We start from the raw sequence: 456030 nt of genomic DNA, 5'->3' as shown, positions 1-456030 counted from the left end.
AGACGTACGAGATCGCCATCCGCAGCTTCCTGTACACGACGTTCGAGTCGTACCGGACGCTCGCGAGCCGTGAGGTGCTCGCCCGGATGCCGAAGCTCGCGAAGCTCCTCACGGAGGACCTCGACACCCTGGCCGCGCGCACCGTCTCCGACGTCCGGTTGCAGCAGATCCTCGGCTACCCGGCCGTGTTCCTCGGCTCCTCGCCCTTCGAAGCGCCGAGCATGTACCACCTCATGAGCTACCTCGACCTCGAGGACGGCGTGCTCTACCCGCAGGGCGGCTTCTCGCGGATCATCGAGACGATCGCCGAGCTGGCCCGCGCCGAGGGTGTGGAGATCATCACGGGCGCCGAGGTCACCGGCATCACCACGATGCCCGCCGGCCGCCGAGCCCGGGTCGACGGCGTCAACTACCTCGACGCCGACGGTCGTCGGCAGCTGCTCCGCGCCGACCGCGTCGTGTCCGCCGCCGACCTGCACCACACCGAGACGACGCTGCTTCCCCGCGAACTCCAGACCTACCCGGCCGAGTACTGGGAGAAGCGCACCGCCGGTCCCGGAGCCGTGCTCGTCATGCTCGGCGTCCGTGGCGAGCTCCCGGGGCTCCTGCACCACAGCCTGTTCTTCACGGCCGACTGGCGCGACAACTTCGGCCGCATCTTCGGCGAGGAGACGAGCGTGCCCGACCCCGCGTCGCTGTACGTCTGCCGTCCGAGCGCGACCGATGCGGGCGTCGCACCAGACGGCCACGAGAACCTGTTCATCCTGGTGCCGGTCCCGGCCGATCCGTCCATCGGTGGCGGTGGAGACGCCCGGGTCGCGGAGATCGGCGACGCCGCCATCGCGCAGATCGCCGAGTGGGCCGGCGTCCCCGACCTCGCCGAGCGCATCGTGGTGCGTCGCGACGTCGGACCGGCCGACTTCGCGACCGACCTCAACGTCTGGAAGGGCACCGCCCTCGGGCCGGCACACATCCTCTCGCAGAGCGCGATGTTCCGGAGCGGCAACGTCAGCAAGAAGGTCGACGGCCTGTTCTACACCGGTGGCTCCACCATCCCGGGCATCGGCCTGCCGATGTGCCTCATCAGTGCGGAGCTCGTCGTGAAGCGCATGCGCGGCGACATCACCACCGGCCCGATGGCGGAGCCGTTGCGCGCGCGCGCCGAGGCGACCGGCTGATGGGTCTGCTGTACCTGCTGGCGCTGCTCGTCTCGATCACCGGGATGGTCATGCTCGATCGGCGGTTCCGGCTGTTCTTCTGGGCCGACCGACGGCGGGCCGCGATCATCCTGCCGATCGGCGTCGTGTTCTTCCTCGTGTGGGACCTGCTCGGTATCGGCACCGGCATCTTCTTCCGCGGTGAGACCTCGTTCATGACCGGGCTGCAGGTCGCGCCCGAGCTGCCGATCGAGGAGGTCTTCTTCCTGACGCTGCTCTGCTACCTCACGATGAACCTGTTCGGTGCGGCGCGACACACGCTCGGCCGGGTGTCCCGCCGGACGACCGGCGCCGCCGAGGTGAGCGGACGATGACCTACTGGGCCCTGAACGCATGGTTCCTCGCCGTCGTGGCGGTCGTCGCCCTGCTCGCGGTCGTGCGGCTCGATCGACGCCGTGCGAACGGACCGCGATCCACCGGTCTGACGGCGGGCACCTGGCTGCTCGCGGTGGGCGGTGGGCTCGTCGTCCTCCTGCTCATGACCGCGCTGTTCGACAACATCATGATCGGCATCGGGCTCGTCGGCTACGACCCCGCACTCATCTCCGGCGCCTTCATCGGCATCGCGCCCCTCGAGGACTTCGCCTACGCCATCGCCGCGGCCGTCCTGCTCCCGTCGCTCTGGGTGCTCCTCGAGCGCCGAACCCCTGCTCCCGTCTCCCCATCCCCGTCCCAGGAGGACCCGGCATGAACCGACTCGGCCAGCTCGTGCTGTCCTCCCGACCGCTGTCGTGGATCAACACCGCGTACCCGTTCGCAGCGGCGTACCTGCTGACCACGCGTGAACTCGACCTCACGTTCTGGCTCGGGACGCTGTACTTCCTCATCCCGTACAACCTCGCGATGTACGGCATCAACGACGTCTTCGATTACGAGTCCGACCTGCGGAACCCGCGCAAGGGCGGCGTCGAGGGCGCGGTCCTGGACCGCCGGATGCACCGGTTGACGATCTTCGCGGCGGTCGTGACGAACGTCCCATTCCTCGTCTACCTCGTCGTCATCGGGTCGCCGCTGTCGTGGCTCGTCCTCGCGATCAGCGTGTTCGCGCTCATCGCATACAGCGCACCCGGCCTGCGGTTCAAGGAGCGGCCGTTCATCGATTCGCTCACCTCGAGCACGCACTTCGTGAGCCCGGCGGTCTACGGCCTCGTCCTCGCCGGCGCGGTCTTCACCCCCGCGCTCTGGGCGCTGCTCGTCGGCTACTTCCTCTGGGGGATCGCGAGCCACGCCTTCGGTGCGGTGCAGGACATCATCGCCGACCGGGAGGGCGGGATCGGCTCGATCGCGACGGTGATCGGTGCGGCGGCGACCGTCCGGTTCGCCTTCGTCGCCTACCTGGCCGGCGGTGCGCTCATGCTCGTGACCCCGTGGCCCATCCCGCTGGCCGGCCTGCTCGCGCTGCCCTACGCCGCGAGTGTGCTGCCGTTCTGGAACCTCCGCGAGGAGGACGCCGAACGGGCCAACGCGGGCTGGAAGCGGTTCCTCCGCCTCAACTTCCTGACGGGCTTCCTCATCACGATGCTCATCATCTGGTACTGGTTCCTGACGTCCTGACCGGAACCCGCGACCCTGTCTCAGGAGTCCCCGGGCGCGCCGCCGAGGTCGCTCGGCGCCACGCCCGGATCCTCCTGAGAACGGGTCGTCAGTCGAGGATCAGAGCTCGAAGGAGAAGCCGAGGTCCGCGGGGTACTCGCCGAGCTCGGTGAGGCCGGTCGCCGCGCGCTGGAGGGCGGCGAGGGTCAGGCCGAGCGTGCCGGGGCCGAAGCTGACGCGTGAGACGCCGAGTTCGGCGAGGCGCTTGAGCGGGACCGCGCCGGGGTAGCCGATGACGGAGATGCGTCCGTGCACCTGCTCGATCGCCTTGGCGACGAGCTCCTCCGTGCCGAGTCCGAGGAAGAAGACGACGTCCGCACCGGCCTCGAGGTAGGCGTTGGCGCGGGCGACGGCCTCGTCCCACGCCTCGGGGTCACCGGCGAGCGTGTCGACCCGGGCGTTGATGACGAGCGGGATGCCCGCATCCTCTGCTCCGGCGCGAGCGGCGGCGACGCGGGCCGCGGCCTCCTCGATCGGGAACTGCGGGGCCTTCGCGGCACCGACGGAGTCCTCGAGGTTGATGCCGACGGCACCCGACTCGACGATGAGGCGGCGGACGTTCTCGCGAACTCCGGCCGCGTCGGAGGCGTAGCCCTTCTCGAAGTCGATCGTCACCGGCAGGTCGACGGCGCCCACGATGATCTTCGCGGCGGCGATCGCCTCATCGACGTCGAGGCCGCCGCCGTCTTCGAGCCCGCGGACGTTCGACACCGAGTGGCTCGCCGAGGCGAGGGCGACGACGCCGGGGGCTTCGGAGACGACCTTCGCGGTGATGGCGTCCCAGACGTTGGTGACGATGAGCGGGGAACCCGGCTCGTGGAGGGAGTTGAGGAGGACGGCTTTGGCATGCTGATCAGTCATGTCCGCAGTCTGTCAGCGGACGTCGGCCGCCCAGCCGACAAGCGTCGAGAATTCAGGGAACGTTCGGGTTGGCTGCGGTTCCCGGCTCGTGTGGGCCGCTCCCGTGACGCAAGACGAGGGCGGTCCGCGCGTCAGCCCACGCCGCCGGTGGACCGGGCGGGCAGGATGCCGTGCGTATCATTGGTGGCCGAAGGAAGGCGTTCCCATGACCAAACCGCCGACGGTCTACGACGTCGCGCACCACGCCGGCGTCTCCATCGCGACGGTCTCACGAGTGCTCAGCCGCCCCGACGACGTGAAACCGGCCACGCGAGACCGCGTGCTCGCCTCGGTCGGTGAGCTCGGGTACGTCCCGAGTGGTGCCGCCCGAGGACTCGCCGCGCGCCGTACCGGCGTCATCGGTCTGTTCTTCCAGGGGCTCGACGCGATGGACGACCTCGGGGACATCGCCCTCGAGGGTGACGAGGCGGCGGCCGGGGGAGCGCGCATCGTCCGCGACATCCCGGAGCGGACCGACACGCGGACGCTCAACCTCTACTTCGACGAGGTGCTGCGCGGCTGCGAGCTGGAGTCCTGGCGGAGCGGGTTCGCGCTGCTCGTCGGCGTCGGACGCGGATCCACGGCGACGCAGACCGTGCGCGACATGGCGGGTCGGGTGGACGGCCTCATGGTGCTGGCCGGGAGCGCGAGCGAGGAGGAGCTCGCGCGCCTGTCGCGGCACGTCCCGATCGTCGTGATGGCGGGGCCCCGGCGCGGCGACGACCTCGACCACGTCTCCGTGAGCAACGCCGAGGGGATGCGCACGCTCACGGCGCACCTCATCGACGACCTCGGTGCCCGAGAGCTCGAGTACGTGGCCGGAAGCCTCGGCTCGCCAGATGACGCGGAGCGCTGGAGCGGGTTCCGCGCGGCCCTCGCCGACCGGTCGCTCGAGGCCCCGGAGGAGCCGACCCTCCGCGGCGACTTCACCCGCGAGGGCGGGCGACGGGTCGGTCGGGAGCTGTTCCGACGCGACGGGCTGCCGCGGGCCGTCGTGTGCGCCAACGACCAGATGGCGCTCGGCGTGATCGACGCCGCCAGGATCGCGGGGGTCGCGGTCCCGGACGAGCTCATCGTCACCGGATTCGACGGCATCGACGCCGGCCGCTTGTCGGCTCCGCGGCTCACGACGGTCCGGCAGCCGATGGAGACGCTCGGCCGGGTCTCCGTGCAGGCACTCGCCCGTCGCCTCGCCGAACCGAAGCTGCCCGCGATGTCCGTCCGCCTCCCCGTCGAGGTCGTCCTCCGCGAGAGCTCCGAGTCGATCACGTCCTGATCATCGCCTCCCTCGCATTCACCATTCAGGAAGCCCGCGGCGTGCCGCGGCGCGTCCGTCCGCCACGAGGTCGCCGCGCCGAGGCTCTCCTGAATCGCGAACAGGATCGGATGTCCGACACGGGTTGCGCCGGGCAATGTATGCGCTTACACTCGACCGGTACAGACTTCAGCAAGGACGGTGGCGATGACGCACACGACGCACGAGCGGACCAAGGTCCGCAGGCGCAGACGACTCGGAGCAGCGGCGATGATCGCCGCGGCGGCCCTGCTCGTCTCCGGCTGCAGCATCCAGATCAAGAGCGAGCCGGATCCCTCGATCCCCGCCGACACGATGCTGCTGGCCTCCGACAAGGGCACCCCGATGCTCGAGCGGAACTTCAACCCCTACCTCGTGAACAAGCGCTCAGCCTCGAGCTACATCTACGAGCCGCTCGTGATCATCAACGTGCTCGACGGCAAGGAGACGCCGTGGCTCGCCGAGAAGGTCGACCTCCCGGACGCCCGCACGATCGACTACACGATCCGCGACGGCGCCACCTGGTCCGACGGTGAAGCCTTCACCCCTGAGGACGTCAAGTTCACCTTCGACCTCATCAAGCAGTACCCGACGCTCGACCAGAAGGGCGCCTGGCAGCACATCGACACGATCGAGGTGAAGGGCCAGCACGTCATCATGCACCTGCTCGACGACGACGCCCCCGCGGCCGACATCGTCTCGCAGACGCTCATCGTCCCGGAGCACATCTGGAAGGACGTCAAGAGCCCCGACACCTGGCGGAACCCGAACCCGGTCGGCACCGGCCCCTATGTCCTCGGCAACTACACCTCGCAGCAGTACACGATGGACAAGAACGAGACGTACTGGCAGGCCGACAAGATCGAGGTCAACCACCTCGTGATCCCCGCGGCCACCGGTGAACTCGACATCGTGACCAAGGGCTTCGACTGGGCGTACTCGTTCCTGTCGAACGTCGAAGGCACCTGGGGTGCGGCAAACGACCACAACAAGTTCTGGTTCCCGCCGGGAGGCGTGATCGGGCTCGTGCCCAACATGGACGTCGCCCCGTTCGACAACGTCGACGTCCGTCGCGGCATCGCCCTGGCGCTCGACCGCGACAAGATCGCCGACGCAGCGACCGAGGGCTACCTCGGTGCCGCCGGCCAGTCGAGCCTTATGCTCCCCAACCAGGAGGCAGAACTCGACCCGACCCTGCCGAACCAGGGCATGATCACGCAGGACACCGCCGGCGCCCTCGAGGCCTTCGCGGCCGCTGGGTACACCCAGCAGGGCGGCAAGCTCGTCGACGCGGCGGGCAAGCAGTTCAGCTTCTCGATCACGACCGCCAACGGCTACGCGGACTGGCTCCGCGCGGTCCAGGAGGTCCGCAAGGAGCTCGGCGCCCTCGGCATCGACGTGCAGATCAAGCAGCCGCAGCCGCCGGGGTACCAGCAGGCGATCCAGAGCGGCGCCTTCGAGGTCGCCATGGGTGGCATGGGCAACGGCATCATGTTCCAGGGCTTCAACAACAGCTTCAACAGCGAGTTCGCGAAGCCGATCGGCGAGACGACGTCCAGCAACTTCGGTCGTTACCGCAACCCGCAGATGGACCAGCTGCTCGCCCAGTACAAGGAGACCACCGACGAGGCCACTCGCCTGGGGCTGAGTCACCAGATGCAGCAGATCGTCTACAGCGACTTCCCGGTCATCGGCATGTACTACGGCGGACTCTGGGGCCTCTACAACGACAAGAAGTTCACCGGCTGGCCCGATGCGGACAACCCCTACGCACCGCTGCAGACCTACGACCAGACCCCGCTCCTCGTGTTCACGCACCTCAAGCTCCGGAAGGACGGTGAGTGACCGTGTACATGGTGCGCAAACTCGGCCTCTTCGTCCTCACCCTGTGGGCGGCGGTCACGCTGAACTTCCTCCTGCCGCGGCTCATGCCCGGTTCCCCGACCGACGCCGCGATCGCGAAGCTCGCGCAGAACGGCCCGGTCTCCGCGGCCACGCGTGCGGCGATCGAGGCCCAACTCGGTGTCCCCGGCGGCAACCTCTGGGAGCAGTACGTCACGTACCTCCACCAGGTCGTCACGCTCGACTTCGGGGTCTCGTACACCTTCTTCCCGCAGTCGGTCGGTGAGCTCATCTGGCAGGCGTTCCCGTACACGATCATCCTGCTCGGGATCGTGACGATCGTCGCCTTCATCCTCGGCACCCTCATCGGCGTGCTCGCGGCCTGGCGGCGGAACACCTGGCTCGACGCCCTGCCGACGCTGAGTGGCACCTTCGCCAGTACGTTCCCGTACTTCTGGACCGCACTGCTCCTGCTGTTCTTCGCCGGCTACGTGCTCCACTGGTTCCCGACCTCGGGTGCCTTCGGCCCGACGGCTTCTCCTGCCTTCACCTGGGACTTCATCGTCGACGTCGCGTACCACGCGGTGCTGCCGGCGCTGACGATCCTCGTGACGAGCCTCGGTGGCTGGATCATCGGCATGCGCAACGCGATGATCAACACCCTCGGTGACGACTACGTGACCTTCGCCGAGGCGAACGGTCTCCGTGGTCGCACGGTCGCCATCAAGTACGCGGCCCGCAACGCGATCCTCCCGAACCTCACCGGCTTCGGGCTCGCGCTCGGCGGTGTGGTCGGCGGCTCGATCCTCGTGGAGCAGGTCTTCGGATACCCGGGCATCGGCTTCCTCCTGTTCAACGCGGTGATCGGACAGGACTACCCGCTCATGCAGGCGCTCTTCCTGCTCATCACCGTGAGCGTGCTCATCGCCAACTTCCTCGTCGACATCCTGTACGGCGTACTCGACCCAAGGACCCGCCGATGACCACCACACAGCACGTCAAGACACTGCAGTCCGACGCACCCGTCCGTCCGCCGCGGAGGTTCGCCTTCATCGGTCGATCGGCGGCGACGCTCTGGGCCAACTGGAAGTCCCGCCTCGGGCTCATCATCCTCGCGTTCTTCATCCTCGTCGCGATCTTCGCCCCGGTGCTCGCACCGTACGGCGCGAGCCAGGACGGGTTCCCCCGGAACGCCGACTCGAGTCCCGAGCACTGGTTCGGGACGACGGCGGCGGGCGAGGACGTCCTCAGCCAGCTCATCTACGGTTCGCAGATCAGCGTCACGGTCGGATTCATCGCGGGCATCCTGTCGACGATCGTCGCGGTCCTGATCGGCCTCAGCTGGGGCTACATCAAGGGCTTCGGCGCCGAGGTCGTCAACTTCATCGTCAACCTGTTCCTCGTGGTGCCCGGCCTGCCGCTCATGATCGTCATCGCCGCGTACCTCCAGAACGGTGGGCTCGTGATGATCGTCGCGGTCATCGTGATCACCGGGTGGGCGTGGGGTGCCCGCGTGCTCCGCAGCCAGACGCAGTCGCTGCGTTCGCGTGACTTCGTGACCGCGGCCCGCTTCTCCGGCGACCGACCGTTCCGCATCGTGTTCAACGAGATCCTGCCGAACATGACGTCCCTCATCGCCGGTGGCTTCTTCGGTGCCGCGACGAGTGCGATCCTCGCGGAGGCCGGCCTCGAGTTCCTGGGCCTCGGCGACTCGTCGATCGTCAGCTGGGGCACCATCCTCTACTGGGCGCAGAACTCCAACGCCCTGCTCACCGGTCAGTGGATCCTCCTCTTCGCCCCCGGTCTCTGCATCGCGCTCCTCGCGATGAGCCTCACCCTCATCAACTTCGGTGTCGACGCGATCAGCAACCCGCGCCTCCGTGAAGGGAAGTCACGATGAACGCCGTCAACCTCCAGGCCGAGAGCGCATCCGCGCCGGCAGCCGGGACCGGAGCGCTCCTCGAGGTCCGCGACCTGTCCGTCGTCTACGAGTCCGTCGGCGCCGCGCCGGTCCAGGCGGTCGACCACGTGTCGTTCTCCGTCGGTGCCGGTGAGTTCATCGGGCTCGTCGGCGAGTCCGGCTCCGGGAAGTCGACGCTCGGCTTCGCGGCCACCCGCTTGCAGAAGCCGCCTGCCCGCATCAACGGCGGGCAGATCCTCTTCGGTGGCAAGGACATCCGCGAGCTCGGCGACGAGGCGCTCCGTGAGCAGCGTCAGGGCGGCTTCGCCATGGTGCTGCAGTCGGGCATGAACGCGCTCAACCCGGTCCGCACGATCCGCAACCACTTCGTGGACATCTTCAAGGCGCACGGCCACGTCTCCCGCGACCGCTGGGACGCTCGGATGGCCGAGCTGGTCGACAAGGTCGGGCTGACGCCGCAGGTGCTCGCGCGCTTCCCCGGCGAGCTGTCCGGCGGCATGCGTCAGCGCGTGTCCATCGCACTGGCCCTGTCGCTCGAGCCCCGCCTCATGGTGTTCGACGAGCCGACCACCGCGCTCGACGTCCTCGTGCAGCACGCGATCATGGACACGATCACCGAGCTGCAGCAGGCCGAGGGGTTCACCGCCATCCTCATCAGCCACGACCTCGGCGTCGTGCTCGAGGCGACGCAGCGCGTGCTCGTCATGCACGAGGGTCGAATCGTCGAGGACGCCCCGAGTCGCGACATCCTCGAGCGTCCGCAGGACCCGTACACGCGGATGCTGCTCAGTCACTACGCCGACCCGCGCGCCGCGGTCGTCGAGCTGCCCGGCTTCCCCTCGCGTGCGAACCGGGGCACTGCTCCGGTGTCCGGCACCACGACGAGCGTCCCGACCGCGACGAGCGCGAGCTCCGAGTCGGGCAAGGCCTCGTCGCGCGCCGGTCGTTCGGCCGAGTCGGCGGTCATCGTCGACGCCGTCTCGAAGGTCTACCCGCCGCCGCGCCGCGGTGAGTCAGCGGTGACGGCCGTCGACGACGTGTCGTTCACGCTCGAACCCGGTCAGTCGCTCGCGCTCGTGGGGGCCTCGGGCTCCGGCAAGTCGACCATCGCGAAGCTCATCACGGGCATCGAGAAGCCGACCTCCGGTGCGGTCCGCTTCGGTGACCTCGACGTCGCCCAGCTGAACCGCAAGGGCATCCGGAACCTGCACAAGAACGTGCAGATGATCTTCCAGGACCCGTATGCGGCGCTCAACCCGCTGCACACGGTCGAGTACACGCTCACCCGTCCGGTGGTGAACTTCACCGGGCTGAAGGGCGACGCCGTCCGCAGGCGCGTGCTCGAACTCCTCGAGACGGTGGGCCTCTCGCCCGTCGAGCAGTTCGCGGCGAAGCTGCCGCACCAGCTCTCCGGTGGACAGCGGCAGCGCGTCGTGATCGCCCGCGCACTCGCGAGTGACCCGCAGGTGCTCATCGCCGACGAGCCCGTGTCGATGCTCGACGTGTCGCTGCGTGCCGGTGTGCTCGCGCTGCTCGAGGACCTGCGCGAGCAGTGGGGCGTCTCGATGCTCTACATCACGCACGACCTGCTGTCGGCGCGACTCGTGACCGACAACATCATGGTCCTCAACCAGGGTCGCGTCGTCGAACGTGGCGAGACCGCGCACGTCCTGCAGCACCCGCAGGATCCGTACACGATCCAGCTGCTCGACGCCGTCCCCAACCCGGCCCGCGCCAAGCGCTGACGCCCGTCCCGTCCCTGCGTTCACCTCTCCCGGTCCCTGCGCCCACCCCTCCCGGTCCCTGAGCTTGTCGAAGGGCCTGGTCTTCCTCCCGGTCCCTGAGCTTGTCGAAGGGCCACACCTCTACATGAAACAGGAGCAACACCCGTGCTGACCTTCCCCGACGGCTTCCTCTGGGGCGCCGCCACCGCTGCCCACCAGATCGAGGGCAACAACATCAACAGCAACTGGTGGGTGCACGAGCACGAAGCCGGGACGAACATCGTCGAGCCCTCGGGTGACGCGATGGACAGCTACCACCGCTACCGCGAGGACATGCAGCTGCTCGCCGACGCCGGGCTGAACACCTACCGGTTCAGCATCGAGTGGGCCCGGATCGAGCCCGAGCGCGGCATCGTCTCGCGTGCCGAGGTCGACCACTACCGTCGCATGGTCGACACCGCGCACGAGCTGGGACTCAACCCGGTCGTCACGCTCATGCACTTCACGGTGCCGCGCTGGTTCGAGCGCGACGGGTTCTGGCGGGCGAAGGACGCCGCCGACCTCTTCGCGCGGTACACCGAGCTGACCCTGCCGATCGTCGGCGAGGGCGTCGAACACGTCTGCACCATCAACGAGCCGAACATCGCCGCGATGCTCGCCGGTGGTGAGGACGCGGCGAACCTCGTCGCGTACGGCCTGCCGAACCCGGACCTCTTCGTGGCCGACGCACTCCTCGAGTCCCACAAGCGTTCGCGCGAGGTGCTCTCGCAGGTGTCCGGCCTGAAGTCCGGCTGGACCATCGCGACGCAGGCGTTCCGGTCGAACGGTGAGCCGGGCTCCGACGAGATGCTGCGCGAGTACGGCTACCCGCGTGACGACTGGTACCTCGAGCAGTCCGCCGGCGACGACTTCCTCGGCGTCCAGGCGTACACGCGCACGTTCATCGGGCCGAAGGGACCGCTGCCCGTCGAGGACGGCGTCGAGACGACGCTCACCGGTTGGGAGTTCTACCCTCCGGCCGCCGCCGAAGGTGTGCGGAGCGCCTGGGAGCTGTCGGGCGGGGTGCCGATCATGATCACCGAGAACGGCATCGCGACCTCAGACGACACGCGTCGGATCGACTACACGGACGGCGCCCTGCGCGAGCTGCACGCCTGCATCCAGGACGGGATCCAGCTCGAGGGCTACCTCCACTGGAGCGCGCTCGACAACTACGAGTGGGCGAGCGGCTTCCGACCGACCTTCGGCCTCATCGCCGTCGATCGCGAGACCTTCGTGCGCACGCCGAAGCCGAGCCTCGCGTGGCTCGGGAACGTCGCGAAGGCGAACGGCCTCACGGAGTAGCGGAAGTGGTGCCGTCCCTAACTCAGGAGTTGTCCGGTGTGTCGTGCTGGTGTGGGTGGCGACACGCGACGGAGTCCTGAGACAGGGGCGCCGGGGTCGCGTGTGGTGTGGTCCGTTCGTCCCCAACTCAGGAGATGTCCGGTGTGTCGGGTTGGTGTGGATGGCGACACGCGACGGAGTCCTGAGATAGGGGCGCCGGGGTCGCGTGTGGTCCGTTCGTCCCCAACTCAGGAGATGTCGGGTGTGTCGGGCTTCGCGGGAGGGCGACACGCCACGGAGTCCTGAGAACGGGACGGTGGGTCGAACGGAGAGAGCCCCGGGCAGCGGTTGCTGCCCGGGGCTCTGTGCATGGTGTTCGGCTGGGGTCCGCATGGGCGGAAGACGCCGGCGGCCGGTCAGCGCTCGCTGCGAGGGCCGCGACCGAAGCGACCACGCGGGCCGTGCTCGTGCGCCGTGTGCTCGTCCCGGCCGAAGGCTCGGGCGATGCTCTCGAGGCTGGCGAGCGTCGTCGCGAGGTCCTCGGGCGAGACGGCGTCGGCGACGGTCTGGCGGACCGCGTCGACCTTGGTGCGGAGCGCGTCGTGCGCCTCGCGACCGGTGTCCGTCAGGGTGATGCCGTCGGCGTCGACGATGACCCAGCCGCGGGCGGCGAAGTCCATGACGATGTCCGCGGTCGAGCGACGAGGGCCGCGGTGGTGGCCGTGGCCAGGGCCGAACGGTGCGCCGCCGGGTCGGTGATCACGACCGAAGCCGCGACCGATCTCGCGGCCGCGCCCGAAGGCCCGATCGTGAGCGGGGTGGCCGTGCTCGTGGCCGCTCGGACGCTCGGCGGATGCGGTGTCCGCCGTCGTCTCGGCGGTGCGCTCCGGGCGACCGAAGCCGCGACCGGGGCCGAACCCGCCGCGGCGGCCGAACCGTTCGGGGCTGCGCGGTCCGTGGCGGTGTGGCGGGAGCGAGGCGTCGATCTCCTCGACGCTCGACGCGCCGGAGGCGATGAGCTCGAGCGTGCGCCAGCTGCGGCGGCCGAGGCCGTCCTCGGCGAGCACCTCGTGCATCGAGTGCTTGAGCGCGTGATCGACGGTGCGGAGCCAGAAGCCGAGCGGGCGCTCGGCGGACTGGGTGGTGGACTGCTCTGGGGAAGTCGTGGGGGTGTTCATGGGTGGTCTCCTTATTTGCATGCTCTGTTACATGTACATGTATAATGACATGCATGTCCGACGATCGTCAAGCACAGCCCAGCGAACCCACAGCAACCGACCCGGTGGAGATGATCGAGCAGGCCCTCGTCCAGATCCGACGGGACCAGTCAGGCCGTCGGTTCGGCGGACGCGGTGGGCGCGGTGGGCCCGGTCATCACCACCACGATGAGCACGGCGGTCATCGGCACGACGCCGACGGCGGCGCTGAGGATGAACGCGGGCGCGGGCGCGGTCCCGGCTTCGGACCCGGCTTCGGTGGGCCCTGGGCTCCCGGCGGTGGCGCCCGTCACCCGCGTGAGCAGGCGATCGCCCAGGCTGCTCGGTTCCGGATGCTGGACGCGCTTGCTCGTGATGAGGCGGCCGGTGGCATGGGGATCAGTGCGCTCGCGGAGTCGATCGGTGTCGACCAGCCCCGCGCGAGCAGGCTCGTGGCCGAAGCGACGAAGCGCGGCGAGGTCGCTCGCGCAGTCGACCCGAACGACGGTCGACGCAGCGTGGTGCAGCTGAGCGCCGCCGGCCGCGCGGTCCTGCAGGAGGCGCACCGGGGTCGACGCGACGCGGTCACGACCGCGCTCTCTGGATTCGCGCCCGCGGAGGCGGCGCAGTTCGCCGCGTACCTCGAGCGCTTCGTCGCCGCGTGGCCGCGCCCCGACACCGACCGGTAGCTCGCCCGCCTGATCCTCGGGCCAGGGTTCGCAATTCAGGAGCGTCCCGGTGAGTCGAGCCGGATCATCCCCTCGGTGGCGGGACGCGCCGGCGTGCGCCTGAGTTCTGCACGATCGGACCCGTCCGATCCATGCCGTTCGCACTTCAGGAGGAGTCAGGCGTGTCGGCCTGGGGATGGCCGTCTCGCGGGAGAACCGCCGGGGCGCTCCTGCGTTGTGAACGGTGAGGCGGCATCGGGACTCGGCCCTCGCTACTCGGGGCGGAGGCGGAGCTCCTGCATCCCGCCGTCGACGGCGATCGAGGTGCCGGTCGTCGAGCCTGATCGCGGGCTCGCCAGGTAGGCGACGGCACCGGCGACCTCGGTCGCGGCGACGAGTCGGCCATGCGGCTGGCGTGCCTCAAGTGCGGCGCGTTCTGCGGCCGGGTCTGGCGCGCTGTCGAGCAGCCGGCCAACCCAGGGGGTGTCGGCCGTGCCCGGGTTGACGCAGTTCACCCGGATGCCCTCGCGCAGGTGGTCGGCCGCCATCGCTCGCGTCAAGGACAGCACGGCTCCCTTCGTCGCCGTGTAGAGCGCGCGCTGGGGGAGTCCCGCCGTCGCGGCGATCGACGCGGTGTTCACGATCGTGGCCGACGGCGACTCGCGCAGGTGTGGGAGGGCCGCGCGCGTCACGCGAGCCATGCCGACCACGTTGATGTCGAAGACGCGGTGCCACTCGTCGTCGTCGTTGGACTCGATGGTGCCCTGCGCGCCGATACCGGCGTTGTTCACGACGATGTCGAGGCGGCCGAACCGTGCGACGACGGCGTCGACCGCCGCGCGGACCGACGCGTCGTCGGCGACGTTCGCCCGCACCGACAGGCGGGTGGCGGAGTCCTCGTCGGGCGACGGGTTCAGGTCGAGGATCGCGACGCTCGCGCCAGCTGCGGCGAGACGTTCGACGATGGCGGCACCGATCCCCGAAGCGCCGCCGGTGACGATCGCGACGAGTCCGTCGAACTCGCCGGTGTCTGCGGCGCTCATGCGCGGGCTCCGAGTGCCTCGGCCGGCTTGGCGGACGGCGCGATTCCAGGGACCGGGTCGACGAACCGCTGTCGCTGGCGGCCGAGGCCCTCGATCTCGACCTCGCAGACGTCGCCCGGTGCGAGGTAGGGGAAGCGGCCGGAGAGCGCGACGCCCTCGGGTGTGCCGGTCAGGACGAGGTCGCCGGGTTCGAGCTGCAGGTACTGGCTCAGGTGCCAGATGACCGTGGCGACGTCGAAGATGAGGTCCGCCGTGCTCGAGTCCTGACGCGGTTCGCCGTTGACCCAGCTGCGGAGTCGCAGAGCGCCGGCGTCGACCTCGTCCGGCGTCACGAGCCACGGGCCGGTCGGGTTGAAGCCCGGAGCGCACTTGCCCTTGGACCACTGCCCGCCACTCGCCGCCATCTGGAAGTCGCGCTCCGACACGTCGTTCGCGGTGACGAAGCCGGCGATGCGGCCGAGGGCGTCCTCAGGGCTGTCGAGGTAGGAGGTGCGCTCGCCGATGACGACGCCCAGCTCGACCTCCCAATCGGTCTTCGTGCTGCCGCGCGGGATGCGGACGTCGTCGTTCGGGCCGACGACCGTGTTGGGCGTCTTCAAGAACATGATGGGGATCTCGGGAGGGGCGGACCCGGACTCCGCTGCATGCGCCGCGTAGTTCATCCCGATGCAGACGACCGCACTCGGCCGGGCGATCGGAGCGCCGATGCGGAGCTCGTCGGCGCCGTCGAGGACGGGGAGCGCACCCGACTCGAGGGCGGCGCGAACCTGATCGACGCCGCCGCCGGCGAGGAAGGCTCCGTCGATGTCGGGGGTGATCGATCGGAGGTCGTAGGCGGTGTCGCCCGCGAACACGACGGGGGTCTCCCCGTCCACGGGGCCGAGTCTGGCGAAGCGCATGCTGGTCCTTCCGGTTCCGCCGGTGCCCGCGTGCGGACCCGGCTCCGTAGCCGATAACGTCTGAACTCTACCGCCGGACCCCGGCGTTGCAACAGGTGATTTGGTCCACGCTGAGCGCATTGACAGCCCAGACATCGGATGTCTAAGCTCGGTGGCACCAGCCCGAAGGAGCATGCCGACGTGAGTACCATCATCGGATTCGAGACGCACGACGTCCGGTTCCCGACCTCGACCACCCTCGACGGCTCGGACGCCATGAACCCCGACCCCGACTACTCCGCCGCCTACCTGCGGCTCGTGACGGACGCGGACGACGGCCACGAGGGCCACGGCTTCGTCTTCACGATCGGACGCGGCAACGACGTCGAGGTCGCAGCCATCCACGCCCTCCGGGACCACCTCCTCGGTCGCGAGGTCGAGCCCGTGCTCGACGCCCTCGGGTCCTTCTGGCGCGAACTCGTCTACGACTCCCAGCTCCGGTGGCTCGGCCCCGAGAAGGGCGTCATGCACATGGCGATCGGCGCCGTCGTCAACGCGCTCTGGGACCTCAAGGCCAAACGCGCCGGCCTGCCGCTCTGGCGGCTGCTCGCCATGATGACGCCGGAGGAGCTCGTCGAGCTCGTCGACTTCCGCTACCTGAGCGACGTCCTCACCCCGGACGACGCCCTCGCGATCCTCCGACGCGCCGAACCGGGACGGGAGGCCAGGACCGAGGCCCTGCTCGCCGCCGGGTACCCCGCCTACACGACCACGCCCGGGTGGCTCGGCTACTCCGACGAGAAGCTCGACCGCCTGTGTCGCGAAGCGGTCGCGGACGGATTCGCGCAGGTCAAACTCAAGGTCGGCGGGAATGTGGAGGACGACGTCCGTCGCCTCGCCATCGCCCGGAACGCCGTGGGACCCGACATCCGGATCGCCGTCGACGCCAATCAGCGGTGGGACGTCGCGGAGGCGATCGACTGGATGTCCCGACTCGCCCCCTACGACATCGCCTGGATCGAGGAGCCGACGAGCCCCGACGACATCCTCGGCCACGCGGCGATCGCGCGCGGCGTCGCCCCGATCCCGGTCGCGACCGGTGAGCACATGGCCAACCGCATCATGTTCAAGCAGTTCCTGCAGGCCGACGCCCTCCAGGTGCTCCAGATCGACTCCACGCGGGTCGCCGGCGTGAACGAGAACATCACGATCCTCCTCCTGGCCGCGAAGTTCGGTGTCCCGGTCTGCCCGCACGCCGGTGGCGTCGGGCTGTGCGAAGCGGTGCAGCACCTCTCGATGTTCGACTTCATCGCCGTGTCCGGGAGCGAGGATGGACGCATGATCGAATTCGTCGACCACCTGCACGAGCACTTCGTCGAGCCCGTCGAGATCGTCGCCGGCCGGTACCGCGCGCCGGTCGCCCCCGGCGGCGGTTCGGAGATGCTCGCGACGTCGATCGCCGAGTTCACCTTCCGGGGCGCCGGTGCCTGACCTCCTCGTCCCGCGGCTCGCGTACGGCGCCGCCAACCTCGGCAACCTCTACCGCGAGCTCAGCGATGAGGAGGCCTGGGCGATCCTCGATGCGGCCTGGGAACACGGCGTCCGCTTCTACGACACGGCTCCGCACTACGGCCTCGGTCTCTCCGAGCGTCGGCTCGGCGCCTTCCTGCAGACGAAGCCCCGCGACGAGTACGTCCTGTCCACCAAGGTCGGCCGCCTCCTCGTGCCGAACCCTGAGGGGGAGGGTGCGCTCGACACCGACAACGACTTCGTCGTCCCGGCGACCGTGCGACGCGAGTGGGACGCGAGCGAGGCCGGCGTGCGTCGCTCGCTCGACGAGTCCCTCGAACGACTCGGACTCGACCACGTCGACGTGCTCTACCTCCACGACCCGGAACGCAACGATCCGGAAGCCGGGATCTCCGAGGGGATCCCGGCGCTCGCCGCCCTCCGCGACGAAGGACTCGTCGGGGCGGTCGGGATCGGGTCGATGGACGTCGCCGCGCTGCTCGCCGCGGTGCGCACGGGCTTGACCGACCTCATCATGATCGCCGGTCGGTACACGCTCGCCGAGCAACCGGCGGCCGAGGAGGTGCTGCCAGCGTGCCTGGAACACGGCGTCGGTGTGGTCGCCGCCTCGGTGTTCAACTCCGGCCTGCTGGCCCGTGCCGTCCCCGACCGCGACGGACGCTACGAGTACGGTGCCGTCCCGCCGGAGGTGTTCGATCGCGCCGTCGACATCGCCGAGATCTGCCGTCGGTTCGAGGTCGAACTGCCGGCAGCCGCCCTCCAGTTCCCGCTCCGTCACCCCGCCGTGCGGACGGTCGCCGTCGGTGCCTCGCGGCCGGAGCAGATGATCCAGAACGTGGAGCGCTTCGAGGCGCCGATCCCCGAGACCTTCTGGACGGAGCTGCGCACCAGAGGGCTGCTCGGCTGATGCGGACGATCGACGCGCACCTCCATCTGTGGAATCGCGCCGACGGGTATCACTGGCTCGCTTCGGCCGACGAGTCGCTTCGCGAGGACTTCACGCCGGAGCGCGCGGCCGCGGAGCTGCGGGAGGCCGGCGTCGATGCGGCGATCCTCGTCCAGGCCGACGACACGGAGCTCGACACGATGTCCATGCTCAGCGCATCGGACGCTTTCAGCTGGGTGGCCGGCGTCGTCGGCTGGGTGCCGATCGACGACGCGAAGCGGGCTGAGGCCCTGCTCGACCGTTGGGGAGTGCATCCACGATTCCGCGGCGTTCGTCAGCTGCTGCACGACGATCCCCGGGACGGACTGCTCCTGGCTGCACCCGCCCGCCGGTTGGCGGCGCTCCTCGCGGACCGCGGGCTTCCGCTCGACCTCCCGAACGCCTTCCCACGGCTGCTCCGCGACGCCACCGGACTCGCGCGGCTGGAGGAGGGGCTGACGATCGTCGTCGACCACCTCGCGAAGCCCCCGCGCGACGATGAGGCCTTCGAACGATGGGCGACCGAGATGGCCGCGGCGGCGGCGTCACCGAACGTGGTCGCCAAGGTGTCGGGCCTCAATCGAGCCGGTCGGCCGTTCGTGGCGGCCGACGTGCGTCGGGCCTGGGACACCGCACTCGCCTGCTTCGGGCCCGAGCGGTTGATGCTCGGCGGCGACTGGCCGATGACCGTCACGAGCGGCGGGTACGGTGCGGTCTGGCACGAGCTGTTCGGTCTCGTCGACGAGTTGTCGCCGGCGGAACGCGATGCACTGCGTGGCGGGACGGCGACGCGCGTCTACCGGCTCGACCCCCGCGGGCCGGGCGGCGACGACGGACTGACATGATCGGGCAGACGGATGGACACGGAACCATGACGAGGAGGTCACCATGCTGACAGGGATCGACCCGGTGCTGAGCGGCGAACTGCTGCTGCACCTGGACGCGATGGGACATTCGGACGCGGTGGTGATCGCCGACGCGCACTTCCCCGCCGCCCGGCTCGGCGAACGCGTCGTCGTGCTGCCGACGCTGTCGACGCCGGAGGTCCTCCGAGCGGTGCGCACGGTGATCCCGCTCGACGACGAGCCCGTGCTCGACCTCATGACGAGCGCCGACGGTACGGTGCTCGACGTCCAGCGGGAACTCATCGCCGCCGCCGGCACGACCGAGGACGCCGTGCGCTTCGTCGACCGGTTCGCCTACTACGACGAGGCCGCCACGGCGTTCCTCATCATCCGCACGGGCGAGACCAGGAAGTACGGGAACGTCACCCTGCGGAAGGGGCTCGTGCTCCCGGGCGCCTGACCCGACCGCGGGCTGCGGTCGCTCACCAGCAGAGCGCGACGATCGCGGCACCGACGACGGCGTAGATCCCCGACAGGACCTGCCGACCGCGGGTGCGGGGTTCGACGGCTGTCTCGACCGTCGCCCCGTGCTCGTCGAGGGTCCGCTTCGGCTTGGGTGCGTGCCAGGGGAGTGTGTTCCAGCGGAGTGCTGCGCCTGCGAGTCCGAAGCCGACGATCGCGACGGCGAGGACCCACGCCCAGGACCAGACGCCGACCGGCGCGGCGAGGGCGCGGACGAGGGCGAGGATCACGATGCTGTCGACCGCGTCGACGACCAGTCGGTGGCGCTCGGTCGCCGCCCAGCGTCCCGTACTCCACGCGTGGACGACCTGGAGGGCGAGCACCCACGCGACGACGAGGGCGACGCCGGCGGGGATCAGGATCTCGATCATCGTGCTGCTCCGATCTGCTCGAGGAGGGCGACGCCGGCCGCATCGACCGACTCTTGGGTCGCTGAGACGAGGACCACCGTGGTGCCGGTCGCCGGCACGACGCCGACGAAGGACGCGAAGCCGCCCGTGGCGCCGTTGTGCCAGACGAGGTCTTCACCGCCGATCGCCTTCCGATCGGTGATCCAGGCCCAGCCGATCTCGCGATCGCCGAACGCCGCTTGTGGGTCGAGCGCCTCAATGCCCGGCGCGCTGCCGTCGGCCAGTCGCTCCGCGAAGCGCGCGAGATCCTCCGTGTCCGAGCGGATGCCGCCAGCGGGCCCGATCGCCGTGCCGGTCCATGCTGCGGCGGTCCGTCCGCCGGCGGTCTCGCCGAGGAGGTCGCGATCGCCGAGGTCGGCCGCATCGCTCACGGGGCTGGTCGAGTCGAGTCCCATCGGACCGGTGATCCGTTCCTCGAGGAGGTCGGCGTAGCTGGTGCCGGCGGCCGAGCCGAGGGCGGCACCGAGGAGTTCGAAGCCGAGGTTGGAGTAGGTACCCTTCGGGGTGTCGAGGGATGCGGACCGCGCCTGCTCGAGCAGCCGGTCGAGGTCCTCGCCGTAGGGGTTCGCCGTCGTGAGCGCGAACCACGTCGAGGAGAGGATCGTCCAGAGGTCGATCGGCAGCCGGGGCAGGCCGGAGGTGTGGGTGGCGAGCTGCTCGAGGGTCACGTCCGCCGCGGGCGCGTCGCCCAGCTCGAGGAGCTCACCGAGCCTGGTGTCCGGGGTGACCTCGCCGCGCTCGATCGAGTCGGCGAGCAACAGTCCGGTGAAGGCCTTGCTCACCGATCCGATCTCGAACCGGGTGTTCGGCTGGGCGCCGATCGTCGCGGTGCGGGTGCCGTCCGGGGTGACGACGATGGCCAGCAGGGCCTTGCGGTCGGGGCCGGCGAGCTCGCGGACGGTGGCCGCGAGTTCGGCGTCGCCGGTGGCTTCGGGGGGAAGCGTCGAGGGCCCTGGCCGGAAGGCGAGCCCGATCGCGAGGGCGACAGCGGTGCTGACGGCGGCGATGACCCAGACCCGTCTGGGTCGGGACGTGCTGCGTGGTGTGGCGGTCATGCGGGGTCCTTCCTGGGGTCGGTGGTCATTCCATGGCGGCGACGGCGACGAGCAGCGGGACGAGTCGCATGGGTGGGACCGCGACCCGACCGCGGCCGGCTGGTTGCAGCCAGCCGGCGGCCGTCAGGACGCGGACGTGGTGGTAGACCTGGCCGGTCGTCCCGATGCCGTCGAGTTCGCCGAGGTCCGCGAGTGCGGAGGTGCCGTTGGCGACGGCCAGGAGCAGCTGCAGCCGGACGGGGGAGCCGATGGCTGCGAGTCGCGATGCCGCCGTCGCGAGTGGACCGGAGCCTGCTGATTCCACGGCGTCGGGGTCGTCGCCGAGCGCGAGGAGGTCGTCGGTCGCCCTGGCGTACTGCCACTGCACGGGTCCGCCGCCGGCGACGACCGATCCGGTGAAGAGGACCGCCCCGTGCTCGAGCTCGGCCGTCCGCTGTTCGAGCCCGCGGAGCGCCCAGAAGGTGTCGTCGGCATCGCTCGCCGCCGCTGCGGACGGAACGTCATCCGGTCGCTCGGTGGTCGTGTCGTCGTCGGCCGGTCGGGCGAACACGGCGGCTTCGAGACGCGCGAGACGTGCCTCGTGATCCCCGGGGTCGATGGTCGTCATGACCCAAGTGTACAAATATCGTAATTACGAAATCAAGCTGATGGACCCACGGTCTGAGTGGTGGAGCCGTGCATCAGGCCCGCGAGCGGAGCCGCCCCTGCTTGGCGTGCACCGGGATCAGCAGTCCGAGGCCGATGAGCAGCACGAGCACGATCCCGAGAATCCCCCAGAACTGCGCCCCACCGAGCGTGACGAACAGAGCGAAGGCGGTCGGCGCGAGGAAGGACACGGCGCGGCCGGTCGTGGCGTAGAGGCCGAAGACCTCACCCTCGCGGCCCTCGGGGATGATGCGCGCCAGGAACGAGCGGCTCGCCGACTGGGCAGGGCCGACGAACAGGCACAGCATGAGGCCGAAGATCCAGAAGATCGTCGCGCCGCCCTCGTGGAGGAAGAACACGGCGCTCCCGGCGATGACGAGGCCGATGAGCGACGCGACGATGACGGGTTTCGGGCCCACTTTGTCGTCGAGCAGGCCGATCGTGATCGTCGCGATCCCGGCGACGACGTTGGCGGCGATCGCGAAGATGATCACCTCGCCGGGTGAGAAGCCGAAGGTCCCCGCGGCCAGGACGCCACCGAAGGTGAAGACACCGGCGAGCCCGTCGCGGAACACGGCGCTCGCGAGCAGGAAGTAGAGCGTCTGTCGGCTGTCGCGCCAGAGTTCCGCGATGCTCTTGGCGAGGACGCCGTAGGAGGCGAAGAACCCGACGTGCGGCCGGGCGACGGCCTGGGGTGCGTGGTACTCGGGCACCGCGAACAGCACGGGCAGGGCGAAGATCCCGAACCATGCCGCAGACACGAGCATCGCGACGCGGACGTCCATGCCGTCTTCGCCGGTGACGCCGAAGAGTCCGACCTCGGGGGAGATGAAGCCGAAGTACACGATGAGCAGCAGCACGATGCCGCCGATGTACCCCATGCCCCAGCCGAGACCGGAGACCTTGCCGATGGAGGTGGGCGTCGACACCTGGGCGAGCATCGCGTTGTAGTTGACGCCGGCGAACTCGAACACGATGTTGCCGACCGCGAGGAGGACGAGGCCCAGCCAGAGGAAGTTCGGATCGGGGGCGACGAAGAAGAGGAGCGCGGTGATCGCGACGACGACGTAGGTGTTGAAGCCGAGCCAGAACTTCCGCCGCCCGGCGGAGTCCGACCGCTGGCCGACGACCGGCGCGAGGATCGCGATCAGCAGCCCGGCGGCGGCGAGCGCCCACCCGAGGGACGCCGACACTGCGGCCTCCTCGCCGAAGGAGTCGCTCGTCAGATAGACGGTGAACACGAAGGTGGTGACGACGGCGTTGAACGACGCCGAGCCCCAGTCCCACAGGCTCCACGCGAAGATGCGACCCTTGCGACCCGCCTGCGCTTTCACAGCGGCGACCTGCGAGGTGTCGAGGTCGACGGTGGCTGCTGCGGCGTCGGGGGTGACGAGCGGTGGTGGCGGGAAGTTGCGGGGCCGGGATCCGAGACGCGGGGCTTCGTCGCCGTGCCCGCCTGTCCGGCCGGTGTCGTCGGTGCCACCTGGGGGAGTCGTGCTCATGCACTGAGGCTAGTGCCGCGTGGTGAACGGGCGGTAGCGCGGAGGCCCGGCGTTGCAGTCGACGACACCGAACTCTACATTTGATATTTCAAGGACATCGAGCGTAGCAGCCCCGATGCTCACGACCGACCTGAGGTGGTGGAGACACCGTGCCTGAACGACGAAAGACACTGCAACGATGAGCCTGGAAGCACGCGATCTCTCCTTCGGCTATTCGCCGCGTCGCCGCGACCCGGTCCACGTGTTGCGGGGGGTGAGTCTTTCTGTAGCCGCCGGTGAGTCGTTGGCGGTCGTCGGGCCCTCGGGATCCGGGAAGTCGACACTCCTGCACTGCCTATCTGGTCTCCGAGCTCCGACACGTGGAAGCGTCGTGGCGTTGGGGACGGAGCTGTCATCCCTGACCGAATGGGGTCGTTCCCGATTCCGGCGGCGGTCCGTCGGCTTCGTGTTCCAGGACTACAACCTGATCCCCTCCATCAACGTGCGGGACAACCTCGCGTTGCCAGCGCTCTTCGCCGGTCGCGCAGCCGGGCGTCAGGCGGTCGCAGATGTCGCCGCGGACATCGGAATGGCGTCGCGCCTCCGGCATCGCCCGGACGAGCTGTCAGGCGGTGAACGGCAGCGCGTCGCGATCGGCCGGGTGTTGCTGTCCCAGGCTGAATTGGTCTTCGCCGACGAACCCACCGGTGCACTCGACACGTCGTCAGGACGGGTCGTGCTCGACCTCCTGTTCGGATCGCTCGGTTCCGAACGCACGATGGTGATGGTGACTCATGACCTCGACGCTGCTGCGCGTGCGGATCGTGTGCTGGTCCTCTGTGACGGTTCCGTCCACGCCGAGCTGACGTCCGCCACCCCGGAAGCGCTCTTGTCCGCCATCGAAACGGCCCGCGCGGACAGTGTCCATACGTCCGTGGAAGCATGACGATGGCCGGTCTCGTTCTCCGCACACTCCAGCAGCAGTGGCGGGTGTGGATCTCCCTGCTCCTGTTCCTGGCACTCGCGAACGCGCTCCTTGTCAGCGTGGGAGTGCTCGTGGAGGTCGCCGATCGGCTGCCCGTCCGGGAACAGCGCATCGTCCGGAATCTGAGCACGCCGATGTACGGGATGGCCTCGCTCGCCGTCCTCGTCATCACCTCCAGCGCGGTCTCCTTGGCGGTGCAACTCCAGCGTCGACCGTTCGCGACTTGGAAGCTCGCGGGGATGTCGTCAGTGCGGATCGCCGGCGTCCTGGTATCGCAGCTGATCGTGCTCGGGACCGTGGGCGGAGCGCTCGGGCTGCCGCTGGCCCTATTGGTCGCGCCGCGGTTCACCGCCTGGGTCCTGCAGGCCAACGCGGTCACCGCGATCGTCGTTGCCCCGGCGAGCACGCTGGCGCTCCTGTCGACCTGGGCACTAATCATCGGCATCCTGTTGCTCGCCGGTCTGCGAGGCGTCGGCTCGATCCTCCGGGTACCGGCGGTCGACGCGGTCCTGAGCGCAGATGTCGTCCGCAGTCGCCCGACCGCGTTCAGGCTCGCGCTCAGCCTGGTCATCTCGGCGGCGGTCCTCGCAATGGCGGCCGGAATGGTCGGCTCGGCGAGCGGCGACGTGTCCAGTCGGCTCGGGCTCCTGGTCGGCCTCGCGATGCTCCTGTCGTTGCTGATCATCCCGCTGATCGCGCTGCACGTCTCGCGGGTCACTGCGCTGTTCCTCGCAGCGTGGACGTGGATCGTCCCACGTCGATGGTCGACCGCTTGGTACCTCGCGCGTCGCGGCTGCGCCTTCCGCTTGGACCGTGTAGGCGTCTCCCTCGTTCCGCTCTACGTCGCGGTCGCCCTCGCGAGTTCGATCTACACCGTGTTCGAGACCGCCGATTCCGCCAGGAGGGCGGCCGGGCTTGTGCCCGCCGGCGAGCACGGTATCAACCACTCCGGCGTCTGGACCATTCTCGGTCCGACGGTCGTCCTGGCGATCGCCGGCACCGCGACGGTCGTGGTGATGGCTGCTCGTGAGCGAACGCACGAGCGGGCGCTGCTGGCTGTGGGCGGCGTCAGTCACCGCTCGATCGTCGGGGCCGGCATCGTCGAAGCCTTCATGTATGCCGTGACCGCGACGTTTCTCGGGCTCCTGACGGCAGCGGCTGTCTCAGTGGTGGAGGCTGAGGCGTTCGGTCGCCTCGAAACGGGGGCGCGCCCCGTGCTCGCCGTCGTGCCAGGCCTCGCAGTCGGCGCTGCAGGTTTCTGTGTGCTGGCCGCCGCCCTCGCTTTGCCCGCGGCGCTGGAGCATCGTCGGTCGGCGGTGGACAGGCTCGCTCGCTGAAGGTTCGCTGGGATGCGGAACGGGCCCGGGAATAGCTTCGGGCACCCCGCGTTGGACTTGAGCGTACGACACTCAAGTTTGAATCCAGGAGGTTCACGTGCCCGAAGACTTCACCCAGGGCGGCGCAGCAGCAGACGGCGGATCGTCGTCGTTCGACGACTTCCTCGCCCGATACCTCGAGGGCGAGCGGGCGCGTTCGGCGCGGACCATCGACCTCAGCCGCTTCCTCACCGCACGGACGCAGGAGATCCTGCAGCGCGCCGGCCGGTTCGCGCTCGAGCGCGGCCAGAACGAGCTCGACGCGCTGCACATCCTGCGCGTCATCGTGAGCGAGGAGCCCGCGAAGGACGCCGTCGCGCGCCTCGGCGTCGACCCGAAGGTCATCGCCAAGGCCGCCGAGCAGCGCCTGCCGCAGGCGTCCTCGCCGAGCGTCAAGGACCCGGCCATCACGCCGTCGGCCCAGCGCGCACTGTTCCACGCCTACCAGGTGGCCCGCGCCGCCGGATCGACGTACGTCGACCCCGAGCACCTCTTCTTCGCGCTCGTCATCAACCAGGACTCGCCCTCCGGTGAAGTCCTCGCCCGCGCCGGCGTCACGGCGGAGGCGCTGACCCAGGGCATGCGCCAGACCGTCGGCGACCCCGGCGTCGCCACCGACGACCAGGACGACCGCGATGCAGACGACCTCGACTCGGACACCCCGATGCTCGACCGCTTCGGCACCGACCTCACGGCGCTCGCCGCCGGCGGATCGCTCGACCCCGTCATCGGACGTTCCGAGGAGATCGAGCAGACCATCGAGATCCTCTCCCGACGCACGAAGAACAACCCCGTGCTCGTCGGCGAGGCCGGCGTCGGCAAGACCGCGGTCGTCGAGGGGCTCGCCCAGGCGATCGTCGACGGCGGCGTCCCGGAGCAGCTGCGCGGGAAGCGCGTCATCTCACTCGACCTGCCGGCCATGGTCGCCGGAACCCGGTACCGCGGTGACTTCGAAGAGCGCCTCACCGGCCTGCTCGACGAGATCGCAGCCAACCGCTCCGAACTGATCGTCTTCATCGACGAGGTCCACACCGTCGTCGGTGCCGGAGGTTCCGGCGAGGGCGGCATGGACGCCGGCAACATGCTGAAGCCGCGTCTCGCGCGCGGTGAGCTGCACCTCATCGGTGCGACCACGCTCCGTGAGTACCGTGGGATCGAGAAGGACCCGGCACTCGAACGCCGCTTCCAGCCCGTGCGCGTCGGCGAGCCGTCGATCGAGGACGCCGTCCTCATCCTCGACGGTCTCCGTCCTGCCTACGAGGAGCACCACGACGTCCGCTTCACCGACGCCGCCCTCCGCGCCGCCGTCGAGCTCTCGGCCCGCTACCTGCCCGACCGCGTCCTGCCCGACAAGGCCATCGACCTCGTCGACCAGGCTGGCGCCCGGCTGCGGCTGCGGCTCGGGAAGGCGGTCGACGTGAGCGCCCTCGTCGAGGAGCTCGCGACACTCGAGGCGTCGAAGAACGCTGCCGTGTCGGCCGAGCACTACGAGGAGGCCTCGCGCATCCGCGATGAGATCACCGCCGTGCAGGCGAAGCTCGACGCCGCCTCCAACGGCCCCGGCGCGCGCACCGACCGCGACGCCGTCGTCGACGAGGCCCAGATCGCCGGCGTCGTGTCCCGCGCCACCGGCATCCCGGTCAGTCGGCTCACGGAGGGCGAGCGGGAACGTCTCGCCGGCCTCGAGGACGAACTGCACGCTCGCGTCATCGGCCAGCACGACGCCGTGACCGCGGTGTCGAAGGCCGTCCGCCGCAACCGCACGGGCATGGGCGACGCGAACCGACCCGTCGGCAGCTTCCTGTTCCTCGGTCCCACCGGCGTGGGTAAGACGGAGCTCGCGAAGGCGCTCGCCGGATCCCTCTTCGCTGACGAGCACTCGGTGATCCGCTTCGACATGAGCGAGTTCGGCGAACGCCACACGGTGTCGCGACTCGTCGGCGCCCCTCCCGGGTACGTCGGGTTCGACGAGGCGGGCCAGCTCACCGAGCGCGTGCGACGCAACCCGTACTCGATCGTGCTGTTCGACGAGATCGAGAAGGCGCACCCGGACGTGTTCAACCTGCTCCTGCAGGTGCTCGACGACGGTCGCCTGACCGACGGTCAGGGGCGGACGATCGACTTCCGCAACACGGTCGTCGTCATGACGTCGAACCTCGGCTCCGAGTTCCTGGCCTCCCGGTCCGGTGCGATGGGCTTCGTGGCGGGCGGCGCCGACGACCCGACGGGCTTCGGCTCCGAGGAGGCGCTGCGTGCCCGGGTCATGGGCAAGCTGCGCGAGGCGATGCGTCCGGAGTTCCTCAACCGCATCGATGAGATCGTCCTCTTCCGCAAGCTCGACCAGCAGCAGCTGCAGGAGATCGTCGGGCTGATGCTCGGCCGCACGACCGAACGGTTGGCCGCGCGCGGTGCGTCACTCGAGACGACGCCCGAGGCGCTCGCGCTCCTCGCGGAGCTCGGCTACGAGCCGGAGTACGGCGCGCGCCCCCTGCGTCGCCTCATCCAGCGTGAGGTCGACGACCGCATCGCCGAGCTCGTCGTGAGTGGTGGGGTCGGCGACGGCTCGACCGTGCACGTCGACGCGGTCGGCGGGAAGATCGTCGTCACCGAACGGTCCGTGGTGGTGGCGGAAGCCGCCTAAGCCGGGAGATGGATCGACAGGCTCAGGGACCGGACCTCCGGACCCTGGGCCTGTCGCCGTTCCGGCTGGCCGCCGCGCAGGCAAACTGGCCATCCGCTGGGAGTTGAGCCAGGCGGACTCAACTTTCTTGACGTCGAAACCGGGCCTCGGTAGCATTGAGTCATCGGGGCTCAAGTCTCGACGTCACACCAGCATCACCCCATCAACCAGCTCGGTGCCGAGCTCGTCGAGTCGGCCGGACGCCCACAGCATGCCGCCCGAGTCGACGAGTTCCGAACCGGCAGTCAACACAAGGAGAACCAACACATGGCACGTGCAGTAGGCATCGACCTCGGTACCACCAACTCGGTGGTCGCCGTCCTCGAAGGTGGAGAACCCACCGTCATCGCCAACGCCGAGGGCTTCCGCACCACCCCCTCCGTCGTCGCATTCACCAAGGACGGCGAGGTGCTCGTCGGCGAGACCGCGAAGCGCCAGGCCGTCACCAACGTCGACCGCACCATCGCGAGCGTCAAGCGCCACATGGGCACCGACTGGAAGTTCGACGTCGACGGCAAGAAGTACACGCCGCAGGAGCTGTCCGCTCGCATTCTCGCGAAGCTGAAGCGCGACGCCGAGCAGTACCTGGGCGACACCGTGACCGACGCGGTCATCACCGTCCCCGCTTACTTCAACGACGCCGAGCGTCAGGCCACGAAGGAGGCCGGTGAGGTCGCAGGCCTCAACGTGCTCCGCATCATCAACGAGCCGACAGCCGCTGCTCTCGCCTACGGCCTCGACCGCGGCAAGGAGGACGAGCTCATCCTCGTCTTCGACCTCGGTGGCGGTACCTTCGACGTCTCGCTGCTCGAAGTGGGCAAGGACGACGACTTCTCCACCATCCAGGTCCGCTCCACCTCGGGTGACAACCGCCTCGGTGGAGACGACTGGGACCAGCGCGTCGTCGACTACCTGATCAAGCGCTTCAAGGACTCGACCGGTGTCGACGTCTCGGGCGACAAGATCGCGAAGCAGCGCCTCAAGGAGGCCGCCGAGCAGGCGAAGAAGGAGCTCAGCTCCTCGATGTCGACCTCGATCCAGCTCCCGTACCTCTCCCTCACGGAGAACGGCCCGGCGAACCTCGACGAGACGCTCAGCCGCGCGAAGTTCGAGGAGCTCACCAACGACCTCCTCGAGCGCACCCGCAAGCCGTTCAACGACGTCATCGCCGAGGCCGGCGTGAAGGTCTCCGACATCGCGCACGTCGTGCTCGTCGGTGGATCGACTCGTATGCCCGCCGTCGCCGAGCTCGTCAAGAAGCTCACCGGTGGTCAGGAGCCCAACAAGGGCGTCAACCCTGATGAGGTCGTCGCCGTCGGCGCCGCCCTCCAGGCCGGCGTGCTGAAGGGTGAGCGCAAGGACGTGCTGCTTATCGACGTCACCCCCCTGTCGCTCGGTATCGAGACCAAGGGTGGCATCATGACGAAGCTCATCGAGCGCAACACCGCGATCCCCACGAAGCGGAGCGAGACCTTCACCACGGCCGACGACAACCAGCCGTCCGTCGCGATCCAGGTCTTCCAGGGCGAGCGCGAGTTCACCCGCGACAACAAGAACCTCGGCACCTTCGAGCTGACCGGCATCGCGCCGGCTCCGCGCGGTGTGCCGCAGGTCGAGGTCACCTTCGACATCGACGCCAACGGCATCGTGCACGTGTCCGCCAAGGACAAGGGCACCGGCAAGGAGCAGTCGATGACGATCACCGGTGGCTCGTCCCTCGGCAAGGAGGACATCGAGCGCATGGTCCGCGAGGCCGAGGAGCACGCTGCGGACGACAAGGCCCGCCGCGAGCAGGCCGAGGTCCGCAACAGCGCCGAGCAGCTCGCCTACTCGATCGACAAGCTCATCAAGGAGAACGACGACAAGCTGCCCGAGGACGTCAAGACCGACGTCCAGGCCGATGTCGACGCCCTGAAGAGCGCGCTCGCCGGTGAGGACGAGGACGCGGTGAAGACCGCGTTCGACAAGCTCAACGAGAGCCAGGTCAAGCTCGGCGAGGCGATCTACGCCCAGGCGCAGGCCTCCGAGTCCGCCGCAGGAACCGAGGCCCCGGCTGAGGAGGCGACCTCCGATGAGGACGTCGTCGACGCCGAGGTCGTCGAGGACGAAGACGACAAGGACAAGAAGTAACCATGACTGACGAGAACCAGAACCAGAACCAGGACGATCCCATCATCCCTTCGACAGGCTCAGGACAGGCCGCGAAGCATGGGGACGACCCGGAGACCGGCGAGGTTCGTCAGCCTGGCACCGAGGGGGCTGACGCCGACGCGTCGGCCCCCTCGGGCGCACCTGCCGAATCCGCCGGCGCCGACGCACCGGCCGCCGACGACGAGCTGACCGTCGAGGACATCCTCAACGCGGCTCCCGAGGAGCCCGCGCAGGGCGGCGACCTCTCCCCGGCCGAGCAGCTCGCTGCAGAACGCCTCGGCGACCTGCAGCGCGTCACGGCCGAGTACGCGAACTACCGGAAGCGCACCGAGGCCGGCCGCGAGGTGGAGCGCGAGCGCACCACCGGCGAGGTCGCCAAGGTCCTGCTGCCGGTGCTCGACGACCTCGACCGCGCTGACAAGCACGGCGACCTCGAGGGCGACGCCCCCTTCACGCAGATCGCGGCCAAGCTCCGCGGCGCTGCCGAGAAGCTCGGGCTGAAGCCGTTCGGAGCGGTCGGCGAGACCTTCGACCCCAACGTGCACGAGGCCATCTTCCAGCAGCCCACGCCGGGCGCCGAGGGCGAGACCGTCCTCGACGTCGTGGAGACCGGGTACCACCTGGGCTCCACCCTGCTGCGCGCCGCGAAGGTGGTCGTCGCGGTCCCGGCGAGCTAGCCATGGCGAGTCAGGACTGGTTCGACAAGGACTTCTACAAGGTCCTCGGCGTCAAGAAGGACGTGACGCCGGCGGAACTGAAGAAGGTCTACCGGAAGCTCGCCCGGCAGTACCACCCGGACTCCAACCCGGGTGATGCGAAGGCCGAGGCGAAGTTCAAGGAGATCAGCGAGGCCCACTCGGTCCTCGGCGACCCCGAGCAGCGCAAGGAGTACGACGCCGTTCGTGCCATGGGCGGTGGAGCTCGCTTCACCGCCCCGGGTGCCGGCGGCGGCCAGGGCGGCTTCGAGGACGTCTTCGGGACGATGTTCGGTGGGGGCGGTGGTGGTGGCGGTCGCCAGAGCTACAGCTACCAGCAGGCTCCTCCCGGATACGAGGACATCCTCGGCGGCATGTTCGGCCAGGGTGGCTTCGGCCAGACCTCAGGTGGCTTCCGCGGCTACGGCGGACCCACGCCGGGCCGCGACATCACCGCGCACACGACGATCGACTTCATCACGGCCACGCAGGGCGACACCATCTCCCTGCAGACCTCCGAGGGACGCACCATCAAGGTGAAGATCCCGGCGGGTGTGTCGGATGGACAGAAGATCCGCCTGCGCGGCAAGGGGCAGCCGAGTCCGGACGGCGGCGAAGCCGGCGATATCGTGGTCACCGTGAGTGTCCGCAAGCATCCCGTGTTCGAACGCGACGGCCTGAACCTCCGCGTCACCGTGCCGGTCACCTTCGTGGAGGCCGCGCTCGGCGCCACGATCGAGGTTCCGACGCTCGGCGGCGACCCCGTCAAGCTGCGCGTCGCCCCCGGTACGCCGAGCGGCCGCGTCCTCCGCGTCAAGGGCCGTGGTGTCGCGACGACGAAGGGCACCGGCGACCTCCTGGCCGTCGTGCAGATCGTCGTCCCGGCGCATCTCGGCGGCGAGGCCAAGGAGGCACTCGAACGGTTCCACGAGCTGGAGCCGAAGGACAACCCCCGCGACGAGCTCATCGCTCGGGCTCGGGGCTAGTAGCCAGCAGCGCACGGAAGGGCAGGGAGCATGGACGAGCATTCGCCGGTCTTCGCGATCGCGATGGCTGCCGAGCTCGCCGGCATGCACCCGCAGACCCTCCGGCAGTACGACCGGCTCGGGCTCGTGTCGCCGACGCGGACCGCCGGGAAGTCGCGCAGGTACTCGATGCGCGACATCGCCCAGCTCCGTGAGGTGTCCAGGCTCAGTGCCGAGGGCGTCAGCCTCGAGGGCATCTCCCGCATCCTGACCCTGGAGAACGAGGTCAGCTCGCTCCAGGGCCGGGTGCGGGAGCTCGAGCACGCGCTCGCCAACGCCCTGCTGCGAACCCCGGGCAACCGGGTGTTCGCCGCCGGCATGGAGGGGAGCGTCGTCCCGATGCGGAGCGGTACCCGCACCCGCCGCCGGACCGAGGTCGTCGTCTGGCGGCCGTCGCTCTCCGAGTAGCCGACCACAGCGCACTCGTCGCCGTCATCCCGCGTGGATGACGACCACGAGTGCGCTGTCGTATGTCTGCGCGCCGCGTAGGGTTGGGGCATGAGCGCGCAGCCCGTGGTGACGAAGCCGGACCCGGCGCAGACCGCACCCGCGACGGCCCGGAGGCGGCGCGGCGCCCGCCTGACCGGGCTGACCGCCTACCCGCTCATGTACTTCGGCGTCATCGCGGGCGTGCTTCCGCTGCTGACGCTCGTCGTGATCGGCGCCCCCATCCTCGTCGGCGTCCTGCTCGGTGCGGGCGAGGCCGAGTGGCTCGACGGCTTCTCCCGCGTGTTCGGGTTCATCCTGCTGTTCCTGTCGCCTCCGTTCGGGGCCTGGGTGTGGGGGTACGTCGCGCTCGGTGTCGTCGCCTTCTTCGGTGGCATCGCGCTCAGCGTGCGGATCCTGCGACGTCACGGCGTGCGTCGCGCGGGAGCCGTCACGCACTGGGGCATGTGGGCGACGGTCCCGCTGCAGTTCGTCTTCGCGGTCATCAGCGTGGTCGTCGTGTTCGGCGCGATCGCGAGCGTCAGAGCCGAGGACGCCAGCGGACTCGAGACCGTGCGCGCCTTCGGCCAGGGCGTCGCGATCGCCACGGTCGTCAACCTCCTCGTCTCCGCCGGGCTCGGCGTCCTGCTGTTCCCGGTCGTCCTCCGAGCCGTGAAGGCGGAGAAGCCGGCCCGACGCGCCCGCCGACGCGGCTGACCACTGGACGGTGTCGGTCCCCGAGAGCAGAATCGCTGCATCAGCCGCTCCAGGCTGTGTCGCCGCTCCAGAAGGGACGCCAGCATGACCACGATGCCGATCGCCGTCGATCCGCCCTCCATGTACACGAGCCCCGCCTTTGCGCAGGGCATGATCCTCCCAGCCGGTCCGACGCTGTTCATCGGCGGACAGAACGGCGTCGACGCCGAGGGCGCCCTCCTCGACGGCCTCGGCCCGCAGACGGAGCAGGCGCTCCGCAACGTCCTCACCGTGCTCGCCGAAGCCGGTTCCGGGCCCGAGCACGTCGCGAAGCTCACCATCTACCTTGCGCCGGGCATTGATCCGTCCGACGGTTACGCGGCGACCGCGGCGGTCTGGGGCGGTCGCCGGACCGCTGTCACGGTCGTCTCCGTGGCGCCCGCACGTCCGGGAGCGCTCGTCGAGATCGACGCCGTGGCGGCGGTCCCCTCGACCTGACCACGCGAACCCGTGCGGACGACCCGCCGGTACGCTGAGGGGATGCCCGAGTTCTCCTTCGACGCGCTGCGCCGGTTCCCCGATCACGAGGCACCCAACCTCTTCGCCGTCGACGCGACCGACCGGCTCCTGCTCGACGAAGCGTCCGAGGCCCTGGCCGGGCGGGTGCCGACGCCCGGCGAGATCGTCGTCGTCGGCGACGCCTACGGGGCGCTGACCCTCGGCGCCATCGCGCTCCTGGGGGCGACCGACGTCCGGGTCCACCAGGACGCTGCCGTCGGAGAACGGGCCCTCGCGGCCAACGCCGAACGGCTCGGCGTCGACGGCGGCTTCCGCAACCTGCCGCTCGGCGAGGAGCTGTTCACGGGCGCATCACTCGTCCTCGTGCAACTCCCGAAGCACCTCGAAGCACTGCACGAGATCGCCGCCGCCGTGACCCGTTGGAGCGCCGCAGACGTCCGCCTCCTGGCGGGTGGCCGGGTGAAACACCTGACGCCCGCGATGAACGAGGTCCTCGGTCGGAGCTTCTCGACCGTCACCGCGAGCCTCGCCCGGCAGAAGTCCCGGGTGCTCCGCGCCAGCGACCCGGTGACCGCCGCCGTCGAGGGAGCGCGTGACGAGGCTGACACCACGGCCCCGACCGCGCTGCGCACCGAGCACCATGCCGACATCGGCCTGACCATCGCCGCCGCCGGCACGGCGTTCGCGGGCACGAAGCTCGACATCGGTACCCGCTTCCTGCTCGAGGCGCTGCCGGAGATCGCGCCCGACGCCCGGACGGCCATCGACCTCGGCTGCGGCACCGGCGTCCTCGCGGTGTCGCTCGCCATCGCCCGACCCGAGCTTGCAGTCATCGCGACCGACCAGTCCGCTGCAGCGGTCGCCTCGACCACCGCGACCATCGCGGCCAACGACGACGCCGACCGCCGGCTGGCCGAGCGCATCACGGTGCTCCGCGACGACGGCCTGTCGATGCAGCCGGACGCGTCAGCCGACCTCATCGTCCTGAACCCGCCCTTCCACAGCGGGACCACCGTCCACACGGGCGTTGCCCACGACCTGTTCGCCGAGGCCGCGCGTGTCCTGCAGCCGGGTGGCACCCTCGCCGTCGTGTGGAACTCGCACCTCGGCTACCGGGCTGCCCTCGAGCGGCTCGTCGGTCCGACGACGCAGTTCGCGCGCAACCAGAAGTTCACGGTGACGATCTCGCGCCCCCGGGCCGCCGGCGAGCCGCGTCCGTAACTCCTGCTGCTTGGACCGCTCGGCGAGCAGGGGCCGCTCGAACACCGGCATCGTCGACCGTCCGGACGGGCGTTGCAGGAGTTGTGGACGTCAGGCGGCGTTCCAGAGGCGCTCGAGCCGCGACGTCGCAGCCCGCGTCGGGGTGGTCCCGACGTCTCAGCTCGGGCGCGGCGTGTGCCCGTATGCTGGCCCGATGTCCGAGCCGCCCACCCCCGCAGACGGAGCGGGTCGCGACGCACGTCGGGTGGACCAGCACGAACTGACCGCGGTCGAGCGCTGGATCGACGACCGGGCCAACCGGCTCCTGCGCGACGCCCCCGACGGCGGTGCGCGGGCGAAGGCCGTCGAGTTCCTCGTCTTCGGGGCGAAACAGGCGTGGGCGTGCATCTTCGGCGCAGCGATGCTCGCGGTCATCGTCGCCGCCCGCCTCTGGTACCCGGACGATGTCTGGCTCGCCCGGAACGACGCGCTCGTCGTCGCTGCCATCGCCATCCAGGTGGTCATGATCGTCACCAGGCTCGAGACGGGCCGCGAGCTCTGGGTGATCGTCCTGTTCCACGTCGTCGGGACGGGCATGGAGCTGTTCAAGACCGGGGTGGGGTCGTGGGAGTACGACGGCGGCGGGGTCCTGCACCTCGGCTCCGTGCCCTTGTACACCGGCTTCATGTACGCGGCCGTCGGGTCGTACATGGTGCGCGTGTACCGGCTCTTCGACCTCCGGTTCGACCGCTATCCACGGGTGTGGCTCACGACGATCATCGCAGCCGGCATCTACGTGAACTTCTTCAGCCAGCACTTCATCGTGGATCTGCGATGGGTGCTGCTCGCAGCCGTCCTCGTCGTGTTCGCCCGGACGATGATGCACTTCCGCGTGTTCCGTCGGACGCACCGCATGCCCGTGCTGGTGGCGTTCCTGCTCGTGGCCTGCTTCATCTGGATCGCCGAGAACATCGGGACGATCACGGGCGCTTGGCTGTACCCGAATCAGGAGGACGGCTGGCAGCTGGTCCCGCTCACCAAGCTGGTGTCGTGGTTCCTCCTCATGATGATCTCGGTGGTGATGGTCACCTGGGTGTACCCGCCCAAGCGGCCCGATCGACTCCCGACCTGAGTCGCCTACTGTCAACAGTTGCTGAAGGCGGTGCGCTCACCGGGTAGGGTTCGGGAGTGAGCGACCCGATCCCGGTGATCGCTCGTCCCCTTCCGGAGAGCAGCCATGGCCCAGCGTCAGCCCCAGGACCCACGCTTCCGTGATCGTGGCGGCGCTCGGCCAGCCTCCACGCAGCCGGGCCAGGCTCGGCCCGCCCCGGCTCGACCTGCCGCCGCCCCACGGCCCGCATCCCCGGCCGTCGGCATCTCCGTCCCGGTCGCGGCAGCCGCACCGCTGCCGCGGACCAACCACCTCTTCGCCGGTGCGCAGTTCGCGTTCATCGCCTCGATCCTGATGCTCGGGCTGTACATCGGCCTGACCTCGACGTGGACCCTGCTGGAGCCCGACTTCCTCATCGGGCTCTCCCTGACCGCTGCGGCCACGTCCCTGCTCTTCGCCGTGCCGCCGTCAGGCAAGCTCCGTGGCCTGCTCGTGCTCGTTCCGACCATCGACATCCTCGCCGTCGGGTTCTTCCGCGACACCCTGCCGAACCTGCCGACGTCGGGTCTCCTCATCGTGATCCCGGTGCTCTGGCTCGCGGGTGGGTTCGGGGTCTCGGCACTGCCCGTGCCGGTGTTCGGAGCGATCTTCGTCTCCCTGGTGCCGGTCGCGCGCGCCGGAGCGTGGCCGACGACGCCTGGCGGGTGGGGTGCGATCTGCATCCTGCCGGCCCTGGTCCTCATCATGACCGTCACCGTGCACCTGGCCGCGCGCCAGCTCCGCGCCCACGAGGGACGTGCGCGCATCGCGCTCGCCGCGGCGACGGAAGCGGCGGCCGTCGCGACGACGGTTTCGGAATCCGTCGACGCCGCCGTCGCCTTCTTCCGGCCCGACGGCACGGTGGCGCTCCGGAATGAGGCCACGTACGAGCAGGCCCGACTGGCGGGGTTCGACCCCAAGACCCGCGCCGGCGTCCACGTCTACGGACCGGACCGGAAGACCCGGCTGCGGCCCGACGAGCAGGTCATCAACCGGGCGCTGCGCGGAGAGAGCTTCCGCGGCGATCTGTACTGGGTGGGGGAGCCGGGCGACCAGCGCGCCATCATCGGGAACGCGCGACAGGTGCACACCAACGACGGCACGTTCGTCGGCACCATCACCGTCGGTCACGACGTGACCGACCTCGCGAACGCGGTGGCGCTGCGGGAAGCGTTCCTCATCGACGTGTCCCACGAACTCCGCACCCCGTTGACGTCGATCATCGGCTACCTCGACCTCCTCACCGAGGGACATGACCTGCGGCAGCTCGGGCTCGAGCGCGAGGTCTCGACGATCCAGCGCAACGCGGAGCAGTTGTACGCGATCATCGGCGACCTGCTCGCGGCGGGCGACGCCGAGATGCGGGTGCGGATCGCCCTCACCGACGTCGCCGACATCGCCCGGCAGAGCGTGGGAGCGATCCTGCCGCAGGCGTCGGAGGCCGGTGTCGTCGTCCGAGCCGAGGTCCCGCCGCACGTTGAACTGGAGGGCGACGGTGGCCGGCTCCGCCAGGTCCTCGACAACCTGCTGTCGAACGCGGTGAAGTACACCCCGCGAGGTGGGCGCGTCGTCGTGACCGTCGCAGTGGACGGTGAGACCTGCACCGTGAACGTCGCGGACACCGGCATCGGCATCTCACCGGACGCTCAGCGGCAGCTCTTCGACCGCTTCTTCCGGGCCAGGGAGGTCCGCGACGACGCGCGGCCCGGCGTCGGCCTCGGGCTGTCGATCGTGAAGTCCATCACCGAGGCGCATCATGGCTGGATCACCGTGTCCAGCCGCCCGGGCCGCGGCTCCACCTTCACCGTGACCTTGCCGCTCCGCCAGCCGCGCGCCGGCGCACCGTCCGCTTCCTGAGTCGGACCCCGGCAGGGAGGCGCTGCGGCACGCATCGTGGGAGGCTTGGAGGATGGCGCAGATCCTCGACCAGCCGATCGTCGACGAGGCGACCCTCACCATGCAGCCGTGGGTCACCATCGTGTGGAACGACCCGGTGAACCTCATGTCCTACGTCTCGCTCGTGTTCCGCAGCTACTTCGGCTACACCCACGAGGAGGCGGAGCGACTCATGCTCGCCGTGCACCACGAGGGCCGTGCGGTCGTCGCGACCGGCAACCGCGAGGAGATGGAGCGCCACGTCGAGGCCATGCACGGGTACGGGCTCTGGGCCTCGCTCGCGAAGGCCGACGCATGAGCGCCTTCGTCCGTCCGCCCGTCGGACCCGTCGTGCTCCGTCTCGACGAGCAGGAGACCTCGATCCTCGAACAGTTGGCGAGCCAGCTCGTCGACATGCTCGAGGACGCGACGCGCGCCGGGCTGGCGACCGCTGTGGAGCTCGACCCCGCCATGGCGCGACTGGTGCCGGAGGGGTACCGCGACGACCCCGAGGCCGCCGCGGAGTTCCGACGCTTCACCGCCGACGACCTCGTCGGCGGCAAGGTGACCGCGGCGCGGACCGTCCTGGCGGCGCTCACCGCCGACGCGTCCGACGCGGCTCAGCCGACGGACGTCCCAGCCGGGCACGAGGACGGTGCAGCCGTGACCCTCGAGGGCGAGACGGCCTGGACCTGGCTGCGGTTCCTCAACGACACCCGGCTCACCATCGCGGCTCGACTCGGCATCGAGGAGGACGACGCGGAGCCGTTCGACCCGTCTCCGACGAGCTCGGACGATGAGCAGGATCCCCAGCTCATGATGGCGATCTACGCCTGGCTCGGGTACCTGCAGGAGTCGATCGTCGCCGTCCTCGACGAAGCCTGAGTCGCGGCGCCGGACACCTGCGACCCGGGTGCCACGGGTAGCCTTGGTGACCATGCACATCCTCGTCTTCAGCGACCAGCACCCCGAGTCGTCCGGCGGGGCCCAGGTCTCGATCCGGCTGCAGCGGCGCTTCCTGGAGGCCGCGGGGCACACCGTGACGGTGTGCTCGCCGCGGATGCACCAGGCGCACGACGACGACCCGCACTACCTCGACACCCCCTCGATCCCCATCACGCTCGACCGCGAGTACTCGATGACCGTGCCAGGCCGGCTCACCGACCGCTGGCTCGACGCACGTCTGGCCGAGCTGCCCCCGGTCGACGTCGTGCACGTGCAGGCCGACTTCTGGCAGGCGCTCACGGCCTACCGTTACGCCGAACGGCACGGGATCCCGGCCCTCCACACGATGCACAACCGCATGGACGTCGGCATCGAACAGACCATGCCGGCGCCGGGCCTCGTCGTCGGAGCCCTGTCGTGGTGGCAGCGCCGGGTCCTCCGGCCGCGGCTCTCGACCCTGCCGACCGGCGTCTGGTCCTACCTGCAGGAGTTCGCCAAGCGTGCGGCCGTCGTCATCGCGCCGTCGCACCACTTCGCGCGGGTCCTCCGTGAGCAGGGCGTGACCGCCCACGCCGAGGTCCTGTCGACGGGCGTCGACGACGCGGTGCTCGACGAGATCCTCGACGAACGCGCGACCACGCTCCACGTGCCGCACCGGCTGCCGTCGTTCGTGTGGATCGGCCGCTTCAGCCAGGAGAAGCGGCTCATGGAGTTCCTCGAGGCGGTCCGGCTCGCGGACGTCGACGCGGTGTTCCGCCTGTACGGGGCCGGACTCCTGCTCGCGAAGGCCCAGGCGTTCGTCGCACAACACGACCTCGCCGACCACGTCGTCTTCGCCGGTCGTGTCTCGTACCCCGACTCGCTGCGCGCGATCGCCGACGCCGACGCCCTCGTGCAGACGTCGATCGGGTTCGAGACGCAGGGCATGACCGTGTTCGAGGCGGCCGCACTCGGCACACCGTCGATCATCAGCGACCCGAACATCGCGGCGGAGCTCCCGGCCGACTCGATGTGGCAGCCGACGGACGGTGGGGTCGAGGCGCTCGCCGAAGCGATCCGCCGCGCCGTCGCCGACATCGAGGCGGGAACCGCACCGGTCGTCGCACCGGGCCTCGCCCGCACCCTGCGCCAGTCGACGCAGACCACCCGCCTCATCAGCCTGTACGAGGCAGCCCTGGCGCCGGAGGCCGCGCGCTAGCATCGGCTCATGCGCAGGACATCGAAGCAGCACCCCGGACCGGATGGCGGCGAACGCGTCCTGATCCTGTCGGCCGGGGTCGGGTCCGGACACAACAGCGCCGCCGCCGCCGTGGAACAGGCGTGTGCCGGGCGTCCCGACGTCACCGAGGTCGAGGTGCTGGACGTCCTGCAGGCGAGCACCTCCCTGTACCGCGACGTCCTCGGCAAGGGGTACTTCGTGCTCGTCGAGGAGACGCCCTGGCTCGTGGAGTGGGGCTACGACCTCAGCGACGCACCGTTCCGTCGTCGCGGCCCGCTCGACCCCTGGACGCGGGCGAACGCGATGCCGGTGGTCAGCGCGATCAAACGCTTCAGACCCACCGCGATCATCTGCACCCACTTCCTCCCGGCCCAGTTGCTGGCCTCCCTCATCCTCCGCGGCGCCGTCGACGCCAGGACCGCGATCGTCACCACGGACTACGACTTCCAGGGGCTCTGGCTGACGAGCGCCTTCCACGCGCTCTTCCTCGCCCGGGAGGAGGGACGGGTCCAGCTGACGGCCCTCGGTCTCCCGCCCGACCGCGTCGTGGCTTCGGGGATCCCCATCGCCGCCCAGCCGAGCACCCCGGCCGAGCGCGACCCGGCAGCACCGCCCATGTTGCTCATCTCGGCCGGTGCGTCCGGCGGTGACTACGCGCTCGCGGTCGTCCGACAGACGCTGCACCTGCGGTCGCCGTTCACCGCGACGATCGTGTGCGGGCGGAACGAGGCACTGCGGCGGAGCGTCGAGGACCTCATCGCGCCCGGCGACGACCGCTACACCGTGCTCGGCTTCACCGACGAGATGCCGCGGCTCCTGCGCCGAGCCGACCTGTTCATCGGCAAGCCCGGAGGACTGTCGGCGTCGGAGTGCATGGCCGCCGGTCTGCCGATGGTCCTCGTGAACCCCATCCCCGGGCAGGAGGTCCGCAACGGCGACTACCTCATGGAGCAGGGTGCCGCCGTCCGGTGCAACACCGCGACGACGATCGGGTGGAAGATCGACGGGATCCTCGGCGAGCCGGGTCGTCTGGCGCGGATGCAGGCCGCGGCCCGACGGGTCGGTCGCCCCGACGCGGCCCGCGACGTCGTCGACCGGCTGCTCGACGGTCCGGCACGACCGTTCGTCGTGACCCGGGCGGCGCAGAAGACGATCTTCGACGCGAGCGCCCGGCGGGTGGTCGCGAGCGAGCTCGAGGGCGAGTCGGCCCTCGTGCGTCTCGTCGACCCGGCGGCGTCCAGCACGGTGGCGCTGCTCCGGGCCGGTGAGCTGGACGATCTGCAGCAGCGCTACACCGGGCCGGACGGCACCCTCCTGCTGCGACGCGACGACGCGGTGCTCTCCGTCCGGCGTGACTCGCAGCGCCTCCTCCGCGCCGTCCTCGGACGGGATGAGGAGCTCGCCGTGCGGGTCGAGGGTCTCGCCGACCTCGAGTCGGCCGGCCCGAGCTGATCGGGTCGGGTCAGCCGGCTGTGTCCGGCAGTCGGGCGGGGTCGTCGTGGAGGTCGCCGTCACCGGTCCGCAGCGGGGTCGCGTCCGCCCAGGTCGACGGGCTGTGCTGGGCGGCCTGCAGTGCCCAGTCGCCGGTGCGGGGTGACCAGTGGCGGGTGACCGGGTCGCGTTCGAGCGTCGGTGTCGGATCGAGGACGACCCGGACGACGCGTTCCTCGCCCGCCTGCAGGGTCACCTTCCGGAACCCGAGGAGCTGGGCGACCGGTCGCTCGGGTGCGGTGTCAGCGGCGTAGAGCTGGACGACGGTCGACCCCTCGCGGTGACCGGTGTTCGTCACGAGGACCTCGGCGGTCCCACCGGTGTCGTCGAACCGGTGCCCGAGCAGGCGGTGGTCGATCGTCGTGTACCCGAGGCCGAAGCCGAACGGGAAAGCCGGCGTGTGACCCTCCTCGTCCAACCGCCGCTGTCCCCAGCGGTCGTCGTACACGACGGCCTTCGCCTCGCGGTCGAAGGGCGGCAGGTGTGCGGGATCGGTCGGGATCACGAACGGCAGTCGCCCGCCGGGCTCGATCACACCGGTCAGGACGTCGGCGAGCGCTCGACCACCCTCCATCCCGCCGTACCAGGCGAGGACGAGCGCCGGGACCCGGTCGCGCCAGGCCTCGGTCAGGATCGCGCTCCCGCCGATGAGCACGACGACCGTTCGCGGGTTGGCTGCGGCGACGGCCAGGATGAGGCGTTCGTCCGACGGCCGGAGACGGAGCGAAGTGCGATCGCCGCCGCGCACGAACCGCGACGCCAGGTGCGCGACGCCCGTGATGGCGCTACGGAGTCGACCCGAGTCCAGGGCCGCCCCGAGGACGCCGACGTCGACGCCGCCGGTGACGACCGACTCGCCCTCGTCGTGCTGATCGAAGCCGACGACGACGATGGCCGTGTCGGCTGCCACCGCCGCAGCGACCGCGGCCCGCACGTTCCCGGCCGGGGTGGTCGTGATCTGCGTGTCGGGGAGTGCCTCACGGAGCCCTTGCAGCGGCGAGACGGTGGTCGGCGGACGGACGCGCGACGAGCCGTGGTCGCCGAGGTTCGCCCGGTCCGCGAGACGGCCGACCACCGCGATCCGACGGGTCGTCGCCGACAGGGGCAGGAGCGGTACGCCGTCGTCGACCGGGCGGTTGGCGAGGAGCACGATCGACTCCTCGGCGACGTGTCGGGCGAGCGCGCGGTGGGCCGAGCCGGCGACGACGTCCGCCGAGGGTTGCGGTTCGGTGCGGGTCGCGGCGTGCAGGAGGGTCGTCCGCAGGATGCGCCGGGCCGAGCGCAGGACGGTGGCGTGGTGGAGGGTGCCTGCCCGCAGGGCGGCGGGCAACTCGTGTGCCCGTCGCAGGCGGAGCGGCATCTCCACGTCCATCCCGGCTTCCAGGCTGCCGACCGCGTCATGGGTCCCGAAGACCCAGTCGCTCGTCACGAAGCCCGTGAAGCCCCACTCCTCCCGCAGCACCTCGGTGAGCAGCGGACGGTTGACGTCCATGTACTCGCCCCGCACCCGGTTGTACGCGCTCATGACCGAGTCCGCGCCGGCGTCGATCACGGCCTTGAAGTGCGGCAGGTAGACCTCGTGCAGTGCGTGGTCGTCCACCGAGACGTCGACCTCGAACCGCTCGTCCTCCATGGAGTTGAGCGCGAAGTGCTTCACGCACGCCATCGTGTGGACGCGGACGCCGCGGGTCATGGCCGACCCCATCCGGCCCGTCAGCACCGGATCCTCGCCGTAGCACTCCTGTGCGCGGCCCCACGCGGGATGGCGGAGCAGGTTGACGCAGACGGACGCCGAGTAGTTCGCCCCGCGGATCCGCGTCTCCGCACCGATCGCCTCACCCACCTGCTCCTCGAGCACCGGGTCCCAGGTGGCCGCCCGCGCCATCGTCACGGGGAACGCGGTGGACTCGCCGATGACGACACCGCGGGCGCCGTCACTGAACCGGACCCCCGGGATCCCGAGCCGGCGGACGGCTCCGGCCACGAACGGACGCCGGTGGAGCAGCACGGGGATCAGCGGGAGGAGTCGGCGCGGGGAGTCGCCGTCGAGCAGCCCCAAGAGCTCCGCGTCGGTCAGCCGCTCGATCAGTCGTTCCGCGCCTGTGTCGGCGTCGAGGCGTCCGGCTCGGATCTCCCGCACGACCTCGTCGTAGGCGTCGCCCTCGGATGGTCCGCCAGCGCGGCGCTGCTTCGGCGGACGCGCGTTCCGGCGCCCGGTGACGATTCCCATGCTCTGCATTCTGCACCCTCGACCGGCGTGCTGAGCCCCACGCCCGACCGCGCGATCCGCCGTGCGGTGGAGGACACCTCGGCGGACGCCTGCGAGGATGGGACGATGTCGGGACACGAGGGGGAGTCGGTTGCCGCGATGCAGCCGCTGATCGAGGCGGACGGCGTCGGCGCGGTGATCGACGGGGAGACCCTGCTGGCGCCCACGGACATCCGGGTCGAGCGGGGGATGGCGCTCGCCGTCCGGGGGCGGAACGGATCGGGCAAGACGACGCTGCTGCGTATCCTCAGCGGACGGCTGCGCCCGTCGAGCGGGACGGCGACGATCGGCGGCCGGACCATCGACGACCGCGACCGCACGGTGCGTCGCTCCGTCTCAGCCCTCATCGGCACCCCGGCCTACGCGCCGGACCTGACGCTGCGCGAACACCTGCGCTACATCTCGACGACCTGGGGTGTGACCGGCCAGGCGGCGGACGACGCCGCCGACGAGCTGCTCGTGGCCCTGCGCATCGACACGCTCGCGCGCCGCTTCGCCACCGAGCTGTCCTCGGGTCAGTCGCAGTTGTTCGCCCTGGCGACGGCGCTCGTCCGGCCTTTCGACGTCCTCGTGCTCGACGAACCGGAGCAGCGCCTCGACGCCGAGCGGCGTGGCCTCGTCGCCGACCGCATCCTGCTCGCGAAGGAGCGCGGGGCGGCGATCGTCTTCGCGAGCCACGACGCCGGGCTCGTCGAACGGGTCGCGGACGAGGCGATCACGGTCGAAGCCCCGTGAGCACCAGCACCGGGCGCATCTCGCGCGACGACCGTCGGATCCTCCGCGCCGGCCGGGCGGTGCTCGCCGCGCGCGACGGGCGTCCGCGGGTCGCCGACGTCGCGTTCGTCGTCTATGCCGCGCTGCTCGTCGCACTCATCGTGGGCGCACCGCTCGTGCGGTTCGCAGTCCTCGGACTGATCGAGCCGGATGCCGCGGGCGTCGTGGCGGCCGTCCGGCCCGGGATGGTCGCGCTGCTCTCGGCGATCGCGACGATCGTCGTCGTGCTCGGTGGTCGGACGAGGGGACCGGTCGTGCCGAGGCCCGCGGCGGTGCAGTTCCTCGCCGATTCGCCACTGCCGCGTCGACTCACGCTGCGTCGTCCCTTCGTCACCTCCGCGCTCGCACTCGCGGGGCTCTCGGTCCTCGTGGCCGGGGTGGTCGGCTTGTCGCGACTCCTGGTGCCGGGGGAGCGGGCGACCGTCTCGGTGGGTGTGGTCGCCGACACGGCCTCGGTGATCGGCATGACCGGACCGACCGTGCCCGCCGCCGTGGTGGCCTTCGTGATCGGTGCCGTGGGCTTCTCGCTGCTCCTCGCGGTGGCGTGGTTGCTCGGTCAGCACGGTTCGCGACGGACGGTCGCCGCCGTCGTCATCGTCGCCGGTGCAGGCGGGGTGCTCGGTCTCCTCGTCCCGGGCATGCTGCTCCTTTCGCCGTGGGGATGGCTGGGGCTCCTCTGGTCGCCGGTGGCCGGTGGCATCGAGGCCATGGTGCTCGGCGGTGCACTCGCGACGGGGGACTGGGCGCGGCTCTTCACCTGGGGTGGTGGCGGTGGCTGGTTCGCGTCGGTGGGGGTGCCGGTGTCGTGGTGGCCGGCTGTCGCGCTCGTCGTGCTCGGTGCTGCCTCCCTCCTGCTCGTCCCGAGGGCGCTGGACGGACTGCGGAGCGGACCCCTCCTCGACCAGGCGCTGCGCTGGCAGCGGGTCGGGATGATGCTGCAGAGCGGCGATGCCTCGGGTGCCGTCGGCGGGCTGCGAGCCTCCCCGACGAGCGGTCGCCGTGTCCCGCTGCGGATGACCGGGCCGTTCTGGCTCGTCGTCCTCCGGCGGTCGATCGTCGGAGCTCGGCGGACACCCGGGCGGGTCGCCCTCGGTTCCCTCGTCCTGGCGGCGTCCGGCGCGTCGGTCGGTCTCTCCTTCGGGCTCCCGGACGGTGTGCGGTGGATGCTCGCCGTCCCCGCGGCGTTCCTCGCCTACCTCGCGGTGGGTGTCTGGTGCGACGCGGTGCGACACGGGGTCGAGAGCGCGGGGACGCCCACGCTCTACGGTCGGAGCCCCCGCTCGCTCGTCCTCGCCGGAGCCGTCGCCCCGCTGCTGGCCGCGGTCGTGATCGGAGGGATCGGTGCCCTGCTCGGGGTGCTCGCCTCCGCGGCACCGGGCGGGATGACCCTCCTCCAGCCGCTCGGGTGGTGGCTGCTGCTCGCGGTGTGGATCATCGTGCTCCGGACGTTCGACGCGGCGAAGGGACCACTGCCGATCCTGCTGCTCATGCCCGTCCCGACACCGTTCGGCGACGCATCCTCGCTGAACGTCCTGCTCTGGCAGTCGGACGCCGTCCTGCTGGCGCTCCTCGTCGGTGGTGGGTTGACCGCGCTGGCGCCGGTGGCGCCCGGTGCGGCCGTCGTCCTGCTCGTCGGGGTGCTCGTGATCGTCGCGGCGTTGGGGTTCGCGCGGTTGCGGAAGCTGTCCCGGCCGGCCTGAGCGTCGGGGCGCTCAGCGTGAGAGCCGGAGAACAGCGCGAGAGCCGGACGGAAGACGCGATTCCGTCCGGCTCTCGCGCGGATCTCCTGCTGTGGTGCTGGTGGGCTGGACCCTACTTCGCGACCTTGGCGGCGGCCTCGGCGAGCTTCGGGACGAGCTGCTCGAGGACGACGGGGATGCTCAGCACGGACGCCGCGCTGTAGGCCTGCGTGAGCTCGTCGGCGGGGTCGAGGACGATCGCGCGACCGTCCTGCACCACGGGGAGGCTCGCGAGCAGCGGGTCGGCGGTGGTGTCCGCTGCGCTGAACCCGATCGGGAGGAGGACGGCGACGTCGGCGTCGAACGCGGACACCTGCTCAGCGGAGACCGCCGCGTAGAAACCGGAGGCCTCGAGGTCGAGGACGGCCGGGTTCTGCTGGAAGCCGAGGTCGGCGAGGATGTCGAAGCGACCGTCGCCCTCGAGGTAAGCGCCGTAGGCGTCGCCGAACTTCGTCGCGGCGACGGTGGTGAGCCCGGCGAACTCCTGGTGGAGGTCGGCGGCCTCGTTGATCGACTGCTTCGTGGCGGAGACGAGTGCGTCGCCCTCCTGGGTCTTGCCGAGCGCGGCGGCGACCTGCTCGAGCTGGACGTCCCACGGGGTCGCGAACGCGGCGGTCCCCTTGGGTGCGAAGACGGTCGGGGCGATCTCCGAGAGCCGCTCGTACTGCTTCTCGTCGCCGGCGGACCGGGTGTTGAGGATGAGGTCGGGTTCGAGCGCCTGAATCTGCTCGTAGTTGACCGTGTCGCCGCTGTCCTCGATGATCTCGGGGGTGACGTCGCCGAACAGGTCGGTGGCCCATGGGCCGACGGCCTTGTTGTCGGCGCCGAAGGACTGCCAGTCGTAGACACCGACGGGCACGACGCCGAGGGAGAGCGCCATCTCCGCGTCGGACCAGCCGAGGGCGACGACGGTGAGGTCGCCGGCGGGCTCCGGGACGGTCACCTCGCCGAACATCGTGTCGACGGTGCCGAGCGTGCCGGTGGAGGCGTCGTCGGTGGAGGACCCGGCGGTGCAGCCGGCGAGGGCGAGGCCTGCGACCGCGAGGGCGGCGACGGCGGTGAGGGTGCGGGTCATGCGGCGCATGTTCTGCTTTCCGTTGAAGACGTGGGGTATGAGGTAAGCCTAAGCTTCCCAAGTCACGTCCCGGTAACGCTTGCGCTTCGGCCAGCGCGGTGCGCTGACGTGAGCGCGGGTCTCTGACACGAGCGCGCCCCTCCGGAGGCCCGCGCTCACGTCTCCTGGGTGCGCTCACGCCAGCGCACCGCGCTGGCACGCGGGCCAGTTGTGCGACATATGTCCGTGTAGGCATATCTGCTCTGTGGATAACCCTGGGCGGGAGTCTGGGCGCGCTTAGCGTCGAGGGATGCCACGGACCTCGCGCTCTCGCTCTGTCTCCACGATCGTTCTCACGGCGGGACTGCTCGCCCTCACCGCATGCACCGGACCTGAACCCGCGCCGCCTCCGAAGAGTTCGCCGCCGGCCTTCGAGAACGAGGAACAGGCGCTGGCGGCCGGCGCTGAGGCTTACGAGAGCTACTTGGGCGTGTGGAACCAGGTCGTCGCAGACGGCGGAGCCGATCCTGCTCGCATCGATGAGGTGACGACCGGAGAGCTCCGAACATTCGAGAACGAGAGCCTGTCCAAGCTCCAGCAGCTCGGATGGACCTTCTCCGGCGCGGCTTCGCTGGAGGTGTTCACGATCAGCGACTGGTACTCGAAACCTGACGCAGCGGGCGTCCTGATCGTCGGATCCGCCTGCGTGGACATGACTGGCTTGCAGGCAATGGATGGGGCAGGGGAATCGGTCATCAAGCCTGAACGCCCAGCCAAGCGCACGTGGTCAGTTCATATTGCTCCGGGTGCTGCTGATCAACGGCCCTACGTGCTGGCGAAGCACGAAGTCATCAAGGAGGGATCCTCATGCGAAGAGTAGGTACTGCGCTGGCCCTCGGGCTCCTGCTTGTGGGTGGCGTCGGGTTGGCGTCCGCCGCCGTCGCCGCCAGCTGCGATGCTGGCGGGGCAATTTCGGGCGCTTGTATCGGAAACGGCTCGGTCGACATCGGCGGCAGCGTCGAACGCCCTGGCACCGGCGGTGGTTCCGGTGGCGGAACGGGCGGAGGCAACGAAGGCGGCGGCGGTTCGGCCGAGCTTCCGCCCGGTGTGACCGACGGGCCCAACGGAGAGCGGACGGTCTGCAGCCTCATGCGGCCGGACGAGTGTTACACCTTCACACCCGGCGACCTCGGTACCGACCTCGGTGCAGCACCAGTAGCGCAGCCCGTCACGATCCGCGACGTCGCCAGCTTCGCCCCCGCCGCCCCGACCGTCACGACCGAGCCCGCCGCCTGGGGTGTCCGCGGACTCCACACGAACGTCATCGCCGGTGCTTCCGGACACACCCGCACCGGCACGCTCCTCGGCCAGGTCGCGGAGGTGAACTTCATCCCCGTCGGCTTCACCTTCGACTACGGCGACGGCGAGCATGCGACCGCCCGGACCGGCGGATCCAGCTGGGCCACCCTCGGACTGGCCGAGTTCTCCAAGACCCCCACCAGCCACCGCTACACGACGGTCGGCACCAAGACCATCACCGCCGAAGTCGAGTACGCCGCCGAATATCGCATCGGCGACAGCGGGTGGCTCCCCGTCGTCGGCACCCTGTCGATCCCGACCGAAGAACCCCACACGGTCCAGATCGTGCGGAACTCGACCGTCGGCGTCGACAAACCCTGCCGCCCCGGCAAACCAGCCATCGGCTGCTGACGCCGGCACGCGTCCACCTCGTGAGCGCGCCCCACCGGCGTGAGCGCACCCCTCCGGAGGCCCGCGCTCACATCAGCGGGGCGCGCCCACGCCTGCAAACCCGCGCTCACGCCAGCGCACCGCGCTGACGCCAGCCACCACCACGGGTCAGTGCGCGCCCATCAGCGGGATGACGAGCGGCGTGTGCGATTCGGGGTCGTCGATGATCCGGCAGCGGAGCCCGAAGACCTCCTCGACGAGCTCGGCCGTCACGATGTCCGCCGGCGCACCCTGCGCGACCACATGGCCGTCCCGCATCGCGATCAGGTGCGTCGCGTACCGGGCTGCCTGGTTGAGGTCGTGGAGGACCGCGACGAGGGTGCGGCCACCCTCCTGGTTGAGCCGGGTGAAGAGGTCGAGCAGCTCCACCTGATGCGTGATGTCGAGGAAGGTCGTCGGCTCGTCGAGCAGCAGCAACGGCGTCTCCTGCGCGAGGGCCATCGCCACCCACACCCGCTGGCGCTGGCCGCCGGACAGTTCGTCGACGAGGCGACCGGACAGCTCGGTGACGTTCGTCGCCTCCATCGCCGCGAGCACCGCCGCCTCATCGGCCGCCGACCAGCGTCGGAGGATCGACTGGTGCGGGTATCGGCCACGCGACACGAGGTCGATCACCGAGATGCCGTCCGGCGCGATCGACGTCTGCGGCAGCAGCCCGATGCGCTTCGCGACCTCCTTCGACGGGTAGCGCGTGATCTCCTGACCGTCGAGCACGACGTGTCCCTGGGTCGGCTTCAGCAGTCGGGCGAGGGCACGCAGGAGCGTCGACTTGCCGCAGGCGTTCGGGCCGACGATGACCGTGAACGAGTCGTCGGGAATCGCGATGTCCAGCTCATGGATGATGGTGCGCTGGTCGTAGCCGACGCGGAGGGCGGTTCCGGCGAGTCTGGTGGTGGGGCTGTCGGTCTTCATGTCAGCGCTTTCCCGCCTGCGTGATGAGCAGGGCGATGAGGTAGATGCCACCGAGGGTCACGGTCACCGCACCGACCGGCAGGGCGGCCGGGGCGATGATCCGCTGAGCCACGACGTCGCTCACGAGGAGCAACGCCGCGCCCATGGCGGCCGAGGGGACGAGGGTGATGCCGGCGGACTTCGTCAGGCGCCGGGCGAGTTGGGGTGCGGCGAGGGCGACGAAGATGATGGGGCCGGCGACCGCGGTGACGGTCGCGGTGAGGGCGACGCCGATCACGAGCAGCAGCAGCCGCGTGCGTTCGACCGGGATGCCGAGGGCGCTCGCGATGTCGTCGCCGAACTCCAGCATGCCGAGTCGGCGCGACAGGAGCGCGAGGAGGGGGACGAGGACCGCGACCGCGATCATCACGGGCACGACGTCCTGCCACCCGAGGTCGGCGAGCGAACCCATGCCCCAGCTGGCAGCGGCGATGGCGGCATTGAGGTCCGCCCGCAGCTGCAGGTAGTCGTTGAACGCGTTGAGGACGGCGCTGATCGCGATGCCGATCACGATGAGCCGGAACCCTTGGACGCCCCGAGACCACGCGAGGAGGTAGACGACGAGGGCCGTCGCGAGCCCGCCGATCAACGCCCCGGAGACCATCGCCGCATAGTTCCCGCCGACGACGAGGGTGACGATGAGCGCGCCGGTGAACGCACCGGAGTTGAACCCGATGATGTCGGGGCTGCCGAGCGGGTTCCGGGTGATCGATTGGAAGATCGCGCCGGAGAGCCCGAGTGCAATCCCGCCGACGACCGCGATCACGACCCGCGGCAGACGCCACTCCAACACGATGCGGAGGACGCTCTCCGAACCCGTGCCGGTGAACGCGGCGAGCAGTTTGTCGAGCGGGATGCGGTACTCGCCCTGGGTGAGCGCGAAGGCGCCGACCCCCACGATGACGGCGACCAGGGCGCCGACGACGATCAGCTCACGCCGGTGGACCACCCAGCTGACTCGACCGATCCGCACGGTGCGCCGACCCGGTTCGGCGACCGCGGTCACAGCCCCTGCGCCTTCGAACGGCGGATGAGCACGATGAGAAGCGGGGCACCCACGAACGCCGTGACGATCCCGACCGGCATCTCGCCGGGGACGGCGATCCGCCCGACGAGGTCGGACAGCAGGAAGATGATCGGCGCGAACACCATCGTGAACGGCAGCACCCAGCGCTGGTCCGGTCCGACGATGGCCCGGGCGAGGTAGGGCGACATCAGTCCGAGGAAGGCGATCGGTCCGGCCGCCGCGGTGGCCGAACCGCACAACAGGGTGATCGCGGCGACCGAGAGCACCCGCGTCCGGAGCACCTTCGTGCCGAGCGAGGTCGCGAGGTCGTCTCCGAGGGCGACGGCGTTGAGTGACCGGGAGACGACGAGGGCGAGGACGACCCCGACGATGAGGAACGGCAGCACCCCGAGGAACACGTCCATCTGGCGGTTCTGCAGCGAGCCGGCCTGCCAGAAGCGGATCTTGTCGAAGATGTCGGGGTTGCGGATCGTGATGGCGAAGGTCACCCCCTGGAGCGCTGCGGAGAGCGCGACGCCGGCGAGCACGAGGCGGACCGGGGTCGCCCCGGCGCGGCCCCGGGAGCCGATCACGTACACGATGACGGAGGCGAGACCCGCGCCGGCGAAGGACCACCACACGTAGGAGCTCAGGTCGGCGGTGCCGGCGATGGCGACGGCGAGCACGACCGCGATGTACGCCCCGGCGTTGACGCCGAGGATGCCGGGGTCGGCGAGCGGGTTTCGCGTGACGGCCTGCATCATCGCTCCGGCGAGGCCGAGCGCCGCACCGACGCCGATGGCCAGGAGCATGCGCGGCACCCGGAACCCGGTGACGAGGATCGCGTTGGTGTCGTCGCCGCCCTGTGATAGCGCCCGCCAGACCTCTGCGGCGCTGATCGTCCCCGAGCCGATGAAGAGGCTGCCCGCGGCGATGGCGGCGAGCACGACGAGCGCGGCGACGAGCAGGAGCCAGCGCGAGGCGGTCGATCGGGCGATGCCGGTCGACGCCTCTCGTGCGCGGGCGGCCGCGGTCGGGAGCCGCAGGCTGTCGAGGTCGGCGCTCACCGGCTCATCGGTTGTCTTCGGCCTTGCCGTGTCGCCAGTAGCCCATGAACGCGACCGACTTGCGGTCGACGCCGCACCCGGAGACGAGGTGCCGACGGAGCGTCTTGATGGCCGACGCCTCTCCGGCGAGCCACGCGTAGAGGGGTGCGCTCTCGAGGACGGGGCCTCCGGTGGCGTTGACCGGCGCTTCCCAGAGCAGCTCGGTGTCGACGTCGACGTCCTCGAGTGCCGGCTGCGTGGCGATCGTGGCGGTGTCGACGCTCGGCGCGAGGCGGCTCGCGATGCGCTCGACCTCGGGGATGAGCAGGGTGCCCACGGGCTGGTCGCCGCGGGGGAGGACGACGACCTCGACGCCGTCGGGCTTCGTGGACAGGGCGGCGATGTCGTCCTCGTGCGGCAGCTCGACGACGGCGATCCCGCGCGCGGTGCTCGGCAGGCGCTCGAGGATCCCGGCGATCCCGGGCAGGGCCGTCTCGTCGCCGGCGAGGAGCACCTGGTCGACGGTGGCCGGTGCGTGCCAGTCGATGCCGCCGGCCGGGACGGCCGACCGGGCGTTGGGGACGTTGACGACGAGCTCGTCGCCGACCTTCGCGTCCATCGCCCAGGTGGACGCGGGGCCGACGCGGCCGTGCAGCGCGATGTCGACGTCGAACTCGGCGAGCTCGGGCCGGACCTCGCGGATCGTGTACGTGCGCATCGGGTGGCGTTTGTCGTTGGGCAGCAGTCGCCAGGCCTGGTACCAGTCGTCGTGCATCGGCAGCTCGTCGAAACCGGTGTCGGGCAGCGGGAAGAGCAGCTTGATGCGCTGGTCGTGACGGTTGTCCGCGATGTGCTGGACCTCGGGACCGGTGAACGTGAATCGCCGATAGCTCGGGCTCACCTGCTCGATGCGCCGGACGACGGCTGCGAGGAGGATGAAGATCGAGTCGGGGGTCTGTTCACTGAGGCGAGGCATCGATAGGTAAGCCTACCCTTCGATGCGCTGGAGATCACCTGCCGATCGCATCTTGTCGGCAGAGAAAGGCGGTGGTAAACTTGAGTCACATCAACTCAAGTTTTGAACAGGAGACCGTACCCATGCCAGCAGGCCAGACGCCTCAGCAAGAGGATCAGCGCAGCGCGCTCGAGCAGTACGGCGTCAACCTGACCGAGATCGCCGCCTCCGGCAAGCTCGATCCGGTCATCGGCCGCGACGCCGAGATCCGTCGAGTGAGCCAGGTGCTCACGCGACGCACCAAGAACAACCCCGTCCTCATCGGCGAGCCCGGCGTCGGCAAGACCGCCGTCGTCGAAGGCCTCGCCCAGCGCATCGTCGCGGGCGACGTCGCCGAGAGCCTCAAGGGCAAGCAGCTCATCTCCCTCGACCTCTCCGCGCTCGTGGCGGGTGCCATGTACCGCGGGCAGTTCGAGGAGCGCCTCAAAGCGGTGCTCAAGGAGATCGACGAGTCCGACGGACAGATCATCACCTTCATCGACGAGCTCCACGTCCTCATGGGCGCCGGTGGCGGCGAAGGGTCCGTCGCGGCGGCCAACATGCTGAAGCCCATGCTCGCCCGCGGTGAGCTCCGGCTCATCGGCGCGACCACGCTCGACGAGTACCGCGAGTTCATCGAGAAGGACGCCGCCATGGAGCGTCGCTTCCAACAGGTGTTCGTGGGGGAGCCGAGCGTCGAGGACACGGTCGCCATCCTCCGTGGCCTCAAGGAGCGGTACGAGGCGCACCACAAGGTGGCCATCGCCGACAACGCGCTCGTCGCCGCAGCAGCCCTGTCCAACCGCTACATCACGTCGCGGCAGCTGCCCGACAAGGCGATCGACCTCATCGACGAGGCTGCCAGCCGACTGCGCATGGAGATCGACTCGGCACCCGTCGAGATCGACGAGCTCCGACGCAGCGTCGACCGCCTGAAGCTCGAGGAGCTCGCCCTCAAGAAGGAGAAGGACGACGCCTCCAAGGAGCGCCTCGCCCGCCTCCGGGAGGACCTCGCGACCCGCCAGGCCGCGCTCGGCGAGCTGCAGGCGCGCTGGGAGCGCGAGCGTGCGAGCCTCAACCGGGTCGGTGACCTCAAGAAGCAGCTCGACGCCGCCCGGAGCAAGGCCGAACGCGCCCAGCGCGAGGGCAAGCTCGAACAGGCGTCCAAGCTCCTCTACGCCGACATCCCGCAGCTCGAACGCGAACTCGCGCTCGCGGAGTCGGCCGAGCAGGACACCGACGGCGATCCCCGGATGGTCAACGACCAGGTGACCGCCGAGGACATCGCCGCTGTCATCGCCGCGTGGACCGGCATCCCCGTCGGTCGCCTGTTGCAGGGCGAGACGGAGAAACTGCTGCACCTCGAGCAGGAGCTGTCCCGCCGACTCATCGGGCAGCACCGTGCGGTCGCCGCCGTGTCCGACGCCGTCCGGCGCACCCGGGCCGGCATCTCCGACCCCGACCGCCCGACCGGCTCGTTCATGTTCCTCGGCCCCACCGGCGTCGGCAAGACCGAGCTGGCGAAGGCGCTCGCCGAGTTCCTCTTCGACGACGAGAAGGCCATGGTCCGCATCGACATGTCCGAGTACGGCGAGAAGCACTCGGTCTCCCGGCTGGTCGGCGCGCCTCCGGGGTACGTCGGCTACGAGCAGGGCGGGCAGCTCACCGAGGCCGTTCGTCGACGCCCGTACTCCGTCGTACTGCTCGACGAGGTCGAGAAGGCGCACCCCGAGGTGTTCGACATCCTCCTGCAGGTGCTCGACGACGGTCGGCTGACCGACGGCCAGGGGCGCACCGTCGACTTCCGGAACGTCATCCTCGTGCTGACCTCCAACCTCGGCTCGCAGTACCTGATGGACGCCTCGCTCTCCCTCGAGCAGAAGGAGGAGGCAGTGCAGCAGCTCGTGCGCCAGGCGTTCAAGCCGGAGTTCATCAACCGTCTCGATGACATCGTCGTGTTCCAGCCGCTCAGCGAGGCGGAGCTCGGCCAGATCGTCGAGCTGTACATCGACCGCCTGCAGCGTCGACTGGGCGAGCGTCGGCTGCACCTCGCCGTCACGCCCGACGCCCGTGCGTGGCTCGCGGAGCGCGGATACGACCCGATGTACGGCGCGCGTCCGCTGCGTCGACTCATGCAGCGGGAGATCGACGACCGCCTCGCGCGGGCGATCCTCGACGGGTCGATCCGCGACGGCGACACCGTCCACGTCGGGCTCGCGAGCGACGGCGACGGCCTCACGGTCGAGCGCGCGGTGGTCCCGGCCTAGCCGGCTGCTTGCGGCCAGCGCGGTGCGCTGACCCGAGCGCGACCCACCGACGTGAGCGCGCCCCTCCGGAGGGGCGCGCTCACGCGTATGCCCCGCTCTCGCGCGACAGCACCGCGCTGGCCGTGACCCCCGAGTGGGGGAGGAAACCCCTAGTGCGCGACGGATGCCGCGCACTAGCGTGATCCTCGCGGTGGGCCCGATCGGCGCGCCCTGAGAGGACCCGATGTCACACGCAGCCCCGAGCACGACGCCTGAGACCAGCGACACCGCCATGCCCCTCTGGCGTCACGCACACGCCCCCGCCTGGTTCTTCTTCGGCGGCCTGGCGCTCTGGCTGTTCCTGCTGCTGGTGCCGCACGTCCTCCTCGGCAACCCGGCGGTGATCCCCGCGTGGATCCTGCTCGGCTCAGGGCTGGCCGCCTCCACCCTGCTGCTCATCATGGCCCGACGTCTCCAGCCGGGCGACGGCGTCACGACGGCGACGCTCCTCTGGGCGGTCCTGGTCGGAGGCTTCATAGCCATCACGCTCGGCAGCACCTTCGACTCCCTCATCGGCGTCGCCGCGACCGATGCCGGCGAGAACCCGCACGACATCGGGTTGTTCTTCGCCGGGGTCGCCGAGGAACTCGCGAAGATCATCGCCGTCGTGATCGTGGCGTGGCGGCTGCCGGTGAAGACAGCCCGTGGTGGTCTCTTCGTCGGCGGCGCTGTCGGGATCGGCTTCGCCGTCCTCGAGAACCTCTGGTACATCGGGCAAGGGTGGGCGAACGGGGTCGAGGCCTCCCAGAAGCTCGCCGCCGGTTCGCCACCACTCGAGACGATCCTCTCGCACCCGGCGTTCCAAGCGGCCGGGGCCGCATTCGCCCGGACCGTCTTCGACCCGGTCGGACACCCACTGTGGACGGCACTGTTCGCCGCGGCGCTGTTCGCGGCTGCACGCAACGGTCGGTTCCGGATCACCGTGGGCGTGCTCCTGACCTACCTGCTCGTCGCGGTCATGCACGGCCTCTGGGACGGCAACACCGTGCTCTGGGGGCTGCTGTTCCCGAGCATGCCGGCGCTCAAGGCGCTCGTGGTGCCGGCCATGGTGGTGCTCGTCGTCGCATTCGCGCTCATCTGGCGGGCGCGGGTCCGTCGCATCAACCGCGACGCCGGCGTCGTGTCGCTCCACGTCCCGCGTCGCGAGCGCAAGCAGGCCTGACCACCGGACGCGCGAGGCCTGCTGTGATCCGGGCATGCCGGGGAGTAGCGTGAAGCGCACCTGATCCGCGACGCCGAGGAGACACCCATGCTGGGACGCAAGACCTTCGAACAGCGAGAGGTCGACCAGGCGAAGACGATGATCGCCGCGCTCGTCGCCGGACGCGAGACGCTGGCCGAAGCCGGAGCGGACCCCGCAGCACTCGCCGTGGTCGACCCCGAGTTCTTCACCGGCCTCACCCTCGTGCTCGACCGGCCGTTCGTCCACCGGGTGCGCTCGGTCCTCGGGAAAGGTCCCGGGGCCCTCAACGAGCTCGAACTCATCGTCGCGTCGATCCTCGACCACGACCGGGTGTTCACGGTGGGGACCGTCCTGCACTACGCCGAGGGGACGTCGTTCACCGGCCTCGTCCCGGGTGAGACGATCCGGCTGAGCGCCGAGCAGTTCGAGCGCCTCGCCGTCGGCGTCTTCGCCGAGTTGGAGGAGTTGTTCGTCGAAGCGGTGTGAGGTGCGGCGTCGGCCGCGAGTCTGCGTCATGCGATCCGCGGACGGTGCCACGATCAGCTCGTGAGCACATCGACGTCCGGAACGATCATGGTGCGGCACGGCGCGAAGCTCCGGTTGACCGTCTCCGCCCTCGTCGGTGTCGCCGTGGGGGTGATCGTCGGCCTGAACTGGTTCTGGGCGGGTGCGATCCTCGCCGGCTGGGGGACCACATGCGTGGTCTTCGTCGGTTCCCTCTGGATCCGCATCTGGCGGATGGGTCCGGAGCGGACGCGCGAACACGCGACCTCGGAGGAGCCCGGGCGAACGACCAGTGAGGTGCTCATCGTGCTCGCGAGCGTCGGGAGCCTCGTGGCCCTGAGTGTCGTCATCCTGCAGGCGAGGGCATCCTCCGGGGTCGAGCAGGGCGTGCTCGCCGGCTTCGCGGTCGTGAGCGTGGCGCTCTCCTGGGCGCTCATCCACACGATCTACACGCTGCGGTACGCGCGCATGTACTTCGCGGCGCCGGAGGGCGGTATCGACTTCAACCAGGAGGAGGCGCCGCAGTACAGCGACTTCGCCTACCTCTCGTTCGACCTCGGCATGACCTACCAGGTCTCGGACACGACGTTGCGGTCCAGCGAGCTGCGCCGCACCGTCCTCAAGCACACCCTGCTGTCGTACCTCTTCGGCTCCGTGATCCTGGCGACCGTCATCAACCTCGTCGCGGGGCTGTAGGGGCGCCACGGACGCGCCCTTCGGCAGGCGGTTGGATGTCCGCCTGCGTTGAGCGGACGGGGGCGGACTCCTTGACCGTCACTGGTCCTTGACCGATCGAGTTGTCCGTCGCGGATCAAGATATACTTACATATTTCATATGAGCAAGAGGATTGAGTCTGTGAGGATACGCTCGCGGTTGATGCGAGTGTGCCTCGTCGTTGGCCTCCTGGCTGCGCCAGTCCAGTTCGGAACGACGGACGGCGGCTCCATGGTCGTGGTGTTCCAAGGGGTCGGCCTATGGGCGATAGCCCGCCTGTCACGCGGTGCAACGGAGCCGAACACGTCGCGCGATTGGTGGCGTCTGACGGAACGAGCTTCGATGAGCGCTCTCGCTGCCCTGCTATCCGGTCTCGCGACGGTCAGCATCATCGTCTACGGGGCCCACTGGGGCGCGACTGGAGAACTCATCGTGCGATCATGTGTTGGAGCGGCCTTGACTGCGTTGTTCATCGTGTCGGCCATTGGACTGCGTCGTCACCGGCCTAGCCCGAGCGATGACGGGTGAGCCCGCGAACGACGACTGCGCAGCCCGGCGGACCGGACTGCGCAGCGTGGTGGTGCAGGAACCGAGCGGACTACTCCTGGACGATCACGAGGTCGGCGAGGGGACGACGCTCACGCGGAGCGGTCTCGCGGTCGCGGAGCATGCCCTCGGGCAGGAGCTCGGGGTCGCCGAGCTCGCCGAGCGCGGTGACGGTGAACGGCACGAGGCCGTCCGGCAGTGAGAACGCCTCCCGGATGCCGTCGGCGGAGAAGCCGGCCATCTGGTGCGCGAAGAGACCATCGCTGTGGGCCTGGATGCTCAGGTGCGCCATCGCCTGGCCGAGGTCGTAGATGGCCCAGGGACGCTCGTTGCCCTCGTCGTCGAGGGTCTCGGCGACGGCGACGATGAGCGCGCCGGCCTGAGCGGCCCATCCGCGGTTGAAGGCCACCAGCTGCTCAGCGATCGTGTCGAACGTGGCGGTCCCCTTGGTGCCGACGATGAACCGCCAGGGCTGCACGTTGTTGGCGCTCGGCGACCAACGCGCGGCCTCGAGGGCCGAGGCCATCTTCGCGGCGGCGACGGGCTCGCTCACGAAGGCGCGGGGGCTCCAGCGGTCGGCGAGGACGTCGAGGATGGGGGCGTCGGTCTGGGCGGTACGGGTGACGATGGACATGCGGTCTCCAAGCGAAACAAGGGAAGTGGACAGAGGTTGCGTCGCCGTTGACGATGGATGCAACTGCATCGATCGGGGCGCTATTCCCGGGCTCGAGGGGTCCGTGCAGCCGTGACGATCTCGGCGATCCGGTGCGGGGCCGCTTCGTCTTGCAGTGACGTCGTGTCGCCGAGGGGCCGCTGGTCGACGATGTCGCCGAGCAGACGCCGCATGATCTTCCCCGAGCGGGTCTTCGGGAGGTCTGGGACCACGAAGACGTCGCGGGGCTTCGCGATCGGGCCGATCTCGTTCGCCACGTGGGACCGCAGGGCCTCGCGGAGTGCCGCAGAGCGCTCCAACCAGTAGGCCTCGCCGTCGGCCTCGGGCCCGTGGGACCGCGAGGACGGGATGACGAACGCGGCGATCGCGCTCCCCGTGATCGGGTCGTGCACGCCGACCACGCCGGCCTCGCCCACGTGGGGATGCGACACGAGTGCCGACTCGATCTCGATGGTCGACAGGCGATGGCCCGAGACGTTGATGACGTCGTCGACGCGCCCGAGGACCCAGATGTCGCCGTCTTCGTCCCACTTCGCGCCGTCGCCGGAGAAGAAGTAGCCCTGCTTCCAGTACTTCGCCCAGTACGAATCGCGGTAGCGTTCCGGGTTGCCCCAGACGGTGCGCGCGAGCGACGGCCCGAAGCGGCTGACGACCAGATACCCGCCGGATCCGTACGGCACCGTCTCGCCGTCCTCGTCGACGACCAGCGCCTCCAGGCCGGGGAGTGCGCGACTGCCGGAACCCGGCTTGATCGTGGTCGCGCCGGGGAGCGGTGCGATGACAGCCGACCCCGTCTCCGACTGCCACCAGGTGTCGACGACCGGGGTCTCGCCGCGCCCGATGCGCTCGCGGAACCACATCCAGGCCTCGGGGTTGATGGCCTCACCGACGGTGCCGAGGAGCCGGAGGGTCGAGAGGTCGTACTCGGCGGGCGGCCCCTCGGGGAACCAGGTCATGAGGGTCCGGATGAGCGTGGGCGCCGTGTAGTACGTCGTCACGCCGTAACGCTCGATGATCTCGAAGTGCCGTGCCTGGTGCGGGGTGTTCGGCGTGCCCTCGTAGATCACCTGGGTGAGCCCGTTCGAGAGCGGACCGTAGATCTCATAGGTGTGCGCGGTGACCCAGGCGAGGTCGGCGGTGCACCAGTGGACGTCGTCGTCCTTGGCGTCGAAGATCGCCCAGTGGGTCCAGGACGCCTGCGTGAGGTAGCCACCTGACGTGTGGACGAGTCCCTTGGGCTTCCCGGTGGTGCCGCTCGTGTAGATGATGAAGAGCGGGTTCTCCGCGTCGAACGCCTCGGCCTCGTGGGTGTCGGCGGCGACACCCACGGTGTCGTGCCACCAGACGTCGCGACCGGGGGTCCACGGCACGTTCGGCGTCTCGTCGCCCGTGCGTGCGACGACGAGCACGTGCTCGACGGACGGCACGCCGTCGACCGCGGCGTCGGCGTTCTGCTTGACCGGCACGGCCATACCCCGGCGGTACTGGCCGTCGGTGGTGACGAGCAGCTTGGCCTCGGTGTCCTCCACGCGGAAGCGCAGCGCCTCGGCCGAGAACCCACCGAACACGAGGGAGTGGATGGCGCCGATGCGGGCGACGGCGAGGGTGGCGATGACCGTCTCGGGGATGACCGGCAGGTAGATGACGACGCGGTCGCCCTGGCCGATGCCGAGTGCCGTCAGGGCGTTGGCCGCCTTCGCGACCTCGCGCTGCAACTCGGCGTAGGTGATGGAGCGGCGGTCGCCCGGCTCTCCCTCGAAGTGGAGGGCCACTTTGTCGCCTCGTCCGGCGTCGACGTGCCGGTCGACGCAGTTGACCGCCACGTTGAGCGTTCCCCCGGCGAACCAGGTGGCCGCGGGGACGGTGAGTTCGGGCTCGGGGTCCGACGGGTCGGACCCCTCGACCGGCCGGGCCGGGTCCCAGGTGTGCGCCGTCTCCCACGGGGTGACCCAGTCGAGGCGTCGGGCCTGCTCCTCCCAGAACGCCACGGGGTCGGCGGCTGCGCGAGCCCATTCCTCCGGGCCGACGTTCGCCGTCTGGGCGAGGTCGGCCGGTGGGGCGTAGCTGCGGGTCTCGGCGAGGAGGTTCGCGATGGTGGCGGCGGGCGCTGCGGACGTCGATCCATCAGTGGGAGGCATGCTGCAACGCTACGCGGGAGGCCGTGGCCGGTGCCATCCGCGGGTCATGCGACGTCATGGTCCGGATGTTCCGAGGGGCTGTGGAGGAGCGTCGGGAGTAGCCTCGAAGGGCCGTCGCGATGCGCGGCGGACGTCGATCAGGAGCGCGCACGGCGCGTCTCGAGAAGGGAACGACATGGCGACCGTCATCCAGTACCAGGAGCTCGGCCCGGCCGACGTCCTCGAACTCGTCGAGGTGCCGACGCCTCAGGCGGGCCACGGCGAACTCGTCGTCCAGGTGCGCGCCGCGGGCGTGAACCCGATCGACTGGAAGCTCCGCAGCGGTGTCCGCGGCGGCGAGCTGCACGGCACCCGACGCGTCGGGAGCGACGGCGCCGGCGTCGTCGTCGAGGTCGGCGACGGGGTCGAGGGCTGGTCGATCGGCGACGAGGTCGTCGTCGTCAACGCCTCCGGGACGTACGCGACCCACGTCGTCGTCACGCCCGACCAGATCATCCGCAAACCGGCGGCCATCTCCTTCGAGGAGGCGGCGGCGATCGGCATCCCCGTGAGCACGGCCTACCAGGCGCTCCGGTCGCTCGGCGTGACCGAGGGGACGACCCTCCTGATCCACGGTGGATCGGGCTCGGTGGGGCACGCCGCCGTGCAGTTCGCCGTGGCGTGGGGAGCGACCGTCGTCGCCACCGCGAGCGAGGGGAACCACGCACGCCTGCGGGAGCTCGGGGCGATCCCCGTCACCTACGGTCCCGGGCTCGTCGAGCGCGTGCGCGAGGCGGCCCCGCAGGGCGTCGACCGCGTGCTCGACGCCGTCGGCACCGACGAGGCGCTCGAGGCCTCGTTCGAGCTGGTCGAGGACCGGCAGCACATCGGCACGATCGTCGTCGGTGCGAAGGCGGCCGGCCTCGGGATCCAAGCGTGGTCCGGCGGCAACCCGCTCCCGCTCACGTCGCAGGAACAGGCCTGGCGGGCGGAGGCGATCCCGGCGGTCGCGTCCCTCGTCGAACAGGGGCGCTTCAGCTTCGAGCTCGGCACCGTCCGGCCTCTCGCCGAGGCCGCCGAGGCGCACCGCGAGAGCGAGTCGGGTCACCCGAGCGGGAAGCTCATCCTCATCCCCTGAGCGCCCTTCGACAGGCTCAGGGCCCCGGGGGGGGGGGGGGCTCGGGCGGGAGTGCCCTTCGACAGGCTCAGGGACCGGGGGTGGCTGGGGCGGGAGTGCCCTTCGACAGGCTCAGGGACCGGGGGGCTACTCCGGGCCCTCGCCGAAGCTGTCGCCGACGGGAGCGCGGTCGGCGAGGTCGTCCTGGTCGTCGAGGTCCTCGACGGCGTCCTCGGTGTCCAGGTCGTCGTCCAGACCCGCATCGCCGACGACGTCGTCACCACCGACGCCGTCGCCGGCGTTGCTCAGGCCGCCGTCACCGGGGGCCGCGTCGTCGGCCGAGCGGTCGACCGCACCGCCGTCGGGCACGACACCGCCGACCGAGCTGTCGGTCTGGTCCTCACCGGGCACGTGTGCCTGGGCCCCCGGGCCGCCGTGGGCGAGGGCGTCGCGTTGGGCGTCTGCTGCTGCTGGATCCATGGGATTGCTCATGACGGCAGCGTAGGCCGGACGCCGAGACGTCGCGGGGGCTTGGCTCAGGGCCGCCGGACGCCTATCCTCCGTGCTCCCCGCCGGACCCGACGCGGTGTCGACAGCGCGGTGCCCTTCGACAGGCTCAGGGACCGGGACAGGCTCAGGGACCAGGGCAGGCTCAGGGACCGGGGTGGGTCAGCGGCCGGTGTGCTCCACGATGATCGCCTTGATGCGGTCGACGTCGGCCGGCACGATCTCGAAGCGCTGCTCGAGCCCCTCGATGCCCTCGAACGCCTCGGGACGCTCCGGCTCCTCGCCGAGCGCCTCGCGGACGATCTCGGCGAACTTCGCCGGCAGCGCGGTCTCGAGGACGAGCATCGGGACGCCCTCGCGCAGGTGGCGGCGGGCGACCGTGACGCCGTCGGCGGTGTGCGGGTCGATCGTGACGCCGTAGCGCTCGTGGACGTCGCGGATGGTGGCGACGCGGTCGGCGTGCGTGCTGCGACCGGAGACGAAGCCGAACTCGCTGATCCGCTCGAACTCGGGCGTCCCGGAGAGGTCGAACCCGCCCTCCTCGTCGAGGGACCGGAACAGCTCACCGAGGCGGGTCGCGTCCTGACCGACGAGGTCGTAGAGGAAGCGCTCGAAGTTCGACGCCTTCGAGATGTCCATGCTCGGGCTGGAGGTGTGGTGGGTCTCGGCCGCCGAGCGCGGGCGGTACACGCCCGTGCGGAAGAACTCGTCGAGGACGTCGTTCTCGTTCGTCGCGACGACGAGCTGGTCGATCGGGAGCCCCATGGAGCGGGCGATGTGCCCGGCGCAGACGTTGCCGAAGTTGCCGGACGGCACCGAGAACGAAACCTTCTGGCCCGGACCGTCGGTCGCGAGCAGCCAGCCGTGCACGTAGTACACGACCTGCGCGACGACGCGGGCCCAGTTGATCGAGTTGACCGTACCGACGGCGTGGAGTGCCTTGAACGGAGCGTCCTTCGAGACGGCCTTCACGATGTCCTGGCAGTCGTCGAAGTTCCCCTCGACGGCGAGGTTCACGATGTTGTCGTCCTGGAGGCTGAACATCTGCGCGCGCTGGAAGCTACTCATGCGGCCGTGCGGGCTCAGCATGATGACCCGGATGCCGGTCTTGCCGCGCATGGCGTGCTCGGCCGCGCTCCCGGTGTCGCCGGACGTCGCGCCGAGGATGTTGAGCTCGTCGCCACTCTTCGCGAGCGTGTACTCGAAGAGGTTGCCGAGCAACTGCATCGCCATGTCCTTGAAGGCGAGCGTCGGGCCGTTCGAGAGGCCGAGAAGCTGCAGCTCGGTGCCGCCCTCCTCGCCGAGGGTGCGCAGCGGGGTGATGAGCGAGGCGTCGTCGCCGGCGCGGCCGTTCGAGTACACCTCGGCGGTGTAGGTGCGACGGGTGATGTCCTGGAGGTCGGCGGCGGGGATGTCGTCGGCGAACTTCGACAGCACGGCGAACGCGAGGTCGGCATAGGACAGCTCGCGCCACGACTCGAGCTCCTCAGCGGTCAGCTGCGGGTACTCGGCCGGGAGGTACAGGCCGCCGTCCGGGGCGAGCCCGCCGAGGAGGATGTCCGAGAAGTGCTGGGGCAGATCGTGGCCCCGCGTCGACTGATAGTGCATGACCGTCTCTCTCATCCGGTTGGAAGCCCGATCTCCAACCTTGCCATATCGGGGGTCGACGCGCAGAGGCCTGCCGTCATCGTGACCGGCCGCTACGCGCGGGCGAGTTCCTCGCGGATCGCGGCGACGAACGCGTCGATGTCGTCCTCCGTGGTGTCGAACGAGCACATCCAGCGGACCTCGTCCTTCGCGGCGTCCCAGTCGTAGAAGCGGAAGCGTTCGCGCAAGCGGTCGGGGACGCCCGCTGGCAGGGTCGCGAATACCGCGTTGGCCTGGGTCGGCTGGCTGAAGCCGAGTCCCGGTGCCTCGCCGGCGGCGATGAGGGCCTCGAGGGAGGTGCGGAGGCGCGCGGCCATCGCATTGGCGTGGGTAGCGGAGCGGAGCCAGAGCCCGTCGCCACCGTCGGCCGCCGGCTCGAGCAGGGCGATGAGCTGCGCCGCACCGAAGCGCATCTTCGACGCCAGCTGCATGTTGAGCTTCCGCAGGTAGACGAGGCCCTCCGATGCCGACGGTTCGAGCACGACGATGGCCTCGCCGAACATGAGTCCGTTCTTCGTCCCACCGAAGGACAGCACGTCGACGCCGGCATCGGCGGTGAACGCGCGCAGTGGGACGCCGAGGGCTGCTGCGGCGTTGGCGATGCGGGCGCCGTCGAGGTGCAGCTTCATGCCGTGACCGTGCGCGTGGTCGGCGATCGCGCGGATCTCCTCGGGCGTGTACAGGGTGCCGAGCTCGGTGGTCTGCGTGATCGAGACGACGAGCGGCTGTGCACGGTGCTCGTCGCCCCAGCCCCACGCTTCGCGGTCGATGAGGTCGGGCGTGAGCTTGCCGTCGGGGGCGTCGACCGTCAGGAGCTTGATGCCACCGACCCGCTCCGGCGCGCCGCCCTCGTCGGAGTTGATGTGCGCGGTCGACGCCGAGATGACGGCACCCCAGCGCGGGAGCATGGACTGCAGACCGACGACGTTCGCGCCGGTGCCGTTGAAGACGGGGAACACGGCGACGTCGCGGCCGAAGTGATCGGCGAAGACCTCGTGCAGCCGGCGGGTGTAGTCGTCCTCGCCGTACGCGATCTGGTGGCCGCCGTTGGCCGCCGCGAGTGCATCGAGGATCTCGGGGTGGACGCCGGAGTAGTTGTCGGAGGCGAAGCCACGGATGCTGGTGTCATGCAGAGAGTCGGTCACTGATCCATCCTCGCGCATGCCACACGCAGCTTCCGTGCATCGCGGGCCGACTTCCTGCGTGCTCGGGTCGCCGTCGGGCATGTTCACAATTCAGGAGCGCCCGGGCGTGGTGCGCCCGCACCGTGCGTGTCGGTGGGGACGCGCCGAGGCGCTCCTGAATTGTGAACCGGGAAACGGGGTCAGTCGGCGGCGTGACGGGGGCCGTCGGAGGAGGTGACGACCTCCTCGGGCACGGCGTCGATCGCGGCGTCGACGTCGGCGTGCGCACCGGGCTCCGGCTCCGCGTCCGGGGTCTCCTGCGCGAGCGCGTGCTCGTAGGCGAGCGCGTGCACGGCGATCGAGGAGGCGACGGCGGCCTGCTGCTCGTCCTCGGCGGAGGGCTGAGCCGGCTGCTCGGCCGCCAGCGCGGCGGCCTGCTCGGGCGTCAGCCGGGCGTCCTGGTCCTCTTCGTCCTCGTCCACGAGGTCGAGCACGATGGGCTCGTCGCCGTAGATGTCGCCGGCCGGATCGCCCGCGAGCGGGGCCGGCGCGGGGAGGCGCTGCTCGGCGTCGAGGAACTGCTTGGCCTCGAAGGCGCCCGGGTTGAAGACCTCGTCGATCCCGCCGAGCCCGCTCATGCCTTGAGCGCTTCCGAGAGTTTGACCCGGCCACCCATTTTCAGCAGCGAGTTCTCGTAGATCCGCGAGCCGACGAGGATGACGAGCGCCGCGGTGATCGCGAGGATCAGCAGGGACAGGATCGGCTCCCACCACTGCGCCGAGCCGACGAAGAGGCGGACGGGCATGCCCACGGCTGCCGAGAACGGCACGTAGGACATGATCGTCATCACCACCGGGTTGTCGTTGAAGAAGATGACGGCGAAGTACGGGATCATGATCAGCATCGTAATCGGGGTCGTCGTCGAACCGATGTCCTCTTGACGCGAGACCAGCGATCCGGCAGCGGCGAACAGCGCGGCCAGCAGGATGAAGCCGAGCACGAAGAAGACCACGAACCAGACGACCGGGGTCCCGAGGCCGGCGAGCAGCTCGGTCTGGCCCGTCACCGTCAGCCCGATCACCGACAGCGCCGCGATCGCCAGGATCTGCCCGAACGCCAGGATGCTGTTGCCGAGCACCTTGCCGGCGAGGAGCGCCTTCACGGGGATGGCGGACATGAGGATCTCGACGACGCGGGTCTGCTTCTCCTCGACGACGCTCTGCGCGATCGACGCCCCGAAGGTGGTGGCGGAGACGAAGAACACGAGACCGAACCCGAGCGACACGATGTAGAGCAGGAAGCCCGCGGAGCCGTCCGCGTCGGGATCGAGGATGGTGACCTGCGGCTGCGCGCTCAGTTGCATGATGAGCGTGTTGGAGGCCTCGGAGTCGAAGATCACCTGGACGCCGGTGGGGTTGTCGTCGGTGGCCGGTGCGATCGCCGCCTCGACGTCGCCCGACTTCACCAGGGCCTCAGCTGCGGCGACGTCGGTCGCCTCGGTCACGTCGAAGGTCTTGCCGTCGACGAGTCCCGCACCCGCGTTCCCGACGACCGCGACCTTCGTGGTCTCCGAGGCGGTGTTCTTCGCGAGGAACCCACCGACGACGATACCGGCGAGGATCACGAGGAGCAGGATGCCCGTCGAGATGAGGAAGGTCTTGCTGCGCAGACGCATCTTGACCTCGCGCTCGGCGACGAGACCGATGCTCTGCACGAGGCTGGGGGAGGCCGGGCCGGAGCGACGACGACCGGCGGGCTGGATCGGGGACTCGGTTGCCGTGGTCACTGGATGACCTCCTTGAAGATCTGGGCGAGGGTGGGTCGGAGGGGGGCGAAGCTCGTGACGTCGCCCTGGGTCAGCGCCTCACGGAGCACGGCCTGCGCCGCCTGGGCGTCGTCGGCGTCGAAGAGGGCGTAGCCACCGTCGAAGTCGACGACGGAGATGCCCGGACGCTCGCGCAGCCAGCCGGTGTCGGCCGCGGTGAGCAGCTCGTAGCGGTTGCCGGCGTGGGCTTCGCGGAGGGACTCGCGCGAGCCGGAGGCGCGGATCCTGCCACCGGCGATGATCACGAGGTCGTCGCAGAGGCGCTCCACGATGTCGAGCTGGTGACTGGAGAACAGGACGGGGGAGCCGTCTGCGGCGAACTCGCTGAGCACCCCGACGACCACGTCGACCGCCATCGGATCGAGGCCCGAGAACGGCTCGTCGAGGACGAGGACGTCGGGGTCGTGGACGAGCGCCGCGGCGATCTGCGCCCGCTGCTGGTTGCCGAGCGACAGGCTCTCGAGGGCGTCGTTCCGGCGCTCGCCGAGGCCGAGGCGCTCGAGCAGCTCGCCGGCGTTGCGCTTGGCAGCGTGGGTCGTGAACCCGTGGAGGCGGGCCAGGTAGACGAGCTGTTCCTCGACCCGCATCTTCGGGTAGAGGCCGCGCTCCTCCGGCATGTAGCCGAACCGGCGGCGGTCCTCCGGGGTGAGCGGGGTGCCGTCGAGGGTGACGGTTCCGGCGTTCGCGGCGAGGACACCGAGCAGGATGCGCATCGTCGTCGTCTTGCCGGCGCCGTTCCCGCCGACGAACCCGGTCATGCGGCCGGGCGCGACCTGGAAGCTGACGTCGTCGAGCACCTTCCGCTCGCCGTACGACTTGTCGATGTGGCTGAGTTCGAGCATCGGCCGCCTCCTGTGATCTGCGTGCTGGACCGAGTGTCCTGCGTCGGGTTCTCCCGGTATGGCGATCACGCTACGCGGCGTGGTGTGCCACCGGCATCCGCCGTAGGACGGGTTGACGCGACGACGCCCGGTCCCCTTCTCCGTCGAGTGGGGGATACCGGGCGTCGTGGACCAGCCGAGCGCTGGATCAGGCGGGGCGGGACTCCGGGGAGACCGTCTTCGAGGGGTCGGTCTCGGCGACGGAGCCGATGGCCTCGTCGATGCGGGCGATGACCGCGTCGTCGAGCTTCACACCAGCCGCGGCGGCGTTCGCGGTGACCTGCTCGGGACGCGAGGCACCGACGATCGCACCGGCGATGTTGTCGTTGTGCAGCACCCAGGCGAGCGCCAGCTGCGCCATGGTGAGGTCGAGCTCGTCGGCGATGGGCTTCAGCTGCTGGACGGCCGTCAGCACCTCGTCGTCGAGGAAGCGCTTGATGGTGTCGGCGCCGCCCTTCTCGTCGGTGGCCCGGCTGCCCTGCGGGAGCTCTGCGCCCGGCAGGTACTTGCCGCTGAGGACGCCCTGCGCCACCGGCGACCAGACGATCTGTGAGATGCCGAGTTCGCGCGAGGTCGGGACGACCTCCTCCTCGATGACCCGCCACAGCATCGAGTACTGCGGCTGGTTCGAGATGAGCTGGAAGCCCAGCTCCTTGGACAGGGCGTGGCCGGCGCGCAGCTGCTCGGCGTTCCACTCGCTCACGCCGATGTAGAGCGCCTTGCCCGCCCGGACGACGTCGGCGAAGGCCTGCATCGTCTCCTCGAGGGGCGTCTCGCTGTCGTAGCGGTGGGCCTGGTAGAGGTCGACGTAGTCGGTGCCGAGACGCGTGAGCGAACCGTCGATCGACTCCATGATGTGCTTGCGCGACAGCCCGACGTCGTTGTGCCCCTTCGGGCCGGTGGGCCAGTAGACCTTCGTGAAGATCTCCAGGCTCGCGCGTCGTTCGTCCTTGAGGGCGTCGCCGAGCACCTGCTCAGCCGCCGTGTTCGCGTAGGCGTCGGCCGTGTCGAAGGTGGTGATGCCGGCGTCGAGGGCGGCGCGAACGCTCGCCGTGGCGACGTCGTTCTCCACCTGCGAGGCGTGGGTCAGCCAGTTGCCGAAGATGATCTCTGAGATCTTGAGTCCGCTGTTGCCGAGGTATCGAAATTCCATGGTCGTCACGCTACTCCTCGCATCCGACCGACCGACGGGGTTGCGCGGAGACGGAGCGAACCCTCAGCTGCGCGGCGACGCCAGCCCGTGCTCGTAGGTGTAGATGACCGCCTGGATGCGATCACGGAGGGCGAGCTTCTGCAGCACCTTCGAGACGTGCGACTTGACGGTCGCCTCGCCGACGAAGAGCGTGGTCGCGATCTCCTGGTTGGACAGGCCCTGGGCGACCAGCTGCAGGACCTCGCGCTCGCGCTCCGTCAGCTGCCCGTATTCGGCGCCGGTCGTCGGTCCGGCCGGGACGGTGCGATCCTCCACGGCGTCCTCGACGGCGGGGGCCTGCCTGGTGAACCCCTCGATGACCCGGCGGGTGACCGCCGGCGAGAGGAGCGCCTCCCCGCCCGCGACCACCGAGACCGCGGCGACGAGTTCCTCCGGCGAGGAGTTCTTCAGGAGGAACCCGCTCGCACCGGCACGGAGCGCCTCGGCCAGGTAGTCGTCGCGGTCGAAGGTGGTGAGGATGAGGACGGCGGCGTTGGTGTCCGGATCCGCGACGATCCGACGGGTGGCCTCGAGGCCGTCCATGCCCGGCATCTGGACATCCATGCAGATCACGTCCGGCGCGAGCGTCGTTGCGAGCGCGACGGCCTCGGCGCCGTCCGACGCCTCGCCGACGATCTCGATTCCGGGCTGCGAGCCCAGGATGATGCGGAAGCCCGCACGCAGCAGCTCCTGGTCGTCGACGAGGAGGATGCGGGTGGGCTGCTCGGTCATGCCTGGTCCTTCGTGGTGGTGGTCTGGGGTCGTCCTGCGGCGGCGGAGGCGAGGCGGGCGTCGGCGATGGACGCGGCGACGGGCTCCATCGCCTGGTCGCCCGGCCGGCCGAGCGGGATGGCGGCCCGGACGAGGAAGCCGCCGCGGGCTCGTGCCCCGACCTCGAGGACGCCACCGGACGACGCCACGCGCTCCCGCATCCCGATGAGTCCGAGCCCACCGCGCCGGGCCACCGTCGGGACGGTCCCCGTGTTCGTGACCTCGAGCTCGACCGCGTCGTCCAGATAGCGGAGCCTGAGTTCGGCCGTCGCCGTGGTACCGCCGTACTTGCGGGCGTTCGTGAGCGCCTCCTGCGCGATCCGGTACAGGTTGAACGACACGACGGCCGGGATCGGGACCGGTGTGCCCACGAGTTCGAACCTCGTCGGCAGCCCGTTCGCCGTCGACTCGTCGGCGAGCCGGCCCAGCTGGCCGACGCCGACGGTCGACGGGCTGCTCTCCTCGTCGGTCGGTTCGCCGTGCGCGCGGAGGGTGCCGAGCATCTTGCGCAGCTCGTCGATCGCGCTCCGTGCGCCGAGCTCGACGTTCGTGAGCGCATCCCGCGCGGCGGCCGGGTCGGCATCGAGCACGGTGCGTGCGGCGCCGGCCTGGACCCCCATGACCGAGACGTGGTGGGCGACGACGTCGTGCAGCTCGCGCGCGATCCGCACCCGCTCGAGGGCGACCGCCTGGCGGGCGGACCGGGCGCGCTCCGCCTCGAGCTCGGCCGTGCGCTGCTCGAGCGCCGCCCGTTCCCGGGAGGACTGGTACACGCGCTCGCCGAAGAAGTACGCGGCCCCGAAGTAGAGGATGTTCGTCAGGATCTGGATGAGGATGAACGCCACGAGGGGTGAGAACACCCCCACCCGGGAGAGGCTGGGCAGCGCGTCGGGGTCGGTCGCCTGGATGAACATGGAGACGAGCAGCCAGACGAACATGGCGACGATGATGAGCACGCGGACGAGCGCAGCGCGACGTCGGTTCGGCACCCATGCGCCGACCGTGTAGATCGCGAGGAACAGGGCGATGTTCGTGAAGAGGACTTCGGGTACGAGCACCGTGCCGCCCACGATGAACATGACGGCGACGACGATCGAGACGGAGCACGGGAAGCGGCGACGGAACGCGAGCGGCGCGGTGATGCCGATCGCCCAGAGGACGGACGCCCACATCGGTGCGGGCTCGGGGTAGAACCCGGCGATCGTGTACAGCGTCAGGCTGAGGAGGGTGCCGACGCCGAGCGCGATGGCGAGGATGATGTCGGATCGCTGTTCCGACGGCGTCGCGGCCGGACGCCGCCACTCGGCGTCGTAGGGGTCGACCGGGCGTTCCTCCTGCTGGTCGACGGCGGGCTCGCTCATGCCGTCCACGCTAGCGCGACGCCCCGCCGGGGACATCCGTCGAGCGACGGAGCGCGGCGGTCCGGCACTCGGACAAGAGCCCGGAGCGGCACTCAGGAGAGTGCTGCTCCGGGCTCCTCCGCGGCACGGTCGGGTCAGGCCGCGGATCGCCCCGTGATCCCGGCGGTCGACGTGATGACGTCCGCCATCTTCTTGCCGAGCGCTTCGTAGAACATCGACAGGGGGAACTCGTCGTCGAGGACCGCGTCGGTGAGTCCGCGCGGCGGTCCGCTCAGGATCTCGTCGGACAGCCCGCGCGCCCACTGCGACGCGGGGTGCGGCGTCAGCGTCGTCCGGACGAGCTCGTATGCGGCGAGCCAGTGCGCGGTCTTCGGACGGTCGATCGATCGCCAGTACAACTCGTCGATGCTCTCGCCGAGCCGCACGACCACGTCGGGGACCTCGTCCCAGTCGATCGTGAGCCTGGTGTCGGTCCAGTGCAGCACGCCGTGCTGGTGCATCCACGCGAACAGCAGCTGGCCGCCGACGCCGTCGTAGTTCCGGACGCGTGAGCCGGTGATGGCGAACCGGAAGATGCGGTCGAAGATGATCGCGTACTGGACGAGCTTCGCGTGCTCGAGGATCGCCACGTCCGCCGCGTCGAGCGTCTCGGTCTCCGCGCGGGTCGTCAGCGTGCGCTCCAGCCGGACCGATTCGCGGAACGCCGTGAGGTCGCAGCGCAGCTCCTCGAGCGAGTACAGGAAGAACGGCATCCGCTGCTTGATCATGAACGGGTCGAACGGGAGGTCACCGCGCATGTGCGTGCGGTCGTGGATGAGGTCCCACATGACGAAGGTCTCCTCGGCCAGCTGCTGGTCGTCCAGGAGGGACGCGGCGTCGGCCGGGAGCTCGAGCTTGGTGATCTCGGAAGCGGCTCGGACGACCCGACGGTACCGGGCCGCCTCGCGGTCCTGGAAGATCGCGCCCCAGGTGAACGCCGGGATCGCGCGCATCGCGACCGTCTCGGGGAAGAGGACCGCTGAGTTCGTGTCGTAACCCGGCGTGAAGTCGAGGAAGCGGATCGGCACGAAGAGCGCGTTCGTGTAGTCGCCGGCCTCGAGCGCGGCGATGAACTCGGGCCAGATGACCTCGACGAGCACGGCCTCGATGTGGCGGTCGGTCGAACCGTTCTGCGTGACCATCGGGAACACGACGAGGTGTCCCAGGCCGTCCACGCGATGCCGCTCGGGGTGGAAGGCGACGAGCGAGTCGAGGAAGTCCGGGACGCCGAAGCCGTCGCGCTCCCAGCGGTCGAAGTCGGCGACGAGGGCGTCGAGGTACTCGGCGTCGTGCGGGAAGTTCGGAGCGAGGGTGCGGACGCTCGCGACGATCGTGGCGACGTGCCCTGCCGCCGACTCGTGGTCGCTCGCCTCGGGGATCGAGCCGTCCTTCACCTGGACGGCCTGCAGCGCAGTCGCGGCGGCCTTGAGGTCCGTCCAGGCCGGGTGCCCGACGAGTGCGGCGGCGTCTTCGACGACCTCCGGCTCTCCGACGATGCTCTTCGTGTGGGTGGTGGCGACGTTCGACATGGTGAACCTCCTTCCGCGTGCGCAGGCGTCGCCCGGGGTGGGTGACGATTCCTTCGAGCGTAGGGGCGGAGGGGGTGCGGATTTCTTGCGTCAGGAGCGACTTCGCTGCAACATTCGGCCGTTCGCGCTGGGGAACTGCACGGTCGGCCTCGGCGGGCTGCTACCCCCAGCGGCGCTTGATCCAGCGGTCGAGGACACCGACGAGCGCATCGGTGACCGCGCCGAGCAGCGCGAGCACGATGATGACGAAGAAGATGCGGTCGACCCGGCCGTTGTTCTGCGAGTCCACCAGGCGGAATCCGAGTCCCATGGACGAGGCGATGAGCTCCGCCGCCACGAGGAACAGCCACGACTGCGCCAGCGCGAGCCGGAGGCCGGAGACGACCGAGGGCGTCACGGCGGGCAGCTGCACCGTCCGGAACAACGCGACACCGTTCAGGCCGAACGCGCGGCCGGCCTCGACCAGGTGCTTGTCGACGTGGCGGAGCGCGGCGGAGACCGTCGTGTACACCGGGAAGAACGCGCCGATCGCGATGAGCGTGATCTTCGACTCCTCACCGATCTTCAGCCAGAGGATGAGCAGCGGTACCCACGCGAGCGACGGGACGGCGCGGATCGCCGCGAAGGTCGTCGACAGCAGGATGTCGCCGAGGCGCGAGAGCCCCACGACCGCGCCGAGGACGAGGCCGAGGACAGCACCGATGAGGAAGCCGATGAGGACCCGCTGTACCGAGATGGCGACGTCCTGCTGCAGCCAGCCGCGTTGCGCGAGATCCACGCCGGCCGCCCAGACCTCGGCCGGTGCCGGGAGTTGCGAGGCCGGGACGAGGCCGAACGCGGTGACGAGCTGCCACGCCCCGAGGATGACGACGGGGACGAGGAAGCCGCCGAGGACGACGACGATCCTGCGGGACCCGAGGACGGCGCGCGCTTCGCGGCCGGACTGGGTCGCCTGGGCACCCGCGGCTGCGGTGGTGCCGAGACCGGGTTGGTCGCTCACGGGAGCCTCTCGGGACGGGGTCATGGGCCCTTCGACAGGCTCAGGGACCGAGGTTGGGAAGGTGCCGGACTACTTCGCGCCGATGGCGGACGGGTCCGCGTCGTCCACGAAGCTCGGGTTGAAGAGGTCGGCCAGGGCGTCGTCGACCTTGTCCTGCGACGACACGTCGCCGGACTCCACGAAGATCGGGCCGATGATCGACAGGACCTGCTCCTGCGCCTTGCCCGGGGCCGGGTCGACGTCGAGGTTCGAGCGCTCCGTGATCACCTTCGTCGCCACGGCGAGGTCGAGGCCAGCGGCGTCCGCGAGGATCTGCGCCGTCTCGTCGGGGTTCGACGCAGCCCATTCACGAGCGTGCTCATAGGCGTTCACGACGGTCTGCGCGACGTCCGGACGCTCGTCGATGAAGGACTCGGTCGCGGCCAGGATGCCGTAGCTGTTGAAGTCGACGTTGCGGTAGATGAGCTTCGCGCCCGCCTCCTCGGCGCCGGCCATGATCGGGTCGAGACCGGCCCAAGCGTCGACGGAGCCGTTCTGCAGGGCCGCCCAGCCGTCGGCATGCTGGAGGTTCTCGATCGTGACGTCGGAGGCGGACAGGCCGGCCTCCTCCAGTGCCTGCAGGAGGAAGAAGTAGGGGTCGGTGCCCTTCGTCGCGGCGACCTTCTTGCCCTTGAGTTCGGCGACGTCCGTGATCGTCGAGCCCTGGCCGACGACGATCGCCGACCACTCGGGCTGCGAGAAGACGTCGATCGCCTGGATGGCCGATCCGTTCGCCCGGTTCAGGAGCGCGGCGGACCCGGCGGTGGACCCGACGTCGATCGCGTCGGCCCGCAGCGCCTCGTTCGCCTTGTTGGAGCCGGCCGACTGGACCCAGTTGACGGTGATGTCCTGGTCGTCGAGTGCGTCCTCGAGCCAGCCTTGGTCCTTGATGATGAGGGAGAGCGGGTTGTAGGTCGCGAAGTCGATGTTGAGCGTGCCGCCCTCGGTGGTGCCGGCGGTGCTGTCGCCGCCGGCCGCAGGAGCGTTCTCGCCCGCGACGCAGCCGCTGAGGAGGAGTGCTGCGGCGGCGGTCGCGGCGACGAGGGCCACGCGCCCGGCGCGGGAGGTGGTGAAGCGGCGTCGTGAGGTCATGCGTTGGTCCTTGCTGTGGATCGGTGCGGGATGACGGCGGAGGTGGTGGGTGGCTCAGTACGGGAAGTGCGGGATGGACGGCAGCCGTTGGTCGCCGCGGGCGAGACCGTGGCGGTCGATGCCGAGTCCGTCGAGGAGGCGGCCGCGCAGTTCGGCGAGCTCTGCTGACCCGCGGTCGCGCGGGCGGTTGCCGGGGACGGTCACGGTCTGCGCGATGGTCGAACCGGGCTGTCCCTCCTCGCGACCCAGGAGGATGACCCGGTCGGCGAGCTGGAGGGCCTCGTCGACGTCGTGCGTCACGAGCAGGATGGTGGTGGGCGCGGCGAGGTGGATGGCGAGCAGCAGGTCCTGCATCTTCAGCCGGGTGAGGGCGTCGAGGGCGCCGAACGGCTCGTCGAGGAGCAGGACGCCCGGCCGGCGGGCGAGGGCCCTGGCGAGTGAGGCGCGTTGCGCCATGCCGCCGGAGACCTCCCGTGGGCGGTGCTCGGCGAAGTCCGCGAGCCCGACGAGTTCGAGCAGCTCGGCGACGCGGGCACGTCCATCGGCTGCGGGTGTCCGCTTGGGCAGACCGAGTGCGACGTTCGCCGCGATGGTGCGCCAGGGGAGGAGTCGAGGCTCCTGGAAGCCGAAGGCCGTGCGCGGGTCGATGCCGGCGACGGGTGTGCCGTCGATGAGCACGGAGCCGGCGGTCGGGTGGTCGAGACCGGCCGCGATCCGCAGCAGGGTGGACTTGCCGCAGCCGCTCGTGCCGAGGATCGCCACGACCTCGCCGGCCTCGGCGGTGATCGTGACGTCGCGCAGCACGGGCCGCGGGGCGTCGGCGCGTTTGCCGGCACCGCTCGCGAAGGTGCGGCCGACCCCGGCGAACGCGACCGTGGAGGCACGATCCGCCGAGCCGACGGGGACGGCGTCGCGGGCGACCGGCGAGCTCGCGGCGAGCGGGCTTGGGGCAGCGTTCGTCATGGGTCTCGGGCTCCAGGGGTGGGGTGCCCGCCATGCTACGCGAGGGTGGCGGACCGCTCTCGGCCGCCGAAACAGAGCGTCACATTGGCCTCCGCCGGTGACATCCGGAGGGTTCCGGTGTTATGCGTCCGCTACCAGCTGCCGACCTGCGCGACGGCGACGTCGAGGATGGCGACGGCCTCCTCCCGGTTGACCCGGGCGAGCAGTAGCGCGCTGACCGACAACGACGTGAGCTGCCGGGCGGCCGCGGCGAGTTCGTCCGCGTCCGCCTCGGGACGGGCGAGGGCGAGGGCGTCCGAGACCGCGGTGGTGAGCTCGGCCCGGTAGCCGTCGACGACCTCGCGCAGTGCGTCGTCGTGGGCCGCGAGGCCGGCCGCGCTGTTGAGGAGGAGGCAACCGCGGCGGGGGGAGTCGTCGGGCAGGGTCGCGATGACCGTCTGCACGCCGGAGAAGTAGGTGGTGAGCCCGGCTCTGCCGTCCGTCGCCCGCGCGAGGACCGAGAGGCGCGGTCGGATGACGGTGTCGAGGTAGTCCTGCACGGCAGCGTCGAACAGCCCGCGCTTGCTGTCGAAGGCGTGGTAGAGGCTCGACCGCCGCAGGCCGGTGGCCGCTTCGAGGTCGGCGAGCGAGGTCGCCTCGTACCCGCGGTCCCAGAAGACGTCGCGCGCCGCCTGGACGACGGCGACGGTGTCGAACTCCTGCGTGCGTCCCATGGGTGCCTCCTCCTCGCTCGGCATCTGCGTGACGGGGTTGTGGACCGAGCGTTCTACTATTATAGTAGACCCATCGGTACAGAATGTCGCTCCGTCCGGACGACTCGACGCCGATCTCCCGGAAGGCCCGTCCCATGCTCGTCGTCAGTCTCGTCCTCGTCGGCATCGCCGCCCTCCTGCACGTCTACATCTTCGTGCTCGAGTCGCTGCGCTGGACCGAGCCGGCCACCCGCAAGACCTTCGGCACCTCGGAGCTCGAGGCCGAGACCACCCGCGGGATGGCGTACAACCAGGGGTTCTACAACCTGTTCCTCGCGATCGGCACGATCGTCGGCATCGTCTTCCTCATCACCGGCTCGACCGGTATCGGCGCGGCCCTCGTCTTCGCCTCGGCCGGCTCCATGCTCCTCGCCTCGCTCGTCCTCATCACCTCGGACCGCACGAAGGCCCGCGCCGCGATCGTCCAGGGGACCACCCCGTTGCTCGGACTCATCGCGCTCGTCATCGCACTGGCCGTCTGACACCTCCGCGACGCCCCAGGCGTCACCCCGTCCGCAACCCGACGACGTGCTGCGCCCGCCCACCGAATCACTGCACCAAGGAAAGGCACCACATGAACACCCCCGCGCTCAGCACCCAGATCCAGCTCGTCTCGCGACCGGTGGGCTGGCCGACCGAGTCCGACTTCCGGACCGTCTCCGTCGAACTCCCGGAGCTCGCGCCCGGCCAGCTCCGGGTCCAGAATCTCTTCCTCTCCGTCGACCCCTACATGCGCGGTCGCATGAACGACGCCCGCTCCTACGTCGCGCCGTACCAGCTCGGTGAGACGATGACCGGCGGCGCCATCGGCCGGGTCGTCGAGTCGGCCGCCGAGGGCTTCTCCGTCGGCGACGTCGTCCTGCACCAGTTCGGCTGGCGCGACCTCGTCCAGGAGGACGCCAGCGGGTTCCGCGTCGTGCCTGAGCTCCCCGGCGTCCCGCTGTCCGCCTACCTCGGCGTCCTCGGTATGACGGCCCTCACCGCGTACGTCGGTCTGCTCGAGGTCGCCAAGTTCCGGGAGGGCGACACGGTGTTCGTCTCCGGTGCTGCAGGTGCCGTCGGCACGATGGTCGGCCAGATCGCCCGTCTCAAGGGCGCGAAGCGCGTCATCGGTTCGGCCGGATCGGCTGAGAAGGTCGCCCTGCTGACGGAGAAGTACGGCTACGACGCCGCGTTCAACTACAAGGACGGCCCCGTCACCGAGCAGCTCGCGGCCGCGGCACCCGACGGCATCGACGTGTACTTCGACAACGTCGGCGGCGAGCACCTCGAAGCGGCGATCGACGCCTTCAACGACGGCGGACGCGCAGCGCTCTGCGGCGTCATCTCGCAGATCAACGACACCGAGCGTGCCGAGGGCCCGCGCAACCTGTCGAACATCGTGACCCGCGGGCTGACCCTCACGGGCTTCACCGTCGGCAACTACACGCAGCACTTCCCGGCGTTCTCCGGTGAGATGGGTGCCTGGTTGCAGAACGGCGACGTCGTCTTCGACGAGACCGTCTACGAGGGCCTCGACCACACGCTCGACGCGTTCCTCGCGCTCATGCGCGGCGCCAACACCGGGAAGATGGTCGTCAAGCTCTGACGCGATCCCTCGACCTCGCCTGACACCGGCGATCGACGGCCCGTCCACCCGCTCCGGGTGGACGGGCCGTTCGTCGTCGTCAGACCGCTGCGAGGACCCCGCCGGCCGCATCGATGCGGGCCATCGCGAGGCGTTCGGCGGCGACGAGCGTCGTGACGCCCTCCGCTGCGGCGTCCCGGTAGATCGACTGCACGGTCCGCCCGATCGCCGACACCCGCTGCTCGATGGCTGCGGCATCGGCGCCCGGTTCGGACGCCATGGCGAGGTAGATCACGCCGCCCGCGTTCGCGACGAAGTCCGGCGCCCACAGGATGCCGCGCTCCTCGAGGGCCACCGCGTCGGCGCGGGAGGCGAGCTGGTTGTTCGCCGCCCCGACCACGGCGCGACACCGCAGCTGCCCGATCACCCGGGCGTTCAGGGCGCCGCCGACGCCGCACGGCACGAAGAGGTCCGTCTCGACGAGGTGCTCGTCGCCCGGTTCGATCCAGCTGGCGCCGATCTCCTCGGCGAGGGCGCGCTTCCGTGGGTCGACGTCGGTGACGATGAGGCGAGCCCCCTCGGCCGCGAGCCGTCGGGCCAGACGGCCGCCGACCTGGCCGAGCCCGGAGATCGTCGCCCGGTGGCCCGCGACGAGCGGGGTGCCGAAGACCGTCTCGAGCGTCGCGGTGATGGCCGCGTGCACACCGGCCGCCGTCGCCTCGCTCGGTTCGCCGACGCCACCGCGGTCGGCCGGCAGCCCGCTGACGTGGTCGGTCCGCTCGGCGACGACGGCCATGTCCTCGGCGGTCGTGCCCACATCCTCCGCGGTGCGATAGGCGCCGCCGAGCGCCTCGACCGCGTCGCCGAGGTCGAGCATCGCGTCGCGGCGCTCCGCGGGGTCGAGGGTCGTGCCGACGGGCAGGTGGATGACGGACTTGCCGCCGCCGTGCGCGAGACCGGCGGCCGCGTTCTTCATCGTCATCCCCGCGGCCAGGCGGAGGGAGTCGTCGACGGCCTCGAGCCAGGACCCGTACCGCCAGAGCCGCGCGCCGCCGAGGGCCGGCCCCATGGCGGTGGAGTGCAGGGCGACGCTGATGGTCAGCCCGGAGCGCGGTCCGCGGCTGATGGAGAGGCGTTCGTGGGGGAGGGTGGTGCTGTGCATCGCGTCGCTGGACGCGACCGGGTCGAATGACGTCATCGTCGGATCTCCTCGTGGGTGATTGGTGCGGGCTCCTGGTGGGAGCGGATCGCAGGGCGATGGTGGTGCCCGGCTCTCCTCCCCAGATTCTCCACGCCGACCGCCCGCTCCACAACCGTCGGCTCGACCGGGCCGCCGGACGGGCTGCACCTAGGCTGGACGGCATGGGCGGAGTGCTGACGGGGTTCGCGATCATCGGCACCGTGATCCTCGTCGGCTACCTCGCCGGGCGTCTCGAGGTCGGGGGCCCGACGACCGGGCACGTGCTCAACCGGGTGGCGTTCTTCGTCACCAACCCGGCGCTGCTGTTCACCGTGCTCGCCACGGCCGACCTGCACGAGGTGTTCAGCAGTTTCATCTGGGTCGCCCTCGCGAGTGCCCTGTCGGCCGCCGCGCTCTTCGCGCTGCTGAACGCCGTGTGGCTCCGCAAGGACCTCTCGGTCGCGACGATCGGCGCGCTCGGCTCGGGCTACGTCAACGCCAACAACATCGGCATCCCGGTGGCGGTCTACGTCCTCGGCGAGGCCGGCTACGTCGCCCCGGTCATCCTGCTGCAGCTCCTCGTCTTCGCCCCGATCGCGCTCACCATCCTCGACGTCAGACAGCGCGGCTCCGTCTCCTTCCTCGGCATCGTGACGCAGCCCTTCCGCAACCCGATGATCGTCGCGTCGATCGTCGGCGTCGTACTCAACCTCTTCGGCGTCCGGCTCCCCGAGCCCGTCATGGCCCCGTTCGAGCTCCTCGGCGGCGCGGCCGTACCGCTCATCCTCATGGCGTTCGGCATGTCGCTGCACGGCATGCGGCCGTTGCAGGCCGGCAGCGGACGTCGGGAGATCTTCGTGGCGACGGCGATCAAATCGGTCGTGATGCCCGGATTCGCCTACCTCATCGCGCACTTCGGGTTCGGGCTGAGCGGCACGCCGTTGTTCGCCTCCGTCGTCCTCGCCGCCCTCCCGGCGGCCCAGAACGTCTACAACTTCGCCAGCCGGTACGAGCAGGGCGTCACGCTCGCCCGCGACACGGTCCTGCTGACGACGATCCTCTCCGTGCCGGTCCTCGTCGTCGTCGCCGCCCTGCTCGCCTGACCCCCGGGAACCGGTCCGTCCGAAGCGCCGCTGTCCTCCGAAGCATGGACAGCGATGGCCGGAAATGCCGAACGATCGCGACTACTCTTGGGCGGGCACGACTGAGATATACCACCGTCCAGTCCGGCGGAGCGCCGTCGGACCCGACCCGATGGGACGACATGACCGAAGGCACGACCCCACGACACGAACGTTCCGGAGACTGGGCCGCATCCCGCGAGACCGTCGGCGACGAGATGCTCGCCGTGCAGGACTTCTCCAGCGAGGAGGAGGGGTACCACAAGACCCTCAAGCCGCGGCAGATCCAGATGATCGCGATCGGCGGCGCGATCGGCACGGGGCTCTTCCTCGGTGCGGGTGGCCGCCTGAACAGCTCCGGCCCGGCGCTCATCCTCGTGTACGCGCTCTGCGGGTTCTTCGCCTTCCTCATCCTGCGCGCCCTCGGTGAACTCGTCCTCCACCGTCCGTCCTCGGGCTCGTTCATCTCCTACGCCCGGGAGTTCTACGGCGAGAAGATGGCGTTCGGCGCGGGGTGGTTGTACTTCCTCAACTGGGCGATGACCTCGATCGTCGACGTCACCGCGGCCGCGCTCTACATCAAGACCTTCGGCAAGCTGTTCGGCTGGAAGGAGCTCGAGGACTTCCCGCAGTGGGTCTTCGCGCTCGCCGCTCTGGTGGTGGTGCTGGCGCTCAACCTCGTCTCCGTCAAGCTGTTCGGCGAGATGGAGTTCTGGTTCGCGCTCATCAAGGTGTCGGCGCTGGTGATCTTCCTCATCGTCGGCGTCTGCTTCATCGTCTTCGGCGGACGCACCGACATCGGTGCCGTCGGATTCTCGGTCATCGGCGACAACGGCGGGCTGTTCCCGGTCGGCGCCTTCGCCCCGATGATCGCGATCTCCGGCGTCGTCTTCGCCTACGCGGCCATCGAGCTCGTGGGCACGGCGGCCGGTGAGACGGCCGAACCGAAGAAGATCATGCCGAAGGCCGTCAACACGGTCATCTTCCGCATCGCGATCTTCTACGTCGGCTCGGTGCTGCTCCTGTCGCTCCTGCTGCCCTACACGGCCTACCAGGCCGGCGAGAGCCCGTTCGTCACCTTCTTCTCGCACATCGGGTCGGAGCAGGCCGGGGCGATCTCGGCGTCCGTCATGAACTTCGTGGTCCTGACCGCGGCGCTGTCGAGCCTCAACGCGGGCCTCTACTCGACCGGTCGCATCCTCCGCTCGATGGCCGTCAACGGTTCGGCCCCCGCGTTCACCGGCAAGATGAGCAAGAACGGTGTCCCCTTCGGAGGCATCCTGCTCACCGCAGCGCTCACCCTGCTCGGCGTCCTCCTGAACGCGCTCTACCCGTCGAAGGCGTTCGAGATCGTGCTCGAGATCTCGGCCATCGGCATCATCGGCGGCTGGGCGACGATCATCCTCTGCCAGATCCAGCTGCAGCGCTGGGCGAAGCAGGGCAAGGTCGAGCGGCCGTCGTTCCGCTTGTTCGGGGCACCGTTCACGTCGTATCTGACCCTCGCGTTCCTCCTGTTCGTCCTCGTGACCATGGGCTTCTCGGAGACCGGGCGCTGGGTCCTCGCCTCCCTCATCGTCCTCATCCCGATGCTCATCGTCGGATGGTTCGCCGCCAAGCCGCGGATCATGGCCGCCGCGGCCGCACGCGAGGGGCACACGGGCACCTGGCCGGTGGTGGCCGAGCGCCCCGCCATCGATGCGAACAAGCGGAAGCGCGGGGGCGCACCGCGGTCCTAGCGGGAGTGCGGGTACCGGCGGGTCGGCGGTTCACGGGGAATCGCTAAGCGATAGTGATCACTTCAGGTCGGTTTCGAGCATTCCCTTGCACCTCGGGTGTCGGTTCAGCAGGATGTGGGCAACCTCTTCCGTGCACCACCGGACCCCGCTGGAGTTCCCGTGAACCGTCGTCTCCGTCTCGTCGCCGTGCTCGCCGCGTGCGGCATCGTCGTCGCCACTCCGCTGAGCGCTGCGGCGCAAGCACCCGCCCCGACCTCGGCCGACACGGTCGCCTACGAGCCGAGCGATGCGATCATCGCGAATCCCGAGCGCGGCTTCGACCACACGAACAACACCCACTACTACCCCGAGGGGACCGAGGGCGGGCCGGGGTACACGCCGCTCGACGTCGCCTCCCTGGCGGCCTACCGCGAGGAGGGCATCACCGAACTCGTCCGCGTCTTCTACCTGGAACGGTTCGTGGCCGAGCCGACCCTCGACCCGGCCTGGCTCGCGCTCGTCCAGGCGGACTTCGACGCGGCTCGCGCCGCCGGCATCTCGATCATCCCCCGCTTTGCGTACCTCGCCGGCGGCGACTTCCCGTACACGCCGCCGTATGGCGACGCACCGCTCGACATCGTCCTCACCCACATCGAGCAGCTCACGCCGATCTTCCAGGACAACGCCGACGTCATCTCCGTCGTCCAGGCCGGCTTCGTCGGCCTCTGGGGCGAGGGCTACTACACGGACCACTTCGCCGCGGACCCGGCGAACCCCGGTGTCCTCACGGACGAGGACTGGGCGAAGCGTCGCGCGGTCGTCGAGGCGCTCCTCGAGGCGGTTCCCGCCGACCGCTCCATCCAGGTGCGGACCATGAACATGAAGCAGAACATCCTCGGGGTGCCATCCGGCACCGCTGGTGCCATCACCGAGGCGCAGGCGTTCGACGGCAGCGCCATCTCACGCATCGGTCACCACAACGACTGCTTCCTCGCGGCACCCGACGACTGGGGCACGTACCTGTCGGACCCGATCTCGCTCGATCAGGACTACCTCGCGCAGGAGAGCGACTGGGTGCCGGTCGGTGGTGAGACCTGCAACGTGAACCCGCCGCGGTCGGAGTGGGCGACCGCCTCGGCCGAGATGGAACGCTACAACTTCAGCTACCTCAACTGGGACTACCTGCAGGACGTCCTGCAGTCCTGGGGGCAGGAGAACCTCGACACCACCGCGAAGCGACTCGGCTACCGCTTCGTGATGACGGAGAGCTCGGTCGTGGACGGCACGCTCTCGCTCACGGTCCGGAACGACGGCTGGGCGGCTCCGTACAACAGCCGGCCCGCCTACCTCGTGCTGTCGAACGCCGAGCGCACGGTGCGCGTCCCGTTCGGTTCGGACGCCCGCACCTGGGGTGCGGGGGAGACCGTCACACTCCAGGCGTCACTCGCCGACGTCCCGGCCGGTCGCTACGACACGGCGCTGTCGCTGCCGGCCACGCACGAGTCGGTCGCGGCGAACCCGCTCTACGCCGTCCAGACGGCGAACGTCGGCACCTGGGACGCGGCGACCGGCGTGAACAGCCTGCAGCGTCAGGTGACCGTCGGCGCCGACGGGGTCGTCATGGCCGAACCGGTGGCCGGTGCTGCGGCCAGACTGCCCGACACGGGCGTCTCGTCGCTCGCTCCCGCATGGCTGGGTGGTGGCGTGATCGCCCTCGGTGCCCTTGCACTGGTCCTCTCCCGCCGCCGTCGTCAGGCCTCCTCGCCCGCGTCCTGATCGGGGGACGTTCACAACTCCTGCTCGATCGGGGCGGCTACCGGCTCCGGTCTCGGACAGGGCCGCCGAGGCATGACCGGCAGGAGTTGTGAACACGGTTCGGACGGTCGGGCGGTCGAGCGCCGGACGGTTGGGTGAGGCGGGGCCAGCGGGTGCCTGTCCGCAGGCGAGGCCGTCTGCCGTGTTCACAACTCCTGCTGAGCGCTCGTTCTCGGCGCCTGGGATCCCCGTCGAGCGCCGGTGTGCTCTGACAGCAGGAGTTGCGGACAGTGCGGGCGGGGGTGTCAGCCGAAGATCATCGGCGAGTCGTCGTCCTCTTCCTCGGAGAGGGTGAAGTCGAGGTCGACGACGACGGGCACGTGGTCGCTCGGGCTGTCCCCCTTGCGCTCGTTGCGGTGGATCGACGCCTCGACGACGTGGTCCGCGAACGCCTGTGAGCCGTAGATGAAGTCGATCCGGAGGCCCTCGTTGCGGGGGAACCGGAGCTGCTTGTAGTCCCAGAAGGTGTAGCCCTCGGGGACGAACGGTCGGACGGTGTCCTGGAGTCCCGCGTCGACGAAGGCCGCGAGGGCGGCGCGCTCCGGTGCCGAGATGTGGGTCGAGCCCGGGCCGAAGCTCGGGTCGCCGACGTCGGAGTCGAGCGGCGCGACGTTCCAGTCGCCCATGAGTGCGAGCGGCAGCTCGGGGTTCTCGGCGAGCCAGGAGCGGGTGTCGGCTTCGAGCGCGGCGAGCCAGCGGAGCTTGTAGTCGTAGTGCGGGTCGCCGACCGCGCGGCCGTTCGGGACGTACAGGCTCCAGAGGCGGACGCCGTCGACCGTCGCGCCGATGGCTCGCGCTTCGAGCGGCAGGCCGTCGGCGTCGAAGCCGGGACCGTCGAGCGCGAGGCTCGCCGGTGGCTTGCCGAAGCCGGGCATGTCGGGGAAGCCGATCTGCACGTCCTCCATCGGAAGGCGGCTGGCGATGCCGACGCCGTTCCACTGGCTGAGCCCGTGGAGCTCCACCTGGTAGCCGGCCTTCGTGAAGGCCTCCATCGGGAACTGCTCGGGCTTGCACTTGAGCTCCTGCATGGCGAGGACGTCGACGTCCTCTCGGACGAGCCAGTCGACCACGCGGCCGACGCGGGTACGGATCGAGTTGACGTTCCAGGTGGCGATGCGCATGCCCCAACGCTATCGGTTTCCTTTCTCAGGAGACCTCCGGCGTGTCGCCCCGGGGGAGGGTCGCCACGCCGGAGAGGTCCTGAGAAAGGACCGGTTCGGTGGAGCCGACGGGTGGGGGATTGAGCGGAGGTTCCCAGGGATGGCGAGCGGGTGTCGCGTAGCGTCGAGGGTATGACGACGTCCACCGCCGCCACGTTCAGCCTGTCCGCCGCCTCGACCGGAGGGGACAGTGCCCTCGGAGGGGTCGCCGACTGGGCGGTCGACCTCATGGAGACGTTGGGTGGTCCGGGAGCCGGGCTCGCCATCGCCCTCGAGAACCTCTTCCCGCCGTTGCCGAGCGAGATCATCCTGCCGCTCGCCGGATTCGCCGCCAGTCAGGGCAAGCTCGGTCTCGTCGAGGTCCTCATCTGGACGACGGCCGGTTCTGTGATCGGCGCGCTGGCCCTCTACGCGATCGGCGCCGTCCTCGGACGTGACCGCATGCGCCGCCTCGCTGAGCGGGTCCCGCTCGTCCACGTCGAGGACGTCGACCGCGTCGAGGCCTGGTTCCAGAAGCACGGCTCGAAGGCGGTGTTCTTCGGGCGGATGCTCCCGATCTTCCGGAGCCTCATCTCCGTCCCCGCCGGCGTCGAACGGATGCCGGTCCTGCGGTTCACGCTGCTCACCTTCGCGGGCAGCGCCATCTGGAACACCATCTTCGTCCTCGCCGGCTTCTTCCTCGGCGAGCAGTGGCACATCGTCGAGGAGTACGCGGGCATCCTCCAGAAGGTGGTCATCGCAGGCGTCGTGATCGCCGTCGGCGTCGCGGTCTGGCGCGGCGTGCAGCGGTACCGACGGGAGCGCAGCGGCGCCGGTCGGGCCAAGGGCTGACCGTCCCCGCGGGACCGTTCTCAGGACGCTTGCGGTGTGTCCGTCGTCGCCGCCTCCGGCGCACCGACGGACTCCTGAGAACGGTCCCGCTCACACCCAGCGGGGCGTGGTGAGTTCCTCGGGCTCCGGCGCGGTGTGCGAAGCGGCGACCGACTGCGCCTCCACGCGGATCGCGTCGAGGACGGTCCGCACCGCCAGCCGTTCGGCGCGGTCGGGACGCGACAGCGCGACGATCCGACGCGTCGCGTCGAGCCCCGCGAGCGGACGGAGGACGATGCCGCGCTCCGGACCGCTGGCCGTGTAGCGCGGGAGGAGGCCGATACCGAGGCCCGCCGCGACCATCGCCTCGGCGATGCGGTTGTCGCTCACCCGCTGCACCACTCGGAGCTCGCCGCCCGATTCGGCCTCGATGCTGCGGAGCAGGCGGTCGAGCGGATAGCCCACCGGCACGCCGATCCAGGACTCGTCCGCGAGGTCCGCCGGGGTCAGGACGGCCTGGCCGCTGAGGCGATGCCCGACCGGCAGCACGACGTCGAGCGGCTCGGAGAGCAGCTGCGTGATGCGGAGACCGCGACGGACCCAGTTGCGCTCGCCGCTGATCGCCTGCGCGATGACGATGTCGAAGTCGGCCGCCAGGTCGGGGAAGTCCTCGAGGTCGGGGTCTCGGTCGCTCACGACGACCCGCAGGCCGGGTACCGCTTCGAGCGTGCGGAGCACGGCGGGTACAACCATCTGCCCGAAGGTGGGGAAGGTCGCGACCGTGACGGTGCCGATCGGACGGTTGCGGTACTCGTCCCACACGCTCGTCGCCCGCTCGATCGCGACGGCGACGTCCGTGGCGCTGGCCGCGAGTGCCCGGCCGGCGTCGGTGAGGACGAGGCCGCGACCACGCCGTTCGGTGAGCGGCAGGCCGGCCTCGCGCTCGAGGACCTTGAGCTGCTGGGAGACCGCGGACGGGGTGCGATGCGTGGCCTCCGCGACGGCGTGCACCGTGCCGCGCTCGGCGAGTTCGCGAAGCAGGTCGAGTCGGCGGACATCCATGTAGCGATGCTACCGAGTAGCGTCAGTATTGTTCGCTTGTCCTTCACGGCTGACAGGCGTTTCATAGAACCATGACCATCTATCTCGGCATCATCGCCCTCCTCGCTGCGAGTGCAGCCGTCGGATCGGTCGTCGTCGTCAAGCGCGACGGCTACCGTGCCATCCCGGCCCGCACCTACCCGAAGTCCTTCTAGGACCTCGCACCCGCCGGCCCGACCGGCGCATCCGACCTCCTCGCGACTCGTCGCCGGGAGGTCGTTCCATGTCCGCGCCGCGACAGGCGCTCAGGCGAGGAAGCCGCGGAGGAGCGCCTCGGAGCCGGCGACGTGCTCGGCCATCGCCTGCGCCGCCTCCTCGGGGTGACCGCGCAGGATCGCCTTGACGATGCGCTCGTGCTGCTCGTCGGAGTGCGCGATGTTGACCGCCAGCAGTGGGATGCCGTTGAGGAGTTCGTTGACCCGCATGCGCGACTCGGCGACGAGCGGCAGCAGGCTGGGGGCACCCACGAGCTCGGCGATGAGCAGGTGGAGGCGGGAGTCGTGGCGGCGGTAGTCGGCGGGCGCCGCGTCCCGGCAGTCTCCGAGTGCCTGCCAGAGTCGTTCGCGGTCGGCGCCGGACAGCTTGCACTGCGCCGCTTCGCGCGCCGCACCGACCTCGAGGATGCTGCGGAGCGTGAGCGTGTCCTCGATCTCCGCCGCCGAGATCGTGACCCTGCCGACCTCGGGGGAGTCGGCCGCGTTCATCGCTTCGTCGTCGGGCAGCTCGTCCATGACGAACGTCCCGCCGTAGCGCCCGCGCCGCGAGGTCAGGTAACCGGCCTCGGTGAGCGCGGCGATCGCATCCCGCACGGTGTCGCGGCTGACCCCCTGCATCGTCGCGAGTTCGCGCTCGGCCGGTAGACGGCCGCCCGGCTCGATGAGCCCGAGGCGGATTGACTGCAGGAGCCGCTGGACGGTCTCCTCGAAGGCGTTCCCGGCGCGGCCCGGACGCAGGAGGAGCTCGGCGCTGAGCACCTCGGTCGCCTCGTCGCCCTTCCGCGTCTCGCTCATCGGATCAGTCTATTTCCCCGGGGTCGCGTCCCCCGCCCGGGCATGTCGTCAGCTCATTCCGGTGTCACGTAGGCGGAGGAGATGCCGCCGTCGACGAGGAACGTCGACCCGGTGATGAAGGACGAGTCGTCGCTCGCGAGGAAGGCGACGGAGGCGGCCAACTCCTCGGGCTCCGCGAACCGACCGAGGGGGATGTGCACGAGTCGCCGCTGCGCGCGCACCGGGTCCTTCGCGAAGAGCTCCTGCAGCAGCGCGGTGTTGACGGGACCCGGGCACAGGGCGTTGACACGGATGCCCTGCCGCGCGAACTGCACGCCGAGCTCGCGGCTCATCGCGAGCACCCCGCCCTTGGACGCCGTGTACGAGATCTGCGAGGTGGCCGAACCGAGGACGGCGACGAACGACGCCGTGTTGATGATCGAGCCCTTCCCCTGCCGCACCATGTGGCGGATGGCGGCGCGCGAGCACAGGTAGACCGACTTGAGGTTCACGTCCTGCACGCGCTCCCAGGCCGGGAGCTCGGTCGTCTCGATCGAGTCGTCGTCGGGTGGGGAGATGCCGGCGTTGTTGAAGGCGATGTCGACCGAGCCGTAGGTCTCGGCCGCCGTGTCGAACAGGTGGTCGACCTGCGCCTGGTCGGTCACGTCGACCTGGACGAAGAGCCCACCGACGAGCTCGGCCGCCGCCTGGCCGGTCGTGGGGTCGAGATCGCCGATGACGACGGTCGCGCCCTCCGCGGCGAAGCGCTTCGCGGTGGCGAGGCCGATGCCGCTCGCGCCGCCGGTGATCACGGCGACCTTCCCGGCGAGTCGCTGGGTGAGGTCGATGGGGGTGATGGTCATGTGGTGCTCTTTCTCTCTGCCCCGCCCTTCGACAAGCTCAGGGACCGGGGTGGTGCTCAGGGACCGGGGTGGTGCTCAGGGACCGGGGTGTTGCTCAGGGACCGGGGTGGTGCTCACGGACCGGGGTGGTGCTCGGGTACCGGGGTGGCCCTTCGACAGGCTCAGGGACCGGACGGGGCTCAGGGACCGGGGTCGACGGCGAGGAAGACGTTCTTCGTCTCGGTGAAGGCGAGCGGGGCGTCGGGACCGAGCTCGCGCCCGAGACCCGACTGCTTGAACCCGCCGAAGGGGGTGGAGTAGCGGACGGAGGAATGGGAGTTGACCGACAGGTTGCCCGACTCCACTGCTCGAGCTGCCCGCATCGCACGGCCGATGTCGCGGGTCCAGATCGAGCCGGAGAGGCCGTACTCCGTGTCGTTCGCGAGGGTGAGGGCGTCGGCCTCGTCCTCGAAGGGCAGCACGGCGACGACGGGACCGAAGATCTCCTCTCGGACGGTGCGATCGTCGCGACCGGGCGTCAGCACGGTCGGCGCGAACCAGTACCCCGGGCCGTCCGGGGCGCTCCCGGTGAAGGCGACCGGCGCGCCCTCGGGCACATACGAGCGCACGGCGGCCAGATGCGGAGCGGAGACGAGCGGCCCCATCTCGGTGGCCTCGTCGTTCGGATCGCCGACGACCACACCCTGCACGGCCGGCTCCAACAGCTCCATGAACCGCTCGTACACGCTCCGCTGCACGAGGATCCGGCTCCGGGCGCAGCAGTCCTGGCCAGCGTTCTCGAAGACGCCGTAGGGGGCGGCGGCGGCCGCGCGTTCGAGGTCGGCGTCTGCGAACACGATGTTGGCGCTCTTGCCGCCGAGTTCGAGGGTGACCCGCTTCACCTGCTCGGCTGCGCCGGCCATGATGCGCTTGCCGACGGCGGTCGACCCGGTGAAGACGACCTTCCGGACGGTCTCGTTCGTGACGAAGCGCTCGCCGACGACCGATCCGCGGCCCGGCAACACCTGGAACAGTCCCTCGGGCAGGCCGGATTCGAGGGCGAGTTCCCCAAGGCGGATGCTCGTCAAGGGCGTCCACTCCGCGGGCTTCAGGACCACGGCGTTCCCCGCCGCGAGCGCCGGCGCGAACCCCCAGGCGGCGATCGTCATCGGGAAGTTCCACGGGGTGATGATGCCGACGACGCCGAGCGGTTCGTGGAAGGTGAGGTCGATGCCGCCCGCGACGGGGATCTGCTGACCGAAGAGCCGTTCGGGTGACGCCGAGTAGTACTCGAGCACGTCGCGGACGTGACCGGCCTCCCACCGCGCCTGGGTGATGGGGTGGCCCGAATTGACGACCTCGAGGCTCGCGAGGTGCTCGCGGTCGGCGTCGACCGATGCGGCGAAGCGGCGGAGCGCCTGGGCGCGGTCGGCGGGGCTGACGGCCGCCCAGGACCGCTGGGCGACGGCGGCGCGGGCGATGGCGGCGTCCGTCTCGGCGAGGTCGAGGTGCTCGACGGTCGTGACGACGTGTTCGTTCGCCGGATTGAGGATCGTGTAGCTCACGGTGTGGTGCTCCTGCTCTCGGTGCCGGGTGTGGTGCTGGTGCTGCGTCCTGCGGTGGTCCCGGCGTCGCGGTGTCGACGCGCGGCGTCCACGAGCCCGGCGAAGAGACGCCGGTCGGCCGCCTCCTCCTCGGGGTGCCACTGCACGGCGAGACCGAAGGGGACCGTCGGCAGCTCGACCGCCTCGATGACGCCCTCCTCGGTGCGAGCGGTGACGACGAGCCCGTCGGCGACGCGGTCGATCGACTGGTGGTGGTAGACGTGCACGTCGAGCTCGTCGTCGTCCTGCCGGAGCAGCGCGGCCAGTCGCGAGTCGGCGTCGATCGCGACGGTCTTCGGCCCGAAGACGCCCTCGCCGGGCTGGAAGGAGTCGTCGCCGACGAGGTCGGGGAGGTGCTGGACGAGCGTCCCGCCGAGCGCGACGTTCAGCAGTTGCGCGCCACGGCAGATGCCGAGGAACGGCAGCTCGGCGTCGATCGCCGCCGTGAGCAGCGCCTCCTCCCAGGCGTCCCGGTCGGTCCGTGGCCGACCCGTGCGCGGGTGGGCGACCTGACCGTACAGGCCGGGGTCGACGTCGGCGCCACCCGAGACGATGAGGCCGTCGAGGCGGGCCAGCACGGATGCGGCCACGGCACGGGTGACGGGCTGGGGTGGGAGGAGGACCGCGATCCCACCCGCATCCGTCACGGCGTCGAGGTACACCTTGGGGAGGAAGGACGCCGGGACGTCCCACACCCCGGTCTGGGCCTGTTCGAGGTAGGTCGTGATGCCGATGAGTGGAGCGCTCGAGACGGGCGGGTCGGTCGCTGGGACGTTCGGGTCAGAGGCGTTCAAAGCCGCGCACCCGCTCCCAGTCCGTCACCGCGGCGTCGAAGGCGGCGAGTTCCACCTTCGCGAAGTTCAGGTAGTGGTCGACGACCTCGTCACCGAAGGCCTCGCGGGCGATCGTCGACTGCGAGAAGAGCTCGGCCGCCTCCCGGAGCGACGTCGGGACGCGGGGCGCACCGCCCGTGTAGGCGTTGCCGCTGGTCGGGTCCTCGAGCTCCAGTTCGTTCTCGATGCCGTGCAGTCCGGCGGCGATGAGCGCGGCGACGGCGAGGTACTGGTTGACGTCGCCGCCCGGCACCCGGTTCTCGACGCGCATGCCGAGCCCCCGGCCGACGACCCGGAGTGAACAGGTGCGGTTGTCGTGTCCCCAGGCGACGGCCGTCGGGGCGAAGCTGCCGTCGACGTAGCGCTTGTAGGAGTTGATGTTCGGGGCGAAGAACATCGTCAGCTCGCGCATCGCGGCGAGCTGCCCGGCCAGGAAGTGCCGGAAGAGCTTCGACATGCCGTCGGGCGCGTCGGGGTCCGCGAACACGGCCGAACCGTCCTCGCCGCGAAGGCTGATGTGGATGTGGCAGCTGTTGCCCTCGCGCTCGTCGAACTTCGCCATGAACGTGAGGCTCTTGCCGTGGGCGTCGGCGATCTCCTTCGCCCCGTTCTTGTAGATCGAGTGGTTGTCGCAGGTGACGAGGGCGTGGTCGTAGCGGAACGCGATCTCCTGCTGCCCGAGGTTGCATTCGCCCTTGACGCCCTCGCAGTACATACCGGCGCCGTCCATGGCGTTGCGGATGTCGCGCAGCAGAGGCTCCATGCGGGTCGAGGCGAGGATCGCGTAGTCGATGTTGTAGTCGGTGGCGGGGGTCAGCTTCGTGTAGTCCTTCGCCCAGGCCTCCCGGAAGGTGTCGTCGAAGACGAGGAACTCGAGCTCCGTGCCGACGAACGGGACGAGGCCGCGTTCGGCGAGCCGCTCGAGCTGGGCGATGAGGATCTGGCGGGGCGAAGCGACCACCGGGGCGTCGTCGAGCCACTGGAGGTCGGCGGTGACGAGGGCCGTGCCCGGCAGCCAGGGCACGCGGCGGAGCGTGGAGAAGTCGGGGATCATCGCCATGTCGCCGTAGCCGCGCTCCCAACTCGACATCGCGTAGCCGTCGACCGTGTTCATCTCGACGTCGACCGCGAGCAGGTAGTTGCAGCACTCCGCCCCGTGCTCGGCGACGTCCTCGACGAAGAGGCGGGCCGAGACGCGCTTGCCGACGAGTCGGCCCTGCATGTCGGTGAACGCGAGGATCACGGTGTCGATCTCGCGCGCGGCGACGGCCGTCGTGAGCTCCTCGAGCGTCAGGTTTCCTGAGCGTGGGTGCATGGCAGCTCCTCGTTGATCCGGGGGACCCGTCGTCGGCGTTCTGCCTCGATGGAGAACTGAAAGGTCGCGAACCCGACCATTACATCACAGCACCTCCAGCGGATCGAAGCATTTCCGAGATGGATTTCTCCACAAAGGTATGTACACGCGACCATTGCAGGTCCTAGAGTCGGGCCAACCGAATCTGAGGACGTTGTGCGAGCCCGACGAGCGCGCAACCCGAGCGACAGGACGCATCGATGGCTGACGACACGCGCAAGATCTCCGGGGTGACCTACACCGCGGCCGGCGAGGGGTACTTCGAGAAACGCAGCCTGAAGCGGTCCGCCGGGGTGTGGGGCCTCTGGGGTCTCGCCGTCGCGGCGGTCATCTCCGGCGACTTCTCCGGCTGGAACTTCGGCATCGACTTCGCCGGGTTCGGCGGCATGCTCATCGCCTTCGTCATCCTCGTCGCGATGTACTACGGCATGATCTTCTCGATCGGGGAGATGGCCGCGGCGATGCCGCACACCGGCGGGGCCTACTCCTTCGCGAGAGCGGCGATGGGACCACTCGGCGGGTTCGTGACCGGCCTCGCGGAGACCATCGAGTACGTCGCGACCACGGCCGTGATCGTGTACTTCTCGGCCTCCTACGCCGACGCCATCACGAGCGAGCTGCTCGGCTTCTCCATGCCGTCGCCCGTGTGGTGGGCGATCCTGTACGTCGCGTTCATCGCGCTGAACTCCGCGGGAGCGAGCATCTCCTTCCGCTTCGCGATCGTCGTCTCGATCATCTCCATCGGCATCCTGCTCGTCTTCTCCGCGATGGCGATCTTCTCCGGCCAGTTCGCCTGGGCCAACCTGTTCGACATCGCCCCCGACGCGGGCCAGACCGAGTTCCTGCCGCACGGCGTCCTCCCGATCCTGTTCGCCCTGCCCTTCGCGATGTGGTTCTTCCTCGGCATCGAGGAGCTGCCGCTCGCGGCGGAGGAGTCCCACAACCCGGTGCGCGACATCCCGAAGGCCGGGTTCTGGGCTCGTGGAACCCTGATCGTCACCGGTCTGCTCGTCCTGTTCCTCAACACCGGTGTGATCGGTGCGGAAGCGACGGGGACGGCGGGAGAGCCTCTGCTCGACGGCTTCCGGGCCATCGTCGGTGACGGTGCGGCGGCGGTCCTCGCCCTCTTCGCCCTCATCGGGCTCCTCGCCTCGCTGCAGGGCATCATGTTCGCCTACGGTCGCAACATGTACTCGCTGTCCCGCGCCGGGTACTACCCGCGGTTCCTCTCCCTCACCGGCAAGCGGCAGACGCCGTGGGTGGCCCTCGTGGCCGGGGCGATCATCGGGTTCATCGCGTTGCTCATCGTCGACGCGGCCGGCGGATCGGGCGGCGTCGCCGGGGCGATCGTGCTGAACATCGCGGTCTGGGGTGCGGTGCTCGCGTACCTCATGCAGATGATCGCGTTCCTGCTGCTGCGGAAGAAGTTCCCGAACGCCAAGCGGCCTTACCGCAGCCCGTGGGGTGTGCCGGGGGCGGTCATCGCGGCCGTCATCGCCGCGCTCATCTTCGTCGGCTTCCTGCTCAACCCGACGTTCCTCCCGGCGATCATCGCGATCGTCGTCGTGTACGTCGTCATGCTGGTCGCCTTCGCGGTCTGGGGTCGCCACCGGCTCGTCATGTCGCCCGAGGAGGAGTACGCGGTCTCGGGCGGCCTGCACGGCGACCCGGAGACCGAAGGCTACGGCGGCGCGACCGAGGCTGAGCTGCTCGCAGCCGACCGTCCCGAGGACCCGGGCTCCGGCACCGCGCGTTGACCCCCGGACGCAGCCGCCCCGACGCAGACCGGTGGCGGCGTCGCGTCCCGAGCCCCGGCGAGTCGTGCCCGACACGCCGGGGCTCTCCTGCCTCGGTGACGCGGAACGCCCCCATCCGGGCGACTGCGGCGATGGGGGTCACAGCTTGTAGACTCGTCGACGTGACGGACGCACGAGCTCAGCTCATTGACCACATCTCGGCGGAAGCCGTGTTCCACGGTGACTTCACCCTGACGAGCGGCAAGAAAGCGACGTACTACGTCGACCTCCGCAAGGTGAGTCTCGACCACCGCGTCGCGCCCCTCATCGGGCAGGTCATGATCGACCTCATCGCCGACGTCCCCGACGTCTTCGCGGTCGGTGGCCTCACCATGGGCGCCGACCCGGTCGCCGCCGCGATCCTGCACCAGGGTGCCGCGCGCGGACTCACGTACGACGCGTTCGTCGTCCGCAAGGAGCCGAAGGACCACGGTCGCGGCAAGCAGGTCGAGGGCCCCGACCTCCAGGGCAAGCGCGTGATCGTGCTGGAGGACACCTCGACCACCGGTGGGTCACCGCTCAAGGCGGCCGAAGCGCTCGAGAAGGTCGGAGCCGAGGTGGTCGCCGTCGCCGTCGTCGTCGACCGCGCGACCGGCGCCCGCGAGATCATCGAGGCCGCGGGCTACCAGTACCTGGCCGCGATCGGCCTGGAAGACCTGGGACTCGTCTGATGTCCGGCGACGGAACCGGACGCGGCGGGGCCGGGCTGCCGGACGAACCCGCGGACGGAACCGACTGGCTGCTCTCGCAGCTCGACGCCGACGACACGGAGGCGATCGAGACGCAGCCCGCCACCGACGCGATCGACGAGCAGCCGTCTGCTGCCGTCGCTCCGTCGCCCGTCGACGACGACGACCGGACGCGCGTCCTGCCGGTCGTCGGCGACGCCGCTGCTTCGCCGGTGCCCGCGCCGGTTCCGGCAGAGCCCCAGTGGTCCGCACCGTCCGCGCCGTCCGTGCCGGACGCGCCCGCGACCCCGACGGCCGCTGAGCCGACGCGGGCTCCGGTCGAGCCGCTGCCCGCTCCCGTCGAACAGACCCCCGCTCCCGTCGAGCAGACGCCCGCTGCCGCCGAGCCGACCCCCGCCGCCCCGGCCACCGCTCCCGGCGAGTTCGCGAGCGAGGCCGAACTCCTCGCCTGGTGGCAGAGCCAGGTGCCGAACCCGGCCGACGACACCACACCGGTCTCGGCGCCGCCGACGCCGGATGCACCCAGCGCGGAGCCCGTCCCACCCGCCACGCCTGCAGCCCCGGCCGACCCGATGCCTGAGGCTGCTCCCGTCCGGTCGGAGGGTCTGCGTCACCCGAACGCCCTCGAACTCCCGGTCGTCCCGCCGACCCCTGCCCCGGCATCGCCTGTCCCGCCCGCCCGCAACGAGCTGACGGTCGACACCGACTCCGTCCTCCAGCACGCGCCCGCAGGCACCTTCCGGCCCGCGCCCACGAACCCGGTCGTCCTGCCACCGGTCGACGACGAGCCCTGGAGCCTCGGCGGCAGCGACGACACCGACGCCGATCCAGTGGCCGCGGAGGATGTCTCGACGGCCGTCCTGCCCACGGCCCGAGCACTCGCAGCCGACGACCCGGCGGCCTGGGCCGCGGTCGAAGCGGAGGAGACCGCCGCGACGACCTCCACCTCGACGCTCGCCGGCGGCACTCCCGCCGCACCGCAGCCGCCCACCGCCCCGCCGGTGACGCCGACGCCGCCCGCCGCGGACCACGACGTGCCGTCAGGCTCCGCGACGACGCCCGACACCGAGGCGCAGGACGACGATCTCCCGGAGGGCTCTTGGAGCCTGTCCGAGACGTTCGGCGACGACGTCCTCGGTGGAGAGACCGTCGAGGTCCGTGACACGACGATCGACGCTTCGGCGCCCACCGCCGCGCGACCCGACGAAACCCCGGCCGACGAAGCAGCTGCCGACGACGTCTGGACCGCCGAGCCGGCGACTGCCGAGGCCTCCGCACCGCGCACGGATCCGTTGGCCTGGTTGACGGAACCGTTCGGTGAGACGTTCGGCGCCGCGCCGGCGGCACCGGAGGAGCAGCCGTCCGAGGACCCGCAGGCGGAGCCGGTCGAGGAGGCGCCCCAGCAAGTCGACACCGCGGACGAGTCCGTCGCCGTCGCCGCCACCGATGAGGCGATGTCTCCGGCCGCGAGCGAGCCGGTCGAGCCGACCGCCGACTCGGACCCCGAGGCCGCGTCCGACGGCGTCGTCGCCTCCGAGCCGATCACCCCCGCGGCACCGTTCCGCTGGGACACGGTCCCGGCGGCCTCGCCCGCGCGTGCAGCGGAGCCGACCTTACCAGCCGACGTCCCGTGGCCCGAGACGGTCCCCGACGTCGACGCCGAGCCGCTCGATGAGACGCGGCCGTTCGACAGCCTCGGCGGTCCGGGCTTCTCGGCCCTGGCGGGTGCCGCAGCCGCAGCAGCAGCGGTTCCTCCGGCGCCGACACCCGACGCCGACACGGACGCCGAGCTCGGCCGTGACGATGCGCCGGTCGACGACGACGCGACGGACACCGCCGACGTCCCCCCGGCCTTCGGCCCGCCGACCCCGAAGGCCGAGCGTTCCATCACGGAGCTCATCTCCCTCGACGGCGTGCAACCCGAGCCCACGGTCAGCCCCTTCGGCACCGCGCCATTCGTGTGGGACCTCGCGCCGAACGACGCCCTGGACCCGCTCGTGCACGCGGCTCCCACGACCCAGCCCATCCCGGTCCCGCCGGTGGAGTGGGAGGGCGCCGAGTCGTCAGCCGTGAGTGCGGAGTCCCCGTCGGAACTCGCGCTCGAGGGCGAGGTGCCCGATGCCGCGTTCATCGCCGGCGACGTCCAGCCGTTCGCTCCGGGCCTCGCCGCCGTCACGCTCGGTCGCCCGCTCGTCGACGGACCCGGCGACGAGTTCGCCAGCTGGACCGACGACGCGACCGACACCGACAGCTCCGCGCCGGACGCCGCGCCGATCGTCCCCGCCGCGAACGACACGGTCGACCTCTTCCCGACGCTGTCGCTCGGTGGGTTCGACGCAGCCGTCGCGGCCGGTGGCCTCGCCGCCGCAGGGGCCGCAACCGCTGCCGGTGCCGCTTCCGGCCTCGGCTCGGGCGCCGACTCCGACGACACGGAGACCTCGGCCGACCGCGACGCCGACTCCGCTCCCGAGACGGCACCGACCCCCGTCATCGATACTCCCGCTCCAGAGACCCCGGCGTTCGCCGTCGACCCGGAGGAGCTCGACGACGAGTTCGACGAGGAGATCGTCGAGTTCGACGCCGTCCCACTCGCTGCGGCGGGCGTCACACCGCTGCCGTCGTTCGTGCCGGACGGGACCGTTGCCGACGGTACAACCGAACCCACCACGGATCCCGCGGCGTCCGATGCCCCACTCGCCGACGAGGGCTCGATCGACTTCGAGCCGGTCGGCGAGCCCGAGCCGGTCAGCGAGGAGCTGCGGCTCGAGTCGCTGTTCGACCTCGGACCCGAGACGGATGCGGTCCAGGTCGCCCCGGCCGATGACGCCGCGACCGACGGTGAGCCGGCTGCCACGCCGCTCGCCGACACCGAGCAGGCCGACGGCACGGCCACGGTCGCCCCGTCCGAACCGTCCGAGCCGTCCGATCAGCCAGACGCCACCGCCACCGCCACGGCGGAGGCGGCCTCGGCACGGTCGCTCGCCGACGCCTTCGCCGCCGAGGGCGGCTGGTCGCTCCAGGCCGACGCGATCGCCGAGCCTGATCTCCCGCTCGCCCCCATCCCGGGCCTCGTCGCCGCCGACGGCGCCGATGTCGACGACACGGACCCCGACGGCGACACCGGCGGGTCACGACGAACGGGGGCCCACGCGGCCGGAGACGACGACAGTGCTCCGCACACCTCCCCGGTGGCCGAGCCCGATGTCGCCTCGAACACCGTGCCCACACCCGTGATCCCCGCCTCGGTCTCCGTCTTCGGCGCACACGCCGCGGCCGTCCCCTCGCAGGGACCGGTCGCGAACGTGCCGCAGACGGCCCCGGCCGCGCTCCCCGGCGAGACGGTCGCGTTCCCGGAACTCGACGGCGCGAGCGCGCTCACGACCCCGGCCGCGGCTGCGGGTATCGTCGGCGCCACGTTGCCCCCACAGGCCACGCAGTCCGCTCCCGACCGCGACCTCCCCGAATACCGTGGAGAGCACGCGGATCAGGGCATCCCGAAGGCGCTGCTCTGGGCGGTCGTCGGGCTGGGTGCCGCGGTCCTGCTCCTGCTCGCGTTCTACTTCGGAACGCTCGTCGGTGCCGCGAACGCGGCCGGTGCGGCTGCAGACGCCACGATGCCGAGCGTGTCCGCAGGGTGGTCGACGGCCGGAGCCCCGGACACCGTCTGACGACGCACCTGACGCGGTCGCGGGTCAGGCGACGTCGATGACGGTCACGCCCGTCGAGCGGTCGCCGGACGCCAGGGCGACGAGTGCTGCCGGTGCCTCGTCGAGGCCGATGCGGTGTTCGATGAGGTCCTGCGGGCGCAGCGCACCGCTCGCGACGAGGTCGAGCAGCTCCGAGTAGTCCGACGCCGGCATGCCGTGGCTGCCGTGGAGCGACAGCTCCTGCGAGATGATGCGCGGCAGCGGGAGTGTCGGTTCGCTCGAGAACAGCCCGATCTGCACCTGACGGCCCATCGGCGCAAGCGCCAGGAGGCTGAGGCGCATCGTGGATTCACGCCCGAGGGCTTCGACCGACACCTGCACGCCCGCCGGTGCGGCTTCGGCGATGCGCGCGAGGACGGCGGCCTCGTCGAGCCCGCTCGAATCGATCGTGTGCGAGACGCCGATCGACGCCGCACGCGCCAGGGCCGAGGCATCGATGTCGACGGCGATGACCTCGGCACCGAGCGCGACGCCGATCATGGCCGCGCTGAGCCCCACGCCGCCGCAGCCGACGACGAGCAGGCGCTCCCCGCTGCGGAGCCCGGCGCGGTGGACGAGCCCGCGGAAGGCCGTCGCGAAGCGGCACCCGAGGAGGGCGGCGGCACCGGCGTCGAGGGACTCGGGCACCGGGATGAGGTTGACGTCGGCGTCGTGCAGGGCGACGAGCTCCGCGTAGGAACCCCAGTGGGTGAAGCCCGGCTGCGTCTGATTCGGGCAGACTTGCCCGTTCCCGGCGAGGCACTGGACGCAGCGTCCGCACGCGCACACGAAGGGCACCGTGACGCGATCGCCCACGCGGAACCGCTCGACGGCGGGGCCGACGGCGTGGATGCGCCCGACGAGTTCGTGACCGGGCACGTGGGGGAGGGCGATGCCGTCATCGTGCCCGAGCCAGCCGTGCGCATCGCTCCGGCAGAGCCCCGTGGTCTCCACCCGCACCACGACGCCGGCGTCGGACGGCACCGGATCCGCGACGTCACGGACCTCGGGCTCGGCGGTGAACTGGTCGTAGACGACGGCGCGCATGGAAGTCCTCGGGGCGGGGCGGAGTGGTTCGGTGGGGCTGGTGGTGGCGGAGGGCCTAGATCTCGACTTCGACGGGCTCCGTCTTCACGAGGTCGATGACGCCGCTCAGGATCTCGTTCGGACGGAACGGGTAGCGGTTGATCTCGGCCTCGTCGCTGATGCCCGTGAGCACGAGGATCGTGTGGAGACCGGCCTCGATGCCCGCGACGATGTCGGTGTCCATGCGGTCGCCGATCATGCCCGTGTTCTCGGAGTGGGCGCCGATCTTGTTGAGCGCCGATCGGAACATCATCGGGTTCGGCTTGCCGACGACGTAGGGCTCCATGCCGGTGGCCTTCGTGATGAGGGCCGCGATGGCGCCGGTCGCCGGAAGCGGGCCGTCCTTGCTCGGTCCCGTCGCGTCCGGGTTCGTGACGATGAAGCGTGCGCCGCCGGCGATGAGGCGGATCGCCTTGGTGATGGCCTCGAACGAGTAGTTGCGGGTCTCGCCGACGACCACGTAGTCGGGGTTCGTCTCCGTCATGGTAAAGCCGGCCTCGTGGATGGCCGTGGTGATCCCGGCCTCCCCGATGACGAACGCCGAGCCGCCCGGCTCCTGCTCGGCCAGGAAGGCGGCCGTCGCGAGAGCGGAAGTCCAGATGAACTCCTCGGGCACGTCGAGCCCGGACGCGCGCAGTCGGGCGCTCAGGTCGCGCGGGGTGAAGATCGAGTTGTTGGTGAGCACCAGGAAGGGCGTCCGCTGGTCCTGCCACTGCTGCAGGAGCGCGGCGGCACCAGGGAGGGCGTGGTTCTCATGGACGAGCACGCCGTCCATGTCGGTGAGCCAGCATTCGACCTCGTCGCGTCGTGACATGCGTTCCTCCAGGTGCTCCGTGCGGGCTGCGCGAGCGCTGCGCCGCGGGGGTGGCGCGGCGTCGGGCCCGGACCTCCAGTGTGGCACGGCGCGGGTAGGGTTGGCTGGTGCCAGAGACCCCGCTCCACCCGGACGACCCGGTCGCCGGTCCCGATCAGGCCGAGAGCCCGATGGCCGGCGTCGGTCCGTGGCAGGGGGAGTGGCCGGACGACCCCTGGTACGACCCCGAGCTGCTGCGCGACGGCGACACCCGGAACGTCGTCGACCGCTACCGGTACTGGTCGATGGAGGCCATCGTCGCCGACATCGACGACCACCGCCACCCGTTCCACGTCGCCATCGAGAACTGGCAGCACGACATGAACATCGGGTCGATCGTGCGCACCGCCAACGCGTTCGCCGCCGACACCGTCCACATCGTCGGCCGCCGTCGCTGGAACAAGCGCGGAGCCATGGTGACCGACCGCTACCAGCACGTCGAGCACCACGTCGACGTCGCGGCGCTCGTCGCCTGGGCGTCGGTGGCCGAGCTGCCGATCATCGCGATCGACAACGTGCCGGGATCGGTCCCGATCGAGACGTTCAGGCTCCCCGAGCGGTGTCTCCTCCTCTTCGGACAGGAGGGGCCCGGACTCTCGCCGGAGGCGCTCGCCGCGGCCGATGCGGTGCTCGAGATCACCCAGTTCGGGTCGACGAGATCGATCAACGCCTCCGCGGCAGCGGCCGTCGCGATGCACGCCTGGGTCATGCAGCACGTCTCCTTCGACGCCTCCTGATCGGGTTGGCCCCCGTCCGCGGGTGGTTTCCAACGGCAGCGCTGCGCCTACCTCAGGAACACCTCAAGATTCCCTCAATTGACCCCGCGGTCCCCCAAAGTGCCGACACCGCCCGGCATACTGTCTAGCGGAGCAACACTCCACCGCTGAACCCGAATCCCTCCGGCACCCGAAGCCACCGAGGGCCACCGCACGGACCCGAATCCGTGCGGTGCGAATCGGCGGTCACCCGAAGGATGAATCGAAGATGACGCACCGTTCTGCCCTGGGAGCCTCGCCCGAACGAGGAACCCACCCGTCCAAGGTCCGTGGCATCGCCGCGCTCGCCGTCCCGGCAGCCCTCGCGGTCGCCCTCATCGTCGGCGTCGCCGCGCCGGCTCAGGCCGACGCCCGGGTCGACGAGGCGTCGAGCTCGATCAGTGCGACACAGACCGGCTCGGGCGAGCTCATCGCTCCGGCCGGTGCGTTGTTCGCGTCGCTCCTCATCTGGGGAGCCGGAGCCGCGTTCGCGACTCGTCGTCGGATGCTCGCCGAGCAGCGCGAGGAGGCGTCGCTGCTCTCCAGCTGATCAGCGCGCTGCACCCGCAGCCGGTCGCCGTGGCCCGAACCACGTCGCTCAGCTGCTCCAGACGGAACACGCCCGTTCCGTCGCACCGGTGGCCGCCGGGAGTCCCCCCACTCCCGGCGGCCTCCGGTGTTTCCGGGGTACGACGGCAGGGTCTCCGCCACGGACGACGGCCGGTCCGTCCGGTGGCTCGACGACGTTCCAAAGAATCTGCCGCGTTCCGCGTCATGAACGAGCGTTCGCGCGATCACTCAAGGGAGTGCAACGCTGTCGGGCGGACCCGAACCCGGATCGACGCGGCGCTCAGACGTCGACGTCGAACGATGCCCGACCCGAATGGGCGTCGCACGCAGCAGGCGTACCGCACGCGCCGGAGCGTCGTCCCACCCGAGGACGACGCTCCTGCGCGGGCGCCTGCGCGCTCGACCGGTGCCTAGCCGATGAGGCTCGGCCGGAGGTCGCGGAGCGTCCTGGCGTGCGTCATCCGCGTCACGCCGATCGCCGAGAGGCTCAGCGCGATCGCCAGCCAGGCGAGCAGGACCCCGGCGTCCTGCAGGGCGGCGTCCATCCGTCCGCCATACATCAACTGGCGCATGCCGTCGACCGCGTAGGACATCGGGAGCACGTGATGCAGGGCTGCGAGCGGCGCCGGGAGTGTCTGCCAGGGGAACGTCCCGCCGGCGGTGACGAGCTGGGCGACCATGAGCACGAGGCCGAGGAACTGCCCGACACTGCCGAACCACACGTTGAGCGTCAGGATGATCGCCGCGAAGGTGAGGGACGCCAGCGCCATCATCCCGTAGGTCGCGAGCGGGTTGTGGACCTCGAAGTGCAGGGCGCCGGCGAGGATGCCGAACAGCGCGACCATCTGGATCGTCCCGAGGAGGCCCGGCGTGAGCCAACCGGCGACGGTCACCTTGATGGGGCTGTGGAGCGCCGTGATCGCGCGCCGAGACACCGGCTTGACGATGAGGAAGAGCGCGTAGATGCCGATCCAGGCGGCGAGGCTGACGAAGAACGGCGCGAGTCCGGCTCCGTAGGTGCCCGCGCTCGTCACGGAGGAGTTGGTCAGCTTGACCGGATCGGCGATCGTCTTGGCCTGGAGTTCGCGGGAGTCCGCCGTGGTCGCGGGGATGGCGTCCGCGCCCGACTGCAGACCGTCGCGGAGGGTGACGATGCCGTCCCGGAGGGTGCCGAGCCCCGTCTGCAGGCTCGTGAGGCCGGTCTGCAGCGATGCGGCACCGTCGGCGGCCTGCTGCGTCCCCGAGGCGAGCGCGGGCATCGCGTCACTCAGCTTCCGGGCACCTCCCGCGACCTGCTGGGCGCCGCTGTTCAACTGGTCGACCTGCGACACGACGGTCTGGACGCGCTCGTTCGCCGTCGTGGCGTCGGCGGCCACCGGGTCGAGCAGTGCCAGCACCTGGGCGATCTGCTCGGGGGTGAAGCCGTTCTCCGCGAGGGTCTGCGAGATCTGCGCGCGGGCCGTGGGGATCGAGTCGACGAGCCGCTGGGCGGCTGCTCCGACCTCGTCGCCCTTGCCGGCGAGGGTCGAGGTCCCGGACGCCACCTGCTCGGCACCCGAGGCCAGCTGGTCGGTCTGGGCGGGCAGGCTGGCCGTCCCCGAGGCGATCTGCGCGGTGCCGGATGCGAGGGTCGCCGCGCCGGCCTGGGCCGTCCCGGCACCGTCGAAGGCCTGCTGGGCGCCGTCGGCCAACTGCGTCGCGCCCGAGGTGGCGTCGACGAGCTTCGTCTTGATCGTGTCGAGGGCGATGAGGAACCGGCCGGCGGCCTGGCGGTTCACCGTCTGCACGATGGTCGCCTTGATCTGCTTGACCGCCTGCTCACCGATCGTCGTCGCCAGGTAGCTGTTGGCGTCGTTCGTCGTGAGCTGGACCGTCGCCTGCTGCGGGGCGTCGCCCGACGCGGAGGTGAGGGAGGTCGAGAAGTCGGCGGGGATCGTGACGCTGAAGTCGAAGGTGCCGTCGTTCACGCCCCGGGCGGCGTCGGCCGCGCTGACCTCGTGCCAGGCGAACGATCCGTCCTCGATGAGCTGGTCGGCGATGTCGTCGCCGTAGTTCTCCGTCTCGCCTGTCGCATCGCCGGTCGTGTCGTCGGTCGCCGGCGCACCGGTGTCCTCGACGACGAGCGCCACGGGAACCTGGTCGAGCTTGGCGTACGGGTCCTGGTTCGCCCAGAGGTACAGGCCGCCGTAGAGCAACGGGACGCACATGAGGGCGACGAGGGCGAGCCGCGACATGGGCGTGGCCCACAGGCGGGACAGTTCGGCGCGGATCATCGCGAAGATCTTCACAGGAGGTCCTTCTGGGGACGGGTGGTGCGGGATGAGGGGAGGGCTGGACGGTCGTGGTGCACGGTGTGCGTCACGACCAGTCCTGCTGGAAGAGGGGGACGAGTTCGTCCGTGGCGTTCTCGGACACCGGGGCGTCGGCGGTGGCGTTGATGGCGGTCGCCGAGGCGTCGCCGGCGATCACGAGGACGCCGTAGCCACGGGCGGCGAGCTTGCGGGCGAGGTTCCACCACTCGAGCGGGTCGCCGCCGTGGCGGTCGGGGGAGACGAGGACGAGCGCGGTGACGTCCTCCCGGAGGACCGCGAGCTCGGTGAGGAGCCGCACGCGGTCGGTCGGTGCGACGGTCGAGATCGGCTGCTTCGCGAGGTGCGCGAGGTCGAGCGACTCGAGGAACCGCGCGACGGCGAAGGGGTGGCTCGCCCGCCCGGCGAACATGAGCTCCTCGGCGACGACGCCGGAGACCGCGACGCCGCTGGCCGGTTCGGAGACGTCGGGGGCGTCGATGAGGGCGATCACGCGGCGCATCGTCTTGCGGTCGGTCGCCCCGTCGACGAGGACGGTGCCGGTGTCGGGCATCATCCGGCCGGAGGCGATGAGGCCGAGGACGGTCGGCCGCTGCTCGGTCTCGGCGCGGGCGAAGGTCGCCTCGCCCGTCCGGAAGGAGAGGGAGGTCGGCTCGAGGACGATGCCGCCCTTGCCCTTGGAGACGCCGTCGAGTTCAACGCGCATGGGAGGACTCCTCGTTCGTGCCGGTGCCGGTGGTGTGGCGGTGGGTGTCTGCGTGTTCGGTGTCGGCGCGGTCGGCGACCGCCGTGGCGTCCTGCCACGACAGACCGACCGCCCCGAGGGTGGCGAGCATGACGAGGCGGCGGCCGGCGCTCGTCGAGAGGCCGGATCGGGTCGCCTCTTCGAGCACCCCGACGGCCGTGCTCTCGACGAGTCGCGCGAGCACGCCGGCGTCGATGTCGGGGCGGATGGAACCGTCCGCGACACCGGCCTCGACGGTGCGGAGAAGGAGGGTCCGAACGGGTTCGAGGGCTGCTGCCGTGACCGCGCGGAGCGGCCCGCGGACGGCGAGCGGCGCCATGATGCGGACGTGGTCCACCTGGGCCCAGAGGACGTCGCCGATGAGCGCGATGGTGGTGAGCGGGTCGTCGCCCTGGACGGCCGTGATCGACGAGGCGACGCGCTCGGCCCCCGCCACGACGACGGCGTTCACGAGCTCGTCGCGCGTGGCGAAGTGTCCGTACACCGAACGGCGGGTGAGGCCGGCGGCCGCCGCGATGGTCTCGAGGCTGGCGTCGGGGTCGCTGCGGAGCGCCAGGCGGGCGGCTTCGAGCAGCGCGACGCGGTTCTCGGCGGCGTCGCGACGAGGGGCGCGCGACCCGCTCGCGGGCGCTTGGGTGGTGGTCATGACAGCGATCGTACTATCTTGCACAGCGGTGTGCAATATTGATGTCGACGGATGCGGCGAGCTCACAGCGAGGGCTGCCAGCTTCCTCCCACGCCGGGCCCCGGGAACGGAGCTATGGTTGAACGATGACCGGTGAGAATCTGATGGCAACCCCTCCGACACTGCTGCCGGACGACAGCGCCACCGATGCCGAGTTCCACGCGGCCGTCGGTTCGATCGAGGCGCTGGCGGACCTCCTCGCGGCCCACCCCCGCTCCTCGCTCGGCTGGGCACTCCTCGCCGACGCGGTCCACGACCCTCAATCGCCGATCCCCGGCTACGCGGCCGCTCGGGTCGGGTACCACCGCGGCTTGGACTCGCTCCGTGCTGCCGGTTGGCGCGGTCAGGGCCCGATCCCGTGGTCGCACGCGCCGAACCGCGGGGTGCTGCGCTCGCTCTACGCGCTCCGCCGCTCCGCGAAGGCGATCGGCGAGACCGAGGAGGTCGAGCGTCTCGACACCTTCCTGCGCGAGGCCGACCCCACTGCGTCCGAAGAGATCGAGTACCTCGTCGCGGCGGCGGCCCCGCCGACCTCCGCGATCGTCATCCTCGGTTCCGACTAGCCCTTCGACAGGCTCAGGGACCGGGGCCGACAGGCTCAGGGGCCGACGCCCTACAGGCCGAGCGACTCCAGGTACGCCGCTGTGTCCTGCCAGCCGTGCACGGCCACCGACGGCACCCCGAGCGCGAGGACCGGGTAGTCGTTGCCGCCCTCGTCGAGGCGGTCGCCGACGAAGACCATCTCCTCCAGCGGGATGCCCGTGTGCTCGGCGAGCCGCGTCATGCCGAACGCCTTGTCGACGCCCGCCATGGTGATGTCGACGGAGGTCGAGCCGCCGGATCGGACCTCGAGGTCGGGGAGCAGCGCCTGCACGGCGGCGCGCAGCGACTCCTTCTTCGCGCCGTCGGGGTCCCAGGCGGTCTTCTCGGCGACCGGCGCGGCCTGCCCGAGGGCGGAGAAGGTGATCTGCGAGCCGCGGTCCTCGAGGATCGGTCCCCAGGTCTCGTCGGCCCAGAGGCCGAGTCGCTTGGCCTCGGTCTCGAGAGCGCCCATGGCGCGGGCCTTCTGGTCGTCGGTGAGGTCGTGCTTGTAGACGGTGACCCACGCGGTGCCGTCGAAGCGGTCGTACCGGGTGCCGCAGGTGGGCATGAGGTGCAGTCGGCCGAGGGCCTCGGGCGACGCGGCTCCGAGCCGGTCGAGCACCTGGTTCTGGAACTGCACGATCTGGCCGCCCGAGATGATGCACACCGAGGTGCGTTCGAGGAGCGCGACGAACAGTTCGGCCATGCGAGGGTCGAGCGCGGACTTCGACGGGGCGAGGGTGTCGTCGAGGTCGAAGGCGACGAGGCGCGGCAGGGAGGTCATGGGTTCCGTTCGGTCGGTCGAGAGGACGGTCGTCGAGGGCGATCGGCAGGCAGGACGGCCGCCCGAGGCCTGAACATCCCCTCATGGTATCGAGCGCAGCCTGGGACTCGGTGCCCGTGACCCTCCTCCGGTACGATGGAGGGGTGCGTGCACGAGACGCCCGCCCGCAGAGGGTGGGCGTCCGGCCTGTCAGGGCGTGGTTCCCCAGCGGATCCGCCGGGCACACGAGAATCCGGAAGGGGCGGCATCCAGATGCCAGCAATCGTGATCGTCGGCGCCCAGTGGGGCGACGAAGGCAAGGGGAAGGCCACCGACCTGCTCGGTGACCGCATCGACTACGTCGTGAAGTTCAACGGCGGCAACAACGCGGGGCACACGGTCGTCATCGGTGACGAGAAGTACGCGCTCCACCTCTTGCCGTCCGGCATCCTGACGAGCGGCGTCGTCCCCGTCATCTCCAACGGTGTCGTCATCGACATCGAGGTGCTGTTCCACGAGCTCGAGGCACTTCAGGCCCGCGGCATCGACGTCTCGCGCCTCCTCGTGAGCGCCAACGCGCACGTCATCACCCAGTACCACCGCACCATCGACAAGGTGACGGAGCGCTTCCTCGGCAAGCGTCAGATCGGCACCACCGGCCGTGGCATCGGCCCGGCCTACGCCGACAAGATCAACCGCGTCGGTATCCGCATCCAGGACCTCTTCGACGAGAACATCCTGCGCCAGAAGGTCGAGGGCGCCCTCGACCAGAAGAACCACCTGCTGGTCAAGGTCTTCAACCGCCGCGCCATCACGGTCGACGAGATCGTGGCCGACCTCCTCGCCTACGCCGAGCGACTCCGCCCGATGGTGGCGGACACCGCGCTCGTGCTGAACGAGGCGCTCGACGATGGCAAGATCGTCCTCTTCGAGGGTGGCCAGGCCACGATGCTCGACGTCGACCACGGCACCTATCCCTTCGTCACCTCCTCCAACGCGACCTCGGGTGGTGCCGCGACCGGCTCCGGTGTCGCACCGAACCGCCTCGACCGCGTCATCGGCATCGTCAAGGCCTACACGACCCGCGTCGGCGCCGGCCCGTTCCCGACCGAGCTGTTCGACGAGTCCGGCGACTACCTCCGCTCGAAGGGCTTCGAGTTCGGCACGACGACCGGTCGTCCGCGTCGCGTCGGCTGGTACGACGCCCCGATCGCCCGGTACGCGGCGCGCATCAACGGCGTCACCGACTTCGTCCTGACGAAGCTCGACATCCTCGACGACCTCGCCACCATCCCGGTGTGCGTCGCCTACGAGGTCGACGGCGTCCGGGTCGACGAGGTGCCGGTCTCGCAGACCGACTTCCACCACGCCGTCCCGATCTACGAGGAGTTCCCCGGCTGGCAGGAAGACATCACCGGTGTCCGCCGCTTCGAGGACCTCCCGAAGAACGCCCAGGACTACGTGCTGGCGCTCGAGGCGATGAGCGGTTCGCGCATCTCCGCGATCGGCGTGGGTCCCGGGCGCGACGCGATCGTCGTGCGTCACGACCTCGTCGACTGATCCGAGTAGCGAACGACGAGCGTCGAACGCGCCATGGTGGACGAATCCAGTCAGCCGTCCCTGCCCGGGCTGCCACCGGTCGAGGAGCTCACGAGCGGTGAGGTCAGGCCTCGGCCGGCGGTGCGTGCCCAGCGCGACGCCGGTGCGCTCGACCCGCGGGTCCGGCGCGCTCTGGCGACCCTCGACGACGATCCCGACCTCTCGTTGGTCACCCTCGCGAACGCGCTCGGGATCACCCGCGCGACGCTCATCCGGATCGTGCGTGAGGCGATCGGCATGACCCCGAAGGAGTACGCGGCCGGCGTCCGCGCCCGCCGCATCTCCTGAGCGGGCGCCGGTGCGAGACGGCGCAGGTGGGAGACTGTGGGGGTGAGCGACGACAACCCCTACCTCCTGCTCGGTTCCTACACCTCGGAGGCCGACGGCACCGGTGCCGGCATCAGCCTGCTGCGCCAGGACGAGGCGGGCACCCTCCGCCTCGTGCAGTCGTCGGAGGCGCAGTCGCCCTCGTTCCTGACCCTGCACCCGACGCTGCCGATCGTCTATGCGGCGAGCGAGTCGACCGGCGCCGTCGAAGCGTTCAAACGTTCCGGAGAGTTCGGGCTCGCCCCGTTCGGCAAGCCCATCGAAGCCGGCGACTCGGTGTGCCACGTCGCGACGGTCCCCGGTGCTGACATGCTCATCGCGAGTTGCTACGGCGACGGTCGGGTCGTGACCGTCCCGCTCGCGGAGAACGCGGCGTTCGCCGGCGACCCGCGTCTCGGCGAGGCGTCCGTCGACCCCTGGGCGTCGCCCACCGCGCTCGCTGCGGAGTCCGCGGACGCGGGCGAGGACGCGCTCACGCTGCTCGCGCTGGAGGCCGCTGTCGGCGAGGCCCTGCCGTCCCGACCGTCGCGCGCGCACGCCTCGGCGCTCCTCCCGGACGGCCGCATCGCGACCACCGACCTCGGCCACGACACGGTCCGCATCTGGCAGCTCCGTGGGTCGCGGTTGGTGCTCGACCACACCGTCGTGTTCCCGCGCGGCACGGGTCCGCGACACCTCGTCGTCCACCCGAGCGGCCACCTCCACGTCATCACCGAATACTCGGTCGAGGTCTTCACGCTCGGTGTCGACGGCACCGACGGGCACTGGCACATCCTCGCGGCGACCGTCGCGGCCTCGGAGGGCGTGTCCGAGGGCGACACGGGCGCTGAGATCAGCCTCGCCGCCTCGCGGGAGCAGCTGCACGTCGGCGTCCGCGGGAGCGACCGCATCGCCACCTTGCGCGTCACCGGCGACGGTTCGCGGGTCGAGGCCGTGGCCGACGTCGAGTGCGGCGGGACGATGCCGCGCCACCACCGGGAGTCGGGTCGCTTCCTGCACGTCGCGAACCAGCTGTCGAACTCCATCGCGAGCTTCCGGCTCGACGAGCGCACGGGGGTCCCGACGACGCTCCTCGGGACGCTCGACGCCGGTTCGCCCACCTGCCTCATCCTCGCCTGACCGCGAGACCGGTCCTCGCGCGACGCCCGCCACCGGATACGGTGGAACGGTGACCGCACGACGCCCTGAGCCCCGTCCCATCGACGGCCGGACCATCCGCCTCGAACCGCTGGAAAGCGCGCACTATCCGGAGCTGTTCACGGCGATCGCGCACCCGGAGGTCTTCGCCGGCGGCTACGGCGGCGGACCTGCGGGGCTGCCGACGACGCAGGCCGAGTTCGACGCCTTCGCGGACGGCTACTTCACGACCGGCGTGCGCAACACCTACGTCATCCGGCTCGTCGGCGGCGAACACGACGGGCTCCTCGTCGGCACGTCCACGCTCGGCGACTTCGACGAGCCGGGGGAGGCCGCCCACCTCGGTTGGACCGCGTACGACCCGCGCGTCTGGGGCACCGCCGTCAACGCCGAGACGAAGCTGCTGCTCCTCGGACTCGCCTTCGACGCAGGCTTCGGCCGGGTGAAGATCCAGGCCGACGAGCGCAATGAGCGCTCACGCACCGCGATCCTGCGCCTCGGGGCCACGTTCGAGGGGCTCATCCGCCGCGACAAGCAGCGGGCCGACGGCACGTGGCGGACCACCGCACTGTTCTCCGTGCTCGCCGAGGAGTGGCCGGAGGTCCGGGCCGGTCTCGAGGAGCGCCTCGCCAGGAGCCCCGGCCCCGTGGCCCTCCGCGGCTGACGCGGCCGCGAGCCCCCGCCCGGTTCCTCAGCCCCCCGCCCGGTCCCTGAGCCCCCCCCGCCCGGTCCCTGAGCCCCCCGCCCGGTCCCTGAGCTTGTCGAAGGGCACTGTTCACCTGCGCGACACCGGCAGGCCCCGATCGCGCTACGTCGCGACCCTAGCTTGTCCTCCAGACGACGGACGCGGTATCCGACGGCCCGACAGCACGGGCGGCCGCCGACGTCACTGGAGGAACCGTGAACACCAGGCGTATGACCGCCCTCGCCATCGTCGCGCTCGCAGCGACCGCGCTCACCGCATGCTCCGCCGGAGCGGACACCGGAGCCGGCTCCGACGTCGACGCCAAGAAGGCGACCTCCGCCGAGGACTTCGGCGGGATGGACGCGCTCGTCGAGGCGGCGAAGGCCGAAGGCCAGCTCAACGTCATCGCCCTCCCCGACACCTGGGCGAACTACGGGAAGATCATCTCCGCGTTCGAGGACAAGTACGACATCACCGTCAACTCGGCCGACCCCGACGTCTCGAGCGCCGAGGAGATCACGGCCGCGAAGAACCAGAAGGGCCAGGACACCGCTCCCGACGTCTTCGACCTCGGCTCCGCCGTCGCCCTCGACAACCTCGACCAGTTCGCGCCCTACCAGGTCGCCAACTGGGACGACATCCCGGAGGGCTCGAAGGAGAAGACCGGCCTGTGGGTCTACGACTACACCGGCCTCGTCTCCATCGGCTACGACGCGGACGCCGTCCCGGCACCGAAGTCGCTCGACGACCTCCTCGGCTCCGAGTTCGCGGGCAAGGTCGCGCTGAACGGCGACCCGACCCAGGCCGGTGCCGCCGCAGCCGGCGTCTACCTCGCCGCCCTGCAGTCCGGTGGTTCGGCCGACGACATCCAGCCTGGTGTCGACTTCTTCCAGAAGCTCAACCAGGCGGGCAACTTCCTGCCCCTCGACCCGACCCCCGCGACCATCGCCTCGGGTGAGACCCCCGTCGTGATCGACTGGAGCTACAACAACCTCGCTGCGGCGACCGAGAACGAGGGCCAGCGCAACTGGAAGACCACCGTCCTCCCGGGCTCGGCCGTCGGCAGCTACTACAACCAGGCCATCAACGTGGACGCCCCGCACCCCGCGGCCGCGCGACTCTGGCAGGAGTTCATCTTCAGCCCCGAGGCGCAGAACCTGTACCTCGCCGCCGGCGCGTACCCGTCGACCCTCGCCGCGATGGTCGAGGCCGACACCGTCGACCAGAAGGCCCTCGACGCCGTGGGCGAGATGCCCGCCGACCTCGTGCAGTTCACGCCCGAGCAGACCGAGCAGGCCACCTCGCTGCTCGCCGAGAAGTGGGCGGCAGCGATCTCCTGATGAATGCCTCCGCCACCCGGCGGAGTGAGGCGGGGTCGGCACACGCCGGCCCCGCCGTCTCGCTCCCGCCGACCGACGCATCCTCGGCCGAACCCGCCGCGGCGCGGCCCCGCCGCCGTCCGCGCTGGGCGCTCCTCGGCCTGACGCCGTTCGCGCTGTACACCCTGCTCTTCCTCGCGGTCCCGACGTTCCTCGCCCTCGCCACCGGCTTCTTCGACGGCGACGGCGCGTTCACGTTCGACAACCTCACGGCGCTCGCCGAGCCGGCGGTCCTCGGGGCCTTCGCCAGCTCCTTCTGGGTCTCCGCCGTCACCGCGGTCGCCGGAGCCGTCATCGGAGCCCTCGTCTGTTACGCGCTCCTCGCGGTCCGGCCCGACGGAATCATCCGCACCTTCGTCGACGCGGCCTCGAGTGTCCTCGCCCAGTTCGGCGGCGTCATGCTCGCCTTCGCCTTCATCGCGACCATCGGCATCCAGGGCCTCGTGACGGTGTTCCTCAAAGACCGCCTCGGGGTCGACCTCTTCGCCGACGGCGTCTGGCTCTACCAGGTCCCCGGGCTCCTCCTGCCGTACCTGTACTTCCAGGTGCCGCTCATGGTCATCACCTTCATGCCGGCGATGGAGGGGTTGAAGCGGACCTGGTCCGAGGCGAACGCGACCCTCGGCGGCACCCGCTTCACCTACTGGACCCGGATCGCGATGCCGATCCTCGCCCCCTCCTTCCTCGGGTCGCTCCTGCTGTTGTTCGCGAACGCGTTCTCGAGCTATGCGACCGCCGCCGCGCTCATCAGCCAGGGGGCGCAGATCGTGCCGCTCCAGATCCGCGGTGCCCTCATCAGCGAGACCGTCCTCGGCCGGGAGAACCTCGCCGGTTCGCTCGCGATCGGGATGATCGTCGTGATGGTCGTCATGATGACGGCCTACTCCGCCCTGCAGGCGCGGACGGAACGGTGGCAGCGATGAGCGCCGTCCGCGACTCGGCCACGCCGTCGAAGCTCACGAGCCGCATCATCCTCGTCGTCGTCGCGGTGGTGTTCGCCGTCCCGATCCTGTCGATGGTCGAGTTCACCCTGCGCGCCGGGATCGACGGCGGCCACGACCTCGGCCACTGGGCCGCGATCCTCGACCCGGAGAACTCGCGGAAGTACCGGGTGCTCTTCCAGGGCATCGGCAACTCCGTCGTGCTCGCCGCGGTGACCGTGCTGATCGTCGTGGTGCTCCTGCTGCCGACGATGATCCTCGTGAAGCTCCGCTTCCCGAAGCTGCAGCGCGTCCTCGAGTTCGTCTGCATCATCCCGATCACCGTCCCGGCCATCGTGCTCGTCGTCGGACTCGCACCGGTCTACTCGGTCGTCGCCAGGCTGCTCGGCAGTGCGCCGTGGACGCTCGCGTTCGCCTACGGGATCACGGTGCTGCCGTACGCCTACCGGGCGATCGCCGCGAACCTGCAGTCGGTCGACGTCGGTACCCTCGCCGAGGCCGCGCGCACGCTCGGCGCCGGCTGGGGGACCGTCCTCGTCCGCGTCCTGCTGCCCAACCTGCGTCGCGGCGTGCTGACGGCGTCGGTCATCTCGGTCGCCGTCGTCCTCGGTGAGTACACGATCGCCTCGCTCCTCGGACGCAACACGCTGCAGACCTCGCTCGTGCAGGTGTCGAAGAGCGACCCCTTCGTCGCGGTGGCCTTCGCCCTGCTGGCGCTCGCCTTCGCCTTCGTCCTGCTGTTCATCATCGGCCGCGTCGGATCGATCCGACGCATCAGGGAGACACCATGACCACCATCGACCAGTCGGCACCCGCAGCGACGCCTGGAGACGGACGCCCGGCCGGCGCAGCGGTGCGGTTCGATCGCGTCGTGAAGGACTACGGCTCGGGTGCCCGCGCCCTCGACGGCGTGAGCCTCGACCTCGCGCCCGGTGAGTTCGTCGCGCTGCTGGGGCCGTCGGGGTGCGGGAAGACGACCGCGCTCCGCAGCCTGGCGGGACTCGAGGACATCACCTCGGGGAGCGTGCTCATCGACGGCGTCGACGTCGTGTCCGTGCCCACCAACCGGCGCGACCTCGGCATGGTGTTCCAGTCGTACTCGCTGTTCCCACACCTCACGGTGCTCGAGAACGTCGAGTTCGGCCTGCGCATGCGGAAGGTGCCCGCGGCCGAGCGACGGACGCGTGCCGCCGAGAGCCTCGACCTCGTCGGCCTCGGCCACCTCGCCGCCCGCTACGCCCACCAGCTGTCGGGCGGGCAGCAGCAGCGCGTCGCCCTCGCCCGGGCGTTGGTCACGCGTCCTCGGGTCCTCCTCCTCGACGAGCCGCTCAGCGCCCTCGACGCCAAGGTGCGCGTCCAGCTGCGCGACGAGATCCGTCGGATCCAGTCGGAGCTGCAGATCACGACCCTCTTCGTCACGCACGACCAGGAGGAGGCGCTCGCCGTCGCCGACCGGGTCGCCGTCATGCGTGCCGGCGTCATCGAGCAGATCGGGACGCCGGAGGAGCTCTACTCGCGGCCGTCGTCGCCGTTCGTCGCGGAGTTCATCGGCCTGAGCAACCGGATCCCGGGTGTGCTCGTGCCCGGTGGCGTCGAGGTGCTCGGGCAGGTGCTGCCGGTGATCGGCGAGCAGCCGGGGGACGGGGCCGTCGCCGCGCTCGTCCGGCCTGAGGACGTCGTGTTCACCGACGCGACGGCGCCCGCGGTCGGGTCCGCTGCGGTCGTGCTCACCTCGAGCTTCCTCGGCCCGGTGCGTCGCACGACCGTCGAGCTGCCGGACGGCACCCTGGTCGCGGTGCAGCACGGCGCGACGGAACGACTGGAGGCGGGGGAGTCCGTCCGCATCCGCTTCGCCGGTCGTCCCGTCCCGGTGCAGGCGGCCTGAGCACCGGTTCCCGAGCCCACCACCGGTCCCCTGAGTCCACCACCGGTCCCTGAGCTTGTCGAAGGGCTACGCCTTCGCGTTCTGCCGTGGCACGACGACCTGCTTGATGATCAGCAGGATCGACGCCGTCACGGGGATGGAGACGAGGGCGCCGAGCAGCCCGATGAGCGAACCGCCGACCATCGCGCCGATGACGACGAGGGCGCCGGGTACCGCGACCGCCTTGTTCATGACCCGCGGCGTCAGCACGTACGACTCGATCTGCATGTAGACCAGGTAGTAGACGATGACGATGAGTGCCGTCGTCGGTGAGTCGAACAGCCCGACGGTCGCGACGACGACGGTCGCGATGATCGAGCCGACGAGCGGGATGAGCGTCACGAAGAAGATGACGACGGCGAGGATCCCGGCGTACGGCACCCCGACGATGAGCATCATGATGAGCCCGAGGACGGCGTTGATCCCGGCCAGCACCACCATGCCGCTCACGTATCCGCCGATCGAGGCGGTGATCTGGTCGGTGATCGACACGACGCGCGGCCGGGAGCGACGGGGCACCAAGGAGTAGAAGGCGTTCTTCATCGCCTGCATGGACGCGAGGAAGTAGAGCGCGAGGACGAGGGCGATGAAGCCGCCGAAGAAGCCGTTCGCGATGCCGACGCCGAGGTTGAGGGCGCCGCCGGCCAGGACGACCCACGTCTTCGGGTCGGCGGCCACCCTGTAGAGCCAGTCGAGCGCACCCTGGAGGTCGACGCCCGGACCGAGGTAGTCGCTCAGCGACCGGAACCACTCCTGGTCCTGGATGCCGGTGAGGAAGGTCGGGGCGTTGCTCACGAGCTCGACGGCCTGCCGGGTGACGACGGGGATGACGAGGGCCAGGAGGAGCGCGAGCAGGACGGCGAAGACGGCGAAGACGATCGCGATCGCGAACGGGCGCTTGATGCCGCGTGCCTCGAGCCGCACGACGACCGGGTCGAGGCCGAGCGCGATGAAGAGGCCGACCGCGATGGAGACGAGGATGGTCGACAGTGAGCCGAGGGTGAGGACGAGCAGGATGGCCGCCAGGGCACCGAGCGCTCCGACGAAGCCGATCGCGAAGGGGCGCTGGAGCGTCGTCCTGACGGTGGTCGTCACCTCGGCCGGGCGATGGGCGCGGAACCGGACCCGCTGCTGACGTGCCGCCGGGCGCAGCGGCTGGTGGCGATGGGGTGCACTCGTCATGCCGCAAGCGTATTGCCCACCGCCCGTTTGCCCGACAGCTGTCGTGGTACCGGAGGATGAGACCGGGCCCCGGAGGATCACCCGGCTGCGGGATGTGCCGGGTGCTCGGGTTCAGGACGATGGGAACATGTCATCGATCACCCGCTCGCACGCCGTCCACACCCGGGTCACCGCACCGCTGCGGGCGGTCCCACTGACGGAGCCGATGCCGAGTCGGCGCGACGAGGCTGCGGAGCAGGGCGTGGTCGCCGAGCGCGTCAGTGCTACGGCGCACGTCGCCGCGGGCGCTGCCGGGGTCGACCTCACCGCCTCGGTCGAGCCGACGCAGGCGCCCGCGGCCCCAGCCGAAGGGACCGACGCCGGAACAGGCCTCCGGTTCCTCGGCGCGGGCTGGGCAGCCGACGCGGCGGTCTTCGCCCAATACCGCCGCCGCGGCAACTGACCGCGAGGTCCACGCCGGGTCCACCTCGCGGATGACCCGCACGGCGGAGCTTGCATCGCCCGGCCGACGCGAAGAGCGACACCCGCCGCCGACGATGGGAGCATGAACACTTCGATCCTCTCCGCTCGCGGACTCACGAAACAGTACGGGCCGACCGTCGCCCTCGCCGGCGTCGACCTCGACATCCTCCCCGGTGAGTCGGTCGCCATCATGGGTGCCTCCGGCTCCGGCAAGACCACGCTCATGCATGCGCTCGCCGGGATCGTCACCCCCGACACCGGCTCGATCGCCTTCAACACTCCGACGGGCGTCGTCCGCGTCGACCAGCTCGACGAACGGCACCGCTCGCAGCTGCGACGCGAGTCCTTCGGCTTCGTCTTCCAGCAGGGCCTGCTCATCCCCGAGCTGACCGCCGTCGAGAACGTCGCGATCGCGCTGATGCTCGGCGGGACACCGCGCATCGCCGCTGAGACGAGCGCGGCGGCGTGGCTCGCCGCCCTCGGACTGGCCGGCATGGAGACCCGTCGGATCGGCGAACTGAGCGGTGGTCAGGCGCAGCGCGTCGCGATCGCCCGCGCTCAGGTGACCGGTGCCCCCATCGTCTTCGCCGACGAGCCGACCGGCGCGCTCGACTCCCGGACCTCGGCCGACGTCATGGGGGCCCTGCTCCACGCGACGACCGGGCAGGGACGCACGCTCGTCCTCGTGACGCACGACGAGACGGTCGCCGCGCGGTGCTCGCGGACCATTCGCCTGGCCGACGGTCGGATCGTCGGGCAGCCGGGCGGGGTCGGCGCGCCGACCCCGCCGCAGCAGTTCGCGACCGGGCAGGCACCCGTGCCGCCGCAGGTGCAGCAGCCGTACCCGCCGCAGCAGCTCCCGTACCAGCAGCAGCCCGCCGGGCAGCCGTTCCCGCAGCAGCCGCACCCCCAGCCCGCTGCGCAGCCGTACCCGCCGCAGGCCTACCCGGGTCAGGCGACCGGCGTCGTCCCGAACGGAGCCCGACCGTGACCGCCGCAGTCGGGGTCGCACCGACCCGGATCCCGGTCCCCGCAGGCAACGGTCGCAGTCCCGTCGTCCGTCTCACCTGGATGCTCGCCCGCCCGGGCGCGCAGAGCCCTGCGACGATCGTGCTCCCGGCGGTCGCGTTCGCCGTGACCACGGCACTCGTGCTCACCGTGCTCGGTGGCGCCCTGATGTTCTGGCGGTGGACCGGCGAGACGGCCTTCATCTACCAGGTGCTCAGCGTGCTGGCGCTGGCCCTGCTGCTCGTCCCGCTCGGCTCGCTCGGCGGGGCGGCCGCGCGGCTCTCCGCCCGGCGCCGCGACGACCGACTCGCCACCCTCCGACTCCTCGGCGCGACACCTGGCACGGTCACGGCGATGACCGTCCTCGAGTCGGCCGGGGTCGCCCTCCTCGGTGCGTTCGCCGGGATCCTGCTGTACCTCGGCATGCTGCCGCTCGTCGGGCTCATCCCGTTCGGCGGTTCCCCGATCGGGGTCGAGGGCGTCTGGGTCGGTGTCCCGATCATCGCCGCGGTGGTCCTCGGTGTCGTGCTGCTCGCAGCAGCGAGTGCCGCCATCGGTCTCCGCGCGGTGAACGTGAGCCCGCTCGGCGTCCGCACGAAGCAGCAGGCGCCGACCGTGCACTGGCTGCGCATCGTCGTCGGGGTCATCGTCGTGATCGTCGCCTACGGCATGCTCTCCGTCGTGACGGGGTTGCAGGAGGTCGCCGTCATGATCGCCGTCCTGGGGGTGGGGTTCGCCGCCGGCGTCGGGGTGCTCGGGTTGATCGGCCCCTGGGTCGTCGGGGTGATCGGCCGTGGGTCGGCCAAGCGTGCCAAGACACCGGAGCGGCTCCTCGCTGCCCGCACGATCCTGGAGTCGCCGAAGGCGGCGTGGCGTCAGGTCAGTGGCGTGGCGATGACGAGCTTCGTCGCCGTCGTCGCCGGGACCGGGGTGGCGCTCATGGACGCCGCCGGAGGTTCCGACCTCGACCGCGAGAGCGCCATCCTCATCGACGACATCCGCACCGGCGTGATCATCACGCTCGTCGCGTCGTTCCTCATGGTCGCGTGCTCCGTCGGGGTGAACCAGGCGTCGGCGGTCCTCGACCGGCGAGACCTGTACGTCAGCCTCGACCGCTTGGGGGTGCCGCGGGACGTCATGGAACGGGCTCGCGGTCGCGCGGTCATGCTGCCCCTGCGGGTGGTCGCGCTGGGCTCGGCCGGACTGGGCGTCCTGCTCGTCCTACCGATGGCCGGCATCAGCGTCATCCTCGCCCCGCTGTCGGTCCTCGTCATCGTCGGGTGCTTCGCCTGCGGCATCGGGCTCGTGTGGGCGGCCCTTCGCGCGACCCGTCCAGTCGTCTCCGGGGTGCTCCGAGCGCCCGAGCGCGTCTGACCGCCCTGCCCGCACGACGAGAGCGCCCGTTCCGTCCCCTGCATGACGCGGGGAGGACGGAACGGGCGCTCTCGGGGAGGTCGTGTCAGCCCGTGACGACCGCGATCTCGTTCGGGACGCCGGGCAGTTCACCCGTCGTGATGTCGCCCGACGCGAGATCCACAGCGTGGATCGACTTCGTCGCCGGGTCGGTCACGTAGGCGACACCGTCCTGGACGACGAGCGCCGGGTGGGCGTCCTGCCACTCGGCCGGCGGCTCCCAGGCGTCGATGACCTCGATGGTGTCGGTGACGGCACCCGTCTGCTCGTCGAGGATGTGCAGCGAACCGTCGTTGCCGAGCACGATGACCTCGTCGCTCGGCCCTCGGGCGACGTCGCGCCAGGTGTAGCCGACGCCCTCCGGCAGGTCGACGATCTTCGTCGTCTTCGCGACCGTGTCGGTGAACGCGAGCTGGCGGAGGTCGTAGCCCTCGGCGTCGGGGTCGCTGTTGTAGTCGCCGACCGCGATGGAGGACGTCTCGCTGACGTACTGGTTGCCCGTGCGCCCGTAGGCGTCCGGCGCCTGGATCTTCGTGAAGACGCCACTGTCGTAGACGAGCACGCCGTCGCTGCAGCCGAACACGACGACCTCGTCCTTGACGGTGCCTTCACCGTGCACCGACGGGCACTGCTCGTTGCGGGCGATCTCGGTGCGCGAGTCGTCGAGCACCCGGACACCGGTCCGGGCGTCCGGGGTGCCGATCGTGGACAGCACGGTGCCGTCCTCGAGCTCGATGGCGACACCGTGGTGCGCGGCCTCCGACGGGATCGTCTCGGTCTCGGGCAGCTCGTCGGTGGCTTCGAGGAGGTCAGCGCTGTCGAAGATCGTCGTGTCGCCGGAGCCGTCGGCGAACAGGATGGTCTTGTCGGCGTGACGGACGACGTGGCCTGCGGTGTCGGCGGGGAAGACGAGGTCGGTCAGGACCGGGTCGGCCTGCTTCGAGGTGCCGTCCTCGTCCGTCCACGTCCCGGTGTCGAGGACCTGGAAGCCCTTCGTCGTGGTGACGAGCACGTGCCGCCCGTCGCCGGCGGCGTTCACCCGGTTGAACCCGTCGAGGGGGAGGTCGCCGACCACCTCGAGGGATGCGGCGTCGAGGACGAGGAGGCCGCCGTCGTAGGTCAGGGTGATCCGACGCTGCGGGTCGGCGGAGGTCGACGCACTCGGGTCGGGCGCGGAGCCGCTCGCGGTCGAGCATCCGGTGAGGAGGAGGGCCGCGGCGGTGCCGACGGCGAGGAACGGGACCCGGCCGCGCTTCAGGCGCGATGCCAGGGGACTGCGGTGGTGCTGCTGCATGGTTTCCTATCGGTTCGTGGACGCCCGCTCAGGGCGAGAGTCCGGTGGCGATGCGCTCGGTGTTCGCGCGCATCATGGTGAGGTAGGTGGGGGCGTCGCCCGACTCGGCGGTCAACGACTCGGTGAACAACGGGACGACGGCGACGTCGACGTCCGCCTCGTCGGCGAGCACCTGCACGAGCCGGTCGGGTTGCGAGGAGTCGGCGAAGATCGTCCGGACGCCGGCCTCCTCGATCGCGGTCGACAGTTCGTCGAGGTCCGAGGCGCTGGGGGCCGCGAGCGTGGTGCCGCTCGGGATGACGGCGCCGATGACCTGGAAGTCGTAGCGGGCGGCGAGGTACCCGAACACGTGATGGTTGGTGACGAGCTTCCGCTGCTCGGCCGGGATGGCGGCGAACGCCTCGGCCATCTCGGCGTCGAGCGCCTCGAGCTCGGCCGTGTACGTGGCGGCGTTCGCCTGCAGCTCGGCCGCGTCGAGCGTGGGGATCTCCTCGAGCAACGCCTCGGTGACCCCGTCCACGACCGACGTCATCTGCGTCGGGTCGGTCCAGAAGTGCGGATCGGTCGCGCCCGACACGGTCTCGAGGACGTCGACGAGCGAGCCGGCCTCGACGATCGGCACCCCCTCGTCGGCCGCGGTCTCCAGGTGCTGGGTGAGTCCCTCCTCGAGTCCCAGGCCGTTCGACACGAGCAGCTGCGCACCGGTGATGCGTGCCGCCTGCCGCGCGGAGATCTCGAAAGAATGCGGATCGGCGTCGGGCGGCATGAGGGTCAGGACCTCGGCCTGGTCACCGACGAGTTCACCGACGACGTCGCCGAGGATGTTCGTGGTCACGACGACGAGCGGGCGGTCGTCGGCGCTCGCCGCACAGCTCGTCAGGCCGGTGCCCAGCACGAGGCCGGCCGTGAGGACGGCGGTCGTGCGCAGGAGGACGGTCGTCCGGGGGATGGTCGCTCGCATGGTCAGCGTCCCGTCTCGGCGAGGAACGCCGGTGCCGTGTCGAAGGTGAAGGTGCGGGCGATCCGCGCGGCGTCGCCGTAGTCGATCTCGGAGACGGTGCGCGTGCCCGGGGTGTTCAGGTAGGCGCGGTTCTGGTCGACTTCCAGCTGGACGCCCGTGGCGAGGTCGGCTGCACCGACGAGTGCGGCCGCGGTCCCCGTCACGGCGCCGGTGGCACCATCGAGGACGAGGAGGTCGCCGGTCGTCGTGAGGCCGACGACGTGCTGGTCGCGGTCGTCGACGGCGGTGACCAGCTGCAGGGGTGCGGGGGTCGGCAGCAGCGCCCAGCTGCGCTCGCGGGTGTCGAGCAACCATGCGCCGGAGGCGCCGGCGACGGCGGCGACCGTCGGACGGCCGGGACGCGCGTGGAAGGACGTCGCGCGGTCGGCGGCGGCGACAGCCTGCGGATAGGGGATCGCCTCGAACGTGGGGACCGGGTCGGCCTCGCTCGAGCCACGGTCGACGACGGCGAGGAGCGCGCCCTCCGCGCAGCCGATGACGACGCCGACGTTGGTCGTGATGCTGCCGGCCGGATCGGTGCACCCGGCGAGCACGGCGTCGGCAGCGGTCACGGACGCCGACGAGGGGTCGAGGAGGTCGCCGTCGATGCCATGGAGATGCAGCTTGCCGGTCCCGTCGGTCGCGACGACCGTCTCGCCGATCGGCACGGTGATTCCGGGAGCACCGGGCGAGGTCCGGATCCGACCGGACTGCGTGATGTCGCCCGTGCCGAGTGCGGCGGTGTCGAGGAGGAGTGTTTCGCCCGAATCGGCGAACCGCACGGCGGTGGTCGTCGAACCGGCGGTGATCGTCGCTGGTCCGTCGCCCTCGATCTCGCCGACGACCCGCGCCTCGGCGCGGTAGTAGTGCTGGTGGTCCTCGTGGTCGACCGTCCACACACCGGTGTCGATCATCGTCACGGTGCCGGCGGGCTCGGACTGCGCGGCGACGAACCGGCCGTCGCCCGTGAGCGCCGAGATCGGGCCGAGCTCGGCGAGCGTCGTGCGCTCCTCGCTGAGCAGGTCGGTCAGCTCGACGGTGCCGTCGACGTCGGCGGTCGCGAGGTGCAGTTGCGGCTCGGGGAGCTCGCTCGCGCCCTCGACGTAGCCGTGTCCGCGAGGTTCGTCCGAGGCCGTCGCGGTGGGTGAGGCCGACCCCTGCGGCGCGCAGGCGCTGAGCGTCAGTGCGAGGGCGCCGAGAGCGAGCGCGGTGCGTGTGGCGCGGGGGAGCCGGTCGTCGGTCGGGCGGAGGCCGCCTGGTCGGATGGTCGGTCGGAGGAGTCGGTGCACGGTGCGCTTTCCAGGTGGGTCGGTTCGGTGAGGTGGTCGTCGGGGTGGTCGAGGTGTCGGTCGATGGGCCGCCGGAGCCGTCCGACGAGCGCCCGCGCGCCCCACGACACCGTGGCGAGCAGGATCGAGCAGGCGGCGATGGACGCTCCGGCCGCGGTGTCGCCGTACCAGGAGAGGAGCAGGCCGAGCAGCACGGCCAGGCCCCCGAAACCCGTGGCGAGCAGCATGATGAGCGGGATGCGACGCGCCCAGTGGGCCGCGGCGACGGCCGGCCCGAGGAGGAGCGCCACGACGAGCAGGGTGCCGACGGCGCTGTACGAGGCGACGACTGCGAGCGTCACGAGGCCGACGAGCATCGCGTGGGCGAATCGCGGCCGGAGACCCATGGTCTGGGCGACCCGGCGGTCGAAGGCGAGGGCGACGAACGGGCGGTGGAATGCGACCGCGACGCCCACGGTGACGAGGAGTGCGATGGCGAGGCCCACCAGGTCCGCGGGCCGGATGGCGAGGATGTCGCCGAAGAGGATCGCCGTGAGGTCCGTGGCGAACGATCTGCTCGACGACACGATGATGACCCCGAGGGCCAGCATGCCGACGAAGAGGAGACCGATCGAGGTGTCGTGGGACAGCCTGCCGCGCCGCGAGACGAGACTGACGCCGGCGGTCATGACGACCGCGCTGACGGCCGCGCCGGCGACCGGCGGCAGGCCGAGGAGTGCCGCGGTGGCGACGCCGGGCAGCATGCCGTGGGCCATCGCCTCCCCGAGGAACGCGAGGCCACGGAGGACGACCCAGGTGCCGACGACACCGCAGACGGCCGCCACCAGCAGACCGCCGACGAGGGCGCGCAGGAGGAAGGCCGCAGTGAACGGCTCGGTGATCCAGGTCATGGTCGAGCACTCTACATGAAAATGATTCTCAGTATTGATAGGGTGATGACATGCGATCCGCGACGAGCACCCCTCGCCCTCCGATGGCGGGACGGCCCGTCGTGTCCGGCATCCGACTCCACGACGTGTCGGCCGAGTACGACGGCGCGCGCGTCCTGCACGGGATCTCAGTCGAGGTCGGGGCGGCCGCCATCACCGTCGTCACCGGGGCGAACGGCGCAGGGAAGTCGACGCTGCTCGCGGTGATCGCGGGCCTCCACCGACCGACCTCGGGCGGCGTCGACGGCCTCGACGGTCGGTCGGCCGCGTACGTCCCGCAACGCAGTGCCGTGCCTGAGCGCTTCCCGGTCACGGTGCGCGACGTCGCGTCGATGGGACGCTGGCCGACGCTGCGTCGCTGGTGGGGTCGACTCGGGGCTGGGGACCGACGCATCGTCGACGAGAGCCTCGCCCGCCTCGACGTCCTGCACCTCGCCGGACGCTCCTTCGGTGAGCTGTCGGGCGGGCAGCGCCAGCGGGTCCTCGTCGCGCAGGCGCTCGCGCGTGAGGCCGACCTGCTGCTGCTCGACGAGCCGACCGTCGGCCTCGACCGTGCTGCTGGGCTGGCGATCCGCGAGGTGCTCCGGGCGGAGGCCGACCGTGGCGCGACGGTGGTGGAGGTGACGCATGATCCGGTCGCGGTCGCGGAGGCCGACGCGCGGGTGCACCTCGAGGCGGGATGTCTCGTCGAGGATCCGCGGTGAACCGGCTGGGGGATCGCCCGGCGACCCGTCTCCGGCCCCTGGCGCGTTGCTAGAGTTTTCGCATGAGCCAGGCCGAGCAGCAACCCGAACCCACGACCGGCGCCGCTGCGGCGGACGCCCAGGCGGCCACCGAGCGATTGGGCCGCCTGCGGAGCAGCATCGACAACATCGACGCGGCACTCGTCCACCTGCTGGCCGAGCGGTTCAAGTGCACGCAGGAGGTCGGCCGCCTGAAGGCCGAGCACGACATGCCCGCGAGCGACCCGGCGCGCGAACAGCGGCAGATCACCCGTCTCCGGGCGCTCGCCGAGGAGTCCCACCTCGATCCGGCCTTCGCCGAGAAGTGGTTCAACTTCGTCGTCGCCGAGGTCATCCACCACCACGAGCGTCTCGCCAACCAGCACTGATCCTTCGTGTTCCGTTCCGCCAGCGCGGTGCGCTGACGCGAGCGCGGGTCTGTGGCGTGAGCGCGGGTCTCCGGAGGGTCGCGCCCGCGCGTGTGGCCCGCGGTCACGCCCGTTCGTGTGCGGTCAGGCCCGTTCGTCCGCGCTCGGCCCGATTCGCGCGCGGTCACGTCGGCGCACCGCGCTGACACCTCGGGTGAACCAGGGCAAGGGGTGACGCTTCTTCGGGCGGTGTCCAGCGTCCTGCGCCATCATGAGACCATGACCTGGAACGCCGACTCCCTGCCCGATCAGACCGGACGCGTCGTCCTCGTCACCGGAGCGAACGCCGGCCTCGGCTTCTGGACGAGTCTCGGACTCGCGCGAGCGGGCGCGGAGGTCGTTCTCGCGTCGCGGAGTGCGACGAAGACGCAGGAGGCGATGCGGGCGATCCGGGTGAAGGTGCCCGATGCCCGACTCAGCCACCTCCCCTTCGACACCTCCTCGCTCGACTCGGTGCGCGCGGCGGGCGAGCGACTCGCGGACCTCGACCGTCTCGACGCCCTCGTCGCGAACGCCGGCATGGTGCACATGCCGAAGGAGCGGCAGGAGACGTCCGACGGCATCGAGCTGGTCTTCGCGACGAACGTCGTCGGCCACGCCGCCCTGCTCGCCGAGGCCCTGCCGGTGTTGCAGCGCACGGCGGATGCGCACGATTCCGCGCCGCGCGTCGTGCTCCTCGGAAGCCTCTCCACCCTGCTCGTCCGGTTCCACGGCGACGACCTGCAGCTCCGCGACGAGTACAGCGGCTGGCAGGCGTACGCCCAGTCGAAGATCGCCCTCTCGTCGCTCGGCTTCGAGCTCGACCGTCGGCTCGCGGCGTCGCACAGCACCGTCCGGGCCCTCGTCGCGCACCCCGGCTACTCGGTCAACGGACTCGACCGTCGCGTCCCCGGCGTCAACGAGCCGACCCGCGGGCGCCGTTTCTCCGACACCCTGCAGTCCGTCTACGCGCAGAGCAAGCAGCGGGGTGCCGAGCCGACGCTCCGGGCGATCACCGACGAAGCGGCCGACGGCGGTTGGTTCTTCGGTCCCCGGTGGCTCACGAAGGGCGACGCCGTGCGGCAGACCCCTGCCGCGATCACGACCGACCGGGCCGTCGCGGCGGCGCTCTGGACCGACCTCGAGCGGCTCATCGGCACGCCCATCCTCCCGACCTCCTGAGAACAGACGTCAGCGCTCCGCGCCGGCACGAGCGCGGGGGAATCGGCCCCAGCGCGGTGCGCTCGCGTGACTGCGCCTCAACCGGCGTGACCGCAGGGCATGGCGCTGAGCGCACCCCTCCGGAGACCCGCGCTCGCGCCACAGACCCGCGCTGACGTCAGCGCACCGCGCTGGCGCAACCAGACCTCAGTCGGCGGGGGTCGCCGGCGGCTGCAGGACGCGCAACCACTCCTCGGTCTGCGCGACGTGGGCTGACGCTGCCCCGGCCGCCCCGACGGGGTCGCGCGAGAGGATCGCCTCGGTCATCGCCCGGTGGCCGCGGTTGCTGACCCGACGCAGCTCGTCGCCGGCGGGCAGGCTGAAGACGTCGTAGGCACGTGAGCGCGACCGGAAGACCTGCAGCAGGGCCGTCAGCGTGGCGTTCCCGGCCGTCCGTGCGATGAGTTCGTGGAACCGGTGGTCCAGCTCGCTCGACTCGGCGGGGTCGGTCGTCCGCTCCATCGCCTCCACGAGTTCGGCGAGTTCGGCGCGCACCTCGTCGCTCGCGCGAGCAGCCGCCTGCGAAGTGGCATGGGTCTCGAGCACCCGCCGCAGCTCGTACATCTGCAGGAGACCGTCGAGGGGGAGGAGGTCGACCGTGAGCGACAGACTGCCGATGATCTCCTCGGGCCGGAGCATCGACACGTAGGTGCCCGAACCGTGCCGCGACTCGATGATCCCGAGGGCGGCCAGCATGCGGACGGCCTCACGCAGGGACCCGCGGGACACGCCGAGTTCGTCGCAGAGCTCGTTCTCGGCCGGGAACCGCTGCCCCGCCACGAGCCGTCCCGACGCGATCATGTGTCGCAGGCCGTGGAACGCGGTGTCGACTGCGGACATGCGGCTCCTCCTCAGGGGTCGTCCCGCCATCGTAGCGGCCCCTCACCGGTGATCCGCGAGCCGCCGCGGACCATGAGACGTCCGATGACTCGATGCTCGAAAGGCAAGTCATCCGATGAATCCATCCCGAAACGACCTGAGCGATCACTTGTAACACGACAGAAACCCAAGTCATCAAACGTTGCCCCTATGGTTATCGGACAATCCACTGCATAATCGACTCGGAGGAACGTCACTGTGGACACTCGCACCATCGCACGGCCAGCGCCGCTCACGCTCGGCGACGGCCGACCGGCAACGGCCGGGTGGACGCTGGATCCGACCAAGCGTCACATCAACCACGGATCCTTCGGGGCGGTCCCGATCGTCGCGCAGGAGCACCAGCAGGCCCTCCGCCGCGAGATGGAGGCGGCACCCCTCACCTGGTTCCCGGCCCTCCCGGCCAAGGTCGGCGCGGCCCGTGTCGGGATCGCCGACTTCCTCGGGGCGTCCGTCGACCAGCTCGCCATGGTTCCGAACGCGAGCGCCGGAGCGAGCGTCGTCTTCTCCAGCCTCCCCGTGCAGCGCGGCCTCGAGATCATCGTCACCGACCACGGCTACGGCGCCGTCACGATGGGGGCCGAGCGACTCGCGCGTCGCTGGGGCGGCACCGTCCGGACCGCCCGCATCCCGCTCGACGCCGACGCGCAGACCGCCCACGACGCCGTCGTCGCCGAGTTCAGCGACCGCACGGCCCTCATCGTGATGGACCAGATCACCTCGCCGACCGCCCGACTCCTGCCGGTCCAGCAGATCGCCACCACCGCGCGTGCCGCCGGCATCCCCACGCTCGTCGACGCCGCGCACGTCCCCGGCCTCTACGCCGACCCCATGCGCGACCTCGACTGCGACTTCTGGGTCGGCAACCTGCACAAGTTCGGGTGCGCCCCGCGCGGTGCCGCCGTCCTCGTCGCCCGCAGCCCGCTCGCGCAGGAGCTCTACCCGCTCATCGACTCCTGGGGTTCGCCGTACCCGTTCCCACAGCGCTTCGACACCCAGGGCACGGTCGACGTCACGAGCTACCTCGCCGCGGCGACCTCGCTCGGGTTCATCGAGGACATGTGGGGCTGGTCCGCCGCCAGGGACTACATGACCGAGCTCGCCGACTACGCCGTCGAGGTGGTCGCCGACGCCGTGACCGCCATCACCGGCGAGGACAGCCACGTCGACGTGGGCATGCCCGTCAACGCCCTCCGGCTCGTCAAGCTCCCGACCGGCCTCGCAACGACCCACGCGACCGCCGACGGCCTCCGCGACCGCGTCTCCGCCGAGCTCGGTGTCGAGGGCGCGTTCACGAGCCTCGACGGGATCGGCTACGTCCGACTCTCCACCCACGTCTACAACACCCCCGAGGACTTCGAACACTTCGCCGAGCACGCCGTCCCGGTCCTCGCGCGATGGGCCGAGGAGGAGCGCGCGGCCACGAGCTGAGCGCGGAACCGCCCGACCCGACACCACCACACCCGTATCACCGCACCGGCACCACAGCACCCACCCCCGCAGCACCCCACCAGCACCACTCAAAGGAGAAGCGAGCATGAGGAAGTCACGCGCAACGGCAGCCATCGGCCTGTCCGTCGTCACCGGCCTCGCCCTGTCGGCCTGTGCCGGCGGCGCGAGCGACGGCACCGTCACCCTGCAGATGGTCGAGAGCCTGACCAATCCCGCCCGGACCGAGGTCCTGAAGTCGCTCATCGCGGACTTCGAGGCCGACAACCCGAAGATCAAGGTCGAGCTCATCTCGCCGCCGACCGACCAGGCCGACCAGAAGATCACCCAGATGCTGCAGTCCGGCTCCGGCGTCGACGTGCTCGAGGTCCGCGACATCACCGTCGGCCCCTTCTCCACCAACGGCTGGCTCGACGACATGAGCGGCGAGCTCGAGGACTGGAAGGGCTGGGACGACCTCACCGACAACGCGACGAAGTACGCGAAGGGCGAGGACGGCAAGGTCTACTACGTGCCCTACGGCTTCTACGGGCTGAGCCTGTTCTACCGCACCGACCTCATCAAGGAAGCCGGTTTCGACGGGCCCCCGACGAGCTGGGACGACCTCCTCGAGCAGGCCTCGGCGATCCAGGACCCCTCGAAGAACCAGTTCGGCTACGCCTTCCGTGGCGGCACCAACGCGAACAGCAACGTCGTCGCGGCCATCGAGGCCTACGTCGCCGACGACCTCGACACCGAGAACGCGTTCAAGCTGACGAACGGCGACACGATCTTCTCCGCACCGGAGGCGCTCGACGCCGTCAACACCTACTTCGACCTCTTCAAGGAGGCTTCGCCGCCGTCGTCCGTCGCGTGGGGCTACCCCGAGATGGTCGAAGGCTTCTCGAACGGTTCGACCGCGTTCCTCCTGCAGGACCCGGAGGTCATCGCGACCGTCGAGCAGTCCGAGGCGATCACGGCCGAGCAGTGGAGCACCGCTCCGCTGTTGACCGGCCCGACCGGCAAGGCCGCACAGCCCATGGCGACCGCCGGCTGGGGCACGGCGGCGTCGAGCGAGCACAAAGCCGAGGCCGCGAAGCTCATCGAGTTCCTCTCCGAGGACAAGCAGGCCACCACCTTCGCCCAGGAGAACAGCCTCGTCCCGATCGTCAAGAGCGCGGCGGACAGCGACTTCTACAAGACCGGCCCGTGGGCCAGCTACGTCACGATGAACGAGAACCCGGACACCTACCTGAGCGTCACGCAGCCGCGCGGCTCCTCCTGGTGGACCGAGTGGATCCAGAAGTCCGACTCGGAGATCCAGCAGGTCCTCATCGGCCAGCTGACGCCGGAGAAGCTCCTCGCGGGCTGGGACGAGTACTGGACCGAGAAGTGGAAGAGCGAGTAACCGTCCATGACGACCACCACTGACGAAGCGGGTCGCACGCAGCAGCGGGCGACCCCGACACCCCCGGCCGGTCCCTCGCGGACCGCCGGCGGGCGTCGGCGGCGCACCTTCACGGTGCGCCGCGGCTTCGGCCTCCTCGCCTTCCTCGCCCCCGCGTTCATCTTCGTGGCGATCTTCATCTACTACCCGATGATCGCCGGCTCGCAGATGGCGTTCCGCAACTGGAACCTCGCCAACCTCACCGACACCTCGTGGGTGGGATTCGCCAACTTCCTGGCCGTCTTCGCTGACCCCGCCTTCGGCAAGGTCGTCGCGAACACCGTGCTCTGGGTCGTGGCGTCGATCGTCCCGCAGTTCGTCATCGGCTTCGGCATCGCCCTGTGGCTGCGCCGGAAGTTCCGCTTCCGCGGTCTCTACCAGGCGATGATCTTCTTCCCGTGGGCCATCTCGGGCTTCCTCATCGGCATCCTGTTCCGCTGGATGTTCAACAGCGAGTTCGGCGTGATCAACGACCTGCTCCAGAAGGTCGGGCTGATCGACACCCCGATCCCGTGGCTGGCGGACCCGAACTCCGCGATGTTCGCCGTCATCGTCGCGAACGTCTGGTACGGCGTCACGTTCTTCGCGATCATGATCCTCGCCGCCCTGCAGTCGGTGCCGGAGGACCTCTTCGAGGCCGCAGCGCTCGACGGCGCGGGCAAGGCGCGCATGCTCTTCCAGATCACGATCCCGTACATCCGCACGACGCTCGCCCTCACGGTGCTGCTCCGGGTCATCTGGATCTTCAACTTCCCCGACATCATCTACGGCATGACGGGCGGTGGTCCGGCGAACCAGACCCACATCCTGACGACCTGGATGATCGCGACCACCCAGCGCGGCGACTACGGCCGGGCCTCCGCGATCGGCCTCATCGTCGTCGCGATCCTGCTGGTGTTCACCGCGTTCTACCTGCTGTCCATGCGTGAGAAGAAGGTGAAGGCATGATCGACCAGGAGACACGGACCGCGAAGGTCGTCAAGTTCCTCTTCCTCGGGCTGTGGCTCGTCATCACGGTGTTCCCGCTGTACTGGATCGTCGTCACCTCGTTCAAGAAGCCGGGCGCGATCTTCTCCTACCCGCTGACGTACTGGCCGGAGGTGTTCTCGATCGAGAACTACCTCGGCCTGTTCAGCAAGGCGCAGTTCGGCACCTACGTCGTCAACAGCCTCATCGTGGCGACGATCGCAGCCGTCGTGGCGACCTTCATCTCGATGCTGTCGGCATACGTGTTGGCGCGGTTCGAGTTCCGGAGCAAGGGGGCGATCCTGCTGGCGTTCCTCGCCACGCAGATGATCCCGTCGTTCATCGCGCTCGGCCCGCTGTACCTGCTGATGACGCAGCTCAAGCTCGTCGACAACCGGTTCGGGCTCATCCTCATCTACATCGCGGTGTGCATCCCGTTCTGCACCGTCATGCTCCGAGGGTTCTTCGAGAACATCCCCGACGCCCTCGAGGAGGCGGCCATGATCGACGGCTGCTCGCGGTTCGGCGCGCTCTTCCGGGTGCTCGTCCCGGTGCTGAAGCCCGGGATCGTGGCGGCGTTCATCTTCAACTTCGTGAACTGTTGGAACGAGCTGTTCCTCTCGGTGACGCTCATCAACAGCGACGCGAACAAGACGATCCCGACGGCGCTCAACGGCTTCATCACGAGCTACAACATCGACTGGGGTTCCATGTCGGCGGCCGCCGTGCTGACGATCATCCCGACGATGGTGCTGTTCGCGTTCGCGAGCCGGTACATCGTGCAGGGCCTGACCGCTGGAGCGGTGAAGGGCTGACCCGTCTCAGTCGACCAAGAATGGGCCAGCCGACGCCCGTTCGCCCATGCCTGGGCGAGCGGGCGTCGTCATGCGAAGCCGTCCGATGAACCTGTAAGCCAGCTGATAGTTCGATCGGCTAGCGACCGTCAGGTGGAAGATGAACCATGTTCGGTTCGAAGCAGACGACGAGGTCACTCCGCTACGCCCGCTACGGCGGGCCCGACGTACTCGAGTTCATCGAGTCCGAGATGCCGCATCCACGATGGGGCGAGGTCGTGGTCGACGTCCTCGCGAGCGGCATCAACCACATCGAGGCGTTCGTCCGCGAGGGGCACCTCGCCGAGACGGTGCCGATCGAGCTGCCGACCGGGCAGGGGAGCGACTTCGCCGGATTGGTCCGCGAGGTCGGAACCGGTGTCGAGGGCTGGAAGCGGGGCGACGAGGTGATCGGTCACGCCGTCCGTGGCGCGCACGCCACCCAGGTCGTCGTCCCGGCGTCATCCCTCGTCCGCAAGCCGAAGCGCGTGAGCTGGGAGGAGGCCGGCGGGCTCTACCTCGCTGGACTGACGGCGCTCGACACGCTCGACGGGCTGCACCTCAAGCAGGGTGACACCCTCGTCATCTCGGCGGCGGCCGGTGGCGTCGGGAACATCGAGGCGCAACTTGCGAAGTTCGCGGGCGTCCGGGTCATCGGCACATGCGGTGAGCGCAATCACGACTTCCTCCGTGAACAGGGCGTCAAGCCGGTCGTCTACGGCGAGGGCATGGCCGATCGGATCCGGAAGCTCGCGCCAGAGGGCGTGACGGCGTTCATCGACAACTTCGGTCAGGACGGCCAGGAGCTCGCGTTCGAACTCGGTGTTCCACCGGAGAAGTACCGGTCGAGCGAGGATCGGAAGGCCATCGAGCTCGCCGCACTCGAGCCGGACGAGGAGTTCGCCGCGCACGCCACGAAGCAGCTGCAACGCCTCGCGGAGTACGCCGCCGACCACGCGTTGAAGGTCGTCGTCTCGGCGTTCTACCCGTTCGACCTGATCATCGACGCGTTCGAGGATCTCGAGCGGCTGCACGCGCGGGGCAAGATCATCGTCGGTATGCGCCCTGCGAACCCGGAGCGCATCGTCAAGCAGCGAGACCTGCATGACGCCCGACCCTGACGACGGTCAGCGCGGTGCGCTGACCCGAGACGTCGGGTTCCGGCGCCAGCGCGGTGCGCTGAACCGAGCTCGGTTCCGGTGTGGGCGCGGGTCCAGGGCGTGAGCGCGACCCTCCGGAGACCCGCGCTCGCGGGTATGCGGCGCGCTCGCGTCAGCGCACCGCGCTGGCGACCGGGCAGGGAGGGCGGGGCTAGTTGAAGATGAAGCCGAGGACGGTCGCGCCGCCCCCACCGAGGACGAGCGCGACGACGAGGACCCAGGCGATGAGCCGCTGACGACGCTTGCGCTGCTCGCCCCATTCGGCCAGTTCCCGGTCTTCGCTGCTGCTCATCACCCCAGCCTACCGGCGGGGTTCTCGCCGGGCATCAGGCGACGGCCGGGACGAGCGCCTTCACCGAGGTGGTCTTCGCCCGGGCGATCGCGAACGTCGTCGCGGCGAGCGATCCGAAAAGCCAGAGGACGAGGCCGACGACGCCGGCCGCTGCTCCCGTGTCGCCGATCGCGATCGCCTGCAGGCCACCGAGCGCCGGTGCGATCGGCAGGAAGGTAAGGATCTGGTCGAGCACCTGGGGAACCGTCGCGATGATCCCGGTCGCCAGGCCGATGATGGCGACGATCATCGAGATGAACCGGCCCGCACCGCCGAACAGGGCGTTCAGTGCTTGGTTGGCGGCGGCGAACACGAGTCCCGCGAGGACGGCGATCCCGGCGAAGGCGAGCCAGCCGCCCGCGTCGAGGTCGAGCAGCGGTGCGGTGATGACGGCGACGAGCAGGCCCTGCAGCATCCCGATCGCGCCGGCCGGGACGAAGGCCCCGAGCGCGAGCCGCAGCGATGAGCGGGTGGACCCGAACGCCCGCGAGGGGACCGGCCGCAGCACGAGGAAGCTCGCGAGCGCGCCGAGCCACAGCGCGAGGACCGCGTAGAAGGGAGCACTGTTCGTGCCGAAGGACACCGTCGCCGAATCGCCGGCCGAGACCGGGTCGGCGACGACGTCCGCGAGCGTCTGCCGGTCGGAGCTCGTGTAGGTCGGGAGACTGTCGACCGCGCTCTGCAGCCCGGACGCGAGCGAGGTGATCCCGCCGGACAGGGTCCCGGCCCCCGACGCAAGCTGGTTCGACGCGTCGGCGAGCTGGGTCGTGCCGGTCGCCGACTGCGCCGCGCCGTCGGCGAGGGCGGATGCACCCGTCTGCAACTGCGCCGTCCCGGAGGCGGCCTTGGAAGCGCCGTCGGCAAGGCCTGCTGCGCCCGCCGCGATCTGTGCCGCCGCGGTGTTGATCTTCGCGATGCCGTCGACGAGTGCGGGCATGCCGGAGGAGAACTTCGTGGCACCGGCCGCGAGGGCGGCGGCGCCGGCCGCCGCCTGTGCGGTCCCGTCGGCCAAGGCCGCGGTGCCCGGATACTTCGTGTTCGCGTCGATCGGTCCGCCGGTGGCGACCGTGGCGGCGAGTCCACTCGCCGCCGCGACGTCCGCGCAGTACGCCGCGGACGCTCCGGACGCAGCGCAGTCGGCGCTGAGTGATGCGAGTTGCGCGGCCACCGCAGCAGTGAGCTGCTTGGTGCCCTTGGCGCCGTTCGACAGGTCGGCGAGCCCTGCGGACACGTCGTTGGCACCGCCGGCGATCCCGGAGGCTCCGCCGATCAGCCCGGGGTTGTCCGCGCTCCCGTCACCTTGCGTCTTCGCGTACAGCGTCGCCGCTCCGTTCGCGAGCTGGCTCGCTCCGTCGCTCAGCTGCGTCGCACCGGAGGATAGCTGCGTCGCGCCGTCGGCCAGCGCATCCACCCCGTCACTCAGCTGCGTCGCCCCAGAGGACAACTGCGTCGCGCCCGTGGCGAGCTGCGTGGTGCCGTTCGCGAGTTGCTGCGCACCCTGCGCGAGCGAGAGTCCGCCCGTCGACAGCTGCTTCGCGCCGTCGGCGGCCTCGCCGAGCTGGTCGTGGAGGGTGTTGAACCCGACGTAGACGTTCTCGAGGTAGGTGGTGGTGAGCTGCCGACCGAGGAGCGAGGCCGCGGTCTGCGTGATCGTCTGGGAGATGGCGTCGTCGACGAGCTTGCTGCGGTCGCTCGTCGTCACGTCGAGGCGGGCGCGCTCGGCGTCGGCGGCGTCGCCGGAGAACGAGGTCGCCGCCTTCGAGAAGTTCTCCGGGATCGTCACGACGGCCGTGTACGAACCGTCGGCGAGGCCCGCCTTCGCGTCGGACGCGTCGGTGATCACCCAGGTGTAGTTGGTCTTCTGGTCGCCGTCGACGAGGCCCGCGGAGAGCTGGCGTCCGAGCGGCACGGTCTGGCCGTTGACGGTCACCGGCTTGTCGTCGTTCACGATGGCGGCGGTCACCTGACCGAGTCGTTCCGCCGGGTTCCACAGCGCCCAGACGAGTCCGCCGGCGATGACGAGCGGCACAAGGATGAGGCCGATGATCGAGACGACCGTGATGCCCTTGCCGGAGCGGGCCCGTTCGAGGCGGTTCAGGATGGTGCTCATACGTCGACCTTCGATTCAGCGATGACGGTGGGAGTTGAGGAGGTGGCGGCGCGGTCGAGGTCGAGTACCTCCGGCGCCGCGGTCGGCAGGACGTCGGCGAGCGAGGTCGCGTCCGCGGTGCCGACGACGATCGTGAGCGGCCGACGTGTGCGTTCTGCGGCCCTGGTCGCCGTCAGCAGGCGCTCGTACAGTCCGCGTCTCGTGTCGTCGTCCGGCACGGTGTCGACGCCGTCGAGGACGATGACGGCGGGACGTTCGGCCAGCGCCGAGGCGAGCGTCCCGACGGGTTCGCCGTGGTCGAGACGGACGTACGCGACGCGGGACCGGACGGCCCCGGCGCGGACCGGCAGGACCAGACCGGCGACCTTGAGCCGACCGTGGTCGGGTTCGAGGCGACCGGCCAGCGTCAGCAGGAGGGCGGTGACCGAAACCGGGCGCGCGCCCTGCACCGCGAGCACGCCACCGACGGCGACCGTCGTGTCGACGTCCTCGTACAGCGGGCCGTCCGCGCCGGCCAGGGTGACCCCGGCGGCGGCGATGGCGACCTCGTCACCGTTGCGCCACTCGCGCAGCTCGAGTTCGCGCTGCAGCCCCTCACCCTCGACGTCGAAGGACGGCAGGATGCGGTCGAGCCACTTCGGCAGGTACCAGGCGTGGTCGCCGAGGAGCGCGAGCACCGCCGGCACGAGGGTCATGCGCACGATGAACGCGTCGACGAAGACGCCGACCGCGAGCCCGAGGGCGATGGGTTTGATGTTCGTGTCGCCCTCCGGCACGAAGGCGGCGAAGACCGCGAACATGATGACGGCGGCGGCGGTGACGACCTTCGCCGAGCCGAGGAAGCCGGTCTCGACGGATCGCCTCGCGAGTCCCGAATGGACGAAGTCCTCGCGCATCCGGGAGACGAGGAAGACCTCGTAGTCCATCGCGAGTCCGAACAGGACACCCATGAGGATGATCGGCATGAAGCTGATCACCGGACCGGTCCTCGCGACGTGGAGGGCCTCGGCGAACACGCCGTGCTCGAAGACGAGGGCCACGACGCCGAACGACGCGGCGACCGACAGCAGGTAGCCGAGGGTCGCCTTGATCGGCACCCAGATGGAGCGGAAGACCATCGTCAGGAGCACGAGCGACAGGCCGACGACGATCAGGCCGAAGGGGAGGAGGGCGCCGCCGAGGCGGTCGGAGATGTCGATCCCGATGGCCGTGAACCCGGTGACCTGGAGGTCGACGTCGTACTCGTCCTGGAAGTACTGGTGCAGTCCTCGGATCTCGGCGACGAGGTCCTTCGTCGCCTGGGAGTCGGGACTGCCGCTCGGGATGACCTGGATGATCCCGGTGTCGGCCGTCGCGTTGGGGGTGGCGAGCGGGACGGCGGCGACGCCGTCGAGTCCCTCGATCTCCTGCTTGAGGTCGGCCATGAGTCCGAGCGGGTCGGTACTGCCGACGATGCCGCCGGTGACGATGAGCGGCCCGTTGAAGCCCTCACCGAAGTGCTCGGAGACGAGGTCGTATGTCGTGCGGGCTCCGTCGCCCTCCGGCAGGGAACCAGCGTCGGGGAGCGCGAGTCGGAGTGACAGGGCGGGGATGGCGAGGGCGCCCAGGACGGCGACGACGGCGACGATCGTGACGATGGGGAGTCGCGTGACGCCGCGCACCCAGCCGAGGAAGAAGCGGTTGGGGTGCCCTTCGACAGGCTCAGGGACCGCGTTGTGGTGCTCAGGGACCGCGTTGTGGGGCTCAGGGACCGCGGTGTGGTGCGCGGGGACCGAGTCCTGTGGGCCGTCGACCGGCTCGGCAGCGCCCCGGGCCGCCGCGCGCTTCCTGGCCCGCTTCGCCTTTGGCCGGAGACGTTCACCGGCGAAGCCGAGCATGGCCGGGATGAGGGTGAGCGAGATGACGACCGCGATCGCGACACCGACCGCCGCGGCCACACCCATCGTCGTGAGGAACGGGATGTTCGCGACCGCGAGCCCGAGGAGGGCGATGATGACCGTGAGGCCCGCGAAGATGACGGCGGAACCGGCCGTCGCGGTCGCACGGGCGGCTGATTCGGCCGGGTCGAGCCCGCTGCGCAGGCCGTCCTGGTGTCTCGAGATGATGAACAGCGCGTAGTCGATGCCGACGGCCAGGCCGAGCATGAGCGCGAGCATCGGTGTCGTGGAGGAGATCGGCCCGAAGACCGTCGCCACGAAGATGAGCGCCATCGAGATGCCGACCCCGAGCAGTGCGGTTATGAGCGGCATGCCCGCGGCGAGGAAGGAGCCGAAGGTGAGGATGAGGACGACGAGCGCGACGACCACGCCGACGAGCTCGATGACACTCAGCGTCGGGAGGCTGTTGCTGAAGAGCTGCCCGCCGAGGGACGACTCGGCGCCGGCCGGGAGCGCCTTCGCCAGGCTTGCCTCGGCGTCCTCCACGTCGCTGATCGTGGCGGCGGTGATGTCGGTCTGCGCCCCGTCGAACTGGATCGAGATGAGCGCCGCCCGCTGATCCTCCGAGACCGCCCCCGTCACGTTCTCGTCGAAGGGGGAGACCGCCTGCTCGACCTGCCCGATGTCGCCCAGGGCGGTGACGGCGTCGTCGATCGCCGACCGGACCCCGGCGTCCTCGACGGTGTCGCCCTTCGGTGCGACGACGATGATCTGTGCCGAGGCACCGGCCACCTGCGGGAAGGTGTGGTCGAGCGAGTCGAGCGCCTCCTGCGACTCCGTGCCGGGGATGGAGAAGGCGTTGTCGGTTCCCTGGTTGAAGAGCAGCGCGCCGCCACCCGCCAGGGCGAGCACGGCGATCCAGAGGATCAGCACGAGCTTGCGGGCGCCGAACGCCCAGCGGCCGAGGGTGTAGAGCAGTGAGGACACGCGTCGCTCCTAGGGTGGTCGGCGCTGCTTGCAGGCGAGCCGACGGAGATATTCGAACAGGATCGATACAGCGGTGTATCCGATACACGACTGTATTGGATACAGTGGTGTATCGGCAAGAAGTCGGTCGAGCTGTCAGTAAGGTGTCAGGATGCGCGTGCACGAAGCGGTCGAGTCCCCGAGCGACGAGGCACCCGTCGAGTCCGCGCGTCGGCAGCGGACACGCGAGCGGCTCGTCGACGCCGCCTACGAGGTCTTCGCCGAGTTCGGCGTCCACGCGGCGTCCGTCGAGCAGATCAGTGAGCGCGCTGGCTTCACCCGTGGCGCCTTCTACTCCAACTTCGATTCGAAGGAGGAGTTGTTCTTCGCTCTCGAGTCACGAGAGAACCAGCTCCGGCTCGATCGCCTGGAGGCCGGACTGCAGGCGGTCAGTCCGTCGCTCCTCGACGCAGCGGGCCGCTACACCGAGGGTTCGCTCGAGGCCCTGATCCGTGCCTTCCTCGAACTCCAGCCCGATGACCGCCGCTGGTGCCTCGTGCAGTCGGAGTTCCGGATGCTGGCGATGCGCGACGCCGACGTCGCAGCCCGCTACCTGCAGCACCAGGAGAGCGCCGGCCGACAGCTCGCCGCGTGGCTCGACCAGGCTGCCGGACTCGCACACGTCCGGTTCACGATCCCGACGCCCGACATCGCGAACATCGTCGTCGCCCTCTACGAGTCGGCCATCCAGACGGCCGTGCTCATGGACCCGGACGGCGATGAGGGCTCACCGCGCGAGCTCGCGATGCGCACGCTCCCGGCCATCGTCCGCGCCCTCACCGAGTCGATCGCCGACTGACCTCAGGCCGACTCGCCGGCTCGATCCGGCTGCAGCGCCTGGGCCAGCATGACGATGATGCCGCTCGGCCCGCGCACATAGCTGAGCTTGTAGACACCCTGATAGTCCGCCACGCCGCGGAGCGGGAAGCAGCCGTGTCTGGCGGCGATCGCCAGCGCCTCGTCGATGTCGTCGACGGCGAATGCGACGCGGTGCATGCCGATCTCGTTCGGCAGCGTGGGTTCCGTCTCGATCGCGGCCGGGTGGAGGTACTCGAAGAGTTCGAGGCGTCCGTGACCGTCCGGCGTCTGCAACATCGCGATCCTGGCGTGATTGCCGTCGAGGCCGACGGCCGTGTCGGCCCACTCGCCGCTCACCGTGTCGCGGCCGAGTACGGTGAGGCCGAGGTCGGTGAAGAAGGCGATCGTCGCCTCGAGGTCGCGGACCGCGATCCCGACGTTCTCGAGTCTGATGTCCATGGGCTGCACGCTACCCGGCGGCGCGGGCCCGATCCAGGGTCTCCTGGAGCGGGCCCGCGTCGGAGCAGTCCGGCGGCGGCTCCGACTCAGCCGCTGAGGGCCGAGGTCGGTGGTGTCCTGGCGGCTCGGATCGCCGGGTAGAGGCCGGCGATCGCCCCGATCACCAGGGTCGCGCCGACGCCCGCGAGCAGCACCTCCGGGGGTACCGCCGTCGGCCAGTCGTTCACCGCGGCGACGACGCTCGTGACGCCGGTACCGATCGCGGCGCCCGCGACACCGCCGAGCGCGGAGAGGAGGAGTGCCTCGGTGAGGAACTGGGACCGGATGTGGCCCCGCGTGGCCCCGAGGGCGCGACGGAGGCCGATCTCGCGTCGGCGTTCCAGGACCGAGATGACCATCGTGTTCGCCACCCCGATGCCGCCGACGAGCAGGGCGACGGAACCGAGTCCGAGGAGGAGACCGGTGAAGGCTTGGTCGGCAGCCTGCTTGGCGGCGAGGGCGTCCGACGGTCTGGAGACCTCGACCTCCTCGGGTGCAGCAGGGTTCACGGTGCGGGGGAGGAGCTCGCGGACGGCCTCGACGCGTTCGTCGGAGGACCGTTCGTAGACCGTGGTCGGTTTGCCGTCGTACCCGAAGCGTTCGGCGGCGACGGTCTCACCGATCATCACCGTGGTGTCGAGTTCCGGGGCGAGGTCGAGCGGATCCAGGATGCCCACCACCGTGAAGTACTGGTCGCCGAGCTGGATCATCGAGCCGACCGTAGCGATACCCAGCCGTTCCGCGGCTTTCGACCCCAGGACGACCGTGGGGTAGCTCGCCGTCGCCCGGTTCAGCCACTCACCGGTGGCGAGGGTACCGCCCACGACGTCCAACAGGCTCTCCGTCACCGCCGCTGCGCCGAGGCCCCCACTCGACGCCCGGTCGATGAGGCTGCTGCGGTAGACGAGGACGCCGTTCAGCACTGCGGCGGAGCCGGCCCGTTCCACACCGTCGACCAGTCCCACCTTGCCGACGGTGTTCGTGGGCAGGGTCGCTGCCTCACCGAAGAGGTTCTGGCCCGGTTGGACGGTCAGCAGGTTCGTCCCGAGAGCGGAGAGCTGCGCCTGCAGTTTGGCCTGACTGGATGAGGAGATGCCGACGACCGCGATCATCGCCGCGATGCCGATCGCGATCCCGAGGGCGGACAGGACCGCGCGCGTCGGCCGCGCCCGCAGACCCGTCGTCCCGAGCCGGAGGACGTCGCGACCGAGGAGCCGCGACCGTCGGTCGTGGTCGGGGTTCATGTGCTCCTCGTTCATGCGGCCAGCCCCGAATCGCTCACGATCCGGCCGTCGCGGATCGCCACCTGGCGGGGGAGTCGCGCAGCGAGTTCGGCGTCGTGCGTGATCACGACGATGGTCGTGCCGGCCTCGTGGAGTTCGTGCAGCAGCTCGACGATGCTCGCTCCGGACACGGAGTCCAGGTTGCCGGTGGGTTCGTCGGCGAGGAGCAACGGCGGGTCACCGACCACCGCGCGTGCGATCGCGACCCGCTGGCGCTCACCGCCGGAGAGCTGGGTCGGGCGGTGGCCGAGACGGTGGCCGAGGCCGACGCGTTCGAGGGCGACGACCGCGCGACGACGGCGCTCGGCCCGGGGGACCCCGGCGTAGATGAGGCCGTCGGCGACGTTGTCGACCGTGGTCGAGCCGTCGGCGAGGTGGAACTGCTGGAAGACGAAGCCGATGCGGTACGCGCGGAGGGCCGAGAGCTTCGCGTCGGAGAGGCGTCCGACGTCCGAACCCGCGATGCGGGCGGTCCCACCGGTCGGTCGGTCGAGGGTCCCGATGAGGTTGAGCATCGTCGACTTCCCGGAGCCGCTCGGTCCGACGATGGCGACGAACTCACCCTCCTCGACCGTCAGGTCGACACCCGCGAGCGCGAGCGTGGGCGGCTCACCGTACTCGCGGGTGACGCCCTCGAGGTGGATGATCGGTGGGCAGGCCGGCCGATCGGCTGTGGCGGACGATGCCGTCATGGTCTCGGTCATGACACCGGCACCACGACGTCGAGACCTTCGCGGATGCCGTCGCCTGAGACCTCGACCCGACCATCGGCGAACAGACCGGTCGTGACCGGGACCTGACGGCGCTTCCCGTTCCCCTCGACGACCTCGACGCCGAACGTCGTGTCATCGATCGCGATGAGCGCTTCCACCGGGACGGAGAGGACGTTCTCACGTCGTTCCGTCGGGAAGCCGACCGTCACGGTCGCGCGCTGCAGATCGGCTGCGGCCGCCGGATCGTCGAGCGTGATGCCGACCGGGATCGTGACCTTCTTCTGTCCGTCCGCATCCGACTCGGTGGGGACGCCGACATCGGTGACCGTGCCGGTCGTCCGCTGTCCGCCGGGGAGGTTGACGTCGACCTTCGTCCCGACGACGCCGAGCCGCTGATCGGCGAGCTTCAGCGGGACGTCGATGCGCTTCACGAGGGACGAGACGGTGACGATCTTGTCCGAGACGGTGGTGCCGACCGCGGCGTCGACCGATGCGATCCGCACGTCGCCCGGCATGAAGACGACCGATCCGAGCTCAAGTCGTCCGGTCTCCTCGACGCCGAGGGCTTTCTGCCACCGCTCGATGGCGCGTTCGGTCGACGCGGCGAACTCGCCGTCCGGTTCGCGGTCGAAGTACCCGAGCGCCGCGAGGCTCTGTTCCAGCTGCTGGACGTCCGGCCCGTCGCCCATGCCCGACTCGAACGCCCGCCAAGCGGGGAGCGGTCCGTGGAGGAGCGTCACCGGAACGTTGTCGACGGCATAGAGGGTGCCACCGAGCGAGACCGTGCTGCCGGAAGCGGGCACCGCCGTGACGATCCCGGCTCCACCGCCGATGGTGCGCTGGTCCGCGTAGTCGAGGGTGCCGCTCGCCTGCGTCGTGCCCGCGAGGTCGCCGGCGGTGATCGGTGCGGTGCCGGTGCGGATGCTGCTGACCGGCTCTTCCTGGTTCGTCCCCTGCGTCGGTGCCAGCGTGACCGCCGCGGCGGCGCCGCCTGCAAGCAGGACGGCGCCGACGCAGACGGCCACGATGACCCCTCGTCGTCGGTTGCTCATCGGTCGGTGGAGCCGAGCGGCGCGCTCGAGTCGGACGAGAGACCGCAGGCTTCCATCACCTCTTCCGTGACGTCGGAGGGGATCTGCATGGCCTGCCCTTCCACCGGGTCGGCCATCTCGTATCCCTGTTCGCGGAAGCACTCGGCCATCTCGAGCTGCTGCTCGAAGGCGTCGGCGACCGCGGGGTTTCCTCCGGTGGGTACCGGAGGCGTCCCGAGACGGTCGATGCAGGTCGCGGAGGCGTCCTGGAAGGCATCCTGGTCTCCGTCGCCGAGGGTCACGGACGCACCGCCAGAGCCGTTCTGCTCGGGGTCGGGCATGTCGACCCCCTCATCGCGCATGCAGGAGGCGAAGGCGACCTGCCAGTCGTCGAACGATTGCACCGCCTTCGGGGTCTGGCTGCTCGAGTCGGGCGAGCCCGAGCTGCAGGCCGCCAACGATCCGATGAGGAACGGGATCGCGATGAATGCGGCGAGTCTGCCGGCCGGACGGCGGACGGAACGGGTGATGGTGATGTCGGACATCTGCTCTCCTCAGTGGGTGGGGCTGACTGGTGACGACCAGTCCACTCGGCGGCGCGTTGTCCGGGCGTCAAGGAAAACGTTGACGTTCTCTGAACGTCTCGAACGGCACGATAGATAACCGACACTCGGGGGTTGCTCGATCAGCGTCCGTACGATCCCGGAGTCCCCACACCCCATCGAGAGGAACATCATGCGCGTCCTGGTTGCCGAGGACGAGGTCTACCTCGCCGAGGCGGTCCGAGCCGGTCTGCGGCAGGCGGCGATCGCCGCGGACGTCGTGCACGACGGCGACGCAGCCCTCGAGGCGCTCACGATCAACGACTACGACGTCCTGCTCCTCGACCGCGACCTGCCGGGCACCCACGGCGACGAGGTGTGCCGAACGGTGGTCGCCGAGCATCCCGGTGTCCGCGTCATGATGCTGACGGCGGCACGTCGACTCGACGACACCGTGTCCGGCCTCGGCCTCGGCGCCGACGACTACCTGGTGAAGCCGTTCGAGTTCCCGGAGCTCGTGGCCAGGCTCCGCGCGCTCGCCCGGCGCACGGCGGAGTCGCGCCCTCCGGTCCTCGAGCGTGCCGGAGTGCGAGTCGACCCGTTCCGGCGGGAGGTCTTCCGCGACGGCGTGTACGTGAAGCTGTCACGGAAGGAGTTCGCGGTCCTCGAGCAGCTGCTGCTCGCCGACGGCGGGGTCGTGAGCGCCGAGACCCTCCTCGAGAAGGCCTGGGACGAGAACGTCGACCCGTTCACGAACACCATCCGCGTGACCATCTCGAACCTCCGCCGACGCCTCGGCTCGCCGTGGGTGATCACGACCGTCCCGGGGGCGGGCTATCGGATCGAGGGCGACTGATGCCGCGTTCCGACGCCGCGGGGTTGCTCAGCCGCCCGAACCGCTTGACGGTGCGTCTGCGTTTGACGCTGACGTACGCGCTGCTGTTCACCGTCGCCGGCTCGATCATGCTCGCGCTCATCTACGCCTTCATGCGGTACGTCCCGACGTACGCGATCACCGCGGTACGGGCCGACGAGGCCATGGACGGCGCGACCCGTTGGCGGGCGACCGCGCCGACCGAGGTCGCCGGGGCGGCTACCTACCAGCCGGCCGAGGGGCTGACCTCGGCGAACGGTACTGCGGCCCTCGTCGTCTCGGACCAGAGCGACATCCTGAACACGCTCCTCGTCTGGTCGCTCATCGTGCTCGTCGTCCTCGCGGCGGCGAGCGCGTGGGGTGGCTGGATCCTGTCGGGCCGGCTGCTGCGCCCGCTGCACGCGATCAACGTGGCCGCGCAGCGGGCGGCGACGGGATCCTTCGACCATCGGGTCGCCCTCGCCGGCCCGCGGGACGAGATCACCGACCTCTCCGACACCTTCGACCACATGCTCGAGCGGCTCGACCGGTCCTTCCGCGCCCACCAACGGTTCGCGGCGAACGCCTCGCACGAGCTGCGCACCCCGCTCGCGACGACCCAGGCGATGCTCGACGTCGCCGCGACCAGCGACGACCTCGACGACGACACCGTCCGGGGACTCATCGCCCGGCTCCGTGAGACGAACACGCGCAGCATCCAGACCGTCGAGGCCGTGCTCGACCTCGCCGACCTCGAGCACTCGGAGCTGCGGGGTGAGAACGTGGCACTCGGAGAGGTGGCTTCCGAGGCCTGCGTCGCCGCAGCCTCCGCGGCTCGAGCGCGCGGGATCGACTGCACGGCCGAGGTGCAGGACCTCGCGGTCTGGGGCGACGAGGCCATGCTGCACCAGCTGTGCGGGAACCTCCTGCAGAACGCCGTCCGGCACAACGTCGACGGTGGTTTCGTGCGGGTCTCGGTGCGCCGGTCGGGCGGTCCGGCGGGCGGCGCGGTGGTCCTCCGGGTCGAGAACTCCGGGGAGTCGATCCCGGCGGACGTGGTCTCGAGGCTCACCGAACCGTTCTACCGCGCCGGCGGCCGGGTCGCGCGGGGTCCGGAGCGGTCACGCGGGCTCGGACTCGCCATCGTGGAGAGCATCGCCGAGGTGCACGGGGCTGCGCTCGAGCTCGCCGCGCGGTCGGAGGGTGGGCTGGTGGTGACGGTCATGTTCCCGCCGAGCGGACCGGACGCCGGCACCGAGGCGTCAGCTCAGCGCGCCGTGGCGACGCGCTCGCCGCGAGCCCACACGAAGAAGCCGGCCAGGGTGAACGCCCCGTAGAACAGGTACATCGAGGCCGAGACCCAGTACCCGGCGCCGAACAGGAGCGGCACGCCGACGAGGTCGACCGCGACCCAGACGAGCCAGAACTCCACCCAGCGTTTCGCCATCCCCCAGGTCGCGAGCAGGGAGCCCATGAAGATCCACGCGTCGGCCCAGACCGGCTCGTAGGAGCCGAGTGCCCGGAACACGGGGATCAGGAGCAGCGTGCCGCCGAGCAGGAGGCCGACGAGGACGAGCCGCACCCGCCAGCCGGCCCAGCGGGGCCGGATCACGGCGACCGGACCGGTCGTCGCCTCGACGTGCTCAGCCCGTCGCCACTGCACCCAGCCGTAGATCGACACGACGATGAACATGAGCTGGCGGCCCGCCTGTCCCAGCAGGTTGGTCGGGTTCGGCGTGTGGAACACCGCGCCGAGGAAGACGGTCAGCAGGAGCGCGTTGCCGATGATGCCGACGGGCCAGGCCCAGGCGCGGCGACGCATGCCGCCGAGGGCGCTCGCCAGGCCGAACAGGTTGCCGACGACTTCCCGCCAGAGGACCACCTGGTCGCCGACCCTGAACGTCGCGTCGAAGAGCCAGAGGAGGATCCCCACTGCAGTGCTCCGATCGGGTCCGTGGCCAGATGATGCGCGGTCACGCGACCGACGGTCCACCGTACAACGTGCAGAGCCGCCTCCCGATCGGGAGGCGGCTCTGTGACGATCTGCGGCTCGATGGCCCTGTTCGCCGGCTAGCTCGCGGCGGGCAGTCCTCCACCGGCGGCGATGACCTGCTCGAGGAAGGCGTCGGTGGCCTCGGCCTGCTTGCGCATGACGCGCTCGGCCTCCTCGGCGCTACGTGCCTCGGCGGCCGCGACCAGCCCGGTGACGTACGCGGCGAAGATGTCCCACTGGAAGAAGTCGATCGTCGGCAGCGAGGTGTAGGTCACCCGGGTGTTCATCTGACGGGCGACCTGCTGCAGCAGCGAGTTGCCCGAACGCTCGACCATGAAGTCGGCGAAGGCGGAGGACGACCGGAGGACGTGCTTGTCACGCGCTTCGATGTCCGCGAGCACGGCGTCGCCGAGTTCGCGGAACGCCGCGACGTCCTCGTCGGTGAACTGCGGGATGCTCCACCGCGCGCTGAGCTCGTGGAAGCCGTTCAGGAGGCGCAGTGCTTCGGCGTACTGCTCGGCGGTGGGCTTCGCGACGCGGGTGTACCGCTGCGGTGCGGTCTCGACCAGTCCGATGTCGGCGAGCTTGCTGATCGCTTCGCGGATCGGGGTCCTCGAGACGCCGAGCCACTTCTCGAGCTCTTCGTCGTTGAGGCGCTCGCCGGGCTCGAGGGTGCCGTCTTCGATCGCGGTCAGGAGCTGCTCGAAGACGATGTCGCGCAGGAGCTTCCGAGGGCTCGTCTCGACGGTTTTGGGAACAGGCATGGGACTCCGATCGTCGAGCTGGGATATGACCAGTTCAGAATACCGATATCCAAGGTGTGTTGGATAGTTTTGTGCCTCATGTGTTGGTGAACATGCCGGATGCACAGGTGCAGCCGGGTGCGCCGAGCCTTGCTATCCTGGCGCGCACGGCGTACCTCGGAGCGGCAGGAAGGTGGGACGCATGTCGGCAGATTCGACGGCCAGCAGGCCCCGCCATCGGCGGATCCATCTCTTCCAGACGCTCGGGGCGCTGCTGGGTGGCGTGACGCGGGTGACCGTGCCCGTCCTCGAGGATGCCGACCGAGCGGCGCTCGTCGCCGAGCTGGGCGAGGTGTCGCGAGTGATCGGCTTGCAGGACCCGGTCGCCTACGCCGAGCTCTCGTGGCCGCTCATGGACCATCTCGTCGCCCTCTGCCCGAATCGCATCCTGGTCACGACCGCTCGCGACGCACTCGCGCTGCTGTCGCCGCAACTCGAGGTCACCGCCGACACCGACTGGCTCGATTGGCCGTCACTCGCGGTGGACTTCCCGATCCTCCGGGATGCGGTCGCGGAGGGGGACGCGATCGCTGCGGAACTGGCCGTGGAACGACTGTGGGGGATGGCCGCGACGCTTCCGTGAAGCATTCCAAATGCTGATATGCTGAAGTCGTCGCTTGCGACACCACTGCCGGAGACGCCGGTCAGGACATTCGGGTTCCTGGCTTGAGCGCCCGGTGGTGAGTCGGGTGGGTGGGTTTCGGGTATCCGCCCACCCGGCGTCTCGATCCCGGCCAGCAACGACACAGCCCCCACACCGTCGGGCGCAGGGGCTGTGTGCAGGCGGGTCGCTCAGCCGATGACCGGACCGAACCGCTCCGGGAGGACGCTTTTGGAGACGCGGCGCAGTTCGGAGACCGGGATGGTCAGGACGTCCTGGATCTCGAGGGCGGGCTCCGTCGCGTCGCCCACGGCGGAGGCGTCGGTCACGCCGATGCGCAGCACCGGGTAGCCGCGGCCCTCGCACAGGCCCTGGAACTTGACGTCGTCCTCGCGCGGCACGGACACGATGACGCGACCGGTCGACTCGGAGAAGAGCGCGGTCGTGAGGTCGACGCCGTCGCGGCTGAGCAGCTCACCGAGGAAGACCCGGGCACCGACACCGAAGCGCATGACGCTCTCCGCGAGCGCCTGAGCGAGACCACCGTCGGAGAGGTCGTGGGCGGAGGACACGAGGCCCTCCTTGGCAGCGGCGTGCAGCAGCTCGGCCAGCGTCTTCTCGCCGGCGAGGTCGACCTTGGGCGGCAGGCCACCGAGGTGGTCGTGGATCGTCCCGGCCCAGGCGGAGCCGTCGAGCTCGAGTGACGTGGTGCCGAGGAGGTAGAGGTTGTCGCCCTCGTCCTGCCATCCGCTCGGGATGCGGCGCGCGACGTCGTCGATCACGCCGAGGACGCCGACGACGGGCGTCGGGAAGATCGGGACGTCGCCCGTCTGGTTGTAGAACGACACGTTGCCGCCGGTGACCGGCACGCCGAGCTCGAGGCAGGCGTCCGACAGGCCGGCGACGGCCTCGGAGAACTGCCACATGACCTCGGGGTTCTCCGGCGAGCCGAAGTTCAGGCAGTCGGTGACGGCGGCCGGGACGGCACCGGTGACGGCGACGTTGCGGTAGGCCTCCGCGAGCGCGAGCTGCGCGCCCTGGCGCGGGTCGAGCTGGCAGTAGCGGCCGTTCGCGTCGGTCGCGATGGCGAAGCCGAGGCCGGACTCCTCGTCGACGCGGATCATGCCGCCGTCGTCGGGGAAGGACAGTGCCGTGTTGCCCATCACGTAGTAGTCGTACTGGTTGGTGATCCAGCTCTTGTCGGCGAGGTTCGCCGAGCCGAGGAGGGAGCGGAACTGCTGCTCCAGCTCGGCGGGGGCGTCGGTGCGGGGGAGGGCCGACGCGGAGTCGGCCTGCAGGGCGTCGATCCAGGTGGGGTAGGCGACCGGGCGCTCGTAGACCGGGCCGTCGACCGCGACGGTCGAGGGGTCGACGTTCACGATCTCCTCGCCGTGCCAGTTGATGACGAGACGGCCGGTGTCGGTGACTTCACCGAGCACCGAGGTCTCGACGTCCCACTTGTCGGTGACGGCGAGGAAGGCGTCGAGCTTGCCCGGCTCGACGACCGCCATCATGCGCTCCTGCGACTCCGACATGAGGATCTCCTCGGGCGTCAGCGAGGGGTCGCGCAGCAGCACGTGCGAGAGCTCCACGAACATGCCGCCGTCGCCGTTGGCCGCGAGCTCGCTCGTGGCGCAGGAGATGCCGGCGGCACCGAGGTCCTGGATGCCCTCGACGAGGCTGTCGCGGTAGAGCTCCAGGCAGCACTCGATGAGCACCTTCTCGGCGAACGGGTCGCCGACCTGGACGGCCGGACGCTTCGTCGGGCCGTTCGCGTCGAAGGAGTCGGACGCGAGGATGGAGGCGCCGCCGATGCCGTCGCCACCGGTGCGGGCACCGAAGAGGACGATCTTGTTGCCGACGCCCGAGGCGTTGGCGAGGCGGAGGTCCTCGTGACGCAGGACGCCGACCGACAGGGCGTTGACGAGCGGGTTGCCCTGGTACACCTTGTCGAAGTAGGTCTCGCCGCCGATGTTCGGCAGGCCCAGGCAGTTGCCGTAGGAGGAGATGCCGGCGGTGACACCGTGCACGACGCGCGCGGTGTCGGGGTGGTCGATGTCGCCGAAGCGGAGCTGGTCCATGATGGCGACCGGTCGGGCACCCATCGAGATGATGTCGCGGACGATGCCGCCGACGCCCGTGGCCGCACCCTGGAAGGGCTCGATGTAGGAGGGGTGGTTGTGGCTCTCGACCTTGAAGGTCACGGCCCAGCCCTCGCCGACGTCGATGACGCCGGCGTTCTCGCCCATGCCGACCATGAGGTTCTTCTTCATGTCGTCGGTGACCTTCTGGCCGAACTGGCGCAGGTAGATCTTGCTGGACTTGTAGGAGCAGTGCTCGCTCCACATGACCGAGTACATGGCGAGCTCGCCGCTCGTGGGACGACGGCCGAGGATCTCGCGGATCTTCGCGTACTCGTCGGCCTTCAGGCCGAGGGCGCCGTAAGGCTGCTCGCGGTCCGGTGTCGCGACGGCGTTCTCGACGGTGTCGGCGACGGCGGAGCTGGTGGGGGTGGTGGTCGTCACGAGGGCAGGACTCCAAAGGAAGTGGTGGGATGCCGGACCCACCAATCTTAGCGGCGCGCGGCGACGAACAGATCCTCGGATGGGCGTCGGAGGTCGACGCCGATTCGTCACGGTGCGGTGCCTGATTCGCGGTCTCTTCACGAGCTTCGAGATCGACCGTGACGATCGGTGCGATGGTTGCGTCCTATCACCAACGAAGCGATCAACCGCTCGCTCGAGACGAACCAGGAAGGGCAACACCATGTCGAACACCACCAACTCCCCGAAGCCCACCGTCACGAAGGGTGTCGTCGGCGAGAACAACGCCGCCACGCAGACGAACACCCACGGCAAGACGGTCATCGACAACGGCGTGGTCGCGAAGATCGCCGGCATCGCAGCCCGCGAGGTCCGCGGCGTGCACGCCCTCGGTGGTGGCGCAGCCCGTGCCTTCGGTGCCATCCGCGACGCCATCGGCTCCTCCGACCTGTCGCAGGGCATCCGCGTCGAGGTCGGCGAGACCCAGGTCGCCGTCGACGTCGTGATCGTCGCCGACTACCCGGTCGACCTGCAGGCCGTCGCGAGCGAGGTCCGCGCCTCCATCATCCGCGCGATCGAGCAGTTCGTCGGCATGGAGGTCACCGAGGTCAACGTGACCGTCAGCGACGTCTTCATCCCGTCCGACGACGAGGACCAGAACGCCGAGGCGCGAGTCCAGTGACCGCCACCAACACCGGCATCCTGATCGGTGCCGTCCTCGCACTCAGCTGGGTGGCCTTCGGGTTCTGGGCGTTCGTGTTCGTCGCGGTCGCGATGGGGATCGGCGCCCTCGTTGCCCGCATCGTCACCGGCCAGACCGACCTGAACGCGATCGTCGACGCCGTCCGCGGGAAGCGCGTCTCGTCATGACCACCGCCGTCCTCGACCGGGGTGTCCCCTCGGTCGCCGAAGCTCCCGGCGTGCACCCGCACGGCGGGCCGGGCCGGACGCGGATCACCGCGAAGGCCCTCGAGCACGTCGCCGTGAACATCGCGGCCGAATCGCTCGGGGTCCCGGCGGGACGCGTGAAGGTCGAGCTCGCCGACGACCGGGGTGCACTCGCGCTCATCGTCACCTCGCCGATGCGCGCGATCCCACTGGCGCGCGTCTCGGCCACCCCCGACGCGCTCCAGCGTTCAGGGGGCTCCATCGTCGAACGGGTCTCGGCCGCCACCGGTGCCATCGCCGCTCGCGTCGAGCAGTTGTCCGGTTCGAGCGTCTCGCGCGTCTCCATCCGCGTGAGCGGACTCGAGATCGACCAGGAAGGACGCGTGTCATGACCCCCACAGCCACGACCCCGGTCACCGGCCCGACGCGGGTGCTCCGGCGCCTGGCTCGCCGCGAACTGCACTCGCCGCGCTCGACCGCCGCGATCCTCCTCGCGGTTCTGCTCGTGCTCGTCGCGCTCTGGATCGCCGTGGAGACGGTGCTCGCCCTCATCGGCGTCCGCCCGCTCCTCGTCGCCCCGGGTGAGATCCCGGGAGCCGCGGCCAGCCTGCCGACGACGCAGCCCGTCATCCTCGCCGTCGCGGGCGCACTCGTGCTCCTGCTCGGGGTGGTCCTCATCGGGATCGCGCTCGGACCGGGGCGTCGTCACCGCCATCTGTTGTCGACCGGGCGCGTACTCGCGGTCGTCGATGACGAGGTCATCGCGTCGGCCCTCGCACAGCGCGCTTCGACGACGGCTGCCACCCATCCTGACGGCACCTCCGTGGCCGTCGGCCGGCGGAGCGCCGCGATCCGGATCACCCCCGCCAGCGGCATGCCCGTCGACCGGTCCGAGGTCGACCGCGCCGTCGCCGCCGACCTCGACGCGTTCGGCCTGCAGCCGTCGCTCCGGGCGACCACCTCCATCTCGTCGAACGGGAAGGTCGGACAGTGAACTCCACCAACCGCGGACTGAACCGTCTGCTCATCCTCCTCATCGGACTCGTGTTCGTCGTGATCGGGGCGGCGGCGCTCGCCGTCGTCACCGTGCCCGTCGTCGCCGACTGGTGGCGCGACAACCGTGCCGCGGTGCTCGACACGATCGACGGCTGGTTCGCCTGGAACCCGTTCGCCGTTGTGCCCGGCGCGGACGCCGGACAGACGGCCCCGGTCCTCGTCCCGATCGCCGGGATCGTACTGCTGGTGCTCGTCGCCGCCCTGCTCATCTCGTTCGTCCTACGCCAGGGTCGTGGCCGTTCCGGCGTCGTGCATCGCGCGACCGTCGAGCACGGCGACATCGTGCTCGAGACGGACGTCGCGGCCAACGCGCTCGGCGATGCGCTCGACGACACCGAAGCGTTCTCATCCGTCCGCGTCTCCGCCTGGGACGTGAACCGGGCGCAGGCGCTCAAGGTCGCCGTCACCTGCCGGCGCGGCGTCTCGCCCCGCACGGCGGTGGAGACCGTCAGCACGGCGGTGGAGTCGCTCGACCGCCTGCTCGGCGTCGAGCTCCCCGTCCTCGTCGAGGTCGGTGGCGGCTTCCGCGCCGCCAAGCCGAAGCGCGTCCTCCAGTGACCGTCACTGATCCGGACGTGCCGGCGCAATTGCAAGCCCCCGTCCGAATCGGCTGATCCGCAGCCGCGCGTCGCAGAATGCCAGTGTCGCGGGAAGAACCATCGGGACACATCAACGCCCCACGGCGATCCGTGGGAGAGGGAGCAACACCATGGGTAAGAAGATCCTCCTCATCATCGTCGGCCTCATCGCCTTCGGTGCCTACACGCTCGGCGCGAAGGCCGGACGCACCCGGTACCGCGAGATCAAGCACGCCGCAGAAGAGTTCTGGAACGACCCTCGCGTCGAGAAGGCGCGCAAGAAGGCCGTGAAGAACGCGAAGAAGGCCACGGCGAAGGCCCAGAAGGAAGTCCAGAAGAAGCTCCACTGAGCCCCTTCGCCCGCCCGTCCTCGGGTGGAACGCCGCCCGCTCGCCCAGGTCTGGGAGAGCGGGCGGCGTTCGTGCTCACAACACCTTCGACAGGAACGCGCGCGTCCTGGCGTGCTGCGGATTGGCGAGTACCTCGCGGGGCGCTCCCGTCTCCACGACGACGCCGCCGTCCATGAACACGAGCGAGTCGGCCACCTCTCGGGCGAACCCCATCTCGTGCGTCACGACGATCATCGTCATGCCGTCCTTCGCGAGCCCCTTCATGACGTCGAGGACCTCGCCGACCAGCTCCGGATCGAGTGCCGAGGTCGGCTCGTCGAACAGCATGAGCTTCGGATCCATCGCGAGGGCCCGTGCGATCGCGACCCGCTGCTGCTGACCGCCCGACAGGTGACCGGGGTATGCAGCCGCCTTGTCGCTCAGACCGACCCGGTCCAGGAGTTCCCGGCCGCGCTGCTCGGCGACCGCTCGCCGTTGGCCCTTCACCTGCATGGGCGCCTCGATGATGTTCTCGAGCGCCGTCATGTGGGGGAACAGGTTGAACCGCTGGAACACCATGCCGATGTCGCGCCGCTGCTTCGCCGCCTCCTTGGGCTTCAACTCGTAGAGCTTGTCGCCCCGCTCGCGGTATCCGATGAGGTCCCCCTCGACGAGCAACCGTCCGCCGTCGACCCGCTCCAGGTGGTTGATGCAGCGCAGGAAGGTCGACTTGCCGGAGCCCGACGGCCCGACCAGGCACATCACCTCGCCGCGTCGTACCGTGAGCGAGATGTCCTTGAGGACCGTGTTCGAGCCGAAGGACTTCACCACGCCCTCGGCGCGCACCATGTCGGTCGTGTCCGTGATCGTCATCGTCGTTCTCCGCTCTCGCCGTCGGCAGGACTCTGCTTGGCGCGCGCCTCGGCCTCCTGGACCTGGATGGCCTCGGTCGTGACCGGTGCCCCCGCGTCGATCCTGGTGAGCCCGCGCGCGAACCGCTTCTCCAGGAAGTACTGACCCACCATCAGAATCGAGGTGAACAGCAGGTACCAGAGCGACGCGACGATGAGCAGCGGGATCGGGTTGAACGTCTCGGACGAGATGTCCCGCGACCTCGTGTAGAGCTCCTGCGTGAACGGGACGGCCGTCACGAGCGAGGTGGTCTTGAGCATCGAGATCACCTCGTTGCCCGTCGGCGGGATGATGATCCGCATCGACTGCGGCAGGATGACCCGCCGCATCGTCTGCGCCCAACTCATCCCGAGCGCCGTCGACGCCTCCTCCTGCCCGCGGTCCACCGACAGCAGACCGGCGCGCACGATCTCCGACATGTAGGCGGCCTCGTTGAGCGCCAGCCCGATGACGGCGATCCAGAAGGTGTTCAGCGCGGCGTCCGTCGGCAGCTGCGCGATCGGCGGGAGGAAGGGCAGGCCGATGTTGAGCGTCGGATAGATCGTCGCGAGCAGGCCCCAGAAGACCAGCTGCACGTAGACCGGCGTCCCGCGGAACAGCCAGACGAAGCCCCATGCGATGGCCTTGAGCACTGGGTTCGGCGACAGTCGCATGATCGCGAGCACGACGCCGAGGACGATGGCGCCGATCATCGAGTACACCGTCAGCTGCAGTGTGATGAGCGCTGCCATGGTGATCCGCCGGTCGAAGACGTACTTGCCGACGGCCGGCCAGTCGTACGCCGGTCGCGTCGCCGCGTCGACCACGAAGGCGACGAGCAACAGCACGATGATGACGGCGAACACGTTCCGCCACGGATGGCGGAGCTTGACGACCTTCAACGGCACCGGGGGCGCGGACGCCGTTCCGGTGGTTCTGGAGTCGCTCACGGTCAGCTCGTCGCGCCGTTGATGTCGATCTTGTCGATGGCGCCGGACTCGACGCCCCACTTGCTCAGGATCGAGCCGTAGGTGCCGTCGTCCATGAGGGACTGCAGGGCGGCCTGGAGGGCCTTGCCGAGGTCGCCACGGTCCTTGGCGATCGGCATGCCGTAGAGGAACGTGGAGTAGACGTCACCGGAGAGTTCGAGCTTCCCGTCGCTCTGCTGGACGGCGTACTGCACGACCGGGGAGTCGGCGGTCATCGCGTCGGCGCGGCCGAGCGTGACCGCTGCCGTCGCCTCGTCCTGCGTGTCGTAGCCGAGGGCCTCGATCGCGGGCTTGCCGGCGTCCGTGCAGGCCTGTGACTTGGCGGGGACGTCGTCGAGGGCCTCCGTCGTGCCGTTCTGGACGGCGACCTTCAGCCCACAGGCGTTGTCGGGGTCGACGGACTTGCCCGCGAGGGTCGCCCACTGGATCCCGGCCGTGAAGTAGTCGACCATGTCGACCTGCTGCTGACGCTCCTTGGTGTCGAAGAAGGACGACAGCCCGACGTCGTACTTGCCACCGGTGATGCTCGGGATGATGTTGTCGAACTTCGCAACCTGGTAGTCGGTGGTGAGGCCGAGCTTTCCGGCCATCGCGTCGGCGAGCTCGATCTCCCACCCGATCGGGTCGCCGTTCGCGTCCTTGAACTCGTTGGGGGCGTAGGTCGCGTCGGTGCCGAGGATGAGCTTGCCGGCCTGACGGATGTCGTCGGGGAGCAGGGCCTCGGCGGCCTTGTCGACGGTCACCGCGGCAGCTGAGCCGGTGGCGTCGGGTGTGGCGACCTCGTTGTTGACGCAGCCGGTGAGCAGCAGCGCGGCGGCGGCCGTGAGTGCGGCCGGGAGCAGGTATCGGTTCTTCATGTCAGGTTCCTTGCTCGGTTGATGTGGTGGTGGAGGTGAAGACGCGGCGTCCGGCGATCCAGGTCCCGACGGTCCTGGTGTGCGCGATCTCGGTGGTGGGGCCGGCGAACGGGTCGCGATCGACGAGGACGAGGTCTGCGACGGCGCCGACCTCGATCACTCCGGTGTCGTCGCGGTGGTCGATCCGGTTGGACCCGTGCGTGTACGCGGCGATCGCCGCCCCGAGCGTCAGCGACTGTCCCGGGTTGAGCGGTTCGGGGTGGTGGTCGGGATCGTCGGCCGGGAGCGTCCGGTTGACCGCCACATGCAGGGCCTGCCACGGGTCGGGGGTCGTGACGGGCCAGTCCGATCCGGCGCAGAGCAGGGTGCCGAGTCGTGCCGCATCGCCGAACGGATACTGCCAGGAGGCGCGTTCCTCGCCGAGCAGGGGCAGGTTCAGCTCGACCATCTGGGGCTCCCACGTGGCCCAGAGCGCCTGCATGTTCATCGTGACGCCGAGTCGGGCGAACCGCGGCAGGTCGTCGGGGTGGACGATCTGCACGTGCGCGATGTGGTGCCGGTTGTCGCTCTCGCCGTTGCGCTCCCGCGCGGCCTCGAGGGCGTCGAGGCACTCGCGGACCGCCCGGTCGCCGATCGCATGGAAGTGGACCTGGAACCCCGCGGCGTCGAGCCTCGTGACCGCTTCGACGAGGATCGCGGGCTCCAGGAAGGAGATGCCGTGCTCGGGGGCGGTGTCGCCGCAGTGGCAGGTGCGGAGGTAGGGGTCGATCATCGCGGCGGTCCGGTTCTCGGGGATGCCGTCCTGCATGATCTTGACGGTGCCCGCGGTGAAGCGCCCGGTCGTCGCCCCGAGGGCTGCGGCGCGGCGTGCGATCGCGTCGCGGCGTGCGATGAGGTCGTCGATCTGCTCGAGTCCACGATCCCGGTCCCACCAGAGCGCCCCCACGACGTCGCTGGTGAGCGACCCGTCCGCCATCGCCTGCAGGTAGGCGTCGCTCGTGTCGGTGTGGCTGCCGTAGTCGCCGACGATCGCGTCCTGCCAGCCGGTGACGCCGAAGCCGTGGAGGGTCTGCTGGGCTGCGACGAGGGCTGCCGCGACGTCCTCGTCGGTGTCGACGGGGACGAACCGGGACACGAGCGAGCGGGCACCCTCGTGGAGCATGCCGTTCGGGGTGCCGTCCGCGTCCCGCTCGATCCGGCCGTCGGCGGGGTCCGGTGTGGTGTGGTCGATGCCGGCGAGGCGGAGTGCCGCGGTGTTCACCCAGGCGCCGTGGTGGTCGCGGTTCTGGAGGAAGACGGGGCGGTCCGGCACCACCCGGTCGAGGTCAGCGGCGAGCGGGGTGCCGCCGGGGAAGGCGGCTTGTTGCCAGCCGCCGCCGACGACCCACGGGCGCTCGGGGTGGGCCTCGGCGTAGGCGGCGATCGTGGCGAGGTACTCCTCGGGGGTGCGCTCGGCCGACAGGTCGCACGCGAGCTGTTCGAGTCCGGCCTCGACGGGGTGGACGTGCGCGTCGACGAAGCCGGGGAGCAGGAGACCGCCTCGGAGGTCCACGATCTCGGTGTCGGGACCGATCGCCGCGCGCGCGTCGGCGTCGAGGGCGACGATCCGGCCGTCGGAGACGGCGACGGCACCGGTCTGCGGCGTGAGCAGGGCGTTCCGGAAGACGGTGCCTCCGGTGAAGACCGTGTCCGCGTTGCTCGTCATATCACCTGCTCGAAGCGTCGGTGGTGCCGTCTGGCCGGCGCGTCATCCTCGGCGCGCTAGCGGTATCGAGAGCATAACCCGGATCGAGGTGACGGATTCGTGCGTCGGATCGCGTTTCTGCAACGGATTCCTCCAGCCGTGGCGTCAGTGCACGCGAACGGGCCCGGAGCATGTGCTCCGGGCCCGGCTGATTGCAGGAGGTGTGGACGCGGCTCAGGCGACGAGCGTGCGCAGTCCTTCGATCAGGGGCGTGGTCGGACGCCCGATCAGCCGACCGAGGTCGCCGCTCGTGTCGGCGAGGAGCCCGTCACGGGTGTTGCCGTCGAGGGCGACGACGAATCCCGCGGTGCCCTCATCGAGACCGGCGGCCAGCAGTGCCTTCAGGTGCTCCTCGGGAGAGAGGTCCTGGTAGACGACCTCGCGGCCGACGACCTCGCCGATCGCCTGCGCCAGCTCGGGGTGCGACCACGCGACGTCGCCGGCGAGCTCGTAGGCCTTGCCCTCGTGGCCGTCGGTCGTGAGGACGACCGCGGCCGCCTCCGCGTAGTCGGTGCGCGACGCGCTCGACACGAGACCGTCGCCGACGCTCCCGACGAACGATCCGGTCGCCTTGGCCTGGTCGACGGACTGGCCGTAGTTCTCGGTGTACCAGCCGTTGCGGAGGATGGTGAAGGGGAGGCCGGACGCGTGGATGAGCTCCTCGGTCGCCTTGTGCTCGGGGGCGAGGATCAGTGGGGAGGTGTCGGCCCGGAGCGCGCTCGTGTAGACGAGGCGGGCGACGCCGGCGCGCTTGGCGGCGTCGATGACCGCGGCGTGCTGGGCGACGCGCTGGCCGACCTCGCTGCTGGAGACGAGCAGGACCGTGTCGCCGGCCTCGAGGGCGGCGTCGAGGGTGGCCGGGTCGGCGAAGTCGACCTTCGCGGTGCGGACGCCCTGTGCGGCGAGATCGGCGAGCGCCTCGGTCCGGCGGCCGGTGGCGACGATGGTGGCGGGGTCGGTGCCGCGGGCGAGCAGGTGCTCGACGACGAGGTGGCCGAGCTGGCCGGTGGCTCCGGTGACGACGAGAGACATGTGAGGGTCCTTTCGATGGGGTTCGCTGAGGAGGAACCCGCTTCCGATCACATTACTTCCCGATCTGCAGTACCCACTTTGAGGTAAGCTACTGTCCGATAAGTAAGGAATGAATCATGACAAGCGTAGACACGCAGCTGGGAAGACGCCCCGGATTCACCGACGGCATCCTGCCTGCCGCCTGCCCCTCGCGCACGGTGCTCGACCACGTGACCAGCAAGTGGGGCGTCCTCGTCCTCCTGGCGCTGTCCGACGGCACTCATCGCTGGGGTGAGCTGCGACGCGTGGTCCAGGGCATCAGCGAGAAGATGCTGGCCCAGACGCTCCGCACGCTCGAGGAGGACGGACTCGTCGTCCGCGTCGCGCACCCCGAGATCCCGCCCCGTGTCGAGTACAGCCTGAGCGACCGGGGTCGCGACCTCAACGAGCACCTGATGCCCTTGATGGCGTGGATCGACCACAACGCGTCGGAGATCCTCGGGCGCTAGGCGGTCCGGCCGAGCGCTGCAAGGACGTCCACGAGCGTCGACGGGTCGCCGACGTTCCCCGGGACGACCACGTAGAGCTTCTCCTCGTCCTCGGGTGTCACCACGCTCCACACCGAGACCCCTGGCAGCACCTGCCCGAGGACGCGTGCGCGCCTGGCACCGAGTCCGACCCGGGCGACCTCGGCGGAGGTGATGCCGCCCTTCGACACGACGACTTCAACCGATCGTCGGAGCGCAGCGGTCGCCGACGTCAGTGCGATCATCACCCGCTCGCCGTGGTCGAGCGTGTTGTGCGTGGCGTCCCGTTCCCGCTCGGACGAGATCGCGGCGAACCCCGTCGCGGTGAGTCTCGCTCGACCGGCCTCCGCCACGGCCCGCCCAGTGGCGACGGCATCCTGGAGGGCGTCGCTCGTGGGGACGATCTCGGCGGGGCCGAACGCCGCCTCGACGGGCGCGAGCTGTCGCGTCGCACCGATGGTGTGGGAGCCGCAGACGAGGAGCGCGGCGACCGGCTTCGCGACGAGCGGCGAGGGGAGGAGGCCGTCGCTCTCGACGCCCGCGATGGCCGCAGCGAGGGGTGACGCAGATCGGACGACCACGTCGGCTCCGTCGGCCCAGGCCGCCGTGATGGCCTGCGCGATGATCCGGACGTCGTCTCCGGTCTCTGCGTCCGGAAGGAGCACCGTTCCGGGAACGGCATCGCGGAGAGCTGCTCGGAACTCGGCGGCGCCGTCGCGGAGACCCGCCAGACCGAAGTGGGCGGCCTCCCGCCCGGACTGTTCGCGCACGTAGTCCGGCAGGTGTCCCGAACGGAACGGGAACACGGGGTCCTGGGCGTACTCCGTCTCGTGGGCTGGCAGCGTCTCGTCACCGATCCGGACGTAGTGGGTGCCGTCGATCGTCGTGCGCCCGCCCTCCGGGAAAGCCGGGACGAACACGATGACGCTGCGCTCCCCGGTGAAGACGGCGGTCTCGGGGAACACGTGCCCGCGCAGGGTCGAGTCGCCTCGGAGGACGACGTGCACCCGTTCGCCGAGCCGGCGCCCCGCCTCCTCCGCCTCGGTCCGAGTGCGTTCGAGGAGCGCGACCGCGTCGGCCTCGGAGACGGCACGCGTGTTCGTGAGCAGGTAGACCGCGTCGGCTCGGCCGAGGGCCTGCTCGATGAGGTCGGCGTCCCATTCCAGGAGGACGTCGACGCCGGAGGCCGACTGCGTGCCGGTGGGGTCGTCGTCGAGGATGAGGGTCTTCATGCGTGGGGCTCCTGGGTGGTGGAACGTGCGGCTCCGAGGGGCTGGGGCGTCATGCGTGGGGCTCCTGGGCGGTGCGACGTGCCGTCGTCGAGGATGAGGGTCTTCATGCGTGGGGCTCCTGGCGGGGGTGGCCGGCATCCTGGTAGGTCTCGATCACTCGCGAGTCGTCGCGTGCGCCGAGGCCGGACGCTGCAGCGGCGAGGAAGCGTTCGCGCGCCGCATCGAGGACGGGGGTAGCGGCTCCGGCGGCGCTCGCCGCATCGGCGACGAGGCCGGTGTCCTTGACGAAGATGTCGACGCGGCTCATCACCGGGGCATCGGTGTCCTGCAGCATGCGGGGTCCTCGGTCCGACAGCATCCAGGATGCGGCCGCACCGGACTCGACGAGGGGGAGGACGGCCGCCGGATCGAGGCCGAGCGAGGACGCGAGGGCGAGGGCTTCGGCGGCAGCGGCGATGTGCACCGCGCAGAGGTGCTGGTTGACGACCTTGATCGCCTGGCCGTCGCCGATGGCTTCGCCGACGATCCTGGCGGTGCCGAGAGCGGCGAGCGGCTCCGTTGCGGCCGCGGTGGCGGCGGGGGATCCGGAAACGAACATGGTGAGCTCGCCAGTGCTGGCGCGTGCCACGCCGCCGGTGACCGGGGCGTCGACCACCGCTGCGCCCGCGGCTTCGAGACGGGCGGCCTGCTCGACGACGGAGGCGGGGCCGACGGTACTCATGATGATCCAGGTCTGGCCGGCGGGATCAGTGTCGGCGAGGGCGAGGGTGACGAGTTCGGCGAGCTGGTCGGGCGTCGCGACCATGACCACGACGGTGTCGGCCTGCGGTGCCTCGGTGATCGACTCGACCGCGCTGATGCCTGCGGCGGCCGCGCGTTCCCGTGCGGCGGGGAAGGGGTCGACGCCCGTGACCCGGTGGCCGGCCGCGGCGAGCTGGGTGGCCATCGGCAGGCCGATCGCGCCGATGCCGACGAAGGTGATGGTGTGTGCGGGCTGTGGCGTCGATGCCATGGCGTCCTCCGGTGGATTGGTTGGACCAATCGTAACCGCGGATGTCGACGCGGGCAAGCGCCCGGTGGTGGGCGCCCGGTCGCTCGTCGACACGGGGTACGCGGCTCCTTCCGGTCATTGAGCTTGTCGAAATGCCCCCGAGGACCCTTCGACACGTCGACGGGCCCGGTGCGGCGCAGCTCAGCGATCGAGGGTGATTCGGGGAACCCTAGCCCGATGGCCGAGGTGGCGCGGCTCGGCTGCCCTTCGACAGGCTCAGGGACCGAAAAGCGTGCGAGCACAGTCCAGCCCGGTCACTGAGCTTGTCGAAGTGCCCACGGGGACTCTTCATCGTTCCAGGCACACCTCTCCCGGTCACTGAGCTTGTCGAAGTGCCCACGAGGACCCACCCCCTTCGACAGGCTCAGGGACCAAAACTGGTCAGAAGGGCGCGGGATCGGGTTCCGTCCGATACTGCTTCCCGTCAGGTGTCGTCCACTCGAGTACCCCGCCCGGCTGGTGGTCGAGGTTCCAGCCGGGCAGGTGCTTCATCCGGTGATGATGTCTGCAGAGACACGCGAGGTTACCGACATCCGTCGTCCCGCCGTCTTCCCATGCGACCGAGTGGTCGAGGTCGCAGGCCCGGGCGCGTCTGCCGCAGCCTGGTGCGCGACAGGTGCCGTCCCGGAGGCGCACTGCGCGCTGCAGGTCGGCGGGAACGCGGTACCGGTTGCGTCCGACGGAGAGGATCGCGCCGGTTTCGGGTTGGACGAGGATCCGGGTGAAGCTGGGTGCGTTCACCGCGATGCGTGCGGCGGTCTCCGGGTCGATGGGGCCGTAGCCGTCGAGGGTGGCCGGGGCGTCGCTGACGCCGGCCATGCTCAGCGCCGGCACGGTGATCTGCACGGTCGGCTTGATGTGTTCCTGGACCTCGATCGGGTGCGGGAGCACCGGGCTCGACATCACGTCCTCCGGGGTCACGCCGGTAAGCGCGAGCGCCGCAAGGGCATCGGCCTGAAGCTGAGCGCACGTGCGGGTGTCCCCGGCCTGGCGCGATTCGGCGGCGGCTGCTTCGACGCGCTCGATGATGCCCTGGGCGATCGGTGCCGTGGTGAAGAGGTGCACCCAGGCCATGCCGTCGGCTGCGGGTTCGAACTCGACGCGGCGGTCGGCCTCGGAGCGGACCGCCCGGGCCGTGATCGATTCGGGGTGGAGACGTTCGCGCAGGACACGGGCGCGCCTGCGGAGGTTCGCGTTGGTCGATTCTTCCGCGACCGGCAGGACTTCAGCGAGGAACACCGGCCGCCCTGCGGTCGGCACGTCAGTGAGTTGGTCGATGATCGTCTGTGCGTGCCGCGCCGAGATACGGCCGGCCTCGAGCGAGGCGAGCACGGCGGGCGCGTCGTTCACGAGGCGCTCGGCGTCGTTCGTCGCCCGCTGCACGGTCCGCTCGGGCGTTCGGGTCGCCATCGCGAGGGCTGCGCAGGTGGAGCGGCGCGTGAGGGCCAGTCGCTCGGCCGGCGGGAACACGGCCGGAACGACCGAGTCCGCGAGCGCGTCGGCGTAGGCCGCGGAACGGGCCAGCAACCGAGCCTCCTCGGCGTCCAAAGCAGCACGCCGCCGCTGGATGTCCGCGTAGTGGTCCGAGAACTCCGCGAGGCGCGCGGCGTACTCGTCGCTCGCGTGGATCGCGGTGGTGGTGGTCTCGGTCATGGAACCAGTCCACCATGGACCACTGACATTCCAGATGCTGAGTCGGCCCGGTTGTGGAAGTGTCCCCGTGGGCCCTTCGACAGGCTCAGGGAGCGGAGGAGGCATGCCGGATTCGCGGGGTTCTCCCGTGGGCCCTTCGACAGGCTCAGGGAGCGGAGGAGGCATGCCGGATTCGCGGGGTTCTCCCGTGGGCCCTTCGACAGGCTCAGGGAGCGGAGGAGGCATGCCGGATTCGCGGGGTTCTCCCGTGGGCCCTTCGACAGGCTCAGGGAGCGGAGGAGACATGCCGGATTCGCGGGGTTCTCCCGTGGGCCCTTCGACAGGCTCAGGGAGCGGAGGAGACATGCCGGATTCGCGGGGTTCTCCCGTGGTCCCTTCGACAGGCTCAGGGACCGGAGGGGGGCCCTCGGAGACCGGAGTGAGTGCGGGTGCACCTCTTCCGGTCACTGAGCTTGTCGAAGTGCTATGAGTGCCCTTCGACAGGCTCAGGGACCGGAGAGGGTTGCTCAGGGACCGGAGAGGGTTGCTCAGGGACCGAAGAGGGTTGCTCAGGGAGCGGAGGGGGTTGCTCAGGGAGCGGAGGGGGTTGCTCAGGGACCGGAGGGGGTTGCTCTGGGTCCGGAAGGAATCCGCGTGCATCTCTTCCGGTCACTGAGCTTGTCGAAGTGCCAACGAGTGCCCTTCGACAGACTCAGGGATCGGTTGAGGTTGCCCGAACGGCGTGGCGGCCGCGAAGCGTCAGCTCGCGCCGTCGTCGGCTTCGAGCTGCAACCAGTCCTCGAAGTGCCGGCGCATCGCGCGTCGGGCGGCCTCGGCGTCTCGAGCGGCCAGGGCGTCGACGACGGCGTAGTGCACGCTGTCGGTCCGCCGGACGCCGCGCTCGTCCGGCTGCTCCACCTCGATCGCGCGGAGTCGACGCTGCCGGATCGTCTCGCGCAGCACGTGACTGAAGCCCTCGTGCATGAGTCGGAAGATCGGGTCGTCGACGATGGCGTTCAGCCGGCTGTGGAAGTCGACGTCGGCCTCGAGCGCCGCATCGTGATCCCCGGCGAGCGTCGCGGCGATCATGCGGTCGACGTCGTCGCGCAGCACCGCGACCGCCTCGTCGGTGACGAGCCCGGCCGCCGCCTCGGCGACGGTCTCCTCCAGCATCATGCGCGAGCGGGCGAACTGGTCGTCGGACAGGTAGCCCAGCTGACGGGAGATGGTGAACCAACTGCGGACGAAGTCGTCGCCCGGAGCGTCGATGGAGGTGCCCCGACCCTGGGTGCGGTGGAGGAAGCCGAGCCGTTCGAGGACCGCGAGCTGTTCGCGAAGGGCGCCGCGGCTCATCTGCAGTGCCTCACCGAGCTCGCGTTCCGGCGGCAGTCGCCGCGCGGTGGTGCCGGGCTCCGGCGTGGCCAGCTCAACGAGCCTCGCCACGAGCGCTTCGAGCGGCTCCGCCATACTGCCCCCTCGATTGGTCCGACCAGTGTCGATGGTAGCCGGTGGTGCGGGCCGCCCTTCGACAAGCTCAGGGACCGGGTGGGGGCTCTGGGACTGGGTGGGGGCTCTGGGACCGGGGTGCGGCTCTGGGACCGGGGTGCGGCTCTGGGACCGGGGTGCGGCCCTGGGACCGGGGTGCGGCTCAGGGACCGGATTGAGGCTCAGGGACCGGGGCGACGCTCAGGGACCTGGGCGTCGCTGCGGGATCCATCCACCGACGCAACACGCCCGCCCCGACGGATCGGGACGGGCGTGGAAACGACGTAAGTTTGCTAGACCGCCTGGAGGGCCTGCACAGCGCTCGTGAAGAAGGCGAGACCGTCGACACCGGAGCGCATGGCGAGCGGGGTGTCGGGACCGAAGCCCGGCTCGATCGCGTGCTCGGGGTGCGGCATGAGCCCGACGACGTTGCCGGCCGGGTTCGTGAGGCCGGCGATGTCGTCGAGCGAACCGTTCGGGTTCACGCCCGCGTAGCGGAAGGCGACCAGGCCCTCGCCCTCGACACGTGCCAGAGTCTCGGCGTCGGCGATGTAGCCGCCGTCGGCGTTCTTGAGCGGGATGGTGATCTCCTGCCCCTTCGAGAACTGGTGGGTCCAGGCGGTGTCGGCGTTCTCGACCGTGAGCAGCTGGTCGCGACGGATGAACTGCTGGTGGGCGTTCCGGATGAGGCCACCGGGCAGCAGGTGCGCCTCGACGAGCATCTGGAAGCCGTTGCAGATCCCGAGGATCGGCATGCCTTTGCCGGCGGCGTCCTTCAGCTCGGTCATGATCGGCGAGACTGCGGCGATCGCGCCGGCGCGGAGGTAGTCGCCGTAGCTGAAGCCACCCGGAAGGATGACGGCGTCGACACCCTGGAGGTCGTGGTCGCCGTGCCAGAGCGCGACGGGCTCGGCACCCGCCATGCGGACCGCGCGCTGAGCGTCGCGGTCGTCGAGCGAACCGGGGAAGGTGATGACACCGATACGGGTTGTCATGCCTCGGAGCCCTCGGGGTAGTGGATGGCCACGACGTCCTCGATCACGGCGTTCGAGAGGATGTCGTCGGCGATCTGCTGCACCGTGGCGCGCGTGGCGTCGGTGATGGGGCCGTCGACCGTGAGCTCGAAGCGCTTGCCGATGCGGACATCGGTGAACTCGCTCTTGCCGAGACGCGCGAGGGCGCCGGCGACGGCCTTGCCCTGGGGGTCCAGCAGTTCGGCTTTCGGCATGACTTCTACGACGATGGTCGGCACGGAGGTCTCTTTCGTTGCGACGCGGCGGGGATGCGAACAGTCTAGCGCCGAGCGCACGACGCCCGTCCGACGAGGTGCGTCGGACGGGCGTCGTGGTCAGCGGGTCATTCCGGGAGGGCGGCGTCCGCTTCGTTCGCGTCGCCGGCTATGCCGCGGGCGAGCGTCTTGTTGCGGAAGAAGTCCGGTCGGAGCTTCGCCTGGATGAGCATGATCACGATGCCCGCCACGATGATGATCATGCCGAGGATGAACACGAGCCCGACACCGCCGATGTTCGACCCGCTGCCGTAGTCGGGGTCGGCGCTCTCGATGATCGTGGTGAAGAAGAGCACGCCCAGGATGAGACCGCCGACGAGCGGGGAGAAGAACTGGAAGAAGAAGTTCCGTGCGCTCGAGAACCACTGCTTCCGGAAGTACCAGACGCACGCGAACGCCGTCAGGCCGTAGTAGAAGCAGATCATCATGCCGAGGGTCGTGATCGTGTCCCAGAGCACGTCCTCGGAGATGAAGCGCATGACCGCGTAGAACACCGACGCGACGACACTCGAGACGATCGTCGCGTAGCCGGGCGTGAAGAACTTCGGGTGCACCTTCGAGAACTTCGGCGACAGCGCGCCGTAGTGCCCCATCGCGAGCAGGGTCCGCGCGGGGGAGACGAACGTCGACTGCAGCGAGGCGGCCGAGGACGACAGCACCGCGATGGACACGAGGATCGCGAGCGGACCGAGGATGGGCCCCGCGAGCGAGAAGAACACGTTGCCCTGGATGTCCTCGTTGCCGAGCCCGAACTCGCCGTCGCCGACGCCCGCGTAGTTGATGAGCGCGACCGACAGGAACAGGTAGAGGACGACGATGATGACGACCGTGGCCGTGGCGGCCTTGCCTGGCGTCGAGCTCGACCCCTTCGTCTCCTCGCTCATCGTCAGCGTGACGTCCCAACCCCAGAAGATGAAGATGGAGAGCGAGAGGCCGGCGGCGAAGGCGCTGAACGACCCGACGGCGAACGGGTTGAACCAGTCGAGCGAGATCGGGAGGGCGTCGAACGCGTCCCCGCCCGCGACGTGCGCGAAGGCGACGATGCCGAACAGCACCATCACGAGCAACTGGAAGCCCACGAGCACGTACTGCAGCTTCTGCGTCGTCTGCATGTCGCGGTAGGAGATGAGCGTCGCCCCGAGCATGAACGCCAGACAGGTGATGACGTTGATGAACGGGTTCGACGTGAGGCCGGCGATGTCGGGGTTCTGGAAGATCTGCGACAGCATCAGGTAGAAGAAGTCGACCGCGATGCCCGCGAGGTTCGAGAGCACGACGATGGTCGCGGCGATGAGGCCCCAACCGGCCATCCAACCGACCCACGGGCCGAACGCGCGCGTCGCCCAGGTGAACGAGGTGCCGGAGTCCGGCATGCGGCTGTTGAGCTCCCGGTAGCCGAAGGCGACGAGCAGCATCGGGATGAAGCCGACGAGGAAGATGGCCGGCACGTGGGTGCCGACCTCCGCGACGGTCGGACCGAGGGCACCGGTCAGTGTGTACGCCGGGGCGATGCACGAGATGCCGATGACGATCGCGCCGACGAGGCCGACGGTGCCGGCGCCGAGGCCCTTCTTGGAGAGGGCGCCCGTCGCGGTGGTCTCGGGGTGGGCGACGTCGCGCGGGGGAGTGGTTTCGGGAGGAGTCATGTCGGGTCTCCGAGGGTCAGCACGGAGTCGCGGGGCACGACCACCATGGGTACGGGGAGCTCCCGCAGCATCTTCGCTGCCGTGGAGCCGAGGAAGAGGTGCTTCGGGGTGGCGAGTCGGCTGGAACCGACGAGCACGATCTCCGCGGGCTTCCACTCGAGGTGCGAGACGGCGTCCTCGATGCGGGTGCCCGAGGCGATCTCGGTGGTCACGTCGATGTCCTTCGGCAGGTGCTCGGTCGCGTAGGCGAGGACTTCCGCTGCGTGCGACTCGGCCCGGGCGGTCGCCTCGGGGTGCTCGGCGCCCTCGGGTTGGTCGAGCGCGACGAGCGAGACCAGGCGGAGCGGGATGACCGCGTTCTTGGCGACGACGATGGCCGCGTCGAGCAGCTGGTGCGCGCCGGCACGGGTGCCGATCGCGCAGGTGATCCGGCTGACCGTGCCGCCGGTGGGCTGCGCGTCGAGGAGGTCGCGGCTGCCGACCGGAGCGAGGGCGACCGGGACGACCGCCGAGTGCAGGAGCGTGTTCGCGACGCTGCCGAGCGTGAACCGGCCGAGGAGTCCGCCGCGCGCCGCACCGATGATGATGAGCCCGCCCTCGAGGATGCGGGAGGCCTCCAAGAGGCCCTCCGCGAACGACTCGTCGTACACGAGGTGCGTCTTGGCCGTGATGTCGGCTGGGACCGCGTCGAGCGCCTCGGCGAGCCAGCGTTCGGCCGTCTCACGGAGGAACCGCTCGTACCCGGGATCGGCCGGGGTGATCGTCGGGCGCTCCTCGTTCGCGAGCACGAGGACGATGTCGAGCCGCGCGCCGGTGGTCCGAGCGATCCGGATGCCGAGCGCGAGCGCGTCGCGTCCCGCCGGCGTATCGGTGTAGCCAACGATGTATCTCATCTGGTGTTCGCTTTCGATCGGGTGCGAGCGTGTGATGGCGGTTCCTGCCCTTCGACAAGCTCAGGAACCGCCGGTTAAGGAACCGGGACCAGGATGCACGGCGGTGTGCGGGTGTTTCGTTGGTGCAGGGTATCGACGGGGGTGGCCCTTCGACAAGCTCAGGAACCGGGAGACGCTTACGCCTGGTGGCGGGCGATGATCGCCTCGGCGGTGTCGGCTCCCTTGCGGATCGCGCCGTCAACGTGCTGGTAGCCCTCGGCGGCGAGGTCGCTCGTCGACCAGAAGATCGGACCGACCGGCGTCGACTGCATGGCGCCGTAGCGTGAGAGCCCACCGAGGTCGAAGCTCGCTGCGTACGCGCCGCGCGTCCACTCCTCGCTGCCCCAGTCGCTCTCGTAGTAGACGACGGGGGAGAGCGCCTGCTCGCCGTAGTAGTGGGACAGGGAGGTGAGGATCCGCTCGCGACGCTCCTCGGCGCTCAGCTTGAAGACCTCGTCGGCGCGCTCGTCCGAGACGAACCCGACGAGCGTGCCGCGCGGGTCCTCGTGGTTCGTGTTGTCGTAGGCCTCGTGGACGAGCTCGTACGGGCTGAACGCGGTGGCCGAGAGGCCGTCCTCGCGCCAGAACGGCGTCTCGTACACGGCGTGGACCTTGATGACGAGCCCGAGCGACATGTGCTGGTGCATCTGGTGGCTGAGGCGCGGCAGCGGCGGCTGGAAGTCGATGCGGGAGTAGAGGTTCGGCGGGACGGCGACGATCGCGTACCGCGCGTTGACCGTGACGCTGTCCGCCTCGGCCGAGACGCCGGCGTCGGACCACTCGAGGCGACGCACGGGCGAGGACAGGTGGACGTCGTCGCCGAGGGCCTCGGCGAGCTTGATCGGAACCTGCTGCAGGCCGCCGACGACGCGCTTGTCGAGGATGAAGTCGGCCTCGACGAGGTGGGTGAAGCTGCCGGCGGACGCCGCCATGAGGAGCGCCTGCAGGAGCGAGAAGGAGTGGGAGGGCTTCGTGAGCATCGCGGCGGCGATGAAGAGGGCGATGTTGTCGCGCGCCTCGACGTCGTCCGTCTGCTCGGCGAGCCAGGCGCTCCATGAGATGCGGTCGTACTCCTTCGCCCGGGCGTGCGCCCACGGCTCGGTGACGCCGACCTCCTCCACGAGCTCGTCGAGCAGGGTGATGAGTCGCTCCATCTCGGCTGCGGTCGACTCGGCGACGGGGAAGATGTCGCCAGTGAAGCGGGTGCGCACGCCCTCGGCGTTGACGTAGACGCTGTCGCCCTCGCGGTAGCGGGAGTAGGTGTCGAGCCCGAGCTCCTCGAGCGTGGCGAGCAGCGCGGTCTGGTCGGGGGAGACCCACTGGCCGCCCAGCTCGAGCATGGCTCCGTCGATGTGGTTCGTCCAGAGGCGACCACCGACGCGGTCGCGCGCCTCGAGGACGGCGACGGACAGGCCCGCCGCGCGGAGCTTGGTGGCGGCCGTGAGCCCGGAGGCCCCGGCGCCGATGATGACGACGTCGCGTTCGATAGCGCTCATGAGGTGTCTTCCTGTTCGTGGCCCTTCGACAAGCTCAGGGACCGGGGTGGTGCTCGGGGGCCGGGGTGGTGCTGTGGGTGCCGGGTGGTGCTCGGGGGCCGGGTGGGGCTGTGGGTGCCGGGTGGTGCTCTGGACTGGGATGGTACTCGGGTGTCGGCTGGTGCTCGGGACCGGCGCCGATAGTCGAGTATGGCGGATCCGGCGGTCGGATGGAACCGAGGATGGCGAGGTCGCCGGTCGTATCGGCGATCGGCGACGGTTTCCGTTGTGCCGACCGAGGCGGGTCAGCCGATGGGCGTCATGGTGTACTTCGTGTACAGGTACTCGTGGATGCCCTCGAGTCCGCCTTCGCGTCCGATGCCCGACTGCTTGACACCACCGAACGGTGCTGCGGCGTTCGAGATGACGCCGACGTTGAGGCCCATCATGCCGGTCTGTAGACGGCCGATCATGCGCTGTCCGCGGGCGAGGTCGGTGGTGAACACGTAGGAGACGAGCCCGTACTCGGTGTCGTTCGCAAGCCGCACGGCCTCGTCCTCGTCGTCGAACGGCACGATCGCGAGGACCGGGCCGAAGATCTCCTCGCGGAGGATGTCGGACCCCGGCACGACGCCGGTGACAACCGTCGGCTGGAAGAAGGTGCCCGGTCCGTCGACGGCCTCGCCGCCGGTGAGGACCTCGGCGCCGCGCTCGACGGCGTCGCCCACGAGGGTCTTCGCCTTCGCGACCGCGCGGTCGTCGATGAGCGGGCCGATCGTCACGCCGTCCTCGGTGCCACGACCGATGCGGAACGCGTTGACCTTGTCAGTGACGCGCTTCGCGAACTCGTCCGCGACGTCGCGGTGGACGATGAAGCGGTTCGCTGCGGTGCACGCCTGTCCGATGTTGCGGAACTTGGCGGCCATCGCGCCCTCGACGGCCTTGTCGAGGTCGGCGTCCTCGAACACGACGAACGGGGCGTTGCCGCCGAGCTCCATCGAGGTGCGGAGGACGTTCTTCGCGGACTGCTCGATGAGCTTCTGACCGACGGCCGTCGAGCCCGTGAAGCTCAGTTTGCGGAGCCGCGGGTCGGCGATGATCGGGCCGGACACTGCGGAGGAGCTGGAGGTGGTGATGACGCTCACGACGCCGGCGGGGAGCCCGGCGTCCTCGAGCAGCTTCACGAAGTACAGGGTCGTGAGCGGCGTGAGCTCGGCGGGCTTGACGACGACCGTGCAGCCGGCGGCGAGCGCCGGGGCGATCTTGCGGGTCGCCATCGCGAGGGGGAAGTTCCACGGGGTGATGAGGAAGCACGGCCCGACGGGGTGCTGCGAGACGGTCATCATGCCGGTGCCCTCGGGGTTCGACCCGTAGCGTCCGGAGATGCGGACGGCCTCCTCGGAGAACCAGCGGAGGAACTCACCACCGTAGGTGACCTCGCCGTTCGCCTCGGCGAGCGGCTTGCCCATCTCGAGCGTCATGAGGAGGGCGAACTCCTCGCGACGCTCCTGGAGGAGGTCGAAGGCCTTCCGGAGGATGTTGGAGCGGGTGCGGGGAGCGGTCGCCGCCCACTCGTCCTGAGCGGCGACGGCTGCGTCGAGGGCCGCGGTGCCGTCGGCGACCGAGGCGTCCGCGATCGTCTTGATGACGTCGCCGGTGGACGGGTCGCTCACGTCGAGCGTCGCGCCCTCCGTCGCGTCGCGCCAGACGCCTCCGATGAACAGGCCGTTCGGGACCTTGGCGAGCAGATCGGTTTCACGTGCGTCGGTCATGGGTGGAGCTCCTTGGTGGTGTCGGTGCCGTCGGTCACAGTGTTTCAGCGTGCATGCCCCTCGACAAGCTCGGGGACGATCACATCGGTCCCTGAGCTTGTCGAAGGGCGGGGACCCCATCGGTCCCTGAGCTTGTCGAAGGGCGGCCCTTCGACAAGCTCAGGAAGCGGCGGGCGGGGCGTCAGTTCGCGGCGAGCGCCTCGAGGACGACGTCGAGTCCTTCGTCGAGCAGCTCGACGGGGATGGTCAGCGGCGGGAGGAAGCGGACCACGTTGCCGTAGGTGCCGCAGGTGAGGACGATGACCCCGGCCTGGTGGGCGGCCTTGGCGACGCGTGCCGTGAGGGCGGCGTCGGGCTCGCCGGTCGCTGGGTCGACGAACTCGACCGCCATCATGGCGCCGCGCCCGCGGATGTCGCCGATGCGGGGGTCGGAGGCCTGTGCCGCGGTGAAGCGGTCGACGATACGGGTTTCGATCGCCCCGGCCGAGGCTGCGAGGTCCTCCTCCTCGTACGCTTCGATCGCCGCAAGGGCGGCGACACAGGCGAGCGGGTTGCCGCCGTAGGTGCCGCCGAGGCCGCCGGCGTGCGGGGCGTCCATGATCTCCGCGCGTCCGGTGACGGCGGAGAGTGGCAGGCCGCCCGCGATGCCCTTGGCGGTGATGATGAGGTCGGGCACGATGTCGAAGTGCTCGGACGCGAACATCGCACCCGTGCGGGCGAAGCCGGTCTGCACCTCGTCGGCGATGAAGACGACGTCGTTCGCGCGGGCCCAGTCGAGCAGGGCCGGCAGGAAGCCATCCGCCGGGACGATGAAGCCGCCCTCGCCCTGGATGGGTTCGATGATGATCGCCGCGAGGTTGTCGGCGCCGATCTGCTTCTCGATCTGGGTGATCGCGCGCTGCGCCGCCTCGGCGCCGGTGAGCCCGCCGTCACGGAAGGGGTAGGACAATGGCGCGCGGTACACCTCGGAGGCGAAGGGGCCGAAGCCGCTCTTGTAGGGCATGGACTTGGCGGTGAGGGCCATGGTCAGGTTCGTGCGGCCGTGGTACGCGTGGTCGAAGGCGACGACCGCCTGCTTCTTCGTGTGGCTGCGGGCGATCTTCACCGCGTTCTCGACTGCTTCCGCGCCCGAGTTGAACAGTGCCGTGCGCTTGGCGTGGTCGCCGGGGGTGAGGCGGTTGAGCGCCTCGGCGACCTCGACGTAGGAGTCGTAGGGGGTGATGGTGAAGCAGGTGTGGGTGAACTCCTGCAGCTGTCGGGTGACGGCCTCGACGACGCGCGGGTTGCTGTTGCCCACGCCGGTCACGGCGATGCCGGATCCGAGGTCGATGAGGGAGTTGCCGTCGACGTCGACGAGGACGCCACCGCCCGCGCCGGCCGCGAACACCGGCATCGTCGTGCCGACGCCGGACGCGACCGCGGCGTGCTTCCGAGCCATGAGTTCCTCGGAGATCGGTCCGGGGATGGCGGTGACCAGGCGACGTTCCTGAGGGAGCGAGGGTCCGCCGAGGATGGAGGGCGCGGGGGCTGCGGTGCTGCTCGTCATCGGTACTCCTTCGGCTGCCGCGTCCGGCGGGGGCGCCGAGGTCGTCCGCGAGCAGTGCACCCAGGCTAGGCAGCGGTCCGCGTCGAGGCAGTCGACAATCTGTCCATTTCACCGGTACCGGTTGGACGATCCGGCAGCCGTGCGTAGAATCACGCCATGGCACCGACGCTGCAGGACCTCCTCGACCACCGTGCGCTCGGCCTGAAGCTCGTGGTGGCGGGGTCCGAGGGCGCGCTCGACCGTCAGATCGCCTGGGTCTCCGGGTCAGACCTGCCGGACCCCACGCCCTTCCTCCTCGCCGACCAGGTGCTGCTCACGACGGGCACGCAGTTCGGGACCGCGGTCTCGACGACCCAGGTCGAGGCGTACGTCGCCCGCCTGGCCCGCGCCGGTGTCGCAGGCCTCGGGTTCGGCACCGAGGTGATCACGGCCGGGACGCCGCCGGAACTCGCCGAGGCCTGCGCGGCACACGGGATGCCGCTCATCGAGGTGCCCTATCGCACGCCGTTCATCGCCGTCAGCAGGTACGCGGCCGACCTCCTCACCGAGGCGGCGCGGGCGAGGGACGCCTGGGCCCTGGGCGCCCAGCGCGCCATCGCGTTCGCCGCGCTCCGCCCCGACGCGACGGCCGCCGTCGTCACCGAACTCGCTCGGTCGCTCGGTGCCTGGGTCGTGCTCTTCGACGCGCATGCGACCCCGGTGGCGATCGCGGGCGACGGGCCCACCGCCGGTCCCGAGACCGAGCGCCTCCTGGAGCGGGTGGCCGGCGAGGCCACCATGCTCCTCAGCCGCGGACAGCGGTCGGGGGCGACGCTCGCGAGCCGCACCCGGACGGTGTCGCTGCAGACCCTCGGTCGGCGTGGGGACCTCCGAGGTGTCCTCGCCATCGCCGGGACCGACGGACCCCTGGACGCCGCGGCCCAGAGCGTCGTGACCTCCGTCGTCGCCATCGCCGGGCTCACCCTCGAGCAGGGCGGCGCGCTCGGACGGGCTGGGCGCTCGCTGCGCACCGGCGTCTGGCAGCTGCTCCGCGCCGGACAGACCACCGCGGCGCGTGAGGTCGCCGAACAGCTCGGTACGCCGTTGCCGACCGGAGCGGTTCGTGTCGGCGTCTGCTCCGGGCAGACCGAAGCACGCGAGGCGCTCCTCACCGAGCTGGAACGGGCCGAGACGCTCAGTCCGGGTTCGCTCTTCGTCGCCGAGCAGGACGGACGGCCCGTCCTCCTCCTCGCCGCGGCCGACGGGGACACCGAGACGGACGTCGATCGGGCGGTCGAGGCGGCGATCGCGGCGGCCCCCGCTCGGCGGCTCGGCCTCTCCCGAGCCGTCGCGCTCGCTGAACTGACGACGGGGATCGAGCAGGCGGTCTCCGCACACGAGCACGCCGTCTCCGCCGGCGAGGCCGTCGTGCGGTTCGGGGCGCTCGCCGCAGCGGGGATGGCCGGGTTGCTCGACCCCGTCCGCGCCGCCGCCGTGGCCGAGGAACTGCTCGAGCCCGTGCTCCGCGTCGACCGCGATGAGGGCTCCGACCTCGTGCCGAGCCTCCGCGGCTGGCTCGAGGCGAACGGTCAGTGGGAGCCCGCCGCGCGGCGACTCGGGATCCATCGACACACGCTTCGCAACCGCATCACCCGGGTCGAACAGGTGCTCGGGCGACCCCTCGACACCTTCGCCGCTCGGGCCGAACTCTGGCTCGCGCTGGTCAGCCTGCCGGACGGTGATGCGTTGCGGTCGCGCGCGGCCGTTCTGTAGCCTCGACCGCACGGCGCGCGTGTGCTCCGTGGAACCACGAAGGGGGCAGCGCGCATGAGGATACGAACGGTGGTCGGCCGGGTGCCGGTCACGATCGCCCTGGTGCTGGTCGTCCTCGTCGTCGGGGTCGTCGGGCGTGGCCTCTGGGAGTCGACGACGGCGCAACCGTGGTGGGACGCGGTCGCCTACGGCTTGCCCGCCTTCGAGGCCGGGCGCTGGTGGACCCCCGTCACCGGGACGTTCCTCGTCGTGGAGCCCTGGGCCTACGTGTTCGCGGTGATCGGGTTCGCCTGGGTCGGCCTGCTGGAGTGGTGGCGGGGATCGAAAGTGGCGCTCATCACCTTCGCCGCCGGTCAGCTCGTCGCGGTCCTCGCCACCGCCGGGTTCCTCTGGGCCGCGAGTCAGCTGCCCTGGCCCTGGGCGACGAGCCTCGCCGGGATGCTCGACGTCGGTCCGTCCGGCGGGACGATGGCCTGCTTCGCCGCCTGTGTGTCGCTCTTCGCCTCTCCGTGGCGGCAGCGGGGCTGGATCATCGTCGCGTCCTACGCCGCGATCGGGGTCCTCTTCATCGGCTCGCTCGCGGACCTCGAGCACGCCTTCGCGGTGCTCTTCGTCCTCGCGGTGAACCGCTCCTTCCGCATCCAGCGGGCCAGCGTCCGCGAGCGCCGACTGCTCGCGTTCACGACGAGCGTGGCCCTCGGTGTCGTCCAGATCGTCGCCCTGCTCGTGCCGACCAACGGCCCGTTCGGTCCGACCGCTCCGGCGGAGGGCCCGTGGCTCGACGTCGCGATCGACACGGTCGTGATCGTCCTGGTCGCCAACGGCCTGCGGCTCGGTCGCCGCTGGGCATGGGTGCTGAGCGTCGTCTGGGCGATCCTCAACGTCCTGGTCGCGGTCCTGTACCTGGCGCTGTCGCCGCTGGACCCCGCCGAGCTCCCGATCGACTGGGGCGACACCGACGTGTTCCTGGCGACGTCGATGCTCTGGCTCGCCTTCCTCGTCTACCTCCTTGCGACCCGCAGCGCGTTCGCGTCCCACCGACGCCGGCAGCTCGGCGTCGGGCGCAAGCAGCAGCAGGACCTGCCGTCGGCGGACGACGCCCGCGCGCTCATCCGGACCGACGGCGGCGGCTCGCTCTCCTGGATGGCCACGTGGGACGGCATGGAGTACTTCCGCACCTCGGTGGGCCTCGTGCCCTACCAGAAGCACGCCGGTGTCGCGATCGTGCTCGCCGACCCGCTCGGCCCGCCGGAGCACCTCCAGGCCAGCGTCGAGGAGTTCGTCCAGGCGGCCGAGCGTGACTCCCTCATCCCGTGCTTCTTCAGTTCCAGCCAGGCGACGAAGGACGCGATGCCCGAGGGATGGCGCGACCTCATCATCGCCGACGACACGATCGTCGACCTCCCGGGCCTCGCGTTCACCGGCAAGGCCTGGTCGAACATCCGCACGGCGCTCAACAAGGCCGAGCGCGAGGGGATGGTCTTCCGGATGAGCACCTACGCCGCCGAGACCTGGGGCGTCCGACAGCAGATCCGCGCCATCTCCGAAGGCTGGGTCGGTGACAAGGGTCTGCCCGAGATGCGGTTCACCCTCGGGACCCTGCAGGAGGCCGACGACCCCGAGGTCCGTCTGGCACTCGCGATCTCACCCGACGGCGACGTCGACGGCTTCCTCAGCTGGCTCCCGGTCTTCGGCCCCGATGGCGAGCACCGCGGGTGGACGCTCGACCTCATGCGGCGACGTGAGGAGGGCTTCGGTTCGGTCATGGAGTTCCTCATCGCCTCCTCGGCCAAGGTCTTCGCCGAGGAGGGTGCTCAGATCCTCTCGCTCTCGGGTGCGCCGCTCGCGCACCGGGTCGAGGACGACGAAGGGCGAATCGCGCACCTGCTGGGGCAGCTCAGCGGCATCCTGGAGCCCGTGTACGGGTTCTCGTCCCTCCACCGGTTCAAGCAGAAGTTCAACCCGCGATCGGAGCCGATCTACCTCCTGTACCGCGACGAGGGCGACCTCACCCGGATCGCCGCGGCGCTCACCCGTGCATTCCTGCCGGACGCGACGCTCCGGCAGTTCGCCGGTGCCGGCATCGACATGCTCAAGCGCGACTGAGCGGAGGCCGACCCTCAGGCGGTGTCGCCGCCCGGGAGACCGGCGGCGCCGAGGTGCGTCGCCCCGCGGGACCGCGCGCGCTGCTCGGCGAGGGCTGCCGCGAACTCCGCCTCCCAGTCGGAAGCGACCTCGATGCCGAGGCGCCCGGCCTCCTCGATGGTCAGCTCCTTCGGGAAGCCGTTCGTGTCCGACAGCCGGAACACGTCGTGTCCCGTCATGACCCGCCCGGCGTACCCCTGGACCATCTGGAGGCCAGCGCCCAGCGTGCGTCGGAACGACTGCTCCTCCTTGACGAGGACGGCGACCACCTCGTCGCGGGCGGCGGCCACCTCCGGGTAGTCGTCGGCGTACAGCCCGGCGATGACGGGCACGATCTCGCCGAAGAAGTTCTCGTGGAGGTCGAGCGAGAGCGCGAGCCGGATCGCCCGTCGGAGCAGTCGCCGCATGACGTAGCCCTGCTCCTTGTTCGACGGACGCACCCCGTCCACGGCCAGGAACGTCGCCCCGCGCAGGTGGTCGGCGATGATGCGCATCGCGGCGGTCTCGTCCTCGTAGCGTTTCCCGGTGAGCTCCTGGAGTCGCTCGACGATGGGCCACAGGAGCGAGATGCGGAAGACGTCGTCGGAGTCGATCGACGCGGCGGCGATGCGTTCGAGGCCGCCGCCGAAGTCCACGTTGCGTCTGGCGAGTTCCTCGAACGAGCCGTCCTCGCGTCGGCGGTACTGCATGAACACCTGGTTGCCGATCTCCATGAACCGTCCGCCGTCGCTCGCGGGATGCGCGAGGCCGAAGGACGGATCCTGGTACTCGGGGCCGAAGTCGTAGAACACCTCACTGTCGGGGCCGCACGGGTCACCGATCGGTGTGCCCTCGAGTGACCCGCCGCGGGACCACCAGTTCTCGCCACCGTCGTAGAAGAAGATCCGCTCTCCGGGCCGCACCCCGCGGGCGTCGCCGTCGGCCTGTGAGCCGATCTCCGCGATCCCGTTGGAGACCCCGCGTTCGGCGAACACGGATGCCCAGATCGACGCGGCCTCGTCGTCGCGCGGGATGCCGTTCGCGGGATCGCCGATGAAGCAGGTGACGGAGATCCGCTCCGGGTCCAGCCCGACGATGTCGACCAGGAAGGTGAAGAACTGCCGGATCTGCGTCTCCTTGAAGTAGTCGCCGAGCGACCAGTTGCCGAGCATCTCGAAGAAGGTGGTGTGCCGGTTGTCGCCGACGTCCTCGATGTCCTGGGCCCGGACGCACGGCTGGCTGTCGGTCAGCCGCCGTCCGTCGGGGTGATCCTCACCGAGGAGGTACGGCAGGAGTGCCTGCATCCCGCTGCCGTTGAACAGGGTGCTCGTGTCGCCGCGTGGGACGAGCGGCGCCCGCGTGATCAGCGCGTGGCCGTTCCGCTCGAGGAAGTCGAGGTAGGCGTTCCGGATCTCGTGGGCGTCCATGCCGACACGATTCCAGCTTTCCGGCCCGAGGGGAAGCCGGTGGGCGCGGCGGCCCGACTCAGTCCGCGTCGTGGAGTGACCGCAGGGCGGTCACGACGTCGTCGTGCCAGCGGCGGGCCGCAGGGAGTACGCCGCCGAAGATCGGGGTGTCGTGCGTCGCGCCCAGGTACATCGTCCCGCTCGCGTCGACGCCGTCGGCCCGGAGCGCGGCGAGGTAGGCCGCGCCGTCACCGCGGAGCGGGTCGTACTCGGCCGTGAGGATCACGGCGCGGGGGAGGTCCGCGTGCGATCGGGCGAGGAGGGGCGATGCGTGCGGCTCCTTCGCCTGACGTCGATCGAGGAGGTAGGTCTTCGCGACGGAACGCAGCTCCTTGATCGCGAAGATCCTCGGGATGCCCATCTCCCGCACGGGACGGAGGTCGATGTGGCCGCCGGTGAGGTCCGTGACCGGCACCTCGAGTAGCTGGAGTCGGATGGGCAGCCGGCCGCGTTCGCGGTTCACGAGCGTCAGCGCCGCCGCGATGCTGCCGCCGGCGGACACCCCGGCGACGGCGATCCGCCGCGCGTCGATCCCGAGCGTCGCGGCCTCGGTGAACAGCCACTCGAGCGCCGCATGGGCCTGCTCCAGCTGCGTCGGGTACCGGTGCTCGGGAGCGAGCGCGTAGTCGACGGCGGCGACGACCACGCCGGCGTCGGCCGCCCGACGACGGAACCCCGCGTCGGTCGTCGGGTAGTCGATCCCGCCGATGCGGAACGCCCCACCGAAGAAGGACAGGACCGCGGGCACCGCCTGGTCGCCCTCGGCCGTCGGCGGGTGGTAGAGCCGGATGCGGACGTCGGGGAAGCCGGCGACCGGGATCGTGTGCTCCTCGATGCGCAGCTCCGGGCCCGGGACGCCGACGGTCGCGAGCTCCTTCTTGTCCCAGTTCCGCGCCGCCTTGCGGTGCTGTGCGCGCGTCTTCTTGCGGCGGGGTGCGGCGGTGGTCGCCTTCGCCGTCGGGCTCAAGGGCTTCGCCTCCGGTCCGGCGGCCTTCGGGGAGGTCGCCGTCGGGTCCGCCGCGGGAGCTGGCTTCGGGCGCGCGACGGTGGTCGTCTTCGGTCGCAGGAAGAAGGCCTTCGCCTGCTCGAGTGCGGTCGAGATGAGGTAGGCGCGGTGCGTCCGCGCTCGTTCGACGAAGATCGGGTCGAGGGGCAAACGACTCACCTGCTCTGCTGCTCGGATGGGCGGATTCCAGCAGTCTAGGCGGCTCGGCGGACGACGGTCGTGGCTTGCCTGATCGATCCTTCCGCGGGGCTTCACCTCCTGTTCACCGGGAGGCCCGACCCCGTTCGGGCGCCGCTCGTAGCGTGATCACACGTACGGCACACAGCAGTGCCCGCGTCGGTCACTCGCGGTTCCGATCCACCGGAGCCACGCGCGGAGCGGGCGGGTGCATCGGTCCTTCTGAAAGGTACGTCCCAGCACATGAAGCTCTCCCTCACCCGCGTCGCTGCGCTCGGCGCCGCCGCCCTCCTCTCGATCGGCCTGGCCGCCTGCTCGAGCGCCAGCGCCAGCGACACCGGTTCCGCCGCGGCCGGGACCTTCGCGGTCGACGACCAGACCCTCGTCTTCGGTGTCGTCCCCGACTCGGTCGACACGCAGACCAACTACCAGCCGCTCATGGACTACATCGCCCAGGAGACCGGCAAGAAGGTCGAATACCACGAGTCGACCGACTACGCGGCCCTCATCGAGGCGGCCGTGGCCGGCAAGATCGACGTCGCCTCCTTCTCCGGCTTCACCTACGTGACCGCGCTCAACAACGGGGCCAAGATCACGCCGATCTCGTCGATCATCACCGACAAGGGGCAGGAGCCGGGCTACTACTCCGAGGCGATCGTCCCGAAGGACTCGTCGATCACGAAGATCGAGGAGTTCAAGGGCAAGAAGGTCTGCTTCGTCGACCCGTCCTCCACCTCCGGCTACCTCTTCCCCAGCTACAACCTGCTCGAGGCGGGGATCGACCCCGAGAAGGACATCACCCCGGTCTTCGCCGGCAAGCACGACGTCTCGGTGACGAAGACCGCCGAGGGCGTCGAGTGCGAGGCGGGCTTCGCCGAGGACTCCGAGGTCGAGAAGAACGACGGCGTGAAGGTCATCGCCCGCACCATGGTCCCCGGTGCGCCGATCGTCGAGTCCGACTCGCTGCCCACCGACGTGAAGGAGAAGCTCGAGAAGGCCCTGTCCGAGGTCACGATCGACCAGATCATCGACTCCGGCGTGAAGAGCGCCGACAGCGACGCCTTCCGCGCGACCTTCTACGGCACCTCGCCGGTCGACGACGCGTACTACGACACCATCCGCGACATCTGCAAGAAGACCAACGCCAAGCAGTGCCAGGCCTGATCTGAGCGCCAGTCCCGCCCTTCGACAAGCGGTTCCTGAGCTTGTCGAAGGGCAGTGACCGGTGCTCCGGTATCCGCTCACCGAGCCTGTCGAGGCGCGACATCCGCACCACCACCAACCTCACGAGAGGCAGCAGCCATGAGCGTCACCGAGCAGCAGGCGCGTCACACCGCATCCGACCAAGCGGAACCGCTCGTGCGTCTCCGCGGGGTCACGAAGCGCTTCGACCGGACGGTCGCCCTGCAGCGCGTCGACCTCGACATCCGTCGCGGTGAGATCGTCGTCCTGCTCGGTCTGTCGGGCTCCGGCAAATCGACGCTCCTCCGTCACCTGGACGGTCTCGAGCGGCCCACCGCCGGGTCGGTCTCGGTCCTCGGCGACGAGGTGCCGGCCCTCGGACAGCGCGCCCTACGCCGGCTCCGCGCCCGCGTCGGGTTCGTCTTCCAGCAGTTCGAGCTGGTCCCGTCGCTCACCGTCCTCGAGAACGTCCTGACCGGTTCGCTGGCGGGCGTCCGCGGGCCGCGTCTCGGCATCCTCGGCTACGGCCGCACCCTGAAGTTGAAGGCGCTCGGTCACCTCGACCGCGTCGGGCTCCTCGAGCGTGCGTACCAGCGCGCCGACACCCTCTCCGGCGGACAGCAGCAGCGCGTCGCCATCGCCAGAGCGCTCATGCAGGACCCCGAGATCCTCCTCGCCGACGAGCCCGTCGCCTCCCTCGACCCGGAGTCGAGTGAGCAGGTGATGGCCCTCATCCGCGAGATCGCGATCGACCGCGGACTCACCGTCGTGTGCAGCCTGCACCAGGTCGACCTCGCGCTCTCCTGGGGCGACCGCATCGTCGGTCTCCGTCACGGCGAGGTGGTCCTCGACACCACGACCGACGGCCTGTCGAAGACCGAGGTGATGGAGATCTACGGCCGGGTCGCGACGAGCACCCGTGAGCTGCAGGCGATCGCGGTTGAGTTGGAGACCGATGAGCTGCTCGGCGACCCCGACGACGACCTCCGCGGCCTGCTCGGCGTCGAGGAGCGCGTGGGCGAGGACGAACTGCCCGACGACCCGGAGTGGGAGTTCGACGCCGATGTCGACGGCCGCGAGCCCGACGAGCTCCGTCGACCTGGCAGGACCCGCTGATGGTCGTCACCGCGCCCGCGAAGACGGCACCGCCCGCCGGCCGCCCACCAAAACTCTCCGGACCCGTCCCGGTCGGTCGGCTCCGCCCGCAGACGATCGCCGCCGTGCTCACGCTCGTCGCGCTGCTCGCGTTCTCGGTCTACTCGCTCCTCGAGGTCGGGATCTCGATCCCGAACATGGTGGCGAGCTGGGGCAACGCGGTCAACTTCTTCAACCGGGTGGGCACGATCACGTTCCCGCCGCCCGGGGAACTGCTGTCGCTCACCGCCCTGACCCTGGGGATCGTCATCTCCGGCACCGTCCTCGCTGCGGTGCTGTCGATCCCGGTCGCGTACCTCGCGGCCACCAACACGACCCCAGGGCCGGCGTGGCGCGCGGTCGGTCGGTTCGTCGGCGTGCTCAGCCGTGCCGTGCCGGACGTCGTCATCGCGATGATCCTCGTGCTCATGTTCTCGCTCGGCTCGCTGCCCGGCATCATCGCGATCGGGCTGCACTCCGTCGGCATGATCTCGAAGCTCTTCGCCGACGCGATCGAGCAGGTCGACGAGGGGCCGCGACTCGCGATCCGGGCGGCCGGCGGCTCGAAGCTGCAGGAGTTCACCTCGGGTGTCCTGCCGCAGGTCCTGCCGTCCTGGGTGGCAACGGTCCTCCACCGCGGCGACATCAACCTGCGCGGTTCGGTCCTCCTCGGCTACGTCGGCGTCCTCGGCCTCGGCCGTGAACTGTCGCTCGCGTTCAAATCGCTCGACTACTCGCTCGGCATCGGACTCGCGATCGTCATCTTCGCGCTGTGCGTCGTCATGGAGATCGTGTCGAGCACCGTGCGGACCGTGATGCTCGGGGTGCAGCCGACCGGACGCGGACTCGGTGACCGCGTCGTGCGTCGGGTGGCCGCGGGCCGGGAGGCACGTCGCGTGGCGAGCGGGAGCAGCCGGACGGCCGCCACTCCGAGCGCCGAATCCCGGATCGCCGCTGCAGCGAAGCGCCCCTGGACGCCAGCCCGCGTCCGCGACACCGTCGGTGCCTGGCTCGCCGTGGCGGTCGTGGTCTGGGGCGTCGTCGTGTCCGACATCCAATGGGGCGACCTCGTGACGTTCTGGGCGAAGGCCCCCGACGTCCTCGTCCGACTCTGGCCGCCGTCGTTCGGCATGCGCACGACGGAGCAGATGGTCGAGGCGATGTTCGAGACCGTCGCAATCGCCTTCGCGGCGACCCTCATCGCCCTCGTCTGCTCGATCGTCATCGGGTCCCTCGCCGCTCGGAACGTCGCCCCGAACCGCGGTGTCCGCACCGGCGCCCGGTTCGCGCTCGTCGGCATCCGCGGCATCCCGGAGCTCATCCTCGCGATCCTCCTCATCGTCGTCACCGGGCTCGGTGCCCAGGCGGGGACGCTCGCGCTCGGCATCTGCGGGATCGGCCTCCTCGGCAAGCTCATCGCGGACTCCTTCGAGGAGGTCGCGCCCGGACCGGAACGCGCGCTGACCGCCGTCGGTGCGACGCGACCGCAGGTCTACGCCGCCGCGACGCTCCCGCAGGGTGCCCGCGCACTGGTCGGGCACACCTTCTACACGCTCGACACGAACATCCGCGCCGCGACCATGCTCGGCATCGTCGGCGGAGGCGGCATCGGCTACTACCTGATCCAGGCGGACCAGGGCGGGAACTACGACCAGGTCACGGCCATCGTGCTGATGATCCTCGCGGTCGTCCTCGTCGTCGAGGGCATCGCCATGTGGATGCGGAGGGTGTTCTCGTGAACGGACGACGGATGAGCGGCGGGGTGTCGGCGGCGCGGGTCGGCCTCGGTGTCGGCTCGCTCGGTGCCTCGGCTGATCGCGCGGACGTCGTGATCGTCGGAGCCGGCATCGTCGGGCTGTCGGCGGCGCTCGCCGCCGTGGACGCCGGTGCCGAGGTCGTGGTCGTCGAACGCTCGGCCGAAGCCCAGGGTGCGTCGGTCCGCAACTTCGGCCATCTGGCCGCGACGCCGCAGGCCGGGCTCGCAGCTCGCCTCGCCGCGCGTTCGGCCGAGATCTGGCAGCGACTCGAGCAGGACGCGGGATTGTGGGTCCGGCGCTCGGGCACGCACGTGGTCGCCCGGCACCTCGACGAGTTGCGCGTCCTCGAGGACTTCGCGGCGTCCCGTGCCCAGGCGGGAGCCGCGGCCGACGTCCGCCTGTACGACGCGGCCGAGTTCCTGCAGCAGGTGCCGGTCAGCGCCGCCGACGTGGTGGGCGGCGCCTGGCTGCCACGCGACCTCCAGGTGAACCCGCGTCAGGCCCTGGGCGCCGTCACGGCGTACCTGGAACGCCGCGGTGTCGAGTTCCGACGCCGGACGACCGTGACGGGACTGCGCTCCGGCTTCGTCGACACCAGCCGCGGCGTCATCGCCGCAGGCCTCACCGTGGTCGCGGTGAACCACGACATCGACACCCTCCTCCCCGAGCTGGCCGAGCGGGCGGTCGTCCGTCGATGCGCGCTCGACATGGTCCGGGTGCGCGCCGAGCTGCCGAAGCCGATGCCGGCGCCACTCCTGACCGGATGGTCACTCCTGCGCTACGCGGGATTCGCCGACTCGCCCGCCATCCCGGCCCTCCGGGAGCGACTGCAGCAGGATCACCCCGGGCTCGCCTCGCTCGACGTCAACCTCATGGCGACCCAGTTGCCGGACGGCTCGATCATCCTCGGCGACACCCACAGCCGCGGCGAGGCGGTCTCCCCGTTCCAGTCCGAGCACGCCTTCGACGAACTCCTGCGGGCAGGAAGCGCGCTGTTCGGGACGAGGCTCGACGTCCTCGAACGCTGGCAGGGCGTCTACGCCACCGCCCCGGAGGAGTTGCTCATCGACGAACCGACCCCGGGCGTCCGTGTGGTCGCCGCGACGACGGGCATCGGGATGACCACCGGACCCGCACTCGGCGAGCTGGCCGTCGCCGAGCACCTCGGCCCGACCTTCTCGCCGGCGCAGCCGACCAGCATCCGTGCCGCATCAGCCCACCTTCAGAAAGGCCTCTCGTGACCAGCATCGATCGACCCCAGCAGGACAGCACCGCGGCGCCCGACCTCAACGACGACGTGGAGACCGACCTCGACGACCTCGACGAGCTGGAGGACGGGTTCGACGACGCGCACGAGGACGACCTCCTGCTCGAACTGGTGGTCCTCGACCTCGCCGGGACGACGGTCTCGGACGACGGCGTCGTCGAAGACGCCTTCCGCGTCGCCGCCGAGACGATCGGCATCGACAGCGAGGACGCGCTCGACGCGGCCATCGAGCTCGTCCGCGACACGATGGGCCAGTCGAAGCTCGACGTGTTCCTCATGCTGACCGACGGCGACGAGGCTCGAGCCGCTTCCGGCAACGCCACCTTCGAAGAGGCCTACGAGCGCCTCGTCGGCGAGGGTCGCGTCGAGGCGATCCCCGGAGCCGAGGACACGGTGCAGCGGCTCCGCGAGCTCGGCGTGGGTGTCGTGTTCACCACCGGGTTCGCCCCCGCCACGCGCGACGCGCTCCTCGCGAGCCTCGGGTGGTCCGAACTCGCCGACGACGCCCTGTCGCCCGCCGACGCCGGTCGAGGGCGTCCAGCGCCGGACCTGCCGCTGACGGCGCTCCTCCGGTTCGGTGCGAGCGCCGTCGACACCATGGTCGTCGTCGGCGACACGGCCAGCGACATGCTGTCCGGGGTGAATGCCGGCGCCGGGCTCGTCGTCGGGGTGCTCACCGGAGCGCACGACGAGGAGACGCTGCTCGAGGCGGGCGCCGACGAGATCATCACGAGCATCGCCGAGTTGCCCGCGCTGCTCGGTCTCGACTGAACGACCGACCGGGGGAACCATGCACACGACGCTCACCGCGCACGAGGGCAACGACGTCTTCATCAGACCGTCGCCGATCGCGATGGTCTGGCAGGGGCCGGGGCACCCGCACCAGGCGATGGCGGTGCCCGGGGTGACGCTCGGGCCGGGGGACGTCCTCGTCGAGGTGGAACTGGCGACCGTGTGCGGCTCCGACGTGCACACCGTCCTCGGGCACCGTGACGCCGCCACACCGCTCGTCCTCGGGCACGAACAGGTGGGACGCGTCGTGGCGGTCGGGGGACCGGTCACGGCGGTGGACGGGACCGTCCTCGTCGCGGGGATGCGGGTCGTGTGGTCGGTCGTCGTGAGCTGCGGCGTCTGCGACCGCTGCTCCGCCGGCCTGGAGCAGAAGTGCCGCCGGCTCGCGAAGTACGGTCACGACCGGGTGCACCGCGGGTGGGAGTTGAGCGGTGGGTTCGCGACCCACGTCGAACTCCTCGAGGGCACGGCCATCGTCATCGTGGGGGAGACGCCGCCCGCCGCCGTCTTCGCGCCGGCGTCCTGCGCGACGGCCACCGCGATCGCCGCACTGGATGCGGCCGGGCACGACCTGCCCGGCACGGCGGTGCTCGTGACCGGCGCCGGGATGCTCGGGCTGACGGTCGCGGCCATCGCGACCGACGCCGGCGCGCGCGTCGTCGTGAGCGATCCGGACCCAGCCCGCCGGCTGCTCGCCGGTCGCTTCGGCGCCATCGCGACGGTCGACCCCACGATCGGTGCCGCCGAGCACCTCGACGCCGCGCACCTGGCGGCGGGCGTGGAGGGCTTCCCGGTGGCCATCGAGATGTCCGGCGACGCCCGTGCCGTCGACGCCGCCATCGCGTCGCTGTCGATCGGCGGGACGGCGGTCCTCGTCGGCAGCGTGTCGCCCGGTGCGCCGCTCGGCATCGACGCCGAACGCATCGTCCGACGCCTCCTCACGGTGCGTGGCGCACACAACTACCGACCGCGGGATCTGGCACGCGCGGTCGACTTCCTGACCGGTGCGTGGCGTCGGTATCCGTTCGCCGAACTCGTGGGTCCGGAGTTCCCCTTGCAGGACGTCGACGAGGCGCTCGTCGCAGCTGCATCGGGCGCCTTCCCGCGCGTCGGTGTCCGGCCCTGAACGGACCACGGGGTGCGCTTCGACCTGGCGCAGATCGTCCGGTGAGCCTGGCTGGGTTCCGTCGACGGCTCGGCGACGGCTCCCTGGGGCGGCGTGACCCCTTCGAGCGCCCCCATTCCGGGGGTCACGACGGCCGATCCACCGCGGATTTCCGCCGATCTCGACTCGTGAATCCTGCCGCATGACCCACCTTGTGGGGTATCCTCGGGCCATGACGGTCACGACTCGCCACCCTGGTGTGGTCCGTGTCGGTGGTCGCCTCATGGTCGTGGATCCGTTCGCGGAACGAGGTGAGCTCACCGAGGATCAGCAGCGCGGCCACCAGCTGCGGCGGAGGATCACGCTCCTGCTCGGTGCCTTCCTCCTGCTCGCGGGCTTCGTCATCGGCGCGACGGTGGGCGTACTCGTCGAGTGGTCGATCGTCCACGACGAACGCTCGTCCGTGTCGCTCCCCGGCTTCGACCCGGATTGGGCGCCCGGACTCGACGTCGTCGGCGCCTTGCTCGGTGCGATCCTCGTCGCCGTCTTCCTGCTCGTGTCGGCCGAACGACGCAACCGTCGTCGTCGCCTGGACGGCGGGCACCAGCCGTCGCGGTGGATCGACCCGCTCAACGACCACCTCATCGGGCTGAGCGACGACCTCCCGTGGACCTCGCTCTGGACGCTCACGCGCATGTACGCCACCGCGGAGCGGCTGCAGCGTGAGCTGGTGGAACGCAGCGCAGCCCTCGGCGAGGTGGGCAGTGACGCTCAGTGCGATCTGGTCGAGGCGCGGCTCGCGGCAGACGATGCACGCGACGCACTCGAGAAGACGGCCACGCTCATGGGTGTCATCGTGCCGGAGGGGCCGCTGCCCGATGCGCAGGCCATCCTGGCCGACAGTGCTCGGCTTCGTGCCCGTCGGAAGACGAGCTGACCGGCACCTCGGTCAGCGACCGGTGCCGGTGAGGCGCTCGAGGAGTTCGCGGTAGCGAGCGGCCGTCTGCGTGACGATCTCGGCAGGCAGCGTCGGTGGTGTGGGTGTCGAGGCGTCGTCCTGGTCCCAGTTGTGGGCCAGCCAGTTGCGGACGATCTGCTTGTCGAAGCTCGCCATCCGTGCGGTGGGGTCGTCGCTCGTCAGGTAAACGTCGCGGTCCCAGTACCGGCTGGAGTCGGAGGTGAGCACTTCGTCGCCGAGCGTGATGACACCGGTCGAGGGGTTGCGGCCGAACTCGAACTTCGTGTCGGCGAGGATGACCCCGTGGCGCTCCGCCGTGAGTGATGCCGTCTCGTAGATGCCGAGTGACAGGTCCTTCAGTGCGACTGCGTCGTCCTCGCCGATGAGCTCGATCATGCGGGAGAACGAGATGTTCTCGTCGTGCTCGCCGAGCGGCGCCTTGTACGCGGGGGTGAACAGCGGCTCGGGCAGACGATCGCCGTCGCGCAGGCCGTCGGGCAGCGGGATGCCGCAGACGGTGCGGTTCGCGACGTACTCCTTCCAGCCGGAGCCGGTGAGGTAGCCGCGGACGACGCACTCGACGGGGAACATGTCGAGCTTCCGGACGAGCATCGCGCGACCGGCGAACTCCACCGGGATGCTGGACACCGCGACGCCCGCGGCGTCGAGCTCGTGATCGGGCACGAGGTGGTTCGGCACGTCGCGGAGCTGGTCGAACCACCAGAGGCTCAGGCTGGTGAGGAGATCGCCCTTGCCGGGGATGCCCGGCTCGAGCACGTGGTCGAACGCGCTCACCCGGTCGCTCGCGACGACGAGCAACAGGTCGTCGGGCCCGGCGGCCGGCTCGTACAGGTCGCGGACCTTGCCCGAGTAGACGTGGTTCCAGGCGTTGGTCTCCGAGGGTGCGCTCACTCGTTCATTATCGTGCATCGGCGGTGGCCGGGTCGGTCGCCGGGGCTTGCGACCTCGGGGCGGTACGCGTATATTCCACGTGGAATAGTTCGCGTGGAGTGATGGGAGGGTCATGGGCAAGATCAAGCCGCTCGGCCTGCTCGCCGTCGCCGCGCTCGGATACCTGGCCGAGCGCCCCATGCACCCCTACGAGATGTACCAACTCGCGCTCCATCGTCAGGAGGACCGGGTCGTCAAGGTGAGCCCCGGCTCGCTCTACCGCGCCGTCTACGGACTCGAGGCCGACGGCCTCGTGCTCGCCTCCGGGACCGACCGCGAGGGAGCCCGGCCCGAGCGCACCACCTTCGAGATCACCGACCTCGGCCGGCACCTGCTGGGGGAGCGGTTGCGCGAGCTGCTCAGCACCCCCACGAACGAGTACCCGGAGCTCGGGCTCGCGCTGTCCGAGGCGCACGAGCTGGGCGCCGAGGAGGTGCGGATGCTGCTCGAGACCCGTATCCTCCGGCAACAGGCCGAGCTCGCCGACCTCGATCGCCGCATGACGTGGGCGCGCGAGCGAGGGATCCCGCGCGTGTACTGGATCAACGTCCCCTACTCGGCCGCCATGCTGCGCGCCGAGATCTCCCACCTCGAATCGCTCCTCGCCGAGATCGCCGACGGTGCACTCGCCTGGCACGTGCCGGGGACCCGTGCGCCACTCCACGAGCAGGCGGCGACCCCGCCGGTGTCCACTCGGACGACACCCTCCACCTGATCCTTCGGGACCGACGACCCGTCCGGTCGCGTTCCCGCTCAGCCTCGCGTCCCGAACGCGAATCGTCCTCCATGCAGAAAGGGACCTCATGTCCACCACCCCGTCCACGCCGCCCCAGGGCGCCGCAGGCACGACGCCCGGGGCCGTGCGCCCCTGGCCTGCGCTCTGGTCGCTCGTCATCGGATTCTTCATGATCCTCATCGACACGACCATCGTGTCCGTGGCCAACCCCGCGATCATGCGCGGCCTCGACACCGGCATCAACAACGTCATCTGGGTGACGAGCGCCTACCTGCTCGCCTACGCCGTGCCGCTGCTCATCACCGGCCGCCTCGGCGACCGCTTCGGCCCGAAGAACCTCTACCTCATCGGCCTCGTCGTCTTCACGCTCGCCTCACTCTGGTGCGGCCTGTCGGGCTCCATCGAGATGCTCATCGTCGCCCGCGTCGTGCAGGGTCTCGGCGCCGCGCTCATGACCCCGCAGACGATGGCCGTCATCACCCGCATCTTCCCGCCGGACCGCCGCGGTGCGGCCATGGGCCTCTGGGGAGCGACCGCTGGTGTCGCGACACTCGTCGGCCCGATCCTCGGTGGGGTGCTCGTCGACGGCTTCGGGTGGGAGTGGATCTTCTTCATCAACGTGCCCGTCGGTGTCATCGGCTTCATCATGGTCTGGCGGAACGTCCCCGCGCTCGCCACGCATCCGCACAAGTTCGACGTGCTCGGGGTCGTCCTGAGCGGGCTCGGGATGTTCCTCCTCGTGTTCGGCATCCAGGAGGGCCAGAGCTACGACTGGGGCACGATCACCGGTCCGATCACCGTGTGGAGTCTCATCATCGCCGGTGTCGTCGTCCTCGGCCTGTTCGTCCTGTGGCAGGCCGTCATGAAGGGTGAGCCGCTGCTCCCGCTGGCGCTGTTCCGCGACCGCAACTTCTCGGTCGGCAACCTCGCGATCTCGACGATCGGGTTCACGATAACGAGCATGTCGCTGCCGCTCGTCTTCTTCTACCAGACCGTCCGCGGCTTGACCCCGACGCAGTCCGCGCTCATGCTCGTGCCGATGGCCGTGCTCTCCGCCGGGCTCGCGCCCGTGGTCGGGCGGGCGATCGACCGCGTGAACCCGAAGTGGTTCGCCCTCGCGGGGCTCCTCCTGCTGGCCCTCGCGCTCGGCTGGTACTCGATCCTGCTCACGCCCGAGCAGCCGATCCTCATGCTGCTCCTCCCGAGTGCCGTCCTCGGCCTCGCCAACGGCTTCATGTGGGGCCCGGTCTCCAACCTCACCACTCGGGGCCTCCCGCAGCACCAGGCCGGCGCCGGCTCAGGCGTGTTCAACACGACGCGTCAGATCGGAGCCGTCCTCGGCAGCGCGGCCATCGCCGCGCTCATCCAGGGACGCCTCGCGGCCGAGCTGCCCGCGGCACCTGGTGGTGCTGCCGGCGGCGTGAGCGAGGTGACGGGTGGTGAGCTGCCGGAGTTCCTGCACGCCGGGTTCACCACCGCCATGGCCCAGTCGTTGCTCCTTCCGGCCGGCCTCGCGCTCGTGGGCGCGGTCGTGGTCCTGTTCTTCCAGAAGCCGAAGGCGGCCGCCTGGTCGACCCCGGAGACCCAGCACGGACAGGCCGCCGCGGTCGCCGCAGCTGCCGCCACCGCCCGGGCCGAAGCCGAGTAGCGGCTCAACCGACACGGCGGCACGGGACGGTCACGGGCCGAGGAGGTCCGTGACCGTCCTGGTGTCGCCGTTCCAGAACCGGAGCCCGGTGACGAGCCCGGACGGGAGGTCGCCGAGCGACCGGAGCCCGTCGAGTGCCGCCACGGTCTGTTCGCCGGCGACGCGTCGGGAGAGTGTGACGTGGGGTGTCCAGGCGTCAGGCCGGGTGTGCTCGAACGAACCGGTGACGCCGCCGGCCACACGTCCGTGCAGCTCCAGCAGCTCGTGCGTGGGGATCACCGTGAGCGCGAGGACGGCGCCCGAGCGACGCGGGAACAACAGCGGAGCCCCGAGCCGGACGGCGAACGGCGCGAAGGCCGGCCGCCCGGTGAGCTCGAGGTCCTCGCCGGCCGACAGCGTGACGTGCGGACGGTTGCTCGCACCGCGATGCGTGGCGAGACTACTGATACCGAGGTCGAGGAGCGCTTGCCAGCGGTCGCGGACGGCGGCCTCGAGGGCCTCGTCGAACGTCAGATCGACGCTGCGCACCGGTCAGCCGATCGGGAAGAAGCCGTGGACGGCGGCGGCGAAGGATCGCGGCTGCTCCACCCAGGGGTAGTGTCCGCACCCGTCGAGCACGATGGCCTGGCCGAGCGGGAACCGCTTCGCGAGGTCGACGACGGGCGCGAGTCCCGTCAGGCCGTCCTCAGAGCCTGCGACCACGAGGACGGGAGCCGTCACGGTGCGCAGGGCGTCGCGGATGTCCTCGACCTCGTCGATCGTGGGCGTGTGCACGAACGCGTCCTGCGCGGCCGGGTGCCAGGCGCCCAGACGCTCGTGTTCGCGGGCGGTGTCGTCCCACTCGCCCCAGGCGATGGGCGCCACCGCCGGGAACAAGCGGTTCCCCGACGCGGAGTCCGGCGCCGCGAGCAGCGCGGGCAGCGCCTCGAGGAAGCCGGGGTACCAGTCCTCCGCCGCGTGCCGGGCGATGATCTCCGCGCTGTCGTCGTCCGTGTCGACGAGCCAGGTGGCGGGTGGCGTGATGAGGCACAGGCGGTCGAGCCGGTGCGGGTAGCGTGCGGCGTAGCTCACGGCGACGCGGGTACCGGCGGAGTGCCCGAGGAGTTCGAGACGGTCGACGTCCAACCAGCGACGCACGGCCTCGACGTCCTCGGCGAGTTCCGGCCAGCTCGCCGCAGCGGTCGACGATCCGCTCTCGGACCGTCCGACCCCGCGCTGGTGCAGCACGATGAGGCGACGCCTGGTGCTCAGGCCGCCGAGATCACCGAGGTAGACCGGGTGACGCGCCGGACCGCCGGCGAGGACGACGAGCGGCGGCAGGGCGTCGTCGCCGATCACGTCCACGTGCAGTCTGGTGCCGTCGTGACTCTTGACGACTGCCGACGACCCGGTTCCCGCTGCTGCGCTCATCCGGGCCGCGATCAGGAGACGCGTGCGGCGATGTCGGTGCGGTACTGACCGCCCTCGAGTTCGATGCGCGACAGCGCCTCGTACGCACGTCCGCGTGCCTCCGGGAACGTGGATCCGAGGGCCACGACGTTGAGGACGCGGCCGCCGGTGGCGACCAGGCCACCGTCGACGTCGGCCGTCGCGGCGTGGACGAGGTGGACCCCCTCGACGGCGACGGCGGCGTCGAGGCCGGTGATGCTCCGGCCGGTGACGGGCGTCTCGGGGTAGTTCTGGCTCGCGAGCACCACGGTCACCGCGCTCGCATCGGCGAACGCGGGTCGCGGCTGCTCGCCGAGCGTTCCGGTGGCCGAGCCGAGCAGGAGCGCCGACAGCGGGGTGACGAGCCGGGGGAGGACGACCTGCGTCTCCGGGTCGCCGAAGCGCGCGTTGAACTCGATCACGCGGATCCCGCGTTCGGTGAGGATGAGTCCGGCGTAGAGGAGGCCCTGGAACGGGTTGCCCTCCGACGCCAGCTGTCGCACGACGGGGACGGCGACCGTCTCGAGGACCTCGTCGACGAAGGCCGTCTCGCTGCCGAAGCGGTTGTCGAGCCAGGGCAGCGGGGAGTAGGCGCCCATGCCGCCCGTGTTCGGGCCGGCGTCGCCGTCGAGCAGTCGCTTGTAGTCCTGTGCGGGGGAGAGCGGGAGCACCGTCTCGCCGTCGGTGATGAAGAAGAGGGAGACCTCCTGGCCGTCGAGGAACTCCTCGACGAGGACGCCGCCGTAGCCGAGCCAGTTGGTGGCGTGCTGGATGGCCGCATCGCGGTCGTGGGTGACGAGGACGCCCTTGCCCGCCGCGAGGCCGTCGGCCTTGACGACGTACGGGGCACCGAAGTCGTCGAGCGCGGCGACCGCTGCGTCGAGGTCCTCGGCGCGGACCGCGCGACCGGTGGGCACGCCGGCTTCGTCCATGATCCGCTTCGCGAAGGACTTCGAGCCCTCGAGCGCGGCCGCCGAGCGGTTGGGGCCGAAGACCGGGATGCCGGCGGCGCGCAGCTTGTCGGCCACGCCGGCGACGAGCGGGGCCTCAGGCCCGATGACGACGAGGTCGACCGCTTCGTCCCGGGCGAAGTCGCGCACGATCGAGGGGTTCTCCTGGTCGATGCCGACCACGGTCACGTCGCCCGCGATGCCCGCGTTGCCGGGGGCGGCGATGATGTGGTGCCCGGCCTCTTCGGAGAGGAGAGCCTTGATGATGGCGTGCTCGCGAGCACCGGAACCGAGGACGAGGATCTTCACCCGTCTAGCTTAAGGCGCAATGGCCTAGCCTCGAATGCATGGCCAGACCCAGGATCACGGACGCCGTCGGTCGCGCTGCCCTGGAGCAGGCACTCGGGGACGCACCGGCGTCGCGCACGGACACGGCGACCGCGGTCCGCTACCTGTTGGAGCTCCTCGTCGAGCGGGCACCCGGCAACACCGTCGAAGTGCGGGTGCCGCCGTTCGGTGCGGTTCAGTGCATCGAGGGCCCCCGCCACACCCGCGGCACGCCACCGAACGTGATCGAGATGGACGCGCCGACCTGGCTCGCCCTCGCTTCCGGCCGCATCGACTGGACCACGGCGATGGCCGGCGGCACGGTGCACGCGTCCGGCCAGCGGGCGGACCTCACGGGCCTCGTGCCACTGCTGCTGCCGCGCTGACGTTCCGGGTACATTGGTGCGGTGACCTCTGACCTCGAAGCCCCAGCTGAGACGACGCTCGACGCGACGATCGTCATCCCCACCTACAACGGCGAGATGTACCTCGAACAGATCCTCTCGGCGATCGAGGGCCAGGACTACGACGGCACGTTCGAGACCCTCGTCATCGATTCCGGCTCCACCGACCGGACGCTCGACATCGTCGCCGCCCACCCCGACGTCCGGCTGCACGTCATCCCGAACAGCGAGTTCGGCCACGGCCGGACCCGCCAGCTCGCCGCGCGCCTCGCCAGGGGCAAGTACGTCGCCTACCTCACGCACGATGCGATCCCGGGCGACTCCCGCTGGTTGCACGAGCTGACCACGCCCTTGGACCCGGACGGCATGGACGTCGTCGCGGTCATGGGCAAGCAGATCGCCCGACCGACCTGCTTCCCGCTGATGAAGTACGAGATCCACGACGTCTTCCGCAACTTCGGGCCGGACTTCGGCACGACGGTGTTCGCGAACGACGGGTTCGCCGACGGGAACGGTGGGCTGCTCGACGCCCTCGGCTTCTACTCCGACGTCAACTCGGCCACGCGACGCGAGCTCCTGCTGGGCGACATCCCCTACCGCGACCTCCCGTACTCCGAGGACATGGCGTTCGGTGCCGACATCATCGCGGCCGGACTGCGGAAGGCCTACGCACCGCGGGGTTGGGTCATCCACTCCAACGACCTCACCCTCGACGAGTACCGCAAACGCATCTTCGACGAGACGACCGCGCTGCGCCGTATCGGCAAACCGATCGCGCGGCTCCGACGGTCGCGTCAGATCGGCTACACCGTCGTCGGTGCGATCCGCGACGCGAAGCGGATCGTCCGCGACAAGGAGTACGGCTGGAAGCGCCGGGCATACTGGTTCGTCATGAACCCCGCGTACCACGCGGCGAAGTGGAGCAGCTACTACGTGGCCTCCCGCGTCGACCTGAACGACGAGGCCGCCATGCGAGCCGGATCGCTGGAGCACAGCCGCAAGTAGTCCGCTGACGGCGCTCCGCTCCGGCGCGCTGCTCGCTGCTCCCAGCGAACCGGGGTGGTGCGCCGTCGCCTCCTGCGCTGTGATGGAGGCATGAGCACGAAACGGCTGTTGGTCCTGGGTGGGACGGAGTTCGTCGGGCGAGCAGTCGTCGACGAAGCGGTCGCCGCCGGCTGGGAGGTCACCGTCTTCCACCGCGGCACGAACCGCGCCGCGCCGTCGGACGCGGTCACCGTGCTGCACGGCGACCGGACGATGCCCGGTGGACTCGACGCGCTCCGGGTCGGGTCGTGGGACGTCGTCGTCGACACCTGGTCGTGGGCTCCGGTCGCCGTGCGTGACGCGGCCGCGCTGCTGGCCGACCGGGCCGGGAGCTACGTGTACGTCTCGAGCCGTTCGGTTTACGCCGACCCGCTCCCCGCCGGCGCGTCGGAGGATGCACCGGTCGTCGACGGGTCGGCGCATGACGACGGCTTCGCTGACTACGCCCGTGCCAAGCGCGGCGGTGAGCTGGCCGCCGTGCAGGCGTTCGGCGACCGTGCGGTCCTGGCGCGAGCCGGCCTCATCCTCGGCCCGCACGAGAACATCGGGCGACTGCCCTGGTGGCTGGCGCGGATCGCCGAGGGCGGCGAGGTGCTCGCTCCCGGCGCCGCTTCCGACCCCATCCAGTACATCGATGCGCGGGATCTCGCGGCCTTCCTCCTCACGGCCGGTTCGACGGGCGCGAGTGGTGCGTTCAACGTCGTGAGCGAGCCGCGGGCGACGACGTTGGGGGAGCTGCTCGACGCCTGCGTCGCCGCGACCGGGTCAGCTGCGACCCTCCGTTGGGTGGATCAGGAGCGGGTGCTCGCGGCCGGGATCCAGCCCTGGACCCAACTGCCCGTCTGGCTCCCCACCGGACCGGACGCCGACGCGATGCATCACGGTGACGTCTCGCGTGCGGTCGCGGCGGGTCTCCGTCGTCGTCCGCTCGCCGAGACCGTCGCCGACACCTGGGGTTGGCTGCAGGCTCTCGGTGGTGTGGCGCCGCAGCGTCCGGACCGGCCCGTCGTCGGGCTGGACCGCGCCGTCGAGCGGGCCGTGCTCGCCGGGAGCTGACGGCCGTCAGCGGATCTCGCGGAGGAGGGCGAGCCGGCTGCGCGTCCTCACCGCGTCGCGGGCGAACCCATCCGGTCCGAGGGCGGGATCGGTCATGAAGGTGTCCCGGTCGGTGGTGGCCACGACGTGGAGTTCGACGCCGAGATCGCACAGGGCGTCGACGAGGTGGACGAACCGGGCGCGCGCCTCCCGGGTGAGGGCGTGGGACTCGGGCAGGGCGTCGAGGACCCACCGGTCGTAGTCCGCCGCCCAGGCGAGGTAGTCGCCGACCGAGGTCGGACGCTCGATGAGTTCGGCGCTGGCGAACCAGAGGACGCCGTCGCGCGCGGCGGCTGCCTGGAACGTGTGGCCACTGATCGTCAGCGCCGTCGCCTCGCCTGGCCCCGGACGGTGGAGGCCGAGGACCGCGAGGTGGGCGTCCGCGGACTCGCCGGCGATGGACCAGCTGCCACGGGCGAAGCCGTCGCGGTGCCTGACCGGGGAGCTGCGACGGTGGTCGGTCGAGCCGGCGAGTTCGAGCACCTGCATGTTCGCCTCGATCAGGGCGATTCCGGGCTCGAAGATGTGGTGGTACCCCGGGTCCGGCAGCAGATCCTGCGGCGCGGAGTTCGAGCTCGTCAACAGGGTCACCTGTCGGGCGAAGAGCGCGTCGAGCAGCCGGATCATGAGCGCGCCGTCGCCGGGATCGTGCACCTGGAACTCGTCGAACAGCACGACGTCCACCTCGTCGAGCAGTTCGTCGACGGCTTGCTCGACCGCGTTCGTCACCGCTCCGGCCGCCGCGCGGGACCCGGCGCCCGGCTCGCCCGTCGCTCGAGCGGCGTCGGCGGCCTCCGTGCGGACCCGGTGGATCGCGGCGTGCAGCCCGCGGAAGAAGGAGTGGAAGTGGACGCGACGCCTCCGATGCGTCGGGAGCGCTGCGAAGAACGCGTCGAGGAGCCAGGTCTTGCCCCGCCCGGCCGCACCCCACAGGTACAGGTGCGCGGGTCGATCCTCGGCGATCCGGAGTGATGCCAGGCGCCTCGCCACCTCCAGCTGCTCCGGCTCGAGCGTGAACCCGGCGACGGCGGCGGCGGACTCGACCGCCGAGAGCAGGGTGTCGTCGGGAGGGATCGGAACGGGATCGGTCGTCTCGGTCCCCGTCGTGTCCACCGCTCGATCGTACCTGCCGGCACGTCGACCGCGGCCGTTCACCATCGGTTCACGATGCCCAGGATCGTGGGGGAGAATGGAGGCATGACAGACGCCACCGGGCAGCCAGCGCCGGAAGCTCAGCACCCATCCGAACCGACCGGCCCCGCGACGCCGACCGAGCCCGACACCGAGGTCGCGACCGTGTACTCCTCCGGTTCGGTCTCCGTGCGGCGGTCGCCCCGCTACTGGCGGTTCCTCGTCATCGGTGCCTTCGTGGGGATCATCGCCGCGCTCATCCTCACCTTCGCGTTCCCGGGGAGCGCCGACTACTCGCTCACCCAGGTGTTCGGCTTCCTCCTGCTCGTGTGCGTCGTCGTCTTCGGCGCGATCGCCCTCGTCATCGGTCTCCTCATCGACCGCTCCATGGCGCGACGGACGCGGATCGTCGCAGCGGATAGAGTTGACGTGCATCCAGCCGGGACCCCCGCGGCCGACGCGGAACCTGCCGGTTCCGTCAGTGCCGAGCCAGGTGAGTCCGGCCCCCCGAATCCACCCATCGCAGAAGGTTCAGGACGGTCATGACCTCATCCACCAGCTACCGGGAGGCCGGTGTCGACACGGCAGCCGGTGACCGCGCCGTCGAGCTCATGAAGGCCGCCGTCGCGAAGACGCACGGCCCGGAGGTCTTCGGCGGCTTCGGCGGGTTCGCCGGCCTGTTCGACGCCTCAGCGCTCACCGCCTTCCGTCGGCCCCTGCTCGCCACGTCGACCGACGGTGTCGGCACGAAGGTCGCGATCGCCCAGGCCATCGACAAGCACGACACCATCGGCCAGGACCTCGTCGGCATGGTCGTCGACGACATCGTCGTGGTCGGTGCGAAGCCGCTCTTCATGACCGACTACATCGCCTGCGGCAAGGTCCACCCGGAGCGCATCGCCTCCATCGTCGCGGGCATCGCCCGGGCCTGCTCCGACACCGGGACGGCGCTCATCGGCGGCGAGACCGCGGAGCACCCCGGACTCCTCGGGGTCGACGACTACGACGTCGCCGGTGCCTGCACCGGCGCGGTCGAGGCGGACGCCATCCTCGGTGAGCACCGCGTCGAGGACGGTGACGTCGTCCTCGCACTTGCATCCTCGGGCCTGCACTCGAACGGCTTCTCCCTCGTGCGCCACATCCTCGCCCAGGCGGGCGTCGGCTACGCCGACCACAGCGATGAGCTCGGCACGACGTTCGGCGAGGCCCTCCTCGAGCCGACGCGGCTCTACACCCTGCCCCTCCTGCGGCTGCTCGACGCCCCGGCCTTCGCGGGTGGCGTCCATTCGCTCAGCCACGTCACCGGAGGCGGGATCGCCGCCAACCTCGCGCGCGTCCTGCCCAAGGGGTCCTGGGCCGAGGTCGACCGCTCCACGTGGAGCCCGTCGCCGGTGTTCCGGACGCTGAGCGAGCTGGCCGGATCCTCGCTCGAGTCGAGCGAGGGCACCTGGAACCTGGGCGTCGGGTTCTTCGCCGTCGTCTCGCCGGCGGTCGCCGCCGGCGTCACGGCCGCCCTCGAGGCCGACGGGATCGCGACCTGGCAGGTCGGCACCGTGCACCTCGGCGACGACGCCGCAGACCTCAGTGCGTTCGAACAGGGTGCCAAGGGGGTCGACGGCGGTGCCGTCCGCCTCGTCGGCGCCTACCGCGACTAGTCGCAGCGCACCGGCCCACTTCCTCCGTTCCGTCACTCGCCCAGCACGAACCCCAAGGAGTCCCCACGCATGTGCGGCATCGTCGGCATCGTCTCAACCGAGCCTGCCAACCAGCAGGTCTACGACAGCCTCCTGCTCCTCCAGCACCGCGGTCAGGACTCCACCGGCATCGCGACCGCCGACGGCAGCACCTTCCACATGGTCAAGGCCAAGGGGCAGGTGCGTGAAGCCTTCCGCACCCGCGACATGCGCTCGCTCCTCGGCAACATGGGCCTCGGCCACGTGCGCTACGCGACGAAGGGCGATGCCGCCAACGAGAGCGAGGCGCAGCCGTTCTACGTGAACGCGCCCTACGGCATCACGCTCATCCACAACGGCAACCTCACGAACACGCGCGAACTCAGCAAGGACCTGTTCCACGTCGACCGTCGCCACGTGAACTCCACGAGCGACACCGAGCTGCTGCTCAACGTCCTCGCGACGGAGCTGCAGGGACAGATCAGCGGCCTCGACCTCGATCCCGACCAGGTGTTCAACGCCGTCGAGAACGTGCACGAGCGGGTCGAGGGCTCCTACGCGACGATCGCCCTCATCGCCGGTCACGGCCTGCTCGCCTTCCGCGACCCGTTCGGCATCCGTCCGCTCATCCTCGGCAAGCGCCAGACGGGCCTGGTCGGCAACGACTGGGTGGTCGCCTCGGAGTCGCTCGTCCTCGAAGCCGGCGGCTACGAGATCGTCCGCGAGATCGCCCCGGGCGAGGCCGTCTTCATCACCGCGTCGGGTGAGCTGTACTCGCGTCAGTGCGCGAAGAATCCGCGGCTCGTGCCGTGCTCCTTCGAGTACGTGTACCTCGCGCGCCCCGACTCCGTCATGAACGGCATCTCGGTCTACGAGGCACGACTGCGTCTCGGCAACCGGCTCGCCGACACCATCGCCGAGTACACGCCGATGGGCGACATCGACGTCGTCATGCCGATCCCGGACTCCTCCCGCCCGGCGGCCATGCAGGTCGCCCAGAAGCTCGGCATCGAGTACCGCGAGGGCTTCTACAAGAACCGCTACGTGGGGCGCACCTTCATCATGCCGGGCCAGGCGCAGCGCAAGAAGAGCGTCCGCCAGAAGCTCAACGCAATGGGCTCGGAGTTCAAGGGCAAGAACATCCTCATCGTCGACGACTCGATCGTCCGCGGGACGACGTCGAAGGAGATCGTCGACATGGCGCGTCTCGCCGGTGCCAACAAGGTGACCTTCACCTCCGCCGCACCGCCGGTCCGCTACCCCCACGTGTACGGCATCAACATGCCGTCCCGCCAGGAGCTCGTCGCACACGGCAAGAAGATCCCCGACATCGCCCGCGAGCTGGGTGCCGACAACCTCATCTACCAGGAGGTCGCCGACATGAAGGCCGCCATCCTCGAGGGCTCGGGCATCAGCGACCTCGAGATGAGCTGCTTCACCGGCGAGTACGTCACCGGTACCGTCTCCGAGGAGTACCTCGAGTGGGTGGAGCGCTCACAGCTCTCCTGAGTCCCGCCTGAACGACGAAGCGCGCGAGCCCCGAGGGGCTCGCGCGCTTCGTCGTTCAGGAACCGACTGCTACTCCGGCGTACCGGGCTGCTCGAGCGGCGCCGGCGCGGCCGCGGGGGCCGCCTTCGGCTTCGTCGTGCGCGGCTTCGCCGGTGCCTTCGCGGTGGCCGGCTTCGCTGCGGCGCCCGTCGTCTTCGTCGCCGGTGCCTTCGTGGCTGCGGCCTTCGGCGTCGTGGTCTTGGCTGCTGCGGCCTTCGGCGTCGTCGAACCGGTGGTGGCGCGCGTCGAACTCGTCTTGCGGACGGTGGTGCCCGCGGCCGTCGCCGCCGTGGTCGTCTTGGCGGCGGGCTTCCGGGCCGTCGTCGAACGCGTCGTCGTCGACCGGCTGGTCGAGGTGCGGGGCGCGCTCACGGCCGCGGCCGGTGCGGCGGCCGACACGGTCTCGTCGCGTCCGGTCTCGTCGCTCGCGAGGCGCGCCTCGGTCTCGTCGGCGGCGGCTGCGACGGTCTCGGCGTCGCCGGTGGACGTCGACTCCAGGACGATCGACTCGGCCGGTTCGGCGGACGTGTTCGGCGCGGCTGCGGCCTCGGGCGCGCGGTCGGTGCCGGAGAAGACCGCGGCGAACTGCTCGGTCGGGGTGGGCTCGGCGGCGCGCACCCAGTCCGAGGTGGGTTCCGGCGCCGGAGCCTCGGAGGCCGGAGCCTCGGCCGACGGGGCCTGGTAGGCGCCGTACTGCTGCGTCGCCTGGGCGCCCTGGGTCGGCTGCGTGCCGTAGCCGCCGGTCTGGCCACCCGCGTACTGCGAGGTGTCGTAGGCGGCCGTCTGTCCGTACTGTGCGGGGTCGTACACCGGCGCCTGGCCGGTCTGACCCGCCTGGTACGGGTGCTGCTCGTAACCGCTCTGACCGGCGTACGGTGCCTGCGCGGGGTTCGGCTGCGAGGCGGCCTCGCGAGCGGCAGCGCGCTGCTGCTGCTGGTTCACGAGGCGCGCGACCTCGGCGTCGATGGCGTCCTCGGTGATGTGCTTGGACGGACCGTAGGCGTCGAGTCCGACGAAGACCAGGGCGATGCCCATCACGAAGATCGGCCAGATCGGCCAGAAGTATCCCCAGGCGCCGGTGAGGAGCCAGATGACGATCAGGAGGACGGAGACCGCACCCCAGACGGCGAGAAACTGCTTGAAATCGTGCTGCGCCTTCAGGCGCTTCTTGGCGGCAACGCGGAGTTCGTCGGTGTTCATCCGTCCAGGCTAGTCTCCGCCCAGCGAGAACTCCATTTGCCAACAGTCGTCTGAGAGATCACCCAGCCGTGAGGTGCTGAAGCGACGACGAACCGCCGATGCTGGCGCGCGCCGGAACGGTGGGGAAGGGCGCGCCTACGCGCCCTTCGCCTCACCGTCGGCGTACTTCTCGGCGTATTCAGCCCACTTGGCGATCTCGTCGTCGTAGCTCTCGTCGACGCCCGTGCCCGGGTGGTCGACGGAGTGCCCCGTGAGCTCGCGCTCGAGCGCGTTGTAGTTCACGTCCGGGCTGAACGACTTGAGCTCACGAGCGATCTTCGTGTGCTTTGCCTTTTGACGGCCACGACCCATGCGAGACCCCCTCATGATTTTCTGACCGGCCGCGCTTGCGGGGCGTCCGGGGCTTTCGCCTACCAGGGAACGATAAAGACTAGCGTTGAGCTTACCATGCCGCCCGTGGACGGGGCGCTCGTACGGAGACGGTCTGCCGGGCACCGATGCCGACACCGCGACGGAACGGGGCTGGGCCAGGACGTCGAGTGGTGGGACGATGGACCCATGACCGGAACCCTGCACATCACCGGAGATGCGGACGCCGACCGCCTGTTGTCGACCGACCCGCTCGCCCTGCTCGTCGGCATGCTGCTCGATCAGCAGGTGCCGATGGAGACCGCGTTCGCCGGCCCGATGAAGATCAGCGACCGCCTCGGTTCCTTCGACGCGGCCACGATCGCGCGGGAAGAACCCGAGGCGTTCGCCTCCCTCTTCAAGACGAGTCCCGCCGTGCACCGGTTCCCGGGTTCCATGGCCGGCCGGGTGCAGGGGCTCTGCGCCGCGATCATCGACGACTGGGACGGCGACGCTGAGGCGATCTGGACGCGCGACGCGCCCGACGGCCCGGAGATCCTGAAGCGCCTGCTCGCCCTCCCGGGGTTCGGTGAGCAGAAGGCGAAGATCTTCCTCGCGCTCCTCGGCAAGCAGTACGGGCTCGACGCGGCCGACTGGCGGGAAGCGTCGGCGCCCTACGGCGAGGACGGCAGCCTCCGGTCCGTCGCCGACATCGTCGATCCGGAGTCACTCGCGCAGGTGCGGGCGACGAAGCAGGCGGCCAAGGCCGCCGCGAAGCGCGCGAAGGGGGAGTGACGACATGAGCGACGAGCAACGGTCCACCGCGATCGTGGTCGGTGTCACGCCGGGGCAACCCGACTCCGTCCTCGTCGAGGCGGCGTCGTTCGCGCAGGCCTTCGCCTGCCGGCTCGTCCTCGCCCACGTCGATGCGAGCCGGTTCGTCGTGGTCGAGAACGTCGACGGCACCGTCACGTCGCTGCCGTTCGACGCCGATCTGCACGACTTCGAACCGGAGCCCGCCGATCCCGGCCTGGAGGCGACGGCGCATCGTCTCCTCGACGAGACCGGCGTCGCGTGGGAGCTGACCCAGCTCGCCGGGGACCCGGCGCGTGCCCTCGGCCGACTCGCCGATTCGGTGTCCGCGCGGGCGATCATCGTCGGGACCCGGGAGCGTGGCCTCCGGAAGGGCATCCTCGAGTTCTTCAACGGTTCCGTCGCCGCGACGCTGGCCCATCGGCAGGCGCGTCCGGTGATCGTGGTCCCACTCGCGCCGAGTGCCACCGACGAACCGCTCTGGGACGCCTCCGCCGGCGACCTGCGGTGACGGCCGCTCCGACGGGGACACGGGCTCCGCACCTCCAACCCGCCACGATCGCGATGGTCGCGCTCGGTGGTGCGATCGGGACGGCTGCCCGCGAGGCGATCTCCCTCGCGATCCCGCCCATCGGTGGTGTCCCCGTGGCCATCCTCGGCATCAACGTCGTCGGCGCCTTCCTGCTCGGTCTCCTCCTCGAGTCGCTCCTCCGACGCGGGCCCGACGCCGGCCGTCGACGCGATCTCCGCCTCTTCCTCGGCACCGGCGTCCTCGGCGGCTTCACGACTTACAGCGCGCTCGCGGCCGACAGCAGTGTCCTCCTCATCGAGGGGAGCGCCCTCGTGGGGGTGCTGTACGCGGTGGGGAGCGTCGTGCTGGGCGCCCTGGCGAGCTGGGGCGGCATCGTCCTCGCCCGACGGATCGGCGGTGGCCGCTCGTGACGCCCTGGCTCTTCCTCGCGATCGCGGCGGCCGGCGGTGTCGGCGCCGCGGCCCGCTTCGTCGTCGACGGCATCGTCCGTTCCCGTGTGGGCGGCGCCTACCCGTGGGGCACGACCGTGATCAACGTCAGCGGGTCGCTGCTGCTCGGCTTCGTCACCGCGCTGGCGCTCGGCGGGGTCGTCGACGAGGCGTGGCGGCTCGTCCTCGGAGGCGGGCTGCTCGGTGGGTACACGACGTTCAGCACCGCGAGTGTCGAGACCGTCCGGCTGCTCCACGACGGACGTTCCCGGGCCGGACTGGCGAACGCGTTGGGCATGCTCGTCGCGTCGGTCGTCGCGGCCCTGGTCGGCTACGGGTTCGGTTCGCTCCTCGCCTGACCGCCCGTTCGCCCAAATACGGGCGAATGAGCGTTCGTTCGCCCGAAGATGGGCGAACGAACACGCCGGCTATGCCTCGAAGCGGCGGTTGTGCCGGAGGTTCAGCACGATCGGGATCCCGAGGGCGACGACGAGCAGCAGGATGCTCCAGAAGCCGATCTCCGACCACAGCAGGAAGACGCCGAAGACGCCGAGTCCGCCCGACAGCCCGCGCAGGATGATCGTGAACTGCGGGAGTCGCTGCGGGCGGCCCTGCCACATCGGCAGCGGCGAGTCGGGGTTCGCGGCGATGAGGCGGACCATCGACAGCGTCCCGAAGACGGCCGCGAGGAACAGCAGCGAGAGACCCCAGGTGAACATGTCCCCAGTCTGTCAGTCTGCGACACGTCCCTCACGCCGTCGCCGGAGCGCGTGGCCGATCAGGAGCGGGGCTGCCCCGTGTTGCGGTCGATGTGCGGCTTCCGCTCGACCGGCTTCTTGACGCGGACGATCTCGCCACGTCGCTCCTGGCCGGGCAGCGGCCGTGACCGACGTCCGTAGATGAGCTCCGAGGAGTCGAGCAGCCACGGCACGAGGGCGACGGTCACGCCGTGGACGAGCATGATCTGGTTGCGGATCCGCGACGCCCGCCGGTTGTGGAGGAGGCTCTCCCACCAGTGCCCGACGATGTACTGCGGCATGTAGACGGTCACGACCTCGGCGCCGTGCTCAGCGCGGTGCGCCTTGATGTACTTCGCGAGCGGCATCGCGAACTCGCGGTACGGCGACTCGAGGATGACGAGCGGCACGTGGATGTTCTGTTCGATCCACTGCTGCTCGAGCAGCTTCGTGGCCTCTGGATCGATCGACATGTGGACCGCTTCGAGGCTGTCGTGCTTGGCGGCGATCGCGTAGTCCAGCGCCTTGAGGATCGGCTTCTGCATCTTGCCGACGAGGACGATCGCGTGGTCGCCGGTCGCGCCGAAGGTCGTGGTCGGGTCGACCTCGACTTCCTTCTCGACGTCGCGGTAGTAGCGGTTCACGCCGAGCATGAGGACGAAGAGGATCGGCATGAGCACGAAGACGAGCCAGGCGCCGTGGGTGAACTTCGTGATCGTCACGACGATGAGGACGCTCGCGGTGAGCAGGGCGCCGAACGCGTTGATCGCGAGGCCGCGGTAGACGGAGCCGCGGTTGTCGCAGCCCTCCCGCAGCATCCGCAGCCAGTGCTTCACCATGCCTGTCTGGCCCAGCGTGAACGACACGAACACCCCGATGATGTACAGCTGGATGAGCTGGGTGAGGTTCGCCTGGTAGACGACGAGGATCGCGCACGCGGCGAGGCCCAGGATGATCATGCCGTTCGAGAACACGAGGCGGTCGCCACGGGTGTTGAGCGACTTGGGGGCGTAGGAGTCGCGCGCGAGGACGGCGCCGAGCAGCGGGAAGCCGTTGAACGCGGTGTTGGCCGCGAGGAGCAGGACGCACGCGGTCGCCGCCTGGATGAGGAAGAACGGGATGCTGTTCGCGCCGAAGACCGCGGTCGCGACCTGGGCCATGAGGCTCGGCTGCGGCGTCGTCGCGCAGTCCGCGAACCCTTCGAGGTGACAGGCGTTCTCGGCGTAGTGCACGCGTGAGATGAGGGCGAGCGCGGTGAGGCCGACGAACAGCACGATCGCGGTGCCGCCCATGAGGACCAGCGTCTTCTGGGCGTTCTTGATCTGCGGGCGGCGGAACGCCGGGACGCCGTTCGAGACCGCTTCGACACCGGTGAGTGCGGAGCAACCAGAGGAGAAGGCGCGGAGGAGGAGCAGGATGAATGCCGCCTGGGTGAGACTCTCACCCTGCACGGTGAACTCGGCGCTCGACGCGACGGGGGCGTCGCCCATGAACGTGCGGGCGAGTCCGGCGACGATCATGACGAGCACGCTCGCGATGAAGAAGTAGGTGGGGATCGCGAAGGCCTTGCTCGACTCCCGCACGCCACGGAGGTTCACGGCCATGAGGACGAGCACGAACCCGACGGCCAACTCGACGCGCCACGGGTTCAGCCCGGGGATCGCGGAGATGATGTTGTCGACGCCGGAGGCCACCGACACGGCGACCGTGAGGACGTAGTCCACCAGGAGTGCTGAGGCGACCACGAGGCCGGCCTTCTCGCCGAGGTTCCGGTGGGCGACCTCGTAGTCGCCACCACCCGACGGGTACGCCTTGATGAGCTGCCGGTAGCTCGCGACGACCACGACGAGGAGGATCACGACGCACGCCGCGACCCACGGCGCGAAGCTCAGGAAGGCGAGCCCGCCGAGCGTCAGGATCATGAGGAGTTCCTGCGGCGCGTACGCCACACTCGACAACGCGTCGCTCGCGAAGATCGGCAGTGCGAGCCGTTTGGGGAGGAGCTGGCCCTCCAGGTTCTCGGTCGGCAGCGGGTCCCCGATCAACCAGCGTTTTGCCGATCGTGGTTCTGTCCCGGGCTCTCGACCCTCAGTTGTCACGAGCGGCGATATTACTCCTTCGGGAACCGGAGTCAAGCGGGGATGAGCTGGATGGACAGGCATCGTCACCCGACCGTGACGCAGTGTTCATCGAGCGGGGGAGTGGCGGACCAGGATGGTCGACCAATATCCTGATCGACGGCTGTTGCCTGGCTGTGAGCCCGGACAGTCGCTCGTGATCGACCACCCACCTCAAGGACCCTCATCGTGACCGCTCGCCGTCGTCTCCTCCCGCTCGCCCTCGCCGCCCTCGCCGCGGCCCTGACGCTCTCCGGTTGCAGTGTCGTGGAGGGCATCCTCCCGAAGCCCGCCGAGACCCGGGACGCGCAGTCCGGTGAGATCGTCGGTGGAGGCACGACGGACGTCTTCACCCTCTCAGTCGGTGACTGCCTGAACGACGAGTCGTCGTCCGACGAGGTCACGGAGGTGCCGACCGTGCCCTGTTCCGAGCCGCACCAGTACGAGGTGTACGGCGAGGTCACGCTGACCGGCGACGAGTGGCCCGGCGAGGAGGCCGTCACGCAGCAGGCCGACGACGGGTGCTACGCGCAGTTCCAGGCGTTCGTCGGGATCGTCTACGAGGACTCCAGCCTCGAGTTCAACTACTACACGCCGACCGAGGCCAGCTGGAACGGGGTGGACGACCGGCTCGTCACCTGCGTGATCTACGACTCCGCGGCGACCACCGGCTCGCTGGCCGGCGCGGCACGCTAGGCCGACCGCACACGCCGTACCGACGGAACCGCCCGACTCCTGTGAGGGGTCGGGCGGTTCTGTGTCTCGGCCTGCGTGTCGGGGCGCTCAGCCCTGCAGGCGCTCGCGCAGGCGGTCGCGGACGGCGACGAGGTCGGCACGCAGGGCCGACACGGTGTCGTCGTCGAGCGCGCCTCCACGGGCGACGTGCTCGCGGAGTTCGGCTCGGACCGCCTGGCGGAACTCGTTGATCGACACGTCGGTCTCGTGGAGCGCCAGGCGACCCTGCACCTTCTGATCGGCGCTCTCCTCGGCGGTCGACGTCCAGCTCGGACCGGGCTTCGCGGACTGCTTCGCCTCGCGCGCGGCTGAGGCGAGATCGGCCCGGAGGCTCTTCATAGCCGCCGTGACCCCGCTGCGGACCTCGTCGGCGATACGGCGGACGGAATCGGTGAGCTGGTCCTCGATGCCGTCGAGCTCGCCCGCCCGTGCTGCGAGCTCGGCCCGGCCCGCCTCGGTGATCTCGTAGACGGTCTTCCGACCGTCACTCGTCTTCGTGACGAGTCCCTCCTCTTCCAGCTTCGCGAGGCGCGGGTAGATGGTGCCGGCGCTCGGGCTGTAGGTGCCACCGCTCCGGTCGGTGAGTGCCTGGATGAGTTCGTAGCCGTGCTTCGGCGACTCGTCGAGCAGGCTCAGGAGGTACAACCGCAGGCTGCCGTGGGCGAAGACGGGGCTCATGCGCCTGCCTCGCTCCCTGCGGTGGTGGCCGCGCCCGCCGGCTCGGCAGCCGGGCGGCGGAGGACGGTCACCGCGCCGCCGACGGTGTTCATGCGCACCTCGGCGAACTGTCCGGACAGGGCGCCGGTGTGCGAGTTGTACCCGCCACCGCGCAGCCCCTTCAGGACGACGCCGTCGATCGCCAGGCGGCCGCCGACCGAGTTCGCCGTGTAGCGGGCGGCGAGTTCCTCGTCGAGACGGACCGTGATCGCGCCGCTCACGGTGTTCAGGTCGAGCTGTTCGCATGCACCGTGGATGTCGAGGAGCAGGTCGGAGGAGACGCCGTCGATCGAGGCGCGCGTGATGTCGCCGGAGACGGTGACGTCGCCCGAGACCGTGTGCGCCTGGATGCGACCCGTGTGGTTCTGGACCGTGAGCTCGCCGCTCACGGAGTTGAGGTCGAGCCGTCCGGTCATCCGGTCGGCCACGAGGTCGCCGGACACCGTGTTGAGCTTGGCGTCTGCGGTGAGGCCTGCGACCAGTCCGCTGGCGCTGACCACGCCGAACGTCAGGGCGATGTCGCGGGGGACGAGGACGCTGACCTGGGCCGTGGCGCGATTGGCGCCGAAGTTCGAGAACACTTCGAGGAAGTTGTCCCAGCGCAGCTGCGGGTGGTCGATCTCGGCGACGTCGCCGTCGATGGTGATCTTGAGGTCCTTGCCGGTGACGGCCCCCACCTCGATGCGGGCGCCGGGTTCGTCGTGTCCGATGATGTCGACCTGGCCGCCGATGAGGCCGACCTTGAGTCGTCTCACGAGTTCGAGGTCGATGATGCGGCTCTCGCCGGGAGCGATGATCCACTTCTCCTGTGCCATGGTGCGGTTCCTTCCGAGTGATCGCGATATATCGCGTTGAACTGGAATTCACGATATATCGCGTCTCGGTGCGTGGCAACCCCCGGAACCTCCGGGATCACCCTGAGTCGACCCTGGGATCGGCGGCCGGACGGTCGTCGCGGCGCACGTCGGTCTGCAGCGGCGGAGGCTCAGTACCAGGGAGCGATGGCCAGGTCGTCGGGGACGGACCCCTCGTCGCTCGGTGGCCCACTGCCGTCGAGGCAACTGGATCCCGCCGGGACCTCCGAGTGCGCCGACCACGGGTCGTCGGCCTCCAAATGGAAGGGCACGTACCCGACGAGCTTCGAGGATGGAGGCCTCACCTCGGCCTCGAGCGCAGCGGTGAAGTCGTCGAACTCCTTCGTGGCGTACACCGTCGCGCCCTCCAACCCCGACGACGGATCCAGCTCGCAGGAGACGGCCACCGGTCGCCACCCTGCGTCGCGCAGCTGGGCCAACATGGCGGTGGCGGCAGGCCAGGCGGGTCCGCTCGCTCCTGGTTCCGCGGTCACGTCCGACGGCCAGAGGTCCTCGACCGTGATCGCCCCGCGTTGCACGCTGACGTTGGCAGAGGTGTCCGGAACCCGTGGCCCGGTGACGCTGCCGTCCGTGAAGAGCGGATCATCGGCCAACGCGGTGAGCCGGGCGTGGTCGGTCTCGTCGGCCACGACGGGTGTCGCCGACAGGCCGCATCCCGTACAAGCGAGCGCGGCGACGAGGATCGTCAGCGACACGGTCGCGAGGCGACGATGGATCTGCTGCATGACGGTTCCCTCCGCGGCGCCCGAGCGGACGCGTCACCCTCACCGTAACCGACACCCCGGCGTGCGCCACGTCCGACGCCCGACGGGTGATGGGGAGTGCTGCCCATCGTCTTCCGGAGCCGGCGGGGTCAAGGTGGAACCATCGGATCAGGCGCCTCACCGGGATCGACCGGGCAGCGCGAACAGCACCGGAGAGCGGGGACCCATGAGTGGCACGATGCAGGTGGACGGCGCGGGCCTGGCGGCGGTCGTCCAAGCGGTGGGTGGGGCGGCCACGAGCGCGACGGGGGTCTTCTCGACCTGCCTCGACACGTCGTTCCTTGACGAGCAGGTGGCTGCGAACGCCGCCGCCTTCGAACTGACGTGGCGGACCGAGATGACGGAGGCGGGCAAGACGCTCGACGACTTCGCACGGTGGATGCAGAACGTCGCGGACACGATGGCCGGCACGGACGCGGCGCTCGCCGAGGACGCCTCATGACCGCGCCGCCGCCGCAGGCTCCGCCACCCACGGCGGTCCCGTCCGATCGTCGTGACGCGGCCGAGCGGGCCGCGACCGGCGCGCGGGTCGCGTCCCTGGCCGCGGAACTCCGAGGAGCCGGCGTCCCCGCCGGCGTCACCGAGCAGGTCGCGAGTGTGGTCCGCACGGCCGGTCTCGACGCCGTCATCGGCCTCGGCGCCGGCATGCTGACGGACGAGCAGGCGGGGGCCGTGCTGCTCGACGCCCTCATTGACGCGCGTCGCCGAGGATCCGACAGTGCGGAGACCGCCGCCGAATTGCGCGCGGTCGCCAGGCTGCAGACCGTCGTGCTGCAGCTCCTCTCCGGACTCGCCACGACCACGCGCGCCGCCGGGACCGGGGATCGATCGTGAACCTCTCCGACCTCCGCACCAAGAGCTCAGCCGAGATCGACGTGCTCGCCACCTTCATCGGCTCGCTGACCGGCGACCCGTTGAGCTTCATCACCTCGATCGGTTCGTTCGTCGATCGCGCAGTCGGGCTCATCCCCAGATCCTCCACGTTCGCGGACACCCCACCGCCGGGTGACCCGGCCACCATTGACGGGCTCGCGGAGCAGTACGAGAACGCGGTGCTCGCCGCGGAGGCGATCCAGACCACGCTCTCCACCGTCACCGCGTCGAGCCTGCCCGACGCACTCGTCGGGGTGACCGGCGCGAGCGCGACGCAGGTCCTGGCGTCCGTCAACACCCTCGTCGGCAGCGAGATCGAGGGTCTCCGGACCGGTGCCAGCGGTCTCCGCGACTACGCGGACGCCATCACCGCGGCCCGCGCCGCCCACCATCCGGGTGCGGACACCATCCGCGACGGTCAGCGGACCATCGGGAACATCTCCGTGAACCCATGGGCGATGACCAACCCGATCACCGGAGCCGGAGAGGTCGCCGGTGTGCTCTCGGACCTCATCCGCGGGGCCGGCCAGATCCTCGACGGCGTGTCCGTCTGCCACGACGCCTACGACGACGCATGGGCGGCCGGTGAGGCGCTGCAGCGGGCACTGTCGGACGCCGAAGGCTACGCCGTGCTCGCCGGCGTCGAGGTGCCCGTGGGCCAGACGCGGCTGGACGTCCTCGTCTCGCGGACGCAGTTCCCGAACGGTGACCCCGACAGTTCGGTCCTCTCCGAGACGGAATGGGCGAACTACGTCCAGAACTGGAACGCGATGAGCGACGACGAACGCGAACGCATCCTCGCGGCGATGGAAGAGTCCGGCGACCCTGCCGTCAGCGCCCTCCTCATGAGTGCGATCGCCACCGGCGCCGGCAGTTCCTCCGTGCTCGCCCTCGCCGACGCGATCAAGAACGCTCCGCCCGGCGAACGCCAGCGCATGATCGACGAGCTCACGAACCTCGGCGTCGGCGACAACGGGGACGCCACGGTGAACGGCGAGACCTTCGACCAGTACAACAACAAGACCTGCGGATCGACGACGCTCATCACCCTCGCCGCCCAGTCGGACCCGTTCCTCGCCTACTGGCTGCAGACCGGCGAGTTCCTCGACGGCCACGTGCCCGACTACCTCCGGGGACTCGACCTCGCCGACGCGGCCGGTCTGGACACCGAGGATCGGATGACGTTCCTGCAGCAGGCCGTCCAGGACCGTGCGAACGACCTGTTCCCCGGCCCGATCGACTACCCGAACGTCGCGGGCACGGCGCCCGGTGGCGCGGTCGACGAGTCGGACCGCACCGGTACCGACTACCACATCGACTGGACCAACGCCCTGGGTGGTGACTCGGGCCGAGGGGCGGCACTCACCGAGGCCGCGGCGGCGGCGAACGACGGGACGCCCGTCCCGCTCCTCGTCGGCCCGAGCGACAACACCATCCCGCAGCATTACGTGCTCATCATCGGCTTCCACGACGGCGACTACGAGATCTACGATCCGTCGACCGGCGAGACGAACTCCGTGGACGAGGACATCATGCTGAACGGCTCGGACGACCCGGTCACCGGCTTCGCGAACTGGAACCAGATCTACGCCGTCGTGAACCCGAGCTGACCCTTCGACAAGCTCAGGGACCGCGTGGGGTTGCTCGGGGATCGGAAGCAGGGGGTGGCTCGGGGACCAGGGGCTTCGGGATGGCTCGGGGACCGGGTGGGGTTACTCAGGGACCGGATGCCCGGGGCGGCTCGGGGACCGGAGGGGGGGTCGGGGACCGCGTGGGGGTGCTCGGGGACTGGAGGCAGGGGCGGCTCAGGGGCCGGGGCGGTGGAGAGCGACGTCCGCTCAGCGCCAGCGGTACTCGAGCTCCGGTCGTCCGGGAGTGCCGTAGCGCGGTGAGCGCTCGACGGCGCCCGTCTCGGCGAGGTACTCGAGGTAGCGCCTGGCCGTCACCCGCGACAGGGACCCGGCGGCTGCCGCCTCGCTCGCGGAGAGCGGTCCGGCTGCCTGCCGGAGGAGGTCCGAGACCAGGCGGAGGGTGTCCTCCGAGAGTCCCTTCGCCAGCTGCGGACGGGAGGACGGCGCTCGCAGGGTGGCGAGCGTGAGGTCCACCTCGTGCTGGCTGGCGAGGGCTCCCTCCGCCGTCATGGTCTGCCGGAAGGTGCGGTACGTCTCGAGCTTGTCGGCGAACGCCGGGAATGCGAACGGCTTGATGAGGTACTGCACGATGCCGGCCGAGACCGCCGCTCGGACGATCCGGAGGTCGCGCGCAGCGGTGATGGCGATGACGTCGACGTCGATGCCGGCGGTCCGGATCCGTCGGCAGAGTTCGAGTCCGTGCGCATCCGGCAGGTTCAGGTCGAGCAGGACCAGGTCGATCCGGTCGTCGGGGGAGCGATGGGCCGCGGTGGCCCGCAGCGCCTGCATCGCGGTGGCCGCATCGCCCGCCACCCCGGCCAGTTCGAAGCCCTCCACGCGGCGCAGGTAGGACGCGTGGGCCTGCTGGGCGATCGGTTCGTCCTCGACGACGAGGACTCGGATCCGCTCGCTCATGCGTCCGCCCCGTCCCGGACCCCGACCGCGGCCGGCAGCGTCACGACGAACGCCGAGGACGGCTCCTGGACGACCTCGATCGTCCCACCGAGTCGCGTCACGGCCTGCTGGACCAGGGCGAGCCCGAAGCCGCGACCGTACCGACCCGGTTCCTTCGTGGACCAGCCCCGCGCGAACGCGAGGTCGAGGTCGGACGGTGCCAATCCGGGTCCACTGTCGGTCACCTGGATCACGAGTTCCGTGGCTTCCGCGCCGGCGTCGGCGGACCGCCCGGCTGCCGATGCGTCGGGGAGTCCCTGACCGAGGTAGACCTCCACCCAGGGCCGTTCGCCGGTGGCCGCATCGATCGCGTTGTCGATGAGGTTGCCGAGGATGGTGACGATCACCGCAGGGTCGACGCGCACCCGTCCGAGCGTCGGGTCGCTCTCGAGGTGCAGCTCGACCCCCTGCTCCGCGGCCTGGGCCGTCTTGCCGAGCAGGAGCGCCGAGATCACCGGCTCCTGTTCCGCCGCGAGCACGCGGTCGGTCAACCGCTGACTCGCTCCGAGTCCCTGCGCCGCGAGGTCGAGCGCCTCCTCCCGCCGGTCGAGTTCGATGAGCGAGACGATCGTGTGCAGCCGGTTCGCGAACTCGTGGGTCTGCGAGCGCAGGGCGTCGCTCATCGTCCGCATCGAGGCCAGCTCGCCGCTCAGGTGTTCGATCTCGGTGTGGTCGCGCAGCGTCATCACCCACCCACGCGGGTGCGGGCCTGCCGTCTCGCCCGGACCGACCGCCGACTCCTGGTTCACGACGAGCACGTGGTCGCGTGTGAGGTGGATCTCGTCGACGGCTTGGCGTCCGCTCGCGAGGAGCTCCCGTAGCCCCGCGTCGATCGGCAGCTCGTCGACCGGCGCCGCACCCGGGGAACGCTCGCCGAGGGGAAGGCCGAGCAGTTCGGCCGCCTGGTCGTTGACGAGCACGAGACGGTGGTGGCGGTCCACGAGGACGAGCCCCTCGCGTACGGAGTGGAGCACCGATTCGTAGTAGTCGAACATCCTGGCGAGGTCCTCCGGTCCGCGCGAACCGGTGACCCGTGCGAGGTAGCGGCGGAGCGTCCAGGAGCCGATCGCGCCGATGACGAGCACGAGCAGGGCCGTCCCGAGCAACCACGGCACCCGGGTCTCGAAGGTCTCGGACACGTTGCTGACCGTGACGCCCGCGGCGACGAGGGCGACGACCTCGCCGGCGTCGTCACGGATGGGTGCGACGGCGCGGACCGAGGGGCCGAGCGTGCCCGTGTACGTCTCGGTGAAGGTCCGTCCCTCGAGCGCCGGTCCGATCGTGCCGATGAACGGCTTGCCGATCTGGTCGCGCTCGCGGTGCGTGTACCGGGTGCGATCCGGAGCCATGATCGTCACGAAGTCGACGCCGGTGTCGCGCATGAGCGCCTCGGCGTAGGGCTGGAGCGCGTCCGACGGGCGATCCGAGCCGAGCTGCGCGACGACGTAGGGGTTGTCCGCGACGCCGTTCGCGACGTCGAGGCACTTCGCGACCGCGCGGTCCTCGGTCTCGGTGCGGGCCTGGAACCAGAGCAGGACGCCGGCGACGAGCGTCATCGCGACGACCGCGACGAGCTGCACGAGGAAGAGCCGCGAGGCGATGCTCCTGGACCGACCGGCCATCGCGTCACCTCCGTCTGCTCCGTCGCGTCGACCCCTCAAGTATCGGTGGTGACGACGGCCTCAGGCGTCGCCGACCGCGACCAGTACGACCACAAGCGGTCACTACGACCACAACCCGCTCGATCCGGCGGGGTGGTCGCAGCATGGGGCGATCGACCACCCGCTGCCGCACTGACGCGGCCGACGAAACGGATCCGGAATGGCAATGACGCTCTCCTCCCTGAAACGGCTGGACAAGACCCACTACCTCTACCTCGCGGTGATCGTCGCGGTGCTCGCCGGCATCGTCGTCGGCCTCGCCGCCCCGGAGTTCGCGAAGGGACTCAAACCCATCGGCGACGCCTTCGTGGCGCTGATCAAGATGATGATCGCCCCGGTCATCTTCTGCACCATCGTGATCGGCGTCGGGTCGATCGCGAAGGCCGCGACCGTCGGCAAGGTCGGCGGGCTCGCGCTGCTGTACTTCATCGTGATGTCGACCTTCGCCCTCGCGATCGGCCTCGTCGTCGGCAACCTCATCCAGCCGGGCGCCGGCTTGAACCTCGCCGAGACGAGCTACCAGGTGGAGGGGGAGGCCAAGAGCACGACCGAGTTCATCCTCGGCATCATCCCCACGACGCTCGTGTCCTCGCTGACCGGCGGCAACATCCTGCAGGTCCTCTTCGTCGCCCTGCTCGTCGGCTTCGGGCTGCAGAAGATGGGGACGACGGGTGAACCGATCCTGCGCGGCATCAAGCTCATCCAGGCGCTCGTGTTCCGGGTGCTCGCGATGATCATGTGGATCGCACCCATCGGCGCCTTCGGCGCGATCGCCGCCGTGACCGGGTCCGCCGGAGCGAGCGCGCTCGTCGGGCTGGCCACCCTCATGATCGCGTTCTACATCACCTGCGCGTTGTTCATCGTCGTCGTGCTCGGCGGGGTCTTGCGCCTCGCCACGGGCTTCAACATCTTCAAGCTCATGAAGTACCTCGGCCGTGAGTACCTCCTCATCGTCGGCACCTCCTCCTCCGAGGCGGCGCTCCCGCGACTCATCGCGAAGATGGAGCACCTCGGTGTCTCCAAGCCGGTCGTCGGCATCACCGTCCCGACGGGCTACTCCTTCAACCTCGACGGCACCGCGATCTACCTCACCATGGCGTCGATCTTCATCGCCGACGTCATGGGTGTCCCGATGAACCTCGGGGAGCAGATCTCGCTCCTCGTGTTCATGATCATCGCGTCGAAGGGCGCCGCGGGCGTCACCGGCGCTGGTCTCGCGACCCTCGCCGGCGGCCTGCAGGCCAACCGACCCGACCTCGTCGACGGGGTCGGCCTCATCGTCGGCATCGACCGCTTCATGTCGGAGGCGCGTGCGCTCACGAACTTCACCGGCAACGCGGTCGCCACGATCATCATCGGCACGTGGGTGAAGGAGGTCGACCGGGTGCAGGTCGGCGAGGTCCTCTCCGGTCGCTCGCGGTTCGACGAGGCGACGATGAGCGTCGACGACCACACGGGCGCAGTCGCGGTGGCGAAGCGCTGAGCAGCAGGCCCTTCGACAGGCTCAGGGACCGGAGAACCCGGTCCCTCAGCCTGTCGCTCCCGGACCCTGAGCCTGTCGAAGGGTGCTCAGTTGGCCGGTGAGTCGACGATCGGCTTCGACGGCGGGGTGTCGCCCTCCAGCACCGCCTCGTCCACGGCGGTGGTCGAGTGTTCCGTACGCGGAGCGATCCGGAACAACGGGATCGTGTAGCCGCAGATCGGGCCGATGAGCACGGCGAAGACCACTGTTCCGATGCCGACGTTCCCGCCGAGCAGCCACCCGATGCCGAGGACGACGAGCTCCACGCCCGTGCGCCCGACCCAGATCGGCCACCCGGTGACACGGTGGATGCCGGTCATGAGGCCGTCCCGCGGGCCGGGGCCGAAGTTGCCGCCGATGTAGAGGCCGGAGGCGACGCCGAGGAGGAGCAGTCCGCCGGCGAACAGCAGGATGCGCGCCCAGAGGTCGAGGTCCGCGGGGATGAACGCCAGCCCGATGTCGGCCGATGGCCCCACGAGGAGGACGTTCAGGACGGTGCCGACACCCGGCCGCTGCTTGAGCGGGATCCAGGCGAGGAGCACGAGCCCGCCGACGATGATCGTGATGAGTCCGAAGCTCAGGCCGGTCCGCAGGTTGAGTCCCTGAGTGAGGACGTCCCAGGGGGCGACCCCGACGGCACCGCGCACGATCATCGCGATGGCGATGCCGTACAGGAAGAGGCCGATGAGGAGTTGGAGCACACGACGGGTCATGGTGGACAATCCAATTGCACGATTGGCTTTGGCGCTAGAGGCCAATCTGGGTATCGTGGTTCAATGGCTTCCATCACCCTGAGTGCCCGATCGCTCGCCGCCCTGCTCGGGCAGTGGAAGACCGCTGCGCCCGCATACCGCGGTCTCGCCGACCGAATCCGACTCCTCGTCCTCGACGGACGCATCCCGGTCGGTACCCGTCTGCCGGCCGAGCGGGAACTGGCCGATCGGCTCGCGCTGAGCCGCACCACGGTCACCGCGGCGTACCGCGAACTGCGCGAGGCGGGCTACCTCCGCAGCATCCGCGGTTCTGGCAGTGTCACCCTCCTGCCGTCGGCGCCCACTGCGCTGGCTCCCGTGCCACAGGGCGGGTTCCTCGATTTCAGCAAGGCCGCCGTCCCGCCGTGCCCCGAGATCATCGACGCCGTCGCCACCGCCGCCGCAGAACTGCCGCGGTACATGCACGACTTCGACTACGATCTCGTCGGCATGCCCGAGCTGCGGCAGGCCATCGCCGACCGCTACACCGCGCGCGGGCTGCCCACCGACCCCGACGAGATCATGGTGACCGTGGGGGCTCAGCACGCGATCGCCCTCATCGCGCGCACCCTCCTCAGCCGAGGCGACCGCGTCCTCGTCGAGATGCCGAGCTATCCCCACGCCTACGAGGCACTCCGGGCGGCCGGGGCCAGGCTCGGCGCGGCGACCGTCTCCTCGGAGACCGGCTGGGACGTCCGCGAACTCGAGCAGTGGTTCGAGCGCACGAGCCCCGCGATGGCGTACCTCATGCCGGACTTCCACAACCCGACCGGGGCGTCGATGCCGCTCGAGACCCGCCGACGGGTCGCCGCAGCCGCCGAGCGGCACGGGACGGTGCTCGTGATCGACGAGACCACGGCGGAACTCGACATCGACCGGCCGACGGACCAGGGGCTCGACGGCACGCCGTTCGCTGCTCTCGAGGGTGCGCCGGCGTCGATCATCACGATCGGTTCGGTGGGCAAGACGATCTGGGGCGGGCTCCGCATCGGGTGGATCCGGGCCGAGCGCGGCACGATCAGGAAGCTCGTCTCGGCACGCTCGCTGGGCGACCTCGGCACCCCGATCCTCGACCAGCTGACCGTCCAGCAGTTGATGCCGGCGATGGACGGCATCGTCGCCCGGCGCGGTGTCGCGCTCGGCGAGACCCGCGACCGGCTCGTCGACCTCCTGGCCGACCGCCTCCCCGAGTGGACCGTGCCGCGGGTCGATGGCGGGATCGCCACCTGGGTGAACCTCGGCGAGGCCGCGTCATCGCAGCTCTCGCTCGCGGCGCGGAGCCACGGGCTCGTGATCGTCGCCGGGCCGCGGTTCGGGATCGACGGTGCGTTCGAGCGTTACCTGCGCATCCCGATCAGCTATCCGTGGGCCCAGACGGAGCAGGCGGTCGAGCTGCTGACGCAGACGTGGCACTCCGCGATGTTCGGGCACGTGCCGGCCCTGGACTACCTCGAAGACGTCGTCTGAGGTCGCCGCCGACGAGTGTGACACCGCTCCACACGCAGTGCTTGTGCGTGCCGTGTCCAGCCTCCGCGCGAGACCGCCGTCGGACGGGTGTGCGGTGACATAATTACAGCGTCCGCACCTCTCGCAACAACCGAAAGCGGCTCCGTGCACCTGCTCTCCGTCCTCAGCATGAAGAACCGCGCGTTGATCGCGCTCGTCACCATCGTGGCAGCCGTGTTCGGCGTCCTGGCGGTGGGCGGCCTCGAGCAGGAGCTCATCCCGTCGGTCCAGTTCCCGCAGCTCGCGATCATCACGAGCTACCCGGGGGCGGCACCCGAGGTCGTCAACGACGACGTCTCGACCCCGATCGAGACCGCGATCCAGGGCGTGCCCGGTATCGAGTCCACCTCGGCGACGTCGAGCACGAACACGAGCCTCATCAGCGCGACCTTCACCTACGGCACGGACCTCGCGACCGCCGAGCAGAAGATCACCCAGGCGATCAACCGCATCAAATCGACCCTGCCCGACACCGTCGACCCGCAGGTGGTCAGCGGCAGCATCGACGACCTCCCCGTGATCCAGATCGCCGTGTCCGGTGCGGCCGACCAGGACTCCCTGGCCGAGGTGCTCTCCAGCTCCGTGGTCCCCGACATCAAGGACGTCGACGGCGTCCGCGACGCGGCGATCGTCGGCGAGGTGGGCAAGCGGGTCACGATCACCCCCGACGACGCCAAACTGGCCGTGGCGGGGCAGACCAGCCGGGTCATCGGTACGACACTGCAGCAGAACGGCTCCCTGCAGCCCGCGGGCGACATCACCGAAGGCGACAAGACGTTCTCCGTGCAGACGGGCACGAAGCTCACCTCGGTCGCCGACATCGCCGCCCTGCCGATCACGGGCGCCTTCGCCGCCGACGGCTCCGTCCTGACCATCGGCGACGTCGCGACGGTCGCCCTGAGCGACGACCCGATCACGTCGATCTCGCGCGTCGACGGCGAGCCGGCGCTCACCATCGCCGTCACGAAGCTGCCCGCGGCGAACACCGTCGAGGTCTCGCAGGGCGTGCGCGACCTCCTGCCCGAGCTCGAGCGCACGATCGGCTCCGACGCCAAGCTCACCGTCGTGTTCGATCAGGCGCCCTACATCGAGCAGTCGATCGAGTCGCTGACGACGGAGGGGCTACTCGGCCTCGTCTTCGCGGTCCTCATCATCCTCATCTTCCTGCTCGACGTCCGCGCGACGATCGTGACCGCCATCTCCATCCCGACGTCCGTGCTCATCACCTTCATCGGCCTCCAGGTCGCCGAGTATTCGCTCAACATCCTCACGCTAGGCGCGCTGACGATCGCCATCGGGCGCGTGGTCGACGACTCCATCGTCGTGATCGAGAACATCAAGCGACACCTCTCGTTCGGCGACAACCGCACGGGCGCGCAGCGCGCCGGATCGATCCTGAGCGCCGTCCAGGAGGTCGCCGGAGCCATCACCGCGTCGACCGTCACGACCGTGGCCGTGTTCCTGCCCATCGCCTTCGTCGGCGACGTCACCGGCGAGCTGTTCCGCCCCTTCGCCCTCACCGTCACGATCGCGCTGCTCGCGTCGCTCCTCGTCGCGCTCACCATCGTGCCGGTGCTCGCCTACTGGTTCCTGCGGGCTCCGAAGGCGCAGCGGCTCGCAGCTGCAGCCGCAGCGGAGGAAGCGCCGTCCGACGCGACGACCGGACCGGTCCGGAGCCGCCGCGAGCGCCGGGTCAGCGTGCAGGACGAAGACGACCTCGAGAAGCCGTCACGGCTCCAGAAGGCGTACCTCCCGATCATCCACTGGACTCTCAAGCATTCGGTCACCACGCTGCTGCTGTCGGTGCTCGTGCTCGTCGGCACCTTTGCGCTCACGCCGTTCATGAAGACCAACTTCCTCGGTGACTCCGGCCAGAACACCCTCACGGTCACGCAGACCCTGCCGGTCGGCACGAGCCTCGACGCTCAGGACGCGGCGGCGAAGCAGGTCGAGACGAAGCTGCGCGACATCGACGGCATCGACACCGTCCAGCTCTCGATCGGGTCGAGCGGAAGCTCCTTGCGCGACGCGTTCTCGGGCGGCGGTGGCGGAGCCATCACCTACTCGATCACGACGAGCGAAGACGCCGACCAGACGGCACTCCAGAAGACGGTCCGCAAGGACCTGTCCGGGCTCGACGACGTCGGCGAGATCGAGGTCGCCGCGTCCGCGGGCTTCGGCGGGTCGAGCGACATCGAGATCGACATCACCTCAGCCCGGCAGAGCGATCTCGCGACGGCCGCCGACGCCATCCAGCAGGCCGTCACCGGCCTCGACGGCATCGACCAGGTCACGAGCAACCTCAGCGAATCGCGACCCTACGTCCAGGTGGCCGTCGACCGCGACGCCGCTGCCGCTGCAGGGTTCAGCGAGGTCGCGCTCGGGGCGTACGTCTCGCAGCTCATGCAGCCGACGACGGTGGGCTCCATCGTCATCGACGACACCACGCTCACCATCTACGTCGACGCCCAGGACCCGCCGACCACCGTCGACGCCCTCGCTGCGACGGAGGTCCCGACCGCCACCGGTCCGCGACGCCTCGACGCCCTCGCGACGGTCTCGCAGGTCGACGGACCCGCGACGATCTCGACCGTCAAGGGGCTGCGCTCGGCCACGATCAGCGCGACGCCGGGCAGCGACAACCTCGGTACCGCCAGCGCCGAGGTGCAGACGGCGATCGACGACGTCAAGCTGCCCGCCGGCACCACGGCGACCCTCGGAGGTGTCACGGCATCGCAGAGCGACGCGTTCGGACAGCTGGGCCTCGCGCTCCTCGCGGCGATCCTCATCGTGTACGTCATCATGGTCGCGACGTTCCGTTCGCTGCGGCAGCCGCTCCTGCTGCTCGTGTCGGTGCCGTTCGCCGCGACCGGCGCGATCGGGCTCCAGATCATCACCGGTGTGCCGCTCGGCGTCCCGTCGCTCATCGGCGTGCTGATGCTCATCGGTATCGTCGTGACGAACGCGATCGTGCTGGTCGACCTCGTGAACCAGTACCGGCGACGCGGCATGACGGTCATCGAGGCCGTCGAGCACGGCGCCGCGCGCAGGCTCCGCCCGATCCTCATGACGGCGCTCGCGACGATCTTCGCGCTCACCCCCATGGCACTCGGTGTCACCGGGCACGGCGGCTTCATCTCCCAGCCGCTCGCGATCATCGTCATCGGCGGGCTCGTCTCCTCCACCGTGCTGACGCTCGTCGTCCTGCCGTCCCTCTACAACCTCGTCGAGGGGTTCCGGGAACGTCGCGAGCAGCGGCGTGCCGCGGCCGAGCCGAAGCCGACGGCGCGCACGGTCGCCGCGATCGAGGGGCCTCGGGCCGCGACGGTCCCCGCGGAGGAGCCGGTCCTCGTCGGCGCCGGTGGCGGAAGCGCTGCACCCGCGCCGAGCGCGCCTGATGCATCCGTTCCGTCGGACTCTGTGGACGTGACTCCGGTGGACGCGGCTCCAGATGGCGCCGCTCCTGCTGACGCGGAACCGGCGGAGGAGGCCCCGATCGATTCGGTTGGTGCCGACGCCGATCCTGCCGATGCGGCTCCCACGGACTCGGATGCGGCACCCGAGCCGCCGGTCGCTGCGCCGAGTGAGCCGGCGGCGGATCGACCGATGACGCGGCCCGCCGCGCACGAGGTGCACGAAGCCCACGAGGTGCACGGGGCGCATGTGGCGACGGGTGACGAGCTGCCGCGCACCGAGGCGATCACCCTTCCCGACGCGGTCTCCGAAGCCCCTGCGGACGAGGTCGTGCATTCCGGCGAGCACGCCGCCCCGGCGGTGCAGCCTGAGCCGGTCGCCGAGCCTGAGCCGGTCCTGGAGACGGAGCCGGTCGGAGAGGCTGAGCCGGCGGCGGAGTCCGAGCTCCCTGCTGACTCCAGCCCGACGAGCGACACTGCGCCGACGCCTGACGCTGAGCCGAAGCCCGATGCCGACACGGCACCCGGGACCGAGCCGTCTTCGGGCACCGAACGACCGAAGCGTCGCCGCGCGCAGTGGCCGTGATCGACCACCTGCCGCTCGGTCGCTGAGCTGCGGCTCGAGCCGTTCGACACGAAGCCCTCGGGATGGCCGTCACCGGCGCCCGAGGGCTTCGTCGTGTGACGCCCGACTCAGCGGAGATCGCCGACCGCGCCGGTGACCGCCCGCAGGACCTCGCCCGACTGCACCAGCGCGGTGACCGCCTCGATCTCGGGGGAGAGGAACCGGTCGGGACCGGGACCCGTGACCTGCTCACGCACCCGGCGGAGTACCGCCCCGGTGCCGACGGCCGGCTCGAGCGGGCCGCGCAGGTCGAGGCCACGGGCTGCCGTCATGACCTCGATCGCCAGCACCCGGGTGAGACCGTCGATCGCCCGACGGAGCTTCCGCGCCGCCGCCCAGCCCATCGAGACGTGGTCCTCCTGCATCGCGGAGGACGGGATCGAGTCGACGGACGCCGGGTGCGCCAGGCGTTTCAGCTCGCTCACGATGCCGGCCGCCGTGTACTGGGCGATCATGAGGCCCGAGTCGACACCGACCTCGTGTGCGAGGAACGGCGGGAGGCCGTTGCTCCGGCTCCGGTCCAGGAAACGGTCGGTGCGGCGCTCCGACATGGACGCGACATCGGCGACGGCGATCGCGAGGAAGTCGAGCACGTAGGCGACCGGGGCGCCGTGGAAGTTCCCGTTCGACTCGACGCGTCCGTCCGGCGTGAGGACCGGGTTGTCGACGGCACTCGCGAGCTCCCGCTCGGCGACCGTCGCGGCGTGGTCGACGGTGTCCCTGGCGGCACCGTGCACCTGCGGGGCACAGCGCAGTGAGTAGGCGTCCTGCACCCGGGTGCACTCAGGGCCCCGGTGGCTCGCGACGATCGGGGAGCCGTCGAGCAGCAACCGCAGGTTCGCGGCGCTCTCGGCCTGACCCGACTGCGGGCGCAGGGCCTGCAGGTCGGCGGCGAACACGGCGTCCGTGCCGAGCAGGCCCTCGACGCTCATCGCCGCGGCGACGTCGGCGGTGCGCAGGAGCATGCGCAGGTCGTCCACGGCGAGCGCGAGCATCCCCAGCATGCCGTCGGTGCCGTTGATGAGCGCGAGCCCCTCCTTCTCGGCGAGCGGTACCGGCTGGAGGCCGGCGTCCGCGAGGGCCTCCGCCGCGGAGCGCGTGCGACCGGACGCGTCGGTCACCTCGCCCTCGCCCATCACCGCCAGCGCGCAGTGTGCGAGGGGCGCGAGGTCGCCGGAGCAGCCGAGCGAGCCGTACTCGCGCACGACCGGGGTGATACCGGCATTCAGCATCGCCGCGTAGGCGCGGACCGTCTCCACCCGCACCCCGGTGCGGCCCGTCATGAGCGTCGAGAGGCGCAGCGCCATCAGGGAACGCACGACCTCCCGCTCGACGACCTCGCCGCTGCCGGCGGCGTGCGAGCGGACGAGACTCGCCTGCAGCTGCGCGCGGCGCGTCGGCTCGATGAACGTGGTCGCGAGCGCACCGAACCCGGTCGAGATCCCGTAGTGGGGCTCGGGGTCGGAGGCGAGCGCCTCGATGATCCGACGGGATGCGGCGACACCGTCGAGGGCCTCGTCGTCGAGGTCGATCCGTGCGCCGTGTCGGGCGACGGCGACGACCTCGTCGATCGACAGCGGTCCTGTGCCCAGGACGACCGAGGCCGGTTCGGCGGGCTCGGGATGCGGGCGACCGGAGCTCGTCGGGTCGCTAGTGGTCGGGGTCGCGCCGGGCTGGATGTCCATATTCCGATGGAACACCCGGGCGCCCACCGCGGCGGTGCGCGTAGAGTCGTCCGTGTCTGGGATGACAGACATGGACGACCAGGCGGCCGTGTTCGAGCCGCGGAGACGAGGTCAACGATGAGTCAGGTCCCGGCAGCCGACGCCACCTTGCGCGTGCTGAGCCATCTCGCCGGCGCCCGCGGCCCGCTTCCGGCCGCGGCGATCGCCTCGGCGCTCGACCTGCCGAGATCGACGGTCTACCACCTCCTCAGCGTGCTGCAGGAGCACGGCTTCGTGGTCCACCTGCCCGAAGCCCGGCGCTACGGGCTCGGGGTCGCCGCCTTCGAACTCTCCGGTGGTTACGCGCGCCAGGAGCCGCTCAGCATGCTCGGGCGCCCGTTGCTCGCCGAGCTGGTCGACCGGGTGGGCGAGAGCGCACATCTCGCCGTGCTGCACGGTCGTGACGTGCTGTACATCGTGGACGAGCGGGCCCCGCGTCGGCCGCACCTCGTCACCGACGTCGGTGTGCGCCTCCCTGCTCACCTGACCGCCAGCGGCTGCGCGATCCTCGCCGCGCTCCCGGCAGGCCAGCTGCGCGCCCTGTTCCCCGACCAGGCGGCGTTCGTCGACCGCACCGGCCACGGGCCGAAGCGGTACCGGGAGCTCCGACAGGTCCTGGCACAGACGACCCAGGACGGCTATGCGCGCGAGGCAGGCGGGGTGACGCTCGGCCTCGCGAGTGTCGGGGTGGTCGTCCGCGACCACACGGGGTGGCCGGCGGCGGCGATCGCGGTCACCTACGACGCCGATGCCGGGCTCGATCCGGCGTGGTTGGCGCGCGAGATCCATCCGGCGGCGGCCGAGCTGTCGCGCCGGATCCGGGGTCGCTGAGCGCGCGGCGGAGCGGGCGGGCGGCGCGGCGGCTCCGGAACCGTGGTCAGGCGACCGAGCGCAGGATGAGCTCGAGCAGCGCGGTCGCGTACGCGTCGGGCGCCGTCGCGGCGCTGAACCGTCGCAGTTCGCCGCCGAGCTCGACCACGACGGTGTACGCCTCGGCGTCGCCCAACGACAGGAGGACGTCGAGTTCGTCGTCGAGCGTCGGCTCGCCGTCGGTCGGCGCAGCCGGGGACACCGCGCGTTCGAGCGACCGGAACGAGCCGCGCAGTAGGGCACGCAGCTGGTGTTCCGACGGCAGCCAGAGCGTCTCCTCCTGATCGACGGAGTCCAACGCCCACTCGGTCGTGCCGTTGAAGCCGAAGCTGCGGCCACCCGGGTGCTCGTGCACCTCGACGGTCATCTCGCTCACCGTGAACACGTCGCCGGCGAGCTCGCCGCCGTCGATGGTGAAGCGGTCGCCGGGTTCGGGGGTCCAGCGCAGGCCGGCGGTGCGGAGCGCTCGGGCGAGGTCAGCGGAGATCATCAGTCCAGTATCGCCGACCACCGTGCGATGCGGCTGGCAACCCCTCGATTCGGACGGAACCCTGTGCGAGGGTGGATGAACTCTTCGAAGGGTCCGATGATGCCCGCACCTGATGATGGCCTATCCGGTCGGTTCCCTGCGCGCGGCCGCGTGACCACACGACGGTTCGAGGGTGCGACCGGGATGCAGGAGGCGTCGGGCGCGCTGCGATTCGTGGACGTGGACCCCGACCGGTTCTCGATGACCGTCGACTCGGTCGTGCTCGGCGAGTACGTCCTCCATCGCAACACGGTCGGGCCCGGGACGTTCGACGTCCTCGCCGACGCCTACGGGCTCGATGAGCCGGTCGCGACGATCGTGATGCTCATCGAGGGTGCGGCCAGCCTGGTCCACGGACGACAGCAACTCGACCTGCTCCCCGGGACCGGAACGCTCACGGAGGGCGCCGAGACGTACCGGACGACGATCCACGACCACGCGACCTATCTGTACGTGTTCGTGCCGATGCGTGCGCTCCGCCGCCTCGGCATCGCCCCGACGAGCGCCCTCGGCCCCTTGGCGCCGTCGCCCCTGTTGCGGGGGAGCGCCGCGTTCCTCGTGGAGGTCATCTCCGCGTTCGAACCGATCGGCGGCGCCGCACAGCTCAGACTCTGCCGCGTGATCGACACGATGCTCGCGACGCTCTACGCGGAGAACGACCTCTTCCGGGCCGAGGGTGAGGCCGGCCGGGTTCCGCTCCGGCTCCGGATCATCGAGCACATCGCCGCGTCCTTCGCCGAGCGGGAGCTGCGACCGGAGACGCTGGCGCGTCGCTTCAACATGTCGACCAGGTCCCTGCAACGGGTGTTCGAAGGCTCGGGCACGAGCGCCGCCGGCGAGATCGCCGAGCGGCGGGTGCAGCTCGCGCTCGCCCTCCTCTCGGACCCCGACCACCGGGGCCTGTCGATCGCCGAGGTCGCGGCCCGCTGCGGCTACCACTCCCAGGCGCACCTCCGTCGAGCGGTCGTCGCGCACACCGGTCTCAGCCCGAGCCAGTTCCGAGAGCAGACCAAGGCGGAGGACGCCTGAGGTCGCAGCGCCGTCCGAGTGCGCCGGATCAGGCTGCGGTGCGCCCGCTTCGTCGCGGAGCCGTCAACCAGGGCCGCAGCAGCCTCGTGACGAGTGGCAGGAGCCAGTAGGTCATGATCGGCGTCAGGATGAGCGTCGAGATGAGCACATGGAGGAACACGCCGAGCGGTTCCCAACCGGGCACGAGCGCCGTGACGAGGAGGGTGAAGACGAGGTTGAGCGGGAAGAAGCCCAACCAGATGCTCACCGCCTGCTTCCAGCGCGGCGGCGCGGGCGGGATCGGATCCGGGTCGCCGGAGAGCTCGGCCTCCTCGACGCGGAGGATGCCGTCCGGTGCGTCGAACCACCCTTCGATCCCGCTGCGCCGCTCGACGCGGGACTGCTCCATGAACTCGCGGCCGCTCGACAGCCACCAGGCGCGTTCCTTCGACTCCTCCCAGTCGGTCAGCGTCTGTTCGTCCGCGAAGCGGTACAGCATGTACCAGACGTCGCTCTCGGCACCCGCGCGCACCCAGCCGGAGCCGAGGAAGCCGGGGTACCGGTTCGCCAGGTTGATGCCCGCCTGGACCCAGATGGTGGCCTCGGAGATCGACGCCGGGTTGACGCGTCGCTCGATCGAGACGGTGATGGGATCGTGTTCCATACGCCCAGTAGACCGCACTCGTGTTTCGATCTCGTGTCCCGGTGCCGCCCCCGTAGAGTCGAGGCATGGCGACTCCTGACTTCGTACTGGCCCTCCGCGAGCGGATCGGGCACGCGCCCCTCTGGTTGACGGGGGTGACCGCGGTGGTCCTGCGCGGTCTCGGGACACCCGAGGCCGAGGTCCTGCTCGTCCGGCGCCAGGACAACGGGGCGTGGACGCCGGTCACGGGCATCATCGACCCGGGTGAGGAGCCCGCGGTGGCGGCGGAGCGCGAGGTCCTCGAGGAGGCTGCCGTGGTCGCGGTCGCCGAGCGTCTCGCCCAGGTGCAGGTGCTCCCGCAGAACGTCTACGACAACGGCGACATCACGCAGTACATCGACCTCGTGTTCCGATGCCGCTATGAGTCGGGCGAGCCCTATCCGGCGGACGGCGAGAACTCCGAGGCGCGGTGGTTCCCGCTCGACGCCCTGCCCGAGCAGGTCTCGCAGAACTTCCGTACGCGCATCGCGCTCGCCGCCTCCGACGAGCGCGAGGCCCGCTTCACCCGCTGACGTCCCTCCACCTGCCCGCGAACTGTCACTTGAGGCTCGTTCCGGGGCCTGTGACTAGCGTTTGGTGACAGTTCGCGGGCTGGAGGGGGTGGCTGCGGCGATGGCGTCGGCGGCTCGGACGAGGGTGAGGTGCGAGAGCGCCTGCGGGGTGTTGCCGACCTGCCGCGCCTGCTGCACGTCGTACTCCTCGGACAGCAGGCCCAGGTCGTTGCGGAAGGACAGCAGCCGGTCCATCAGCTCGCGGGCGTCGTCGAGTCGGCCCGAGGCCGCGTACTGCTGCACGAGCCAGAACGAGCACGCGAGGAACGGGTGCTCGTCGCCCGGCAGACCGTCGACCCCGCTCGTGGTGCGGTAGCGCAGGAGCAGACCGTCCTGGAGGAGGTCCTCCTCGATGGCGGCCACCGTCGCGAGCATGCGCGGGTCGTCGGGCGCCACGTAGCCGATCTGCGCGAGGACGAGCAGCGACGCGTCGACCTCGGTCGTCCCGGCGTGCTGGACGTAGCACCCGCGTGCATGGTCGACGTTCTCGCGCTCGATCGTCTCGCGGAGGGTCTCGCGGAGGGCCTCCCAGCGTTCGACGGGCCCGTCCAGGCCGTGCTCGCGGACCGCGCGGACACCGCGGTCGAGCGCCGCCCAGATCATGGCGCGCGAGTGGGTGAAGTGCTGCTCGTCGCCCCGCACCTCCCAGATGCCGCGGTCGGGACGGTTCCAGTGCTCCTCGAGGACGCCGAGCAGCGCGCGCTGGAGACTCCACGAGAAGTCGTCGTCCGGGAGACCGACCGAGCGCGCCTCGTCGAGGGCGATCATCACGGACCCGAAGACGTCGCCCTGGTACTGCGTGTAGGCGCCGTTGCCGACGCGCACGGGGGCGGCGCCGAGGTAGCCGGGGAGGCTGTCGAGCTCCTCCTCCACGAGGTGGCGTTCGCCGGCGAGGCCGTACATGATCTGCAGGTCGTTCGGATCACCGGCGATCGCCCGGAGGAGCCACCTGCGCCAGTCGTGCGCCTCCTCGGTGAAGCCGTGCTGCATGAGGGCTTCGAGGGTCAGCGAGGCGTCGCGCAGCCAGACGTAGCGGTAGTCCCAGTTGCGGACGCCCCCGAACGACTCCGGCAGGCTCGTGGTCGCGGCGGCGACGATGCCCCCGGTGTCCTCATGCGTGAGGGCACGGAGGACGAGTAGCGACCGCACGACCGCCTCCTCGTACTCGTCGGCGGGATCGCAGCGGGACGCCCAGTCGCGCCACCAGGCGATCGTGTGGTCGATGCGCGGGCCGACGTCGACCGGGTCCGGCACCTCGCGGTGCGAGGGGTACCAGGTGAGGGTGAGGTCGACCGTGTCGCCCGCAGAGACCTCGACAGTCGCCGAGTGGGCGTGATCGGAGGCCGTCAGGTGCACGCCGCGGACCACGACGGCGTCGGGGCCGGCGACCGCGACGATCCCGGATCCGTCCGGGAGCTGCCGCACCCACGGGATCGCGTCGGCGTACCCGAAGCGGAGGCGAACCTCGACCTCGACCGCGACGGTGCCGCTGAGCCCCTCGACCCGGCGGACCACATCCGCCCGGCGGTCGCCGTGGGGCATGAGGTCGGTCACGCGCACCTGGCCGTCGGGGGTCGTCCAGACGGTCTCGAGGACGAAGGTGTCGTCGAGGTAGGCGCGGCTCGCCGTCGCCCGAGCGTCGGCGGGCCGGACCGTCCAACAGCCGTGGTCCTCGGTGCCGAGCAGTGCACCGAACATCGACGGCGAGTCGAACCGGGGGAGGCACAGCCAGTCGATGCTGCCCTCCGACGACACGAGCGCGGCGGTGTGGCAATCACCGATGAGGGCGTAATCCTCGATGGGGCTGGGCATGCACCCATGCTGCCACGCCGCCGTCCCCCTCCCTGGGAGTGATGCTCCGTGACTTCTCAGGGTGGATCGGGTAACGTAGGTGAGTCGGCTCTAGACACCGCGTTTGTACCGCGGAGGGTTATGTCAGTCTGGTGGGCCGGTTTCGTCGGAGAGAACTCCGCGAACACACACATGATGTGGACGGCCCCGGCCAGTGATCGCCCGGGTATGAGCATGCCGCAGCGCAGCCGAGGTTTCGGATGGCGCTGTGTGAGTCATGCAGGTTGTTCATGCGAACGAGTTATAACCCGGAAAGCACTTCTCCATGCCCAAGAACAACACCCCCGCCGGCAAACGCCCGGCCAAGAACTTCGACCCCAAGTCCAAGTACGGCGAGAACAAGCGGCCCTTCGGCTCACGCCCCGGCGCGAAGTCCGGCAGCAAGAGCGAAGGCCACCGCGGCTACCGTCCCGACGCCGGTGGAGCGCCGCAGAAGTCTCGCTGGAACGCAGACGAGCGTGCCGAGCGCGCCGCCCGCTTCGAGTCGGAGGAGCGCGGCGACCGCGCACCCCGCGGCGACCGCAACGAGCGTCCTGCGTACAACCGTGGTGGCGACCGGAACGAGCGTCCCGCGTACAGCCGTGGTGGCGACCGGAACGAGCGTCCCGCGTACAACCGTGGTGGCGACCGCAACGAGCGCCCTGCGTACAACCGTGGTGGCGACCGCAACGAGCGCCCCGCCTACAACCGTGGCGAGAGGACTGAGCGTCCGTCCTACGGTGACCGGAACGAGCGTCCTGCGTACAACCGCGGTGGCGACCGGAACGAGCGCCCGTCCTACAACCGTGGCGAGCGGTCCGAGCGTCCCTCCTACGGTGACCGGAACGAGCGTCCTGCGTACAACCGTGGTGAGCGGTCCGAGCGTCCCTCCTACGGTGACCGGAACGAGCGTCCTGCGTACAACCGTGGTGAGCGGTCCGAGCGTCCCTCGTACGGCGACCGGAACGACCGCCCGGCCTCGAACCGTGGTGGCGACCGCACCGAGCGTCCGGCGTACAACCGTGGCGAGCGGTCCGAGCGTCCCTCGTACGGCGACCGGAACGACCGTCCCGCGTACAACCGTGGTGGCGACCGCAACGAGCGCCCGGCCTACAACCGGGGTGAGCGCACGGAGCGTCCCTCGTACGGTGACCGCACCGAGCGTCCCGCGTACAACCGTGGCGAGCGGTCCGAGCGTCCCTCCTACGGTGACCGCACCGAGCGTCCCTCCTACGGTGACCGCCCGGCCCGTCAGGGTGACCCGCGTCAGGCGAACCGCACCGACCGCCCCGCGCGTTCCTACGACGACCGTCCGAAGCGTTCCTTCGAGGAGCGCCCGGCGCGTTCGTTCGACGACCGCCCCAAGCGGTCCTTCGACGACCGCCCGAAGCGCTCGTTCGACGACCGCCCGAAGCGCTCGTTCGACGACCGCGGCGCGTCCGACGCCGGCCGTGGCAGCGACTACTACCCGAAGCGCGATGCCGGCTCCTACACGCCCCAGGACGATGTGGTGCTCGAGCGCCTCGAGGCCGACGCGATCCAGGCCGGCGACGTCGAGGGTGTGACCTTCGAGAGCCTCGGCCTCGGCGGCAACATCGTCCGTGCACTGGCCGAGCTCGGCGCCGACAGCCCGTTCCCGATCCAGGCGGCGACCATTCCGGACGTCATCGCGGGCCGCGACGTGCTCGGCCGTGGCCGCACCGGCTCCGGCAAGACCATCGCCTTCGGTGCCCCGCTCGTCGAGAAGCTCATGGAGAACGGTGGCGGCAAGAACCGCAAGCCGGGTCGCAAGCCCCGCGCCCTCATCCTCGCCCCGACGCGTGAGCTCGCCCTGCAGATCGACCGCACCGTGCAGCCCATCGCGCGCGCCGTCGGCCTCTTCACCACCCAGATCTACGGCGGTGTCCCGCAGGGTCGCCAGGTCGGCGCACTGCAGCGCGGCGTCGACATCATCGTCGGCACGCCCGGTCGCATCGAGGACCTCATCGAGCAGGGTCGCCTCGACCTCTCGCAGGTCACGGTGACCGTCCTCGACGAGGCCGACCACATGTGCGACCTCGGCTTCCTCGAGCCCGTGCAGCGCATCCTGCGTCGCACCGCGCCCGATGGCCAGAAGCTCCTCTTCTCCGCCACCCTCGACAAGGGTGTCGCAGCCCTCGTCAACGAGTTCCTCCCGAACCCGTCGGTGCACGAGGTCGCCGGTGAGGACCAGGCGTCCTCCACGATCGATCACCGCGTGCTGGTGGTGGAGCACAAGGGCAAGGACCGCCTCATCGAGGAGCTCGTCAACCGCACCGAGAAGACCCTCGTGTTCGCCCGCACCCGGGCCTACGCCGAGCGTCTCGCGGAGCAGCTCGGCATGGCGGGCATCCCCGCCGTCTCGCTCCACGGCGACCTCAACCAGGCGCGCCGCACGCGCAACCTGGAGAAGCTCACCTCGGGTCGGGTCAACGTGCTCGTCGCCACCGACGTCGCCGCCCGCGGCATCCACGTCGACGACATCACGCTCGTCGTGCAGGCCGACGCCCCGGACGAGTACAAGACGTACCTGCACCGTGCCGGCCGCACCGGTCGTGCCGGCAAGATCGGTCGCGTCGTCACGATCATCCCCAAGGCCCGTCGCCGCCGGATGACCGAACTGCTCGACCGCGCTGAGATCGAGGCCGCGTTCGACGACGCCGCCCCCGGCGACCAGCTCGTCGAGGACATCGCCACCGCGTAGTCCGCACCGCATCAGGAACGCCCGCCGAGCTCACGCTCGGCGGGCGTTCTCGCGTGTCAGGGGGTGAGGGCAGCCCGCTCGTCGTCGCGCGGCGCGAGGATGACGGCGTCGTCGACCCCGTCGAAGGTCCGGACCGGACGGGTGGCGTCCCAACGCTGCCAGCCCGGGTCCCCTGTCTTCGCGAACGCGACCCAGGCGTCGTGCATCGCGGTCGCGAGCGACTGCGGGGCGGACGGGCCCGCCATGCGGACCGCCTCCGGGGAGTCGAGGTGGTCGAAGACGAAGCCGATCTCCATCGCGTGGGCCGCACCGAGCTCTCCCTCGCCGTCCCCGCCGACCGGGCTCCGCCAGGCGAACTCGTACACCCAGGTGTCCGAGCCGTTGTCGGCGCGTGCGTCCGCCAGTTGATTGAGTGGGACGCGGAGCAGGATGTCGGTGGCGATCGCCCCGAGGATCTCGCCGGACTTCGCTTTCGGACGGCTGCGGCGGAAGGTCCGCACGGCCGACGCACTGACTCCGAAGCGCAGTCGCGCCGCGAACAGTTGGAGGCGCGTGATCCGCCGGGCGATGCCGGTCGGGACGAGGAACAGTCGGTGCTCCTCCGTCGTCGTCCCGATGAGCACGGGTATGTCGGCGGAGCCGCCCGACACCAGGGCGTCCAGCGGACTCAGCGGCGCGAGTGGCGACGACGTCGTGATCGAGAATCCCGGACCGCCGGTCAGCGGGTTGCCTCCGCCCATCACCCGTTCCTGGGCCCCGACGAGTCCCTCGGGCGGCACACGGCGGAAGCCGGCCCTGGTGGCCGGCACGCCGAGGTCCTTGGCCATGAGCTTCGAGATCCGGCCGGAGCGCTCTCGGGGTTCCGAGCGCAGCGGGCCGCTCTGGATGATCGCCCGTCGCATCACGGACGAGGCGTCCGGGTGCGCGAGGAGTGCCGCGACCGAGGCCCCGCCCGCGGATTCGCCGAAGACGGTGACGTTGTCGGGGTCACCGCCGAAGCGGGCGATCTCGTCCTGCACCCACGTCAACGCCGCGAGTTGGTCGGCGAGACCGAGGTTCAGCGGGACGTCGTCGAGCACCGAGAACCCCTCGGACCCGAGACGGTAGTTGACGGAGACGAGGACGACGCCGTCGCGAGCGAATGCGGTGCCGTCGTAGGCGTCGAGCGCGTTGGAGCCGTGGACGAACGAGCCTCCGTGGATCCAGACCATCACCGGGCGCAGGGCGGTCGACGGCTCGGTCGGTGTCCACACGTTGACGTTGAGGATCTCGTTCCCCGGCACGGTCACCGTGGAGAGGAGGTCGCCGACCGCGCCGGCATACGGGGCCTGCGGTGCGGTGGCGCCGGGCCGGGTCGCGTCCCGCGGCTCGTCCCAGGGCTCGACCGGCTGGGGGAGGCGGAACCGGTCGTCGCCGAACGGCGCCGCCGCATACGGGATGCCGAGGAAGCTGGAGACACCGCCCGCACTGCGTCCGGTGACCGGGCCGCTGCCGGTGTCGACGGTGATCGGCGTGGGCTGGTCGTCCGACCGGGTGTCGTCGTCGGCCGGTTCCAGCCCAGGGTCGATGCTCATACGCGTCCGTTCGTCGATGCTCGGGTGACCAACTGTATCGACGGCGGTCGTACGCGTGCCTGTGCATCGGGCAGGAGACGGGTGCGGAAGACTGGAACGATGCAGATCCGTCCGTTCACCCCAGCCGACACCGACGCCGTCATCGCCCTGTGGAGCGTCGTCGGTCTCACCCGACCGTGGAACGACCCGGCGAAGGACATCGAGCGCAAGTCGACCACGCAGCCCGAGCTGTTCCTCGTCGCGGCGGATGCGGACGGCGCCCTCGTCGGCACCGCGATGGTGGGGTACGACGGCCACCGCGGCTGGGTGCACTACCTGGCGGTGTCGCCGGCCCAGCAGGGTGGTGGGCTCGGTCGGGAGCTCATGGCCGAGGCCGAGCGCCTGCTCATCGAACTCGGGTGCCCGAAGATCAACCTCATGGTCCGGACGGGCAACGACCGGGTGATCGGGTTCTACGAGGCGCTCGGGTACGGCACCGACGAGGTCGCGCTGCTCAGCAAGCGGCTCATCCCCGACGCCTGACGCCGGTTCGTTCGCCCATTCTTGGGCAAACGGGCGTTGGCTCGCCCAAGAATGGGCGAACGAACGGGTCAGAAGAGGGTCGGCTGGACCTGCAGGCCGGTCGTGACGAACTCCGGGACGCGCTTGCGCAGCTCGGCCCGCTCGCCGTACCCGTCGCGCAACATGCCGAGCGCCGACGAGCGGACACCCCCGGTGGCGGGGTCTTCGGTGCCGCGCTCGAGCCCGTGCTCGCGGATCATCGGGCGGATGCGCGCGGCCAGCCACTTCCGGTACTCCTTCGGGGCGTAGGCGCCGTCGGCGTACATCGAGGTGTACCGGTCGACGAGCTCGGGGTGCTCTCGCGACAGCCACTGCATGAACCAGGGTTTGACGCCGGCCTTCAGGTACAGGGTCGAGAAGAGGACGGTGCTCGCGCCCGCCTCGCGGATGCGCGACAGGGCGAGGTCGAGGTGGTCGACGGTGTCGGTCAGGTAGGGGAGGATCGGCATCATGAAGACCCCGACGTCGAAGCCGAGGTCGGCAGCCGCGCGGACGGTCGCGAGTCTGGCCGCCGCCGTCGGGGTGCCGGGCTCGATCGACTGCTGCAGCTCGTCGTCGTAGATGGCGATCGACATGGCGAGGTCGACCGGTACGCGCTGAGCGACCTCGGCCAGGAGTGGCAGGTCTCGCCGGAGCAGCGTGCCCTTCGTCAGGATCGAGAACGGGGTTCCCGAGTCGGCGAGGGCGTTGATGATCCCCGGCATGAGCCGGTACTTGCCCTCGGCGCGCTGATACGGGTCGGTGTTCGTGCCGAGTGCCACCGGGTGCCTGCCCCAGCTCGCCTTCGCGAGCTCCTTCTCGAGGACCTCGGCGACGTTCACCTTGACGATGAGCTGCGAGTCGAAGTCCTTCCCGGCATCGAGGTCCAAGTACGAATGCGTCGGTCGGGCGAAGCAGTACACGCACGCATGCGAGCAGCCCCGATAGGGGTTGATGGTCCACCCGAACGGCATCACGGACTGGCCCGGCACGCGGTTGAGTGCGGACTTCGCGAGCACCTCGTGGAAGGTGATCCCGGCGAACTCGGGCGTCTGGACGCTGCGAACGAGGTTGTTCAGCTTCGCGAGGCCCGGCAGCGCCGACGTCGCCTCAACCCCGAGTTCCTGTCCACTCCACCGCATGCCTCCATTAGAACATATGTTCGAGTACTCCGGGTGACTCCGGACGATCAGTTCCGGATGACGGGACCCGGACCCGCGGCGAGACCCCACCACAGGAGGGCGGCGCTTACGAGCCAGAAGGCGACCATGAAGCACCAGTCGCGGGTGCGGAAGGGGATGCGGGTCCGCTCCGTGCGCTGCGTATGGGCGCCGAACGCGCGGGAGTCCATGGCGAGCGCGACCCGCTCCGCGTGACGGATGGCACCGGCCAGCAGCGGCACGACGGTGCCGCCGGCGCGGCGGACCGCGGCGATCGGTCCGCGACCCTCGGCCATGCCGCGGACGCGGTGGGCGGAACGGATCACCTCCAGTTCGTGCCCGAACCGCGGCACGAACCGGTAGGCGGCGAGCGCCGTGTACCCGATTCGGTAGGGCACGTGCAGCTGCTGGATCATCGCGCGGACGAACTCCGGGCCGGTCGAGGTGAGGCCGCCGATGCAGGCGAGGACGAGGAGGGCCGCGAGCCGCAGTGCCGTCGCGAGGCCGACGAGCAGCGCCCCGAGGAAGAACCGGTAATCGCCGACCTGGAACAGCAGGACGGACTGGTCGACGCGGCTCGGGTCGGTCCACAGGCCGAAGCTGAACGACATGATCGCGACGATGAGCGGCAGTGCCACGAAGAGCAGGAGGGCGACCGTCCGCGTGAGGCTGGCCCCGACGAGGATGACGACGACCGCGAGGGCGATGAAGAGCGCCGGCGTGACCGGGTCCCTCGTGAACGCGAGCAGGATCATCACCGGGAGCGGGGCACCGAGCTTCGCGAGCGGGTTCAACCGGTACAGGAATCGACCGGCCGGTGCCGTGCCCGAGGCGTACGGGTCGATCGTCGAGGCGCTCATCGGGCGGCCGCCCCGGGCAGGTCGTCGAGTCTCGACAGATGCCGCCAGTCGGGGTGGTTCGCCAGCGAGCGCATCGCCTGGGCGAGCGGTGGTGGCCGGAGCCCCGCGCGGTGCAGGAGCTCGTCGTCGCCGAGGACCGCGGCGGTCGTGTCGTGGGCGAGTAGGCGACCGCCGGCCATCACCGCGACGTGACTCGCGTGATCGGCGACGAGTTGGAGGTCGTGGGTCACGACGAGGACTGTGGTGCCCTGCGCGTTGAGTCCGGCGAGGAGGTCCAGGAGCTCGTTCGCCCGCGCCCGGTCCTGACCGAAGGTCGGTTCGTCGAGCGCGAGCACCGGAGCTCCGGCGATGAGGGCGCTCCCGACGGACAGTCGGCGCTTCTGGCCGCCGGAGAGGAGGAACGGATGCACGTCGCGGGCGGATGCCAGGCCGAACCGCCGCAGCAGGTCGTCGACGCGCCGCTCGATCCCGGTGTCGTCGACGCCCCGGATCCGCAGGCCGTGCGCGAGTTCGTCGTGGACGGTGTGGGCGATGAACTGGTGCTCGGGGTTCTGGAAGACGAAGCCGATGTGCGCCGCGATCGTCCGGACGTCGCTGCGCGCCGGGTCGATCCCGCCGACGTCGATGCGGCCGCGGGGTGGCCGAACCACCCCGGCGATCGCCTGGAGCAGGGTCGTCTTGCCGGCACCGTTCGTCCCGATCACCGCGAGGAAGTCGCCCGTCCCGACCTCGAGGCTCACCTCGTGGAGGATCGGGGTGCGCCAGCGGCCCCGACCGCGTTCGACGCTGAGCCGGTCGACGCGGACCGCGACCGGTCCCTCGGCGGTGACCGGCGCGACGGCTACCGTCGGCGGCGGCGTCGGCAGCGCGATCGCGTCGAGTGCGGCGGTCAACTCGGCGGGTGTCAGGGGGAGGTCCGGCAACGCGACACCGGCCGACCGCAGACGCAGCGCGGCGAGCGTCGCGACGGGAAGCCAGACACCCATGGCGAGGAGCTCGTCGAGGTGTCCGAGCAGGACGTCGCGGGTCGGGCCGTCGAAGGCGAGCCGCCCGTCGCGATCGAGGACGACGACCCGGTCGACGAGGTCGATGGCGGCGTCGAGGTTGTGCTCGACGAGCAGGATCGCGTGCCGCTTCCCGGCGCCGTCCGGTCCGGAGACGAGTGAACGGAGGGCGGCGTAGACCTCCTCGATCCCGGCCGGATCGAGGTTCGCCGTCGGCTCGTCGAGGACGAGGAGGTCGCTCCCCATGGCCAGGGCGCAGGCGATCGCGAGTCGCTGTCGGCCTCCGCCCGAGAGTCGGTCGGGGTTCTCGGTCCGGCGCTCCCAGAGACCGACCTGCCGAAGTGCCCGTTCAGCGCGGGACAGCACCTCCTCGACGGGGAGCAGGAGGTTCTCCGGGCCGAAGCACACCTCGTCGAGGACCGTTCCGGTGACGATCTGCGCGTCGGGGTCCTGGAACACCATCGCCACGTGCTCGCTCAGCTGCGCGACCGTCGAGGTTGACGTGTCGAGCCCGCCGGTGATCACGGCACCCTCGAACTCGGCCGGGACGGCGTGGGGGACGAGGCCGTTGAGGGCCAGCGCGAGCGTCGACTTCCCCGAGCCGCTCGGCCCGAGCAGGAGGACCACCTCACCGGGTGCCGCCTGGAACGACACGTCGTCCGGGGTCCACTCCTCGCGCTCGTCGTGACGGATGCGCACCCGCCGGACGACGGTGGCGGGGTGCGTCGGCGGTACGGGGTCCACTCAGGCCCGCGTGCCGGCCGAGCCGCGGTCGCGCTGCAGGGGTTTCGCGATGGACCGCCCCACACCGGCTCTCGCGAGCGCCGCTGCCACCGCCCGTCCGAGCGCAGTGAAGGCGATCGGGCTGAGCACGAAGAGCATGATGTAGACCGTCTGGGCGAGGGGCGCGAAGTGCTCGATCCCGAGGACGACGAGCACGGAGCCACCGAAGACGAGTCCCGCGATGCCCGCTGCCAGGTAGAAGACCCAGGCCCTCCAGACGCGGTAACGCGACACGGCGAAGGGGATCTCCTGCAGGAGCCCGATCGCGAGACCGGTGCCGAAGTAGCGGAAGAACCACTGCGGGCTGAACGCCGCGGAGACGAGGCCGGCGGTGAGCCCGGTCATGAGGGCCACGCCACCTCGTCGGAGGAGCGCCTGCGAGACGACGCCCGGCAGGAAGTACACGCCGATGATGAGGCCGTAGAGCACGGGGGCGGTCGCGGAGATCGTGCCGCCGACGTACCCGGAGACGACGAAGACGAGGCCGCCGCCGACGCCGATGGCGGCGCAGGTCAGCAGCAGTCGCGTACTCAGACGTTGCATGAGCCCACCTTCACGAGCAGCCGATCTCCTGAGGACAGCCTATCCTTTATCAGCCCGTCGAGACGCCGACGGACACCGCTCGGAACGGGGTCCGGAGCGCCCGATCCCGGCGGTCAGATCGAGCGTCGGCGCGGGGTCAGACGGACGTTCGGCAACGGCGGCGCCGGGATGCGGTCCGTACCGTGGCCGGCGACCGAACCGAAGCGCGGCGACCCCGCCTCCCAGTCCTCCCGGGCGGACGCGATGTCCTCGTGGCTGCGACCGACGAAGTTCCACCACATGACCAGCTCCTCCGGGAACGGCGTCCCTCCGAGGAGTACGAAGCGGGCGCCGCTCGCGCTCCGGAGCTCGAGGCGGTCGCACCCGGGCGCCAGGTAGAGCAACGGGCCGGAGCCGAGTTCGACGCCGCCGACCTCAAGCGCCCCGTCGAGCACGAGGACGCCGTGCTCGAAGGCCGGATCCACCGGCACCTCGACGACGGTGTCGGCCTCGAGCGTCACGTCGGCACCGAGCAGGGGCGAATGGACGGTCGCGGTCGACGTCACGCCGCCCAGCGTGCCGACGAGGACGGTCGCCTCCAATCCTGGAGCGCGGTGGACGGGCAGGTCCGTGTGCTGCTCGAACGCGGCCGGCACCTGGGCGGCGGCCTCCGGGAGCGCCACCCACAGCTGGAGGCCGTGCATGGCGGCCGCCTCCTCGCCCACCGAGAACTCGGAGTGCGACACGCCTCGACCGCTCGTCATGAGGTTGAGCTCGCCCGGGCGGACGACCACGTCGCTGCCCACGCTGTCGCGGTGGCGGATGTCGCCGACGAGCGGCCACGTCACGGTCTGCAGGCCGGTGTGCGGATGCGGCAGCACGCGCATCAGTGAGCGGTCCTCGTCGAAGCGGTCGAGGAAGCACCAGGCGCCGATCATCGGCAGCTCGTGCTGCGGGAGGGTGCGATGGACGCTCAGGCCGCGGACACCGCCGAGGGGGACCTCGCGGGCCTCGAGGAGTCTCGTCCCGGATCCGTCAGGTGCGTGGCAGACGCTGGGGACCGGGTCGGCGTCGAGTCTCGTCATGAGCGCCTCCTTATCACGGACAACGCTACTCCCGCTTGGCCTGACCTCGGCCCGCACCGACGTGGTTGACTGGGCGCGGGGCCCGTCCGGCTCCGCCGCTGCCGAGATTGGGGATCCCATGGGCCTGTTCGACAAGCATGAGGACGCACCGGAACCGCTCGCCCGCGGCCTCTGGCACGACCGCATCGGCACGTTCGCGACCCGGAGCATCCAGACGCTCGCCATCGTCGCGGTCGCCGCGCTGATCGTCTTCGCGCTGACCCAGCTCTCCCTCGTGATGATTCCCGTCGTCATCGCACTCATCCTCGCCTCGGCGATCTACCCGCTCATGCGGTGGATGCGGTCGAAGGGGCTCCCGTCGATCCTCGCCACCTGGATCGCCCTCGTCTCGATCCTCGTCGTCCTCGGCGGCATCGGATGGCTCATCGTCTGGGCCGTTCGCAGCCAGTGGGACGACCTCGTCGACTCCGCCTCGAAGGGCTTCGGGCAGCTGCAGGACTGGCTCGGCACCCTGCCGTTCGACATCGACGAGAAGCAGATCGAGGACGCCAAGCAGACCGCGGTCGACTTCCTCACCTCCAGCCAGTTCGGCAGCGGGGCGCTCGCCGGCGTCTCCGCGACGGCGAGCTTCCTCACCGGCCTGGTGCTCATGGTCGTCGTCCTGTTCTTCTTCCTCAAGGACGGACCGCGGCTCTGGGAGTTCCTGCTCCGTCCCTTCACCGGAACCGCGTACGACCGCGCCAAGCGCATCGGCGGCAAGACGGTGGACACCCTCGGCGGGTACGTGCGCGGCACCGCCACGATCGCGGCCGTCGACGCGATCGGCATCGGCATCGGCCTCGCGATCATCGGGGTCCCGCTCGCGCTGCCGCTCAGCGTCATCGTGTTCCTGACCGCCTTCATCCCGATCGTCGGTGCGACCGCCGCCGGCATCCTCGCGGCCCTCGTCGCGCTCGTCGCCAACGGTCCGGTCGCCGCCCTCATCGTCGTCGGCATCGTCGTGCTCGTGAACCAGCTCGAGGGCAACTTCCTCCAGCCCGTCGTCATGGCACGCTCGCTCAAGCTGCACGCCCTCGTCGTCCTCCTCGCCCTGACCGCCGGCACCATCCTCGGCGGCATCGTCGGCGCGGTCCTCGCCGTCCCGATCGCCGCGGTCGCGTGGGGCATCATCGGCGTCTGGAACGGTCCGGACCAGCCCGCCGAGCCCATGCGGCAGAAGCGACCCGAGTCCGTCTGAGCGAGGCCGTCCGGGTCGTGGGTCCGCCCGCCGGATAGCATGTGATCGTGGACCCCCACGATCTCCTGGGCCTCGTCTTCGAGGTCTTCACCTGGATCGGCTTCGGCAGCGCCGTCGTCGTGCTGCTCGTCATGCTCATCGCGCGGGCCGCGGACGGCAGCTGGGTGGAGACGCACGGGGTCATCGTGGACCTGCCGGAGGACGCGGGCGGCGGGGACGTCGATCGAGGTCCGGGGCGCGAGGTCCGCTGGATGACCGAGGCGGCCGAGCTGTACTCACGACCCGTCACGGATGCGGAGTTCGACGCCCTGCGCGACCCCGAGGAGCCGAACGTCTTCTACGCCCGCCGGGAACCGTCGCGCGCACGCTTCCGCCGGACGGCCGATCACACGAGGGCACTCCGCCTGCTCTTCGGCGTGACCTTCGGCATCGGCGTCGTCTGCTCCATCGCCTCGATCGTGCTGCTGTTCGTCGCCGACACCGGGGCCTGACCACCCGCTCCTCGGTCCCTGAGCACCCCTCCCGGTCCCTGAGCCTGTCGAAGGGCGACGCTCGGGTAGGCTGTGAACACGAGCGTCGACACCTGGTCCGCTCGCTCTCCCGGAGGCATCGCATGACGGAACGGTGGGCCCGTGTCGCCCGCGGCACCGCCGCAGCCGCGTTCGCCACCTTCGCCGCCGCCCTCTCGCACACGATCGGCGGGGCCGCCGCACCGTCCGCGTTCGTGCTCCTGGTCGGTGGCACCTTCGCCGTCCTGGTCTGCGTCCTCCTCGCCGGCCGCCGCATCACCGCACTCGGGGTCGTCGCCTCCGTGCTCGTGAGCCAGCTCGGCTACCACGCGCTCTTCACCCTCGTCCCGAGCACCGTCAGTGCCACGGTCGCATCCGGCGGTACGACCGGCCCCGCCGACTGGCACCGGCACGGGGTCGTCGAACTCGCGACCGGCGGCGTCACCGCGGCGCACACCCACGGCGACACCACGATGTGGGCCGCGCACCTTGTCGCGGCCGTCGCGACCATCGCAGCCATCCTGTTCGCCGAACGCGCGACGCTCGCAGCACTCGCCGCCCTGACCGTCCGGATCCTCGCCCGCCGCGCGGCACCGACGCACCTCGTCCCCGCGCCCCGCCGGGTGCGCTGGGTCAGGGTCAACCGACGTCCCCGCAACCTCGGGGTGGTCCTGCTCCACCTGCGACACCGCGGTCCGCCGGCGCTCGCCGCAGCCTGACCGACGCACCACCCTCCGACCGGGACGGGTGCCGTGCGTGGCCGGGTCGGCCCCGACGCAGCAGCACCCTTCGGCGCGCCATCCGGCGTGAGCCACCCCCCTTTCCGCACGCTCGACGCCGTGCGGATCAGTCGACAGGACGATCATGAACCCAACCACCCCCCGCCCGACCTTCCGCAAGCCCGCCGTGCTCGGTGCCGTCGCCATCGGCGCCGGAGCACTCCTCGCGGTCGGCGCACCGCTCGCCGCCAGCGCCCACGTCAGCGTCACGCCGACCTCCACCGCTGCCGGCTCCTACACGGTGCTGAGCTTCGCCGTCGGTCACGGCTGCGACGGCTCGCCCACGACGAGCCTCTCCTTCGAGATCCCCGAGGAGATCAACGCCGTGACGCCGACGGTCAACCCGAACTGGACCATCGACAAGCAGATGGCCCCGCTCGCGAAGCCCATCACCGACAGTCACGGTGAGCAGCTCGCCGAGCGCGTCGGCACGGTCGTCTACACGGCCAAGACGCCCCTCGCCGACGGCTACCGCGACACCGTCTCCTTCCAGGTCCAGCTGCCGGCCGACGCCGAGGGCAAGACCCTCGTCTTCCCGGTGACGCAGACGTGCGAGGTCGGCCAGACCGACTGGACCGACGTCGCGAAGGACGGTCAGACCGAGGACGACCTCGAGTCGCCGGCGCCCGTCGTCGTCGTGACCGCTGCCGAGGCCGGCGACCACCACGGTGGCGCTGCCATGGACGACGACGGTGACGGCGACCACACCGAGGCCGCTGCCTCGACCGACGCCGGCACCACCGACGTGCTGGGCCGCGTGCTCGGCATCGCCGGTCTCGTCGTCGGTGCCGCCGGCATCGTGATCGCTGCCTCCGCACGCCGCGCAGCCTCCGACGCGAAGCGCCAGGCCTGATGACGGTCTCCCGTCGTCGCCGTCTCGTCGGCACCGCTGCGACCGCGTTCCTCGCGGTCGCAGCGGTGCTCGCCGTGGCCCAGCCGGCCTCAGCGCACAACAGCATCATCTCGACGACGCCGGCCGAGGGTTCGACGATCACGGAGCAGCCGGAGCAGCTCGTCATCACGACGAACGACAACCTGCTCGACCTCGGGGAAGCCGGCCAGTCCAACCAGATCCAGGTGACCGGTCCCGGCGACGAGCGGCTCTACTACGGCACCGCGTGCGCAGCGGTGAACGGACCTGCGCTCGTCATGCCGCTGCAGCTCGGGCAAGCCGGCGAGTACACCGTCGTCTGGCAGCTCGTCTCGACCGACGGCCACCCGCTGTCGGGCAGCTACACCTTCGAGTGGGCGCCGGCCGAGGGCCAGGAACTCGCCGCGGGGAGTGCGAAGCCCGCGTGCGCGACGAGCGGTGCCTCCACGGTCGAGCCTTCATCGGAGGCGGGCGGTGTCGAGCCGGAGTCGTCCTCTGGCGGGCTCAGTGGCGATGTGTGGTGGATCGTCGGCGCGATCGGCGTCGTCCTGATCGCCGGCATCGGCGTGCTGCTCGTGACCCGGCGGAAGCCGGAGCCCATCTCGGACGACCAGGGCACGGACACCTCCGCGCCCTGAGCCGCACCCCGTCCGGTCCCTGAGCCGCACCCCGCCCGGTCCCTGAGCCGGCACCCCGTGCGTTCTCTGAGCGCCACCCCGTTCGGTCCCTGAGCTTGTCGAAGGGCGGTCCGGTCGATGGTGTCCTCGGATGGCGAGGTGCTTCGTGGGCACTTCGACAGGCTCAGTGACCGGGTGAGGTGCCATGCTTCGGTCCCTGAGCTTGTCGAAGGGCGGTCCGGGCGATGGTGTCCTCGGATGGCGAGGTGCTTCGTGGGCACTTCGACAGGCTCAGTGACCGGGGGAGGTGCCATGCCTCGGTCCCTGAGCTTGTCGAAGGGCGGTCCGGGCGATGGTGCTGTCGGCTGGCGAGGTGCTTCGGGGGCACGTCGACAGGCTCAGTGACCGGGGGAGGTGCCATGCTTCGGTCCCTGAGCTTGTCGAAGGGCGGTCCGGGCGATGGTGCTGTCGGCTGGCGAGGTGCTTCGGGGGCACGTCGACAGGCTCAGTGACCGGGTGAGGTGCCATGCCTCGGTCCCTGAGCTTGTCGAAGGGCGGTCCGGTCGATGGTGTCCTCGGATGGCGAGGTGCTTCGGGGGCACGTCGACAGGCTCAGTGACCGGGTGAGGTGCCATGCTTCGGTCCCTGAGCTTGTCGAAGGGCGGTCCGGTCGATGGTGCTGTCGGATGGCGAGGTGCTTCGTGGGCACTTCGACAGGCTCAGTGACCGGGGGAGGTGCCATGCTTCGGTCCCTGAGCTTGTCGAAGGGCGGTCCGGTCGATGGTGTCCTCGGATGGCGAGGTGCTTCGGGGGCACGTCGACAGGCTCAGTGACCGGGTGAGGTGCCATGCTTCGGTCCCTGAGCTTGTCGAAGGGCGGTCCGGGCGATGGTGCTGTCGGATGGCGAGGTGCTTCGTGGGCACTTCGACAGGCTCAGTGACCGGGTGAGGTGCCATGCTTCGGTCCCTGAGCTTGTCGAAGGGCGGTCCGGTCGATGGTGTCCTCGGATGGCGAGGTGCTTCGTGGGCACTTCGACAGGCTCAGTGACCGGGGGAGGATCGGGCGAGCGGGTTCCGGTCCCGACACAACGGAACAGCCCCGCCATCCTGGAGAGGATGACGGGGCTGTTCGATTGTTACCGGTGTAGCGTGCGGGTGAACCCGCGGTCGGCTACTTTGCCGGCGGCATCAGCACCGAGTCGATGAGGTACACGGTCGCGTTGGCGGTCTTGACGCCACCGCAGATGACCTTGGCACCGTTGACGGTGATGTTGTCACCCGAGCCCTCGACCTTGACGGTTCCACCCTCGACGGTGGTCTGCTCACCGTCGATGTCGGACGGAGCGATCTGGCCGGGGACCACGTGGTACGTGAGGATCGAGGTCAGCATCGCGGCACCCTCGGGCGTCTTGAGGCTGTCGATCGTCGCGGCGTCGATCTTCTTGAACGCGTCGTCGACCGGGGCGAAGACGGTGAACTCGGAGCCGTTCAGCGTGTCGACGAGGTTGACGTCGGGGTTCAGCTGGCCGGAGACCGCAGCGGTGAGCGTGGTCAGCAGCGGGTTGTTGGACGCGGCGACGGCGACCGGGTCGGCCGACATGCCGGCGACGGAGCCAGCACCGTCCGGGACGGCGTCAGCGTAGGCGGCGCAGCCCGAGCCGACGAGGTCCGCTGCGGGGTCTGCAGCCATCGACTCGGTGGGAGCGGAGCTCGGCTCCATCGAGGAACCGCTGTCGGAGCTGGAGCCGCTGGAACAGGCTGCGAGGCCGAAGGTCGCGACGGCGGCGAGTGCGAGCACTGCCATGTGGTTTCGCTTGATGGTACGCATGTGATTCTCCTTTGATGAGGTTTGGACCGGTTGTCGAGTGCCTCTCAGAACCGGCCCTCGATGACACTTCGGAGCCCCCACGGGGGTGGTTTGGAAAAAGATCCGATCGCGTGTCGGATGGGGTCGCGCATTAAGAGGAGCGAAATTCTTCGGATCCGTTCCTGTGGAGGGGCACCGGGGTGTCAGCTGCTGCGGCTACGATCGACGGATGAGCTGGAGCACCGAACCCGACTGGATCCCGGACGACGCGGACGCTCCCGACGACTTCGACGCCCCACCGCCCGACGACGCGTACCTCGGCGGTGGTGTCGCGTGGGGGAGTGGAGCGGTCGCGTCCGCTCCAGGCGCTCCGCCCGCAGCGGCTCCGGTGGCCGCCCGTGCGGCCGGCCAGAAGTTCGCCACGGCGCAGGAGGCACTCCACACCGTCTTCGGGTACGACGCGTTCCGCGGCGAGCAGCAGCAGATCATCGAGCAGGTCGCCGGTGGCGGCGACGCGGTCGTCCTCATGCCGACGGGTGGGGGCAAGAGCCTCTGCTACCAGATCCCCGCCCTGCTCCGACCGGGCACCGGCATCGTCGTCTCCCCGCTCATCGCGCTCATGCAGGACCAGGTCGACGCACTCCTCGCCGTCGGCGTCCGTGCCGCGTTCCTCAACTCGACGCAGGATCCCGCTGAGCGTTCGCGGGTCGAACAGGCCTACCTCGCCGGCGAGCTCGACCTCCTCTACGTCGCGCCCGAGCGCCTGAGCTCCGAGGCGACCCGGCGGTTCCTCGGCCAGGGCACCATCGCCCTGCTCGCGATCGACGAGGCGCACTGTGTGTCTCAGTGGGGGCACGACTTCCGCCCCGACTACCTCATGCTCGGCGAGCTCGCCGAACGCTGGCCCGACGTCCCGCGCATCGCGCTCACCGCGACCGCCACCGACGCGACGCACCAGGAGATCACGCAGCGGCTCCATCTCGGCGAGGCGAAGCACTTCGTCTCGAGCTTCGACCGCCCGAACATCCAGTACCGGATCGTCGGCAAGAACGAGGTCCGCAAGCAGCTCGTCGCGTTCGTGAAGGAACAGCCGGCCGGCACCGCCGGGATCGTCTACTGCCTCAGCCGCAAGACGGTGGAGCAGACGGCGCAGCTCCTGCGCGACAACGGGGTGGACGCCGTGGCGTACCACGCCGGACTCGATGCCTCCGTGCGAGCGGCTGCGCAGTCCCGCTTCCTCCGCGAGGACGGTGTCGTGGTCGTCGCGACCATCGCCTTCGGGATGGGCATCGACAAGCCCGACGTCCGGTTCGTCGCCCACGTCGACCTCCCGAAGAGCGTCGAGGGCTACTACCAGGAGACCGGCCGTGCGGGGCGCGACGGCGAGCCGTCCATCGCCTGGCTCGCCTACGGCCTGCAGGACGTCGTCCAGCAGCGGCGCATGATCGCGGAATCACCGGGCGACCTCGCGCACCAGCGCAACCTCAGCGCCCACCTCGACGCGATGCTGGCCCTCTGCGAGACCGTTGACTGCCGCCGGGTCAACCTGCTGCGCTACTTCGGTCAGCCCTCCACGCCGTGCGGCAACTGCGACACCTGCCTCGAACCACCGGTCACCTGGGACGGCACCGTGCCGGCGCAGAAACTCCTCTCGACGATCGTGCGCCTGAAGCGCGAGCGCAACCAGTCCTTCGGCGCGGGGCAGATCATCGACATCCTCCGCGGCAAGCGGACCGACCGCGTCGCCCAGCAGCGGCACGACGAACTCGCGACCTTCGGCATCGGCGAGGACCTCAGCGACCAGGAGTGGCGCGGCGTCGTCCGTCAGTTGCTCGCACGCGACCTCCTGGCCACCGTCGGCGAGTACGGCACGCTCGGCCTCACCGACGGGAGCGCCGAGGTGCTCGCAGGGAACCGAGCGGTGGCCATGCGTCGCGAGCCGGAACGTGCCGCCCGCTCCTCGTCGAGGTCGTCCTCGCGCTCGTCGAGCGCGAACGCCGAGCTCGAGCCGGCCGCGGCCGAGCTGTTCCAGGCCCTGCGTGCCTGGCGCGCCGGGGTGGCGAAGGAGCAGGGCGTCCCCGCCTACATCGTCTTCGGCGACGCGACGCTGCGGGAGGTCGCGACGGCGAAGCCCGACTCGCTCGGTGCGCTCGACGGCATCAGCGGCATCGGTGCGAAGAAGCTCGACGCGTACGGGCAGGCGCTCATCGAGGTCGTCGCCGCCAACGCCTGACGCCGCTCCTGGGAGCGAGCTGCGACAGCTGTGGGGGAGGACCAAGTCGATCGACGACGATCGGGCGGGCCCTTGTCCACATCCCACAGGCGCTTTCACCCATCGTTATGACAGTCCTACCATTGTGGGAGGTTTTCATGGGTGAAAGGCAGGACACAGCGATGGTCGACACAGCGATCCGGACGAGCGTCAGCGGTACGACGGCAGCGACGGTCGAGGTGGCGCCGTCCGACGCGAGGATCGACGTCCCCGCGCTCGCGCACCAGCTGCTCGGCACCTGGCCGGAGGCCCGTCTCGCGTCGCGTGCGCTCGCCGCCAAGCCGGAGATGCAGCGGATCGAGGGCCAGTCGATGGACGACCACCGCGACCGCGTCTTCCACCAGCTGAAGCTCCTCGTCGAGAACGGTCAGGTGCTCAAGGCGTTCCCGAAGCGCCTCGGCGGCGCCGACGACCACGGCGGCAACATCGCCGGGTTCGAGGAGCTCGTCCTCGCCGACCCGTCCCTCCAGATCAAGTCCGGTGTCCAGTGGGGCCTCTTCGGTGCGGCGATCCTGCACCTCGGCACCGAGCCGCACCACGACGCGTTCCTGCCCGGCGCGATGAACCTCGACGTCCCCGGTGCCTTCGCGATGACGGAGTCCGGTCACGGCTCCGACGTCGCCTCGATCGCGACGACCGCGACGTACGACCCGGAGACCCAGGAGTTCGTCATCGACACCCCGTTCCGCGCGGCGTGGAAGGACTACCTCGGCAACGCGGCCGTGCACGGCAAGGCGGCGACCCTGTTCGCGCAGCTCATCACGAACGGCGTGAACCACGGCGTGCACTGCTTCTACGTGCCCATCCGCGACGACGAGGGCGCATTCCTTCCCGGGATCGGCGGCGAAGACGACGGACTGAAGGGTGGGCTCAACGGCATCGACAACGGCCGGCTGCACTTCACCGGCGTCCGCGTGCCGCGCACCAACCTCCTCAACCGCTACGGCGACGTCGCCGAGGACGGCACCTACTCCTCGCCCATCACGAGCCCCGGGCGACGCTTCTTCACCATGCTCGGCACGCTCGTCCAGGGCCGGGTGTCCCTCGACGGAGCCGCGACGTCGGCCTCCGCCCTCGCCCTGCAGATCGCGATCACCTACGGCAGTGAGCGTCGGCAGTTCAACGCGGGCAGCGACACCCAGGAAGAGGTCATCCTCGACTACCAGCGCCACCAGCGCCGGCTCCTGCCGCGCCTCGCGACGACGTACGCGCAGATCTTCGCCCACGACCGACTGCTCGTGAAGTTCGACGAGGTGTTCAGCGGCAAGGCCGACTCGGACGACGACCGTCAGGACCTCGAGACGCTCGCGGCGGCCCTCAAGCCGCTGTCGACCTGGCACGCGCTCGACACGCTCCAGGAGTCGCGGGAGGCCTGCGGTGGCAACGGCTTCCTCGCGGAGAACCGCCTCACCGGCCTGCGCGCCGACCTCGACGTCTACGCGACGTTCGAGGGCGACAACAACGTGCTGCTGCAGCTCGTCGCCAAGCGCCTCCTCACCGACTACAGCCGGAAGTTCGCGAAGGTCGACGCCGGTGCGCTCGCCCGCTACGTCGTCGAGCAGGCGACCGACCGCGCCGTGCACAGCAGCGGACTCCGGAGCCTCGCGCAGACCGTGAAGGACTTCGGGTCCACCGCACGCTCGGTGAGCCAGCTGCGCGACACGAACGTCCAGCGCGAGCTGCTGACCGAGCGCGTCGAGTCGATGATCGCCGAGGTCGCGACGAAGCTGCGCGGCGCGAACAAGCTCTCCAAGCAGGCCGCGTCCGACCTGTTCAACGCACACCAGAACGAACTCATCGAGGCCGCGCGTGCGCACGGCGAGCTCCTCCAGTGGGAGGCGTTCACCGAGGGTGTCGAGCAGATCCAGGACCCCGGCACCAAGCAGGTGCTGACCTGGGTGCACGACCTCTTTGGGCTCTCGCTCATCGAGAAGCACCTCGCCTGGTACCTCATCCACGGGCGCCTCTCCCCGCAGCGCGGCCAGGCCGTCAGCGCGTACGTCGACCGCCTCATCGCCCGGTTGCGTCCGCACGCCCTCGACCTCGTCGAGGCCTTCGGCTTCGCGCCTGAGCATGTGCGCGCACCCATCGCGACCGGCCAGGAGGCGCAGCGCCAGCAGGAGGCCGCCGACTACTTCGCCGAGCTCCGTGCCTCGGGCGACGCTCCCGTCGACGAGAAGACGCTCACGAAGAAGTCCCGCTGACCGCAGCCGGTTGACAGGAGGCATATCGTCGTCGGCGCAAGGGTCCGGCGACGATATGCCTCACCTCGCGCTGCGCGATAGGGTGCCGACATGACGTTCAACGACAACGCCGACATCAGCGGGAACAAGGTCAAGCGACGGGGCCGCACGACCGGCATCGCCGTCGGTGGCGGCGCGGTCGGCGTCATCGTGATCGCCCTCATCTCGCAGTTCCTCGGGGTCGACGTCTCGGGCATCCTCGGCGGCGGCGGCATCGGCGGGGGCCAGCAGGAAGAGAGCCAGCTCTCCGACGAGTGCCAGACCGGTGCCGACGCGAACGCGAACGTCGACTGCCGCATGGGCGGTGCCTACTCGTCGCTCGACGCCTACTGGGCCGAGGAGCTGCCCGCGCTCGGCGTCGACTACACCTCGCCGGCGGACTTCATCATCTTCGACCAGCAGACGAACACGGGTTGCGGCGCCGCCACGAGCGCCACCGGCCCGTTCTACTGCCCGCCGGACCAGACCATCTACATCGACACCAGCTTCTACGCCGAACTGCGCGACCGCTTCGGCGCCTCGGGCGGACCGCTCGCCGAGATGTACGTCGTCGCCCACGAGTGGGGGCACCACATCCAGGCGCTCACCGGCATCATGGACCGCGCCGACCGCAGCGGTACGGGCCCGGCCTCCGATTCCGTGCGCATCGAGGTACAGGCCGACTGCTTCGCCGGCGCGTGGGTCGCCGCCGCGTCCGACACCGAGGACGCGAAGGGGGTCGCCTTCCTGAAGCCCGTGACCCAGCAGGAGATCGACGACGCCCTGAGCGCCGCGGCCGCCGTCGGTGACGACCGCATCCAGGAGGCCGCGACCGGCCAGGTGAACCCCGAGGCGTGGACCCACGGCTCCGCCGAGCAGCGGCAGCGCTGGTTCATGACCGGCTACCAGTCCGGTCCGTCCGCCTGCGACACCTTCTCGGTGTCGGCCGACCAGCTCTAGCCCGCGAGGGGTCCCGAATGGTCGGTTCCGCGTGTGCCGAGCCGGCCATTCGGGACCCCTCGCGAGCTGTGGGGCGATGGGTGCGGCATGCTAGATGAGACACGTGTCGTGAACACAGGAGGAAGTGGACCGTATGGGTGAGCCGTATCCCGAGATCGAGCCGTACGAGACCGGCATGCTCGACGTCGGCGACGGGCAGTCGCTGTACTGGGAGACCTCCGGCAACCCCGACGGCAAGCCCGTCGTGTTCCTCCACGGCGGCCCGGGCGGCGCGACGAGTCCGATCCACCGTCGGCTCTTCGACCCGAAGCGGTACCGCATCGTCCTCGTCGACCAGCGCGGCTGCGGCAAGAGCACCCCGCACGCGAGCGATCCGGCGGCCGACCTGTCGACGAACACCACCTGGCACCTCGTCGCCGACCTCGAGGTCCTCCGGAAGGCGCTGAAGATCAAGCGCTGGATGGTGTTCGGCGGGTCCTGGGGCTCGACCCTCGCGCTCGCGTACGCGCAGAAGCACACGAAGCGCGTCACCGAGCTCGTGCTCCGCGGTATCTTCACGCTGCGCGACGCCGAGCTCGACTGGTTCTACGAGGGCGGTGCCTCCGCGGTCTTCCCCGACCTGTGGGAGGGGTACCTCGAGCCGATCCCGGTCGGCGAGCGCCGCCACCTCATCGAGGCCTACCACCGCCGCCTGTTCGACGAGGACCCGGCCGTCTACGGTCCGGCGGCCGTCGCCTGGTCGCGGTGGGAGTCCTCGACGATCACCCTGCTCCCGCAGGAGGAGACCGTCGCCCGGTTCACCGACCCGCACTTCGCGGTGGCGTTCGCGCGCATCGAGAACCACTTCTTCACGAACAAGGGCTGGTTCGAACCCGAGCAGCTCATCCGCGATGCCGGCAAGCTCGCCGGAGTGCCCGGGGTGATCGTCCAGGGCCGCTACGACATGTGCACCCCGGTCTTCACCGCGTGGGACCTGCACCGGGCCTGGCCGGAGGCGGACTTCACGATCGTCCCCGACGCGGGGCACGCCTTCGACGAGCCGGGCATCCTGTCGGCGCTCATCGACGCGACGGACCGCTTCGCGAAGGACTGAGAGTGGCCGGACCTGGACGCCCTTCGACAGGCTCAGGGACCGGGGTTGGGCTCAGGGGCCGGGGTTGGGGTCAGGGACCGGGTTGGGCTCAGGGACCGGGGCAGGGCTCGGGGGCCGGGTTGGGCTCAGGGACCGGGGTTGGGCTCAGGGACCGGGGCGGGGCTCGGGGGCGGGTGTGGGGCGCCGTGTCCGGGGCCAGACCCGGCCACCGGGGTGACTACTCCGTGAAGCGGGCCCGGCGGACGGCCTTGCCCACGCGGAGCGCCTCGCCGAGCGAGCGGCCGACGAGGCCCTCGCGGGCGAAACCGCTCAACAGCTCGGCTGCGAGCGCGCCGCGGTCGACCTCGGGCTCCGGGCCGTCGTCGACGCCGTCGGCCGGGCCGGCGAAGCCGTCGTGGGCGAGCAGGATCGAGCCCTGGTGGCAGTGCCGGACGGCGTGGGCGACGCGCTCGTGCTCGCCGACGTCCTTGACGTCCCAGGCGGTGGCCGTCCACAGCACGGTCTGCAGGCCGGCCCGCTTGACCGCCTGCCAGGTCTCGATGCTCTGCGCGCCGTAGGGCGGCCGGAACCACTCGATCGGCTGGCCGCTCAACTGCTCAAGCTCCTGTTTCGCCGCGAGGGTGCGCCGGTAGGCGACCTCCTCGGAGAAGTCGGTGAGGCGCACGTGGTCGTCACCGTGCAGCGCGAGTTCGTGCCCACCGGCGACGATGCGTTCGAGGAGCTCGGGGTGCTTCCGCGCGCGGCCGACGAGGACGAAGAACGTCGCGGTCGCGCCGGCTTCGGCGAGGGCGTCGAGGACCCCTGGTGTGCCGTCGGGACTCGGGCCGTCGCCGTAGGTCATGACGACCGTGCGCTCCTCGGTGGCCACACCGACAATGGAACCGTGGACGGGCAGCGAACCGGTGAGGCGTGCGAGCAGCGCCTGCCGAGCCTTCGTCATGTGTCCACCGCCCTGTGAGTCGATCCGTCCAACAGTACCTCGCTGCCGTGGCGAACGGGAGCGCGGGCGCGGCGACGGAACGGGCGCAGGGAGGGCGGGTGTCAGGCCTGGACGAGCGTGGTGTCGAGCTCGCGCTGCTCCTCGAGCTGGGCGAGTGCACGGCGGAGTGCCGTGCTCGAGGTGCTCATCGTGTACGGGAAGTAGACGACCTCGACGCCGACCTTGGCGAACTCCGCTTCGAGACGGAGGCCCTCTGCGGTCCCGCGCCAATCGTCGCCCTTGAAGAAGATGTCGAACCGGAGCGCATCCCAGGCCTGGAGCTTGTCGTCCCAGGTCTCCTCGACGGCCTCGTCGACGAAACCGATGTGGCGGACGATCTCGAGACGCTCCGTCAGCGGGACGATGGGCTCGATGCGCTTGCGGGTGCGCAGCAACTCGTCCGAGACGACCCCGGCGATGAGATAGTCGCACGCGCTCTTGGCGTGGCGCAGGATGTTCAGGTGACCGACGTGGAAGAGGTCGAAGGCCCCTGCGGCGTAGCCGACGCGTCCCTGTCGTCCGGACTGCTGCGCGCTGCTCTGCTGATCGGTCATCGCCGAACGCTCCCCACTCGAGTGTTTCCCTGTCGTCTTCGGCGCGTTCATTGAGCCTCTTCCGAGGGTATGAGGGTCATCAGCGCTTGCCGAGTCCACTTTCAGGTGCCACCCGAGGAGGGGTGCCGGCTCCGATGCCCCCTGACGGGCCGGTGCGATACAGTTCCCGAGACGATCTGGAGCATGACATGGCCGAAGCAGAAGACCGCACCGAGGTGTCCCCCGCAGCACACGAAGCCGGAGCACCGGGGCGTCGCCGCCTCGTGACCATCGTGGTCTCCGTGGTCGTCGCCCTCGTCGTCGTCGGGATCGTCCTGTGGTCGACCGTCCGACCGGGCACGCCGTCGGGGCAGGGCACGACCGCGCCGTCCGCACTTCCCTCGTCCTCCTCGTCGACGCTGCCGACCGCGGAGCCCGGCTCGACGTTGCCCCCCGCCGGATCGAGCGACGGCGCGATCGGTCTCGACGAGACCGCCCCGGTGAGTGACGCGGTGAGCGTGCGCATCGAATCGTTGGAGGCCGTGGACGGCGAGGCGTCTCAGCCCGGCGAGGTCGCCGGCCCGTCGATCCGGGTGACGATCGCCTTCACCAACTCCGGTTCCGACGCCTACTCCCTGGCGGGCGCGGTCGCGAACGCCTATTACGGAGCAGATCTCACGCCGGCGATCGAGCTGGCCGCTCCGGGCGGCGTGCCGTTCCCCGAGCAGGTGGCGGCGGGCGAGACCGTCCGTGGCACCTTCGTCTTCAACGTCCCCGAGGACGCGCGCGACGCCGTCCGGGTGACCGTGGACTACGCGGCGGCCGAGCCGGCAGTCGTCTTCGAGGGATCCGCACCGCGCTGACGATCGCTCTGTATCAGACAGCTGTCGATCTGTCAGGTGTGATCGGCGCCGTCAGCGAAAGTCACCCCTGATCTGGGGGTGCATCTGCCCCCAACGGGGTGCATCGTCGTCCCCCATCTTGCGCTTGACTGCGTGGAGGACCTCATCAGCCCGCCCGCGTCTCCCGAACGTGTGTGCCAGCGGTCCGACTCCTTCACCCGAGAAGACTGCGAGATACACCATGACCACACTGCTGTTGTCCGAGCCCGCGATCACGCGGCGGACGCACCGACCATCCGGCGCGCGCCGCCTCGCCCTCGTCGGCATCACCGTCGCGGCCGTCCTGTTCGGCACGCTGACTACCGCACAGGCGGCATCGGCCGACACCACGCCGACCACCGGCCAGCCCGCGACGGTCTCGTCCGACGCCCTTCCCGCGCCGCAGATCAACGGCGTCGTCTGGGACCAGGTCGTCATCGGCAACATCGTCTACGTCGCCGGCTCGTTCACGACCGCGCGACCGGCGGGATCCGCGGCCGGTGCGAACACCGTGACCCGCAACAACTTCCTCGCCTACACCCTGTCGACGGGCGCGCTGCTCCCGTGGGCACCGAACTTCAACCAGCAGGTGCGCTCGCTGGCGGCATCGCCCGACGGTACGAAGTTGTACGCGGGCGGGCAGTTCACGGCGGTCAACGGGACGACCCGGTACCGCCTCGCGGCGTTCGACGTGGCGACGCAGACGCTGGTCGCCGGCTTCGCGCCCTCGATCAACTCGATCGTCAAGGCGGTCACCGCGACGGACACGACCGTCTACGCCGGTGGTCAGTTCACCTCGGCGCAGGGCTCGGCCCGCGCCGGTGTGGCGGGCTTCGCCGCCTCGAACGGCGCACTGACCGGCCTCGCACCGGACGTCGTCGGCGGAACGGTGCAGGCGCTCGTCCTCAGCCCCGACTCCTCGAAGATCGTCATCGGTGGCAACTTCACGTCGGTGAACGGTTCGAACAGCCCCGGCTACGGGCTCGCGGCTCTGAGCACCACCTCCGGCAGCTCCATGCCGTGGGCGGTCAACTCCCTCGTCCGCAACGGCGGTGAGGAGGCGTCGATCAACTCGCTCACGAGTGACGGCACGAGCGTCTACGGCACCGGGTACACCTTCGGCAAGGGCGGCAACATCGAGGGCGCGTTCAAGGCCGACTGGACCGGCGGCGAGCTGCAGTGGGTCGAGGACTGCCACGGCGACTCGTACTCCGTGGCGGCCGACACCGACGTCGTCTACGTGGCCAGCCACGCCCACTACTGCGGCAACGTCGGCGGATACCCGCAGACCGACCCCTGGGGCTTCCAGCGCGCGACCGCCTTCACCAAGGCCACCACCGGCACGCTGACCGCCGACCCGTACGGCTACTACAACTTCGCAGGCACCCCGGCACCGACCCTGCTCAACTGGTTCCCGACGATCAACACCGGCAGCTACACCGGTACCGGTCAGGGCGCCTGGGACGTGACCGTCGCCGGTGACTACGTGCTCTACGCCGGTGAGTTCACCCAGGTGAACGGCACGGGCATGCAGGGCCTCGTGCGGTTCGCGAAGGCGTCGATCGCCCCGAACAAGGACGGCCCCCGACTCACCGGCTCCAACTTCGTGCCCACCGTCACGTCGTTCAGCCGTGGGACGGCCCGCATCTCCTGGCAGGCCAATTACGACCGCGACAACTCGGACCTCACCTACCAGGTGATCCGCAACAACGTCACGGCCTCGCCCGTGTACACGACCCAGGCCTCCTCCACGTTCTGGAAGCGCCCGGTCATGTCCTTCCTCGACACCGGCCTGACGCCCGGACAGTCCTACAACTACCGGATCAGGGCGACCGACCCGTACGGCAACTTCCAGCAGGGACTCAACGTCGCGGTCACCGTCTCCGAGGACGGCGTGATCAGCAGCTACCAGCAGTCGGTGCTGAACGACGGCGCGACCTCCCTCTGGCCGCTCGGCGAGTCGAGCGGGACCACCGGCTTCGACTGGACCTCGGGTGACGACCTGACCCTCACCGCCACCGGCGTGACGCGCGGAGCGGTTGGCCAGGAAGCCGCCTCGAACAACGCGGCCACCACCTTCTCGGGCGGATCCAGCTCCTCCACCGTCCAGCGGCCGTCCCCGAACGTCTTCACCACGGAGGCGTGGTTCAAGACCACGACCACCTCCGGCGGCAAGATCATCGGGTTCGGCGGATCCGCGACCGGCAACTCCTCCTCCTACGACCGTCACGTCTACATGGGCAACGACGGCCGACTGAACTTCGGCACCTACACGGGCGCGACGAACGTCGTGACCAGCCCCAAGGCGTATAACGACGGCGAGTGGCACCAGGTCGCCGCCTCACTCGGAGCGAACGGCATGCAGTTGTTCGTCGACGGGCGGAAGGTCGCGGCCCGGGCCGACGTCACGAGCGGTCAGGTCTTCAACGGCTACTGGCGTGTCGGTGGTGACAGCCTCGGTGGCTGGCCCAACGGCCCGAGCAGCAGCAACTTCTCCGGCGACATCGACGACGTGTCCGTGTTCCCGACGGTCCTGACGCGCCAGCAGGTCGACGCCCACTACGTCGCCTCCGGCCGCACGTCCACCGTCCCGACCGCACCGGCCGACGCTTACGGCGCCGCGGTGTTCGGCCTCGACCCTGCACTCTACTGGCGCCTCAACGAGACGAGCGGGTCCACCGCCGTCGACGCCGGCCCGACCGAGTCGAACGGCCTGTACTTCGGTCAGGTCACCAAGGGTGCGAACGGCGCCATCTCCGGCGTCGACAACCGGGCGGCCCAGTTCACCTCCAACGGCTGGGACGAGGGCGGTGTCTCGAGCCAGTCGAGCTACTCCAACCCGACCAGCTACGCGATGGAGGCCTGGTTCCAGACCACCTCCACCCAGGGCGGCAAGGTCATCGGCTTCGGCTCCAACCAGACCGGCGGATCCGGCGGGTACGACCGACACGTCTTCCTGCGTCCCGACGGCAAGCTCGTCTTCGGCACCTGGACCGGCCAGGAGAACACGATCACCTCACAGGCCGCCGTCAACGACGGCCAGTGGCACCACGTGGTCGCCCAGCAGTCCGCAGCCGGCATGAAGCTGTTCATCGACGGCTCGTCCGTCGGTACCAACCCGCAGACCGGTGCGCAGGACTACACCGGGTACTGGCGGGTCGGCGGCGACAACGCCTGGCAGGGTTCGGTCCCGTACTTCAACGGAAAGATCGACGAGGTCGCCGTGTACAACGCGCCGCTGACCGACGCCCAGGTCACCCAGCACCGTGAGCTCGGCCTCGGCCAGGCTCCCAACGTGCTGCCGACCGCCGCGTTCACGAATGCCGTCGCGAACCTCCAGCTCACCACGGATGCGTCGGCCTCGACCGACACGGACGGGGTCGTCAGCTCCTACGCCTGGGACTTCGGTGACGGCCAGACCGGCACCGGCGCCACGGCTTCCCACACCTACGCCGCGAGCGGCAGCTACACCGTCAGCCTCACGGTGACGGACAACCGCGGTGGAACGGCCACCACTCAGCAGACGGTGACGGCCGTGGCTCCGAACCAGCTCCCGACCGCGGCCTTCACACCGACGGTCGTGAACCTGGACGGGTCCTTCGACGCCTCCGCCTCGGTCGATCCCGACGGGACGATCGCCTCGTACGCCTGGAACTTCGGCGACGGGACCACCGGGACGGGCGTCACCGCGACGCACACGTACGCCACGGCGGGCACGTTCAGCGTGAGCCTGACGGTCACCGACAGCGTCGGCGCGACCGCGAGCGTCTCGCACGACGTCGCCACGACGCTGGCTCCCAACCAGCTGCCGGTCGCGAGCTTCACGGCGGCGTCCACCGGACTGACGGCGAGCTTCGACGGATCGGGTGCCTCGGACCCGGACGGGACCATCGCCTCGGTGGCGTGGGACTTCGGTGACGGAGCGACCGGCACCGGGACGACGACGACCCACAGCTACGCGACGGCGGGCACCTACACGGTCACTCAGACCGTGACGGACAACCGCGGCGGCACGGCGGCCACGACCCTGAGTGTCACGGTCGCGGAGATCCCGGTGGCGTCCACCTACGCGGCGGACACCTTCGAGCGCACCGCGAGCAACGCGTGGGGCACGGCGGGGACGGGCGGAGCCTGGACCGTCGCCGGAGGCAACACCAGCTTCTCGGTCGGCAACGGCACGGGCAAGATGTCGCTGCCCGCGGGCGGGACCCGCACGGCACGCCTCAACGCGGTGTCCGCGACGGACGTGACGGTGAGCGCGAAGATCACGGCCTCCGCCGTGGCGAACGGTGGCGGCGTGTACGCGTCCGTCATCGGTCGCCAGGTCGGGAGCGCGTTCTACTCCACCCGCGTCTGGATCCAGGCGAACGGAGCGGTCCGCATCCAGCTCCTGCAGGGTGCGACGGCTCTCCAGGCCGTCACCGTCCCGGGCCTCACCTACACCGCCGGACAGGCGCTCCAGATCAAGCTGCAGGTGACGGGTGCCTCGCCCACCACCCTCGGCGCGAAGGTCTGGGTCGCCGGCGCGACGGAGCCGACCGCCTGGCAGGTCCAGGCGACCGACTCCACCGCCGGGCTGCAGTCCGCCGGCCTGGTCGGCCTCAGCAGCTACCTGTCGGGATCGACCACGAACGGACCGGTGACCGTCACCTTCGACGACCTGCTCGCAGCGACGCCGGGTGCGGCCCAGCCGACCCCGGTGAACCAGGCTCCGACCGCGTCGTTTACGGCGACGGCCTCCGGGCTCACCGCGGCGCTCGACGCCACCGCGTCCACCGATCCCGACGGCACGATCGCCTCGGTCGCGTGGGACTACGGAGACGGCACGACCGGAACCGGCTCGACGTCCTCACACGTTTACGCCGCCGACGGGACCTACACGGTCACCGCGACGGTCACGGACAACGGCGGGCTCACGGCCACGACCACGCGGACCGTCACGGTCACCGCGCCGATCGTGCCCCCGGTCGACCCCAATCCGGTCGTCATCGCGGCGGACACGTTCGCACGGACCGCGGCCAACAGCTGGGGAGCCGCGCAGACCGGCGGCCCGTGGACGCTCGCCGGGACGGCGTCGTCGTTCTCGGTGAACGGCACCGCCGGCCTCATCTCGGCCACGGCCGGGCAGTCCCGCACCGCTCGACTCGCCCAGGTCTCGTCCACCGCGACCGATTCGACGGTGTCGTTCACGATCGCACAGGCATCGACCGGTGGGGGACAGTTCGTCTCCCTGGTCGGCCGTCAGGTCGGCGCCGACAACTACGCGGCGCGCGTCTGGGTGCAGGCGAACGGTGTCCTGCGTCTGCAGCTGATGAAGGGATCCACGGCGTTGACCGCGGTGAACATCGCCGGCCTCGCGTACACCCCCGGGATGAAGATCACGGTCCGTACGCAGGTGTCCGGTGTCGGCACGACCGCCATCAAGGCCAAGGCCTGGGCGGACGGGCAGACCGAGCCCGACTGGCAGGCGAGCACCACCGACACGACCGCCGCGCTGCAGGCGCCGGGGTCGGTCGGGGTGGACACCTACCTCTCCAGCACCATCACCAACGGTCCGGTCGTCGTGAACTACACCGGCTACCGGGTCACCGCGCTCTGAGCTGACCGAGACCCGGCCGGGAGTGGACGCCGTCCTCGATGAGACGCCCACTCCCGGCCGCATCAACGGCGGTGTCCACCGGTGTTCGCAGCGCCGGGACATCGCCAGATGTGCCTCCGTCGGGATACGGAGCACACCGAGAAACGCCCCTGATGCTCATCAGGGGCGTTTCTCGGTGCGGGCCCCGATCAGTGGGTGGAGGCCCGTTCGGCGCGGATCCGCGCCGCGAGTCGGCGGCCGTCGCGGATCGCACGGACGGCGGTCCACATCACGGACGGGTTCGTCAGCAACTGCTTCCGGCCGCCCTGGAGCAGGATCTCCCACGAGACCGCGAGGGTGGAGCGCCGCCACGAGGCCTCGTCGCGCTCGCTGAGGTGGAGCGCGGCGAAGACGAGGCGGTTCCGGATGTTGTAGAAGTAGTACAGCCCCGACTTGGCCTGACCGGACGAGGTCTGTCCGACGGCCTGGGTCCCGCCCTCCGCGTGCACGGCGGTGACGCCGTCGAGGACGAGCAGCGTGCCCCCGGCGGCGACGACCTTGTGCGACAGGTCGACATCCTCCCAGTAGAGGAAGTACTCGTCCGAGAAGCCACCGATCTCGCGCCAGAGCGACAGGCCGATGGCGAGGCACGCGCCGGTGAGCCAGGGCTCGATCCGATGGAGCGGCACCGTCGCCAGGCGACGACGACGGGAGCGGATACGACCGTCGTCCAGGTACAGGTCGGACCCGCCGAACCAGAGGCTGCCGTCCGGGCGGAGGATGCGCGGCGCGACCAGGGCCGATGGGTCGGCCTCGCACGCGGCGAACAGTGCGGCCGCAGCGGCCGGGAGGAGTTCCGCGTCGGGGTTGAGGATCACGAACCGGCTGGCTCCCGCCTCGACGGCGAGTTCGACGCCGGCGTTCACGCCTGCTCCGAAGCCGAGGTTGCCCGACGGCTCCACCAGGTACCAGCCCTCGGCGGTGGCCAGGGTCTGGAGCCGGGCGCGCTCCGCGGTGGTCGTCAGGTTGTCGACGACGACCGTCACGAGCCCCGGAGCGTCCCGGGTGAGTCTCGTGAGGTGCTCGGCGAGCAGCGCACTTGAGCCGTAGTTGACGACCACGACGGCGGTGCCGCGGAAGTCGGGGACGGCGGCGGTGTTCATGCGAGACTCCCGTCGTCGGCAGGGCCGTCCGGCTCGGTCGAGGCGGCGGGTGGGGTCTTCGACCGTCGCGCGGCCGAGACGATGCTGAGGACCATCCGCAGGTCTCGACGCACGGCGGGGATCACGAGTGCGGCGAGGCCGTACACCGCGAGGTCCGCCACGATCGCGGCAAGGATCTGCAGGACGGAACCGCCGCCAACGGTGAGGACGGTCGCAGCGTACGCGGCGGCCCCGGCTGCGAGGGTCAGCAGCGAGATGCGCACGACCCCGAACAGGAGCTTCCGGATCGGGATCGGCGCCCAACGGTTCAACCACCAGAGCGAGAGCGGCCAGGACACCACCGGCTCGAGGGCGAAGCCCGCGGCCACGCCGACGACGCCCCAGTTCGACCCGATGAGCACGAAGGTGATCTTCAGGGCCGCACTCATGAGCGTGAACTGGAACAGCCGGGCGGTGAGCCCCTTCGACACGTAGACCCAGTACCCGACGAGGGCGAGGGTCTGGAAGGCACCGGCCACCGTCAGGAACCGGAGGACCGGGGCCACCTCGAGCCAGCGCTCGCCGAGACCGAGGGCCACGATCGGTTCCGCGGCGCCGGCGACGAGCCCGAGGCCAGCGACGAGCGTGTAGCCGAGTGCGACCTGTCCGCGCACGACGTAGGAGTCGAAGCGCGCCTGCTGGTCCTGGATCCGCGAGAGGACCGGGATCGCGACGCGGGTGACCGGCGCGCGGAGCTGGTTCAGCGGGTTCATGAGGAGCTGGAAGCCTCGGCTGTAGATGCCGAGCGGAGCCGCACCGAGGCGCAGGCCGATGACGAAGGAGTCCGTGTTGTTGGCCGCGTAGCCCACGAGCTGGGTGGCGACCATGTTCCAACCGAACCGGTAGAAGCCCCGCATGTCGACCCCGCGTCGCGGGAGCCGGGGGAGCCAGCGCGACGCGATGAGCACGAGGATCAGCGTCGCGAACGACAGCGTCACCATCTGCCAGGCCAGGGCCCAGTACCCGGCGCCGACGACGGCGAAGACGATGGCGACAGCGAGCGCGATGACGGCGGCGGCGACGTCGACGACGGCGAGCGTCGTGAAGCGCAGCGACCGGCTGAGGCTCGCACGGTGCTGGGTGCAGACGCCGTTCAGGAGGAAGGCGAGCCCCATGAACTGCGCGAGCGGCACGAGCTCGGGCTTCCCGTAGAGTGCCGCGATCAGGTAGGCCAGACCGAAGATGATCGCGCCGAGCGCGATGCCGATGCCCGAGTTCGCCCAGAACAGGATGTCGCGCTGTCGATCACTGAGGGTCTTCGCCTGGATCGCTGCGTTGGAGAGCCCGAAGTCGCGGAAGATCTCCGACACGCCGACGACGGCCATGACCATCGCGAAGAGGCCGTAGTCGTTGGGCGTGAGGAACCGCGCGAGCACGACCACGGACACCACCTGGACGAGGATCCTGGTGAGCTGACCGACCATCGTGACGGCCGCGCCCCGGGCGGCATGGCGGCCGAAGTCGCCGCTCGTGGTCCCCGGCGCGGTCCCGGCGGTCATGCGCACACCGCCGCGACGACGCCCGAGGTGGGGGCGGTGGGGACGTCCCGGCACCCAATAGTCTGGTCATCGATCGACGGCTCTGCCGCGGAGAGGGAGCACATGCACTCGGAGACCCCGGCCGGAGCCACCGGACGCCAGCCCGCGACCTCGTTGGTCGTGGCCATGTTGACCTTCCGGAGGCCGGACGACCTCCGGGTGGCGCTGCCGGCGCTGATCGAGCAGGCCGAGCAGGTGATCGAGCGGTTCGAGCGCGTCGAGGTGCTGGTCGTCGACAACGATCCGCAGGAGAGCGCCCGGGCCTTCGTCGAGGCGTTCCCGTCGGCGGGCCCGGTCGTGCTCACATATCGCTGCGAATCGGAGAGCGGCATCACCGCCGCACGCAACCGTGCGCTCGCCGAGGCCGCTGCGAGCGACCTGCTGGTGTTCATCGACGACGATGAACGGCCGACCGAGCGGTGGCTGGTGGACCTCGTCGCGACCTTCGACCGCGGCGACGCCGTGGCCGTGGTCGGCCCCGTCGTCTCCCGCTTCGAGCGGGAACCCTCCGCCTGGATCCAGGCGGGGGAGTTCTTCACCCGGCGCCGGATGCCGACGGGCACGGCGGTGTCGGTGGCAGCCACCAACAACCTGCTGATCGACCTGCGGGTGGTCCGCGGCCTCGGGCTGGTGTTCGACACGGCCTTCGGGCACGCGGGCGGCGAGGACACGATGTTCACCCGGACGCTGCACGCCACCGGCGGACGTCTCGTGTGGTGCGACGAGGCGGTGGTCTGGGACATCGTCCCGGCAGCCCGCAGCACGCGCGACTGGGTGGTGCGCCGAGCGTTCAGCAGCGGCAACAGCTGGAGCCAGACGTCCATCGCGCTCGAGGACTCCCTCCGCGGACGGCTCACGGCGAGGGTCCGCTGCATCGCCAAGGGGCTCGTGCGCGCGGCCGGGGGCGCGGTGAGGTCGGCGGTCGGTCTCGTCACCCGATCCCTCCGCCATCGGGCGAAAGGCGTCCGGACGCTGGCGCGCGGCTTCGGGATGATCGCCGGTGCCGTGGGGTATTCGTACGAGGAGTACCGACGCGTCGACGCCTGAGCGGTGTCCGCGTGCCGGGTGGGCTCGTGCAGCTCAGATCGCACGGACGTCGGCCTTCCGCGCAGCGGAGCCGGACGCGTCCGGTCGATCGTCGCCGAGCGCCGATCGATACGCCGCGAGGTGCAGCTCGCCGGACAGGTCCCAGTCCCGGGCCGAGAGGTCGGGGGAGCTACTCCGTGACGGATCCGAGACGACCCGGAGGGCGCGCTCGAGGTCGGCGGCGTCGAGCTCTCCCTCGTACTGCACGACCCAGCCGGGTCCCACCTCGGCGGAGAGCCGCTCGTTGACCGCGTTGGACGGGACGAGCACGGGACGGTCGACGGAGAGCGCGGCAAGCGCGCCGCCCGAGTTGTGCATCTCGCGGTAGGGCAGGACGACGAGCTCTCCCTGCCGCGCGACGTCCACGAGCTCGGCGTCGCTCAGGAACTCGAGGCTGAGGTCGATCCGGTCGTCGTCCTCCGCCAGGCCGCGCAGTTCGGCCGCGAGCTCGTCACTGGACGGCCGTCCGGCCACCCGGAGGCTGTGCTCGCTCCCGGGAAGGGCCGTGAACGCACGGAGCAGACCGTCGACACCCTTGTACCGCCGGATGAGGCCGAAATAGCTCAGGCGACCGCTCACGGCGTCCCGCTGCGGGAACCGCGCGTACCAGTCGCGGTAGTGACCGTGCGGGATGAGGGCTGCGCCGACGCCTGCGGGTGGGACCGTCTGCTCGTTGAGCACGATGACGAAGGACGTCCGGCGCTCGAACAGTCCGAGGAGTGCGTGCTCGACCCGCGAGATCCCGGACGGCCGGTGGAGGTTGTGGAGCGTCCGCACGATGGGCGTCCGCGTGAGGGCGAGCCTCGCCAGCAGGACCAGGGTGAGGAGCTGGCGGACGGCGCGTTTGGGAGCCGAGGATCCGGACACCAGGATCTCGGGCCAATGGGCGTGGAAGACGTCGTACCGACCGAGGATGGCCCCGCGCCAGGAGAACGTCCGCACCGCGACGCCGGGCGTCGTCGCGAGGTGGTCGCGCAGCATGACGATGTACGGATTCGTGGTCGGCCGCGGTTCCGGGAAGGACTGCTGGACGGTGATGGTGCTCGGGTGCTTGGTCAAGGGAATGGCCTCCGGAGACGGGGTACTGGCGGTCCGACGGTCGCCGCTAGGCTCGCAGTCGGGGAATTCGAGGATCGGATGGATCGATGGGACGACTGCGTGCCGTGCGGAAGCACTTCTGGAGCTATGCACGTGGCGTGCTCCGCGGACACCCGGGCGCGAGGATCGAGGCGGGCGTGAAGCTCGGCGGTCCGGGGACCTACCGGCTCGACCGCGGCTGCACGGTGTCGAAGGGCGCGCAGATGTGGGTCGGCGAGGGTGCGACGCTGCATCTGTCGAAGGGGTCGAAGATCGGCATGCGCACCATCGTGAACGTCGAATCGGGCCTGGAGATCGGACCGGACGTCCGCATCTCCTGGGAGGTGCAGATCCTCGACACCGACTTCCACTGGACGACGTCGCCGACCGGACGACGCCGCGCCCACACCGCGCCGATCGTCATCGAGCGCAAGGTCCTCATCGGGACGCGCTGCCTGGTGCTGAAGGGCGTGACCCTCGGCGAGGGTGCCGTCGTCGGTGCGGGCTCGGTCGTCCGCCGCGACGTGCCACCGCGCACCGTCGTCGCGGGGAACCCGGCCGTGGCCGTCGGCGAGGTCTCCGACTGGGGCAGCGCCGTCGGCTGACCGGGCGGGCTCAGCGGACATCGGAGTGCCGTGCGCGCGTCGGAGCAGGAGCCGGTCCGCGGAGGAACCCGGGTGCCTCGTAGAGCACCCGTGCCGGCCCGCGCATGGCGGCCCCGCTGATGAGCAGTGACCCGGCGATCGCGAGTCCGGCCAGCACCGGCGGGAGCCCGGGGGCCACGACCGCGATCGGTGTGACCCGCGCGAGCAGTGCGAGCAGGTAGGCCATGACGATGATGAGCGGTGTGTGGGTCAGGTAGACCGGTAGGGTGTTCGACCCGATGGACACCAGGCGCGGGATCCGCGCGAGCCAGCGGCTGACGGTCACCCCGGTGACGACGCCGAGGACGCAGTTCACGAAGTACAGGCCGGGCACCCAGCGCAGTCCGAACACGGCGACCACCGCGGACACCGCGACCCAGGAGACCATGAGGGTCACCAGGAGCACCCCGACCCGCGCGCGGCTCAGTCGGAACACCGCGTCCTTCAGGTACAGACCGGCGAGGAAGAAGAAGCAGTACTTGACCGAGCCGCTCCACCCGATGTTGGCGGTCTCCCAGCCGCTGAGCGCGGCGGCCGAACAGACACCGGCGACCACGAGCTGGATCCGCCAGTCGATGCGTCGGATGAGCTTCGCGACGACGAAGAAGATCGCGAGCGCCCAGATGAACCAGAGCTCGAACCGGGGTGCGATGGGCGAGACGACCAGGTCGCGGATCGTGCCGACGAGGTTGATCGGCTGACCCTTCATCGTGAGCCCGAGGAGGAAGACCGCCGACCCGATGACCTCCCAGATGAGGAACACCCAGACGAAGAGGGAGAGCTTCGACCGCCACAGTGCCCTCCAGGACGCGGTCAGCCACTTCGCGGCGAACAGTCCGGCCAGCATGAAGAACAGGGGCATGCGGAGCGACGACAGAGCCTCGTTGACCTGCCGCCACCCGTCGATCTCGAACCCGGCGCCGAGCAACCAGCTCGCCGAGTGGTACATGGCGACGAGGGTGATCGCGAGCCCCTTGCCGGCGTCGACCCACTCGAGGCGCGGCTTGGCCTGCGGCGTGGCGGCGGTCATCGGCGCACCGCCGACCGGGAGCTCGGCAGGGTGCGCAGCGCGACGGTCCCCGACGGATCGGCCCGGTGCCGAGTCGCCACCGGGACGAAGGCCACCCCGAGGAACAGCATCGTGAGGAGCATGGACGAGTCGATCGGGCTGAAGCACAGGTTCCACAGCATCCTGATGGCGAGCCAGACCACGAGGGCACTGGCCGCGCGGCGGGCGAGTCCGTCGCCGATGGCCCGGAAGGTCAGGACGAACAGGAGCACGATCAGCGCGGTCCCCAGGAGTCCGAAGCGCACCCACAGGTCGCCGATCATGGAGTGGACCTCGTAGCCGTTGCCGAACATGTACCGCTCGACGTAGCCGTTGTTCGGTTGGTAGCCGATGAAGGACATGCCGGTCTTCGCCGACAGGATGTCGGACAGGGTCGGGAGCGCTCCAGAACCGTAGCCGAGCGGACGGTTCACGACGAGCTCGACGGTGGCGGCGGCCTCCGGCCTGCCGCCCACGATGAGGTTCCCCGAGGTGTCGATCTGCGCCTGGGTGCGTTCCTGCGTCCGCTCACCGAGCAGCCCGCCCAGGATCACGGCCTGCGCGATGGTGTACACGGCCGCGGCGAGGACGCCGAGGCCCAGGAGTGTCCGGACCGTGGAGCCGCGTCCGCCCGGGCTCGACGGACGCAGCTGCCAGAGGACGAGGGCCGCCGTCATCACGAGCATCGCGCTTCCGGAACGGGCGTCGTTCAGGGCGCCGACGACGCCGATGACGGCGATGACCGCGAACTCCATGAGCCGGGAGCTCCAGCGCCATGCCAGGGCCAGGAGCAGGACGGTCAGCGGCAGGGACAGCCCGAAGCGCCAGACGTTGACGCTCGAGAGTCCGTTCCCGAGGGGGATGGCCGCCACCATGCCGAGCCCGAACCAGACCGCGACCATGGGGGCGCCGATCACCGTACGGGCCCAGAGCAGTGCACCGGTGCCGGCGACGAGCCCCAGCACCATGAAGGAGTTCCCGGCGAGGAGGGTCTGGCTGGTGGACTGTCCGGCGCTGCTGAACGCGGTCAGGACGGCTCCCATGGCGATCGCGGCGAGTCCGAGGACGCCGAACAGGCGGGCCTCGCGGAAGCGGGCCAGGACGGGGAGCCACACCGGGATGAGGAGGAGGGCGAAGACGTAGCCCACTTTCAGGCCCTGCGGCAGGTCGATCGACATCGCGAGGAGGACCGGGGCCGTCGCCGCCGCAGTCCGGTCCATCCACGTGTGCGGCCGGAGCGGTGTCGTCGGCACGGCCGCCGTCGGGGCGAGCGCTTCGGCGGGGGCCGTGGGGCTGGTCCGGCGGGTCGCTCGGATGCTCGGTCGTGCCGTCATGATCGCCCCCTCATGGCTCCGGTCGGATCGTCGGTTCGCCGGGGCCGCAGGGTTCGAGGACGTTCGGGCGTCGGTCGATTCGGGAGGGCCTGGAGTGGGGATGCGCCGGGTCTGCATCCGTCCACCGGTCATCCGATCCTACCGAAGGGCACCCCGGAAGGCCTTCCCCCGTTCGCGGGGATGTTGCCCCCAAAGCGAGGGGTGACGACGGAACGGCGTGTGCCGGAGCACACGCCGTTCCGATCATGATCCGGGGGTGATCAGGGGCTGAGGAGGCTCCCCGCCCGCGCCGGGGCGATCCCGGCCTGCAATCCCAGCAGGCCGGCGATGGAGCTCGGTACGGCGACCACGACGAGCGCCGACTGGGCGAGGGCCGCCGGCGTCAACTGGTAGCCCGTCGTCGTGACCGCGGTGCCCTCGACGAGGACCGACCGCCGTTCCTGGCCGGTCGCCTTCGTGAACGCGGCCACCGTCGCGAAGCTCTTCGCGGTCGCTGCACCCTGTCCCCAGCGCACCGCGAGCGACGGGGCATTCGCGGAGGCGCGCTGGTAGACGTTGCCGTTCAGCGTGAGCTTCATCTGCTCGGCCGTGAACTCCTTCGACTGGTCCTCCACGCAGACGAGGCAGCCGCCGCCGGCACCCGAGATGACGTTGTTCGACACCGTGACGTTCTTGATGATCCACGGCACCGTCATGTCGGGCAGCGGCTGACGCCGGTCGTGGCCCGCGGAGTTCACGTTCGTCTGGCGACGCTTGTCCTGGGTCAGCTGCAGGGCGGCCATCGAGTTGCCCGTGATGGTGTTGTTCCAGACCTGCACGTTGCCGGTGTTCCCGATCCACAGGCCGTACCGCCCGTTCGAGGCGATGACGTTGTTCGTCACGGAGAACGTGTCCGAGATCTCGAGGATGATGCCGGTCGCGCCGTTGCCGATGGAACGGTTCCCCGAGACCTTCCCGTTGTACACCGACTCGTCGAGCCAGAGGCCGACGGTGGTGTTCTTCTGGAAGTCGTTGTCGGTGAAGGCGACGGTGCGCGAACGCGTGATCTTGAACCCGCCGGACACCGGCATCCGGTTGAAGTTCTGCACGTTGTTGCCCGAGATCACGGAGTTCTTGAGCGTGAACTTGTCGGCCGAGTTCGCTCCGCCGCCCATCATCCCGTTGCCGGTCGCGGTGATGTTCGCGAAAGTCACGCCGGTGCCCCACGCGTACATGCCGATCGTGGCGTTGTCCTGCACCACGAGGTTCTCGAAGGTGATGGCGTCGTTCTGAGCCGTGATCGCACCCATCTGGTACACCGAGTTGCCGTAGTTCCGGACACCGAGGCCGCGCACGACGCTGCCGACGCTCTTCACGGCGAGTGCCGTCTGGAGCTTGCTCGCCGTGACGGTCTTCCCGGCAGGGTCCGTACCGAGGATGAGGCGCTTCCCGGCGCGGTCGACGAAGAAGGTGCCCGTTCCCACCGCTCGCTCACTGGCGACCTGTTGCTGGGCGACGCCGTCGACCCACACCTGGTCGGGGTAGGCGGCGAGCGGGTAAGCGGGGTTGATGAACTTGATGGCCTCGGCACTGCCGTCCGACGCACCCTTGGTGAAGGTCGGGCTGGTGTCGAAGCCGGTGTTCCAGCCCGTCACGGCCCAGCCCGTGGAACTCTTGTTCCAGCCGGTGACGCGGTCACTGCCGTCCAACCAGACCGCTTCCTTGGGATAGGACTGGATGGTCAGCTGCTTCGAGCTCGCGAGGACGACGCTCTCGCGGTAGGTGCCGGCGCGCAGCACCAGCGTCGATCCATTCGGCGCCTTCGCGACGGCGTGCGTCAGTGACGTGTAGGGCGAGGCGAGACTGCCCGAGCCCCCGGTGCCGTTGCCTGCCGTCACGTACAACGCGCCCTTCGGGATCGCGTACGAGGTCGCCCCGACCGCAGCCGAACCTCGGCCGCTCGACGGCACCTGGGTGTCAGGGCCCGTCGGCGTGGTCGGGGTGGTCGGCGTCGCGGGAGCGGTGGGGGTCGTCGGGGTCGCTGGTGTAGTCGGTTCCGGCACCGGGGTCTCGACGGGGTCCGTCGGTTCGGTCGGCGCGGGGACCGGGGTCGTCGGTTCGGGTTCCGGGTTGGCCGACGACGAGGTCACCGGGGCCGCGCTCAGGGCGCTGATCCCGAGACCGAGCGGTGCCGCCGCGCTGGAGAGGTAACTCCACACGCCGATCCCGCCGGACTGGAGCCGCTCAGCGCTCGCGTCGGTCGCGATCCGTTGCCAGGAGGGCTTCGCCGCTCCGACGACCCACGCACGACTGGCCACGGTGACGGTGGTGGACGACCGGGTGCGCAGGTCCATCTGCAGCGATTGGCCGGGCTGGAGACCGGATGCGACCAGCGCCTCCTTCGACAGCTTCTTCTGGTTCGTGGTCGACCCGTCAATGCGTGCCGTGCCGAGATAGACCGAACCGGTGGGCGTGACGCGCACCGTGCTCTGGTAGTACCGCTTGCCGTCCGATCGGGCCTGCAGCCCGAAGTAGACGCCGCTCCCGGCGGTGGGGAGGGTTGGGACGGTGATGGTGGCGGTGGCCTGGACGTCTGCGATCTGCACACCGGCGAGCAGTGCCTGGCGGGCGGTCCCCGGGGTGGTGAAGGTGATGCTGCCGCCGTTCGCGACGGCCATCCCGGTGGTGACCGCGGAGGTGTAGTCGCCTCCGAGATCGGCCGCGCCGAATCCGGTCGCGACCGTCCGCGCGAAGGTGTCGCTCGCGACGGGCTTGCCGACGGACCAGGTCTCACCTGCGGCGTTCGCCGGTGCTGCGGCCGTGAGCGAGGTCAGGAGCAGGGCTCCGGCCGCGAGACCGCTCGCCAGGACGGTGCCGGCACGGCGGATGCCGCTCGAGCGGTCAGTCGGTCGGACGCGACGGCGCGTCGATCGGAGCGTTGGCCGGTCGGTCGTGGGAGGACCGGCTGCGTGGAGGTCGGAAGTCAAGAAGGGGTTCCTCACGGGGATCGGGAGCGCCCGATCCGTCGACGCGGGGTGGATGCGGGGGAGGTTCAGCTGCGTCGGATGGAGCGGACTCGGCCCGTGACAGGCCGTTTCGGTCGGGTGGCGCGATAGTGCTGTTGACGGATGGTACAGCAAGGATCTGTGACGGGTCCATGTTTCGAGAACGCGGTTCTGAGGCGATCGTCCAGCTCTTCACCGGGACGGTGAAGACGCCGGGCACCGACCGAAGGAGCCGGTGGATCCCAAGGGAGATCAGGATGGAAGCCGCCGCGAGTGCGGGAGGGAGCACGATTCTCCACCACAGCGGGAGCGTCTCGGCGATCGGATGCAGTACGCCAGCTACGGCGATCATAGGGAACGTATGAACGAGGTAGACGGGGAGCGTCCTCGTGCCGAGAACCGCTAGGAAGGAGCAGGAGCGGAAGCGGGACAACACCACGGCGAGCGCGATGCCCGTCGCCGTCGCCACGAGGCCGGCTCCGAGGAGGACGAACGGGACGAAACGCGCCTGGGTCCTGAGGACGAAGACGACGATGCCGCCGTAGACCCCGACCAGGACGAGCAGGTGCACGAGCCCGAGACGCGGCGCCAGACGTCTGACGAGCGGCGCGGCGTGCGCCGCCAGGAGGAAGAAGAAGAAGTAGCGACCCGCCTTCTCCCAGGGCACACCGAGCGAGGAGAGCATCCCGGTCCCGAACGCAGCGGAGACCGCGGCCGCGAGGGCGAGCTGCACCAGGCGCGGCCAGCGGCGGATGAGCCAGGCCACGACGAAGTAGATCGGGAGGGCGTAGATGAACCAGAGGTTCGGATGCGGCTGGACCAGGATCGACGCGAACGACCACCACGTGACGGGATCCTGAGCGTCGCCCACGGGGGGCATCACCGCGCCGTAGGCGGTCTCCAGGGTGCTCCACACGACGTACAGGTAGAGGAGGAGCAGGAGGCGCTTGCGGAACAGATCCCGGAAGGGGCGTGCGAGCGCTGACGGCGCCAGCAGCCCGGAGACGAAGAAGAACAGCGGCATGCGGAAGGTGTCGAGCGGGGTGCTGGCCAATGACCACGGCCCGGTGATCCCGGCCACCCCGAGATACATCACCGCGTGGAACAACACCACGAGGATGATGGCGATCCCGCGCGCGGAATCGATCCACGGCTCGCGTGAACCGGATCCACCGCGGCGCGCCGGCCGCGCGTGTCGGGCGGTCGTGGACACGGGGGTTACCGCTCTCCCGCGGTCTCGGGCGTCGGCTCCGTCGTCGTCGCCGCGACCGGTCGCCGACGCCGCGCGCCCAGGACGGGAGCGCTCTGCCGGGGCCGCGCGTTCTCGTCGTCCGTGTAGTAGGTGGTGCGCTCGTGATGACGGACGTCGTTGGCCACCACGCCGAGCACCCGCGCGCCGACGGAGTCGAGCGTCGACAGGGCCTTCTGGAGCTGCTGACGCTTCGTGCGACGCTCGCGGACCACGACGATCGCGCCGTCGGTCTCGTGGACGAGCCACAGCGGGTCGGTGACCGGGATGACCGGGGAGGTGTCGATGACCACGAAGTCGTACTGGGACTTCAACCGGTCCAGCGTGCTCCGCATCGTGTCCGAGGCGAGGAGCTGGTTCGGGTTCGGCGGGACCGCTCCGGCGACCAGGATGTCGAGGCCTGGCACGCCCCAGGGCTGCACCGCCTCGTCGAGGGAGGCGTCGCCGAGCAGGACGCTGGTGAGTCCGACCGTTCCGTCGAGCCCCGTGTACTCGGCGATGGACGGGTTCCTGAGGTCACCGTCGACGAGGATGACGCTGCCGCTCGACTCCGCGAGGGACATGGCGAGTCCGACGGACACGGAGCTCTTGCCCTCACCGGGGAGGGCCGACGTGACCACCATGGAGGCCACGGGCTTGTCGACGTCCGCGAACGCCAGGCTCATGCAGAGCGATCGGAACGCCTCGGCGGTGATGCCGTTCGGGCTCGAACGGATGACCTGGGCGATCCGACGATCACGCGAGGTACGGCCGATCTCGGCGAGGAGCGGCAGGTCCGTGACGAGGTCGATGTCGGAGTTGCTCCGGATCCGGGTGTCCACCAACTCGCGCAGGACCGCCCAGGCGAGGCCGAGGAGGATGCCGATCACGCCACCGATGCCGGTGATCAACCGCACGTCCGGGGAGACCGGGTTCACCGGCGCCGAGGCCGGCGAGATGATGGTCAGCTGGACCGAGGCCGCCTGCGCGGCGTCCTTGGGGGAGATGTTCGCGACGGCGTCCGACAGCGACTTGGCGATGCCGTCGGCGATCGCCCTGGCGAGCTCGGGATCGGAGTTCACCACGGAGATGTCGACGACGACCGTGTTGAGCGGGGTGTCGGCCGTGACCGTGCGGGCGAGCTGGGCGACGCTCAGGTCGAGGTCGAGGTCGTTGATGACCGGCTGCAGCACGTAGGGCGACTTCGCGATCAGCGCGTAGGACTGCACGAGGTTCTGCACGTAGGTCGACCCCTGCACCAGTTCGCTCGTGGACTCGCCGTAGGCGGCCGAGGCATAGGCACTGCTCGTCGAGCGGTACATGCTCGGCATGGACTGGGCGTAGACGTACCCACCCGCTGCACCGAGGAGCGCCAGGATGAGGATGACGGCCCACTGCTTGCGGATCGCGCCGAGGTAGTCGTGAACGGTCACGTCAGTGCCCTTCTGCCGGCACCGGGCCGGGGTTGTGCTGCGGGAGGGCCGGTACGGCCGTCCCGGTGGTCCCACTATCATGTGGGGAGGACGAGGGGAGCAGGGATCTGGACGAGCATCGTGACCAGACACTGTTGTTGGTGTGCGCGGCGAACGTCTGCCGCTCGCCGCTGGCGGAGTTCCTGTTGCATCGACGGTTGAGCGGTCTGGCCGGCTTCGACGGCGTCGTGGTCGAGAGCGCCGGGGTGTCGGCCAGGGTCGGCTCCGAGATCTGCGAACGGGTCAGGCGGGTGGAGCGCGGCGACGGCTTCGCGGCGTTCGCCGGTACGCACCGCTCGCGGCCGATCTCGCTGGAGATCGTCGAGGGCGCGTCACTCATCCTGACCGCCTCCACGGCCGAGCGGTCGGCCATCGCCGCGCTCGCTCCGGCGGCGCGGTCTCGGACGTTCACTCTGCGCGAGGCGGCTGCACTGGCCACCGTGCCGGGCTTCGCAGACGAGGCCGATGTCGACGCCGACGGGGTGTTGGACCGCTTCGCGACGATCATCCACGGGCGCCGCGGGTTCGCACCCGCGAGCCGGAAGCCCACGGGCCTCCGCCGGTTCGGGCGGAGTAGGACGCCTGCAGACCCGTTCGACATCGCCGACGGCCACCTGCAGGGGTCGGCCGCCCACGACCGCACCATCGCGCAGGTCGGAGCGGTCGTCGACGCGCTCACGGCCGCGCTGCCGGCCGTGACTTCACGCGACGCCGCCTGACGGGCTCCACCGGAGACTCGGCCCGGACGACGGTCGGCGCTACACATGGACGCGTCCGCTCCGCCGCGCCCGGATCGGGAGCCCGACCACGGAGTCGATGATCCGGTCCTGGTAGGAACGGACGGAATGCCGGTCGGCGGCGATTCGCTCATCCGCGATGGCCGCGCTGGAGCGGGTGGCCCAGTCCGATCGGATCTCGGCGAGGGCGTCGGCGATGGCGGTCGCGTCCCCAGGGGTCACGAAGGTCGCGGCACGGTAGCCCGCGGCCGCCTCGCGGAGCCCTGAGGTGTCGCTCACCACGACCGGCCGGGCGGCGAGGATGCTCTCGACCGCGGTGTTGCCGAAGGGCTCGTCGAGTCGGGACGGCACGACGAGCACGTCGCTGGTCGCGAGCGCGGCCCACGGAGACGGCTGGAATCCGTGCAGCGTGACGCGGCCCTCGAGCCCACGCTCCGCGATGGAGGCCAGCAGCTCGTCCTCGAACCACTCGTAACCGGGGTAGACGGCGCCGACGATGTCGGCCCGCGCTCGGATACCGCGGCGGGTGAGCTCGTCGACGGCCTCGATCACGAGGTCCGGCCCCTTTCGCGGTGAGAGACGGCCGACGAAGAGCACGCGGAGTTCGTCGAGCACGTCCACGCGGGGCTGCGTCACCGCGTCGGGGCCGGGTACGCCGTTCAGGACGACGCTCGTCCGACCGGCGAGTCGACGGTAGGAGCGCTGGAGCGTCTCGGCGCTGTAGCGGCTGTTCGCGATCAGCCGGTCCGCGAACAGCAGGGGGAAGGCGAGGGCGCGCATGACGACGGGCTTCGCCGAGCCCTCCGCCTCGTGGACGTGCACGACGGACGGCAGGCGGTGCAGACGGGCGAGTGCCGTCCACAGTGGGATCGTGATGGTGTTGGTCCACACGAGGTCCGGCTGCACCGATCGGAGGAGTCGTCCTCCTGCTCGCAGCCCGCGGACGGTCTGCGATACGAGCGCGCCGAACCCGCGGGGGGTCAGCAGACTCTTCCGCAGCACCAGCGTCGGCACGATGTGCACCCGCGCGCCCCGCTCGACGAGCAGCGCACTCAGCGGCCCGTCGGCCGGCATCGTCACGACGACGTCGGAGCCGTCGCGCACGAACGCCTCCACCGTCTCCAGGAACACGCGGTCGGATCCGTACAGGTCCGCGCTCGGATGCGCGAGCAGTAGTGTCCTCCGTCCGGGCGACGCTGCAGTCGACCGGCCGGACCCCCCAAGGCCGTTCATCGTCGGATCAGCTCCGGACGTCTGCGGCGCGAGCCGCACCGAGACGGTCCATGTCCCGGAACCACTTGACGGACGCGAGCAGCAGGTGACCGGTGTTCGCGATGAACATTAGCGTGTAGGCGGCGAAGAAGAGGGGAGGGAAGCCGATGAGGAGGAAGATCATGCAGAGGAAGCCGTAGTCGGTCGGGATGACGAGCAGCGAGCGCATCGGCGAACTCCGACGGGCGTCGAGGGCCGGCTTGTGGCCGTAGGCGGCCTTCAGCTGGTCGTTGAGGATCATCGCGAAGAACGAGACGGCGGCGACCACGGTGTAGCCCATCGGGATGAGGTACAGCGCCGGGTTCGTGAAGTCGAAGTGGCGGAAGACCATGATGAGGACCGCGAGGTGCAGGGTGGAGATCTTCGTCGCGTCGACGACGTGGTCCAGCCATTCGCCGCTCGCCGAGCCGCCGCCGCGCAGGCGGGCGACCTGGCCGTCGGCCGAGTCGAAGGCGTACCCGATGGCGAGGGCGAGCCAGATGGCGACACCGACCCACCAGGCGGGCGGCAGGATCGCCAGCATCGCGATGCCGGCGAAGGTGAACAGCGCGCTGATCGCGGTGACGACGTTCGGGGTCAGTCCGACCTTGTACGCCCCGGCGGCGAGATACCGCCCGGCCTTGCGGTTTACGTAGATGGAGTAGGCAGGGGCCCCCGGTGCGCGCTTCTTCTGGGCGCCGGCGAGGCGGGCGACGATCTCGGTGTAGGACTCGGTGGTCGAACGGGTGTCGGCAGTGATTCGGGTCATGCCAATCCTCCGGTGCTCTCGGTGATGCGTGTCGGGTGGATGCCGGCGACGGGTTTCGGGTTCCAGTCGATCGGCAGACGGTTGAACCGTCCGGTGCCGTGGATGGTCGCGCCGTCGGCCAGGCGCAGGGCGAGCGCCTCGTAGCCGTCGGCGATGGCGTCCCAGCGGTACACCTCGGCGGCGCGTGCCTGGAGCGCTGCTCCGAGGGCCGCCGTGCCCGCCTCGTCCAGCTCGGCCTGCTCGATGAGCCGCGCGACGTCGTCCGCCGTGGCGAAGAAGGAACCGGTGCTCCCGACGACCTCGTGGTTGAAGACCGAGTCGAAACCGATGACGGCGGTTCCGGCACCCATGGCGCGGAGCAACGACGGGTTCGTGCCGCCGACCGAGTGGCCGTGGACGTAGGTCAGTGCCCCCGCGTACAGCTGATCGAGGAGCTCCTGGTCCCAGACCCCGCCGAGCAGGTGCACCCGGGGGTCGCTGGCGGCCAGGGCCGCGATGCGTTCGCTGTGCTCGGCGCCGTAGGGTGCGGAGCCGACCACGACGAGCGGGTGTCGCGCCTCGCTGCGGATGAAGCCCTCGACGATGAGGTCGACGTGGTTCTCCGGCTCGAAGCGGGCGACCACGAGGTGGAAGGCACCGGCCTCGACGCCCGCACCGGAGCCCAGCAGGTCCGTGCGCGGCTGCTCCAGGATCTTCGCCCCGTAGGTGAGCAGTTCCGTCGGCACGCCGAACTGCTGCTCGTAGTAGTCGGCGATGCCGGCCGCGTCGGCGATGAGGGCGTCGGCGGTGCGCACGGAACGTTCCTCGGCCCAGCGGTAGTACCGCTTGCCGGAGCCGCTCCACTTCGCGCGCTTCCACTCGAGACCGTCGACGTGGACGGCCGTCGGCACGCGCTTGGCCCGGATGACGGGGACGAAGGGGGCGTTCGCGGCGTTGAAGACGAAGGCGACGTCGTTGCGGCGCGTGACTGCCATGTGGAGGACCGACAGGGCGGTGTGGCTGAGGGTCTCGAGGACCTTCTTGCGGACCGCGGGCAGGTGCACGAGGCGCATCCCGAGGTGCTCCGCCGGCTGCTCTGCGGCGGTGCGCCGACAGTAGACCGTGACATCGTGTCCTCGGGCGGCGAGCCTGCTGCCGATCTCCTCGACCGCGGTCTCGAAGCCGCCGTAGGCGGCCGGGACGCCTCTCGTCCCGACCATCGCGATGCGGAGCGTGCCGTCGGGGCGTCGACCGTGGGCGACGGTCTTGCGCCTCGGCGCGCTCATCGGGTGGACGCCGATGGTGGTCGGACGGCGGAGGGCAGGGTGGGTGACATGGCTGAGTTCGGGTCTCTCATGGTCGTTCGACCGCCGCACCGGGTTCGGGTGGGTGCGATGGTGCTGGTGCCCGGCGCCTCAGGCGTCGGTGTTCGGGTGTCTGGTGCTCGGTCGGGTACCGGTGCACGTCGACGATGCTTCCGCTCGCGAGCGTGCAGGCGGAGCGTCCGTCGTCGGGAGATGACGGGACGGAGGCGCGGTCTGCTCGGGTAAGCGTCGCGTGTCTCGTCGCAGCTTCGGGTGCATGCGCGCGAGGGGCTTCATTGACCGGGCGGGTCCTCGACGGATTCGGGTGTCGAGAAGCCCACCGGTTCGCGGTGGTGATGACGACTGTACCGAAGTGTTGTCCCCTCTGGAAGGGGATTTGTCCTCTTTTTGCAGGACACCCCTCGCTTTGGGGGCATCACCGACAGAAGTCCTCGCATCAGTAGGCGCCGACCGGTTTCAACACGACCTTCACGGTCTGCCACATGATCATCAGGTCGCCCGTGATGGACCAGTTCTCCACGTAGTAGAGGTCGAGGCGGACGCTCTCGTCCCAGGTGAGGTCGGAGCGCCCCGAGACCTGCCACATGCCGGTCAGGCCCGGCTTGATGTGCAGGCGGCGGTGGACGTCCTTCTCGTACTCGGCGACCTCGTTGGCCAGCGGCGGCCGTGGGCCGACGAGGCTCATGTCCCCGGTCAGGATGTTCCACAGCTGGGGGAACTCGTCGAGGGAGTACTTGCGCAGGATGCGTCCGACGCGCGTGACCCGGGGGTCGTTCTTCATCTTGAAGAGCACGCCATTGCCCTCGCTCTGCGCCATCAGGGCGGGGAGTGCGGCTTCCGCGTCGGTGACCATCGAGCGGAACTTGAACATCGTGAACCGCTCGCCGTTCCGGCCCACGCGCTCCTGGCGGAAGAGGACGGGTCCCGGGCTGTCGAGCTTGACCGCGAGCGCGATGAGGGCCAGCAGCGGCGAGATGAGCAGCATCCCGAGGCTCGTGAGGCCGATGTCGAGCGCGCGCTTCATGAGGTGGTGACCACCCTCGAACTGCGGGATCTCCACGTGGATGAGCGGCAGCTCCTCGACGGGGCGGAAGTGGATGCGCGGGCCGGCCACGTCGGTGAGTCGGGCTGCGAGGACGAGCTCGGTTGCCGTCCCCTCGAGGTCCCAACCGAGGCGGCGGATGTACTCGCTGCCGCCGTCGACCGGCCCGGCGATGATGACCGCGTCGGCCGTCAGGTTGGCGGCGGCCTGGGCGACCCCGTCCACATGGGCGATGACCGGGACGGAGGTCCCACGACTGGAGAACGGCTCGGCCGTCTCCTCGTCGACCACGGCCGCACCGACGACGGTGTAGCTCATGCTGTGCTGCTTCGCGACCTGTTCGAGGACGTACGCGACGTCGTCACGCCGGCCGACGACGACCGTCCGTGCCGTGTACTCGCCGACGCGGCGGCGTCCGAGGAGCCACCGGCGCCACAGCCAGCGGGAGGCGAGGAGTGCCAGCGTGCCGGCGGGGAGCGCGAGGATGAAGTAGCCGCGGGCGATGTCGATCTTCAGGACGAGGAAGGCGATCGCGAGGATGCCGAAGGCGAACGCGCTGGCGTTCAGGACGCGCTTGTACTCGATGACTCCGGATCCGATGATGCGGCTGTCCCGGGTGCGGGTGACGGCGAGGACGGCGAGCCACACGAAGACGATGACCCCCGACAGCAGGACGTAGAGCTGCTGGGCCTCCGGTCCGACCGGCTCGTCACCGAATCGCACGACGAAGGCGGCCGACACGGCGAAGAGGGCGATGAGGCTGTCCGTCAGGACGAGCTGGCGGCGGTACCGCTTCGACCACTCGCGCTGCGTCAGGGACTTGACCGCGACGCTGGATTCGCCGGTGAGCGACGCCGCCCGACGACGCACGAGGGTGATGGGGCCGGTGATCGGGAACGGGTTGTCGTTCACGTCCGCGCTCATGCGCGGGCCGAACGGTCGGCGTGGAGCTCGGGGACTCCCGCGCCATGGGAGCGAGGGCTGGTGTGTCGGAAGGACCGACGGCGGTTCGGGTACGTCGTCATGGGGCTGCTATCCACTTGTGGGTTCGGGTGCGGTTCGGGTGCGCGATGCGCAAGGGCGGTTCGGGCCGCCCGCGGAGAACGCGACGTCGCTCGTGTGCCCACGACCGCCCGGTGCTACCGGTCGAGATGAGCGTCCCCCTTGGATGTCCTTCCACTGTATGAAGCGGGGGTCATCGACGGATCCCCCACTCCAGGGGGGCTCTCACCCCCAATGCTGGGGGTGAGAGCGCCCGTCGACGCGCGATTCCGTCGTCATCCGTCCGTGCGGCCGCAGTCGCCGCGAGCCGCGGGTCCCGGTGTCGGACGGGGGACAGCACCGGTCGGCGGCGTCGGGCGGGTCGTCGGTGGCGGCTCGGTGGCGGCCTCAGCGACTACATTGGTGCCATGGATGGAGCGCGCGCGACCGATGGCGTGATCGCCGACGCCGCCCGCGATCCCATGGCCGATTGGCCCACCGGACGCCTCCTGTCCACGGCCTCACGACTGATCGAGCACACCTGGCAGCAGGCCCTCGACGGCATCGGTGTCACCCACGCCGGCCTCATCGTCCTGCATCTGCTCGACAGCGGCCCCACCAGTCAGAAGGAGCTCGCCCGTCGAGCCCGGGTGCAGAACCAGACGATGTCCCGCACGCTCGACCGGCTCGAGCGGGCCGGGCACGTCGAGCGCATCGCCGCCGTCGACGACCGTCGTCGTCATGTGGTGAGTCGGACGCCTGCGGGCGACGAGGCGTGGTTGGCCGCGCACCGGCTCGAGGCGGACGTCTTCCCGGAGCTGCCCGACGAGTCGGCGTTGCGGTCGCAGTTGCTCGCGATCATCCGGTCCGGAGAGTCCGCGCGCTGGTCGCCCGAGGACGTCGAACCAGCCTGAGCGGTGCACGCACCCGTCCGTGGGTCGCACCCCGGTCCCTGGGCCGCACCCCGGTCCCTGAGCCGCACCCCGGTCCCTGGGCCGCACCCCGGTCACTGAGCCTGTCGAAGTGCCCTCGAGGAATCGTCGCGCGGCGGATGCGCCCGGCGCGGGCAGCCCTTCGACAGCCTCAGGCGGGCCCGTGCACATCGGGCCACCCCGCGGCACGCCCGTGACCCGTCCGGGGGGATCCGAGCTGGTGCTCCGGGGCCGGAGTGACTAGTGTGATCAAAGTTTCTATTGTGACTGTTGTGACAGGATGACGGCCGCGACCCGCCGAGGTCGCCGTGATCGTGTCGTCGGACTGGAGAAGTGATGACCCCCGCACGAACGCCTGGTGCGCAGCACGGCCGCCGCCGACCCTGGCTGGCGATGGCCCTCTCCGTGGGCGTCGTCACGGCGTCACTCACCCTCGGCGTGCTCCCGGCGCACGCGGACGACTACCCCAGCTGGGCGGACGTCGAGGCCGCCAAGTCGAGCGAGACCGCCAAGGCCGCCGAGATCACCAACATCACCGCGCTCATCGCCTCGCTCCAGCAGCAGTCTGACGCGGCCTTCCGAACGGCGCAGATCGCCGCTGAGGCCTACCGGCAGGCGCAGGACGCCGTGACCGAGGCGACCGCGCGCGAGTCGGCGCTCCGTGGGCAGGCCGAGGCGGCCGCCGCCGCCGCCAAGGTCTCGAAGCAACGTGCCGGCGCGCTCATCGCGCAGCTGTCGCGCGGTGGCGGCGGGGACGTCTCCCTCGACCTGGTGCTCGGTGCCGGCAAGTCCGACGACCTGCTGTCGAGGCTCTCCGTCATGGACAAGCTGGGGGAGCGGAACGCCGCGAGCTACGCCGAGGCGGTGACCGACCGCAACGCGGCGAGCGGTCTCACCGACCAGGCGGAGGTCGCGAAGACGGAACGCGAACGCCTCGAGGGCGAAGCGCAGACGAAGTACGACGAAGCGGAGAGCGCATCGGCGGCGGCATCGGCGGCGGTGGCGGCACAGGAGCAGCAGGCCGACCAGCTCTACGCCCAGCTCGCCTCACTGAAGAACACCACGGCGGAGACCGAGCGCGGCTACGCCGCCGGTGAGTCCGCCCGTCAGGCGGCGGAGGCCGCCGCAGCGGCCGCCGCGGCAGCGGCGGCGAACACCCCTCCCGCGTCCGGCGGCTCGTCCGGTGGTGGCGGGTCGAGCGGTGGCGGTGGCGGTGCATCCTCCGGTGGCGGTGCCTCCAGCGGTGGTGGCGGCGGTGCTCCCGTGGCTCCACCGAACTCCGCCGGCGTCGAGTCGGCGATCGCCTTCGCACTGGCCCAGGTCGGCAAGGGGTACCAGCTCGGCGGTTCCGGGCCGAACGTCTGGGATTGCTCGGGACTCACCCGCGCGGCCTACGGCAGCGGCATCGGGACGCACTCGGCGACCAACCAGTACTACACGATGCAGTCGCAGGGGCGCCTCGTGCCCTACAGCCAGAAGCAGCGCGGCGACCTCATCTTCTGGTCGAGCGGCTACGACTACTACCACGTCGCCATCTACCTGGGGAACGGTCAGATCGTCGAGGCCGCCAACGAGCGCGCGGGCACCCGTGTCGGCGGCATCTGGGGATCGGGCGACGTCGCCGCCTACGTCGGTCGCCCGACGGGTTGATCCCATGACCTCCGCCGATGTGGACGCCTACCTCGCCTCCCTGACGCACCAGCTGAAGCCGGCGGTGGTCCGTCTGCGCGAGGCGATCATGGCCTCGGACGAGGGCTTCTCGGAGCACCTCAAGTGGAAGGCGCCCAGCTTCGTCCACGGCGGCGAGGACCGCGTCACGTTCGCCCTGCACCCGGCGAACCGGATCCGCGTCATCCTGCACCGGGGTGTGCTCCGGCGGGACGACGTCGAGCACTTCCGGTTCGACGACCCGACTGGACTCGCAGTGTGGGCTGCGCCTGATCGCGGCGTCGTGACCTTCTCGAGCATCGAAGCGGCGGAGGCCGCCGAGCCGGCCCTCCTCGAGCTCATCGGGCGCTGGGTCCGGGCCTGACCTCTCCGATCGCGGATCGGGGATGGCGGCGGCGTGGTTCCGGGTGCGACCAGAGGCCGGACTAGCCGACCGGCAGCACGCGGAGGTCGCGGAACGAGACACTGGTCGCGGCCTGGGCGGAACCGGAGAGGTAGAAGCCGACCCCGACGACACCGGAGCCCTGCAGCGCCGCCGTGTCGTCGACCACGGCGAGCTGGAAGGCCGTGGGTTCGGTGTCGCCGGTCCAGGCCTTGGCCTCGATCGTCGTGCTCGTCGTACCGGTCGTCCTCGTCACGAGATGGATCTCGGTCCCCGCAGTGACCGCCGTCCCGGCCAGGTTCACCGCACTGATGGTGCTGCCGTTGCGCTGGACCTGGAGCTGGACGACCCCGGTCGCCTGGACCCAGGCGCGGGTGACGTAGCGGTCCGCGCCGATCTGCCGGGCGATGAGCGACACGAACTGTCCACCGCCGGTCGGCGCCTGGTCGAGTGAGAAGGTCACGGAGGTCTGCGCGGCGGCGACGGGGGTGGCAGCGAGGATCGCCGTCCGGGTCGCGCCCGGGGTCGCCGCGATCGTGCCACGGCCCGACGAGACGCCGAAGCCGGTCTTCCCACCCGTGAGAGTCCAGGTGCCGCCGACGGTCGCGTCACCCCAGCCGCTCGTGACGGTGCGGGCGAAGTCGTCGGAGACGAGCGGTGTCGGCTCGGCCGGCGTGGTCGGCTCCGACGGTTCGATCGGCGTGGTCGGCTCCGTGGGTTCGACCGGTGTCGTCGGCTCCGTCGGGGTCACCGGCTCCGTCGGTTCGACCGGAGTCGGGTCGGCGGGATCGGTCGGTTCAGGCGCGGTGGCGGCTGCCTCGCGTCCGCCGGCGGCGATCGCGTCGAAGCTGCCGACCGTGAAGGTCACCGGCCCGTTGGTCGCCGACCCGGACACATAGCCGGACAGTCCGACGCCGCCGGGTGCCTGCAGTGCGGCGTTGGTGTCCGAAGCCGTCACCTGCCAGTCAGCGGGTTCCGCGGCCGACCCTGCCCACACCTTGGCGCTGAGCGAGGTCACGCCGTCGACCGGGGCGCCGGCGACCGCGCGCAGGTGGAGGGCGTCGGCCGCGGCTGCGGTCAGTCCGTCGATCTTCTGCGAGACGAGCACGGTCGATCCGGACAGCAGCTGCAGACGGACGTCGTTCGCCGCGCGGTACCAGAGGCGTGCCGAGTAGGCGACGGAACCGACCTGACGGGTGATGACCGAGTAGTAGGCGCCACCTCCGTTCGCGATGACCGAGGGGGCCACATCGGTCAGCACGTCCGCCGAGGCCTCCGAGACGGCATTGAGGCGTGCGGTCCGCGTGCCCCCGGCGGGAGCCTGGATCGTGGCGGCCGAGCCGGAGACGGCGAACGCGGTCTTCCCGCCCGTGACCGTCCAGGTGCCACCGGTCGGGGCGTCGCCCCATGCGCTCGTCGCCGAGCGGTCGAAGGCGTCCGACGCGAAGAGTGTCGCCGTCGGCTCCGTCACGACCGGAGCGGTGGCCGTGACGGAGCGGGTCGCTGTCGCGGTCGCTCCGTCGTTGTCGGTCACCGTGAGGGAGACGGTGTAGTCGCCCGCCGCCGTATACGTGTGGCTCGCCGTGGCTCCCGCACCGGTCGCGCCGTCCCCGAAGTCCCAGGCGTACGCGGTGACGGTGCCGTCGGCGTCGGTCGAGGCGGTTCCGTCGACGGAGACGGTCAGGAGGTCTCCCGTCGCGGTGAAGGCAGCGGTGGGCGCCTGGTTCTCCGGCTCGGGCGCGATGCCGTCCGTGCCGACGGCATGGTGTGCGGCGAGCTGCGCGCCGGTGAGCGCCCGCGGGTATACCGCGACGTCGTCGAGCTTGCCGTCCAAGTGGTCGCTCGATGGTCGGTCGGGCCAGCCGGAGAGCGAGGTGCCGCCGACGGTCCAGTAGCCGCTGTAGTCCTGGCCCCGGACGGTCCCGGTGTCCTCGGCCTCGAGGACGCCGTCGATGTAGATCTGCTGGCCGGTGTTCCCGAGGACGGCGACCACGTGGTGCCACGCGCCGTCGTTGACCGCGCTGGTCGACGTGACGGTGCGCACGGTCCCCGGGTACAGGCCGAAGCGGACACGTCCGTCGTTGCCGAGGTAGACCAGTCGGTCGCGGTTGCCGGAGCCGAGCGCAGTGCCGTTGGAGGCACCGATGATCGGCCCGCCCGACGTGGTCGTCGTCTGGACCCACGCCTCGAGGGTGAAGCGGTTGGTGAACGGTTCGGTGGTCGCCGTCACGCCCCGCGCGTCCCCGCCGAAGGCCGTGGACGTGCCGCTGCCGTCGGACTCCGCTCCGGCCTGGCCGCGCGCGAGGGTCGTGCCGGTCAGCTGCAGGTCGCCGCCGCCCGCCCAGTCGCCGCCGGTGGTGCCGGACGCCTCGTTGAGGGACCAGTAGTGGGACGGGCTGTCCGCGAGGACGGTGCGGTCCAGGTCGGTGGACGCGATGGGAGCGCCGTCCGTGGCCGTGAACGACACGTTGTCACCCCAGGCGGTGTTGCCCGTCGCATCGGTCGTCTTCACCCGGTACGAGTAGCTCCGCCCAGGGGTCAACCCCTGGTCGACGAAGGTCAGATCCGGCTTGTCCCAGAACGAGGAGGCCGCGTTGACCGTGAACACGGGTGCGGTGGTCGCGTTGTCTCGGATGACGTCGTACCGGAGCACGGCGTTGTCGCGGTCCTCGTTGGAGGGCCAGGTGACCTTCGCGGCGCCGCCACCGACGGCGGTGACGCGCGGGGTCATCTTCGAACCCCCGAGCTGCGGGCCCTGCGCGTTCGTCGAGGCCGCACGGGTGGCGAACCGGGCGAGGCCCTGCTGAGGAGCGCCGTTGACCGTGGTGAACTCGCCGGCGTAGAGCACGTAGTCGCCGCCGGCGGTGACGTCCCACGGACCCTGGTTCAGTCCGGTGAAGGTGCCGGCGTTCATGTCCGGGAACCAGTGCAGCAGCTGCGTGGCCGGGTTGCCCTCGAAGTTGCCGTAGGTCCAGCCACCGGGCGGCGTGTTGTGGGCGACCCGGCCGACGCTCTGCTTCGAGAAGGCGACGGCGCGGTGGTACCCGTCCGAGTTCGGGAATCCGCCGGTGTTGTCGCAGGCGTGCGCATGACCCGCGGTGTAGACGACGTCGCCGACGACCTGCACGGAGTAGCTGTCGCCGTGGCAGTCCGCCAGCCAGTCGAGGCCGCCGTCCGACCAGCGCATCCGGAACGTGCCCTCGGTGGCCTTCCCACCCTGGCTGTGCTGGTAGCCGACGCCGTAGACGCTGTCGGCATCGGAGGAGAGCGAGAAGACGGACGACTTCGTCCCACCGTTGCGAATGATGGAGTTCGCGGCCCACGGGAGGATCCCACCGGTGTCGCCGCTGACGGCACCCATGCCGAGCCCGGGTTCGGTCGATCCGCCGATCGAGGTGAATCCGCCGCCGAGGACGACCTTCGACCCGTCCGGCGACACGACGATCGCCTTGACCGAGCCACCCAGCACCGACGGGTTCCACGGCTGCAGTGCCGCGTTCGTGGCGTTGAGCGCAGCTCCGCGGAGCCGTTCGGTCTTCTGGACCGAGGTGAAGATGCCGCCCAGGTAGACGCTGCCGGACGTCACCGCGATGGACTCGACCGTCGCATTGACGGTCGGCGCGAAGGTCGAGACGAGGGTCATCGACGGGAGGGAGAACGCGGCGACGCGGTAGCGGGTCGAGCCGTCCACCTTCGTGAAGGAACCCGCGACGTAGAGCCGGGACTGGTCCGGGGAGACGGCCATGGCCCGGATCTGGCCGTCGAACGACGTCGTGATGTCGGTGCGCAACCCACCGGTCGCGAGGTCGTAGGCGAGGAAGTTGGAGCGCGGGACGGTCCCGACGCCGACGGCGGCGCCGGCCGGGCGGGCGGTGGTGAACTGGCCACCGACGAACACCGTCCCGCCCGCGACGACCTGGTCCCAGACGACGCCGTCGATCTGGGGCGTCGGCAGGGCGTCGGCGGTCACGGTGGTCGGGGTGAGCGGGTTCGCCGGGTCGACCGGTGCGCTGTCGGCGACTGCGGCGGTGGCCGGGACCAGTGCCCCGACGAGCAGCGCCGCCGTCGCGACCGATCCGGCGAGGGCGGTGGCCCAGCGCCTCGTCAGGGACGTCCGCGGATCGTCGGCTCGCTCGGTTCGCAGTCGACCCACGGTGTTCCCCTTTGTTCCGGTGATGATGGCGCACCGGAAGCGTGGGCGGCCAGAGCACCACGCATCTGCTTCGGCACGTCTTTCGATGCTCTCAGCCCGTCGCCGCGGTTCCAAGGCTGCTGATGCCCCCAGTTCGGGGCGACCTCGCAGCCGATCTGCTGCCGTCCCGACGGCGATCGCCGCAACGGCCGTCGTATGATCGACTGCCGAGCGGGCGACAGCGCACCGACGGACCGGTGGTGAAGGAGGCCTCGTGCGCAGTGCCGTGCTCGGCGTCGTGCTGCTCGTCATCGGGACGATCGCGATCCTCACCGGTGTCCTCCCCGCCCCGGAGGCACTCGGCATCGCCGACCGCGTCTGGCCGATCCTCCTGTTCGTCGTCGCGATCACCGTCGTCGCCGAACTCGCTGCGGACGCCGGCCTGTTCACCCTCGTCGCCTCGCGGCTCGTGCGCTGGGGTCGGGGGAGCACCTGGTTGCTCTGGCTGCTCGTCGTCGCGCTGGCAACGCTCAGCACCGTCTTCCTCTCGCTCGACACCACGGCCGTCCTCCTGACGCCGGTCGTCATCACCCTCGCCCGGCACGCCGGGCTGTCGCCGGTGCCGTTCGCCCTGACCACCGTCTGGCTGGCGTGCACGGCGTCGCTGTTGTTGCCGGTGTCGAACCTCACCAACCTCCTCGCGGAGCACGCGATCGACGAGGCCGCCACGGCGTCGGGTGGCGGCCCGCTCGGCCCCGGCGGATTCGCAGCGCTCATGGTCGTCCCGGCGATCATCGCGGTCGTGGTCCCGTGCGTGGTCCTCGCGATCGTGTACCGCCGCCAGCTCGCCGGTGCCTACACGGTGGATGTGGAGGCGCAGGACGACGACCGGGTGTTGCTGTGGACGTCCGGTCTCGTGGTGCTCGTGCTCCTGCCGCTGCTGGTGTCCGGTATCCCGGTGTGGATGTCTGCGGTCGGTGCGGCGGTGATCCTCGTCGTCGTGTTCCTCATCCGGCGTCCGGCGGCGCTGCGTCCGGCGCTCGTCCCGTGGCAGCTCGTCCTGCTCGCCTCAGGACTGTTCCTCGTGGTGGAGGCGGCTCACGCCCTCGGACTCGCGCGGGCGCTCGCGTCCATCGCGGGGACCGGCGACTCGCTCCTGGCGCTCCTGCAGCTGGCGGGGGTCGGCATGGCGAGTGCCAACCTCGTCGACAACCTCCCGGCGTACCTCGCCCTCGAGCCGGTGGCCGGCGACCCCGTGCGCTTCGCCGCCCTGCTCATCGGCGTGAACGCGGGCGCGCTCATCACCCCGTGGGCGGCGCTCGCGACGCTGCTCTGGCACGCGCGGCTCACCGCGGCGGACGTCGAGTTCGGTTGGGGCCGGTTCATCGCGCTCGGCTTCGTGGTCGCCCCGCTGACGGTGGCCCTCGCCACCGTCGGGCTCTGGCTGGCCCAGGGTGCCGGCGCGGTCCTCCCGTGACTTCCCAGAGCACCCCTCCCCGGTCCCTGAGCACCCTTCCCCGGTCCCTGAGCCTGTCGAAGGGCGGCGACGCGTCGCGCTCGCTCAGTGCTCGTGGCGTGCGTCCGCCGCCCGGCGCCGCTCCAACAGCTCCGTGACGATCCGGTCGATGAGCTCGAAGGGGATCGGCCGGCTGAACGGGAACTGCAGCGTGTCCTTCGCCGCCCGGTAGTCGGCGACGGCGTTCTGCAAGGGGCCGTCGAACGGCGGGATCGAGTACAGGGCGATGTGGTGTTTCCAGGCGCCGAGGTACAGCAGGTAGCGGTCGTCGAGCATGAAGGTCGGCATGCCGTACCGGATGGCCTCGGTGACTCCAGGCACAATGCGGTGGACGCGGAGTCGGATCTCCTCGATGGCGTCCGCGGCGTCGGTGGGTTGCGTGGCGAGGTAGTCGTCGATCGTGGTGGGTGCACCCGGCATGTCTCTCCTCGTCGGAACGGAGACGGCACGGGAGCCGCTGCCCCCGTGCCGTCATCGTCCCATGTCCGCGTGCTGGGCGACAGTGGTGGTTCTACCGCTTCGCGAGGGCTCGGCGCACGTCCTCCTGGACGAGGTCGGCGTTCATGATCGCGCCGGCCATCGATCCGGCGGCCGCCGCCTGCAGGACCTGGGTGCGCAGGTTGGTGACGTCTCCGGCCGCCCAGACACCCGGCACCGAGGTGGCGCCCAGCTCGTCGACGCCGATCGCGTCGCCGAACTCGGCCCCGCGCGGGTGCGGTCGCGTGTGGAGCCCGAGACCGGTGAACGCCTCGGCGCGCACCCGGTTGACCGGGGCCACGGCCAGCGCCTCGACGGGGACGGTGCGGCCGTCGTCCAGGCGTACGCCGACGAGCCGGTCGTCGGCGATCTCGAGCCGCTCCACGACGCCGTCGACCACCTCGATGCCCCGTGCCGCGAACGCCGCCTCCTGCTCCGGCGTGAAGGCGCCCGCGGTGTTGCGGAGCACGACGACCCGGTCGCTCAGCTGCCGGAACAGCTGCGCCTGGTGGGCTGCGGCCTCCGCGTTCGTGCCGAGGACACCGATCACGCGGTCCTGGACCTCCCACCCGTGGCAGTAGGGGCAGTGGAGGGCGTCGCGGCCGAACCGCTCCCAGAGGCCGGGAATGGGCGGGAGCTCGTCGGCGGTGCCGGTGGCGATGAGGAGGCGGCGGCCCCGGACGATCGCGCCGTCCGCCGTCGTCAGGATGAACCCGTCGTCGTCGCGCCCGGCATCGACGACCTGGCCGTCGACGATGCGGACGCCGTACGACACCACCTCCGCTCGGCCGAGGCGCAGGAGCTCACGAGGCGGGGTGCCCTCGCGGGTCAGGAAGCCGTGCACGCCGTCGGCGGGTGCGTTCCGCGGTTCGCCGCCGTCGACGACGATCACGGATCGTCGTGATCGTCCGAGCATGATGGCTGCGCTGAGCCCTGCGGCGCCACCGCCGACGATGACGGCGTCGACGAGGTCGGTGCTGGTTGCTGGGGTGACGGGGGTGCTCATGGATCGTTCCGTTCGGTCGACGTGCTGGGAGGTGTCCAGGGTGCGCCGACCGGTGCCGAAGTGGCAAGAAGACTTGCCGAAGCGGCAACGTGGGAGCGAGAATCGACCCATGGCGCATGCACACGACGAGCAACGGTCCATCGACGGCGTGCTGGATGCTGTCGGGCCGAGGCTGCGAGCCATCCGGCAGCATCGTGGCACCACCCTCGCCGCGCTGTCGGCCGAGACGGGCATCTCGGTCTCCACCCTCTCCCGGCTCGAGTCCGGCCAGCGCCGACCGAACCTCGAGCTGCTCCTGCCACTCGCCAAGGCGCACCAGGTGCCCCTGGACGACCTCGTCGGTGCTCCGCAGACGGGTGATCCCCGCGTCCACCTGAAGCCCGTCCAGCGGTACGGCCAGACGATCGTGCCGCTGACGCGTCGATCGGGCGGCCTCCACGCGTTCAAGAGCATCATCCACGGCGGCGACGGTCCGCAGACGCCCGAGACACAGAAGGTCCACGAGGGATACGAGTGGCTCTACGTCCTCAACGGTCGGTTGCGGCTCCTCCTCGGCGACCAGGACATCGTGCTCACGGCGGGGGAGGTCGCCGAGTTCGACACGCGCGTCCCGCACTGGTTCGGCCGGGCAGAGGCCGGAGCGGTGGAGTTCCTCAGCCTGTTCGGCAAGCAGGGCGAACGGATGCACGTCCGCGCGACGTCGACGAGGAGGAGCGCATGATCGGACACGATGACGAGGAGGGTGCCCGCCCACCCGAGGACGGCCGGCCGTTCGCGGAGCAGGTCCTCGAACGCCGCGGGTTCGCGATCACGGCAGCCCTGTTCGTGATGCTCGGAGGGCTCGTCGTGCCGTTCGTCGGCTGGGTGGCCGGCATGGTCATGCTGTGGCGGTCGCGCGCCTGGACGACCAAGCAGAAGGTCTGGGCCACCGGCGGACCGATCCTCGCGAGTGCCGCGGTGCTGCTCGTCCTGGCCCTCCTGACCGCGAACGGGAAGTCGACGGACGCCGGCGTCGGTGGCTCCCCGGTGGTCCCCGTCATGTACGACCTCGGGTCGACGGCCGTCGTGCTGCTGCTGATCGGGTACGCCGCGGCCGGCACCTGGTTGCTCTGGCTGGCGCTCCGGCCCGTGGACCGACGCGCCTGATTCGCGGTCGTCGCTCAGGTGGACCGGGCAGAGTGGGGAGATGCCCGACTCCTCGCGATTCCGCCGCCCCCTGCCCGTCCAGCCCGGACCCGGTGAGGAGTCCGTCTGGGAGTACCCGCGTCCGCCGCGGGTCGAGCCGCGCGACGAGCGCGTCGTGATCCGGTTCGGCGGCACGGTCATCGCGGAGTCCACGGCCGCGGTCCGGGTCCTGGAGACGAGTCACCCGCCGGTGTACTACGTCCCGGCGGCGGACTTCTCGCCGGGGGTCCTGGTGCCGGTCGACGGGACGACCATGTGCGAGTTCAAGGGCGAGGCCCACTACCTCGACGTACGGGTGGGCGACGCGGTCGCCGGTGCCGCCGCGTGGACCTACCCCGATCCACGCCCGGGATACGCGCCGCTGTTCGGCATGATCGCCGTCTATCCGGGACGCATGGACGCCTGCGAGGTCGACGGGGTGCCGGTGCAGGCGCAGGAGGGCGACTTCTACGGCGGATGGATCACGCCGGGGATCGTCGGGCCGTTCAAGGGCGCCCCGGGCACGCGCGGCTGGTAGCGGACGCCGCAGTCTTACACCCGCTCCTCCTTCGCGCGCAACGCCCTGGAGCACCACGCACCCTCGTGCCACGCTGAGCGCCAAGCGCCGTCGACGACGAGGCGCGCAGGAGGTGGTCCAGGCCATGGACGTGTTCGATGAAGCAGCGGACCCGGGTTGGTCCCTCCTCCGTGTGGTCCCGCTGTTCGGCCTCGCCGTCAGCGTCGGAGCGGTCGCCGGAGCGGCCCTTGCGGCCGGTGCAGAGCTCTTCGGGACGGTCGGGACCGTCTCGGTGCATCCGGCCGATCTCGGCGGGATCGCCGTCCTCGTCGGTGGACTCGTCGGAGGGATGCTTGCCGCCGTCGGGGCGGTCGGTGCGCTGCTGGCGCTCGGCATCCTCGACCACTGGGGCGAGCGCGGCCCGGTCCACCGGGCTTGGATCGCCGGTGGCGGTGCGGCCTTCCTCGTCCTGATCGTCGGCGGCCTCATCGCCGCACCCATCGGACTCGCCTCGACGATCGGGGTCGTCGTGTTCGCGGTGCTCGCCGCCGGGGTGGCGGCCGGCGGTGGGCTCTACGCCTTCGAACGGGCGCTGGCGCGTCGTCGATCCGGGTGGGCCGGCCTCAGCCGGTAGCGCGGACGGTCAGCCTGCGAGCTGCTGGAGGCGCGCCCGGTGCCAGTCGGTCTGCGTGAGGGCCGAGACGCGGAGGAGACCGGTCAGCGCGTCCCATCCGGCCGACCAGCCGATGCCGGAGGCGATGGTCCACACGCTCGCGTCGGGGTCGTCCGCGAGGACGGCGCGCACCTCGTCGGCTCGCCGCAGATGGTGCGCGGCCAGCTCGTCGCAGCGGTCCGCGAGTCCCGTGAACCGGAAGCCGTGTCCGGGGATCACCTGATCGCCGTCGTAGCCGCGGACGCGGTCGAGCGAGGACAGATAGGCCGTCACCGGGTTCTCGGAGGTGCGCGCCCCGAGCCCGAGGCCGGAGAAGATCGTCGGCAGCACGTGGTCGCCCGTGAACAGGTAGCCGCGGTCCTCATCGCGCAGGGTGAGGTGGCCCGTCGTGTGGCCGGGTGTGTGCAGGACCCTGATCGAGCGACCGGGGAGCGTCAGCAGCTCGCCGTCCTCGAGCGTCCGGTCCGCGCGGGTGTCGCCGAGGTGCCCGGCGGGTGCCGTCGCACCAGTGGCCCAGGGGCGCACGGTCGTGTCGTCCGCCGGGACGCCCCACTCGTCCAACGCCACAGCGAGGTCGGCCGGGCCGGGCGGCGTCGAGCCGGCAGCCTCGTCTTCGAGACGGTGCATGAGGACGGGTGCGGCGAGTTCGTCGCGGAGGGCGCCGGCGAGGCCCAGGTGATCGGGGTGCAGGTGGGTCACGACGACACCCGTGAGCGTCGTCACGCCGATGCCGCGGAGCTCCCGCAACAGGTGCTCGCGGCCCTCGGGGGTGTCGGTTCCGGGGTCGACGACGATCGCGCGACCGTCGGTGCCGAAGAGGACCGAGCAGAGGGTGAAGGGATTGCCGGGGTCGCCGGTCGGGACGGCGATGACGACCGTGTCGGCGTCGAGGTGTTCCGTCGCAGGGATCCTGCCGTCGCGGAAGGCGGCAGCCTGGGACTCGCTCGATGAGGTGATCATGGTGCTGCTCCGGGTGGTTGTCGGGGGACGGACCAACCCTAGTCGTGGGGCCCGTCGAGTTCAGTACGATGGGTGCATGACCGTCAACGACATCCTCATCGGCGTGATCGCCTTCATCACCGTCTTCGGCGGCATCGGCCTGGTCGGGGCGCTCGTCGCGATGTCCAAGTCCGGCTACCACGGCTGATCCTCCCCGCAGGAGGCTTGGCCGGTTCCGCGGTGGCTCAGCGGGCGACGGCTTCGTCCGTGGCCCGCTGCACCGCTGCGAGCGCTGCCGCGACGGCCGAACGCTGCAGTGAGCCCTTCCGCGCCGTCGCGACGATCTTCCGCTCGCTCATCCCGGCGATGGGCTTCCGCACGACGTCCGTCCGCGAGCCGATCGCGATGTCCGGGAGGACGGCGATCGACAGCCCGGCCGCCACGTGGTCGATGACGACCTCGTAGCTCGTGAACCGTCCGGCCACCCTCGGCTCGAACCCCGCGCGACGACAGATCAGCGGGACGAGTTCGCCGAGGTAGGTGCCCGGTGCGTCGAGGGCCCACGACTCCGTCTGCAGCTCACTGAAGGTGACCTGCTCCTGCGCGGCCAGTCGGTGGTCGAGCGGCGCGATGAGCAGGAGCGGGTCGGTGGTCAGCGGCACGCTGTGCACGGAGGGGTCGAGGAGGAACCCGTCCTCCTGATCGACGGTGATCACGACGTCGCAGGTGCCCCGCTGGACGGCGGTGGTGCTCTCGTGCGGTTCGACCTCGATGAGTTCGACCTCGAGGCGTGGGTACTGCCGCGCCAGGGAGCGCGCGGCGGGGATGAGGATTGGGGCGATGACGCTCGCGAACCCGGCGATGCGGAACCGACCGGACGGCTCGGACTCGACCTCGGCCAGTTCGACCTCGATGGCGTCCATCTGCGCGAGCAGGGCCCGAGCGCGTTCGACGAGCAGCGCACCGGTCGGCGTCAGGGTGAGCGTCCGGCCGCGTCGTTCCAGGAGCGCGGCGCCGGTCTCGGCCTCGAGCACGGAGAGCTGCTGCGAGACGGTCGAGGGGCTGAGGTCGAGCTCACGGCCGACGGCGCGGATCGTACCGAGGCGGTCGAACGCCTCGAGCAGTCGCAGTCGCACGGGGTTCAGGGCCATGCTGCAACAGTATCGAGCGCGCCAGGGCGCCCTCCACACGGGTGGCAGTCCGATCCGGGTCCCGTGGCTCCCGGAGGGTGACGACCGTCGCCGTCCGGGTCACTCCCAGACGAGCTCTTCCGGCAGATGGCCGGGCTCGGCGAGTCGGGCGTTCCGGAGCACCGCGCCGTCGGGGCCGAGCGAGAGTGCCGTCACCGAGAGCGAGGCGAGGCGCAGGCAGTCATGGTCGTCGATGCGGACGATCGCCTCGTCGGCATCGGCGGGGACGGTCGTCGTGGAGCGCAACGTGCGCAGCCACGGCTCCCAGGACGCGGCCGTCGCACCGTCCAGCGGACCGATGGGCGACGGGACGTCGAGGAAGGCCGGCCGCCACCGGTGGACCCGTGGGACGTCGAGGTGGTCGGGGCCCTCGTGCGTCACGAGGTGGAGACCGGGTGCGACGTCGATCGACCGGAGCGAGGTGCCGTCCCAGCTCGTCACGGCGACGCGATCAGGACGCAGCTCCACGAGGTTCCAGGATCGGGCGCTGCGGGCGTCGTCCGCATCGACGCCGGTCGTGACGGCTTCCAGCGGCAGGACGCCTCGCGAGGTCCACCCGGCGGCGGGCATGTCGAGGTCCTCGCGTCGGTTGAGGACCACCGCCGCCCGTGGGCCGCCCGGGGCATCGTCGTTCGTCGCCAGCCACGCGCCGCCCGCTTCGCGGTCGTGGATGCCGCGGACGCTGTCACCGAGTCCGGGCCACCACGCGCCTGGGGGGTCCCAGGCGCGCCCCGGCTGCTCGTCTCGCAGCCCGAGCACGGCGATCGGCCACGCGCGCCCCGGCTCGAAGTCGATGATCACGGTGCACACGCTGGTTCCTCCTCGGCCGGCCGGACTAGGACAGACTAGACGAGGACCCGGCGCGGGAGCGCCGGAAGCGAGGAGGCGGCATGGGCGTGCAGGACGCATCGCGGGAGGCGGCAGGGCGCACGGTCGTCGTCGGGATCACGGGCGGGATCGCCGCCTACAAGGCGGTCGGCGTCGTCCGCGGGTTCGTCCTCGCGGGATTCGACGTCCACGTCGTGCCGACCGAGAACGCACTGCGGTTCGTCGGCCTGCCGACCCTCGAGGCGATCAGCCGGAACCCCGTCACGACTTCGCTGTACGACGGCGTCGCCGAAGTCCGGCACGTCGCCCTCGGGCAGCGTGCCGAGCTCATCGTCGTGGCGCCGACGACGGCCAACACCCTCGCGAAACTCGCTGCGGGCCTCTCCGACGACCTCCTCGGCACCACCATCCTGGCCAGCCGGGCACCGGTCCTGCTGGCACCGGCGATGCACACCGAGATGTGGCAGCACCCGGCGACGACGGCGAACGTCGCCCTCCTGCGATCGCGCGGGGTGGCCGTCATCGGGCCGGCGCACGGTGCGCTGACGGGCGGCGACACGGGGCCGGGACGCATGAGCGAGCCCGACGACATCGTGGCCGCGGGCTTGGCACTGCTCGCCGGACGCACCGGCGGAACGGACGCGGACCCGGCCGACCTGCGGGCCGAGCGCGTCGTCGTCTCGGCCGGCGGCACCCGTGAGCCGCTCGACCCGGTGCGGTTCCTCGGGAACCGGTCGAGCGGTCGGCAGGGGCTCGCCATCGCGCAGGCCGCCGCCGAGCGCGGGGCCGACGTGGTGCTCGTCGCGGCGCACCTCGACGCCGATGTCGCGGCCGCAGCGGTTGCGGTCGACGGTCTGCGGGTCGTCCCGGTCGGCACCGCAGCGGAACTCGCAGCGGTCATGGAAGACGAGGCGGCCGACGCGACGCTCGTGGTCATGGCGGCCGCCGTGGCCGACTACCGTGCCGCCGAGATCGCCGAACGGAAGATCAAGAAGGACGACACCGGCGACGAGCTCACCCTGCGACTCGTCCGCAACCCCGACGTGCTCGCCGGGCTCGCCGCGGCCCGGGTGCCGGGACGACTGGTCGTCGGGTTCGCTGCGGAGACCGCCGCCGACCGCGAGGAGTTGTTGGCCCTCGGCCGAGCCAAGGCGGCACGCAAGGGCGCCGACCTCCTCGTGCTCAATCGTGTGGGGTGGACGGACGGCTTCGGTACGCCCGACAACGAGGTCGTCGTGATCGACGGCGCCGGCGAGGTGGTCGGTGAGGCGAACGGATCGAAGCGCAGCATCGCCGACCGGCTGCTCGACCTCGTGCTCTCCCACCGGGCGGCGCCGGTTCGTTCAGAGGCGGGCGAGCCTCCCCCCGAACGGGGCTGACCACTGCCAGGATGGCAGCATGCCACGCCTCCGTCCCGCGCGCCGTCGCGCCTCCATCGCCGCGGCCCTCGCCGGAGTCATCGTCCTCTCGATGGGTCTCGCGCAGCCGGCCGCCGCTGCGGAGTACCCCAGCTGGGAGGACGTCGAGGCGGCCCGCTCGAGCGAGTCCTCGAAGCAGTCGACCATCGGTCAGATCGAAGGGCTCGTCCAGCAGCTGAAGACCGCTGCGGCGCTCGCCGAAGCTGAGGCCGTCCTCCGTGCCGACGAGTACGAGGCCGCTCAGCTGGCCGTCGACGAGGCGAGCTACCGTGCCGTCTCGCTCCGCGAGCAGGCCGTGGCCGCGACGACCGCGGCAGAGGCCTCCAAACGCCAGGCCGGCGCGCTCGTCGCCGCGTGGTTGCGGTCGGGGAACGTCGACCTCAGTACCGCCGCATTCCTCGACGGCCAGGAGCCGGAGTCGCTCCTCGGGCGCTTGAGCACGATCACGAAGCTCAGCGAGTCCACGGACGGCACCTACGACCGGGCGAGGACCGATGCGAACACGGCGTCGCTGCTCACCGAGCAGGCGACCATCGCCGAGGCCGCCCTCGGCGAGCTCGCCGCGGCAGCCGAGACCGCGCTCGGAGATGCGGTCGCAGCCCGTGCCGACGCCGAGACCGCCGTGTCCGAGCAGCAGGAGTACCTCGCGACGCTCGAGGCCCAGCTCGTGGTCCTCAAGGAGAACCGCGCAGCCACCGAGGCCGACTACCGCAAGGGTGAGGAAGTGAAGGCGGCTGCCGCCGCCGCTGCTGCAGCCGCGGCGGCTGCCGCTGAGGCTGCACGGGCGGCTGCCGAGGCCGCTGCGAACGCCGGCGGTGGCGGCGGCGGCGGAGGCGGCGGCGGTGCCTCGGGTGCCGTCGGGAGCCAGGGGTGGGCCCTGCCGATCTCCGGCCGGATCACCGACAACTACGGACCGCGACCCGGTCGCCCCGTGCCCGGCGTCAACCCGTTCCACTCGGGCACCGACATCGGAGCGGGTTGCGGGCGAGCGGTCTACGCCGCGAACGCCGGCACCGTGGTCTACGCCGGCTGGCTCGGCACCTACGGCAACTGGGTCCTCGTCGACCACGGTGGCGGCGTCATGACCGGGTACGCGCACAACAGCAGCATCCTCGTCGGCGAGGGGCAGTGGGTGTCCGCCGGTCAGAACATCTCGCTCGTCGGGACGACGGGTGCCTCGACCGGATGCCACGTGCACTTTGAGGTCAGGATCGGCGGCTCGCGCGTCGATGCCGTCCCGTTCATGGCTGACCGGGGCATCCGCCTGGGCTGAGCGGCGACGGACACCGGGGCGTCAGAGTCCGAGGCGCTCGAGCTCGACGTCCATCCGCCGAGCCATCTCCGCGTACCCCTCGTCGTTCGGGTGGAGGCCGTCCGCGGCCATCCACTCCGGGTGCCCCTCGATCCAGTGCGACGCCCCGGGGACGGTGTCGGCGTCGATCTCCTGCGCGGCGTCGGCCACCCAGCCGATGATCGTCTCGATCGACTGCGGTCGCTCATCGGTGTACCAGAACGGTTCGACGACGATGAAGCGGGCCTCCGGGAGGGCGTCGCGGAGGCGATGCAGGTCCGTCGTGATCTGCTCGTGGATCCGGTCGGCGGCATCGTCGAAACTGAACGCGTCGTTGAGGCCCATCGTGACGAAGACGATGTCGGGCTGCTCGGCGATGATGAGGGAGGGCAGGTCGCCGCTGCCGTCGCCGAATCGGTCGCGGTGGTTCACGAACCCGAGGCCGTTGACGCTGGGGTTGAACTCCCGCCAGCCGCGTTCCTCGCTGACGACGGTGGACCAGCGATTGGCCGGGTCGCTCGCTCCGGTGCCGAGGGTGTACGAGTCGCCGTAGAACGCGACGAGCGGTCCGTCGCCCGTGGCGCCGCCGGTTCCTGAATCGGGCGATGCGCAGGCGGAGAGGCCGGTGGCGAGGGCGAGCAGGGTGACGGCGGCGAGCAGGCGTGATCTCATACGGATGGTTCGGAGCAGGGGGCGTCGTGGAGGGTCGAAGCGCCGGCCCGCCGCCGACGACCCGAAGCGCGAATGCGGTTACAGCTAGGTCGTGTCAACGCGAATGCGTGCACTAGCCTGTCTCCATGCCGCAGATCCGTATCCGAGACGCCGCCCTGTTCCTCGGGGTCAGTGACGACACCGTCCGTCGTTGGATCGACCAGGGCGCACTCGTCAGCGCGAAGGACGAGGCGGGCCGAGCGGTCGTCGACGGCCTGTCGCTCGCTCGGCTGGCCCGAGAGAACGCCGTCCTCCCCGTCGACCCCTCGGAGATCGGACGCTCGGCACGCAACCGCTTCGTCGGCATCGTCACCGACATCACGATGGACACGGTCATGGCGCAGGTGGAACTGCAGTGCGGGCCGCATCGCGTGGTGTCGCTCCTGAGCAGTGAGGCGGTCCGCGAACTCGGTCTCGAACTCGGCTCGACAGCAATCGCCGTCGTGAAAGCCACGACGGTCCTCATCGAAACCCCGAAGGCGAGCTCATGAACCGCACCGCACCCCGTCGATCCTTCCGACTGCTCAGTGCACTGGCCCTCGGCACCGGGGTCCTGCTCGCGGCGTCCGCCTGCGCCGCCCCCGCCGCGACGTCGACACCCACCGTCTCGGCCACGGCGGACGAGCTCAGCGGCTCCATCACGGTGTACGCGGCGGCGTCGCTCAAGACGACCTTCACCGCGCTCGCGGAGGACTTCAAGGAGGCGCACCCCGGTACGACCGTCGAGCTGACCTTCGCCGGCTCCTCCGACCTCGTCACGCAGCTCACGAACGGTGCTCCCGGCGACGTGTTCGCCTCGGCGGACGAGAAGAACATGGCGAAGCTGACCGATGCCGACCTCGTCGAGGGCGACCCGGTCGACTTCGCGACCAACGTCCTGCAGATCGCCGTGCCCCCGTCGAACCCCGCCGGCGTGAAGACGTTCGCCGATCTCGCCCGTCCGGGCGTCAAGACGGTCGTGTGCGCGCCGCAGGTCCCCTGCGGGGCGGCCACCGTCGCCGTCGAGGACGCCACGGGTGTCGCGCTGAGCCCGGTCAGCGAGGAGTCCTCCGTCACCGACGTCCTCGGCAAGGTGACCTCGGGCGAGGCCGATGCGGGGCTCGTCTACGTGACCGACGTCATCGCGGCCGGCGACGCCGTGCGGGGCATCACCTTCCCGGAGTCGTCGAAGGCCGTCAACACCTACCCGATCGCGCCGCTCGCAGGGAGCGCGAACCCCACCGTCGCGGCGGCCTTCGCGGCCTACGTCGTGAGCGCCGAGGGACAGCGGGTGCTCGCCGACGCCGGCTTCGGCGCACCGTGACCCCGTGAGAGAACTCGGCTCGGGGGTGCCCCGCTGGATCGTCGTCGTCGCCATGGTCGGCGCAGCCTTCGTCCTGCTGCCGCTCGTCGCCATCGTCCTGCGGGTGGACTGGGCGGACTTCGGTGCACTCGTCACCTCCGAGTCGTCGGTCGCGGCGCTCGGGCTGAGTCTGCGGACGTCGTCACTCGCGACGGCTCTCTGCGTCGTGTTCGGCGTGCCCCTCGCCCTCGTCCTCGCGCGCACCCGGTTCCCGGGGCAGCGCCTGCTGCGGTCGCTCGTCCTCCTCCCGCTCGTGCTCCCGCCCGTCGTCGGCGGGATCGCCCTGCTCTACACCTTCGGCCGGCTCGGCCTGCTCGGGCCGGCACTCGCGGACGCCGGGATCGACATCGCGTTCTCCACGACCGCCGTCGTCCTCGCCCAGACCTTCGTCGCCCTGCCGTTCCTCGTGTTGAGCCTGGAGGGGGCGATCCGCACGACCGGCTCGCGGTACGAGGCCGTCGCCGCGACGCTCGGCGCACGTCCCACCACGGTCTTCCGCACCGTCACGCTGCCGCTCCTCGCACCCGCCGTCGTGTCGGGCGCGATCCTCTCGTTCGCGCGGGCCCTCGGTGAGTTCGGGGCTACTCTCACGTTCGCGGGTAGCCTGCAGGGGGTCACGCGGACGCTGCCGCTCGAGATCTACCTGCAGCGCGAGACCGATCCCGACGCCGCGGTCGCGCTGTCGCTCGTCCTCGTCGTCGTGGCCGTGCTCGTCGTCGGCGTCGCTGGGGCACAGGGGTCGATCCGCCGTGGACGGACTGTCGCCGGAGTGGTGCGATGACCGGGGCGGCCCTGGCGTTCCGAGCGACGCTGCGTGAACGCGACTGGGAGCTCGCCGTCGACCTCGCCGCGGGGGAGACCGTCGCCGTGCTCGGCCCCAACGGCGCCGGCAAGTCGACGCTGCTCGCGGTCCTCTCCGGGCTCCTGCGTCCGGACACCGGTCACGCGACGCTCGCCGGTCGCGAGCTGTTCGCGGTCGGTGGATCGGGTCGGGACCACTGGCTGCCGCCGCACCGGCGGGGGATCTCGCTCCTGGCGCAGGAGGCGCTGCTCTTCCCGCACCGCTCCGTGCTCGACAACGTCGCCTATGGCCCGCTGGTCGCCGGTGCGTCGCGCGGCGAGGCTCGGGACGTCGCCCGACGACGACTCGCGGAGGTCGAGGCGTCCGAGCTCGAGGGGCGCCGTCCCGCCGAGTTGTCCGGCGGCCAGGCGCAGCGGGTGGCGCTCGCCCGCGCGCTGGCCCCGGACCCGGCCCTGCTCCTCCTCGACGAACCGATGGCCGCGCTCGATGCGACGGTCGCGCCGCACCTGCGCCGTATGCTCCGCGAGCAGTTGCGTGGGCGGACGACCGTGCTCGTGACGCACGAGGTGCTCGACGCTTACACGCTCGCGGACCGGGTGATCGTCCTGGACGCCGGGCGCATCGTCGAGCAGGGGCCGACGGCGGAGGTGCTCGAGCGGCCGCGGACGGCGTTCACCGCGGACCTCGCGGGACTCGAACTGCTGACGGGCGTTCGCACGGCACGCGGGCTCCGTCTGCCGGACGGAGCGGAGGTCGAGGTCGACTCCTCCGCGGAGGCAGACCCGATCCCGGTCGGGGTCGCCGTGGCCTGCGCGTTCCGACCGTCCCGCGTCGAGGTCCGGGAGGCTGACGGGTCTGGCGGCCCGAGTGCGTCAGGCGCCCTCCGCGCGACGATCACCGACCTCGAGCCGCGGGGCGACGTCGTCCGGGTCCGCTCGGCGGTCATCACCGCCGACGTCGCCGTGCAGCAGCTCGCGGCCGCGGGCTGGTCGACGGGCGACGTCGTCGACTTCCTGGTCGACCCGCGGGCAGCCGTCCTCTACCCGCGCTGAGGCGTCCTGCACCGGGACACGTCCGAGACGTGACAGAGTGAGTCGATGAACCGATTCTGGAGACGCTGGTGGCCGCTCGTCGTCGGGGCGGCCGGCACGCTCGCGATCGGCGGGATCTGCGCGGCGCTCGTCGCCATGGGGCTCGTGCGCCCGAACGCCATCCTGGCCGCCTCGTACGCGGTGCGCGGTGTCGACGTCTCCTCGTACCAGGGCGAGATCGATTGGGACGTCCTCGCGGCTCAGCCCATCGACTTCGCGATCATGAAGGCGACCGAGGGATCCGGCGATCGGGACGAACGGTTCGCCGCGAACTGGGCGGGTGCACAGCGCGCGGCCGACGAGACCGGCTTACTGATCGGGGCGTACCACTTCCTGAGCTTCGACAGCCCGGCCGAGACGCAGGCCCAGAACATCTTCGACACCGTCCCGGTCACCGCGGGTGCTCTCCCGATCACCATCGATCTCGAGTGCTACGCCGACTATTGTCGGACGCCACCGAGTGCGGAGCGGGTCGCCGCCGTACTCGATCCGCTCCTCGCGGCACTCGAGGAGCATTACGGTCGGCCGCCGATCGTCTACGCCACCATGCGGTACTACGACGCGTTCCTCACGGGCGCGTACGAGCGGAACCCGATGTGGATCCGCTCGGTCATCACGCCGCCGGTCTTGTCGGACGGGCGGGCGTGGGACCTCTGGCAGTACACGAGCCGGGAACGGATGCTCGGGTACGTCGGCAAGGAGGAGTTCATCGATGTGAACGTCTTCGACGGCTCCCTGCGCGACCTCCAGGCACTCGTCGGCCCCTGATCCGCGGCCCCGGAGGCGCGTCGGGTTACGGGGCGGGAGCGGGACCGGTGGTCGGCTCGGCGACGGGGAGGAACGTGTCTTCGCCGTCGACCTCCTGCTCGATGGAGTCCTCGGTGGTCTCGTGGTCCTCGGGGAGGTTGTCGTCGTTCGCTGCGTGCTTGCTCATACGACCACGATACGACGGGTGTCGCGCTGGGCAATGGGGTTGCGTGCCGACGCCGGGCGCTGGCCGACCACCATCGCTCTCAGGAGGCGAAGGCGAGTGAACGGGCTGTGAGTTCTTCGGTCAGGACGTTGACGGCCTTCGGGCCGACGCCGTGGATGCGGAGCAGGGCGGCGGGGGAGACCCGCGTGAGCTGCTCGAAGCGGGTGAATCCGTGCGCGCCGAGGGCTTCGTGGGCGACCGAGCCGATGGTGGCCGGGAACTCGGACGCCTCGGCGGGCACGAGTTCGACGAAGAGCGCGGCGATCCGCTCCTCGATGTCGTCGCGGATGCGGCGGACGGCCTCGATGCCTTGCCCGGCCGGGTCCTCGAGTTGCCAGTCCTCGTAGCGCTTGCCGGGGAAGATCGGGCAGGCGTCGCCGCAGCCCATCGTGATGACCGCGTCGGACGCCCGGACGGCGTCGGTCGTGAGGATGCGGGGCACGGCTGCGGTGATGTCGATGCCGTGTTCGGCCATCGCCTCCACCGCCACGGTGTTGATCCGGTCCTTCGGTTCGCTCCCGGCCGACAGCACCTCGACCCGGTCGCCGGCGAGGGCACCGAGGAAGCCGGCTGCGATCTGGGAGCGGCCGGCGTTGTGCACGCAGACGAAGAGGACGGTGGGGGTGGTGGTGATGGTCATGGCGTCTCCTGGAGGTGGCGTGAGCCGAGCGCGGACGAATGGTCGAGCAGGTCCACGAGGGCAGCGTAGCTGGTGGCGGGGTCGGCGCCGCGGGTGAATCCGCCGACGAGCTCGAGGGACACGAAGCCGTGGAGGGCCGCCCGGACGATGCGTCCGGCGTCCGTCATCGCCACGCTGTCGAGACCGCGCCCCGCGAGTGCTCGTTCGACGAGCATCACGAGCTCGCGGTCGGCCGGCTCGCCGGTGTCGGCGCGGACGTCCTCGATCGAGAACGCGAGGGCGTACCGACCGGGATAGGCGAGGGCGAAGCGGCGGTACCCGTCGGCCAGCGCGGTGAGTGCGGGGGGCCCGCTCAGGCCGTTCGTCGCGATGTCGAGTCCGCTGGCCAGTTGGGCGAGGGCGAGCTGGGCGACGGCGGCGCGGAGGTCCTCGGTGCTGCGGACGTGCTTGAGGAGGGCCGGTGCCGAGGTGTCGAGCTCGCGGGCCAAAGCGGCGAGCGTGAGGGCGTCGGCGCCGTAGGTGTCGGCGAACTCGGCGGCTCCGACGATCACCCGTTGGCGGGAGAACTTCGTCCGGGAAACGGGTGCATCGGTCATCGGATCGAGCCTAACGGCACGCGGCACTGATGCCGTGCGGGTTCAGACCGTCGGTGGTGTGGCTTCGTGGTGGGGCGCGCCGTGCGTGCGGCGGTCCTCCTTCATGGCGGCTTCCGCGAGGTGGCGTCGGCCGCCCGCCAGTTCGTTCCGGACCTCCGCCTCGAGCGTGCGGAACGGCTCCCAGTAGTTGCCGTCGTAGTCCTCGACGATCTGGAACGTCCAGCGTCCGTCGATGACGTTGCGTCCGACCAGCTCGGTGTCGATCCGGTCGGCGAGGGCGTCGTGTCCTGCTTCGCGGAGGGCGTCCGCGGCTTCGCCGAGCGCGAGGTCCGCTTTGCCGGTCAGGCGATGGAAGCCGTAGAGCATGCCGCGCGCCTGCTCGACGACTTCGAGCGCCTCGGTCACCTTGCCGACCGCTTCCACGGTGGCGTCGTCGACCCCTGCGGGGACTCGGTGGGCGTCGTCGGGGCCGTCGGTGGTGCGGTCGTCAGCGGAACTCATGCCACCAGTCTGTCCCGATCGGCCCCGGATGTCTCGGGCTTGCGGACGGAGGTGCACGATGTGAGCCGGCGGACGTCCTGCCGCGCACCGAGCGAGCGCACCCCGACTGCCCGTCGACAGGCTCAGGGACCGGAGCGTTCCGGGGACACTCCTCCCGGTCACCGAGCTTGTTCTCCCCGGTCACTGAGCTTGTCGAAGTGCCCACGAGGGTGCCTCGTCGTTCCGGGCGCACCTCTCCCGGTCACTGAGCCTGTCGAAGTGCCCACGAGGACTCTTCATCGTTCCGGGTACAGCTCTCCCGGTCACTGAGCTTGTCGAAGTGCCCACGAGGACTCTTCATCGTTCCAGGCACATCTCTCCCGGTCACTGAGCTTGTCGAAGTGCCCACGAGGATGCCTCGTCGTTCCGGGCGCACCTCTTCCGCTCACTGAGCTTGTCGAAGTGCCCACGAGGATGCCTCGTCGTTCCGGGCGCACCTCTTCCGCTCACTGAGCTTGTCGAAGTGCCCACGAGGGTGCCTCGTCGTTCCGGGCGCATCTCTTCCGCTCACTGAGCTTGTCGAAGTGCCCACGAGGATGCCTCGTCGTTCCGGGCGCACCTCTTCCGCTCACTGAGCTTGTCGAAGTGCCCACGAGGAACCCTTCGACAGGCTCACGGCCGAAGCTACGCGGGCACACCCATCCCGGTCACTGAGCTTGTCGAAGTGCCCACGAGGATGCCTCATCGTTCCGGGCACACCTTTCCCGCTCACTGAGCTTGTCGAAGTGCCCACGGGGACCCCTTCGACAGGCTCAGGGACCGGCGGAGGTCAGAACGGTGCGGGGTCCGGTTCCGTCCGATGGTGTTTCCCGTCGGGTGTCGTCCACTCGAGGACCCCGCCGGGCTGGTGGTCGAGGTTCCAGCCGGGGAGGTGCTTCATCCGGTGGTGATGTCGGCAGAGACAGGCAAGGTTCCCGACATCCGTGGTCCCGCCGTCCTCCCACGCGACCGAATGATCGAGGTCGCAGGCTCTGGCTCGTCGCCCGCAGCCCGGTGCCCGACAAGTGCCGTCCCGTAGGCGGACTGCACGTTGGAGGTCGGCCGGAACGCGGTACTGGTTCCGCCCGACGGAGAGGACCGCACCGGTTTCCGGTTGGACGAGGACCCGGTGAAGCTGGGCGCGTTCACCGCGATACGGGCTGCGGTCTGGGGGTCGATGGGTCCGTACCCGTCGAGCATGCCGGGCACGTCGGAGACGCCGGCCATGCTCAGTGCCGGCACCGTGTTCGTCGCGCGCTGGACCGTCCGCTCGGGCGTTCGGGTCGCCATCGCAAGGGCCGCGCAGGTCGACCGGCGGGAGAGCGCCAGGCGCTCGGCCGGCGGGAACACGGCCGGAACGACCGAGTCCGCGAGCGCGTCCGCATAGGCCGCAGAACGGGCGAGTAGCCGGGCCTCCTCGGCATCCAGAGCAGCACGCCGACGCTGGATGTCCGCGTAGCGATCCGAGAACTCCGCGAGGCGCGCGGCGTGCTCATCGCTCGCGCGGATCGCGGTGGTGATGGTCTCGGTCGTGGAACCAGTCCACCATGGACCACTGACATTCCAGATGCTGAGTCGGCCCGGTTGTGGAAGTGTCCCCGTGGGCCCTTCGACAAGCTCAGGGACTGGAGGAGGCATACCGGTTTTGCGGGGTTCTCCCGTGTGCCCTTCGACAAGCTCAGGGACCGGGGAAGGTTGCGCGGAGACCGGAGTGAGTGCGGGTGCACCTCTTCCGGTCACTGAGCTTGTCGAAGTGCCTACGAGTACCCTTCGACAGGCTCAGGGACCGGATGGGGTGTCGCTGGTCTTGGATGCTTCTCCGAGTGCCCTTCGACAGGCTCAGGGAGCGGAGGAGGTTCAGGGATCGGGCGGGCGAGACTCGTCTGCCCGCGCGGTCGCTCGGATCGGGCGGGCTAGTAGTTCAGGCAGCGATCCGGATCCTCGGTCTCCGGAGGATCACCCTGGTAGAGGGTGAAGAAGTTCTCGGCCGGGCCGGACAAGGATCCACGGGCGTGAATGCACAGGCGCGCGAGACCGTCGTCGCTCCGTACGTCGGAGGTGATCCGGGACGTCTCGCATGCGCCGTCGCCGGGATGCAGGACGAGGTCCCGGTGGGTCCCCTCGTTGTCCACCATCCAGGTCCCGGAGAAGTCGATCGGGTCGTCCGCGCGGGGGTCGTCGCCAAGACTGCACTGGACATCCGAGGGCCAGGCGGTGGCCTCGAAGGTTCCGTCGTCGGCGAGCTCGAGCCGGGTGTCCCCACTGCGCCAGGTGCCGACTGCCTCACCACGTGGCAGTCCGTACCGCGTGTCCGAGCAGGCGACGAGCGACGTGCCGAGCATGACTGCGAGTACGGAGGCGGCCACCCAGCGTGACGGTTTCGATTCCACGGTGCGAGTCTGTCCGCCGTGGGCCAGGAGTGGCAACTCGGGTGGTGGCGTGGGTGTTCGCGGGCATCCGGGCAAAAAAAGAACCCCCACCATGTAGAAGCTAGGTGGGGGTTCCGTGGCTCCGACGGGCGTCGATCCCGTGACCTCACGATTTTCAGTCGTGCGCTCTACCAACTGAGCTACAGAGCCGAGTACATCAGCTGCACGAACGGCGACGATGTCTCAAAAGCAGAAGCCCTCCCTTGCGAGAGGGCTTCCGACCTTTTGCGACCCTGACGGGACTTGAACCCGCGACCTCCGCCGTGACAGGGCGGCACGCTAACCAACTGCGCTACAGGGCCATACATGTTGAATTGATGGTGATGCGAAATACGGTGATGCTGGTGTTCCTCAGTGCTTCTCGCAGTCGCGCAGACTCACTATACCTGAATCCGAGCGGCTGTTTTTCCAGTAGTCAGTGGTGACCCCAACGGGATTCGAACCCGTGCTGCCGCCGTGAAAGGGCGGTGTCCTAGGCCGCTAAACGATAGGGCCGCGAAGCCCTGAAGCTTCATGACTACCGAGCGACAAGCATACGGATGAAACCGCCGAATCCAAAATCGGCTTCACGGAGCAGCGATCGGCGCTCCATGCCGGATCTGACGACAGGCGCCGAATGACCGCTCCACGGCCCCCGGCCGGGGTTAGCCTCTGGCGTGGACCACTCCCGGATGCCACGGCCGACGGGAGTGTCCGCAGCCGGTCCCGACCCCCGTCGGGCTAGCGTGGACAGTGGTACCGATGTGACCGATGTGACTGCAGCGAACCGAGATGGGCCCCTACTTCATGAGCAAGAAGCTTGCCGGCGCTTGGCGCCGAAGCCGGACGACCAACGCCGCATCGGCGTCCTCCGCGCGATGGCGAGGACGCCTCACCGCCGCAATCGTCATGTCGCTCGCGATCGTCAGCTCGTTCGGCGTCGCCGGTCCGGCGTCAGCAGCCGACTACCCCTCGTGGGATGACGTCCAGGCCGCGAAGGGCAATGAGGCCGCCAAGGCCGCCGAGGTCACGAACATCAAGAACTTCATCGTCCAGTTGCAGGACGAGCTGCAGGTCGCCCAGGACGAGGCCGAGAAGCGCGGTACGGAGTTCCAGGCCGCTGAGGAGGCCTTCTTCGAGGCCGACGCCCGGGCCACCGCGATCCAGTCCCAGGCCGATGCCAAGACGGCCGAGGCCGACACCGCGACGAAGCAGGCCGGCCGGGTCGCCTCGCAGCTCTACCGCTCCGGTGGCGCCGACCTCAGCCTGAGCCTCTTCCTCGACGGCGAGAGCAAGGGCGCGACCGACCTGTTGTCGAAGCTCGGCAACATGAACCAGGTCGCCGAGCACAGCAACGGCGTCTACGAGCAGGCGGTCGCCGCACGCAACACCGCGGCTGCGCTCGGTGAGCAGGCCGGTGTCGCCCGCGACGAGCGCGAGTCGCTCCGACAGGCGGCGCAGACGGCCATGGAGGCAGCCCAGGCGGCGGCGTCCGCGGCGGCCGAGAAGCTCGAGAAGAACCAGGAGCTGATCGTCACGCTCAACGCGCAGCTGACCGCGTTGCAGGACACGACGGCGAAGACGGTTCAGGACTACGAAGCCGGAGTCGCTGCGGCAAAGGCGAAGGCCGCGGCCGAAGCCGCCGCACGGGGGCAGAGCGCCGACGGCGGTCAGCTCAGCAGCCAGGGCTGGGCGATCCCGGCCTCCGGCAGCATCTCGGGCACGTACGGCTACCGCGATCCGATCTCCACCGGCGGCGGCAGTTCAGGCAGCTTCCACCGCGGGACCGACATCGCGGGCGGCTGTGGCATCCCGATCTACGCGGCGACCGCCGGCACCGTGACCTACGCCGGTTGGTACGGCACGTACGGCAACTTCATCCTCATCGACCACGGCTCCGGCGTCTCGACCGGCTACGCGCACATCGTGAACGGCGGCATCCAGGTCGGCGTCGGCTACCAGGTCTCCGCCGGGCAGGTCATCGCCTACGTCGGCACGACGGGTGCCTCCACCGGCTGCCACCTGCACTTCGAGGTCCGCATCAACGGCAGTGCGATCGACGCGCAGCCGTTCATGGCCGACCGCGGGGCGCCGCTCGGCTGATCGAGCGCAGCGACCCGCACGACGAAGCGGCCGGCACCCTCGGGTGCCGGCCGCTTCGTCATGCGGTGTGCGGAGGTCCGCAGGGGCTCAGTGACCCTCCGCCTTGAGCTTGTCGAAGCCCGCGAGGATGATCTTCTCGGCCGCTGCGGCGTCGCCCCAGCCGTCGATCCGCGCCCACTTGCCGGGCTCGGTGTCCTTGTAGTGGACGAAGAAGTGCTCGATCTCGTCGCGCGTCGCCTGCGGGATGTCGGTCAGGTCCTGGATGTGCGACCAGCGCGGGTCCTTGTACTGCACGGCGATGACCTTGTCGTCGCCGCCGCCGTCGTCCGTCATGTGCAGCACACCGACGGGGCGGACCTTGATGCCGACGCCCGGGAAGGTCGGGAAGTCGAGCAGGACCAGCACGTCGACCGGGTCGCCGTCCTCGCCGAGGGTGTTCTCGAAGAAGCCGTAGTCGGCGGGGTAGACGAAGCTCGTGAACAGGACGCGGTCCAGGAAGACCCGACCGGTCTCGTGGTCGATCTCGTACTTGTTGCGGCTGCCCCGCGGGATCTCGATGACGGCGTCGTACTCGGCCATAAGCCTGCTCCTTGCGCGGTTGGATGACGTTGAGTCGGCGCGGTCGCCGACGAGGACCAACCATAACCGATGCGTCCCGGAGCGAACGGTGTGGGGAGGCGCTCGGCGCGGTGCAATAGCGTGGTCCGCGTGAACGACGTCCGACCCCCGCTCCACCCGTCCGTCGCCGCCCTGCGGAAGGCGGTGCGCGACGCGATCGCGGGCACGGCGTCCACGCCGTCGCGTGACGCCGCCGGTGCCGACCTGCTCGTCGCGCTGAGCGGTGGCGCCGACTCGCTCGCGCTCGCCGCCGCGACCGCGTTCGAGGCCGGAAAGGTCGGTCTGCGGGCCGGCGCCGTGATCGTCGACCACGGACTGCAACCGGGCTCGGCCGACGTCGCGGCGCGTGCCGCGGACCAGGCGCGTGCCCTCGGGCTCGACCCCGTCCTCGTCCGCGTCGTCGAGGTGGGCTCCGAGGGCGGACCGGAGGCCGCGGCACGGGCGGCCCGGTACACCGCACTCGACGCCGCGCGAGTCGAGGTCGGTGCGTCCCTGGTGCTGCTCGCGCACACCCTCGACGACCAGGCGGAGACCGTCCTCCTCGGCCTCGCACGAGGGTCGGGCACGGGCAGCCTCCAAGGGATGGCGCCCGTCTCCGGTGCGCTCCTCCGACCGCTGCTCGGGATCCGGCGTTCCCAGACCCGCGAGGCGTGCGCTGCCGAAGGACTCGAACCGTGGCATGACCCGCACAACACCGACGACGCCTACGCGCGGGTCCGGGTCCGGGAACGGGTCCTGCCGGTGCTCGAGGCGGAGCTCGGGCCGGGGATCGCCGAGGCCCTCGCCCGCACCGCCGACGCCGCTCGCGAGGACGCGGACGCGTTCGAGGAGATGATCGAGGAGACCATCGAGGAGCTCGTCGAGCACGCCGAGGCCGGGATCTCCGTCAGCGCCGGGGCACTCGCCGCCAATCCGGCGGCGCTCCGCCAGCGGATCATCCGGTACATCGTCCAGAGCGAGTTCGGCGTCTCGCTCACGCGGTCGCAGACGATCGAAGTCGCGCGCCTCGTCACCGATTGGGCGGGCCAGGGGCCGATCGACCTGCCCGGCCTGACGGCGTCCCGGCACGCGGGACGCATCGTCTTCGCGGCCCGCTGACCCAGGGCTCCCCGAGCAGGAGGCGCACGGGCGTCCTGGTCATCTCGCATACACTCGACGCATGGAGCAGAGCGACATTTCCGACGACCTCACGACCATCCTCGTCACCGAGCAGGAGATCCGCGACAAGCTCGCCGAACTCGCCCGGCAGATCGAGACCGACTACGCCGGGAAGGACGTCCTGCTCGTCGGCGTGCTGAAGGGTGCGGTCATGGTCATGGCCGACCTCGCGCGCGAACTCCGCATCCCGCTCTCGATGGATTGGATGGCCGTCAGCTCGTACGGTGCCGGCACGAAGTCGAGCGGTGTCGTCCAGATCCGCAAGGACCTCGACGCCGACCTCACCGGCCGCCACGTCCTGATCGTCGAGGACATCATCGACTCCGGCCTCACCCTCTCCTGGCTGCTCGAGAACTTCGCCTCGCGCGGAGCCGCGTCCATCGAGGTCTGCGCGCTCCTCCGTAAGCCCGAGGCCGCCAAGGTGCACGTCGAGTGCAAGTACGTCGGTTTCGACATCCCGAACGACTTCGTCGTGGGTTACGGTCTCGACTTCGACGAGAAGTACCGCAACCTCCGCGACGTCGGCGTCCTCGCCCCGCACGTCTACGCCTGACCACTCCACCGACCTCACACCGCACCCCCGTTAAGCCCACGGCAAACACAGGGGAGGCATCCAGCGGCGAGGGGGTAGCCTGATTTCCGACGCGGCTCCGCCCGTCGACCCCTCCTGCAGAAAGGGAACGGGCCAGCCCCGGCCTCTCAACTTATGAACGTCAAGCGTCTCTTCAAGGGTCCCATCCCGTACCTCATCATCGCCGCCCTGGTCTTCTGGATCGGCATCAGCCTGATGAGCATGAACGGCTTCCGTGAGGTCTCCACGCAAGAGGGTCTCGCCTTCCTCGAGAAGGGTCAGGTCAAGGAGGCCGTCATCACCGACGGCGACCAGCGCGTCGACCTCACGCTGACGAAGGCCGACGACGAGTTCGGCAAGCAGGTGCAGTTCTACTACGTCGGCGCCCGTGCGGCCGACGTGGTCGAGGCCGTCGACGCCGCAGACCCGTCCGGTGGCTACAACGACAAGGTGCCCCAGCCGAGCTGGCTTCTGTCGATGCTCGGACTCCTCCTCCCGCTGCTCCTCATCGGTGTCTTCTTCTGGCTGATGCTCTCCGGCATGCAGGGCGGCGGCAACAAGGTCATGCAGTTCGGCAAGTCGAAGGCGAAGCTCGTCTCGAAGGAGTCGCCGAAGGTGACCTTCGACGACGTCGCCGGCGCCGACGAGGCGATCGAGGAGCTCGAGGAGATCAAGGACTTCCTCAAGGAGCCCGCGAAGTTCCAGGCCGTCGGTGCGCGCATCCCGAAGGGCGTCCTGCTGTACGGCCCTCCCGGAACGGGCAAGACGCTCCTCGCCCGCGCCGTCGCCGGTGAAGCCGGCGTGCCGTTCTACTCGATCTCCGGTTCCGACTTCGTCGAGATGTTCGTCGGTGTCGGCGCGAGCCGCGTCCGCGACCTCTTCCAGCAGGCCAAGGAGAACTCGCCCGCGATCATCTTCGTCGACGAGATCGACGCCGTCGGTCGTCACCGCGGCGCCGGCATGGGTGGCGGTCACGACGAGCGCGAGCAGACCCTCAACCAGCTGCTCGTCGAGATGGACGGCTTCGACGTCAAGACGAACGTCATCCTGATCGCCGCGACCAACCGCCCCGACATCCTCGACCCCGCGCTGCTGCGCCCGGGCCGCTTCGACCGCCAGATCGGCGTCGACGCCCCCGACCTCGCCGGCCGCAAGAAGATCCTCGAGGTGCACGGCAAGGGCAAGCCGCTCGCCGCGAGCGTCGACCTCGAGGTCGTCGCCCGCAAGTCGCCCGGCTTCACCGGTGCCGACCTCGCCAACGTCCTCAACGAGGCCGCGCTGCTCACGGCGCGCTCCAACGCGCAGCTGATCGACAACCGCGCACTCGACGAGGCCATCGACCGCGTCATCGCCGGCCCGCAGCGCCGCACGCGCGTCATGCGCGAGCAGGAGAAGCTCATCACCGCCTACCACGAGGGCGGGCACGCGCTCGCTGCAGCGGCGATGAACAACACCGACCCCGTCACGAAGGTCACGATCCTTCCGCGCGGCCGCGCCCTCGGCTACACGATGGTCCTGCCCCTCGAAGACAAGTACTCCGTCACGCGCAACGAGCTGCTCGACCAGCTCGCCTACGCGATGGGCGGCCGCGTCGCCGAGGAGCTCGTGTTCCACGACCCGACCACGGGTGCGTCGAACGACATCGAGAAGGCCACGGGGATCGCCCGCAAGATGGTCACCGAGTACGGCATGACCACCGACGTCGGTGCCGTCAAGCTCGGGCAGTCCTCGGGCGAGATGTTCCTCGGCCGCGACATGGGCCACCAGCGCGACTACTCCGAGGAGATCGCGCAGCGGGTCGACGCCCAGGTCCGCGAGCTCATCGAGGCCGCGCACGACGAAGCCTGGCAGGTCATCACGACCAACCGGGCCGTGCTCGACCGCCTCGCCGCCGAGCTGATGGAGAAGGAGACCCTCGACCACGTCCAGCTGGCCGAGATCTTCAAGGACGTCAAGAAGCTCCCGCCGCGCCCCGTCTGGCTGTCCAGCAAGAAGCGGCCCGTCGGGTCGGGTTCGGCCGTCGGTTCCTCGTCCTTCACCGCCCCCATCGACTCCGGTGCGGCCGACGGCGGCGTGAGCTCGGAGCCCGAGCCCGAGGCTCCCGTGAAGCCCAAGCGCACCCGCGCGACGAAGCCTCGACCGGCGACCGCCTAGCCCGCATGACCCACGGCGAGCACACCGCGGACGACGCGGTCGCAGCCGCGCAGGCCGAGCCCGATCAGGGCTCGGCCTCGCGGTCGTCCGTGGACCGCGAGCGGATCGCCGCAGCGGTCCTCGAGATCCTCGAGGCGATCGGCGAGGACCCCTCCCGCGACGGCCTCACCGACACCCCGACGCGTGTCGCCGACGCGTACGCGGAGTTCTTCGGTGGCGTCGGTCAGGACGCCGGTGTGCACCTGGCCCGCCCCATCCCGATCGAGGAGGGCGCGACCAGCGACGTCGTGCTCGTCCGCGACATCGCCTTCCGTTCCGTCTGCGAGCATCATCTGCTCCCGTTCCTCGGCACGGCGCACATCGCCTACCTGCCCGACGAACTCGTCATCGGACTCGGTGCCCTGCCGAAGCTCGTCGACACACTCGCGTCGCGCCCGCAGGTCCAGGAGCGCCTGAGCGAGCAGATCGCCGACACCCTCGTCGAACGGCTCGCGCCTCGCGGTGTCCTCGTCGTGCTCCAGGCCGCACACGGCTGCGTCTCGATGCGCGGTTCACGCCAGCTGACGAGCACCACCGTCACCATCGCCAGCCGTGGAGCCCTGGCCGATCCGGCCGCGCGGGCCGAGCTGATGGTCCTGATCGGCGCGTCCGCCGACCAGGCGGGGTGATCGCATGTTCCAGATCATGGGCGTCGTCAACGTCACACCCGACTCGTTCAGCGACGGCGGCCGGTACCTCGACGTCGACGACGCCGTCGCCCACGGGCTCGAGCTCATCGCGGCCGGCGCGACCATCATCGACGTCGGCGGCGAATCGACGCGGCCCGGTGCCGCCCGGGTCGACACTCGCGAGGAGCAGCACCGGGTCGCACCCGTCATCGCGGCGCTGGCCGCCGCTGGTGCGCGAGTGAGCATCGACACGATGAACGCGGAGACCGCCCGTGCCGCGGCCGACGCCGGTGCCTCGATCATCAACGACGTCTCCGGTGGCCTCGCCGACGACCGCATGCCGGGCGTCATGGCGGCGTCCGGTCTCGACTGCGTCATCAGCCATTGGCGCGGGCACTCGGCCGACATGGCGAGCCGCGCCACGTACACCGACGCGGCGGTCGACGTCGCTCAGGAGCTCGACGATCGGGTGACGACCCTCCGCGGTCAGGGCGTCGACCCCGGCCGGATCGTCGTCGATCCCGGCCTCGGGTTCTCCAAGCACGCCGAGCACAACTGGCGCATCCTCGCCCGACTCGACCTGCTGCGCGAGCTCGGGTACCCGGTGCTGGTGGGCGCGTCCCGCAAGCGGTTCATCGGAGCGCTCCTCCCTGAGGACGCACCGATGGAGGCGCGCGACCTGCCGAGCGCCGTGGTGAGTGTGCTGGCCGCGCAGGCCGGAGCCTGGGGTGTGCGCGTCCACGACGTCGCCGCCACCAGACTCGCTCTCGATACCCTCGATGCATGGCAAGGTGGAGCCGATGACTGATTCGATCACCCTCACGGGCCTGCGGGCGTTCGCGCACCACGGCGTCTTCGACTTCGAGCGCGAGGCCGGACAGGAGTTCGTCATCGACGTCACCGTGTCGCTGGACCTCCGCCCGGCCGCCGGCGGCGACGAGCTCGGCGCGACCATGCACTACGGGGAGCTCGCCGAGGCGGTCGTCGCGGCCGTGGAGCGCGACCCGGTCGACCTCATCGAGACCGTGGCCGAGCGCATCGCCGACGTGGTGCTCGCGAACGAACGCGCGGAAGCGGTCCGGGTCACGGTGCACAAGCCGAGCGCGCCGATCACCGTGCCCTTCGCGGACGTGGCGGTGACGATCGAGCGAACCCAGGCCGATCGCACCCAGGCCGGGCGGGCCGTCTGATGGTCTCGCGCACACCGATCCACGACCCAGCCCGTCGGCCCGGACCACCGAAGCCCCGTGCCGTGTGGGCCGTCGTGGCCATCGGGGCCAACCTGGGGGACCGCCGCGCGACGATCGCACAGGCGGTGGACGACCTCGCCGCCGTCGACGGGGTGCTCGAGGTGCGGCCGTCGCCGCTCGTCTCGAGCGCGGCCGTCAAGCTGTCCGGCGTCGACGAGTCGGCTCCCGCCTACCTCAATGGTGTCGCGGCCGTCCGCACCCGCCTCCAGCCGCACGCGCTCCTCGACGAACTCCAGCGGATCGAGCTCGCGCACGGCCGCGTCCGCGAGGAGCGCTGGGGCGATCGGACGCTCGACCTCGACCTCATCGCCTACGACGACGAGACGATCGACGACGAACGCCTGACGGTCCCGCACCCGCGAGCCGCCGAGCGCGGGTTCGTCGTCGTGCCCTGGCTGCTCCTCGACCCCGACGCGACGCTGCCCGGCGTCGGCCGCCTCGACACCCTCGCGGCCGCCAAGGACGGCTCCGTGGTCCCGGACGACGGCACGCAGCCGTGACCCGCACCACCGCGACACCGCTCATCGTCCTCGCCGGGGTGGGCGTCGTCGTCGGCTTCCTCGTCGAAGTCGCGATGGTCTCCGGTGGACGCGCGTCGATCATCCCGCCCGTCACCCTCGCGGTCTCGCTCGTGGCGGTCGCGATCATCCTCATCGCCCTGTCCTGGCCGATCCGCCGCAGCACGACCGGTCGCGCCACCCGGCGGATCGATCCGTTCCGCGCCATGCGGGTCGCCGCGCTCGCGAAGGCCTCGAGCCATGCGGGCTCCCTGGTGGCGGGGGCGACCGTCGGGATCCTGCTCTTCGTCCTGACCCGCCCGATCCTGCCCGCGATAGGCTCGTTGTGGCTGGTGATCGCGTCCATCGTGGGATCCGTCGCACTCGTCGTCGCCGCCTTGGTGGCCGAGTGGTTCTGCACCGTTCCGAAGGATGATGATGACGACGCCGCACCCGGGGGAGCCCCGTCCCACACCTGATCAGCCCGCCGAACGGCCGCTGATCGAGACGCCGCTGGAGGAGCTGTCGTCGCCGGAGGCGGTCCACGCCGGCCCCGCGGAGCAGAGCGGCAAGCGGCTCGAACTGCCTGATGCCGAGTGGCGCCGCGTGAGTCGCAAGCTCATCGCCGTCGAGTTCATCTCCGAGGGCGCCGGCCTCGTGCTCGTCACGGCGGCAGTGGTCTTCGTCGCGCTCGTCTGGGACTGGACCTGGATCTGGTGGCCGTTCGCCGCCTTCGCCGTGATCTCCCTGATCGCCGCGGCGTTCATCCCGCGCCGCATCCGATCGATCGGGTATCAACTGCGCGCGGACGACCTGTTGTTCCGCCGAGGGATCATGTGGCAGCGCTTCGTCGCCGTGCCGTACGGGCGCATGCAGCTCGTCGACATCAACCGCGGGCCCCTCTCGCGGGCGTTCGGCCTCGCCGACCTCAAGTTCGTGACCGCCTCCGCCTCGACCGGAGTGGTGATCAACGGGTTGCCGGAAGCCGAAGCCGAGGGGCTGCGCGACCACCTGGTCGCCGTGGCGGAGAGCCGGCGGACCGGACTGTGAGCGAGCACCAGGCGGCAGGACCGCCAGAGCGGTTCGAGGCTCCGGCCGCGGGTCCTCGGGTGAAGCCGACGGCCGAGGCGATCGTCCCACGGGTGGCCGGGCAGAGCCTCGTCGACGGGCAGTGGCACCGGCTGCACCCGGCGACGCCGTTGCTCCGAGGCGGGATCGCGTTCGTCGCCATCCTCGGCATCGTCATCGCGAACCTGCGCGAGCGACTCATCGAGTTCTTCATCCCCGCTCCGGGGATGGAGCAGCCGACCGACCCGATCGACTACATCCTCAACCACGGCTTCGTCGGGTGGGTGCTCCTCGCGATCGCCGTCGGGCTCATCGTGGTGATCGCCGTGTTCTGGTTCTCATGGCGCATGCACACCTTCCGGGTAACCGACGAGGCGGTGGAGGTGCGCAGCGGGATCCTGTTCCGCACGAACCGCAAGGCGAAGCTCGACCGCATCCAGGGCGTCTCCATCGAGAAGCCGCTCCTCGCCCGACTCATCGGTGCCTCGCGCATCAACGTGAGCGTCGCTGGACAGGACGCGAACGTCAAACTCGAGTACCTGTACGGTGCCGACGCCGACGGCCTCCGCCGGGACGTCCTCACGCTCGCGAGCGGGGTGAAGCTCGCCGAACGCCGGCAGACCACCGCAGCCGGCGACCCGGTCAACCCGACCCTGCCGCCGCAATCGGCGCCCGACGGTGCCGGCGGGGTGTCCCGGTTCGTCACCGAGCGCGTCGACGACTTCATCTCGCCCGAACTCGATCCGGACGAGGCGGTGCCGGACTCCGTCGTGCGCCTGACGCTCGGACGCTTGGTCGGGTCCACGCTGCTCAGCCCGTTCACCGTGGTCGTCCTGATCTCGGTCGTGGTCGGCGTCGTGCTCCTCGTCAACGGACTGGACTGGGCCTGGTTCTGGCTCGTCCCCATGGTGCTGAGTCTCGGGGCCTTCGTCTGGTCGAGCGTGACGAAGTCACTGCGCTACAGCATCGCCGCAACGCCCTCGGGCGTCCGCATCGGCTTCGGGCTCTTCTCGACGACGAACGACACCGTCCCGCCCGGCCGGATCCACGCGATCGAGGTGTCACAGCCCATCATCTGGCGCCCGTTCGGCTGGTGGCGGGTGCGGATCAACAAGGCGGGCCTCTCGCTGGAGCAGGCTGCTCGCGGTGCGACGAGCAACACGGTGTTGCCGGTCGGGTCGCTCGTGGACGCCGCCCAGGTCGTGGAGCTGATGCTCGCGGGCCGCATCGACGGCAGCGCCTGGGCGCCCCTGCAGTCGGCCCTCGCCACGCGCGACGGCGTCGGTTTCGTGGGTTCGCCCCGCCGCTCGCGATGGATCAACTGGTTCTCGTGGCGTCGTACCGGCTACGCCCTGCGCGACGGGATGCTGCTGTTCCGGCAGGGGGTGGTCTGGCGCAAACTCCACATCCTCCCGCTCGCACGCCTGCAGAGCCTCCGGATCGACCAGGGACCGCTCCTGCGCGCGCTCGATCTCGCCTCCGCGACCGCGCACACGGTCCCCGGTCCGGTGATCGCCAAGCTCCCGGCCATGGCCCGCGACGAGGCGGTGCGGATGTTCGACGCGGCGTCGGCGGCGATCGTGGTCGCGCAGTCGACCGACCGCAGTCACCGGTGGGCGAGCTTCGACCCCGAGCACCAGCCGGCCGAGGCGCAGGCGACGGCGCCCTACCTCGATGAGCCGGTGGCGCAGTCGGACACCTGGCCGACGACGCAGGCGGGCGCCGAGCCGTGGCAGGAGCAGCGCCCGGCGCCGTCCGTGCCGCTCCCGACGACCGACCAGGACCGGTGGACCACGTGAGCGCGGAACGACGGAGCGCCAGGCTCGGCGTCGGGATCATCGGGAGTGGTCGCGTCGGCCCGGTCATCGGAGCGGCGCTCGGGGGAGCCGGACACGCGATCGTCGGCATCACCGCGGTGTCGGAGGAGAGCCTCGAACGGGCGAACGCCCTGTTGCCGGATGTGCCGGTGCTCGATCCCACCGAGGTGGTCGAGCGGAGCGAACTGGTCGTCATCGCCGTACCCGATGCGCAACTCGCGTCGTTGGTCGAAGGGCTCGCGGCGGTCGGTGCGTGGCAGCCGGGCCAGCTCGTCGCCCACACCTCGGCTCGGTTCGGGACCGCTGTCCTCGCTCCCGCCGCACGGGCCGGCGCGATCCCGTTGGCGTTGCACCCCGCGATGGTGTTCACCGGGACGAGCCTCGACCTCGCCCGCTTGCACGAGACGTCGTTCGCCGTGACCGCACCGGCCCCGGTCCAACCGATCGGGCAGGCGCTCGTGGTCGAGATGGGCGCGGAGCCCGTGATCATCGCCGAGGCCGATCGTGCGGCCTACGCCGAAGCGGTGGAGACGGCCGCGAGCTTCTCCCGCGCGGTCGTGCAGCAGGCGACGGGTCTGCTCCAGGACATCGGTGTGGAGAACGCCGGCGGCTTCCTGTCCTCGCTCGTGCGGTCGTCGGTCGACGAGGCGCTGCGCGGTGCGACCACGCCCGACGTCGACGAGCTGCTCTAGCCGGGTGGACGGACCGCCGCCCGCCCACCCGAGTCCGGGCAGGCGGGCGGTTCCGTGTCAGCGGACCCGTGTCAGCGGGTACGGCGGCGACGGATCAGCGCGTCGATCGCGAGTCGGCCCGGGCCGGCGAGGGTGAGTGCGAGCGACGCGAGTGCGAGCAGCATGACGTACTCGAAGCCACCGTCGGCGGCGTAGAACCCCGCCGGCAGGTGCACGAGCACCATCGCCACGGCCATCGTCACCGCGAGCAGGGCGCCCACGATGCGCGCGCCGAGGCCGACGATGAGCAGCAGGCCACCGACCACCTCGAGACCGGCGACGACGACCGCCGCGACCTCGGGAGCCGGGATGCCCAGCCCGGCGAACCCGGAGGCGACGCCTGGAATGGAGTCGACGAGGAACTTCTGGAGGCCGTGGGCGATGAAGACCACGCCGAGGGCCAGGCGCAAGAGGAGGAGACCGGCGTCGATCCCCGCCTGTCCGCGCGGCGCGGCGGGGGAGGCCGGGACCGGTGGGACGGTGGTGGCGTCGCGGTGGTCGGTGTGCTGGTGGTCGGAGAGCGTCGTCATGACGAGCCTTTCGAGTTCGTTTCCGGCGTCGGTGCCCCCGATCGGGACTCCTGTCCTTCGAGCCAAGCACGGCCCGGGTACCCGGCGATGTCCTCCGAATGGTTGTTCGCAGACCCTTGTCAGGCCGTCGATAGCCGGTTCATAGGAAGCCGGCCGTGCGCACGGCCCGCACGGTCCCCGGTAAACTCCAGTGACCGCACGAGGAGAATCCCACCGCATGACTGACACGACGCCAGAGCCGATCGACGACGCAGCAGAGCAGGCAGAGCTCTCCGAGCAGAAGGCCGTCCGGCTCGCGAAGCGCCAGCGCCTCATCAACGAGGCGACGTCGGGTGCCGGTGGCGCCTACCCGGTCACCCTCCCCATCACCGACACGATCCCGGCGGTGCGTGCCCGCTTCGGTGAGCTCCAGCCTGACGAGGCGACCGGCGTCACGGTCGGTGTCGCGGGCCGCGTCGTGCACCTCCGTAACACCGGCAAGCTCTGCTTCGCCAGCCTGCAGTCGGGCGACGGCAGCCGCATCCAGGCGATGGTGAGCCTCGCCAGCGTCGGCGACGCGCACCTCGCGGCCTGGAAGGAGCTCGTCGACCTCGGCGACCACGTCTTCGTCTCCGGCGAGGTCATCTCCAGTCGTCGTGGCGAGCTGTCGATCATGGTGGCCGAGTGGACCATCGCGGCGAAGGCGATCCTGCCCCTGCCGAACCTCCACAACGAGCTGAACGAGGAGACCCGGGTCCGCAGTCGGTACCTCGACCTCATCGCCCGCGACCAGGCGCGCAAGAACGTGCTCGACCGGGCCAAGACGGTGGCCAGCCTCCGCCAGACCTTCACGGAGCGCGACTTCGTCGAGGTCGAGACGCCGATGCTCCAGGTCATGCACGGTGGAGCCTCGGCCCGCCCCTTCGTCACCCACTCGAACGCGTTCGACACCGAGCTCTACCTGCGCATCGCGCCCGAGCTGTACCTGAAGCGCGCCGTCGTCGGCGGCATCGACCACGTCTACGAGATCAACCGCAACTTCCGCAACGAGGGCGCCGACTCCACGCACAGCCCCGAGTTCGCCATGCTCGAGGCGTACGAGGCCTACGGCGACTACGGCACCATGGCCGACCTCACGCAGACCCTCATCCAGAACGCCGCGCTCGCGACGAGCGGGAGCCACGTCGTCACCTGGGCCGACGGCACGGAGTTCGACCTCGGTGGCGAGTGGGACCGCATCTCGATGTTCGAGAGCCTGTCGGCCGCCGCGGGAGTGGAGATCACACCGCAGACGCCGATCGAGGAACTCAAGGCGCTGGCCGAGCGTGAAGGCGTCGAGGTCCCGCACCCCATCCACGGCAAGTACGTCGAGGAGCTGTGGGAACACTTCGTCAAGGGTGGCCTCGAGCGCCCGACCTTCGTCATGGACTTCCCGGTCGACACGAGCCCGCTCGTGCGTGCCCACCGCTCCATCGAGGGTGCGGTCGAGAAGTGGGACCTCTACGTCCGCGGCTTCGAGCTCGCCACCGGCTACTCCGAGCTCGTCGACCCGGTCGTACAGCGCGAACGCTTCATCGAGCAGGCGAAGCTCGCCGCGCAGGGCGACGTCGAGGCCATGCGTCTCGACGAGGAGTTCCTGCGTGCGCTCGAGTTCGGGATGCCGCCGTCCGGCGGCATGGGGATGGGCATCGACCGACTCCTCATGGCGCTGACCGGTCTCGGTATCCGCGAGACGATCCTCTTCCCCCTGGTCAAGTAGCGGCCACCCGGCAGCACGACCACCGACAGTCAGGCGCGACGATGAGCATGATGGACCCCGGCGACCACCAGGACCCGAAGAAGCAGGGGCCGACGACGGCGCGCATCACGATCTGGATCGTGGTCGGCGGGATCGGCCTGTACCTCGTCGTCAGCGGTCTGTGGGGCGCCCTCGCCGGAGGCTCCTGAGTCGGCTGCGCGCCCGTTCGGGATCGCGCCACCACTTCGTTCCGGTCCCTGAGCGAACCCTCCGGTCCCTGAGCCTGTCGAAGGGCGGTACGATTGACCAGTGATCGAAGACTACTGGCTCAACGCGCTCTGGTCGCTGCTGCCCACCGTGGTCGTCGGCATCATCTTCTGGGTCGTCATGCGCGCCATCCTGCGGTCCGACCGCAACGAGCGCAAGGCGTACGCGCAGGTCGAGGCGGAGCAGCGCGCGAAGCTCGGTCTCCCGCCGGTCGAGCCCTCCGGCCCTCGCGAGGTCTGACCCGCCCGTATCACGCGGCTAGGTCACCCCACAGCTGTCCGGCATGGTCAGTAGGCTGGAGCCTCGGCAGCTGAGCGGATGGGCGACATGACGATCGAGTTCTCCTGGAACTGGCTGGGCATCACGGCCCTCGTCCTGGACTTCATCATCCGTGTCATCGCGGTGATCGTCGTCCCGCGCAACCGGCGCCCCACCGCCGGGATGGCCTGGCTGCTCGCGATCTTCCTCATCCCGTATGTCGGTGTCATCGCCTTCCTCCTCATCGGCAACCCGAAACTCCCACGGGTGCGCCGGCGGAAGCAGTACGACATCAACGTCTACATCCGCCAGACGACCCGCGACCTCGTCAAGGCCAACCTGACGTCGAACGCACCGGCCTGGTTCCGGTCCGTCGTGACGCTCAACCGCAACCTCGGGTCGATGCCGCTGCAGGGCGGGAACACCGCGAGTCTCATCGGCGACTACGAGGCCTCACTCCACGCCATGGCCGACGAGGTCGACCGTGCCGAGCAGTTCGTGCACGTCGAGTTCTACATCCTCACCTGCGACCGCACCACGAAGCCGTTCTTCGACGCGCTCGAGCGCGCGGTGGCCCGCGGCGTCACCGTCCGGGTGCTGCTCGACCACTTCGCGAGCTGGCGGACCCCCGACTACAAGCACACGTTGAAGCGCCTCACCTCGATGGGGGCCCAGTGGGCGCTCATGCTGCCGCTCCAACCGTTCAAGGGCAAGTTCCAACGTCCCGACCTCCGGAACCACCGCAAGATGGTGATCGTCGACGGCGCGGTCGCGTTCATGGGCTCGCAGAACATGATCGACCGGAGTTACAACAAGCCGGGCAACATCAAGCGGGGTCTCCAGTGGCAGGAGCTCATGACCCGGGTGGAGGGCCCCGGGGTAGCGGGGATCAACACGATCTTCCTGAGCGACTGGTACAGCGAGACGGGCGACGTCCTGTCCCACGAGGTCGGCCTGCTCGAGGCCCGACCGGTGGGAGACCTCGAGCTGCAGGTCGTGCCGAGCGGGCCGGGGTTCGACGGCGACAACAACCTCAAGCTGTTCCTCACACTCATCTACGCGGCGCAGCGGCGCATCGTCATCACGAGTCCGTACTTCGTGCCCGACGAGTCGTTGCTCGCAGCGGTCACGACCGCGGTCCAGCGCGGTGTGCCGGTCGACCTGTTCGTCTCCGAGATCGGCGACCAGGCGATGGTGTGGCACGCGCAGCGCTCGTACTACGAGGCGCTCCTGCGGGCCGGCGTGCGGATCTTCCAGTACCCGGCGCCGTACATCCTGCATGCGAAGCACTTCACGATCGACGACGACGTCGCCGTGATCGGGTCGAGCAACATGGACATGCGTTCCTTCGGTCTCAACCTGGAGGTCTCGCTCATGGTCCGCGGGCGCGAGTTCGTCCAGGAGATGCGGGGCGTCGAGGACGGGTACCGGGAGATCAGCAAGGAACTGACGCTCGCGGAGTGGTTGAAGCAGCCGTTGCGCTCGACGGTACTCGACAACCTCGCCAGATTGACGTCCGCGTTGCAGTAGTCGGACAGTGGGATAACTGATATCTGTTGTTTTAAACAGAAATATCTGTCTGATATTCTCGCAGGGTTCACCCCCTCGAGAAAGCGACTCCATGTCACTTCTGTTCTCCCCGCCACGCGCACTCGCGGTCTGCACCGCCGTCGCGGCGGCGGCCGTGATCGGCTTCGGCGCGATCGTGCCTGCGTCGGCCGCGACCGATCCGCCGCCGACCGACGATCCTTCGTCCACGTCTCCCGAGGCGCCGGCGGCGCCCGATCAGGTGCCCGCAGCTCCGACGGCGGCGACGCCTGACGCCGGTCCGCTGACGCTCCTCACCAAGCTGCAGCGCACGCTGACGGGGACCGCTCCGTTCGACGACGATGCAGGCCCCGGGAAGGACACGAGCGCGGACGACCTGATCGTCCGATCGCACGACACCGTCTCGTACCGCGTCGAAGTGCAGGTCAACGGAACGCCCCGGGACGGGATCGTGACCCTCCGGCAGGCGCTTCCCGCCGGGATGACCTGGCCTGCAGTGCGCTCCCTGCCCGGCTATTGCGGCGAGGGCTCGGTCGTCAGTGAGGACGCCAGCGTCGTGGAGTGCGTGATCCACAACGTCGCGCCGAACTCCGTCTCGACCTACGACCTCGTCGCATCGGTTACCACGGCGATGCCCGACGGCACCGTGATGCCCGCTCCCGCGGACGCGGTGCAGGCCTCGGCCGCGGATGCGGGCAGCGGCCAGACGGCCTCGTCCACCCTCACGCCCGATGACCTCGTGATGAGCAGCGGGCCCCGCCTGAACCTCGGCGTCAAACGGTGGAACACCGACAATGTCGCAGTCAACCCGGCGGGGGTCACGGGGTACCGGGTGTACTTCGACGCCTACCTCGACCTGGCCGGGTACAACTCGGCCGGGGGACTCGGTGCCCGGGGTCAGTCGGCCATCGTCGGCGACGTCTCGTTCGACATCGATCTCTCGGACTTCAGCGAGAACGCTGAAGCCGTCGACTTCGCCGGACAGCGGTGCGCCCTGAACCCCTACGACCGCTCCGCCTTCCCGAACAGCGCCGGTGGCGGAGTGAACGGCGTCACCGACTCCGGCACCTGGACGTGCACGCCGGACCCCTCGAACCCGCAATTGATCCACGTGGTCGTGTCGGGTGCCGATTTCAGTGCCGACCACCTGCCGACGAAGTCCTCGGCCGGCGTCGCCATCCCGACCCGTGGGTACGTGGGCATCGGGAAGTTCGCCGTCTTCGTACCGCACGAGGATGTCCCGGCGGACGACAGCATCGACTCGGTCGTCACCCTGCGCGACCTCGTCGCCTTCGGCCAGAACGCCTCGGGGGAGTCCATCGCCAATCCCGCGGAACCGCTGAGTGACAACGCCGTGACCACGCGCCTCACTCGCAGGGAGGGCGCCGGGCACAGCACGCGGTACCTCGACAACCCGTCGAACCTGGTCATGATCCCCGGCCAGAGCTCGGTGGGCGCCGGAGATGGTCCGGTCGCCGCCGGCCAGACCTTCGTCGCCTACGCGACCATCATCAACTCCTCCACCACGGCTCCGATGGAGGGCGCGATCGTCTGTCAGGTGTTCGATCCGAAGACGCAGTTCGTCGCGACGACGGCACCGACGGCACCGCCGGTCACGGTCCGCGCCAGCGGCGCAGTCGGGGACTTCAACCCGAGCCAGGTCATCGTCGAATACGGGACGGGTCCCGTCACGGACGCGACCGCCGACGATGAGACCCGGTGGGACGACCTCAACGCTGCGACCTGCGACGACTCGGACGACACCTGGACCGCCAACTGGCAGTCGTTGGATCTCAGTCAGGTCACTCACGTCCGTTACCGTCCGGTCGGCGGCATGCTCCCGGCCGGCGCGCAGTTCAACGCTGCGCTCACCCTGCAGCTCCGCGACGGGCTCCCCGTCGGCGAGACCGTGACGCAGACCTACTCGGTCAGGTCGCCCTCGTTCTACGGCTCGGATGTCGACGGTTCGACGTATTGGACCGAGGACGACTGGTACCACGGGAAATACAACCCGGTGCAGTCAACGAACAAGGACTTCCCGCGCGGTGACCGCTTGCTCGTCTCGGAGGGCTCCGTCGCGATCGCCAAGCGGGCGATCTCGCCCGCCGTGGACCCCGGTTCGCCGGCGCACGTCGCCTCCGGCGAACGCGTGCAGTTCGAACTGACGCCGCAGATCGCGAGCAAGGCCGGCATGGTCGACTCCGCCCGCGACGTCGTGGTCGTCGACCGGCTCCCGAAGGGCCTCGCTTATGATCCTGCCGACGTCTCCAGCACACCGGACTCGGTGCAGGTGAACGAGGACGGCAGTACGGAGTTGACCTGGTCATTCGACCGGATCGACCGCGGCAGTGAGCCGGTCATCTCCTACTGGGCGAAGAGCGACTCCACCATGGTCGGCGACTTCGTCAACCAGGTGATCATCTCGAGCCCCGACGACCCTTCGTCGCTCGACGAGATCCCCGCCTCACCGTCGACGTCCGACGCGCACTACTCCCGTCAGACGGTCTCGCTCAGCGCCCCCGGCGGGCTGCGCATCGAGAAGTCGGTGGCACAGCAGGCGGTGGAGTCCGGCGACGACATCGACTACACGGTCGCGTTCGCGAACATGAACGCCGACACCCCGCAGCAGGGCGCCTCGTCGATCGATGTGCTGCCCTACGCCGGTGATGCACGCTCGTCGTCCGTCGAGGGTGTGCTGGCAGCAGCGGTCGAGGCACCGTCCGGTGTCACGGTCCGGTACACGGACGCCGATCCGGCGGCCGTCGCCGCGGCATCCGTCGTCGACGGCAGTGCCGGATACGGTGAGCTCCCGGCCGGTTCGGCCTGGTGCACCGCGTCCGAGCTCGGCGCCGAGGGCTGTGCCGCGTCCTTCGCCGACGTCACCGCGATCCGGATGGACGTCGATTCGCTCGCGGCCCTGGAGCGCGTCGAGGTCCGGTACACCCTCGTCTCACAGGGTGCGCCGAGCGGTGCCACCTTCTCGAACGACGCGACCGTCCGCTCGGCGACCCAGACCCTGGGGGCCCGGTCGCCGCTTGTGAGCACCCGCGTGGTGTCCTCGTCGATCGGTCAGCGTCTGTGGTGGGACACGAACGAGGACGGTCTCGACAACGACGGCCCGGAGGGGGCGCCGGGTGAGGGCGTCGCCGACGTGCCCATGCGCCTGTCCGGAGTCGACAAGTTCGGTGAAGTCGTCGAGGCCGAGACGGGGACCGACTCGACCGGCTCCTACCGGTTCTCGGGTCTCGTGTCCGGTGAATACGCGATCGTCGTGGACGTCCCGGCGAACGCGGGTGTGACCACCTTCCGCGTCGGCGACGACGACCTGCTGAACTCCGCTGTGGACGCCGCTGCGGGCGTGATGGAGGACATCACGATCGTCGATCCCTCACCCACCGGTGCGGACGGTGAGGACCTGACCTGGAACGGTGGGCTGGTCGTCGGAGCCGAGCCCCCGGTTGCGCCCGTGGATCCGCCCGGCATTCCGAAGGTCGACGAAGCTACCGCGAAGACCACCCGCGGCGACCTGGCCGACACCGGTACGGCGTGGGTGTTCGCGGGGGCCGCGACGGCCGCGCTGCTCCTTGCGATCGGAGCCGGTCTCGTCCTCGCCCGTCGTCGTCGGATGGAGCCTGAGACGACGGCCGAGTGATCCCATCGAAGGGGGTCGACCGCATCGCGGTCGGCCCCCTTCGTCGTGCTCCGGATGTCGCGCCCGTCCCCGACAGTCGTCCTGCATCGCAATAAAAGTTGAATATCCCACATATCAGTCGACCAATTTGTGTATCGTGTGACGGCCCCCTCTCCTCCAGAAGGTCGGACCCACGTGAACACCATCCTCTTCCGCAGGGCGCTCGGCGCCCTGTCCATCGTCGCCGTCACCGGCGGCGCCATGCTGCCGGTCACGGCACCGGACACCACCTCGACTCCCGCTGCCGCCTCGACCCAGGCGCTCGGCCTCAACACGTCACTGCAGCGCACCGCCACCGGGAGCGTTCCCTTCGATCCGGCGCCCGGTCCGGGGCTCGACGTCTCACCCGACGACGCGGTGCTGCGGTCCCACGACGCCGTGACATACACGATCGAGGCGCAGCTGCGCGGGGCCACCCGCGACAACCGGGTGGTCGTCCGACAGCGGCTGCCCGAAGGGTTGCAGTGGCCCACCGTCGATCAGTTGCCGGGGTACTGCGTCGCCGGATCGACGGTCAGTCCCGACCGCGCCGTCCTCGACTGCGTCCGCTCCGACGTCCTCCCGAACTCCGTGAGCGCCATCGAGCTCACTGCGATGCTCACCACCGCGCCGGCGAACGGCACCGTCATCAGCGCGCCGCAGGACGGTATCGAGATCATCGCCGCCGACGCCGCCGACGGGTCCGAGATCCGGGCCAGCACGACCGCACCGGATCTGGTGGTGAGCAGCGGCCCGCGCGTCAACGTCGGCGTCCGACGGGGGCCGGTCGTCGACGGCGTGCAGGAGCAGGACGGCACCGTGGGTTGGTACATCGCACACGACACCTACCTCTCGATCACCGATTTCGGCACCGATGAGGGACGCGGCGCTCGCGGATCCGGGAACGTCGTGGGCGACGTCACCTTCGTCATCGATCTCAACGGGTATCCAGCCGGCGCGCGGCTCGCGACCGTCAACCCTGAGGGGAGGCCAGTGCCGCAGAGCTGTCTCACCGGGGCCTTCGACTCCGCGGTCTTCCCGAAGGCGGCGGGCGGAGGCGACGACGCGGTCTCGGATTCCGGGACCTGGACCTGCGAGCCGGCAGCCGACGGCCGCTCCGTCCTCGTCACGGTCAGTGGGGCCGACCTGAGCGGCGACCACATCCCCTCGCGGTCCGCTTCCGGCTCTGCGATCACGGCGCAGGGCTACCTCGCCATTGGACGATTCGGCGTGTTCGTGCCCGAGGACGACGTCCCGGCGAACGGCGCCCTGCCCGTGCGGCTGGACCTCGCCGATCTCCGCGTGACGGGTGTCGCCGCGGACGGGACGCCTCTGCCGAACGCTCCGGAGCCGCTGGCGGACAACGGCGCCACGGCGACCATCGCGCAGCGCACCGGCGGCGGAGACCACGCGAGCCGGTACTCGGACCGCCGGACCGACAACCGCATGGTGCCCGGACAGAGCACGGCGGGCTCCGGCGACGGGCCTGTCGCCGGCGGCCAGCGGTTCGAGCAGACCGTCGCCTGGAACAACACCACGACGAGTGCCCTGACCGGCGCCGTGCTCTGCGCGGTGTTCGACCCGGCCACCCAGCAGGTCGGTGAGCGTCCCGGCGGAGGAGACCCTGCAGAGTTCCGCTCAACCGCCGGGGCTGTGATCGTCGAGTACGGGACGACGCCCAGCGTCGACGCCGCGGCCGACACCGAGACCCGGCAGGCGCAGATGGATGCGACCACCTGCGACGACGCCGACGACACCTGGATCGCCGACCCGTCACTCGTCGACACCGACGACATCACGAAGGTCCGTCTTCGTCCCGTCGACGGCGAGCTCCCTCCTCGCACGAGCGTGACCCTGTGGGTGCAACTGCAGGCCAGACAGGGCCTCGACGTGGGCACCATGATCACCGAGACCTACAGCATCAAGTCCTCCGGCAACGGTCCGGACCGGGAGTCGGCGACCGCCTGGGTGGAGGACGGATGGTGGCACGGCCGGTACCGCGCGTCCGAGGGCAACGCACAGTACCCCCGTGGCGATCAACTGGTCGCCGCGAACGCGGCGGTCACGCTCAACAAGCGGGCCACCTCACCGGAGGTCGCGCCTGGCGCTCCGGCACCGATCGCGGCTGGCTCACCCATCACCTTCGAGGTGCGTCCGCAGATCATCACCCCCGACGGGGTGGCCGATCGAGCCGACGCCGTGACGGTCACGGACTCCCTGCCGGCCGGATTCCTCTTCGACGAGGGTTCGGCGACCCCGGCGGCCACGACCGTGGTCCCGCAGGCGGACGGCAGCACGCTCCTCACCTGGGACCTCGGGCGGATCCGACAGGGAGCCGAGCCGGTGATCGCCTACACCGCGGTCTCGGACCGGTTCTCCGTCGGACAGTTCCTCAATCGTGCGATCGTCGCGAGTCCGGACGACCCGGGGTCCCTGACGGACTTCCCCGCGGAGCCAGGACGACTCGACTCCCACTACTCCTGGCAGTCGATGGTGGTCACCACCCCCTCCGGGCTACAGATCGACAAGCACGTCGCCCGGTCCGTCGTCGAATTCGGCGACGCGGTCGAGGTCGACGTCGTCTTCGGCAACATGAGCGCCGGGGCCGTGCAGCGCGAGGTGCGGATGATCGACGTCCTCCCGTACCCGGGCGACGAACGTGGCTCGACCGGGCAGGGCGTCCTGGCGGGTCCGGCCTCGTCGGACGGAGCGGACCTCCGCTACACGGCGGCGCCCGGTGACGCGGTCGCGAGCCACGTCGACCCCGTCGTCGACGACGGCTTCGGCACCCTGCCGGACGGAGCGCGGTGGTGCGGGGCGGACGAGTTCGGCATGACCGGCTGCCCGGCGTCCATCGCGGAGGCGACCGCGATCGAGGCCACCGTCGCCGAGCTCGCGCCGTTCGCGCCCGTGGTCGTCGCCTACGAGCTGGCGACCACCGGTGCCGCGGTCGACGCGCGGTTCGTGAACGACGCCGTCGTGCACTCCGCGACGCAATCGCTCGGCGCACAATCGCCTCAGGTCGCGGCCCAGTTGGTGAGCTCGGCGCTCGGCGAACGCATCTGGTGGGATCTCGACGCGAACGGGCTCGACGACGACGGGCTCGACGGGACGCCGGGGCCTGGTGTCGCAGACGTCGAGCTCGAACTGACCGGCACCGACAAGCGCGGTGAGCCGGTCACCCGGACCGCCATGACCGACGCCGACGGACGGTACCGGTTCGACGCGGTCCTCTCCGGTGCCTACCGGATCGACGTGCGACTCCCGGACGACCTGGTGGCCGACGCCACGTCGCCTCGGGTCGGCGACGACGATCTCCGGAACTCCGCGATCGACCCTGCGGAGTGGGTCATGCCGGACATCGTGATCGCCGACCCGTCGCCGAGCGGAGCCGACGGCGAGGACCTCCGTTGGAACGGCGGTCTCATCGCGACCGAGCCCGGGACCGGCCCGGAGCCGGAACAGCCGGGCGCGACGCCGGGTGCGCCGGAGGCCACGACCGGCCGGGACACCGCGAGTCCGCTCGCGGTCACCGGCGCCGGGCTCACGTCCGGCGCCCTCCTCGCGGCTGGCTTGCTCGTCGTCGCCGGTTTGCTCGTCTTGGCGCTGCGACGGGGGCGACGGCTCGTCGCATCGGAGCATCCGACGGAGCGCACGGTCACGACCGAGTGACGAGGCCGTGAATCGGGCCGCGGGATCGATGTCCCGCGGCCCGACCCGGCTCCGAATGTCCGCAGAATCGACCCCGGGTCAGCGGGTGGGCGCTCCCTATACTGGGGTCAAGTCAGGCCCACGACGGCGTCGCCTGCTCCCGGTCGACCCTTCGCCTGACGCGATCGAAGGAGGCATCAGTGCACCACACCGATATTCCGACCCGCTCCGACATCGTCGAGCTCGCCACCGCTCGCGAGCCGGGCAGCGTGTCGATCATCCTCGCGACGAGCACCAACCCCTCGGATACGAGCCATATCCGCCTGGACCTCAAGAACCAGGTGAAGGTGGCGGTCGAGCAGCTGACGGCCGCGGGAGCAGACCGGGCGGCGATCGCGACGTTCACGCAGCAGGTCGACGACCTCCAGGAGGATCCGGACTTCCTCCGCTACCTGTCGTCGAGTCTGGCGCTGTACATCAGCCCGAGCCTCACGCGCTACTTCCGCGTCCCGAACATCCTCCAGTCCTGCACGGAGGTCTCGGACCGCTTCTTCATCAAGCCGTTGATGCGTGCGCTCACCTTCCCGCAATCGGCCTATGTCCTGGCGCTCGCGCAGAGCGGTGTGCGACTCGTCGCCGTCTCGCGCGATCTGCCGGCCACGAGCATCGAGCTCGAGGGTGTCCCCGCCGACGTGGCCGCGGCCGCGGGTGTCGACTCGATCCGGGGTCGCGGTTCCGACGGACGCAGCCCCCAGGGACGCATCCAGGGCTCCGAAGGACAGAAGGTCCGGATGCAGGAATACGCGCAGGCGATCAACAAGGCGTTGTCGCCGGTGCTCGCCGGCTCGAAGGAGCCGCTCATCCTCGCGGGCGCCGAACCGATGACGGGGATCTTCCGGTCCGTCTCGAGCTACAAGCACCTTGTGAAGCCCGAGATCGAGGGCAACCAGCAGGAGCGCTCGGACGAGCAGCTCGCCGCTGCGGCCCGCCCGATCCTCGACGAGCTGTACGCCGCGGAGCTGCACGCGCTGTGCGAGGAGTTCGGCACCCGCGCGTCGAACGGCCGTGCCGTGACCGACCTCGGCGACGTGGCACGCGCCGCGACGGCGAACGCGGTCGACACCCTGTTCGTCGACATCGACAGCAACCTGCCGGGCACGGTCGACGAGACCACCGGTGTCGTCACGCTCGCCGACGATGCCGACGCGACGAACTACGGCGTGATCGACGAGATCCTCCGCCGGGCGCTGCTCTCCGACGCCCGGATCCTCGCCGTCCGTGCCGACGACGTCCCTGGTGGGGGCGCCCTCGCGGCGACCGTCCGGTTCCCGGTCTGACCGAGCCGCGATCAGCCGACACCCGCAGCGCACGTGCCCGGTGCACGTGCGCTGCGGCGTTCCCGGTGGCCGCGCATCACGCCCACGGCGAACAGGGGCGAAGAGAGCTGCGGCGGTCGTTACGCTCCTACTAACGGCATCACCACCCTGCCCGGTGCCGGAGGAGAGTGATCATGTTCGAGAGATTCACCGACCGTGCGCGTCGTGTCGTCGTCCTGGCCCAGGAAGAGGCCAAGATGCTCAACCACAACTACATCGGGACCGAGCACATCCTGCTCGGCCTCATCCACGAGGGAGAAGGAGTCGCCGCCAAGGCACTCGAGTCCCTCGGGATCTCCCTCGATGCCGTCCGCGAGCAGGTCACCGACATCATCGGCACCGGCCAGCAGCAGCCGACGGGACACATCCCGTTCACGCCGCGCGCCAAGAAGGTGCTGGAGCTGAGCCTGCGCGAAGCGCTGCAGCTCGGCCACAACTACATCGGCACGGAGCACATCCTGCTCGGCCTCATCCGCGAGGGCGAGGGCGTCGCAGCCCAGGTCCTCGTGAAGCTCGGCGCCGACCTCAACCGCGTGCGCCAGCAGGTCATCCAGCTGCTGTCCGGCTACCAGGGCAAGGAAGCAGCCCCGGTCGGCGGCAACCAGAGTGAGCAGCAGGCACAGGGCGGGTCGCAGATCCTCGACCAGTTCGGCCGCAACCTCACGCAGGCCGCGCGCGACAACAAGCTCGACCCGGTCATCGGTCGCGACAAGGAGATGGAGCGGGTCATGCAGATCCTCTCCCGTCGCTCGAAGAACAACCCGGTCCTCATCGGTGAGCCCGGCGTCGGCAAGACCGCCGTCGTCGAGGGTCTCGCCCAGGCGATCGTCAAGGGCGATGTCCCGGAGACGCTGAAGGACAAGCAGCTGTACTCGCTCGACCTCGGCTCGCTCATCGCCGGTAGCCGCTACCGCGGTGACTTCGAGGAGCGCCTGAAGAAGGTCACCAAGGAGATCCGCACCCGCGGCGACATCATCGTCTTCATCGACGAGATCCACACCCTCGTGGGTGCCGGTGCCGCCGAAGGCGCGATCGACGCGGCCTCCATCCTCAAGCCGCTGCTCGCCCGCGGTGAGCTCCAGACCATCGGTGCCACCACGCTCGACGAGTACCGCAAGCACTTCGAGAAGGACGCCGCACTCGAGCGTCGCTTCCAGCCGATCCAGGTCATGGAGCCTTCGCTGCCCCACACGATCAACATCCTCAAGGGGCTGCGCGACCGGTACGAGGCACACCACAAGGTGTCCATCACCGACGGTGCGCTCGTCTCGGCGGCGAACCTCGCCGACCGGTACATCTCCGACCGCTTCCTGCCCGACAAGGCCATCGACCTGATCGACGAGGCCGGTGCACGCCTGCGTCTGTCGATCCTCTCGAGCCCGCCTGAGCTGCGCGAGTTCGACGACAAGATCGCCGGCGTCCGCGAGGCCAAGGAGACGGCAATCGAGGAGCAGGACTTCGAGAAGGCGGCGTCCCTCCGCGACGAGGAGAAGAACCTCCTCGGCGAGCGTCTGCGCCTCGAGAAGCAGTGGCGCTCGGGCGACGTCAAGACGACCGCCGAGGTCGACGAGGGCCTGATCGCCGAGGTGCTCGCCCAGGCGACCGGCATCCCCGTCTTCAAGCTCACGGAGGAGGAGTCCTCGCGACTCGTCTTCATGGAGAAGGCGCTGCACCAGCGGGTCATCGGTCAGGAGGAGGCCATCTCGGCGCTCTCCAAGACCATCCGCCGCACGCGTGCCGGCCTCAAGGACCCGAAGCGCCCCTCGGGCTCGTTCATCTTCGCCGGCCCCACGGGTGTCGGTAAGACCGAGCTCGCGAAGGCGCTCGCCGAGTTCCTGTTCGACGACGAAGGCGCGCTGATCTCCCTCGACATGTCGGAGTACGGCGAGAAGCACACGGTCTCGCGACTGTTCGGTGCTCCTCCCGGGTTCGTCGGCTTCGAAGAGGGTGGCCAGCTCACCGAGAAGGTGCGTCGCAAGCCGTTCAGCGTCGTGCTCTTCGACGAGATCGAGAAGGCCCACCCCGACATCTTCAACTCGCTCCTCCAGATCCTGGAAGAGGGCCGGTTGACGGATGGTCAGGGTCGCGTCGTCGACTTCAAGAACACCGTCATCATCATGACCACCAACCTCGGTGCTCGTGACATCGCCGGTGGTCCCGTCGGCTTCCAGATCGAGGGCAACGCCTCGACCGGGTACGACATCATGCGCGGCAAGGTGAACGAGGAGCTGAAGAAGCACTTCAAGCCCGAGTTCCTGAACCGTGTCGACGACATCATCGTGTTCCCGCAGCTGTCGAAGCCGGAGCTCCTGCAGATCGTGGACCTGTTCACGAAGCGTCTCTCGGAGCGTCTGCTCGACCGCGACATGACGATCGAGCTCACGCTGCCGGCGAAGGAGCGCCTCATCGAGGTCGGCTTCGACCCGACCCTCGGTGCGCGTCCGCTGCGTCGTGCGATGCAGCGCGAGGTCGAGGACCAGCTCAGCGAGCAGATCCTCCACGGCGAGCTCAACGCCGGCGACCACGTGCACGTCGACTTCGTGAACGGCGCGTTCGCCTTCACGACCTCGGCTCGCGGTGAGTCGGTCGGTGCCGGCGTCAACGCGCAGGCGTCGCTCGGTACGGGTTCGGCCACGCCGGATCTCGCGATCACGGGCGAGTAGTCCCGAGTCACCGAAGGCCCCCACTCCGCGGAGTGGGGGCCTTCGTCGTGTCGGGAGTGTTCGTTCGCCCATCTTCGGGCGATTCGGCGCTCACTCGCCCAAACCTGGGCGAGCAAACGGCGGCGGTCAGCCGAGGCGGTCCAGGTACCGGAGGATGATGCCCTCGCGGAGCGCCCAGGGGGAGACGTCGAGCTCGCGGACGCGGAAGGCGGCCATCGCCTCGGACAGGACGATGCCGCCGGCGACGATCTGGAAGGTCCGGTCGGCGGTGATCCCGGGGAGCGCGGGGCGGGCCTCAGCCGGAATGCGGGCGAGGCGCGGGATCCAGTCGTCGAGCTGGCTGCGCCGGAGCAGCGACCGTTCGGTGCCACCGATGCCGTCGGCCACCGATCCTGCGAGGCGTGCGAGGGAGCGGATGGTCTTGGACGACCCGACGACGTGATGGGCGTCGGGCTCCTCGGCGAACGCGGGGAGTGCAGCGGTGAGCACCTCGCGGGCGTGCAGGCGGAGTGCCTCCTGCTGTGCGGCGGTCGGTGGGTCGTCGTGGAGGAAGCCGACGGTGGAGCGTCCGGCGCCGAGCGGGAGGGAGATCGCGACATCGGGGTACTCGTCGCCGCCGGCCGCGATCTCGAGTGAGCCGCCGCCGATGTCGAGGAGGAGCATCTCGCCGGCCGACCAGCCGTACCAGCGGCGGACGGCGAGGAAGGTGAGCTTCGCCTCGTCGTCACCGGAGAGGACCTGCAGGGCGATGCCGGTCCGTTCCTCGACGAGGGCGAGGACCTCCGGCCCGTTCGTCGCCTCGCGGATGGCCGAGGTCGCCATCGAGAGCAGTTCGTCGAGGCCGCTCTCCCGGGCGATCGCCGCCGCTGCACCGATCGACTCGAGGATCACCGCGACGCCCTCCTCGCTGATCGATCCATCCGGCGTGAGGTATCGCATGAGTCGCAGCACCGACTTGTGCGACGACTGGGGGACCGGCCGCGCTCCCGGGTGGGCGTCGACGATGAGCAGGTGGACGGTGTTCGATCCCACGTCGAGGACTCCGAGTCGCATGCGCTCACAGTACTGCCTGCCCGCCCGGGTCTGCTGTGGTCGGTCGCCAGCGCGGTGCGCTGACGTGAGCGCGGGTCCAGGGCGTGAGCGCGGGTCTCCGGAGGGGCGCGCCCACGTCCCTGACCAGCGGTGAGGCCGATACCGCGCCACTCGCGTCAGCGCACCGCGCTGACGCCCACAACCTCCGCTCGCGTCAGCGCACCGCACTGGACCGGGGTGGGGTGGACCTCGGGAGGGCGCAAGGCCGCGCGACCTCGTCGGCGCACCGCGTAGGATCGCCGCATGACCGCCGCCACCTCGGAATCCTCCGCCCCTCGAACCCTTGTGATCCTCGGTGCCGGAGGCGATCTCACGGCCCGACTCCTGTTGCCCGGACTCGCGTCGCTCCTCGCCTCCCCGCGTGGCGAGGCGGTGCGCCTCATCGGGGTCGACCGCTCCGAGTCGAGCGACGAGGCCTGGCGGAAGCGCGTCGAGACCGCGTTCGCGGACGCCCCGTCGAAGCTCGCTCAGACGATCGTAGCCGAGACCGCCTACGTGCAGGCCGACGTCTCCGATCCGGCGTCGCTCGAACGGGTCCTCGCGGCCGCCGGACCGAACGTCGCCCTCTACTTCGCCCTGCCGCCCGCCATCACCCTGCTCGCCTGCAAGGCGCTCCGGAAGCTGGAGCTCCCCAAGGGCATCATGCTCGCCCTCGAGAAGCCGTTCGGCACCGACTACGCCTCCGCCCGCTCGCTCAACCGCCTGCTCCAGCACCTGGTGCCGGAGGAGCAGGTGTTCCGCGTCGACCACTTCCTCGGCAAGTCGACGGTTCTCAACCTGCTGGGCCTGCGCTTCGCGAACCGCATCTTCGAACCGCTCCTCTCCGCCGACAACGTCGAACGGGTCGACATCGTCTTCGACGAGCAGCTGGCCCTCGAGGGTCGCGCCGGATACTACGACCGTGCGGGCGCGCTGATCGACATGATCCAGAGTCACCTGCTCCTCGTCCTCGCATTCGCGGCCATGGAGCCACCGGCGAGCGTCGACGCCGAGGATCTGCGCGGCGGCATGGCCCAGGTGCTGCGGGCGACCCGTCCGTGGAAGGCGAACGGCACGGAGAGTCGGCGGGCACGCTACGGCGCCGGGACGATCGGCGACCGCGAGCTGCCCGCCTACATCGACGAGCAGGGTGTGGACCCGTCGCACCACACGGAGACGCTCGCCGAGATGACGCTCGCGATCGACAACTGGCGTTGGGCCGGTGTCCCGTTCGTGCTGCGCTCCGGGAAGGCTTTGGCGGACACCCGTCAGGAGATCGTCTTCACCTTCAAGCCGGTGCCGCACCTCCCGTCCGGCCTGCACGGCATGAAGACCCCGGCGCGGCTCCGCATCGGCCTGAAGCCGGCGTCGCTCGACCTCGACCTGATGATCAACGGCGAGGACGACCCCTTCGAACTTGACCCGGTCGCCCTCCACGCCGAACTCCAGGCCGGGCAGCTCAGTGCCTACGGCGAGGTCCTGTCGAGCATCCTCGAGGGAGACCCGACCCTGTCGGTGCGCGGTGACGTCGCCGAGCAGTGCTGGCGGATCGTGGCGCCCGTCCTCAAGGCGTGGCGCAAGGACGAGGTGTCGATCGACACCTACCCGGCCGGCACCGCGGGCCCGAGGTCCTGGCACTGATCCGCCCCTCGTGATCCGGTGCCGCCACTCCGATGTCCGGCGCCAGCGCGGTGCGCTGACGTGAGCGCGCCCCACCGGACCGAGCGCGCCGCTCTGGAGGCCCGCGCTCACGCGGCTGGGTCGCGCTCACGCCGCTTCGGCAGCGCTCGCGCGAGAGCACCGCGCTGACGCCCACCGGCCCGCGCTCGGTCGGGAGCATCGCGCTGGCGTCAGTAGACTTCTCGGAGGTTCTGACAGGAGGAGGCGGGATGGTCGAGCAGGCTCAGCAGGGGTATGTCGTCCGTCGCGCCCGCACGAGCGACGTCCGACGCATCCAGGCGCTCGTGGAACCACTCGTGCAGCAGCGCATCCTCCTCGGCAAGGACGACGTCGTCTTCTACGAAGCGGTCCAGGAGTTCCGCGTCGCCGAGACACCCGACGGCGAACTCATCGGCTGCGGCGCGCTGCACGTCATCTGGGAGGACCTCGGTGAGGTCCGCACGCTCGCCGTCTCCGCCGACCACCTCGGCACCGGGGTCGGTCACGCGCTCGTCGAGCGCCTCGAGCACGACGCGGTCGAGCTCGGCCTGCGTCGCCTGTTCTGCCTGACCTTCGAAACCGGCTTCTTCACGAAGCACGGCTATCAGGAGATCGGCGAGGAGATCGTCCCACCCGAGGTCTACGCACAGCTCGTGCGCTCGTCGGACGAAGGTGTCGCGGAGTTCCTCGACCTCGCGCGGGTCAAGCCGAATACGCTCGGTAACACCCGCATGCTCAAGCTGCTCTGAACCACAGCTTGAAGGTTGGTGCTCGTCGGAGTGATCGATGAGACCGTTCACAACGCCCTGCTGATCAGCGCTTTCCTTCGATTTCATCGCGAACCCCGTGCTCAGATGAGCAGGCCCGGATTTACGTGCCGTTCACATTCACGGTGGTCTTCCGTCACGCATGTCGGTTAGCTTGTGAGGCACTACCCATCGTCTATGCCTCGAATGGGGGTGCGTTGTCGCGCGCTCCGAACGAGGACGGCCCTCGATTCGGAGCCACATGTCGTTCAAACACCCGTGGAGGCTGTCCGCCTTCGCCGCCCTTGCCGGGCTCGTCGCCGCACCCCTCGTGGCGACACCAGCCGTCGCCTCGACCGACGGCCTCGGCGTCGTCATCAACGAGGCCTACCTCTCGGGCGGGAGCGCGAACGCGCCCTACCTGAACAAGTTCGTCGAGCTCTACAACCCGAGCGACGCGGCAGTCGACGTCAGCGGCTGGTCGGTCCAGTACCGCTCGGCGACCAGCACCGCGGTGTCGTCGACGACGGTTCCGCTCTCCGGGAAGATCGCGGCCGGTGGCTACTTCCTCGTTTCAGGCAGCAGCAACGGCGCGGTCGGCGCGGCTCTGCCGACACCCGACGTGGCCAGCGAGCTGAACGCGTCGGGCTCCAAGGGCACGATCGCCCTCGTCGCCTCGACCTCCCCAGTGACCCTCACGGCCGGCTCCGTCGTCGGTGACCCGGCTGTCGTCGACCTCCTCGGCTACGGCACGTCGAACACCTTCGAGACGGCTGCCTCACCGTCGCCGTCGGGCAACAGCGTCCCGCAGTCGATCGTGCGCACCGCCTTCGCCGACACCGACAGCAACGCCGCCGACTTCACGCTCAGCGACACGGTCACGCCGCAGAACAGCGCGGGCGACACCCCGGTCGACCCCGAGCCCACACCGGAGCCGACCCCTGAACCCACCGACCCGACCACCCCGGTCGAGCCCGGCACGGCGACGATCGCGGAGATCCAGGGCACCGGCGCCGCGAGCACGATGGTCGGCCAGACGGTCACCACCACGGGCTTCGTCACCGCGAGCTTCCCGACCGGCGGCTTCAACGGCTACTACCTGCAGACCGCGGGCACCGGTGGAGCGATCGACCCCGCGACGCACCTCGCGTCCGACGGTGTCTTCGTCTACTCGCCGGCCACCGTCGGCTCCGTCACCGTCGGCCAGTACCTGCAGGTCACCGGCGTCGTGGACGAGTACTACGGCCTGACGCAGCTGAAGGTCACGGACGCGGCCGCCGTCACGGCACTCGATGCCACCGGCGTCACCGCACCGACCGCCGCGAGTGTCGCCTTCCCGGCGACCGACGAGGAGCGCGAACGCCTCGAGGGCATGCTGCTCGACCCCGCCGGCGACTACACGGTCACCGACACCTACAGCACGAACCGCTACGGCGAGGTCGCGCTCGCGGCATCGACGACGCCGTTCGTCACGCCGACGGTCCTCGGCAAGCCCGGTTCCGCTGAGGCGCTCGCGGCCGCGGCCCGTGTGCCGGCGGAGAAGGTCGTCCTCGACGACGGCTCCACCGTGGACTTCTCGAAGGCTGAGAACACGGGCATCCCGCTCCCGTACGTCTCGACCACCGCGCCCGTCCGGGTCGGTGCCGCCGTCGACTTCACCGCACCGGTCGTCTTCGACTTCCGCAACAGCAACTGGAAGTTCCAGCCCACGCAGCACCTCACCGGCGCCAACGCCGCGGATGTGCAGCCGGCGTCCTTCGAGAACACCCGCTCCACCTCGCCTCGCGGGGTCGGCGGCGACGTGTCCCTCGCGACCTTCAACGTGCTCAACTACTTCGCCACCACCGGCGACTCGCGCACCGGCTGCACCTTCTTCACTGACCGTGAGGGCGGCAAGACGACCGTCGACGACTCCGATGCCGCCGGTTGCGGCGTCCGAGGAGCGGCGACGGCCGAGAGCCTGGCGCGTCAGCAGGCGAAGATCGTCTCGGCGATCAACGCCCTCGACGCGGACGTCGTCTCGCTCGAGGAGATCCAGAACTCCGCTTCGATCGGTCTCGACCGTGACGACGCGCTGAAGACCCTGACCGCGGCGCTCAACGCCGATGCCGGTGCGGGCACCTGGACGTTCGTCCCGTCGCCCGCGAAGGTCCCCGCGGACGAGGACGTCATCCGGACGGCGTTCATCTACAAGTCGGCCGCCGTCGAGACCGTCGGTGAGTCGCGCATCCTGCTCGACGAGCCGGCCTTCGACAACGCCCGTGAGCCAGACGCGCAGGCGTTCAAGCCCAAGGGTGCGGACGACGCGGCGACGTTCCTCGTGATCGCGAACCACTTCAAGTCGAAGAGCACTTCCAAGGCCGCGACGGGCGACAACGCCAACACCGGCCAGGGCGCCTTCACCGGCGACCGCACGCGTCAGGCCAAGGCCCTCGTGACCTTCGCCGACACGGTCTCGAAGGACATCGGCACGAAGAAGGTCTTCCTCGTCGGTGACTTCAACTCCTACGACGCCGAGGACCCGCTGGACGTGCTCCGCGACGCCGGCTACATCAGCCAGGAGGCCAAGACCGGCGAGTACACCTACGCGTTCGACGGTGCGGTCGGGTCCCTCGACCACATCTTCGCGTCGCCGGAAGCAGACCAGAGCGTCACCGGTGCCGACGTGTGGAACATCAACTCCGTCGAGTCGATCGCCCTCGAGTACTCCCGCTACAACGCGAACGTGACCGACTTCAACGTGCCGGACATGTTCCGCTCGAGCGACCACGACCCCGTGATCATCGGCATCAGCGCCGACGCGAGCGAGTCTGCGACCGTCAACCTGCTCAACATCAACGACTTCCACGGTCGGATCGACGCCAACACGACGAAGTTCGCGGGCACGATCGAGCAGCTCAAGGCGATGTTCGCACCCGACCAGACGGCGTTCATCTCCGCTGGTGACAACATCGGTGCCTCGCTCTTCGCTTCGTCGTCGCAGCAGGACCAGCCGACGATCGACGTGCTCAACGCACTCGGCCTGAAGGCCTCCGCAGTGGGCAACCACGAGTTCGACCAGGGCTACGGTGACCTCGTCGACCGCGTCATGGCCGATGGGAAGAACGCGGCCTGGCCGTACCTCGGGGCAAACGTGTACCAGAAGGGCACGAAGAAGCCGGCGCTCGAGGAGTACACGATCCTCGACATCGACGGAGTGAAGGTCGCCGTCGTCGGTGCCATCACCCAGGAGACGCCGACGCTCGTGTCGCCCGCCGGCATCGCCGACCTCGATTTCGGGGACCCGGTCGAGGCCGTGAACCGCGTCGCTGCCCAGCTGACCGACGGCGACGAGTCCAACGGTGAGGCGGACGTCATCGTCGCCGAGTACCACGAGGGTGCCGGAGCCGGCACGCCGGACGGCGCGACCCTCGAGCAGGAGCTCGCCGAACAGAGCGCCTTCACCGAGATCGTCACCACGACGAGCGCGGACGTCGACGCCATCTTCACCGGCCACACGCACAAGCAGTACGCGTGGGACGCTCCGATCCCCGGCGTGACCGGCAAGACCCGCCCGGTGCTCCAGACCGGCAGCTACGGCGAGTTCATCGGTCAGATCACGCTGACCGTCGACCGCGCGTCGGGTGACGTCACCGCCTACACGGCGAAGAACGTCGCACGCACCACGGTGGCCGAGGCCGACCTGGTCAAGCAGTTCCCGGCGGTCGCGACGGTCAAGACGATCACCGACAAGGCCCTCGCGGTCGCGGCGGAGATCGGCAACCAGAAGATCGGTGAGGCGAAGGCCGACATCACCCGCGCGTTCAACAACGGGGTGAAGGACGACCGCGGCGCCGAGTCGACGCTCGGTGCGCTCGTCGCCGACTCGCTCCGTGCCTCGCTCTCGAGTGCCGACCGGGGCGGAGCCGACATCGGCATCGTCAACCCGGGTGGCATGCGTGAGGAGATCCTCGCGGGCGACATCACGTACGCCGAGGCGAACGCGGTGCTGCCGTTCCTCAACAACCTGTGGACGACCTCGCTCACGGGTGCACAGTTCAAGACCGTGCTCGAGCAGCAGTGGCAGCTCGACGCGGCCGGGAACGTCCCGTCCCGTCCGTACCTGCAGCTCGGACTGTCGTCGAACGTGCAGTACACGTTCGACCCCACGAAGGCCCAGGGACAGCGGATCACGAGCATCACGGTGAACGGTGCGCCGATCGACCCGAGCAAGAGCTACCGGATCGGCTCCTTCAGCTTCCTGCTGCAGGGTGGCGACAACTTCCGTGAGTTCGCGAACGGCACGGACACGCGCGATTCCGGTCTCGTCGACCGCGACGCGTGGATCGCCTACCTGACGGCGAACAGCCCGGTATCCCCGGACTTCGCCCGCCAGAGCGTGCAGGTCACGAACGCGCCGACCGCAGCGGTCGCCGCTGGGAAGACGGTCTCGTTCGACGTCGCGAAGCTCGACCTCACCTCGACCGGCAGCCCGGTGAACACCTCGCTGGCGATCGAACTCAACGGCTCGCCGATCGGGACGGTCCCGGTCACCGCGGGTGCAGCAACGGTGTCCTTCACCGTGCCGGCGGGTACCGCTGACGGCGCGGCGACGGTGCGCCTCACGGCACTCGAGTCGGGGACGACGCTGACGGTGCCGCTCACGGTCGCGACGCCGCCGGTGGTCACGCCGCCGACGCCCGCACCGGAGTCCGCGCTCATCCAGGCGCTCAAGGACCTGATCAAGGCGATCACCGACTTCATCATCGGCAAGCTCGCCACGATCCACGTCGGCAAGGAGTACGCCGGCACCTGGGTCAGCGTCTGGCTGCACTCCGACCCGATCCTCGTCAGCGACGGCCTCGTGCAGGTCGACGCGGACGGCAACGTGCAGGTCACGGTTCCTGAGGACGCCCCGGTCGGTGCCCACCGCCTCGTCGTCCAGGACGCCGACGGCAACGTCATCGGCTGGCAGGACATCGTCGTGCAGGCTGCGGCGGTCGACCCGGGCACCCAGCCCGGAGCGGGCGGCGGGACCGGTTCGGGAACGGCCGGCGGAAGCCAGGACGGCAGCCTGAGCAAGACCGGTGCCGAGCCGTGGGGGAACGCGGCGCTCGCCGCACTGCTCCTCGTCGGTGGCCTCGCGCTCGTGATCGCCCGTCGTCGCTCGGCGCAGCAGCTCTAGCCGCTCGCACCACCCAGCACCACCCAGCATCATCCCGATGCCCCGTCATCGGTCGGACCACGGTCCGCACCGACGGCGGGGCATCGGGCGTTTCCGCGCCACTGCACTTAATCTGTGAGCATGTCGAGCCTCACGAATCCCCGCGGACCGGAGCGGCCCGCCGTCTACTGGCGACGCAGGTTGATCGTGTTCGGCGTCCTGCTCGCCGTCATCGTCCTGGTCATCGTGCTCATCGTCCGGCTCGCGTCGGGTCCGGGCACCGAGAACACCGCCGCGAAGACGACCCCGACGCCCACCGCGACCCCCGCGCCGACGCCGGCTCCTGAGGCGTCGACGACCGCACCGATCGATGAGGCCGCGACCACCGACCCCGGTTCGGCGGCCGCGTGCACCGCCGACCAGATCCGCGTCGAGGCGGTCGTGAACGGGACGAGCTTCGCGGCGGACGAACTCCCGCAGCTTTCGCTGAGCGTGACGAACACCGGTTCGGCCGCGTGCACGATGAACGCCGGCACAAGTCAGCAGGTCTTCACGGTGTCGAGCGGTGAGGAGCCGTACTGGACGTCGACCGACTGCCAGACGGCACCGAGTGACCAGCAGGTGCTCCTCGAGCCGGGGAAGACGGTCTCGTCGAACCCCCCGATCACCTGGGACCGCACGCGGTCGGCGCCCGACACCTGCGACCAGCCGCGCGACCCGGTGCCCGCCGGTGGCGCCTCGTACCACCTGAACACGTCGATCGGCGGCTTCGCCTCCGCCGACAGCGCGCAGTTCCTGCTCAACTGACGGAACCTGTTCGCCGAGCCGCCCCGGTCACCGAGCCATCCCGGTCACCGTGCCGCCCGGTCACTGAGCCGCTCCCTCGCCGGTCACTGAGCCTGTCGAAGTGCTCGACCCGCGGCCCCGCACCGGCCTGCGACAATGGACGCATGGCGAAGCAGAAGCGACCCGAGTTCCGTTCCGAGCCCTTGGCCGCGGCCCTCACCGCCGGCGACATGGTGGCCGTAGCACTCGCGTTGCGGAACGGCCGGTTCGTCGTCCCGCTCATGAAGCCGGGCAACCCCGACAAGCCGACGGAGACCGGTGAGGTCTGGATGTTCCGTCAGCCCGAGACCGCGAGGCTCGCGCTGCTCCTCTTCTCCGACGCGAAGAACAAGCCGGCCGCCCTGCCTCCCTACGTCGGCCTGCACGACGGCACCTGGCTGGCGAGCTTCCTCCGCACCTACGGCGACGACATCGAGACGGTGCTGTTCGACGTCGCCGGTCCACACTCGCTGCAGGCGTCGCCGGAGGAACTGCTGCGGGTGCTCGAGCTCGAGGCGCCGGCGGCCGAATAGCCCGACCCTGTCTGCGGGCCGTGCTCTCGGCGGCGTCCGCGGTTCACAACTCCTGCACGTCGTCATCCGAACGCGAACAGGTCCCGTTCTGGGGCCCTGCGGGACCAGTCCGCAGGAGTTGTGAGCAGCGTGCCCCTGCTCTGGTTGTCGGAGCAGGCAGGTGGGCGGCTGCGCTCAGAAGGCCGCGTCGAGCTCGCGTTCGCGTCGGGCGGGGCGTGCTGCCTCGGCTGCGGTCTTCGCGATGCCCAGCACCGACTTGAGGTCGTTGCTGACATCGGAGTTGAGCAGCAGCTTGTAGCCGAGGCGGTTGCCCTCCGAGCCGCGCTGCTTCGCGACACTCACCGGACGCACTTCGCCGCTGAGGCTGATCTCGCCGTAGGCCGCGAGGTCGCGGGGGAGGGCCAAGTCGCGGATGACGGAGACCAGGGCGAGGGCGATCGCGAGGTCGGCCGCCGGTTCGCTGATCTTCACGCCGCCGACGGTCGAGATGTAGACGTCGTGGTCGGTGAGGTCGTAGGAGTAGCGGCCGTGCAACACGGCGAGGATCATCGCGACACGTGAGGGGTCGACGCCGTTGGTGACCCGGCGGGGGTTCGGTGCCTGCGTCTTGTTGATGAGCGCCTGGACTTCGACGGGGAGCGCGCGGCGACCCTCCATGACGATGGTGACGCAGGTGCCGGCCACGGGCTCGTTCTGGCTGAGGAAGAGGGCGCTCGGGTCGGGGACCTCGGCGATGCCGTCGCCGGCCATCTCGAAGCAGCCGACCTCGTCGGTGGCGCCGAAGCGGTTCTTCTGCGCGCGGAGGAAGCGGAGCGCGGTGTGGCGGTCGCCCTCGAACTGGCAGACGACGTCGACGAGGTGTTCGAGGAGCCGGGGGCCGGCGATCGAGCCGTCTTTCGTGACATGGCCGACGAGCAGGATCGGGAGGTCGCGTTCCTTGGCGATGCGGGTGAGGACGGCTGAGACTTCGCGGACCTGGCCGGGTTGCCCGGCGAGGCCGTCGGACTGCGAGGAGGAGACGGTCTGGACGGAGTCGACGATGAGGAGCTTGGGCTGCACCTGGTCGATGTGGCCGAGGATGGTGGCGAGGTCGGTCTCGGAGGCGAGGTAGAGGTCGTCGTGGAGGGCCCCGGTGCGTTCGGCGCGGAGGCGGACCTGGCTGACCGACTCCTCGGCGCTGACGTAGAGGACGCGGGCGCCGGTCTTCGCCGCGCGCGACGCGACCTCGAGGAGCAGGGTCGACTTGCCGACGCCCGGCTCACCGGAGAGGAGGATCGCGGCGCCGGGGACGATGCCGCCGCCGAGCACCCGGTCGAACTCGGCGATGCCGCTCGACCAGCGTGGTGCCTCGTCGGCGCTTGCCTGCGTGATGGGGCGTGCGGCGCGTTCGTCCGTGGCGCGGATCGGGGTCAGCTTGCCGAGGACACCGGTGGGAGCCGAGGCTTCGACGACCGTGCCCCACTGCTGGCATTCGCCGCATCGACCGGCCCATTTGGCGGTGGTCCAGCCGCATTCGGTGCAGCGGAATGCGGGGGAGGGTGCCTTGGCCATGCGGCCAGCCTAAGCGCGGCCGCCGACACCGCCGGCCCTCCGCGCCGCCTGTGGATGACCGGCATCGCTCAATTCGCGTCGGGGCTCGTCTTCTATTACACTCGACCCCGGTACCGTGTCCGAGCGGCCGAAGGTGCAACTCTCGAAAAGTTGTGTGCTTGAAAGAGCACCGTGGGTTCAAATCCCACCGGTACCGCCACGAAGAAGCCCCCTCCATCCCCGAGCAACACCGGGACGGAGGGGGTTTTTCGTCGTCATGCCCGTCCGTCGGCGGCACGGGCGGCATAGCATCGAAGCGTGCAGACGGGGGAAGACGCGGAGTTCGAGGTCGAGCCTCGCTGGAAGGAAGAGGTCGTCTACTGGGAGGGGGCCGAGGGCTTCGTCTTCGACGCCGGGTGGGGCGTGGATCCGCCCGTGCTCTACATCCCGTTCCCAGAAGAGTGGGACGCGGTCACTGCGCCATGGATGCATGGCCGACGCGATGAGATCGTGGAACGGCTACGTCGACATTCTCGGCATCGGATCGAGCCCGGGCCCTATCCCGGCCCGGGGCGCCGGGTTACACGCTGACCGAGAGCCGAGAGATCGCGAGTAACGTTCCGCGCGAGCACGCTGCAGATCGGAATGAGCGCAAGGAGCCACGGCTCGTTCATGATGATCGACTCCGGTCGACAGGTGCCCGGCGAGATGAGGAGCGCGACATCCACCTCGTCGCCTGCTCTGCGACGGCGGACAGCACCAGCCCGGGCGTCATGATCAGTGCTACCGCCGCGATGCCGATGAGCGACACGAAGGCGTCGGAAATCGTCGCCGCTTCCCACGCACCAGCGGGGATCTCGCGCAGCATCGCGTTCCGCAGCCCCTCCCACAGGAGGTAGCCGACCCCGAGGCCCAGCAGACCGCCGACGGTGCGAGCGAGCGCGTACCGGTTCAGCATGCACGGAGCCTTTCGTCGAAGCGATCAGGCATCATCACGGGGCCGGGATGTCTGGATCGCGTCTGCGACCTCGTGCTCGGAGAAGCCGTCCTCGAACAGCTGCGCGCGGACCTCGACGTCGGCACGAGCCTGCTTCCCCTGCGGCCGTCGACGGCGCATCCGCATGTACTGGGTGCCGAGCGCAAGGACGAGGAAGAGGACCAGCACGGCGAGCAGGAGTCCGAGCGCCAGCAGCAGCCCACCACCCACGTCTTGGATCAGGCCCACGATGCACCCCCCCCCCCGGATGTCACGATCGTTGCACCCAGGGTAGAGAACAGGCCAGGCAGATGCGAGCCGCGAGAGCAGACTTCGGGAGGTTTCAACCGCCGTCGAACTGAAAGACACGGATTCCCAGCGAAGCCCAGGGACACCTCACCTGAGGTTCAGAACGCCGTCGCACAGTGATTCCATGACCAGATCACGTGCCCTCGTCGTCCCCCTCGTCCGCACCGTTGCTGTCCTCGCCGGCGTCTCACTGCTCGCGGGGTGCCAGGCCACCTCCGCAGCCGTGCCTGATCCGTCGTCCTCGGTCTCGTCGGCGCGAAAGGGGAGCGCCGACGGCGGCTCGATGGGCGACCGCAGCGACTCGAAGACCGAGCAGAAGAACCTCGCCGCCGTGCTCAAGCTCTACACGGACGCCTTCCCCGACCCCGCCTCCTCGAAAGCGGTGGCCACGACCGACAAGCTCGTCGCGGCCGACGCCGTCGCGCACGGCTCCGGGCAGAAGAGCGGGCCGAGCGGCGTCCTCGCCGAGTTCACCGCCGACCGGACACGGGTCCCCGGGGCGCAGGCGGTCGTCAAGCACACCGCGGCCGACGGTGACCTCGTCGCCGTGCACTACCAGGTCGCCTCCGACCCGGCCGACGAACGGACAGGCGAGGCCGCTGTCGACCTGTTCCGCGTGCGGGACGGCGCCGTCGTCGAGCGATGGGCGTTCGATCAGCCGATCGCGACCGGGACACCGGCGAGCGGGAACACCAACACGATGTTCAGCGACCTCTACAGCCCGGCGAAGCCCGCGGTCGCGCCGTCGGAGAAGCAGGAGGAGCAGAACCGGACGTTCGCGGTGAACGCGTACGACACGCTGTTCCGCGACCAGGACGTCTCGATCCTCGACAAGGCCTTCGACCCCGCCTACCTCCAGCACAACCCGGTCGCACCCAACGGAACGGCAGCGCTCAAGTCGTTCTTCTCAGGTTCCGCGACCTTCCCACCGCAGGAGTCGGTCATCTCGCTGAGCGATGGCGACCTCGTGTGGACGTTCTCGCAGAGCGTCGGCGCGAAGGCGGACGACCCCGTTCTGGCAGCGGACATCTTCCGGGTCGACGACAAGCTCATCCGCGAGCACTGGGACGTGGTGCCGACCGCCGGGTGAGTGTCTGGCCTGCACAGGAGTTCCGCCTCTACGATGGGGGCACCGTGACGACCCTCGACCCGCATCCGTTCGCGATCCGCCCCTACGAGCCGACCGACGAACCATCCTGGGTGCGTTGCCGGGTGCTCGCCTTCCTCTCGACGCAGTATTACGACGACGTGTGGCCTCGCCGCCCCGATGTCGTGGCGCCGTCGTTCGGGCTGGTCGCGGTCGACACCGACGGACGGGTGCTCGGCCTGCTCGACGTCAGGGTCGACGGTGATGAGGCCACGATCGACTCGATCGCGACACATCCCGATCACCAGGGCAGGGGGATCGCCGCCGCTCTCCTCGAGGTCGCCGTGGAGCGGCTGACCGAGGCGGGTGTCACGAGGCTCGATGCGTGGACCCGCGAGGACCAGGCAGCGAACTCCTGGTATCGACGCAACGGCTTCTCCGAAACGTTCCAGTACCTGCATGTGCACCTGGAAGACGGAGACGATGCCGAAGGGTTCACGACTCCGCCCGGGTTCAGCAGCCCGGTCCGCGCGTTCGCCCATGCGGGCATCGAGCGCGAGCAGGAGCTCAGGGAACGCTTCGCTCGGGTGTATGTGTGCCGCCAGTATGTCCGGGACCTTTCCGCCGGAACTCCGGTCGAGACAGGTGTCGAAAGCGCTGACTAGGCTCTGGGGATGACTCAGGACTTCACGACGCTGAACGCCCACGCCATGGAGGTCGCCGCCGCCTACGACGATCTCAGCACGAAGCGGATCGGACGCCCATGGACGAACCAGGAGGTCGCCCTCGGCTTCGTCGGCGACGTCGGTGACCTTGCCAAGATCGTGATGACGCTCGAAGGGACGCGTCGCATCGACGGCATCGGACTCGAACAGCTCGAGTACGAACTGTGTGATGCCGTCTGGTCGTGTCTCGTGCTCGCCGACCGGTTCGGGATCGACATCGGCGAGGCGTTCCCCCGCCAGATGCAGGATCTGGTGCGGCACGTGTCCGAGCTCCGGGCCGACGAAGCGAGCGCTGATTCTGCGACGCCCGCTGGTTAGAATCGCGGCATGAGCGACGACAGCACAGCCAGCACCGACGACGGCGAGTCCTTCGGCGTCGAACCCGGCACCTACCGACACTTCAAGGGTGCACGGTACGAGGTCATCGGCGTCGGGCGCCACAGCGAGACCGAGGAGCCGTACGTCTTCTACCGGACGACCACGACCCCGCCGACGTCGTGGGTGCGACCGCTCGCGATGTTCGTCGAGCCCATCTCGCGCGACGGCTACGAGGGACTGCGCTTCGCCCGCGTCGAGGACGACGCCGACTGACCACGGAGGAGCATTGCATGACCGACACCGATCACACACAGCCCGAACCGGCCGACGAGCGCGACCTGTTGGTCGAGCGCATCATCCACGCGCCGCGATCGGCCGTCTGGACGGCGTGGACCGACGCCGCGGCGCTCGCGCAGTGGTGGGTGCCGGCGCCGGCGGTGTGTCGAGTCGTCGAGTTCGAGCTGCGACCCGGCGGGTCCTTCCGCACCGAGTTCAGTGAGGACGGCGTCGACTTCGTGCCGCAGATCACCGGATGCGTGCTGGAGGTCGTTCCGGAGCAGCGACTCGTCTGGACGACGGCGCTGACCGCAGGCTGGCGGCCCGCCGAGCAGCCGTTCATCACCGCCGTGATCGACCTCGCGGACCACCCCGACGGCACCCGCTACCGCGCGACTGCACTCCACAGCGGAGTCGCCCAGCGCGACGAACACCTCGAACTCGGCTTCCACGCCGGCTGGGGGATCGTCACGGAACAACTCGCCGCGCTGGTTGAGCAGCGCTGAACTAGCCCTCCGGTCACGCCGTCTCCGGATCGGTCGCAGTACCGGGTTCGGGCGTCAGCATCATGCCGCCCGGCGTATAGGAGGAGTCGAGCAGGGCGCGCACCCACGCCTGGTTGACCGAGGGCTCCGGCTGCGCGAACCGGAACTGCAGCGGGACGTCGCTCGTGATCCAGAGACTCACCCGCCCGCCGCCGTCCACAGCCCCCTTCGTCCATTCGACGAAGAAGGACTCCCGACGACGCAACTTGTTCCCGATCGCGGCCCTGAGGTGGGCGAGCACGCGGTCGTCGAAGTCGTAGTGACTTCCGGCACCGTAGATGAGAACGCCCATGCAGTGATTGTGCCGCATCTGCCCCGCCGCACCGCTCGGCGACGCCCCGCCGCTCCACGTAAACTCGTGGGATGCCGAGTCCGACCCCCGCACCCGCACCCTTCGCCCTTCGCCCGGCGCTCATCCCGGGCATCATGGGTGCGGTCGCGCTCATGCTCGGGCTCGCGCTGCTCGAGCTCGACGCCTTCACGATCGTGTTGTTCGTGGTGAGCATCCTCGCGCTCATCATGGCCGTGTTCGCCTGGCAGGCCAAGCGGCCGCTCTGGATGATCCCGACGCTGCTCGTCGCGATCGTGTGGAACCCGGTCCTCCCGCTCCCGTTCAGCGGCATCCCCTGGATCATCGCGCAGTTCCTCGGCGCGGTCGTGCTCGTCTCCGTCGGTGTCCTGCTCGAGAACAAGCACGCCGCCCCGCCCGCCTGATCGGAAATGTTTCGGGAACGCCTGCGGGTCGTCCCGGCTCTGGCAAGCTTGCGCTCATGACGCTTGAACGCAACTGGGCCGGTACACACACCTTCGCAGCGCCGCGGATCGTGAACGCCACGTCGATCGACGAGGTCCGCACACTCGTCGCGGAGGCCGCCAGGACGGGCACGCGGGTCCGCGCCCTCGGCACCCGACACTCGTTCACCGACCTCGCCGACTCCGACGGCACGCTCATCACCGTGCTCGACCTCCCCGCCGACCCGGTGTTCGACGAGGCTGCCGGCTCGGTGACGATCGGAGCCGGGACGCGCTACGGGATCGCCGCCGCCTGGCTCGCCGAACGGGGCCTCGCCTTCCACAACATGGGCTCGCTCCCGCACATCTCCATCGGCGGCGCGATCGCGACCGGCACCCACGGTTCCGGCAACGACAACGGCATCCTGTCCTCAGCCGTCAGCGGTCTCGAGTACGTCGACGCCACGGGCGAACTCGTCCACGTCCGTCGTGGGGACCCCGGTTTCGACGGCCTCGTCGTCGGGCTCGGCGCGTACGGCATCGTGGTGCGCGTGACGGTCGACGTGCAGCCCGCCTACCGCGTGCGTCAGGACGTCTACCGCGACGTCCCGTGGGACGCCGTCCTCGCCGACTTCGAGGGCGTCACCGGCGGTGCCTACAGTGTCAGCATCTTCACGAACTGGCTCGGCGACACCGTCGAGCAGATCTGGTGGAAGACCCGCCTGGCCGCTGGTAACGACGAGCTGCCCGTGGTCCCGGAGTCGTGGCTCGGCGTGCAGCGGGACTCCCTGACTGCCGGCAACCTCGTCGAGACTGACCCCGACAACCTCACGCTGCAGGGCGGTGTCCCCGGTGACTGGTGGGAGCGGCTGCCGCACTTCCGGCTCGAGTCGACGCCGAGCAACGGCGACGAGATCCAGACCGAGTACTTCATCGACCGCGCCGACGGACCCGCCGCGATCACGGCCCTGCGCGCGCTCGGCGACCGCATCGCCCCGCTGCTGCTCGTGACCGAACTGCGCACGGCGGCGCCCGACAAGCTCTGGCTGAGCGGTGCGTACCACCGGGAGATGCTCGCCGTGCACTTCACCTGGCGCAACCTGCCCGAGGAGGTCCGGGCCGTGCTGCCCGCGATCGAGGAGGCGCTCGCGCCCTTCGGTGCCCGCCCGCACTGGGGCAAGCTCAACCTCCTCACCGCCGAGCGCATCGCCGAGGTCGTGCCGCGGCTCGCCGATGCGCGGGACCTCTTCGAGGAGTTGGACCCGGCAGGGACCTTCTCGAACGCACACCTGGAGCGCATCGGGGTCCGTCTGCCCCGGTAGCGGGTGCCGATGGCTCGGGTGCCAGCGCGGTGCGCTGACGCGAGCGCTGGGGAACCGGCGTGGGTGCGGGGCACACGCGTGAGCGCGGGTTTCCGGAGACCCGCGCTCACGCGTCAGACCCGCGGTGACGTCAGCGCACCGCGCTGGCGCAACCCGAGAGGTCAGTCCTCGACTCGGATGCCGAACTGCTCGGCGAACATCGCCGCGAGCTCGCCGACCTGGAACGGGGTCATCGTCGCACCCCGAAGGTGCTCGATGCCGGCGATGCGCCGCAGCTCGAGCGTCCGGAGGTCGACGTCGGTGAGCCTCGCCCGCGTGACGTCGAGACTGTTGAGGGCGCAGTCGACGAACCGCACCCGGGTGGCCGTCGCATCGGCGAGGTCGAGTTCGTCGATCGTGCAGTCCTCGAACAGGACGTCCTGCAGCACAGCACCCCGCAGGTTGACGAACCCGAGCTTGCAACCGGTGACCCGCACCGACTGCCAGTTCGCGTCGTAGCAGTCGGCGGAACCGACCCGTGACCCCTCCAGTTCGACGTCGCGCAGCCGACTCCGTGGGGCGAGGAGGATGGGCGCGTCCCACCGCTCGAGCCGGGAGTCGAGGAACGACGCCGCCCGGAAGTCGGTCTGGTCGGCTCGAATGCCCGCGAGCAAGGACTCGGAGATCGTGATGCCCGAGAGGTCACGATGCGACAGGTCGAGGTCGGCGAACCGCAGGCCTTCGACGCTGTCGTGCGCGTCGAGGGCTCCCTCGTCGCCGTCGGTCAATCCGATGAGACGGACGGGGTCGAGCCGTGGTGCCGTCGTTCCGGTGCGTTTCGCCATGCCGTGTTCTCCCGATGCCCGTGCGTGAAGGGGTGATCCGGCCAGCCTAGGGGCGGCCGCCGACGGGCTTCCGAGCCACCGCTCAGCTCGCTGTGAACCGACCGGGGAGGAACGGCAGGAGTGGAGCGCGGTAGACGAGCGACGTGTCGACGCCGGCGGTCAGGGTGGTCCGGGCCGCGCCGTACCGCCAGACCCGGTTGAAGAGGAAGACCTCGAAGGAGACGTCCGTCCCGCCGACCTGCCAGCTCCCCGTGCCCCACTGCGCCGGCTGGCCGCGCCCGTCGAACACCACCGTCGGACGCTGGAGGGCGCCGTACCAGGGACGTCGGAGTGTCACTTCGACGCGATGCTGCGTCGGCGCCGGGTCCTGGGTGACTTCGCTGCTCATCGGCCCAGCCTAGGGCGAGCGGCGGCGTTCCCGTGGTGCCGGTGCCGGCGGGACGGGCTTCGCCGCGATGACGTCGCTGTCGGCGATCTCGACCGGTCCGCGCTTGGTCTCGACCGTGCAGCCCGTGTCCGACCGCTCGACGAGCTCGCCGAGGGCGTCGGTCGCACCCGCCTCAGCGCCCTCGGGCAGTGCGAAGCGCACGACGACCCGCGAGCCGAGCGGTGCCTCCCTGAGGAAGCTGACGGCCGCCGGTCCGATCATCGCCGGGTCCTCGACCACGACCGCGAGTCGAAGCTCACCAGGAGCTCGGGCGGTAGTCCTTGAGGAAGACGCCGAACAGGTTCTCGCCGGCCTCGCCGCGGACGATCGGGTCGTACACCCGTGCCGCGCCGTCGACGAGGTCGAGCGGGGCGTGGAAGCCCTCCTCCGCCAGCCGCACCTTGGTCGGGTGCGGGCGCTCGTCGGTGATCCAGCCGGTGTCGACGCTCGTCATGAGGATGCCGTCGGTCTCGAACATCTCCCGCGCGCTCGTCCGGGTGAGCATGTTCAGCGCGGCCTTCGCCATGTTCGTGTGCGGGTGGCCTGGACCCTTGTACCCGCGACCGAAGACGCCCTCCATCGCGGAGACGTTGACCACGTAGGTGCGCGGGAAGTCGGATGCCGCCATCGAGGCACGCAGCCGGCTGATGAGGATGAACGGCGCGGTCGCGTTCGCCAGCTGGACCTCGAGCATCTCGATGGGCTCGACCTGGTCGACGTTCTGCACCCAGCTGTTGCTGTGGTCGACGTCGGGCACGAGTCCACCGGCGTCGATCGCGGTGCCGGCGGCGAGGCGTTCGAGCGAGGACGACCCGGCCGTCATGGCGGCCTCGGTGAGGGCGTCGGCCTTGGCGGCCGCAGCGGCGAGGATCGGGTGGGCGGACACCGACGCCGCGAGCGACAGCGGGTGCGCGTCGTTCGTGTAGCCGAAGGTGACGAGCTCGGGCAGCGGGCCGTCGGGCAGCGGGGCGAGCTCCGCGTCGACGAGCGGCTGGTACGCGCCCTTCGTGCGGCGGACCGTCTGCGCGGCGTTGTTGATGAGGATGTCGAGCGGGCCCTGCTCGGCCACCGAGTCCGCGAGGGCGATGACCTGGGCAGGGTCGCGGAGGTCGATGCCGACGACGCGCAGGCGGTGCAGCCACTCGGCGCTGTCGGGGAGCGCGCTGAAGCGGCGGACGGCGTCGCGTGGGAACCGCGTCGTGATGGTGGTGTGGGCACCGTCGCGCAGGAGTCGCAGCGCGATGTACATGCCGATCTTCGCGCGGCCGCCGGTGAGGAGGGCGCGCTTGCCGGTGAGGTCGGTGCGGGCGTCGCGCTTCGCGTGGCTCATCGCCGCGCACTGCGGGCAGAGCTGGTGGTAGAAGGCGTCGACCGTCGTGTACGGCTGCTTGCAGATGTAGCAGTTGCGCGGCACCAGCAGTTCGCCGGCGGTCGGAGCCGTCGTGGTGGTGGCGAGCGGGATGCCCCGCGTCTCGTCGTCGATGCGGTCGGGGGCGCCCGTCGCGGTGGCGGCGATCACTGCGCGGTCGGCGTCGGCGATCCGAGCCCGACGGTCGAGTCGGCGCTCCTTCTTGACCGCCTTGAACATCTTGGCGGTGGCGCGGCGCACCTGGAGGTAGTCGGGGTGCTCCTCGTCCATCGTCGCCATGGTCTGGAGGACGCGCAGCGTGACCTCGAGATCGGTGGGATCGATGCCCGCGTCGTCGCCGGGAGCGTGGTTCGCAGGCTCGTCGTGGGGGAGAGAGGTCATTGCTTCATTCTACGAGCCGCCGGACGTGCCTCGGACGGTGCCGTGGTCAGCGCGGGGCGCTGGACCGACCGCGACCCGCAGGCGTGAGCGCGCCCCTCCGGAGGGGTGCGCTCACGCCGGAGACCCGCGCTCGCGTCCGCGCACCGCGCTGGACCGAGGGAAGGGTGTCCGTCGTGCGTGAGACCATGGGGCGATGACTCCCGAGCCCGCACCACTGGTCGATGTGGCCGACCTCGTCCGGCTCGTCGGGCGGGTGGCGTTCGACCGCGGCCGGGTCTACGCGAGGGACGGCCGGGTCACCGCCGCCGACTGGGACCCCGACAAGCGTCGGCTCCATGGGATCGTCGAAGGCTCCACCGACGTCCCGTACGCCTGCATCATCGACCTCGGCGCCGACACCGGCGGGTTCGCACGGATCGAAGGCAGCGCGTGCTCCTGCCCCCTCCGCGGTGACTGCAAGCACATCGTCGCCACCCTGCTGCACAGTAACGCGGCCCACCTCCGGGCGGAGGGTCGCTCCGACCGATGGGTGGCCCCGCAACGGCCGACTTCGGGGAAGGAGGCGTCCTGGCGTTCCGACCGGCGTTGGACCGCGCCCATCAACGACCCCGCGCTCGACGAACCGGCCGAGCACCAGCCGATGTACACCCTCGACGAGCTCGACGACCTCCCTGACGCCTGGCGTCCGGAGGCGGAACGGCGAGCAGCGCGATGGACCCCGAGTCCGCAGACGCCGCCGGCACCGCCCAGCTGGCGGAACCGCCTCGACTCCCTCGCCGGCGATGCCGGTCGCGCCACGGCGCCGACGGCCATGGGCCTGCAGTTCGAGGTCCGCGAGAGCATCCCGCGCACCGCCGAACGCTGGCGCGGACCCACCTCCCGCACGGCCGACGGCCCGCCCGAGCCTCGGCACCCCCGGCGAATCGCCGTCCGACCCGTCGTCAAGAAGGCCGGCGGCGGCTTCGTGAAGTCGACGATCTCCTGGACCTCCTTCACACACCAGGGCCACCGGCTGTCGCTCGATCCGGCACACCAGCAGTGGTTCACGCAGTTCCAGGCGCTCCTGCGTGCCACCCGTCCGCCGGCCGGTGCCTACGCCGGCGCCGGTGACTCCGACTGGCTCGTCCTCGACGATTTCGGCAGCCCCGTCCTCTGGCATCTGTTCGAGGAGGCGGCCCAACTCGGGATCGAACTCGTCGGCACGCGCAAGGGCACGGTCGCCCTCGGCACCACAGCCGCCATCCGGCTGGATGCCGCGCACGACGACGACGGCGTGGTCCTCCGATCCGTCGTGACGATCGACGGCACCGACGTCGACGCCGCCACGAGCGGAGCCCTCGGCGACCACGGGCTCTACCACTACACGCTCGAACCCCAGCAGGCGATCGTGCTCGCACCCCTTGCCGAACCGCTGACGGACGAGGCCCGCGGACTCCTCGGGCCAGGCGAGCCCGTCGTCGTCCCCGAGGCCGAGGTGGCGGAGTTCCTCGAGCACTACGTCCCACGACTCCGCCGCAGCATCTCGCTGAGCTCGACGGACGGCACCGTGGCCCTGCCCGAGATCGTGCCGCCGGTCCTCGTGCTCACGGCCTCGTTCGAACCGAAGCAGACCCTGCGCCTCGCCTGGTTCTGGCAGTACGCCCCGGCGCAGCGCGTCCCGATCGGTGGCGGCACCCCGGCGCTCGCCGCAGGACGGCCGCTCGTGTCGACGGTGCCGCACGGCGTGCCGACCGACGCCGCCACCGGAGGTCCCGCTGCCGAGGTCCTCCGCGACGAACGCTCGGAGCGGGCCATCCTCGACCGGGTCGGTGCCGCCATCGCCGCCGCAGCGGAACCGGAACGCCGGGCACTCGCCGCGGGCTCGTTCGACGAGCTCACGACCCCTGGCGTCTGGCCGCCCAGGCCGCAGGTCCTGACGGAGTTCGACGCGGCACTCGTCACCGAGCGCACCCTGCCCGTGCTCGAATCGCTCGACGACGTCCTCGTCGAGGTGTCCGGCGACCGCCCTGAGTACCGGGAACTCACGGGCACGCCCCACATCTCGGTCACCACGGTGGAGACGGAGCAGCGCGACTGGTTCGACCTCGGGATCGTCATCCACATCGGCGAGTACAGCGTCCCCTTCGAGCCCCTCTTCAAGGCCCTCTCGAAGGGGCGCACCAAGCTGCTCATGGTCGACCACACCTACCTCTCGCTCGAGCACCCCGCCTTCGACCGCCTGCGCGAGCTGCTCACCGAGGCGGCCGCGCTCAAGGAGTGGGAGACGAAGCCGAGCATCAGCCGTTACCAGGCGAGCCTCTGGGCCGACTTCGAAGACCTCGCCGACGAGACCGAGCAGGCCGTCTCCTGGCGCGAGGCTGCAGCCGGACTCAACGCGATCGAAGCGGTCCCCGACACCCCGCTGCCGTCGGGACTCCACGCCGACCTCCGGCCCTACCAGGTCGAGGGCTTCCGCTGGCTCGCGTTCCTCTGGCAGCACGGACTCGGCGGCATCCTGGCCGACGACATGGGGCTCGGCAAGACGCTGCAGACACTCGCCCTCGTCGCCCACGCGCGCGAGACCACCGGCACCATGGCGCCGCCGTTCCTCGTCGTCGCCCCGACGTCGGTCGTCTCCAACTGGGTCGCCGAGGCCACGCGCTTCGTGCCCGGCCTCGTCGTCCGCAGCATCGCGACCACGCAGGCGAAGGGCAGCGCGTCGATCGCGGACCTCGCGACGGGCGCCGACATCGTGGTCACGAGCTACGCGCTCTTCCGGCTCGACGCACCGGCGTACCAGGCGGTCGAGTGGTCGGGGCTCATCCTCGACGAGGCGCAGTTCGTGAAGAACCACCGCGCCAAGCTGCACGAGTGCGCGGTCGACCTCCGGGCGCCGTTCAAGCTCGCGATCACCGGCACTCCCATCGAGAACACCCTCATGGAGCTCTGGTCGCTGCTGTCGATCGTCGCACCGGGTCTGTTCGCGTCGGCACCGCGCTTCACCGAGCACTACGTCAAGCCGATCGGCAAGGGCCTCGACTCGAGTCGGTTGCAGACCCTGCGTCGGCGGATCCGTCCGTTGCTCATGCGCCGGACGAAGGAGATGGTCGCGCCCGAACTGCCGCCGAAGCAGGAGCAGGTGCTCCGTATCGAGCTCGCACCGGCCCACCGCAAGCTCTACGACCTCGTCCTCCAGCGCGAACGGCAGAAGCTCCTCGGACTCGTCGACGACCTCGACCGCAACCGGTTCATCGTGTTCCGCTCGCTCACCCTCCTGCGCATGCTCAGCCTCGACGCGAGTCTCATCGATGCCGAGGAGCACGCGGGCATCCCCTCGAGCAAGCTCGACGCGCTCCTCGAACAACTCGACGACGTCGTCGCCGAGGGGCACCGGGCGCTCATCTTCAGCCAGTTCACGAGCTTCCTCGGCACCGCCGCCCGCCGGCTGGAGGAGCAGGGCATCGCGTACGAGTACCTCGACGGGTCCACCCATCGTCGGGGTGAGGTCATCGACCGATTCCGCACCGGTGACGCCCCCGTGTTCCTCATCAGCCTGAAGGCCGGCGGGTTCGGCCTCAACCTGACCGAAGCGGACTACGTCTTCCTGCTCGACCCGTGGTGGAACCCGGCAGCAGAGGCACAGGCCATCGACCGCACACACCGCATCGGCCAGACGGAGAACGTCATGGTCTACCGGTTGGTCGCCGCCGACACCATCGAGGAGAAGGTGATGGCGCTCCAAGCCAAGAAGTCGGAGCTCTTCGCCGCGGTCCTCGACGACGACGCGGTCTTCAGCCAGGCGCTCACGGCGGAGGACATCCGGGGCCTGCTCGAATAGCTTCCCGGCACCCACGACAGCCGTCGGGGTGGGGCCGGCCGAGCGACCGATAGCCTGATCGCTATGGAACTCGGGGTGTATGCGGTCGTCGGCATCGCGGTGATCGTCGCCGTCGCGGCCTTCTCCCGCAAGCTCGGCGTCGCCGCACCGATCATCCTCGTGATCGTCGGTGTCGGGCTCTCGTACCTCCCGGGCGTCCCGGAGATCGAGGTCGAACCGGAACTCGTGCTCGACGTCGTCCTGCCGCCGATCCTCTATGCCGCGGCGATCAGCGTCCCGATCATGGACTTCCGCCGGAACCTCGCCACCATCACGAGTCTGTCGGTCGTGCTCGTCATCGTCACCGCGTTCGGTGCCGGCTTCCTCCTCTTCAGCCTGCTGCCCGACCTCAACCTCGCCGCCGCCATCGCCCTCGGCGCGATCATCAGCCCGCCCGACGCGGTCGCGGCGACGTCCATCGGACGCCGTCTCGGCCTTCCGCCCCGCCTCCTGACGGTGCTCGAGGGCGAGGGGCTCGTGAACGACGCGACCGCGCTCGTGCTCCTCCGATCGGCGAGCGCTGCGGCTGCCGGCGGCATGCTCACGCCGTGGGCGACGGTCGGCGACTTCGTCTACGCGGTCGTGCTCGCGATCATCGTCGGCTTCATCGCCGGGTACGTCACCGTCTGGCTGCGGTCGAAGCTCAACGACTCCGTCCTCGACACCGCGATCTCCATCGCCGTCCCGTTCGTGGCGTTCATGCCGACCGAGGCGCTCGGTGGGTCCGGCGTGCTTGCCGTCGTCATCGCCGGCCTGTACACGGGGCACGCGAGCTCGGCCGCGTTCTCGGCGCAGGCGCGGATCAGCGACCGCATCAACTGGCGGACCATCCAGTTCCTGCTCGAGAACGCCGTATTCCTCCTCATCGGACTCGAGATCCGCACCCTCATCGGTGCCGTCGACGCCGAGATCCTGTCCGTCGAGGAGTCCATCGGGATCGGTCTCGTCGCGACGGCCGCGCTCATCGCGCTGCGGTTCCTGTGGGTGGGGCCACTGGTGCTCGGGCTCCGTGCACGAGAACGCTGGGCCGAGCGGCAGACCCTGCAACGGTGGCTGTCGATGGGGTACTCGGAACGGTTCCCGAGACAGAACCGCCGATGGCACCGGCGGCGGCGGCGGGAGCGCGCCTACGAGCGGCAGCGCGCCGACCTCGAGCAGTTGCGGCTGGAGCAGATCGACTGGCGAGGTGGCGTCATCCTCAGCTGGTCGGGCATGCGCGGCGTCGTGACGCTCGCCGCCGCACAGTCACTGCCGCAGAGCACCCCGTACCGCGAGCAGCTCGTCCTCATCGCCTTCACGGTCGCCGTCGTGACGCTCGTCGTCCAGGGCGGCACGCTGCCGTGGCTCATCCGGTTGCTGAAAGTGCAGGGGATCGACGAGTCCGAGGACCGCCGACAGCTCGCGACCCTACTCGACGAGATCAGCTATGCGGGCATCAGTGTGCTGGAGGATCCGGCGTCGGCGGTCGGCATCGAGGAGGAGATCGACCCCGATCTGCTCGAACGCGTCAGGCAGTCGACGTTCCTGCGGGCGGAAGCCGCCTGGGAACGCTCGCGTGAGTCGGTCTCGCCCAGTGAGACGCACGCCGAGACGCCGCACCGGCTCTACCGCCAGCTGCGCCTGGCCGTCGTGCAGGCCGAGCGCGAGCGGCTCCTCGACGCCCGGGCGCGCGGTGCATACCCGTCGCGCATCCTCGCCGAGGCGCAGACGATGCTCGACATCGAGGAGACGCGCTTGCGGCCGCCTCGTGCCGACCACTAGAGCTGGGTGACTTTTCTCAGGAGTCCTCCGGTGCGCCGCCCGGTGGGCGGACCGACGCGCCGGCGAACTCCTGAGAAAGGGTCGGTGGGGTCAGGAGCTTGGGCCGGGGTTGGTGATGTCGGCGACGCACTCCGCCTCGCGCCGACCGCTAGAGCTGGGTGACTTTTCTCAGGAGTCCTCCGGTGCGCCGCCCGGGAAACGGACCGACGCGCCGGCGAACTCCTGAGAAAGGGACGCGCGGTCAGCTGTGCGGGCCGGGGTTGGTGATGTTCGCGACGCGCTCCGCCTCGCGCTCGGCCGCAGCATCGCGTTCGGTCTCCGAACCGGGGTTCGTGATGTCGGCCTCGCCGCTCGCCGCGGGGTCGTCGGCGGCGACGTGCGGGCCGGGGTTCGTCGTGGACGCCACGCGCTCGGCCGCCGCGTCGTCGACGGCCTCGTCGTGTGGGCCCGGGTTGTTGATGTCGGCGTTCTGGTCACTCATGGGGTGCTCCTTCCGAGATCCGCCTGGGCGGTCTCCGTCTCGCGCATCGTCGCGCTGATCCGCTCTCACGGTAGGTCCGTGGGCGGGTGACTGCAAGGGGTGGCGCCGGCCGATCAGTCGCGGGCGGCGAAGGCGTCGACTCCGGTGAGTTCTGCGGAGAGCGCCCAGAGTCGGGCCGCCTCCTCCGGATCGGTCGCGTGGTCGGCGACACCGGAGGCCGGGGAGACCGCGGTCTCGGCCGGGCCGGCGATGTCGCAGTCCTCGCAGAACACCCCGCCGAGGCCGTCGAGCGACGGCGAGGTCGCGGCCCAGACCTCGGTTGCGGCACCCTGCTCGGGCGACTTGAACCCCGAGACGAGGAGGTTGCCGTCGGCGTCGACCCAGCCGAGCGCCATCATCTCCTCGCGCGGCAGGTGCCGCTGCAGCGGCGTGAGGATGCCACCGGGGTGGACGGAGAACGCACGGACGCCCTCTTCGGCACCGAGCGTGTCGAGCTGGAGGGCGAAGAGCGCGTTGGCGGTCTTCGCCTGCCCGTAGGCCTCCCACTTGTCGTAGCCGTGCTCGAACTGGACGTCGTCCCAGCGGATCCCGGAGCGCTTGTGGCCGCTGGAGGACAACGCGACGACCCGCGAGGAGCCGCCCTTGACGATGGCGGGCCAGAGGCGGTTGACGAGGGCGAAGTGGCCGAGGTGGTTCGTCGCGAACTGGAGCTCCCAGCCGGGACCGACGCGCGTCTCGGGAGCCGCCATGACACCGGCGTTCGTGATGACGAGGTCGATGCCCCGGCCCGTGGAGAGGAAGCGGTCGGCGAACGCCTCGACGCTCGCGAGGTCGGCCAGGTCGAGTTCGTCGACCTCCACACCGTCGATGCCGGCGAGCTCCTCGCGAGCGGTCTCCGGTCGCCGTGCGGGGACGATGACGTGGGCACCCGCGCCGACCAGGGCACGGACGGCCTCACGGCCGATACCCGAGTAGCCGCCGGTGACGATGGCGAGCTTGCCGGTGAGGTCGATGTCCTCGAGCACCTCCGCCGCGGTGCTCGAGTGGCCGAAGCCGGAACCGATGGGGTGCTGCGGGGTGCGCGTGCGATTGGTCATGCCCTCACGCTACGACTCCGGGGAGGGCGGCGGAACCGGAAGGACCTGGGAAGATGTGCAGCCCTCGTCGGCCCGTGGTCGTCGCCGGCCGCGCCACCTGGTCTCAGCGGGTGGACAGCACGCGCACGGAGGGCAGTGGGTGGCCCTGCAGCAGCGCGCGAACCTCCTGCAGACGGCGACGCACGCCCCACATCGTGACCTTCTTGAGCGACTCGGAGACGATGCCGCCGCTCATCTTCGACTCGCCCGACACCCGCTCGGTGAAGACGATGGGCGTCTCCACGACCCGGAGCCCGCGCTGCAGCGCCCGCCAGAGGAGGTCGACCTGGAAGCAGTACCCCTGCGACGCGACGTCGGCGAGGTCGATCCGGCGCAGCGCCTCGCTGCGGAACGCGCGGAACCCGCCGGTCGCGTCGGCGACACCGATCCCGAGGGCGAGTCGTGTGTAGAGGTTGCCGCCGCGACTCAGCGCGAGCCGATGCGCGGGCCAGTTCTCGACGACGCCACCCGGGACCCAGCGCGAGCCGAGCGCGAGGTCGTGGTCGTCGAGGAGTCCGATCAGGCGGGGCAGGTCCTCGGGGTGGTGGGAGCCGTCCGCGTCCATCTCGACGATGACCTCGTAGCCGCGCGCGAGCGCCCAGGCGAAGCCCGCGAGGTACGCCCCGCCGAGCCCGTCCTTCACGGCCCGGTGGAACACGTGCACCTGCGGGTGCTGCGCGGCGAGCTGATCGGCGAGGAACCCGGTGCCGTCGGGGGAGGAGTCGTCCACGACGAGGATGTCGACCCCGGCGACGGCGAGCGTGCGGTTCACGATCGGCTGCAGGTTGTCGAGTTCGTTGTAGGTGGGGATGACGACGAGTGAGCGGTTCACGTCGGTTCCTTTCGGGTCGTTGGGAGTGGTTCGGAGCGGGGCGGCCCCTCGACAGGAGCCAGGGGTGGGGAGCGGCGCTACGGGGTCGTGCCGACGAGCGATGCGAAGACGACGTAGTTGTTCGCGTAGGTGTTCGCGGCGTCGTCGAAGGGTCCGTTGCAGGTGATGAGCCGGAGCTGCGCGTCGGGCGTCGGCCCGTAGACCTCCTCGGTGGGGAAGGTCTTCTTCTCGACGTCGATGGCGCGGTCCACCGCGTAGGTGGCGGTCGAGCCGTCGGACATCGTGACCGTCACCTGGTCGCCCGCCACGAGCTGCTTGAGGTGGACGAACACCGCCTCACGGAGGGTCGTGTCGAGGTGACCGGCGATGACCGCGGGCCCCACCTGACCGGGCAGGACGCCGGCGCGGTACCACCCGGCGTCCTCCCACTCGACCGGCGGCAGGAGGACACCGGACGCATCGCGCTCGAGCGGTTCGACCGCCGCGTCGACCCCGATCGACGGGATCTGCACCCGGCTCACGCTCAGCGCGCTGATATCGGCGGCCGGCGCCTGGGCGACCGGGTCCTGCTTCGCACCGGCGGCGCCACGGTCGGTCGCCTCCGAGGAGGTGATGGGCCCGTCGGCGGCGTTCGGCGAGGTCGGCGTCTGCCCGGCGTGCGTCGTGGCGCAGCCCGAGAGGGCGAGCACCGTGAGGAGTGCTCCGGCCGCGGCGAGCGTGCCGATCGTCCGGCGGTGTGCGCGGATCATGAGGTGGCTCCTTCGGTGAGCGGCGGGCACCCGTCCAGCTCACCGGTCGTGAGCATCATGGGCGCGAGGGCTGCCCAGGCGGCGCCGAAGTAACTCGGCACCTCCTGCGCGAGTTCGTCGGCGGCTCGGAGGTCGTCAGCCGACTCCGGCAGGTTGCCGACGGCTGCGCGCGCGGCTGCTCGGGCCTGGAGGGCGAGCGGGTGCACGTCCGAGGTCAGTGGTGATCCGCCGAGATCGGTCTCCGCCCGCAGCTCCTTCGACCGCGCGAGGGTCGAGGCGAGGCGGGCGGCCGTCGCCTGGTCGGCGGTGTCGCAGGACTCGGCGTAGCGGATCGGGAGTCGGGCCGCGTCGTAGCCGTAGCGGACGCTCTGCCCGGTCCCTGCCGCGCCGGGCATGGCATCGACGGAGCCGTCGGCGTGCACCTGGGCCCAGTCCGGCGGCAGCGGGCTCTCGTCGAGCAGGGTGGTGGTGACCGCTGCGGAACCCGCCTGCAGTTCGGCCCACCGCGGGTCACCCGTCGCCGCACCCAGCACCGAGAAGGCGACGGGGGAGGCGTAGGACGGGTTGTACGCGTAGGGCTCGGTCGCTGCGGCCCAGACACCGGGCAGGAGGATCCGGCCCGCGGAGGTCTCGGCGGTCATGCGGTCCGCGATCACACCGGCAAGCGTGACGCCGGCCTCGGTGAACCGCGGCTCGTCGAAGCGGGTACCGGCGATGACGAGGGCGCGGGCGGCGTCGAGGTCCGCATCGCTGGCGGGTTCGTCGTCGACGACCTCGCCGTCGCTCCATCGCCAGGCGAGCAGTCCGTCGGGGCGCTGCAGGTGCTGCTCGGTCCAGTCCCAGATCTCGGTGAAGGACTGCTCGTCCCCGACACCGGCCGCGACGAGCAGTCCGTAGGCCTGCCCTTCGCTGACCGTGTCGTCACCCTGGTCCCGGCGCACGACGCGGCCGTCGTCGACCCAGTCGGCGAGGAACGCGTCTGCGGCCTCGGTGGTGGTCCGGTCCGTGACCGTCGAGGTCGGGCCAGGCTGTCCGTCGGCGTCGGTCGCGCCGGGTGACGCAGCCGTCGGACCCTGGAGGAGGTTCGCGGGGAACCCGGTCGCCAGCGAGGCGATCACGGCGGTCGCGGTGACCGCGGCGACCGCGGTCGCGGCGATGCCGATCGTCTTCTTGGCGCTCATGGTCAGCTCACCGCCGTCCCGAGGTCGCGCACGAGCCGGGCGAGCTTCGCGTCGAGGTCGTCGAGGACGGACCCGAGCGTCGACGACTCCTTGGCGAGTCCGCCGCCACCGGTCTCCACCGGACCCTCGGGAGCGTCACCCGCCGCTGAGCTGTCGAGGACGGGCATGAGGGTGACGCCACCTGCAGCGTTGTCGAGCACGAAGAGCGTGCTCACGGTGCCCGGCGCGAGGTTCACGGAGGCTTCCGCCGCCTGCTTGCCGCCGGTCAGCTTGAGATCCCACGGGCCGGCGGGGACGCTCGCGTAGTCGGTCGCCGTCCCGGTGGTGGCGCCCTTCGCGATGGGCATGCCGGTCGAGGTGCTGACGTCGACGCTCTTCACATCGGTCGACGCCTGGATCAGCCGGATGCGCGCCGCACCCTCGGCCGGACCGGTGAGGTCGTCCTCGAACACCTTCGTCTGCAGGTCCTTGTTGGGACCGTAGGCCGCGACGGTTGCCGCTTCCCCGGCCGTAATGGTCACGTTGGTGCTGATGACCGGCTTCGTGCTGTCGGGCGACCCGGCGGGCACCATCGACACCACGTAGGTGCCGGCGGCCAGGTCGGTGTAGGGGGAGACCTGGCCGTAGGCGACGTCGTCGAGTTCGAACACGGTCGCGCCGCCGGAGAGTGCCGACAGCTTCACGTCGACGGTCTTGGTGTCGGCCGAGAGGTGCCCGACGCGGATCCAGCCGGAGCCTGCGGCATCGGTGGTGGCGGCGCTCGCGGCGGTGGTGCCGAAGCCGATGAGTGCTGCCGTCGCTACGGCGGCGAGGCCGCTGAGGGCGATTCGCCTCGTGGTGGTGGTTCGCATGGTGGAACTCCTGTTCTTCGGGTGGTTCGGGGGTTCGGGTGGCCCGGGCGTCCGGCTCGAGCCGGTGCTCGGAACGGTGGTCAGCGGACGACGTCGGGTTCGACGACCGAGTAGGTGACCCGCACGCCGGCCGCCGTCTGCTCGACGCGGTCGGCCGCGTAGTCGCCCTGGATCAAGCGGATGGAGTCGGCCAGACGGCTGTCGCCCGCCTCGGTGCCGGTGCGGAGCACCATGGTCCGGCGCACGTCGCCCGTCTCGCCGTCGAGCACCGGGGTGCTCTCGAGCCGGACCGGCGTCGTGGCGAGCACCTGACCGAGCGCCAGCAGGGCGCGGGAGTCGAGCTGGCCGTCGCTCACGGTCTGCGAGGCCTCCGCCGAGACGCTGAGCGAGGGGTTCAGGAGGAGCTGCGCGCCGAGCGCCGCCCGAGCCGCCGTTCGTCCAGCAGCCTGCTCGGCTGCCGCGTCGAGTCCGTCGGCGTCGATGCGGCGGACCTCGACGGCCTGCGTCCCGGAGCCGAAGGTCGCGACGAGCTCGGAGTTGTCGATCGCACCCTTCACCTCGGGGAAGGTGGTCGGGAAGGTCCGCATCGAGTCGGTCGTGACGATGTAGTCGGCGTCGCGCCAGCCGTTGGGCGACTGAGCCTGGACGGCGGAGTCGGTGTCCATCTTGTAGTACCAGATGACGTTGTCGCGATCGAAGCCGCTCTCGACGAGGTCGACCCACATCGCGTCGTCGACGATCACGCGGGACTCCTTCGGCACATTGGTCTGGACCCACTGCTGGGCTTGCCGGACCGGCTTGTCGAGGTCGGCGAGGAGGAAGCCGCGGAGCTGGGTCGCCGTGTTCGGGACGGCGACGACGGCTGCCGCGAGCACGGCGGCGAGCCAGACGGCTCCGGCCGCGCGTCCGCCGAGGAGACGACGGCGCGGTGCACCGGCCTCGACGGTCGAGCGGCGACGGAACCGGCGGATGGCCGCGCCGGTCACACCCATGATGAGGATCGTCATGAACGGCAGCAGCATGATGACGTACGGCACCGGCAGGTAGCCGCCCGGACGCAGCATGAACAGGCCGAGGAAGACGGTCATCGCGGCGATGACACGCAGCCGCGAGATGAAGAGTCCGGCGACGGCGGCCACCGCTCCGGCGACGAGGAGTGCCGCGTCCAACTGCCACCACATGCCGAGGGTCTTCGCCGACAGGCTCTCCGGGTCGAACAGCGACCCGCTCGCGACGCGGGATCCGAGCTGGAAGAAGACGCCGCCGAGGAGGCTCACCCGGTCAGGGCCGGGGATGAGCTCGCCCTTGATGGCGGCGAAGAGCACGTACGTGAAGCCGATGACGACGACGATCGTCGCGGCGACCGGCAGCGTGTACCGGCGGGTCTCCTTCCGAGCCGCGCGCCACATGGTCCAGGCGAGGAAGGGCAGGGCGAGCAGGAAGGTCTCCTTGCTCAGCACGGCGATGCCGAACGCGGCGGCGGAACCCGCGAAGCCGACGAGCTGGTGCTTGCGGCTCGTCGCGAGGATGAAGGCACCGAGGAGCCAGGGCACCGCGACGTTGTCGAGGTAGACGGTGCGGTGGAACTGCACGGCGAGCGGCGAGATCGCGAACACGAGTGCGGCGACGGCGGCCATGGCCCGGCTGAGGTGCAGGCGGCGGGCGAGGACCCACACGAGCACGACGGCGATGAGCGTCGCGACCAGCATGGCCTCACGTGCCGCGACCACGGCGATGTCGTAGCGGTCGAACGCGCCGGTCAGCCCCGTGTAGGCCGCGATCTGCAGCCAGCCGAGCGGCGGGTGGTCGTACCAATAGGTGTAGTGGGCGAGTTCGCCGAGCTTCAGCACGCTCCACGCCTGGGCGGTGTAGGTGCCCTCGTCGTCGATGCGCTGCGGGGATCCGCCCATGTTCATGGCCTGCACGACGGCGGCGATGGCGAGCACGGGCAGGAGGAAGGCCAGGGTGCGACCGTGGCGCGAGAGCCAGCGGCGCACGACGCCGGGGCCTCGCTGTGCCGGTGGCCCTGAGGTGAGCCAGCCGAGGCGGTCGCTCTCCAGGTGGAGCTCTGGTCGGCCGGGGGCGGCCGGTCGTTCGAGGATGCCGGTCATCGGGTTGCTCCGTTCTTGAGGACGAGCTCGGGTGCGCGGTCGGGCAGGTCGACGGAGACGGGAGCGGCCTCGGTGGCCTCGGCGACCTCCTCGCTGCGGTGGGCGCCGGTGTGCTCCGTCTTCTCCCAGGAGTGGTCGCCCTTCCACTCGCGGAAGACGGAACGGACGGCGGCCAGGCCGAGGAAGATCTGGTACGGGAAGGTGCCGAGGATCAGCCGGGCGTAGTCGCGGAGGCGGACCTTCTGGCCGTAGAGGCGGCCGAACTCGCCGAGCCCGGAGGCCTCCACCGCGAGGGTGACGATCGTCGGCGCGAGCGGGATGAAGGTGAGGAGCGCGATCGGCGCGGGGACCTTCGCGAACAGCACCAGCAGGACCGAGACGGGGATGAGGAGCCCGGTCGCCGCCTGGAGGAACGGCATCGACAGCAGGTAGCGGGCGAACATGCGCTGACGGAACGTCGGCAGCTTGCGCCATTCGCCCTTCTTCAGGACCTGCAGGAATCCCTGGTTCCAGCGCGTGCGCTGCTTGTAGAGCGACTGCAGGGTGCCTGGCGTCTCCTCGCGGGTGACGACCTCCGGGCTATAGGCCACGACGACCGTCGCGCCGGCGCTCGAGAGTCGGACGCCGAGCTCGCAGTCCTCAGCGAGGCAGCCGTCGTCCCAGCCTTCCGACCAGTCGAGCCAGGTCTTCTTCACGAACACCGTGTTGCCGCCGAGCGGGATGAAGCGGGAGTTCGCGTGGAAGTGCAGGCGCGACCGGAACCAGAAGTAGTACTCGAGCACGTTCCGGAGTGACCACCAGCTCGACTGGAAGTTCATGAGCTGCACGCCGCCCTGGACGACGTCGGCGCCGCTCTCGGTGAAGCGGGAGTCCACGAGCGTGAGCAGGCGCGGATGCACCTCGTCCTCGGCGTCGAACACGCCCACGACGTCGCCACGGGCGATCTGCAGCGCCCGGTTGAGGGCCTTGGGCTTGTTCTTCGGCACGCTGTCGTCGACGACCACTTTGATGAGGTCGGGGTGCCGGGCGGCGGCCTCGCGGACGACGCGCTCGGTCCCCGGGTCGTCGTGGCCCACGATCGCGATGATCTCGAAGTCGGGGTGGTCCTGTTCGGCGAGGCGGTCGAGGGTCTGACCCATGACCTCCTCCTCATGCCGACCGGGGACGAGCAGGGTGAAGGAGTGTTTGGCGGGCAGCGGGACCGCGGCGAACCCCGTGTTCTTCAGGTGGCCTGTCGACCGCCAGGCGTGGAGCATCCAGTAGAGCGTGGTGACGGCGACGATCGTCAGCGCGGCGGCGAATAGCAGCATGGTGCCGTAGCCGAGCCACTCACCGATGCTCCAGGAGCCGGGGTCGGCCGCCGACGCCGGGTCCACCAGGGTGCCGCGGTTCGGCAGCGGTTCCGTGGGTGCCGCGGGCTGCGGGGTCAGCAGGGGAGCGGGCTCGTCCGCGGCGGCGAACGGGCGGGAGGGGATGAGCGCGAGCGCTCCGAGCAGCGGTGCGAGTGCGGGTGCCATCAGGACAGGCCTCCAGAGGTCGGCAGTGCGTGGGTCGGTGCGGATCGACGAGGGGTCGTGGTGCGCGGTGCGGCGGCGGGTGCCGATGCGGCCGGGCTCGAAACAGTCGTCCCCTGCGTCGTCGTGCTGCGACGGCGATCGGTCGCCGACTCGGCGGGTCGGAAGACGACGAAGCGGTAGGCGAGGAAGCGGAACACCATGCCGAGGACGAGTCCGACGCCGTTGCCCGCGATGTTGTCGGCGAGCGGCGTGGTGTAGCCGAGGACGTAGTGCGAGACGAAGAGACACCCCGCCGCGATCCCGAGACCGAGGACGTTCATGAGCGCGAAGAGGGCGCCCTCCTTCCACACCGCGCGGCGGTGCTCGGTCCGGAACGTCAGCGCCCGGTTGCCGAGCCACGCGACGATCGTGGCGACGGCGACGGAGATCACCTTCGCGCCGATCGGCTTGTCGTCGAGCACGGTGAACCGGAGGAGGTTGTACACGCCGACGTCCACGACGAACGCGGTGCCACCGACGAGGCCGAAGGTGACCAGCTGGGAGACGAGCTTGGGGAGACGCAACGGCTGGCGTGCACGGCGGGGACGCGTTCCCGGAGCGACGGATCGTTCGGGGACGGACGGCTGGCTCGGGTGCACGACGGAAGATTCGGGCTTCACGGTCATGCACGCCGTTCGGGGGCAGCGCGAACCGCGGTTTGGTCGATTCCGTCGCCACCCAGGGCTTTGCCAGGTTCACGAAACAGGGCTGAAATCCCTTGATTTTCCGCGGAAGTTGACGTATCCGCGAGGGCATGGGGGACAACACCGAGGCCCCCTGAACTGGGCCTTCGCCCGCCCGTCAACCGGCACGACGGCGATCCTTCGGTCGCCTACGATGGGGGCAACGCCCGGTGTGCTCGGGCGTCGTGATGCCCTGATTCGAGGGTGCGCGAGACGACCGGCACAGAGGGAGACATCTGGTGGGAAAGCTGATCTACGGGAGTTCATCGCGAGAACTCGAACTCGACGACCGGATGCTCGCGCACGTGAAGTCGATCGCGGTCATGAAGCTGCGGCGCAACGAGTCCTTCACGATCTCCTGGCCGCGCTCGCTCGAGACCGGTGGCGGACGCGTGACGATCTGGGTGCACCCGTCGATCTCGTTGCAGTTCGAGTTCGACCAGGAGGAGCGTCCGGAGCTCAACCGCAGCTGGCTCGAGTCGATGATGCAGGACGCCAACAAGACCGGCGACCTCGCCATCGGACGTGAGGTCCCCGACATCGACCAGCGGGCGCGCCCGACCAACGTCAGCGAACCCCGCCCCCGGAAGTCCTCCGCGTGAGCGACCGGGTGATCGTCCTCACCGGCGCCAGCGACGGCATCGGTGCTGCGGCCGCGAAGGCGTTGACGGACGCGGGCGAGCAGGTCGTGGTGGTCGGGCGGTCCCCGGAGAAGACCGCGGCCGTCGCGCAGCGGATCGGGGCTGCCTCGTTCATCTCCGACTTCGCCGAACTGGCGCAGGTGCGGCTCCTCGCCGAACAGCTCCTCGAGCGGTACCCGCGGATCGACGTCCTCGCCAACAACGCCGGCGGGATCTTCGGCGCCGACCGCCGGGTCACGGCCGACGGCCACGAGCAGACGTTCCAGATCAACTACCTGGCACCCGCGCTCCTCACCCACCTCCTGCTGGACCGCCTCCTTGAGTCCGAGGCGACGGTGATCAACACCTCGAGCGTCGCCAACCGCCTGTTCGGGAAGCTCGACCTCGACGACCTCGACGCCGAACGCTCCTACTCGCCCACGCGTGCCTATGGCAACGCGAAGCTGGCGCAGATCCTCTTCACGAAGGAGCTCGACCGCCGGTACGGCCCGCGCGGACTGTCCGCCGCGGCGTTCCACCCGGGGGTCATCTCGACGAACTTCTCCAGCGCGCCCGACGGCGCGATGCGGTTCCTGTATGCGAACCCGCTCGGTCGTCGCCTGCTGAACACCCCCGAGGAGGGCGCCGACACCCTCTTCTGGCTCGCCGAAAGTCAGCCGGGCCTCGACTGGACCTCGGGCGGCTACTTCGTGAAGCGGAAGCCCGCACGCACCAACAAGCTCGCCGACGACGTCGCCCTCGCCCGCGGGCTCTGGGAACGGACCGCGGAGCTGCTCGCCGAGCACCGCTGAGCGGTCCCCTCGGTCCGTCTCAGTGGCTCCCGCGCCACCCGGCCTGGGCGACGGGAGCCTAGGCTGGTGGGATGCGATGGAACGAATGGACGACGGCGCTCGTCGTCGCCGGGGTCCTCGCGCTCGCCGCGCTGCTGATGCTCCTGATCCTCGGACCCGAGGCGCCGGTCGTGTGGGGACTCGTCTCCGGGGTGCTGCTCGCCCTCGTCGTCGGTGCCATGGCGTTCGTCAAGCGCGAGCGCTGACCCAGTCCGGGTAGACCTCTCCCGGTCACTGAGCTTGTCGAAGTGCCCACGACGGACCTCCCGATCCTGGGAAGGCCTGGGCGAGTCGGGGGACGGTGCGCGAGGATGGACCAATGACGACGAAGCGCATCCTGTTCATCGGCGGCAGTGGCATCATCTCCTCGGCGTCGGTCGCCAGAGCGGTGTCGCTGGGCCATGACGTCACCGTCCTGAACCGCGGCCTGTCCCACGTCCGCCCCCTCCCCGAGGAGGTCGAGCTCCTCCGCGCGGACGTGCGCGACACCGACGCGGTGACCGAGACGCTCGGCTCGCGCGAGTTCGACGTCGTGGCGCAGTTCACCGCGTTCACGCCGCCGCAGGTGCAGGCGGACATCGACCGCTTCGCCGGTCGGATCGGCCAGTACGTGTTCATCAGCTCCGCGTCGGCCTACCAGAAGCCGCCACAGCGCCTGCCCGTCGTCGAGTCGACGCCGCTCCGGAACCCGTTCTCCCAATACGCGCGCGACAAGATCTCCTGCGAGGACGTCCTCGTCCACGCCTACCGCGAGCAGGGGTTCCCGGCGACGATCGTGCGCCCGTCACACACCTACGACCGGACGCTCATCCCCACGATGGGCCGGCGCACCGACCTCGACCGCATGCGCGCGGGCAAGCCGGTGGTCGTGCACGGCGACGGGACGACCCTGTGGACCATCACCCACACCGAGGACTTCGCGGTCGGGTTCGTCGGTCTGCTGGGTCGTCGCGACGTGCTCGGGGAGGCCTTCCACATCACGGGCGACCACGCACCGAGCTGGAACGACATCACCCGATGGATCGCGGAGGCGGCCGGCGTGGAGGCCGACATCGTGCACGTGCCGTCCGACGTCATCGCGGAGGTCCACCCGCCCCTCGGGCCGACGCTCCTCGGCGACAAGGCGTTCCCGATGGTCTTCGACAACACCCGCATCCGCAGTCTCGTCCCGGAGTTCCGGCCCGCCGTCCCGTTCTGGGACGGCGCGGCGGAGATGGTCGCGTTCCACGACGCGAACCCGCACTGGCAGCCGGCCGAGCCGGAGCTCGACGCGGCCTTCGACCGGATGGTCGCCGCCGTCGGTCGCTGAGCGGCAGTCGATCACTGAGCGCGCTGGAGCGCCTCCGCGGCCCGGAGGTCCTTCCGGAGGATCTTCCCCGACGTCGACTTCGGGATGACGTCGACGAACGCCACGCGCCGGATCTTCTTGTGCGGGGCGACCCGCTCCGTGACCCATGCCATGAGTGCCTCGGCGGTGACGTCCTGGCCCGGTTGCAGGACCACGAACGCCTTCGGTACCTCCTGGCCCTCATCGTCGAGCACCCCGATGACGGCCGCGTCGGCGACCGCCGGGTGGCCGAGCAGCAGCGCCTCGAGCTCCGCCGGGGCCACCTGGTAGCCGTGGTACTTGATGAGCTCCTTCAACCGCTCGATGATCCGCACGGTGCCGTCACCGCGCACGGTCGCGATGTCGCCGGTGTGGAGGAAGCCGTCGGCCTCGAGGGTCTCGCGGGTGGCCTCCTCGTTGCCGAGGTACCCGAGCATGACGTTCGGGCCGGCGCAGAGCAGCTCGCCCGCCGCGCTCTCCTCGTCCGAGCCCTCGGCGGGGTAGTCCACTTCGGCGCCGGTCTCCGGATCGACGATCCGGCACTGCATGTTCGGGAGCGTCGTGCCGACGCTGTCGAGGGACGCCCCCTCGGCCTGGAACGCGATCGCGTGGCTGACCGGGCTGAGTTCGGTCATGCCGTAGCCCTGTCGCATCCGACAGCCGAGACGCTCCTCGACCGCCCGCCCGAGCGTCGCGTCCAACGGCGCGGCACCGGAGAAGATCGTGTGGACGCTCGAGAGGTCGAACTCGTCGACGAGCGGGTGCTTCGCCAGCGCCACCGCGATCGGTGGGGCGATGAACACGTAGCTGCAGCGGAAGTCCTGGATGATCCGGAGGAACTCAGCCAGGTCGAACCGCGGCATGGTCACGAGCGAGGCGCGCCGCGACAGGGCGAGGTTGAGCAGCACCGTCATGCCGTAGATGTGGAAGAACGGCAGGACCGCGAGGATCCGGTCGTCGGCGACCATGCCGAGCTGGGGGATCGATTGCTGCACGTTCGCGACGAGGTTCCGGTGCGAGAGCATCACGCCCTTCGGCCGGCCCGTCGTGCCGGAGGAGTAGGGCAGCACCGCCACGTGTGTGGCCGGGTCGAACGAGACGTCCGGCGCGGGGAGGCGGCGCACGAGGAGGTCGCTCAGCGAGGCGTGCCCCTCCGCGCCGTCGAGGACGACGACGCGGTCGGAGGGGATGCCGCAGGCGCTCGCCGCAGCCCAGGCCTGGGGGAGCAGCGGGGAGACGGTGAACAGCATCGTCGCGCCGGCGTCGCGCAGCTGCGCCTCGATCTCCTCGGCGTTGTAGAGGCCGTTCACCGTCGTCGCCGTCGCGCCCGCGCGCAGGATGCCGTGGAACACGGTCGCGAAGGCGGGTACGTTCGGCGCGTGGAGGGCCACGACGTCGCCGACCCCGATGCCGGCCGCCGCGAGGGCACCGGCCAGCGCGTTGATCTGGCCGATGAGCTGTCGATAGCTCGTCTCGGCGCCGGTCGTGCCGTCGCGGAGGGCGATGCGGTCGAGGTCGCTCGGGGCGATGCCGCCGAACAGGGTGTCGTAGACGCTCAGGTCGGGGATCTCGACGTCGGGATGCGGGCTGATGAACACGAGTGATCTCCTTCGAACACCGGTGATGGTGGAGTGAGTCTATCCACGCCGGGTGCTCGTTAGGCTGAACCTGTGAACGCGTCCCGCCCCATCCTCGGTCTCCTGCTCGACGTCGACGGCCCCATCGCCAGTCCGATCACCCGGACGATCAACCTCCCGAGCATCGCGCAGGACCTCGCGACGCTCGCGAACGCCGGGGTCCCGATCGCCTTCAACACCGGGCGGAGCGACGCGTTCCTTCGCGAGGTGGTCGTCCCACCGCTCCTGGCCGCCGGGCTCGCGGACGACGTCCGGCTCTACGGCATCTGCGAGAAGGGCGCCGTGTGGTTCGGGTTCTCGGCTGCCGGGGTCGACGAGCTGAGTCTCGATCAGGACGTCGCGATGCCGGAGGGCTACGGCGATGCCATCGAGCGCCTCGTCGACGAACGGTACGCCGAGACGGTGTTCTTCGACCACACCAAGCGCGCGATGGTCTCGGTCGAGCAGCACGTCGAGGTGCCGGCAGCGGACTACGCGGTCGTGCGGAAGCACTTCGACGACGACGCCAGAGCCGAACTCGCCCGTCGCGGGTTCGGGGTCGAGCACGCCCCCGGCCGCTACCCGGACGACGCCGGCCTCGTGCAGTACCGCATCGATCCGACGATCATCTCCACCGACATCGAGTCGGTCCGGCTCGGCAAGGACCTCGGCGCCGAGCGCGCGCTCGAACTCCTCGAGGCCGACGGCGGTGCGCTCCCGCTCGCCTGGCGCACGGTCGGCGACTCCCGGAGCGACTACGCGATGGCCGACTGGTTGTTCGAGCACGGGTACGAGGTCGCGCACGTCGACGTCCGCCCCGCCGACGGCGTCCCCGAGAAGCCATACCCGGTGCTGACCCACCCGACGCTCATCCACGACGAGGCTGGTGCGGCCTTCCTGGCCCGCTGGGTCGCCATGGTGCAGGGGACCGCGACCGACGACGCCGACGTGAGCTGACGATGGCCGGCGAGGATGGGCGTCCGACGGGCCGCCGTCGACCCGGTCCGACGACGGAGCGAGGGCTCGACCGCGTCGTCAACTTCAGCGACGCCGTCGTCGCGATCGCGATCACGCTCATCATCCTCCCGCTCGTCGACCTCGCCCAGGAACACGACGACGGCTCCGTGGTCGCGTTCTTCGGCCACAACTGGACCGGCCTCGCCGCGGCCGCGCTGAGCTTCGTCGTCATCGCCAACTTCTGGCGCGACCACCACCGCCTGTTCGAGCGCACCGTCGGATACTCGACGCGGCTCGTGACCTTGAACTTCCTCTGGCTCGCCGGGATCGTGTTCCTGCCGCTGCCGACGGTGCTCCTCTTCGACGGGACGGGTGACGACCGCGGCGCACCGACGCTCTACATCGCGACGATGCTCGTGTCGATGGTCGCGGTGCGACTCCAGCAGGTGGTCGTCGAGCGGGACGGGCTGCTCAGCGACGAAGCGGCAGCCGCGCCGCGCCAACCGTGGGTGCTCGTGTGGTTCCCGATCGGCCTGATGCTGCTCGCCGGCGTCCTCGCCGCGACGGTGCCGGGGCTCGGCGCCCAGGCGCTGTACCTCCTGCTGCTGTCGCTCCCGATCGGGTGGATCAGTGGCCGGCGGCACCGGGACGCCCCTTCGACAAGCTCAGGGACCGGGGAACCTTCCGGTCCCTGAGCTTGTCGAAGGGTGGGGTGCGTCGGGTGGGGCTGCACTTCGACAGGCTCAGTGACCGATGATGATGGCTCTCGGGGACCGGTGACCTTCTGGTTCGTGAACATATTCCGGTCCCTGAGCTTGTCGAAGGGTGGGGTGAGTCGGGCGGGGCTGCACTTCGACAGGCTCAGTGACCGGTGGTGGTGGGCTCAGTGACCGGTGGTGGTGGGCTCGGTGACCGGTGGTGGTGGGCTCGGTGACCGGGGATGGTGCCTCAGGGACCGGCAGCTTGCAGTCGGGTCAGGTCTGGCAGTGGGGACACCAGTAGGTGTCGCGGAGCGCGGTGGGGTCGGCGCCGAGCTTGCCCCGCTGGATCCGGGTGCCGCAGCGGAGGCAGCGTTGACCGTCGCGTGAGTACACCCAGGTCTTCCGGCCGGGCCTCGTGTCGCCCGTCGTGACGCGGTTGCGGCGGTCGCGATTGGCGTTGATGAGCCGGTAGCCGAGGCGTACGGCGCCCGGCAGGTCGACCTCCGCGGTGGGCCTCGTCGGGAGGACCCCGCGGATGAAGCAGAGTTCGTTGACGTACTCGTTGCCGAGCCCCGCGAGGTTGCGCTGGTCGAGCAGCGCGACGTGGATCTCGCGGCCGTCGGCCTCGAGGTTGTGGATGGCACGCTCCTCGTCCCAGTCCGGTCCGAGGAGGTCGGGACCGAGCCAGCCGAAGCGCTCTTCGTCCTCGCGCGAGGGGAACACCTCGACGAGGCCGAGTTCGAACCCGACCGTCACCCAGTGCTGCGTCGACACGATCGCGCGCGCCTTCCAGGCCGGCCGCCGCCAGTGCTCGCCCGGCTGGTAGACGTGCCACAACCCCTCCATCTTGAGGTGCGTGTGGAGCGTGTGGTCGCCGATATGGTGCAGGAGGTGCTTGCCACGTGGGATGACGTCGTGGACGACGTCGCCCCGCAGGTCGATGGTCGCGAAGGCGGGCACCCGCAGGTCGAAGCCGGTGACGACCTCGCCGGCGAGCGCCTGCCGCAACCGGTGCGCGGCTTGGAAGACCGTGTCACCTTCTGGCATGAACCGCTCCGTCCGTTCCGGCTACGGTGCCACCGGCAGGGTGTCCGGCGCAACCCGTGGCGGGACGGCCGCGAGCCGGTTCACCCACGCCGGAGCCGCAATCCACGCGGCGTCTCGACGAATCCGGCGTCGCGGAGGGCGTGGCCCGTCGGGGTGCCGAGCACGAAGGCGCCGTTGACCTGCTCGATGCCGAGCTTCTCGATGCGACCAGCGCGCACCGTGGACGCCAGGGAACGCGCCCCGGCGCGGAGCTGGTCGTCGTCCTCAGAGAACACGAGCGCCGTCTTGCCACCGCGTTCCAGGTAGTAGACCGGTGCTCCGTCGACGAGGACGACGAGCGCACCCGCCTTCCGCCCCGGCCGGTGCTTCACTCCGGTGACCTCCTGGCCCGGCCAACCGAGGGCGGCGCCGTAGGGGTTCGCCGGGTCGGTCGCGGCGAGAGTGACGGCGTCGAGCGGTGGCTCGTCGTCGGTCCGGATGAACCCGCGCAGGCGGTCGACGGTTCCGGAGGAGGCGAACTGCGCCCCGCCGAGGCGTTCCACGAAGTATCCGCGACGGCAGCGACCGTTCTCCTCGAACTGCTTCAGCACGCGGTAGGCGAGGGCGAAGCCGCCAGTCACGCCCTCCGCGACGACGGACCCGCGCGTCACGACGCCGTACCGCTCGAGCAGGGTCTCGCCCGTGGCGACGGCACGGATGGTGGCGTCCTGCTCGGCCAGCGGCAGGATCGACCACCGGCCGCCGAGGGTCTGGCTCGCCCGCGTCGACATCGAGGGGCGCTGCATGTTGCGGCCACGGTACAGCTTCGATCGCGGGGTCTGCCGTTGCACCCGGTGCGCCGAGTTCCCCGAGCCGGAACCCACGAGCGTGCGGAGCGGTGAGAAGGTGTCGTTGGTGACGAGCCCGGCCCACACGAGCTCCCACAGGGCGTCGACGAGGAGCTTGTCGTCCGTCGAGCCGACCGACTCCGCAAGCTGCCGGAAGAAGTACGCGCCGCCTCCGCCGAGCGTTGCGAGCAGTTCGGTCTGCAGGGCGTCGGGGGTGTGCGGCGTCGGAGCGAGGGGCAGCGTGAGTGGCGCCGTGTCGGCGAGGTGGAGCGCGACCCAGCCGTCGTTGCCGGGGATCGACCCGCTGCCCGACCACACGACCTCGCCCGTCGCGGTGAGTTCGTCGAGCATCGCGGGACTGTAGTCGGCGACGCGTGAGGGCAGGATCAACGACTCCCAGGCCGACGCCGGGATGGGCGCGCCGGCGAGCTGGTCGATGACCGTCGCGACGCCGTCGACCCCGCGGAGCGTCCCGCCGAGGTGCTGCCACACCGGCAGGAACCGGGCGAACGCCTGCTGTTCGACCGGCTCGACCTCGTGCCGCAGCGCGGCGAGCGAACGGATGCGGAGCTTACGCAGCACGCCGGCGTCGCACCACTCCGTCGCATCGGTGGGGCTGCGGTCGGCGTCGTCGTCCTCGCCCACCAGCTGCCGGCCGGCGGGGAGGAACTCGCCCTTGACCACGCGGCCGGCGTCGGCCAGCCGGGCGAGCGTGTGCTGGACCACCGCGGTCCCGAGACCGAAGCGCCTGGCCGTCTGCCCGGTCGTGAACGGCCCGTGCGTGCGCGCGTGGCGGGCGAGGAGGTCGCCCAACGGATCGGCGACCGGCTCGGTGAACGCGACCGGTACACCGATGGGCAGCGGGGTCCCGAGCGCGTCGCGGAGTCGGCCGGCGTCCTCGATCGCGGCGAAGCGCTCTTCGCCGGCGATCGGGACCCGGATGACGCGCTTCGAGCGTTCGAGTTCGGCGACGGCGGCCGCCGAGCGAGCCGGATCGGGGGACCAGGCTTGCGGGTCGTCGCCGCGACTCGCCTCGCCGTCGGCGGAGACGGTGACGCCGTCGAAGGTCGTCCGGGCCGCGATCTCGTCGATGGTGAGCGGGCCGAGCATTCGCAGCGCGTCTGCGACGCCCTCGATCCCCTTGAGTCGTCGCTCGGGGTCGAGACGCTGCAGCTCGAGCGCGGTCTGCTCGATGACGCCCGGGTCGAGGAGTTCGCGGAGTTCGACACGGCCGAGGAGCTCGCCGAGCATGGTGCTGTCGACCGCGAGCGCCGCGGCCCGGCGCTCGGCCAACGGGCTGTCGCCCTCGTACATGAACGCGCCGACGTAGCCGAACAGGAGCGAACGGGCGTAGGGCGAGGGCTGATCGGTCGTGGTCTCGACGATGCGGATCGCGCGCGACTGCAGCTCACGCGCGAGGTGGTCGAGGGCCGGGAGGTCGTAGACGTCCTGGAGACACTCGCGGAGCGTCTCGAGGATGATGGGGAACGTCGGGTACTGCTTCGCGACCTCGAGGAGCTGCGCCGACCGCTGGCGCTGCTGCCAGAGGGGCGAGCGTTTCTGCGGCGAGTAGTTCGGGAGCAGGAGGGCACGGGCGGCGCACTCGCGGAACCGCGAGGCGAACAATGCCGAGCCGCCGACCTCCTGCGTGACGAGGGCGTCGAGCTCCTCCGGTTCGAAGACGAAGAGTTCCGCTCCCGGCGGCTCGCTCTCGGTGTCGGGTAGGCGGACGATGATGCCGTCGTCGCTCGCCACCGCCGAGCCGTCGACCCCCAGCCGCTCCTGCACCCGGGCGCCGACCGCGAGCGCCCAGGGGGCGTGCACACGGAGTCCGTAGGGGGAGTGGAGGATGACCCGCCAGTCGCCGAGTTCGTCGCGTGAACGTTCGACGACGAGGGTCGTGTCGTTCGGGACGACGCCCGTCGCCTCGCGCTGCTCGCGGACGTAGGCGACGAGGTTGCTGATGGCTCGCTCGTCGAGGCCGGCCGCTTCGAGACGTGGGGTGGAGCCCGTTCCGGTGGTGTCGAGCTCGCGCACGAAGGCGCCGATGGCGCGACCGAGCTCGGCCGGGCGACCGATGCCGTCGCCCTTCCAGAACGGCAGTCGCCCCGGCTGGCCGAACGCCGGCGTCACGAGCACGCGGTCGTGGGTGATCTCCTGGATGCGCCAGCTCGTGGCGCCGAGGGCGAAGACGTCGCCGACGCGGGACTCGTAGACCATCTCCTCGTCGAGCTCGCCGACGCGCGCGCCGGCACCCGACTCGCCGACCATGAACACGCCGAAGAGCCCGCGGTCGGGGATGGTGCCGCCGCTCGTGACGGCCAGGCGCTGGGCCCCCGGCCGACCGGTCAGGACCCCGGCGTCGCGATCCCAGACGATCCGTGGCCGCAGTTCGGCGAAGGCGTCGGAGGGGTAGCGCCCGGCCAGGAGGTCGAGCGTCGCCTCGAAGGCCGAGCGGGGCAGGGAGGCGAACGGGGCACTGCGCTTGACCGTCTCGAACCAGTCCTCCACACCGAGTTCGTCGAGCGCGACCGCCGCGACCGTCTGCTGCGCGAGGATGTCGAGCGGGTTCGAGGGGACCTCGATCGCCTCGATGAGCCCGGCCTCCATCCGCTCGGTCGCGACCGTGGTGCTGATGAGGTCGGCGCGGTGCTTCGGGAACAGGACGCCCCGGGAGACCTCGCCGACCTGGTGGCCGGCGCGGCCGACCCGCTGCAGGCCGCTCGCGACGCTCGGCGGGGACTCCACCTGGATGACGAGGTCGACCTCGCCCATGTCGATACCGAGCTCGAGGCTCGAGGTCGCGACCACGCAGCGCAGGCGGCCGGACTTGAGGTCCTCCTCGATGCCCGCGCGCTGCTCCTTGGAGACGGATCCGTGGTGGGCGCGTGCGAGGAGGGGGATGTCGTCGTCGCTCTCCTCGGTGGCCGGCCGGGCGGCTGCGGCCGCGACGCTCGTCGAGCCTCGGGTCTGGCCGCTCTGGGCCATGAGCTGCGCCGGTGGACGCCCGGCACCGGGGGTCGTGAGGGTGGCGTCGCTGAGTCGGGCCTCGTTGATCTCGTTGAGCCGGGCCGTGAGTCGCTCCGCCAGCCGACGGGAGTTGGCGAACACGATGGTGGAGCGGTGCGCGAGCACGCGGTCGACGATCGCCTCCTCGACGTGCGGCCAGATGCTGCCGACGCGGTCTTCGCCGCCGCCGTCGCTGTTCGGGGTGTACCCGGTGAACCCGCCACCGCTGCCGTCCTCGTCGGCCTCGCCGGGTGTCCGCATGCCGGCGTCGGGGTCGGTCATGTCGTCGACCGGGACGACCACGTGCAGGTCGAAGGTCTTCGCGGCCGGCGGGGCCACGATCTCGACCGGTGCGCGGCCTCCGAGGAACCGCGCGACCTCCTCGGCGGGGCGCACCGTGGCGGAGAGCCCGATGCGCTGCACGGGCTTCTCGAGCATGGCGTCGAGCCGCTCGAGCGACACCGCGAGGTGCGCGCCGCGCTTCGTCGAGGCGACGGCGTGGATCTCGTCGATGATGACGGTGTCGACCGTGCGGAGGGTTTCCCGCGCCGCGCTCGTGAGCATGAGGAAGAGTGACTCGGGGGTGGTGATGAGGATGTCCGGTGGCTCTTTGGCCATCGCCCGGCGGTCGGCGGACGGGGTGTCGCCCGAGCGGACGCCGACACTGATGGTGGGTGGCTCGGTGCCGAGGCGGCGCGCCGCCTGGGCGATGCCGACGAGCGGGGTGCGGAGGTTGCGCTCGACGTCGACGCCGAGGGCCTTCAGCGGCGAGATGTAGAGGACACGGGTGCCGCGGGAGCGCTCGCGCTGGGCAGCGGCGGCCTCCGCTTCGTCGGCCTCGAGCCCGGTGAGCGGGACGCCGGTGCGCGGCCGGACGGCGTGCTCGGCGATGGCCTCGGAGAGCAGACGGTCGATCGACCAGAGGAACGCGGACAGGGTCTTGCCCGAACCGGTCGGCGCGACGACGAGGGCGTTGGCGCCGCGGGAGATCGCGTCCCAGGCACCCGCCTGCGCCGGCGTGGGCGCGACGAAGGCCCCCTCGAACCAGTCGCGCGTCGCGGGGGAGAAGCGCTCGAGCACCTCGGTCATGGGTTCCATCATCCTGCACCCCACCGACACCGCGACCGGCGTCGCGCGCGGCCGCGTGGCCCCGTATGATCCCGCCGCGGGTCGGGCGCGGTGTCCGGTCGAACCGCCGCCCACCTGGATCGCCGCTCGGCTCCATACGGTATGAAGGAGCTATGAGCGTTCGTACCCCTGATCCCAACCCGGAACCCGATCTCCCCGGCAATTCCAATCCGGGCTGGCTGTCGGACGTCGAACTCGAGGAGATCCGCCGCCGGCTCCCGCTGCTGTACGTGGAGGCCGTGCCGGTCCGCGTCGACGGCTTCGGTGTCGTCACCGAGGTGGGCGTCCTGCTCCGGGCCACGGCGCTCGGCGAGATGACGCGCACGCTCGTCTCAGGTCGCGTCATGTACGGCGAGACGATCCGCGACGCGCTCTTCCGTCACCTGGAGAAGGACCTCGGTCCGATGGCGTTCCCGCTGCTCCCTGCGTCGCCCGTGCCGTTCCAGGTGGCCGAGTACTTCCCGTTGCCGGGCCTGTCGCCGTACTCCGACGACCGGCAGCACGCCGTCGCCCTGGCGTACGTCGTCCCGGTGACCGGCACCTGCGAACCCCGCCAGGACGCGCTCGAACTCACGTGGATGACGCCCGAGGCGGCGTCCTCCGACGCCATCGCCGCCGAGATGGAGGGCGGCCGAGGCACGCTCCTCCGCGCGGCCCTCGCCTCCGTCGGCCGGCTGCGCTAGCCCTTCGACAGGCTCAGGGACCGGGGAGCGGCTCAGGGACCGGGGGAGCGGCTCAGGGACCGGGGCGCGTCAGCGGGTGTAGCGGACCTCGTCGATCATCTCGCCGAGGAACGGCTCGGTCTTGGCCCCACCGTCGAGGACGAACCCGTTGCGCTGGTAGAAGCGGTGCGCACGCGGGTTGTCCGCGGCGACCCACAGGAACGACGGCTGACCGTCGGGGATGGCGGCGTCGAACAGCTGCTGACCGATCCCGGTGCCGTGCCACGCGTCCAGCAGGTAGATGAAGTACAGCTCGCGCTCGCGGGGTGCGTCCTCCTCGCGGGCCGGACCCGAGCCGGAGAACCCGACGATCTCGCCGTCGACGAGGGCCGCGAAGTGCGTGTACTCGGGGCCCTGCGCAGCCCAGTGCGTCCAGAGCTCGGCCATACGACGCGGCGACAGCTTCGCGAGCGTCGCAGCGCTGATGAGGTGGTCGTAGGTCTCGTGCCAGGACGTGGCGTGGACGCGTCCCAGGGACTCGGCATCGACGTCGCGGACGGGGCGGACGACTGCGTTGACGTTCATGGTGGAACCGTATCCCGAGCGCCCCCGTCTCGCGAAATCGAGCGGGTCCGCGAACGGCGAAGCGCCGCCCACCCTGCGGTGGACGGCGCTTCGTTCGAGCGGTTCGCTGCTAGTTGCCGCTGGACGCGCGACGGTTGGTCCGGGGGCGCGAGGACTCGGCGGGAGCGCCCGAGTTCGCGGCGTAGCCGGTGCTGTAGTGCGTGCGGCTGCCACCGGTGGCGGCACCGGCACCCGCACGGGCACCGCCCGAGCGACCGGCGCCGGAGCGCTGTCCGCCCTGACCGCCGTTGCCGCCGGCGGGACGACCGCCACGACGACCGCCGCCGCCCTGGCCGCCCTCGCGAGGAGCGCTGTCGCGGCTCGCGCCGGCACGGGCGCCGTCGCGGTCGCGATGACCGTTGCCGAGGCCGTTGCCGTCGCGGGCTGCGCGCTTGCGCTGCGCGTTGGCACCCTGCGAGCGACCACCGCCACCACCCTGCTGCTGCACGGCCGCACGCGGCGCGGGCTTCACGTAGGCGGCGACGTCGCCGATGAGCTCGAGGACCGCCGGGGAGGTCGCGGTGACCGCCTGCGGGGTGACGTTGATCTCGGCCTTGCGGAGGAGCTTCTTGAGGTCCTCCATCTGGCCGGGGATTGCGAGGGTGACGACGTCACCGGCGCTGCCCGCACGAGCCGTGCGGCCCGAGCGGTGCAGGTACGCCTTGTGCTCGGTCGGCGGGTCGACGTGGATGACGAGTTCGACGTCGTCCACGTGCACACCGCGGGCGGCGACGTCGGTGGCGACGAGGACCTTGGCGGTCCCGGCGCTGAAGGCCGCGAGGTTGCGGTCGCGGGCCACCTGCGAGAGGTTGCCGTGCAGGTCGACCGCGGGGATGCCGGAGTCGGTGAGCTGCTTCGCGAGCTTCTTGGCGTGGTGCTTCGTGCGCATGAAGAGGATGCGACGGCCGCTACCCGAGGCGAGGGCCTGGATGAGGTCCTTCTTCGACTCGACCGAGGGGGTCGTGAAGACGTGGTGCGTCATCGCGGCGACCGGCGAGTTCGCCTCGTCGACGGAGTGGAGCACCTCGTTCTGCAGGAACTTGCGGACGAGCTTGTCCACGCCGTTGTCGAGCGTCGCGGAGAACAGCAGACGCTGCCCGCCGCGAGGCGTCTTGTCGAGGATGCGCGTGACGACCGGCAGGAAGCCGAGGTCGGCCATGTGGTCGGCCTCGTCGAGGACGGTGATCTCCACGGCGTCGAGGTTCACGAAGCCCTGCTTCATGAGGTCCTCGAGGCGGCCGGGGCAGGCGATGACGATGTCGACGCCGGCGCGGAGCGCCTCTTCCTGACGCTTCTGCGAGACGCCGCCGAAGATCGTGGTGGTCTTCAGCGAGTAGGCGTCGGCCAGCGGCTGCATGACCGCGGCGATCTGGGTGGCGAGCTCGCGCGTCGGTGCGAGGACCAGTCCGAGCGGGCGACCCGGGCGGCGCTTGCCACCGGCGAGGGCGCCGCCGAGACGGGCGACCATCGGGATGCTGAAGGCCAGGGTCTTGCCGGAGCCGGTCTTGCCGCGGCCGAGGACGTCGCGTCCGCCGAGGGTGTCGGGGAGCGTGTCGATCTGGATGGGGAATGCGCTCGTCTTGCCGTCCTTCGCGAGGGAGGCGACGAGCGGTGCCGGGACGCCGAGGGCGTCGAAGGTGATGGTTGCTTCGGTCATGGGTGTGTGTCTCTTTCAGGCACGGCCACGAGCTTCGATGACGGCTGCCGGCGCACTCGTGTGCGGTAGCGGGCACTGCCGGGATGACCACGCACGTGATGACTCACGTGGATGGTACGGCGTGCTTCCGTCGGCGTCGTCGCTGGTGGGAGGTGGCGAAGGCGCAGGTCGCGCATCCGTTCGCCGTATGAAGTGTCATCGACCCTGGCATGCACCGCTGGGTGCCGTGCAGGGGAGAGAGGGAGCGTTCTACGACGCAAGCGAGTACCGCACCGGATGGCGCGATCGCACGCAAGTTCCTCCAGCGTAGCGCATCTGGCGAGAAGTCTGCTGGGAGCGGCGCGTTACGGCTGTGTTTCCATCTCCTGGAATCGGTCGTCGGCGCTTGACAGTCCGCTGGAGCAGGTGAGTAATGTGTCACCCACCACAAACCCGGATCCGTGTACTGTGTCACACGGTACAGAAAGGCCTGTCGCCCATGAGCTTCGACGAAGACGCCCGAGCAGCGAGCACCGCGGTGCACGCGGGAGGCCGTTACGCCGCCGTCGCACCGATCGCCGGAGTCCGCATCCCGCTGGGCGCCGGACAGGTCGCGCTGGGAGACGGCGAACTCGGTGCGTGGCAGCGTCGGAACCGGGGCGCCACCGTCCCGCACTCGATCGAGCAGCTCCGCCTCGCCGGCAACCTCGACAACCTCGCCCGGATCGCCGACCCCGGCGACGGCACGTCGCGCTTCCGCGGGCGCTACCCGTTCCTCGACACGGACGTCTTCAAGACCCTCGAAGGCCTCGCCTACCTGCTCGCCGAGGACGAGCTCGTCGGGGCGGCACCCGGCGATGTCCGCGACTTCTACGAGGAGGCCGTCGGCGTCATCGAAGCCGCGCAGCGCGACGACGGGTACCTCAACTCCTACTTCCAGGCTCCGGAGATCGAGAAGGAGCCCTGGGAGGACCTCGCCTGGGGCCACGAGCTGTACAACCTCGGGCACCTCATCCAGGCGGCGATCGCCGCGAAGCGTCGTCTCGGCGACGACCGTCTGCTGCACGTCGCCCGGGCCTTCGCCGACCTCGCCGTCGAACGGTTCGGACCGGACGGCGACCCGCAGGTGTGCGGGCACCCTGAGGTCGAGATGGCCCTGGTCGAGCTGTTCCGCGAGACCGGCGTGCGGTCCTACCTCGAGCTCGCGACCGCATTCGTCGACCGACGTGGTCACGGCACGGTCGAGCTCCGGGTCTTCCCCGCCGAGTACTTCCAGGACTCGGCCCCACTGCGCGACCTCGACTCCGTGACCGGACACGCCGTCCGCATGGCGTACCTGGCAGCCGGAGCGACCGACGTCGCCCTCGAACGCGGCGACCAGGAGCTGCTCGCATCGCTGCAGCGGCTCTGGGACGACATGGTGGAGACGAAGCTCTACCTCACGGGCGGCCTCGGGAGTCGACACTCCGACGAGGCGATCGGCGACCGCTACGAGCTGCCGTCCGAACGCTCCTACAGCGAGACGTGCGCGGCGATCGCCGTGATGCAGTGGGGCTGGCGCCTGTACCTCGCGACCGGGTCGGCGGCCGTCCTCGACACCGTCGAGACCGTCCTCTACAACGCGTACGCTGCCGGCCTCTCCGCGGACGGCATGGCCTTCTTCTACGACAACCCGCTGCAGCGTCGCCCCGACCACCTGCAGCGGTCGGGGGCGGAGGCGGACGGCGAACTCCTCAGACGGAGCTGGTTCGGTTGCCCGTGCTGCCCGCCGAACATCGTGCGCTGGACCGCGGAGCTGCAGGATCACCTCGCGACGTCGACCCCCGCCGGTGTCGAAGTCGCCCACCTCACCGCGGCGTCGATCACGACCGAGCGACTCTCCGTCACCGTCGACACCGCGTATCCGTGGGACGGAGCGGTCACCGTGACGGTGGACACCGCCGCCGACGACGAGGTCGAGCTCGCCATCCGCATCCCCGCGTGGGTCGTCGGTGGCTCCATCCGCGTGGGCGGATCGACCGCGCCGCTCGAACCCGTCGACGGGTGGATCCGTGTCCGGCGGTGGTGGCGTGCCGGCGACACCGTGGAACTCGACCTCCCGATGCCCGTCCGGGCGCACGGTGCGCACCCCTCCGTCGACGCCCTCCGCGGCTCGATCGCCTTCGTCCGCGGACCGATCGTCTCCTGCGCCGAGCAGCAGGACACGACGGCGGACCTCGACCTCCTGCGGTTCTCCGGCGCCGACGCGGATCGCGCGGTCGTCGAGCACCGTCGGATCCTGGACCGGGAGGGGATCGACGCCGTCGCGCTCCTCGTCCCGGCGGCCGTCGACGCCCCCGCTCCGGCCGTGCTCTACCCGGTCCTGTCCGGTGCGCCCGACGCCGAGCCCGCCACGGCACCGCTCGCCGAGGTCGCGCCGCCGGCCACGGTGACGCAGACCACCGCGACCCTCATCCCCTACGCCCTCTGGGGCAACCGCGAACCGGGTGCCATGCGCGTCTGGTTCCGCGCCCACTGACCTCCTCCCGTCCCCCGACCCCGCTCCACCCTCTCCACCCGCGGGCGACCCGCCCGATCGACACGAAAGCAGAGCGTCATGAAGCAACGATTCTCCATCCCCGCCCTCGCGGCGGCGGCCGTCCTCCTCCTCGCGGGGTGTACCTCCGCGGGTTCGGGCTCGGGAGGTGACGGACCGTCCAGCACCCCGGTGAAGGGCGGCACCGTCGACGTCCTCCTGAACGCGGACTTCTCGCACCTCGACCCGGTCCAGGGCTTCGACGGCGGCGTGAACAACTTCTACCGCCTCATCTACCGCACGTTGACGACGCAGTCCACGGGCGAGGGCGCCAAGGGCACCGAGATGGTCCCCGACCTCGCGACCGACCTCGGCACGGTGAGCGACGACGGCCTCCAGTGGACGTTCACGCTCAAGGACGACCTGAAGTTCGAGGACGGCACGCCGATCACGAGCAAGGACGTGAAGTTCGGCGTCGAGCGCTCCTTCGACCCGGCCATCGCCGTCGGATCGCCCTACGCCCGACTCACCATCGCCGGCACGGACTCGTACGAGGGCCCGTACATCACGGGTGACCTGCCGTCCATCCAGACGCCGGACGACCAGACCATCGTCTTCACGCTCAAGGAGCCGTTCGCCGACTTCGCGAGCGTCGTCGGGCAGAACAGCTTCACGCCCTTCCCGGCCGACACCGAGCGGGTGACGACGACGAGCCTCGACAAGATGCCGATCGCCTCCGGCCCCTACAAGGTCGACAGCTACGAGCGCGGTTCGCAGCTGAAGCTCGTCCGCAACGACTCGTGGGACCCGAAGACGGACGACGTCCGCAAGGCCTACCCGGACGGCTTCGACTTCACCTTCGGCCTCGACGCCTCGACCATCGACGAGCGCATGATCGCCGGCCAGGGTGACGACGCGAACGCGATCGCCGGATCCGTCCAGGCGGCCTCCATCTCCCGGATCCAGACGCCGGCACTCAAGGCACGGACCATCGCCGGTCTCCAGGGCTGCACCACGTACATGGGTCTGAACACGACCAAGCCGAACATGGACAACCCGCTGGTCCGCCAGGCCATCGCCTACGCCATCGACCGCGAGTCGGTGAAGGACGCCTCGGGCGGATCGCAGCTCGCGGACATCGCGACCACCATGCTGCCGCCCACCGTCGCCGGTCACACCGAGTTCGACCTCTACCCGAGCAAGGACAACGCAGGCGACCCGGAGAAGGCCAAGGAACTCCTCGCCGAGGCGGGCCTCCCCGACGGCTTCTCCTTCACGCTCGACATCCGCAGCCAGCCCAAGATGCAGGCGCAGGCCGAGGCGGTGCAGCAGGCGCTCGCGAAGGCCGGCATCACGGTGAACTTCAACCTCATCGACACCTCGACCTACTACGAGGTCATCGGCACGACGTCGCAGCAGAACGACGCCGCCATCACCGGCTGGTGCCCGGACTGGGCCTCCGGTTCGACCTTCCTGCCGCCGCTCTTCGACGGCTCGCAGATCTTCCCGAAGGGCAACTCGAACATCGCGCAGCTGAACGACCCCGCCGTCAACGAGCGCATCGCCGAGATCCGCGCGATGACCGACACCGACGAGGCCAACGCCGCTTGGGGCGCGCTCGACGAGCAGATCCAGAAGCTCGTGCCGACGGTGCCGCTGCTGTTCGAGAAGACGGTCATGGTCGTCGGAGCCAACGTCGCCGGTGCGTACTCGCACGCCGGGTACTCCGGTGGCATCGACTACGTCTCCGTCGGCCTGTCCTCGGCCGGCAAGTAGTCGGAAAGCCGGTAGCCGCAGATGTCGTCGTCCGTTCCCAGTGAGCTGACCACCGTCGCCGAGGAGGTGGGTGCGCCGGTCGGTGCGCCCACCCCCGCGCGGCGGGTGATCGCCACCCTCCGTTCCAGCCCACCGGTGCTGCTCAGCGTCGCGTTCATCGTGCTCGTCGTGCTGCTCGCGATCCTCGCCCCGCTGATCACCGCGATCAGCGGCTGGGGTCCGTACACCTTCGACAAGTCGGCGGTGGACTCCGACCTCGGCGGCGTGCCGATCGGCAACCTCGGCGGGATCTCCGCCGAGCACTGGTTCGGGGTCGAACCCGGGAACGGACGCGACATCTTCGCGCGCATCGCCTTCGGTGCGCAGGTGTCGCTGTCGATCGCCGTCTCGGCGACGATCGTCACCACCGTGCTCGGCGTCGTGCTCGGCATGCTCGCCGGCTTCTACGGCGGGTGGGTCGACCAGGTCGTCTCCCGCGTCATGGACTTCCTCATGGCGTTCCCGTCGCTCATCTTCATGATCGCGCTCCTGTCGGCCCTGCCCGCCGGCAACCGACCGGTCCTGCTCGTCGTGGTGCTGAGCCTCTTCGGCTGGCCGTACACAGCCCGGGTGGTGCGCGGTCAGGCGATGTCGCTGCGGACGAGCGAGTTCGTCGAGTCGGCGCGCGCTTCGGGTGCCGGGGGCATCCGCATCGTCTTCCGCGAGATCCTGCCGAACCTCCGCGGCACCATCATCGTCCTGGCCACCCTCGCCGTTCCCGGTTACATCGGCACGGAGGCGGGCCTCTCCTTCCTCGGTGTCGGCGTCACCCCGCCCACGCCGAGCTGGGGCCAGATGATCGCGACCGCGGTCGGCTGGTACGCGGTCGACCCGATGTACTTCCTGATCCCCGGCACCTTCCTGTTCCTCACGGTGCTGTCCTTCACCGTGCTCGGCGACCGCCTGCGCAAGGCCCTCGACTCGGGAGACGCCGCCTCATGACCCTCTACCTCCTGCGCCGCATCGCGTCGGCGATCGGTATCCTGCTGCTCATCAGCCTCTTCACCTACGTCATCTTCTTCCTGCTGTCGCCCGACCCGGCGGTGCAGATCTGCGGCAAGACCTGCACCCCCGACCGCATCGACCAGATCCGGGCGCAGCTCGGGCTCGACCAGCCGTTCTGGCAGCAGTACCTCGAGTTCATCCGGGGGATCGTCATGGGCCGGAGCTACGGGGAGGGCGCCTCGGCGGTCTCCTGCGCGGCACCGTGCCTCGGCTTCAGCTTCCAGACCAACGAGTCCGTCATGGACATGATCACCGCGCGCTTCCCCGTGACCGCGACGGTCGCGATCGGTGCGGCGGTCCTCTGGCTGCTCGTCGGCGTCAGCGGTGGCCTGCTCAGCGCCGTCGAGCAGGGGACCGGCTGGGACCGTGGCGCGATGATGGTCGCCCTCGCCGGCATCAGCCTGCCGAACTACTTCCTCGCGCTCCTCCTGCAGTACGTCCTCGTGGTGCAACTGCAGATCCTGCCGTTCCCGCAGGCCGTGCCCTTCGCCGAGGACCCGGTCCGGTGGTTCCAGAACTACCTCATGCCGTGGATCGTGCTCGCCCTCGGCTACGCGTCGATGTACGCGAGGCTCGTCCGGGCGAACGTCATCGACACCCTCGGTGAGAACTTCATGCGGACCGCCCGGGCGAAGGGCCTGCCCGCGCCGCTCATCCTGCGCCGCCACGCGCTGCGCCCGGCGCTCACCCCAGTCGTCACGCTCTTCGGCATGGACTTCGCGGGGCTCCTCGGCGGCGCCCTCATCACCGAGACGGTGTTCGGACTGAACGGCGTCGGCAAGCTCGCCGCCGACTCGATCGCGAAGAACGACCAGCCCGTCATCATGGGCGTCACCCTCCTGGCCGCGTTCTTCGTGGTCATCGGCAACGTCGTGGTCGACGTCGTGTACACGTTCCTCGACCCGAGAGTGAGAGTGAAGAGCGCATGAGCCCCACCGTCACCAGGACCATCTCCCTGCCCGTCCCCGGGGCGGCGCTGCTCGAGGTCGACGACCTCACGGTCACCTTCCCGACCACCTCCGGCGACATCGACGTGGTGCGGAAGGCGTCGTTCGCGGTCCAGCACGGCCAGACCCTCGGCATCGTGGGCGAGTCCGGCTCCGGCAAGTCCATGACCTCGCTCGCGATCATGGGACTGCTCCCGAACGGCGGGCGCACGACCGGCAGCGTCCGGCTGAGCGGACACGAGCTCGTCGGTCGCAGCGACCGCGAGATGCGCCGAGTGCGCGGCGATCGGATCGCGATGGTCTTCCAGGACCCGCTCTCCTCGCTCAACCCGTACTACACCGTCGGACTGCAGATCGAGGAGGCGTACCGCGCCCATCGCGGCGGTTCCCGGAAGGCCGCCAGGGCCGTCACGATCGAGGCGCTGGAGCGGGTCCGCATCGCCGACGCCGCTCGGCGCGTCGACCACTACCCGCACCAGTTCTCGGGCGGTATGCGTCAGCGCATCATGATCGCCATGGCGCTCTGCCTGGAACCCGACCTGCTCATCGCGGACGAACCGACGACGGCGCTCGACGTCACCGTCCAGGCGCAGATCCTCGACCTCCTCTCCGAACTGCAACGGGAGACCGGTGCCGGCATGATCTTCATCACCCACGACCTCGCCGTCGTCAGTCAGGTCGCCGACGACGTGCTCGTCATGCGCGGCGGCGACCCCGTCGAGATGGGCACGGCCGAACAGATCTTCTCCCGGCCGCAGGCGGCGTACACCCGGGCGCTCCTCGACGCCCTCCCGCGGATCGACGACCCGTTCACCGAGCGGCCGACGGCACCCGCCACGACCGGAGAGGGACAGGCATGAACGACGCACCAGTGCTCCTGCAGGCCACCGGGCTGACGAAGGACTTCACCACCAAGGGGGACGGGGCGTTCCGCGCACGCACCACCCAGTTCCGTGCCGTCGACGACGTCGGGTTCACCGTCCGCTCGGGCGAGACGCTCGGCATCGTCGGGGAGTCGGGCAGCGGCAAGTCGACGACCGCGCGGATGATCGCGAAGCTCATCGAACCGACCGCCGGCACGATCACCTTCGACGGTGAGGACGTCACCGCCGCGCGTGGGCCGGCGCTCGCCGCGTTCCGGACGAAGGTGCAGGTCGTCTTCCAGGACCCGTTCTCCTCCCTGAACCCCCGGCACACCGTCGAGCGCATCGTGTCGGCACCGCTCGACTACCAGGGCATCACCCCGAAGCAGGGCAAGCGCGCCCTCGTGCGCGACCTCCTCGACCGCGTCGGCCTGAACCCCGACCACCTCCAGCGCTACCCGCGGCAGTTCTCCGGCGGCCAGGCCCAGCGCATCGGGATCGCCCGGGCGCTCGCCGTCTCCCCGAAGCTCGTGATCTGCGACGAGGCGGTGTCGGCGCTCGACGTGTCGGTGCAGGCACGCATCATCGACCTGTTGCGCGACCTGCAGGCCGAGCGCGGCCTGAGCTACCTGTTCATCGCGCACGACCTCGCCGTCGTGCGGCAGATCGCCCACGACGTCGCCGTCATGCACCGGGGCAAGGTGGTCGAGCAGGGTGACCGCGAGGCGATCTTCGACCACCCGCAGGACGAGTACACGAAGACCCTGCTCGCCGCCGTGCCCACGATCGACCCGAGCTGGGAGGCCGCGCGTGCCACCATGCTCGAACAGGAGCGGACGCACGGATCGGCCGCCGGAAGGACAGAGGTATGACCCACCGCACCACCACCTCCCTGCTGCCCGGGATCCACGTGACCGACCACACGGTCGACGTCCCGCTCGACTGGCGACGGCCCGACGACGGCCGCACGATCAGCGTGTTCGCCCGCGAACTCGTCGACCCCCTGCGTCGCGACGAGCAGCTCCCGGTCCTCGTGTTCCTCCAGGGCGGACCGGGCGGCAAAGGCCCGCGTCCGGTGTCCAGGGACGGCTGGGTCGCCGAGGCCCTCCGCACCTTCCGGCTCGTGCTGCTCGACCAGCGCGGCACCGGCCGGAGCACCAGGATCGACGGGCGGTCCATCGCGGCCGTCGGTGACGCTGCCGCACAGGCCGAGTACCTGGAACGCTTCCGGGCCGACTCGATCGTCGACGACGCCGAGTACCTGCGCCGCACCGTCTTCGGTGGCCGTCGCTGGTCGACGCTCGGTCAGAGCTACGGCGGGTTCCTCACCCTCACCTACCTCTCACGAGCCTCGGAGGGACTGGCAGCCTGCTACGTCACGGGCGGTCTGGCAGGCATCCACCCGTCGGCGGCTGAGGTCTACCGCCGCACCTATCCGCGCACGGAGCGCAAGAACCGGGCCTTCGCCGAGCGGTACCCCCAGGACGTCGACACCGTCGCGCGGATCGCCGACCGACTCGCCGCCGAGGAGGTGCTCCTGCCTGACGGCGACCGACTCACCGTGCGGCGCTTCCAGAACCTCGGGATCGACTTCGGGATGAAGCCCGGTTACGAGCGCCTCCACTGGCTGCTCGACGAGGCGTTCGACAGCGGCGACCGCCTGAGCGACACTTTCCTGGCGCAGGTCTGGGGGAGGACGTCCTACGTCGACAACCCCCTCTTCATCGCCCTGCAGGAGAGCATCTACGGTGCCGCCGGCTCGGGGGCGACCGCGTGGGCGGCGCAGGCCGAGCGCGATGCACGGCCGGCGTTCGCCGAGACGGCCAGGCCGCTGCTGTTCACGGGCGAGATGGTGTACCCCTGGATGTTCGAGGAGATCCGATCGCTCCGACCCTTCCAGGGTGCGGTGGAGCGACTGGCGGCCAAGACCGACTGGGATCCGCTGTACGACCCCGCGGTCCTGCAGACGAGCACGGTGCCGCTCGCCGCGGCCGTGTACTACGACGACATGTACGTGGACGCGCAGCTGCAGTTGGAGACGGTCGACGCCGTCGGCGGGGCGACCGCCTGGGTCACGAACGAGTACGAGCACGACGGGATCCAGGACGCCGCCGTGGTGCGCCGCCTGTTCTCGATGGTGGACGAGCGCGGCGGCCGTCGCGCGGACGAGGAGCAGGCATGACCGACACACAGCAGCAGACACCCGAGCAGACGGCGGGCCTCGCGCCCGCCACCACTGAGGCACCGGCCACGTCCATGCCGCGCCCGGCGAACCCGGACCCGAAGCTGCCCCGCCTGGCAGAGGTGCCGGCGTTCCGCGAGTTCCTCGGCACCGGCTGGGGCACCCCCGACCGCACGCCGCCGGTCGAGCCCGGGATCGCCGCGGCCGCAGCCGAGCACCGTCATCGGCTGAGCGAGGCCTTCGTCGGGCGGACGCTCGTCGTCGCCGCCGGTCGCGCGCCCGTCCGGGCCAACGACTCGAACTACGACTTCCGCCCCGACAGCGACTTCTTCTGGCTCACCGGCTGCTCCGCCGAGGACGCGGTCCTCGTGCTGCGTCCGAGCGGTGCCGGCCACGACGCCACGTTGTACGTCCCGGCACCGGCACACCCGGGCGAGACCGGGTTCTTCGCCGACGCCAACCACGGCGAGCTCTGGGTCGGTTCGGCGCCAGGGCCGGCCGACTGGTCGGCGGTCCTCGACCTCCGCGTCGAGGTGCTCGCCGCGCTGCCCGACGCGCTCCGAGGCGTCGAACGACCGCTCCTGGCGGGGACCCTGACCTCGCGGCACCGCGCGCTCGAGCCGCTGACGGTCGCGCCGGAACTCGGCCGCGTGCTCTCGGAACTGCGCATGATCAAGGACGACTGGGAGATCGCGGAGCTGCGGCGAGCGGTCGACGCGACCGTCGGCGGGTTCTCCGCCGTGATCCGAGAGCTGCCGACGGCCGTCGCCGGCGGCGGTGAGCGCTGGCTGCAGGGGACCTTCGACCGGCACGCCCGCACCACGGGGAACGGCCCCGGCTACTCGACCATCGTCGGGAGCGGCGCGCACGCACCCACGCTCCACTGGGTGCGCTGCGACGGCCCGGTCCGCCCCGAGGACGCGATCCTGCTCGACATGGGCGTGGAGACGCGTGCGTTCTACACGGCCGACGTCACCCGCACCTTCCCCGTCTCGGGCACCTTCAGCCCGGAGCAGCGTCGGGTCCACGACCTCGTCGAGGCGTCCCACCGCGCCGGGATGGCCGCCGTGCGGCCGGGCCGCGACTTCACCGACTTCCACCACGCGGCCATGGAGGTCATCGCGCAAGGACTCCACGACTGGGACCTCCTGCCGGTGTCCGTCGACGAGGCGCTCAGCCCGATCGGGCAACAGCATCGGCGGTACCTCGTGTGCGGCATCGGTCACCACCTCGGCCTCGATGTCCACGACTGCGCCAAGTCCTCCTACGAGGCCTACCAGGGCGGCTCGATGGCGCCCGGCATGGTGCTCACGGTCGAGCCGGGGCTGTACTTCCACGCCTTCGACGAGACGGTTCCACCGGAACTGCGCGGCATCGGCGTCCGGCTCGAGGACGACCTGCTCGTGACGGCCGACGGCGCCGAGGTGCTGTCGGATGCGCTGCCCATCGACGCGTCGGGCATCGAAGCGTGGATGCGCGCCCAGTAACCTGAGCGGACCGTGGTGGGAGACGAAGGATGGGAGTCGCGATGAGCATGTCGGCGATCCGACCGGCCGAGGAACGGCTGAGCCTGCGGGCGCAGGTGGAGCGGGCGGTGTCCGCGGCGATCATCTCGGGCGAGCTCGCGCCGGGGACGATGATCTCGGTACCGACGCTGGCGGTGCAGTTCAACGTCTCGGCGACCCCGGTCCGCGAAGCGATGCTCGATCTCGAGAAGCGCGACTTCGTGGAGGCGGTCCGGAACAAGGGGTTCCGCGTCACGGTCGTCAGCGAGGCCTCGCTCCGCAACACGGCGCAGATCCGCCAGCTCCTCGAGCCGCCCGCGATGGCGGACCTGGCGGAGGTCTTCGACCACGAGTCGCTGCCCGAGCTCCGGCAGCAGGCGGACGACATCGTGGCCGGTGCCCGCGACGGCGACCTGACCCGGTACCTCGAAGCCGACCAGGCGTTCCACCTCGCGCTCACCGCGAAACTCGGCAACCCGCTGCTCGTCGAGCTCGTCGCGGACCTCCGCGGACGCACCCGGCTCGTGGGACTGGCCGCCATGCTCGACTCGCAGCAGCTCGACCGCTCGGCCGTGGAGCACCACGAGCTCCTCGACGCCCTCGAGCGGGGTGACGGGGTCGCCGCGCGCGAGCTCATGCACCGACACATCGGGCACACCACCGGCTGGTGGGCCGGCAAGCCCGAATCCGACGCCGAGTAGCCCCGGGCGTGCGTGCGCGGACCTCGACCAGGACCCGCGATGGTGCACGCTTGCCTGTTCAGTGAATGTGTGACACATTACTGAAAGCCCTTCCCCGCATCGACCGAGAGGACCGCACGTGACCCGCATCGTCATCGTCGGCGCCGGCATCGTCGGTGCGGCCTGCGCGCGGATCCTCGCCCGACGCGGTGCCGAGGTCGTCGTGCTCGACCGTTCGGCCGCCGCCGGCGGCACGAGCGGCTCGGGGGAGGGGAACCTCCTCGTCTCCGACAAGGGGCCGGGCCCCGAACTCGACCTCGCCCGGTACGCCTCGCGCCTCTGGCCCGTCGTCACCGCCGAACTCGTGGCCGAACTGGGACCGACCTTCCCGAGCATCGAGTTCGAGCGCAAGGGCGGCATCGTGGTCGCCACCACCGAGGCCGGCGCGCAGCCCCTGCTCGACTTCGCCGCCGCCCAGCGCGCGGCCGGTGTCGACGCCAGACCCCTCACCGAGGACGAGCTGCTCGCGGCGGAGCCGTCGATCACCCGCTCGTCCACGGCGGCCGTCCACTATCCCGAGGATGCACAGGTCCAGCCCGTCATCGCCACGGAGGCCCTGCTCGCCTCGGCCCGGCGGGCGGGCGCTGTCGTGCGCACCGGCGTCACCGTGACGGGCGGCGTCCGGAGCGCGACCGGACGCCTCACGGGTGTCCGGACCTCCGTGGGCGACGTCTCGGGCGACGCGGTCCTCGTCTGCGCCGGACCGTGGTCGGCCGAGCTCGGCGACCTGCTCGGGGCACCCGTCCCGGTCCGTCCCCGACGCGGCATGGTCCTCGTCACCACCCGCATGCCGCACCGCGTGCACCACAAGGTCTACGACGGCGACTACTTCGGGGCCACGCAGTCGAGCGACGCCTCGCTCCAGACCTCGAGCGTCGTCGAGTCGACCGCCGCGGGCACTGTCCTCATCGGCTCGAGCCGGCAGCAGATCGGATTCGACGCGCGCCTCGACGTCGACGTGCTCCGCGAGGTTGCGGCGAAGTCGCTGCGCCTCTTCCCGTTCCTCCGCGACGCCTCGGTCATGCGCAGCTACGGCGGCTTCCGGCCGTACATGCCCGACCACCTCCCGGTCATCGGCCCCGACCACCGCGTCGACGGCCTGTGGCACGCGACGGGCCACGAGGGCGCCGGCATCGGACTGGCCCTCGCGACCGCTGAACTCATCGCCGCCCGCCTGCTCGGTGGATCCACCGACCTCGACGACGCCCCGTTCCAACTCGACCGCCCGGGGCTCGCCCCGCACCTGCGCGTCGACCGGCCGGCGGAGGTGGCCTGATGGTCTCGAGACGACTGCCCGCGACGGACGACCGGATCGTGCCCGGTACGGAGGACGCGCTGCGCATCGACCTCGACGGGACGCCCCTCGACGGACTCCGCGGCCAGACGATCGCCGGTGTCCTGTTGGGCTCCGGCGTCCTCGCCTGGCGCCGCACCAGTGGGTCCGGGAAGCCGCGCGGCGTCTTCTGCGGCATCGGGGTCTGCTTCGACTGCATCGTCACGGTGAACGGCCAGCGGGACGTCCGTGCCTGCCAGCGTCGCGCCGCGGACGGCGACCGCATCGAGACACAGCACGACGCCCTCCCGGAACCCACGACGGAGAACGACCCGTTCGGGGACCGGACATGAGCGCCCGGCAGCGTGAGGTCGTCGTCGTCGGTGCAGGTCCCGCCGGCCTCCAGGCCGCGCTCGCCGCGCGAGCCCTCGGCGCGTCCGTCACGCTGCTCGACGCCTCGGACGAGCTCGGCGGTCAGTACTGGCGGCACCTGCCGGCCAGCCGGCCGTCCGCGGCCGAGGCCTCGCTGCACCACGGGTTCGAGCGCTTCGTCGCCATGCGTGCGGCGCTCGACACCGACGACGGCTGCACGGTGATCACCGAGGCGCAGGTCTGGGCGATCGACGTCGACCGTGCCGCCGACCACGGCTCCGACGACACCTCCGGGGCGACCGGCTTGCGCCTGCACGTCCTCGTCGGACCGCCGGACGGCACCGACCGCACGCCGCTCACCCTTCGGCCGGACGCGCTCGTCCTCGCGACCGGCGCGCACGACCGCACGCTGCCGTTCCCCGGCTGGGACCTCCCCGGCGTGTTCTCGGCCGGTGCCGCCCAGGCCCTCGCGAAGGGCGAGCGGGTCGCCGTCGGTCAGCGGGTGGTCGTGGCCGGTGCCGGACCGTTCCTGTTGCCGGTGGCCGCGTCCTTGACCGCGACCGGATCACGCGTACTCGGGGTCTACGAGGCCACGACCGTCGGCGGACTCGCCCGGGGCTGGCTTCCCAAGCCCTGGCAGCTGCTCGGCGTGACCGGGAAGGCCGGTGAGCTGCTCGGCTACGTCGGCGGCCACCTCCGCCACCGGATCCCGTACCGCGTCGGTCACGCCGTGGTCGCCGCGCACGGCACCGACCGGGTCGAGCGTGTGACCATCGCCGCCGTCGACGCCGACTGGTCGCCGATCCCCGGGACCGAGCGCACGGTCGAAGCGGACGCCGTGTGCGTCAGCCACGGGTTCACCCCGCGGCTCGAGCTGCCCGTCGCGGTCGGCTGCGCGCTCACCGACGCCCGGTTCGTCCAGGTCGACGCCGAGCAGCGCACGAGCGTCCCGACCGTCTTCGCGGCGGGGGAGATCACCGGGATCGGGGGTGTCGACGCTGCGCTCGCGGAAGGGGCTGTGGCGGGACACGCTGCGGCCGGCGGACTCCCCGGTGCCTCCGGGATCCGTGCCGCCGTGAGCCGGCGCGACACGTTCCTCGCCTTCGCCGACCGGCTCGAACGCGCCCACGGCATCCGTGCCGGCTGGAGCGACTGGCTCGACGACGACACCACCATCTGCCGCTGCGAGGAGGTCGACTACGGCTCGTTGCGCACGACGGCTACCGCCACCTGCGCGACCGGCCTGCGCTCGCTCAAACTCAGCACGCGTGCCGGGCTCGGGATCTGCCAGGGCCGCATGTGCGGTCGCACCGTCGAGGAGCTCCTCCACCGCGTCGCCTCCGAATCCGGCGGCAGCGGCCTCATCGACGGCGTCTCGAGCGACCGCCGGCCCATCGCCTCCCCGCTGCGCATCGGCGAACTCGCCGCGCAGGCACCGGGACACCCTCCCCACGAACCGCCGTCGACCCCGACGGCCGAACACCCAGGATGACCGACCGGTCTCCGCACCACTCCCTCGGAAAGGAACCACCCATGGCCAAGCAGTTCGACCTCGGCGGCGTCATCGTCGCGACCACCCTCGCGTTCAAGGAGGACGCCTCGGCGCCCGCAGGCCTCGCCGTCGACTACGACCGCTTCGCCGAGCACTGCAACTGGCTCATCGAGAACGGCTGCCGCGGCGTCGGCCCGAACGGCTCGCTCGGCGAGTACTCGTCGCTGACGGACGCCGAGCGTCGCAAGGTCATCCAGGTCGCGGTCGACACCGTCGGCGACCGCGGCCTCGTCGTCGCCGGGGTGCACGGCGTCGGCTGGCACCAGGCCCAGCAGTGGGCCGAGTACGCGAAGGAGGACGGCGCGGACGGCGTCCTGCTCCTGCCGCCCACCATCTACCGGGCGAACGACGACGAGGTCATCGAGCACTACAGCCGCGTGGACGAGGTCGGCCTGCCGATCATGGCCTACAACAACCCGATCGACACCAAGGTCGACCTCACGCCCGACCTGCTCGTCGAGCTCGCCAAGCTCGAGCACGTCGTCGCCGTGAAGGAGTTCTCGGCCGACATCCGTCGTGTGCTCGAGATCCAGGACAAGACCGACCTCGACGTCATCGCGGGGGCGGACGACCTCCTCTTCGAGTCCCTCGTCGCCGGCGCGGTCGGCTGGTTCGCCGGCTACCCGAACGCCTTCCCGCGCGAGGCCGTCGAGCTGTACACGCTCGTCACCTCGGGACGTGTCGACGAGGCCCGCACCCTCTACCGCGAGCTCGTGCCCGTCTTCGGGTGGGACTCGAAGACGGAGTTCGTCCAGGCCATCAAGCTGTCGATCGATATCGCCGGCGAGAGCTACGGTGGTCCGACGCGTCCGCCGCGCGGTCCGCTGAACGCGCTCCAGACGGAGCAGGTCACGATGCAGACGCGTCGCGCACTCGACTACCTCGCGGCACGCTGAGCCTGGCGGCCGACGCGACACCCCGACCACGACCACCAGTCCTGAGAGGCACACCATGAAGTCCTCCCGCATGATCAGTGCGGTCGACTCGCACACCGAGGGCATGCCGACCCGCGTCGTCACCGGCGGGGTCGGCGTGATCCCCGGCGCGACCATGAACGAGAAGCGCCTGCACTTCATGGAGCACCTCGACGACCTGCGGCTCTTCCTCATGAACGAGCCACGCGGTCACGCGGCGATGAGCGGGGCGATCCTGCAGCCGTCCACGCGTGCGGACTGCGACTGGGGCGTCGTGTACATCGAGGTGTCCGGATGCCTGCCGATGTGCGGGCACGGCACCATCGGGGTCGCGACGGTCCTCGTGGAGACCGGCATGGTGGAGGTGGTCGAGCCGGTCACGACGATCCGGCTCGACACCCCCGCCGGACTCGTGATCGCGCGGGTCGACGTCAGCGACGGGCACGCCGACCGCGTGACGATCGAGAACGTCCCGAGCTACGTCGACCGCCTCGACGCCACGATCGAGGTGCCGGGCCTCGGCGCCGTGCCGTACAGCCTCGCGTTCGGTGGCAACTTCTACGCGATGGTCGACCTCGACGACGTGGGCCTGCCCTTCGACCGCGACCGCCAGCAGGACATCCTCGACGCAGGACTGCGCATCATGGCGGCGATCAACGAGCAGGCGCCGCCCGTGCACCCCGAGATCGCCGGGCTCGACCACTGCCACCACGTCGAGTTCATCGCACCGGGATCCGACGCCGTGCTGTCCCGGCATGCGATGGCCATCTTCCCGGGGTGGTTCGACCGCTCGCCATGCGGAACCGGAACCTCGGCGCGCATGGCCGAGCTCTGGGCCCGCGGTGAGCTGCCGCTCGACCAGGACTTCGTCAACGAGTCCTTCATCGGCAGCCGGTTCACCGGCCGGCTGATCGCCGAGACGACGGTGGCGGGCAGGCCGGCCGTCATCCCGACCATCTCCGGTCGGGCCTGGGTCACCGGTATCGGCTCCTACCTCCTCGACCCCGCCGATCCGTTCCCGACCGGCTTCCAGTTCTGAACCACACCACGATCCCGGAGGATCACATGACGACCATGCCAGCCCCCGACGCCACCATCGCTGAGACCACCCCCGAGCAGCTCGAGGAGGTCCTCCAGCGGGCCGCCGCGGCGGCACCCGCGTGGGCCGCGACGCCGGCGGACGCCCGTGCGCGAGCGCTCGTCGCCGTCGCCGACGCCCTGCAGGCCCACGCGGACGAGCTCGTCCCCGTCGGCATGCAGGAGACGGGTCTCGCCGAGGCCCGGCTCCGCGGCGAGCTCCTCCGCACCGCCGTGCAGCTGCGGCTCTTCGCGGAGACGATCGTCGACGGCTCCTACCTCGACGTCCGGATCGACGAGGCCGACCCGGACTTCGCGCTCGGCGCGCGCCCGGAACTCCGCCGCGTCCTCGTGCCGCTCGGCCCCGTCGTGAACTTCGCGGCGAGCAACTTCCCGTTCGCCTTCTCCGTCGCCGGTGGTGACACCGCGTCGATCCTCGCGGCCGGATGCCCGGTGATCCTCAAGGTGCACGACGGCCACCCGCGGCTCTCGCTCGCGACAGCGGCCGTCGTCGAGGCCGCGCTCCGCGCGTCCGGGGCTCCTGACGGTGTGTTCCAGACGATCATCGGCCAGGAGGCCGGCGTCGTCGCCCTGCAGGACGAGCGCGTCCGGGCCGGTTCCTTCACGGGCTCCCTCCGGGCGGGTCGGATCCTCGCCGACCTCGCGGCGGCGCGCCCCATCCCGATCCCGTTCTTCGGCGAGCTCGGCAGCGTCAACCCCGTGTTCGTGACGCAGACCGCCATCGACGAGTCCGCAACGGCCATCGCGACGGGATTCGTCACGAGTGTCGCGGGCTCGGCGGGTCAGCTGTGCACGAAGCCCGGCTTCGTCTACCTGCCGGACGGCGCGGGGCTCGACGAGTCGATCCGCGAGGCTGCTGCCGCGGTCCCCGAGCACCGACTCCTGAACGACCGCATCACGGCCGGGTACCAGGCGAGGCGCGACACGATCCTCGGCACCGACGGCGTGCGGGTCATCGCCGAGGGTTCGTTGCGGGTCGACGAGGACGGCGACGGCTGGGCGACCCCCACGATCGTCGCGGTCTCAATCGACGCGCTGCGGGCCGGTCGGGACGCCCTGCTCGACGAGGCCTTCGGTCCGTTGTCGATCCTCGTCGAGGTCCCGGCCGGTACGGCGTTCGCGCCTCTCGTGCCGGAGTTCTGCGAGGGCAACCTGACGGCCACCCTGCACGCCGGTGCCGACGAGACGAGCGACGACCTCGTGGAACTCGTCCAGCAGCTCTCGGCGCACGCCGGCCGGGTGCTGTTCGGCGGTTGGCCCACCGGCGTCGCGGTCACGCCCGCCATGCAGCACGGCGGACCGTGGCCGGCGACGACGAACGACTCGAGCACCTCGGTGGGGACGGCCGCGATCACCCGTTTCCTGCGGCCGGTCGCGTTCCAGAACATGCCGGACCGGTTCCTGCCCGAGGTGCTGCGGTCGTCGGCCACGGGTGTCCCGCGCACGGTCGCACCCGCGGGCGAGTCGACGCACTGGGGCGAGGCGGCTCAGCGCTGACGCACGGCCGGCCGGGCCTCCGGACGGCGAGGCGTCAGATGGCGCCCTCGACCGTCGCGCCGACCTCGTCGTCCTCCTCGTCGCCGGGGAGCGGCGGGTCGTAGGCCCAGCTCGGCGCGAGCGCCTTGATGCGGGCACCGCGCCACTGCCACGTCGCCCACAGCGGGTACCAGTAGAGCGGGGCGATCGCGCCGGTGATCACGAGTCGGTCGCGGTACAGGGTCTTCGTCGGGTCGTGCTTGTCGCGGGCGACCGCCATCTGGTGGTCCCACCCGGCGAGCTTGCTGAGCGGCCCGCTGACCGGGTCGCCCTGGTCGTGGAGGATGCGGGTGCCGTCGCGGCGCTCGATGAACTCGAGGTCGATGATCTGGTCGCCGACCGGGATCGCGCCGGCGGCCTTCACACGGACGCGGTGCGCCCCTGGCTCCCAGATGGTCGGGAACCCGTCGGCGTCGAGCGCCTCGAGTCCCATGACGGGGCTGTAGAGCTCCCGCAGGACGGCCGGGGAGCGGAGTGCCCGCCAGGCGACGTCGACATCACAGTCCAGGACGAGTTTCAGCATCACGCGCATGCCTCAGTGTCGCATGTGCGGCTCGGCGGCTGCAGGGGGTGCGCCGGTAGGGAAGACTGTGCCTATGGCGATCCGGTACTGGCTGGGCGTGATCCAGCGGGATCACGTCGTCCTCGGCGTCCGGCAGGGCTTCGTGCAGATCAACCACGGGCAGCGCGGCGGTCTCGACCAGATGCGGGAGTCCGACGGGTTCGTGTACTACTCGCCGCGGGTCAGCACCCCGGACGGCGAGCCGCTCAAGGCGTTCACCGCGATCGGGCGGGTCTCCGACGACACCGTCTACCAGGCGGCTGTACCGCGACCCGACGGTGCCGATTGGCGGCCCTGGCGGCGGAGTGTCGACTGGTACCCGGACGCGGTCGAGGCACCCATCCGTCCGATGCTCGCGCTCCTCGACTTCACGAGCTTCACCCGGAACTGGGGTGTCCAGCTCCGCCGGGGCTTCCTCGAGCTCAGTCGTCACGACTTCGAGCTCATCCGCAACGAGATGCGCCCGCCCCACCCCGACGACCGTCGTTTCCCCACCGCCTCCCGCTGACCCCCTTTCCTTGCGCCAGCGCGGTGCGCTGACGTCACCGCGGGTCTGGCGCGTGAGCGCGCCCCTCCGGAGGCCCGCGCTCACGTCCGATGACCCGCGCTCGCGTCAGCGCACCGCGCTGGCGACCACCCCCCACGGAGGTCTTCGGGCGCAACAGTCGTGGGGTGGGTGGGTGCGCGTGGATACGATGAACGGGTGAGTATCGCAGCCGCCACACCGCCGCCCGTCCACCCGCCGTTCGCCCAGACCAAGTACCAGGTGAGGTTCGACTGGGGCGTCGCAGGAGCCGGGCGGGTCGAGGCGGCGGACGTCGCGGTCGTCGTGGACGTGCTCCACGCGACGACCTCCGTGGAGCAGCGCGTCAGCGGCGGGGAGGCCGTCGCCGTCGCCGAGCTGGACGACCGCGGTGAGACGGCGCAGATCGCCACGCTCCTCGCCGACGCGGGTGCGACGGTCGTCGCCGGGTGCCTGCGCAACCGGTCGGCGGTCGCGGACTGGATCATCGCGAAGCAGGCCGAGCTCGGACGGCGTACGAGCATCGTCGTCATCGCGGTCGGTGAACTCGACGACACGGCCGAGACCCGGTTCGCCGTCGAGGATCTCTTCGGGGCCGGCGCCGTGATCGAGGCGCTGGGACTCCGCGGCATCGACTTCACCTCACCGGAGGCCGCCGCCGCTGCCGCCGCGTACGAGGGCCTGCGCAACGGCGTCGGGCACCTGCTGTCCGCGTCCGCCACCGCCCAGCAGCTCGCGCAGGCGGGTGCCACGCAGCATGTGCAGGCGGCACGCGAGGTCGACGTGTCAAGCGTCGTCCCGGTCCTGGACGGAGCGGTGTTCCGGGCGTAGTCTCGGCGCATGCGCGCACTCCTCGGAACCACCGTCCTCGCCGAAGCCTCCGAATCGGAGCTCATCAAGATCGAGGGCAACTGGTACTTCCCGCCGTCGAGCCTCAACCGCGAGCGCTTCGTCGAGACCGACACCCAGTACCACTGCCCGTGGAAGGGCGACGCCCAGTACTGGGGCGTCACCGACGGCGGCGAGGTCAAGCCCGATGTGGCCTGGTCGTACCCGACCCCGTATCCGACCGCGTTCGACCGCGTCGGCAAGGACTTCTCCGGCTACGTCGCCTTCGGGAACGAGGTCGAGGTCGTCGACTGATGGCCGACTGGGGCGACCGCCCGCAGCCGCCTGAGCGCGGGGGCGAGCGCGAGACGATCGAGGGCTTCCTCGATCTGCAGCGCGCCAGCATCGTCTGGAAGGCACGCGGACTCACCGACGAGCTCGCGGCCAAGCGACTGTTGCCGAGCATCACGACCGTCTCGGGTGTCATCCGACACCTCGCCGATGTCGAGCGCAGCTGGTTCCGCGAGGACATGGACGGGCAGTCGGACGTCCCGGCACGGTGGACCGACGACGACCCGGACGGCGAATGGCGCGTCACGGCCGACGACAGCCTGGCCGAGATCATCGCCGACTACGAGGCGGCCTGTGCGGAGTCCCGCGAGGTGGCGTCGCGGTATCAGCTCGACGATGTCTGCCTCGGCAACGACCAGCGGTTCACGCTGCGGTGGATCGAGCTCCACATGATCGAGGAGACGGCCCGGCACCTCGGGCACATCGACGTCCTCCGCGAACAGCTCGACGGACGCACCGGCGAGTAGCGCCGCGGCCGTCGAGCGTGCGGAGCGTCAGGCGCCGACGAGCGCCGCTCGGTCGCGTCCCCGCGAGACGCGGACGACCACGGTGACGACGGCCACCACGACCGCGACGATCAGCGCCGTGACCCCGGCTTCGGTCGAGAGCAGTTCGCCGGTGAAGCGGCCCACGGCCACCCACGCGAGCCCCCAGCAGAGCGACAGCATGGGTGCGATCCGTCCACGGCCGACGACCGCGAGCAGGATCCCGACCGCGCCGGCGACCGCGAGGACGATGATCGCCCAGACACCGGCGGCCGGGCCGTCCGCGCTCCCGATCCCGGATCCGACGAGCGCAGCGGTGATGTTCGCCGCCGTCGCGACGCACACCCACCCGAGGTAGAGGCCCATCGTGCCGTCCGTGATGATCGTGTCGACCACGCCGGACGGCCTGGTCCGGAGCACGATCACGAAGATGCGGGCCAGGACACCCAGGAGGGCGATGATCACGAACACGCTCAGGATCAGGAAGCCCGCCTGCACCACGAGGATCCACGCCGCGTTCAGCAGCAGGCTCGCCACGACCCAATAACCGAGACGACGGTGGCGCTCACGGGTCGTCTGCGAGGGCAGGAACTGCCAGACCGCATAGGCGACGAGCCCGAGGTAGATGACGCTCCAGATGGAGAACGCGGGCCCGTCCGGTGCGATCGGCGTCGACGAGGCGCTCAACGCACCGTTCGCCGCGTTCTGGACCTGCGTCCCCCCGGCGGCTCCCGACCCGATGTAGGAGCCGATGATCGCGAGGACCGCGCTGACGGCGACGGCGATCTGCCGGACGCGGTCCGCGGTGGTGGGTGAATCGGTGCCGGTCATGACGCATGCCTCCAGAATTGTGCAGCTAGCTGATCAATTCAGCGTACGCCACCTCGGTGCACCTCGCAGGGGCTTGCGCCGGTGCCGTGGAACGGCCTGCTCAGAGGAGCTTGCGCAGCGTCCGCAGGTTGCGCGTGGTGACGTGCGGCTTGAACCGGGCCTTCGAGGACTCCTTCGCGAAGGCGGTGTCGGTGCTCGACCCCTTCGGGACCTCCCAGTAGAGGACGCCGTCGCCGGATGCCACGCGGTCGGGCTGCTCCCCGGCCTCCGCCGAGAACGCGAGCAGGGCGTCGAGTGAGCCCTGCTCGGAGGAGAACATGACGTACGGCTGGACCTGCTCGGCCTCCGGCCAAGGGTAGGCCTCGATGACGTCGGCGAGTGCGCGCTGATGCGTGAGCACGATCCACGCCTCGTATCCGAAGGCCTCCGCGAGCGACCGCTCGATGCGCCGTTTCAGCGCACCGCGTGCATCGTCCGCGGTCTCGCCAGGCTCGTGCTCTGGGTCGTCGAAGACGACGTTGCCGCTCGCGAGGACGGTGCGGACTCCCCAGAACCCGGCCGACCGGAACACCTCGGCGAGGTCGGCGGAGCGGATCGTGACGCCGCCGACGTTGACCCCGCGCAGGAGTGCGATCCAGCTGTCGGTGGGAACCGCGCCGCCGGTCATGACCCGATGCCCGGCTCGGGCGGGGTGGACCCGTCGAACGCGGCCGCCCGACGCCGCATGGCCGGCGTGACCTCCCGGTGCACCCAGCTGAGGAGGAAGCGTTCGTCCCAGGAGCGCGAGCACTTGCCACACGAGGTGGCCCGGCTCGGGCGCCGATGCCGGTAGAGGACATGGCCCGAGGGGCAGGTGCCGACCCACGGAGCGAGTTCGTCGGCCGTCTGGCCCTCGTGGAGACGCGAGCCCTCGTAGCCGATCTCCTCGGCGACCTTGCGCCACTTGGGTCCGTGCCCGGCGCGCGCCCCGGCGAGGGCGTGCGCGACCTCGTGGAGGAGGATCTGGTGGATCTCGTCGTCGTCGTAGCGTGCAGCGAGATAGCGCGAGACGGTGATGCGCTTCGTCGTGAAGTTGCACAGGCCGGCGCGTCGCTTGGCGTTGTCGAAGCCGAAGGTCCAGACCGTCGGGTCGAGGTGCAGCACGATGAGCGCCTGTGCCCACGCCGTGACCCGACTGAGTTCTGCCATGCCTGGATGGTACTCCCGGCGACCGACACCGGACCGCAGGAGCGGGATGACCCACCGGTGTGGCGGTCGCCCTCAGCGGGCCGCGAGCGGGGCGAGGGGGAGTTCGACGATCCGGTCGTCCTCGGTTCCGGGCGAGCCCCGGCCGTCGGTGTTGTTCGTGAGGATCCAGGCGGTCCCCGGCGGGCCGGCCACGACGTCGCGGATCCGTCCGAACTCGCCGACGAGGTAGGGCACCGCGTCGATCACGCCCACGAGCGCGCTGCTCCCCGCCGGCACGTGCACGCCGTCGGTGATGCCGTACAGGCGCTCGCCGCGGAGCGAGGCCATGAAGATCGTGTCGTCGATGATCGCGAGACCGCTCGGGCTCGCGTCCTCCGTGGCCCACTGCGCGACCGGGTCGATCATGCCCGGTGCTCCGGCGATGCCTTCGGCGACCGGCCAGCCGTAGTTGCCACCGGGGGTGATCCGGTTGAGCTCGTCCCAGGTGTTCTGCCCGAACTCGCTCGCCCACAGGCCGCCGTCGCGATCCCACGCGATGCCCTGCGGGTTGCGATGGCCGAGGGAGTAGACGGGCGACCCCGGGAACGGGTTGTCGCCCGGCACCGCACCCTCCGGTGTGAGCCGCAGGATCTTCCCGCCGAGGCTGTCCACGTCCTGAGCCAGGCTGCGGTCACCGGCGTCACCCGCGGTGGCGTAGAGCATGCCGTCCGGTCCGAACGCGATGCGTCCGCCGTTGTGGTTCCCGGCCCGGGGGATGCCGACGAGGACCTCCTCGACGCCGCCGAGCGCGTACGACCCGGCCGCTCCCGTGAGCGGGAACCGCACGATGCGGTTGTCGGACGAGGTCGTCAGGTAGGCGTAGAGCCAGGTTCCCGCGGTCTCCGATCCCGCCGGCGTGAGGACGGCGAGCCCGAGCAGCCCGCCCTCGCCTCCCGCGGCCACCCCGGGGACCACGCCGACCTGCCGCACCGCGCCGCCGCTGACGACCTCGAGGACGTCGCCCGCGTCACGCTGGCTCACCAGCGTGCTGCCCGAGGCGAGTCGCACCATCGACCAGGGCGCATCGAGGCCACCGACGACCGTGGTGGCCTCACCGGTCGGGGCGACCGGTCCGGTGGGGACCGCGGATGTGGGCGTCGACGCGGACGCGCTCGGCGCAGGGGAGGGCGAGAGGGAGGCCGTACCCGGTGATCGTGGCTCCCCGTCGGTGCAGGCCACGAGCGCCAGGGCGGTGGCGGCGAGCAGAGTGGTGAGCGAGGCGGGCGCACGCAGGCCCCGTCGTCGCGGCGTCTGCGTGGTGGCCATGGTCAGCCCTTCGTCTGGAAGATGCCCTGGGCGGGGTTCGGGGAGGGGACGGCGGTCGTGTCCGTCACGACCTGTGCCCCTGCGATGAAGGCGCGCAGCTCGGCGCCCGCCACCGCCTTGGCGGGGTGGGGGCCGGCCGCGAGGAGCCTCGGTAGGAAGTCGAGTGGGAGGGCGGTGTTCGATCCGACGAGGACGACGTTGCCGAAGCGGCGGCCTTTGAGGATCTGCGTCTCCGCGAGGGCGGCGACGTGCGACACGGAGTCGGCGAGCGTCGCGGCCTGTCCGCGGGCGAACGCGAGTCCGCGGCCGTCGGCGACGTTCACGACGATGACGCCGGTCGGCGACAGCAGCTCGACCGCCGAGGCGTAGAACTCGGTGCTCGTGACATGGGCCGGCGTGTTGGCGCCGCTGAAGATGTCGACGACGACGAGGTCGACGGTGCCGCGGAGGCCTGGCGGCAGCTTCGCGACGATCTCGCGGGCGTCGCCGTAGCGGACGCGGATCTGGGCGCGCTTCGACCAGGGGAGGTGCTCGCGCACGAGATCGATGAGTTCGCGCTCGAGCTCGACGACCTGTTGCCGCGAGCCCGGCCTCGTCGCCTCCACGTAGCGGGGGAGGGTGAGCGCGCCGGCACCGAGGTGCACCGCCGTGATCGGCTGACCGGGATCGGCGATCTCGTCGATGATGTGACCGATCCGCTGGATGTACTCGAAGAAGAGTTCCTCGGGCTGATCGAGGTTGACGTGCGACTGCGGCGTGCCGTCGACCACCAGCTGATAGGTGCCCGGCACGAAGCGGTCGGCCTCGATCCTGGCCAGGTATCCGCTGACGCCGAGTCGTACCTGTGCCTCGTCCATACCCCCACCCTAGACTTTCCCGCAGTGGTGGGAGGCGGAGCGGAAGGGGTGCGGCCGTGGCGCAGGCGGACCTCAACAGCGACCTCGGCGAGGTCTGGCGCGGTGCGCCGACCGCCGACGACGACGCCATGTTCGCCCTCATCACGAGCGCGAACATCGCCTGCGGCTTCCACGCCGGGGACGACGCGTCCATGCGCGAGGCCGTCCGCCGCTCGATGGCCCACGGGGTGTCGCTCGGCGCCCACCCCTCCTACCGGGACGAGGCGGGCTTCGGTCGACGCGACCAGGACGTACCGGCCGAGGTGCTCGAGGCCGAGGTCCTGGAGCAGCTCCGCGCCCTGCAGCGAGCGGTCGACGAGGTCGACGAGGTCGGCGAGGCCGACGGGGCCGGCGCACGGCTGGCCTACGTGAAGCCGCACGGCGCCCTCTACAACCGGATCGCGCACGACCGGGTCCAGGCGCGCGCGGTCGTCCGGGCGGTGGTCACGGCCTCCGAGGAGCTCGGGCGACCACTTCCCGTGCTCGGGATGCCCGGCTCCGTGATCGAACGCGAGACCCTCGCCGCCGGACTCCGCTTCGTCGCGGAGGCCTTCGTCGACCGCGGCTACCGCTCCGACGGTTCGCTCGTCCCGCGCGATACCCCCGGGGCACTGGTCACCGATGAGGCGGCCGCCGCCCGCCGCGCCGTCTCCCTCGTCCTCGACCGACGCATCACCAGTGTCGACGGTGCAGACGTCGAACTCGACGCGGTCTCGCTCTGCGTGCACGGCGACACCCCCGGGGCAGTATCGCTCGCCACGGCGGTCAGGGCTGCCCTGCTGGACGCCGGCGTCGAACTGGTCGCGCCGTGGTGAACGCGGACACCTCGACCGGCCCCGTGCTCCGAGCGATGGGGGAGGAGGCCGTGCTCCTCGAACTCGCATCGCTCGAGGACGTCCTGCTCGTGCACCGGGCGCTCGCCGCCTCACGCCCGGCAGGACTGGTCGACCTCGTCCCTGCCGCCCGGACCGTGCTCGCCGTGACGGACGCGCGGGGCCCGGCGCTCGCCGCGGTGGGGGCCTGGTTGCTCGCGACCGCGGAACGGACGCTCGCACCCGGCGTGGGAGGCTCGACCGGCGCTGTCGACGAAGCGGGAAGACGGCCGGACACCGTCATCCACGTCCGCTACGACGGCCAGGACCTCGCCGAGACCGCGGCGCTGCTCGGCATGGACGCCGACGGTCTCATCGCCCGGCACACCGCTCACGCCTGGACCGTCGCCTTCAGCGGCTTCGCGCCGGGGTTCGCCTACCTCGTGCCGGAGCGTGAGGACGAGGCGATCGGCCCACCGCTCGAGATCCCGCGCCTGAGCGTGCCGCGGACGACCGTCCCCGCCGGTTCGGTGGCGCTCGCCGGGACGTTCAGCGGCGTCTACCCGCGAGCCTCCCCGGGCGGGTGGCGCATCATCGGGACGACCGACGCCGTGCTGTGGGACGACGCAGCGGACCCGCCCGCCCTCCTCGTCCCCGGCGGCCGGGTGCGCTTCGTGCAGGTCGCCGCATGATGGGCGGGACCCTGCTCGTGGAGGCGGCGGGACCGGCGACCACCGTGCAGGACCTGGGTCGACCTGGGGCCGCGGCCCTCGGGGTCAGTCCGTCCGGCGCGCTCGACCGCGGCGCCCTGCGCCTCGCCAACCGTCTCGTCGGCAACCCGGAGGGCCGTGCCGCGCTCGAGGTCGTCCTGGGCCCGTTCGTGGCCGTCCCCGACGTCGACCTCTGGATCGCCGTGACCGGTGCGTGGGGTCCAATCACCGTCGACGGCAGGCCGTCCGACGGGCACCGCGCCGTCCTCGTGCAGGCCGGTTCCCGGCTCGAACTCGGCTCGGCGACCCACGGGCTCCGGTACGTCCTCGCCGTCCGCGGCGGCTTCGACGGCCCGCAAGTCCTCGGCTCGCGGTCGACCGACACCCTGGCCGGCCTCGGTCCGGCACCGGTCGACGCCGGCAATCGACTCCCCGTCCTCCCCACCCCGCGCCGCCGCGTCCCTCCGCTCGACATCGCCCCGTGGACGCGGCCCGACGCCGGGGAGCGTCTCGTGCGGGTCTCGCCGGGGCCCCGCCGGGACTGGTTCGACGACGCCTCCCTGCAACGCCTCGTCGAGCAGCCGTGGAGCATGACGGCCGACGCCGATCGCATCGGGATGCGCCTCGACGGGCCGCCGCTCGAGCGACTCGATCCCGGTCGGGAACTGCCGAGCGAGGGCATGGTCGCCGGGGCGGTCCAGGTGCCGCCGAGCGGTCTGCCGACGATCCTGTCGGCCGACCACCCGGTCACCGGCGGGTATCCGGTCATCGCGGTCGTGCGCGCCGCGGACCGCGACCTCCTGGCGCAGCTCCGCCCCGGTCAGCGCCTCCGGTTCAGCACGGGTTGACGGGAACATCGGGGGCAACGCGGCGGTTATACCGGAAAGTCGAAAACTCGTCAAGGAAAGAGTAGACACGCCGAAGATTCCGGCATATAGTTGTTCTTTGCGCTCCCAGAATCTCTATGCCTTCATATTGCGGTCGGCTGGTGTGCGGGTCCAACCCGCCACATGTTCCCTTTCTGGTGAGTAACTCCACTGACGACCAGTAACTCGGCCCCCAACAGGCCTCCGGAGGTTATCCCCTTGGCTGCTGCGCGCAACGCAACCACCAACTCACCCAAGAACGGCCGCGGAGCATCCCGCCTCTCGTTCGCGAAGATCACCGACACGCTCACGGTTCCAGACCTCCTGGCTCTGCAGACCGAGAGCTTCGACTGGCTGGTCGGCAACGACGTGTGGAAGGCACGCGTCGCAGAAGCCACCCAGGCCGGCCGACAGGACCTGCCCACGAAGAGCGGCCTCGACGAGATCTTCGAGGAGATCTCGCCCATCGAGGACCTCGGCGAGACGATGCAGCTCTCCTTCGCCAACCCGTACCTCGAGCCCGAGAAGTACTCCATCGACGAGTGCAAGGAACGCGGCAAGACGTACGCGGCCCCGCTCTACGTCGAGGCCGAGTTCATGAACCACCTCACCGGTGAGATCAAGACCCAGACGGTCTTCATGGGCGACTTCCCGCTCATGACCGAGCGCGGTACCTTCATCATCAACGGCACCGAGCGCGTCGTCGTCTCGCAGCTCGTCCGCAGCCCGGGCGTGTACTTCGAGTCGGCTCAGGAGAAGACCTCCGACAAGGACATCTTCTCCGCTCGCGTCATCCCGAGCCGCGGTGCCTGGCTCGAGTTCGAGATCGACAAGCGCGACCAGGTCGGCGTCCGCATCGACCGCAAGCGCAAGCAGTCCGTCACCGTGTTCCTCAAGGCGCTCGGCATGACGAGCGAGGAGATCCTCGAGGAGTTCAAGGGCTACGAGTCCATCGAGCTCACCCTCGAGAAGGACACGATCCTCACCAAGGAGGACGCGCTCCGCGACATCTACCGCAAGCTCCGTCCGGGCGAGCAGGTCGCAGCCGAGGCCGCACGTGCGCTCCTCGACAACTTCTACTTCAACTCGAAGCGCTACGACCTCGCGAAGGTCGGCCGGTACAAGATCAACAACAAGCTCGGTCTCGACAAGCCGCTCAGCGACTCCGTCCTGACGACCGACGACATCGTCGCCACGATCAAGTACCTCGTCGCCCTGCACCGCGGCACGGCCACCCTCCCGGGTGTCCGCAACGGCAAGCCCGTCGACCTCCGTCTCGACACGGACGACATCGACAACTTCGGCAACCGTCGCATCCGCGCCGTCGGCGAGCTCATCCAGAACCAGGTCCGCACCGGTCTGTCCCGCATGGAGCGCGTCGTCCGCGAGCGCATGACCACGCAGGACATCGAGGCCATCACGCCGCAGACCCTGATCAACGTGCGCCCCGTCGTCGCCGCGATCAAGGAGTTCTTCGGGACCTCGCAGCTGTCGCAGTTCATGGACCAGAACAACCCGCTCGCGGGTCTGACCCACAAGCGTCGCCTCTCGGCGCTCGGCCCCGGTGGTCTGTCGCGTGAGCGTGCAGGCGTCGAGGTGCGAGACGTCCACCCGTCGCACTACGGCCGCATGTGCCCGATCGAGACCCCGGAAGGCCCGAACATCGGCCTCATCGGTTCGCTCGCATCGTTCGCGCGGATCAACTCGTTCGGTTTCATCGAGACCCCGTACCGCCGCGTCGTCGACGGCCGGGTCACCGAGGACATCGACTACCTGACCGCGATGGAAGAGGACAACTACATCGTCGCGCAGGCCAACGCTCCGCTGAAGAGCGACGGCCACTTCCAGGAGGACCGCGTCCTCGCCCGGAAGAAGGGCGGCGAGGTCGACCTCATCCCGTCCGAGGAGATCGGCTACATGGACGTCTCCCCGCGCCAGATGGTGTCGGTCGCGACCTCCCTCATCCCGTTCCTCGAGCACGACGACGCGAACCGCGCACTCATGGGTGCCAACATGCAGCGTCAGGCCGTCCCGCTCCTCATGTCGGACTCGCCGCTCGTCGGTACCGGTATGGAGGGCTACGCAGCCATCGACGCGGGTGACGTCGTCACCGCCGACAAGGCCGGCGTCGTCCAGGAGGTGTCGGCCGAGTCCGTCACCGTCCAGCTCGACGAGGGTGGCACGCAGACCTACTACCTGCGCAAGTTCGACCGCTCCAACCAGGGCACGAGCTACAACAACCGCGTCATCGTCTCCGAGGGTGCACGCATCGAGGCCGGCGAGGTCATCGCCGACGGCCCCGCCACGGAGAACGGCGAGCTCGCGCTCGGCAAGAACCTCCTCGTCGCCTTCATGACGTGGGAGGGTCACAACTTCGAGGACGCGATCATCCTCAGCCAGAACCTGGTGAAGGACGACGTCCTCTCCTCGATCCACATCGAGGAGTACGAGGTCGACGCCCGCGACACCAAGCTCGGCAAGGAGGAGATCACCCGTGATCTCCCGAACGTCAGCCCGGAGCTGCTCAAGGACCTCGACGAGCGCGGCATCATCCGCATCGGTGCCGAGGTCCGCCCCGGCGACATCCTCGTCGGCAAGGTCACGCCGAAGGGCGAGACCGAGCTCTCCGCCGAGGAGCGCCTGCTCCGCGCCATCTTCAACGAGAAGAGCCGCGAAGTCCGCGACACCTCGCTGAAGGTTCCCCACGGTGAAGCCGGCACGATCATCGCCGTCAAGGTGTTCGACGCACAGGACGGCGACGACGAGCTCGGCTCGGGCGTCAACCAGCGTGTGGTCGTCTACATCGCCCAGAAGCGCAAGATCACCGAGGGCGACAAGCTCGCCGGCCGTCACGGCAACAAGGGTGTCATCGCGAAGATCCTGCCCGTCGAGGACATGCCGTTCCTCGAGGACGGCACGCCGGTCGACGTCATCCTCAACCCGCTCGGCATCCCCGGTCGAATGAACTTCGGTCAGGTCCTCGAGATCCACCTGGGGTGGATCGCGAAGCAGGGCTGGAACGTCGAGGGCAAGCCCAGCTGGGCCAAGAAGCTCCCGGCTGCCGCGCACTCGGCCGAGCCGAACACCAAGGTCGCGACCCCGGTGTTCGATGGCGCCTCCGAGGAGGAGATCGCCGGTCTGCTCGACTCGACCAACGTCACCCGCGACGGCGACCGCCTCATCGGTTCCTCCGGAAAGGCCCGTCTGTTCGACGGCCGCTCCGGCGAGCCGTTCCCGGCACCGGTCTCGGTCGGCTACATGTACATCCTCAAGCTGCACCACCTCGTGGACGACAAGATCCACGCGCGTTCGACGGGTCCGTACTCGATGATCACGCAGCAGCCGCTCGGTGGTAAGGCTCAGTTCGGTGGACAGCGCTTCGGTGAGATGGAGGTCTGGGCCCTCGAGGCCTATGGAGCCGCGTACGCGCTCCAGGAGCTCCTGACCATCAAGTCCGACGACATCCTCGGCCGCGTCAAGGTGTACGAGGCCATCGTCAAGGGCGAGAACATCCAGGAGCCGGGTATCCCCGAGAGCTTCAAGGTGCTCATCAAGGAGATGCAGTCGCTGTGCTTGAACGTCGAGGTCCTCTCGGCCGACGGCACCGCGGTGAGCCTGCGCGACACCGACGACGACGCGTTCCGCGCCGCCGAGGAGCTCGGGATCAACATTTCCTCCAGGTTCGAGTCGTCGTCCATCGACGAGATCTAAGCCTGACCACTGTAGAGACTGACGAAACCTTTCATAGGAGATACATTGCTCGACGTCACAACTTTTGACGAGCTTCGCATTGGTCTGGCCACCGCAGACGACATCCGTGCCTGGTCGCACGGAGAGGTCAAGAAGCCCGAGACCATCAACTACCGCACCCTCAAGCCCGAGAAGGACGGTCTGTTCGGTGAGCAGATCTTCGGTCCTTCCCGCGACTGGGAGTGCGCCTGCGGCAAGTACAAGCGGGTCCGCTTCAAGGGCATCGTGTGCGAGCGCTGCGGTGTCGAGGTCACGAAGTCGTCGGTGCGCCGTGAGCGCATGGGCCACATCGAACTCGCCGCCCCGGTCACGCACATCTGGTACTTCAAGGGTGTCCCGTCGCGCCTCGGCTACCTGCTGGACATGGCGCCCAAGGACCTCGAGAAGGTCATCTACTTCGCGGCCTACATGGTCATCGATGTGGACGAGGACGCACGTCACCAGGACATGCCCGGCCTTGAGAACGAGCTCCGTCTCGAGATCAAGACGCTCGGCGACCAGCGCGACTCGCGCATCGCGGACCGCCTGAAGAAGCTCGAGGACGACCTCGTCGCCCTCGAGGAGGAAGGCGCCAAGAGCGAGCAGAAGCGTCGCACCAAGGACGCCGCTGAGAAGGAGATGAGCCAGACCCGCAAGTCCTACGACGAGCAGATCGCTCACCTCGAGCGCGTCTGGGAGGACTTCCGCAACCTCAAGGTCGGCGACCTCAAGCCCGAGGACTCCGTGTTCCACGAGCTGCAGGACCGCTTCGGCCTGTACTTCGAGGCCTACATGGGTGCCGAGGCGGTCAAGAAGCGCCTGCTGTCCTTCGACCTCGCGGCCGAGTCCGAGCTGCTCCACCACCAGATCGCGGAGGGCAAGGGTCAGAAGAAGATCCGCGCCATCAAGCGTCTGCGCGTGGTCAACTCGTTCCTCATCACCGGCAACTCGCCGGCCGCGATGGTCCTCGACGTGGTCCCGGTCATCCCGCCGGAGCTCCGCCCGATGGTGCAGCTCGACGGTGGCCGCTTCGCGACCTCCGACCTCAACGACCTCTACCGTCGTGTGATCAACCGCAACAACCGTCTGCGTCGTCTGCTCGACCTCGGGGCTCCCGAGATCATCGTCAACAACGAGAAGCGGATGCTGCAGGAGGCCGTCGACGCACTGTTCGACAACGGTCGTCGTGGTCGCCCCGTCACCGGTACCGGCAACCGTGCCCTGAAGTCCCTCAGCGACATGCTGAAGGGGAAGCAGGGTCGATTCCGCCAGAACCTGCTCGGCAAGCGCGTCGACTACTCGGGCCGTTCGGTCATCATCGTCGGCCCGCAGCTGAAGCTGCACCAGTGTGGTCTGCCCAAGCAGATGGCGCTGGAGCTCTTCAAGCCGTTCGTCATCAAGCGCCTGATCGACCTGAGCCACGCTCAGAACATCAAGGCCGCGAAGCGCATGGTCGAGCGCAGCCGTCCCGAGGTCTGGGACGTGTTGGAGGAGATCATCCGCGAGCGTCCCGTGCTGCTGAACCGTGCGCCAACGCTGCACCGTCTCGGCATCCAGGCGTTCGAGCCTCAGCTCGTCGAGGGCAAGGCCATCCAGCTGCACCCGCTCGTCTGTGCCGCGTTCAACGCGGACTTCGACGGCGACCAGATGGCTGTCCACCTCCCGCTCTCCGTCGAGGCCCAGGCCGAGGCGCGCATCCTGATGCTCGCGTCGAACAACATCCTGAAGCCGTCCGACGGCCGCCCGGTCACCCTGCCCACGCAGGACATGATCATCGGCCTCCACCACCTGACCACCCTCAAGGAGGGTGTCGAGGGTGAGGGCCGTGCCTTCTCGTCCGTCGCCGAGGCCATCCTCGCGAAGGACCAGGGCTCGCTCGACCTCAACGCCAAGGTGCGCATCCGTCTGACCGACGTGACGTTCGCCGAGGGCACGGGTCCCGAGGGCTACGAGGGCTCGGGTGTCGCACTCGTCGAGACGACCCTCGGTCGCGCACTCTTCAACGAGGCGCTGCCGGCGGACTACCCCTACGTGGAAGACGTGGCGGACAAGGGCAAGCTGTCCTCGATCGTCAACGACCTCGCGGAGCGGTACCCGAAGACGGTCGTCGCCGCCACGCTCGACAACATCAAGGACGCCGGTTTCCACTGGGCGACGCGTTCCGGTGTGACCGTTGCGCTCAGCGACGTCCTGACCCCGCCGAACAAGCGCGAGATCGTGCAGGGCTACGAGAAGCAGGCCGCCAAGGTCCAGAGCCAGTTCGACAAGGGTCTGACCACGGATGCCGAGCGTCGTCAGGAGCTCATCAAGATCTGGACGGAGGCCACCGAGAAGGTCGCCGAGGCCATGCGCGCGAACTTCCCGGCGGACAACACCATCAACCGCATGGTGTCGTCGGGTGCTCGTGGTAACTGGCTGCAGATCCGCAACATCGCGGGTATGCGAGGCCTGGTGAACAACCCGAAGGGTGAGATCATCCCTCGCCCGATCATCTCCTCCTACCGTGAGGGCCTGTCGGTCGCGGAGTACTTCATCGCGACCCACGGTGCTCGTAAGGGTCTGGCCGACACGGCGCTCCGTACCGCCGACTCGGGATACCTCACGCGTCGTCTCGTCGACGTCTCGCAGGATGTCATCATCCGCGAAGACGACTGCGGCACGACCAAGGGTCTCGAGCTCGCGATCGCGAACGCCGACAGCTCGGGTGAGCTCGTGCGCGACCCGAACGTGGAGAACTCCGTGTTCGCCCGTTCGCTGGCCGCAGCCGCGGTCAACCCGAAGGGTGAGGTCGTCGCCGAGGCCGGCGAGGACGTCGGTGACGTGCTCATCGACAAGCTCGTCTCCGCGGGTGTCGAGAACATCAAGGTGCGCTCGGTCCTGACCTGCGAGTCGACCGTCGGTGTGTGTGCAGCCTGCTACGGCCGCTCGCTCGCCACGGGCAAGCTCGTCGACATCGGCGAGGCCGTCGGCATCATCGCGGCCCAGTCGATCGGTGAGCCCGGTACCCAGCTGACGATGCGTACCTTCCACACGGGTGGTTCGGCATCGGCGGACGACATCACGCAGGGTCTGCCCCGCGTGCAGGAGCTGTTCGAGGCTCGTACCCCCAAGGGTGCGACCCCGATCGCCGAGGCCGCCGGTCGCATCACGATCGACGAGAACGACAAGGCTCGTAAGGTCATCCTGACGCCCGACAACGGCGACGAGCCGGTCGTCTACCCGGTGCTGAAGCGTGCGGTCCTCCTCGTCGAGGACGGACAGCACGTCGAGCTCGGTCAGAAGATCCACGTCGGTGCGGTCGACCCCAAGGAGGTCCTGCGCGTGCAGGGCGTCCGCGAGGTCCAGAAGCACCTCGTCGGTGGCGTCCAGGGCGTGTACCGCTCGCAGGGTGTCCCGATCCACGACAAGCACATCGAGGTCATCGTGCGCCAGATGCTGCGGAAGGTGACCGTCGTCGACCACGGCGACACCGACCTGCTGCCCGGCGAGCTCGTCGACCGCCTGCGCTACGCCGAGCTCAACCGCTCGGCCGTGTCGGAGGGTCGTCGCACCGCATCGGCTCGCCAGGAGGTCATGGGTATCACCAAGGCGTCCCTCGCGACCGAGTCGTGGCTGTCGGCCGCTTCCTTCCAGGAGACCACGCGTGTCCTCACGCAGGCCGCGATGGAAGGCAAGAGCGACCCGCTGGTCGGCCTCAAGGAGAACGTCATCATCGGTAAGCTCATCCCGGCCGGTACCGGCCTGGCGCGCTACCGCAACGTGACGGTCGAGGCGACCGAGGAGGCGAAGGCGGAGCGTTACCCGAACCGCATCTTCGGTGAGGACGGCGCGTTCAACGAGTCCGACCTGAGCTTCGTCGACTTCGACAGCTTCAGCTCCGACGACTTCACCCCCGGTAACTACAACTAGGGCTGAACGACTCACCCGGAGGGCCCGTCCCGATCGTTTCTCGATCGGGACGGGCCCTCCGTCGTTCGTTCGCCCATTCCTGGGCGAGCGAATGCCCGTTCGCCCCGGAATGGGCGAACGAATCGGGCATCGGTGAGTTGTGTGGCGGGTCTCTGCACGACATGCTGGTCCGATGAGTGATCAGCCCGAGCAGCCCACCGGCCAGTTCCAGCCGCTGGAGCCGGACGCGACCCCGGTGCAGCCAGACGTCCGCTACGGCGCTCCGGCACCCAAGCGGAAGCGCAATCCGGTCGTCATCGGCCTGAGTGTGCTCGCCGGCGTGCTGGCGATCGCGCTCATCGTCGTCATCGGGCTCCTGGTCGTCGGCCCAGGCGGCACCCCCGCCGCCGACTCGACCCGTACACCGAGTGCGACGGCGACCGCCGGCTCCACTCCTGCTCCGACCACGACGGACACCGCTGAGACCCCTGCCGCACCGGTGCGTCCGACCGAATGCACGCAGCTCTTCCCCGCCGGCTACATCGACTCACTCACCGCAGACGGCTTCCTCGCCTTGAACCCGGAATGGTCACTGCCGGAACTCGCCACCGACTTCTTCGGTTCGAACGACAGCGCCCTCGTGGCAGTGATCTCGTCGAACACCGACCGTCTGAACTGTGCCCTGGTGAAGGCGAGCGGTGGCGGCGACGTGGGCATCACCACCAATCTCCTCTCCATCGACGCTGCGACCCAGGCGTCGGTGATCGCGCGGATGAACGAGGCAGGCTTCACCTGCTCCGAGGAGACCGGCGGAACGATGTGCTTCACCGAGGTCTCGGAGGACGCCGGTACGTACGGCGAACGTCACTTCGTGCGGGACGGTACCTGGATCGCCACGCGCTGGTCGAACACCAACATCAGCGGCTGGACCCAGGCGATCGTCTCCACGCTCTTCCCCGCCTGACACCGGCGTCCCGTTCGCAATTCAGGACGAGTCCGGCGCGTCCCGCTCGAACGAGAGTGAGCGGGGCCGACATGCCGATGACGTCCTGAGTTGTGAACCGAGCGGGCGGGCTAGGCGATGCTCCAGTAGTACACGGAGGCGCCGGGGTGGATGACGGTGATCGCCTCGTCAACGGTGCGGTAGTCGGTGTCGTCGGTGTGCCCCGCGTAGTACACCTGGGTGCCGGCGTCGGTGGTCTCGACCTTCGACACGATGCCCGTGTGGTCGCGGTCGCCGCTGTTGTCCCAGTCGAACTGCACGATGTCACCGACCTTGACCTGGTTGCGCTGCGTGTCGTCGAGAGCGGTGGCGAGCTCGGGGTGCTCCTCGACGTAGTTCATGAAGAACGTCGAGCTGACCCAGGCCTTCGAGAAGTCGAAGTCGTCGCCGGTCCCCTCGGCCCACCAGTCCTCGTCCATCGTCCACCCGCGTTCCAGCAGACTCTGGCTGGCGAAGTTCGCGCAGTCGGTGTCGACCAGTGAGCCGTATTCAGCCAGGTTGTAGTCGTTCCAGTGCGTGAACACGTAGGCCATCTGCGCGTCGACGGGGCTCGTGATGTCGTAGCTGTAGCTCAGCGCATCACCGTCGACCCGGAGATCGTCCGCGTAGACGGCGATGCCGACGTCGGCGGGGGAGAAGCCGGTGGCTGCCGGCACGGCGACGGTCACCTCGGTGCTCGTCGCCGACAGGATCCGGGCTTCCTCCTCGCCGAACACGACGCGGGTCACGCCGTCCACGTCGACACCGCTCACGGTCAGGGTGCTCCCGCCTGCGACGGATCCGGTCGTGGCGGAGATCGCGGTGACCGCCGTGGCGTTGACCGTGGAGGCCGGGACCGTGGACGTCGTCCCGTCCAGAGCCTGCGCGGCCGGCTCGGATCCGGTCGCGTCGGAGTGCTGCAGCGCGACCGGGGTGATCACCGCGGTGGCGAGGAGGAGGACGGCTCCGGCAGCGGTACCGGCGACCACGCGTCGCCCGCGCAGGGGGAGGGCGCGGTAGCGGGAGGAGAGCCGCGTGAAGGGTGAGCGGGAATCGACGTGACGGTCGTGGGGGAGTTGCTCGGGCATGGGGCCTTTCCAGGGGATGCGCCGTCGGGGGATCGGCGTCGCGGGATCGGCAGTGATCCGACAGGTGTCTGTTATCGCTCCCACTCAAGCGCGCGGAGCTGAGGAGACCGTTTCCTCCGGATATGAATCAGACCTGAATCGCGTCGACGGGAGTGCGCGAGTCCCGGCGAGCTTGCCGGGCATCGGTGCCCCGGCTTGCTACCGTGGCGAGCGGAGCGCCGTGAGGGCGCTCCTGAACTGGCTTCCGCCGAAGGAGTACGCGATGAGCACCCAGAACCCCGAGCCCGGATCGCCGACCGACCCGAGCACTCCGGCGGCTGCCCAGACCGCGGCTGGCTCCGAGCGTCCGGCGACCGCGTCCGAGCAGTCCGTGGCCGAGCGGCCCGGAGCTGAGCGGGACATCCTCTCCGAGGACACCGTGCAGCAGGACATCATCACCACGGCGGACGGCGTCGGAGCGGACCCGGTCGTCGACGACCGTCGGGTCGCCAACCGCGACGACACGGCGTCGGATGCCGGCGTGCGGGAGACCCGCCCGTACCAGCCGCACACGCCGCAGCGCGCGTACTCGAACATCGACTTCGACGACGACGACACCTCCGGTACCCCGACGTCGACGGCGACCACCCGACAGGCCGACACCGGTGCCCACCCGTACCCCGCCGCGGCCTACGAGCCGGTCGCCCGCTCCGGCGCGACCGAGACCGCCACCGCAGCGGAGACCGAGCAGCAGCAGGCCTTCCCGCTGTACGTCCAGGCGCCGTCCGAGCCGGAGGTCCGCGGCAACCGCGGCTTCGGCATCCTCATCGGTCTCCTCGGCACCATCATCTTCGCCGCCCTCTACGCAGCAGCCGTCGCGGGCCTTCAGCTGGTGCTGGAAGGCGACGGCACGTTCGTCGAGAACCTCATCCAGATCGCCACGAGCTGGCCGTTCCTCATGGCCGCCGCAGGCTTCTTCCTGGCCTGGGTCGTCACGGCGACCATCGTGAACCGTTCCGGCTGGGTGCACTGGGTGCTCGGCGGCTTCATCATCGGCCTGGTCGTCTTCCTCGCGTGGGTCGGCGGGTTCCTGATCCAGGAGCGCGCGTGGACCCTCAGCGTCGACGAGATCCTCGCCGAAGTCACGGGTGTCGCCTTCACCTTCGGGCCGGTCCTCGCCTTCGTCGTCGCCCGCGAGATCCCCGTCTGGCTCGGTGGCTGGATCGCCGCCCGCGGCCGCAAGGTGCGCGAGGCGAACCTCGAGGCCCGCGCCGAGTACGAGCGCGTCCTCGAAGCCGGACCGACGACCGCCCGCTGAGCATGACCGGTGACGCGGACGGAGCGCGCGGTCCCTGGTGGATCGCCCCGTTCGCGGCGGTCACCTACGTGGCGCTCGTCGTCTGCGCGTTCGGGTTCATCAGCCTGCTGGCGGACCTCGACGTCGTGACCGACCGGGATGCCGGCCCGCTGACCGGTCCGCTCATGGTCGTGGTCGCCACGATCGTGGTCCTCTGGGCGATCATCCGTGAGACGCGCCGCACACCGCTGCGCGTCTCGGTCGGCTCCGCGGTCCTCGCGGGGCTCCTCGCCTGGCTCGCGTACGGCCTGAGCGGCGGCGTGTTCGACGCGATCGCGAGCCGGGACGGAGCGGACGCCGCCGCCTTCGCCGTGACGACACTGACCGGGCCGTTCTCGGTCACCGTCGGGGTGCTGGCGGTCGTCATCGTCCTCGCTGCCGCCGCCGTCGCGACGTCGTCGACCGGCCGACGTCCGACCCCGCGCTGGCCGTGGGAGCACGACGCACAGTGAGCCGATGCGACGTCCGCCCCGGTTCGCGCGAGGTGCGCCTCTCGTCCCTCCCCACGAGGGCGACGGCGTAGGCGATAATCGATCCGTTGCCGTCGTCGGCCGACGGCGCTTGGGGAGGAACCACCGATGAGATCACCCGACCTGACCGACACCGGTCTGGATCTCGACCTCGCGGGGACCGCCGACGACGTCGTCGCGCTCGTCCAACGTGCGGTCGCCGCCTCCGGTGAGGATGCGCAGCAGACCAGGCACTACGTCGCGATCGACGGTGGGACGAGCGCGGACATCCGCCTGCGGGTCGTCTCGGTCGACGATCCGGCTCCACTGCTCGCGTTCGCGATCACGACCGCCCCGTCCGCACGGGGAACGGCCGCCGCGACGTTCATCATGCAGCACGGCGTCCAGAAGCGCCGGCGTCAGCGCTCGTTGCTCGGACAGGAGCCGTTCCTGACCTTCCTGCGCGCGCTCGCCGAGCTGGCGACCGAGTCCGACCCCGGCGCCTCCGCCACCCTGCGCGTGCACGGCGCTCGGACCGTCCTCGCTCCGCGTCCCGCAGCGGCGCCGACGAGCGCAGAAGCGTCTCCTGCAGGTGCGCCCACATACGTCCCCGTCACGGACGGACCGGTCTCCCCGGGATGGGGTCCGATGACCGCCGATGCGCCGACACCATCCCCTGCCGTCTCGACCCCGACGTCCGCCGAGCCGGTTCCGGTCTTCGAGGCTCCGGCTGCTCAGGTGCCGGCTCCCGAGCGTGCCGTTCCCGAGACTTCGGTCCCTGGGGCCCCGGCTCCCGCAGCTCCGGCTCCCGAACCGACGTGGGCTCCCGCGGGCTCCGCGCCTGAACCGACGCCGGTCGTCGTCGAGCCACCTGCTGCCGAGCCGCAGTTCCGCGAGCCGCCGGTCGCACCCGCTCAGACACGCGCCCCGGCCGCATCGACGTCCTCGGTCCCTCCGGAGCTGCAGATCACCGTTCCCCCGGGACTGTTCGCCGGTGCACCGGCATCCCCGGGTGCGCCGGAGCCGAACGCTCCGGCGCCGGCGCGGCCGGTGGCGGACGCCGTGATCCCGACGCCGGAAGCGGATCTCGGTGCCACCGTCGTCTCGGCGTCGCTGCGAGCCGGGGACTTCGCGCTCGAGCTGCCCGACGGCGAGCGCATCCCGCTCCGGGGGCCACTCCTGCTCGGACGCAACCCCTCGGCACGGCCGGAACAGCCCGACGCCGAGCTCCGCTCACTCGTCGACCCACGGATGTCCGTCTCGAAGACGCACACGGTCGTCGTACCCGGACGACGGTCGCTCCGCGTGACGGACCTGCACTCCACGAACGGCACGACGATCACGGACGCGTCCGGCGCGGTCACCGTCTGCCAGCCAGGCGAGGCCTACGTCGCGGAAGCCGGGTCGACCATCGGGATCGGCGAGTTCCCGATCCGCGTCGTCGTCGGCTGAGAACGTCGTCGGGCATGGGGAGTGCTCCCCATCGTCGCCTCCCGAGCTCTCGGATACGCTGGTGGCCGGCGGGGCGAAACCCGCTGTCGGTGACTCTCAGACGGTCGCCGATTCAGTGACGACCCAAGGGGAACTATGGCCGGGGATCAGCTCTTCGTCGACGTCGAAGCCATTCGGACGATCGCGTCCGGACTGGAGACGAGCGGATACAGCCTTCCGACCGAGGTTGCCGTCGACCTGAGTGGCAGCTCCAGCTCGAGTGTCTCTGGTGCCGCGGAGAGCTTCGCCATGTGGGCGACGGTGCAGACGATGCTCGCGTCGGGTCAGATCACGAACGCTGCGCAGATCGCCAGGGACGCCGCGGCCACGTGGCAGGAGACCGAGGCACTGCTGGATGAAGGAGCCAACTGATGGGTAACTGGACGAGGGAGGATCCGGGACTCTTCGACGCCGGATCGCTCGGAACGGCCGCGACCGGCCTGCAGACCGTGGAGACGACGCTCGGCGAGGCTCGCACGGTCACGACCAACTCGCAGGCGGGCATGACCGCGGAGGTCTGGAGCGGAGACGCCCCGGTCACCTGGACGGCCTCCCTCGACACTCCGGTGGCCACGATCGATGCGGTCACCACCGCCCTGAGCGCAGCTCGGACGGCCATCGGCGCGTACTCCGAGACCGTGTCCGGAATCGCCACACGTGCGACGTCGGTGAAGCAGACCATGTTCGAGTCGAACCAGGTCATCAACCGCCAATACGCGGACCCCGCAGGTGGCCCGACGCCGGAGCAGGCGCAGCACCGCCAGCTGCAGGAACAGGCGGCGATGGGAGACCTCACGCTGGCCCGCAGCGCGCTCGAGGGGTTGGCCGATGAGCGCACCCTGGCTGACAGCACCCTGGTGCTCGCATTGACCCCGCCGAACGCCACCGCCTGGGAGGCACAGCGTCAGGCACTCGCCGCCATCGGCATCACCGACTCCGGCTCGCTGACGCCGAGCGCGGTGGCACAGGCGATGGCCGAGCTCGGGAACCAGATCGCCTCCGGCGACTATTCCGAGGCGGACGTCTCGAACCTGCAGACGCTCTACGACCTGTACGGCAAGAACCCGCAGGTGATGGCCCAGATGAATCGCGACATGGGCGGCGAGAACGTCGTCAGCCTCATCGACGAGCTTGGCCGTGGTGTGGTGGACGGCAGCGTCCCGGCCGCCGCGGCGTTGGCGCTCGCCCAGAGTGTCCGCGGCGGGTTGTCCGTCGGCTCGCAACGGTGGACCCCGCTCACCGGGCAGGAGTTCGCCGAGGAGATGATGTCCCAAGCGAGCACGATGGTCGGCGGTGACCCCGCTGCGATCGGTTTCCTCTTCGGTGACCCCACCAACGCGCCGATCGGTGTTACGACCACCCTCGCGCTCGCGGACATGATCGATGCCGCGGAACGCGGGAACTACCAGATCTGGCAGGACTCGTCGCCACTGCCCGGCGGCACGACGCTCGCGCTGCTCGAGGAGGAACAGACGGGGCTTTCCGGGCTCCGGGTCGTCGACATGGCGGGGCGGGTGTTGGAGACTCTCGGGGCATACCCCGCTGAAGCGCTCGAGTGGTTGACGAGCGCCGAGGACGACGGCGTCACCGGCGAAGGCAAGCTCGGCGAGAACCGCGTCGACTACTGGTATGGAGAGCGGGACTGGTCGACGTACGACCAGTTCGAGGGCCCTTCCGGTCTGTGGGCCGGCTCGCAACATGCGCCGGGCGGACCTGGTGACGGCAGCGTCACACTGCCGGACGGAACGAACAATTCACCGCAGGTCTGGCACGACAGCGCACAGCTGACGCATGACATCATGGAGGCGCTTGCAAGGAACGAGCAGTTCGTTACCGAGAACGTTAGCGAGATCGCTTCGGTCAAGATGGTTGCGGCTTTGGCGCCGCAGATTCCCGGCTTCGTCGAGGATCCGCTGTCGGGCATGGGCGATGACGGGGGTTCAACACTCGAGTCCCCCGTCTTCGGATCCGGCGACCCTCGGGAGTATGCGAGGGTGTCGCGAGAAATCTTCGCCGAGGTCTTCGGCGTAGCGGGAGATCACGCTGCGGGCGCAGAAGCCTTGAGTACCGTCGTGACGAACTATCAGGTGGGCCTCTCCGAAGCAGCAACCGCAGAGAACGCATCGGTGCCCGGCCTCACGCAACGCATCGCCATTCTCCAGGGCATGCTCGACGGTGCAGCGGACGGCGCTGCGCTCGGCGAGGCGACCCGTCAAGATGAGGCCGTTGAGGAAGCGATCGGCTTACTGGCGGACGCCGTGGGCCTGATCCCCGTGCCTGGGCTCGGCGGTGCCGCCGATATCGCGCAGGACTATCTGCTCGGTCAGCTCATCGATGCTGCAGAAGCCCACGACGTCTCGACGTTCGCCACCAACCATGCGGAGCTTTCTGAGGCCCAAGGTGAGGGGGGAGTCGCCGATCGCCAGGTCCTCCGAATCCAAACTGCGCAGCTGGTGTGGTCCGTCAGGCAGCCTGACGGAGTGCCCGACCCGACTGGCATGGATGCGGACGAGCTGGACGCCTGGTTCAGGACGAACGAAGTCGCGCTGAACCGGGCGTTGGACCCGCTGTCCAGCGGAACCACCTACGACACACTGGCCGGGGTCTACGACCTCGCCTACGGTCGGGCGAGTGGCGCGGCGGAGGCCGGATGAGTGCCGGAGTGAGGATCGGTGGCTCGGCCGCAGCCGTCGCGCTGCTCATCACGCTCGCCGGCTGCACGCCGACTCCGGCGGAACAGTCGGATCAGGGGGTCCCGGAGGTCGTCTGGGCTGACGGCGAGCCTTCGGGCGAATTCGAACAGGATGCTTGGGTTCAAGCGGCTCGGTCGGCGCTGACCGCCCTCGCCGTGGCACAGAACCGCAACGACTTCGAATTGCCGGAGCTGGTCGAATCGACGACGTACGAGGTGCGGTCGGCCGCCTGGCGCGGCGCGCGGGATCGTGTCGAGGCCGGAGAGCGGACCGACGTGCACCCTGGGCCGCAGCCGCTGGAACCACAGAGCGTCGAGGTGTCGGCGGACGGTCGAAGTGCGAGCGTCCAGGCATGCGTCGCGCTGGACTGGTCGTCGCCCCAAGGCACTCCTCCGGACTCCTTCGACACGGCCGGAGCGGAGTACCGCCTCGAGCGCACTGAGGACGGCCGGACCGTCCTCGACGCCATCGTCGGCTTGCCGAACCTCGACTGCGCGACTGCTGATCCCGCCGTCGGGCTGTTCGATCCCGCTCCGAAGGAGTCGTCGGTGACGAACGTCGATCAGATCGTCCGTCCACAGACCGACTGATCCGGTCGGACGTCGGACACGGCACACTCCGGATCCTGGCTCGCTCCGTCGTCGCTAGGCTGATCGAGGTCGCGTCGAGCGGCCCGCACTTCCAAGGGGATCCTGCATGCGCATCAAGCTGACGTTGACCAGGCCGTCGGGGTCGTCCGCCGACATCGTCGTGACGACGGACGCGGCGGCGAGCATCGCCGAGGTCGCGTCGACCATCGCGCGCGTCGACCCGCAGGGGCCCGATTCCGCGAACGCCGACTTCACGCTGCACGCGCGCTTGCCGGGGTCGACCGAGACCCTCCCACTCCCGCCGGAGGCCCCCATCGGCGAGGCCTGGGTCGGTTCGGGTGCCGTCATCGAGCTCGCCGACGCGGGGGTCTACTACTCCGCGGCGCGCACGGGCCAGGCTCCCGCGGTCGCCGTGGTCAGGGTCCTCTCCGGCGACGACGCGGGCCGTGAGTTCACCCTGCCGGCCGGCAGCTGGACCATCGGACGTGAGGCGAGCTGCGACATCGTCCTCGACGACCCGCTCGTCTCGAAGCGTCACGCACGCCTCGAGGTCGGCGGCGAGATCGAACTCGTCGACCTCGGCGCCGCCAACGGCATCGTCGTCGACGGTGGCATCGTGCCTCGACTCAAGGTCATCGAACCCGAGCGCGTGCTCATCGGCGACACCGAGGTCGAGATCGGGTTCGCCGGGACCGTCGGCCGTGCGGGTGTCGTCCCGAAGGCCGGGCCGGTGTACTTCAACCGCTCGCCGCGCGTCGAACAGCGCTACGCGGGGGAGACCTTCCCCGCCCCCGAGCCGCCGACCGAGCGCGAGAACCAGCCGTTCCCACTCCTCGGCATGCTCACGCCCATGCTCCTCGGTGGCGCGATGTACTTCTTCACGAAGAACCCGCTGTCGCTCATCTTCATCGCCATGACGCCGCTGATGCTCATCGGCAACTACTTCACCGGTCGCGGGCGCAACAAGCGCAAGCTCAAGCAGCAGATCAAGATCTTCGACGAGCGGCTCGAGTCCCTCGGCAAGCAGCTCGCGGCGGAACGCGAGATCGAGCACGACGTCCGCATGCGCGAGGCGCCGTCCACCTCGGAGGCGCTCAAGCACGCGCTCACGCGGGGGCCGCTGCTGTGGACCAGGCGCCCCGAGCACTGGTCCTTCCTGAACCTCCGGCTCGGCGTCGGCACGATGCCCTCGCGCAACGAGGTCTCGGCGAAGGCGCGCGACAGCTTCCTCCCGGAGTTCCAGGAGCGACTCGAGAAGCTCAAAGACCAGTACGCGACCGTCGCCGACGTGCCGATCATCGACAACCTCTACGACGCCGGCGCGCTCGGCATCGCCGGTTCACCGCAGACCGCCGGTGGAGCCGTGAACGGCATCCTCGTCCAGCTCACCGCCCTCCACTCGCCGGCCGAGGTCGTCGTCTCGGCGATCGTCTCGCCCGCGTGGTCGAACGCCCTCTCGTGGGTCAAGTGGCTCCCGCACGCGTCCTCGCCGAACAGCCCGCTCGACGTCGGTCACCTCGCCGACAGCGTGTCGAGCGGCAACCTGCTGCTGGCCGCGATCGAGGAACTCGTCCAGACCCGCCTGCAGGCGGCCCGGGCAGGCGACGCCCGACGCGGAGCCATCTCCGAGAAGCAGGCGGCCCAGGAGCGCGGCGCGGAGATCGGGACCAAGAGCTCCAACGACACCGGCACGAAGTCCCCGATCCCCGCGATCGTCCTGCTCATCTCCGACGACGTCGGCGTCGACCGCGCACGCCTCGTCCAGCTCGCCGAGATCGCGGCGGACGCGGGTGTCTTCCCGATCTGGATCGCCGACGACGTCGTCTCACTCCCCGCCGCCTGCCGCACCTTCCTGCAGGTGCCGGAGGCCGGGGCCGGCGTCGACGCACCGGCGACGGTCGGCATGGTCCGCCTCGGCTACTCCGTCGACGACGCCCGCCCGGAGTTCGTCGACCCGGTGACGGCCCTCGACTACGCGCGACGCATGGCCTCGGTGATCGACGCCGGTGCCCTCGTCGAGGACTCGAGCGACCTGCCGCGGTCGGTGTCGATGGTGACGCTGCTCGGGCCGGAGCTCACGACCTCGAGCGACGCCGTGGTCGACCGCTGGCGGCAGAACTCCTCGATCCACGACCGCACGCCGGGGCTCCCGCCGAAGCCCCGGCGGGCCGGCCAGCTGCGCGCGACCGTCGGATCGGGCGGTGTCGACGCCATGCACCTCGACCTCCGTGCCCAGGGCCCCCATGCCCTCGTCGGCGGGACGACGGGTGCCGGTAAGAGCGAGTTCCTGCAGGCCTGGGTGCTCGGGATGGCGGCCGAGTACAGCCCCGACCGCGTCTCGTTCCTCTTCGTCGACTACAAGGGCGGTTCGGCCTTCGCGGACTGCGTGACGCTCCCGCACTGCGTCGGACTCGTCACCGACCTCAGCCCGCACCTCGTCCGCCGGGCGCTCACGAGCCTCCGCGCCGAGCTGCACTTCCGCGAGCACCTGCTCAACCGGAAGAAGGCCAAGGACCTCCTCGAGCTCGAGAAGCGGGGCGACCCGGACTCGCCGCCCGCCCTCGTCCTCGTCATCGACGAGTTCGCGGCGCTCGTCGGCGAGGTCCCGGAGTTCGTCGACGGCGTCGTCGACATCGCCCAGCGCGGTCGCTCGCTCGGGATCCACCTCATCATGGCGACCCAGCGGCCTGCCGGCGTCATCAAGGACAACCTGCGCGCGAACACCAACCTCCGCGTCGCGCTGCGCATGGCCGACGAGTCCGACAGCCAGGACGTGGTCGGGGTCAAGGACGCGGCGCACTTCGACCCGGGTGTCCCCGGGCGAGGCATCGCGAAGACCGGTCCCGGCCGCCTGAGCATCTTCCAGTCCGGCTATGCGGGTGGCTGGACGAGCGACGAGCCCAAGCGCTCCGACATCGAGGTCCGGGAGCTGCGCTTCGGCGGCGAGACGCGCTGGGAGGAGCCCCGCGCTGCCGACGCCGAGGAGGAGCGCGACCTCGGCCCCACCGACCAGCAGCGGCTCGTCGCGAGCATCATCGCCGCAGCCGACCGGGCATCGATCCCGGCGCCACGACGGCCCTGGCTCGACGAGCTGGCGCCCGTCTACGACCTCAGCAAGCTCCGTCAGCGGTCCGACGCCGAACTGCTCATCGGTGTCGCCGACCTCCCGGACTCGCAGGAGCAGCGCCCGGTCTACTTCCGGCCGGACGTCGACGGCCACATCGCCGTGTTCGGCACCGGCGGATCGGGCAAGAGCACGGTCCTGCGCACCCTCGCCACGGCGGCTGGCATCACGCCGCGTGGCGGTCCGGTCGAGGTGTACGGCCTCGACTTCGGCGCGGGCAGCCTCCGCATGCTGGAGGCCTTGCCGCACGTCGGCTCGATCATCCCCGGCGACGACCAGGAGCGCGTCATCCGACTGCTCCGCCGGATCAAGGAGATCGTCGACGAGCGCAGCGTCCGGTACGCCGAGGCGAACGCGTCCTCGATCACCGACTACCGCCGCGTCTCGGGTCGCAACGACGAGCGCCGCATCCTGTTGCTCGTCGACGGCTTCCAGTCCTTCCGGCAGGAGTACGAGACGACGCTCGGCCTGTCCTCCTGGTACACGCTGTTCCAGCAGCTCATCACCGACGGCCGGCAGCTCGGCGTGAACATCGCGTTCTCGGCCGACCGCCCGGGCTCCGTCCCGACGAACATCAGCTCCGGTGTGCAGCGGCGCGTGGTGCTGCGCCTCGCGGACGAGACCGGCTACCAGCTCCTCGGCGTGCCGAAGGACATCCTCGGCCCCGAGTCGCCCGCCGGCCGGGCGATCGTCGACGGCCTCGAGGTCCAGGTCGCGATCCTCGGTGGTTCGCCGGTGCTCTCGGACCAGTCGGTCGCGACGGTCCGGCTCGCGGAGGCGATGTCGCGCGCGGGAGCCACGATCACGGCCCCGCCGATCGGCGCGCTGCCGAAGGAGATCGAGGCGCGCGAGCTGCCCGAGCGCGTCGGCGACCGCCCTGTGCTCGGGATCGGCGACGCCGACCTCGCACCGATCGGGTTCGACCCGTCCGGGGCGTTCCTCGTCGGCGGCCCTCCCGGCAGCGGTCGGACGAACGCCGTCGCATCCCTGGTCGGCGCCATGCGACGCTTCGATCCGGCGACGCGCTTCGTCTACTTCGGTTCCAAGCGCTCGGAACTGCTGCGGGAGCTGCGCTTCGACGAGTCGGCCGTCACCCCCGAGACGATCGCCGAGCAGGCGAAGGCGCTGTCCGCGGCGATCGCGTCCGAGACGGTGACCGGCCGGACGGTCGTCGTCATCGAGACGCTGTCGGACTACCTCAACGGCATCGCCGACCCGCCGCTCGTGGAGCTCATCAAGGCCATCAAACGCAGCGACCATCTCGTGATCGCCGAGAACGAGGTGTCGGGCTGGTCGTCGTCCTGGCCGCTCATGGGCGAGATCAAGAGCGCCAGGCGGGGCATCCTGCTGCAGCCGGAGCAGATGGAGGGCGACCTCGTCCTCCGGACGACCTTCCCCAGGCTCGCGCGCAAGGACTTCCCGCAGGGGCGCGGGATCTACGCGAACCGCGGTGCGCTGTCGCGCGTGCAGCTGCCGATCGCGCCCGAGTTCCCCGTCGCCTGAGCGGCGTCGTCCCTGGGTGGGGACTGCATGGGGAGTGCTCCCCATGTGCTCCCGGGAGGCGTTGTGGTTACATGATGAAGGCACCGACGGTGCCGGTGACCACAACGAAGGAGCAAGACTCATGGCCAACATCAACGTCAACTACAGCGAGATCAAGCAGGCCGCCGTCAACCTGACGACGGGTAAGGGCGAGGTCGAGACCACGCTCAACCGCCTCCAGACCCTCATCAACAACCTCGTGTCCTCCGGGTTCCAGACCGACACCGCGTCCGGCACCTTCAACGAGACCTACACGGCCTTCACGCAGAGCGCGACGGTCACGATCCAGCACCTCGACAAGCTGTCGGGCTACCTCAACAACGCCGTGACCACGCTCGAGCAGACCGACGCAGCGCTCGCTGCCGGCGCCGGCCAGTAGTCACCACCGTCGGCTTCGCTCTGCGCGCCCTCCCGACCAGGTGTCGGTGAGGGCGCGCGGGTTTTCCGGCGAAGGCGACCCACGGCGACAGCGACGCAGCACCACGCGACGAGGAGCGAGCAGTGTACGGCGACACCCAACAGATCCGCCTCCGCGCGACGGAGCTACGAACCCTCGCGACCGAGGTCCGTAGCCGCGCCGGGGACCTCCGCTCAGCCGCCGAGCTCGCGTGGACCTCCACCGCGGCGGAGACCTTCATCGAGCAGCTCGGCACCCGGGCGGTCTCGCTCGAGAACTCGGCGACGCAGCTCGACGACGCGGCCGACAAGCTCGACGCGCACGCGACCGCCGTCGAACACGTGAAGCAGCTCATCGAAGATGCCGCGCGTTGGGTGGGCGACCGCTGGAACGACGCGGTGAACCTCGTCTCCGGCGCGGTCGAGACCGTCAAGGACGGCGCCGCGAAGGTGTTCGAGTTCTTCGGCCAGGAGGTCCCGGACTTCCTCGTGCACCAGGCCAAGGACATCGTCGCCTCCACGCCATCGCTTCCGACACCCGGTGACCGCAGCTGGCTGGACCTTGCAGACCTCTACCGCAGCCGAGGATGGACTCCCTGATGCCCATGACCCGTACCCGCCCGGCTCCGGCCGCGGCAGCCTTCCTGCTGACCGCGGACGAACTCCACGTCCTGGAGCACCGCACCCCGCACATCGTGCTGCCACCCGCCTTCCACACCGAATGGGGTTCGGACGTGTCGCCCGCCGAAGTCCGTGAGCGCGAGCAGCGAGCCGTCGCGCGGCTCCGGGAGCGGCGGCTCCTCGCCCGCGGCGACGACGGCCTCCCGGACGACCTCACCGCTGACGTCGATCCCGACTTCGCCGCCTTCCTGTCGATGCCGCAGTTCGCGACGGCGGCCGTCGACGCCTCCTGCTGGACCCTCGACCGGACGGCGATCCAGTCCGTCTCCGTGATCGGCGCGCACGCTCTGGCGCTGTTGCGGACGCAGCGGGTCGACCACTCGGACGCGTCCGTCGCCGAGCACGGCACGGCCGCGCGCGACGAGGACGCCGTCGAGATCCGCGCCTTCGACACCGCCGGGCTGGCCCAGCAACTCCTGCGACCCCTCTCCGCGCTCCACGACGTCCCCGACGCGCGGGGTCGTTCGACCGAGGTGGTCGTCCTCCCGCTCGCGGACGCCGAGGCGCTCGTCCTCGCGCTCCGCCAGGACCGACCTGACGTCGTCGGCGCGGTCGTCGAACAGCTCCACAGCCCGCAGGCCGCGGTGCTCCTCGGCGGCGTCGCCCAGCGGATCGACGGCGGTTTCCGGCTCGACGCACTCTCCCGGATCGGGGAGCCCATGAGACGGTGGACGGACACGTGGCTCCGTGGTGCCGACGGCTGGGTCGCCGTGTCGGTCGACACTCCGGACGTCGAAGCGGCGGGGATGGACCCGTCCACCGTCGCCGAGGGGACCCGGGTCTCGCTCCGGGCCGTCCGTCGCGCGGACATCGTCGCCGAGGTGTTGGCGATCGCCGCGACCATCCAGGGAGCACGGGCATGAGCGGCATCACGGTCTCCGGTGGAGCCGGCGGCGTCGGCGCGAAGCTCGACGACATGCGGCTGCAGGCGCAGCAACTCGCCACGTTGTCGACCGAGCTGATCGGGCGTTCGGGCACGGCCGCTGCGAAGGCGGTCGACGGCGATCTGCTCGAGTCCATGATCCTGTCCCCGGTGACGGGGGCGGCCGCGGAAGGCGCCATCGTCCTCGCCTCCGGTTCCCTCCTCCTCGTCGCGACCGAGACCGGCGTCTCCGCCGTCTTCCTCGAGGGCGCCGTCGTCGCCTACGAGACCGCCGACCAACTGATCGCCGCGGCGACGGTCGCCCTCCACAACGGCGTCGCCTTCGTCATCGGCGTCCTCGCGGTGCCGGTCGGCCTCGTCGCAGCGGCGGGCGTGGCGGTGGTGGGCGGGGCGTGGATGCTCACCGTGGCAGGCGTCAACATCGTGGTCGAGGGTGTCGACTCGCTGGTCGAGGGTGCCCAGCAGACGCTCGACCAGATCGGCGACAACCCCTGGCTGCTGCTGTCGCCGGCCGGCGTCGCGGGACTGTTCACCGCCAACTCGATCGCCGCCTACTCTCCGCAGGAGGTCATCGATCGGACCGCCGCGACGTACGCGGACGCACTCGCGAGACTGCAGGAACTCGCTCCGATCGCAGGTCAGGCCGCCAACGAATGGCTGGGCGACAACGCGTGGATCGAGGACATCCTCACGGACGGTGCCCCAGGTCTCCTGGCCGGCCTCACCTTCCTCCCCGGGCTGTTGCCCGGCTTCAACGGACTCATGTCGGTCGTCACCGGCCAGGGCTGGCCGCCGCTCACCTATGAGCAGGCGATCGATGCCATCGCCACCGGTGGCGGCCGGTTCGGCCTCTTCGACGACGGGCAGGGCGGCCTCGCCATGGATCCCGACGACCCCTCACAGCCGCTCGCCGTGCCTCGGGACCGAACCGTCACCGACCTCGGCGACCTCCTGCAGGGTTCGGCGGACATCGACAAGGGTGAGGAGGAGCTCAGCAACATCCGCGTGATCCAGTCGGCCGGACCGCCGCCGAGCTGGATCGTGCAGATCCCGAGCACGCAGGTCTGGGATCCGCACGGTGGCGCGATCTCGAACGACCTCACCTCGGACATCGCTGCCATGCAGGGTGAACAGACGGCGCTCGGCCAGGCGGTGAAGGACGCGATGGCCGCCGCCGGCATCCCTCCGACGGACCCGGTGATGCTCGAGGGCTTCAGCCTCGGCGGGATCACGGCCGGGTCGCTGGCCTCGGACCCGGACTTCGGCTACAACGTCACGCACGTCGTCACGGCGGGTTCGCCGATCGCACGCTTCGACATCCCCGATGACGTGCAGGTCCTCTCGATGGAGTTCAACGAGGATCCGGTCGCCCGGCTCGACGGACAGGGGAACCCGGACTCGGCCAACTGGACGACGGTCCAGGGTGACGCCCCGCGACTGGGCGGCGTCAACCCGGAACAGCAGGATCCGGGGATCGCGAGTGCCCACAACGCGCAGCGGTACGAGATGATGGCGGACGAGACGTCGTCGTCGGGAGACCCGAGCGTCGACGCCTACCTGGACTCGGCGAGCGGCTTCTTCAGCGGTGATCAACAGGTGACCGACTACAGTCCTACGCGGAGATGATCGACCGCGGCCCGGCACCGGGTCGCCCGTCCACAGCCCGTTCCCGACCGTGAGGCCTTCCATGCGCATCAGCACCATCGTCCGATCCGGCGCCGTGTCGGTCGTCCTGTTGGGGCTCCTCACCGCCTGCGGGACCGCAGCGCCGACGGCGCAACGCACCCCGGCCCGCAGCCCGGACCGGACACTGGCCGCCGTCGAGGAAGCGGTCGCCGAGATCCCCGGGGCCGACTTCACGGCCGCCCGCGCCTGGGACGGCACGACGGCGTACGTCACCGCGACGCTCTCGGCGACCGACGCCTTCACCGGCGACCCCGGTGCCCTCGTGGACTACTCCCTCGCGCAGCTCGCGTCCCAGGACGAGGTCGACCGCGGGCGCTTCGTGCGATTCGCCTTCGACGCCCCCGGGCAGACCGTCGAGTCGACGATCGCCATCCTCGCGACGCTGGACATCGCCTCCGAGCAGTACGCCGGTGGCGATTCCGTGGAGCTCTCGAGCTCCGACCTCGACGCGAGGTACGGAAGCTGGCCGGGCGAGGTACCGACCCTTCCCGCCGCGTTGGGCGGTGCGGGATGACGACGATCGAGACCGCGCGGTCCACGCACACCCTGCGCAGCGAGGGCCGGACCGACACCGGGCTGGTCCGACGCCTGAACGAGGACGCGTTCTACGCCGGCGCGCCCGCCTTCGTGGTCGCCGACGGCATGGGCGGGCACGAACGCGGCGAGGTCGCGAGCCGTGAGGTCGCGGCGGCGCTCGAACGCGGCATCCCGATCGGTATGCCGACGACGACCGAGGCGGTCGTGACCACGATCGTCGCCGCCAACGCGGTCATCCGCAGCATCCCCACGCCGAACGGGGTCATCGGCACGACCGTCGCGGGCCTCGCGCTCGTGGCGCTGTCGCCGCAGACCGACCTCCACTGGATGGTGTTCAACGTGGGGGACTCCCGGGTCTACACCTGGGCCGACGGCGCACTCCGTCGGATCACCGTCGACCACTCGGCCGTCCAGGAACTCGTCGACGCCGGCTCCATTACGGAGGCGGAGGCGCGCGAACACCCCGACCGCAACATCGTGACGAAGGCGATCGGCGTCGAGGCCGGCATCGACCCGGACGTCTGGCTCCTCCCCGTCGCCGGGCGGCAGCGCTTCCTGCTGTGTTCGGACGGGCTCACCGGTGAGCTGTCCGACGAACGGATCGCCGAGGTCCTGTCGCAGGGCTTCGAGGGAGCCGCAGACCGCCTCGTGGAGCTCGCGCTGGCCGCCGGCGGACGGGACAACGTGACCGCGCTTGTCGTCGACGTCGTGTCGACCTCGCTGATGTCCAGCGGCCCCGGCTACGATGACGCGGGTGGTCTCGGGTATCTTGAAGAGACGATGCCGCGAGGCTAGAGGAGTGGCCGTGTACTCGTACGAAATGGAACCGGCCGAGGTCCGCCGTTGGCTCGCTGTGGCGGGGCCCGGCAGACTGGTGCTGGTCGACGCCCAGGGAGACGACACCGCCGCTGCCGCATTCGCCGCGGACCTCCCGGGCGACGCGTCGCTGTCGCTGATCGTCGACCGCCTCGCGGCCGGCGGTCTCTCGAACACGCCCGCGTTCGCCGCGGCCGTCTGGGACGGATCGGGCGCGACGGTCATCGTGCGCGGGCTCGCGGCCGCCGTCGTGACGAGCGCCGCCGGGACCGAGACGGTCCTGGGCGCCCGCGCGACCACCTGGGTCGAGGAACACCACGCCGACGCGGTGAGCGTCACGCTCCGGAGCGACCAGCCGAACCCGTCCGGCGTGCGCCTCCCGCTCGGGTCGGGAGCCGTCTGGACGACCTCCATCACGGCGACCCTCGACGAGGAGACCACGGCTTCCCTCGCCACTCCGACCACCGACGAGCGCCGGCCGACCGAGTCGTCCACGAGCACGCCGACCGCGGCGGAGCAGCTCGCGGCCCCGCCCGTCCCGGCCCCCGCCGAGCCCGCTGCATCCGCGGCGACCTCGGACGATGCGGACGACGAGACGGACGGCGACGAGGCGACCCCGGTTGCGCACGTCGAGCCCGTTCAGCCGCTCCACGTCGTGCCGTCCGTCTCCGACACCCAGTTCTTCCACGATGAGGACGACCCGGACGAGACCCCGTCGACCCCGGAGGAGCCCGTCGACGAGGGTTACGACTTCCTGTTCGGCCAGACCGTGCTCCGTCCGGTCGGTGCGGCGGCGGTCGACGAGGCGGGCGACGCCGAACGCGCGGCGGCCGAGGCGTCGGCGCACCAGCAGGCGGCAGCCACCGCGGTCGCCGCACCGGAACCCGCGGCAGCCGGACCATCGGACCTCGGCGACCACGACGGCCACACGATCCTCGCCGAGGATCTCGCCGCGCTGCGTGCGCGTCGCGCGGCCGAGACCCCGCCCGCACGGTCGTCCACCCCGTCGGCCACGCCGCTCACCTACCTCGAGCTCCCCGGCGGGACTCGCCAGTCGCTCGCCTCGCCCGTCGTGCTCGGCCGGGCGCCGAGCGTCTCGCAGGTCCCGGCGTCCGTCGTCCCGACGCTGGTCACGCTCACGGGTGACGACATCTCGCGGAGCCACGTGCGTGTCGCGGTCGAGGGCGGCACGGTCGTCGTCACCGACCTCCACTCGCGGAACGGCACGCAGGTCGTCCTGCCCGGTCAGGCACCGCAGTCCTTGCGACCTGGGGAGCCGACGCCGGTGATCGTCGGGACCGTCATCGACCTCGGCGGCGGCGTCGCGCTGCGCGTCCGAGAGGGCTGACGTGCGCCGTTCACCCTCGCAACCGCCGGCCATCCCCGGGCTGCGGTTCGAACGACAGCTCGGAGCCGGTGGGTTCTCCGACGTCTTCCTGTACGAGCAGCAGCTGCCGAGGCGTCAGGTCGCCGTCAAGGTGCTCCTCGCCGAGCACCTCAGCGAGCAGACCCGCGAGGCCTTCGTCGCCGAGGCGAACCTCATGGCGCAGCTCTCCGCGCACCCCTACATCGTCACGATCTACACGGCGGACGTCGCTCCGGACGGACGACCGTACCTCGCGATGGAGTACTGCGCGGGGCCGAGTCTCGCCGAGCAGGCGAAGCTGCGGCGGTTCGCCGTCGCCGATGCACTGCGCACCGGCGTCCGCCTGGCCAGTGCGGTGGCGACCGCCCACGCGGCCGGCATCCTCCACCGCGACATCAAACCGGCCAACGTGCTCACCAACGCGTACGGCTGGCCGGCGCTGACCGACTTCGGCATCTCGCAGGCCGTCGAACTCGAGGTTCCGACGACCGCCGGCCCCGGGCGCCCTGGCGACGTCGGTTCCACCGGTGCCTCGGGCACGCAGACGGTCGGTCTCTCCATCCCCTGGTCGCCGCCCGAGATGTTCGAGGACGAGCCGCATCCGGACGTCCGGTCCGACGTGTTCTCCCTGGCCGCGACGGTCTACACGCTGCTCGCCGGACGGACGCCGTTCGAGATCCCCGGGCAGTCGAACGGTGCGGCCGACCTCATCAGCCGGATCGAGCGTGGGACCGTCACCCCGCTCGGGCGCGACGACGCACCGGCTTCCCTCGTCGCGACGCTGCAGAAGGGCCTCGCGAAGGATCGCGCCAACCGCTTCGAGAGCGCCGTCGACTTCGCTCGGGCGTTGCAGCGCGTCGAGATGGAGCTGGCCTACGCGCCGACGCCCATCGACATCCCGAACCTCGTGCAGCCGCAGTCGCAGGGCCCCCGACCGGACACGTCCAGCAGTGCGTCGGACGAGACGCGGGTCCGACAGGTCCCGACGGTCGAGGCCCAGCCCCGACCCAGCGTGCCGAGCGTGCAGCCGTCGGTCGGCGACGAGACGGTCGTCCGCTCGGCGGGACCGCTCGTGCAGCCGATCCAGCCCTCGGCCCCGATCATCGTCGGAGCGGCCTCGCTGCCCTCCGAGACGATCCGCCGAGACCGCCTCGAGACCGCCGCTGCAGTTCCCACGGAGGACCCCGATGCCGATGCGGCCGGACGAGGCAGACGTCGCCGACTGACCCGCCTCCTCGTCGTGGGCGCCGTCGCGGTGCTGGCGGTCGGCGGCATCGCGGCCGGGATCATCTGGCAGGGGGCGGCCGCCGACCCGAAGCCCACGGCCGCCGCGACCGGGGCGCCGATCCAACTGAGCGACGTCCCCTCGCCGAAGCCGTTCGGCGTGAACATCAGCGAGGACGGCAGCGTCGTCACCTTCATCTGGGACAACCCGGACCCGCAGGACGGCGACTCGTACATCTACCAGGTGACGAGCAGCGGCAAGAATTCGCCGAAGGTACCGACCTCGACGTATGCGGTCGATCTGAAGCCGAGCGCTCCGGGCGCGCAGCTGTGCATCGAGGTGGTGATCGTCCGAGGCGGCGTCACCTCACCCGATCCACTCGAGATGTGCTCGCAGCAGTAGCGGGACCGAGACGATGACCGACCACAGGGGGACCAGACGATGACCACGGACGAGGCGACCGACACGGAGACGACGAAGACGGCGGTGCGCGTCGAGTTCTGCGGCGAGGAGTACGCCGTGGACGCACGCAAGCCGTTCCTGATCGGGCGCGAGGGTGACCTCGTCGTCGACGAGAACCCCTTCCTGCACCGCACCTTCCTCAGCGTGACCTTCGATGCCGGGCTCTGGTGGCTCACGAACATCGGGAACACCCTCTCCGCGACGGTGACGGACACGACCGGTAACGTGCAGGCGTGGCTCGCGCCCGGTGCCCGGCTTCCGATCGTGTTCCCCGAGCTGCAGGTGTTGTTCAGTGCCGGGACGACGACCTACGACTTCACGATCACCTCGGACCTCGAGTACTTCAGTCCGTCGCAGCTCTCGACGACCACCGCCGGAACCACGACGGTCGGGCCGATCCACCTGACGAGCAGCCAGCGCCTCCTCATCGTGGCCCTGGCAGAGGACGTCCTGCGCCAGGCGTCGCCCGGTCGCGGCGAGATCCCGGCGTCCGCCGCCGCTGCCGCCCGCCTCGGTTGGAGCCAGACCACCTTCAACCGCAAGCTCGACAACGTCTGCGACAAGCTCGACAAGTTCGGTGTCCAGGGGCTGCGCGGCGGGCCGGGGAAACTCGCGACCGGCCGTCGTGCACGGCTCGTCGAGTACGCGGTCTCGACCCGTCTCGTGGACGCCAGCGACCTCCCGCTCCTCGACCACGCCGATCAGGCGGATGCCGGCGAGGTCGGCCCCGGCCGTTAACGAGCGCGACATCTGATGTATGTCATTCGTGTCGATGAGACTGACTCGCAACTTTGCTAGACTCAGCGGCGACCGTGGCATGATGGCGGCCGCCTGACCGAACACTTCACCTGGGGGATCGTGAGCAACTGGAGTGCCTGGCTGCGCAAACGCAAGACCGCGGCCTCGATCACGGCCCTGTCGGTCCTCGTCGCCGTGCCGGTGACCGCCGCGCTCATCCACCAGGGCTTCCCGGTCACGGAGGTCGACCTCGAGTCCCGCGACGTCTGGGTCACCAACGGCGAGTCGCTCCTCGCGGGGCGGCTCAACGATCAGATCTCCGAACTCGACGGAGCGGTGTCGACGGCGTCGAACAACGCCGACGTGCTGCAGGACGGCGACGACGTCTTCCTCCAGGACAAGGCGCTCTCCTCGCTCGAACGCATCGATCCGGCCTTCACGAGCCTCATCCAGCGTGTCTCGCTGCCGACCGGCGCGACGGTGCACTACGGCGGTGACCGACTCTCGGTCGTGGCTGGGGAGACCGGCAAGCTCTGGTCCGTCGATGCCGCGGGGGAGCTCCGCTTCGACCCCACGGAGACGAAGCCGATCGTCTCCATCGGCAAAGCCGGTCAAGCGGTCGTCACCTCGACGGGCACCATCCTCGCGGTCGCACCCGCGAAGGGGCGCCTCTACCGCATCCTGCCCGACGGCACGAAGACCGAGTCGAAGCTCCCGAAGCTCGACGACTACCAGTTGAGTGCTGCCGGTGAGCAGGCGGTCATCCTCGACCTGAAGTCCGGCGACCTCGTGAAGCAGGACGGCTCCGTCGTCGAGCTGCCAGGCAAGCCGCTGAAGATCCAGGAGCCGTCGGCATCGGACGACGCCGCCGTCATCGCGACCGGTGACTCGCTCGTCCGCGTCCCACTCGGCGGCGGCGACCCGGAGGTGCTCGACGCGGACGTCACCACAGCGGCGACGAGTGCGGCCGAGGTCACGGCACCGGTCAACCTCGACGGCTGCATGCACGGAGCCTGGGCCTCCTCGAGTCGGTACGCAGCCGAGTGCGCCGACAAGAAGCCGGTCATCGAGGACATCAACCCGGAGACCATCGGCCAGCAGCTCGTCTTCCGGGTGAACCGCTCGGTCATCGCCCTGAACAACGTCCAGACCGGCAACTCCTGGCTCGTCCAGGCGAACATGCGCCTCGTCGACAACTGGGACGAGGTGACACCCCCGCAGGAGGAGGACGGCGAGGACGGCGACGAGAAGGCGTCCGAGCAGTCCTTCGAGGACACGCTCGCCGAGCGCACCGAGGAGAACCGTCCGCCGATCGCCCGCGACGACGCGTTCGGCGTCCGTCCGGGTCGCGCGACGGTCCTGCCGCTGCTCGACAACGATTCCGATGCGGACGGCGACGTCCTGACGATCCAGAACACCAGCGACGTCGCGGCGGAGACCGGCAAGCTGGAGTACATCGACGGCGGGCGTGCGCTCCAGTTCACCCCGGCCGAGGGGTTCGTGGCCGGGACGACGTCGTTCCGCTACTCCGTCAACGACGGCCGCCCAGGCGGCGTGGCCGAAGCGAACGTGAGCATCGCCATCAAACCGCCCGAGGTCAACGAGCCGCCGACGTCCCATCGCGAGGCCGCCGTGTCGGTCGAGGCCGGGCAGACGGTCACCTACAACGTGCTCGCCGACTGGCGTGATCCCGACGGCGACGACATCTTCCTCCAGTCGGCGTCGCCGGCGTCCAGCGACCTCGTCCGGTTCACCCCGGATGGGTTCGTGACGTTCACGCACGCCTCGCCCGAGATGGGTCCGCGCGACGTCAAGTTCGTCGTGTCCGACGGGGTCACCTCGGCGGAGGGCACCCTCAAGGTCGACGTGCAGCCCGCCGGAGCCTTGAGCCCGATCGGGACACCCGACTTCGTCTCGACCTTCGTCGGCGAGTCCGCGCTCGTCCAACCGCTGGCGAACGACCAGTCCCCGAGTGGGGCCCCGCTCGGCCTCATCGGTGTCGAGGCCCTGCAGGGCGGACTCGTGTCCTCGCCGAGCCTCGAGAAGCAGTCGGTCACCGTGTCCTCGAACGAGCCCGGCACCTACTACCTGAAGTACACGCTCGGCGCCGGTATCGCCTCGAGCATCGGGCTCATCCGCGTCGACGTCCTCGAGAAGCCCACCGATGTGCGGCCGCCGGTCGCCGTCAAGGACGAAGGCTATCTGCGTCCGAACGAGACGATCACGATCCCGGTCCTCGCGAACGACGAGTCGCCGGGTGGGCAGGTGCTCGCCGTGCAGTCCGTCTCCGTTCCCGACGAGTCCACCTCGTTGTCCGTCGAGGTCCTCGACAGCGCGGTCATCCGCGTCTCCTCGTCCGCGCCGATCGAGCAGCAGCTGCAGTTCACCTACGTCGTGTCCGACGGCACCTCGTCGGCTCAGGCGGCCGTGACGGTCGTCCCGGTGCCACCGCTGCCGAAGCATCAGGCACCGGTCGCCACCGACGATGCGGTCGTCGTCCGCGCGGGCGACATCGCCAACGTCGCGGTGCTCGAGAACGACTACCACCCGGACGCGGCGGTCATGCTCGTCGACCGCCAGCTCGTCGACGATCCGACCGCCGGCCTCGCCTTCGTCGACGACGACGAGGTCCGCTTCCAGGCGCCGAGCGAACCGGGCACCTACACGACGACGTACCGTGTGTACGACACCTTCGGCGAGGCCGACACGGCGACGGTCACCTTCAACGTGGTCGGCGAGGACAAGAAGAACAACCAGCCGCCCGTACCGCAGCTGCTGACCTCGCGCGTGTTCGCGGGTGCGACGGTCCGTGTGGACGTCCCGCTCGACGGCCTGGACCCGAACGGTGACTCCGTCGTCGTCGACGACATCGCCTCGGCACCGTTGCTCGGTCGCGTCATCGAGCAGGGGAGCACCTGGTTCGTCTACGAGGCGGCTCCGGACTCCTCCGGGACCGACACCTTCCAGTACCGGGTCAAGGACACCTACGGGGCGGTCGCCGTCGGCACGATCAAGATCGGGGTCATCGGACGCCCGGAGGTCGACGGCCAGCCGAACGCGGTCGACGACTACATCGAGGTCCTGCCGGGCAAGGTGGCGTCCGTGCCGGTGCTCTCGAACGACTCCGATCCGAACGGGTACAAGCTCAAACTCGAACCGAAGCTGCTCTCGGTGGACGACGGCCTCACCGCCGAGGTCAGCAAGAGCCGTGTCGTCATCGAAGTGCCGGAGGAGGAGGCGTTCTTCACGGTCCGGTACCAGATCACCAACGGCAAGGGTGGCATCGACAGCGCCTACATCCAGGTCAAGGTCACGAAGGACGCGAAGCCGCAGTTCCCCGAGGCGGATGACCACGTCCTCGAGGACGCCGACATCGTCGGCAAGAAGACCATCGACATCGACGTGCTCGACGGCGCGCAGAACCCCGGTGGACTGATCGACGACCTGCAGCCGAGCGTCGAAGGTGTGAACGCCGCCTCCGGCGAGGTCCGCGACGGTGGCACCATCCGGGTGACCCTCACCGACCGACGCCAGGCGATCGCCTACCGCCTGACGGACCCGGTCACGCAGCTGAGCGGCGCCGCGTTCATCATCGTGCCGGCCGCGACCGACGGCGAGCCGCCGCGGATGAAGAGTCCGCTGCCGGAGCAGATCGTCAAGGTCAACGAGACGCGCACCTGGAAGCTCTCCGACATCACCGAGGCGCCGTCGGGCAAGCCCGTCACGATCGCCTCAGAGGGCAGCGTCGTCAACTTCCGCAGCAACGGGACCTCGAGCTACGTCGACGACGCCACGATCACCTTCACCCCGGCGAAGGACTACCGCGGCCCGGCCTCGGTGAGCTTCGAGGCCACGGACGGTCGCGAGAGCAAGCTGCTCACACTGCCGATCACGGTCGGAGACCCGGACCTCGAGGACGTACCACCGACGTTCACCCCGGTGACGATCCCCGTCGAAGCGGGTGAACCGGCGATCGTCGTCGACCTTCGCGCCTCGAGCGACCACCCGAACCCGAAGATCCTCGCTGCCCTGTCCTACCAGGGCCTCACCGGGACGACGGCCGGCGTCCAGGGCAGTCTGTCCGGGTCGCAGCTCACGGTGTCCGCTCCGCAGGGTACCCAGCCGGGCACGTCCGCCACACTGAACTTCACGGTGAGCTACAAGGAGTACTCGATCCCGGGAACCGTGACGGTCCAGGTCGTCTCGTCGTCCCGGCCGCTCCCACGTGCCATCGACGACCGCGTCGAAGAGGGCCGCAAGAACAAGGCCGAGTCGATCAACGTCCTCGCGAACGACTACAACCCGTTCCCCGACACCCCGCTCAAGGTCCTCGACGCCACGGTGGAGAGTGCTCCGGCGGGTGGGGCGACGGCCACCGTCTCCGGAGGCTCGGTCACGGTCACGCCCGGGTCGTCCAAGAGCGGTACCGTCAGCGTCATCTACACGATTCAAGATGCGACCAACGACCCGAACCGTCGAGTCCAAGGCCGCATCACGGTCATCGTGAAGGATGTGCCCGATCCACCGTCGCTCAGCCTGAAGAGTGCGAAGAGCGGAAAGATCACCGTCGTCGTCGGCGGTTCGCCGGCGAGCAACGGCTCGCCCATCGACTACCACGCGGTGAAGTGGAGCGGCGGCGGGGAGAAGCAGTGCGCCCCCGGCAACGACTGCACCTTCGACGTGACGAACGGGCAGAGCTACACCTTCACCGCCTATGCCCACAACGCCGTGGGTCCGAGCGCAGGTTCGAACGAGATCTCGGCGACCGCCTACGGCGTGCCGAGTGCGCCACAGAACGTCTCGCTGAAGTCGTCAGGGGATGCGCCGGCGACGTTGACCATGCGGTGGAACGCCCCCGCCGACACCGGCGGACAGGTCGACAAGTACCACTGGCGGATCATGAGCGGCTCCAGCACGGTGCAGACCGGGACGACGGGTGGCACCAGCGACTCGGTGGGTGGCATCGGCGCCGGTACCTACCAGGTCTACGTCTCTGCGGAGGGTCCCGGAGGTACCGGACCTGAAGGCGGGCCGGCCGAGGTGACGGTGAACAATCCGCCGCCGCCGAAGCCGAGCGGCTCGCTCTACAAATCCGGTCAACCGCACGCGTGTCAGAGCGGCGGTACCGGTTGCTACGACGTCGGAGTCCGCTACGCCGACGTCCCGAACGGCAACTACGACGTGCAGATCCAGCGCAATGGCTCGGCGGTGGGTTCGACCTCGAACATCAACGCCAGCGGGACGGGCAGCTTCGTCCACAACAACCACCTGGGCGTCATCCCCGCCGGTGAGACGATCACCGCGTTCTTCCGGAACACGGCGACGGGCGAGACGTTCAGCATCGGGGCCACCTCAGCAGCCGCATGGAACGCGATGTAGCGGCTCGACCTTCCACCTCTCCCTCCTACACGAAAGCATCCAACACCTCCATGACTGTCACGCAGGAACAGGCCACCTGGTTCGCCGACGCGTTCGGCAAGCTCGTCGGCAACGTCGAGCAGGCCATCCTCGGCAAGGAGCACGTCATCAAGCTCGTCGTCACGGCCATGCTCTCGGAGGGCCACGTGCTCCTCGAGGACTACCCGGGCACCGGCAAGACCGTGCTCGCGAAGGCCCTCGCGAACACGCTCGACGGCACGAGCTCGCGGATCCAGTTCACGCCCGACCTCCTGCCGTCCGACGTCACCGGTGTGACGATCTACGACCAGGGCAAGGGGATCTTCGAGTTCCACAAGGGACCGATCTTCGCCTCCATCGTGCTGGCGGATGAGATCAACCGTGCCTCGCCGAAGACGCAGTCGGCGCTCCTCGAGGTCATGGAGGAGGGCATCGTCACGATCGACGGCACGAGCTACGAGGCCGGCCAGCCCTTCATGGTCATCGCGACGCAGAACCCGATCGAACAGGCGGGCACCTACAAGCTGCCCGAGGCGCAGCTCGACCGCTTCCTCATCAAGACGACGCTCGGCTACCCCGACCGCCAGACCTCGGTGAACCTGCTGCTCGACGCCTCCAACCGGGCACGCGCGACGAAGGTGCAGCCGATCATCGCCTCCAGCGCGGTCGTCACCATGGCGCAGCTCGCCACCGAGGTGCACGTCGACGGCAGCATCCTCGAGTACGTCGCCGACGTCGTCGCGGCGACGCGGGACGACCAGGACGTGGCGCTCGGTGTGAGCATGCGTGGTGCGCTCGCCCTCGTGCGCGCCGTCAAGACCTGGGCGATCTCACAGGGACGCACCTACGTCACCCCCGACGACGTCAACGACCTCGCGCAGGCCGTCCTCGCGCACCGCATCATCATCGACCCCGAGTCCGACTTCGCCGGCGTGACCGCGCAGGACGTCGTCGCCCGGGTCCTCGTCAGCATCGCTCCGCCGGCGTACCGCGCAGCATGAGCGAGACCCTCGAGCAGCGCGCCGCCGCCGCGCCGGACGGACCCGATCCGGTCCGCACGGCGACGGTCGGCGCGCCTGCCGAGGCGGGCGCCGACGGCCCCGATGCGCACGTCGACGGTGCGCAGGCTCCCGCTCGGCGGCCGAACCCGTTCCGCAGCGCGCTCGACGGCATCAGTGCCGTCGTCGTGCCCTGGGCCCGGGTCGTCTGGTCGGCTGCGCAACCCGTGCTCGCTGTGGTCAGCGGCCTCGGCTGGGTCGTCCTGGCGATCGGCGTCATCGCGACCGTCGCCGGCTTCATCCTGGGATGGACGGAACTCGTGTTCCTCGGCTTCGTGCCGTTGGCCGCGTTGCTGGCCTCCGTCGCCTACCTCTTCGGGCGGTCGACCTTCCGTATCTCCATCCACTTGAACCCCACCCGGGTGACCGTCGGCGAGCGCGCGATCGGGCAGGTCCTCATCGCCAACCCCGGCAACCGCGCCACGACGCCCACGCGCCTCGAGGTCCCCGTGGGCTACGGCCTCGCGGAGTTCGCCATTCCGGCGATCCCGAAGGACGGCGAACACGAGGAACTGTTCGCCGTTCCGACGAACCGGCGAGCCGTCATCCCAGCCGGGCCCGCCGTGTCGGTCCGTGGCGACCAGCTCGGCCTGTTGCGCCGCGAGGTGCGCTGGACGGAACCGGTCGAGCTCTTCGTGCATCCCGAGACCACGCGCCTCCACCCGACGGCCGCCGGTCTCATCCGCGACCTCGAGGGCCTCGTCACGAAGACCATCACGAACAACGACATCTCCTTCCATGCGCTCCGCGGGTACGTCCCCGGCGACGACCGCCGCTACATCCACTGGAAGTCCTCCGCGAAGACGGGCCAGCTCATGGTGCGGCAGTTCGAGGAGACGCGGCGGTCGCAGCTCACCATGGTGATGACGACCGACTCGCGCTATTACGCCGACGACGAGGACGAGTTCGAGTTGGCGGTATCGCTCACCGCGTCGATCGCGACCCAGGTGATCCTCGACCAGGTCCCGATCAGCGTCGTGACCGACCGGCTTGCGCTGCGGACCCACACCGTGACCTCCTTCCTCGACGACAGCTGCCGTCTGCAGCTCGCCGAGGGCACCTTCGACACCCCGCGCACCTTCGCCCGGGAGACCACGAAGCGCCTGCCGGCACCGAGCGTCGTCATCATCGTCGCCGGTTCGCGACTCGAGGCACAGGAGTACCGGGGGATCCAGCGCCTCTTCGGTCCCGATGTCAACGTGTTCGGCATCCGCGTCGAACGCGGTGCACGGGCCGGCATCAAGGACGTCGCCGGGATGAACGTCATGACGGTCGGAGCCTTGAGCGACCTCGCCAAGGTCATGTCGAGGGCGCTGTGAGCGGGGTCGACGAGCGCACGACCGTGCGCCCGCCACGCGCGGCCGCCGGGTCCGCCGCGGACGTCGACGTCCAGGGCATCGTCCCGACCTTCGTCGCGCCGTGGCCGTTGCCCGGCCGCTCCTGGATCGACCTCGCGGTCGTCTTCGTCCTCGCGGCCCTCGGCCTGCTCGGCTTCGGTGCGGCGCTCAGCGGCACCGGGTTCCTCCTCGCCGGTCTCGGTGGCCTCGCGCTCGGCATGGCGGTGGGCGTCGCCTCCCACGCCCTCCGGCTGAATGCGCTCCTGACCGGCCTCTCGACCGTCCTCGTCTTCTACGTCTTCGGCAGTGCCCTGGCGATGCCGTCCGTGGCGACGTTCGCGGTCCTCCCGAACCTGCGGACCCTCGGTGGCATCAGCATCGGCGCCGTGTTCGGGTGGAAGGACTTCGTCACCCTGCAGACCCCGCTGAGCGCGCCCGCGTACATCATGACCCTGCCCTACGTCGCTGGGCTGCTCGTCGGTGTCGTCTCCGCCGTGCTCGCCGTCCGCTGGCTGCCACGGCGTCCGCAGGTCGCCGTCCGCTGCGCCATCGTGCTCGTCGGCCCGACCGTGCTGTACGCCCTCGGCGTCCTCCTCGGCACGCAGACGCCCTTCCTGGCGGCCGTCCGCGGGATCGCGTTCGCGCTCATCGCCCTCCTCTGGCTCGGGTGGCGGCCGGGTGCCGGTCGTGGCGAGAACGCGGCAGCGTCGACCACCGCCGTCCTCCGTCGCAAGAAGATCATCGGTACGGCGGTCCTCGCCGCGGTCGCGGTCGTCGTCGGCGGCGGCGCGGCCGTCGTCGCCTCGCCACCCGCGGACTCCCGGTTCGTCCTCCGCGAGGTCGTCACCCCGCCGTTCGACCCCCTGGAGTACCCGAGCCCGCTCGCCGGGTTCCGCGAGTACACGAAGGACCTCGCCGAGACGAAGCTCTTCACCGCCACCGGCCTCGAGCCGGGGGATCGGATCCGTCTGGCGGCCATGGACAGCTACGACGGCCGTCTGTGGACCGTCTCCGGGCCCTCCACGGCGACCGACGGTTCCGGTGCCTTCGAGCTCGTCGGCGATCACCTTCCCGGACCGCAGCTCATGACACCGGGCAGCGACCGACGGGTGTCGATCGACATCACCGGCTACGACGACATCTGGGTGCCCAGCGTCGGGTACCCGAGCGCGCTCACCCTCGACGGCAAGGCGGCGGAGCGATCCGAGGACATCCGCTACAACGCCGAGAGTGGCGCGGCCGTCATCACCTCGGGCATCGGCACGGGCGACGACTACGAGGAGCGGACCACGACGCAGGCGGTCCCGAGCGACACGGCCCTCGCGACGACGCCGACCGCAGCGGTCGAGCTGCCGCCCGTCACGAACATCCCGGACATCGTGGTCGCGAAGGCCTCGGAGTTCGTCGGCACCGAGACGACGCCCATGGGGCAACTGCGCGCGATCGAGCAGACCCTCCGCACCACCGGGTTCCTCAGCCACGGGCTCGCCTCGGACAGCTCTCCGTCACGCGCCGGCCACGGTGCCGACCGGATGTCGGAGCTGTTCACCCGCACACCGATGGTCGGCGACGAGGAGCAGTACGCGTCGGCGTTCGCGCTCATGGCCCGCTCGCTCGGCTACCCCGCGCGAGTCGTCATGGGCTTCGCGCCCGAGGTGACCGAGGGCCAGGGTTCGGTGCAGGTCGTCGGAGACGACGTGACGGCGTGGGTCGAGGTGCCCTTCGAGGGCTACGGCTGGGTGGCGTTCTCCCCGACCCCCGATGAGACCGAGATCCCGCAGGACCAGGATCCGAAGCCCAAGACCGAGCCGCAGCCGCAGGTGCGTCAGCCGCCGCGCAGCGACAACCTCGACGACAGCCTCCTCACCGAGGCCTCGATCGACGACGGCGACGACAAGGACAAGAACGACGGACTCGTGATCCCGGAATGGGTGTGGTGGCTCGCGCTGATCGTGGGAGTCCCGGTGTCGCTGTACTTCATCCCGCTCCTCGCCATCTCGGGTGCGAAGCGTCGGCGGACGAAGCGTCGCCGCGCGGGCGGTGGTGATCGCAGTGCCGCCGGTGCGTGGGACGAGCTGATCGACCGCTACGCCGAGCTCGGGTACACGGTGCCCGCGGCCGCCACGCGGTCGACCACGGCATCCGCGCTCGGAGCCCAGGAACCGGAGGGCGCGACCACGCTCACCGCGCTCGCGGGGACGACCGACGACGTCGTCTTCTCCGGTCGTGACGTGGACGATACGACGGCCGACGAGCTGTGGCAGCGGTCGGAGGCCGAGGCGTCACGGGCGCAGGGAGCGCTCGGCTGGTTCGCCCGCCAGCGGAGCCGGTTCCGCTACCGCGCGAAACGCAGTCTCGTGAGTCGGCTGCAGCCGTCCGGTTCGCTCGCCCGGCGAGCAGCACGCGACCAGCGCGCCACCGGAGGTCGCTGAGGCCGATACAGCCGCCGAGGCGCTACCCTCGGTGAGTATGGAGCGCTCGCTCGAGACCAGCGTGAGCCAGGCCGTCGACGCCTGGCTCCGGTGGCTGCCGCGCTGGCACCCCGCCGCCCACCGCGGACGCACCCGGATCTGCCGCCGGTGCATCGGCTCCCCGATCCTGCGCGCAGCAGGCCTCGTCGATGACGTCCCGCACCAGGTGCAGCACGGTCTCGCCACCCGGATGAAGGCCCTCGTCGACCACGCGGTGGCGGAATACACCGAGCAGAACCTCCCCGTCCTCCGTGCCGAACTGCGTGCCGCCGACCTGCGCGAGGCGCAGCGCTCCTACCGTCCGGGGGAGGGGCTCGACCCGGAGTTCGACGGCCTGCAGCTCGACCCCGACCCGGATCCCGAGCAGCCCTACCTCTTCACCCTCGCGGAGCTCGGCGAGTCCCAGGCGAGGACCGTCCCACCACCCCCGCCGTTGTCCGACGACGCGAAGGAGGCGCTGCGCACCGAGATCGCCCTCGCCGACCAGTGCGCGAACGAGACCGGGCGCCGCATCTGCGAACTGCTCGTCGGGCACCGCCTCGCCATCCACGACGCCGTCGAGCGGTACGTCGAACCGCAGGTCACCGCGCTCCTCGACGACCTCGCGCTCGAGCTCGATTCCCCCACCTCGCCCTGGTAGCCGTCGGGGTTCACCCGGAGGCAGGAGGGGAGATCTCCCCATCGTGCTGTCCGACACCCGTCACTATACTTTCGAGCACTTGTCATCAGCACGATCCATGCTCATTGGGGGCGCAACACCATGACCGATCCCGGAGATCAGAACCCGCAGCAGCCCCAGTGGCAGCGACCACCCGCTCAGCCCGACCCGCAGCAGGGGTGGCAGGGCAACGGCCCGCAGCAGTCGGGCTCAGGCCAGCAGCAGACGGGGCAGTACGGACAGCAGTCGCCGTACGGGCAGTCGCCGACGCAGCCGTCTGGGCAGTACGGGCAGCAGTCCGGCCAGTACGGTGAGCAGTCGTCCGGCCAGCAGGACCAGCAGACGGGCCAGTACGGGCAGCAGTCCGGTCAGTACAGCCAACAGACCGGTCAGTACGGTCAGACGGCGCAGTACGGCCAGCAGCCGACCGAGCAGTTCGGTCAGCAGGGAACCGGTCAGTACGGCCAGCAGCCCACGGGGCAGTACGGCCAGCAGCCCACCGAGCAGTACGGCCAGGCGCCCTACGCGCAGGGCGCCGGCGGGTACGGCGGCGGCCAGCAGCCGCCCAAGAAGAAGCTCTCGAAGAAGGGGCTCACCGGCATCATCGCTGGCGGGAGCGCCCTCCTCCTCATCATCGTCGGTGGCATCGTCGGCGTCAGCGTCGGCAACGCCCTCCACGCCCCGGAGGTGACGGTCAAGAGCTACCTCGACGCCCTCAAGTCGGGCGACGCCGAACAGGCGCTCAAGCTCTCCGGTACCGAGG

The 456030-nt window shown here is 70.3% G+C and carries 394 protein-coding genes, 4 tRNA genes and 3 pseudogenes (2 of these 401 only partly in view); 234 read left to right on the top strand and 167 right to left on the bottom strand.

Annotated features, from left to right (window positions below):
- The 4 genes in view from crtI to ACZZZB_RS06915 are tightly spaced (each overlapping or abutting the next) and all read left to right on the top strand, a layout consistent with a single transcriptional unit that may run on beyond the window.
- Window positions 1-1178, top strand: the 3' portion of a protein-coding gene (crtI, locus tag ACZZZB_RS06930) for a phytoene desaturase family protein (RefSeq protein ID WP_463529260.1). Its footprint begins 403 nt before the window's first position; only the last 1178 of its 1581 coding nucleotides appear in the window; its start codon lies off the left edge, out of view; it ends in the stop codon at window positions 1176-1178.
- On the top strand, window positions 1178-1531 hold the full coding sequence (locus ACZZZB_RS06925; protein ID WP_159877475.1) for a lycopene cyclase domain-containing protein: 354 nt from the start codon (window positions 1178-1180) through the stop codon (window positions 1529-1531). The genes crtI and ACZZZB_RS06925 overlap by 1 nt, the downstream gene beginning before the upstream one ends.
- Window positions 1528-1908, top strand: a complete 381-nt coding sequence (locus ACZZZB_RS06920) for a hypothetical protein (RefSeq protein ID WP_079704930.1) — start codon at window positions 1528-1530, stop codon at window positions 1906-1908. The genes ACZZZB_RS06925 and ACZZZB_RS06920 overlap by 4 nt, the downstream gene beginning before the upstream one ends.
- Window positions 1905-2771, top strand: coding sequence for a prenyltransferase (locus ACZZZB_RS06915; RefSeq protein ID WP_079704931.1), 867 nt, complete (start codon window positions 1905-1907; stop codon window positions 2769-2771). The genes ACZZZB_RS06920 and ACZZZB_RS06915 overlap by 4 nt, the downstream gene beginning before the upstream one ends.
- A 99-nt stretch (window positions 2772-2870) precedes the next feature.
- On the opposite strand, the gene ACZZZB_RS06910 is transcribed toward ACZZZB_RS06915, so the two are convergent.
- Window positions 2871-3671: an isocitrate lyase/PEP mutase family protein gene (locus ACZZZB_RS06910; protein WP_463529259.1), complete on the bottom strand. Its 801-nt coding sequence runs from the start codon at window positions 3669-3671 to the stop codon at window positions 2871-2873.
- Between the two features lie 205 nt (window positions 3672-3876).
- Here ACZZZB_RS06910 and ACZZZB_RS06905 point away from each other — a divergent pair, with 205 nt between their 5' ends.
- The 6 genes from ACZZZB_RS06905 (at window position 3877) to ACZZZB_RS06880 (ending at window position 11835) form a co-directional block, all read left to right on the top strand.
- The gene (locus tag ACZZZB_RS06905; RefSeq protein WP_079001239.1) at window positions 3877-4986 is read left to right on the top strand and encodes a LacI family DNA-binding transcriptional regulator; all 1110 of its coding nucleotides are present in this window, start codon (window positions 3877-3879) and stop codon (window positions 4984-4986) included.
- Between the two features lie 186 nt (window positions 4987-5172).
- Window positions 5173-6849, top strand: a complete 1677-nt coding sequence (locus ACZZZB_RS06900; protein ID WP_191940389.1) for an ABC transporter substrate-binding protein — start codon at window positions 5173-5175, stop codon at window positions 6847-6849.
- Window positions 6850-6857: 8 nt separating this feature from the next.
- The gene (locus ACZZZB_RS06895) at window positions 6858-7829 is read left to right on the top strand and encodes an ABC transporter permease (protein WP_085512196.1); all 972 of its coding nucleotides are present in this window, start codon (window positions 6858-6860) and stop codon (window positions 7827-7829) included.
- The gene (locus ACZZZB_RS06890) at window positions 7826-8746 is read left to right on the top strand and encodes an ABC transporter permease (protein WP_124768560.1); all 921 of its coding nucleotides are present in this window, start codon (window positions 7826-7828) and stop codon (window positions 8744-8746) included. Before ACZZZB_RS06895 ends, ACZZZB_RS06890 begins: the two co-directional genes overlap by 4 nt.
- On the top strand, window positions 8743-10512 hold the full coding sequence (locus ACZZZB_RS06885) for an ABC transporter ATP-binding protein (protein WP_079704934.1): 1770 nt from the start codon (window positions 8743-8745) through the stop codon (window positions 10510-10512). The genes ACZZZB_RS06890 and ACZZZB_RS06885 overlap by 4 nt, the downstream gene beginning before the upstream one ends.
- A 144-nt stretch (window positions 10513-10656) precedes the next feature.
- A complete protein-coding gene (locus ACZZZB_RS06880; protein WP_064297142.1) occupies window positions 10657-11835 on the top strand; it encodes a glycoside hydrolase family 1 protein in 1179 nt (392 codons plus the stop codon).
- Between the two features lie 395 nt (window positions 11836-12230).
- Here ACZZZB_RS06880 and ACZZZB_RS06875 read toward each other — a convergent pair whose 3' ends face one another.
- Complete coding sequence (locus ACZZZB_RS06875; protein ID WP_463529258.1) at window positions 12231-12992, bottom strand: hypothetical protein; 762 nt, start codon at window positions 12990-12992, stop codon at window positions 12231-12233.
- A 53-nt stretch (window positions 12993-13045) separates the two neighbouring features.
- Between ACZZZB_RS06875 and ACZZZB_RS06870 the strand changes: the two genes are divergently transcribed.
- On the top strand, window positions 13046-13699 hold the full coding sequence (locus ACZZZB_RS06870) for a MarR family winged helix-turn-helix transcriptional regulator (RefSeq protein ID WP_463529257.1): 654 nt from the start codon (window positions 13046-13048) through the stop codon (window positions 13697-13699).
- Window positions 13700-13950: 251 nt separating this feature from the next.
- On the opposite strand, the gene ACZZZB_RS06865 is transcribed toward ACZZZB_RS06870, so the two are convergent.
- The gene (locus tag ACZZZB_RS06865; protein ID WP_463529256.1) at window positions 13951-14721 is read right to left on the bottom strand and encodes an SDR family NAD(P)-dependent oxidoreductase; all 771 of its coding nucleotides are present in this window, start codon (window positions 14719-14721) and stop codon (window positions 13951-13953) included.
- Complete coding sequence (locus ACZZZB_RS06860) at window positions 14718-15620, bottom strand: fumarylacetoacetate hydrolase family protein (RefSeq protein ID WP_463529255.1); 903 nt, start codon at window positions 15618-15620, stop codon at window positions 14718-14720. The genes ACZZZB_RS06865 and ACZZZB_RS06860 overlap by 4 nt, the downstream gene beginning before the upstream one ends.
- Before the next feature lie 180 nt (window positions 15621-15800).
- On the opposite strand from ACZZZB_RS06860, the gene ACZZZB_RS06855 reads away from it, so the two are divergent.
- The 4 genes from ACZZZB_RS06855 to ACZZZB_RS06840 are packed head-to-tail and all read left to right on the top strand — an operon-like array spanning window position 15801 to window position 19359.
- Entirely contained in the window at window positions 15801-17090 is a 1290-nt protein-coding gene (locus tag ACZZZB_RS06855) for an L-fuconate dehydratase (RefSeq protein WP_430892143.1), read from the top strand.
- A complete protein-coding gene (locus tag ACZZZB_RS06850; RefSeq protein WP_463529254.1) occupies window positions 17083-18036 on the top strand; it encodes an aldo/keto reductase in 954 nt (317 codons plus the stop codon). The genes ACZZZB_RS06855 and ACZZZB_RS06850 overlap by 8 nt, the downstream gene beginning before the upstream one ends.
- On the top strand, window positions 18036-18899 hold the full coding sequence (locus ACZZZB_RS06845; protein ID WP_463529253.1) for an amidohydrolase family protein: 864 nt from the start codon (window positions 18036-18038) through the stop codon (window positions 18897-18899). Before ACZZZB_RS06850 ends, ACZZZB_RS06845 begins: the two co-directional genes overlap by 1 nt.
- A gap of 43 nt (window positions 18900-18942) precedes the next feature.
- Window positions 18943-19359, top strand: a complete 417-nt coding sequence (locus ACZZZB_RS06840) for an RbsD/FucU family protein (RefSeq protein WP_085511960.1) — start codon at window positions 18943-18945, stop codon at window positions 19357-19359.
- 22 nt (window positions 19360-19381) lie between these two features.
- On the opposite strand, the gene ACZZZB_RS06835 is transcribed toward ACZZZB_RS06840, so the two are convergent.
- The 4 genes from ACZZZB_RS06835 to ACZZZB_RS06820 form a co-directional block, all read right to left on the bottom strand.
- Window positions 19382-19792, bottom strand: a complete 411-nt coding sequence (locus tag ACZZZB_RS06835) for a hypothetical protein (RefSeq protein WP_463529252.1) — start codon at window positions 19790-19792, stop codon at window positions 19382-19384.
- Entirely contained in the window at window positions 19789-20886 is a 1098-nt protein-coding gene (locus tag ACZZZB_RS06830; RefSeq protein WP_463529251.1) for a serine hydrolase domain-containing protein, read from the bottom strand. Before ACZZZB_RS06830 ends, ACZZZB_RS06835 begins: the two co-directional genes overlap by 4 nt.
- Before the next feature lie 25 nt (window positions 20887-20911).
- Window positions 20912-21493 (bottom strand): ArsR family transcriptional regulator, encoded by a 582-nt coding sequence (locus tag ACZZZB_RS06825; RefSeq protein ID WP_463529250.1) that lies wholly within the window; start codon window positions 21491-21493, stop codon window positions 20912-20914.
- Window positions 21494-21566: 73 nt separating this feature from the next.
- Complete coding sequence (locus tag ACZZZB_RS06820) at window positions 21567-23033, bottom strand: MFS transporter (RefSeq protein ID WP_463529249.1); 1467 nt, start codon at window positions 23031-23033, stop codon at window positions 21567-21569.
- Between the two features lie 178 nt (window positions 23034-23211).
- Here ACZZZB_RS06820 and ACZZZB_RS06815 point away from each other — a divergent pair, with 178 nt between their 5' ends.
- The 16 genes from ACZZZB_RS06815 (at window position 23212) to ACZZZB_RS06740 (ending at window position 41406) form a co-directional block, all read left to right on the top strand.
- A complete protein-coding gene (locus ACZZZB_RS06815; protein WP_191940400.1) occupies window positions 23212-23958 on the top strand; it encodes an ABC transporter ATP-binding protein in 747 nt (248 codons plus the stop codon).
- A 2-nt stretch (window positions 23959-23960) separates the two neighbouring features.
- Window positions 23961-25334 carry an FtsX-like permease family protein gene (locus tag ACZZZB_RS06810; RefSeq protein WP_161578558.1) on the top strand — a complete coding sequence of 458 codons (1374 nt, stop codon included), beginning with the start codon at window positions 23961-23963 and terminating at the stop codon, window positions 25332-25334.
- Window positions 25335-25431: 97 nt separating this feature from the next.
- Window positions 25432-28014, top strand: coding sequence for an ATP-dependent Clp protease ATP-binding subunit (locus tag ACZZZB_RS06805; protein ID WP_463529248.1), 2583 nt, complete (start codon window positions 25432-25434; stop codon window positions 28012-28014).
- A gap of 306 nt (window positions 28015-28320) precedes the next feature.
- Window positions 28321-30183, top strand: a complete 1863-nt coding sequence (gene dnaK / locus ACZZZB_RS06800; RefSeq protein WP_085511953.1) for a molecular chaperone DnaK — start codon at window positions 28321-28323, stop codon at window positions 30181-30183.
- 2 nt (window positions 30184-30185) lie between these two features.
- A complete protein-coding gene (locus ACZZZB_RS06795; RefSeq protein ID WP_463529247.1) occupies window positions 30186-30881 on the top strand; it encodes a nucleotide exchange factor GrpE in 696 nt (231 codons plus the stop codon).
- A gap of 2 nt (window positions 30882-30883) precedes the next feature.
- Window positions 30884-31885 carry a DnaJ C-terminal domain-containing protein gene (locus ACZZZB_RS06790; protein WP_194599428.1) on the top strand — a complete coding sequence of 334 codons (1002 nt, stop codon included), beginning with the start codon at window positions 30884-30886 and terminating at the stop codon, window positions 31883-31885.
- 30 nt (window positions 31886-31915) lie between these two features.
- Window positions 31916-32332: a heat shock protein transcriptional repressor HspR gene (locus tag ACZZZB_RS06785; RefSeq protein ID WP_064297156.1), complete on the top strand. Its 417-nt coding sequence runs from the start codon at window positions 31916-31918 to the stop codon at window positions 32330-32332.
- A 90-nt stretch (window positions 32333-32422) separates the two neighbouring features.
- The gene (locus ACZZZB_RS06780; RefSeq protein WP_463529246.1) at window positions 32423-33067 is read left to right on the top strand and encodes a hypothetical protein; all 645 of its coding nucleotides are present in this window, start codon (window positions 32423-32425) and stop codon (window positions 33065-33067) included.
- Between the two features lie 84 nt (window positions 33068-33151).
- Window positions 33152-33544, top strand: a complete 393-nt coding sequence (locus tag ACZZZB_RS06775) for a RidA family protein (protein ID WP_463529245.1) — start codon at window positions 33152-33154, stop codon at window positions 33542-33544.
- 42 nt (window positions 33545-33586) lie between these two features.
- Window positions 33587-34786 (top strand): class I SAM-dependent methyltransferase, encoded by a 1200-nt coding sequence (locus ACZZZB_RS06770; RefSeq protein ID WP_463529244.1) that lies wholly within the window; start codon window positions 33587-33589, stop codon window positions 34784-34786.
- 193 nt (window positions 34787-34979) lie between these two features.
- Window positions 34980-35897 carry a DUF817 domain-containing protein gene (locus ACZZZB_RS06765; RefSeq protein ID WP_192004452.1) on the top strand — a complete coding sequence of 306 codons (918 nt, stop codon included), beginning with the start codon at window positions 34980-34982 and terminating at the stop codon, window positions 35895-35897.
- Between the two features lie 105 nt (window positions 35898-36002).
- Window positions 36003-37772: an ATP-binding protein gene (locus ACZZZB_RS06760; RefSeq protein WP_463529243.1), complete on the top strand. Its 1770-nt coding sequence runs from the start codon at window positions 36003-36005 to the stop codon at window positions 37770-37772.
- Between the two features lie 52 nt (window positions 37773-37824).
- Window positions 37825-38109, top strand: coding sequence for an ATP-dependent Clp protease adapter ClpS (gene clpS / locus ACZZZB_RS06755; protein WP_056009029.1), 285 nt, complete (start codon window positions 37825-37827; stop codon window positions 38107-38109).
- Window positions 38106-38675 carry a DUF2017 family protein gene (locus ACZZZB_RS06750; protein WP_192004454.1) on the top strand — a complete coding sequence of 190 codons (570 nt, stop codon included), beginning with the start codon at window positions 38106-38108 and terminating at the stop codon, window positions 38673-38675. Before clpS ends, ACZZZB_RS06750 begins: the two co-directional genes overlap by 4 nt.
- A gap of 52 nt (window positions 38676-38727) precedes the next feature.
- Entirely contained in the window at window positions 38728-39933 is a 1206-nt protein-coding gene (locus ACZZZB_RS06745; protein WP_229940168.1) for a glycosyltransferase, read from the top strand.
- A gap of 9 nt (window positions 39934-39942) precedes the next feature.
- A complete protein-coding gene (locus ACZZZB_RS06740; RefSeq protein WP_463529242.1) occupies window positions 39943-41406 on the top strand; it encodes an MGDG synthase family glycosyltransferase in 1464 nt (487 codons plus the stop codon).
- A gap of 10 nt (window positions 41407-41416) precedes the next feature.
- On the opposite strand, the gene ACZZZB_RS06735 is transcribed toward ACZZZB_RS06740, so the two are convergent.
- The gene (locus tag ACZZZB_RS06735; protein ID WP_463529241.1) at window positions 41417-43675 is read right to left on the bottom strand and encodes a beta-glucosidase; all 2259 of its coding nucleotides are present in this window, start codon (window positions 43673-43675) and stop codon (window positions 41417-41419) included.
- 105 nt (window positions 43676-43780) lie between these two features.
- On the opposite strand from ACZZZB_RS06735, the gene ACZZZB_RS06730 reads away from it, so the two are divergent.
- Entirely contained in the window at window positions 43781-44449 is a 669-nt protein-coding gene (locus ACZZZB_RS06730; protein WP_236555356.1) for an ABC transporter ATP-binding protein, read from the top strand.
- A complete protein-coding gene (locus ACZZZB_RS06725; protein ID WP_463529240.1) occupies window positions 44446-46188 on the top strand; it encodes a hypothetical protein in 1743 nt (580 codons plus the stop codon). Before ACZZZB_RS06730 ends, ACZZZB_RS06725 begins: the two co-directional genes overlap by 4 nt.
- Window positions 46189-46300: 112 nt before the next feature.
- On the opposite strand, the gene ACZZZB_RS06720 is transcribed toward ACZZZB_RS06725, so the two are convergent.
- Window positions 46301-47302, bottom strand: coding sequence for an ABC transporter substrate-binding protein (locus ACZZZB_RS06720; protein ID WP_236555357.1), 1002 nt, complete (start codon window positions 47300-47302; stop codon window positions 46301-46303).
- A 289-nt stretch (window positions 47303-47591) separates the two neighbouring features.
- Between ACZZZB_RS06720 and ACZZZB_RS06715 the strand changes: the two genes are divergently transcribed.
- Complete coding sequence (locus ACZZZB_RS06715; RefSeq protein WP_463529239.1) at window positions 47592-48161, top strand: hypothetical protein; 570 nt, start codon at window positions 47592-47594, stop codon at window positions 48159-48161.
- Entirely contained in the window at window positions 48149-48991 is an 843-nt protein-coding gene (locus ACZZZB_RS06710) for a PKD domain-containing protein (RefSeq protein WP_463529238.1), read from the top strand. The genes ACZZZB_RS06715 and ACZZZB_RS06710 overlap by 13 nt, the downstream gene beginning before the upstream one ends.
- Window positions 48992-49138: 147 nt before the next feature.
- Here ACZZZB_RS06710 and ACZZZB_RS06705 read toward each other — a convergent pair whose 3' ends face one another.
- From ACZZZB_RS06705 to ACZZZB_RS06690, 4 genes are read right to left on the bottom strand one after another with little or no spacing between them, the layout of a single operon-like run.
- Complete coding sequence (locus ACZZZB_RS06705) at window positions 49139-49942, bottom strand: ABC transporter ATP-binding protein (RefSeq protein ID WP_137242394.1); 804 nt, start codon at window positions 49940-49942, stop codon at window positions 49139-49141.
- 1 nt (window position 49943) lies between these two features.
- Complete coding sequence (locus ACZZZB_RS06700; RefSeq protein ID WP_137242393.1) at window positions 49944-50987, bottom strand: FecCD family ABC transporter permease; 1044 nt, start codon at window positions 50985-50987, stop codon at window positions 49944-49946.
- On the bottom strand, window positions 50984-52054 hold the full coding sequence (locus tag ACZZZB_RS06695; protein ID WP_463529237.1) for an iron chelate uptake ABC transporter family permease subunit: 1071 nt from the start codon (window positions 52052-52054) through the stop codon (window positions 50984-50986). Before ACZZZB_RS06695 ends, ACZZZB_RS06700 begins: the two co-directional genes overlap by 4 nt.
- Window positions 52055-52058: 4 nt before the next feature.
- Window positions 52059-53009, bottom strand: coding sequence for a siderophore-interacting protein (locus tag ACZZZB_RS06690; RefSeq protein WP_124768591.1), 951 nt, complete (start codon window positions 53007-53009; stop codon window positions 52059-52061).
- Between the two features lie 122 nt (window positions 53010-53131).
- Between ACZZZB_RS06690 and ACZZZB_RS06685 the strand changes: the two genes are divergently transcribed.
- From ACZZZB_RS06685 to ACZZZB_RS06670, 4 genes are all read left to right on the top strand, one after another.
- A complete protein-coding gene (locus tag ACZZZB_RS06685; RefSeq protein WP_463529236.1) occupies window positions 53132-55294 on the top strand; it encodes an ATP-dependent Clp protease ATP-binding subunit in 2163 nt (720 codons plus the stop codon).
- 223 nt (window positions 55295-55517) lie between these two features.
- A complete protein-coding gene (locus ACZZZB_RS06680) occupies window positions 55518-56495 on the top strand; it encodes a PrsW family glutamic-type intramembrane protease (protein WP_463529235.1) in 978 nt (325 codons plus the stop codon).
- 87 nt (window positions 56496-56582) lie between these two features.
- Complete coding sequence (locus ACZZZB_RS06675; RefSeq protein ID WP_463529234.1) at window positions 56583-57002, top strand: hypothetical protein; 420 nt, start codon at window positions 56583-56585, stop codon at window positions 57000-57002.
- Window positions 57003-57062: 60 nt separating this feature from the next.
- Window positions 57063-57716, top strand: coding sequence for a DUF1345 domain-containing protein (locus ACZZZB_RS06670; protein ID WP_240043962.1), 654 nt, complete (start codon window positions 57063-57065; stop codon window positions 57714-57716).
- Window positions 57717-58333: 617 nt separating this feature from the next.
- Here the strand turns inward: ACZZZB_RS06670 and ACZZZB_RS06665 are convergent.
- Together ACZZZB_RS06665 and acs are read right to left on the bottom strand one after the other, a co-directional pair.
- Window positions 58334-58915 carry a nitroreductase family protein gene (locus ACZZZB_RS06665; protein WP_191940425.1) on the bottom strand — a complete coding sequence of 194 codons (582 nt, stop codon included), beginning with the start codon at window positions 58913-58915 and terminating at the stop codon, window positions 58334-58336.
- 80 nt (window positions 58916-58995) lie between these two features.
- The gene (gene acs / locus ACZZZB_RS06660; protein WP_463529233.1) at window positions 58996-61092 is read right to left on the bottom strand and encodes an acetate--CoA ligase; all 2097 of its coding nucleotides are present in this window, start codon (window positions 61090-61092) and stop codon (window positions 58996-58998) included.
- A gap of 175 nt (window positions 61093-61267) precedes the next feature.
- On the opposite strand from acs, the gene ACZZZB_RS06655 reads away from it, so the two are divergent.
- A complete protein-coding gene (locus ACZZZB_RS06655) occupies window positions 61268-62209 on the top strand; it encodes an NADP-dependent oxidoreductase (RefSeq protein WP_463529232.1) in 942 nt (313 codons plus the stop codon).
- Between the two features lie 126 nt (window positions 62210-62335).
- Here the strand turns inward: ACZZZB_RS06655 and ACZZZB_RS06650 are convergent, their stop codons facing one another.
- The 14 genes from ACZZZB_RS06650 to ACZZZB_RS06585 all read right to left on the bottom strand — a co-directional run bounded on the left by ACZZZB_RS06650 (window position 62336) and on the right by ACZZZB_RS06585 (window position 76871).
- Entirely contained in the window at window positions 62336-62680 is a 345-nt protein-coding gene (locus ACZZZB_RS06650; RefSeq protein ID WP_463529231.1) for a hypothetical protein, read from the bottom strand.
- Between the two features lie 177 nt (window positions 62681-62857).
- Entirely contained in the window at window positions 62858-64303 is a 1446-nt protein-coding gene (gene thrC, locus ACZZZB_RS06645; RefSeq protein ID WP_079704979.1) for a threonine synthase, read from the bottom strand.
- A gap of 92 nt (window positions 64304-64395) precedes the next feature.
- Window positions 64396-65505, bottom strand: a complete 1110-nt coding sequence (locus ACZZZB_RS06640) for a threonine aldolase family protein (RefSeq protein WP_192004470.1) — start codon at window positions 65503-65505, stop codon at window positions 64396-64398.
- A 161-nt stretch (window positions 65506-65666) separates the two neighbouring features.
- The gene (locus ACZZZB_RS06635) at window positions 65667-66104 is read right to left on the bottom strand and encodes a hypothetical protein (protein ID WP_137242384.1); all 438 of its coding nucleotides are present in this window, start codon (window positions 66102-66104) and stop codon (window positions 65667-65669) included.
- The gene (locus tag ACZZZB_RS06630) at window positions 66101-67252 is read right to left on the bottom strand and encodes an ABC transporter permease (protein ID WP_426738368.1); all 1152 of its coding nucleotides are present in this window, start codon (window positions 67250-67252) and stop codon (window positions 66101-66103) included. The genes ACZZZB_RS06635 and ACZZZB_RS06630 overlap by 4 nt, the downstream gene beginning before the upstream one ends.
- A complete protein-coding gene (locus ACZZZB_RS06625; protein ID WP_137242383.1) occupies window positions 67249-68133 on the bottom strand; it encodes an ABC transporter ATP-binding protein in 885 nt (294 codons plus the stop codon). The genes ACZZZB_RS06630 and ACZZZB_RS06625 overlap by 4 nt, the downstream gene beginning before the upstream one ends.
- Window positions 68134-68320: 187 nt before the next feature.
- Complete coding sequence (locus ACZZZB_RS06620) at window positions 68321-69325, bottom strand: aldo/keto reductase family protein (protein WP_064295523.1); 1005 nt, start codon at window positions 69323-69325, stop codon at window positions 68321-68323.
- Between the two features lie 63 nt (window positions 69326-69388).
- Window positions 69389-70096: a response regulator gene (locus ACZZZB_RS06615; RefSeq protein WP_191940432.1), complete on the bottom strand. Its 708-nt coding sequence runs from the start codon at window positions 70094-70096 to the stop codon at window positions 69389-69391.
- Window positions 70093-71496, bottom strand: a complete 1404-nt coding sequence (locus tag ACZZZB_RS06610; protein ID WP_463529230.1) for a histidine kinase — start codon at window positions 71494-71496, stop codon at window positions 70093-70095. The genes ACZZZB_RS06615 and ACZZZB_RS06610 overlap by 4 nt, the downstream gene beginning before the upstream one ends.
- 134 nt (window positions 71497-71630) lie before the next feature.
- Window positions 71631-73064, bottom strand: a complete 1434-nt coding sequence (locus tag ACZZZB_RS06605; RefSeq protein WP_137242380.1) for a DUF6421 family protein — start codon at window positions 73062-73064, stop codon at window positions 71631-71633.
- A 160-nt stretch (window positions 73065-73224) separates the two neighbouring features.
- On the bottom strand, window positions 73225-74088 hold the full coding sequence (locus ACZZZB_RS06600) for an ABC transporter permease (RefSeq protein ID WP_463529229.1): 864 nt from the start codon (window positions 74086-74088) through the stop codon (window positions 73225-73227).
- Window positions 74089-74133: 45 nt separating this feature from the next.
- Window positions 74134-75195, bottom strand: coding sequence for an aliphatic sulfonate ABC transporter substrate-binding protein (locus ACZZZB_RS06595; RefSeq protein ID WP_194643781.1), 1062 nt, complete (start codon window positions 75193-75195; stop codon window positions 74134-74136).
- A 54-nt stretch (window positions 75196-75249) separates the two neighbouring features.
- Window positions 75250-76158: an ABC transporter ATP-binding protein gene (locus tag ACZZZB_RS06590; RefSeq protein ID WP_463529228.1), complete on the bottom strand. Its 909-nt coding sequence runs from the start codon at window positions 76156-76158 to the stop codon at window positions 75250-75252.
- A 131-nt stretch (window positions 76159-76289) separates the two neighbouring features.
- Window positions 76290-76871, bottom strand: a complete 582-nt coding sequence (locus tag ACZZZB_RS06585) for a TetR/AcrR family transcriptional regulator (protein ID WP_463529227.1) — start codon at window positions 76869-76871, stop codon at window positions 76290-76292.
- Window positions 76872-77005: 134 nt separating this feature from the next.
- On the opposite strand from ACZZZB_RS06585, the gene ACZZZB_RS06580 reads away from it, so the two are divergent.
- A complete protein-coding gene (locus tag ACZZZB_RS06580; protein WP_079003829.1) occupies window positions 77006-77392 on the top strand; it encodes a DUF1304 domain-containing protein in 387 nt (128 codons plus the stop codon).
- 92 nt (window positions 77393-77484) lie between these two features.
- Complete coding sequence (locus tag ACZZZB_RS06575; protein ID WP_085511912.1) at window positions 77485-78498, top strand: NADP-dependent oxidoreductase; 1014 nt, start codon at window positions 77485-77487, stop codon at window positions 78496-78498.
- Between the two features lie 79 nt (window positions 78499-78577).
- Here ACZZZB_RS06575 and ACZZZB_RS06570 read toward each other — a convergent pair whose 3' ends face one another.
- A complete protein-coding gene (locus ACZZZB_RS06570) occupies window positions 78578-79675 on the bottom strand; it encodes a Glu/Leu/Phe/Val dehydrogenase family protein (protein WP_411557826.1) in 1098 nt (365 codons plus the stop codon).
- Between the two features lie 164 nt (window positions 79676-79839).
- Between ACZZZB_RS06570 and ACZZZB_RS06565 the strand changes: the two genes are divergently transcribed.
- The 3 genes from ACZZZB_RS06565 (at window position 79840) to ACZZZB_RS06555 (ending at window position 84269) form a co-directional block, all read left to right on the top strand.
- Window positions 79840-80760, top strand: a complete 921-nt coding sequence (locus ACZZZB_RS06565; protein WP_463529226.1) for an AEC family transporter — start codon at window positions 79840-79842, stop codon at window positions 80758-80760.
- A 161-nt stretch (window positions 80761-80921) separates the two neighbouring features.
- Window positions 80922-82514 carry an amino acid permease gene (locus ACZZZB_RS06560; protein WP_425313571.1) on the top strand — a complete coding sequence of 531 codons (1593 nt, stop codon included), beginning with the start codon at window positions 80922-80924 and terminating at the stop codon, window positions 82512-82514.
- Between the two features lie 159 nt (window positions 82515-82673).
- Window positions 82674-84269: a DUF4832 domain-containing protein gene (locus ACZZZB_RS06555; protein ID WP_463529225.1), complete on the top strand. Its 1596-nt coding sequence runs from the start codon at window positions 82674-82676 to the stop codon at window positions 84267-84269.
- Between the two features lie 284 nt (window positions 84270-84553).
- Here ACZZZB_RS06555 and ACZZZB_RS06550 read toward each other — a convergent pair whose 3' ends face one another.
- Window positions 84554-85429 (bottom strand): exodeoxyribonuclease III, encoded by an 876-nt coding sequence (locus tag ACZZZB_RS06550; protein ID WP_071262231.1) that lies wholly within the window; start codon window positions 85427-85429, stop codon window positions 84554-84556.
- A gap of 171 nt (window positions 85430-85600) precedes the next feature.
- Between ACZZZB_RS06550 and ACZZZB_RS06545 the strand changes: the two genes are divergently transcribed.
- Window positions 85601-86299, top strand: a complete 699-nt coding sequence (locus tag ACZZZB_RS06545) for a DedA family protein (protein WP_463529224.1) — start codon at window positions 85601-85603, stop codon at window positions 86297-86299.
- 90 nt (window positions 86300-86389) lie between these two features.
- On the opposite strand, the gene ACZZZB_RS06540 is transcribed toward ACZZZB_RS06545, so the two are convergent.
- Complete coding sequence (locus ACZZZB_RS06540) at window positions 86390-87340, bottom strand: LysR family transcriptional regulator (RefSeq protein WP_194643791.1); 951 nt, start codon at window positions 87338-87340, stop codon at window positions 86390-86392.
- 71 nt (window positions 87341-87411) lie between these two features.
- On the opposite strand from ACZZZB_RS06540, the gene ACZZZB_RS06535 reads away from it, so the two are divergent.
- Window positions 87412-87534: a hypothetical protein gene (locus ACZZZB_RS06535; protein WP_255376692.1), complete on the top strand. Its 123-nt coding sequence runs from the start codon at window positions 87412-87414 to the stop codon at window positions 87532-87534.
- A 90-nt stretch (window positions 87535-87624) separates the two neighbouring features.
- Here the strand turns inward: ACZZZB_RS06535 and ACZZZB_RS06530 are convergent, their stop codons facing one another.
- From ACZZZB_RS06530 to ACZZZB_RS06510, 5 genes are all read right to left on the bottom strand, one after another.
- Window positions 87625-88389, bottom strand: a complete 765-nt coding sequence (locus ACZZZB_RS06530; protein WP_194643793.1) for a FadR/GntR family transcriptional regulator — start codon at window positions 88387-88389, stop codon at window positions 87625-87627.
- Window positions 88390-88442: 53 nt separating this feature from the next.
- A complete protein-coding gene (locus ACZZZB_RS06525; protein WP_194718745.1) occupies window positions 88443-89231 on the bottom strand; it encodes a 3-oxoacyl-ACP reductase in 789 nt (262 codons plus the stop codon).
- Window positions 89232-89410: 179 nt separating this feature from the next.
- A complete protein-coding gene (locus tag ACZZZB_RS06520) occupies window positions 89411-90775 on the bottom strand; it encodes an aldehyde dehydrogenase family protein (protein ID WP_137242375.1) in 1365 nt (454 codons plus the stop codon).
- Window positions 90772-91608, bottom strand: coding sequence for a gamma-glutamyl-gamma-aminobutyrate hydrolase family protein (locus tag ACZZZB_RS06515; protein ID WP_202939805.1), 837 nt, complete (start codon window positions 91606-91608; stop codon window positions 90772-90774). The genes ACZZZB_RS06520 and ACZZZB_RS06515 overlap by 4 nt, the downstream gene beginning before the upstream one ends.
- Window positions 91595-92962: a glutamine synthetase family protein gene (locus ACZZZB_RS06510; protein ID WP_079704999.1), complete on the bottom strand. Its 1368-nt coding sequence runs from the start codon at window positions 92960-92962 to the stop codon at window positions 91595-91597. Before ACZZZB_RS06510 ends, ACZZZB_RS06515 begins: the two co-directional genes overlap by 14 nt.
- Before the next feature lie 239 nt (window positions 92963-93201).
- Here ACZZZB_RS06510 and ACZZZB_RS06505 point away from each other — a divergent pair, with 239 nt between their 5' ends.
- The 3 genes from ACZZZB_RS06505 (at window position 93202) to ACZZZB_RS06495 (ending at window position 99154) form a co-directional block, all read left to right on the top strand.
- On the top strand, window positions 93202-94758 hold the full coding sequence (locus ACZZZB_RS06505) for an amino acid permease (protein ID WP_192004486.1): 1557 nt from the start codon (window positions 93202-93204) through the stop codon (window positions 94756-94758).
- A 161-nt stretch (window positions 94759-94919) separates the two neighbouring features.
- Complete coding sequence (gene pyrE / locus ACZZZB_RS06500; protein WP_175116436.1) at window positions 94920-95468, top strand: orotate phosphoribosyltransferase; 549 nt, start codon at window positions 94920-94922, stop codon at window positions 95466-95468.
- Entirely contained in the window at window positions 95468-99154 is a 3687-nt protein-coding gene (locus ACZZZB_RS06495) for a hypothetical protein (RefSeq protein WP_463529223.1), read from the top strand. The genes pyrE and ACZZZB_RS06495 overlap by 1 nt, the downstream gene beginning before the upstream one ends.
- A gap of 24 nt (window positions 99155-99178) precedes the next feature.
- Here the strand turns inward: ACZZZB_RS06495 and ACZZZB_RS06490 are convergent, their stop codons facing one another.
- Window positions 99179-100219 carry an alcohol dehydrogenase catalytic domain-containing protein gene (locus tag ACZZZB_RS06490; RefSeq protein WP_191940443.1) on the bottom strand — a complete coding sequence of 347 codons (1041 nt, stop codon included), beginning with the start codon at window positions 100217-100219 and terminating at the stop codon, window positions 99179-99181.
- A 55-nt stretch (window positions 100220-100274) separates the two neighbouring features.
- Window positions 100275-101072 carry an HAD-IIA family hydrolase gene (locus tag ACZZZB_RS06485; RefSeq protein ID WP_079705004.1) on the bottom strand — a complete coding sequence of 266 codons (798 nt, stop codon included), beginning with the start codon at window positions 101070-101072 and terminating at the stop codon, window positions 100275-100277.
- A gap of 170 nt (window positions 101073-101242) precedes the next feature.
- Between ACZZZB_RS06485 and ACZZZB_RS06480 the strand changes: the two genes are divergently transcribed.
- Window positions 101243-101848, top strand: coding sequence for a TrmH family RNA methyltransferase (locus ACZZZB_RS06480; RefSeq protein WP_086473183.1), 606 nt, complete (start codon window positions 101243-101245; stop codon window positions 101846-101848).
- Between the two features lie 247 nt (window positions 101849-102095).
- Window positions 102096-102416: a hypothetical protein gene (locus tag ACZZZB_RS06475; RefSeq protein ID WP_137242369.1), complete on the top strand. Its 321-nt coding sequence runs from the start codon at window positions 102096-102098 to the stop codon at window positions 102414-102416.
- 430 nt (window positions 102417-102846) lie between these two features.
- Here ACZZZB_RS06475 and ACZZZB_RS06470 read toward each other — a convergent pair whose 3' ends face one another.
- The 3 genes from ACZZZB_RS06470 to ACZZZB_RS06460 form a co-directional block, all read right to left on the bottom strand.
- Window positions 102847-104724 carry a YhgE/Pip family protein gene (locus ACZZZB_RS06470; protein ID WP_079705006.1) on the bottom strand — a complete coding sequence of 626 codons (1878 nt, stop codon included), beginning with the start codon at window positions 104722-104724 and terminating at the stop codon, window positions 102847-102849.
- Between the two features lie 70 nt (window positions 104725-104794).
- On the bottom strand, window positions 104795-105451 hold the full coding sequence (locus tag ACZZZB_RS06465; protein WP_191940444.1) for a hypothetical protein: 657 nt from the start codon (window positions 105449-105451) through the stop codon (window positions 104795-104797).
- Window positions 105441-106136 (bottom strand): TetR/AcrR family transcriptional regulator, encoded by a 696-nt coding sequence (locus ACZZZB_RS06460; RefSeq protein ID WP_137242368.1) that lies wholly within the window; start codon window positions 106134-106136, stop codon window positions 105441-105443. Before ACZZZB_RS06460 ends, ACZZZB_RS06465 begins: the two co-directional genes overlap by 11 nt.
- A 143-nt stretch (window positions 106137-106279) precedes the next feature.
- Here ACZZZB_RS06460 and ACZZZB_RS06455 point away from each other — a divergent pair, with 143 nt between their 5' ends.
- Window positions 106280-106738, top strand: coding sequence for a DUF3151 domain-containing protein (locus tag ACZZZB_RS06455; protein WP_338000141.1), 459 nt, complete (start codon window positions 106280-106282; stop codon window positions 106736-106738).
- 50 nt (window positions 106739-106788) lie between these two features.
- On the opposite strand, the gene ACZZZB_RS06450 is transcribed toward ACZZZB_RS06455, so the two are convergent.
- A complete protein-coding gene (locus ACZZZB_RS06450) occupies window positions 106789-107541 on the bottom strand; it encodes an HAD-IIB family hydrolase (protein ID WP_064295553.1) in 753 nt (250 codons plus the stop codon).
- Between the two features lie 252 nt (window positions 107542-107793).
- Between ACZZZB_RS06450 and ACZZZB_RS06445 the strand changes: the two genes are divergently transcribed.
- From ACZZZB_RS06445 to ACZZZB_RS06410, 8 genes are all read left to right on the top strand, one after another.
- Window positions 107794-109080 carry an adenylosuccinate synthase gene (locus ACZZZB_RS06445; RefSeq protein ID WP_064295554.1) on the top strand — a complete coding sequence of 429 codons (1287 nt, stop codon included), beginning with the start codon at window positions 107794-107796 and terminating at the stop codon, window positions 109078-109080.
- A 33-nt stretch (window positions 109081-109113) separates the two neighbouring features.
- Entirely contained in the window at window positions 109114-109407 is a 294-nt protein-coding gene (locus tag ACZZZB_RS06440) for a winged helix-turn-helix transcriptional regulator (RefSeq protein ID WP_079705009.1), read from the top strand.
- 42 nt (window positions 109408-109449) lie between these two features.
- On the top strand, window positions 109450-110565 hold the full coding sequence (locus ACZZZB_RS06435; RefSeq protein ID WP_194643802.1) for a lactonase family protein: 1116 nt from the start codon (window positions 109450-109452) through the stop codon (window positions 110563-110565).
- Window positions 110566-110614: 49 nt separating this feature from the next.
- Window positions 110615-111247: a GNAT family N-acetyltransferase gene (locus ACZZZB_RS06430; protein WP_124768619.1), complete on the top strand. Its 633-nt coding sequence runs from the start codon at window positions 110615-110617 to the stop codon at window positions 111245-111247.
- A 251-nt stretch (window positions 111248-111498) separates the two neighbouring features.
- The gene (locus ACZZZB_RS06425) at window positions 111499-112608 is read left to right on the top strand and encodes an ABC transporter substrate-binding protein (RefSeq protein WP_137242365.1); all 1110 of its coding nucleotides are present in this window, start codon (window positions 111499-111501) and stop codon (window positions 112606-112608) included.
- A complete protein-coding gene (locus ACZZZB_RS06420; protein ID WP_244631728.1) occupies window positions 112608-113570 on the top strand; it encodes an ABC transporter permease in 963 nt (320 codons plus the stop codon). The genes ACZZZB_RS06425 and ACZZZB_RS06420 overlap by 1 nt, the downstream gene beginning before the upstream one ends.
- A complete protein-coding gene (locus ACZZZB_RS06415; protein ID WP_085512186.1) occupies window positions 113567-114379 on the top strand; it encodes an ABC transporter permease in 813 nt (270 codons plus the stop codon). Before ACZZZB_RS06420 ends, ACZZZB_RS06415 begins: the two co-directional genes overlap by 4 nt.
- Window positions 114376-115473 (top strand): ABC transporter ATP-binding protein, encoded by a 1098-nt coding sequence (locus tag ACZZZB_RS06410; RefSeq protein ID WP_463529222.1) that lies wholly within the window; start codon window positions 114376-114378, stop codon window positions 115471-115473. The genes ACZZZB_RS06415 and ACZZZB_RS06410 overlap by 4 nt, the downstream gene beginning before the upstream one ends.
- Window positions 115474-115539: 66 nt before the next feature.
- On the opposite strand, the gene ACZZZB_RS06405 is transcribed toward ACZZZB_RS06410, so the two are convergent.
- Window positions 115540-116694, bottom strand: a complete 1155-nt coding sequence (locus ACZZZB_RS06405; protein ID WP_463529221.1) for an AI-2E family transporter — start codon at window positions 116692-116694, stop codon at window positions 115540-115542.
- Window positions 116695-116821: 127 nt separating this feature from the next.
- On the opposite strand from ACZZZB_RS06405, the gene ACZZZB_RS06400 reads away from it, so the two are divergent.
- The 3 genes and pseudogenes from ACZZZB_RS06400 (at window position 116822) to ACZZZB_RS06390 (ending at window position 119538) form a co-directional block, all read left to right on the top strand.
- Window positions 116822-117136 carry a hypothetical protein gene (locus ACZZZB_RS06400; protein WP_463529220.1) on the top strand — a complete coding sequence of 105 codons (315 nt, stop codon included), beginning with the start codon at window positions 116822-116824 and terminating at the stop codon, window positions 117134-117136.
- A gap of 102 nt (window positions 117137-117238) precedes the next feature.
- Window positions 117239-117916, top strand: a pseudogene (locus ACZZZB_RS06395) (ABC transporter ATP-binding protein); the annotation flags it as partial.
- Window positions 117917-118143: 227 nt separating this feature from the next.
- The gene (locus tag ACZZZB_RS06390) at window positions 118144-119538 is read left to right on the top strand and encodes an FtsX-like permease family protein (RefSeq protein WP_463529219.1); all 1395 of its coding nucleotides are present in this window, start codon (window positions 118144-118146) and stop codon (window positions 119536-119538) included.
- 85 nt (window positions 119539-119623) lie between these two features.
- Here ACZZZB_RS06390 and aztD read toward each other — a convergent pair whose 3' ends face one another.
- From aztD to aztB, 4 genes are read right to left on the bottom strand one after another with little or no spacing between them, the layout of a single operon-like run.
- Complete coding sequence (gene aztD / locus ACZZZB_RS06385) at window positions 119624-120871, bottom strand: zinc metallochaperone AztD (RefSeq protein WP_192004497.1); 1248 nt, start codon at window positions 120869-120871, stop codon at window positions 119624-119626.
- Window positions 120872-120899: 28 nt separating this feature from the next.
- Window positions 120900-121832, bottom strand: a complete 933-nt coding sequence (gene aztC, locus ACZZZB_RS06380; RefSeq protein WP_426738383.1) for a zinc ABC transporter substrate-binding protein AztC — start codon at window positions 121830-121832, stop codon at window positions 120900-120902.
- 2 nt (window positions 121833-121834) lie between these two features.
- Window positions 121835-123160, bottom strand: coding sequence for a hypothetical protein (locus ACZZZB_RS06375; RefSeq protein WP_463529218.1), 1326 nt, complete (start codon window positions 123158-123160; stop codon window positions 121835-121837).
- Window positions 123052-124050, bottom strand: coding sequence for a zinc ABC transporter permease AztB (aztB, locus tag ACZZZB_RS06370; protein ID WP_191940451.1), 999 nt, complete (start codon window positions 124048-124050; stop codon window positions 123052-123054). Before aztB ends, ACZZZB_RS06375 begins: the two co-directional genes overlap by 109 nt.
- Window positions 124051-124100: 50 nt before the next feature.
- Here aztB and aztA point away from each other — a divergent pair, with 50 nt between their 5' ends.
- From aztA to ACZZZB_RS06355, 3 genes are all read left to right on the top strand, one after another.
- Window positions 124101-124793, top strand: coding sequence for a zinc ABC transporter ATP-binding protein AztA (gene aztA / locus ACZZZB_RS06365; RefSeq protein ID WP_463529217.1), 693 nt, complete (start codon window positions 124101-124103; stop codon window positions 124791-124793).
- Between the two features lie 62 nt (window positions 124794-124855).
- Window positions 124856-125200, top strand: coding sequence for a chorismate mutase (locus tag ACZZZB_RS06360; protein WP_064296108.1), 345 nt, complete (start codon window positions 124856-124858; stop codon window positions 125198-125200).
- A 258-nt stretch (window positions 125201-125458) separates the two neighbouring features.
- The gene (locus tag ACZZZB_RS06355) at window positions 125459-126400 is read left to right on the top strand and encodes an SDR family NAD(P)-dependent oxidoreductase (RefSeq protein WP_463529216.1); all 942 of its coding nucleotides are present in this window, start codon (window positions 125459-125461) and stop codon (window positions 126398-126400) included.
- A 186-nt stretch (window positions 126401-126586) separates the two neighbouring features.
- Here ACZZZB_RS06355 and ACZZZB_RS06350 read toward each other — a convergent pair whose 3' ends face one another.
- On the bottom strand, window positions 126587-127279 hold the full coding sequence (locus tag ACZZZB_RS06350) for a FadR/GntR family transcriptional regulator (protein WP_079705021.1): 693 nt from the start codon (window positions 127277-127279) through the stop codon (window positions 126587-126589).
- Between the two features lie 237 nt (window positions 127280-127516).
- Here ACZZZB_RS06350 and ACZZZB_RS06345 point away from each other — a divergent pair, with 237 nt between their 5' ends.
- The 5 genes from ACZZZB_RS06345 (at window position 127517) to ACZZZB_RS06325 (ending at window position 133113) form a co-directional block, all read left to right on the top strand.
- Window positions 127517-128749, top strand: coding sequence for an aminotransferase class V-fold PLP-dependent enzyme (locus ACZZZB_RS06345; RefSeq protein ID WP_137242355.1), 1233 nt, complete (start codon window positions 127517-127519; stop codon window positions 128747-128749).
- Window positions 128750-128855: 106 nt separating this feature from the next.
- Window positions 128856-130154 carry an ABC transporter substrate-binding protein gene (locus tag ACZZZB_RS06340; protein ID WP_064294151.1) on the top strand — a complete coding sequence of 433 codons (1299 nt, stop codon included), beginning with the start codon at window positions 128856-128858 and terminating at the stop codon, window positions 130152-130154.
- A gap of 6 nt (window positions 130155-130160) precedes the next feature.
- Complete coding sequence (locus ACZZZB_RS06335) at window positions 130161-131141, top strand: carbohydrate ABC transporter permease (RefSeq protein ID WP_463529215.1); 981 nt, start codon at window positions 130161-130163, stop codon at window positions 131139-131141.
- Window positions 131138-131974, top strand: a complete 837-nt coding sequence (locus ACZZZB_RS06330) for a carbohydrate ABC transporter permease (RefSeq protein WP_085511878.1) — start codon at window positions 131138-131140, stop codon at window positions 131972-131974. Before ACZZZB_RS06335 ends, ACZZZB_RS06330 begins: the two co-directional genes overlap by 4 nt.
- A 146-nt stretch (window positions 131975-132120) precedes the next feature.
- Window positions 132121-133113, top strand: coding sequence for an NADP-dependent oxidoreductase (locus ACZZZB_RS06325; RefSeq protein WP_085511877.1), 993 nt, complete (start codon window positions 132121-132123; stop codon window positions 133111-133113).
- A gap of 190 nt (window positions 133114-133303) precedes the next feature.
- On the opposite strand, the gene ACZZZB_RS06320 is transcribed toward ACZZZB_RS06325, so the two are convergent.
- From ACZZZB_RS06320 to ACZZZB_RS06310, 3 genes are read right to left on the bottom strand one after another with little or no spacing between them, the layout of a single operon-like run.
- Complete coding sequence (locus ACZZZB_RS06320) at window positions 133304-133444, bottom strand: hypothetical protein (RefSeq protein ID WP_162852291.1); 141 nt, start codon at window positions 133442-133444, stop codon at window positions 133304-133306.
- Between the two features lie 34 nt (window positions 133445-133478).
- Window positions 133479-135593 (bottom strand): YhgE/Pip family protein, encoded by a 2115-nt coding sequence (locus tag ACZZZB_RS06315; RefSeq protein ID WP_463529214.1) that lies wholly within the window; start codon window positions 135591-135593, stop codon window positions 133479-133481.
- Window positions 135590-138457 carry an MMPL family transporter gene (locus ACZZZB_RS06310; protein WP_463529213.1) on the bottom strand — a complete coding sequence of 956 codons (2868 nt, stop codon included), beginning with the start codon at window positions 138455-138457 and terminating at the stop codon, window positions 135590-135592. Before ACZZZB_RS06310 ends, ACZZZB_RS06315 begins: the two co-directional genes overlap by 4 nt.
- Before the next feature lie 151 nt (window positions 138458-138608).
- Between ACZZZB_RS06310 and ACZZZB_RS06305 the strand changes: the two genes are divergently transcribed.
- A complete protein-coding gene (locus ACZZZB_RS06305) occupies window positions 138609-139295 on the top strand; it encodes a TetR/AcrR family transcriptional regulator (RefSeq protein WP_137242351.1) in 687 nt (228 codons plus the stop codon).
- A 2-nt stretch (window positions 139296-139297) separates the two neighbouring features.
- On the opposite strand, the gene ACZZZB_RS06300 is transcribed toward ACZZZB_RS06305, so the two are convergent.
- From ACZZZB_RS06300 to ACZZZB_RS06280, 5 genes are all read right to left on the bottom strand, one after another.
- Entirely contained in the window at window positions 139298-139753 is a 456-nt protein-coding gene (locus ACZZZB_RS06300) for a VOC family protein (protein ID WP_426738391.1), read from the bottom strand.
- Between the two features lie 86 nt (window positions 139754-139839).
- Window positions 139840-141051: an ABC transporter permease gene (locus tag ACZZZB_RS06295; protein ID WP_463529212.1), complete on the bottom strand. Its 1212-nt coding sequence runs from the start codon at window positions 141049-141051 to the stop codon at window positions 139840-139842.
- Complete coding sequence (locus ACZZZB_RS06290) at window positions 141048-141779, bottom strand: ABC transporter ATP-binding protein (protein WP_463529211.1); 732 nt, start codon at window positions 141777-141779, stop codon at window positions 141048-141050. Before ACZZZB_RS06290 ends, ACZZZB_RS06295 begins: the two co-directional genes overlap by 4 nt.
- Complete coding sequence (locus ACZZZB_RS06285) at window positions 141776-142840, bottom strand: peptidoglycan-binding protein (protein ID WP_463529210.1); 1065 nt, start codon at window positions 142838-142840, stop codon at window positions 141776-141778. The genes ACZZZB_RS06290 and ACZZZB_RS06285 overlap by 4 nt, the downstream gene beginning before the upstream one ends.
- Window positions 142837-143364 (bottom strand): hypothetical protein, encoded by a 528-nt coding sequence (locus ACZZZB_RS06280; protein WP_124768634.1) that lies wholly within the window; start codon window positions 143362-143364, stop codon window positions 142837-142839. Before ACZZZB_RS06280 ends, ACZZZB_RS06285 begins: the two co-directional genes overlap by 4 nt.
- Before the next feature lie 190 nt (window positions 143365-143554).
- Here ACZZZB_RS06280 and ACZZZB_RS06275 point away from each other — a divergent pair, with 190 nt between their 5' ends.
- Both ACZZZB_RS06275 and ACZZZB_RS06270 read left to right on the top strand, forming a co-directional pair.
- Complete coding sequence (locus ACZZZB_RS06275) at window positions 143555-144217, top strand: response regulator transcription factor (RefSeq protein ID WP_079705033.1); 663 nt, start codon at window positions 143555-143557, stop codon at window positions 144215-144217.
- Window positions 144217-145551, top strand: a complete 1335-nt coding sequence (locus tag ACZZZB_RS06270; RefSeq protein ID WP_463529209.1) for a sensor histidine kinase — start codon at window positions 144217-144219, stop codon at window positions 145549-145551. The genes ACZZZB_RS06275 and ACZZZB_RS06270 overlap by 1 nt, the downstream gene beginning before the upstream one ends.
- Here the strand turns inward: ACZZZB_RS06270 and pnuC are convergent.
- Both pnuC and ACZZZB_RS06260 read right to left on the bottom strand, forming a co-directional pair.
- Window positions 145482-146147, bottom strand: a complete 666-nt coding sequence (gene pnuC / locus ACZZZB_RS06265; protein ID WP_463529208.1) for a nicotinamide riboside transporter PnuC — start codon at window positions 146145-146147, stop codon at window positions 145482-145484. The genes ACZZZB_RS06270 and pnuC overlap by 70 nt on opposite strands.
- A 137-nt stretch (window positions 146148-146284) precedes the next feature.
- The gene (locus ACZZZB_RS06260) at window positions 146285-146971 is read right to left on the bottom strand and encodes a GntR family transcriptional regulator (RefSeq protein WP_124768636.1); all 687 of its coding nucleotides are present in this window, start codon (window positions 146969-146971) and stop codon (window positions 146285-146287) included.
- A 181-nt stretch (window positions 146972-147152) separates the two neighbouring features.
- On the opposite strand from ACZZZB_RS06260, the gene ACZZZB_RS06255 reads away from it, so the two are divergent.
- Window positions 147153-147593 (top strand): GntR family transcriptional regulator, encoded by a 441-nt coding sequence (locus ACZZZB_RS06255; protein ID WP_463529207.1) that lies wholly within the window; start codon window positions 147153-147155, stop codon window positions 147591-147593.
- Window positions 147594-147802: 209 nt separating this feature from the next.
- On the opposite strand, the gene purL is transcribed toward ACZZZB_RS06255, so the two are convergent.
- Window positions 147803-150136, bottom strand: a complete 2334-nt coding sequence (purL, locus tag ACZZZB_RS06250) for a phosphoribosylformylglycinamidine synthase subunit PurL (protein WP_079705037.1) — start codon at window positions 150134-150136, stop codon at window positions 147803-147805.
- Between the two features lie 241 nt (window positions 150137-150377).
- Here purL and ACZZZB_RS06245 point away from each other — a divergent pair, with 241 nt between their 5' ends.
- The 6 genes from ACZZZB_RS06245 to ACZZZB_RS06220 all read left to right on the top strand — a co-directional run bounded on the left by ACZZZB_RS06245 (window position 150378) and on the right by ACZZZB_RS06220 (window position 153026).
- Entirely contained in the window at window positions 150378-150836 is a 459-nt protein-coding gene (locus ACZZZB_RS06245; protein WP_079001390.1) for an Asp23/Gls24 family envelope stress response protein, read from the top strand.
- Window positions 150833-151024, top strand: coding sequence for a DUF2273 domain-containing protein (locus ACZZZB_RS06240; protein ID WP_056008790.1), 192 nt, complete (start codon window positions 150833-150835; stop codon window positions 151022-151024). Before ACZZZB_RS06245 ends, ACZZZB_RS06240 begins: the two co-directional genes overlap by 4 nt.
- The gene (locus tag ACZZZB_RS06235) at window positions 151021-151434 is read left to right on the top strand and encodes a hypothetical protein (protein ID WP_079705038.1); all 414 of its coding nucleotides are present in this window, start codon (window positions 151021-151023) and stop codon (window positions 151432-151434) included. The genes ACZZZB_RS06240 and ACZZZB_RS06235 overlap by 4 nt, the downstream gene beginning before the upstream one ends.
- Window positions 151431-152036, top strand: coding sequence for an Asp23/Gls24 family envelope stress response protein (locus ACZZZB_RS06230; RefSeq protein ID WP_137242342.1), 606 nt, complete (start codon window positions 151431-151433; stop codon window positions 152034-152036). The genes ACZZZB_RS06235 and ACZZZB_RS06230 overlap by 4 nt, the downstream gene beginning before the upstream one ends.
- Window positions 152033-152656 carry a hypothetical protein gene (locus ACZZZB_RS06225; protein ID WP_463529206.1) on the top strand — a complete coding sequence of 208 codons (624 nt, stop codon included), beginning with the start codon at window positions 152033-152035 and terminating at the stop codon, window positions 152654-152656. The genes ACZZZB_RS06230 and ACZZZB_RS06225 overlap by 4 nt, the downstream gene beginning before the upstream one ends.
- A 151-nt stretch (window positions 152657-152807) precedes the next feature.
- Window positions 152808-153026, top strand: a complete 219-nt coding sequence (locus tag ACZZZB_RS06220) for a hypothetical protein (RefSeq protein WP_064294172.1) — start codon at window positions 152808-152810, stop codon at window positions 153024-153026.
- A 75-nt stretch (window positions 153027-153101) separates the two neighbouring features.
- On the opposite strand, the gene ACZZZB_RS06215 is transcribed toward ACZZZB_RS06220, so the two are convergent.
- From ACZZZB_RS06215 to ACZZZB_RS06195, 5 genes are all read right to left on the bottom strand, one after another.
- On the bottom strand, window positions 153102-153878 hold the full coding sequence (locus tag ACZZZB_RS06215) for an amino acid ABC transporter ATP-binding protein (RefSeq protein ID WP_274598595.1): 777 nt from the start codon (window positions 153876-153878) through the stop codon (window positions 153102-153104).
- On the bottom strand, window positions 153875-154846 hold the full coding sequence (locus ACZZZB_RS06210; RefSeq protein ID WP_079705041.1) for an amino acid ABC transporter permease: 972 nt from the start codon (window positions 154844-154846) through the stop codon (window positions 153875-153877). Before ACZZZB_RS06210 ends, ACZZZB_RS06215 begins: the two co-directional genes overlap by 4 nt.
- A 2-nt stretch (window positions 154847-154848) precedes the next feature.
- Window positions 154849-155742, bottom strand: coding sequence for an ABC transporter substrate-binding protein (locus tag ACZZZB_RS06205; protein WP_192018789.1), 894 nt, complete (start codon window positions 155740-155742; stop codon window positions 154849-154851).
- A gap of 1 nt (window position 155743) precedes the next feature.
- Entirely contained in the window at window positions 155744-157447 is a 1704-nt protein-coding gene (locus ACZZZB_RS06200; RefSeq protein WP_463529205.1) for an amidohydrolase, read from the bottom strand.
- Window positions 157448-157660: 213 nt separating this feature from the next.
- The gene (locus ACZZZB_RS06195) at window positions 157661-158518 is read right to left on the bottom strand and encodes an SDR family oxidoreductase (RefSeq protein WP_463529204.1); all 858 of its coding nucleotides are present in this window, start codon (window positions 158516-158518) and stop codon (window positions 157661-157663) included.
- 116 nt (window positions 158519-158634) lie between these two features.
- Here ACZZZB_RS06195 and ACZZZB_RS06190 point away from each other — a divergent pair, with 116 nt between their 5' ends.
- Window positions 158635-159006, top strand: a complete 372-nt coding sequence (locus tag ACZZZB_RS06190; protein WP_064294176.1) for a winged helix-turn-helix transcriptional regulator — start codon at window positions 158635-158637, stop codon at window positions 159004-159006.
- Here ACZZZB_RS06190 and ACZZZB_RS06185 read toward each other — a convergent pair.
- The 11 genes from ACZZZB_RS06185 to gabT form a co-directional block, all read right to left on the bottom strand.
- The gene (locus ACZZZB_RS06185) at window positions 159003-160256 is read right to left on the bottom strand and encodes a four-carbon acid sugar kinase family protein (protein ID WP_463529203.1); all 1254 of its coding nucleotides are present in this window, start codon (window positions 160254-160256) and stop codon (window positions 159003-159005) included. The genes ACZZZB_RS06190 and ACZZZB_RS06185 overlap by 4 nt on opposite strands.
- A 103-nt stretch (window positions 160257-160359) precedes the next feature.
- Entirely contained in the window at window positions 160360-161268 is a 909-nt protein-coding gene (locus ACZZZB_RS06180; protein ID WP_229940425.1) for an NAD(P)-dependent oxidoreductase, read from the bottom strand.
- Window positions 161269-161688: 420 nt separating this feature from the next.
- Window positions 161689-162960, bottom strand: a complete 1272-nt coding sequence (locus tag ACZZZB_RS06175) for an HNH endonuclease signature motif containing protein (RefSeq protein WP_463529202.1) — start codon at window positions 162958-162960, stop codon at window positions 161689-161691.
- 738 nt (window positions 162961-163698) lie between these two features.
- Window positions 163699-164406 (bottom strand): FadR/GntR family transcriptional regulator, encoded by a 708-nt coding sequence (locus tag ACZZZB_RS06170; protein WP_430891998.1) that lies wholly within the window; start codon window positions 164404-164406, stop codon window positions 163699-163701.
- A 311-nt stretch (window positions 164407-164717) separates the two neighbouring features.
- On the bottom strand, window positions 164718-165419 hold the full coding sequence (purQ, locus tag ACZZZB_RS06165) for a phosphoribosylformylglycinamidine synthase subunit PurQ (RefSeq protein WP_064294181.1): 702 nt from the start codon (window positions 165417-165419) through the stop codon (window positions 164718-164720).
- Window positions 165416-165676 (bottom strand): phosphoribosylformylglycinamidine synthase subunit PurS, encoded by a 261-nt coding sequence (purS, locus tag ACZZZB_RS06160; protein ID WP_064294182.1) that lies wholly within the window; start codon window positions 165674-165676, stop codon window positions 165416-165418. The genes purQ and purS overlap by 4 nt, the downstream gene beginning before the upstream one ends.
- A 104-nt stretch (window positions 165677-165780) precedes the next feature.
- Window positions 165781-167358: an APC family permease gene (locus ACZZZB_RS06155; protein ID WP_079705048.1), complete on the bottom strand. Its 1578-nt coding sequence runs from the start codon at window positions 167356-167358 to the stop codon at window positions 165781-165783.
- On the bottom strand, window positions 167355-168251 hold the full coding sequence (locus tag ACZZZB_RS06150) for a universal stress protein (RefSeq protein WP_086474644.1): 897 nt from the start codon (window positions 168249-168251) through the stop codon (window positions 167355-167357). The genes ACZZZB_RS06155 and ACZZZB_RS06150 overlap by 4 nt, the downstream gene beginning before the upstream one ends.
- A gap of 176 nt (window positions 168252-168427) precedes the next feature.
- Window positions 168428-169786, bottom strand: coding sequence for a flavin monoamine oxidase family protein (locus tag ACZZZB_RS06145; protein WP_137242332.1), 1359 nt, complete (start codon window positions 169784-169786; stop codon window positions 168428-168430).
- Window positions 169787-170070: 284 nt separating this feature from the next.
- Window positions 170071-171537 carry an NAD-dependent succinate-semialdehyde dehydrogenase gene (locus ACZZZB_RS06140; protein WP_463529201.1) on the bottom strand — a complete coding sequence of 489 codons (1467 nt, stop codon included), beginning with the start codon at window positions 171535-171537 and terminating at the stop codon, window positions 170071-170073.
- A gap of 181 nt (window positions 171538-171718) precedes the next feature.
- Window positions 171719-173083 carry a 4-aminobutyrate--2-oxoglutarate transaminase gene (gene gabT, locus ACZZZB_RS06135; protein WP_463529200.1) on the bottom strand — a complete coding sequence of 455 codons (1365 nt, stop codon included), beginning with the start codon at window positions 173081-173083 and terminating at the stop codon, window positions 171719-171721.
- A gap of 156 nt (window positions 173084-173239) precedes the next feature.
- On the opposite strand from gabT, the gene ACZZZB_RS06130 reads away from it, so the two are divergent.
- Window positions 173240-174835 (top strand): PucR family transcriptional regulator ligand-binding domain-containing protein, encoded by a 1596-nt coding sequence (locus ACZZZB_RS06130; RefSeq protein ID WP_463529199.1) that lies wholly within the window; start codon window positions 173240-173242, stop codon window positions 174833-174835.
- A gap of 54 nt (window positions 174836-174889) precedes the next feature.
- On the top strand, window positions 174890-176941 hold the full coding sequence (locus ACZZZB_RS06125; protein ID WP_463529198.1) for a bifunctional lysylphosphatidylglycerol flippase/synthetase MprF: 2052 nt from the start codon (window positions 174890-174892) through the stop codon (window positions 176939-176941).
- 14 nt (window positions 176942-176955) lie between these two features.
- On the opposite strand, the gene ACZZZB_RS06120 is transcribed toward ACZZZB_RS06125, so the two are convergent.
- Both ACZZZB_RS06120 and ACZZZB_RS06115 read right to left on the bottom strand, forming a co-directional pair.
- Window positions 176956-178386: an alanine--tRNA ligase-related protein gene (locus ACZZZB_RS06120; RefSeq protein ID WP_192018776.1), complete on the bottom strand. Its 1431-nt coding sequence runs from the start codon at window positions 178384-178386 to the stop codon at window positions 176956-176958.
- Between the two features lie 58 nt (window positions 178387-178444).
- Window positions 178445-179590, bottom strand: a complete 1146-nt coding sequence (locus tag ACZZZB_RS06115) for an alpha/beta hydrolase fold domain-containing protein (protein WP_463529197.1) — start codon at window positions 179588-179590, stop codon at window positions 178445-178447.
- A gap of 261 nt (window positions 179591-179851) precedes the next feature.
- On the opposite strand from ACZZZB_RS06115, the gene ACZZZB_RS06110 reads away from it, so the two are divergent.
- The 7 genes from ACZZZB_RS06110 to ACZZZB_RS06080 all read left to right on the top strand — a co-directional run bounded on the left by ACZZZB_RS06110 (window position 179852) and on the right by ACZZZB_RS06080 (window position 187782).
- Window positions 179852-180772, top strand: coding sequence for a phosphate/phosphite/phosphonate ABC transporter substrate-binding protein (locus ACZZZB_RS06110; protein ID WP_463529196.1), 921 nt, complete (start codon window positions 179852-179854; stop codon window positions 180770-180772).
- 138 nt (window positions 180773-180910) lie between these two features.
- The gene (phnC, locus tag ACZZZB_RS06105) at window positions 180911-181906 is read left to right on the top strand and encodes a phosphonate ABC transporter ATP-binding protein (RefSeq protein ID WP_086474635.1); all 996 of its coding nucleotides are present in this window, start codon (window positions 180911-180913) and stop codon (window positions 181904-181906) included.
- Window positions 181906-183663 carry a phosphonate ABC transporter, permease protein PhnE gene (gene phnE / locus ACZZZB_RS06100; protein WP_463529195.1) on the top strand — a complete coding sequence of 586 codons (1758 nt, stop codon included), beginning with the start codon at window positions 181906-181908 and terminating at the stop codon, window positions 183661-183663. Before phnC ends, phnE begins: the two co-directional genes overlap by 1 nt.
- On the top strand, window positions 183660-184922 hold the full coding sequence (locus ACZZZB_RS06095) for a TIGR03364 family FAD-dependent oxidoreductase (protein WP_229940063.1): 1263 nt from the start codon (window positions 183660-183662) through the stop codon (window positions 184920-184922). Before phnE ends, ACZZZB_RS06095 begins: the two co-directional genes overlap by 4 nt.
- Window positions 184919-185719 carry an HAD family hydrolase gene (locus tag ACZZZB_RS06090; protein WP_371742750.1) on the top strand — a complete coding sequence of 267 codons (801 nt, stop codon included), beginning with the start codon at window positions 184919-184921 and terminating at the stop codon, window positions 185717-185719. The genes ACZZZB_RS06095 and ACZZZB_RS06090 overlap by 4 nt, the downstream gene beginning before the upstream one ends.
- Window positions 185720-185738: 19 nt before the next feature.
- Window positions 185739-186866 carry a zinc-binding dehydrogenase gene (locus tag ACZZZB_RS06085; RefSeq protein ID WP_124768656.1) on the top strand — a complete coding sequence of 376 codons (1128 nt, stop codon included), beginning with the start codon at window positions 185739-185741 and terminating at the stop codon, window positions 186864-186866.
- 211 nt (window positions 186867-187077) lie between these two features.
- A complete protein-coding gene (locus ACZZZB_RS06080; RefSeq protein ID WP_192018772.1) occupies window positions 187078-187782 on the top strand; it encodes a hypothetical protein in 705 nt (234 codons plus the stop codon).
- Window positions 187783-187794: 12 nt separating this feature from the next.
- On the opposite strand, the gene ACZZZB_RS06075 is transcribed toward ACZZZB_RS06080, so the two are convergent.
- Complete coding sequence (locus tag ACZZZB_RS06075) at window positions 187795-188733, bottom strand: phosphoribosylaminoimidazolesuccinocarboxamide synthase (RefSeq protein ID WP_192018771.1); 939 nt, start codon at window positions 188731-188733, stop codon at window positions 187795-187797.
- Window positions 188734-188827: 94 nt separating this feature from the next.
- Here ACZZZB_RS06075 and ACZZZB_RS06070 point away from each other — a divergent pair, with 94 nt between their 5' ends.
- Entirely contained in the window at window positions 188828-189469 is a 642-nt protein-coding gene (locus ACZZZB_RS06070; RefSeq protein WP_192018770.1) for a PadR family transcriptional regulator, read from the top strand.
- 88 nt (window positions 189470-189557) lie between these two features.
- Entirely contained in the window at window positions 189558-191138 is a 1581-nt protein-coding gene (locus ACZZZB_RS06065; protein WP_192018769.1) for a DHA2 family efflux MFS transporter permease subunit, read from the top strand.
- A gap of 30 nt (window positions 191139-191168) precedes the next feature.
- Here ACZZZB_RS06065 and ACZZZB_RS06060 read toward each other — a convergent pair whose 3' ends face one another.
- Genes ACZZZB_RS06060 through purD form a run of 3 tightly spaced genes read right to left on the bottom strand, consistent with a single transcriptional unit; the run spans window position 191169 to window position 193825 of the window.
- Complete coding sequence (locus ACZZZB_RS06060) at window positions 191169-191666, bottom strand: 2'-5' RNA ligase family protein (RefSeq protein WP_463529194.1); 498 nt, start codon at window positions 191664-191666, stop codon at window positions 191169-191171.
- A 3-nt stretch (window positions 191667-191669) separates the two neighbouring features.
- Window positions 191670-192548: an alpha/beta fold hydrolase gene (locus ACZZZB_RS06055; protein WP_192018768.1), complete on the bottom strand. Its 879-nt coding sequence runs from the start codon at window positions 192546-192548 to the stop codon at window positions 191670-191672.
- A gap of 11 nt (window positions 192549-192559) precedes the next feature.
- Window positions 192560-193825, bottom strand: a complete 1266-nt coding sequence (purD, locus tag ACZZZB_RS06050) for a phosphoribosylamine--glycine ligase (protein WP_192018767.1) — start codon at window positions 193823-193825, stop codon at window positions 192560-192562.
- A gap of 38 nt (window positions 193826-193863) precedes the next feature.
- Between purD and ACZZZB_RS06045 the strand changes: the two genes are divergently transcribed.
- From ACZZZB_RS06045 to ACZZZB_RS06035, 3 genes are all read left to right on the top strand, one after another.
- Window positions 193864-194229 carry a sterol carrier family protein gene (locus ACZZZB_RS06045; RefSeq protein ID WP_064294203.1) on the top strand — a complete coding sequence of 122 codons (366 nt, stop codon included), beginning with the start codon at window positions 193864-193866 and terminating at the stop codon, window positions 194227-194229.
- A 21-nt stretch (window positions 194230-194250) separates the two neighbouring features.
- Entirely contained in the window at window positions 194251-195252 is a 1002-nt protein-coding gene (locus ACZZZB_RS06040; RefSeq protein ID WP_229940067.1) for a glycosyltransferase family 2 protein, read from the top strand.
- Window positions 195253-195342: 90 nt separating this feature from the next.
- The gene (locus ACZZZB_RS06035) at window positions 195343-196347 is read left to right on the top strand and encodes an NAD-dependent epimerase/dehydratase family protein (RefSeq protein WP_137242320.1); all 1005 of its coding nucleotides are present in this window, start codon (window positions 195343-195345) and stop codon (window positions 196345-196347) included.
- Window positions 196348-196353: 6 nt separating this feature from the next.
- Here ACZZZB_RS06035 and zapE read toward each other — a convergent pair whose 3' ends face one another.
- On the bottom strand, window positions 196354-197499 hold the full coding sequence (zapE, locus tag ACZZZB_RS06030) for an AFG1/ZapE family ATPase (RefSeq protein ID WP_192018766.1): 1146 nt from the start codon (window positions 197497-197499) through the stop codon (window positions 196354-196356).
- Between the two features lie 84 nt (window positions 197500-197583).
- Between zapE and ACZZZB_RS06025 the strand changes: the two genes are divergently transcribed.
- From ACZZZB_RS06025 to purF, 3 genes are all read left to right on the top strand, one after another.
- Complete coding sequence (locus ACZZZB_RS06025; protein ID WP_192018765.1) at window positions 197584-198063, top strand: DUF2273 domain-containing protein; 480 nt, start codon at window positions 197584-197586, stop codon at window positions 198061-198063.
- A complete protein-coding gene (gene purM, locus ACZZZB_RS06020; protein WP_285024802.1) occupies window positions 198060-199172 on the top strand; it encodes a phosphoribosylformylglycinamidine cyclo-ligase in 1113 nt (370 codons plus the stop codon). The genes ACZZZB_RS06025 and purM overlap by 4 nt, the downstream gene beginning before the upstream one ends.
- 69 nt (window positions 199173-199241) lie before the next feature.
- Window positions 199242-200699, top strand: a complete 1458-nt coding sequence (gene purF, locus ACZZZB_RS06015) for an amidophosphoribosyltransferase (RefSeq protein WP_085511828.1) — start codon at window positions 199242-199244, stop codon at window positions 200697-200699.
- Window positions 200700-200768: 69 nt separating this feature from the next.
- On the opposite strand, the gene ACZZZB_RS06010 is transcribed toward purF, so the two are convergent.
- Both ACZZZB_RS06010 and ACZZZB_RS06005 read right to left on the bottom strand, forming a co-directional pair.
- Window positions 200769-201938 carry a 2TM domain-containing protein gene (locus ACZZZB_RS06010; protein WP_137242317.1) on the bottom strand — a complete coding sequence of 390 codons (1170 nt, stop codon included), beginning with the start codon at window positions 201936-201938 and terminating at the stop codon, window positions 200769-200771.
- A 135-nt stretch (window positions 201939-202073) separates the two neighbouring features.
- Window positions 202074-202289, bottom strand: a complete 216-nt coding sequence (locus ACZZZB_RS06005) for a DUF3073 domain-containing protein (RefSeq protein ID WP_064294210.1) — start codon at window positions 202287-202289, stop codon at window positions 202074-202076.
- 207 nt (window positions 202290-202496) lie between these two features.
- Here ACZZZB_RS06005 and ACZZZB_RS06000 point away from each other — a divergent pair, with 207 nt between their 5' ends.
- From ACZZZB_RS06000 to crcB, 4 genes are read left to right on the top strand one after another with little or no spacing between them, the layout of a single operon-like run.
- Window positions 202497-203081, top strand: coding sequence for an HhH-GPD-type base excision DNA repair protein (locus tag ACZZZB_RS06000; protein ID WP_463529193.1), 585 nt, complete (start codon window positions 202497-202499; stop codon window positions 203079-203081).
- Between the two features lie 4 nt (window positions 203082-203085).
- The gene (locus ACZZZB_RS05995) at window positions 203086-203610 is read left to right on the top strand and encodes a universal stress protein (protein ID WP_192004545.1); all 525 of its coding nucleotides are present in this window, start codon (window positions 203086-203088) and stop codon (window positions 203608-203610) included.
- A 53-nt stretch (window positions 203611-203663) separates the two neighbouring features.
- Window positions 203664-204041: a fluoride efflux transporter FluC gene (locus tag ACZZZB_RS05990; protein ID WP_192004791.1), complete on the top strand. Its 378-nt coding sequence runs from the start codon at window positions 203664-203666 to the stop codon at window positions 204039-204041.
- Complete coding sequence (gene crcB / locus ACZZZB_RS05985) at window positions 204038-204418, top strand: fluoride efflux transporter CrcB (protein ID WP_463529192.1); 381 nt, start codon at window positions 204038-204040, stop codon at window positions 204416-204418. Before ACZZZB_RS05990 ends, crcB begins: the two co-directional genes overlap by 4 nt.
- Window positions 204419-204487: 69 nt before the next feature.
- Here crcB and ACZZZB_RS05980 read toward each other — a convergent pair whose 3' ends face one another.
- The gene (locus ACZZZB_RS05980; RefSeq protein WP_079001460.1) at window positions 204488-204778 is read right to left on the bottom strand and encodes a hypothetical protein; all 291 of its coding nucleotides are present in this window, start codon (window positions 204776-204778) and stop codon (window positions 204488-204490) included.
- A gap of 59 nt (window positions 204779-204837) precedes the next feature.
- Window positions 204838-206841, bottom strand: coding sequence for an APC family permease (locus ACZZZB_RS05975; RefSeq protein WP_249406893.1), 2004 nt, complete (start codon window positions 206839-206841; stop codon window positions 204838-204840).
- A gap of 261 nt (window positions 206842-207102) precedes the next feature.
- On the opposite strand from ACZZZB_RS05975, the gene ACZZZB_RS05970 reads away from it, so the two are divergent.
- Entirely contained in the window at window positions 207103-207609 is a 507-nt protein-coding gene (locus ACZZZB_RS05970; protein ID WP_229940073.1) for a septum formation family protein, read from the top strand.
- Window positions 207610-207696: 87 nt separating this feature from the next.
- Here the strand turns inward: ACZZZB_RS05970 and ACZZZB_RS05965 are convergent, their stop codons facing one another.
- From ACZZZB_RS05965 to ACZZZB_RS05955, 3 genes are all read right to left on the bottom strand, one after another.
- Complete coding sequence (locus tag ACZZZB_RS05965) at window positions 207697-208326, bottom strand: PadR family transcriptional regulator (RefSeq protein ID WP_064294217.1); 630 nt, start codon at window positions 208324-208326, stop codon at window positions 207697-207699.
- The gene (locus ACZZZB_RS05960; RefSeq protein WP_137242313.1) at window positions 208323-209180 is read right to left on the bottom strand and encodes a DUF4097 family beta strand repeat-containing protein; all 858 of its coding nucleotides are present in this window, start codon (window positions 209178-209180) and stop codon (window positions 208323-208325) included. Before ACZZZB_RS05960 ends, ACZZZB_RS05965 begins: the two co-directional genes overlap by 4 nt.
- Window positions 209181-209350: 170 nt before the next feature.
- Entirely contained in the window at window positions 209351-209965 is a 615-nt protein-coding gene (locus ACZZZB_RS05955; RefSeq protein ID WP_192018759.1) for a hypothetical protein, read from the bottom strand.
- A 205-nt stretch (window positions 209966-210170) separates the two neighbouring features.
- Here ACZZZB_RS05955 and ACZZZB_RS05950 point away from each other — a divergent pair, with 205 nt between their 5' ends.
- From ACZZZB_RS05950 to ACZZZB_RS05940, 3 genes are read left to right on the top strand one after another with little or no spacing between them, the layout of a single operon-like run.
- The gene (locus tag ACZZZB_RS05950) at window positions 210171-210446 is read left to right on the top strand and encodes a hypothetical protein (RefSeq protein ID WP_191940503.1); all 276 of its coding nucleotides are present in this window, start codon (window positions 210171-210173) and stop codon (window positions 210444-210446) included.
- On the top strand, window positions 210443-210838 hold the full coding sequence (locus ACZZZB_RS05945; protein WP_463529191.1) for a hypothetical protein: 396 nt from the start codon (window positions 210443-210445) through the stop codon (window positions 210836-210838). The genes ACZZZB_RS05950 and ACZZZB_RS05945 overlap by 4 nt, the downstream gene beginning before the upstream one ends.
- Entirely contained in the window at window positions 210835-212487 is a 1653-nt protein-coding gene (locus ACZZZB_RS05940; RefSeq protein ID WP_463529190.1) for a hypothetical protein, read from the top strand. Before ACZZZB_RS05945 ends, ACZZZB_RS05940 begins: the two co-directional genes overlap by 4 nt.
- A 228-nt stretch (window positions 212488-212715) precedes the next feature.
- Here ACZZZB_RS05940 and ACZZZB_RS05935 read toward each other — a convergent pair whose 3' ends face one another.
- The gene (locus tag ACZZZB_RS05935; protein ID WP_463529189.1) at window positions 212716-213423 is read right to left on the bottom strand and encodes a response regulator; all 708 of its coding nucleotides are present in this window, start codon (window positions 213421-213423) and stop codon (window positions 212716-212718) included.
- A complete protein-coding gene (locus ACZZZB_RS05930; protein WP_463529188.1) occupies window positions 213420-215084 on the bottom strand; it encodes an ATP-binding protein in 1665 nt (554 codons plus the stop codon). The genes ACZZZB_RS05935 and ACZZZB_RS05930 overlap by 4 nt, the downstream gene beginning before the upstream one ends.
- A 199-nt stretch (window positions 215085-215283) precedes the next feature.
- Here ACZZZB_RS05930 and ACZZZB_RS05925 point away from each other — a divergent pair, with 199 nt between their 5' ends.
- The gene (locus tag ACZZZB_RS05925; protein ID WP_071262402.1) at window positions 215284-216606 is read left to right on the top strand and encodes a cation:dicarboxylate symporter family transporter; all 1323 of its coding nucleotides are present in this window, start codon (window positions 215284-215286) and stop codon (window positions 216604-216606) included.
- Between the two features lie 86 nt (window positions 216607-216692).
- Here the strand turns inward: ACZZZB_RS05925 and yczE are convergent, their stop codons facing one another.
- The gene (yczE, locus tag ACZZZB_RS05920) at window positions 216693-217358 is read right to left on the bottom strand and encodes a membrane protein YczE (RefSeq protein ID WP_064294226.1); all 666 of its coding nucleotides are present in this window, start codon (window positions 217356-217358) and stop codon (window positions 216693-216695) included.
- Between the two features lie 63 nt (window positions 217359-217421).
- Here yczE and yczR point away from each other — a divergent pair, with 63 nt between their 5' ends.
- Complete coding sequence (gene yczR / locus ACZZZB_RS05915; protein WP_121291631.1) at window positions 217422-218864, top strand: MocR-like transcription factor YczR; 1443 nt, start codon at window positions 217422-217424, stop codon at window positions 218862-218864.
- A gap of 144 nt (window positions 218865-219008) precedes the next feature.
- A complete protein-coding gene (locus ACZZZB_RS05910) occupies window positions 219009-222902 on the top strand; it encodes an efflux RND transporter permease subunit (protein ID WP_463529187.1) in 3894 nt (1297 codons plus the stop codon).
- Between the two features lie 107 nt (window positions 222903-223009).
- Here ACZZZB_RS05910 and hutH read toward each other — a convergent pair whose 3' ends face one another.
- On the bottom strand, window positions 223010-224626 hold the full coding sequence (hutH, locus tag ACZZZB_RS05905; RefSeq protein ID WP_463529186.1) for a histidine ammonia-lyase: 1617 nt from the start codon (window positions 224624-224626) through the stop codon (window positions 223010-223012).
- Window positions 224627-224743: 117 nt separating this feature from the next.
- On the opposite strand from hutH, the gene ACZZZB_RS05900 reads away from it, so the two are divergent.
- Window positions 224744-225496: an IclR family transcriptional regulator gene (locus ACZZZB_RS05900; RefSeq protein ID WP_079705092.1), complete on the top strand. Its 753-nt coding sequence runs from the start codon at window positions 224744-224746 to the stop codon at window positions 225494-225496.
- Between the two features lie 46 nt (window positions 225497-225542).
- Here ACZZZB_RS05900 and ACZZZB_RS05895 read toward each other — a convergent pair whose 3' ends face one another.
- On the bottom strand, window positions 225543-226025 hold the full coding sequence (locus ACZZZB_RS05895; RefSeq protein WP_064294230.1) for a hypothetical protein: 483 nt from the start codon (window positions 226023-226025) through the stop codon (window positions 225543-225545).
- A gap of 150 nt (window positions 226026-226175) precedes the next feature.
- Between ACZZZB_RS05895 and ACZZZB_RS05890 the strand changes: the two genes are divergently transcribed.
- Window positions 226176-227093: an AraC family transcriptional regulator gene (locus tag ACZZZB_RS05890; protein ID WP_159877742.1), complete on the top strand. Its 918-nt coding sequence runs from the start codon at window positions 226176-226178 to the stop codon at window positions 227091-227093.
- A gap of 28 nt (window positions 227094-227121) precedes the next feature.
- Here ACZZZB_RS05890 and ACZZZB_RS05885 read toward each other — a convergent pair whose 3' ends face one another.
- Window positions 227122-227736, bottom strand: a complete 615-nt coding sequence (locus ACZZZB_RS05885; protein WP_137242301.1) for a putative antibiotic biosynthesis monooxygenase — start codon at window positions 227734-227736, stop codon at window positions 227122-227124.
- 65 nt (window positions 227737-227801) lie between these two features.
- Between ACZZZB_RS05885 and ACZZZB_RS05880 the strand changes: the two genes are divergently transcribed.
- Window positions 227802-228287, top strand: coding sequence for an NUDIX hydrolase (locus ACZZZB_RS05880; RefSeq protein ID WP_071262396.1), 486 nt, complete (start codon window positions 227802-227804; stop codon window positions 228285-228287).
- A 54-nt stretch (window positions 228288-228341) separates the two neighbouring features.
- Here the strand turns inward: ACZZZB_RS05880 and ACZZZB_RS05875 are convergent, their stop codons facing one another.
- Window positions 228342-230198: a glycoside hydrolase family 15 protein gene (locus tag ACZZZB_RS05875; protein ID WP_463530547.1), complete on the bottom strand. Its 1857-nt coding sequence runs from the start codon at window positions 230196-230198 to the stop codon at window positions 228342-228344.
- A gap of 244 nt (window positions 230199-230442) precedes the next feature.
- Between ACZZZB_RS05875 and ACZZZB_RS05870 the strand changes: the two genes are divergently transcribed.
- Window positions 230443-232878: a DEAD/DEAH box helicase gene (locus ACZZZB_RS05870; protein ID WP_463529185.1), complete on the top strand. Its 2436-nt coding sequence runs from the start codon at window positions 230443-230445 to the stop codon at window positions 232876-232878.
- 56 nt (window positions 232879-232934) lie between these two features.
- On the opposite strand, the gene ACZZZB_RS05865 is transcribed toward ACZZZB_RS05870, so the two are convergent.
- Entirely contained in the window at window positions 232935-234452 is a 1518-nt protein-coding gene (locus ACZZZB_RS05865; protein ID WP_463529184.1) for a carboxylesterase/lipase family protein, read from the bottom strand.
- A gap of 99 nt (window positions 234453-234551) precedes the next feature.
- Here ACZZZB_RS05865 and ACZZZB_RS05860 point away from each other — a divergent pair, with 99 nt between their 5' ends.
- Complete coding sequence (locus tag ACZZZB_RS05860; protein WP_463529183.1) at window positions 234552-234974, top strand: GNAT family acetyltransferase; 423 nt, start codon at window positions 234552-234554, stop codon at window positions 234972-234974.
- A gap of 68 nt (window positions 234975-235042) precedes the next feature.
- Here ACZZZB_RS05860 and ACZZZB_RS05855 read toward each other — a convergent pair whose 3' ends face one another.
- The 5 genes from ACZZZB_RS05855 to ACZZZB_RS05835 all read right to left on the bottom strand — a co-directional run bounded on the left by ACZZZB_RS05855 (window position 235043) and on the right by ACZZZB_RS05835 (window position 240406).
- On the bottom strand, window positions 235043-236134 hold the full coding sequence (locus ACZZZB_RS05855; protein WP_194643892.1) for an Rv2578c family radical SAM protein: 1092 nt from the start codon (window positions 236132-236134) through the stop codon (window positions 235043-235045).
- 47 nt (window positions 236135-236181) lie between these two features.
- Complete coding sequence (locus ACZZZB_RS05850) at window positions 236182-237012, bottom strand: energy-coupling factor transporter transmembrane component T family protein (RefSeq protein WP_463529182.1); 831 nt, start codon at window positions 237010-237012, stop codon at window positions 236182-236184.
- Complete coding sequence (locus ACZZZB_RS05845; RefSeq protein WP_463529181.1) at window positions 237009-238760, bottom strand: ABC transporter ATP-binding protein; 1752 nt, start codon at window positions 238758-238760, stop codon at window positions 237009-237011. The genes ACZZZB_RS05850 and ACZZZB_RS05845 overlap by 4 nt, the downstream gene beginning before the upstream one ends.
- Window positions 238761-239342 carry an ECF transporter S component gene (locus ACZZZB_RS05840; RefSeq protein ID WP_463529180.1) on the bottom strand — a complete coding sequence of 194 codons (582 nt, stop codon included), beginning with the start codon at window positions 239340-239342 and terminating at the stop codon, window positions 238761-238763.
- A 113-nt stretch (window positions 239343-239455) separates the two neighbouring features.
- Window positions 239456-240406, bottom strand: a complete 951-nt coding sequence (locus ACZZZB_RS05835) for a pirin family protein (protein ID WP_463529179.1) — start codon at window positions 240404-240406, stop codon at window positions 239456-239458.
- 118 nt (window positions 240407-240524) lie between these two features.
- On the opposite strand from ACZZZB_RS05835, the gene ACZZZB_RS05830 reads away from it, so the two are divergent.
- From ACZZZB_RS05830 to ACZZZB_RS05810, 5 genes are all read left to right on the top strand, one after another.
- Entirely contained in the window at window positions 240525-241643 is a 1119-nt protein-coding gene (locus tag ACZZZB_RS05830) for an AI-2E family transporter (RefSeq protein ID WP_079705105.1), read from the top strand.
- 47 nt (window positions 241644-241690) lie between these two features.
- The gene (locus ACZZZB_RS05825; RefSeq protein WP_159877764.1) at window positions 241691-242134 is read left to right on the top strand and encodes a DUF3592 domain-containing protein; all 444 of its coding nucleotides are present in this window, start codon (window positions 241691-241693) and stop codon (window positions 242132-242134) included.
- A gap of 122 nt (window positions 242135-242256) precedes the next feature.
- A complete protein-coding gene (locus ACZZZB_RS05820; protein WP_463529178.1) occupies window positions 242257-242871 on the top strand; it encodes a hypothetical protein in 615 nt (204 codons plus the stop codon).
- Between the two features lie 145 nt (window positions 242872-243016).
- Window positions 243017-243784: a YcnI family copper-binding membrane protein gene (locus ACZZZB_RS05815; protein ID WP_463529177.1), complete on the top strand. Its 768-nt coding sequence runs from the start codon at window positions 243017-243019 to the stop codon at window positions 243782-243784.
- Entirely contained in the window at window positions 243784-244440 is a 657-nt protein-coding gene (locus tag ACZZZB_RS05810) for a copper resistance CopC family protein (RefSeq protein ID WP_463529176.1), read from the top strand. The genes ACZZZB_RS05815 and ACZZZB_RS05810 overlap by 1 nt, the downstream gene beginning before the upstream one ends.
- Before the next feature lie 1149 nt (window positions 244441-245589).
- On the opposite strand, the gene ACZZZB_RS05805 is transcribed toward ACZZZB_RS05810, so the two are convergent.
- Window positions 245590-246246, bottom strand: coding sequence for a fasciclin domain-containing protein (locus tag ACZZZB_RS05805; protein WP_192004570.1), 657 nt, complete (start codon window positions 246244-246246; stop codon window positions 245590-245592).
- Between the two features lie 208 nt (window positions 246247-246454).
- On the opposite strand from ACZZZB_RS05805, the gene recQ reads away from it, so the two are divergent.
- The 4 genes from recQ (at window position 246455) to pip (ending at window position 252772) form a co-directional block, all read left to right on the top strand.
- Window positions 246455-248458, top strand: coding sequence for a DNA helicase RecQ (recQ, locus tag ACZZZB_RS05800; protein WP_463529175.1), 2004 nt, complete (start codon window positions 246455-246457; stop codon window positions 248456-248458).
- A gap of 161 nt (window positions 248459-248619) precedes the next feature.
- Entirely contained in the window at window positions 248620-250701 is a 2082-nt protein-coding gene (locus ACZZZB_RS05795; RefSeq protein WP_463529174.1) for an acyl-CoA dehydrogenase family protein, read from the top strand.
- 90 nt (window positions 250702-250791) lie between these two features.
- On the top strand, window positions 250792-251679 hold the full coding sequence (gene ypfJ, locus ACZZZB_RS05790) for a KPN_02809 family neutral zinc metallopeptidase (RefSeq protein WP_086474588.1): 888 nt from the start codon (window positions 250792-250794) through the stop codon (window positions 251677-251679).
- 133 nt (window positions 251680-251812) lie between these two features.
- A complete protein-coding gene (gene pip / locus ACZZZB_RS05785; protein WP_463529173.1) occupies window positions 251813-252772 on the top strand; it encodes a prolyl aminopeptidase in 960 nt (319 codons plus the stop codon).
- A gap of 217 nt (window positions 252773-252989) precedes the next feature.
- Here pip and ACZZZB_RS05780 read toward each other — a convergent pair whose 3' ends face one another.
- On the bottom strand, window positions 252990-253712 hold the full coding sequence (locus ACZZZB_RS05780) for a polysaccharide deacetylase family protein (RefSeq protein ID WP_086474587.1): 723 nt from the start codon (window positions 253710-253712) through the stop codon (window positions 252990-252992).
- Window positions 253713-253813: 101 nt separating this feature from the next.
- The gene (locus ACZZZB_RS05775; protein WP_229939395.1) at window positions 253814-254305 is read right to left on the bottom strand and encodes an FAD synthase family protein; all 492 of its coding nucleotides are present in this window, start codon (window positions 254303-254305) and stop codon (window positions 253814-253816) included.
- Between the two features lie 188 nt (window positions 254306-254493).
- Between ACZZZB_RS05775 and ACZZZB_RS05770 the strand changes: the two genes are divergently transcribed.
- Window positions 254494-255147: a hypothetical protein gene (locus ACZZZB_RS05770; protein ID WP_086474585.1), complete on the top strand. Its 654-nt coding sequence runs from the start codon at window positions 254494-254496 to the stop codon at window positions 255145-255147.
- A gap of 220 nt (window positions 255148-255367) precedes the next feature.
- A complete protein-coding gene (locus ACZZZB_RS05765; protein ID WP_463529172.1) occupies window positions 255368-260764 on the top strand; it encodes a PKD domain-containing protein in 5397 nt (1798 codons plus the stop codon).
- Between the two features lie 188 nt (window positions 260765-260952).
- Here ACZZZB_RS05765 and ACZZZB_RS05760 read toward each other — a convergent pair whose 3' ends face one another.
- Both ACZZZB_RS05760 and ACZZZB_RS05755 read right to left on the bottom strand, forming a co-directional pair.
- Complete coding sequence (locus ACZZZB_RS05760; protein ID WP_463529171.1) at window positions 260953-261906, bottom strand: glycosyltransferase family 2 protein; 954 nt, start codon at window positions 261904-261906, stop codon at window positions 260953-260955.
- On the bottom strand, window positions 261903-263444 hold the full coding sequence (locus ACZZZB_RS05755; RefSeq protein WP_086474582.1) for a lipopolysaccharide biosynthesis protein: 1542 nt from the start codon (window positions 263442-263444) through the stop codon (window positions 261903-261905). The genes ACZZZB_RS05760 and ACZZZB_RS05755 overlap by 4 nt, the downstream gene beginning before the upstream one ends.
- A gap of 102 nt (window positions 263445-263546) precedes the next feature.
- Between ACZZZB_RS05755 and ACZZZB_RS05750 the strand changes: the two genes are divergently transcribed.
- Window positions 263547-264530: a glycosyltransferase family 2 protein gene (locus ACZZZB_RS05750; protein WP_086474581.1), complete on the top strand. Its 984-nt coding sequence runs from the start codon at window positions 263547-263549 to the stop codon at window positions 264528-264530.
- A 33-nt stretch (window positions 264531-264563) separates the two neighbouring features.
- Here ACZZZB_RS05750 and ACZZZB_RS05745 read toward each other — a convergent pair whose 3' ends face one another.
- Window positions 264564-265628: a glycosyltransferase family protein gene (locus ACZZZB_RS05745; protein WP_463529170.1), complete on the bottom strand. Its 1065-nt coding sequence runs from the start codon at window positions 265626-265628 to the stop codon at window positions 264564-264566.
- An 86-nt stretch (window positions 265629-265714) separates the two neighbouring features.
- Between ACZZZB_RS05745 and ACZZZB_RS05740 the strand changes: the two genes are divergently transcribed.
- Window positions 265715-266251 (top strand): acyltransferase, encoded by a 537-nt coding sequence (locus ACZZZB_RS05740; RefSeq protein WP_086474580.1) that lies wholly within the window; start codon window positions 265715-265717, stop codon window positions 266249-266251.
- A 10-nt stretch (window positions 266252-266261) separates the two neighbouring features.
- Here the strand turns inward: ACZZZB_RS05740 and ACZZZB_RS05735 are convergent, their stop codons facing one another.
- The 5 genes from ACZZZB_RS05735 to ACZZZB_RS05715 form a co-directional block, all read right to left on the bottom strand.
- Window positions 266262-267320 (bottom strand): acyltransferase family protein, encoded by a 1059-nt coding sequence (locus tag ACZZZB_RS05735; protein WP_229939399.1) that lies wholly within the window; start codon window positions 267318-267320, stop codon window positions 266262-266264.
- Window positions 267317-268672: a hypothetical protein gene (locus tag ACZZZB_RS05730; protein ID WP_133060006.1), complete on the bottom strand. Its 1356-nt coding sequence runs from the start codon at window positions 268670-268672 to the stop codon at window positions 267317-267319. The genes ACZZZB_RS05735 and ACZZZB_RS05730 overlap by 4 nt, the downstream gene beginning before the upstream one ends.
- 260 nt (window positions 268673-268932) lie before the next feature.
- The gene (locus ACZZZB_RS05725) at window positions 268933-271638 is read right to left on the bottom strand and encodes a right-handed parallel beta-helix repeat-containing protein (protein WP_086474577.1); all 2706 of its coding nucleotides are present in this window, start codon (window positions 271636-271638) and stop codon (window positions 268933-268935) included.
- A complete protein-coding gene (locus tag ACZZZB_RS05720) occupies window positions 271553-272869 on the bottom strand; it encodes an acyltransferase family protein (protein WP_086474576.1) in 1317 nt (438 codons plus the stop codon). Before ACZZZB_RS05720 ends, ACZZZB_RS05725 begins: the two co-directional genes overlap by 86 nt.
- Window positions 272870-272874: 5 nt before the next feature.
- Window positions 272875-274317, bottom strand: a complete 1443-nt coding sequence (locus ACZZZB_RS05715; protein ID WP_165767059.1) for a tyrosine-protein kinase domain-containing protein — start codon at window positions 274315-274317, stop codon at window positions 272875-272877.
- A 65-nt stretch (window positions 274318-274382) separates the two neighbouring features.
- Between ACZZZB_RS05715 and ACZZZB_RS05710 the strand changes: the two genes are divergently transcribed.
- Complete coding sequence (locus ACZZZB_RS05710) at window positions 274383-275075, top strand: arsenate reductase/protein-tyrosine-phosphatase family protein (RefSeq protein ID WP_463529169.1); 693 nt, start codon at window positions 274383-274385, stop codon at window positions 275073-275075.
- 39 nt (window positions 275076-275114) lie between these two features.
- On the opposite strand, the gene ACZZZB_RS05705 is transcribed toward ACZZZB_RS05710, so the two are convergent.
- From ACZZZB_RS05705 to ACZZZB_RS05690, 4 genes are all read right to left on the bottom strand, one after another.
- The gene (locus tag ACZZZB_RS05705; protein ID WP_229939401.1) at window positions 275115-276224 is read right to left on the bottom strand and encodes a glycosyltransferase; all 1110 of its coding nucleotides are present in this window, start codon (window positions 276222-276224) and stop codon (window positions 275115-275117) included.
- A gap of 109 nt (window positions 276225-276333) precedes the next feature.
- Window positions 276334-277113, bottom strand: a complete 780-nt coding sequence (locus ACZZZB_RS05700; protein WP_463529168.1) for a CDP-alcohol phosphatidyltransferase family protein — start codon at window positions 277111-277113, stop codon at window positions 276334-276336.
- Window positions 277110-278378, bottom strand: a complete 1269-nt coding sequence (locus tag ACZZZB_RS05695) for a glycosyltransferase (RefSeq protein ID WP_086474721.1) — start codon at window positions 278376-278378, stop codon at window positions 277110-277112. The genes ACZZZB_RS05700 and ACZZZB_RS05695 overlap by 4 nt, the downstream gene beginning before the upstream one ends.
- Before the next feature lie 475 nt (window positions 278379-278853).
- Window positions 278854-280383, bottom strand: coding sequence for a sugar transferase (locus ACZZZB_RS05690; RefSeq protein WP_229939403.1), 1530 nt, complete (start codon window positions 280381-280383; stop codon window positions 278854-278856).
- 485 nt (window positions 280384-280868) lie between these two features.
- Between ACZZZB_RS05690 and ACZZZB_RS05685 the strand changes: the two genes are divergently transcribed.
- The 3 genes from ACZZZB_RS05685 to ACZZZB_RS05675 all read left to right on the top strand — a co-directional run bounded on the left by ACZZZB_RS05685 (window position 280869) and on the right by ACZZZB_RS05675 (window position 283404).
- Window positions 280869-281354 carry a MarR family winged helix-turn-helix transcriptional regulator gene (locus ACZZZB_RS05685; RefSeq protein WP_207568238.1) on the top strand — a complete coding sequence of 162 codons (486 nt, stop codon included), beginning with the start codon at window positions 280869-280871 and terminating at the stop codon, window positions 281352-281354.
- A 354-nt stretch (window positions 281355-281708) separates the two neighbouring features.
- Window positions 281709-283022 (top strand): C40 family peptidase, encoded by a 1314-nt coding sequence (locus ACZZZB_RS05680; RefSeq protein ID WP_133060005.1) that lies wholly within the window; start codon window positions 281709-281711, stop codon window positions 283020-283022.
- Between the two features lie 4 nt (window positions 283023-283026).
- Complete coding sequence (locus tag ACZZZB_RS05675) at window positions 283027-283404, top strand: DUF1801 domain-containing protein (protein WP_463529167.1); 378 nt, start codon at window positions 283027-283029, stop codon at window positions 283402-283404.
- Window positions 283405-283465: 61 nt separating this feature from the next.
- Here ACZZZB_RS05675 and ACZZZB_RS05670 read toward each other — a convergent pair whose 3' ends face one another.
- Entirely contained in the window at window positions 283466-287575 is a 4110-nt protein-coding gene (locus ACZZZB_RS05670; protein WP_463529166.1) for a LamG-like jellyroll fold domain-containing protein, read from the bottom strand.
- 253 nt (window positions 287576-287828) lie between these two features.
- Here ACZZZB_RS05670 and ACZZZB_RS05665 point away from each other — a divergent pair, with 253 nt between their 5' ends.
- Window positions 287829-289031, top strand: a complete 1203-nt coding sequence (locus ACZZZB_RS05665; RefSeq protein ID WP_229939405.1) for an SLC13 family permease — start codon at window positions 287829-287831, stop codon at window positions 289029-289031.
- Window positions 289032-289115: 84 nt separating this feature from the next.
- Here ACZZZB_RS05665 and ACZZZB_RS05660 read toward each other — a convergent pair whose 3' ends face one another.
- Both ACZZZB_RS05660 and ACZZZB_RS05655 read right to left on the bottom strand, forming a co-directional pair.
- Window positions 289116-289490: an iron chaperone gene (locus ACZZZB_RS05660; protein WP_137242265.1), complete on the bottom strand. Its 375-nt coding sequence runs from the start codon at window positions 289488-289490 to the stop codon at window positions 289116-289118.
- A gap of 91 nt (window positions 289491-289581) precedes the next feature.
- Window positions 289582-290553, bottom strand: a complete 972-nt coding sequence (locus ACZZZB_RS05655) for an NAD(P)/FAD-dependent oxidoreductase (protein WP_191940546.1) — start codon at window positions 290551-290553, stop codon at window positions 289582-289584.
- Window positions 290554-290662: 109 nt separating this feature from the next.
- On the opposite strand from ACZZZB_RS05655, the gene ACZZZB_RS05650 reads away from it, so the two are divergent.
- The 4 genes from ACZZZB_RS05650 (at window position 290663) to ACZZZB_RS05635 (ending at window position 292868) form a co-directional block, all read left to right on the top strand.
- Window positions 290663-291274 carry a helix-turn-helix domain-containing protein gene (locus ACZZZB_RS05650; protein WP_191940547.1) on the top strand — a complete coding sequence of 204 codons (612 nt, stop codon included), beginning with the start codon at window positions 290663-290665 and terminating at the stop codon, window positions 291272-291274.
- Window positions 291271-291699 (top strand): hypothetical protein, encoded by a 429-nt coding sequence (locus ACZZZB_RS05645; RefSeq protein WP_463529165.1) that lies wholly within the window; start codon window positions 291271-291273, stop codon window positions 291697-291699. The genes ACZZZB_RS05650 and ACZZZB_RS05645 overlap by 4 nt, the downstream gene beginning before the upstream one ends.
- A 40-nt stretch (window positions 291700-291739) precedes the next feature.
- The gene (locus ACZZZB_RS05640; RefSeq protein ID WP_079705137.1) at window positions 291740-292255 is read left to right on the top strand and encodes a DUF427 domain-containing protein; all 516 of its coding nucleotides are present in this window, start codon (window positions 291740-291742) and stop codon (window positions 292253-292255) included.
- A 124-nt stretch (window positions 292256-292379) separates the two neighbouring features.
- Complete coding sequence (locus ACZZZB_RS05635) at window positions 292380-292868, top strand: hypothetical protein (RefSeq protein ID WP_079705138.1); 489 nt, start codon at window positions 292380-292382, stop codon at window positions 292866-292868.
- A 9-nt stretch (window positions 292869-292877) separates the two neighbouring features.
- Here ACZZZB_RS05635 and ACZZZB_RS05630 read toward each other — a convergent pair whose 3' ends face one another.
- The 3 genes from ACZZZB_RS05630 to ACZZZB_RS05620 form a co-directional block, all read right to left on the bottom strand.
- Complete coding sequence (locus ACZZZB_RS05630; protein WP_463529164.1) at window positions 292878-293867, bottom strand: MBL fold metallo-hydrolase; 990 nt, start codon at window positions 293865-293867, stop codon at window positions 292878-292880.
- A gap of 224 nt (window positions 293868-294091) precedes the next feature.
- The gene (locus ACZZZB_RS05625) at window positions 294092-294997 is read right to left on the bottom strand and encodes a LysR family transcriptional regulator (protein WP_191940551.1); all 906 of its coding nucleotides are present in this window, start codon (window positions 294995-294997) and stop codon (window positions 294092-294094) included.
- A 99-nt stretch (window positions 294998-295096) separates the two neighbouring features.
- A complete protein-coding gene (locus ACZZZB_RS05620) occupies window positions 295097-295846 on the bottom strand; it encodes an NRDE family protein (RefSeq protein ID WP_463529163.1) in 750 nt (249 codons plus the stop codon).
- An 80-nt stretch (window positions 295847-295926) separates the two neighbouring features.
- On the opposite strand from ACZZZB_RS05620, the gene coaBC reads away from it, so the two are divergent.
- Together coaBC and ACZZZB_RS05610 are read left to right on the top strand one after the other, a co-directional pair.
- Complete coding sequence (gene coaBC, locus ACZZZB_RS05615) at window positions 295927-297243, top strand: bifunctional phosphopantothenoylcysteine decarboxylase/phosphopantothenate--cysteine ligase CoaBC (RefSeq protein WP_463529162.1); 1317 nt, start codon at window positions 295927-295929, stop codon at window positions 297241-297243.
- A 19-nt stretch (window positions 297244-297262) separates the two neighbouring features.
- Complete coding sequence (locus ACZZZB_RS05610; RefSeq protein WP_463529161.1) at window positions 297263-298555, top strand: peptidoglycan DD-metalloendopeptidase family protein; 1293 nt, start codon at window positions 297263-297265, stop codon at window positions 298553-298555.
- Window positions 298556-298576: 21 nt separating this feature from the next.
- Here the strand turns inward: ACZZZB_RS05610 and ACZZZB_RS05605 are convergent, their stop codons facing one another.
- Entirely contained in the window at window positions 298577-299245 is a 669-nt protein-coding gene (locus ACZZZB_RS05605; RefSeq protein WP_137242254.1) for an SGNH/GDSL hydrolase family protein, read from the bottom strand.
- A 125-nt stretch (window positions 299246-299370) separates the two neighbouring features.
- On the opposite strand from ACZZZB_RS05605, the gene ACZZZB_RS05600 reads away from it, so the two are divergent.
- Genes ACZZZB_RS05600 through ACZZZB_RS05580 form a run of 5 tightly spaced genes read left to right on the top strand, consistent with a single transcriptional unit; the run spans window position 299371 to window position 303287 of the window.
- Window positions 299371-299775 carry a TOBE domain-containing protein gene (locus ACZZZB_RS05600; protein ID WP_137242253.1) on the top strand — a complete coding sequence of 135 codons (405 nt, stop codon included), beginning with the start codon at window positions 299371-299373 and terminating at the stop codon, window positions 299773-299775.
- Window positions 299772-300587 (top strand): molybdate ABC transporter substrate-binding protein, encoded by an 816-nt coding sequence (gene modA / locus ACZZZB_RS05595; RefSeq protein ID WP_137242252.1) that lies wholly within the window; start codon window positions 299772-299774, stop codon window positions 300585-300587. Before ACZZZB_RS05600 ends, modA begins: the two co-directional genes overlap by 4 nt.
- A 52-nt stretch (window positions 300588-300639) precedes the next feature.
- On the top strand, window positions 300640-301407 hold the full coding sequence (locus ACZZZB_RS05590) for an ABC transporter permease (RefSeq protein ID WP_463530546.1): 768 nt from the start codon (window positions 300640-300642) through the stop codon (window positions 301405-301407).
- Window positions 301404-302480: a sulfate/molybdate ABC transporter ATP-binding protein gene (locus ACZZZB_RS05585; RefSeq protein WP_192018696.1), complete on the top strand. Its 1077-nt coding sequence runs from the start codon at window positions 301404-301406 to the stop codon at window positions 302478-302480. Before ACZZZB_RS05590 ends, ACZZZB_RS05585 begins: the two co-directional genes overlap by 4 nt.
- A gap of 45 nt (window positions 302481-302525) precedes the next feature.
- Window positions 302526-303287, top strand: coding sequence for a GH25 family lysozyme (locus ACZZZB_RS05580; protein WP_192018695.1), 762 nt, complete (start codon window positions 302526-302528; stop codon window positions 303285-303287).
- A gap of 25 nt (window positions 303288-303312) precedes the next feature.
- On the opposite strand, the gene ACZZZB_RS05575 is transcribed toward ACZZZB_RS05580, so the two are convergent.
- The 9 genes and pseudogenes from ACZZZB_RS05575 to ACZZZB_RS05535 all read right to left on the bottom strand — a co-directional run bounded on the left by ACZZZB_RS05575 (window position 303313) and on the right by ACZZZB_RS05535 (window position 308171).
- Window positions 303313-303453, bottom strand: a complete 141-nt coding sequence (locus ACZZZB_RS05575) for a hypothetical protein (protein ID WP_153303386.1) — start codon at window positions 303451-303453, stop codon at window positions 303313-303315.
- A 271-nt stretch (window positions 303454-303724) separates the two neighbouring features.
- A pseudogene (locus ACZZZB_RS05570) lies at window positions 303725-304132 on the bottom strand (arsenate reductase ArsC); the annotation flags it as partial.
- Window positions 304129-304728 carry a WHG domain-containing protein gene (locus tag ACZZZB_RS05565; protein ID WP_463529160.1) on the bottom strand — a complete coding sequence of 200 codons (600 nt, stop codon included), beginning with the start codon at window positions 304726-304728 and terminating at the stop codon, window positions 304129-304131. The pseudogene ACZZZB_RS05570 and the gene ACZZZB_RS05565, both read right to left, overlap by 4 nt.
- A gap of 42 nt (window positions 304729-304770) precedes the next feature.
- Window positions 304771-305229: a hypothetical protein gene (locus ACZZZB_RS05560; RefSeq protein ID WP_064294389.1), complete on the bottom strand. Its 459-nt coding sequence runs from the start codon at window positions 305227-305229 to the stop codon at window positions 304771-304773.
- A gap of 808 nt (window positions 305230-306037) precedes the next feature.
- Window positions 306038-306553: an HNH endonuclease signature motif containing protein gene (locus ACZZZB_RS05555; protein ID WP_463530545.1), complete on the bottom strand. Its 516-nt coding sequence runs from the start codon at window positions 306551-306553 to the stop codon at window positions 306038-306040.
- 607 nt (window positions 306554-307160) lie between these two features.
- Entirely contained in the window at window positions 307161-307637 is a 477-nt protein-coding gene (locus ACZZZB_RS05550) for a hypothetical protein (protein WP_463529159.1), read from the bottom strand.
- Between the two features lie 116 nt (window positions 307638-307753).
- Window positions 307754-307826, bottom strand: a tRNA-Phe gene (locus tag ACZZZB_RS05545).
- A gap of 78 nt (window positions 307827-307904) precedes the next feature.
- Window positions 307905-307978: transfer RNA gene (locus ACZZZB_RS05540), tRNA-Asp, on the bottom strand.
- A 117-nt stretch (window positions 307979-308095) separates the two neighbouring features.
- Window positions 308096-308171: transfer RNA gene (locus tag ACZZZB_RS05535), tRNA-Glu, on the bottom strand.
- Window positions 308172-308462: 291 nt separating this feature from the next.
- Here ACZZZB_RS05535 and ACZZZB_RS05530 point away from each other — a divergent pair.
- Window positions 308463-309758: a M23 family metallopeptidase gene (locus tag ACZZZB_RS05530; RefSeq protein ID WP_229939417.1), complete on the top strand. Its 1296-nt coding sequence runs from the start codon at window positions 308463-308465 to the stop codon at window positions 309756-309758.
- Window positions 309759-309845: 87 nt separating this feature from the next.
- On the opposite strand, the gene ACZZZB_RS05525 is transcribed toward ACZZZB_RS05530, so the two are convergent.
- Entirely contained in the window at window positions 309846-310337 is a 492-nt protein-coding gene (locus ACZZZB_RS05525; RefSeq protein ID WP_079705152.1) for an inorganic diphosphatase, read from the bottom strand.
- A 129-nt stretch (window positions 310338-310466) separates the two neighbouring features.
- Between ACZZZB_RS05525 and tilS the strand changes: the two genes are divergently transcribed.
- The 11 genes from tilS (at window position 310467) to ACZZZB_RS05470 (ending at window position 320251) form a co-directional block, all read left to right on the top strand.
- Window positions 310467-311474: a tRNA lysidine(34) synthetase TilS gene (tilS, locus tag ACZZZB_RS05520; protein WP_191940564.1), complete on the top strand. Its 1008-nt coding sequence runs from the start codon at window positions 310467-310469 to the stop codon at window positions 311472-311474.
- A 61-nt stretch (window positions 311475-311535) separates the two neighbouring features.
- Window positions 311536-312087, top strand: a complete 552-nt coding sequence (hpt, locus tag ACZZZB_RS05515) for a hypoxanthine phosphoribosyltransferase (protein WP_064294334.1) — start codon at window positions 311536-311538, stop codon at window positions 312085-312087.
- Between the two features lie 153 nt (window positions 312088-312240).
- A complete protein-coding gene (ftsH, locus tag ACZZZB_RS05510; protein WP_194643984.1) occupies window positions 312241-314259 on the top strand; it encodes an ATP-dependent zinc metalloprotease FtsH in 2019 nt (672 codons plus the stop codon).
- Between the two features lie 5 nt (window positions 314260-314264).
- Complete coding sequence (gene folE, locus ACZZZB_RS05505) at window positions 314265-314927, top strand: GTP cyclohydrolase I FolE (protein ID WP_463529158.1); 663 nt, start codon at window positions 314265-314267, stop codon at window positions 314925-314927.
- A 4-nt stretch (window positions 314928-314931) separates the two neighbouring features.
- Window positions 314932-315735, top strand: a complete 804-nt coding sequence (gene folP, locus ACZZZB_RS05500; RefSeq protein ID WP_137242241.1) for a dihydropteroate synthase — start codon at window positions 314932-314934, stop codon at window positions 315733-315735.
- The gene (gene folB, locus ACZZZB_RS05495) at window positions 315728-316117 is read left to right on the top strand and encodes a dihydroneopterin aldolase (RefSeq protein ID WP_079705157.1); all 390 of its coding nucleotides are present in this window, start codon (window positions 315728-315730) and stop codon (window positions 316115-316117) included. The genes folP and folB overlap by 8 nt, the downstream gene beginning before the upstream one ends.
- Window positions 316117-316677: a 2-amino-4-hydroxy-6-hydroxymethyldihydropteridine diphosphokinase gene (folK, locus tag ACZZZB_RS05490; protein ID WP_202939480.1), complete on the top strand. Its 561-nt coding sequence runs from the start codon at window positions 316117-316119 to the stop codon at window positions 316675-316677. Before folB ends, folK begins: the two co-directional genes overlap by 1 nt.
- The gene (locus ACZZZB_RS05485) at window positions 316674-317153 is read left to right on the top strand and encodes a DUF3180 domain-containing protein (RefSeq protein WP_079001580.1); all 480 of its coding nucleotides are present in this window, start codon (window positions 316674-316676) and stop codon (window positions 317151-317153) included. The genes folK and ACZZZB_RS05485 overlap by 4 nt, the downstream gene beginning before the upstream one ends.
- Window positions 317110-317724, top strand: a complete 615-nt coding sequence (locus ACZZZB_RS05480) for a PH domain-containing protein (protein ID WP_463529157.1) — start codon at window positions 317110-317112, stop codon at window positions 317722-317724. Before ACZZZB_RS05485 ends, ACZZZB_RS05480 begins: the two co-directional genes overlap by 44 nt.
- Entirely contained in the window at window positions 317721-319541 is a 1821-nt protein-coding gene (locus tag ACZZZB_RS05475; RefSeq protein WP_463529156.1) for a PH domain-containing protein, read from the top strand. Before ACZZZB_RS05480 ends, ACZZZB_RS05475 begins: the two co-directional genes overlap by 4 nt.
- On the top strand, window positions 319538-320251 hold the full coding sequence (locus ACZZZB_RS05470) for a Rossmann-like and DUF2520 domain-containing protein (protein ID WP_086474715.1): 714 nt from the start codon (window positions 319538-319540) through the stop codon (window positions 320249-320251). The genes ACZZZB_RS05475 and ACZZZB_RS05470 overlap by 4 nt, the downstream gene beginning before the upstream one ends.
- 71 nt (window positions 320252-320322) lie before the next feature.
- Here ACZZZB_RS05470 and ACZZZB_RS05465 read toward each other — a convergent pair whose 3' ends face one another.
- Window positions 320323-320820 (bottom strand): DoxX family protein, encoded by a 498-nt coding sequence (locus ACZZZB_RS05465; RefSeq protein ID WP_463529155.1) that lies wholly within the window; start codon window positions 320818-320820, stop codon window positions 320323-320325.
- Window positions 320821-321037: 217 nt separating this feature from the next.
- Here ACZZZB_RS05465 and lysS point away from each other — a divergent pair, with 217 nt between their 5' ends.
- The 8 genes from lysS (at window position 321038) to ACZZZB_RS05425 (ending at window position 335970) form a co-directional block, all read left to right on the top strand.
- Entirely contained in the window at window positions 321038-322558 is a 1521-nt protein-coding gene (lysS, locus tag ACZZZB_RS05460; RefSeq protein ID WP_463529154.1) for a lysine--tRNA ligase, read from the top strand.
- A 41-nt stretch (window positions 322559-322599) separates the two neighbouring features.
- On the top strand, window positions 322600-322746 hold the full coding sequence (locus tag ACZZZB_RS05455) for a hypothetical protein (RefSeq protein WP_153303387.1): 147 nt from the start codon (window positions 322600-322602) through the stop codon (window positions 322744-322746).
- A 100-nt stretch (window positions 322747-322846) separates the two neighbouring features.
- Window positions 322847-323044, top strand: a complete 198-nt coding sequence (locus tag ACZZZB_RS05450) for a hypothetical protein (protein ID WP_213014309.1) — start codon at window positions 322847-322849, stop codon at window positions 323042-323044.
- Window positions 323045-323122: 78 nt separating this feature from the next.
- Window positions 323123-324592 (top strand): cardiolipin synthase, encoded by a 1470-nt coding sequence (gene cls, locus ACZZZB_RS05445; RefSeq protein WP_138946455.1) that lies wholly within the window; start codon window positions 323123-323125, stop codon window positions 324590-324592.
- A 91-nt stretch (window positions 324593-324683) separates the two neighbouring features.
- The gene (locus tag ACZZZB_RS05440) at window positions 324684-328262 is read left to right on the top strand and encodes an SdrD B-like domain-containing protein (RefSeq protein ID WP_463529153.1); all 3579 of its coding nucleotides are present in this window, start codon (window positions 324684-324686) and stop codon (window positions 328260-328262) included.
- 174 nt (window positions 328263-328436) lie between these two features.
- On the top strand, window positions 328437-331952 hold the full coding sequence (locus ACZZZB_RS05435; protein WP_463529152.1) for an SdrD B-like domain-containing protein: 3516 nt from the start codon (window positions 328437-328439) through the stop codon (window positions 331950-331952).
- A 179-nt stretch (window positions 331953-332131) separates the two neighbouring features.
- Window positions 332132-333268, top strand: coding sequence for a baeRF11 domain-containing protein (locus ACZZZB_RS05430; RefSeq protein WP_137242232.1), 1137 nt, complete (start codon window positions 332132-332134; stop codon window positions 333266-333268).
- A gap of 173 nt (window positions 333269-333441) precedes the next feature.
- The gene (locus ACZZZB_RS05425; protein WP_064294324.1) at window positions 333442-335970 is read left to right on the top strand and encodes an ATP-dependent Clp protease ATP-binding subunit; all 2529 of its coding nucleotides are present in this window, start codon (window positions 333442-333444) and stop codon (window positions 335968-335970) included.
- A gap of 126 nt (window positions 335971-336096) precedes the next feature.
- Here the strand turns inward: ACZZZB_RS05425 and ACZZZB_RS05420 are convergent, their stop codons facing one another.
- Entirely contained in the window at window positions 336097-337023 is a 927-nt protein-coding gene (locus ACZZZB_RS05420) for a Ppx/GppA phosphatase family protein (RefSeq protein ID WP_463529151.1), read from the bottom strand.
- A 282-nt stretch (window positions 337024-337305) separates the two neighbouring features.
- On the opposite strand from ACZZZB_RS05420, the gene ACZZZB_RS05415 reads away from it, so the two are divergent.
- The 5 genes from ACZZZB_RS05415 (at window position 337306) to ACZZZB_RS05395 (ending at window position 345947) form a co-directional block, all read left to right on the top strand.
- On the top strand, window positions 337306-338682 hold the full coding sequence (locus ACZZZB_RS05415) for a glucose-6-phosphate dehydrogenase (RefSeq protein WP_463529150.1): 1377 nt from the start codon (window positions 337306-337308) through the stop codon (window positions 338680-338682).
- 248 nt (window positions 338683-338930) lie between these two features.
- Window positions 338931-339449, top strand: coding sequence for an amino-acid N-acetyltransferase (locus ACZZZB_RS05410; RefSeq protein ID WP_191940570.1), 519 nt, complete (start codon window positions 338931-338933; stop codon window positions 339447-339449).
- A 259-nt stretch (window positions 339450-339708) separates the two neighbouring features.
- Window positions 339709-344610 carry an ExeM/NucH family extracellular endonuclease gene (locus ACZZZB_RS05405; protein ID WP_463529149.1) on the top strand — a complete coding sequence of 1634 codons (4902 nt, stop codon included), beginning with the start codon at window positions 339709-339711 and terminating at the stop codon, window positions 344608-344610.
- Window positions 344611-344730: 120 nt separating this feature from the next.
- Window positions 344731-345396, top strand: coding sequence for a hypothetical protein (locus ACZZZB_RS05400; protein ID WP_137242227.1), 666 nt, complete (start codon window positions 344731-344733; stop codon window positions 345394-345396).
- 143 nt (window positions 345397-345539) lie between these two features.
- On the top strand, window positions 345540-345947 hold the full coding sequence (locus ACZZZB_RS05395; RefSeq protein WP_137242226.1) for an SseB family protein: 408 nt from the start codon (window positions 345540-345542) through the stop codon (window positions 345945-345947).
- 174 nt (window positions 345948-346121) lie between these two features.
- On the opposite strand, the gene radA is transcribed toward ACZZZB_RS05395, so the two are convergent.
- The gene (gene radA / locus ACZZZB_RS05390) at window positions 346122-347498 is read right to left on the bottom strand and encodes a DNA repair protein RadA (protein ID WP_064294317.1); all 1377 of its coding nucleotides are present in this window, start codon (window positions 347496-347498) and stop codon (window positions 346122-346124) included.
- A gap of 109 nt (window positions 347499-347607) precedes the next feature.
- Here radA and ACZZZB_RS05385 point away from each other — a divergent pair.
- Window positions 347608-347697, top strand: a tRNA-Ser gene (locus ACZZZB_RS05385).
- Between the two features lie 450 nt (window positions 347698-348147).
- On the opposite strand, the gene ACZZZB_RS05380 is transcribed toward ACZZZB_RS05385, so the two are convergent.
- Together ACZZZB_RS05380 and ACZZZB_RS05375 are read right to left on the bottom strand one after the other, a co-directional pair.
- Window positions 348148-348435, bottom strand: a complete 288-nt coding sequence (locus ACZZZB_RS05380; RefSeq protein WP_086474532.1) for a hypothetical protein — start codon at window positions 348433-348435, stop codon at window positions 348148-348150.
- 24 nt (window positions 348436-348459) lie between these two features.
- Entirely contained in the window at window positions 348460-348702 is a 243-nt protein-coding gene (locus ACZZZB_RS05375) for a hypothetical protein (protein ID WP_133060003.1), read from the bottom strand.
- 184 nt (window positions 348703-348886) lie between these two features.
- Between ACZZZB_RS05375 and ACZZZB_RS05370 the strand changes: the two genes are divergently transcribed.
- Genes ACZZZB_RS05370 through ACZZZB_RS05350 form a run of 5 tightly spaced genes read left to right on the top strand, consistent with a single transcriptional unit; the run spans window position 348887 to window position 351674 of the window.
- Window positions 348887-349852: a nuclear transport factor 2 family protein gene (locus ACZZZB_RS05370; protein WP_463529148.1), complete on the top strand. Its 966-nt coding sequence runs from the start codon at window positions 348887-348889 to the stop codon at window positions 349850-349852.
- A gap of 44 nt (window positions 349853-349896) precedes the next feature.
- Window positions 349897-350514: a GNAT family N-acetyltransferase gene (locus tag ACZZZB_RS05365; RefSeq protein ID WP_463529147.1), complete on the top strand. Its 618-nt coding sequence runs from the start codon at window positions 349897-349899 to the stop codon at window positions 350512-350514.
- A 9-nt stretch (window positions 350515-350523) separates the two neighbouring features.
- Window positions 350524-350892, top strand: a complete 369-nt coding sequence (locus ACZZZB_RS05360) for a nucleoside triphosphate pyrophosphohydrolase family protein (RefSeq protein WP_463529146.1) — start codon at window positions 350524-350526, stop codon at window positions 350890-350892.
- A gap of 9 nt (window positions 350893-350901) precedes the next feature.
- A complete protein-coding gene (locus tag ACZZZB_RS05355) occupies window positions 350902-351165 on the top strand; it encodes a DUF1653 domain-containing protein (protein WP_463529145.1) in 264 nt (87 codons plus the stop codon).
- A 17-nt stretch (window positions 351166-351182) separates the two neighbouring features.
- Complete coding sequence (locus ACZZZB_RS05350) at window positions 351183-351674, top strand: SRPBCC family protein (protein WP_463529144.1); 492 nt, start codon at window positions 351183-351185, stop codon at window positions 351672-351674.
- Window positions 351675-351687: 13 nt separating this feature from the next.
- Here ACZZZB_RS05350 and ACZZZB_RS05345 read toward each other — a convergent pair whose 3' ends face one another.
- Complete coding sequence (locus tag ACZZZB_RS05345; RefSeq protein ID WP_463529143.1) at window positions 351688-352005, bottom strand: DUF7882 family protein; 318 nt, start codon at window positions 352003-352005, stop codon at window positions 351688-351690.
- A gap of 71 nt (window positions 352006-352076) precedes the next feature.
- Between ACZZZB_RS05345 and ACZZZB_RS05340 the strand changes: the two genes are divergently transcribed.
- Together ACZZZB_RS05340 and ACZZZB_RS05335 are read left to right on the top strand one after the other, a co-directional pair.
- Window positions 352077-352427, top strand: a complete 351-nt coding sequence (locus ACZZZB_RS05340; RefSeq protein WP_463529142.1) for a DUF6804 family protein — start codon at window positions 352077-352079, stop codon at window positions 352425-352427.
- 56 nt (window positions 352428-352483) lie between these two features.
- On the top strand, window positions 352484-353767 hold the full coding sequence (locus ACZZZB_RS05335; RefSeq protein WP_463529141.1) for an FAD-binding protein: 1284 nt from the start codon (window positions 352484-352486) through the stop codon (window positions 353765-353767).
- Window positions 353768-353928: 161 nt separating this feature from the next.
- Here the strand turns inward: ACZZZB_RS05335 and ACZZZB_RS05330 are convergent, their stop codons facing one another.
- From ACZZZB_RS05330 to ACZZZB_RS05315, 4 genes are all read right to left on the bottom strand, one after another.
- Window positions 353929-354591: a pentapeptide repeat-containing protein gene (locus tag ACZZZB_RS05330; RefSeq protein ID WP_463529140.1), complete on the bottom strand. Its 663-nt coding sequence runs from the start codon at window positions 354589-354591 to the stop codon at window positions 353929-353931.
- An 82-nt stretch (window positions 354592-354673) separates the two neighbouring features.
- On the bottom strand, window positions 354674-354979 hold the full coding sequence (locus ACZZZB_RS05325; protein WP_463529139.1) for a hypothetical protein: 306 nt from the start codon (window positions 354977-354979) through the stop codon (window positions 354674-354676).
- Between the two features lie 9 nt (window positions 354980-354988).
- Window positions 354989-355240, bottom strand: a complete 252-nt coding sequence (locus tag ACZZZB_RS05320) for a putative acetyltransferase (RefSeq protein ID WP_463529138.1) — start codon at window positions 355238-355240, stop codon at window positions 354989-354991.
- A gap of 34 nt (window positions 355241-355274) precedes the next feature.
- A complete protein-coding gene (locus ACZZZB_RS05315; RefSeq protein ID WP_463529137.1) occupies window positions 355275-356768 on the bottom strand; it encodes an SDR family NAD(P)-dependent oxidoreductase in 1494 nt (497 codons plus the stop codon).
- A gap of 193 nt (window positions 356769-356961) precedes the next feature.
- Here ACZZZB_RS05315 and ACZZZB_RS05310 point away from each other — a divergent pair, with 193 nt between their 5' ends.
- Window positions 356962-360585 (top strand): DEAD/DEAH box helicase, encoded by a 3624-nt coding sequence (locus tag ACZZZB_RS05310; RefSeq protein ID WP_463529136.1) that lies wholly within the window; start codon window positions 356962-356964, stop codon window positions 360583-360585.
- 63 nt (window positions 360586-360648) lie between these two features.
- Window positions 360649-362385, top strand: coding sequence for a cation:proton antiporter (locus ACZZZB_RS05305; protein WP_079705195.1), 1737 nt, complete (start codon window positions 360649-360651; stop codon window positions 362383-362385).
- Window positions 362386-362626: 241 nt separating this feature from the next.
- On the opposite strand, the gene ACZZZB_RS05300 is transcribed toward ACZZZB_RS05305, so the two are convergent.
- The 9 genes from ACZZZB_RS05300 to ACZZZB_RS05260 all read right to left on the bottom strand — a co-directional run bounded on the left by ACZZZB_RS05300 (window position 362627) and on the right by ACZZZB_RS05260 (window position 371908).
- Window positions 362627-362866 carry a hypothetical protein gene (locus ACZZZB_RS05300; protein ID WP_202939381.1) on the bottom strand — a complete coding sequence of 80 codons (240 nt, stop codon included), beginning with the start codon at window positions 362864-362866 and terminating at the stop codon, window positions 362627-362629.
- Window positions 362867-362979: 113 nt separating this feature from the next.
- Window positions 362980-363963 carry an SDR family NAD(P)-dependent oxidoreductase gene (locus ACZZZB_RS05295; protein ID WP_463529135.1) on the bottom strand — a complete coding sequence of 328 codons (984 nt, stop codon included), beginning with the start codon at window positions 363961-363963 and terminating at the stop codon, window positions 362980-362982.
- 103 nt (window positions 363964-364066) lie between these two features.
- A complete protein-coding gene (locus tag ACZZZB_RS05290) occupies window positions 364067-364834 on the bottom strand; it encodes a polyprenol monophosphomannose synthase (protein ID WP_463529134.1) in 768 nt (255 codons plus the stop codon).
- A gap of 77 nt (window positions 364835-364911) precedes the next feature.
- On the bottom strand, window positions 364912-365583 hold the full coding sequence (locus ACZZZB_RS05285) for a class F sortase (protein ID WP_463529133.1): 672 nt from the start codon (window positions 365581-365583) through the stop codon (window positions 364912-364914).
- Window positions 365580-366764 (bottom strand): glycosyl hydrolase family 8, encoded by a 1185-nt coding sequence (locus ACZZZB_RS05280; protein ID WP_463529132.1) that lies wholly within the window; start codon window positions 366762-366764, stop codon window positions 365580-365582. The genes ACZZZB_RS05285 and ACZZZB_RS05280 overlap by 4 nt, the downstream gene beginning before the upstream one ends.
- A 2-nt stretch (window positions 366765-366766) precedes the next feature.
- On the bottom strand, window positions 366767-367615 hold the full coding sequence (locus ACZZZB_RS05275; RefSeq protein WP_463529131.1) for a DUF4397 domain-containing protein: 849 nt from the start codon (window positions 367613-367615) through the stop codon (window positions 366767-366769).
- Between the two features lie 80 nt (window positions 367616-367695).
- Window positions 367696-369726, bottom strand: coding sequence for an ArnT family glycosyltransferase (locus tag ACZZZB_RS05270; protein ID WP_463529130.1), 2031 nt, complete (start codon window positions 369724-369726; stop codon window positions 367696-367698).
- Window positions 369723-371243 (bottom strand): glycosyltransferase family 2 protein, encoded by a 1521-nt coding sequence (locus tag ACZZZB_RS05265; protein ID WP_463529129.1) that lies wholly within the window; start codon window positions 371241-371243, stop codon window positions 369723-369725. The genes ACZZZB_RS05270 and ACZZZB_RS05265 overlap by 4 nt, the downstream gene beginning before the upstream one ends.
- A complete protein-coding gene (locus ACZZZB_RS05260; protein ID WP_463529128.1) occupies window positions 371243-371908 on the bottom strand; it encodes a GtrA family protein in 666 nt (221 codons plus the stop codon). Before ACZZZB_RS05260 ends, ACZZZB_RS05265 begins: the two co-directional genes overlap by 1 nt.
- A 296-nt stretch (window positions 371909-372204) precedes the next feature.
- On the opposite strand from ACZZZB_RS05260, the gene ACZZZB_RS05255 reads away from it, so the two are divergent.
- From ACZZZB_RS05255 to ACZZZB_RS05240, 4 genes are all read left to right on the top strand, one after another.
- Window positions 372205-372567, top strand: coding sequence for a DUF7882 family protein (locus tag ACZZZB_RS05255; RefSeq protein ID WP_079705204.1), 363 nt, complete (start codon window positions 372205-372207; stop codon window positions 372565-372567).
- Entirely contained in the window at window positions 372564-373397 is an 834-nt protein-coding gene (locus ACZZZB_RS05250) for an SDR family NAD(P)-dependent oxidoreductase (protein ID WP_124768771.1), read from the top strand. The genes ACZZZB_RS05255 and ACZZZB_RS05250 overlap by 4 nt, the downstream gene beginning before the upstream one ends.
- A 71-nt stretch (window positions 373398-373468) precedes the next feature.
- Entirely contained in the window at window positions 373469-373642 is a 174-nt protein-coding gene (locus ACZZZB_RS05245) for a hypothetical protein (protein WP_194644038.1), read from the top strand.
- A 113-nt stretch (window positions 373643-373755) separates the two neighbouring features.
- Window positions 373756-374745: an SDR family oxidoreductase gene (locus ACZZZB_RS05240; RefSeq protein WP_463529127.1), complete on the top strand. Its 990-nt coding sequence runs from the start codon at window positions 373756-373758 to the stop codon at window positions 374743-374745.
- An 11-nt stretch (window positions 374746-374756) separates the two neighbouring features.
- Here ACZZZB_RS05240 and ACZZZB_RS05235 read toward each other — a convergent pair whose 3' ends face one another.
- Entirely contained in the window at window positions 374757-376361 is a 1605-nt protein-coding gene (locus tag ACZZZB_RS05235) for an AMP-binding protein (protein WP_463529126.1), read from the bottom strand.
- Between the two features lie 72 nt (window positions 376362-376433).
- Here ACZZZB_RS05235 and ACZZZB_RS05230 point away from each other — a divergent pair, with 72 nt between their 5' ends.
- Window positions 376434-377336: a hypothetical protein gene (locus tag ACZZZB_RS05230; protein ID WP_202939390.1), complete on the top strand. Its 903-nt coding sequence runs from the start codon at window positions 376434-376436 to the stop codon at window positions 377334-377336.
- 2 nt (window positions 377337-377338) lie between these two features.
- Entirely contained in the window at window positions 377339-378031 is a 693-nt protein-coding gene (locus tag ACZZZB_RS05225; protein ID WP_463529125.1) for a TMEM175 family protein, read from the top strand.
- A gap of 279 nt (window positions 378032-378310) precedes the next feature.
- On the opposite strand, the gene ACZZZB_RS05220 is transcribed toward ACZZZB_RS05225, so the two are convergent.
- Both ACZZZB_RS05220 and ACZZZB_RS05215 read right to left on the bottom strand, forming a co-directional pair.
- Window positions 378311-379084 (bottom strand): DNA-formamidopyrimidine glycosylase family protein, encoded by a 774-nt coding sequence (locus tag ACZZZB_RS05220; RefSeq protein WP_274499490.1) that lies wholly within the window; start codon window positions 379082-379084, stop codon window positions 378311-378313.
- A gap of 80 nt (window positions 379085-379164) precedes the next feature.
- The gene (locus tag ACZZZB_RS05215) at window positions 379165-384009 is read right to left on the bottom strand and encodes an ATP-dependent helicase (RefSeq protein WP_463529124.1); all 4845 of its coding nucleotides are present in this window, start codon (window positions 384007-384009) and stop codon (window positions 379165-379167) included.
- Window positions 384010-384161: 152 nt separating this feature from the next.
- On the opposite strand from ACZZZB_RS05215, the gene ACZZZB_RS05210 reads away from it, so the two are divergent.
- The gene (locus ACZZZB_RS05210) at window positions 384162-384731 is read left to right on the top strand and encodes an NUDIX hydrolase family protein (RefSeq protein ID WP_064294286.1); all 570 of its coding nucleotides are present in this window, start codon (window positions 384162-384164) and stop codon (window positions 384729-384731) included.
- A 69-nt stretch (window positions 384732-384800) separates the two neighbouring features.
- On the opposite strand, the gene ACZZZB_RS05205 is transcribed toward ACZZZB_RS05210, so the two are convergent.
- Together ACZZZB_RS05205 and ACZZZB_RS05200 are read right to left on the bottom strand one after the other, a co-directional pair.
- Entirely contained in the window at window positions 384801-385295 is a 495-nt protein-coding gene (locus ACZZZB_RS05205) for a GNAT family N-acetyltransferase (protein WP_085511004.1), read from the bottom strand.
- A gap of 109 nt (window positions 385296-385404) precedes the next feature.
- On the bottom strand, window positions 385405-386991 hold the full coding sequence (locus ACZZZB_RS05200) for a DEAD/DEAH box helicase (protein ID WP_192018667.1): 1587 nt from the start codon (window positions 386989-386991) through the stop codon (window positions 385405-385407).
- A gap of 478 nt (window positions 386992-387469) precedes the next feature.
- On the opposite strand from ACZZZB_RS05200, the gene ACZZZB_RS05195 reads away from it, so the two are divergent.
- The 15 genes from ACZZZB_RS05195 (at window position 387470) to ACZZZB_RS05125 (ending at window position 405248) form a co-directional block, all read left to right on the top strand.
- A complete protein-coding gene (locus tag ACZZZB_RS05195) occupies window positions 387470-389488 on the top strand; it encodes a glycoside hydrolase family 127 protein (RefSeq protein WP_463529123.1) in 2019 nt (672 codons plus the stop codon).
- A 78-nt stretch (window positions 389489-389566) separates the two neighbouring features.
- Window positions 389567-391261, top strand: a complete 1695-nt coding sequence (locus ACZZZB_RS05190) for an ABC transporter substrate-binding protein (protein WP_079705216.1) — start codon at window positions 389567-389569, stop codon at window positions 391259-391261.
- Window positions 391262-391306: 45 nt separating this feature from the next.
- Entirely contained in the window at window positions 391307-392242 is a 936-nt protein-coding gene (locus tag ACZZZB_RS05185) for an ABC transporter permease (RefSeq protein ID WP_064294392.1), read from the top strand.
- Window positions 392239-393234: an ABC transporter permease gene (locus tag ACZZZB_RS05180; protein WP_463529122.1), complete on the top strand. Its 996-nt coding sequence runs from the start codon at window positions 392239-392241 to the stop codon at window positions 393232-393234. The genes ACZZZB_RS05185 and ACZZZB_RS05180 overlap by 4 nt, the downstream gene beginning before the upstream one ends.
- On the top strand, window positions 393231-394112 hold the full coding sequence (locus tag ACZZZB_RS05175) for an ABC transporter ATP-binding protein (RefSeq protein ID WP_463529121.1): 882 nt from the start codon (window positions 393231-393233) through the stop codon (window positions 394110-394112). The genes ACZZZB_RS05180 and ACZZZB_RS05175 overlap by 4 nt, the downstream gene beginning before the upstream one ends.
- The gene (locus ACZZZB_RS05170; protein ID WP_137242196.1) at window positions 394109-394987 is read left to right on the top strand and encodes an ABC transporter ATP-binding protein; all 879 of its coding nucleotides are present in this window, start codon (window positions 394109-394111) and stop codon (window positions 394985-394987) included. Before ACZZZB_RS05175 ends, ACZZZB_RS05170 begins: the two co-directional genes overlap by 4 nt.
- Window positions 394984-396297: an alpha/beta fold hydrolase gene (locus ACZZZB_RS05165; RefSeq protein WP_229940277.1), complete on the top strand. Its 1314-nt coding sequence runs from the start codon at window positions 394984-394986 to the stop codon at window positions 396295-396297. Before ACZZZB_RS05170 ends, ACZZZB_RS05165 begins: the two co-directional genes overlap by 4 nt.
- A complete protein-coding gene (locus ACZZZB_RS05160; protein ID WP_463529120.1) occupies window positions 396294-397784 on the top strand; it encodes an aminopeptidase P family protein in 1491 nt (496 codons plus the stop codon). Before ACZZZB_RS05165 ends, ACZZZB_RS05160 begins: the two co-directional genes overlap by 4 nt.
- A gap of 41 nt (window positions 397785-397825) precedes the next feature.
- On the top strand, window positions 397826-398503 hold the full coding sequence (locus tag ACZZZB_RS05155) for a GntR family transcriptional regulator (RefSeq protein ID WP_192018663.1): 678 nt from the start codon (window positions 397826-397828) through the stop codon (window positions 398501-398503).
- A gap of 118 nt (window positions 398504-398621) precedes the next feature.
- Window positions 398622-399818 (top strand): NAD(P)/FAD-dependent oxidoreductase, encoded by a 1197-nt coding sequence (locus ACZZZB_RS05150; protein ID WP_137242193.1) that lies wholly within the window; start codon window positions 398622-398624, stop codon window positions 399816-399818.
- The gene (locus ACZZZB_RS05145) at window positions 399818-400168 is read left to right on the top strand and encodes a (2Fe-2S)-binding protein (RefSeq protein ID WP_137242192.1); all 351 of its coding nucleotides are present in this window, start codon (window positions 399818-399820) and stop codon (window positions 400166-400168) included. Before ACZZZB_RS05150 ends, ACZZZB_RS05145 begins: the two co-directional genes overlap by 1 nt.
- Window positions 400165-401679 (top strand): FAD-dependent oxidoreductase, encoded by a 1515-nt coding sequence (locus ACZZZB_RS05140; RefSeq protein WP_463529119.1) that lies wholly within the window; start codon window positions 400165-400167, stop codon window positions 401677-401679. The genes ACZZZB_RS05145 and ACZZZB_RS05140 overlap by 4 nt, the downstream gene beginning before the upstream one ends.
- A 41-nt stretch (window positions 401680-401720) precedes the next feature.
- Window positions 401721-402635 (top strand): dihydrodipicolinate synthase family protein, encoded by a 915-nt coding sequence (locus tag ACZZZB_RS05135; protein WP_191940598.1) that lies wholly within the window; start codon window positions 401721-401723, stop codon window positions 402633-402635.
- A gap of 55 nt (window positions 402636-402690) precedes the next feature.
- Window positions 402691-403692, top strand: coding sequence for a proline racemase family protein (locus tag ACZZZB_RS05130; protein ID WP_194644061.1), 1002 nt, complete (start codon window positions 402691-402693; stop codon window positions 403690-403692).
- 26 nt (window positions 403693-403718) lie between these two features.
- Window positions 403719-405248, top strand: a complete 1530-nt coding sequence (locus ACZZZB_RS05125) for an aldehyde dehydrogenase (NADP(+)) (protein WP_463529118.1) — start codon at window positions 403719-403721, stop codon at window positions 405246-405248.
- A 34-nt stretch (window positions 405249-405282) separates the two neighbouring features.
- Here the strand turns inward: ACZZZB_RS05125 and ACZZZB_RS05120 are convergent, their stop codons facing one another.
- Window positions 405283-405810 carry a hypothetical protein gene (locus ACZZZB_RS05120; protein ID WP_229940281.1) on the bottom strand — a complete coding sequence of 176 codons (528 nt, stop codon included), beginning with the start codon at window positions 405808-405810 and terminating at the stop codon, window positions 405283-405285.
- A gap of 73 nt (window positions 405811-405883) precedes the next feature.
- Between ACZZZB_RS05120 and ACZZZB_RS05115 the strand changes: the two genes are divergently transcribed.
- The 4 genes from ACZZZB_RS05115 to ACZZZB_RS05100 all read left to right on the top strand — a co-directional run bounded on the left by ACZZZB_RS05115 (window position 405884) and on the right by ACZZZB_RS05100 (window position 408018).
- Window positions 405884-406357, top strand: coding sequence for an EVE domain-containing protein (locus ACZZZB_RS05115; protein ID WP_085510217.1), 474 nt, complete (start codon window positions 405884-405886; stop codon window positions 406355-406357).
- 195 nt (window positions 406358-406552) lie between these two features.
- Complete coding sequence (locus ACZZZB_RS05110) at window positions 406553-407203, top strand: 2-phosphosulfolactate phosphatase (RefSeq protein WP_241161028.1); 651 nt, start codon at window positions 406553-406555, stop codon at window positions 407201-407203.
- Between the two features lie 9 nt (window positions 407204-407212).
- The gene (locus ACZZZB_RS05105; protein WP_079705230.1) at window positions 407213-407515 is read left to right on the top strand and encodes a DUF427 domain-containing protein; all 303 of its coding nucleotides are present in this window, start codon (window positions 407213-407215) and stop codon (window positions 407513-407515) included.
- Entirely contained in the window at window positions 407515-408018 is a 504-nt protein-coding gene (locus ACZZZB_RS05100) for a DinB family protein (protein ID WP_079705231.1), read from the top strand. Before ACZZZB_RS05105 ends, ACZZZB_RS05100 begins: the two co-directional genes overlap by 1 nt.
- A 27-nt stretch (window positions 408019-408045) precedes the next feature.
- Here the strand turns inward: ACZZZB_RS05100 and ACZZZB_RS05095 are convergent, their stop codons facing one another.
- The 5 genes from ACZZZB_RS05095 to ACZZZB_RS05075 all read right to left on the bottom strand — a co-directional run bounded on the left by ACZZZB_RS05095 (window position 408046) and on the right by ACZZZB_RS05075 (window position 412217).
- Window positions 408046-408867, bottom strand: a complete 822-nt coding sequence (locus ACZZZB_RS05095) for a TspO/MBR family protein (RefSeq protein ID WP_463529117.1) — start codon at window positions 408865-408867, stop codon at window positions 408046-408048.
- A 100-nt stretch (window positions 408868-408967) separates the two neighbouring features.
- A complete protein-coding gene (locus ACZZZB_RS05090) occupies window positions 408968-409534 on the bottom strand; it encodes a DUF1697 domain-containing protein (protein ID WP_463529116.1) in 567 nt (188 codons plus the stop codon).
- The gene (locus ACZZZB_RS05085) at window positions 409531-410055 is read right to left on the bottom strand and encodes a SprT-like domain-containing protein (protein WP_064296385.1); all 525 of its coding nucleotides are present in this window, start codon (window positions 410053-410055) and stop codon (window positions 409531-409533) included. Before ACZZZB_RS05085 ends, ACZZZB_RS05090 begins: the two co-directional genes overlap by 4 nt.
- Before the next feature lie 72 nt (window positions 410056-410127).
- On the bottom strand, window positions 410128-411360 hold the full coding sequence (locus tag ACZZZB_RS05080) for a PQQ-dependent sugar dehydrogenase (RefSeq protein ID WP_194644073.1): 1233 nt from the start codon (window positions 411358-411360) through the stop codon (window positions 410128-410130).
- A gap of 2 nt (window positions 411361-411362) precedes the next feature.
- The gene (locus ACZZZB_RS05075) at window positions 411363-412217 is read right to left on the bottom strand and encodes a spermidine synthase (RefSeq protein WP_071259566.1); all 855 of its coding nucleotides are present in this window, start codon (window positions 412215-412217) and stop codon (window positions 411363-411365) included.
- A 56-nt stretch (window positions 412218-412273) separates the two neighbouring features.
- On the opposite strand from ACZZZB_RS05075, the gene ACZZZB_RS05070 reads away from it, so the two are divergent.
- The 6 genes from ACZZZB_RS05070 (at window position 412274) to ACZZZB_RS05045 (ending at window position 423225) form a co-directional block, all read left to right on the top strand.
- Entirely contained in the window at window positions 412274-413071 is a 798-nt protein-coding gene (locus tag ACZZZB_RS05070) for a LamB/YcsF family protein (RefSeq protein WP_463529115.1), read from the top strand.
- Window positions 413065-413760 carry a 5-oxoprolinase subunit B family protein gene (locus tag ACZZZB_RS05065; protein ID WP_463529114.1) on the top strand — a complete coding sequence of 232 codons (696 nt, stop codon included), beginning with the start codon at window positions 413065-413067 and terminating at the stop codon, window positions 413758-413760. Before ACZZZB_RS05070 ends, ACZZZB_RS05065 begins: the two co-directional genes overlap by 7 nt.
- Window positions 413757-414626 carry a 5-oxoprolinase subunit C family protein gene (locus ACZZZB_RS05060; protein ID WP_194644079.1) on the top strand — a complete coding sequence of 290 codons (870 nt, stop codon included), beginning with the start codon at window positions 413757-413759 and terminating at the stop codon, window positions 414624-414626. Before ACZZZB_RS05065 ends, ACZZZB_RS05060 begins: the two co-directional genes overlap by 4 nt.
- Window positions 414627-414863: 237 nt before the next feature.
- The gene (rpoB, locus tag ACZZZB_RS05055; protein WP_079001671.1) at window positions 414864-418355 is read left to right on the top strand and encodes a DNA-directed RNA polymerase subunit beta; all 3492 of its coding nucleotides are present in this window, start codon (window positions 414864-414866) and stop codon (window positions 418353-418355) included.
- 45 nt (window positions 418356-418400) lie between these two features.
- Window positions 418401-422282: a DNA-directed RNA polymerase subunit beta' gene (locus ACZZZB_RS05050; protein ID WP_079705238.1), complete on the top strand. Its 3882-nt coding sequence runs from the start codon at window positions 418401-418403 to the stop codon at window positions 422280-422282.
- A gap of 172 nt (window positions 422283-422454) precedes the next feature.
- Window positions 422455-423225: a hypothetical protein gene (locus tag ACZZZB_RS05045; protein ID WP_463529113.1), complete on the top strand. Its 771-nt coding sequence runs from the start codon at window positions 422455-422457 to the stop codon at window positions 423223-423225.
- 110 nt (window positions 423226-423335) lie between these two features.
- Here the strand turns inward: ACZZZB_RS05045 and ACZZZB_RS05040 are convergent, their stop codons facing one another.
- Window positions 423336-424331 (bottom strand): amidase domain-containing protein, encoded by a 996-nt coding sequence (locus tag ACZZZB_RS05040; protein WP_463529112.1) that lies wholly within the window; start codon window positions 424329-424331, stop codon window positions 423336-423338.
- Between the two features lie 262 nt (window positions 424332-424593).
- Here ACZZZB_RS05040 and ACZZZB_RS05035 point away from each other — a divergent pair, with 262 nt between their 5' ends.
- The 22 genes and pseudogenes from ACZZZB_RS05035 to ACZZZB_RS04930 all read left to right on the top strand — a co-directional run.
- Window positions 424594-425628 (top strand): hypothetical protein, encoded by a 1035-nt coding sequence (locus ACZZZB_RS05035; protein WP_137242179.1) that lies wholly within the window; start codon window positions 424594-424596, stop codon window positions 425626-425628.
- Between the two features lie 2 nt (window positions 425629-425630).
- The gene (locus tag ACZZZB_RS05030; RefSeq protein ID WP_191940612.1) at window positions 425631-426119 is read left to right on the top strand and encodes a DUF6121 family protein; all 489 of its coding nucleotides are present in this window, start codon (window positions 425631-425633) and stop codon (window positions 426117-426119) included.
- Between the two features lie 126 nt (window positions 426120-426245).
- A complete protein-coding gene (locus ACZZZB_RS05025; protein WP_191940613.1) occupies window positions 426246-427568 on the top strand; it encodes an FHA domain-containing protein in 1323 nt (440 codons plus the stop codon).
- Between the two features lie 135 nt (window positions 427569-427703).
- Complete coding sequence (locus ACZZZB_RS05020; RefSeq protein ID WP_085510231.1) at window positions 427704-427979, top strand: hypothetical protein; 276 nt, start codon at window positions 427704-427706, stop codon at window positions 427977-427979.
- Between the two features lie 77 nt (window positions 427980-428056).
- Window positions 428057-430261 (top strand): hypothetical protein, encoded by a 2205-nt coding sequence (locus ACZZZB_RS05015; RefSeq protein WP_463529111.1) that lies wholly within the window; start codon window positions 428057-428059, stop codon window positions 430259-430261.
- Window positions 430258-430890: a hypothetical protein gene (locus tag ACZZZB_RS05010; RefSeq protein ID WP_463529110.1), complete on the top strand. Its 633-nt coding sequence runs from the start codon at window positions 430258-430260 to the stop codon at window positions 430888-430890. Before ACZZZB_RS05015 ends, ACZZZB_RS05010 begins: the two co-directional genes overlap by 4 nt.
- Window positions 430891-430996: 106 nt before the next feature.
- Window positions 430997-435517 (top strand): FtsK/SpoIIIE domain-containing protein, encoded by a 4521-nt coding sequence (locus tag ACZZZB_RS05005; RefSeq protein WP_463529109.1) that lies wholly within the window; start codon window positions 430997-430999, stop codon window positions 435515-435517.
- A gap of 121 nt (window positions 435518-435638) precedes the next feature.
- The gene (locus tag ACZZZB_RS05000; protein WP_056008215.1) at window positions 435639-435935 is read left to right on the top strand and encodes a WXG100 family type VII secretion target; all 297 of its coding nucleotides are present in this window, start codon (window positions 435639-435641) and stop codon (window positions 435933-435935) included.
- Between the two features lie 119 nt (window positions 435936-436054).
- A pseudogene (locus ACZZZB_RS04995) lies at window positions 436055-436552 on the top strand (hypothetical protein); the annotation flags it as partial.
- The gene (locus ACZZZB_RS04990; protein WP_463529108.1) at window positions 436552-437496 is read left to right on the top strand and encodes a hypothetical protein; all 945 of its coding nucleotides are present in this window, start codon (window positions 436552-436554) and stop codon (window positions 437494-437496) included. The pseudogene ACZZZB_RS04995 and the gene ACZZZB_RS04990, both read left to right, overlap by 1 nt.
- On the top strand, window positions 437493-439142 hold the full coding sequence (locus ACZZZB_RS04985; RefSeq protein WP_463529107.1) for a hypothetical protein: 1650 nt from the start codon (window positions 437493-437495) through the stop codon (window positions 439140-439142). Before ACZZZB_RS04990 ends, ACZZZB_RS04985 begins: the two co-directional genes overlap by 4 nt.
- Window positions 439143-439203: 61 nt before the next feature.
- Window positions 439204-439716: a hypothetical protein gene (locus ACZZZB_RS04980; RefSeq protein ID WP_463529106.1), complete on the top strand. Its 513-nt coding sequence runs from the start codon at window positions 439204-439206 to the stop codon at window positions 439714-439716.
- Window positions 439713-440534: a PP2C family protein-serine/threonine phosphatase gene (locus ACZZZB_RS04975; RefSeq protein ID WP_137242168.1), complete on the top strand. Its 822-nt coding sequence runs from the start codon at window positions 439713-439715 to the stop codon at window positions 440532-440534. The genes ACZZZB_RS04980 and ACZZZB_RS04975 overlap by 4 nt, the downstream gene beginning before the upstream one ends.
- A 10-nt stretch (window positions 440535-440544) precedes the next feature.
- Entirely contained in the window at window positions 440545-441903 is a 1359-nt protein-coding gene (locus tag ACZZZB_RS04970; RefSeq protein WP_463529105.1) for an FHA domain-containing protein, read from the top strand.
- 1 nt (window position 441904) lies between these two features.
- Window positions 441905-443548: a serine/threonine-protein kinase gene (locus ACZZZB_RS04965; RefSeq protein WP_463529104.1), complete on the top strand. Its 1644-nt coding sequence runs from the start codon at window positions 441905-441907 to the stop codon at window positions 443546-443548.
- 39 nt (window positions 443549-443587) lie between these two features.
- Window positions 443588-444346, top strand: a complete 759-nt coding sequence (locus ACZZZB_RS04960; RefSeq protein ID WP_463529103.1) for a hypothetical protein — start codon at window positions 443588-443590, stop codon at window positions 444344-444346.
- 120 nt (window positions 444347-444466) lie between these two features.
- Window positions 444467-449725 carry an Ig-like domain-containing protein gene (locus ACZZZB_RS04955; protein ID WP_463529102.1) on the top strand — a complete coding sequence of 1753 codons (5259 nt, stop codon included), beginning with the start codon at window positions 444467-444469 and terminating at the stop codon, window positions 449723-449725.
- A gap of 50 nt (window positions 449726-449775) precedes the next feature.
- Window positions 449776-450744, top strand: coding sequence for an AAA family ATPase (locus ACZZZB_RS04950; RefSeq protein WP_191940624.1), 969 nt, complete (start codon window positions 449776-449778; stop codon window positions 450742-450744).
- Window positions 450741-452120, top strand: a complete 1380-nt coding sequence (locus ACZZZB_RS04945) for a DUF58 domain-containing protein (protein WP_194644102.1) — start codon at window positions 450741-450743, stop codon at window positions 452118-452120. Before ACZZZB_RS04950 ends, ACZZZB_RS04945 begins: the two co-directional genes overlap by 4 nt.
- Complete coding sequence (locus ACZZZB_RS04940) at window positions 452117-454570, top strand: transglutaminase domain-containing protein (protein WP_463529101.1); 2454 nt, start codon at window positions 452117-452119, stop codon at window positions 454568-454570. Before ACZZZB_RS04945 ends, ACZZZB_RS04940 begins: the two co-directional genes overlap by 4 nt.
- Before the next feature lie 37 nt (window positions 454571-454607).
- Window positions 454608-455249, top strand: coding sequence for a spermidine/putrescine ABC transporter substrate-binding protein (locus ACZZZB_RS04935; RefSeq protein ID WP_137242161.1), 642 nt, complete (start codon window positions 454608-454610; stop codon window positions 455247-455249).
- A gap of 120 nt (window positions 455250-455369) precedes the next feature.
- Window positions 455370-456030: the 5' portion of a zinc ribbon domain-containing protein gene (locus tag ACZZZB_RS04930; RefSeq protein ID WP_192004666.1), read on the top strand. Its footprint extends 815 nt past the window's final position; the window shows 661 of its 1476 coding nt (coding positions 1-661); the start codon lies at window positions 455370-455372; the stop codon falls past the right edge of the window.

This window comes from Plantibacter sp. AC185 (genome assembly GCF_979258065.1).
This window is presented reverse-complemented; position numbering and strand designations above follow the sequence as displayed.

What these genes read in the sequence shown, in the direction of transcription:
- ACZZZB_RS06925 (WP_159877475.1), top strand. Translation starts at nt 1,178, where the DNA reads ATGGGTCTGCTGTACCTGCTGGCGCTGCTCGTCTCGATCACCGGGATG.
- ACZZZB_RS06920 (WP_079704930.1), top strand. Translation starts at nt 1,528, where the DNA reads ATGACCTACTGGGCCCTGAACGCATGGTTCCTCGCCGTCGTGGCGGTC.
- ACZZZB_RS06915 (WP_079704931.1), top strand. Translation starts at nt 1,905, where the DNA reads ATGAACCGACTCGGCCAGCTCGTGCTGTCCTCCCGACCGCTGTCGTGG.
- ACZZZB_RS06910 (WP_463529259.1), bottom strand. Translation starts at nt 3,671, where the DNA reads ATGACTGATCAGCATGCCAAAGCCGTCCTCCTCAACTCCCTCCACGAG.
- ACZZZB_RS06905 (WP_079001239.1), top strand. Translation starts at nt 3,877, where the DNA reads ATGACCAAACCGCCGACGGTCTACGACGTCGCGCACCACGCCGGCGTC.
- ACZZZB_RS06900 (WP_191940389.1), top strand. Translation starts at nt 5,173, where the DNA reads ATGACGCACACGACGCACGAGCGGACCAAGGTCCGCAGGCGCAGACGA.
- ACZZZB_RS06895 (WP_085512196.1), top strand. Translation starts at nt 6,858, where the DNA reads ATGGTGCGCAAACTCGGCCTCTTCGTCCTCACCCTGTGGGCGGCGGTC.
- ACZZZB_RS06890 (WP_124768560.1), top strand. Translation starts at nt 7,826, where the DNA reads ATGACCACCACACAGCACGTCAAGACACTGCAGTCCGACGCACCCGTC.
- ACZZZB_RS06885 (WP_079704934.1), top strand. Translation starts at nt 8,743, where the DNA reads ATGAACGCCGTCAACCTCCAGGCCGAGAGCGCATCCGCGCCGGCAGCC.
- ACZZZB_RS06875 (WP_463529258.1), bottom strand. Translation starts at nt 12,992, where the DNA reads ATGAACACCCCCACGACTTCCCCAGAGCAGTCCACCACCCAGTCCGCC.
- ACZZZB_RS06870 (WP_463529257.1), top strand. Translation starts at nt 13,046, where the DNA reads ATGTCCGACGATCGTCAAGCACAGCCCAGCGAACCCACAGCAACCGAC.
- ACZZZB_RS06865 (WP_463529256.1), bottom strand. Translation starts at nt 14,721, where the DNA reads ATGAGCGCCGCAGACACCGGCGAGTTCGACGGACTCGTCGCGATCGTC.
- ACZZZB_RS06860 (WP_463529255.1), bottom strand. Translation starts at nt 15,620, where the DNA reads ATGCGCTTCGCCAGACTCGGCCCCGTGGACGGGGAGACCCCCGTCGTG.
- ACZZZB_RS06845 (WP_463529253.1), top strand. Translation starts at nt 18,036, where the DNA reads ATGCGGACGATCGACGCGCACCTCCATCTGTGGAATCGCGCCGACGGG.
- ACZZZB_RS06840 (WP_085511960.1), top strand. Translation starts at nt 18,943, where the DNA reads ATGCTGACAGGGATCGACCCGGTGCTGAGCGGCGAACTGCTGCTGCAC.
- ACZZZB_RS06835 (WP_463529252.1), bottom strand. Translation starts at nt 19,792, where the DNA reads ATGATCGAGATCCTGATCCCCGCCGGCGTCGCCCTCGTCGTCGCGTGG.
- ACZZZB_RS06830 (WP_463529251.1), bottom strand. Translation starts at nt 20,886, where the DNA reads ATGACCGCCACACCACGCAGCACGTCCCGACCCAGACGGGTCTGGGTC.
- ACZZZB_RS06825 (WP_463529250.1), bottom strand. Translation starts at nt 21,493, where the DNA reads ATGACGACCATCGACCCCGGGGATCACGAGGCACGTCTCGCGCGTCTC.
- ACZZZB_RS06820 (WP_463529249.1), bottom strand. Translation starts at nt 23,033, where the DNA reads ATGAGCACGACTCCCCCAGGTGGCACCGACGACACCGGCCGGACAGGC.
- ACZZZB_RS06815 (WP_191940400.1), top strand. Translation starts at nt 23,212, where the DNA reads ATGAGCCTGGAAGCACGCGATCTCTCCTTCGGCTATTCGCCGCGTCGC.
- ACZZZB_RS06810 (WP_161578558.1), top strand. Translation starts at nt 23,961, where the DNA reads ATGGCCGGTCTCGTTCTCCGCACACTCCAGCAGCAGTGGCGGGTGTGG.
- dnaK (WP_085511953.1), top strand. Translation starts at nt 28,321, where the DNA reads ATGGCACGTGCAGTAGGCATCGACCTCGGTACCACCAACTCGGTGGTC.
- ACZZZB_RS06795 (WP_463529247.1), top strand. Translation starts at nt 30,186, where the DNA reads ATGACTGACGAGAACCAGAACCAGAACCAGGACGATCCCATCATCCCT.
- ACZZZB_RS06790 (WP_194599428.1), top strand. Translation starts at nt 30,884, where the DNA reads ATGGCGAGTCAGGACTGGTTCGACAAGGACTTCTACAAGGTCCTCGGC.
- ACZZZB_RS06785 (WP_064297156.1), top strand. Translation starts at nt 31,916, where the DNA reads ATGGACGAGCATTCGCCGGTCTTCGCGATCGCGATGGCTGCCGAGCTC.
- ACZZZB_RS06780 (WP_463529246.1), top strand. Translation starts at nt 32,423, where the DNA reads ATGAGCGCGCAGCCCGTGGTGACGAAGCCGGACCCGGCGCAGACCGCA.
- ACZZZB_RS06775 (WP_463529245.1), top strand. Translation starts at nt 33,152, where the DNA reads ATGACCACGATGCCGATCGCCGTCGATCCGCCCTCCATGTACACGAGC.
- ACZZZB_RS06770 (WP_463529244.1), top strand. Translation starts at nt 33,587, where the DNA reads ATGCCCGAGTTCTCCTTCGACGCGCTGCGCCGGTTCCCCGATCACGAG.
- ACZZZB_RS06765 (WP_192004452.1), top strand. Translation starts at nt 34,980, where the DNA reads ATGTCCGAGCCGCCCACCCCCGCAGACGGAGCGGGTCGCGACGCACGT.
- ACZZZB_RS06760 (WP_463529243.1), top strand. Translation starts at nt 36,003, where the DNA reads ATGGCCCAGCGTCAGCCCCAGGACCCACGCTTCCGTGATCGTGGCGGC.
- clpS (WP_056009029.1), top strand. Translation starts at nt 37,825, where the DNA reads ATGGCGCAGATCCTCGACCAGCCGATCGTCGACGAGGCGACCCTCACC.
- ACZZZB_RS06750 (WP_192004454.1), top strand. Translation starts at nt 38,106, where the DNA reads ATGAGCGCCTTCGTCCGTCCGCCCGTCGGACCCGTCGTGCTCCGTCTC.
- ACZZZB_RS06745 (WP_229940168.1), top strand. Translation starts at nt 38,728, where the DNA reads ATGCACATCCTCGTCTTCAGCGACCAGCACCCCGAGTCGTCCGGCGGG.
- ACZZZB_RS06740 (WP_463529242.1), top strand. Translation starts at nt 39,943, where the DNA reads ATGCGCAGGACATCGAAGCAGCACCCCGGACCGGATGGCGGCGAACGC.
- ACZZZB_RS06735 (WP_463529241.1), bottom strand. Translation starts at nt 43,675, where the DNA reads ATGGGAATCGTCACCGGGCGCCGGAACGCGCGTCCGCCGAAGCAGCGC.
- ACZZZB_RS06730 (WP_236555356.1), top strand. Translation starts at nt 43,781, where the DNA reads ATGTCGGGACACGAGGGGGAGTCGGTTGCCGCGATGCAGCCGCTGATC.
- ACZZZB_RS06720 (WP_236555357.1), bottom strand. Translation starts at nt 47,302, where the DNA reads ATGACCCGCACCCTCACCGCCGTCGCCGCCCTCGCGGTCGCAGGCCTC.
- ACZZZB_RS06715 (WP_463529239.1), top strand. Translation starts at nt 47,592, where the DNA reads ATGCCACGGACCTCGCGCTCTCGCTCTGTCTCCACGATCGTTCTCACG.
- ACZZZB_RS06710 (WP_463529238.1), top strand. Translation starts at nt 48,149, where the DNA reads ATGCGAAGAGTAGGTACTGCGCTGGCCCTCGGGCTCCTGCTTGTGGGT.
- ACZZZB_RS06705 (WP_137242394.1), bottom strand. Translation starts at nt 49,942, where the DNA reads ATGAAGACCGACAGCCCCACCACCAGACTCGCCGGAACCGCCCTCCGC.
- ACZZZB_RS06690 (WP_124768591.1), bottom strand. Translation starts at nt 53,009, where the DNA reads ATGCCTCGCCTCAGTGAACAGACCCCCGACTCGATCTTCATCCTCCTC.
- ACZZZB_RS06685 (WP_463529236.1), top strand. Translation starts at nt 53,132, where the DNA reads ATGCCAGCAGGCCAGACGCCTCAGCAAGAGGATCAGCGCAGCGCGCTC.
- ACZZZB_RS06680 (WP_463529235.1), top strand. Translation starts at nt 55,518, where the DNA reads ATGTCACACGCAGCCCCGAGCACGACGCCTGAGACCAGCGACACCGCC.
- ACZZZB_RS06675 (WP_463529234.1), top strand. Translation starts at nt 56,583, where the DNA reads ATGCTGGGACGCAAGACCTTCGAACAGCGAGAGGTCGACCAGGCGAAG.
- ACZZZB_RS06665 (WP_191940425.1), bottom strand. Translation starts at nt 58,915, where the DNA reads ATGTCCATCGTCACCCGTACCGCCCAGACCGACGCCCCCATCCTCGAC.
- acs (WP_463529233.1), bottom strand. Translation starts at nt 61,092, where the DNA reads ATGCCTCCCACTGATGGATCGACGTCCGCAGCGCCCGCCGCCACCATC.
- ACZZZB_RS06655 (WP_463529232.1), top strand. Translation starts at nt 61,268, where the DNA reads ATGGCGACCGTCATCCAGTACCAGGAGCTCGGCCCGGCCGACGTCCTC.
- ACZZZB_RS06650 (WP_463529231.1), bottom strand. Translation starts at nt 62,680, where the DNA reads ATGAGCAATCCCATGGATCCAGCAGCAGCAGACGCCCAACGCGACGCC.
- thrC (WP_079704979.1), bottom strand. Translation starts at nt 64,303, where the DNA reads ATGCACTATCAGTCGACGCGGGGCCACGATCTGCCCCAGCACTTCTCG.
- ACZZZB_RS06640 (WP_192004470.1), bottom strand. Translation starts at nt 65,505, where the DNA reads ATGCGCGAGGATGGATCAGTGACCGACTCTCTGCATGACACCAGCATC.
- ACZZZB_RS06635 (WP_137242384.1), bottom strand. Translation starts at nt 66,104, where the DNA reads ATGAGCGGGCTCGGCGGGATCGACGAGGTCTTCAACCCGGGCGCCTTC.
- ACZZZB_RS06625 (WP_137242383.1), bottom strand. Translation starts at nt 68,133, where the DNA reads ATGCTCGAACTCAGCCACATCGACAAGTCGTACGGCGAGCGGAAGGTG.
- ACZZZB_RS06620 (WP_064295523.1), bottom strand. Translation starts at nt 69,325, where the DNA reads ATGGAATTTCGATACCTCGGCAACAGCGGACTCAAGATCTCAGAGATC.
- ACZZZB_RS06615 (WP_191940432.1), bottom strand. Translation starts at nt 70,096, where the DNA reads ATGACCGAGCAGCCCACCCGCATCCTCCTCGTCGACGACCAGGAGCTG.
- ACZZZB_RS06610 (WP_463529230.1), bottom strand. Translation starts at nt 71,496, where the DNA reads ATGAGCGAGCCCGCCGTCGACCAGCAGGAGGAACGCCCGGTCGACCCC.
- ACZZZB_RS06605 (WP_137242380.1), bottom strand. Translation starts at nt 73,064, where the DNA reads ATGTCGAACGTCGCCACCACCCACACGAAGAGCATCGTCGGAGAGCCG.
- ACZZZB_RS06600 (WP_463529229.1), bottom strand. Translation starts at nt 74,088, where the DNA reads ATGACCCCGTCCCGAGAGGCTCCCGTGAGCGACCAACCCGGTCTCGGC.
- ACZZZB_RS06595 (WP_194643781.1), bottom strand. Translation starts at nt 75,195, where the DNA reads ATGACCTCACGACGCCGCTTCACCACCTCCCGCGCCGGGCGCGTGGCC.
- ACZZZB_RS06590 (WP_463529228.1), bottom strand. Translation starts at nt 76,158, where the DNA reads ATGACGAACGCTGCCCCAAGCCCGCTCGCCGCGAGCTCGCCGGTCGCC.
- ACZZZB_RS06585 (WP_463529227.1), bottom strand. Translation starts at nt 76,871, where the DNA reads ATGGGACGCACGCAGGAGTTCGACACCGTCGCCGTCGTCCAGGCGGCG.
- ACZZZB_RS06580 (WP_079003829.1), top strand. Translation starts at nt 77,006, where the DNA reads ATGCTCGTCGTCAGTCTCGTCCTCGTCGGCATCGCCGCCCTCCTGCAC.
- ACZZZB_RS06575 (WP_085511912.1), top strand. Translation starts at nt 77,485, where the DNA reads ATGAACACCCCCGCGCTCAGCACCCAGATCCAGCTCGTCTCGCGACCG.
- ACZZZB_RS06570 (WP_411557826.1), bottom strand. Translation starts at nt 79,675, where the DNA reads ATGACGTCATTCGACCCGGTCGCGTCCAGCGACGCGATGCACAGCACC.
- ACZZZB_RS06565 (WP_463529226.1), top strand. Translation starts at nt 79,840, where the DNA reads ATGGGCGGAGTGCTGACGGGGTTCGCGATCATCGGCACCGTGATCCTC.
- ACZZZB_RS06560 (WP_425313571.1), top strand. Translation starts at nt 80,922, where the DNA reads ATGACCGAAGGCACGACCCCACGACACGAACGTTCCGGAGACTGGGCC.
- ACZZZB_RS06550 (WP_071262231.1), bottom strand. Translation starts at nt 85,429, where the DNA reads ATGCGCATCGCCACCTGGAACGTCAACTCGATCCGTACCCGCGTCGGC.
- ACZZZB_RS06545 (WP_463529224.1), top strand. Translation starts at nt 85,601, where the DNA reads ATGACGACGTCCACCGCCGCCACGTTCAGCCTGTCCGCCGCCTCGACC.
- ACZZZB_RS06540 (WP_194643791.1), bottom strand. Translation starts at nt 87,340, where the DNA reads ATGGATGTCCGCCGACTCGACCTGCTTCGCGAACTCGCCGAGCGCGGC.
- ACZZZB_RS06535 (WP_255376692.1), top strand. Translation starts at nt 87,412, where the DNA reads ATGACCATCTATCTCGGCATCATCGCCCTCCTCGCTGCGAGTGCAGCC.
- ACZZZB_RS06530 (WP_194643793.1), bottom strand. Translation starts at nt 88,389, where the DNA reads ATGAGCGAGACGCGGAAGGGCGACGAGGCGACCGAGGTGCTCAGCGCC.
- ACZZZB_RS06525 (WP_194718745.1), bottom strand. Translation starts at nt 89,231, where the DNA reads ATGACCATCACCCCCATCGACCTCACCCAGCGACTCGCCGGGAAGGTC.
- ACZZZB_RS06510 (WP_079704999.1), bottom strand. Translation starts at nt 92,962, where the DNA reads ATGCACCCACGCTCAGGAAACCTGACGCTCGAGGAGCTCACGACGGCC.
- ACZZZB_RS06505 (WP_192004486.1), top strand. Translation starts at nt 93,202, where the DNA reads ATGGCTGACGACACGCGCAAGATCTCCGGGGTGACCTACACCGCGGCC.
- ACZZZB_RS06495 (WP_463529223.1), top strand. Translation starts at nt 95,468, where the DNA reads ATGTCCGGCGACGGAACCGGACGCGGCGGGGCCGGGCTGCCGGACGAA.
- ACZZZB_RS06490 (WP_191940443.1), bottom strand. Translation starts at nt 100,219, where the DNA reads ATGCGCGCCGTCGTCTACGACCAGTTCACCGCCGAGCCCGAGGTCCGT.
- ACZZZB_RS06485 (WP_079705004.1), bottom strand. Translation starts at nt 101,072, where the DNA reads ATGTCACGACGCGACGAGGTCGAATGCTGGCTCACCGACATGGACGGC.
- ACZZZB_RS06480 (WP_086473183.1), top strand. Translation starts at nt 101,243, where the DNA reads ATGGCCGGCGTCGGTCCGTGGCAGGGGGAGTGGCCGGACGACCCCTGG.
- ACZZZB_RS06475 (WP_137242369.1), top strand. Translation starts at nt 102,096, where the DNA reads ATGACGCACCGTTCTGCCCTGGGAGCCTCGCCCGAACGAGGAACCCAC.
- ACZZZB_RS06465 (WP_191940444.1), bottom strand. Translation starts at nt 105,451, where the DNA reads ATGCGCGTTGAACTCGACGGCGTCTCCAAGGGCAAGGGCGGCATCGTC.
- ACZZZB_RS06460 (WP_137242368.1), bottom strand. Translation starts at nt 106,136, where the DNA reads ATGACCACCACCCAAGCGCCCGCGAGCGGGTCGCGCGCCCCTCGTCGC.
- ACZZZB_RS06455 (WP_338000141.1), top strand. Translation starts at nt 106,280, where the DNA reads ATGGCAACCCCTCCGACACTGCTGCCGGACGACAGCGCCACCGATGCC.
- ACZZZB_RS06450 (WP_064295553.1), bottom strand. Translation starts at nt 107,541, where the DNA reads ATGACCTCCCTGCCGCGCCTCGTCGCCTTCGACCTCGACGACACCCTC.
- ACZZZB_RS06445 (WP_064295554.1), top strand. Translation starts at nt 107,794, where the DNA reads ATGCCAGCAATCGTGATCGTCGGCGCCCAGTGGGGCGACGAAGGCAAG.
- ACZZZB_RS06440 (WP_079705009.1), top strand. Translation starts at nt 109,114, where the DNA reads ATGGTGGACGAATCCAGTCAGCCGTCCCTGCCCGGGCTGCCACCGGTC.
- ACZZZB_RS06425 (WP_137242365.1), top strand. Translation starts at nt 111,499, where the DNA reads ATGACCGCCCTCGCCATCGTCGCGCTCGCAGCGACCGCGCTCACCGCA.
- ACZZZB_RS06420 (WP_244631728.1), top strand. Translation starts at nt 112,608, where the DNA reads ATGAATGCCTCCGCCACCCGGCGGAGTGAGGCGGGGTCGGCACACGCC.
- ACZZZB_RS06415 (WP_085512186.1), top strand. Translation starts at nt 113,567, where the DNA reads ATGAGCGCCGTCCGCGACTCGGCCACGCCGTCGAAGCTCACGAGCCGC.
- ACZZZB_RS06410 (WP_463529222.1), top strand. Translation starts at nt 114,376, where the DNA reads ATGACCACCATCGACCAGTCGGCACCCGCAGCGACGCCTGGAGACGGA.
- ACZZZB_RS06405 (WP_463529221.1), bottom strand. Translation starts at nt 116,694, where the DNA reads ATGACGAGTGCACCCCATCGCCACCAGCCGCTGCGCCCGGCGGCACGT.
- ACZZZB_RS06400 (WP_463529220.1), top strand. Translation starts at nt 116,822, where the DNA reads ATGTCATCGATCACCCGCTCGCACGCCGTCCACACCCGGGTCACCGCA.
- aztD (WP_192004497.1), bottom strand. Translation starts at nt 120,871, where the DNA reads ATGCAGCAGCACCACCGCAGTCCCCTGGCATCGCGCCTGAAGCGCGGC.
- aztC (WP_426738383.1), bottom strand. Translation starts at nt 121,832, where the DNA reads ATGCGAGCGACCATCCCCCGGACGACCGTCCTCCTGCGCACGACCGCC.
- aztB (WP_191940451.1), bottom strand. Translation starts at nt 124,050, where the DNA reads ATGACCTGGATCACCGAGCCGTTCACTGCGGCCTTCCTCCTGCGCGCC.
- aztA (WP_463529217.1), top strand. Translation starts at nt 124,101, where the DNA reads ATGCGATCCGCGACGAGCACCCCTCGCCCTCCGATGGCGGGACGGCCC.
- ACZZZB_RS06360 (WP_064296108.1), top strand. Translation starts at nt 124,856, where the DNA reads ATGAGCCAGGCCGAGCAGCAACCCGAACCCACGACCGGCGCCGCTGCG.
- ACZZZB_RS06355 (WP_463529216.1), top strand. Translation starts at nt 125,459, where the DNA reads ATGACCTGGAACGCCGACTCCCTGCCCGATCAGACCGGACGCGTCGTC.
- ACZZZB_RS06350 (WP_079705021.1), bottom strand. Translation starts at nt 127,279, where the DNA reads ATGTCCGCAGTCGACACCGCGTTCCACGGCCTGCGACACATGATCGCG.
- ACZZZB_RS06340 (WP_064294151.1), top strand. Translation starts at nt 128,856, where the DNA reads ATGAGGAAGTCACGCGCAACGGCAGCCATCGGCCTGTCCGTCGTCACC.
- ACZZZB_RS06335 (WP_463529215.1), top strand. Translation starts at nt 130,161, where the DNA reads ATGACGACCACCACTGACGAAGCGGGTCGCACGCAGCAGCGGGCGACC.
- ACZZZB_RS06330 (WP_085511878.1), top strand. Translation starts at nt 131,138, where the DNA reads ATGATCGACCAGGAGACACGGACCGCGAAGGTCGTCAAGTTCCTCTTC.
- ACZZZB_RS06325 (WP_085511877.1), top strand. Translation starts at nt 132,121, where the DNA reads ATGTTCGGTTCGAAGCAGACGACGAGGTCACTCCGCTACGCCCGCTAC.
- ACZZZB_RS06320 (WP_162852291.1), bottom strand. Translation starts at nt 133,444, where the DNA reads ATGAGCAGCAGCGAAGACCGGGAACTGGCCGAATGGGGCGAGCAGCGC.
- ACZZZB_RS06315 (WP_463529214.1), bottom strand. Translation starts at nt 135,593, where the DNA reads ATGAGCACCATCCTGAACCGCCTCGAACGGGCCCGCTCCGGCAAGGGC.
- ACZZZB_RS06305 (WP_137242351.1), top strand. Translation starts at nt 138,609, where the DNA reads ATGCGCGTGCACGAAGCGGTCGAGTCCCCGAGCGACGAGGCACCCGTC.
- ACZZZB_RS06300 (WP_426738391.1), bottom strand. Translation starts at nt 139,753, where the DNA reads ATGGACATCAGACTCGAGAACGTCGGGATCGCGGTCCGCGACCTCGAG.
- ACZZZB_RS06295 (WP_463529212.1), bottom strand. Translation starts at nt 141,051, where the DNA reads ATGAACGAGGAGCACATGAACCCCGACCACGACCGACGGTCGCGGCTC.
- ACZZZB_RS06290 (WP_463529211.1), bottom strand. Translation starts at nt 141,779, where the DNA reads ATGACCGAGACCATGACGGCATCGTCCGCCACAGCCGATCGGCCGGCC.
- ACZZZB_RS06285 (WP_463529210.1), bottom strand. Translation starts at nt 142,840, where the DNA reads ATGAGCAACCGACGACGAGGGGTCATCGTGGCCGTCTGCGTCGGCGCC.
- ACZZZB_RS06280 (WP_124768634.1), bottom strand. Translation starts at nt 143,364, where the DNA reads ATGTCCGACATCACCATCACCCGTTCCGTCCGCCGTCCGGCCGGCAGA.
- ACZZZB_RS06275 (WP_079705033.1), top strand. Translation starts at nt 143,555, where the DNA reads ATGCGCGTCCTGGTTGCCGAGGACGAGGTCTACCTCGCCGAGGCGGTC.
- ACZZZB_RS06270 (WP_463529209.1), top strand. Translation starts at nt 144,217, where the DNA reads ATGCCGCGTTCCGACGCCGCGGGGTTGCTCAGCCGCCCGAACCGCTTG.
- ACZZZB_RS06260 (WP_124768636.1), bottom strand. Translation starts at nt 146,971, where the DNA reads ATGCCTGTTCCCAAAACCGTCGAGACGAGCCCTCGGAAGCTCCTGCGC.
- ACZZZB_RS06255 (WP_463529207.1), top strand. Translation starts at nt 147,153, where the DNA reads ATGTCGGCAGATTCGACGGCCAGCAGGCCCCGCCATCGGCGGATCCAT.
- ACZZZB_RS06245 (WP_079001390.1), top strand. Translation starts at nt 150,378, where the DNA reads ATGTCGAACACCACCAACTCCCCGAAGCCCACCGTCACGAAGGGTGTC.
- ACZZZB_RS06235 (WP_079705038.1), top strand. Translation starts at nt 151,021, where the DNA reads ATGACCACCGCCGTCCTCGACCGGGGTGTCCCCTCGGTCGCCGAAGCT.
- ACZZZB_RS06230 (WP_137242342.1), top strand. Translation starts at nt 151,431, where the DNA reads ATGACCCCCACAGCCACGACCCCGGTCACCGGCCCGACGCGGGTGCTC.
- ACZZZB_RS06220 (WP_064294172.1), top strand. Translation starts at nt 152,808, where the DNA reads ATGGGTAAGAAGATCCTCCTCATCATCGTCGGCCTCATCGCCTTCGGT.
- ACZZZB_RS06215 (WP_274598595.1), bottom strand. Translation starts at nt 153,878, where the DNA reads ATGACGATCACGGACACGACCGACATGGTGCGCGCCGAGGGCGTGGTG.
- ACZZZB_RS06205 (WP_192018789.1), bottom strand. Translation starts at nt 155,742, where the DNA reads ATGAAGAACCGATACCTGCTCCCGGCCGCACTCACGGCCGCCGCCGCG.
- ACZZZB_RS06200 (WP_463529205.1), bottom strand. Translation starts at nt 157,447, where the DNA reads ATGACGAGCAACGCGGACACGGTCTTCACCGGAGGCACCGTCTTCCGG.
- ACZZZB_RS06195 (WP_463529204.1), bottom strand. Translation starts at nt 158,518, where the DNA reads ATGTCTCTCGTCGTCACCGGAGCCACCGGCCAGCTCGGCCACCTCGTC.
- ACZZZB_RS06190 (WP_064294176.1), top strand. Translation starts at nt 158,635, where the DNA reads ATGACAAGCGTAGACACGCAGCTGGGAAGACGCCCCGGATTCACCGAC.
- ACZZZB_RS06185 (WP_463529203.1), bottom strand. Translation starts at nt 160,256, where the DNA reads ATGAAGACCCTCATCCTCGACGACGACCCCACCGGCACGCAGTCGGCC.
- ACZZZB_RS06180 (WP_229940425.1), bottom strand. Translation starts at nt 161,268, where the DNA reads ATGGCATCGACGCCACAGCCCGCACACACCATCACCTTCGTCGGCATC.
- ACZZZB_RS06175 (WP_463529202.1), bottom strand. Translation starts at nt 162,960, where the DNA reads ATGACCGAGACCACCACCACCGCGATCCACGCGAGCGACGAGTACGCC.
- ACZZZB_RS06170 (WP_430891998.1), bottom strand. Translation starts at nt 164,406, where the DNA reads ATGGCGGAGCCGCTCGAAGCGCTCGTGGCGAGGCTCGTTGAGCTGGCC.
- purQ (WP_064294181.1), bottom strand. Translation starts at nt 165,419, where the DNA reads ATGACAACCCGTATCGGTGTCATCACCTTCCCCGGTTCGCTCGACGAC.
- ACZZZB_RS06155 (WP_079705048.1), bottom strand. Translation starts at nt 167,358, where the DNA reads ATGACTCCTCCCGAAACCACTCCCCCGCGCGACGTCGCCCACCCCGAG.
- ACZZZB_RS06150 (WP_086474644.1), bottom strand. Translation starts at nt 168,251, where the DNA reads ATGAGATACATCGTTGGCTACACCGATACGCCGGCGGGACGCGACGCG.
- ACZZZB_RS06145 (WP_137242332.1), bottom strand. Translation starts at nt 169,786, where the DNA reads ATGAGCGCTATCGAACGCGACGTCGTCATCATCGGCGCCGGGGCCTCC.
- ACZZZB_RS06140 (WP_463529201.1), bottom strand. Translation starts at nt 171,537, where the DNA reads ATGACCGACGCACGTGAAACCGATCTGCTCGCCAAGGTCCCGAACGGC.
- gabT (WP_463529200.1), bottom strand. Translation starts at nt 173,083, where the DNA reads ATGACGAGCAGCACCGCAGCCCCCGCGCCCTCCATCCTCGGCGGACCC.
- ACZZZB_RS06130 (WP_463529199.1), top strand. Translation starts at nt 173,240, where the DNA reads ATGGCACCGACGCTGCAGGACCTCCTCGACCACCGTGCGCTCGGCCTG.
- ACZZZB_RS06125 (WP_463529198.1), top strand. Translation starts at nt 174,890, where the DNA reads ATGAGGATACGAACGGTGGTCGGCCGGGTGCCGGTCACGATCGCCCTG.
- ACZZZB_RS06120 (WP_192018776.1), bottom strand. Translation starts at nt 178,386, where the DNA reads ATGGACGCCCACGAGATCCGGAACGCCTACCTCGACTTCCTCGAGCGG.
- ACZZZB_RS06110 (WP_463529196.1), top strand. Translation starts at nt 179,852, where the DNA reads ATGAAGCTCTCCCTCACCCGCGTCGCTGCGCTCGGCGCCGCCGCCCTC.
- phnC (WP_086474635.1), top strand. Translation starts at nt 180,911, where the DNA reads ATGAGCGTCACCGAGCAGCAGGCGCGTCACACCGCATCCGACCAAGCG.
- phnE (WP_463529195.1), top strand. Translation starts at nt 181,906, where the DNA reads ATGGTCGTCACCGCGCCCGCGAAGACGGCACCGCCCGCCGGCCGCCCA.
- ACZZZB_RS06085 (WP_124768656.1), top strand. Translation starts at nt 185,739, where the DNA reads ATGCACACGACGCTCACCGCGCACGAGGGCAACGACGTCTTCATCAGA.
- ACZZZB_RS06080 (WP_192018772.1), top strand. Translation starts at nt 187,078, where the DNA reads ATGACGGTCACGACTCGCCACCCTGGTGTGGTCCGTGTCGGTGGTCGC.
- ACZZZB_RS06075 (WP_192018771.1), bottom strand. Translation starts at nt 188,733, where the DNA reads ATGCACGATAATGAACGAGTGAGCGCACCCTCGGAGACCAACGCCTGG.
- ACZZZB_RS06070 (WP_192018770.1), top strand. Translation starts at nt 188,828, where the DNA reads ATGGGCAAGATCAAGCCGCTCGGCCTGCTCGCCGTCGCCGCGCTCGGA.
- ACZZZB_RS06065 (WP_192018769.1), top strand. Translation starts at nt 189,558, where the DNA reads ATGTCCACCACCCCGTCCACGCCGCCCCAGGGCGCCGCAGGCACGACG.
- ACZZZB_RS06055 (WP_192018768.1), bottom strand. Translation starts at nt 192,548, where the DNA reads ATGAGCGCAGCAGCGGGAACCGGGTCGTCGGCAGTCGTCAAGAGTCAC.
- ACZZZB_RS06045 (WP_064294203.1), top strand. Translation starts at nt 193,864, where the DNA reads ATGGCCAGACCCAGGATCACGGACGCCGTCGGTCGCGCTGCCCTGGAG.
- ACZZZB_RS06035 (WP_137242320.1), top strand. Translation starts at nt 195,343, where the DNA reads ATGAGCACGAAACGGCTGTTGGTCCTGGGTGGGACGGAGTTCGTCGGG.
- ACZZZB_RS06025 (WP_192018765.1), top strand. Translation starts at nt 197,584, where the DNA reads ATGACAGACGCCACCGGGCAGCCAGCGCCGGAAGCTCAGCACCCATCC.
- purM (WP_285024802.1), top strand. Translation starts at nt 198,060, where the DNA reads ATGACCTCATCCACCAGCTACCGGGAGGCCGGTGTCGACACGGCAGCC.
- purF (WP_085511828.1), top strand. Translation starts at nt 199,242, where the DNA reads ATGTGCGGCATCGTCGGCATCGTCTCAACCGAGCCTGCCAACCAGCAG.
- ACZZZB_RS06010 (WP_137242317.1), bottom strand. Translation starts at nt 201,938, where the DNA reads ATGAACACCGACGAACTCCGCGTTGCCGCCAAGAAGCGCCTGAAGGCG.
- ACZZZB_RS06005 (WP_064294210.1), bottom strand. Translation starts at nt 202,289, where the DNA reads ATGGGTCGTGGCCGTCAAAAGGCAAAGCACACGAAGATCGCTCGTGAG.
- ACZZZB_RS06000 (WP_463529193.1), top strand. Translation starts at nt 202,497, where the DNA reads ATGACCGGAACCCTGCACATCACCGGAGATGCGGACGCCGACCGCCTG.
- ACZZZB_RS05995 (WP_192004545.1), top strand. Translation starts at nt 203,086, where the DNA reads ATGAGCGACGAGCAACGGTCCACCGCGATCGTGGTCGGTGTCACGCCG.
- ACZZZB_RS05990 (WP_192004791.1), top strand. Translation starts at nt 203,664, where the DNA reads ATGGTCGCGCTCGGTGGTGCGATCGGGACGGCTGCCCGCGAGGCGATC.
- ACZZZB_RS05980 (WP_079001460.1), bottom strand. Translation starts at nt 204,778, where the DNA reads ATGTTCACCTGGGGTCTCTCGCTGCTGTTCCTCGCGGCCGTCTTCGGG.
- ACZZZB_RS05965 (WP_064294217.1), bottom strand. Translation starts at nt 208,326, where the DNA reads ATGAGCCCCGTCTTCGCCCACGGCAGCCTGCGGTTGTACCTCCTGAGC.
- ACZZZB_RS05960 (WP_137242313.1), bottom strand. Translation starts at nt 209,180, where the DNA reads ATGGCACAGGAGAAGTGGATCATCGCTCCCGGCGAGAGCCGCATCATC.
- ACZZZB_RS05955 (WP_192018759.1), bottom strand. Translation starts at nt 209,965, where the DNA reads ATGCAGCAGATCCATCGTCGCCTCGCGACCGTGTCGCTGACGATCCTC.
- ACZZZB_RS05950 (WP_191940503.1), top strand. Translation starts at nt 210,171, where the DNA reads ATGAGTGGCACGATGCAGGTGGACGGCGCGGGCCTGGCGGCGGTCGTC.
- ACZZZB_RS05945 (WP_463529191.1), top strand. Translation starts at nt 210,443, where the DNA reads ATGACCGCGCCGCCGCCGCAGGCTCCGCCACCCACGGCGGTCCCGTCC.
- ACZZZB_RS05935 (WP_463529189.1), bottom strand. Translation starts at nt 213,423, where the DNA reads ATGAGCGAGCGGATCCGAGTCCTCGTCGTCGAGGACGAACCGATCGCC.
- ACZZZB_RS05930 (WP_463529188.1), bottom strand. Translation starts at nt 215,084, where the DNA reads ATGGCCGGTCGGTCCAGGAGCATCGCCTCGCGGCTCTTCCTCGTGCAG.
- ACZZZB_RS05925 (WP_071262402.1), top strand. Translation starts at nt 215,284, where the DNA reads ATGGCAATGACGCTCTCCTCCCTGAAACGGCTGGACAAGACCCACTAC.
- yczE (WP_064294226.1), bottom strand. Translation starts at nt 217,358, where the DNA reads ATGACCCGTCGTGTGCTCCAACTCCTCATCGGCCTCTTCCTGTACGGC.
- yczR (WP_121291631.1), top strand. Translation starts at nt 217,422, where the DNA reads ATGGCTTCCATCACCCTGAGTGCCCGATCGCTCGCCGCCCTGCTCGGG.
- hutH (WP_463529186.1), bottom strand. Translation starts at nt 224,626, where the DNA reads ATGGACATCCAGCCCGGCGCGACCCCGACCACTAGCGACCCGACGAGC.
- ACZZZB_RS05900 (WP_079705092.1), top strand. Translation starts at nt 224,744, where the DNA reads ATGAGTCAGGTCCCGGCAGCCGACGCCACCTTGCGCGTGCTGAGCCAT.
- ACZZZB_RS05895 (WP_064294230.1), bottom strand. Translation starts at nt 226,025, where the DNA reads ATGATCTCCGCTGACCTCGCCCGAGCGCTCCGCACCGCCGGCCTGCGC.
- ACZZZB_RS05885 (WP_137242301.1), bottom strand. Translation starts at nt 227,736, where the DNA reads ATGGAACACGATCCCATCACCGTCTCGATCGAGCGACGCGTCAACCCG.
- ACZZZB_RS05880 (WP_071262396.1), top strand. Translation starts at nt 227,802, where the DNA reads ATGGCGACTCCTGACTTCGTACTGGCCCTCCGCGAGCGGATCGGGCAC.
- ACZZZB_RS05870 (WP_463529185.1), top strand. Translation starts at nt 230,443, where the DNA reads ATGCCCAAGAACAACACCCCCGCCGGCAAACGCCCGGCCAAGAACTTC.
- ACZZZB_RS05865 (WP_463529184.1), bottom strand. Translation starts at nt 234,452, where the DNA reads ATGAGCATCGACCCTGGGCTGGAACCGGCCGACGACGACACCCGGTCG.
- ACZZZB_RS05860 (WP_463529183.1), top strand. Translation starts at nt 234,552, where the DNA reads ATGCAGATCCGTCCGTTCACCCCAGCCGACACCGACGCCGTCATCGCC.
- ACZZZB_RS05855 (WP_194643892.1), bottom strand. Translation starts at nt 236,134, where the DNA reads ATGCGGTGGAGTGGACAGGAACTCGGGGTTGAGGCGACGTCGGCGCTG.
- ACZZZB_RS05850 (WP_463529182.1), bottom strand. Translation starts at nt 237,012, where the DNA reads ATGAGCGCCTCGACGATCGACCCGTACGCCTCGGGCACGGCACCGGCC.
- ACZZZB_RS05840 (WP_463529180.1), bottom strand. Translation starts at nt 239,342, where the DNA reads ATGCAACGTCTGAGTACGCGACTGCTGCTGACCTGCGCCGCCATCGGC.
- ACZZZB_RS05835 (WP_463529179.1), bottom strand. Translation starts at nt 240,406, where the DNA reads ATGACGAGACTCGACGCCGACCCGGTCCCCAGCGTCTGCCACGCACCT.
- ACZZZB_RS05830 (WP_079705105.1), top strand. Translation starts at nt 240,525, where the DNA reads ATGGGCCTGTTCGACAAGCATGAGGACGCACCGGAACCGCTCGCCCGC.
- ACZZZB_RS05820 (WP_463529178.1), top strand. Translation starts at nt 242,257, where the DNA reads ATGACGGAACGGTGGGCCCGTGTCGCCCGCGGCACCGCCGCAGCCGCG.
- ACZZZB_RS05815 (WP_463529177.1), top strand. Translation starts at nt 243,017, where the DNA reads ATGAACCCAACCACCCCCCGCCCGACCTTCCGCAAGCCCGCCGTGCTC.
- ACZZZB_RS05810 (WP_463529176.1), top strand. Translation starts at nt 243,784, where the DNA reads ATGACGGTCTCCCGTCGTCGCCGTCTCGTCGGCACCGCTGCGACCGCG.
- ACZZZB_RS05805 (WP_192004570.1), bottom strand. Translation starts at nt 246,246, where the DNA reads ATGCGTACCATCAAGCGAAACCACATGGCAGTGCTCGCACTCGCCGCC.
- recQ (WP_463529175.1), top strand. Translation starts at nt 246,455, where the DNA reads ATGAGCTGGAGCACCGAACCCGACTGGATCCCGGACGACGCGGACGCT.
- ACZZZB_RS05795 (WP_463529174.1), top strand. Translation starts at nt 248,620, where the DNA reads ATGGTCGACACAGCGATCCGGACGAGCGTCAGCGGTACGACGGCAGCG.
- ypfJ (WP_086474588.1), top strand. Translation starts at nt 250,792, where the DNA reads ATGACGTTCAACGACAACGCCGACATCAGCGGGAACAAGGTCAAGCGA.
- pip (WP_463529173.1), top strand. Translation starts at nt 251,813, where the DNA reads ATGGGTGAGCCGTATCCCGAGATCGAGCCGTACGAGACCGGCATGCTC.
- ACZZZB_RS05780 (WP_086474587.1), bottom strand. Translation starts at nt 253,712, where the DNA reads ATGACGAAGGCTCGGCAGGCGCTGCTCGCACGCCTCACCGGTTCGCTG.
- ACZZZB_RS05775 (WP_229939395.1), bottom strand. Translation starts at nt 254,305, where the DNA reads ATGACCGATCAGCAGAGCAGCGCGCAGCAGTCCGGACGACAGGGACGC.
- ACZZZB_RS05770 (WP_086474585.1), top strand. Translation starts at nt 254,494, where the DNA reads ATGGCCGAAGCAGAAGACCGCACCGAGGTGTCCCCCGCAGCACACGAA.
- ACZZZB_RS05765 (WP_463529172.1), top strand. Translation starts at nt 255,368, where the DNA reads ATGACCACACTGCTGTTGTCCGAGCCCGCGATCACGCGGCGGACGCAC.
- ACZZZB_RS05760 (WP_463529171.1), bottom strand. Translation starts at nt 261,906, where the DNA reads ATGAACACCGCCGCCGTCCCCGACTTCCGCGGCACCGCCGTCGTGGTC.
- ACZZZB_RS05755 (WP_086474582.1), bottom strand. Translation starts at nt 263,444, where the DNA reads ATGACCGCCGGGACCGCGCCGGGGACCACGAGCGGCGACTTCGGCCGC.
- ACZZZB_RS05750 (WP_086474581.1), top strand. Translation starts at nt 263,547, where the DNA reads ATGCACTCGGAGACCCCGGCCGGAGCCACCGGACGCCAGCCCGCGACC.
- ACZZZB_RS05740 (WP_086474580.1), top strand. Translation starts at nt 265,715, where the DNA reads ATGGGACGACTGCGTGCCGTGCGGAAGCACTTCTGGAGCTATGCACGT.
- ACZZZB_RS05735 (WP_229939399.1), bottom strand. Translation starts at nt 267,320, where the DNA reads ATGACCGCCGCCACGCCGCAGGCCAAGCCGCGCCTCGAGTGGGTCGAC.
- ACZZZB_RS05730 (WP_133060006.1), bottom strand. Translation starts at nt 268,672, where the DNA reads ATGACGGCACGACCGAGCATCCGAGCGACCCGCCGGACCAGCCCCACG.
- ACZZZB_RS05700 (WP_463529168.1), bottom strand. Translation starts at nt 277,113, where the DNA reads ATGACCCGAATCACTGCCGACACCCGTTCGACCACCGAGTCCTACACC.
- ACZZZB_RS05695 (WP_086474721.1), bottom strand. Translation starts at nt 278,378, where the DNA reads ATGAGCGCGCCGAGGCGCAAGACCGTCGCCCACGGTCGACGCCCCGAC.
- ACZZZB_RS05690 (WP_229939403.1), bottom strand. Translation starts at nt 280,383, where the DNA reads ATGAGCGCGGACGTGAACGACAACCCGTTCCCGATCACCGGCCCCATC.
- ACZZZB_RS05685 (WP_207568238.1), top strand. Translation starts at nt 280,869, where the DNA reads ATGGATGGAGCGCGCGCGACCGATGGCGTGATCGCCGACGCCGCCCGC.
- ACZZZB_RS05680 (WP_133060005.1), top strand. Translation starts at nt 281,709, where the DNA reads ATGACCCCCGCACGAACGCCTGGTGCGCAGCACGGCCGCCGCCGACCC.
- ACZZZB_RS05675 (WP_463529167.1), top strand. Translation starts at nt 283,027, where the DNA reads ATGACCTCCGCCGATGTGGACGCCTACCTCGCCTCCCTGACGCACCAG.
- ACZZZB_RS05660 (WP_137242265.1), bottom strand. Translation starts at nt 289,490, where the DNA reads ATGCCGGGTGCACCCACCACGATCGACGACTACCTCGCCACGCAACCC.
- ACZZZB_RS05655 (WP_191940546.1), bottom strand. Translation starts at nt 290,553, where the DNA reads ATGAGCACCCCCGTCACCCCAGCAACCAGCACCGACCTCGTCGACGCC.
- ACZZZB_RS05650 (WP_191940547.1), top strand. Translation starts at nt 290,663, where the DNA reads ATGGCGCATGCACACGACGAGCAACGGTCCATCGACGGCGTGCTGGAT.
- ACZZZB_RS05645 (WP_463529165.1), top strand. Translation starts at nt 291,271, where the DNA reads ATGATCGGACACGATGACGAGGAGGGTGCCCGCCCACCCGAGGACGGC.
- ACZZZB_RS05640 (WP_079705137.1), top strand. Translation starts at nt 291,740, where the DNA reads ATGCCCGACTCCTCGCGATTCCGCCGCCCCCTGCCCGTCCAGCCCGGA.
- ACZZZB_RS05635 (WP_079705138.1), top strand. Translation starts at nt 292,380, where the DNA reads ATGGACGTGTTCGATGAAGCAGCGGACCCGGGTTGGTCCCTCCTCCGT.
- ACZZZB_RS05630 (WP_463529164.1), bottom strand. Translation starts at nt 293,867, where the DNA reads ATGATCACCTCATCGAGCGAGTCCCAGGCTGCCGCCTTCCGCGACGGC.
- ACZZZB_RS05625 (WP_191940551.1), bottom strand. Translation starts at nt 294,997, where the DNA reads ATGGCCCTGAACCCCGTGCGACTGCGACTGCTCGAGGCGTTCGACCGC.
- coaBC (WP_463529162.1), top strand. Translation starts at nt 295,927, where the DNA reads ATGGGCGTGCAGGACGCATCGCGGGAGGCGGCAGGGCGCACGGTCGTC.
- ACZZZB_RS05610 (WP_463529161.1), top strand. Translation starts at nt 297,263, where the DNA reads ATGCCACGCCTCCGTCCCGCGCGCCGTCGCGCCTCCATCGCCGCGGCC.
- ACZZZB_RS05605 (WP_137242254.1), bottom strand. Translation starts at nt 299,245, where the DNA reads ATGAGATCACGCCTGCTCGCCGCCGTCACCCTGCTCGCCCTCGCCACC.
- ACZZZB_RS05600 (WP_137242253.1), top strand. Translation starts at nt 299,371, where the DNA reads ATGCCGCAGATCCGTATCCGAGACGCCGCCCTGTTCCTCGGGGTCAGT.
- modA (WP_137242252.1), top strand. Translation starts at nt 299,772, where the DNA reads ATGAACCGCACCGCACCCCGTCGATCCTTCCGACTGCTCAGTGCACTG.
- ACZZZB_RS05590 (WP_463530546.1), top strand. Translation starts at nt 300,640, where the DNA reads ATGGTCGGCGCAGCCTTCGTCCTGCTGCCGCTCGTCGCCATCGTCCTG.
- ACZZZB_RS05585 (WP_192018696.1), top strand. Translation starts at nt 301,404, where the DNA reads ATGACCGGGGCGGCCCTGGCGTTCCGAGCGACGCTGCGTGAACGCGAC.
- ACZZZB_RS05580 (WP_192018695.1), top strand. Translation starts at nt 302,526, where the DNA reads ATGAACCGATTCTGGAGACGCTGGTGGCCGCTCGTCGTCGGGGCGGCC.
- ACZZZB_RS05575 (WP_153303386.1), bottom strand. Translation starts at nt 303,453, where the DNA reads ATGAGCAAGCACGCAGCGAACGACGACAACCTCCCCGAGGACCACGAG.
- ACZZZB_RS05565 (WP_463529160.1), bottom strand. Translation starts at nt 304,728, where the DNA reads ATGACCGATGCACCCGTTTCCCGGACGAAGTTCTCCCGCCAACGGGTG.
- ACZZZB_RS05560 (WP_064294389.1), bottom strand. Translation starts at nt 305,229, where the DNA reads ATGAGTTCCGCTGACGACCGCACCACCGACGGCCCCGACGACGCCCAC.
- ACZZZB_RS05530 (WP_229939417.1), top strand. Translation starts at nt 308,463, where the DNA reads ATGAGCAAGAAGCTTGCCGGCGCTTGGCGCCGAAGCCGGACGACCAAC.
- ACZZZB_RS05525 (WP_079705152.1), bottom strand. Translation starts at nt 310,337, where the DNA reads ATGGCCGAGTACGACGCCGTCATCGAGATCCCGCGGGGCAGCCGCAAC.
- hpt (WP_064294334.1), top strand. Translation starts at nt 311,536, where the DNA reads ATGGAGCAGAGCGACATTTCCGACGACCTCACGACCATCCTCGTCACC.
- ftsH (WP_194643984.1), top strand. Translation starts at nt 312,241, where the DNA reads ATGAACGTCAAGCGTCTCTTCAAGGGTCCCATCCCGTACCTCATCATC.
- folE (WP_463529158.1), top strand. Translation starts at nt 314,265, where the DNA reads ATGACCCACGGCGAGCACACCGCGGACGACGCGGTCGCAGCCGCGCAG.
- folP (WP_137242241.1), top strand. Translation starts at nt 314,932, where the DNA reads ATGTTCCAGATCATGGGCGTCGTCAACGTCACACCCGACTCGTTCAGC.
- folB (WP_079705157.1), top strand. Translation starts at nt 315,728, where the DNA reads ATGACTGATTCGATCACCCTCACGGGCCTGCGGGCGTTCGCGCACCAC.
- folK (WP_202939480.1), top strand. Translation starts at nt 316,117, where the DNA reads ATGGTCTCGCGCACACCGATCCACGACCCAGCCCGTCGGCCCGGACCA.
- ACZZZB_RS05480 (WP_463529157.1), top strand. Translation starts at nt 317,110, where the DNA reads ATGATGACGACGCCGCACCCGGGGGAGCCCCGTCCCACACCTGATCAG.
- ACZZZB_RS05465 (WP_463529155.1), bottom strand. Translation starts at nt 320,820, where the DNA reads ATGACGACGCTCTCCGACCACCAGCACACCGACCACCGCGACGCCACC.
- lysS (WP_463529154.1), top strand. Translation starts at nt 321,038, where the DNA reads ATGACTGACACGACGCCAGAGCCGATCGACGACGCAGCAGAGCAGGCA.
- ACZZZB_RS05455 (WP_153303387.1), top strand. Translation starts at nt 322,600, where the DNA reads ATGAGCATGATGGACCCCGGCGACCACCAGGACCCGAAGAAGCAGGGG.
- cls (WP_138946455.1), top strand. Translation starts at nt 323,123, where the DNA reads ATGGGCGACATGACGATCGAGTTCTCCTGGAACTGGCTGGGCATCACG.
- ACZZZB_RS05440 (WP_463529153.1), top strand. Translation starts at nt 324,684, where the DNA reads ATGTCACTTCTGTTCTCCCCGCCACGCGCACTCGCGGTCTGCACCGCC.
- ACZZZB_RS05425 (WP_064294324.1), top strand. Translation starts at nt 333,442, where the DNA reads ATGTTCGAGAGATTCACCGACCGTGCGCGTCGTGTCGTCGTCCTGGCC.
- ACZZZB_RS05420 (WP_463529151.1), bottom strand. Translation starts at nt 337,023, where the DNA reads ATGCGACTCGGAGTCCTCGACGTGGGATCGAACACCGTCCACCTGCTC.
- ACZZZB_RS05415 (WP_463529150.1), top strand. Translation starts at nt 337,306, where the DNA reads ATGACCGCCGCCACCTCGGAATCCTCCGCCCCTCGAACCCTTGTGATC.
- ACZZZB_RS05410 (WP_191940570.1), top strand. Translation starts at nt 338,931, where the DNA reads ATGGTCGAGCAGGCTCAGCAGGGGTATGTCGTCCGTCGCGCCCGCACG.
- ACZZZB_RS05405 (WP_463529149.1), top strand. Translation starts at nt 339,709, where the DNA reads ATGTCGTTCAAACACCCGTGGAGGCTGTCCGCCTTCGCCGCCCTTGCC.
- ACZZZB_RS05400 (WP_137242227.1), top strand. Translation starts at nt 344,731, where the DNA reads ATGTCGAGCCTCACGAATCCCCGCGGACCGGAGCGGCCCGCCGTCTAC.
- ACZZZB_RS05395 (WP_137242226.1), top strand. Translation starts at nt 345,540, where the DNA reads ATGGCGAAGCAGAAGCGACCCGAGTTCCGTTCCGAGCCCTTGGCCGCG.
- radA (WP_064294317.1), bottom strand. Translation starts at nt 347,498, where the DNA reads ATGGCCAAGGCACCCTCCCCCGCATTCCGCTGCACCGAATGCGGCTGG.
- ACZZZB_RS05380 (WP_086474532.1), bottom strand. Translation starts at nt 348,435, where the DNA reads ATGCTGAACCGGTACGCGCTCGCTCGCACCGTCGGCGGTCTGCTGGGC.
- ACZZZB_RS05370 (WP_463529148.1), top strand. Translation starts at nt 348,887, where the DNA reads ATGACCAGATCACGTGCCCTCGTCGTCCCCCTCGTCCGCACCGTTGCT.
- ACZZZB_RS05360 (WP_463529146.1), top strand. Translation starts at nt 350,524, where the DNA reads ATGACTCAGGACTTCACGACGCTGAACGCCCACGCCATGGAGGTCGCC.
- ACZZZB_RS05355 (WP_463529145.1), top strand. Translation starts at nt 350,902, where the DNA reads ATGAGCGACGACAGCACAGCCAGCACCGACGACGGCGAGTCCTTCGGC.
- ACZZZB_RS05350 (WP_463529144.1), top strand. Translation starts at nt 351,183, where the DNA reads ATGACCGACACCGATCACACACAGCCCGAACCGGCCGACGAGCGCGAC.
- ACZZZB_RS05345 (WP_463529143.1), bottom strand. Translation starts at nt 352,005, where the DNA reads ATGGGCGTTCTCATCTACGGTGCCGGAAGTCACTACGACTTCGACGAC.
- ACZZZB_RS05340 (WP_463529142.1), top strand. Translation starts at nt 352,077, where the DNA reads ATGCCGAGTCCGACCCCCGCACCCGCACCCTTCGCCCTTCGCCCGGCG.
- ACZZZB_RS05335 (WP_463529141.1), top strand. Translation starts at nt 352,484, where the DNA reads ATGACGCTTGAACGCAACTGGGCCGGTACACACACCTTCGCAGCGCCG.
- ACZZZB_RS05330 (WP_463529140.1), bottom strand. Translation starts at nt 354,591, where the DNA reads ATGGCGAAACGCACCGGAACGACGGCACCACGGCTCGACCCCGTCCGT.
- ACZZZB_RS05325 (WP_463529139.1), bottom strand. Translation starts at nt 354,979, where the DNA reads ATGAGCAGCGAAGTCACCCAGGACCCGGCGCCGACGCAGCATCGCGTC.
- ACZZZB_RS05320 (WP_463529138.1), bottom strand. Translation starts at nt 355,240, where the DNA reads ATGATCGGACCGGCGGCCGTCAGCTTCCTCAGGGAGGCACCGCTCGGC.
- ACZZZB_RS05315 (WP_463529137.1), bottom strand. Translation starts at nt 356,768, where the DNA reads ATGACCTCTCTCCCCCACGACGAGCCTGCGAACCACGCTCCCGGCGAC.
- ACZZZB_RS05310 (WP_463529136.1), top strand. Translation starts at nt 356,962, where the DNA reads ATGACTCCCGAGCCCGCACCACTGGTCGATGTGGCCGACCTCGTCCGG.
- ACZZZB_RS05305 (WP_079705195.1), top strand. Translation starts at nt 360,649, where the DNA reads ATGGAACTCGGGGTGTATGCGGTCGTCGGCATCGCGGTGATCGTCGCC.
- ACZZZB_RS05300 (WP_202939381.1), bottom strand. Translation starts at nt 362,866, where the DNA reads ATGAGTGACCAGAACGCCGACATCAACAACCCGGGCCCACACGACGAG.
- ACZZZB_RS05295 (WP_463529135.1), bottom strand. Translation starts at nt 363,963, where the DNA reads ATGACCAATCGCACGCGCACCCCGCAGCACCCCATCGGTTCCGGCTTC.
- ACZZZB_RS05285 (WP_463529133.1), bottom strand. Translation starts at nt 365,583, where the DNA reads ATGATCCGCGCACACCGCCGGACGATCGGCACGCTCGCCGCGGCCGGA.
- ACZZZB_RS05280 (WP_463529132.1), bottom strand. Translation starts at nt 366,764, where the DNA reads ATGAGCGCCAAGAAGACGATCGGCATCGCCGCGACCGCGGTCGCCGCG.
- ACZZZB_RS05275 (WP_463529131.1), bottom strand. Translation starts at nt 367,615, where the DNA reads ATGCGAACCACCACCACGAGGCGAATCGCCCTCAGCGGCCTCGCCGCC.
- ACZZZB_RS05270 (WP_463529130.1), bottom strand. Translation starts at nt 369,726, where the DNA reads ATGACCGGCATCCTCGAACGACCGGCCGCCCCCGGCCGACCAGAGCTC.
- ACZZZB_RS05265 (WP_463529129.1), bottom strand. Translation starts at nt 371,243, where the DNA reads ATGGCACCCGCACTCGCACCGCTGCTCGGAGCGCTCGCGCTCATCCCC.
- ACZZZB_RS05260 (WP_463529128.1), bottom strand. Translation starts at nt 371,908, where the DNA reads ATGACCGTGAAGCCCGAATCTTCCGTCGTGCACCCGAGCCAGCCGTCC.
- ACZZZB_RS05245 (WP_194644038.1), top strand. Translation starts at nt 373,469, where the DNA reads ATGCGATGGAACGAATGGACGACGGCGCTCGTCGTCGCCGGGGTCCTC.
- ACZZZB_RS05240 (WP_463529127.1), top strand. Translation starts at nt 373,756, where the DNA reads ATGACGACGAAGCGCATCCTGTTCATCGGCGGCAGTGGCATCATCTCC.
- ACZZZB_RS05225 (WP_463529125.1), top strand. Translation starts at nt 377,339, where the DNA reads ATGGCCGGCGAGGATGGGCGTCCGACGGGCCGCCGTCGACCCGGTCCG.
- ACZZZB_RS05220 (WP_274499490.1), bottom strand. Translation starts at nt 379,084, where the DNA reads ATGCCAGAAGGTGACACGGTCTTCCAAGCCGCGCACCGGTTGCGGCAG.
- ACZZZB_RS05215 (WP_463529124.1), bottom strand. Translation starts at nt 384,009, where the DNA reads ATGACCGAGGTGCTCGAGCGCTTCTCCCCCGCGACGCGCGACTGGTTC.
- ACZZZB_RS05210 (WP_064294286.1), top strand. Translation starts at nt 384,162, where the DNA reads ATGAGCGTTCGTACCCCTGATCCCAACCCGGAACCCGATCTCCCCGGC.
- ACZZZB_RS05205 (WP_085511004.1), bottom strand. Translation starts at nt 385,295, where the DNA reads ATGAACGTCAACGCAGTCGTCCGCCCCGTCCGCGACGTCGATGCCGAG.
- ACZZZB_RS05200 (WP_192018667.1), bottom strand. Translation starts at nt 386,991, where the DNA reads ATGACCGAAGCAACCATCACCTTCGACGCCCTCGGCGTCCCGGCACCG.
- ACZZZB_RS05195 (WP_463529123.1), top strand. Translation starts at nt 387,470, where the DNA reads ATGAGCTTCGACGAAGACGCCCGAGCAGCGAGCACCGCGGTGCACGCG.
- ACZZZB_RS05190 (WP_079705216.1), top strand. Translation starts at nt 389,567, where the DNA reads ATGAAGCAACGATTCTCCATCCCCGCCCTCGCGGCGGCGGCCGTCCTC.
- ACZZZB_RS05180 (WP_463529122.1), top strand. Translation starts at nt 392,239, where the DNA reads ATGACCCTCTACCTCCTGCGCCGCATCGCGTCGGCGATCGGTATCCTG.
- ACZZZB_RS05175 (WP_463529121.1), top strand. Translation starts at nt 393,231, where the DNA reads ATGAGCCCCACCGTCACCAGGACCATCTCCCTGCCCGTCCCCGGGGCG.
- ACZZZB_RS05170 (WP_137242196.1), top strand. Translation starts at nt 394,109, where the DNA reads ATGAACGACGCACCAGTGCTCCTGCAGGCCACCGGGCTGACGAAGGAC.
- ACZZZB_RS05165 (WP_229940277.1), top strand. Translation starts at nt 394,984, where the DNA reads ATGACCCACCGCACCACCACCTCCCTGCTGCCCGGGATCCACGTGACC.
- ACZZZB_RS05160 (WP_463529120.1), top strand. Translation starts at nt 396,294, where the DNA reads ATGACCGACACACAGCAGCAGACACCCGAGCAGACGGCGGGCCTCGCG.
- ACZZZB_RS05155 (WP_192018663.1), top strand. Translation starts at nt 397,826, where the DNA reads ATGAGCATGTCGGCGATCCGACCGGCCGAGGAACGGCTGAGCCTGCGG.
- ACZZZB_RS05145 (WP_137242192.1), top strand. Translation starts at nt 399,818, where the DNA reads ATGGTCTCGAGACGACTGCCCGCGACGGACGACCGGATCGTGCCCGGT.
- ACZZZB_RS05140 (WP_463529119.1), top strand. Translation starts at nt 400,165, where the DNA reads ATGAGCGCCCGGCAGCGTGAGGTCGTCGTCGTCGGTGCAGGTCCCGCC.
- ACZZZB_RS05135 (WP_191940598.1), top strand. Translation starts at nt 401,721, where the DNA reads ATGGCCAAGCAGTTCGACCTCGGCGGCGTCATCGTCGCGACCACCCTC.
- ACZZZB_RS05130 (WP_194644061.1), top strand. Translation starts at nt 402,691, where the DNA reads ATGAAGTCCTCCCGCATGATCAGTGCGGTCGACTCGCACACCGAGGGC.
- ACZZZB_RS05125 (WP_463529118.1), top strand. Translation starts at nt 403,719, where the DNA reads ATGACGACCATGCCAGCCCCCGACGCCACCATCGCTGAGACCACCCCC.
- ACZZZB_RS05120 (WP_229940281.1), bottom strand. Translation starts at nt 405,810, where the DNA reads ATGCTGAAACTCGTCCTGGACTGTGATGTCGACGTCGCCTGGCGGGCA.
- ACZZZB_RS05115 (WP_085510217.1), top strand. Translation starts at nt 405,884, where the DNA reads ATGGCGATCCGGTACTGGCTGGGCGTGATCCAGCGGGATCACGTCGTC.
- ACZZZB_RS05105 (WP_079705230.1), top strand. Translation starts at nt 407,213, where the DNA reads ATGCGCGCACTCCTCGGAACCACCGTCCTCGCCGAAGCCTCCGAATCG.
- ACZZZB_RS05100 (WP_079705231.1), top strand. Translation starts at nt 407,515, where the DNA reads ATGGCCGACTGGGGCGACCGCCCGCAGCCGCCTGAGCGCGGGGGCGAG.
- ACZZZB_RS05095 (WP_463529117.1), bottom strand. Translation starts at nt 408,867, where the DNA reads ATGACCGGCACCGATTCACCCACCACCGCGGACCGCGTCCGGCAGATC.
- ACZZZB_RS05090 (WP_463529116.1), bottom strand. Translation starts at nt 409,534, where the DNA reads ATGACCGGCGGCGCGGTTCCCACCGACAGCTGGATCGCACTCCTGCGC.
- ACZZZB_RS05085 (WP_064296385.1), bottom strand. Translation starts at nt 410,055, where the DNA reads ATGGCAGAACTCAGTCGGGTCACGGCGTGGGCACAGGCGCTCATCGTG.
- ACZZZB_RS05080 (WP_194644073.1), bottom strand. Translation starts at nt 411,360, where the DNA reads ATGGCCACCACGCAGACGCCGCGACGACGGGGCCTGCGTGCGCCCGCC.
- ACZZZB_RS05075 (WP_071259566.1), bottom strand. Translation starts at nt 412,217, where the DNA reads ATGGACGAGGCACAGGTACGACTCGGCGTCAGCGGATACCTGGCCAGG.
- ACZZZB_RS05060 (WP_194644079.1), top strand. Translation starts at nt 413,757, where the DNA reads ATGATGGGCGGGACCCTGCTCGTGGAGGCGGCGGGACCGGCGACCACC.
- ACZZZB_RS05045 (WP_463529113.1), top strand. Translation starts at nt 422,455, where the DNA reads ATGAGTGATCAGCCCGAGCAGCCCACCGGCCAGTTCCAGCCGCTGGAG.
- ACZZZB_RS05040 (WP_463529112.1), bottom strand. Translation starts at nt 424,331, where the DNA reads ATGCCCGAGCAACTCCCCCACGACCGTCACGTCGATTCCCGCTCACCC.
- ACZZZB_RS05035 (WP_137242179.1), top strand. Translation starts at nt 424,594, where the DNA reads ATGAGCACCCAGAACCCCGAGCCCGGATCGCCGACCGACCCGAGCACT.
- ACZZZB_RS05030 (WP_191940612.1), top strand. Translation starts at nt 425,631, where the DNA reads ATGACCGGTGACGCGGACGGAGCGCGCGGTCCCTGGTGGATCGCCCCG.
- ACZZZB_RS05025 (WP_191940613.1), top strand. Translation starts at nt 426,246, where the DNA reads ATGAGATCACCCGACCTGACCGACACCGGTCTGGATCTCGACCTCGCG.
- ACZZZB_RS05020 (WP_085510231.1), top strand. Translation starts at nt 427,704, where the DNA reads ATGGCCGGGGATCAGCTCTTCGTCGACGTCGAAGCCATTCGGACGATC.
- ACZZZB_RS05010 (WP_463529110.1), top strand. Translation starts at nt 430,258, where the DNA reads ATGAGTGCCGGAGTGAGGATCGGTGGCTCGGCCGCAGCCGTCGCGCTG.
- ACZZZB_RS05005 (WP_463529109.1), top strand. Translation starts at nt 430,997, where the DNA reads ATGCGCATCAAGCTGACGTTGACCAGGCCGTCGGGGTCGTCCGCCGAC.
- ACZZZB_RS05000 (WP_056008215.1), top strand. Translation starts at nt 435,639, where the DNA reads ATGGCCAACATCAACGTCAACTACAGCGAGATCAAGCAGGCCGCCGTC.
- ACZZZB_RS04990 (WP_463529108.1), top strand. Translation starts at nt 436,552, where the DNA reads ATGCCCATGACCCGTACCCGCCCGGCTCCGGCCGCGGCAGCCTTCCTG.
- ACZZZB_RS04985 (WP_463529107.1), top strand. Translation starts at nt 437,493, where the DNA reads ATGAGCGGCATCACGGTCTCCGGTGGAGCCGGCGGCGTCGGCGCGAAG.
- ACZZZB_RS04980 (WP_463529106.1), top strand. Translation starts at nt 439,204, where the DNA reads ATGCGCATCAGCACCATCGTCCGATCCGGCGCCGTGTCGGTCGTCCTG.
- ACZZZB_RS04975 (WP_137242168.1), top strand. Translation starts at nt 439,713, where the DNA reads ATGACGACGATCGAGACCGCGCGGTCCACGCACACCCTGCGCAGCGAG.
- ACZZZB_RS04960 (WP_463529103.1), top strand. Translation starts at nt 443,588, where the DNA reads ATGACCACGGACGAGGCGACCGACACGGAGACGACGAAGACGGCGGTG.
- ACZZZB_RS04950 (WP_191940624.1), top strand. Translation starts at nt 449,776, where the DNA reads ATGACTGTCACGCAGGAACAGGCCACCTGGTTCGCCGACGCGTTCGGC.
- ACZZZB_RS04945 (WP_194644102.1), top strand. Translation starts at nt 450,741, where the DNA reads ATGAGCGAGACCCTCGAGCAGCGCGCCGCCGCCGCGCCGGACGGACCC.
- ACZZZB_RS04935 (WP_137242161.1), top strand. Translation starts at nt 454,608, where the DNA reads ATGGAGCGCTCGCTCGAGACCAGCGTGAGCCAGGCCGTCGACGCCTGG.